Below are 352,781 nucleotides of genomic sequence, written 5' to 3' on the forward strand. Positions count from 1 at the left end.
ACCACCACGGAGATGTGCTGCCCCGACTCGGTGGTGTAGTCGTACTGGACGCCGACTCCTGGCAGCGACGTGCGGTGGGTTCCCATGGCTTCCTCCCGAGGAGCGCGCGGCGGCGGAGCGGCGCTTTTGATCATCTTTTTAGCTGCTCATTACCCTAACCGGAGGCCGCGTCCGGCCGTCGGACAGCGCGGAGACGACCGGGTGGTCAAGCGCCGCCGACGGCGTCAGGGGTGCCGTCGGACGGGCATGATGCTGGGTGACCACAGTCGTGGACACGGACGGGAGCGGAGCCTCATGACGAGCGCGCCTGACTACAGCCAGGGTGTCGATGCCGAGCGCGCCCTCAAGTTCGCCGTACAGCATGTGCGGGGCGACCGCGTCCAGATCATCGAGGGGATCATCGAACCGGTGTCACCGACCTGGGACCACGAGCGTGCCGCCAGGCTTGTCCGCCGCCAGATCGAGGGCCGGGTGGACGAGCTGGGTTGTGTCGAGGGCTCGGGGAACCTCGACCTGCCGGGCTCGTCCAACTGGTACGTCCCCGACATCGCCGTCGTACCAGAGGAACTGGCGAAGGGCGGAGGTGCGCTGCTGCCGGACCAGACGCTTCTGGTCGTGGAGGTCACGTCCGAGTCGAACGCGGAGACCGACCGGGTGGTCAAGCGCCGCCGGTACGCGGAGTACGGGGCGCCCCTGTATCTCCTCGTCGACCGGATGGAGGGCAGCGTGACGCTGTTCTCCGAGCCGGGCCGGCTGGGTTACACCCGCGTCGACGGGCCGCACCCCTTCGGGGCGGTGCTGCGCCTGCCGGCCCCCTTCGACGTGGACGTCGACACGAGCGGCCTGCCCTCCGCCTGACCTGCCCTCCTCCGGCGGTGCCCGGGCCGCCGGTGCGGCCGTGACCTGAGGCACGGGCCGGTCAGAAGGCGGCGACCGTCGCCGCGGCGTGACCGACCGGGACGGTGTGGGTGACCCAGGCGGTGCCGACGGCGAGGTGCAACTGGAAGGCGGCCGGTTCGGGAAGGTAGCCGGGTACGACGTCCCTCAGGGCCAGCCCGCTCTGGAGGTGGGTGCTCGGTGCTGTGACCAGGGTGCTGCCGGCGAAGGCCGCGGTGACGGGGCGGTGCACATGGCCGGCCAGGACCCGTGCGACATTGCCGTGCCGGTCGAGCACCGCGGCCAGCTCCTCGCCGTCGTCCAGTCGCATCCCGTCCAGGAAGGGGATGCCGACCGCGATCGGCGGGTGGTGCAGACAGACGACCGCGGGGACGTCCGGCCTGCGGCCGAGGGCCTTGTCCAGCCACTCCAACTGCGCGGCGCCGAGGTGGCCGCCCGGCGAGCCCGGCACGGCCGAGTCGAGGACCACGAGGCTGAACGCCGGGTGGTCCACCGCGTAGTGCGTGTCCGTCCCCTCACCCATGAAGGGCGTACCGCCGAACTCGGCCAGCAGCGAACCGTGGTCGTCGTGGTTGCCGGCCACCAGGTGCAGCGGCAGCGGGAAGCGCCCGATCACCTCGCGCAGTGCCCGGTACTCCTCGGGCCTGCCCCGGTCGACCAGGTCGCCGGTGATCACCACGCAGTCGGGCCGGGGGTCGAGCGTGAGCACCCGGCCGAGCGCCCGGTGCAGCCCCTCCGCGGGAGCCCCGCCGAGCGGGCCGGTCGTGAGGTGCGGGTCACTGAGGTGCGCGATGGAGGCGGTCATCCCCGAACGATCCAGGGCCTGTTCGGCCACGACAACCGATCCAGCTCTGGGCGAAACCAGAGGCGGGGGCGGGGCGGCGCCCGGCCGAGGGCTCCCGCCCCCCTTGCGCCCCACCCCGGCGCGGCGGTGCTGAGTGCCTCCAGCAGGGGCCTCGCCCAGCACCTTGACGTCGAAGCCCGCCCCCGATGCGGGACCTGCGCCCGGCATGGCTGCCACGGTTCGTACGTCAGCGGAGACCTGGGCCGGGACTGCCCTCGCCTGGGGCGGTGCGGTTCACGGGCTCGGACGGAGGCTGCACGGCGAGTGTGCCGCTTCCCCCCGACGGGGCAGACGGTGCGCAGGCGTGGGGCCCAGTTCTATGTGCCGAAGGCGGAGGTCACTCCGCTGATCCGGGTTCCGCGCGCCGGCCGGCATTGAAGCGCGCCTTCTTCTGGCGGTTCCCGCAGGTGTTCATCTCGCACCATCGGCGGGTGCGGCTCCGGCTGGTGTCGAAGAAGGCGGCCCGGCAGGTCGGTGATGCGCACAGGGCCAGTCTTCCGTCGCGTTCGCCCGCGATGACGCTGATCGCGTCGGCGGCGATCACACCGAGGGCGTCCTCCACGCAGGAGGCCGAGCTCAGCCGCCATCGCCGCTCACCCTCGGGTGTCAGTATCGCCGCGGCCCGGCCCTGAGCGCTGCGGTCGTTGATGACGTTGACCGCGGACGCGGGGAGGGCTTCCTGGACCGCGGCAGCCGTCGCGGCCGCGTGGATCGACTCCCTCAGCTCCCGGGCCAGTTCGAGCTGGGCAGGGGTGCAGGAGTCCACGGCGAGGCCGCTCGCTGCCAGCCAGTCGACGAGCCGACGCGGTGTGGGAATGCGCTCCACGGCGGTGCCACGACGCTCCGACAAGGTCCCCGTGAAGCTGGTCGCCAGCACGCTGCCGAGGCGGAAATCAGGGAATCCAGCAGGCATGGAACCACCATAGCCGGTTGCCGGGGGGCTATGGCGACTGCTAGAACCGTCTTTGCCGGTTCATCGATGCCCAGGAGGTCTCATGTCCAGCCCGAGCAGTGACGTACACGTATGCGAGACCCGCGCGACCGACGCAGAACTCGGCGATCTGTGGGCGCGGCTGGCCGCCGCGCGGCTGCCGGAGGCCGAGACGGTCCATCCGGCCGCGCCCGGCCCTCGCCGATGGGAGCAGGGCGTTCCTCTCGCCGACCTCGTCGACCTCGTGGACTACTGGCGCGACGGGTACGACTGGCGGTCGTTCGAAGCGCGTCTTGACCGGATCGGCCAGTTCCGCACGACCGTCGACGGCCTGGGGATCCACTTCCTGCACCGCAGGTCTCCACGTGCGGACGCCACCCCGCTGATCGTGACGCATGGCTGGCCGGGCAGCATCGCCGAGTTCGTCGACGTGGTGGACGAGTTGGCGGACCCGAGGGACGCGGACGCGCCGGCGTTCCACGTCGTGGTCCCCTCGCTGCCGGGCTTCGGCTACAGCGACAAGCCGGCCACCACCGGGTGGGGAACCGAGAAGATCGCGGCCGCATGGGTGGAGCTGATGGGGAGGCTCGGATACGGCACGTTCGTGGCCCACGGCGGAGACTGGGGCGGCAATATCACCACGGTCCTCGGCGGCAGGTTCCCGGAGCACGTTCTTGGCATCCACACGACGTTCGCGGAAGCGCCGCCCGGGTTGACGGCGGACGGTCTGACAGCGGTCGAGCGGGAGTGGACCGAGGAGACCCGCGATTTCTGGCGCCACCGCGCGGCGTACGCGAAGCAGCAGGCGACCCGGCCGCAGACCATCGGCTACGCGCTCGTCGACTCACCGGTCGGGCTGCTGGCCTGGATCCTCGACAAGTTCGCCGAGTGGTCGGACACCGAGGACAGCCCGTTCGAGACGATCTCCAGGGACCGGGTCCTCGACGACGTCACCCTGTACTGGCTGACGCGGACCGGCGCGTCGGCCGCCCGCATCTACTACGAGAGCCACAACTCGCTCGATCCCGGACTCCGGGTCGACGTTCCGTCGGCAGTCACCATGTATCCCCGCGACGTCGAGAAGTGTCCGCGCCCCTGGGCGCAGGAGCGGTACCGGCGGATCGTCCGATGGGCGTCGCCCGAAGCCGGGGGACATTTCCCGTCGTTGGAGGTTCCGGATTACTTCGTCAAGGATCTGCGGGAAGGCCTCGCGGCCGTGCTGGCCGCCCACCGGTGACCGCAGCCGGGTGTGCCGGCGACGGTGGGCCGCGTCTGCCGGGCACGCCCGGGGGCTACGGCTTCCGAGGGTGCGTTGCCGAGGTCACCACGCCTGCGAAGCGGTGGGCGACGGTGCGCCAGGTGTCGACGGTGGCCGGCTCGTCCCGCAGGGCCTGGGCGTGCAGCGCCTCCGGGGCGGCAGCGCCGTGCCGGTGCAGCCGGTCGCGGTTCCAGCCGAGGATGCGCTCGGCCGTCGTCTCCGGGTGGAACTGCACGCCCCAGGCGGCGGAGCCGATACGGAAGCCCTGGTAGGGGCAGTCCTCGCTGCTGACCAGCCAGTGGGCGCCGGAGGGAAGCGCGGTGACGGCGTCGACGTGGTTCTCGATGGCCCGGGGGCGCACGGGCAGCCCCCCGAACAGCGGGTCCGCCGCCGCCTCGGGGCGCAGGCTGAGGAGGGTGCTGCCGAATTCGGGCCTCCCGTGGTTCCCGCGCACTTCGCCTCCGGCGACCTGGGCGAGCATCTGGCCGCCGAGGCAGATGCCGAACATCGGTGTCTCCTCGGCGAGGGCCTGGCGTACGAGCTCCCGAGTCGCGGGCAGCCAGGGGGCGTTGGCGTCGTCGTCGGGCAGGTGGGCGCCGCCGAGGACGACGAGGGCGGGGTGTTCCAGGCGGTCCGGGACCCGTTCGCCCTCGTACGCGTGGACCACCTGCGGCGTCACGCCCCGCTCGGTCAGCCAGTCCGCCCAGCGGCCGAGCCCGCCTCCGGGCTGGTGCTGGATCACCAGTGCCGCCGCACCGCTGACGCTCATGGGCTGCTCCTGCCGTCGTCCGCCGTCGTCCATGATCGGAATATGCCCCGGTCACCCCCAGGTGTGAACGTCACGCCTGAGGTCGAGCGCGGGGTTTCGGCTGCGGTAGCGTGATCGCGTCATCACGCTGTGTGCGCACGCGCGCACGTGGCGCGGTCCCCGGACGTGTGTAGCAGCACAGCCCGAGGACCTTCACCACCAGTGGATAGAAGGTCCACCAGGATGCTTTGGCATGCTATCGCGCCGTCTCGCGGCTACACGAAGGCCGCGAACGAACTTGTGCGCACCCCGCGTCTGAGCAGTGACGCGAAGATCCTCCTCCTCTATGTGCAGGGGCTTCCCGCCGACCGGCGAAGTGTTGCCCTCAGCGAGCACGCGCGGGCTCTCGGGATCACCGGACGGGCCTACCAGAAGGCGAAGAAGCTGCTGGTCACCGCGGGATACCTGTACGAGTGGCGGCAGCAGGGCGGGCGGGGCTTCTGGACCACCGAACAGCTCCTCGCCAATGTCGTCCTGACCCCGGACGAGGCGAAGGGGGCCCGGGCCGGGACCCCGCTGCCGCCGGTCGTGTCTCCGGGTGAGCGGAATCTGGCGGTCGGGCATCCGAGGGCTCGCGTGGTCGGTGGTCAAGAACCGGTAGAAGAAGAACGTGAGAAGACCACTTCCCACCCACCCACCGAACCAGCGGCCGACGATGCGGTCCGGGATGCCCCGGACCCCGAAGAGGCGCAGGCCGAACGGCTGTTGCTCTCGCTGAGGCGGGCACACCGCTCGCTGCATCTGGGGGTGGCGGAGGCCCGGAAGCTGGTGGGGTTCGCCGTGGAATGGCTGCGGCGCGGTGTCAGCGCCGGGGACCTGCGCCGGGTGCTGGTCAGCGATCTGCCGCCGGACGGAGTGCGGTCGGCGGTCGGGTTCCTGCGGCACAGGCTCGTGCAGAAGCTGCCCGAGTACCCGGCCCCCGCGCCCCTGCCCGAACGGGCGCCCGCAGCGGTGCCGTTGGTGCGGTGCGCCGCGCCGGGGGACGAGCACGTCTTCCGGCCCGGCCCCGGCGAGGAGGACGAGACACGGTGCGGGCCGTGCCGTCGGGCTGCGGCGCGGGCCGCGTGGGACGAGGCGAGGGCGGCTCAGCTCGCGGCGGAGGCCGCCGGTCTCCCGGATCCGGGCCCGGGGACCGACGCGTACGCCCACACGCCCTGGCGGGAGAGGGTCGCGGCCGGGCACGGGGCGGACATGAGCGTGCCCGGCCGGTGAGGGCTCACCGGCCGGGCACGGGGGGACGGGGGAGTCAGTCCTTGATCTCGATCTTCTCGCCGTCGGCCGCCGGGGCCGGAGCGGGCACCGTCGCGGGCACGGCGCTGCCGCCCGCCTTGCCCTGGAGGTTCCGGAGCAGGGCGGCCAGGTCGACGCCGGTCGTGGAGTTGAGGAGCTCCAGGCCCTGGGCCACGTTGTCGGTGACCGTGCGGGACAGCTGGCTCGCGCCGTCCGTCGAGATGACCGTCAGCTTGTCGATGGCGCTCAGCGGCTCGGACGCCTTGGCGACGACCTGCGGGAGCACCTCGACGAGCATCTGGAGGACGGCCGCGTCGCCGTACTGAGCGAAGGCGTCCGCCTTCTTCTGCATGGCCTCGGCCTCGGCGGCGCCCTTCGCGGCGATGGCGGCGGCCTCGGACTCGCCCTCGATGCGTACGGCGTCGGCGAGGGCCGAGCGGTGGAGCTTCTCACCCTGACCGGTCAGGCGGGAGCGCTCCGCGTCCGCCTCGGCCTCCTTGACCTGCGCGATGCGGCGGGCCTCGGCCTCCTGCTCGGCCTGGTAGCGGGCGGCGTCGGCGGGCTTGCGGACCTTGGTGTCGAGCTGGCGGTCCGTCAGTGCCGCCTGGCGCTCGGCGACCTTCTCCTGCTCGGTGAGGACCTCCTGCTGGCGGGCGGCTTCGGCGAGCGGACCGGCGGCGTTGGCCTTGGCCGCCGCGGCTTCGGTCTCGACCTTGATCTCGGCCTGCTTGAGGTAGAACGTCCGCTCGGCGATGGCGATCTCCTCGGCCGCCTTCAGCCGGGCCTGCTCGGAGGCACGCCGGGCGATGGCCTCGGCGATGTCGGCCTCCTGCTTGGCACGGGCGGCCTCGGGGCGTCCGAGGTCCTCGAGGTAGGAGCCCTCGGTGGTGATGTCCTGGATCTGGAAGGCGTCCAGGATGAGGCCCTGGCCGGAGAGGCTGGCCTCGGCCTCCTCGGCGACCTGGCCGGCGAAGGCGGCGCGGTCGCGGATGATGTCCTCGACGGACATGCGGCCGACGATGGCGCGGAGCGCCCCGGAGAGCACCTCCTGGGTGAAGCCGACGATGCCGTTCTGCTGCTGCAGGAAGCGCTGGGCCGCGGCGCGGATGGCGTCCTCGCTGCCGCCGACCTTGACGATCGCGACACCTTCGAGGTTGGACTTCACACCGCGCAGGGTGACGGCACCGCGCACGGCGACCGGGATGTGCCGGCTGGAGAGGTCGAGGGTGAACTTCTGCTGGACGAACGGCACCACGAAGACGCCGCCGCCGACCACGACCTTCTGGCCGCTGTTGTCGATGCTGGTGCGGCCCGTCACGGGGTCGACGGACTTCTTCCCCCGGCGGCCCGTGATGATGAAGGCATGGCTGGGCCCCGCGACCTTGTACCGGGTGATCACGGCGAGGGCCAGGAGCACGATCAGGACGACGGTGCCGATGATGGCGATCAGTACTGGACTCATGAGAGTTGTCCCCCTTGCCCTCCCGACGGGACGGCAGTCTGTTCGGCTGTACGGGTTCTGGACAGGCGTGTGGAGCGGGCTGGTCAGCGCTCGACGGGGCGGACCGTGACCGAGGTGGTGGAGAGAGTGGCCTCCACCCAGACCTCGGCACCGCGTTCGACCGGCACGGCGCTCTTCGCGGAGAACTTCACGGTCTGGCCCGCGAGTCGGAGCAGGACCTCGCCGTAGCCGTCGGCCGGAATCGGCGTGACGACCGACCCCGAGGTGCCGACGAGGTCCTCGCCCCGGGGTGTGGCCGTCGTCTGATCGCGCATCAGGGCCCGGCTGAGCTTCCAGGTCAGCCAGGCCGCGGCGAGGCCCGCCACGGCGCCGGCCGCGACGGCCACCGGTGTGCCGACGTCGGTGGTGCCCAGGACGATCGCCCCGCCGAAGCCGAGCATCGAGAGGAAGCCGGCGACGACGGGGAGGGAGAGCAGACCGTCGAAGAAACCGTTCAGCAGTCCGTCCAGCGCGTCACCGAAGAGCCCTTCGAGGACTCCGTCGAAGATCAGGGACAGCGTCAGCAGAGCGATTCCAGCAATGCCGAGACCGAGAAAGACGGTCACGCGATCACTCCCCCGTGTGCGCGGTTCCCCCGAAAAGTTTCCGTCGAACTGCCTGAATGGTCCCATGCCGGACCCCGCGGGGGTACTGCCGGAGTCCGGCAGTTTTCACGGGGTTTTGATGCCGGAGAGCTGCTCGGCGAGTGTGTCCAGCGACTGGAAGGTGGCGCCGAGCAGGGCGACGTGCTTCCACCGCAGCACACCGTCCGGCCCGATCAGGAAGACGGAGCGGCGTACGCCGATGCCGGGCGCGGCGACCCCGTAGGCCCGGGTGGTCTCCCGGTCCGCGTCGGCGAGGAGCGGCATGCGCAGGCCGTGGCCGCGGGCGAAGTCCTCGTGGCTGTCCACACCCTGTGGACTGATTCCCCAGACCTCGGCGTCGAGGCCCTCGAAGGTCTCGAAGCCGGAGGAGTACGAGCAGAGCTGCTTGGTGCAGACGGCGGTGTTGTCGCCGGGGTAGAAGGCCAGGACCACGGCCCTGCCGCGTGCGGCGGAGAGCGTGTAGTCGCGCCGCTCGAAGGCGTCGTCCAGGAGCACGCCTCCCGGGAGGGTGAAGTCCGGTGCCGGCTGGCCGATTCGGGGTCCTGACGCCATGTCGAGGCTCCTTGGGTCGCGTTCGGGAACGGTTCGTGCCTCGTACAGTGAACGGCACCTTCCACGCATCGACACGTTCGACCCATCCGTACGCCGTCCGGCACCGAATATGGGGGGAGTGCGCGGGCGTCGGCCCCGCACCTCGACCGGGAGGTACGTGTGGCCGAACGACCGCCGTCGGCAGCGGTGCTCATCCTCCACGGCGGCTACGAGACGGGGCTGGCGGCACCCGCGCCGGGCGCCATGAACCTGCCCGGTCTGCGGATGCTGCCGGTCGCCCGGGTGGTGGCCCGCGCGGTGCGCGGTGACTCCGGGGTGCGTGTCCAGCGGGTCCGGTACACCCACCGGGGCTGGAACGGGCACCGGGAGGACCCGCTGCACGACGCCTTACGCGCGCTGGACGCGCTGCGCCGCGAGGCGGGGGACATCCCCGTGGTCCTCCTCGGCCACTCCATGGGCGCCCGCGCCGCCCTCCACGCCGCCGGGCACCCCCTGGTCCGCTCCGTGGTCGGCCTCGCCCCGTGGTGTCCGCCCGGCGACCCGGTGACACAGCTGGCGGGACGCGACGTCGTCCTGCTGCACAGCACCCGGGACCGGGTGACGAGCCCTCTGGCGTCCCAGTCGCTCACGGCCAGGGCCCGCCGGGCGGGTGCCCGTACGTGCCTGGTCACGATCCCGGGCAGCGATCACGCGATGATCCGCCGGGCCCCGGCCTGGCACCACCTGACGGGGCTGCTGGTGAGCGGGATGCTGGGGCTGACCCCGGTTCCGAAGCGGGTGGAGGCCGCGCTCGGGCTGCCGTCGGGCGCGGCCGCCTCCGAGGGGACCCTCCCGCTGGACGGACTGGACACCGGCAGTCCCGCCCCGCGGAGATGCGGGGCGGCGCGGGGCGGCAGACGATGAGGGACCGGGTGCTCGTCGGGCCATGAGCGGGCGACCGCCCAGCCCCCGGCGGGACGTATCCCCCTGGAGGCTCCGTTGCAGGCCGAAGAGCACGCCGACCCGCCGCGCCTCGACACGGCCGGGCTGGCCGTGCTGCTCGGCGGCAGCCCGGGCGGCGTCGCCGTCCTCGACACGGATCTGCGCTACGTCTATGTGAACCGGGCATTCGAACGGCTCAACGGCATGCCGGCGGCCGCCCACCTCGGCAGGACGGTCGACGAGGTCCTTTCGGAGATCGACGTCCGGACCGACGTGGTGCACCGGGTGCTGGCCGACGGCAGGGCACGCGCGGTGACCGTCGGCGCTCGGACCGGTGCGGCTCCCGGGAGGGGCGGGTCCTGGCGCATCTCCTACCACCGCGTCGAGGAGGAGGGCCGGGTCCTGGGCCTGGCCTGCGTCGCCCAGGAGATCACCGCCACCCAGGACGACCGGTCGGAGCTCGAGCGGGCGAGGAGCTATCTGGCCCTCCTGGACAAGGCGGCGGCCAGTGTCGGCACCGGTCTCGACGCGGATTCCACCTGCCAGGAACTGGCGGAGTTCGTGGTGCCCGTGATGGCCGACATCGCCGTCGTCGAGGTGATTCCCGAAGGCGGGGACCAGGACAGCCGCGAGCCGGCCCCCGGGACGCTGCGTGTGCGGCGCGCGGGGCTGGCGGTCATCCCCCAACTCGCGGAGGGCATCGCGCGGTTCGGCGGGGCGGGGACGGACATCGACTACCCGCCGGAGTCCGCGGTGGCCCGGTGCGTGACCACCGGCGAATCCGTGATCGAGAACCTCGCCGACGACGCCTGGTTCGCCCGCTCGACCCCTGACCCCGAGCGCGTCTCCGCCTACCGTGCCATCGGCCTGCACTCGGTGGTCTCGGTGCCGCTCACCGCGGCCGGCCGGCCGCTGGGTGCGCTGAGCCTGGTCCGGGCCGGTTCCTCGCCCCCCTTCACCGAGGGACTCGACGTCGTCGTCGCCCGTACGCTCGCGGGCCGCGCGGCGGTCGACGTGGACCACGCCTACCGCTACACGCAGGAGCACCGTGTCGCCGGCGAGCTCCAGCGGTCCCTGCTCTCGGAGCCGCGGGCCCCCGGCTCGGGCATCGAGATCGCGTCCCTCTACCTGCCGGCGGGGGCGGGGGCCCTGGTGGGCGGCGACTGGTTCGACGCCATCCCGCTCAAGGGCGGGCGCCATATGAAGGTCATGGGCGATGTGATGGGCCACGGTGTGGAGGCGGCCGTCGCCATGAGCAACTACCGGTCGATGCTGCGCATCATCGCCGAGGACGACTTCCCGCCGCACCGCGTCCTGGAGCGCCTCGACAAGGCGGTCGAACAGTCCGGCCTCGACCGGGCGGCGACCTGCCTGGTCGCGGTCGTCGACCGGAGGGAGGGCGTCTGCGAGGTGGCCAGCGCCGGCCATCCGCCACCCGTCCTCATCGATCCGGGCGACCGGGGGGCGAGGGTGGCGCGGATCCCCGTGGGGCCACCGCTGGGGACGGGGATGGGCGGCTACCGCACGACAGTGCTGCCGTGCGGCCCCGGGACGGTGCTGTTCATGTACACCGACGGCCTGGTGGAGCGCCGGGGGGAGGACATCGACGTCTCGATCGAGCGGCTCACGAGTCTCCGGGCCCCGCGGAGCGGACGCCTGGAGGATCTGCTGGACGAGGTCGTGGACCGGTTCGCGGCCACGGCCGAGGACGACATCGCGGTGCTCGTCTCGCGGAGCCGGGGCTACTGAACGCCTCCGGGCGCGGCCTGGGCGGCGGGCCCGGAGGCGTCACCCGGCAGGCTGCCGGGAGTGACCGCGCAGCCTGCGCAGCACGAGCAGGGCGGACGTGATCAGGGGCAGGAGCCCGGCCACGGCGTTCGCCGTCTCCAGGTTGTCCTGGGCGCCCCGGTTCTTGCGCAGGCGGTTGACGGAGCGGGCCACGGCGATCGTGCTGCTGCCCAGACTCAGGACCAGACCGACCTTGGAGTTCGACTTCCTGGCCATCTGCGTGCCTCCCGGTGACATCGCGGCGCGGCCCCCGGTCCACGTAACCGGCTCCCGGGCGGGTTCGCAATCGGGGCAGGGCCGCGATGCCGCCGGCGGCCGGGTCAGGTGAGGAGGAAGGCGGCCGCGTCAGGCGAAGAGGAAGGCGGCCGCGGTCGAGGCGCCCACAGCCGCCCCCGCGGCCGTCTGGGCCACCGAGTGGTAGCGCAGCGCCACCCGTGACCAGCACACGGCGAGGGCCGGCACACCCGCGCACAGCCACCACGGGGAGTGCGTGACGCTGAGGAGGGCGACCACGGCCGACGCGACGGCCGAGTCCACCGAGATCTTCCAGAGCGTGTTCACCGCCAGGAGCACCGTGGTCATGGCCCACAGGGAGATCATCGCGATCAGGATGCCGGGCGGGGCACCGCCCAGGACCATGATCAGTGCACCGGCGCCGAGCGAGCCCAGGATCACCAGGAAGATCGGCGCCCGCTGGGTCCGGTCCACGACGTGGCGGTCACCCCACGTCCCGCGCCCGCGCTCCCACTCGATGTAGCCGGCGGGGACCAGGCCGGCGCAGAGGGCGCCGAGGAACCCCCAGGGAAGGCCGGTCCAGTCACCGGCGGACGCCAGCCCGATGGCGAGCATTCCGACGAGCAGTACGTTGCGGGGCTGCAGGACGTCCGTGACCGTCCGGGCCACCGTCGTGGACCTGTCCGTGCCGTTCATGCCGTGTTTCTCTCCGGGGCGCGCGGGCCGTGCGACCAGGGGGGAACCGCTGTCCGCGCGTCAATGTGGCCCTTCACGACGGGGGATGCGTGAAGGGCCACGTGAGCAGTATGACCGTTCGCCGGTCTGCCGACAACTGACCGGCCGGTCAGCCCTGTTGGGGTGGCCACGTGGCTACGGAGGGCTCCGGCCGGGCCTCCCGCCCGCCGGTCCGGCGGGCGGCCGACGCCGGGACCGGGGGAAACCTGTTCCGGCGGCAATAGACATGACCTACCCCTACGCCTAGGGTTTCTTGTGCAGCCAGGCCATATCGGTGGCCGGTGCGCAGCAGAAGAGGTGCAGATGCCCCCGGAGTCCCCGTCGCAAGCCACGGACCGTCTCGACGACGACGACTACCCCGCTTACACGATGGGGCGGGCCGCCGAGATGATCGGTGCGACGCCAGGCTTCCTCAGGGCCATCGGTGAGGCCCGCCTGATCACGCCCCTGCGCTCCGAGGGGGGCCACCGCCGCTACTCGCGCTACCAGCTGCGCATCGCCGCCCGGGCCCGCGAGCTGGTGGACGGCGGCACGCCCGTCGACGCCGCCTGCCGCATCGTCATCCTGGAGGACCAGCTCGAGGAGGCCCTGCGCCTCAACGAGGAGCTGCGCAGGCCCGCACCCGGCCGGAGCGGCGCCGATTCCTGACCGGCGTACGGGTGTATATCTGTTTCCGTCGGCACAGAAATACGCGCAATGAGCGGTCAGAGTTTATGCCCTGCTCGGTGGAGTGGATCTGTAGTGATATGGCGTACAGCTCGCTTGTGCCCGAATCGTGCTACTGTTGATCTCAGTTGCAGTTGTGGTTCCCAAAACTTCAAGTGCTCTCGCCGTTTTCACTCCGGTGGGTGCACTTTTGTATTTCCGGTTTCTTCCGGACGGGGCAATCATTTGCGGCGACGTAGGGCTCGCACAGTGTGGGCCCACGGGCAACGCCCCGAAGGAGATATGACATGGCTACTGGCACCGTGAAGTGGTTCAACGCGGAAAAGGGTTTCGGCTTCATCGAGCAGGAGGGTGGCGGCGCTGACGTCTTCGCCCACTACTCGAACATCGCCGCCCAGGGCTTCCGCGAGCTGCAGGAAGGCCAGAAGGTGAACTTCGACGTCACGCAGGGCCAGAAGGGCCCGCAGGCGGAGAACATCACCCCCGCCTGATCGCTCAGGCGTACGGCGCAGCTGGGGCCCGCACCTTGGGGTGCGGGCCCCAGCTCGTTGTGTTTTCCCGGCTGTTGCCGCGGCTGTCGTACCGATGGAGTAATTCCCGGTGCGGCCGGACTGCGGCTCGGTGGTTATCTGCAGTCATATGGAGTGCCGAATCCGGCTGGTTCATCCGCCGGACGGGCTTCGTTTTTCGTTATTTCACCGGCTCGTTCTTGCGATTCTTGGCGCCGTACATGGCTGCAGCCGCCCGGAAAGAATCCCTCGATACGTGCCATTCGAGGGAAGGGTTCTCCATTGAACCGCGATCGCACAGCTCGCACGAACGACCGATTTTCCCGGACGCGTTCCGGCGGATCCGCAGGCGGCAGCCGTACCGCCAACGGATTCCGCTCGGCGGGGTCCGGCCGGCAGGGCGCCCCCGGTTCGCAGGGCCGCTCGGGCGGACCGAAGCGCTCCGGCGGCTACGGCCGCCGCTCCTCCGCCGTCACGGGTGAATTCGCCCTGCCGGTGACCATCACCCCCGCACTTCCGGCCGCCGAGGCCTTCGCGGACCTGGACATGCCCGAGCCCCTGCTCGCGGCGCTGGGCTCCGAGGGCGTGACCGTGCCGTTCCCCATCCAGGCGGCCACCCTGCCGAACTCGCTGGCCGGACGTGACGTCCTGGGCCGTGGCCGCACCGGGTCGGGCAAGACGCTCGCCTTCGGACTGGCCCTGCTCGCCCGCACCGCGGGCAACCGCGCGGACGCGCGCCGTCCGCTGGCCCTGGTCCTCGTCCCCACCCGGGAACTGGCGCAGCAGGTCACCGACGCGCTCACCCCGTACGCCCGGTCCCTCAGGCTCCGGCTGGCCACGGTCGTCGGCGGCATGTCGATCGGCCGCCAGGCCAGCGCGCTGCGTGGCGGTGCCGAAGTCGTGGTCGCCACGCCGGGCCGGCTCAAGGACCTCATCGAGCGCGGTGACTGCAAGCTGGACCGCGTCGCCATCACCGTCCTCGACGAGGCCGACCAGATGGCCGACATGGGCTTCATGCCCCAGGTCACCGAGCTCCTGGACCAGGTCAACCCCGACGGCCAGCGGATGCTGTTCTCGGCCACCCTGGACCGCAACGTGGACCTGCTGGTCCGCCGCTACCTGCACGACCCGGTCGTCCACTCGGTGGACCCCGCGGCCGGTGCGGTGACGACGATGGAGCACCACGTGCTCTACGTCCAGGGCGCCGACAAGTACGCGACGACCACCGAGATCGCCGCCCGTGAAGGCCGGGTGATCATGTTCCTGGACACCAAGCACGCGGTGGACAAGCTCACCGACCACCTGCTGAACAGCGGTGTACGGGCGGCCGCGCTGCACGGCGGCAAGTCGCAGCCGCAGCGCACCCGCACCCTGGACCGGTTCAAGACCGGTCATGTCACGGTGCTCGTCGCCACGAACGTCGCGGCCCGCGGCATCCACGTGGACAACCTCGACCTCGTCGTCAACGTCGACCCGCCCAGCGACCACAAGGACTACCTGCACCGTGGCGGCCGTACCGCGCGCGCCGGGGAGTCCGGCAGTGTCGTCACGCTCGTGCTGCCCAACCAGCGCCGCGAGATGACCCGGCTGATGTCCGACGCCGGGATCATTCCGCAGATCGCGCAGGTCCGCTCCGGCGAGGCCGAGCTCAGCCGCATCACGGGTGCCCAGGCTCCGTCGGGTGTGCCCGTCACGATCACCTCGCCGGTGTCGGAGCGCAAGGGCGGCGGTTCCGGTCCTCGTGGCCGCCGCGGCGCGCGTCCCGGCCAGGGGCGCCGCTCCAACTCCAACACGGCGACGCCGCAGGCGCGTGCCGCGGCGGCGCAGCGCCGGTCCAACAAGGCCGCGTAGCCATCCGGCCGGCGGTCCGGCCGATCCTGTCCCGCATTCTCTTCGACCTTGTTGAGGCACCATGCGCTGTGTCATCGCCCGATTCCCCTTCGATCTGTTCAAGAACGAGGTGGAGGACTCGATGAAGGGCATCAAGCCCGAACCCGTCACGGGTGACGCGGTGGTCATCAGCCGCCGTGTCTACCCCGTCAAGCAGGTGGGCGAGATCATCACCCGGCAGGACCGCCGGGACTTCACCGCCGGCGAGGTGACGAGGGCGCTGACGCGTCTCGGCTTCACCTGCCGCCCCGCGGAGGTGCCCGCCCCCGCGGCGCCCCTCACCCCGCTGGAGAACGCCTCCGCGCTGCTCGGAACGCCTGGCGAGGCCTGAGCCGCAGGCCCCGCGCCGTACGCACCGCACCCCCGAAGCCCTCGCGGCCCGGGGGTGCGGTGCGTACGGGCCCGCGGGCGTGGCCCGGCGCCCCGCTGGAGCGGGGACGTCCGGACGACCTCCGTCGCCGGCCGGGCCGGCCGCCCGGGGGCGTCAGGGTCCCGGATCCGCTCAGGGGGTCAGGACGATCTTCCCGGTGGTCCGGCGTGCGAGCAGGTCCTCATGAGCCCGCCGGGCCTCGGCGAGCGGGTAGCTGCCGCCGGCCACCGGCCGCAGACGGCCCGCGGCGAGCAGGCCGAAGAGCTCCTCGAGCGGGCCGCTGACCGCTCCTGGGGCGGCGAGGGCGGGGCGGAGCCAGAATCCGGTGACGGAGGCGTTGAGGCGGCCCAGACGGGCCGGATCGACCGGGGTGAAGCCGGTGCGGGCGGCGCTTCCGTAGGTCACCAGCCGGCCGAAGGACGCCAGGGAGTCCAGGGCCCGGTCGAAGAGGTCCCCGCCGACGGCGTCCAGGACGATGTCCGCCTTCTCGTCGAGGGGGTAGGTGACCACCGCGTCCGCCCCGAGCTCCAGGACGAGGCGTTCCTTGGCCGGGGTGGAGACCTGGGCGAGGACCCGGCCCGCGCCGAACTCCCGGGCCAGCTGGACGGCCAGACTGCCGACCCCGCCGGCCGCCGAGTGCACGACGACGGTCTCGCCGGACCGCAGCCGGGCGGCGGAGCGCAGCAGGTGCCAGGCGGTCAGCCCCTGCATCATCAGGGCGAGCGCCTGGGCGGCACCGAGATCCTCGGGGATCTCCAGGAGGCCGGACTCCTTGGCTGTCACCTGCTCCGCGTAACCGTGCGAGACCCGGGCCAGGACCCGCCTGCCGTCCGGGGTGCGGCCCACGACCTCGCTGCCAGGGACGTACGGCAGGGCGTCGGCGCCGAGGTAGGAGCCGTCCGTCTGGTGGGTGTCCGCGAAGTTCACCCCGGCGGCCTCGACGGTGAGGAGCACCTCGCCGGGACCGGGCACGGGGGCCGGCAGTTCGACGGGACGGAGCACTTCTGGACCACCGAAGCGGTCGAACCGGATCGCGAGCATGCCGCACGGTACCGCGGGGCCGCCGAGCGGGACCCTGGTCCGCGGTTCTCCGTCGGTCTCTCCCGGGGAGAGACATAGAAACGGTACGTTCAGTCTGTTTTAGTGGTCACTCTGTGTCGTCATCCGACGGTGCGGAACGGGCAGCCGCCACCGTAACGCCCGGCGTTCCCCACGCACCGGAGCGGCCACGGGTCCGCGCAGGACCGCGTGGTACGGGAACGGCCGTGGCCCGGCACCCGCCGGCCTGCCAGACTGCGGCCATGAGCGATCTTCTCCACGACAGAGTCGTCCTGATCACCGGGGCGAGCAGCGGAATCGGCGCGGCGGCGGCACGGGTGTTCGCCGAGGAAGGCGCGACGGTCGTCCTGGCCGCCCGCCGGGAGGACCGACTGGCCTCACTGGTGGCCGAGTTGAAGGACAAGGGCGCGCAGGCCTCGTACGTGGTCTGCGACGTCACGGTGGCGGCGGATGCCGCGCGCGCCGTCGACTTCACGGTCGGGACCTACGGGCGCCTGGACTCGGCCTTCAACAACGCGGGGCTCGGAGGTGACCGAACTCCCCTGCACCTGATGGGGGATGACGTCTACGACGCGGTGATGGACACCAACGTGCGGGGCGTCTGGAACTGCCTCCGGCACGAGATAGCGGCCATGCTGACGAACACGGGCAGTTGCTCCATCGTGAACAACAGCAGCGTGGGCGGGCTCGTGGCCATACCCGCGGCCGCGCCCTACATAGCCGCCAAGCACGCGGTGGTCGGCCTCACCAGGGCCGCCGCCGACGAGTACGCCCAACAGGGCATCAGGATCAACGCCGTCGCGCCCGGCACCACGCGCAGCGAGATCACCGCCGACTGGTTCGGCCGCAACCCCGGCCTGGAGGAGATGGTCAACAGCCGTACCCCGCAAGGGCGTACGGCTGAACCGGAGGAGATCGCCAACGCCGCGGCCTGGCTGCTCAGCGATCGCTGCCCGTTCCTCACGGGCACGGTCGTGCCGGTGGACGGCGGCTTCATCAACCAGTGAGCCGTGCGCCCGGGCGGACGCCGTCAGCCGCAGAGGCCGGTCAGCCGGCCCCGGAAGACGGTCTCCCCGTCCTGTACCGCCGTGACCAGGACCGTGGTCTCCCCGGTCACGGCGGGCAGGACCTCCGCCTCGAACCAGCAGGGGCGGTCGAACTCGGCGTACCGCTCGAACGCGCTGGTGACGGTGGTCGCTTCGAAGGGGGCTGGGTGCAGGGCGGCGTTCGCGGCCTGATGGGCCGCTTCCATCAGGACGAGTCCCGGGACGTGATCCACCGGGTGGTCGTACAGCAGGGTGTTGCCGACGTCGTTGCGCAACTGCCAGTGGAGAGGGCGGTCTCCGGGAGCCAGCGCCACGTCGGCAGGGGCCGGCCGTCCCACGGTGCCCGGGTCCACCGGGGCGGGAAGCGGCCATGCGTTCCATTCGGTGGCGAGGTGTTCACCGCGGAGCCGCCGGTAGGCGCGCGGAGAGATCCAGCCGAACTCGGAATCCGCCCGGGCCACGATGATGTCACCCTGGAGGACACGGACGTCCATGCCGAGCGAACTGACCGACCGGCCACGCATCTTGGGCTCCGTGACGGAGACCTCGACGGAGAGTCCGCAGGGCCCGCCAGGTGCGACGCTGAACCCCGGGAGCACGGTGAAGTCGAAGTAATGCAGCAGGGTCTGATGGTCGAGGGGGACGCCGTACTCCCCGTGCGCGATGACCAGACCGCTCTGGCGGATGGTCTGTGTCAGCACCCGGGGGTCGTAGGGCAGCCCTGTCGCGGGCGCCGGCCACCTCGCGGTGAGCGAGAACTCGCCATCCTCCTCGCACCGCCAGCCGGTGAGGAAGACCATGTCGGGACGTCCGAGATGGACGTACTCCTGCGGTATGCCACCCCTGTCGTCCGCCGCTCTGTGCGACGGCCATGGGGCAACAGGTATGTCGGGCACGGCCCTCCCGGACATCACTCAAAGTGGTCACCACGGCGCTGATATGATACCGGCTAATCGGTACTTTTTGAAGAAGCGTCAGGCCACGTTCAACGGGAGCGCGAGTTGGCACAACAGCAACGGGCGATCCGCACGCGCAGAATCTTCCTGGAAGCGGCCGCCGAGGTCTTCGACGAGCACGGCTACGACGCCGCCACGATCGCGGCGATCCTCGAGCGGTCCGGTCTCACGAGGGGCTCGCTCTACTTCCACTTCACGTCGAAGGAAGAGCTGGCCCGTGGGGTCCTCCAGGAGGCGGTGACCTCGGACGGGGTCACCCCGCAGACCTTCAAGCTGCAGGAATGGGTGGACATAGCGCTCCTGCTCGCCTACCGGCTGCCCCGCGAGCCCCTGCTCAGCGCCTCGATCCGGCTCTCCGTCGACCCACGGGCGCGCGGCCTCTTCGGTACCCGCTGGCCGGACTGGATCGCCCTCGGCACGGAGATACTCACCGAGGCCAAGGACCGGGGCGAGCTCCTTCCGCACGTCGATCCGGGTGCCACCTCCCGGCTCTTCGTCGGGGCGTGGACCGGTGTCCAGCTGGTCACCGAGTCCATGGCCGAGCCGCCGGACCTGGTGGCCGAGATCTCGGCCCTCTTCGAGCTGATCCTCCCCAACAACGCGGTCCCCGGTGTCCTGGCCCGGCTCGACACCTCCCCGCACCGCGCGGCACGCATCGTCGAGCAGCAGCCGGCGGTCCCGGTTCCCTGACCGGCCGGAGCTGCCGGAGGCCGTGCTGGGCGCTGTCACCCGATCGGGTGCGGGCATCTGCGAAGTGGCTGGTCAGCGCGCATGGTGGCCCTATGTGGCTTCGACGAACAGCCGTGTGCGCCATGGTCGTGCCGCTGGCTTTCCTGGTCTTCCGGGACGCGCCGGTGCGCCTCGTCGTGCCCGAGTCGGCCGCCGGGAAGCCGCCGGTGCCGGCCGGGGCCCCGAGGCCCGCGATCGTCACCAGGGCGCAGTGGCACGCGGACGAGAGCCTGGTGAAGGAGCACGCCGTGTACACGGGGACGGTGAACGCCGTCTTCGTCCATCACACCGGGCACCCCAACGGATACGACTGCGCCGACGCGCCCGGCCTGCTCCGGGCGATGGAGGAGGCGCACGTCAGGGGCGAGGGCTGGGACGACATCGGCTACAACTTCGTCGTCGACCGCTGCGGGACCATATACGAGGGCAGGGCGGGCGGTGTCGGGCGTTCCGTGCGCGGGGCCCACGCCACCGGGTTCAACGCGCACAGCGTGGGGATCGCGGCCCTCGGCACCTTCGACCCCGGCGTGCCGGTGCCGAAGGCGCTCATCGAGGGCATCGCGAAGGTGGGCGCGTGGAAGCTGGACGGGGCCGTCGATCCGCGGGGCATCGTGCGGATGGTCTCGACGAACGACGAGAGCCTGTACCGGCGCGGTGAGGTCGTCTACCTCCATGCGGTGGCCGGGCACCGCGACACCTTCTCGACGTACTGCCCCGGCGAAGCCCTCTATGCCCAACTTCCCGCCATCCGGGCGGAGATGGCTCGCCTGCGGGCCCAGAAGCGGTAGTGCCTACCCGGCGACGTACTGGGTGAGGACGGCCTGCACCTCGTAGATGTCGACGCCCTTGGTGAACGTCTTCTGGATCGGGGTGGCGGAGCCGGAGACCCAGATCTTCAGCTCGGCGTCCAGGTCGAAGGTGCCGGCCGTCTCCACCGAGAAGTGCGTGATGCTCCGGTAGGGGACCGAGTGGTACTCCACTTTCTTGCCGGTGATGCCCTGCTTGTCGACGAGGACGAGCCTGCGGTCGGTGAACAGGATCGTGTCGCGTATCAGCAGGTAGGCGGCGTGCACCTGCTCGCCGGGCCCGAGGAGCCGGGCGTAGTCGCGCTGCGCGGCGGCCGGATCGACGGTGTGAGCGTTACCGAACAGTGCCATGGGAGACCCTCCACCCGAGTGAATGTGCGGGCGTTGAACGCGTCAAAGCCCGAGAAAAAGAATATCGGCGGCTTATCTGTTCGTGCCCTTGCACACCTTCCGGAGCACAGCGGAGGAAATACCGTCATGCCGGCATCACCCCTCGCCAAGCGGCCCGTCGAATCGGTGCTCGCCCTTCTGCTCGTCCTCCTCAGCGTGCTGGGCCTCGCCGGCCGCAGCGCCGCGGACGCCCCCGCCCAGGCCCCCGCCCAGGCCGTACCGGCCCAGGCCGCCCCGGCCGCCCGGGCCGTCGTCGCCCCGACGGTCACGGCCGGTACGGACTGGGACCGCATCGCCGAGTGCGAGAGCAGCGGACGCTGGAACATCAACACCGGCAACGGCTACCACGGCGGCCTGCAGTTCTCCCCCTCCACCTGGCGTGCCTACGGCGGCGGGAAGTACGCGCCCCGCGCGGACCTCGCCACCCGGTCCGAGCAGATCGCCGTCGGTGAGCGTGTCGCCCGTTCCCAGGGAATGGGCGCCTGGCCCACCTGCGGACGCCTCGGTGCGAACGGCACGTCGAGCTCGTCCTCGTCGAGCGGCTCCGACCGGAGCGACACGGCTCAGCCGGCACCCCAGCGCCAGTCGACCGGGAGTTCGGACAACGGGTCGTCCTCGAACGCGTCGAACGGTTCCTCGTCGTCCGGCGGTTCCTCCTCCGGCAGCTCTTCCTCCGGCAGCTCTTCCTCCGGTGGTTCCTCCTCCGGCAGTTCAGCGGGAAGCACGCACGAGGACGGGAACAGCGGCGCGGCCGGCAGTGGCGGGAAGCACTACTCCGAAGACCTGGCGGACGAGGAGACGTACGTCGTCGAGTCGGGCGACGTCCTGTCGGTGATCGCCGAGCGCGCGGACGTGTCCGGTGGCTGGCCCGCCCTGTACGAACTGAACCGCGAGGTCCTCGACCGCGGTCCGCACCTCATCTTCCCCGGTCAGCGACTCCGCCTGAACGCCTGAATGCCTGAACGTCTGAACCCCCCGAGCGAGGGTGCGGACCGCGTCGGCGGAGCGTGCTGCTGAGCCTGGAGGCGCGGCGGCCGGCCATCTGCTCGAAGACAGGGTGTGCGGCCCCGGCCGTTACCGAAGGAGGCGTCACGGTCATGGATGTGTGGTGCGCGGCGAGGGCGACGAGCGTACGCGGATCCGGTCCCCAGCGGTCGGTCTCACCCACGGACCCGGTGGCCACCCCCGGTTCCGCGGCCGAGGAGTGGACGAACCCGACGGTGCGCGTGGAAGCGGTCCCGGTCCGGATCAGGTCCGAGGTCCGGTCGGCCGGGCTCCTCAGTGGCCGACGGAATCCCTGCCCCGGGCGGCGTCCGAGGCTTCAGCGGTCTCCACGGCCCTGTGGCACGCGGTGTTGTGACACGGCCCCGGACCCCAGTGCGGGACGAAGATGCCGAGGGTCTTGTGCCGTGCCATCACGGTCGCGACGGGCTGCTTGCAGGCCGGACACACGTACTCCGCCTGCCGGTCGGTCTGACGCTCGGTTCTGGCCATGCCTTCACGGTAATCCCAAAGCGGGCAGACGGAAACTTTTCCGACTTTTTACCCGGAGTGGTCTCCGGGCCGGCCTCCGGGATGATCGCCGGCATGACTCCCGGGCACGGCTCCGCGAGAGGGCTCCAGGGCCACAGGGAGCGGCACCGGCCGGAACCTGGTGCCATGGAACGGGGGACGCCTCGACGAAGGGACAACCCGGTCATGGCACGCGCACCGTCACCGGCCGCGGTCCTGCTCTCCGTACACGCCGTCGTGTTCGACACGGACGGCGTGATCACCGACTCGGCCCCGGCGCACGCCGCGGCCTGGAAGCAGGCCTTCGACGCCTGCCTGGCCACCCACGAGGGGCAGCGGCCCTTCGACGAGGCGGAGGACTACCGGCGTCATGTCGACGGCAAGGCGCGCAAGGACGGTGCCGCCGCGTTCCTCGCGTCCAGGGGCCTCGGCCTCCCCGAAGGCAGCCCCGACGATCCGCCCGGAACCGGGACGGTGTGGGCCGTCGCCGCCCGCAAGGACGAGGTGTTCACCCGGAGCCTGCGCACCGATCCGATCGCGGTCTGGCCGGGGACGGTCCGTCTCCTGCACGTGCTGCACGACGCGCGAGTGCCCTTCGCCGCCGCGTCCGCTTCCCGGCACGCGACCGAACTCCTGGCCGGGGCGGGTCTCCTGGAGCTGTTCACGGCGGTGGTCGACGGCAACGAGGCGCGGCGCCTGGGGCTGCCCGGGAAACCCGATCCCGCGCTGTTCACCGAGGCGGCACGGCGCCTCGGGGTCCCGCCCGGGGAGACCGCGGTGCTGGAGGACGCTCTGGCCGGAGTGGAGGCGGGCCGCCGGGGCGGATTCGGGCTGGTCATCGGCGTGGACCGGTCGGACAGCCCGGAAGGCGCCGGCGACCTGCGCCGCCACGGCGCGGACCTGGTGGTGGCCGATCCGGGAGACCTGCTGATCACGGGGGAGGACTGATGGCGCGGGGCTGGACCTGGTCGTACGAGGGCTACGACCCGGAGAAGGAGCGCCTGCGCGAAGCGCTGTGCACCCTCGGCAACGGCTACTTCGCGACGCGGGGGGCCGCGCCCGAGACGCCCGCGGGCGACGCGCACTACCCGGGCACCTACGTCGCGGGCTGCTACAACCGGCTGACCTCATCGGTCCAGGGGCGGCAGGTCGAGAACGAGGACGTGGTCAACCTCCCCGACTGGCTGCCGCTGCGCTATCGCATCCGCCCCGACGGGGTCGGCCCCGGCCCGTGGCTGACCCCCGACCACGCCCACCTGGTGGACCACCGGCAGTCGCTCGACCTGCGCGGAGGAATCCTGACGCGCCGCTCGGTGTACGAGGACGGGGCCGGCCGCAGGCTGACGGTGGAGCAGGAACGGCTGGTGCACATGGGAGACCCCCATCTCGCCGCGCTCCACACGGCGTTCACCGCCGAGGGATGGTCGGGCGAACTGGAGGTGGAGGCAGGGATCGACGGCGACATCCGCAACACCGGCGTCGCACGCTACCGAGCCCTGGCCGACCGGCACCTCACCGGCTGGGAGACCGGCACGGAACCAGGCTCCATGGTCTGGCTGCGGTGCCGCACGGTGGAGTCGGACATCAGCATCGCCCTCGCCGCCCGCACCGTGGCCTCCTGCGGACCGGAACGCAACGGCGACCACCGGGCCGAACCCGAGCAGCAGCCCCGCGCGGTCCACCAGCGGCTGCTGCTGCCGCTCACCCCGGAGTCCGGTGCCGTCGTCGACAAGACCATCGGCCTCTACACCTCCCGCGACCCGGCGATCGGCAGTCCGCTGAGGGCCGCGGTGTCCGTGGTCGGTGACGCACCCGTGTACTCCCGGCTGCGGGCCTCGCACCGCCGGGCCTGGAAGGAGCTGTGGCAACAGGTGAAGCTGGAGGTGCCGGGCGAGCCCGGGCGCATCCTGCGGCTGCACCTCTTCCACGTCCTGCAGACCCTCTCGCCGCACACCGCGGAACTCGACGTGGGCGTACCGGCGAGGGGACTCCACGGCGAGGCGTACCGGGGGCACGTCTTCTGGGACGAGCTCTTCGTCCTGCCGTTCCTGAACATGCATCTCCCGGAGGTCTCACGGGGGCTGCTCGACTACCGCCACCGACGGCTGCCCGCGGCATGCGCGGCGGCGGAGGCGGTCGGCAGGCGCGGCGCGATGTATCCGTGGCAGAGCGCCGACGAAGGGCGGGAGGAGACCCAGGAGCTCCACCTCAACCCGCACTCGGGGCGGTGGCTCCCCGACCGTTCACGGCTGCAGCACCACGTCGGCTCGGCCGTCGCCTACAACGTGTGGCAGTACTGCCAGGCCACCGGCGACACGGAGTACCTCTACTCCAAGGGCGCCGAGATGATCCTGCAGATCGCCCGTTTCTGGGCGGACAGCGCCGAATGGGACGACTCCCTCGGGCGGTACCGCATCCGGGGGGTGGTGGGGCCCGACGAGTACCACGACGCCTATCCGGACTCCGACGCGGCGGGGCTCGACGACAACACGTACACCAACGTCACGGCGGCCTGGGTGCTCCAGCGCGCCGGCGAGCTCTGCCGCGCCCTGCCCGTGAGCCGGTGCCGGCAGCTCCTCGAGATGATCCGGCTCGACCCCGCCGAGCTGGACCGCTGGGACGACGTCTCCCGGAAGCTGCGGATCCCGTACCACCGGGGTGTCATCAGCCAGTTCGACGGTTACGGGGACCTGGCCGAGCTGGACTGGGCCGCCTACCGGAAGCGCTACGGGGACATCAGGCGACTCGACCGGATCCTGGAGGCGGAGGGCGACACCGTCAACCGCTACCAGGCGTCCAAGCAGGCCGACGTGCTGATGCTCGGCTACCTGTTCTCCCCCAAGGAGCTCGCCGCGCTCTTCCGCAGGCTCGGCCACGAACTCGACGACGAGACCTGGCGGGCCACCGTCGACCACTACACGGGGCGCACGAGTCACGGCTCCACCCTCAGCTCCCTCGTCCACGCCTGGGTGCTCGCCCGGGTCAACCGCGACGACGCCTGGGCGTACTGCGAGGAGGCGCTGATCGGCGATGTCGCCGACATCCAGGGCGGTACGACCGAGGAGGGCATCCACCTGGGGGCGATGGCCGGCACCCTCGACTTCGTCCAGCGCGGCATGACCGGCCTGGAGACCCGCGACGACGCCCTGTGGCTCGCGCCCGCCACCCTGCCCCAGCTCTCCAAGTTCCGTATGCGGATCCGCTTCCGCCGGCACTGGGACGTGGACCTGCGCCTGCGTGCCGAACGCCTCCGGATCGCCGTACCGGACTCGGAGCGGCCGGGGGTGCGAGTCCGGCTGGACGGCAGCTCCTACGTCATCGAACCGGGTACGGCCCGGTGGCTGGAGCTCCCGACCGACATGCCCGGAGGCTCATGAGGGGTCCCGGGCCGGGCGCGGTCACGCGGGCCGGGTCACTCGGACCGTCAAGCGGGCCGGTCACCCGGACCGTCACCCGGGCCGGTCACCCGGGCCGGTCACTCGGACCGTCCCCCGGGCCGGTCACCCGGGCCGGTCACGCGGGCCGGGAGGAGACCAGTACGCCGATCCTGTCGATGCGGTGCTCCGGATTGTGGTGGGCGTCGCGCCAGAAGTTCCCGGCCGCGTCGTCCTCCGGGGTCGCGCAGGTGGAGAGAGTGATCATCGCCCGGGTCGGCTTCTCGCCGGGTTCGCCCGGTACCTCCGCCCGCTGCTCGGCGAGCGAGCGTTCCGAGCGGAAGGACGTCTGCCGGGACTCGGTGATCCGGTACTCGTACACCGTGCCGCGCTCCTCGACGAGGACGGTGTCGCCCTTCCCCAGCGCCGGCAGGTCGCGGAGCGGGCCCCCGGCGGAGAGCCGGTGGGCGGTCACCAGGTAGTTGCCGACCTCGCCCGGTCCGACGCCGCCGTTCTCGCCGTAGGGGCTGGCGGCCACACCACGGTCCTGGACGCGGGTCCCCGGGGTGTCGTCCGTCGTGCCCTCGTACGGGACGACGCGCAGGCCGTCCACGCCGATCGACGGGATGGTGATCTCCGCCGTCGCGGTACGCGGGTCGGTCCGGTCGGACGGGGACGCGGTGGACGGGCCGGCGGCGGCCGGTGCGGTGGCGGCGGCGACCGGGGGAGGCGTGGCGGCGGCCGCCGTCGTGCCTCCGGCCGCCAGCAGGACGACGCCCGCGCCCGCGAGGGCCCGGGGGAGGCATCGGAATCCATGAGGGTGCATGAGCAGATCCGGATCGGTAGCCGGTGGTGCCGGGGGCGGGCCCGGGTGACGCGGCCCGCACCCCTCCAGTACACCACCGGTCACCCGGTCGCGTCGGATGCGCCGAGCAGCGCGCGCACCTCCTCGGCGTCCAGCTCCGTGAGCTCCTCCTCCACGAGCAGCCAGCGGTTGATGCCGACCGAGTCCAGGAACGCCAGATCGTGGCCGGCGACGATCAGAGCGCCCTCGTAGGACTCCAGCGCGCTCGTCAGCTGCCGGACGCTCGCCAGGTCCAGGTTGTTGGTCGGCTCGTCCAGCATCAGCAGCTGAGGGGCCGGGGTGGCGAGCATCGTCGCCGCCAGGGCCGCGCGGAAGCGTTCGCCGCCCGAGAGGGTGCCGGCCGGCTGCTCGGCGCGTGCCCCCTTGAAGAGGAAGCGGGCGAGCTGGGAGCGGATCTCGTTGTCGGTGGTCCCGGGTGCCATGCGGACCACGTTCGCCGCGACGCCCAGAGCGTCGTCCAGCACATCCAGGCGCTGCGGCAGGAAGCGCAGCGGGACGAAGGTCCTGGCCTCGCCGCCGACGGGTGCGAGCTCTCCGGTGAGAGTCCGCAGCAGGGTCGTCTTGCCCGCCCCGTTGCGCCCGATCAGCGCGATGCGTTCGGGCCCCTGCACGTGGAGTTCACCGTCGCGCAGGGTGCCGAAGCGGGGCCGCAGCCCGCGCACGCTCAGGACCGTGCGGCCCGCGGGCACGGCGGTGTGGGGGAGCCGCACCCGGATCTCGGCGTCCTCACGGACCGCTTCCGACGCCGTGTCGAGCCGCTCCCTCGCCTCCTGGAGCCGGTCCTCGTGCAGGCCGCGGAGCTTTCCCGCCGCCTCCTGCGAGGACCGCTTGTGCGCGCCCGCGACGATCCTCGGCGCACGCCTCTCGGCGTCCATCCTCTTGTTGTGCCGCTGGCGGCGGGCGACCTTGACCCGTGACTCCTCCAGCTCGCGCTTCTGACGGCGTACGTCGGACTCGGCGGCCCGCACCATGCGGCCGGCCGCTTCCTGCTGGGTGGCCACGGCCTCCTCGTAGGCCGACCAGCCGCCGCCGTACCAGCTGACCTCGCCGGCGCGCAGGTCGGCGATGCGGTCGACCCGTTCCAGCAGGTCACGGTCGTGACTGACCACGACGAGCACGCCCGAACGCCAGGTCTCGACGGCCTCGTACAGCCGACGCCGCGCGAACACGTCGAGGTTGTTGGTCGGCTCGTCGAGCAGCAGGACGTCGGGGCGCTCCAGCAGCAGCGCGGCCAGCCGCAGCAGCACCGTCTCGCCGCCGGACAACTGCCCCACGGTGCGGTCGAGTCCGACGTCGCCGAGGCCGAGCGAACCCAGGGTCGCCAGGGCCCGCTCCTCGACGTCCCAGTCGTCGCCGACCGTCTCGAAGTGCTGCTCGGCGACGTCACCGGCCTCGATCGCGCGCAGCGCCGTACGCCGCTCGGTGATGCCGAGGGCGTCCTCGACACGGAGACCGGTGTCGAGGGTCAGGTTCTGCGGCAGGTAGGCGAGGTGCCCGCCGACGGTGACCGAGCCCGCGGAGGGCTTCAGCCGGCCGGCGAGCAGCCGCAGCAGGGTGGACTTGCCGGAACCGTTGGTCCCGACGAGCCCGGTCCGGCCCCGGCCGATGCTGAGGGAGAGCCCGTCGAAGACCCGTGTGCCGTCCGGCCACCCGAAGGACAGGGCGGAGCAGCTGAGTGATGCGGCGGGAGTGGTGGGAAGGGCCATGTGGTCCTCGCAGTCGCAAGCATGTGAACAGGGGCTTCGTGTGCGAGCACCACGCGGCGACCGGCCGGGAGAGGAAAGGGTGCGGTCCTCCGGGAACGGGGGACGGCTCATGCACCGAGGTCGCATCCACGCGGTGGGTCACGGGGCGGCGTAAAGGCCGACAGGGCGTGACGGGCTACGGCAGGGGCCGTACCGCGCGATGATCGCGGACCTCAGATGCGCAACGTCCACCTCTATCGGAGACGACAGGACCCCAAAAACTGTACACCCCCCGGCCGGGTCCGGGCGGCTCGGAGACAGGGCCACCGCTCGGGCGCGTCTCCTCCCACCACCCGGAGCGCAGGACGCCGCCGGTGAACGGCACACCGGGAGCCGGCATGATCCCGGGGACCACAGAGGGCGGCGGGGGACGACGGATCATGGTGGAGCAGGCGGTACGAGCGGTCGTCGAGGCGATCGTGGCGAAGGCACCCGGCGGCCGGTCGCAGGCGGTGCTGCACTGCCGAGCCGACGCGGGCGGCACGTCGCTGAGCGGCGGCTACTCCGCGGGAGGCCACCTGCCGTCGCTCTGGACGGTGATCAGGCCCCTGACCGAGGCGGTGCGCCAGGAGTGCGGCCGGGAATCCGTCAGCATCGAGCTGCGGACCGGGCCGTCCGGGGAGTACCGGCTCGTGGTGTGCGACGACGCCGTCCGCCGGGTGACCGGGACGGGCCGGGGCTTCCGCGTGATCCTGGACCCCGGCCACCGGGTGTCCCGGCCGGGCATGCACCAGGAGGCGGGTACCGCCGGGCCGGCCGGTGACCCGGAGCTGGCCGTGGACCGATTCCACACCTACCTCGAACGACGGGCCGCGATCCTGGGGCGCCGCGAGGAACTGCCCCCGCCCGCCACCCCCGCGGCGATCGACGCCGCCGAACGCGAGCTCGGCCGCCGTCTGCCCGCCGACCTGCGGGCGCTGTACCTGATCGCGGACGGTGACTGCGTGGGCCTCGAGCCCCGCTACCTGTTCCAGGGCAGCACCTGGCTCTCACTGGGACACCTCGTCACCGCACGTGACGGATACGGGGCCACCGAACCGCCCTGGTCCGGATGGGGACTCGAGTGGGACGCCGTGATCTTCGACGCCGACCCCGCCGAGACCGTGCGCAGGTGCGCAGGACACCCCGGCTGGCTGCGCTTCGCCTCCGGCGAGGACGGCAACTACCTGGCCGTCGACACCGCCCCTGCTCGCAACGGCCGCCCGGGGCAGGTCATCCGCACCGGCCGCGACCACCACAGGGGCCCTTCCCACGTCGCCGACTCGGTCACCTCGCTCCTGGGTCACTACCTGGAGCTGCTGGACCGTGGCGCCTACGCGTACGAGGAGGAGGACGACTACCTCGAGCTGCTCGAACCCGACCGCGCCCCCACCCGCCGTGAGTCCCTCGACGGCATTCCGGACGAGATCCCGCCCACCCTGCAGGCCGTCCGCGTCAACGACGCCACCGGGCCCGTCGAGCTCTCCCGCCTGGCCACGGCCCACCGCCTCCGCAGTGTCCGCCTCGCCGGCTCCGCCACCGCCGACCTGTCGCCCGTACGGGAACTGCCGGTCGAAGCGCTGAACACCACGGCCGAGGGCGCCGGTCTGGCACCGCTGGCCGGCCACCCCCACCTCGCCTCCCTCGGTCTGAGGTCCACCACTCCGGTCGATCTCACCCCGCTGCGCAGTGTGCCCCGCCTGCACGGCCTCGACCTGGCGGAGGCCGAAGTCGCCGACCTGGACGTCCTGTCCGGGCTCGAAGGCCTCCGCTACCTGGCTCTCACCCGGGCCCAGTGGGGCACACTGCTGAACGAGGGCGGAGCGCCGCCCGCCCTCGCCGCCGGCTGTCTGACCGACTCCGACTCCACGCTCGACGAAGCCCTCGCCCTGGCAGCCCGCCTCGGCCTCGAAACCGGGGCCGCCTTCCGTCTCACGGGCTCCCTGGAGACGGACGGCGGGTGACCCGGACCTCGGGCACTGCCCGGCTCGTGGGGCGTCCGCGTCGTCCTCGCCCATGGCCCGCGCAGACGCCCCGGGTCTCCCGCTTCGCGGAGGCTCACCGCCGCCGGGGCGCGGCGGACACCGGTCCGCCGGGCCTTCGCCGTACGCCGCCGGGGCGCGGCGGACACCGCTCCGCCGGGCCCGGGACCCGGCCGGCTCAGTGCAGGGTGCTGAGCATCTCCGCGCCGAACGGCGTGATGTCCTCGGTGCGCCCGAGCAGCGTCTTCGCGGCCCACTCGGGGTCGGCGATCAGCGCCCGGCCGACGGCGACCATGTCGAACTCGTCGCGCTCGATCCGCTCCAGCAGCTGATCGACGCCGGTGACCGAGGAGCTGTTGCCCTGGAAGGCGCCGAAGAAGTCTCCGTCGAGGCCGACCGAGCCCACGGTGACCGTGGGCCTGCCGCTGATCTTCTTCACCCAGCCGGCGAGGTTCAGGTCGGAGTCGTCGAACTCGGGCAGCCAGTAGCGGCGGGTGGACGCGTGGAAGACATCGACGCCGGCGTCGGCCAGCGGCGTGAGGATGGTCTCCAGCTCCTCGGGCGTCTGCGCGAGCTTCGCCGCGTAGGCGTCCATCTTCCACTGGGACATGCGGAAGAAGAGGGGGAAGGCGTCGGACACGGCCGCACGGCACGCGGCCACGATCTCAGCGGCGAAACGCGTGCGCGCGGCGATGCCGCCGCCGTACGCGTCGGTGCGGCGGTTGCTGCCCTCCCACAGGAACTGGTCGATCAAGTAGCCGTGCGCACCGTGCAGTTCGACCCCGTCGAAGCCGAGGCGTTCGGCGGCCGCCGCCGCGTCGGCGAACGCGCCGATGACGTCGTCGAGGTCCTTCTGCGTCATGGCACGCCCCTTGGGCTCGCCCGACAGGGACAAGCCCGACGGGCCGACCGGCTCCGCGTCCGCGACGGGCGGGGCCCCCTCGGAGCGGGTGACGCCCACGTGCCACAGCTGCGGGATGACCGCGCCGCCCTCCCGGTGCACGGCGTCCGCGACACCCGCCCAGCCCGCGAACGCGTCCTCGCCGTGGAACACCGGTATCCGGTCGCTGGTCCCCGCGGAGGCGTGGTCGACGTAGGTGCCCTCGGTGATGATCAGGCCCACGCCTCCGGCGGCGCGGCGGGCGTAGTAGTCCGCCACGTCCTGGCCGGGAACACCGTTCGGGGAGAACTGCCGGGTCATCGGCGCCATGGCGATCCGGTTGCGCGAGGTCAGTCCGCGGACCGAGAAGGGGCGCGAGAGGGTGTCTGCTGCACGGCGGGCGTTCTCGTCAGTCACTGCATGTCCTGTTCATCTTCTTCGGGTGGGGCCACCCGTCGGCAACAGCCGGGAGGCGCGACGGCATCCCCGCAGTGGGCGGGTGTGGTCAACGTCTCCTGTGCGGGCACCGCGCCCCGGCCTGTTGATCTCCGGCCGGGGATCCAGCAACCTTCGGTGGACGCCGAGGTGTTCGACGTCCACCGAAGGGATGGGACGGACATGGCCAGCGCGTACCCCGGGCTGTACGAGAGCTTCGACGACCGCTTCCGCTCGGGGCGGTGCATGAACGGTGACGACGGACTCGAGCTCCTGCACACGGGCTGCCGCTGGGCCGAGGGCCCCGTCTACGTGCCCGCCTGGCGACAGCTCGTCTGGAGCGACATCCCGAACGACCGGCTGCTGCGCTGGGACGAGGAGACCGGTGCGGTGAGCGTCTTCCGGTGCACCGCGGGGCACACGAACGGCAACACCCTCGACCGCGAGGGGCGGCTCATATCCTGCGAACAGGGCAACCGCCGGGTGACGCGGACCGAGCACGACGGCACGGTGACCGTGCTGGCCGACCGCTGGCAGGGCAAGCGCCTGAACAGCCCGAACGACGCGACGGTGAAGTCCGACGGCTCGGTCTGGTTCTCCGACCCGGACTTCGGCATCACCAGCGACTACGAGGGCTACCGCGCGGAGAGCGAGATCGGCGCCAACAACGTCTACCGCGTCGATCCGTCCACCGGCGAGGTGCGGCTGGTCGCCGACTGCTTCGGCGCGCCGAACGGGCTGGTCTTCTCCGCGGACGAGCAGCAGCTGTACGTCTCCGACACCCGGGCCGGCGTCGTCCGCGTCTTCGACGTACGGGAGGACGGCACGCTGTCGGACGGCACGGTCTTCGCCGAGGCGGCGGCCCGCGACGCGGCCCGCTTCGACAATCTCCGCTTCGACGACGGCGGGCGGCTCTGGGTCGCGGCGATGGACGACGGCGTGCACTGCTACGACCCGGACGGCACGCTGATCGGACGGCTCGTCGTGCCGGAGGCGGTGGCCAACATCTCCTGGGGCGGTGCCAAGCGCAACCGCCTCTTCATCACCGCGGAGACCAGCCTCTACTCGGTGGTCATGGCCGTCACGGGGACGCACCCGACGGGCCCGGGCCGCAGGCCCTGGCTGGACGCGGCCCGGTGAACCACCTGGACGCGGCCTGACGAGCCGCCCCGGGGCCGCCCCGGGTCACGTCATCGCGCACCGGCGTCCCGTGCACCCTCCGCCGACCTCCGTACGAGGATCCGGACCAGGAGCGCGAGGTCCGCGGCCCCGGCGGCGTCGTCCGCGTAGCGCGTGGTCTGCAGGGGCTCCACCTCCGCCAGGAACACACGCTCCCTGGCGAGCACGAAGGTGAGCGCGAGCAGGGCGGCACGGGCGTTGCCGTCGGCGAAGGGGTGGAAGAACGCCACGTCCAGAAAGGCCCGCGCGGCACGCGCCTCCAACGGCACCGTCCGGTCCCCGCTCTCCTTGAGACAGCGGGCGAAATCCCCGGGAGTGCCGGCCGTCAGGCCGTACCGCTCGCGCCCTCGCTTCGCGTACGCGTCCCCCGTGCGGAACGGGGCGTCACGCACGGCGAGCACGACCCGCTGCCATCCGGACAACAGGCCGAAATCGAGCGGCCTGTCGCGGGCGGTGTCGCGGGCGGCATCGGCGCGCACGGCCTCGTACGCGGCCAGCAACCGGCGCGCCCGTACGGGATCGCGACGGCTGACCGGCCCCCCGCACCAGGCGGTGACCCCGTCGGCCGCCGGAATCACCGGGCCGGTGACGCCTTCCGTGCCGAGCTCCGCCCAGCCGACCTCCGCCCTGACCCTGCACCAGTCGGCCAGGGAGTCCGGGGGGCCCTCAGCGGCGGTCACGCCGCCCCCGGTCGTGACGGTCCTCGAGGTGTCCGTACTCCCGGTGGTCGCGGTAGGGCCGCTTCCCGGTCACTCCGACGGCCAGGTCCTCGCCGACCGAATCGATGAGTGTCCGGTCCGGCGCGACCCAGCTCTCGAAGCGTCCGCCGATGGCGTCGGCGACGACAGCCATGGCCTCGGCGCGGTCCATGCCGCAGGAGGTGAGGAACCACTGCAGCACCAGGTAGCACGCTCCGTACCAGCCGCTGTCCGCACCACCACGGTCCAGCACACGCGTCACCAGCCGCACCGCAGCGCGCTCCAGGTGCCAACTGCGCTGCTCGGGGCTCGCGTCCGGATCCGGCGCCAACTCGGCGAACACCGCGGCGAGGCCCTCCAGCCAGGCGCGCCATTCCACCAGGGAGGCCACGGCCTTGGCGGCGGTCTCCTCCGGCGAACCCACCGAGTGCGACGAACAGCACCAGGCCCCGACCACACCGCCGTCCTTGTCGCCCTCCCCGATGCTCCAGTTCCAGTCGGCCGCCCAGGCCCCGTACCGCCCGACGAAGAGCTCCGTCACCTGGTTCACGCACCGGTGCTTCGCCTGCCAGCCGACGTCCTCTCCGGTCGGCACGAGGGGCACGACCAGAGCGGTGACCCGGATCTCCTCGTCCTCGCTCCAGACGAAGGGATGGCTCTCCGGGTCCAGACCGGCCCAGGTGAGGACGTCCCGGCGGCGGCCGGCTACCGGCTGATCAGCTGACGTGGTGACCTCCGAGATCGGACGGCGGGGGAACAACCGCATCATTATGCGGAGTTGGCCGCCGCGATGCACCCGGTTGGCCGGGGCGAGCGGTTCGCACGGCGCCGTTCACGCACTACCGCCGGTCGGCTCGTGGGGCCCGGGCCGCCCCTCGGTACCGGCGCTGTGCAGTGTGACAAGTTCGCTCAGGTCGTTCGACACCATCACCTCCGCGAGACAGCCCGCGGCCGCCACCACCTCGGGCCACGCCGCGGACCGGAGGTATGCGTCGTCGGTGTCGTCCAGGGCGCCGGCTTCTGCGGCGGTCAGCGCTCTGCCCAGCCGGCGCATGAGGTCCACCTCTTCGGGCGTGCGCAGACTGATACCGAGGTACCCCTCCGGACGGTCGGCGTCGCAGAAGTCGTCGAAGAGCACGTGAAAGATGTGGTCCACGTTCTCGAACCTCGACGGATCGAGCCACACCGCTTGCTGCCACGGCGGATTGGCCAGAGCAAGCACCGCCGGTACGAGGTTGACGCGGAAGTTCGCCAGGCGCTGACCGTCCTCGTCGACAGGTCGGCCGGCGGGGCCCGGGACGGCGGGGGCCCCGCCGTTCGGGTCCAGGCCGGCGCCGACCTGGACCGTGCGCGCACAGAGGACCTCGGGGCTCGTGCCGCCCGGAGGGCCCGCGCTCTTCGCTGACCGCGCTCCGTCCTGGCGGCTCCGCGTCGCCGACTCACGCCCGTAGCGGGCAGCCGCGAGTACGAGCGCCAGAACCGCCAGGACCTGCGTGATCGCGTTGTCCGCGACGATCACCAAGGCGCCCAGCGGCACGACGCTCACCAGATTCCAATGCGGACCCGCCCACCGGCCGGACCTGTTCGTCATCTCGCCCCCTGAGTGGCGCCCCTGAGTGAAGGCGGGGCCCGGCGTCAGCCTCTCAACCTGCTCCCCGTCGGTCCACCTCCGGCGGGTGGGAAGCCCCGACCGGATCACCCTCGCGGCCACAGGTCCTTGGCACGATGACGACCATGTGGGGAGGTGGTCCTCCGAGCGTCGCCCAGGCTCCGTCCGGCCGGGGCCGTGGCGGTCCGACCGTCGGCGGATGACACCCGGAGCCATGCGGTGCGCTGGTCGGAGAAGACCGTACGGCGGGTGGCGGGTGCCGCCGTCATCCGCCTTCCGCAGCAGTTGGGGAACAGCGATTATCAATTCTTCGTCCGAAATGCCTTCCGATCTCCTGAATTCCGGGTCGATGGGACGGTCCTGCAGAGGGTGTGGCGGGGAATCGTCAGTGCCGTCGGCGTGTGTGCGGTCGATCGGGAGTGAATTCGGCACTTACGTGCCAGCTCGCTGTCGAATCGCGTACGAATTCCATCCGCTGCTCTGCGGCGGTGCCCGCAGAGGTGTTCCGCGAGCGCTGCCGCGTGAGGTGACCAGAGGTAAATGACCGGGCCGCCGAATACGCTCAGGGCAATTCCCCTGCCGTCTCCGGAGCGTTTCGCGTGAACTGGCCCGGCTCGATCCGCGTGTCGGTCCGAGCTGCCCAGTACGGCTCCTGCGGGAAATGCGGTCGTACCGGCGAACAGGGGCGTGGCTGAGGGAGGAGATCGGTTCCGGGAGCGACGGGGGTGCGGCGGTGACGCCCACCGCTCGGCACCCGCCGGAGTGGTGGCGGACGGTCGGGCCTGCCGGTCGCGGCGGCGTTCCCCTGCCCCCGGCGCAGTCCGCCCTTCGCCGCAGCGCGGCTTTCCGTCGAGGACCCCGAGGGTGCCGGCGGTTCCACCCCGCGTACAGGCCGGCGGGGAGCTCGTCTGCGATGACGGTCCGGGGCTGTTCGTCGCCCGGTCGACCCCCTGGCCGGAGTCACCCGCCATCCGCATTCAGGGAAACTCTCGCCCGGTCCGGATGGATGAATCCGGGCACCCTCTCCGGATCGCTGCGGTGCCGCGGCGGATATCGTCGCGTAATCGGTCGAGGATGTGTCTGCCTGACCTCCTGGAATATATTAAGCCTTGGCTCCACGATATCGCCCGGTTCACCCGGTAAGTCTCCGGCGCCGGTGAGTATTCCAGTCGCCGGTTCCGGCCGGAGGGGGTCGCCTTTCGCCTCCCGCTCGGCTGTTTGTTTTCGTGATATAGTCCTAATGAATTCACAGGACGCCACGAAAAAAGGGGAATGGCGTGAACACCGAGAAGGTCACGGCTCGACGTCTTGCGGCCGGAGATGTTTCGGAATTGGGCCTCCAGGACGCCATCTTCGTCTCGGCAGAGATGGATGGCCTTCCTCTCGACTGCTACGCCCCGGCCTTCCTCACGGAGCCGGGTAAGAATTTCGAGGGAGGGTCCTTCGTCGCCAGGACGGTCTTCGGCAAGGAGATCCATGTTCTCCCGGACAATGCCGAAGAGCCCGGGATCTGGATCGCCGACAAGGCGGGAGAGGAGATCGAGGTCCTCCAGAGCGCCGGAGTCCTCCTGAACCTCGCCCTCTTCGTGCCCGGCGGCAACAAGGAATCCCTGGATTCGCTCTACGCCGCCGCCCGGGATGCCTTCGGTGCGGGGATCGTCCAGCGCTGGAGCGAGGAAACCGTCGCGGTGCCGGACGTCAAGGTCGACCTGTACGAGGAGCCGGCCCGGGGGCGGAAGAACACGAACAACCAGAACCGCGACCGCCGCGCACTGGACATCTACCCGACCCGCGTGCGGTTCCTGGAGCCCAGCGACGGCTGGAAGTTCATCATCGAACCGCACAAGGAGATCGTCGACGACACACCGACGATCTGACCTGACGACAGGTCGGTCCTCGGTCGTCCGTAACGAAGAGCCCGTCAGCCTGCTGACGGGCTCTTCGTCGTGTCCGCCCCGCGTCTGTCGCGGAACTCCCGCGTTTGTCGTCGGCCTCCTGCGGGTTCGTCCGCGATCAGTAACAGAGGGTGCTTGCGGGGACGTTCGTGTGACTTCATGGGGGCACGGCATCGGCGCAGGCGGCAAAGGGGCGGGCAACCATGGCAAGGCACAAGGGAAGGGGATGGCACGGCCGGCTCCTCGCGGCGGGGCTCGGGGTGACGGTGCTGGCCGCCGCGACCTCTGTGTGGACCGCGCAGGCAGGCCCCTCCGAAGGGAGGCCGCCGGCACGCGTCGCGGCGCCTGCCGTGGCCAAGGTGTCGGCGGACATCGCGCACGCCTCGGACCGGGGCCCCCGGGGCGTCAACATCACCATCGACGACGGCCCGGACCCCGTCTGGACGCCCCAGGTGCTCGAACTGCTCCAGGACAGCGGCGTGAAGGCCACGTTCTGCATGGTGGGCACCCAGGCCAAGGCGTACCCCGACCTGGTCAGGAAGGTCGTGGCGGCCGGGCACCGGCTGTGCGACCACACGGTCTCGCACGACACCGCGATGGACAAGAAGTCCGAGGCGTACCAGTCCCAGCAGATCCTGGATGCCGAACGCATGATCACCGAAGCGTCCGGAGGCGTCCGGCCGCAGTACTACCGGGCCCCCGGTGGTGCGTTCACCCCGTACAGCCGCCAGCTCGCCGCGTCCCGGGGAATGCGCCCGCTGGGATGGAACGTCGACACCAAGGACTTCGAGCACCCCGGCGCGGACACCATGGTCGCCACCGTCAAGCGTGAGATCTCCAACGGGCCGACCGTCCTCTTCCACGACGCGGGAGGAGAACGCTCCCAGACGCTGGCCGCGCTGCGCGAGGTGCTGCCCTGGCTGAAGGAGCAGGGGTACTCCTTCGGCTTCCCCGTGCGGTGAGCGAGGCCCGCCCCCGACATGCTCTCGGCGGCTCCGCGGCGGAGCCGCCGGCCCCCGGGCTCGGCACGGCACCGGCCGGACGCGCGGACATCCCTTCCGGACGGTGAGGCATGGCAGTGTGCCGCCCGCGCCGCCAGGCTTTACGGCATGACACCGACAGGCACGACACGTAAGGACACCCCGAGGACCTCCGGCACCGTGCTGGTGATCGGGGGAACCGGGAAGACCGGCCGCAGGACGGTGGCCCGGCTCCGCGAGCTGGGCGTGGAGACCCGGTCGGCCTCACGTTCCGGGGACGTCCGGTTCGACTGGGAGGACCGGGCCACGTGGCAGGCGGCCCTCGACGGGGTGGAGGCCGTCTACATCGTCCCGCTGGACACTTCGCCCTCCCCGACACCGGCCTTCGTCGAGCAGGCCGTCGCGGCCGGGGTGCGACGGCTGGTGCTGCTCTCGGCGCGTGGCGTGGACGTGCCCGGTTACTTCGGCTCCTCCTACGACGACGGCGGCCCGCACCTGGAGGGCGAGACGGCCGTCCGGTCCTCCGGCGCGGCCTGGACGATCCTGCGGCCCGGCTGGTTCGCCCAGAACTTCAGCGAGGGCGTCTTCCTGGACGGTGTCCGTGCCGGTGAACTCGCACTGCCCACCGGTGACGGGAGAGCCGCGTTCGTCGACGCCGACGACATCGCGGCGGTGGCCGCCGCGGCTCTGACCGAGGACGGCCACGAGGGCGAGGTGTACGAACTGTCGGGCCCCCGGGCGCTCGGCATCGACGACGTACTCGACGAGATCGCGAAGGTGACCGGTGCACGCGCCGCCTACGTCCAACTGGAGGAGTCCGCTTTCCGGGCCGGGCTGGTGGCACAGGGGATGCCCGAGGAGGAGGCCGCGCTGTGGACCGCCGCGATGAAACCGATCCGCACGAGTCAGGAGGCCCTGGTCACGGATGGTGTGCCGAGGGCGCTCGGCCGCCCGCCCCGCGACATCGCCGACTTCGCCCGTGACGCGGCGGCGGAGGGTGTGTGGGACTGAGGGGAGCCGCGGCGGCGGAGGGTGTCTGGGACTGAGGGGAGCCGGGGCGGGGGAGCGGCAGGGCCGCGGAGATCCCCCGGCACCTCGATCCCCACTCCATCCCCACGCCCGCACCCCTCAACCACGGGGGCGGCTCGTCCCTCCGCTCCGGCCGGTCAGCCCCCCCCCGGCACGGGGCGGTCCCGTAGACGGGTGGTGGCGGCCTCCTGCCGGTACGCGGACGGGCTCTCGCCCCGCAGCCGTTTGAAGGCCGAGCTGAAGCCGAACGCGTCCGCGTAGCCGACCCGCCGGGCCACCGCGGCCACCGTCAGTTCCGGGCGGGTCAGCAGATCGGCGGCGAGCGTCATCCGCCACTCGGTCAGATACGCCACCGGGCCGTCCCCGACCAGTTCCGTGAACCGCTTCGCCAGCGTCGTCCTCGACACTCCCGCCCGGCTCGCCAGCTCCGCCGTCGTCCACGGGTGCGCCGGATCCTCGTGGATCGCGCGCAGGGTGGGGCCTGCCACCTCGTCGGCGAGCGCGCCGTACCACCCGGGTGGCTCGGCCTCCGGACGGTCGAACCAGTCCCTCAGCGTGCACACGAGCAGCCAGTCGAGCAGCCGGTCGAGCACGATCTGGTGCCCCGGACGGTCGCCGCCGATCTGCGCCTCCAGGTAGTCCCGTATCGGCGTGCAGTCCTGCTCGTCCGGCACCACCAGGACCGGTGGCAGAGCGCGGAGGAGCCGTTGAGGAACCTGGGTGCGGATGTCGTAGGCGGCAGCCAACAGGACGGTGGGGCCGCTGAGTTCGAGGTCCATGTCCGCGTGGGAGGGCGCGTCCTCGCCCCAGTGCACCTCCCGTGCGCCGGCCGCCTGCTCCGTCCCCGTGCCGTGCACCGGTTCGTCGCTGAAGGAGAACGGTGCGGGCCCCCGGACGATCGCGGCCTCGCCGAGCGCCACGTGCCGTGCCTTCCCGGCCTCCGGGACGATCCACCCGGCACCGCGCAGCGGCAGGCACAGGGTCAGGTGGGCGCCGTCGGGGAACCGGAGCGACCAGGGTGGCCACAGCACCGACCGGCCGAACACCGCGCCCTTCCCCCGCACGCCCCGCAACAGCTCATCGAAGACGTCCATGGCTCCAACGATAGTCAGCGCTACAGGAGTTGCGGGCGGCCACCTGTGCCCGGCGGGCTTTCGGCCAGGGGGCGGGGCGGTGTGTCCCGCCCCAAGGGCGCGGGGTGTCAGCTCTGCGAGGTGTCGTCGCCCGTCTGTCCGGCGTCTCCGGCTGCGGCCTCGCCTGCGCCCGCGCCTGACTTCTCGCGCATCTTGCGCACCAGCTCCGCCTTCTGGTCGGCGGCACTCTTGCGGTCCAGGTTGCGGTGCGGACCGTTGTTCTGCCGCTCGGCGCGGGACTGCCTCTTGCGCTGGCCGCCGCCCATGCCTACGGGGTTGTTGATGTTCTTGCTGTCGGTCATGGGTTCTCCGGGAATGATGTGAAGTGATCTACGGATTCATCGACCGGGGGACGGGCGCGATGACGTCGAGGGGCGTCCGCAGGGGCCCATCACGCTCTCACTCGTAAATCGGCACCTGGAAGAACATGGCAAAGACGTTACCCGGTTCCGTCAGCCGCGCACGCCGGCCCTGCGGCGTCCGGACGCCACCAGGCTTCGACCGGCACAGGGGCCCGGCCCAGCTCTGACGGGAATCCCGGCACCTTCGGTGCCCGCGAGGTACCTGCCGGGTCCTTCGGTGCCCGCCGGTCCTTCGGCGCCCGCGAGGTACCTGCCGGGTCGTCGGCGCTTGCCGGCTCTCGCCACCCGCGCCGGTCGTCGCCACCCGCGCCGCTGTCTCACCACCCGCGCCGGTCGTCAGCACCGCCCTGGAGGCGTCCAGCTGGACGCAGCGGCGGCGGTCCACTCGCAGGTGGTGCTGTCGACGGTGTCGGTGTCCCCTGGCCGAGGAGTGATCGGCCGGACGTACCGGCGCTTCGGGCCGTCGTCGGCGAGGCCCCGCTTCGGCGGTCAATGCCTGGTCGAGCTGGACGGCTCCGTCGCGGTGCTCCGGGAATCGTCGACCGGGACCGTGCCGTGGGCCGGGACCGAGCCGTCGGCCGGGAAGTGCCGGCTCCGGTCCGTGTGCGGCGTGAGACTCTTCGCCGTCTCGTTGACCTGCGGGTCTACGAAGCACTGCCATCGCGAACTCGTCGCGATGTCCCGCAACTCGGCAAGGCTCAGCGGCGGTTTGAGAGCGACCACGGGCCCGCCCTCGACGTCAGCGCCGTTGGACGTGCCCACGAGGATCCGCGTCCCGTCCGTACGGAGCAGATCCGCGTGGCGACTCAGCAGCAGCCCGGACCGGGCCTCGTACACCATCAGAACCGAGCCGTCGCTCAGGTTGGAGACCCCGCAGGCGGACATCCTCCCGACCTCCGGCGCGCGGTGCTCGCAGGAGTAGAACCCCTTCAAGGTGCTCGCCCGATCCGCACCGTCCTGCTGGACGAACATGTCGCGCCCGAAGCCCGGCTGCAGATTGACCTGCACCTCCGCCCCGGCCGGCCAGCCGCCGGAGTTGAGCCGGCCGTAGACCTCGTACGCCGACAGGGGACCCTGCCGGCTCTCGTACCCCGAGGTCCGTCCCTCGGGCATCAGCTCCTTCAGGGTCTGCACGGCCGCCCGCCCCGTGATCCGCTCCGTCCCGGCCGGCGGCTGCGGATTCTCAGGCAGATTCGAGAAGTCGGGGATCCTCACCTCGCCCGGCTCGGCACCCGGGCCCGCCGAAAGTGTCTCCACACGGTCCGTGTACGTCGGGAAGTGCGCGCCGAGCAACGACGTTCCCGTCACCGCCCCGACGACCGCGAGTACGCCCGCCGCGACCGCGATCCGGCGTCGGCCGCGCATCCGCCTGCCTTGCCGCGTCGCTCCGTCGACCAGGGCGCGCGTCGGCGGCCGCACGTCGCCGACGGCCTCTCCCATGATCTTGCTCAGCCCGTGCTCGTCCAGCGCCATGTCCGTCCCTGTCCCTCTCTCAGATCGCGGTGAGCGATTCGCGCTCGCTGCCGAGCAGTTCCCGGAGCCTGGCCAGGGCGGCCATGCTGCGATTGCGCACCGTGCCGGGCCGCAGACCGAGTTCCGAGGAGGTCTGCTCGACGCTGCGGTCCTCCCAGTAGCGCAGCACCAGCACGGCCCGGTCCTTGGGCGACAGCTGCGCCAGGGCCGCGAGCAGCGCCACGCGCAGGGCCGGGTCACCAGGAACGCCGTACGCCCTGTCGGGTACCGCCTCGACGGGCCGCTCCGTGCTGCGCCGCAGCCGCCGCTGAGAGAGATGGACACGGACCAGGGCGGTGCGGACATAGGCGTCCCGGTTGTCCGCGCGCCGCACACGCCCCCAGGAGGCGAAGGCCTTGGCCAGCGCCGTCTGCACCAGATCCTCCGCTTGGTGCCAGTCCCCGCCGGTCAGCAGCAGCGCAGTACGGAAGAGCCTGGGGCCGGCCGTGGTCGCGAACTCCTGGAACTCCGCCAGCCGGTCCTCGTGTCTGCCGCCGAAGGCGCCCATGCGATCCGTGTCCTCCCCTGCCGGCCGCGCTCTCGCGAACCGCTCACTCCTCAGACGCCACGGGCGGCTCACCTTGTCACTGGTGACCGGGCCGGAGGAGCCACAACGTGCCCGAGGGCGGGTGGGCTCGCGGATTGTCCGGGGGTGACGTGCCGGGTCCTCAGGCAGCAAACAGGTCTCACCTGCGCTGCCGAAAGGGCGGACCCTTCTCGGATTCGAGCGTGGCAACGGCACCTTCGCTGACCGCTCCTCACCGGCGCTACCGGCGAGTTGTCTCACTCTTCGACGGTCACCACGAACTGGGCGTCACGTGACTCCACCGAGGTTCCGGTGCTCCGATAGGCTGATCATCGTGAACGCTGCCCCGTAAAGGGCAGAGCATGACATAGAGGGAGCAGTCTGGTGCCGAGCCGCAGGATATCCCCCGGTATCTGGATCATCGGATTGCTGTCCGGCGCCCTCGCCGCAATTTCCTTCTTGTCGGTGCAGGCTTCCGGGAACATCCCTTCAGAGAACGCCGCAAGCGCTCCTTCCAAGCCGAGTCCGAAGCCTCGGCCTTCCGCCACCAAGCCCAAGACGTACAAGGTCCCCGATGACTCCGGAGCCGGGCGGCGGATCGTCTATTCACTCTCCCAGAAAAGGGTCTGGCTCCTCTCCGAGAGTGAGTCCGTCACCCGCACCTTCACCGTGTGGCCGGGAAATGTGCCTCCGGCGGAGGGGGAGTATCCGGTGACCTTCCGCCGTGCGGAAGGTACGGGAGGCGACGGTGTGCGAATTGAGCACGCGGTCTACTTCGGAGAACGATCGGCCTTTTCGAACGCCCTTGACGGGGCCTCTCCCGCACCGGACAGCTCGGTGAAGACCGGCGCGATTCGCGAGAGCGTCGCGGACGGCACAGCGCTGTGGGATTTTGCCACAAAGGGGACTCTCGTTTACGTCGTCGGCTGAGTTCGGACTCACTGTTTTCGTGATCAGGACTTGGGGATTCGGTGGGCGGTTCCTGCGGCCCCGCAGGCGCTGCTTCCCAAGGGCTGTCCCGTAAATAATCTTCACTGTGGTCGGGGTGGGGCCGGCCGTCGCGGGGTCCTGCCGCTTATCCGGCGAGGTTGAGGTTGTGCAGGCGGGCGATGCCGAGCGTGGCGTGATGGACGCCGTCGCCCTTGAGACGGCAGTCACGCAGGATCTTCCAGCACTTCATTCGGGCGAAGGCGTGCTCGACGCGAGCCCGGACCTGCTTGTGGGAGGTGTTATGCGCCTGTTGCCAGTCGGTCAGTTCTTTACCTGCTCGGCGGCGGTGGGGCATCACCAGGCCGGTTCCCGGGTAGCCGCCGTCGGCGATGGTCATCGTCTTGCCGATGGCGTCCTTCGCTCCGGACTCCTCCCATGCCTTGCAGTCGTGCGGTTGCCGGGCAGCGGCCGGCCGACGACCACGACAAGCCGGGTGTCGGCATCGATGACGACCTGGTGGTTCGTGGAGTAGCGGTAGTTCTTCGACTGCGCGGCCACCACGTGGTCACGGGTGGGCACGAGAGTGCCGTCCACGATGAGCACGGTGTCCTTCGCGAACCGCTTGCGCGGCCGGAGCGCGATCTTGGGCCCGAGATGGTCGATGATCCGGTCGGCCGGCGACTTGGAGACACCGAAGAGCGGAGCCAGCTGGCGCAGGGTCAAGTTTGTGCGCCAGCACGCCGCGACCAGCAACACCCGGTCTTCCAACGGCAGACTCCACGGCCGTCCACGTCGCGGCTCGTCAGCGACTTCACGGCGCACCACGGTCATCAACTTGCCGAAGCAGCGCGGGCTCAGCCCGGTGAACGGGGCTGTCCAGGACGGCTCCGACGCCGTGATCACTCGAGACACACCAAGATCATAAAATTTGCCCGCGAGCTCTGGCAGACCAGCGCAACCAACGGCTCCTATGCTCGCCGACTATGACTACTCCTTCCTCGTACGTCTTCATCGAAGAGGACACAACCGAGCTCGAGAGCGTTGAGGGGAAAGTCCTCAGCCTGCATCGTTGGCATCTGGCAGCTACCCAACATGTCGACGGAGACAGGGCAGCAGCCGAGGTCAGAGCTGAGGAACTTGCCAGCAGCCACATTCCGCAATACATAGCGAAGCGCCTCAAGGCCGGCAGCAGACCATACCGGAGCGTGTTCCGCATGCCTGACGGGACATGGCTGGTGAAGATGAAAAGCGGCTACCAAGAGACGCACTTCCGCGTGAGCACCGGCGAGCTCGTCCTCATGGAAGAGGAGATCAAGGGGCAGGATCCGCCCGCACCCCCCAGGAAGGGGCTCAACCGGTTGCTCGGCCGCTGAGCTTCCCTGTCCGAGCCAGGCGACCGACGTCTGTCGACAAGCACCGAAACGCGCGGACACCCTTGCACAGCCCCGTCGTTCGAGATGCTGCGGCGCAAGGGGCGGCCGGAGATGCTTTACGGGACAGCCCCTAGCAGGGCCGACTGCTGTCCCGGGACTTCGCAGCCGAGAGCACCTTGATCGCGAAGGGCCGGTAGTCGTCATCGCTCGCCGCCGCGGCGTATCCAAGTGCCCCCAGCATCTCGAGAAGCGCCGATGCCATCTGCTCGTGGATACGGCCCGCAGCTGCGATCACCGGGTCGTCAAGCCGTTGCCCCTGCAGAGCCTCGATCGTTGCTTTCCGGAGGGAGGGGTGTACCTCCCAGTGGAGCCAGATGCCGCCTGCGGCGTCGTCGAATCCATCCACTTCGACTCTCAGGCCGCCGCCCGACACCTCCTGCTGCTGATTCTCCTGGCCGAGTATGACGAGCCCGGATCGGGCCAGGTCCGCCGCAGCTGCTGCGGCGAGCTCCCGGAGGCGGTTGACCTTGCTTGGCGCGAGCGGCCGCAGCCCCCACTCGTTCTCCTCTGTCACGGCGGACACGGTATAGCCGAGGTCGGTGGAGCGGCTCTTCCGGCTCAGCGGAGCCGGACCCTCAGGCTCGTGCATAGCCGGAGACGTCGTTCGTGATCTTGCGGAGCTCCGCCACCTGGTCGCACGGGCACTCATGACCAGGTCGCTGGCTTCGGCGGGCATGTCCTGGAAGTCGTGCTGCGCTTGCTTCGTCCAGTCCATTTGCCAAGGCGGCCGGAGTGGTTCGTCGATCACTCTCCGGGCTTCCTCGCGGTGGCTTCGTGCCGGAGGCGGCTGTACTCCTCCAGAGGCCGGATGGACTCCTCGGGGTCCTCGGACTCGGCTGCGCGGGCTTCGAGGTCGCGAGGCGCGAGTCGAGGACGGGGTTCCGGGCGATGGCGTACTGCGTCCACCACAGGCGCATGAAGGCGGGCACGGGGGTGATGCTGAAGGCGTCGCCGATGCGCGCTTCCTCCAGTGGGCCTCGAAGTCCGGGAGGAGGTGCGGCGTGTGGTCCTGAATCACCAACCTGAGTGCTTGAGGCGTGTGTTCGGGCATGGGCGGCAACCGCAGGGGTTCCCCCTCCTGACCACCGCCGGTGCGGCTCGCGGGCTCGCCGGCCTGGCGGGGAGCTTCGGACCTGAGGCTGAGACGGCGGAGGGGCGGGCAGCGTGCGACGGCCTTCGTCTGGTCGTACATCGATCGGAGTAGTCGTGTACTCCGCTGGCGCAGGCTCGAATGACGCGTCGGGGGCGATGTCCCAGGAGGGAGGCCGGACCTACCGTCTGGCCCTATGACCAAGACATTCTCTCTGGCAGGCTTTGCCGTCGCCGTCCTCGCCTTCGCGGCGTCCGATGCGGTCAACAGGGGATACGACCCGTTGGCTGAGACGATCAGCAGATACGTCAATTTGCCGCACGGCTGGCTGGTGACCGTCGGCCTGCTGGCGGTCGCGGTCGGGTCGGCGGCCGTGGCCGTCCGGGTCACCGGCAGTGGATGGGGTGGGTGGCTGCTGCGATGCTGGGCGGGATGCGTACTGGTCACCGCTGTCTTTCCGGCGGACCCGCCGGGCAACTGGAGCCGCCCTTCGGTCTCCGACGGGGTGCACGGAGTCGCGGCCTGGGTGGGATTCCTCGCGTTGGCGATCGCTATCGTCCGGCTGACCGTCGAATGGCGGCGCGAACCGGCGTGGGCGTCGAAGGCACGTGGGCTGACCGTGCTCGCGTGGGCGTCATCGGTGGCGTTCGTGTTGTTCGCCGTGGCGCTGGTGGACAAGGCTGCCCTTACTCATACGGCCCCTCTGGGGCTGGTCGAACGTATCGTCCTCGCCCTGAATCTGGCCTGGCTGGCTGTGGCCGCCACCGCGGCGAAGTCCCGGCCTTCGGCGTCGGGCACGATGAGGCGCATGACGTCAGGCATCGCCAAGTGAGCCCCCGCCCGCAGACCAGGTGGCACCCGCGGCTGGTGGACCTGGCCCTGGCGCTGTTGACCGCCGTGGGTATCGGTGCAGGTCCCTCCGCGATGGGCGCACCGCCGTCGTGGCACGGCACGTTCGGCCTGGGTATGATCCTGGGCGGTCTGCTGCTGGTCCGCCGACGCCGTCCCGTGCTCGTGCTCGGCCTGTCCGCAGCCGCGCTCGTCGGCTACCAGATAGCCGGCCTGTTCGAGGGCGGTTCGGTCTGGCCTCTATCCGTCGCCCTGTTCACCGCCGCGCTCAGCCGCCCGGGCTGGGCCGCCGCTGCCGGTGCCCTCACCCTGGCGTGCGGCCTGGCCTTGCAGGGGCTGGATTCCTCCGAAGCCTTTGCCCGGGGTGGCGTCGAGCTGCTCTGGTTGGCCTTGGTGTCGGCCGCGGCGAGTTCCTGGCGCCAGTACGGCCGTTGGCGAGCCGAGCATCAGGCTCGCCTCCTGCAACTGGAACAGACCCGGCTGGTCGAGCAGCGGCTGATCATCTCCCGGGAGGTCCACGATGTGGTCGCCCACACCCTGGCCGTCGTCGGTGTCCACCTGAACGTCGCCGTCGAGGCTCTGGACGATTCGCCCGCGGAGGCGCGCGCCGCTCTGCGCACCGCGATCGTCGTGCGCAACCAGGCCATGACCGACTTGAAGGCGTTCGTGGGTGAGCTCCGCGACGTGCCGCAACACGGCTTGGAGTCCCTGGCCGGCCTGGTCTCGCAGGCCGAGGCTGCCGGGTTGGAGGTGCGCTACGACTCGGAGGGTGACCCCGATGCCGTTCCGGCGGCCCAGGCGCTCACGGCCTACCGAGTCGTCCAGGAAGCCGTGGTCAACACCCTGCGTCACTCCGACGCCGGGCGCCTCACCATCCGGGTGCAGGCCCGGACGCGAGCCTTGGAGGTGACGGTCACCGACGACGGGCGCTCAGCGGCGGGCTTCACGGAAGGGCACGGACTGACCGGGATGCGCGAGCGCGTCACGGCCCTCGGGGGAACGCTGCGCATCGACGCCGGCAAGGGCTTCGGCGTACGGGCCCTCCTGCCTCTGACGGACCACGTGACAGGCTTGGCACCATGACCATCAGTGTGCTGCTCGCCGACGACCAGGCGCTCGTGCGGGCGGGGTTCCGCAGCCTGCTTGGCCGCGCCAAGTCCCTGGCCGTTGTCGGTGAGGCCGCCTCGGGGGCGGAAGCGGTACGGCAGGCCGCCCTGGTGCGGCCGGACGTCGTGCTGATGGACATCAGAATGCCGGGCATGGACGGCATCGAGGCCACCCGCCGCATCCTGGCCGAGTTGCCGACGGCCAAGGTGATCATCCTGACCACGTTCGACACCGACGAGCACGTCTTCGAGGCGCTGCAAGCAGGCGCGAGCGGGTTCCTCACCAAGGAGGTCGAACCGGCTGAACTACGTCGGGCTGTCGAGGTCGTGGCGTCGGGTGACTCCTTGCTGTCGCCGGGCGTCACCCGCCGCGTCATCGAGCGCTTCGCGCACCGCCCCCGGCCCGCCGCAACGCTGCGTGCGCTGACGGCACGCGAGAACGAGGTGGTCAGACTGGTGGCGGAAGGGCTGTCCAATGACGAGATTGCCGCCGCACTGGTGATCAGCCCCTTGACCGTGAAGACCCACATCTCCCGAGCCATCACCAAGTTGGGCCTGCGCGACCGTGTGCAACTGGTCATCACCGCCTACGAGCACGGTCTCGTCAGCGCCTCGCGCGCCGATGGTTGATGGCGGGCAAAGGCAAAGCCCCAGGTCTCTGACCTGGGGCTTCGTGGAAGAGCGGGTGACGGGAATCGAACTCGCGCTCTGAGCCCGGGAATCTCCCGGCATCTGATCGCCGGTTATGCCGCCGACCAGCTGGAACCCCGTCCCGGCACCTCGTTTGCCGATGGCAGCGCAACACTCGAAGTGACCGTTCTTCACCCCTGTGCCTGGCACGTAGTGGCACGGGGCCCGGCGGGGAATCCGTGGCCTGTCCTCCGCTGTCCCCACCTCTGTCCTCACTCGGAACCGGACAGGTCCGCTTCCGGATCAGGGACTTGCACGTGGCCCCGCGGCCGGCCGCTTCGAGGCGCAGGGGCGGGGCACGGGTGCAGGGGACGGGTGGTTGCGAAAGGGCTGATCACCCACGGCAGGCGGCTGCCGCCGGGAGCGACGACACACACCCCCAGCTGCTCCTCCGCCGCAGAGTGCCATGGAAGGATCGCGGCAAACCGAACATCGATCAGGCCGGTTCGAGAACTCTGTGCGGGGGAGAAGAGATGTCCCTACCGGAACCGGAACGCGAGGCCGAAGCGGCGGCGGCCATCGGCTTCGACCTCAGCGAATGCGTCCAGGAGCCCATTCACCGGCTGGGCATGATCCAGTCCCACGGCACCCTGCTCGCGGCGGAGGCCGATACCGGCACCGTGGACACGGCAGCACTGAACACGCTCTTCCTGCTGGGGATTGCTGCCGAGGAGTTGGTCGGAGGGCCCATCACGCGGGTCCTGTCCCCCGAGCACTGGGCCGAGGCGCTCCAGGTCTGCGCTCAGCACGATGCGGCAAGCCTGGTTCTCCCCGTCTCCGTCGATGTGGCGGGCTCGCCTCGCATGTTCGACGTGACCGCGCACCGGCACGGGCCACTGGTCGTTCTGGAGTACGAGTCGCGCGCCGTCGCGGCGCCACACTTCCCGCACTTCTACCGGGGGGTCCGGCGAGCTCTGACGCGTCTGCGGTCCTCGACGGCTGTAGTCGAATGCTGCCAGGCGGCCGCCCGTGAGATCCGGGCTCTTACAGGCTTCGACCGTGTGGTCGCCTACCGCTTCGACGGGGAGAACGGGCCGGGAGAGGTGGTCGCCGAGGACGTCGCCGAGGGCCGCGAGCCCTGGCTCGGACTCTGGTTCCCCGCCAGCGACATCCCGCCCCAGGCGAGGAGGCTCTACCGCGACAACTGGATCCGGGTCATCGCCGACGTGGACGACACCAGCGTGGGTCTGCACCCTCCGCTCCGAGCCGATTCGGGCCTGCCACTGGACCTGTCGAACTCCGTGCTGCGCACGGTGTCCGGCTTCCACCTGGAGTACCTGCGGAACATCGGTGTGAAGTCGTCGATGTCGGTGAGCGTCCTCCGGGAAGGCGAGCTCTGGGGGCTGATCGCCTGCCACGGCCACGCTGCTGTCACCATCCCCCCGGAGATGCGGGCGGCGTGCGAGTTCTTCGGCGTGGCCTTCTCCCTCCAACTCGGCGTCATCGAGGAACGGGAGCAGGCCGAGGCCCTCACCGCATCCCGCGAGCGCCTCGACCGGATCATCTTCCGGGTCACGTCGGACCTGGAGGACTCACTCCTGGCAGGTGACGGCGCCCTCAGAGAGCTGCTGCACGCCGACGGCGTGGTTCTCTGCCGCGGTGGCCGGAGCACCACCAGCGGGATGAGCGTTCCCCCCGCACTGCTGGAGGCCCTTCAGGCACGCGCGGCAGGGCCGGCACCCGGCACGGTCTGGAGTACGGACCGCCTGTCGGAGGAGTCGGGTGATCTGGTCGACTTGGTGGGTGACGGCCCGGCAGGGGCCCTGATGGTGACGCTGAGCCGCTCGGGCGACTACCTCGCCTGGTTCCGCAAGGCCCGCGCGACCACCCGCCAGTGGGCCGCCGACCCCTCCAGGCCCGTCCAGGTCGGGCCACGGGGCGAACGGCTCACCCCTCGCGGCTCAGGTGCCGTATTCCGCGCGGTGGTACATGGACAGTGCCTGCCCTGGACGCCCACCGACCGTGCCACCGCACAGGAGCTCTGGCGCACGCTGACAGGACTCGTACTGCGGCACGAGGCGGAGCTGGCAGCGTTGAACGAACAGCTGCGCATCATCAACTCCGACCTCGACTCATTCGCTCACGTGGCAGCTCACGACCTGAAGGAGCCACTACGAGGGATCTCCAACGCCGCGACCTTCGTCATCGAGGACGCCGCCGCGGAGCTCGATGCGACTACCGTCCGCCGGATGCACACCGTGCGACGACTGGCCGGCCGGATGGACGACCTGCTCGACTCACTGCTGCATTTCGCCCGACTGGGCCGAGGCGGGCTTCACCGCACCGAAGTCCCACTGGACCGCGTACTGGATTCCGCGCTCGACGTGGCCGGCGAACGCCTGGCCGAAGCCCACGTGCGGGTCGTCCGACATGACCTGCCCGAGGTGTACGCCGATGAGAGCCGGCTCTACGAAGTGCTGGTCAACCTCCTGGTGAATGCGGCCAAGTACGCCGCTGACCAGGGTGACCGCACGGTCGAGGTGCTGGTCGACACGCTTCACCCACCGTCCGGCGGGCCTCCACAGCAGACCGTCGTGGTCCGGGACAACGGCATCGGCATCCCGCCCGGCCAGCAGCACGAGGTCTTCGACCTCTTCCGCAGACTGCACGGGCAGGGGGAGCGCGGGGGCGGCACCGGCGTGGGGCTCGCGATCGTCAGGCGGATCGTCGAGCGCCACGGCGGCGAGCTGTGGCTCGACAGCGAACCAGCCCGTGGGACGACGTTCTTCTTCACCCTGGGTCAGGAGGGAGGCTGAGCGGAAGGGCCCTCCTCCCCACCTCTCGCCTTCCTCTGCCAGTAGTCGACAGCCCTCTTGAGCACCGCGCTGAAGAGTTCGAAGTTGACCGGCTTGTAGATGTAGCTGTCGGCGCCTGCCGCATAGGTCGTGTCCACCGCGTCCGGCCCGGTGGACGAGGTGAAGGCGACGACGGCCACGCCGTCCAGTTCCGGCCGGGACCGGATCGATCGCAGCACTTCGGCTCCGCTGGGACCGGGCAGCTTCAGGTCCAGAAGCACGAGCCCCGGCCGACGGGGAGCTTCCAGCAACCGCTCGACGAATCCCGTCCCCCGGTCGGTGAAGTCCAGTGCCAGATCCGGATGGGTGCGACGGAGCGCCCGTGCGATGGCCTCGGCGTCCTCCGCCGAATCCTCGACCACCCAGACGAGATCGTGATCGATCCTGTGCTCCCCGGCAGGCCCGCTCATCCGATGGACTCCGCCCGTGCGACGAGCACGGCGATGTCGTCGGCACCCGTCTCCCGGAAGTCCACAACAGCCTCTGCCAGCCGCTCGGCGAACCGCTGAGCCCCACCGGCTCCCTGCCGCACGACCTCGTCCCGCAGACGCGATTCGAAGAACATCCCGTCGGCCGCTCGTGCCTCGGTCACTCCGTCGGTGAACATCACCAGCGCGTCCCCCGGCGCCAGGCTCACCGACCCGGATCCGTACTCGATGTCCTCCAGCACGCCCAGCAGATCCCCGTGGGCGAGGAGTTCCTCCACGGTGCCATCCGCACGTCGCATCAGAGGGGACGGATGCCCGGCACTCCAGTAGCGCGCACGGAACCCCCGCCCGTCCGGTACCAGCACCGCCACGAGCGCCGTCACGAAGCGGGACGTGCCCTCCCTGACCAGGGCCTGATTCAGTCGTTCCAGCGCGTGCTCGGGCGTACTGCCGTCCTCGAGGAGGGTGCGCAGGGTGTGGCGGGCCAGACCTGTCAGCGCCGCCGCCTCCGCCCCGCGGCCGCAGACGTCGCCGAGGAGGAGGGTCACACCACCCTGCGGCCTCGGGACGGCGTCGTAGAAGTCACCGCCCACGTCGAGCGAGACGTCACCCACTTCGTACGCGGCACTCAGCGTGATTCCCGGAATCAGCGGCAGCTCTCTCGGGAGCAGATGCCGCTGGAGAGAGACCACGTGGCGGCGCCGCTGTTCGTACAGAGTGCTGCTGTCGATGGCCAACGCCGCCCGGTCGGCCAGACCCGCAAGGAACTGTGAGGCCCCCTCGGCCACGACCGCCCGATGGTAGAGAAACGTGAGGGTGCCCAGGACCCGGCCTCGGGCCTTGAGCGGGTTCACACTGATCGCCCGCACGGCGCGGCCCGCCCCGGACGAGGCGGGCCCGAAGGGGCCCCCGCGCAACCCCTCACCCTTCAGCGCCAGTGCCTGCCCGCTGCCGAGTACCTGCCGTAGCGCCTCTGTCAGCCAGGCGTCTTCGGCCGCGACCTTGCCGAGCCACTGCTGGTCACCGGCGTCCATGTGCGCGAAGGACACGGATTTCAGTCCTTCGGGAAGAGAAAGATGCAGAACGCACCCCTCGGCGATGGCGGGGACGGCCGTGCGCGCCACCCGCTCCAAGGTGCTTTTCACATCAAGGCTCGAATCCATCTGCAACGACGCCTCCGCCAGGAAGGCGTCACTCACCTGACGCACCTCGTCGGCGCGCCGCGCCGTGATGCGTCTGTCCGAGACCATGGCGACCTCGGCCACCTGCTTCAACCGGGTCCGCAGCGTCACATCGATGGTGTCCCTGTCCGCGGTCCCGACCATGAACGAGGCCCAGCCGTCCTGCCCCAGCGGTACGGCACACTCGGCCAGGCTCCGCGTGCCGACTGCCGCCAGCACCTGGACGTGCGGCATGGCGCCGTCGAGCTCCGACACCTCGTGAACCGTGACAGTCGGATCACCGTCCGGAGCCCCGGCTGCGCCGGTTTCGCCGTAATTCCGTTCGATTTCCACGAGCGATGACGTCGGCTCCGCCACGGTGACACTACGCAGATAGTGGAGCAGTCCGCCGCTCCAGCGGGTACCCACGACTGCCAGTACGCCGGGCATGCGGAGCAGCATGTCGTAGAGGGAATCGGCCAGCCCCGTCACGTCCTGCGCATTTTCGGCGACGCGCCAGAGCTCATGCAGACGGCCTGACCACCATCCGTCATCCGCCTGGCGTGAAGCCATGCCCTCGTGCTGCTCCACCGCTGATCCGCCGTCCCGTATCACCACTGTCGGCCCCGGCCCGTCATGGGAAACGCTATGCCACCCCGAGACCGAGCGCCTCCAGGCGCGGTCCTGGTGGCGCTCGGAGGAAGACGCGAGAGGCCGACCGCCACAGCCCTCACCCCTGCCGCCCTCGCCGGTCACGCTGCCCGTTCCGTCCGCCCGGACCGCGCATCCGCGGCGGCGACCGACCCGCCCATGCGCCCTGAGCCGTGTCTACCGCCGCCGGGCGCCTCCGAGCCGTGATCGTTCGGTTCGTCGGCGAGGTCTCCGGGTGCTGTACCTGACCGCTGCTGGCCGCTCCGAAGGGCACGGATGGGGCACGTCGACGGATGGTCGTCAACCTGAGGTTGTGTGCGGGAGCGGGTGACAGGAAATGGAAGCCGCCCGTGGTGCCTACGCCGCGATGGCCCACACGTCAGGCCCAGAAGGCTTCGGTGACGACGATCTGTGGGTCGGCGTGCCGGCGCATGAAGGTGTAGATGAGCCAGCCGCGTCCGCCGGCCAGGTCCACGATGTGGGGGCCGCCGGGGCTTGTGGAGGCCAGAGGTCGGACGGTCATCCAGTGCGGGAGCGAGGAATCTGCGTCGATCCCCCGGAAGTACGGGTCTTCGGCCGTGATCAGTTCCGCACGGGCACTCATGACCAGGTCACTGCCTTCGGCGGGCATGTCCTGGAAGTCGTGCTGCGCCTGCTTCGTCCAGTCCATTTGCCAAGGCGGCCGGAGTGGTTCGTCGATCACTCCCCGGGCTTCCTTTCAGCGGCTTCGTGCCGGAGGCGGCTGTACTCCTCCAGAAGCCGGATGGACTCCTCGGGGTCCTCGGACTTGGCGGCGCGGGCTTCGAGGTCGCGAAGGTGCGCGTCGAGGACGGGATTCCGGGCGATGGCGTACTGCGTCCACCACAGGCGCATGAAGGCGGGCACGGGCGTGATGTTGAACGCGTCGCCGATGACGCGCTTCCAGTGCGCCTCAAAGTCCGGGAGGAGGTGCGGAGCGTGTTCCTGAATTGCCAATCGAAGTGCTTGAGGCGTGTGTTCGGGCATGGGTGGCAACCGCAGGGGTTCCCCCTCGTACCCATCGAAGTGCAGTGCGTGGGCGGGCATGGTTCGTGCTCCTCGGTGTGGAGGGTGGGTCAGGCCGCCTCGCGTCGGTCCTCGTTCGACTCGTGCCCGCGGGCAATCTGCTCGAACCACTCGGCCGGCACCAGGTAGGCGACCGTCTTTCCCTTGCGGGTAATGGCGGCGGCCTCGCCGGCGATCCGGGTCCGGTCCAGGATCTCGCCCATCCCCTTGCGCAGATCGATGGTTGTGTACGTCTTCGTCTCCATACGCTGAAGCATATAGCAACTGTCATAGTTGACATACATGCCTGGGGTGCGACGGCTGGAGGAAGCCAACGGGCACGTCGGGTGCAGGGCGGGTGCGGAGTGCCTGATCGGGCTTGTGGCAACAAAGAAGCCCCGGCCGCTGGCCTGGGGCCTTCTCATGGAGCGGGTGACGAGAATCGAACTCGCGCTCCGAGCTTGGGAATCACTCGGCGCTTGAGCGCTACTTTAGAGTCTGACTTGCAGGAACGCCCTCTGAGCGTCTCGTTCCGACGGCTCTCTGCCTCCCTTTGTTGACCGCTGTTCACCGCCGCTACCGGCACGTTGTGGCACGGCCTGCGGTGTGGCGGCGAGGAGCATGGCGGCCGGAGGGGATCGGGACCCGAGGATCGGTGCTCAGTCGTCGGAGCCGTGGGTGGGATGGGGTTCGCACAGGGCTGAGCCGAGCGCGCTGTGCCGGTAGCGGACGTGGCGCCCGTGGCGGGTTCGCTCCAGGAGGTGGGCTGCTCGGAGGACGGACAGGTGTTGGCTGATGGCGGCGGGGGTGACGCCGAGACGGTGGGCGAGCTCCGTGGTGGAGGCAGGCTCGGCCAGGAGGGTCAGCAGGCGCGCACGGGGAGAGCCCAGGAGCCGTTCCAGGGCCTGGGGGGCGGGCGGCTCGGGGTGTTCGGTGAGGGTGGCCAGGCCGCGTGTGCCGTAGGCGATGTGCGGCAGCGCCTGGGAGTTGAGCATGGTGGAGACGCCGTCCGCGAAGCAACTGGGGGTCAGCAGCAGGCGGCGTCCGTCGATCGGGATCTCGGTCGGTGGAGAGGGCCACGGACCACTGCGTTCGATGGTGAGCATGTCCTTCGCCCAGGACAGTCGTGAGCTGATTCCGGCGAACAGGGCGTCCGCGCCGCCTTCGGCCAGGACGCGCGAGCGATACGCGATGTCGGCCTCCAGCACGGCCTTGGCCCTGGGCCACCAGACGGGCCGCAGACACTCCACCCAGTACTCCTCCAGGGCGTCGGCGATGTCGGTGAGCAGGCGGGCCGGGTCCCCCCAGGCGTCGGCCAGTCTGGCCGGGACCGGCTCGCCCAGCGGCAGGAACGTCTGCTCCAGGCCCGCCCGCACCACGGCCGGGTCGGTGGCGCGCAGCGCGTCGAACTCACGGCGGATGTCGGGTGCCGAGGTGTGCGGCCGGGGGGTGAGGAAATCGGGGACCCAGTACCGGCGGCGGGCCACCAGCGAGGTCAGCAGGACGTGGTCGAGGCGTTCGAAGGCCGGGCGAAGGCCGTTGAAGGTCTCGCGCAGCGCCGGGAAGCGCCGCGCGTGGCCATTCCACATGCGCAGGCTGAGAACGGTCTCCTGCAACGGCGAGTACGCGAACGAGGTCGCCGCGAGGTCGGCCACGCCGAGACGGAAACGAATCATTAAGTATCAGGGTAAATCCATTCCGCGTGCACCAGGCCGAAGATGTGCTGGCGGCCATGACCACCAAGACCACCTCGGCGCCGATCCCGGCCACTCCCGCCCCGACTCCCCGGCTGAGCGGCGACCCGACCGTGCGCGGGCTCGCCGCGTTGCTGTCGGTCAACGCCGTCGGCAACGGGCTTTTCCTGACCATCAGCACCCTGTGGTTCACCCGGGGACTGGGGTATTCCGTCGAGCGGGTCGGGCTGGCGCTGACGGTGGCGGGACTGTGCGGGATCGTCGCCGCCCTCCCCGCCGGCCGCGCGTGCGATCTCTGGAACGCGAAAAGCGTCCTGACCTGCCTGCACCTCCTGCAGGCAGCCGCGATCGCGCTGCACGCCGTCGCCGATTCCTTCCCGGTCTTCCTTGCCCTGGCCTGCCTGGCCACGGCCGGCAGCCGCGCCAACGCCGCTGCGCGCGGCGCCATGTACGCGCACGTCCTCCCTCCTGACCTGCGCACCCGTGCCCTGGCGCTGCTGCGGGCGGTCAACAACGTGGGCATCGGAGCGGGCGCCGCCCTCGGATCGGTCGTCCTCGTCTTCGACACCGATGCGGCCTACCGGGGGGCGGTCTGCCTGAGTGCCGCCGCGTTCCTCCTCGCGCTGATCCCGCTGCGCGCGATTCCCGCGCCGACCCGTCCGGCACCCGCGCAGCCGCCCCGGACAGCCCGGGCAGCAACAACCCGGCGAGGCACCCCCGTACTTGAGTCCGGTCGCCACGTGTCTCACCCGCTTCGCGACGTGCCCTATCTCGCCGTCACCGCGCTCAACGCGATCGTGAACACCCTCTACGTTGTTCTCGAAGTGGGGCTGCCGCTGTGGCTCCTCACCCGTACCGGTGCGCCGCAGGCCATGGTGGGCTGGCTCCTCGTCATCAACACCGCCCTTGTCGTCGCCCTTCAGGTCCGGGCTGCCCGCGGTGTCACCGGCCCGGTCCAGGCCGCGCGCGCATTCCGGCGTGGCGGCCTCCTGGTCGCGGCTGCCTGTCTCGCCGTCGCGTGCTCCGCCGACCGCTCACCGTTCACGGCCACGGTGGTTCTCGTGGCCGCCGTCGTCCTGCTCACCCTCGGCGAGGTCGTCTCGCAGGCGGGCAGCTGGACCCTCTCCTACGACCTGGCACCCGATCACGCGCAGGGCATGTACCAGGGCATCTACCAGACCGGGATCTCCGTGAGCCAGGCACTGGGCCCTGGCCTGCTGACCGCGTTCGTCCTCCCGCACGGCATCGTGGGCTGGGCGGCTCTGGCCACCCTCTTCGCCGGCGCGGCACTCGCTCTACCTGCAACCGTTCGCTCGGCGGTACGAGAACTCCGGGAGGCCCGGTGAGCCGGTCCCCGCGGGCGGGGCACGCGCGGCATGGCCGCCGGCCAGCCCCGGCACCGGCGCTCAGGTCGTCAGGCGGCCGATGGCGGCGCCGGCGTACTTCAGGCCGAGGAGGGTGGTCGTGATCGCGGGGTTGTGGCGGGCCCTCCATGTCTCCCAGCCACCGAGGATCGCCGTGAACCTCTCGCGCCCGCCGAGGGGTCCAGACAGAAAGCCCCTGGCCGCTGGCCTGGGGCTTTTGCATGGAGCGGGTGACGAGAATCGAACTCGCGCTCTGAGCTTGGGAACAACGGTTCTTGATCGGCTGTAGTGGCTCTGGCCTGCATGTTTGGCTGGAGCGGTCGAGGGTGGTGTGGTCTCTGAGTGCCGTGCTTGACCGCTGTTGTCCGCTTTGAAGGGCACGGATGGGGCACGAGGGCGATCGATGCCGCCGTGCCGTGGGTGGGGAAGTTTCACCGCGCGGGATCCGGCGCTCGCCATCGGGCGATTTCAACCCTGGCGATCTGCCCCAAGGCGATCCGGTCGGCGGTCATCGATCCGGCTCCGTAGTACCGGCGGTCGACGGGCTGCGTCTCATTGCGGTCATCAGCAAGGAACCTCATCGTGAGGTACTAAGGTACCGTGGATGCGGAGGTGGGATGTATGACCACGGCTTCGAAGCCCCCCCGGCAGTCGCCGCTCAAGGTGGATCCGGCGACGGATAAGTTGATCAGCCAGGGCGCGCATTTCCTGGGCCTGACGAAGAAGGATCTGGTCGCGGAGGCGGTACGGGTTTACCTGGACCAGCGGCGTGAGGATCTGCGTGAGGGCATGGTGGAGGCGCTCAGCGTCCTGGACGGCTCCCTGAAGTCGGACGTCATGCTCCTGACCGGTCTGACATCGGAGGAGATCGACGCGGTCGGCGGGATCGACGAATGACCGGTCCCGCTGCGATGCGGCCCGCCAGGCCCACCTTGCGATGCCTGCGCGATGACCTCGGACTCCCCCTGCCGGCGGTGACCGACCCCTTGGACGAGATCGAGCACCCGATCCTGGCGAAGACCGCTGAGCAGTTCGCGGCGGACGATGCCAAGCATGAGCGCATCCGCGCTGTCGATGACCAGGTGTTGTTCAAGGTGAAGGTCCAGCGTTGGCGCGGGGCGGTCTGGGTGGACGCCGACCTTCCGTGGCTGGTGGCAGCCGGCCGCCGCGAGGACGGCTCCACCGACGACTTCTATGCCGCTCTCGAAGCCGACGGCAAGACTGCCCGAACCCGCTACAACGCCGGCAACGCCGACGCGCTCAAGTCCGCCACGTGCACCGCTCACTTGCTCCCCGCTCGCGAGGACCACGTCCGCTTTCGCGCCGAAGCTGGAGTCCGTTTCGTCCGGCGGCTCCGTACCACGGTTCTGACTCTGAGCCGTGCCACCCTCCGGGACGGTCAGGAGCACACGGTGGACTTCGACACCTTCACCGTCGGCCTTCAGGTCCGCGCCGACGACGGCCGCGAGACCTACCTCGCGGTGCGGATCACGGGTTCGGTCCCGCCGAACCTCACGACATTGATTCTGCGCAACGTTCCCGGCTGTGAGATCGATGGCTGGTACCCCGAATACGCCCTGCCGGAGCGGGACCTGCTCCCCGCGGAACAGGCATGGTCCAACCTGATGGACCCTCGTGAGGCCGCCCGAGTCCTCGACATGGAGCCGTAGCAGCCGGAACAAGAGAAAGGCCCGGTCATTGACCAGGGCCTCCATCGAAGAGCGGGTGACGAGAATCGAACTCGCGCTCTGAGCTTGGGAATCAACGGTTCTTGAACGGCTGTGGTGGCTCTGACCTGCATGTTTGCCTGGAGTGGTCGAGGCTGACGTGGTCTCTGGGTGCTGTGCTTGACCGCTGTTGTCCGCTCCGAAGGGCACGGATGGGGCACAGTCGTTGTGGGCTGAGCAGCATGAGGTGCGTCCTGCCGAGCACGTCCGGTCTGTGTGCGGCCCTCAGTCTTCGTGCGGAGCCTCCTGCTCCTGGAGTCGTTCGCCGATGTCGCCGGCCCATGTCTGTGCCCACTGCCGCAAGCTCGCTCAGGTCGAAGGAGTCGCGTGGGAGCGAGGCGTCGGCGTCGATCCCCCGGAAGTACGGTCTTCGGCCGTGGTCAGTTCCGCACGGGCGCTCATGACCAGGTCACGGACCGTCACCGCCCCAGTGATGCACCCCCGTTCACATGCACGATCTGCGCCGTCATGTACGCCGCTTCAGGTGACGCCACATAGTGCACCGCGGCGGCGATGTCCGAGGGGCGGCCCGCCTGGCCCGTCAGCGATTGCTTGGCCCGGGCGGCGACGAACTCGGGCGTGGCCCGGTCGCCGAAGAACTCGGTGTCGGCGACAAAGCCTGGAGCGACCGCATTCACGGTGATGCCCTGCGGGCCGAGCTTCTGTGCCAGGTCGACGGTGTAGGCGTTGACGGTGGCCTTGGAGCCGCCGTACGAACCGGGGCCGCGCAGCGCGGCGATAGACGACATCTGGATGATCCGCCCGCCGGGCCGGGTGAGGTGGGGCAGCAATCCTTCGGTGAGCAGCACGGCGGTGAGCACGTTGGCCTCGAAGTTGCGGCGGAAGCTGTCCGCGACGCCTTCGAGGGTGCCGTCGTGGGCCGGAGCGACGTTGCCGCCGGCGTTGGCGACGATCACGTCGACCTGCGCGCCGCCCGCGGTGCAGAACTCCACGGCTCTGCGGGCCTGGCCGGGATCGCTCAGATCGGCGGCGACCCAGGAGGCCGTTCCCGCACCATGCGCGGCGTCGAGCTCTCCGGCGGCCTTCTCCAGGAGCTCCTCGCGCCGCCCGATGAGGACGACGTGGTCGCCGTCCGCCGCAAAGACCTCGGCCACCGCCCGCCCGATCCCCGTACCGCCACCCGACACCACGACCTTGCGCTGCCCCATGACCCCACCTCATATTCTCGTTTATGAACGATGGTCACATCTCTGTCCGGCGACGGTACGACCGTCGGTCTTCGGCGTCAACGGGCAGGTCCCGCAGGCTCCTTACCCGGATGGCGGAGCCCAGATCCGCTCCGCGCTGAGCGGCGATGCCTTCCCGCTTCTTCAACAGCCCGATCACTGACGGCATCCCGAACCTCCGCGACCGCACCGACACGACGCGGACTGCCTGCCACGGATACCTCGGCCCTCTGCCTGACCAGCAAGAACTCAGTCATCGAGCTCGAAAGGAAATGGCCCCTGTGGGGGAGATGAGCGAGAGTCTGGCATGCATATGACACGAGGTGCCTGAAGTGGTCCAGACAACAAAGAAGCCCCCGGCCGCTGGCCTGGGGCTTTTTCGTGGAGCGGGTGACGAGAATCGAACTCGCGCTCTGAGCTTGGGAATCAACGGTTCTTACGCTGTTGGAGGGCCTCTGACCTGCGATGTCGGATTGGGCAGGTGGATGGCTCCCGGTCTCTGGGAGCCGTATCTGACCGCTGTTGTCCGCTCTGCTGGGCACGGATGGGGCACGAGAGCTGGCAGTGCGACGCGTGCTCCGGGGCGGGCCGACTGGTCAGAGGGGGATGATGCGGACTTGGTTGCCGCAAAGCTTGGCCATGTCATCGCTGTCGGACGTCAGCAGGGCGACGGGTTTCGGCTGGCGCAGCGCGACCTCGGCGACCGTGGCGTCGATGGCGTACTTGTGCCCGTGCAGTCCGGCGTCTTTGAGTAGCTCCGCTGCCGCTTTCGCCGCGTGCTCGGTGACCGGCTCCACCTTGATGCGGGACAGGGCCCAGTTCAGGCGGGGCATGTTGGTGCGGGAGTGGGCTACTTCCACGATGGTGTTCGCCCCGATCACCAGGTCGGCTCCCATGTCGTGGAAGACCTGAAGCATCGCGAGAAGCTTGCGGTCCTGCGCGATCCAGGCGGAGAGCCCCTCCGAGTCCAGGACGACGGTTTCGACGCGCTCGCTCACGCGGCGTCCGCATCCTTGGAAGAGCCGGCGGAGCCGAAGATCCTCGCGCGGGCCTCGGCGAGTTCCTCGTCGCTGAAGCCTCCATGCTCTTCCTCGTGGCGGCGGAGGTCGTCGCCCAGAAGCTGGTGCCGGATCTGGCGGGCCACGGCTTCCGCGACGTAGCCGGAGACGTTGTCCGTGAGCTTGCGGAGCTCCGCCACCTGGTCGCTGGGGAGCGTGACGGTGATGCGAGTCGTTGAGGACATATGGCAAGCATACTGGAGTATGCATGCGAGGGCTTGTGGCTTCCCCCGACGCTCCACAGTCAAGGTCGCATGATGCAATCGGTGCGGCTTCTGTCGCTCCAGCCATGCGCAGCGGAGTGAGAGCCCGCAGCAATGCTCCGGCACCTGCGGCCCGGTGCTCGACCGGGCATGGGAGTTCTGGGTGGGTCTGGCGGGGCGCCGACCCACCCAGGCAGGTGTGAAGTGCGGTTCGCACGCATCGTGATTCGGTAATCAGGACTCTTCGAAGCGCCCAGGCTCCCAGGGCATCGATCCGTATTGATGGAGATCTCTCTATCTTTTATGCGAGACAGAGTTTAGCTGCTTCTTTGATCTGATGCGTAGTGGCTGAATTGAGAGATCGCAAAGGTGCTGCGGTCGTATTCTCGGTTTCTGCGTACTGGTCTCGTGGGGTCGGTGCGCTTGAGGATATTTTGGCAAGAACTTTGTTGAGCTGCTTGTCTGCGTCGATCTCATTCGATAGAGATTCCCGAAGATCGGCAATTCCTGCCCGCATGAACTCGTCCATGGTGAATGTGTACTCGGAAGCGCTTGATGGCATCTTAATGTATCCCCTTTTGCTGGAGTACCTTAGCCAGGTTGGCGCGAGCCCGGTGTAGGTTCTGGCGCACGTTGACGGCTGGCATGCCCATCGCGTCGGCGGTTTCGCTCGGGGTGCACCCGTCGTATTCGAATGCCATGACTGCTTGCTGAAGAGGAGGAAGCTGCTTCAGAACCTGGACGACCTGAGACTGGCCGATTATCTCATCTACTTGTTCATGGCTGACGCCTTCGGGGAACTCGGACACCAGATCGTCGAACTTGTTTTTGGTCAGAACTTTTGTCCACATGCGAAAGGATACTTTGCGTAGCCACGATCGTGGGTGTTCGACTGAGCGCCAGACTCTAGCTAGCTCAATAAATGCCATTTGCACGGCATCCTCGGCGTCGGCGAGGCGTGCACCGGCGGTGACCAGGAAGGAGATCAGGCGGTGTAGCAATTCCCTGAAAAGCTGCTCGAATTCATCCTCGAAGCTCTGTGTCGTGATCTCGTACTCGGTTCTTGCAGTTTGCAAGAGCCGGCGCCATGAAGAGACGGTGGGGCGTCGGAGCAAGAGAGCTCTGCGCTCTTGCTCGGTCATGCCACCCCACACCCCGAACTCCACCCGGTTGTCCAGGGCGTCAGCTAGGCACTCCGTGCGAACCTGGCATCCGGTGCATACCTCTTTTGCGCGCAACTGCGCCGTGCCCTGGACGAACAGCTCATCGGGGTCGGTGGTTCGGCAGGCCGCCAAGGAGGACCAGTCCACTACCCACACTGTGCGTCCCTTCGGTCTGCCTTCTCCATGGGGAAGCCAACTTCGATCGTGATGCTCTCAGTGCCGTCATTGATGCGACTGCCAGGCGGCAGGGAACGAGCGATGTCTCGCCTCACGGTGTTGCGATGCTGCTCGATCTCGACGCGCCCGCGCTCTCGCAGCCAGACCCGGACGAGCGCTAGGAAGTTTCCGACGATGATGACGATGGCGGTGATCTCGATCTCTGACAAGGCCCACTCTCCGGTTCGCGTGCTCAGTTGAGGGTTAGTGGCTCGCAGCAACCTCGGGCGTGACCTCTTCGCAGAAACTTTCTTCTCGGCGTGGGAGGTCCATCCTCCAGGCCCTGCTCGCCAAGTGGGTGTGGCAGATGGAGAGGAGAGCCCAAGAGGTGTCCCTTGGCGATCGATCGCAGACTGGCACGGGTGTGGCATGCGACACCTGAACTGGCCCAGACAACAAACAAGGCCCTGGTCTCTGACCAGGGCCTTCAGCATGGAGCGGGTGACGAGAATCGAACTCGCGCTCTGAGCTTGGGAATCAACGGTTCTTGGGTCGTTGAAGGGTCTCTGACCTGCATTTTCCCGTCAGGCGGGGTGTATGGCTACGGTCTCTGGGAACCGCACCTGACCGCTGTTGTCCGCTCTGCTGGGCACGGATGGGGCACGAGGGCCAGTAATGCAGTGGGCCCTGCCAAGGTGCGTGCCCAGGATGGGCCGGCGGGTCTGGCAGGGATGATGCGGACGCAGGGCTTGGTCATGTCGTCGCTGTCAGACTCAGGAGGGCGACCGATTCCGGCTAGCGCAGGGCGACTTCGGTGACCGTGGCGTACTCATGCCCGTGTAGCCCGGCGCCCTTAAGCAGCTCGGCTGCCCATTCGTCGCCTGTTCGGTGATCGGCTCCACTTCGACATGGGACAGAGCCCAGTTCGAACGAGGCATGCGTGAGTCTCGTCCGGCCCGCGAGCCAATTCGGCGCGGTTGAGAAAGTGACCTGCGGGCAGGTCAGTTCCCGTGATTCAGGCGGGCGGGGTTGTTCTTATAAATCTGCCCCCGGCCTACCGGCGCCCGAATGTGGTGCTCCGTATGCATGCGATGTTGTTCGCTATTCCCTAGTCGCGGTAACGACTGTATGCTCTCGACATTCGATCCACATCAGATTTTTCAGGGGGAGCAGTGTCCCGTTTTGACGATAGCCCCAAGGTGTCGACCAATACTTTCATGGAGAGGAGGGGGGTCAGAAAGGTAGATGAAATTGTCGGCGAAGCGGGGTGCCTCTGGAGAGAGACGCCCATGCATGATGTAGGGATTGACGGTCAGATCGAATATGTAGATAACGAAGGTCGTGCCACTGGCAGGCTTGTGGCAGTCCAGATCAAGGCGGGCCCCTCGTACTTCGCTTCACGCGCTGACGGCTTCGTTAGATTCAAACCGCATGCCAAGCATCGAAACTACTGGGCGTCATTTCCAATCCCCGTAGTTGTTGTTCTCTATCATCCTGACGAGGATCTTGCTATTTGGGTTGACGCCCGACACCAGCTCCGGGCAAACCTCGACGCAGACCTTAAGGTTTCAGAGGGTAATCGTCTCAGTGCCGACACAGTGCTCGATATCCTCAGCCTTGATGGCGACCTACCTGTGATCGGCTTTGATCCGACAGCTCTACTAGAAGAGATGCTGGACCAAACGAATGGGCCGCATGGGACTAGTCAATCATTTTTCGATCTTTTCTTTCACGGTCTAACTGATCTTGGCAACTGCCTATACTTCGGAATGGATCTATTTGATGAGATCATGAGAGAGAAGGATGTCCACCTGGAGCACCAGGACGAAGTTCTGTCCTGGGGGCAGGTGGACTATGATTTTCTGGATCGGTATGTTTCTTTCCTCCTTGCTCATGACCTAGTCCGACTGGATTTCGATAATCTAAGGAGAAGTGCCGAGGATGGCATGGTTGGGATATTCCTTGCCCCACTAACGCATAAGGGTCGAGCGCTGGTCAAGTCGGCAGATTCGCTCGATAGTGATTTCTTTCCCTCGGTGAGAGGCGGTTATCGTGTGCTCGCTCAAGAGCGATGGGTCCGCATACTTTTTCGGGACTCTGGTGTGCGTCTTTTGCACATCGAGCAGTTTAAAGAGGCCTTTCGTCGGCACTTGAAGTTGTAGCGTACGCCATAAATTTTCGGTCGACAGCGGGCATCCCTTGATCGGGTCCGTATAAATCTCAGCTTACGAAAGTCAGCGAGACGGTAGGCTTGGCGACCGGCCATGCACGTGTATTCCCCGCTGCGCCCCCATCGGTCTCAGCCACGCTGCCAATAGTGTCGCCCAGGACCAAGTATGGAGGTGGGGCCATGAGCGATGCACATTTCGTCCCGAAGTAACTAGCCTGAACCGCTGGCACCGGCTCACCTGCGCTGATGGTTCGCAGGAGTCCGCGGCTAGTCCGTTGCTTTCCGTCCGGAGTTGTGACGCAGTTATGCACCCAGTGTTGGCGACTATCCGAGGGATCGGGCCACCCTTTAGGTCGTCACCTCGTCGATCGCGGCGAGAATCAGCTCAGGCACTGCGGCGAGAGCGCTGTCCAAGAGGTACTCGATCGCTACAGCATCCTTACTGCGGTTTACGTCAATCTGTGCAGTCCACTGACCTGGCTGATAGCGAGCAAGCATCGAGAGCGCGTACAGCACCCCCCACCAGGCCAACAGCGGGTGCATGACGCGATCGTCACCGCCGAAACGCGCGTGGATCACTCGGGTGGAGTCTGAGAGGCTGCGCCCCTTCCACGGAGCGATGTCTTCGAACTTAAGCTGAGCGGCTTCCTCTCCGCCCACCACATCCCACACCAGACGACAGCCGATTGTGCCTTGCATCGGATCCCAGCTTGTCGGCCCGCTATCAGGGATGGCGCCAGTCGACTGGAAGCGGTACCCGATCAATGACGGATAGTCGGCGAGCCACGCACGCACGCCTTCCTCACGATCCTGTTTGGTCGCGAGGTCTTGAAGATTCTTAGGCAACCCGGACACCGTCGCCTGCAAGGTGTTCGTATTAACTTGATAAGCCTCTCTACTGACTGATAGATGCGGTCGGGTTTCCGCCTGCAAGGGCCAGAGACTCACCTCCAAAATCGATGCCCACAAGTCCGCGAGACGAGTTTCCTCGGGCAGTGATCGTGATCCGAGTATCGTCGCGATTTGAGTGAACGACTGAGTTCCGGATGCGCCTTTATCTTTGAGGGTTGCCGATCCCAAGTCTGGCTGGTCCATCTGGGCTGCGGTGATTCCATGGCCGTTTAGGCGGTGCTTGTCAGTAGGGACGGGCGCGCACGCTGCGATGGCCCTGCCTGCCTGGCTCAGTCCGTAGAAGAGGACCAGGGGCCTGGAAGCCGGTCCAACCGAGGCTGCTGCGGTGAAGAGTTGCTCCGACTGCTCCAGTGCTGAGCTGAACAGCTTCTGACGCGGTCCTGTGCCTGCGTAACCTGGCGGCTTCGAACGGAGCTCCCGTAGGGCCCTCCATACTGCCGCTGTCGCGGGGTACGTCTGATCGCGGTAAGTGGGATACGGCCTGCGAACCATGTCCATCCCCAGTGGATAGGAGTACGGTCTAGCGCCCCAGCCCTGTGCGTATGACCGGAGCGCGTCGTTGATCTATTACTAATCTTTTTGCGGATATCGTCGTGCGCTGTGGAAACGGCGTGCGAAAACGCGACAGTCTCTACCGCGCCCTCTTGGATAGGTGCTTCGCGATCTCGCCAAGTTTGGCGATCACGGTTTCACGCTCTAGAGCCGTTTCCTGCATGAGATCTAGATCGATCAGGTAGGACATTTCCTCAACGGGCCCAGAGGGGCCAGTGGCCCTCACCTTGACGGTGTACTGGCGCGGCAAGTCGGTGATCTGGTAGAAGCGGGGACCATAGGCGAAGTACCACTCCAGTCGGCGTCCGGGAGGCAGGTGTGACAGCTTCCTGCTCAAGGCAACCCTCAGTTTCTCGTCCCAATCATCCCTCTCGCCACCTTGAAGTGGCGGGTCAACGTTGATCTCCACTTTGCGGGCCACGGTGGAGCCAACGTTCTCCAGGGTAAAGACCAGAATTCCTGAGCCTCCGGCACGTGGTTGTATGTCTGGCACGACGTAGGGCTGGCTTGCCTCTCGCTGGATGCGCCTGTTCAACATGAACTGCGCGTAGCTGAAGTAGAGCGCCACGAGGCTGACAAATGCCGCACATCCTGCGATCCAATTGCTCATAGCCGAGAGGGTACGGACCGGGACTGACAATGGTGAGGAGGTTTTGCGTTTTCGTGCCACTGGCACCCTCGCCTCCACTGTACGAACGACCTTGACGCCCTGCGGCGCGCCCGCTCGGCTGTGACTGAGTCGAAGGTGGCTGGGTTGGGAACCCCACGACGCTCGCCACGCTCCGGCCGACACTTGCCCGCGCTCTCCTGGAGTGTGAGCGCCTCCGCCGGAGGCACCATGTGGAACTGCGGGCTTGGTTTTCGTCTCATGCCCTCGGGCCTATCCAGTGGTGACCACACGACCCCTGCCAGTCCGCCGGTTGAGGATCTCGTCGAAGGTGGCGCGGGCGCCTGCGGGGTCGATGTAATGCATGGCCAGGAGGGCCGCGATGACGGCGCCGACCAGGTCATTCTGGACCTCGGACCAGGCGTGGTCGTCGCCGCAGGTGGTGAGGCCCTTCAGGCCGTGGAGGGCGTGCATGGCCTCGCCGACATCTTCGGCGACCTTGCCGACCTGGAGAGCCTTGAGCTCCTCGTCGGGGAGGTGAGCGCCTGCCGCTCGGCAGACGGCGGAGAGCTTCTCGATGTTGTCCCACAGGGTGTCCACGTCGGACCTCCGATCGATGGGTTCGGCTATTCCTGTGCGGGGCGACCGAGCTGGCGTACGGTCCATCCGGCCATGCGCCAGGCGTCGGCGTCGACGAGGTTGCGGAGGTCGACGAGGACCTGGTCCGCGACCAGTGGGGCGAGGGCCTTAGGGTCGGCCTCTCGGAAGTGGGGCCACTCGGTGGCCAGGACGATCAGTTGGGCGCCCTGGACGGAGTCGTCGAGGGCTTCGGCGTAGTCAAGCTCCGGGTGCCGACGCAGTGCCGTGGGCACGGCGTGCGGGTCGTGGACGGTGACGGTCGCTCCGCGCTGGTGCATGAGGGCGGCGATCGCCAGGGCCGGGGATTCGCGGACATCGTCGGTGCCAGCTTTGAAGGAAGCTCCCCAGACGGTGATGCGTACGCCGTCGACGGGGTGGCCGAGAGTCTGCTCGATGAGCCTCAGCGCGGCGGTGGGCCGCGATTCGTTGACCTCCTCGGCGGCTCGTAGAAGGGTTGCTGCTTCGGTGGCGCCGAGGGTGCGGGCGGAGGCGGTGAATGCGCGGACGTCCTTCGGGAGGCAGCCGCCGCCATAACCGGGGCCGGCGTTGAGGCCGCCGCGTCCGATACGGGGGTCGAGGCCGATGGCCTCGGTGAGCTGTTGGACGTCGGCTCCGGCGGCGTTACACATGTCGGCGACGCCGTTGATGAAGGAGATCTTCATGCCGAGGTAGGCGTTGGCGGCGCCCTTGATGAGTTCGGCGGTGACGGGGTCGGTGACGAACAGCGGGATCCCGTTCGCCAGGAGAGGTGCGTAAACCTGGCGAACGGCGTCCTCCGCGCGGGCCGAGGGGACGCCGACGACGATCCGGTCGGGTCGCAGGGTGTCGTCGATGGCGTGGCCCTCGCGGAGGAACTCCGGGTTCCAGACGACCTCCACGTCCTCACCCGCCGGGGAGAGACGCGCGAGGAGTGCGCCGAGGTCGCGTGAGGTGCCGACGGTGACCGTGGACTTGCCGATGACCACTGCCGGGCGGGTCAGGTGCGGGGCGAGGGCGCGGGCGGCGCCGAAGACGGGGAACGAAGGGAGCTGCCGTGCCTAACTCGGCTCCCTGGGAAGGGAGGTGGGGAGAACGTCGTGGCGTCATGCCCTGAAGTTAGGGTCAGGGCAACCCTCGAATATGAGCCGGAGGAATACGACCCCTATCCGTCCAGGTGGAAGCGGTCGGACATGCGCCGCAGCTTCTCCCGCGTGGCTGCTCGTTCCGCGTAGACGATGCTGCGGAGCGTCGAACGGGCGATGGGGTGGTTCCGTACGAGCTGGGGCGCGATCCGCTCAGCCGTCTCCAGCTCGGCCAGGGCCTTTCCCCGGTTCCCGTCCCACAGCCAGGCGCGCGCGACGTCCATGTGGTGATGTCCCTGACGGGAGTTGGGCAGCGATCCCACCAGTCCCGGGCTGGTACGGCGGTTTATCTCCAGCGCCTTGCCCTGCTTGCCCATCTCCAGAGCCACGCTGATCGCGTGGATCTGCACGTTCCCGGCGGAGAACGTCAACGAATGCCGGTCGTACACCGGTGCCCCGACATAGGCGTCCATGCGCTCGGCAGCAGCCTTCGCGTGTCCGATCCGGTCCTCGGCCTCCGAGGCGCGGCCGGCTCGGGCGGCAGAGACCGCAGCCCGTAGCTGCAGCGTGCCCCACGCCCGCACGGCCAGCGGCTCGCCACGGTCGTACTCCTGCTCCACCGAGGTGATCGCCTTGTCCGAGAGCGTCAGAGCGTCGGCCCAGTCAGCCGTCGCCCACATGTCCCAGACCCTCATCCAGTCGGCGACGGCGGGCAGCACCGGATCTCCCGACAACCTGGCTGACCATGCGGCCCGCTCGCAGGCCATGGCGACCAGTTCGGGGTGCCCGAGGGAGTGGGCGGCGGTGTGTGCGAACTTGCAGCACACGGCGTAGATGGCATACGCCTCCTCCCGCTCGTGCCCCTCCGACTCCTCAGCCAGGGCGCGCGCCTCGCGGAACAGGTCCGGGAGGACCCGGAGAATCGCCACGTTGGAAGCGGTGTCCCGCAAGCGGTGCAGCCGGGTTACCTCACGCCACAGCTGTGACGCGGGCCGCGGAGCCCCGTCGAAGACGGGGACGAGGTCGTAGCGGCGCAGCTCGCGCAGGATCGACGAGGCGGCAACCTGCCACTGGTTGTCATCTGGGGAGCTGCTGTACGGGCGCCCGATCAGGTCGTTCGGATGGACGTGCAACTCTGCGGCCACCTGGTTGAGCAGCCCGACCCGGTCCAGCTCGATCAGGCCACGTTCCATCTTCGACACCCAGCCCTGCGACTTCCCCAGGGCTGTCGCCAGGTCAGCCTGCGGCATACCCAACCGCAGCCTCGCCCTGCGGACGCGCTTGCCGATCTCCTCGGCTTCCTCCAGCATCAGGACACCTCCCGGCCGCCGGACGATCCGGCGCGATCGCCGATCTGTCCGTACAGAGTTCGTCTCCAGCACGGTACCCATGACGCGGCTTGCGCGTGAGACGAGCTGCGGGGACAGGGGTGCCACAGCTGTGTTACCTGCTTCGCCATGAAGGGCCGACAGGAGGGAAGAGGAACTTTTGCCCTATCGGCGACTGGCTCGGCCGAGCCAGGTGCTGAGTCCTCCGCCGTTGCTGCTCTACGGCAGCGGATCATGTTGATGAGGAACACACCACGTCGCATTTCACCGGAGGCAGCCAGTGACCGTCGTGACCGTCTTGCACCCGGGATCCATGGGCGCGGCGGTCACCGCCGAGCTTGTCGTCGGCGGCCATGAGGTGCTGTGGGTGCCCAAGGAACGCAGTGAGAACACGTGGCGCCGCGCGAGGGAGGCCCGCGCCACAGCTTGCGACTCGCTCGCGGAAGCGCTGTCCCGTAGCGCGGCCGTTATCTCGGTCTGTCCACCACAGGCGGCGGAGGACGTGGCAGCGGCCGTGGCTGAGCATGCCTTCGCTGGGGTGTACGTCGATGTCAATGCCATCAGTCCCCAGCGCGTGCAGCGCATCGCAGAGAAGATCCGTCCCGGCTCCGAGGTCGTCGACGGCGCAGTCTTCGGTCCGCCGCCAGGTGAAGGGCGTACGGCACGGCTCTATCTCGCTGGGGCCGACCCCGCCGTCGACCTGGTGGAGCCGCTGTTCGCGAAGTCCTTGCTGGATGTGCGCCGGGCAGGCGAGGCTATCGGTTCCGCTTCCGCCCTGAAGATGGCCTTTGCCAGTTACCAGAAGGCCGCTCGTACTCTCGCAGCGGTCTCCCACGCGCTCGCACACGCTCATGGAGTCGGCGACCAGCTCACAGCTGAAGCCGAGGTCATGGTCTCTGCGATCCTCTCCGATCCGGGATTCCTGCCAAGCGTGGCTGCCCGAGCCTGGCGCTGGGCGCCCGAGATGGAAGAGGTCGCCGATACTCTCCGGGCGGCCGACCTGCCCGCGGACATGGCCGAGGCCACGGCTCGGACCCTTTCGTTCTGGGAGCAGGACAAGGACCAGTACGAATTGCCGGTCGCGCAGGTCCTCTCTCAGCTCCGGTCAGGAAGAACGACTTGACCCCGCTGCTGCTGAGGGTGCCCACCCAGGGTTGATCACCTCCGCCGAGGCCGAGAGGTAGCGGTGGGTGTGGCCGGTGCCGCAGGCTGCGGGTGGGTTACGGGGCGTAGGACGCTGCTGCGTGCCTGTGCCGCCTGAGCTTGCCGGCTTGGAGCGGGCCTCTGCGAGAGCCGTTGCACGCGCCAGGCCAGTGTGCGTGCTGGGGAGCGGGCGTCGTCGAGGGCGCGTTCGTCTGCCGCCTGCTGCAACAGGCGTCCGGGATCGTGGCCTGCGGTCTCCGCGGCGGCCAAGGCGGTAGTCAGCGCATCGGTGGCGGGGTCGGCGAGGATTTGGTCAGCGTGTGCGGGGGTGGTCTGGCGGATGAGCTGGGCGTACCGGACTGCGACCTTCTGAGGCGGTCGGTGCTGGCCGGCGGCGAGCAGGTGCCCGGATGAGGTTCGTTCGTAGGCGGCCTGGAGGTGGAGCAGAGTCTGGTGGGCGGCTGCGGCCTGCTGGTTGTGCTGTTGTTGGTCGTGCCAGCGGGCGGCGGCGATGACGGCCAGGAGCGCGGCATCGAGGAACATCGCCAGGAGAGCTCCGTCCTTGGGTGATGGCTCGCGGAGCATAGATTTCACTGCCCCGCGCAGGGCACGGGCGTGGTGGTGTTCGGCATGAATGCGTGAACGGGTTGCCCGTTCGAAGGCAGAGGCTGCCGCCCGAAGTTCACTACGGATGTCCGGTGGTGCGGTGAGGGCCACGGCGTCGAGTGCTTCGCCGAGGGCGGCCAAGTGGGCCTGGGCGGCTTCGGCGTCCGGCCGGCCGAGGTGGTGAGGGATGCGTTCCGTGGCTGCGGTGGCTTGGTGCCACGGGTGCGGCCGTAGATGCCTGTTGGGATTGCCGGCAGGGATGTCTGCTGCGGTGAGACGGCGCTGGATCTTGGGGAGGGAGAGGTCCGGTGACAGCGTCGAGCCGGAGAACCACACCGGTTTTCCTTCGGTGTTCGTGTCGTGTTCCAGGGCGACTTTGTAGCCGCGGGGTTCTCCGGAGGGGAAGTACAGGACCTCGACGAGGACGCCGTTGGTGCGGGTGAGTAGAGCGAGGAACTCCTCGGTGTTGGTGGCGGCAGCCGCTGCTGTGCGGACAAGGGTGCGCAGGCGTATGCGGGCGGGCTTGTCGTGGCCGGTGCGGCGGGCCTTCTCCTGCTCGGCGCGGGTGGGCCGTTTCGCGGCGGTGCGGTCTCCGCGTACGACTTGGAAGAGGCCGTATTCCTTCTCGATGGCTGCGAGTTCGCGGTCGGCGGTGAGGTAGTCGTTCCAGTGGCGTGCGGTGCGCAGGTCGCCTCGGATCTTGGTGGCGGCGATGTGGATGTGGTCGTCGGCATGCCGGACGGCGACCCATCGGCAGCCGTCCGGATCGTCTGTCGGTGCGATGCCGGTCGCTGTGACGACACGGCGGGCGATGTCCGCCCATTCGGCGTCGTCGAGGATGCGGTCGCCGGGTGCGGCGCGGACGGAGCAGTGCCACACGTGCTGTTTCGGGGCCCGGCCGAGTCGCCTGGCCTGCTGGACGCGTAGGTCGAGGTCGGCCACGAGGAGCTTCTTCGTGGCGGCGGTGTCGTCGGTGCGGCCGGGGTCGGGTGCGAAGCCGTCCCAGGAGGCGACGAGGTACGGGTCGGTGTGCTCGTTGGCCCGGCCGGGGCCGTAGAGGTAGCGGATGAGGCCGGCTGTGCTCTTGCCGCTGCTGATCTTCGCGATCACCGTGGCCCCTTTGTGGCGGCAACCTGATTGGTGGCTGCTGCGATGTGGCGGACGGCGGTGCCGGCCGTGTCGAGGACGCGTTCCGCATGGTCGAGGAGTGCGGTGTCCCCAGGGTGTGGACGGTCGCCGGAGTTGAGCTTCTTGGCGATCTGGTTGACGTTGTGGCCGATCTTGGCGACTTCACCTCGGAGGGCTGTGAGTTCGTCGATGTAGTCGTCGAGCTGAGTGCGCTGACCAGGCAGCGTGAGGTCTCCCTGGATGTGGGCCATGACGACGGCGCCGACGTAGTGGGCGGCGGCGATGTTCAGCGAGCGGGCCACGGTGAGGATCGCTGTTTTCTCGTCGGTGCTGTAGCGGACGTCCACGCGTTCCTTGCGCTGGGTCTCTTTGCGCTGACGGCGGCGGGCGACTCGGTGCAGTGCGGCGGCTTCGGCGGCACGCTGCGGCAGCACGGTGCGGGTGGTGGTGTCGACGGGCTTGTTCCGGTCGGGCGCCCCCTGGCGCCCGAGCTCCTCCGCCACCCCCGGGGCGGAGGCATCTGCGTTGGACCGGCCCGTGGACGGTCCAATGCCATACCTTGCTCCGCCTGATGCCGGGGTGGAGGTGGTCTGCTGCTGCGCCGACGAGGGCTCGCGGACGGGCCTGTGCATGAGGGCTCCTGCAAGCGGTGGTGGAGGGAGAGGGCCCGTTCCTCCGGTGCTGATTCATGGGAGGAACGGGCTGGGGTGACGCGCGGTGCGAGGTTCAGTCGGTGCGTGTGGTGACGGCGTCGAGTTCGGCCTGCAGCAGGTCCTTGACCTTGTCCAGGCGGGCGCGTGACATGCCGAATCCGTTGTCCCGGATCGCCTTCTCGACGTTGCGGCGGGAAACGCTGTTGCCTCGTCCGAGGGGAGCCGTGCGGCCGATGGCCACGGCCCGCTCCAGGGAAACGCTCGACTGCTTGCCTCCCGGCTTACCGGGTTGCTGCGGCACATCGGTGTCCATGTCCGTGTCCGTGGCGTGTGGTGGCGCGAGCTCACCGATGGTGTGTTCCGCGCCGGTTCCGTGGCGGTCGCCGCTGTTGTGGCGGTCGGTGGCTGTGGGGCGTCGGGCGACGAGGAGGTAGAAGTGGACGGCTCCGGCCAGGGCGAGCGGGGCGATGGCGGAGATGACTCCGACGGTGATGTCGTCGAGGGCGAGGCTGGTGTGGCGGGTCTGCTGGTTGAGGCGGACGGCATGCAGGACGTTGGCCCAGATGCTAGTGGCGGTGGCGACGCCGACCAGGGCGGAGACGTAGAGGCGGGCGGACAGGGGTGCGGTCCGCAGGATGAGCAAGGCGCCGATCCCGATGGCGATGAACCCGTCAATGACGAGCGGGAAGGCATAGGTGAGCGCCCGGTGGATGTGGCTGGCGGCGGCCATCTGACGCAGCGCGTCGTAGGACAGTGCGAAGGCGGCCACGGCCAGCAGTGACACGCCCGTGCGGATCGCGGTGGCCAGTGGCAGCGGGGCAGACGGTGCCGTGGTGATGGCGGGGGAGGGCAAGGGAAATGCTCCAGAGTGCGGGTGCGGCTGAGGTGGCCCTGAGGGCGGGGGACCCGTCACGACTCGTCGCGTGCCTGGTCAGGGCCGGTACGAGTGCGGCGGTAGTGACGAGTCGACTCGTCACCGGACCGCGACTCGTCACCGCGCTGACCTGCGCGGGGACGGGTCGTGACGGGTCGTGCCGGGTCAGGCCCCGGTCGCCGTTTCGGGGGTGGGCTCGGGGCAGTAGCGGGCCCAGGAGTCGGCGAACTGCAGGCGGGTGAAGCCACGGGCCTGGACGTTGCCGTGGAAGCGGCGGGTGACCGAGCTGATGTCGTACTCCTTGAGCAGGAGTTGCAGGCCCCGAGGGGTCAGTCCGTGGGTGGTGTACTCCGCCCAGGGCATCTCGTCGTCCTGGTTGAGGATGTCGAGGAGTCGGCTGGTGCGAAGTGCCGGCGGGTTGCCTTCGGTGGTGAAGGCGCGGCGGATGTCGGCCAGGAGGCGGATGCCCAGGCTGCTGCGGTCCTGGTCGTGCTCGGCTTCGTGCTTGGCCATGATCTGGCAGGCGGTGCGAGCGAGGTCCGGCCATGCTCCGCCGGCGAGATCGGCGACGCTCACCAGCGGCTGCCAGGTGTCGGCCGCCCGGTCTTCGACCGGCATGGCCGGTGTCAGCTCCATCGCCTCGGCGTGCAGGGGAGTCAGCCAGGCGACGAGCCGGTCACGTAGCGCGTGGAGGGGCGGGGTGTCACGGAAGGTGCGGAACTCCGCCACCCTCTCGCCCGGCCTGCGGCGCCGCATCCGGATGACGATCGACCGGTCCATGATCGTGTCCGGCAGGTCGCCGATGCCGGCGAGGGCCGCCATGGCGAACGTGGGGAACTTCGAGACCTCGTGGTTGGGTCCGGAAACCCGGAGGGTGGGGCGGTTGCGCTGGTGCCCTGCGTTGAGCAGGCCGCGCATCTCCTCGTTCTTCTCCGCGACCTTCGCGGAGCCGAAGAGCGTGTCGGCCTCGTCGACCAGCAGGGTGGGCGGCGTGGCGGTGATCGACCGGAACACTGCGGCGGCCGACGCGTTGACCGTGATCAGCGGATCGTGGACGCTCTCGGTGATCACGTCCAGCAGCCGAGACTTGCCGCACCGCTTCGCCGGCCCCACCACGGCCAGTCGCGGAGCGTGCTGCCACGCCGTCTGCAAGTGCGTAGCCGCAACCCACAGGGTCACGGCCGTGAACGCCTCCCCGCTCGGCAGTACGACGTAGCGGCGAATCTGCTCCCGCAGCTCCGCGAGCACCGCCTCGCCCTCGGACGGCGGAGCGGGTTCGGGCTCCTCTGCCGGCGGCGGTAGGGGCTCGGCGGGGCGGCCGGGTATGGCCACCGGCGGCCATAGGGTGGCGGTGTTCGGAAGGGATGGCGTGCTCTGGGCGGGATCGTCCATACTGGACATGTAGCTCCTCCGCTTGCGGGCCAATGGGACGGCAATCCCGGCCTCGCAGGTCAGTCGTTCAGGGATGGGCGGCATGAGGTTTGCGCTCTGAGCCCCTCGGTGTTGGGTCACCGGGGGGCTTTTTGTATGTCGAGGGCTGGTTGAAGGCATGCCTCAGCGGATCGGTGCGGTCTGCTGGGGTGCTTTACAGTACCACGAACTATGCGGATCGCATAGTGCTATGCGATCCGCAGAACAGATGCTAATCTTGTTCCATGCCGCATAACCGGCGGTAGACGCAGCGAACGGGAGGAGGGGGCGATGCCGGATGACGAGGGAAACCCTGAGGGCGTGCTCCTCAGCGGCGAGGAGAACGCCGCTGTGCGGGTCAAACTGGAGCGCGAGAAACGCGGCTGGAGCACCACCACGCTGTCCGACCGCATGAACGACGTCGGCTTCGACATGAACCCGTCTGCGGTCTGGCGCATCGAGAACCGCAAGCGCCGGATCAACCTCGATGAGGCCATCGGCTTCGCCGAGATCTTCGGCGTCCCGCTCAGCAACTTCGTCGGGCCGCCCAGCCTGGCGACCATGGGCCGGGCCATGGAGCTGATCGACAACGTCGTTGCCGCCTACAGAGCCTCCAACCGTGCCAACCACGAGGCACGCAAGGCCCGCGACCAGCTCGACGCCTATCTCGCCGACCACCCGGACATCCGCGAAGAGGCTGACGTGATGGTCTCCAACGCCATCGCCACCGAACTGATGAAGAGCAACGAAGAGTACGGGCCCGCCTCGGACTCATAGCGGCCCACACCACCTGGCACAGCGGGAACGCAAACCCCCGCTGTGGCCGTCCTGCCCATCCCATCCCTGAACGACATGAGGCCAGGCCCGGGGTTGCCGCCCCATCCGCCGGCCGGAACCGGAGCACTCACTTGCGCCCTTCGGCGATACCGCACGCCCCCGTTAAGCACCCGCGACCGCAGGGGGAGGTGACCACTACCGACACCCTCCTCACCGTGGAACAGGCTGCCGAACGCCTCGGCACCGGCGTGCGCTTCATCCGGCGACTCATCCAGGAGCGCCGCATCCGCTACGTCAAGCTCGGCAAGCCCGTACGAATCCCTGAGAGCGCCATCGCCGCGTACATCGAGGAGCGCACCGTTCCGACTCTCGGCGACGCGCGTTCCCGCTTCGGGAAGGCCGCCTGATGGCCGCCCGCAAGCCGCAGCGGCGGCGTGAATTCGGCACCGTTCGTCAGCTCCCGTCAGGCCGGTGGCAGACGCGCTACTGGGCTCCGGACGGCAGCCGTCGCACCGCCCCGGAGACCTTCGAGACGCGTACCGAGGCCCAGACCTGGCTCACGCTCACCCAGGCCGACATCGAGCGCAAGCACTGGGTTGATCCCGATGCTGGTTCCATCAACTTCGAGACGTATGCCATGAAGTGGGTCGAGGAGCGCGGGCTCTCCGCCACCACGGAGGAGCTGTACCGAAGGCTCCTGCGCCTGCACCTGCTGCCCGCATTCGCCTCGGTGAACCTGGATGACATCACGCCGCCTGGCGTGCGGACCTGGCGCGTCGAGCGGCTGGAGGCTACCGGTGCGACGACCGTCGCCAAGTCCTACCGCCTTCTCAAGGCCGTCATGGAGACGGCGGCCGACGACGAGCTGATCCGCCGCAACCCCTGCCGGATCAGGGGCGCCGGCAGCGAGAAGGCCAAGGAACGCCCGACTGCCACCGTCGAACAGGTCGACGCGCTCGCCGACGCCATGGGACCGAGGTGGCGGCTGATGGTCTACTTCGGCGCCTACGGGCCCATGCGCCCGGAAGAACAGGCCGCCCTCCGGCGCCCCGACGTCACTCTCGAACCTCTCGCGGTCAAGGTCCGTGACGCCGCGCCCGAGCTGACCAGCGGCCGTCGCGTCGAGGGCGACACCAAGTCGGCCGCCGGAAGGCGAACCGTCTTCCTCCCGGCCTTTATACACATCGAGGTGAAGCGTCACCTCGACTGGTACGCCGAGAAGGAACCCGACGGGCTCCTGTTCGTCGGGGAGAGGGGCGCCCCCTTCCGCCGGTCTACCTTCGGCCGCAAGTGGCGCAGGGCTCGGACCAAGGTCGGCCTGCCGGAGGGTTTCCGCTTCTACGACCTCCGGCACACCGGCCACACCCTGTCCACCCAGTCGGGCGCCACGCTCAAGGACACGATGGTCCGCGCCGGCCAGTCTTCGGAGAAGGCCGCCCTGATCTATCAGCACTCCGATGGTGAGCGGCAACGGGAGGTCGCCAGGGGTATCGATGCTCGCGTCCAGGCCGCCCGCCAGTGTCCGGCGCGCGAAGCCTGAATTGGCCGCAGGGGCGTGTGGCACCACACCGCGCGCCCTTGCGGCCCGGGCGATAGATCTTGGCGGCGTGGAAGATTCGTCGAAAGTGCAAGATTCGCGTGATCGACTAAAGTTCCTGCGGTAGCATCCTCGGAGTAACGCAAGCTGTCGTGGATCGGAGTGATGCGTGGACGCGAACGTCGACGGGCCTATGCCGTCTTGGGCCAGTGGTCGATTTGGGGAAGATGTCGCCGGCCTTCGACTCGCGATTCAGATGGGGCTCCTCGACACGGAGTCGGCGATGCTCGAGTCGCATCTGGCTGGTCGGTCCAAGCACAAGTTCGCTGCTGGGGCGGCGCGCATGACCAATCAGTACGACCGGATTGCTGAGCACGTGCTTGACCTTGGCATCCCCGGGACCGAACTCATCAAGCCTGGCACGTTCTACGAGCTTGTGTTGGTGCACAACACCATCCTCTGCCCCTACCGCGTGGACTCGGTCGACGGCTTTGAGCCGGGCGACAAGTGGCCGAAGAAGCTGTCTCTCGTGATGCGGGAGCTGTTCGCCCTTACCGATGCGCCAGCACCCCGATGGATCGCGGATCCTCTGGTTGAAGTGGAAGGCCCGGAGCTGCTTCTTCGGCGCTCACTGGCTGATCTTGCGCAGAGGGACCCCCGCCCCGGCCTGGTCCTCATCCCGTACGAGATGAACATGAGTGGTCTGCAGCGCGCCTGGTGGGGCCAGGCGAATCTCTTGGACGATGCTGGGAACCTGCAGTGGGTGACCGAGAAGTCTCTGCTCACGACCGGTGCCGAGAGCCGTATCTACGCTGTACCGAACCAGCGCGCAGGGGATAACTTTGCCTCTGGTGATCTTCCTGAGGTTGCGCTTTCCACACGCAGCGAGGCGGCCCGTGCCACGGGAACTCCGCCGCAGAGTGAGACCGAGTACGAAGCGTTTGTGAACGCTGCTGAGGACAATGAACATTGAGCAACCACTACTGCCGGGGACGAGCCTGGGCGGTACTTCGCCGAGGGCAGTCTGGGACGGTTTCCACGCACCTAGGCTGACTCAGGCACGTCGCCTTGCCGGCCTCACCAAGCGCGAGGTCGCGGACGGTATAGGTGTGTCGGCAGCTGCTGTTGGCCAGTACGAGGCGGGTACCAACCGTCCTCGCCCTGAGCTCATTCCTCGGTTGGCCGACGTGCTGGACGTGCCCATTCAGTTCTTCGTCGCAGGCCGCCCGATGGGTAAAGTCGATAGCTCCATGGCTCACTTTCGGGCCCTGCGTTCCACATCCGGGGCGCAGCGAGAGCGGGCCCTCGGCTTCGTCGAACAGGTTTGGGAACTCACTCACGCGCTGGAGAAGCGCGTGCAGCTTCCTCTCGTGAACCTTCCCGGCTTCACAGGAGGCGAGGTATGCCCCGGCGCCGAGCTACCTGACGACCCCGTGGGCGCTGCCCGAGCGCTCCGGCATCACTGGGGGCTGGGTGACGGCCCTGTGCGCCACCTAGCTCGCCGGATGGAAGCGAATGGCCTCATCGTCGTCGCGCCGGCGGAAGCCGAGGAGGCTGCGGCTAAAGTCGATGCTTTCTCCAGCTCCGGGCTGTTGAGACCCGTTGTAGTTCTCACGCCAAATCGCGCTGACGATGTCTACCGATACCGCTTCAGCGCGGCCCACGAACTCGGGCACCTGGTTCTCCACGCGGGTGCTACTGGCGACAGCCGTTTGGAGCGCGAAGCAGATGCGTTCGCTGCCGAGTTCCTCACCCCTCGGGAATCGATCCATCCGCTGCTACCGCAGAGGGTGGACCTTGCGCGGTTGGCCGGCCTGTCGCAGACCTGGGGCGTCTCGGTGAACTCGCTCGTCTACCGGTACCGCGAACTTGGGCTCGTCTCTGATGCGACGATCAGTCGTGCGTACCAGCGGTTGCGAGGGCTCAGCGCGCAGCCCGGTTTCGCCCCGCAATCGGTACGTGGGTACCCCGGCGAACAGCCGGTAATGCTCAGTAAGGCATTCGAGCTGGCAGAGCAAGACACGGGACTGACGATACGTGCGCTTGCTGCGGAACTCGCGTGGAAGCCGGCGAGGGTACGTGAGCTGCTGGGGATGCCCGACAGCCGCCCTGTACTGAGACTTGTCTGACGAGTGGCTGGGGGAAGGGACTTGCATCGCTTCCCCCAGCGACTGCCAGTCCATTGCCGAGGGGCGAGGGTCACAAATCCATCAAGAGCCCGCATTCTCGACGTACGTGATGACGTAAGGGGTCCCATCGCTTGAGTGACGTAGAGACTGCCCTGGCCATCGCCACGCGCGTGCTGGTGCTGGGCGTCATTGGCGCGGTGCCGACCATCGCCTTCGCCGCCGCCGAGTCCAAGGTGGGCCGGTGGCGGCGGAGACAGGCCGACAGAGTCCGCACCCTCCGCAGACGGCTGACCGTCCGCTTGGCACGGCACACGCTCACCCGGGCCGACGAGGCGATTTCCCCGGTGCTCCCCGACCATGGACTGCACACCCGGCCGTTGATCGAGCAATCCATCACGCGCTGGTGGCACGAGGCCGTGATCGGCCTGCCCGCCGGCCTCATCTTCATGGCCTTCTTCGGCTACCTCGCCTCGTACGTGGTGGAGGTCTCCGAGGTCATCCGCCGACCGCTGCCCCCACCGAACGCGTACCCGCAGGAAGGGGAAGGGGCGTACAGCGGCCTCGATCCTCTCGCCAGCCTCTACGCCGGGACCAGGGACGCGGTCCTGTTCCTCGTAGACCAGGCGGAGGATCTGGTACACCGCCTACAGAAGCTGTGGGGCCAGCCGTGGGAGAAGCCCTGGGACACGGCCACCACGCTCGTGTTCCTGATGCTCGTATTCGTCGTGATCGACATGGCTCGCCGGATACTTCCCGCGATCCTCGCCGCCTTCGGGGTAGCCCACAGGAAGAATGAGTCGACCGGTGGCCTGCCGCCGTCGCTGCGCTCTGGCCTCGGTGTCGTGTTCGCCCCAGCCGTCGACAACCATAACGAGCAGCAGCACCGGCCGGTCGCAGTGATCCTCAGCTACGCCACTGGCGTCGCCCGAGCCCATCAGGAGATGGGTGAACGGTCCCCTCTGGACGCCCGGCGAGTCTCGGTGCGCGGCGTCGAACGTGTCATACGGCGGGCCTGGAAGGTCCGCCACGGCAAGCCCAAGCCGCCCCACCGTCGTGAACTCAAGACCCACGCCGCGAAGGTCGCGGGCGCGCTGCGCCGGGCCGAGGAACGCCAGTACACCGACGAAGACCCGGGCATGGCGTTGAAGGACCTCACCGAGATGCTGCTCACCATCGCTGAGCGATACGCGGAAGGCCGCACCGGACAGCTCCTGGACGACGTCGACGAGATCGAGCCGGTGACAGACCGGACCGCGCTCCGCGTGGCTGGCGCTGTCGCCGTGTTTCTCCTCATCCTGTTCGGCGCCCCCAAGCTCGGCCTGCCGGACTCCGTCACAGGATCACTCCAAGGGATCGCCGCTATCGCGGCCGTTGCCCTGTTCTTCAACCACCGGTACAACGCTACAGACCTGGTCGACATCTTCCGAGGCGCCGACCGTAAGTGAGAGGGGCGGCCCGCATGGCAGTTCCTCCGCAATTCGCCAGCTTGGCTGCTGGACCTGTCCCCCACCTGGTCCATCAACAACACGGCCGCGGCCTGGCTCAAATTGGCGCTGAGAGCCGTGCCCGAACCACCGAGGCTCGAGCGACTCCGCATCTGGACGGTCTGACAGCAGTAGCTCCGGGCGTCACGGCATCGATTCCCTGTGATCAGCGGAGACCACGGGCTAGCTAACGCAGGCCATACGCGTGGTTGTAAGGCGCTTCTGCGTCGGTGGCCCGGAGGAAGTGAGGCTGCTTCTTGGGCCTGCCGCCGCCCGTACGGCAAGCGACTCCAACCGGGGCACCGCAGTGGCGGCACTCCCAGCCAAGGGCCTCCTTCACCCCCTGCGCCTTGATCTCGTCGAGCACCGCCGTGCGCTGCTTCCACCAGGCTTCCCTCTCGGGCCCTGTTGCAGGCAGCTCCGAGTCTTGAAGCTGACGGAACGCTTGCTGGCGTTCGGAATCGGCGAGGGGGCCAGACAGCGGTTTGGTGACGACGGCGACCTGGGCGGCCTTCTCATCCGTCTCAAGTTCCGCCTCCAGGACGTCGACCCGCAGACGCAAGTGGTGCTCGAAGTCAGCCAGCGTCGCCTCAGGATGCATTGCGGAGAAGTTCAAGGTCTCCAGGTGGAAAGCGCGCAGGATGCCGACCGTGTGCTGCGCCTTATGGTTGGTGAACTCGCGCATCGCGGTACCGGTGGTCCTCTCGTTTGGTGGCCGGGTGGGTGAGGGCTCAGAGGTACCGGCCGAAGGCCGTCTCCAAGCGCTCGATGGCATCGTCGTGGGCGCTCAAATGCGGCTGCATAACCCACAGGTCCTCGCGAAAGGGCTCGAACCCCAAGGACTGCCAGGTGCGTTGGATTACCGCCTTCTCCCGCGCCTCCCGTGTCCTGTCGTCCCGTTCGTCGACAGGGATGTCGATCGGATACGGATGCGTCGCCACGAGCGCCGCCTGGCTGGTCACCCAGCGGAGCATGCGTCCGATCAACAGCCGGCCGACGCCGCCCAGGCCACGCCAGGCCGGCGCGATCCGTGCCCGATCGATGATGACGACGTGGGTGCCGTTAACCAGGCAGTCCTCCAGGTCGCCATGAAGGCCGAGATCGCCGGACTTGTCGAAGAGGGGGGCGAAGTGCTCGTAGTCGGCGTCGCGCGAGTCCAGCGACGCGTAGATGTGGCCGATGCGCCACAGGTCCAGCGTGAGCCCGGACATGGAGAGGATCGTCAACTCCTGGCGCTGGCCCTGAAACGCCTGGGCCAGCGACATGCCCTGGCCGAGAAGGCGGGCGTTGTCTGCCCGGGCCTCCTCGTCGTCCGGCTCCCACAGAGGCAGAACGGCACGGCAGCCCCATTCCAGTGTCGCGGGATCGTCGTGGGCGTCCGATGCGACAAGAGATGCGGCGGAATCGAAACGTAACTCCAGACGATTCAGGCACGTCAGAAGCTCCACCCCTGCGGGTGCGGCACCAGTCATGTGGTCAAACGCTAGCCACTGGTCCCGCTGCCTGTGGGGCGTTTCCTGATACCAGCGACGTCCCTCTGCCCAATGGGGAGAGCCTTGGCCTTTCCCGCAGCGATGAGCGCGCCGGGAGGCGGGCAAGTGGCCCGGATCACGGACCATGCGTCCCGCCGTCGGACCAGGGTGCCGCCCGAGGTGGTGCAGGGTGGTACGCCGCGTGCGCTCCGGGCTGGGTATTTCCGGGAGATAGGGCACGTGGAGGGCACGGCAGGTCGTGAGAGGTCTAGACAACGACGAACCCCCAGGGCGATGACCTGGGGGTTCGTGGAAGAGCGGGTGACGAGAATCGAACTCGCGCTCTGAGCTTGGGAATCCCCTGGCGCTCGGGCCACTACTTGGGCCCTGACCTGCGGAAACGAGTCCAACCAGCAAAGTGGGTGGCGTCTTTCCCTGCCTGCTGTTGACCGCTGTTTACTGCCCCTACTGGCACGTTGTGGCACGCCCTTCCTTCCTGCTCGGCTATGGCGCCCTGCGGTCGGCACCAGTGACGTACCGCCGCTGTCGGTGCCAGGTGGCATGCTCGCGGCCATGAGTCTGAACATCTCGTTACGGGCGCGGTGGGGACGGCGTGTACGGGGCTGGGGCGACGAGTCGGTAGCTGAACTTCGCGTTGACCTTGATCGGCTGGGATATGGATGGTGGCCCATCCCACCGCGAATGAAGGTTGCTCTCAGACATGCGTCCGCAGCGGATCTCCCGTGGTTCCTTTTCATGCTTGCTGCGGTCATGCTCGCGTACGTCGTGGTCGTGTACTTCGTGATTGTGCTGGGTCTCTACCGCGGGCGGGAGCCACATTGGCACTGGCTGGCAGCTTGGGCCATCTTGGTCACGCTGCTCATGAAGCTGTGTGTGAAGACGAGAGGCGCCGGTCTTCCGTTCGTCCGCAACCAGCTCACCTCGGCGTGCAGGGCAACGATTCGAGCCTGCGCGGAAGCGCATGGCGCCAGCCACGCTCAGCGGCCGGAGAAGCTCTTCGCTGTGGGGACCGCGCTGCGCCGTCTCGAAGGGAACGTGATGCGAGCGCATCGCCGTTCGGGAACAGTCGCCTTCCTGTCTCCCCGGCGGCGAGAGCTGAAGGCCCATGCTGGCCAGGTGGTGGCCAAGCTGCGCGAGGCGGAAGCTGCTCTGGATCACAGCCCCCAGGCCGAAGCGCTTAGCGAGATCGCCGGCTTGGTCGCGACGATCGCCGAACAGTATGTGGACGGATGCATTGGAGCGCTCCTCCCCAAGCCTTTGCTGGAGGGCAAGAAGCCGGTCCGCGACCGAGAGCTGCTACGGGTAGCCGCCGCAGTTGTGCTGATCGCTGGAGGCGTTGTCGGGTTGGCCTTCCTCGGCCTGCCGGACATGGCCATGGCTGCCGTAGGAACCGCCTGGTCCGTGTTGATACTCATGGCTTTGTTTGGCAGCAATTGGGCGAGCCACCTGCCCGTCCTCGAGCTCTTCAAGCCGGGCCCCTGATGGCCCAGGCGGGATGAACAGGGTTCCTGGTGTTGACCATCTCGATGACGCTGACTTCGCGATGGGCGCAGCGACGAATGTGTGGAAGCCGAAGACTGCGGTGGCGGGTCTCGCGTCGCGCGATGTCGACCGCAGACAAGGCCCTGGTCTCCGGCCAGGGCCTTCGTCGTGGAGCGGGTGAAAAGAACCGAACTCGCGCTCTGAACTTGGGAGTCTTGGTAATGCGGACCCGAACAGGACGGTGGGCCGGAGAGAGAGCAGGACGGACGCATTTGGGCATCCTGGCCAAGCCGCTGTCTTTGACCGCCGTTCACCGCGCACTGTGGCACAGTTCAGACACGGCTGCCTTCCGCTCACAGATCAGTGACGGCTAAAGCGCCTCGATTCTGCTGCACTGCAACTTCGTTGCTACTGACCATCCAGTCTGACCAGATCTCCGGTAGCTCGAATTTTGATTCGAGTAGGTAGGTGCGCAGAGAGGGGGATTTGGCTTTTAGTTGCGAGAGGAAATGCGCTCAGGAGGTTCTAGAGGGTATATCACTCATCATCTCGGCTATACGAGGTAACCCCAGCGTCGATTCTCTTCGAGGCGCGATCGAAAAAGCGATTAGGGACGGGTTCATCGCTTGAGACGATGGCTTCACGGCGTTCGAAGAGGTCGCGTGCAACCTTCTCCAGCTCTGGTTCGGTTTTGGACTGCGACACGGCGATTTCCAGACGCGCAGCGTGCCTCAAATTTGTGTATTTCCGGGCCGACTCCCTGTAGGAGCTGGCTTGCTTTCCCGATCCGATGAATGCGGCGGTAGCCGCAACAGCTCCAGAAACGGCAGATATGGGGCCGCCAATCTTTATTGAGTAAAGGGCGGTTATCATTCCGGCCAGTGCGGCAACGAGTGCTGGCAAGAAAACTATGATACGGCTCCAGAAGTCGGCAGATTTTGCTGCCTCAAAATAGGATTGAGCGCTATAGTTCGCATCAGTGCTCAACGTGGTGAGAAGGTCCAAGGAAGGCGATGGAGTTGGTGTCGTCATGACTGCCTTTCATATCACTGGAACTTTGGGAGACGTGTCGAGATAGGAAGCAGTTAGGCCGAGTGCATCTTTATGCTGGGCGATGGAAGTAAAGAGTCTTTTGGGATAGTAGCCCGATTCGTACATTCCGACCATCAAGGCACGTCTCATGGAGTCTTCTTGCTCGTTCTCGAAGCGGTGCTTCATTAGCATTCCGCTGGATAGGCTTCCCGATCGAGCAATGTAGCGCACCGCAAATTCACGGGGCAAGCTTCCTCTGTTTTTGTCCTCCAGAATTTGCCATGCGGCGTCAATTATTCGCGCATCCTTGATATCGTATTTCAAGGCCATTCGAAGAACCTGGAACTGCAAGTACGGGTACGGTGAGATCTCGCCGCTGCTCATCATGGAAGCTAGTTTGGTGGCAACCTCGCCATCTCTTCCGTCAATGAACTTTGCCATGTAAGCGAAAATTTCTTTGGACATGTGAGGGTGTCTAGTGGCATTATCTAGAACCCAAGGCAGTGCGTAGTCATCGTTAAGTCGCTTAAGCCTGTTAATGGCAAATCGAAGATCTCTGACGGAGATTCGGTCCCGTTCTAGTACGGAATCAAAATATTTTCGAACCAGATCAGATCTGCCGGGGTTGCCAACGACTATCCCATACTGGATAGCATCTTTCTCGGCATCGCTGAAGTAGTTGACCGCGCTTGATGTGTTCATTATTTCTGTCTTCTGAGTTGCCATGCTCAGACGTCGTGATCGCAGTACGTCATTTATCTGCAGGAGCGAATCTCTGAGCTCCCAAAAATCTGACCCGAATAGGTACATGTCATCTGAGTATCTTAGGGAGCGCACACCCCTTCGGCGCAACAATTCATCGACGGGGAGCAAGTACAGGTTGGCCAAAATGCCGGACGCGTCGGACCCCTGTGGAATTCCCCATGCGCTATGGAAAGATTGAAAGGAATCCAAATAGATTCGGAGCTTATTCACCCACTCGACCTGCCCGGTTGCTGCCTCTAGGTCCTCTGTGAGGGTCTCAAGGTGGATGCTTTCATAAAAGGATGTGACGTCTGTCTTTGCCGCATAGTGCGTTGGATTTTTGACCAGATGTCGAGAGGCTGCCTTCTGCATCCGCAACCACATTTTGATTGGATCACGGAATGAAAAGCTGAGTCGATTCCATCTGTAACTGTATACAGAAGAGAAGATTTCTTTGTCTACGGAGTGAGCCAACCCGAAAACGAGGGATTCGTAGAGAATTCTGTCACGAATTGAAAAACGCACTAGTGGGCGAACTGAGACCGGATCCTTAGGGAGGTTGATGATCTCGATGCTCTGAATGCGAGTTTTATCTTGTGCGAGGTCGTCCCTGATTGCGTTGTGCAGAGACGGCCAGAAGCGTGAGATATCGTCCAGGCCGATGACGTCCGGAAGTTCTTCCAGATAGCGGCCCTTGTAGTGGTTTCGCCATGTAGCGTCAAGTATGCGAGCTACGTTGAGCATTGTCCCCCCAAGCTCCACATATCGACTGATGTCGTGGAGGAATACTAACTGGGTGTCAGGTAGGGGCTGAGGCGGTGCTGTGGTGTGACGCGACGGCTTAGACAGCCCGTCGGTCAAACCGAGCTCCCATCCCATCCGCCTCCGGCCCACACGCCGTGGAGCGGGCGTGGTTCAGGGCGTCAAGGCGGAGCGCGTCCTGGAAGATCCTCTGCGACTGCCCGCCTCAAGGGAGAAGGTGTCGACCCCGCGATGCTCGGCATCGCCCGCGTGTACAACCCCCTGCCCTCGTCGATAGGCAAGGGCCGCACGGCACCCTGCTGCGGCTCGGCGGGCAGTCAAGGGACAACCTCTTAGCCCGTGATGCGGGCCGCCCCCTCGCGGAGCTCCTGTGCCTCCGGGACGCCGCCGTACCGCCGAAGGCGGACGCGCATGTCCTGAAGGGCGGCCTGGACCTTCACCGAGCGGATGCCGTCCGCACAGTCGAGGAAGTCGCTCCAAGTGGCCATGGCGCCGTCGATGTCGCCTTGGCGGAGGCGGACGCCGCCGAGGTCGGCGAGGACGATGGCGCGGGTGCGTCGGCGGTCGAGACCGTGGATGTCCAGGGCGAGGTGGAGGTGTTCTTCGGCGGCGTCGAGGTCACCGAGGCGGGAGAGGATCATGCCGGATTCGTGGGCCCAGCGGCCGGGAGAGTAGTGGGCGGCCCAGGAGTCGCCAGCTGCGGCGGTCGGCTTGCCGATGGCGGTTTCGGACAGGGCGAGGTGCTTGGTCGCCATGCGGCGGTCGTCGTCCTGGGCGGCGGCGTTGGCGAGGGTGGCCTCGTAGTAGGCGACGGCCCGCGGGTTGTCGAGGCGGTGACCGTACTCCACGCAGGCTTCGCCGAGCTGGACGGCTTCGGCGCGGTAGCCGAGGTCGACGCACTGCACGGCTAGGCCGCGGAGAGCCGTCGCTGACAGCTCCGGATCGCCGGCCTCGGCCGCCAGGCGGAAGGAGTGGGCGTAGTAGCGCTGGGCGAGGCCGCGTAGTTCGGGGGTGTCGCCTTCGTCCTGGGCCATCCAACCGGCGAGGTGGACGAGCTGGGAGGTGGCGGCGAACAGCTCGCGGCCGGTGGCTTCGGTGAAGTGGCCCTCCAGCCAGGGGGCGACGTCTTGGGTGAGGTAGCGGACGGCCAGGTGGCGGGCGTGCCCGCCACCGAGTTCGGAGGCGGAGTCGCCGAGGGCTTTGACCATATGCCGCACGGCGGCCACCTCGCCCTGGCCGACGCGGATGGCTCCGGGAAGAGCGGTCTTGGTTCGGCGGGTGATGCTGTCCATGTCGGGCAGGCCGAGTGCGGACAGCGCGTATCCGCTGGAGGCGAGGATGAACTCCCGGCGTTCCACGTCGCTCCTTCCCAGGTGCAGGACTGATGCAACGGTATCTGTGTGGGGTGCCGCAGGCGTGGGCTCCGGGAGGTTGATCGCCTCGGGATCCAGTGTCAGCACCTGTGCGATGTAGGGCCACCAGTGGCCGGGAGTTCGTTCGCCTTCTATCCACCGCCTGGCGTGCTGACGCTGCAGGCGGCGCGGGTCACCGCATTCCGCGAGGCCGAGGGCACGCGCCAACTCCGAGGGTCCCCAGCCGCGTTCTTGGCAGGCCCGCTTGATCAGTTCCGCGACGGCCGGGTTCTTCGGCACCCCGTCACCCCTCCCCACCTGGATTACGCGGGATTACGCAGGACTACATCCTGGGCCCTGTCCCGGTAGTGCGGCCCGTCGTTCACTGAACATCACTCCGCAGATCTCCGAATGGCTCGAATAGGCCCTGTTCAGGGCCTGTTGGCGCCTGCTCGGACACGTTGAGAGGAACCGACGGTGGCGATGCCCCCTGACAATGCACGGACCCGCACGATTCCGCTCTCGCCCCGGCCCAGTGCGGCACAAGGCTCCGCCCTCCGAGAGGCGGTCCGATGAGCCGTTCCCGCGTACCCGACCCGCTGGAGACTGCACTGAGCTGGGTGTGGGCGCTAGGCACGGCTGCAGGGCTCGCCATGGTCGGACTTCTGGCCCACACCGAGCATTCTTCCGCGCAGATCCCGTTGGCGCAGCCGCCGCTCAGCGGCGAGGACGTTCCGTTGGCCGGCGGCCCCGTGTAGGCGCTCCGGCCCGTCCTTGCCTTTCGACCGGGGCGCGAGGTCCGAGCCCCATTGAGTTCTGGCCGCAGGGTGCTCACGGCGCCCTGCAGGCGTACCCGCTCCGCATCATCAGTAAAGGGAAGCCGATGTCCAGTCCGCACAACAGCGACACGTATCCCCTCCCCGTGTCGGTCGCGTTCAGCGGCCCCGACAACACGGGGAAGACCAAACAGATCGGTATTCTTGCCCGGCGCATGGGCCCGGCCGCGACCTCAGCAGGCCCGCTCGACCACTACGACCCCCGCTGGACCGCCATCAAGGCCGACGGCATGGCCCGCTGGTGGTTCGAGACCGGCTCGGTCGAGGAGGTCGCCGACGTCCTCGCCACCTCCTACCTGGAACGCTCCCGGCACCCCTTCTCCGCGCCGGTGCGCCTGCTGGACCGGGGCATCCCGATGCTGGAGGCTTCCGTCGCCGCGACGGTCGCTGTACGAGACGACCTGGACGCCGCGCAGGCCGCAGACCGAGCCCGACTCCTGCTTGCGCCGTACGAGACCGACCTGCGAGCCGCTGAGGAGAGCGAGCACGCCCTCGTCCTCCTGCACTGCGACGACCCGGAGGAAGGTACCCGCCGGAGCCTGGCTCACGAGGTGACCGTCACCGACATTTACGCGGCGTACCAACGTCACCTCCATGAGCAGATCCACCGCCTCGTCGTCGAGGGACGCTTCCCGATGGCGATCCGCATCAGCAATCGGCCGACCGTCGCCATCCAGGACGAGGTGCGCCGGCGCCTGGCGCCCCTGCACCCGGACGTGCCCGGCAGGGCTCTGGCAGGAGTGCACGTCACCGCGCTGGGCGGCATGTCGGAGAGCGGCAAGAGCACGGCCGGCGAGTACCTGCGCACACAGCACGGCCACGCCCGCCTCAAGATCGGGTACCTCATTGAGGACGCGGCCGGGCGGGCGGGGATTCACGACCCGTACCGGCTGGGATCGGTCGTGCAGGCCGAGCTGATCGTGGACGCGCTGGACCGCTTCTGCCAGGCCCACCATTTCCTCGACTCCGTCAGCATCGAGTCGCTGCACGACTTCGACTCGACCACCGAACTCGCCCGGATGCTCGGACCTCACCTCACCATCGCCTACCTGGACGCCTCCGAGGCCACGCGCACCCGGCGGGGCACCGCCGGGGCCCAGGACGTAGCCGACCGAGACCTCGTCAAGAGCGCACGAGGCGCGGACAAGATCGTCTCCATCGCCCACGAGGTCATCGGCAACGACGGGCCGCGCCTGGAGCTGGAGCGGCGGCTGGACCGCATCGCGCTCAACCGCCGCTGGCCAGAGCACCAGCCCTCCACCATGCCGGTCAACGCACTTGGACTCCCCGTGCACCTGGAGTCCTATCTGGCGGAATTCCTTGACCGGACCACCGGCCTGCGCCCGCTGATCGACCTGCTCGCCGTCACCGGAAGCGGAGCCCGTGGCAAGTACCAGCACGGCTGGAGCGACCTCGACGTCCTGGTCGTGGCCGACACCTCCTCCCTCGACGAGATGCGCCAGATCCTCGCGGATCTGGAGACCGAGCTCGGCGGGGTCAAGCTGGGCATGACCGTACTGACCCGTGCCGAGTGCGAGGCCGGCGCAATCACCTCCCGACTGCTTCACGTCCTCGCTCTCATCGGCAGCGGGTCGCTGGTCCCCTTGTGGTCCACCCCTGGCCTGGCTCTGCCCGCTCCGGATGCGGCCACCGACGTGGCTGTAAGCCTGCGAGACGGCATCCAGGCCGCCATCGAGATCCGCCGCCAGTTCCTCAAGGGAAGCCCCGACCTCCGCGCCCTCTACAAGGTCACTGCGCTGCTCGCGAAGATTCAGCTCCGTTTCGGTGGGATCGAGTGCCCCTCCGACAGCGACGCCCTCACCGTCCTCCTTAACGCCACGCGGCAGGACACGAGCCTGATCACCACCGCTCGCACCGAGCCGCTCGCTGCCGAAGCGCTCGCACTCCTCGTTCTCCAGGCTTGGCTGGACACCCTCCCCGGGGAGACGCGGTGAGCGCGAACGTCCGACGGCCCATGGCAGCAACGGGTGTCTTCCATAAGCCAGTGGCGAACCGGGAGCGGGCCGAAGTCGAGGCGAAGGGATGGGCACAGCTCTCCTCCCGCATCGCGGTTCCGGCCCTTCACGGGCAGATCGTGTTACCGGACAGACAACTCCTTGCCTACGAGGACGTTTTCGCCAACGGCCGGTGCGAACTGTTGATGGGCGATGTGATCGCCCTCGCCGACCGGGATTCGGCCGTCCAGCCACGTCTGGCCCGCCTCGTGGACGGGGTCTGCGCCGACCTGCGAGCGGCGGCTGAGGAAACCGGGAGGAGCGTGCCGCTGGTCGAGTGCGTCCCGGACCTCTACCTCGAACGCATTCGCCCCGGTAGCCGACTCGACCGCTGGTATCTGCGTCGTGACCTGTCACTTGCCCTGCCCCACACCACTACGACCCTCAGCCTCCGGGAACTGGCTGGCTTCACCCTCACTGCCAACGGCATACCGCTGACGTTGAACGTCGCCGACACCATCGACAACGTCCGCCTTGTCCTGGCTCCCGATCGCCGCAGGCTCGCCGTCCTCACGCAGGGCGATCCCACGGAGCCCAACATCGCCGACCCGCTGTGCTGGCTCGACTTTGAGTTCGCCGGGCGCAACACCATCGCGGGCGAGGCCGCCAACCTGCTCTGGTACCTGATGGCCCTGGGCGGCTGGCTCGTTCCCTGCTACCAGCCCGATGTGTACGCCCGCACCCTCCGCCTCGCCCTGCCGCCCCTGACCCGCCCGCGTATCGAGCACCTGGAACTGCACCGGCCCAGTCGGCACATCGATGTCCGATACTCCTGGAACACCGGCCCCGGCCGCGCTGCGGCCATCACCCGTGTCCTGGACGACCTTCGCATGGAGAACGGCAGCGGCCTGGAGGAGATCCGTGCCTTTCTCGCCCTGCGCGTTCTCGGAGTCATCCCGCCCTCCCGGCTGACCGGGCACGACCTTCTTCTCGTCCTGATCAAACTCGCCGAGAGCCAGGACCCGCACACGACGCTCGACACCTTCTTCACCACCGCACCGGCCCCGCACCTCCACCCCGGCGAACGGAGCAGCAATGTCCCTGCCCCTGCTTGAGACTCCTCTCCAGACCCGGCCGCTCCAGGGCCGCATCGCCCTGGTCACCGGCGGGGCCACCGGCATCGGGGCCCAGATCGGACGGGCGCTCGCCACCGCCGGAGCAACCGTGGCGGTCAACCACCTCGGCCAGGACCCCGACGCCCACGCCCTCCTCTCCGACTTCGAGCGCGCGGGCAGCCCTGGGATCGCGGTGAGCGCCGACCTGACTGATCCAGGCAGCGTCCAGACCATGGCCGGCCTCGTCCGCGCCGAGATCGGACCCGTCGACATCCTGGTGAACAAAGCTGGTTCCTACCCCCGCGTCGCCTGGCATGACACCGACGAGACCGCTTGGAACTACTCCCTCGACGTGAACCTCACCGCTCACTACCGCACCTGCCACGTGCTCACCCCCGGCATGATCGAGCGCCGCTGGGGCCGGATCGTGAACATCGGCAGTGTCAACGCCCGCGCCGGCCGGACGAACCTCGTCGCGTACAGCACCGCGAAGGCCGGGCTGCTGGGACTTACCCGCTCTCTCGCCCGCGAACTGGGCCCGTACGGAATCTGCGTCAACACCGTCATGCCCGGGGCCATCCAGGTCGAGGCCGAGAACACCCTCCCCGCCCAGCACCGCGCGCGGCCGGAAGACCAAATCAAGCGCCAGTGTGTCCCGCGCCGTGGCCGGCCTGAGGATGTCGCGGCCCTGGTGGCGTTTCTCGTGGGCCCCTCCGCCTCGTTCATCACGGGGCAGTCCGTCCACGTCGACGGCGGCTGGCTGCTGCACTGAGACCACCAACAAGCAAGGAGACAAACCGAAATGATGGAACGAGTCCGCGCCGTCCTCGTCACCGCAGACGACACGATGCTGGTCCTCCGCCGTACCCGGCCCGGCATCCCCGAATACTGGGTCCTGCCCGGCGGCGGCGTCGAACCCAGCGACGAGTCCCGGGAGGCGGCCCTCCATCGGGAGATCCACGAGGAGATCGCGGGGAAGGCCGACATCATCCGCCTCCTCCACACGATGGAGTCCGACGATGAGCGGCAGCTCTTCTACCTCGCGCGCATCGCGACCTGGTCCTTCGACGACCGCACCGGTCCCGAGTTCAGCGCCGAAGGCCGCGGCGAGTACGCGCTAGAGGAGATTCCGTTGACCACGGAGGGGCTCGACGGTATCGACCTCAAGCCCGAGGAGATCACCCACGTCCTACGGGGAGCCATCAATGCGGGAAGCCTCGGAGTCGAGGCATCGCTCTGAACCTCTGAGTACGTCAGCACGCCATCAGGGCCGACTCTGAGATGAGTCGGCCCTGATGGCGTCCGTACGCGCTCCGGGCTTAACGTCGCGCCTCGATGCCGCACGTCTTGGGCGTAGTAACGGGAGCCGAGCCCCGCCCGCGTCTCCTCAAGCCGAGCGGCGCTGCTACTGGACCAGCCGGAGCACCGGCTTCTGTTCCTGAACGTCCAGCAGGTTCTGCACCCTCTCGCTTGTCCACGCCAGCTCATGAGCCAGTCGGGAGATCGATAGGCCAGCTTCGCTGGCAGCCAGCTCGAAGGCCCGGCCAAGCAGCGAAGGCCGTTCACCAGGGAAGTTCGAGACGGATTCGGCGGTGAAGCCCGGCTGGCCGTCGAGAGCGCGTAGACGCTGGTACGTCCGGCTGGCAGTCGCGTCGGAGATCAGCCCCAGCTCTCGGCATCGGTAGACGAGCGAATGGAGGGAGACTCCCCAGACCCCCCTGAGCTCGGCCAGGCGTGCAAGATCCATTCGCCGCGGCAGGAATGGCAGGATGCTGTCCTGGGGGGTCAGGAACTCGGCGGCGAAGGCATCAGCCTGCTTCTCCTGACGGCTGTCACCGGTGGCATCGGCGTGAAGCACGAGGTTAGCTGCCCATGAGCTCGGCCAGCTGTGAACCGGTGCCGATAGATGTCGTCGGCCCGGGCGGCGGTCAGAACGACGAGTGGCCGTGCTGCGCGGGTGGAGAAGGCGTCCACGCTCGCGGCAGAGGGATCGCTGGCAGGCGGCATAACCACCACGATCCCGTGGGACTCCATCCGCCTCACCAGATGCGTGACAGGGCCGTCGCCGAGGCCCCAGCGCCTGCGGAGCTCACGGGCAGCGGAAGCGGGGTCGGTGGACAGCTCTTCGCCGGGATGGACCTCCCCACCGGCGAAGCCGGGCAGATCGACGAGAGGCAACTGAACCCGCTGTTCCAGCGCGTACGTGAGCTCCCAGACCTGCTCGGCGAACGCGAGCGCACGTTCCCGCTGGGACTTCGGTGTGCTGCGCAGGCTTCGGAAATGCGCCATGGAAGCGTCAAGCCGATTAGCCGGCCTCCTCCCCAGCAGGAAGAACGTCACGGGAACCCCGAGGACCTCTGCGAGCCGGGGGATCAAGTCAGGTCGTGGCTTCGACACCCCTGTCTCGTACTGCCCCACGGCTGCAGGCGTCACCCCGAGCCCGGCCGCCACGTCCTTCTTCGTCATCTCCGCCAGACGGCGAGCTTGCGTCACCCGGGTGGGGTCGAAGAGGTCGTAGACGGCGCGGGGCGTGACGCCTCGTTCTTCCGTACCGGGAATGAGGTCTTGCTTAGTGGGTCGCATCGTCTTCGTTGCTCTGGTCCTCAATGGGTTCTGCCTCGGTCTGCACGGGTACGTGCAGGGCCTGGTCCGAGGCGGTACGAGAGGACAGCGTAAGGGTGGGTTCGAGTCCTTCGGCGAAGCCGGTGTGTGCCGTGACCTGGCCCGGAATGCTGATCGGGCGCAGCGTGTACGAGGTGACCTCCTGAGGCAGGTGGAGCGGCTCCGGATCGGTTGCCCACTCCAGCTGCCGGTTCATCCCGAGCGCCGCGATGCCCCAGTACGCCTCAAGGAGCTCGGAGGCGTTGCAGGCGAAGGGAACCAGAACCAGCTGGGTGCCCTCCGGGACTGTCGCCAGAGCGCCGCGCGGCTCGGCGATCGGGACGGTCGGCCCGAAGTCGAGGTCGAACGGAACCTGAGTGTGCTTCGGCGCCGGTGCGAACGTGAAGAGTTCCCGTACCAGCCGGGACTGGCTGGGGATTCGTGCGCTACGTACGTCCGACTTGGTGTTGGAGTACCGGAACGGGTAGATCAGCCCCTTGCCGATGAGCATCAGCTCGTACGAGAAGCCAAATGGCTTGACCGCGCGGGCGCCGGGGACCTAACCTGCTTCAGTTCGTCCTGAAGCCGCTCGTACTGGTTCTCGTACCGGCTGGTGCCGTAGACGCGGGTGGTGCGGGAGGCGGCTTGTTCCTGCGCGGCCTGTGCGTTGGCCTGCATGTTGCGAAGGCCCTGCCCGACGCGGCAGCGTGCATCTGCTGCTTGCTCGCCGAACACGTCGGTCGTCCACAGTGACGAAGGCATACTCATGCGGACGACTCCTCGGGTCGGACTACGCATCGAAGCATTCCAGTGCGGCTTTGACTTTAGTTGATGTCGGAGATTTTGCACAACTGCTTTGGTGCTCGGCGTTTCTTTTGCCTATTCGTCACTGGCGTGCCCCCGAGGAGGTCGTGGCGCGTGGAGGAGATGCTGGGCCATTGAGCAGGCGTGGCGGAACCTGCCTCTGCCGACTGATGGCTGCGTTCCTCGGGCCCAGACCTCTCACAGGCGGCGAGCCGGAGTGGGCTCCTCGGGGGTGAGGTTCAGCGCGTGCGGCGCTGCTGGCGGGTATTGGTCTGGCGGTAGGCGGCCGACGGGGATGCCGGGGTGCGGCTCGTGGTGCCGGCGGTCAGGTCGGTGAGGCGGTGGAGACGCCAGGTGAGGACTTCGCTGAGGCTGGTGGCGGTGTCGGTTTCCCGTCGGCCGGTGGCTTGGGTGAGGAGAGCTGTGGGCTTGTGGCCGACGGCTTCAGCCCGCGCGAGGGTGGCGGCGAGAGACGGCCAGCCGGGCTCCGCGAGAATCTGTTCGGCCAGCTCGGGAAGAACCCGGCGAAGTGTGCTTTCCTGTCGGCGACGCAGAGTCTCAGTCAGCCGTTCCCCGCGCTGCCGAAGCGTGGTCAGGGGCTCGGTGGCGGCGGCCCAGTAGGCGGTGCGGAGGTGCGTGACGGTCTGGCGGGCGGCTTCAGCCTGCTGGTGGTGTTCCCGGGTGCGATGCCAATGCTGGGCGGCGATGACCGCGAGCAGGAGGGCGTCGAGGACGATCGTGAGGAGGGCTCCGTCCTGTGGGGCGGGCTCGCGCAGGACCGCCTTCACCGCGCAGCGGGTGGCCTGGGCCTGCTGGTGTTGGGCGCGGATACGGGATCGGGCGGCGCGCTCGAAGACGGTGGCGGCTTGTACGAGCTGTGGCCGGAGGCCGACAGGGGCTACCAGAGGGAGTGCGTCGAGGGCCTCGGCGAGGACGGTGATGTGGGCCTGTCCTGCCTCGTCCTCGTCGTGGGCGAGGTGGTCAGGTGTCTGGTCGATGGCGACAGCGAACCGCCGCCAGGCCGTGGTGCCAGTCCGCTCCGTCAGTTTCGTCTCGGTGGCTGTCAGGCGTTCGGCGATCTTGGGATAGGAGAGGTCGGAGGCGAGGGTGGAGCCGGAGAACCACACCGGCTCGCCTTGGGCGTTGGTGTCGCCGTTGAGGGCGACCTTGTAGCCGCGGACATCGCCGGACGGCAGGTGCTGGACGTCGACGAGGGCACCGGTCCCCTCGATGATCTGGAAGAGCTCCGCTGCGGTCGTGGCCGCCGAGACTGCTGTGCGGACGATGGTGCGCAGGTGCTCGCGGGAGGTGCGGGCATTGCCCGTGCGGCGGGCCTTCTCCTGCTCAGCGCGGGTGGGGCGTTTGGCGGCGGTGCGGTCTCCGCGCGGAACCTGGCGGAGCCCGTATTCCTTCTCGATGGAGACGAGTTCCTTGTCGGCGCGCAGGAAGTCGTTCCAGTTTCGTGCTGGGCGGAGGTCGCCTCGGACCTTGGTGGCGACGATGTGGATGTGGTCTTCGGCGTGGCGTACGGCGACCCACCGGCAGGCGTCGGGGTCGCCGTCCGGAGCGATGCCGGCGGCGTTGAGCACGCGGCGGGCGACGGTGGCCCACTCCTCGTCCGACAGTGCCCGGTCCTCGGGTGCAGCCCGGACCGAGCAGTGCCACACATGTTCCTTCGGCGCCTTGTCCCTGGCCTGCTTTACGCGTAGGTCGAGGGCTGTGGTGAGTTGGGCGAGGGTGGCCTCCGAGTCACGGCCGGGGTCGGGGGCGAGGCCGTCCCACGAGGCGATGAGGTGAGGGTCGGTGTGCTCGTTTGCACGGCCGGGTCCGTAGAGGTAGTTAAGGACGCCGCGGGTCTTGTGGCCGGGCTTGACGATGTTCGCGATCAATCAGACTGCCCGGTGCTGTGTGGCGGCCCCGTCGGCGGCGGTGTCGATCATTGTGGCTGCCTGGCGGGCCAGGACGAGAACCCGCGCGGCCTCCTCCAGCACCGTCTTGTCCCCAGGGTGTGGATCGCCACCAGCGTTGAGGCGGTGGGCGATCTGGTTGACGTTCGTACCGATCCGCGCGACCTGCGTACGCAGTGCGGCCAGCTCGTCGATCAAGTCGTCCGTCGCAGTGCGCCGGTCGGGCAACGCGTAGTCGCCGTGGAGGTGGGCCATGACCAGGGCCCCGACGAAGTGAGCGCCGGCCAGCCCGAGCCGATGTGCCTCGGCCTTGATCTCGCTCTTCTCCTCCGCGCTGTAGCGGACATCGACCCGCTCGGTGCGCTGGACGCCCTGGCGCGCACGACGGCTGGCGACCCGGTGGAGCGCGGCCTCTTCAGTGGCCCGCACCACGCCGTCGTTCGTCCTGGGAGCGCCCTCGCTCCCAGGTGTCCCCGTCACCCCTGGGGCGGGCACTGCGTTGGACCGGCCCTTGGACGGTCCAACGTCATACCTTGCTCCGCCTGGTGCCTGGGGGCGATTCATCTGCCGTCTCGGTCTGCTGGGGGGGTCGTGCTGCGCGCCGTGCATGGGTCTCTTTCCGAGGTGGGAGTGGGGCGTCGTACGGTGGCCGGTCTTCGGCCCTGGACGGTTGCGCTGGCCGGGACTCGGTCAGGGCCTTCGTGGGTGAGGGGTGACCGGGGAAGAGTGCTGCAGGGACCACGTCATTGATCTCGATTTGGTCGCTGCCGAGATCTCCGCGCGTCTTGGCCGTCATCGGCATGAAGCGCGATGCCGTCCGAGGGACCTGGGCACGGCTTGTTGCACACGCGGCGGGGACCGACTGCGTCGGCTGCTGGTCCCCGCCGGCTTTGTCCCGCCCTCGGAGCTCTGAGGCGTGAGCTGGGGGGCCGACCGTATGGCGCAGGGGGCCCGCACTGACCTGCGGTTTCCCTGCCTCTTCGGGGACCGGTCCCCGAAGAGGCAGAGGACAAGACGGACTTGGTGGGGACCGGTCCCCGACTGCCCGTCAGGGGGACCGTCCCCAGGGGACCGAGCTGTGCGGGGACCGGTCCCCACTGTCCCCACATCTCGCGGACCGGCCGGGTAGGCGAGGGCGCTACACCGCCGGGACCGGTTCATCGAGGGCCGCCAGCAGAGCTGCCAGGTGCGCCTCCGGCCGGGTCATTTTGGCGCTCGCTGACCCGCCACTGGGGCTGGCGGCTGAGTGCGGCGCTACTGGGGCGGGGCTCCGCTCGCGAGTGATCCACGCTCGCCAGTCGGCACCCCACGCGGCACCCGAGCGTGGAGACCCGCCGGCCCGGAAGGCCCGCCACTTGTCGTCCGCCACTCGTACGCCCTCCTCGCCGAGGCGGGTGAGGTGCCCCTCGCTCCGCAGCCAGGATTCGCTGCCTGCGTCGATCTGCCATTGAGAGGCGGGGATGGGTGCACTGCTGCTGCACCTACTGGTTCCTATTGGTTCACTTCTGTTCTGGGGGTCAGATTCCGTTCCCCCGAGGTACCGGATTCCGGCACCTCCCGGGGTTGGATTCTGTACCCCGGGGTCGGATTCCGGCCCGTCCGTATTGCTGCTGGAGGTATCGGATTCCGGTACCTCGGGGGTTGGAATCTGGCCCTCTTGATGGGTCGGATTTCGAACGTACTCGGTCATGAAACGGGCGGCTTCGGGGAGGCGGTAATACGTTTCCCCGCGAGGCCCTTTGCGTCCGTCGAGGCGGACTATCTCGCCGCTGGCGACCAGTTTGTCCAGTGCGTCCCGAACGGCGCTGCGCGACGCGTTCGCACGTCGCATCAGGGCGGGGACGGAGGCGTAGGCCGTGCAAGTGTGGTCGATACAGCGATCGGCGATCAAGGTGAGGACCATACGGGCAGTGCCTTTGCTGAGGCTGTGGTCCCATACCCAGACGCGGGCATCGTGGCTCATGGCTCGGCGGCTCCTCGAAGCAGGGGGTGGTGGCAGTGGCTGAATCGCGCGACGGCGGTGCTGCCGTCGGACGGAGCTGGCGCACCGAAAGCTGATCCGGGTGGCCTTCATGTCAGCGACTGGACCAAGAAGGAAGCCACATCGCCTCGCGCAAGTCCAGGGTTACTTCGCACAAAGCGAGCAGCCGACGGCGAACGCCGGTGGAACGCGGTCCGAAAACGATAGACCCGAATCGGCCGTTCACCAAGAAGTTCATGCCGGCGGTGCCTGTGACCGATTCGCCTTTGGCTTCAGGTCAGCAAAATGTGGGCCGGATCCCCGACTCCGGTACTCCCGAAACCTGCTGGGAGCCGAGGCAACATAGACGCACATCGCCGGTTAACCAAACCGGCGATGCAGAGGTATCACTACGGGACGCCGAAATAGTCCCAGCGGGGGCAGCGCGATAGCTCGAAGCGGTCGCGACGCCCGTACGTCTGCCTCAGTGGGCGCGCCCCCGCATGGGCGCATCGGTTGTTGACCCGCCGCCTCGTAGAAGGAACACCCTTGCCCCGACCCGCAGTGATCACCGCCCCATGGCCCGCCGACACGTGGAAGGAGGCGGTCTCGAATGGCTGACCGCCTTCTCGGCGTGGCCGAGGCAGCCGAACGTCTCGGTGTCGGTGAGCGATTCATCCGCCGCCTCGTATCCGAGCGCCGTATCCGATACGTCAAGGTCGGCAAGCACGTCCGCATCTCCGACACCGCGCTGGACGCTTTCGTAGAGGCGCGTACGGTCGAGCCGGTCCGTACTAGCCGCTCCGGGTTCAGGGCTGCGGCCTGATGGCCCGTCCGCGCCAGAAGGCTCCGCGCCGCACGTTCGGCGCGATACGACAACTGCCCTCGGGGCGATATCAGGCCCGCTACCCCAGCACGGCCGATGACACCCTGCGGCCCGCGCCGGAAACCTTCGAGACCAGGCGCGATGCAGAGGCGTTCCTCGTCCAGGTCCAAGCGGACCAGATGCGGGGTGACTGGCTCGACCCGACCGCCGGCGAGGTCTCGTTCGCCGACTACACCACGCGCTGGATCGCTGAACGCGGCCTCGCCCCGACCACTGCTGAGTTGTACCGCCGGCTGTTCCGGCTCCACCTGGAGCCGACGTTCGGCGAGATGAACGTCAACATGATCAGCTCCGCTCGGGTCAGAGCCTGGCGTGCGGAGCGGTTGTCCGCCACCGGTGCCACCACGGTTGCCAAGACGTACCGGCTCCTCAAAGCCGTGATGGAGACCGCAGTCGAGGACGACATGTTGCGCAAGAACCCCTGCCGTATCCGCGGGGCAGGCCGCGAGGACGCCGACGAGCGACCCGTGGCGGCGGTCGAGCAGGTCTTCGCCGCGGCAGAGGTGATCGGCTTGCGCTGGCGCCTCATGGTTCTGCTCGGTGCCTTCGCCTCGATGCGGCCCGAGGAACTCGCCGAGCTCCGTCGGCGGGACGTGGACCTCGACGCCGGCACGCTCTGGGTTCGCCGTGCCGCACCGGAGCTCAACACAGGTCACCGCGTGGTCGGCGCTCCCAAGTCCCGGGCGGGCCGACGAGAGATCGTGCTGCCGTCCTTCCTCCACGAGGACGTCCGTCGGCACCTGGAGTGGTTCGCCCAGCCGGGGCCGGACGGGCTCGTCTTCATCGGCGAGAGGGGGGCGGTACTGCGCGGCACCACGTTCGGCCGTAAGTGGCGCAGGGCCCGGGACAAGGTGGGGCTGCCCGAAGGCTTCCGCTTCTACGACCTGCGGCATACGGGCAACACGCTCGCTGCCGACACCGGTGCCAAGCTCAAGGACCTCATGGTGCGGGCCGGTCAGTCCTCTGAGCGCGCACAGCTGATCTATCAGCACTCCACCAAGGAGCATCAGCGCAGGCTTGCCGCCAACATCGATCTCGACGTACGCCGCCAGCAGTCGGCTGCGGCCTCGGGGCATGGCGGCGCGACCGTTCACCCGCTGGTGCCGCGTCCTCCCGGGCCATCCGCCCCGCGGGCTGCGCGGCGTTGATCGCGCAGGAGCAGACAGTGCGCACTGTGCGTGTGACGCAGGGCACTTGGAGGGGATCTCACGATGAGGGACCCGGTAGTGGAGCGCTCGCCCTCAGGGATGACAGATCCACGATTGATGCAGATGGGAAGGGTCGTTATGGCACGCGAATGGCACGAGCCCTAAATATGGTCTAGACAACAAACAAGGCCCTGGTCTCCGACCAGGGCCTTCATCATGGAGCGGGTGACGAGAATCGAACTCGCGCTCTGAGCTTGGGAAGCTCATGTTCTACCATTAAACTACACCCGCGAGGCACGCCGATGATCGGCGGTGCATCGTCGCACACTCTACCCCATCGCAGACCCCCGGCGTGTCCGCCGTGGGGTCCGCGTGTCGTTCCGGACTGTGGATGCGGGTGCGGGCGGGGGGAGTTGAGGGCGTAGCGTGGGTGGTCGGAGTGCCGCCTGGAGCGGCGTCCCGTTCATCCCCTAATGTGGCGGTCTCGTCCAAGGCTGGTTGGGGAAGGGACTTGATGGAGTCGATGGAGCGCACCGTCGTCCGCTGTGCCGAAGGGCACGTTTTTGCTACCTCGTCGTTCCCGATGCAGCAGCTCGGGTCCCAGCGGATCGGGCCCGGGCGGCTCATCCGCTGTCCGCGCTGCGCGAGGTTGCGGCAGGCGGTTCCTGTGGTGTTCGAGGAGCGCTAGAGGTGTGAGGCAGGCGCGCGGGGCGGTCCGGTTGGGGCCGGCTCGCGCGCTCTGCGTATCCTCGGTGCGTGCTTCTCTCAGATAAGGACCTCCGGGCCGAGATCGACGCCGGGCGGGTTCGCATTGACCCGTTCGACGCTTCGATGGTGCAGCCCTCGAGCATCGACGTGCGGCTGGACCGCTACTTCCGGGTGTTCGAGAACCACCGCTATCCGCATATCGATCCCGCCGTCGAGCAGGTGGACCTGACGCGCCAGGTCGAGCCGGACGGTGACGAGGCGTTCATCCTCCACCCCGGAGAGTTCGTCCTGGCCTCGACCTACGAGGTCATCTCGCTCCCCGACGACCTGGCGTCGCGGCTGGAGGGCAAGAGCTCGCTGGGGCGGCTCGGCCTGGTGACGCATTCGACGGCCGGGTTCATCGACCCCGGATTCTCGGGTCATGTGACCCTTGAGCTGTCGAACCTCGCGACCCTTCCGATAAAGCTCTGGCCGGGAATGAAGATCGGGCAGCTGTGCATGTTCCGGCTGACGTCCTCCTCTGAATTCCCCTACGGATCCGAGCGTTACGGATCGCGCTATCAGGGGCAGCGTGGGCCTACCGCCTCGCGCTCCTTCATGAATTTCCATCGGACTCAGGTGTGATGCGGCATGGCTGGTGAAGCTCGGGAGAACCTGACGTACGAGGCCTTCGGGCATGCCGTACGGGAGCTGGCGCAGGCGGTCGCCGACGACGGCTATGAGCCGGATGTCGTGCTGAGCATCGCGCGGGGCGGCGTCTTCGTCGCCGGTGGTCTGGCTTATGCCCTGGACTGCAAGAACATTCATCTGGTGAACGTCGAGTTCTACACCGGGGTCGGGACCACGCTGGAAATGCCGGTCATGCTGGCGCCCGTTCCGAACGCCATCGACTTCTCGCAGAAGAAGGTCCTCATCGCCGATGACGTCGCCGATACCGGGAAGACGCTGAAGCTGGTCCGCGATTTCTGCATCGACCATGTGGCCGAGGTGCGCAGTGCGGTCATCTACGAGAAGTCGCACTCGCTCGTGAAATGCGAGTACGTGTGGAAGAAGACCGATCAGTGGATCAACTTCCCGTGGAGCGTGGAGAAGCCCGTCGTGCGGCGTGAGGGTCAGGTCCTCGACTCGTAGGACGTCGGTGCCCCGCATCATGGCAGGCGGGCAGGCGGGCAGGCGGGCAGGCGGGCAGGCGGGCAGGCGGGCAGGCGGGCAGGCAGGTCGCGCCGTGCGCCGTGCGCTGCGGTGCCGCAGGCCTGAACCGCGGGGCAGGTGTCCGGCGTACGGGACGGCATACGACAGGAGGGGCCCCGCCACCGGCGGGGCCCCTCCTGCGCGTCGGATCAGATCGTGCCGAGCTTGATGATCGAGAGCAGGGCGACCAGCTGGATCGCCGAGGCGCCCAGGGCCTTGGGCCACGGCAGGTCGTGGGACTTGCTCACCATCGACGTGAACAGCGCTCCGGCGGCCAGCCAGGTGATCCAGCCGAGGATCTGCACCAGGGAGTTCTCGCCGCCGAGGAACAGGGCGAAGACGAGCCGGGGCGCGTCCGTGATCGACATGATGAGCATCGACAGGCCGACGGTCGGCTGCCAGGATCCCGTGCCGCCGAGCTGGCGGGCCAGGGTGTGGGTGACCGCGCCGAGTACCAGGCCACCGACGACGAAGCCGAGGCCCGTGAAGATCACGTACGGGGCGGCCGTGGAGACCTCCGCGTGGATGGCCTCGTCGCGGGCCTGGTCGAAGCCGAAGAGCGCGAGCAGGCCGTAGACGAACGTGACGACGATCGCGGGGCCCCAGACGGGGTAGTCGCGCATCTGCCAGAACGTCGGCCCCGGGCGCATCACGATGCCGCTCAGCAGCTGCTTCCACCGCAGCCGCGGCCCCGAGGGCTGCGCCGGGGCGCTGCCGGCCTGGTAGGTGCTCCCGTCGCCGTACGGGTCCTCGTTGATGCTGAACGCCTGGGTGTGCCCCGGGGCGTTGGCGTACGGGTCGTGCTGCGACGGCTGGTGGTGCGGTTCGCCGAAGTACTCCGGTTCGCCGTGCCCGCCTGTCTGCCCGTTACCACCCCCGTGTCGGTTGCCGCCGTGCCCTCCGCCGTACGGGGCGCCCTGGGGGCCTCCGTACGCTGCGCCGTTGCCTCCTGCCGGGGGCCACGACTGCCCGCCGTACGGCGGCGGTGACGCCTGCGTGCCGTACGGCTGTTGCTGCTGCGGGTGTTGTTGCGGTGTGCGGTTGTCCCGGCCGCGTCCGATCCTGAATCCAGCCACACATCGAACGTACCTGGTCCGTGCGGGGGAGATGTGTGGGCCGGGGGAACACGGCGCCCATTGCGGCCTAGCTGTGACATCCCCTAGGGGGACCCTGGGGGGTCTGCCGTACCCCCTGCGGGCCGCCGGGACGCACGGAAGCGGCCGGTCCTGCCCCCGAGGCAGGTCCGGCCGCTTCCGTGGGTGGAGACAGCTACTTGACGGGTTCCGGTTCCGGCTGGTCGGCCGTCTCCGCGTCGTCCGCGGGGTCGGCGGGTGTCTTCACCGACTCCAGGAGCAGCTGCGAGACGTCGACCACCTGCACCGACTCCTTCGCCTGACCGTCGTTCTTCTTGCCGTTGACCGAGTCGGTCAGCATGACGAGGCAGAACGGGCAGGCGGTGGAGACGATGTCCGGGTTGAGCGAGAGGGCCTCGTCGACACGCTCGTTGTTGATGCGCTTGCCGATCCGCTCCTCCATCCACATCCGGGCACCACCGGCGCCGCAGCAGAAGCCGCGCTCCTTGTGGCGGTGCATCTCCTCGTTCCGCAGACCAGGCACCTTCGCGATGATCTCGCGCGGGGGCGTGTAGATCTTGTTGTGGCGGCCCAGGTAGCAGGGGTCGTGGTACGTGATCAGACCCTCGACCGGCGTGACGGGGATCAGCTTGCCCTCGTCCACCAGGTGCTGGAGCAGCTGGGTGTGGTGGATGACCTCGTACTCGCCGCCGAGCTGCGGGTACTCGTTGGCGATGGTGTTGAAGCAGTGCGGGCAGGTCGCGACGATCTTCTTCGACGCCTTCGACTTCTTGGTCGAGTCGTCCTCGTCGTCCTCGCCGAAGGCCATGTTCAGCATCGCGACGTTCTCCTGGCCGAGCTGCTGGAACAGCGGCTCGTTGCCGAGGCGGCGGGCGGAGTCACCGGTGCACTTCTCGTCGCCGCCCATGATCGCGAACTTGACGCCCGCGATGTGGAGGAGCTCCGCGAAGGCCTTCGTCGTCTTCTTGGCGCGGTCCTCGAGGGCGCCCGCGCAGCCGACCCAGTACAGGTAGTCGATCTCGCTGAGGTCCTCGACGTCCTTGCCGACGATCGGGACCTCGAAGTCGACCTCCTTGGTCCACTCGACGCGCTGCTTCTTGGCGAGCCCCCAGGGGTTGCCCTTCTTCTCCAGGTTCTTGAGCATCGTGCCCGCCTCGGACGGGAACGCGGACTCGATCATCACCTGGTAGCGGCGCATGTCGACGATGTGGTCGATGTGCTCGATGTCGACCGGGCACTGCTCGACGCAGGCGCCGCAGGTGGTGCACGACCACAGCACGTCCGGGTCGATGACGCCGTTCTCCTCGGCGGTGCCGATGAGGGGGCGCTCCGCCTCCGCGAGGGCCGCCGCGGGGACGTCCTTGAGCTGTTCCTCGGTGGCCTTCTCGTTGCCTTCCATGTCCTTGCCGCCGCCGGCCAGCAGGTACGGGGCCTTGGCGTGCGCGTGGTCGCGCAGGGACATGATCAGGAGCTTGGGCGAGAGCGGCTTGCCGGTGTTCCAGGCGGGGCACTGCGACTGGCAGCGACCGCACTCGGTGCAGGTCGAGAAGTCGAGGATGCCCTTCCAGGAGAACTGCTCGACCTGGGAGACACCGAAGGTGTCGTCCTCGCCCGGGTCCTCCCAGTCGATCTCCTTGCCGCCCGAGGTCATCGGCAGCAGCGCGCCGAGCGAGACCGCGCCGTCGGCGTTGCGCTTGAACCAGATGTTCGGGAAGGCGAGGAAGCGGTGCCAGGCGACGCCCATGTCGGTCTTCAGGGCGACCGTGATCATCCAGATGAAGGAGGTCGCGATCTTCAGGCCGGCGAAGAAGTAGGTGAGGTTCTGGAGCGTGGAGAGGTCCATGCCCTCGAACCAGGAGACCACCGGGTACGAGATGAAGAACGACGCCTCGTATCCGTCCACGTGGTGCTGGGCGCCTTCGAGGGCGTGCAGCATGAAGATGCAGACGCCGACGATGAGGATGACGGCCTCGACGAAGTACGCCTGGCCGAAGTTGGAGCCGGCGAAGCGGGACTTGCGGCCCGGCTTGTCCGGCCTGCTGAGCTGGCGGATCACGATCAGGACCGCGATGCCGAGCACCGTCATGGTGCCGATGAACTCGACGAAGACGTTGTACGGCGCCCACTCACCGACGATCGGCAGCAGCCAGTCGGCCTGGAACAGCTGGCCGACGGCGTTGACGATGGTCAGCAGCAGCGAGAAGAAGCCCACCGCCACGAACCAGTGCGCGACACCGACGATGCCCCAGCGGTTCATCCGGGTATGGCCGAGGAACTCCTTGGCCACGGTGACGGTGCGCTGCACGGGTTCATCGGTGCGGGTGCCCGCGGGCACGTTCTGGCCGAGCCGCATGAAGGTGTAGATCTGCAGGAGGGCGCGGGCGAAAAGTGCCACGCCGACCACGATCAGAACCAGCGACACGATGATCGCGGCGAGTTGCATTTGGGGGCTCCTCGGGCCTGCGAGGGTGGGATCCAGCGCGTACAAGTGATTACTAAGCAGTAACTTAATCAGTCTGTGCTGACACTATCCACTTATTCCGCCACGCTGTAGCCGGGCAGGCGGTGATCTGTGTCGCTCAGGTGAGCCTTCCCCGGAAGGCGTAGCCGGCGGAGCGCCGCATACAGAGGGATGCGTACGGATTCCGCCAGGATCGCCAGGTCGAGCCCCGTCCCATGATGCTCTGCGTAGTGCGCGTCGAGGAGGGCGGGTTCGTCCCAGGGCATCCCTGACCGCGCGCGGACCTGGGCCAGGCCGGTCAGGCCGGGGCGCAGCGCCTGCCGCCGGTGGCCGGCCGCCGGCCCGAGCAGGGCCGCCTCGTCGGGGGTGAGGGGCGGGGGGCCCACCAGGGAGAGGTCTCCCCGTACGACGTGGGGCAGCCGGGACAGCAGGTCGAGCCGGAACCGCCGGGTGCGCAGCGAGCGCAGTTCGAACGGGCGGCCGCCGAGCCCGATCCGGGTCTCGCGCCGCAGTGTGCCTCCCCGGGGGCGGGGCAGGCGGAGGGTGAGGGCCAGTGCCGCGAGGGCCAGTGCGGGGGCCGTCAGAAGCAGGAGTGCCGAGCCGAGCACCAGGTCCAGGGTCCGCTTCGCGGTCACGGCAGCCAGTGCCCGGGCGACGTGCTCGGAAGCCGCCGCCGCCCTGGCCGCCATCTGCGCGGCGGGGCGCCGTGCCCTTCGCGCCGCAGTCTGCCTCGCGTACCGCATTGCACCTGCCCGGGTTCGATGAGTGACGTTATGACCGTCTACGCGCCTTTTATGACAGAACGATCCCACGGTGCGATGGTGGGTGGGGTGTGTGTGACCTGGAGCGCATGCCGGGTGTCGCGGACGGGGGCTGCTCCGGGAGCGCCCCGATGGGGATCTCTCGGCCTTCGTCTGCGATGAAATCGCAGGTCAAACCTGTTGCGAGCACATAAGTTGAGCGTAAGTGGCTCAGGTCCTTTGACTCCGGGGTTGGTGTCATGCATCCTTGAGTCAGATCCACTCAAGTAGTCAGTTGGAGGAATTGAAATGGCACGTGCGGTCGGCATCGACCTGGGCACGACTAACTCCGTCGTCAGCGTTCTCGAAGGCGGCGAGCCCACCGTCATCACCAACGCCGAAGGCGCCAGGACCACGCCGTCCGTCGTCGCCTTCGCGAAGAACGGTGAGGTTCTTGTCGGCGAGGTCGCCAAGCGCCAGGCGGTCACCAACGTCGACAGGACGATCCGTTCGGTCAAGCGCCACATGGGCACGGACTGGAAGATCGAGCTCGACGGCAAGAACTTCAACCCGCAGCAGATGAGTGCCTTCATCCTGCAGAAGCTGAAGCGCGACGCCGAGTCCTACCTGGGCGAGAAGGTCACCGACGCGGTGATCACCGTCCCGGCGTACTTCAACGACTCGGAGCGCCAGGCGACGAAGGAGGCCGGCGAGATCGCGGGCCTGAACGTCCTGCGTATCGTCAACGAGCCGACCGCCGCCGCGCTGGCGTACGGCCTCGACAAGGACGACCAGACGATCCTCGTCTTCGACCTCGGTGGCGGCACCTTCGACGTGTCCCTCCTGGAGATCGGCGACGGCGTCGTCGAGGTGAAGGCCACCAACGGTGACAACCACCTCGGTGGTGACGACTGGGACCAGCGGGTCGTCGACTACCTGGTGAAGCAGTTCGCCAACGGGCACGGCGTGGACCTGTCCAAGGACAAGATGGCTCTCCAGCGTCTCCGCGAGGCCGCGGAGAAGGCCAAGATCGAGCTCTCGTCCTCGACCGAGACCACGATCAACCTGCCCTACATCACGGCGTCCGCCGAGGGCCCGCTGCACCTGGACGAGAAGCTCACGCGCTCGCAGTTCCAGCAGCTGACCGCGGACCTCCTGGACCGCTGCAAGAACCCGTTCCACAACGTCATCAAGGACGCGGGCATCCAGCTCTCGGAGATCGACCACGTCGTTCTCGTCGGTGGCTCGACCCGTATGCCGGCCGTCGCCGAGCTCGTCAAGGAGCTCACCGGTGGTCAGGACGCCAACAAGGGTGTGAACCCGGACGAGGTCGTCGCGATCGGCGCCTCGCTCCAGGCCGGTGTCCTCAAGGGCGAGGTCAAGGACGTCCTGCTCCTCGACGTGACCCCGCTGTCCCTCGGCATCGAGACCAAGGGAGGGATCATGACCAAGCTCATCGAGCGCAACACCACGATCCCGACCAAGCGGTCCGAGATCTTCACCACGGCCGAGGACAACCAGCCGTCCGTGCAGATCCAGGTCTACCAGGGCGAGCGCGAGATCGCGGCGTACAACAAGAAGCTCGGGATGTTCGAGCTGACCGGTCTGCCGCCGGCCCCGCGCGGCGTGCCGCAGATCGAGGTCGCCTTCGACATCGACGCCAACGGCATCATGCACGTCGCTGCCAAGGACCTCGGCACCGGCAAGGAGCAGAAGATGACCGTCACCGGTGGCTCCTCGCTGCCGAAGGACGAGGTCAACCGGATGCGCGAAGAGGCCGAGCAGTACGCCGACGAGGACCACCGTCGTCGCGAGGCCGCCGAGTCCCGCAACCAGGGTGAGCAGCTCGTCTACCAGACGGAGAAGTTCCTCACGGACAACGCGGACAAGGTCCCCGGCGACGTGAAGACGGAGGTGGAGACCGCGCTCACCGAGCTCAAGGAGAAGCTCAAGGGCGAGGACACCGCCGAGATCCGCACCGCCACGGAGAGGGTCGCGGCCGTCTCCCAGAAGCTGGGCCAGGCGATGTACGCCAACGCCTCCGAGGGTGCGGCCCCGGGTGCCGAGGCGCCGGGCGACGGTCAGGCCAAGGCCGACGACGACGTCGTCGACGCCGAGATCGTGGACGACGAGAAGGACCAGAAGGGCGGTGCGGCGTGACCGAGGAGACTCCGGGCTTCGACGAGAAGCCTGACGTCCCCTCCGGCGCCAATTCCGACGACGTCGAGCCGAAGGCCGCCACCCCCTCCGAGGAGGAGGCGGCGGCCCCGGCCGGGGACGTACAGCAGACAGCGGCCCTGACGGCCCAGCTGGACCAGGTCCGTACCGCGCTCAACGAGCGGACGGCCGACCTCCAGCGGCTCCAGGCCGAGTACCAGAACTACCGTCGCCGCGTCGAGCGCGACCGGGTGCAGGTCAAGGAGGTGGCCGTGGCCGGCCTCCTCACCGAGCTGCTGCCCGTGCTCGACGACGTCGGCCGGGCCCGTGAGCACGGTGAGCTCGTGGGCGGCTTCAAGTCGGTGGCCGAATCCCTGGAGACGGTCGTCGCGAAGCTGGGACTCCACCAGTTCGGCAAGGAGGGCGAGCCCTTCGACCCGACGATCCACGAGGCCCTGATGCACTCGTACGCGCCGGACGTCACCGAGACGACCTGCGTGGCGATCCTGCAGCCCGGGTACCGCATCGGGGAGCGCACCATCCGCCCCGCGCGGGTGGCCGTGGCAGAACCGCAGCCGGGTGCCACGCCCGCTGCGGCGAAGGAAGAGAAGGCAGACGACGAGGAGAGCGGTGGCACCGAAGAGGTCTGACATTCCGTCCGACCACTGCGGTGAACACCGACGGGGCGTGCGGCCGGCCACAGGGCCGGCCGCACGGCCGATCGTCCGGAAGGAGGGACGTCGATGAGCACGAAGGACTTCGTCGAGAAGGACTACTACAAGGTTCTCGGCGTCCCCAAGGACGCCACCGACGCCGAGGTCAAGAAGGCGTACCGGAAGCTCGCCCGCGAGTACCACCCGGACGCCAACAAGGGTGACGCCAAGGCCGAGGACCGCTTCAAGGAGATCTCCGAGGCGAACGACGTCCTCGGTGACCCCAAGAAGCGCAAGGAGTACGACGAGGCGCGCGCCCTCTTCGGCAACGGAGGCTTCCGGGCAGGTCCCGGCGGCGCGGGCGGCAACTTCAACTTCGACCTGGGCGACCTCTTCGGGGGTGCCCCGGGCGGCGGCCAGACCGCCGGCGCCGGCGGGTTCGGCGGTGGCGGCATCGGTGACGTCTTCGGTGGGCTGTTCAACCGGGGCGGTGGTGGCACCCGTGTCCAGCCGCGCCGCGGCCAGGACATCGAGTCCGAGGTGACGCTCAGCTTCACCGAGGCGGTCGACGGGGCCACGGTCCCGCTGCGGATGTCCAGCCAGGCTCCCTGCAAGGCGTGTTCGGGCACCGGCGACAAGAACGGCACCCCGAGGGTCTGCCCGACCTGCGTGGGCACCGGGCAGGTGTCGCGCGGCACCGGCGGCGGATTCTCGCTGACCGACCCCTGTGTGGACTGCAAGGGCCGGGGCCTCATCGCCCAGGACCCCTGCGACGTCTGCAAGGGAAGCGGCCGGGCGAAGTCGGCCCGCACGATGCAGGTCAGGATCCCCGCGGGGGTGTCGGACGGCCAGCGGATCCGGCTGCGCGGCAAGGGCAGTCCGGGCGAGCGCGGCGGTCCGGCCGGCGACCTGTACGTCGTCGTCCACGTCGACGCCCACCCGGTCTTCGGCCGCAAGGGCGACAACCTCACCGTCACCGTGCCCGTCACCTTCCCGGAGGCGGCGCTCGGCGGCGAGGTGAAGGTCCCGACGCTCGGAGGACCTCCGGTCACCCTGAAGCTCCCTGCCGGTACGCCCAACGGACGTACGATGCGGGCCCGGGGCAAGGGTGCCGTGCGCAAGGACGGCACCCGGGGCGACCTCCTCGTCACCGTCGAGGTGTCCGTACCCACGGACCTCGGCGCGGACGCTCAGGACGCGCTGGAGGCCTACCGGAAGGCGACCGCGGGGGAGGACCCGCGGGCGGAGCTGTTCCAGGCTGCGAAGGGAGCTTGAGATGGACGGCCGTCGACGCAATCCGTACCAGCTGACCGACGAATCACCGGTCTACGTGATCTCGATCGCGGCCCAGCTCTCGGGCCTGCACCCGCAGACACTGCGCCAGTACGACCGGCTCGGCCTGGTCTCGCCCGACCGCACGGCCGGGCGCGGCCGGCGCTACTCGGCCCGTGACATCGAGTTGCTGCGCACCGTGCAGCAGTTGTCGCAGGACGAGGGCATCAACCTCGCCGGCATCAAGCGCATCATCGAGCTGGAGAACCAGGTCGCGGCGCTCCAGCAGCGCGTCGCCGAGCTCTCGGCGGCGGTGGACGGCGCGGCCGTGGCGATGCAGCAGCGCGAGGCGCAGGTGCACGCCTCCTACCGGCGTGATCTGGTGCCGTACCAGGACGTGCAGCAGACGAGCGCGCTGGTGGTCTGGCGGCCGAAGAGGACGAAGGACTGATCCCGCGGTGGAGGGCCCGCCCCGAGTCTCACGGCTCGGAGGCGGGCCCTTTTCGTGCGCCACGGGCGACGTCGGTCTCGTCGACCATGCCGGACCGCACGATGAGAGCCCCGAGATGGGTGCGGCTGTCGGCGCCGAGGGCCTGCATCAGCTTGGCGATGTGAGCGCGGCAGGTCCGGACGCTGATGCCCAGCTTGCGTGCCACCGCGTCGTCGACATGGCCCTGGCTGAGGAGCCGGGCGATGCTCTGCTGGACGGCCGTCACCTGGACCCCCGGTGCGGCCGTGGGAAGCTGCCGGGTGAGCGGGGTCGCCTGCGTCCAGAGGACCTCGTAGACCTGTACGAGGTAGCGGACGAGAGCGGGGTGCCGGATCTCCAGCGCCGCGCTGCGGTCGGCGGTGGCCGGGATGAAGGCCACCCTGCGGTCGAAGATGAGCAGCCGTTCGACGGTCAGTTCCGTGGTCCGGACGTCGAGGGACTCCGCGGGCACCTGCTCCAGGTACTCCCTGACCTGGGTGCTGTAGCGCGCCGGATGCTGGTAGATGTGACGGAGACCGGCGCCCCGGGCGATCGCGGTCGTGGCGTTGTCCAGGGCCGTCCGCAGGGTGGTGCGGGGCCGGGTGCTCCCCGGCTGTGCCGTGAGGACCTCGTCCGTGGCCTGGGCGGTGGCCTCGTGGATGGCCGCCCTTATCGCCTCGGGACCTTCCAGCATGGTGATGGCCAGATGGGGGTCGCCGTTGGCTATGGCGGCCAGGGGGGCCAGGGACCGGGTCAGGTCGAGGGTCCGCTCCACCCGCTCGTCTATCTCGCGTGTGAGCGGCTGCAGCAGGCGGGCCAGGGCCGCCGAGGGCGGGACGGGGCAGAACCACTCGTCGTCCCAGGGATCTGCCTGCACCAGCGCCCCGTCGGCCAGACACGGAGCCGCGTCGAGGTCCGAGCGGGCGATACGGCCCTGGCGCAGGGCCCGTTCGTACAACTCGAGTCCGGGGGCACAGAGTTCTCTCGGGCCGTGGGTGTGCGGCGGTTGCACCGGTTCTGTTCCCATCTGGGAGCCCCCCGCTTTGTGCGCTGCAACAAGTTGCCGGTGGCGTAAGCCTAGTGTCCGGGTGGAGTGTGGACGTGTCGCGGTCGTGGGCGCCCGCCCGGTGCCCGGCATGCCGCTCGTCACGGGGCGGCGGCGCCCCGCCCCGGCGAGGCTCCGGTCCGTCAGTCCTTCTGGTCCAGGATTCCCGACTGCGAGATGAGGTAACCGAGCTGAGCCCGACTGCCGCTGCCGAGTGCCGCGTTGAGCTTGGCTATGTGCGCCCGGCAGGTGCGGACGTTCATGCCGAGCCGGCGGGCTATCGAATCGTCGACGTGCCCCTCGACCAGCAGTTGGGCGATGGAGCGCTGTACGCCGCTGATCCCGGCGGGGGTGGGTGTGTACGAGACGTCCTCCAGCAGCGGGGTCGCACGTTGCCAGAGTTGCTCGAAGACGTTGATCAGGTAGGAGACGAGACCCGGGTGCCGGAGTTCCAGAGCGACCGTCAGGTCGTCCTGGGCGGGGATGAAGGCGACGGCGCGGTCGAAGATGAGCATGCGCTGCACCAGCTCCTCCAGCGTACGGATCTCGACGCCCTCGGCGAGCCGCTCCGCGTACGCGAACGTCCCGTGGTGGTGCCTGACCGTGTGCTGGTAGAGGGTGCGGATGCTGACCCCGCGGTCGACCACGGCCGTGCCGCGCTCCAGCCCCTTGCTGAGGATGTCCTCGCTGCGCACCCCTCCGGGCTGCACGGTGAGCACCTCGCTGCGGCATTCGGCCGTGGCCACGTCGATGGCCGCGTTGATGCGGGTGCCGCCTTCGAGCACGGTGATTGCGTGCGTCGTGGGTGGATCCTGCGCGCTGATGTCCATGAAAGGTTCGAAGGACTCGGTGAGCGCCAGGGAGTGGCGTCTGCGCTCCTGTATCTCCCGCTCGATGGGGTGCAGACGCTGGGCCAGGGCCGCCGAAGGCGGGACGGGGCGCAGCCAGTCGGCGTCGTCGGGGTCGGGGTGGAGCAGGGCGAAGTCCATCAGGCACGGAGCGGGCTCCACCTCCGAGCGCGGTATGCGGCCGGAGCGCAGCGCGCTCGCGTAGAGGCGCTGTCCCGCATCGCATAGTTGGGTGATCCCGTGCCGATGCGCCCCATTTGAGTCGCATGTATCCATATCTCCACCCCCCATGTTCCTGAACGTGCAAGAACATGATGCATCGATCCAGTGGTGCTTGCGTGTCCGCGTGAGACATCGTCTTGAGAGCGGGGGAGATGAATCCATCAAGTGAGGACGAAGCCGAAATGTCTAAGCGAATGCTTCGCTCGGTGCTTGCCACAGCTTTCGTGGGGGCCCTGGCCTACGGTGCGTTGGGTGTCCAGGACATCACCTGGGGGGCTGCACAGGCAGAGCAGGCGACGGCAGTGCCCGGTGACATCACGTGGGGTGCGGGACCGGGCGACATCACGTGGGGTGCGGCTCCGACCGACATCACGTGGGGTGCGGGACCGGGCGACATCACGTGGGGTGCGGCTCCGACCGACATCACCTGGGGTGCGGCTCCGACCGACATCACGTGGGGTGCGGCTCCGACCGACATCACGTGGGGTGCGACCTCGGGCGACATCACCTGGGGTCTGGCTCCGACCGGCACCGTGGCATGACCACCCCACCGGACGACCGAACCTTCCGGCGGGAGATGGCCACGGCGTACCGCTCAGGGTGGCATTTCATCGATCTGCTCACGGCACTTACCCGCCAGGGCGATTCGTTGATGGTCACCCTGTTCGGAGAGCCGATCGTCGTCGTGATGGAAACGGATGACGACATCCGCGCCTATCGCTGTCTGCGCCGGCCGCGCGGAGCCCCGCAGCCGGTTCGATGTGCCGTGAGATACGGCATGATTTTCGTTAATCTCGACCAGCGTGACCATGAGCTGTTCGAACAAGAAGCCATTTCCGCCACCCCCCGCAGTGCCTGAACGATTCCCCCGTTGTTCCATATCGTTCCGGCACTTCCCCCACACAGCGGCGCCACCGTGACCTGAACACGGTGGCGCCGTTGTGCTGTCCGGAGCGATTGAATTCCGGATCCGCGTGAATTCCTCAGGCGTTTCCGAGAGCCCTGTCGACGGCGATCTCGATGACGATCCGCTCCGGATTGTGCCGCGGGGTGCGCTCGTACCGCTCCGCATAGCGGCGTACCGCTGCCTCGACCTCCTCGGGCTCCGCCCGCACCACGGCCCGGCCTTCCAGGGTTGCCCAGCGGCGCCCCTCCATCTGGCACACCGCGACCCGTGCGCCCTCCGGGCCGGCCGCCATGACGTGGACGGCCTTCCTCGTGTTCCGGCCCGTGATGACGCGGGCGAGCCGTGTCCGGGGGTCGTACGTCACTCCGACGGGCACCACGTGCGGTGTGCCGTCCGGACGGAGCGTGGTCAGGGTGCACACGTGGCGCTCCCGCCAGAAGGCGAGGTAACCGGGGCCTGGGTTGCGTACGTCGGGCATGGGGTCAGCCTAGACAGGGAGGGGATCAGGGTGCCCCCGGAGCCGTCTCCCGGCCCTGAGGGGATCCCCGGCCTTGAGTGGGCCGGGCTCCGAGAGGATCCCTGGCCCTGAAACGGGCCCGGCCCTGAGGTGGATCCCCGCCTTGAGTGGAATAGACTCAACTTTGTACCCGTTGTTCGAGTCATAGTTCCGTGAAGCACCGAGCACGAGGAGGAGACAGCGCCCGTGGACGCCGAGCTGACCAACAGGAGCCGGGACGCCCTCAATGCGGCGACCAGCAGGGCCGTCAAGGACGGCCACCCCGATCTGACCCCCGGGCATCTGCTGCTCGCACTGCTCTCGGGCGAGGACAACGCGAACATCACCGATCTGCTCGCCGCCGTGGACGCCGACCAGGTGGCAGTCCGCGCCGGGACGGAGAAGCTGCTCGGGTCGCTGCCCAGCGTCACCGGGTCGACCGTGGCTCCGCCGCAGCCGAACCGCGAGCTGCTCGCCGTGATCTCCGACGCCGCGCAGCGGGCGAAGGAACTCGGCGACGACTACCTCTCCACCGAACACCTGCTGATCGGCATCGCGGCGAAGGGCGGCCGCGCCGGTGAGATCCTCGACGGACAGGGAGCCGGCGCGAAGAAGCTGCTGGACGCATTCGAGAAGAGCAGGGGAGGGCGCCGGGTGACCACTCCCGACCCCGAGGGGCAGTACAAGGCGCTGGAGAAGTTCGGCACCGACTTCACGGCGGCCGCCCGCGAGGGCAAGCTCGACCCGGTCATCGGCCGCGACCAGGAGATCCGCCGCGTCGTGCAGGTGCTGTCGCGCCGTACGAAGAACAACCCCGTGCTCATCGGCGAGCCCGGCGTCGGCAAGACGGCCGTCGTCGAGGGGCTCGCGCAGCGCATCGTCAAGGGCGACGTCCCGGAGTCCCTGCGGAACAAGCGGCTCGTCTCGCTCGACCTCAGCGCCATGGTCGCCGGAGCGAAGTACCGCGGTGAGTTCGAGGAGCGTCTGAAGACCGTCCTCTCCGAGATCAAGGAGAGCGACGGGCAGATCATCACGTTCATCGACGAGCTGCACACCGTCGTCGGCGCGGGCGCGGGCGGCGACTCCGCGATGGACGCGGGCAACATGCTCAAGCCGATGCTCGCCCGCGGCGAGCTCCGCATGGTCGGTGCCACCACGCTGGACGAGTACCGCGAGCGCATCGAGAAGGACCCCGCCCTGGAGCGGCGCTTCCAGCAGGTCCTGGTCGCCGAGCCGTCCGTCGAGGACACCATCGCGATCCTGCGTGGCCTCAAGGGCCGCTACGAGGCCCACCACAAGGTCCAGATCGCCGACTCCTCGCTGGTGGCCGCGGCGACGCTCTCCGACCGCTACATCACCTCCCGCTTCCTTCCCGACAAGGCCATCGACCTCGTCGACGAGGCGGCGTCGCGGCTCCGTATGGAGATCGACTCCTCGCCCCTGGAGATCGACGAGCTCCAGCGGTCGGTGGACCGGTTGCACATGGAGGAGCTGGCGCTCAAGAACGAGACCGACCAGGGATCCAAGCAGCGCCTGGAGAAGATCCGCCGCGACCTCGCCGACAAGGAGGAGGAGCTGCGCGGTCTCACGGCGCGCTGGGAGAAGGAGAAGCAGGGCCTGAACCGCGTCGGTGAACTCAAGGAGCGCCTCGACGAGCTGCGCGGCCAGGCCGAGCGGGCCCAGCGCGACGGCGACTTCGACACCGCCTCCAAGCTGCTGTACGGGGAGATCCCCGGCCTGGAGCGCGAGCTCGCGGAGGCGGACGAGGCCGAGCAGGAGGCCGCCGTCGACACGATGGTCAAGGAGGAGGTCGGCCCTGACGACATCGCCGACGTCGTCGGCGCCTGGACCGGCATCCCGGCCGGACGGCTCCTGGAGGGCGAGACCCAGAAGCTGCTCCGCATGGAGTCCGAGCTCGGCAGGCGGCTGATCGGCCAGACCGAGGCCGTGCGGGCCGTGTCGGACGCCGTACGCCGCACGCGGGCCGGTATCGCCGACCCCGACCGGCCCACCGGCTCGTTCCTCTTCCTCGGCCCGACCGGAGTCGGCAAGACGGAGCTGGCGAAGGCGCTCGCGGACTTCCTGTTCGACGACGAGCGGGCCATGATCCGCATCGACATGAGCGAGTACAGCGAGAAGCACAGTGTCGCCCGGCTCGTCGGTGCCCCGCCCGGCTACGTCGGCTACGAGGAGGGCGGACAGCTCACCGAGGCCGTCCGCCGCCGCCCGTACAGCGTCGTGCTGCTGGACGAGGTCGAGAAGGCCCATCCCGAGGTCTTCGACATCCTGCTCCAGGTGCTCGACGACGGCCGCCTCACGGACGGACAGGGCAGGACGGTGGACTTCCGCAACACCATCCTGATCCTGACGTCGAACCTGGGGAGCCAGTACCTGGTCGACCCGGCGACGGACCCCGAGACCAAGAAGGCGCGGGTCCTGGAGACCGTACGTGCCTCGTTCAAGCCGGAGTTCCTCAACCGGCTCGACGATCTGGTCGTCTTCTCCGCCCTGTCCGGCGACGAGCTCGGCCACATCGCGGGACTCCAGGTGGCCCGGCTCGCCGGACGGCTGGCCGACCGCCGGATCCACCTCGACGTCACTCCGGAGGCCCTGGCCTGGCTGGCCGAGGAGGGCAACGACCCGGCTTACGGCGCCCGGCCGCTGCGCAGGCTCATCCAGACGGCGATCGGGGACCGGCTCGCCAAGGAGATCCTCGCGGGCGAGGTCAGGGACGGCGACACGGTCCGCGTGGACCGATCCGGCGACGGCCTGACCGTGGGGGCCGCGACGGCGGCGAAGACCCTGTAGCAGCCCGTCCCCGTGTCCCCGGCCGAGGCCTTGCCGCCCGGCCGGGGACACGTGTGTGCGGTGCCGCGCGCATCGAGCGGAGCACCGGGACGCATCGCGATGAGTGTATGCGCCATGCACCGCGTGTGTGAGGTGCCCGCCAGATTGAGCCGAAAATTTCCATTCCGTGGCTGATTGGCAGATGCGGTACAGCCCGGACCGGCCTTTTTTGTATCGGGGCGATACATATCTGCACCCTCGGGACGAGCCGGATCGACGTATGAGCGAGTGATCGTGTTCCGCGCAATAACGGGACACTTTGGGCCCTTATTCATTGGCCGCGAGGGCGGTGAAGCCGAATTCCCCAGCCGGTAAGGTACGCGCATGACAGAGCGGATACCCGGCGAGGCGAGTGCGGAGCCGAAGGATTGCACGAGTGACACCCTTATTCGGCGGAGCGAATTCCGTACGCTCTGGGCGGCCTACGCGCAGTCCGTCCTGGGTGACCAGCTGGCGCGGGTCGCGCTGTCGATCCTTGTCTTCGAACGTACCGAGTCGGCCGGCTGGACGGCGGCGACCTACGCCCTGACGAGCCTGCCCGCCCTGCTGTCCGGGGTGCTGCTCACCGGACTCGCCGACCGGTTCCCACGCCGCACGGTCATGATCGGATGCGACCTGGTGCGCGCGGTCCTCGTCGGACTGATGGCCCTGCCCGGCACACCCCTGCCGCTGCTGGCCGGACTGCTGGTGCTCGCCCAGCTCGCGGAGGCGCCGTTCGGGGTGTCGCAGGGCGCTCTGATGCCGGCGGTCCTCGGCGACCGCCTGTACGAGCGGGGGCAGCGGGTCATGATGATCACGCACCAGGCGGGACAGCTGGTCGGCTTCGGCGCCGGCGGGGTGCTCGTCGTATGGCTGGGGAGCCACGTCTCGCTCGGGCTGAACGCGGCGACTTTCCTGGTCTCCGCCGTCCTGATCAGGCTGGGCGTGAAGGCGCGGCCGGTGGACCAGAGCGCCGACGCCCGGCCGAAGCGGGTGCACACCCAGGTCGGGAAGGCTGCGGCGCTGATCTGGTCGGACCCGCGGCTGCGGTCGCTGGTCGCCCTCGGCTGGCTGGCGGGGTTCATCGTGCTTCCGGAGGGCCTGGCCGCCCCCTTCGCGGAGGAGGCAGGCGGGGGCGCCGCAGCCGTGGGTCTCCTGCTCGCCGCGCATCCGGCGGGAATGGTCCTGGGCGCGTTGCTCCTGGGGCGGGCCGGCTTCGACGCCGAGCGGCGCCGCCGGCTGCTCGGGCCGCTGGCGGTGGGGGCGAACCTTCCGCTGCTGGTCTACTGGGCCGGACCCGGCGTGGGGGTGGCCGTGCTGGTGCTGATGGTGTCGGGAGTCTGTTCCGCCTACCAGATCACCGCGGGGGCGACGTTCGTCCTGCTCACCCCTGCCGATCAGCGTGGTCAGGCACTGGGTCTGGCCAGGTCGGGACTGACCGCCATGCAGGGGATCGGTGTCGCGGCGGGCGGTCTGGCGGCCGAGCTCTCCGGGTCCTCGGCCCAGGCGATCGGGGGAGCGGGACTCGTCGGCACGCTCTGCGCCGTCCTGGTCGCGGTTTCCTGGTCGAGGGCCAGGGGAACGAGCGGGGGAACGATTCCCCTGAGCGCGTAGGACTACCGGCCGCGATCGCGGCTAGGGTCGAAGCCAGGAAACCACGTGCGATCCACAGGAGTACCCAGCGATGTCTATCGACCCGTCCTCGATCCCCAACTTCGGGGGCCAGCCCGAACCGCAGGCGTCAGGACCCGAGGGCCCCGTGGTCCCCGACCAGGACCTCGTCAAGCAGCTTCTCGAGCAGATGGAGCTGAAGTTCGTCGTCGACGACGAGGGCGACCTCGCCGCGCCGTGGGAAGACTTCCGGACGTACTTCATGTTCCGCGGCGAGGAGGAGCAGCAGGTCTTCTCGGTCCGGACCTTCTACGACCGTGCCCACGCCCTGGACCAGCGCGCCGTCCTGCTCGACGCGATCGACGACTGGAACCGTCGCACTCTGTGGCCCAAGGTCTACACGCACGCCCACGAGGGCGAGGAGGGCGCCGCGGCCTCCGTGCGGCTGGTCGGTGAGGCGCAGATGCTCATCGGCACCGGCGTGAGCCTGGAGCACTTCGTCTCGTCGACGGTCAGCTGGGTGCGGGCCTCGATCGAGTTCGACAAGTGGCTCGTGGAGCGCCTCGGCCTGGCGCCCGAGGAGAAGACGGCCGAGGGCGACGCGGGCACGGAGCAGGCCCCGGAGGCCTGATCCGGCGAAGGACCCGACGAAGGGCCCGGTCCGGGGCCCGGCCGATGCGGCCGGCGCCCCGACCGGGCCCTTCGCCGTGGCCCTCCCGCCCGTCCGTCGGTCCGGGGGACGTGCCCGCCCGCCCGTGCGTCGGTCCGGGGGACGTGCCCGCCCGCCCGCGGGACCGGTCCGGCTCCGCGCGACGGGCGGCGGGTTCACAGGCGGCCGAGCCGCTCCACCGCGTCACGCAGGACGCCTTCCCGCTTGCAGAACGCGAAGCGGACCTGGCTGCGGCCGGCCACCGGGTCGTCGTAGAAGACCGAGTTGGGTACGGCGACGACGCCGCACCGTTCGGGGAGCGCGCGGCAGAAGGCGAGGGCGTCCTTCTCGCCGAGTGCGGCGACGTCCGTGGTGACGAAGTACGTCCCCTGAGGGCTGTACACCTCGAAGCCCGCGGCCGCGAGTCCACGGGTGAGCAGGTCGCGCTTGGCGCGCAGGTCCTCGCGGAACCCGGCGAAGTAGGCGTCCGGAAGGGACAGGGCTTCGGCCACCGCGTACTGGAACGGGCCCGCCGAGACGAAGGTCAGATACTGCTTGGCGCTCCGGACGGCCGTCACCAGGGGGGCCGCGGCCGTGACCCAGCCGACCTTCCAGCCCGTGAAGGAGAAGGTCTTGCCGGCCGAGGAGATCGAGACCGTGCGCTCGCGCATGCCGGGCAGGGAGGCGAGCGGGATGTGCTCGCCGTCGAAGACGAGGTGCTCGTACACCTCGTCGGTCACCACGATCAGGTCGCGCTCGACCGCCAGCTCGGCGATCGCGGTGAGTTCCTCGCGGGTGAGGACCATGCCGGTCGGGTTGTGCGGTGAGTTGAGGAGCAGCAGGCGGGTGCGGTCGGTGACCGCGTCCCGCAGGGCCGTGAGGTCGGGGCGGAACTCGGGGGCGCGCAGGAGCAGCGGGACGCGCGTGCCGCCGGCCATCGAGATGGCCGCGGCGTACGAGTCGTAGTAGGGCTCGAAGGCGATGACCTCGTCGCCGGGTTCCAGGAGGGCGAGCATCGTGGCCGCGATGGCCTCCGTGGCACCGGCGGTGACGAGGACCTCGGTGTCCGGGTCGAAGGCCAGGCCGTGGAAGCGCTGCTGGTGGCCGGCGACGGCCGTACGCAGCTCGGGCACTCCGGGCCCCGGCGGGTACTGGTTGCCGCGGCCGTCACGGAGCGCACGCACCGCCGCCTCGCGCACGGACTCGGGCCCGTCCGTGTCGGGGAAACCCTGGCCGAGATTGATCGATCCGGTCCGCGCGGCCAGTGCCGACATCTCCGCGAAGATCGTCGTGCCGAACTCGGCGAGGCGGCGGTTGAGCAGCGGTCGTCCCTGTGTCATGGGAGCCATCCTGGGCCGAAGCTCTGGAGTTGCTCAAGTCTGCTTTGGCTCCGGCGTGGTGTGGGAATCCACCGGTCAGTCGAGAAGCGGACCTCGCTTCGGGGGACAGAAGGATGTGAGGTCGATGGAGTTGTTCGTCTTCATCGTGTTCCTGGTGATCGTGGTGGTGGGGATCGTCGCCCTCGCCTCGGGATCGGGTGGCCGGAAGAAGCCGGTGGCGGGGCGCGCCGGGCGTAGGGGGCGCAGTGGATCCGACAGCGGCGGCGGGGGTGCCGCCGACACGGGCAGCTGGTGGGGCGGCGGGGACAGCGGCGGTGGCCACTCCTGCGGGGGCGGCGGCGGCTGCGGTGGCGGCGGTGGTGGCGACTGAGACGGGTCGGCCCGCCCCGCACGGGGGGCGGGGCGGCCGGGCCTGAGATGTCCGGCGGGAGGTGAACTCCCGCCGGACATCTTTTCGTTGGAGCGCCGGGAACAGGTGAACCGTGCTGCCCCCTGAGGGATGGAAACCACGGCAAGTTGGGTAAAAGCGCTGTGAGCCCGACGTACTTCGTGATTGCATCGATGTAGAGAACATTCAGCCCCCGGGCCCCAGTTGGGCCGGATCGGGCTCCCCCTCCCCCACGGTGCGCCGCACGGGGGTACCTCCTGTCCATGTGTCCCTGTGCGCTTTGCGGAGCCGATCCATGCTCACGACCCTCCAGACCGCCTATTCCGATACCCGAGCCGCTGATCTGGCATGGACGCTCGGGCGGGAGCCGCTGCCCGCCCTGGCCGTGCTGGACCTCGAACTGGCAGGCGCCAAGGTGCAGTTGAGGCTGCTCGGCGCCTCTCACCAGGTGCTGCTGGAGGAGGACCGCCGCACGTGCTCCGAGACCGTCGCCTGTCTGCCGGGCAGCAGCACGCCGCTGCCGCTGGGGGTCGCCGAGAGCGTGGGCGACTGGGACTACGAGTTCGCGGCGCGCGTCGAGACGCTCTCCGAGGGTTCGTTCGCGGGGCGCGCGCAGGAACTGCTCGCGCTGGTGGCCGACCATCCGCACGGGCTGGCGGGGACGTTTCCCGGGAGTCCCTACGCCTTCACGGCGATGCTCGCGCAGCGGACGGAGGGTCAGGTGCGCTGGCGGACCTGGCACGCCTATCCGCAGGAGGGTCAGCTGGTGGTGACCCGGACGCGGGTGGGCGCGCGGGTGCCGGCGCCGGTCGCGTGACGGGCGTGCGCCCGTCGCGGCGGGGAGGTGCGCGCCCGGCGGGGCGCTCGTCCGGCGCGCGTCACTTACACCCGTGTGGGTGACAAGACGCGACCTTCCGGTCACGTAGCGTTCATTTCATGATCGACCAGCAGATGCCGCTGCGAAGGGGCGCGGCTCAGCTTCCCGTACGGCCGAGGACGGGCCGTTTCCTCGTGCTGGCCGCGGTGTTCATCTGCGCCGCGTGCGGTCTGGTGTACGAGCTGGAGCTGGTCGCGCTGGCCTCGTATCTGATCGGTGATTCGGTCACCCAGGCCTCCGTGGTGCTGTCCGTGATGGTGTTCGCCATGGGTATCGGGTCGCTGTTCGCGAAACGTTTACGCAACCGGCCGGCTGTGGGCTTCGGGCTGATCGAGGCCTCCCTGGCACTGGTCGGGGGCACCTCGGCGCTCGTCCTGTACGCCTCCTTCGCCTGGCTGGGCGAGTCGCGCTACGCGCTGGTCGGCTTCTCGCTCGCGATCGGGATCCTGATCGGCGCGGAGATCCCGCTGCTGATGACCCTGATCCAGAGGGTCGACCGGCAGGACGCGGGCGGGACGGTGGCGGACCTCTTCGCCGCCGACTACGTGGGCGCGCTGGTCGGCGGGCTCGCCTTTCCGTTCCTGCTGCTGCCGATGATGGGCCAGCTGACCGGGGCGCTGTTCACCGGCACGGTCAACGCGGTGGCGGGCGGGGCGCTGGTGCTGTGGGTGTTCCGGCGCGATCTGGGCCCCCGGTCACGGGGGCTTCTGATCCTCGTCAACGGTGTCGTGATCCTCCTGCTGGCCACGGCCTCGGTCCTGGTGGACGACTTCGAGAGGGCGGCGCGTCGCGCGGTGTACGGGGACGAGGTGCGGGTCGCGGTGCAGACCGAGGTGCAGGAGATCGTCCTCACGGGCCCGGGGCACGGTTCGCTGGACCTCTATCTGGACGGCCGGCTGAGGGTCAGCTCCCGCGACGAGCACCGGTACCACGAGGCACTCGTGCACCCGGCGATGACGGGGCCCCACCGACGGGTGCTGATCCTGGGCGGGGGCGACGGGCTCGCCGCCCGTGAGGTGCTGCGCTATCCGGACGTCGAGTCCGTCGTGCTGGTCGAGCTCGACCCGGCCGTCACCCGGTTGGCCCGCACGGACCCGGCTCTCTCCGCGCTGAACGGGCGCGCGTACGCGGATCCCCGGCTGACAGCGGTCTCCGGGGACGCCTTCACCTGGCTGCGGGACACCCGCGACCACTACGACGTGGTGATCTCGGACCTTCCCGATCCGGGGATCACAGCCAGCACGAAGCTCTACGCGGCGGAGTTCTACGGACTGGTCGCCGGGGCACTGGAGCCGGGCGGCCGCCTCGTGGTGCACGCCGGGCCGCCGAGCAGCAGACCCGCGACGTTCTGGACGGTGGAGGCGTCGGTGCGGGCCGGTGGCCTGGCAGCGCGGCCGTACCGCGTCGACGGGCGCCTGACCGGGTTCGCCGCGGGCCCGGACCGGGCCACGGGCGGGACGGAGGCACCCCGGGACTGGGGATTCGTGCTGGCCGCCCGGCACGCGGTGGGCCTGCCCCGCATCGGCCCGGGGGCGCCCGCGCTGCGGGCCCTGGGGGAGCGGGAGGTGCCGGCGGGCACGCGTTCGGCGGAGCGGGTCCGGCGGCACGGGGTTCCGCCGTCGACGCTGGTCCACCCTCGGTACCGGGAGGAGCCGTGAGCATGGCGGGGCGGTGCCGTCCACGGGGTGTGTGGGGTGTGGAAGCGCTGACGGGACGGGCGGGGCTGAGTAGGCTCGGTCGGTATGGAGCATGAGGTGTTCGTTCCGGTTCCGGTCCCGACCTTGCGGCGGACGCTGGCTGATCCCGCTCGTGTCGCGCGCTGCGTGCCAGGACTTCAGCAGGATGCCGACGCGTCGGCGGGCCCGCTGGCCGGACGGCTGAGATTCCGGGCCGGCGGCCACACGATCACGTACCGCGGGGCGCTGGCACTGCTGCCCTCCGCCGAGGGCGACTCCTTCTCCGTGGCGGGGGAGGGCGTCGAGGCGCGGGGCACGGGTTCGGCGAAGGTGGCCCTGACCATCGCCCTCCGGGAGGCGGACGGGGGTACGACGATCGGGTTCACCGGATCGGTGAGCGGCGACGGCCGCATCGTGGAACTGGACGAGCCGGCGGCGCTCGCCGCGGCGCAGCGGCTGCTGGACCGCTTCACCCAGCAGCTGGTGACGGAGTCCCTGGCGGCGCGGGACGACGCGCCGGGAGCCGACGGGCCGGCGTCCGACGTGCCCGACGGGTCGGGAGCCGATGTGTCCGGCGGGTCGGGAGCCGGTGTGCCCGCCGCGGACGCGTCGCCTGCTCCGGATACGGATGCTCCCCCGGCCGACCAGCCCCCCGCCGATCAGCCCCCCGCCGATCAGCCCCCCGCGGCGGAGTCCCCCGCCGAGCCGTCCGCAGGGGGCACGGGCACCTCCTCGGAGAGTGAGGAGTCGGTGTTCGACGCGCCCGTCCCGCCGTCGCCGCTCGACCCGTCCGCGGAGCTGGAATTCACCGTGCCGGACGTACCGCCCGCCGAGGCGGCCCACGCGCGCCGCACCATGATCGGCCGCAGCACGGAGGAGGTCGACCACGCCCCGCCGCGCGGCCGCTACGCCCCCGTGCCGTCGCCCGAGGCCGGTGGGGCCGGCATCGCGCTGCGCTGGGCCGCTCCGGCGGCCGCCCTGGCGATCGCCTCGGCCGTGGTGGTGAGCAGGGCCCTGCGGCGCCGAAGGCCCTGAGCCGGGCGCCCCGCGCCAGTAGTGTCGGGGGGTGAGCAGAGTTGCGAAGAACGTCCGGCTGACCGCCGGCGACGTCGAATTGACCGTTGACCCCGAGAACGGCTGCCGGATCGGCAGCCTGGTGATCGGAGGCACCGAACTGCTGCGCCAGGGCGAGCGGTACGGCTGCTTCCCGATGGTGCCGTGGTGCGGCCGCACCGAGAACGGCCTGTTCCGCAATGGCGGCGAGCCGCATCAGATGCCGCTGAACTCCCCGCCGCACGCCATCCACGGCACCGGCCGCGACACCTCCTGGCAGCTCGCCCGCCAGGGTGACGCGGAAGCGGCCTTCTTCTACGACCTGGCCGCCCCCTGGCCGTACGAGGGCCGGGTGACGCAGTCCTTCGAGCTGACCGAGGAGTCGCTGACGCTGAGCCTCGGCATCGAGACGTACGGGGACTCCTTCCCGGCGCAGGCCGGGTGGCATCCCTGGTTCCTCCGGAACCTCGGCGGCCAGGACGTGCGGATCGACTTCGACCCGGCCTGGCAGGAGGAGCGGGGCGGCAACCACCTGCCGACCGGACGCCGGATCGACCCCCTCCCCGGCCCGTGGGACGACTGCTTCGGGATGCCCGAGGGCGTCGATGTGAAGCTGACCTGGCCCGAGCAGCTGGAGCTGACGGTCAGGAGCCGGGACGAGTGGGTGGTGGTCTACGACGAGCAGGACGAGGCGGTCTGCGTGGAGCCGCAGTCCGGTCCGCCCAACGGGCTGAACACGGCGCCCCGGCTGGTGACCCCGATCGAGCCCCTGGAGATCACGACGACCTGGAGCTGGGCACGTCTGTGACCCTCCGCGGCAGCGCTTACCCTCGTTGACATGACTGACGTACGCGCTGAGCTGCTCCAGCAGATCAAGGACAAGGCCGTGGTACACGGCAAGGTGACCCTCTCCTCGGGTCTGGAAGCCGACTGGTACATCGACCTGCGCCGGATCACGCTGGACGGCAAGGCCGCGCCGCTGGTCGGCCAGGTCATGCTCGATGCCACCGCCGAGCTGGACTACGACTGCGTCGGCGGTCTGACGCTGGGCGCCGACCCGGTCGCCACCTCGATGCTGCACGCCTCGGCGGCGCGTGGGACGAGCCTGGACGCGTTCGTGGTCCGCAAGGCGCAGAAGGCCCACGGGATGCAGCGCCGCATCGAGGGCACGGACGTCAAGGGCCGTCGCTGCCTCGTCGTCGAGGACACCTCGACGACGGGCGGCTCGCCGCTGACCGCGGTCGAGGCGGTGCGCGAGGCCGGCGGAGAGGTCGTGGCCGTCGCCGTGATCGTGGAGCGCGGTGCCGCTCCGGCGATCGCCGAGGCCGGTCTCCCGTATGTCCACGTCTACTCCGTGGGCGACCTCGACCTGGCCTGACCTGGGACTTCATGGGGAGGCTCCCTGTTTCACGTGAAACAGGGAGCCCTATCCCGACGGGCAGCGTGGAGCCGGGCCGAGAGTCTGGGAAGATGAGGGCGACGATGACGTCGCCCCCAGGTCAGGGACCAAGCACTGCACACCCGCACATCCCAAGGAGCGGACAGATGCCCATCGCAACCCCCGAGGTCTACGCCGAGATGCTCGACCGGGCGAAGGCAGGCAAGTTCGCCTACCCGGCCATCAATGTGACGTCGACCCAGACCCTGCACGCTGCACTGCGCGGCTTCGCGGAGGCGGAGAGCGACGGCATCGTCCAGATCTCCACCGGTGGTGCCGAATTCCTGGGCGGCCAGTACAACAAGGACATGGTGACGGGCGCCGTAGCCCTCGCCGAGTTCGCGCACATCGTCGCCGCCAAGTACGACATCACGGTCGCGCTGCACACGGACCACTGCCCCAAGGACAAGCTGGACAGCTACGTCCGTCCGCTGCTCGACGTATCCGCGGAGCGCGTCGCCAAGGGTCTGAACCCGCTGTTCCAGTCGCACATGTGGGACGGCTCGGCCGAGACCCTCGCCGACAACCTGTCCATCGGCCAGGAGCTGCTGGCCAAGGCCGCCGCCGCCAAGATCATCCTTGAGGTCGAGATCACCCCGACCGGTGGCGAGGAGGACGGCGTCACGCACGAGATCAACGACGAGCTGTACACGACCGTCGACGACGCGCTGCGTACGGCCGAGGCGCTCGGTCTGGGCGAGAAGGGCCGCTACCTGCTGGCCGCGTCCTTCGGCAACGTCCACGGTGTCTACAAGCCGGGCAACGTCGTCCTGCGTCCCGAGCTCCTCAAGGACCTCCAGCAGGGCGTCTCCGCGAAGTACGGCAAGCCGGCCGGAAGCCAGCCGTTCGACTTCGTCTTCCACGGTGGTTCGGGCTCCACGGCGGAGGAGATCGCCACCGCGCTGGAGAACGGCGTCGTGAAGATGAACCTCGACACCGACACCCAGTACGCCTTCACCCGCCCGGTCGCGGACCACATGTTCCGCAACTACGACGGTGTCCTGAAGGTCGACGGCGAGGTCGGCAACAAGAAGACCTACGACCCGCGCACCTGGGGCAAGGCCGCCGAGGCGGGCATGGCCGTGCGCGTCACGGAGGCCTGCGGCAACCTGCGTTCCGCCGGTACCAAGCTGAAGTAAGTACGTCACGGACGCAGGCGCGGGCCCGGTCTCCCTTCGGGGGGCCGGGCCCGCTCCATGTCCGAGGAGTGAGGATCCGCTGTGAGCACGCCCGCGCGCTACGACTTCGACACCGTCATCGACCGCCGGGGCACCTGGTGCGTCCAGTGGGACGGCGTGGCCGACCGCTTCGGGGTGGACGGGTTGCTGCCCTTCACCATCTCCGACATGGACTTCGAGACGGCCCCCGAGGTGCTGGCCGCGCTCCGCTCCCGTCTGGACCACGGGGTCCTCGGCTACACCACCTGGCAGCAGGACGACTTCCTGTCGGCGGTCGCGCACTGGTACGAGACCCGGTACGCCACCCGTATCGACACCGGCCGGCTGGTCTACGGCCCGTCCGTGCTCAGCCAGTTCTCGCAGCTGCTCCAGATGTGGACCGCCGAGGGCGAGGGCGTGGTCGTCCACACCCCGACGTACGACGGCTTCCGCAAGGCCGTCCTCGGGCTCGGACGGGAGCTGCGGGGTGTACCGGTGGGGGACACCGCCGCCCTCGAGGAGGCGTTGGCACGGCCCGACGCGAAGGTCCTGGTGCTCTGCTCGCCGCACAACCCCACCGGCCGGGTCTGGACGGAGGCCGAGCTGCGCGGGGCGGCGGAACTCGCCCGTCGGCACGGGGTGGCGGTGATCAGCGACGAGATCCACGCGGACCTCGTGCACGACGGTCACCCGCACGTCCCGTACACCCGGGTGGCCGGGGACGAGCGCTGGGCCGTCATCACCTCCGCGTCGAAGTCCTTCAACTTCCCGGCACTGACCGGCTCCTACGGGCTCATCGGGAACCCCGAGGACCGGGCGGAGTACCTGCGCCGCATGGAGACGGCGGAGGGGCTCGCCTCGCCCGCGGTGCTGTCGCTGACCGCTCACATCGCGGCCTACCGCGAGGGCGGGGCGTGGCTGGACGAGCTCCGCGCGTACACCGCGGGGAATCTGGCGCTGGTCGGTGAGCGGCTGGACACGGCGTTCCCCGAGCTGGCCTGGGAGCCGCCGCAGGCCGGTTACCTGGCCTGGATCGACCTGCGCCCCCTGGGGGTGGACGACGAGGCGCTCCAGCGGGTGCTGATCGAGCGGGAGAAGGTCGCGATCATGCCGGGGTCGGTCTACGGGGCACCCGGCTTCCTGCGGCTGAACGTGGGGTGCCCGCGGGGGAAGGCCGAGGCGGGGGTGTCGGCGCTGGTGCGGGCGCTGCGGACCCTGGCCTGATCACGGCGGGAACAGCGGGCCGGAATGGCCACCCGGCCGGTCAGCGGTGATGCTGCTCCTATGACTCACGCGGACGGTGCGGACGCAGACGGGATCCGGGTCGCCTCGCCCGTGGGGCGCTGGGTCGTCCTGACCACCGTGCTCGGTTCGAGCATGGCGCTGCTCGACTCCACGGTCATCAACGTGGCCCTCCCGCGCATCGGACAGGACTTCGGCACCGATCTGGCCGCTCTGCAGTGGACCGTCAACGCCTACATGCTCACCCTGGCCGGCCTGATCCTGCTCGGCGGTGCGCTCGGGGACCGGTTCGGGCGGCGGCGGGTGTTCGTCGTCGGGGTGGTCTGGTTCGCCGTGGCCTCGCTGCTGTGCGGGATCGCGCCGAACGCGGAGGTGCTGATCGCCGCGCGGGCGCTGCAGGGGGCCGGGGGCGCGCTGCTCACCCCCGGTTCGCTGGCGATCATCCAGGCGAGTTTCCACCCCGACGACCGGGCCCGGGCGGTGGGTCTCTGGTCCGGGCTCGGCGGGGTCGGGGCCGCGGTCGGGCCGTTCCTCGGGGGGTGGCTGGTGGACGGGCCGGGCTGGCGGTGGGTCTTCCTGCTCAACCTGCCGCTCGCAGCCGTCTGCGTGCCCGTGGCCCTGCGCCACGTACCGGAGTCGCGGGACCCGGACGCCCACGGCCGGTTCGACGTCCTGGGCGCCGTGCTCGCCGCGCTGGCGCTCGCCCTCGTCACCTACGCGCTGATCGAGGTGCCGGAGCAGGGCGCGTCCGTCCTGGTGATCGGCGCGGCCCTCGGCGGTGTGGTCCTCGGGTCGGCGTTCGTGCGGGTGGAGCGGAGCCGGGCCGCCCCCATGGTGCCGCCGTCGATCTTCGCTTCGCGGCAGTTCACGGCCGTCAACATCGTGACGTTCTGCGTGTACGCGGCCCTCGGCGGGTTCTTCTTCCTGTCCGCGATCCAGCTCCAGGTGGTCGCCGGCTACTCGGCGCTCGGAGCGGGAACCGCGCTCCTGCCCACGACGGTGCTCATGCTGCTCTTCTCCGCGTCCGCCGGCGACCTCGGGCGGCGCATCGGGCCCCGCATCCCGCTGACCGCCGGCCCGCTGCTGGCGGCGGCCGGGATGCTCCTGATGCTGCGGGTCGGCCCCGGCGCCTCCTACCTGACGGACGTCCTGCCCGCCGTGCTGGTGCTCGGCCTCGGCATGGTCACCCTGGTGGCCCCCCTCACCGCGACCGTCCTGGCCGCGGTGGACACCGGCCGGGCCGGGCTCGCCAGCGGCATCAACAACGCGGCGGCGCGGGCAGCCGGGCTGCTCGCGGTGGCGGCGCTCCCGCTGCTGGCGGGGATGGGCCCGGAGGCGTACCGCGACGCGGGCGAGTTCGCCTCGACCTTCCGGCGGGCCATGCCGATGTGCGCGGGGCTGCTCGTGGCGGGTTCGGTGATCGCCTTCTGGGCCGTGCGCAAGCCCGCGGAAGCCGGTCGCGGACCGCGCCCGGAGTGTGCGACGCACTGCGGTGTCACGGCCCCGCCCTTGGAGCCGGAGCCGGAATCCAGGCACACTTGAGCCATGTCCATCCACGAGAACCTGCTCGGGGGCCCCGCCCCGACCCACCTGCCCGACGACCCGGAGCCGCGCGAGCTGCTCGCAGCCGGCACGGCGCCCGCCGATGTCGCGGCGAAGTACCCCACGTCCTCGCTGGCCTGGGCGCAGCTCGCCGACGAGGCGTACGAGGGCGGCCGCGTGATCGAGTCGTACGCCTACGCGCGCACCGGTTACCACCGCGGCCTCGACGCCCTGCGCCGCGCGGGCTGGAAGGGCCACGGCCCCGTGCCGTTCGAGCACGAGCCGAACCGCGGCTTCCTGAGGGCCCTGCACGCCCTGGCGCGTGCCGCACAGTCGATCGGTGAGCAGGAGGAGTACGAGCGCTGCTCGTCGTTCCTGCGTGACTCCTCGCAGACGGCCGCCGACACCCTGGGCTGAGACGGCCCCCGGCTTCCGGGCCCCGCGGGCCTCAGCCCGCGGGGCCCGACGCGTCCGGAGGAAGGCCGTTAGGATGCCGAGCAGGGGACCGGAGCTCCACCACCTCAGAGGAAGGGGCGGACCGCTACCCGGAAGCTCGTGTCGAGGAGACAGAAATGTCGACGAACCACCCCGACCCCGAAGCCACCGGTGCGGACACCCCGCACCTGGACTTCGCGGGAACGACTCCGTACGAGGACTACGTCCAGGCGGATGTCCTGACCCACCTCCAGCACCTGCGCTCGGACGACCCCGGCGAGATGGTCTTCCTGGTCACCACCCAGGTCATGGAGCTGTGGTTCACCGTCATCGTCCATGAGTGGGAGACCGCGGCGCACGCCCTGCGCGAGGACCGCATACCGGTCGCGCGGGACGCCCTGAAGCGCTCGCTTCGGGAGCTGGAGGCCCTGAACGCCTCCTGGAAGCCGCTGGCGGGCCTCACCCCCGCCCAGTTCAACTCCTACCGGGGATCGCTCGGCGAGGGCTCCGGCTTCCAGTCGGCGATGTACCGCCGGATGGAGTTCCTGCTGGGCGACAAGTCCGCGTCCATGCTCGTGCCGCACCGGGGCGCGCCCCGGGTCCACGCCGAGCTGGAGAAGGCGCTCCACGAGCCCGGTCTGTACGACGAGACGCTCGCACTGCTGGCCAGGCGCGGTTACCCCGTCCCGCAGTCGGTGCTCGGGCGCGACCTGTCGCAGAAGTACGAGCCGTCCCCCGCGGTCGAGGCCGTCTGGGCGGAGATCTACGCCGCCCCGGACCAGAACGACGAGCTCGTGCGGCTCGGCGAGGTGCTGACCGACGTCGGCGAGCTGGTGTGGCGCTGGCGCAACGACCACCTGACCGCCACCCGGCGGGCCATGGGGTCGAAGACCGGAACCGGCGGATCGGCCGGGGTCGCCTGGCTGGAGAAGCGGGCCACCAAGAGCGTGTTCCCCGAGCTGTGGACGGCGCGTAGCCATGTCTGACTTCAAGGAGCGCGCCGAGGCGCTCGACGCCGCCGACGAACTGGCCGCACTGCGCGAGCTGTTCACCCTCGACGACACCGTCTACCTCGACGGCAACTCACTGGGCGCGCTGCCCCGTCATGTGCCGGCGCGCATGCAGGAGGTCCTGACCCGCGAGTGGGGCGCGCTGCGCATCCGCTCCTGGGGCGAGAGCGGCTGGTGGACCGCGCCCGAGCGGATCGGCGACCGGATCGCCCCGCTGGTCGGGGCGGCCGCCGGGCAGATCGTGGTGGGCGACTCCACCAGTGTGAACGTCTTCAAGGCCGTCGTCGCCGCCACCCGGCTCGCGGGCGACGGGCGCGACGAGATCCTCGTCGACGCGACGACCTTCCCCACGGACGGTTACATCGCGGGGTCGGCGGCCCGCATGACGGGGCACCGTGTCGTCCCGGTCGCCCCGTCCGACGTACCGGCGGCCCTCGGGCCGCGCACGGCGGCGGTCCTCCTGAACCACGTCGACTACCGCACGGGCAGGCTCCACGACCTGCCCGGTCTGACCGCCGCCGCCCACGACGCGGGCGCTCTCGCCGTCTGGGACCTGTGCCACAGCGCGGGCGCCCTGCCGGTCGGCCTCGACGCGCACGGCGTCGACCTGGCCGTCGGCTGCACGTACAAGTACCTCAACGGGGGCCCCGGTTCACCGGCCTACCTGTACGTCGCCGAGCGCCACCAGGAGGCCTTCGACTCACCGCTGCCAGGGTGGACCTCGCACGCCGACCCCTTCGCGATGACCCCCGGCTACGCCCCCGCCGAGGGGTCCGTACGGGGCCGGGTCGGCACCCCGGACATCCTGTCCATGCTGGCCCTGGAGTCGGCGCTGGACGTGTGGGACGGCGTTTCGGTGGAGGCCGTGCGGGCCAAGTCCCTCGCGCTGACGGACTTCTTCCTGGAGTGCGTCGCCGCCTACGCCCCCGAGGGGCGGGTCGCGCCCGTGACCCCGGTGCCCCACGCGGAACGTGGGAGCCAGGTCTCGCTGCGGTGCGAGGACGCCGAGGACGTGATGCGGGTGCTCATCGAGCGCGGCGTGGTCGGCGACCTGCGCCGCCCCGACGTCCTGCGCTTCGGTTTCACCCCGCTGTACGTCGGTTTCGCCGACGCGGAGAGGGCGGCGCGGATCCTCGCCGAGGTGCTGGCGGTCTGAGCGTCCCCCGCCGTGCGGGTCCGCACTCCGGGCCCGTGCGGCGGCGGTCCGCCGTACTGGTACCGTCCCCGCAGGTCAGTCCAGTTGGGCACAGGCGTAGGACGGTTGGAGCAGCATGTCGGATTCTGCCGCGCGTGATCGCGAAGCCGCCGAGACCGAGTCGGCGTTCGCCCATCCGGCGGTCGCCCCCGACGGGTCCGCGGCCTACGGAAGCCACCCCGACCAGGTGATCGACTTCTTCGCGCCGCGGGACGGCCGGTCCGGCGCTCCGCTCGTCGTGCTCCTGCACGGCGGTGCCTGGCGGGCGCCGTACGACCGGCAGCACGTCTCGCCGTTCGCGGACTTCCTCGCGCGGCGAGGATTCGCCGTGGCCAGCGTCGAGTACCGGCGCGGGAACGAGGGTGCGGCCGGGCAGGTCGCGGGCCGCTGGCCCGAGACGTTCGACGACGTGGCGGCGGCCCTGGACGCCCTGCCCGAGCTGGCGGCCCGGGAACTGCCGGGCGCCGACCTGCGCAAGACCGTGGTCACCGGGCACTCGGCCGGCGGGCAGCTTGCTCTGTGGGCCGCCGCGCGGCATGTGCTCCCGGAGGGCTCGCCCTGGCGGCTGCCCGCCGCACCGCCGCTGCGCGGGGTCGTCGCACTGGCGCCCATCGGTGACTTCGCGAGCGCGGTGGAGCTGGACGTCTGCTCGGGTGCGGTGCACCAGTTGCTCGGCGGCGCCGAGGTGTGCGAGGCGCGGAGCGCTCACGTCGATCCGGCCCTGCTGCTGCCGACCGGGATCGCGACGGCCGTCGTCCAGGGAGTGGAGGACCTGACCGTTCCGCAGGCCGTCACCGAGGCGTTCGTGGACGCCGCGGCGAAGGCCGGCGAGATGGTGGGGCTGACGCTGCTGGACGGAGTGGGGCACTTTCCGCTGATCGACCCCTCCGCGGACGCCTGCGCGGTGGTGGCCGAGGAGATCGCCCAGCTGGCCTGGTAGTACTTGCGACGGACGGCCAGGGATCCGCATCACTGGTGACGACCGGGGCACAGGTCGCCGCCTACCGTGGAAACGTGACCGAGACCAAGACCAGAAGCCCGGAGTTCCGGCTGGCCGCAGGCGCGATAGGCGGCCTGCGGCAGGACCTCTTCCACGACGTGTTCGCCTACCGCCCGCTCGGCCCGCTCGGCACGGACGGGCCGGTGATCCGCCGGCTGCCGAAGCCGGTCCGGATGCGGGCCGTCTGGTTTCCGCACGCGGTGGTGGGCGCGGTCGCGCTGCTGGCGCTGCTGGGAGGCGTCTTCGCGTCGAACACGTACTCCCCGTTCGGGATCGCGACGATCATCACCGCGTTCCTGCCGGCCGCCACGTTGCTCATGACCCTGCTCCGCCCCGTCCTCGCCTTCTGGGTGTCGATCGCCTCGGCCCCGGTGATGGCCGTCGTGGGCAGCGGGGAGTGGCCGTGGGCGCCGAACGCCTTCGTGTGCCACCTGGGCGTCCTGGTCGTCGCGGCGGCGCGGACCCGTCCGCGTACCGCGGCCTGGATGTGGGTGATCACCGTGGCCGCCGGCACCTTCATGGAGACCATCGGCCCCTGGAATCCCTCCTCGACCAACGGCGGCATGATCTTCACGTCCGCCATGGCGCTGCTCGTCGTGACGGTCGTGCAGACCCGCCGCGAGGCCGACCGCGAGGTGACCGTGCAGCGCACCGTCACCGCCGTCGAGCGGGACCGGCGCACGCTCCTGGAGGAGCGCACCACCATCGCCCGCGAACTGCACGACGTCGTCGCCCACCACATGTCCGTCGTCGCCATCCAGGCCGAGGCGGCCCCCTACCGGGTGGAGAATCCGCCGCCCGAGCTGGAGCAGGCCTTCGTCACCATCCGGGAGAACGCGGTCGCCGCCCTCACCGAGCTGCGCCGCGTCCTTGGCGTCGTCAGGGCGGAGGACTACGAGGCGCCGGACGCCCCGCAGCCCACGCTCGCGGCGCTCGACCGGCTGCTGGACAACGTCCGGGAGACGGGCCTGGAGACGGACAAGACCGTCACCGGCGCCGTCCGGGAGCTTCCGCAGGGCGTCGAGCTGTCGGCGTACCGGATCGTCCAGGAGGCACTGAGCAACACGCTCCGGCACGCGCCGGGCGCCACCGCCAAGGTGGAGATCGGCTATGTGCTCGGCGGGCTCGGGGTGCGTGTCGTCAACGGCCCCGCGCGGGGTCTGGTCAAGCCGTCCCCGGGTGCCGGGCACGGAATCACGGGGATGCGGGAGCGGGTCGCGATGCTGAACGGGGAGATGACGGCGGGGGCGTCCGGGGACGGCGGCTACGAGGTCGCCGTGTTCCTGCCCGTACCGGCTCAGCGCGACGGGAGTGAGGGCGCGTGAACGAGTCCCCGATCCGGGTACTGATCGTCGACGACCAGATGATGGTCCGCGAGGGCTTCTCCGTGCTGCTCAACGCGATGCCCGGCATCGAGGTCGCCGGCGAGGCCGTCGACGGTCGGCAGGCCGTCTCCCAGGTCGCCGCGCTACGGCCCGACGTGGTGCTGATGGACATCCGGATGCCGGAGCTCAACGGCATTGAGGCCACCCGGGAGATCGTCGCCGCCGACGCGGACGCCAAGGTGCTCGTCCTGACCACGTTCGACCTCGACGAGTACGTGTACCAGGCGTTGCGGGCCGGTGCCTCGGGCTTCCTCCTCAAGGACGCCTCGGCGCGGCAGCTCGCCGAGGGCGTGCGGGTGGTGGCGTCCGGCGAGGCGCTGCTCGCCCCGACGGTGACCCGGCGGCTGATCACCGAGTTCTCGAAGATCGCCGAGGCGCCGCGGCCGCCCGCCATGGCCAGGATCGGCGACCTCACCGAGCGGGAGACGGAGGTGCTCGTGCTGATCGCCCAGGGCCTGTCGAACCTGGAGATCGCCTCGCACCTGGTGGTGGCCGAATCGACGATCAAGACGCACGTCAGCCGCGTCCTGGTGAAGCTGGGGCTGCGGGACCGGACCCAGGCGGCCGTGTTCGCGTACGAGGCGAGGCTGGTCACGCCCGGATAGCGTCGGGCCCATGCACGTGTCCTTCGACCCCTGGTCCCCGGCGTTCGTCGCCGACCCGTACCCCGCCTACGCCGCGCTGCGCGCCACCGGCCGGGCGCACTACTTCGAGCCGACGCGGCAGTGGCTCGTCCCGCACTACTCCGACGTGTCCGGGCTGCTGCGCGACCGGCGGCTGGGGCGGACCTACCTGCACCGCTTCAGCCACGACGAGTTCGGCACCACCGCGCCGCCCGAGGCCCACGAGCCGTTCCACACGCTCAACGGGAACGGGATCCTCGACCTGGAGGCACCCGACCACACCCGGATCCGGCGGCTCGTCGCCAAGGCGTTCACGCCCCGCAGGGTCGAGGCGCTCGCCCCGACCGTGGAGCGGCTGGCCGCCGGGCTCGTCGACGACTTCGTCGGGGCGGGAGGCGGCGACCTGCTGAGCGCGGTCGCGGAGCCGCTCCCGGTGGCCGTCATCGCCGAGATGCTGGGCGTCCCGGCGGCCGACCGGGGGCTTCTGCGGCCGTGGTCGGCCGCGATCTGCGGGATGTTCGAGCTGAACCCGCCGGAGGAGACCGCCGAGGCCGCCGTGCGGGCGTCCGTCGAGTTCTCCGCGTATCTGCGGGAGCTGATCGCCGCGCGGCGCGCGGACCCGGGGACGGACCTGATCTCCGGGCTCATCGCCGCCCACGACGACGAGGACCGGCTGACCGAGCAGGAGATCGTCTCCACCTGCGTGCTGCTGCTCAACGCCGGCCACGAGGCGACCGTCAACGCCACGGCCAACGGCTGGTGGACGCTCTTCCGGCACCCGGAGCAACTGGCCGCCCTGCGCGCGGACCACGGCATGCTGCCGCCCGCGGTGGAGGAGCTGCTGCGCTACGACACCCCGGTGCCCATGTTCGCGCGGTGGGTCCTGGACGACATCGAGATCGGCGGCACCGTCATCCCGCGCGGCTCACAGGTCGCCCTGCTCTTCGCGTCGGCCAACCGGGACGCGGAACGCTTCGCCGACGCGGAGACGCTGGACCTGTCCCGTCAGGACAACCCGCACATCTCCTTCGGCGCGGGCATCCACTACTGCCTGGGCGCGCCGCTGGCACGGGTGGAGATGGCCGCCTCGTTCGGGGAACTGCTCCGCAGGGCACCGGAGATGCGGCTGGTGGCGGAGCCCGAGTGGAATCCGGGCTATGTGATCCGGGGGCTGCGGGGGCTACAGGTCGAGATCTGAGGGACCCGCGCCGGGGGACCCGGACAGCCCTGCCCGGTCCGGGTCCTGCGGGTTCGCCCAGCCGTGCAGGGCCCATACGGACAGGGCGAGGACGCCCGCCGCGCACACCGCCGCGGTGAGGACCCGGAAGCGCGGTGCCCCGCGCCCGCGCAGCAGACGCAGGGCCAGCAGCCAGGCGGCCGGAGGGACCAGGGCTCCGGCGAGCAGGACGAGGGGCAGCTCCGTCCACAGGACGGAGAGGTCCTGGCCCTCCCCTTCGAAGCCCCTGCCCATGTGCACGCCGGTGCGCCGGGACGAACCCCAGACGTACAGGGCGGTGACCGCCCCGAGCGCCGCCGTCGCACACCCGCCGTACCCCGCCGCGTCCCTTTGCTCCATGCGTGGCAGGACGCCCGCGCGCATCGGCCGGTTCCCTACGTCATCCGCAGGTCACGGCGCCGGAATCCCTCCAGGCCGCACAGGAGGAGGGCGGCGGCGATCAGGGTGAGGGCGGCCAGGGGGGTCCAGTCCATGGAGGCCGCGGGCAGCTGTGGGACGTGTCCGAAGGGGGAAAGGTCGTGCGTCCAGCCGGGGAACCGCAGCAGTTGGCCCAGATGGCCGGTCACGAACGCGTACACAGGGACCGCCCACGCCGCCCTCGCCGCCCGGGGCAGCCAGCCGAACAGGACCGCGGCCGCCCCGGCGGTGACCCACAGCGCCGGCGCGTAGGCGAGTGCCGCACCCGTGAGGGAGAGCACCAGCCCGGGGTCTCCGGCGGAGGCCGCCCCCAGGACGCCGATGCCGAGTCCGCCGGCGAGCAGGAGTGCGGTGCCGCCCCCGAGCGCGACGGCCAGGTGGCTCCCCGCCCAGCGGGCGCGGGACAGACCGGTCGCCAGGAGCGGTTCGGCGCGGCCCGCGCTCTCCTCGGCCAGGGGGCGCAGGGCCGCCATGACGACGTACACGGAGGCCACGACGGCGAGGATCACCATGATCATCGAGGCGAACGACTCGACCGTGCTCGTGCCGCCGATCCTCCGGAGCGCGTCCTGGACCTGGTCGATGTTCCTCAGCATGTCGTCGGCCTCGCCGAGGATCGATCCGTACATCGCGCCCATCACGAAGAGGCCGGCACCGAATCCGGCGAGCACCGGGAGGTGCAGCCGCAGCGCGAATCCCAGCGGGCGGAGCAGGGCGGCGGACGCCGTCGGACTGCCGGGCCGGCCGGCGCGGAGCCCCGCGCCCACGTCGCGCCGTGTCGACAGGGCGAATCCGGTCCCGGCGCAGAGCGCCGCGATCGCCGCGCAGAGCAGCAGCGGCCACCAGCGGTCGCCCGCATAGGGGTAGGTGCGCTGGGCCCATCCGATCGGGGAGAGCCAGGAGAGCGCCTCGCCGTCGCCCGCGTCGCCGACGGCGCGCAGGATGTAGGCGAGCCCGATGACGGCGAGCGCCATGCCGGACGCGCCCCGGGTGTGGGCGGTGATCTGCGTGGTGATCGCGGCGACACCCGCGAAGACGAGGCCGACCGCCGCGTGCGCGAGGCCGTAGAGCAGCGCGCTCCCGGCGCCGCCCGGGGCCAGGTCCATGGCCCCGAGTCCGGCTGCCAGCAGGACGGCGAGTGCGAGATCGGCGATCACCGCGACCCAGAGCGCGGCGGCCAGGTGCGCGTGGCGTCCGACGACGGTGGAGCGGACCAGCTCGGCGCGGTGGGTCTCCTCCTCGTCGCGGGTGTGACGGGTGATGACCAGGACGCTCATGAGCCCGACCAGTACGGCGACGAAGCCGAGAAGCTGGTGGCCCAGCATCGAGCCGTAGGTGTAGTCGTCCAGATAGTGCCGGGGCCCGGTCATGGCGAGCCCGGCGGGGCTGTCCATGGTGGTGACGACGGAGGCGCGGGCCTCCGGGCCGGAGTAGAGCGACCTGAACTTGTCGGCGGTGGACAGCGTGCCGACGAGCAGCGCGAGGATCCACGCGGGAAGGCGGACACGGTCCCTGCGCAGGTTGAACCGGACCAGGGCGCCGGTGCCCGTCAGCGCCACCGGCACGGCGAAGCCCCGGGCCGCGGGCGTGCGGGTGGCGGACGCGGCGCTCATCGCGCGCCCTCGCGGGAGGGGCCGTGGCCGTCGGCGGCGAGTTCGCCGCCGTAGTGGCGGAGCATGAGCTCCTCCAGGGTCGGCGGGTGGCTGATCAGACCGCGTACGCCGAACTCGGCGAGCCTGCGGACCGCGGCGTCGAGGTGGCCGCCGTCCACGGCGAACCGGACTCTGTCCCCGCTCCCGGTGCCGTCGTCGACGACCTCCACGGAGTGCACGCCCGGCAGCATGTCGAGCCCGGTGGCCGGCCGGTCGGTCTCGGCCTCGATCGTCGTACGCGTCAGATGCCGCATCTCGCTCAGCGACCCGGTCTGCACCGTCCTGCCGAGCCGGATGATGCTGATCCGGTCGGCCAGCTTCTCCACCTGGGCCAGGACGTGGCTGGAGAGCAGGACAGTCCTGCCCGCGGCCTTCGCCTCCAGGACGACGTCCTGGAAGACCACCTCCATGAGGGGGTCGAGCCCGGCGGTCGGCTCGTCCAGGAGGAGCAGCTCGGCGTCGGAGGCCAGGGCGGCGACGATGGCCACCTTCTGCCGGTTGCCCTTGGAGTAGGCCCGGCCCTTCTTCGTCGGGTCGAGGCCGAAGCGCTCCAACAGCTCGTCGCGGCGCCGCTTGTCGGCCCCGCCGCGCAGGCGGGAGAGCAGGTCGATGGCCTCACCGCCGGTGAGGCCCGGCCACAGCTCCACGTCACCGGGCACGTAGGCCAGGCGCCGGTGCAGCTCGACGGAGTCGTGCCACGGGTCCTTCCCGAGCAGGTGTGCCGAGCCCGCATCAGGGCGCAGCAGCCCCAGCAGGATCCGGATGGTGGTGGACTTCCCGGCTCCGTTGGGCCCGAGGAAGCCGTGCACCTCGCCCGCTTCGACGGCGAGGTCGAGGCCGTCCAGCGCCTGCGTCCGCCCGAACGCCTTGTGCAGTCCGGCGACGGTGATTGCCTTCGTCATAATTCTGAAAGTACGTGGATTTCACAAAATTGTGAAGTTAAGGAAGCGTATAAAGTTGGGCAGATGAGTGCAGCAGGGGAAGCGGTGGAGGTCATGGCCGGCGGGACCGAGCGACCCGGGACGACGGGGGAGGGCGGCGCGGAGCGTGACGAGGACGCGGTGTCGCGTTTCGTCGAGCGCTTCGCGGCCGAGATGACGGAAGCGGGGATGCAGCGGATGGCCTCGCGCGTCTTCGCCGCGCTCCTCGCCGACGACGACGGCTCCATGACCTCGGCGGAGCTCGGCCGCCGGCTGCAGATCAGCCCGGCCGCGGTCTCGGGCGCGGTCAACTACCTCACCCAGGTCAGCATGGTCGGCCGTGAACGCGACCCCGGCTCACGCCGCGACCGCTACCGCCTGCACAACGACATCTGGTACGCCTCCTTCGCGAGCCGCGACCAGGTGCTGACCCGCTGGGAGCGCACCCTGCGGGAGGGGGCCGGCCTGCTGGGCGAGGACACCCCGGCCGGTGCCCGGCTCGTGGAGACGGCGGAGTTCTTCGCCTTCCTGCAGACGGAACTGCTCGGCATCCTCGACCGGTGGCGCGAGAGCCGCAGGGCGGTGGACCGAGACGGAGGGGCGCCGGACGGACACCGCGGGAGCGGCGGCCGGCGCCCGTGAGGCCCGTGGCGGCGGGGGACCGGTGGGGTCCGCGGCGGCGGGACCCGTGGGGCCGGGCCGGCGGGACCCGCCGGGCCGCCGCGGACCGGTCCGGCCCGCCCCGGGTCAACGCCCCGGTCCCGTAGGGAGCACCAGTCCCCACGCACCCGCCCGCACGGTCCAGGTCCGGGTCCTGACGGGGCCCCCGACCTGTATGTCCGCGCGGTAGCGGAAGTCCGGCCCGGCCACCGTGACCGCCTTGGCCTCTGCCGTGTGCGTCTCGCCGGAGGCCGTGTGGATGACCACGTCGGCCAGGCCGCCGTCGCCCTGGGCGGCCACCGAGACGTCCTCCACAGGCCGGTCCAGGTCGTTGAGCAGGACTCCGTCCGCCTCGACCCGAAGCCGGTGGGTGCGGGAGAGGCCCGCGGGGGTGGGCGGAGCGGGACGGACCAGGGAGGCCACGAGGCTGCGACAGGTGTCCCAGACCGTGTGGGGCGGGCCCGGCGAGGGTCTGGCCGCGGGTATGCGCAGCTCTCCCAGGACCACTCCGTCGCTGTCGTCGACGAGCAGGTCCAGCCGGCGCGCGGTCCCGTCGAGCGCCGTACGCGCGGCGGCGACCGCGCCCCGGGGCACGCCGAGGGCATGGGCGAGTTCCAGTGTGTGCGCGGCACCCACCGGGATCAGGGAGAGCGCGCTGTCCGAGAGCTCCCGCTCCCGGTGGAGCTGGGACACCGCGCGCAGCAGCGCGTGGTCGTCACCCACGACGACCGGACGCCTGGAGCCCCGCCGAGACAGGGCCCTGGCGAACTCGTCGGGGCCGTCCGGAAGGCAGATCTTGGCGTGCGCTCCGGCGCTCAGCACGTCCTTCGCGATGCGCACGGACTCGCCGTCGTAGCGGCGGGCAAGGGGGTCGATGAGCACGAGTAGCTGGTGGTCGCCGTCGCCGGGGGGCTCTGCAGCCGACACCTCGGTCCTTCCTCGGGTAGCATCTTGGTGCAAGAGCCCCTTGCGCTATTGCGCCAGGGGCTTCGTCTATTCCGGGGCACCCGGTTCGACGGCTCAGGCTTTGCCGTACATCGTCGTGCGGCAGGTACGACCTTTACGTACGCCCCCTGACCTTGGACATGCCCCGCCCGGAAGGGGTGTACGCCTGTGCCCGCACTTGTGCTGCTCGGTGCTCAGTGGGGTGACGAGGGCAAGGGGAAGGCCACCGACCTCCTCGGTGGATCCGTTGACTATGTGGTGCGATACCAGGGCGGCAACAATGCCGGCCACACGGTCGTCGTAGGCGACCAGAAGTACGCACTGCATCTCCTCCCCTCCGGAATCCTGTCGCCGGGTTGTACCCCGGTCATCGGGAACGGTGTCGTCGTCGACCCGGCGGTCCTGCTCTCCGAGCTGAGCGGTCTGAACGAGCGAGGCGTCGACACGTCCAAGCTCCTGATCAGCGGCAACGCTCATTTGATCACTCCGTACAACGTCACCGTCGACAAGGTGACGGAACGCTTCCTCGGGAAGCGCAAGATCGGCACGACCGGGCGCGGCATCGGCCCGACGTACGCCGACAAGATCAACCGGGTGGGCATCCGCGTCCAGGACCTCTACGACGAGTCGATCCTGGAGCAGAAGGTCGAGGCGGCGCTGGAGCAGAAGAACCAGCTCCTGGCCAAGGTCTTCAACCGGCGTGCGATCGAGTCGGAGAAGATCGTCGAGGAGATGCTCCAGTACGCGGAGCAGATCAAGCCGTACGTCGCCGACACGACGCTGATCCTGAACAACGCCATCGACGAGGGCAAGGTCGTCCTCTTCGAGGGCGGCCAGGGCACACTGCTGGACGTCGACCACGGCACGTACCCCTTCGTCACCTCGTCGAACCCGACCGCGGGCGGCGCCTGCACCGGCGCCGGCGTGGGCCCGACGAAGATCAGTCGGGTCATCGGCATCCTCAAGGCCTACACCACCCGCGTCGGTGCCGGCCCCTTCCCGACGGAACTTCTCGACGAGGACGGCGAGGCGCTGCGCCGGATCGGCGGCGAGCGCGGTGTCACCACCGGCCGTGACCGCCGCTGCGGCTGGTTCGACGCCCCGATCGCGCGGTACGCGACCCGGGTCAACGGCCTCACCGACTTCTTCCTCACCAAGCTGGACGTGCTGACCGGCTGGGAGCAGATCCCGGTGTGCGTGGCGTACGAGATCGACGGCAAGCGCGTCGAGGAGCTCCCGTACAACCAGACCGACTTCCACCACGCGAAGCCGATCTACGAGAACCTGCCGGGCTGGTCCGAGGACATCACCAAGGCCAAGACCTTCGGCGACCTGCCGAAGAACGCGCAGGCCTACGTGAAGGCGCTGGAGGAGATGTCCTGCGCCCCGATCTCCGCGATCGGTGTCGGCCCCGGCCGTACCGAGACCATCGAGATCAACTCCTTCCTGTAGGAGACCGCGCGACGGCGGCCGTACCTTCCACGGAGGAAGGTCCGGCCGCCGTCGCGTCTCCGGGCGGAGGTGGCGCCGTCAGGGGAGCTGCCGGAGGAAGGCGAACACGAACAGGGATCCGGCGGCGCAGCACACCAGCACTGCCGGCGGGACCCAGCGGGCCCTGAGCTCTCCGCGCAGGGGCGCCGTCAGCCGGTGCTGGAGCCCGGCGACGCCCCACAGCGCGGCGATCGCGGCGAGGGAGCTGGGGACGGAGACCGCGAAGTGGGCCAGCCACGCGCCCGCCTTGCCCGGGCCGCCCCAGGAGTGGTCGTAGGGGCCCTGGTCCACGAGTCCGTAGAACGGCCCCCGGGCCACCGCCATCAGCAGCAGGCCGGCGAGGACCAGGGAGAGCGTGCCCAGCAGCACGGTCGCCGTGGCGTGGGCGGCCACCCGCACCGCTCCGGGACGCGGGGCCGGCGGGCCCGCCCCCAGGAGAACGCCCGCGGGACCACCGCGGCCCGCGACGGTCAGGGCGAGGGCGGCGACGCCGCGCGGCAGCAGGGTGACCGCGTCCCGCACGCGCCGCACGCAGCGGAGAGCGGCCTGGGTGCGTGGGGCGGCGGACCGGGGGCGGGAGGGGCTCGTCCGTGGGATGTCCATGGGTGCGGAGGCTAGGAGCAGGTGCGGGCCCCGGACGAGATACCAGGGTGCTGTTCCCACCCCCTACCCCGGTAGGGCCCAGCGCTCCCCGCAGAGCCGCATGCCCCTCGGCGTCGCGCAGGGCAGATGGCCGTTGGTGCGCATGATCTCCTCGCCGTAGTTGTCCAGGTAGTTGAGGAAGCCGGCCACCAGGGAGTTCGCGGGCGGCGATCCGTAGGTGTAGGCGTACTCGATCTCGCGGTACGGGTAGCTGCTGGTGCCGATCGTGTCCACGGACGGGGTGACGCCGTCGATGGCGGTCCGGTGCGCCCCCTCGGGCACCGACCCGCCCCGCAGTTCGGTGTAGCCGATGGCCCCGTCCAGCCTGGCGACCTCGGCCAGGACCTGGTCCGTGCCGTCGAGTTCGCAGCGGAGGACCGGGGCGTCGTCGTAGTCCCTGGTGGTGCAGTCGCGCGAGGACGTGGCGGGCTCGTTGGCGTCCAGGACGCGCCGCTGGAACACCTCGCGGGTGCCGGAGTTGGCGTTCCGGCTGACGAGGCGGATCTCCAGGTCGGGGCCGTCCTCGGCGATCTCGTTCCAGTTGCTGATGTCGCCGCGGTAGATCCGCCTGATCTGGTCGAGGGAGAGGTCCTCCACCGGTACCGAGTCGTTGACGACGAGGGAGAACAGCGAGATCGCGACCTGCTTCCCGTGCAGCTCGGTCAGAGCGGCCGGCCTCGGGCCGTCGGAGAGGGCCACCACGGAGGGGGACCCGTCGGATCCGGCCTTGCCGCCCTCGGCGTCGAGCTTCCGGACACCGGCGTTGCTGCCGTGGAGGTCCAGGCGGATCTCGGCTCCCTCGCACTCGTCCTCGTACTTCTCCTTCAGCTCCTGCACGACCGGTCTGAACGCGGTGGAGCCGGTGACCGTGAGGGTGCCCCGGGCGCAGTCCATCGGGGGCGGGGAGTCGTCCCGTACGACGATGATGCCGGCGAGCGTGACGACGCAGGTGGTGAGGGCCACGGTGATGATCCGGGACGCCCGGCCGAACAGCGGGGGCTTCTCGTCGGGGCGGGCGGCCGTGTTCCGCGCCACGACACCGTCCCGGATGCCCCCCGTGACCCTGATCGGGCCGCCGACGTGCGATCCGGTGAGCAGGACCAGGAGCTTGAAGTGCTCGTTGCGGTTGAGCGGGACGCGCGGCAGGCGGATGACCGATCCGTCGTGCCGCAGGCCGGCCGCCGGGGTGAAGTGGTCCATCAGGTGGTCGGCGTCCGGTGAATGGGTCACGGCTATCCCGCGGACCGTCCTCCCGGTGAACTCCGCCGTGAGCCCGTTGAGTTCGCCCCGACCGGTGTAGTCCTCGTCGACGATCGACTGCGAGCCGTCGTTCTCGATGCGGAGCAGGACGAGAGTGGCGTCCGCCATGTCGGGTGTCTCGTTGAAGAGTCCGAGCCGCACGTTGGCCCGGCCCTGGCTGACCTCGCTGCCTATGGGGGTGTCCATCTGCACGCGGTAGCCGATGCGCTTGCGGCGCGGCACGCGGCGTTCGTACCAGAGCACGCCCGCCGAGGTCGCGACGCCCAGGAGGGCGGTGAGGACGGCGATGACGTTCTCGGGGGTGAACAACTCCATGGTGCGCGCGCTCCCTCGTGGGTGCGGTGGGCCGGACGGCGTCACCGTACGACCGCGAACCGCATGGTGGGAGAGCCTCCGGTTTCCTTCCCGGGAAGTTCGTCTCGCGTTCAACCCGGCGGAGTGAGGCGGGAGTTGAGGCGCCCGTGGCGACGTCGAGTTCTGGTCTAGACCTTGACAGGTCCAGACCATCGACGCTTGAGTGGCGGTACCCCCCATGGCGGCGCACGCTCGGCGCGAGCGCCGCGCCGAAGGAGTGATCGCGTGTTCAAACGTGTCATGAGCCTGATAGCCGCGCTGGGCGCGGTCGTCGCGACGCTCGTCATTCTTCCCGCCACCACCGCCGCGGCCGCCGCCTGCGCCCCGGCCTGGAGCGCCTCCGCCGTCTACTGGGGCGGCGGCTCGGCCTCGTACAACGGGCACAACTGGTCCGCGAAGTGGTGGACCCAGAACGAGCGGCCCGGTTCGGCCGACGTCTGGGCCGACCAGGGCACCTGCGGGTCCGGCGGCACGGAGGAGCCGAACCCCTCGGGCTTCGTCGTCAGCGAGGCGCAGTTCAACCAGATGTTCCCGAACCGGAACTCCTTCTACACCTACAGCGGCCTGACCGCGGCCCTGAGCGCCTACCCCGGCTTCGCCAACACCGGCAGCGACACGGTGAAGAAGCAGGAGGCGGCGGCGTTCCTCGCCAACGTGAACCACGAGACCGGCGGTCTGGTGCACATCGTGGAGCAGAACACCGCGAACTACCCGCACTACTGCGACACCAGTCAGTCGTACGGCTGTCCGGCCGGCCAGGCCGCCTACTACGGCCGCGGCCCGATCCAGCTCAGCTGGAACTTCAACTACAAGGCCGCCGGTGACGCCCTCGGCATCGACCTGCTCGGCAACCCCTGGCAGGTGGAGCAGAACGCGTCCGTGGCCTGGAAGACCGGTCTCTGGTACTGGAACACGCAGTCCGGCCCCGGCACCATGACGCCGCACAACGCCATGGTCAACGGCGCCGGCTTCGGCGAGACCATCCGCTCGATCAACGGCAGCATCGAGTGCAACGGCGGCAACCCCGCCCAGGTGCAGAGCCGCGTCGACAAGTACAAGGCGTTCGTCCAGATCCTCGGTACGACGCCCGGCTCGAACCTGAGCTGCTGAGCCCGGCCCCACCCCGGGGAGCGGGGGCGCGTCCGGCACACGGCCGGGCGCGCCCCCGATTCGTGTTCCCGGGGGACCGGTTGGCAGGATCGCGCACCATGAGCACGGACAGCGACAGCACACCGCCCCCGACCACCGAGGCCTGCCTCGCCCTGATCGACGACATCCTCGCCCTGCCCTATCCCGCGGGCGAGGAGAGCGAGGACAACGGCGGGCGGAGCAGCGGGCCCGGGCACCACCTGCTGATCCTGCGGGCCAGTCAGGACTTCTGGGACGACAGGTCTCCGGAGACCGTGGAACCCGCCGAGCAGGAGATCGAGGCCGAATTCAGCGTCCTGGCGACCGCCCTGAGCGAGCGGTGGGGCGAGCCTGAGACCGTGGACCTCTGGCCTTACCTGGAGCGGGAGGACGCGGACGCCGCTCCGGAGCCGATGGGGCAGCTCTGCAACCTGGCGGGCAGCATGCAGGTCTGGCGCGTGCCCGGCAGCACGCGGTGGCTCGGTCTGGCCGTGGGGCAGGCCGACCCGGAATTCCCCATCTGGCTGCTCGCCGCCGTCGGCGAGACGGCGACGCTGCCGGGCTGAGTGCCCGCGCCGGACCGGGACGGTCGGAGCAGGCCGACATCATCATGCCGGAACGGCGCCGGCATCCTCGGCCGGAGCGGCGTCCCCGTCATCGGTCGGAGAGGCGCACTCGACATCGGTCGGAGAGGCGCCGGCATCCTCGGCCGGAGCGGCGTCCCCGTCATCGGTCAGAGCAGCGCCGGCTTCACGGACATCAGCAGGTGCTGGTGGGAGGGTGTCCCGGCATCCTCCCCGCCAGTGATCATGGCGCGCTGGCCCGGGCCCATCAGCTCCATCCGGACAGCCGCGCCCTCGAAGGAGGCCAGGGCCTCCAGCAGGTACGTGGGGCTGAACGCCACCGTCATCTCCTCGATGCCCTCCGAGGCCGCAGGAAGCCGCTGTGAGGCCACGTCGTCCTCGAATCCCGCCAGGAGCAGCACCGAGCCGTCCGGCCCGGGGGTGAAGGTCAGCTGGAGCGGACTGCCGCCGTCCGCCACGACGGAGACCCGCTTCACGGCTTCCACCATGCGGGCGCGGTCCAGCACCACGACCGCGGGGTCCGTCAGGGCGAACAGCTTGTCGTGCCGGGGCAGCCGGCCGTCCAGCAGGCGCACGGTCGTACGCGTCCCGGCGTGCTCGAATCCCGCCGACCCTCCGTCCACCGCGACATCGACCTGACCCGCCCTGCCGAGCGACCGGGCGATCTCGGCCAGCCGACGGGCCGGCACCAGGACATCGGCCGCCACGTCGGAAGCGGTCCCCTTGAACGCCAGGGTGCGCACCGCGAAGCGGTACCGGTCGGTCGCCGCCAGCGTCATCGTGGAGCCGTCGAGCCCGAGGCGGATGCCGGTGAGCACGGGCAGGCTGTCGTCCCGCCCCGCGGCCACCGCCACCTGCGCGACCGCCGCGGCGAACTCGCCCGCGTCCACCGCTCCGCGGACCTCCGGCAGCGGGGGCTGGGTGGGGTAGTCGTCGAGAGGCAGGAGGGAGAGACCGAAGCTCGATCCGTCTCCCGTGACCGTGAGCCGAGAGCCCTCCACCGCGCACTCCACGGGCCCCTCGGGCAGCACCTTGCAGATGTCGAGCAGCCGGCGCCCCATGACGAGGGCCCTCCCGGTCCGGACGGTGTGTGCCTCCGCGTCGACCCGGGCGGAAGCCTCGAAGTCCAGCCCGGACACACGGAGACGGCCGGTGTCGGCCTCGAGGAGGAGACCGCCGAGGACCGGGACGGGCGAACGGGCGGGCAGCACCCGGGCCGCCCGGGAGACGGCATCGGTCAGTGCGCCACGCTCCATGCGGAATTCCACTGCGGGGGCCTCTCGTCCGGCGTACGACACGGTCGAGGACCAAGCTAGGCGGTGCCACTGACATCAGTCCCCGTGGCGGGCTCCGGTGGTCGCGCTCCGCCACCGTCCGACACGGGCTGCGGGGCGACGACAGCGACCACCCCCGTGAGCCGCTGCCGTCATGCCCTCGGACGTCCCCCGACGTCTTCGGGCCCCCGGGTCCGTGACGTCCTGACGTCCCCCGACGCCTCCGGAACGCCCCGGAACACCTTGGGGACTCTAGGTGCACCAGGCCGCCGGCCGGGAGGTTCAATTCGCACTGCGTGGACCGCGACGGGTATCAAACCGCACAGCCGGACCGGTACTCTGCACCCCGGTTCGGCGGAGAACGGAGGACACGTGCGCGCTCGGGAACGGGCCGACGACGTCCTGCTGATGTACCGGCTCGCCCGGACCGGCGGATCTCCCGAACTGCTCCGGCGGCTGGCGCGGCGGGCCGAGGGCTGGGCCGGGATCGTGGGCGGGGACGGAACGGTTCTCCAGGCCGTGGCCGGCAGCGTGCGGTGGCCCGCCCACGAGGCGGCGGACCTCGCCTCCGTGGCGGCACGAGAACTGACGGCGCGTGGAGCCGGCTCCTACACCCTCGACACCGACGAGCGCGCCGCCCTGCTGCTCCCCCTCGACCGGGCCGGCCCCGATCGGGCCCACCCCGGCCGCACCGCCCTCGGCCGGGCCACCTCCGACCGGGCGTCCGAGAGCCGCGGACCTGTCCTCGCCGTCGTCGCGCCCAAGCCGCTGCCCGCCGGGCTTGCCACGCTGATGGCCGACGCGGTGATGCCCTTGGCGCTGTCCTGGGCGTCGGAGAGCGTCGAGCGCAAGCGGCGCCGGGTGGACCTCGCGGAGTCCCGGGGACGCGAGGCGGTACTGCACCTCCTGATGACAGGTCAGCTCTCCATCGCCCACCAGGTGGCGGGCGCCCTGCGGCCGAGACTCCCCGACCCCGTACGCGTCTGCGTCGTCGAGTGCTCCGGCGGGCAGCGCGACCAGGTGGCCCGGATCTGCGCGGACGCCTCCGGCGGCCGGACGTGGATCGTGCGCTGTCCCGTCTACGCCCGCCATCTCATCCTGATCGTGCCGGCGGGCGAGGAGGCGGAGGAGCGGAGTCCGGAGGACGGCGGCACCCTGGGCCTGGCCGTCGCCGGGCTCGTGGACGACTGCGTCGTGGGGGTCAGCGAGGAGGTGCGGCTGCCTGACACGGCGACTGCCTACCAGCAGGCCTTCCACGCCCTCGCCGTCGCCCGCGGACTCCCGGGGCGCCACGCCCGGTTCGGAGCCGCCCCGGAGCCGGCGCTGGTCGTCGGGGCAGCCGGTGAGCGGTGGGCCGATGCCCTGCTCGCGCCCCTTCTCTCCCATCTGCCGCGCCGCTCGCGGGACCCGGGCAGCCAGGAGCTCTCGGCGACCCTCGCGTCCTGGCTGGCGTTCTCCTCCCACGCCACCCAGCACCTGAAGATCCACCGCAACACCCTGGCCGCGCGGCTGAAGCTCGTGGGCGAACTCCTCGGCCTGGACCTGAATCTGCTCGCGGACCAGGCGGCCGCCGACCTGGCCCTCAGGATCAGGGCCACTCCGGCGTTGCACCGCTCCCGCCCCGGGGGCGGCGAGGTGACCGAGGACCTCGACACGGTCCTGCGCACCCCCGGCGTCCAGGACTGGGCCGCCCAGCAGTTGCGGGTCCTCGCCCAGGCGGGGCCCACGGGAGCGGCGACCCTGCGGACGTGGCTGGGCTGCGAGGCCCAACTGAGCGCGACAGCGGCCGCGCTGGGCATCTCCGTACCCGGTGCGCGCAAGCGGCTCACCCGGCTCGAGGCACTGCTGTGCCGGTCGCTGCTGCGGACCCCGAGCGCGCGGTACGACCTGTGGCTCGCCTTCCGGGCGGTGGACCTCCAGGCGTGAGGCGTTGAGCCGGACCTCGTGGCGCGGGCCGCTCAGCGGGTCCTCGTGGCGCGGGCCGATCAGCCGGTCCTCGTGGCGCGGGCCGCTCAGCCGGTCCTCGTGTACGTCAGGCTCTGGCCGGTCCCCGTGATCTCGCGGCGCAGGGTCCCGTCCGGCCCCAGCGTCAGGACGGTGGCTTCCCCGGGGGTGCACGAGGACATCGGTTCGCCTTCCGTGACACGGGAAGGGCCGATGCGGACGGGCCCGCCGGGGGACGGCGCGCTCCGCAGTTCGGCCCGGAACACGCAGCGGTAGGAACCGCCCGTGTCGAGGGGGCCCTCGGCTGTCAGGGACAGCACGGTGTCGCCCACCTCGCCCTGCTGGACGACGAGCCGGCGTGTCGACGCCCCCGCACCGTCTCCGATGGTCCCGGACCAGCTGCCCAGGAAACCGGAAGGCACGGTGCCGTCGTCGGGGTTCGAACCGTCGGAGGCCGTGCCGTCCCGGGTGGCGCCGCCGGACGGGGAGACGGTGCCGGTCGATGACGCCGTGGAACCGTCCGACCCGCTCCGGACGAGGGTGTGGACGCCCCAGCCGGCCCCCACCGCGACGACCAGGGCGACGGCGGCCAGCAGCAGGGTGGAGCCGGCACCGCGGCGGCGTCCGGGCGCGGGCGCGAGGACGTGGCCCGCGGGAGGGCCGTACGGGGAGGTGGGCGCGTAGCCGTATCCGTGGGCCGGGGCGGGCTGCCGGGGGTAGCCGTACGCGGGCGGCGCCGGAGCGGGCGGGCCCGCCGGCGTGGGGTGGGCGCGCACGGTGCCGGGGGGAGGCCCCGGCACCGGAGGCTCCGGCCGGGCGGGCGCCGGCGGCAGGGGCGCGGACCGCGCCTGCCGTGTGCCCGTCCCCGGGGCTCCCCCTTCCGGGTGCTCGGGGGCGCGCTCCTCCGGGTCCTCGGAGTCCAGGAGTCCCACGGCGTGCCGCCCCAGCTCGGCGATCAGCGCTCCCGGCAGCCACGGCTCCGCCGTGTCCGTATCGCCCAGCCGCTCCAGGACGGTGTCCGTGGAGGGGCGTGCGTCCGGGGCCTTCGCCAGGCAGTCCTGGATCAGTTCGACCAGGTCGACGGGTACGCCGGTGAGGTCGGGGTCCTCCTGCGCGATCCGGAACATCAGGACGTGTGCCCCGCCGTCCGCCGCGCCGAACGGCAGCCGGCCCGTGGCCGCGTAGGCCAGTACGGAGCCGAGACAGAAGACGTCGCACGCGGTCGTCACCCGCTCGCCCCGGACCTGTTCGGGTGCCATGAATCCGGGTGAGCCGATCATCGCGCCGGTGCGGGTGAGGCCGCCGTCGGTGACGGTGTCCAGGGCCCGGGCGATCCCGAAGTCGATGACCCTGGGCCCGTCGATCGTCAGGAGGACGTTGGACGGCTTCAGGTCGCGGTGGATCAGCCCGGCGCCGTGGATGTCCTGGAGCGCCCCCGCGAGGCCCGCGCCCAGGATGCGGACGGAGCGCTCGGGGAGGGGGCCGTACGCCCCGGAGCCGGTCACCGGTGCGCCCGGACTCCCGGAGACGACACGGTGGAGCGAGGGGCCGGCGACGTAACCGGTGGCCACCCACGGCACCGCGGCGTCCACCCCGGCGTCCAGCACGGGTGCGGTCCAGGAACCGCCCACGCGCCGGGCGGCCTGCACCTCCGCGCGGAACCGGTCGCGGAAATGCTGCTGTTCGGCGAGGTCCGGACGTACCAGCTTGATCGCGACGGTGCGGCCGCGGTCCGAGCGGGCCAGGAACACCTGCCCCATCCCGCCGGCGCCGAGCCGTCCCAGCAGCCGGTAGCTGCCGATGCGTCGCGGATCGCCGGAGCCCAGCTTCTCCATGGTGCGCTTCCTCCCCCGTACGGCCGTCGCGGACCGTGGGTCGAGAATAGCGGCGGGCGGAATCCGCCGGCCGCCCTCAGCCCCCTGTGGATTCCGGTGGCCGGCCGGCCGGTGACAGCAGGGTGTCCATCGCGGCCGAGAGCCGCTCCAGCGCCTCGACGGTCCGCGCGAACTGCTCATCACCCAGCTCCCCGGCCAGCCGTGCCGCGAACTCCGCGTGGGCGGGACCGATCCGGCTCACCGCCTCCCGCCCGTCCTCGGTCGGCCGGAGCAGTTTGGCCCGCCGGTGGGCCGGGTTCACGGCGTACTCGGCGAGGCCCTGGTCCACCAGCAGGTCGGCGATCCGCTGCACGCTCTGCCGGGTGATCCCCATCGCGCGGGCCACTCCCGACACGGGAAGCGGCTCGGTCAGGACCGCTCCGAGGACCTGCCACCGGGCGGCCGTGAGCCCGGCCGGCCCGGCCAGTTCCTCGGCGACGGAGAGGAAGCGGCCGTTGAGCCGGAACACCCCGATCGCGGTGCGGCTGAGCCGGTCCGTGTTCTTGTCGTGCCTGTCGTGCCCGTGCCTGTCGTGCCCGTGCCCGGCATGCCCGTCGTGCCCGGTGCTCCCGGAGGTGTCCCCGCTCATCCTTCGAGCACCTCGTAGGCGCTCGCGTCCGAGTCGTGGAAGAGCCGGTACCAGGCGTCCAGTTTCTTCGGTCCGAACACACCGAGCAGTCCGAAGATCTCGCGGGCGAAGGCGACCGGCTCGGTCGGCCCCGCCGTGACGAGGGCGCCCGAGGACTCCCCGCCGGAGGACGTCACCGCGTCGGCTTCGACGTAGTGCTCGCCGCCCGCGTATCCCGTGGCGGCGAGATAGAAGGACACGGCACTCGTGTGGGGGCGGTCGTCGAGCAGTCCCTCCCGGGCCAGCCCCGCGGTCGCCCCGCAGATGGCGGCCACGGGCACACCCGCTTCCAGGAAGGCCCGCGCCGCACGGGCGAAGGGGGCGAGGGCGTCGCCGGTGTCCCAGAGGGAGGCGCCGGTGAGGAGGAGCAGCGCGCTGTCGCCGGGATCCAGCGCGTCGAGCGCGAGGTCGGGCTGTACGCGCACCCCGCCCATGGTGGTGACGGGCGCGGTGGTCGGGCCGACGGTGCGCACGCTGTGACCGTGCCGGGTGAGCTGGGCCGTGGCGAAGCCCGGCTCCCAGTCGGCGAAGGTGTCGTAGACGGCCAGGTGGACAGTGGTGCCGGTCATGATGACCTCCGGTGGCGAAGCACGGGACCCTATGACAGAAGACTGTCATGACGACAGTGTGCTGTCAATCGATGCCCGTTTCCGGGCGAGAACCCGACAGCATGCCGAGCCGGGCGGCCCATGCCGTACACAGTGGCCATGGAGACCGCCGGTCCGCGCCGCATACGCTCGCCGCATGAACTCAGATGCCCCCCGCGCCCCGTACGTCGACTCCGCAGCGGGCGCGGCCGTGAAGGCCGCCGACCGCGCGCACGTGTTCCACTCCTGGTCCGCCCAGGGCCTGATCGACCCGCTCGCCGTCGCGGGCGCCGAGGGGGCGCACTTCTGGGACTACGACGGCAACCGCTACCTGGACTTCACCAGCGGCCTCGTCTTCACGAACATCGGCTACCAGCACCCCGCCGTCGTCGCGGCGATCCAGGAACAGGCGGGCAGGCTGACCACTTTCGCCCCCGCCTTCGCCGTCGAGGCGCGCTCGGAGGCGGCGCGCCTCATCGCCGAGCGGACCCCCGGAGACCTGGACAAGATCTTCTTCACCAACGGCGGCGCCGAGGCCGTCGAGAACGCCGTACGCATGGCCCGGCTGCACACCGGCCGCCCCAAGGTGCTCTCCGCCTACCGCTCGTACCACGGCGCCACCGCCACCGCGATCAACCTCACGGGCGACCCGCGCCGCTGGGCCTCCGACACCGGCTCGGCGGGGGTCGTCCGCTTCTGGGCACCGTTCCTGTACCGCTCCCCGTTCTACGCGCGCTCCGAGGCCGAGGAGTGTGCCCGCGCGCTCCAGCACCTCGAGGACACGCTCGCCTTCGAGGGCCCGGCGACCGTCGCCGCGATCGTCCTGGAGACGATCCCCGGCACGGCGGGCGTCATGACGCCGCCGCCGGGCTACCTCGCGGGTGTCCGCGAGATCTGCGACAGGTACGGCGTCGTCTTCGTGCTGGACGAGGTGATGGCCGGGTTCGGACGCACCGGGAAGTGGTTCGCCGCCGACCACGACGGCATCGTGCCGGACCTGATGACCTTCGCGAAGGGCGTCAACTCCGGTTACGTGCCGCTCGGCGGTGTCGCCATCAGCGCCGAGATCGCCGCCACCTTCGAGACCCGCCCCTACCCGGGCGGACTCACCTACTCCGGCCACCCGCTCGCCTGCGCCGCCGCCGTCGCCACGATCAAGGCCATGGAGGAGGAGCGGATCGTCGAGGCCGCCGCGCACCTCGGCGAGCACGTGCTCGGCCCCGGGCTGCGCGAGCTCGCCGAGCGGCACCCGTCCGTCGGCGAGGTGCGGGGGCTCGGCGCGTTCTGGGCGCTGGAACTGGTCCGCGACAGGGAGACCCGCGAGCCCCTGGTCCCGTACAACGCGACCGGGGAGGCCAACGCGCCGATGGCGGCCTTCGGCGCGGCCTGCAAGCGGAACGGCCTCTGGCCCTTCATCAACATGAACCGCACCCACGTCGTCCCCGCCTGCAACATCACCGAGGCGGAGGCGAAGGAAGGGCTCGCCGCCCTCGACGCGGCCCTCTCCGTCGCCGACGAACACACCGTGTAGAGGGCACCGGACATGACACCTCCCCCGTGCCCGGAACCGGGCACACCCCTGGCTTAAGGTGACCCAAGCCGAGAACGGGAGGGGGCGTCATGGGCGCGAGCGGAGGTGTGACCCGCAGTACTCTGCGGCAGCAGATCGCCGACGCACTGCGTGACGAGGTGCTCGCGGGGCGTCTGCAGCCGCGGGTGGAGTTCACGGTCAAGCAGATCGCCGAGCAGTACGGCGTGTCCGCGACACCCGTCCGCGAAGCCCTCTTCGACCTCTCCGCACAGGGGCTGCTCGAATCCGACCAGCACCGCGGCTTCCGGGTCCGCGAGTTCAGCGTCGCGGACTACCGGTCGATGGTGGAGGCGCGCGCCCTGGTCATAGACGGGGTGTTCCGGGTCATCTTCGACGGGACCGGTTCCGCGCCCGCCGTGATCGGCGCCCACCGGGCCGCCCTCGTCTCCGTACGCCGCCGGGCCGAGGAGGCGGCGCGCGCGGCGCGCTGCGGCGACCTCGACATCCTCATCGGGTACGACCTGAGGTTCTGGCGGGAGCTCGGAACGGTCATCGGCAACACCTACATCAACGAATTCCTGCAACGGCTCCGGATGCAGGCATGGGCCTTCGCCGTCCCGTATCTGCGCGGGGACGGCGACGAGGTGCGTGACTGGCTCTGGAACGGCCACCAGGAGCTGGTCGAGGCGATCGAGGCCGTCGACGGGCCGGCCGTGCGCGCGGTGCTGGACGCCTACTACGCGCACGGGCTGAAGTGGGCGGACCGGCTGGCCGCCGGCGACCCCCCGCACCCGGGCCTCGGCTGACGGTCCCCCGGTCCACGGCCGGCCGTGCACCCGGGCCGTCGCTGACGGTGCCCGGCCCGCGGCCGGCTGCCTGGCCGTCCGTACCCTGTGCGCGGGGTCCCGGCCGCATTACGCTGTCCCGACCATCGCACGAACCCGTTGGAGAGCGAGACTTCGTGGCCTGTGACCTGTGGCTGGTCCCCCTCGTCGATGTGCTGTGCCACAGCCCCGACAACCCGTTCGCCGAAGAGATCGCCGTCTACGACAAGGCGTTGAGCGAGGCGGGGCTGCCGCCCGTGCCCGTCTACGCCTACATGCCAGGGCTCACCGGGGACGTCGCCCCGGTCGCCGGATTCGACTACGACGCCCTGCACTTCCTGCGCCGCGCCTACCTGCTCCAGCTGAGCGGTCTCGCCGTCACCCCGGTCGACGAACTGGGCGGGGACTACGAGCAGTTGCTGGAGATGTTCGAGCAGAGCGCGCAGGAATCGCACCTGGTCTGGCACTACGACCACGCCGGGGCGTACGTCCCGCTGGACTTCCCCCGCCCGCTCTCCGACGACCAGCTCCTGGAGGGCGGCGGCCCGCTGGGCTCCTCCCACGGACTGCTGAGGGAGCTGGAGTTCGTCGCCCCGTCCATCGGCATCGACCCGGCCAACCCGCCGGCCGCGCCGCTTCCACCCGCCGGCCCGACCTCCCTCGAGGAGCCGGCTGCTCCGGTCCCGTACGACGACAACCCCTTCGCCCGGGAGCGGCACGTCTGGCTGGGCCTGCACGCGGCGGCCACGCGCAGCCTCGCGCAGGGCTCGATGATCATTTTCAGCTGACGGCCGGCCGCGTCCGCCCCGGTCTCACCGGGGCGGCTCCGGCGGCCGCTGGCGCGGCATGTTCGGCCGGGCGACCGAGGGCATGGTGAGCCGGCCGGGCGGGGCCTGCTCGGGGCGCCCGCCGATCCCGCCCGAGACCAGCGACTGCATCCCCATGGGTGCGGGACCGGCCCGGAACTCCACCATCCAGTCGGCCGTCTCCATACGGACGAGCTCGGTGATGTCCTCCGAGAACCGGCGCAGCACCCCCAGGCACCGCTCCGCGGCCTCGCTGGCGGTGCCCTCGGTCGGACCGAGCACCTCCCGTACGCACTCGGAGGACCAGTCGAACTGCAGCACGTGCAAGCGCCTCTGCACGGCCTGCGCCGTCGCGAGGTTCCTTATCCAGCCGGAGGTGAGTCCGAAGTACCGGTCGCAGGCCATGCAGGCGGCGCCCAGCAGCAGGGACAGATAGCCCCAGCCGGCCGATCCGTGCAGTTCCCCGGTCAGGTCGAGCAGCGGAAGGGCCGCGCCCGCGACCACCCCCGCCGCCGTCCCGAGCCGGAGCAGTCTGGCCGTGCGCCGCTTGCGGACCCGGTCGCGCAGGTACCAGTCGGCGGTCTCCAGGGCGCCTGCCTCGACCCAGCGGTAGAGCTCGTCGAGCCGCTCGGCGGGTTCGCCCCAGTCGCCGAGGGGGAAGGCGCGGCCGGTCAGGTCCCGGGGGCCCGAACCGTAGCGCGAACCGGACCGTTCCGTTCCGGTGCCGGCACCGGTTCCCGCGCCGGACTCCTTGCGGGGCGGCCCTTCGGGCTGCATCTCCGGCTGACTCACCGGGGGACTCCTCTGCACTCTGCGTCCGGCGCGCACTGACGCGGATCGGCACGGTTCTCGGTCACGGCGGGGCGGTACCGGCATATGACCGGGGCCCTCATCCGTGTAACTCTGCGTTACCCGTGATGCGCGTACAGGTAGGGATACGCCTGCTCTTCCTACCGCCGAATGGTGGGCCGCGGGGTCGAAATCGCGGTATTCCCGGGTGTGCACGGCCTCTGGTCAGGTATAGGAGCACGGCAGGTGGTTTTCAGAACTCACTCGAAAGAGTTGGTCCCCTGCGGGTGGGGCACGGTGTCCGGTGAACACGTAGGCTCGGCGTACCGAAGCAATCCGTCGTCGAAATGCCAGGAGTGACCGTGATTCCCGGTGGTGGCCAGCCCAACATGCAGCAGCTGCTCCAGCAGGCCCAGAAGATGCAGCAGGATCTTGCCGTGGCCCAGGAGGAGCTGGCCAGGACCGAGGTCGAGGGACAGGCGGGCGGCGGTCTCGTGAAGGCCACCGTGACCGGGTCCGGCGACCTCCGCGGTCTGGTCATCGACCCGGGTGCCGTGGACCCCGAGGACACCGAGACGCTGGCCGACCTCGTGGTCGCCGCCGTCCAGGCGGCGAACGAGAACGCGCAGCAGCTCCAGCAGGAGAAGCTGGGCCCGCTGGCCCAGGGCCTGGGCGGCATGCCGGGTCTCCCGTTCTGACCCCTGTGGCCACCAGCCCGTACCGGCTACGGTACGAGCAGGAAGAAGGAAAGGCGTTCCGTTGTACGAAGGCGTGGTTCAGGAACTGATCGACGAACTGGGCAGGCTGCCCGGCGTCGGTCCCAAGAGCGCGCAGAGGATCGCCTTCCACATCCTGCAGGCCGAGCCCACCGACGTACGCCGTCTGGCCCATGCCCTCCTCGAGGTCAAGGACAAGGTCCGCTTCTGCGAGATCTGCGGGAACGTCGCCCAGCAGGAGCAGTGCGGCATCTGCCGGGACGCCCGCCGCGACCGCACGGTCATCTGCGTGGTCGAGGAGCCCAAGGACGTCGTCGCGATCGAGCGGACCCGTGAATTCCGGGGCCGCTACCACGTGCTCGGCGGGGCGATCAGCCCGATCGAGGGCGTCGGGCCCGACGATCTGCGCATCAGGGAGTTGCTGGCCCGGCTTGCGGACGGCTCCATCACCGAGCTGATCCTCGCGACGGACCCCAACCTGGAGGGCGAGGCCACGGCGACGTACCTCGCCCGGATGGTCAAGCCGATGGGCCTGCGGGTCACCCGGCTGGCCAGCGGGCTGCCGGTGGGCGGCGACCTGGAGTACGCGGACGAGGTCACCCTCGGCCGCGCCTTCGAAGGGAGGCGGCTGCTCGATGTGTGATCCGGCATCTGACGGCGGCCTTACGTTCGGCGGCGCTATGTTCTACCCACCGTTCGTGACCGTGCCCACGGGAGGTCTCCTCGATGTCTGACGCCACGCTGAACTCCGTCACGCAGGACCCGGACGACTTCGCCGTCCAGATCGCGGACCAGATCAAGACGTTCATCGTCGCGGTCGGCGAGGTGTCCAAGGCCGAGGAGCCGGAGGAGGCCGTCCCGGTCCTGCTCCTGCAGGTCTCCCAGCTCCTCCTGGCCGGCGGCCGGCTCGGAGCCTACGAGGACATCATCCCGGACGAGCGCTACGAGCCGGACCTGGGCCCCGAACCGGACGCCGACGGGCTGCGCGAGCGCTTCGCGGAGCTCCTGGAGCCCATCGACGTCTACTCCGAGGTCTTCGACCCGTACGAGCCGCGCAAGCCCCCCGTGCCGCACCGCATCTCCGACGACCTGGCCGACCTGGTCACGGACCTCGGGCACGGCCTCGCGCACTACGAGGCGGACCGCACGGCCGAGGCCATGTGGTGGTGGCAGTTCTCGTACTTCTCCAACTGGGGCTCCACCGCGTCGGCCGCCCTGCGCGCCCTCCAGTCGCTGATCGCCCACATCAGGCTGAACCAGCCGCTCCAGGAGCTCGACGGCCTGGACACCGACCAGGACCCGGGTGAAGGGGACCTGGCGGAGGAGGCGGGGCGTGTGATGGCCGAGGAGATCGCCGGACCGCTGGGCCTGCGACCGGTCCTCTAGGCACCGGTTCAGGGCGTTGCACGGCCGGTCCTCCAGGCACCGGTTCAGGGCTTTCCACGGTCTCGGCGGGTGACGCCCGGGGCCGCTGCGCCCTGCGTGACCTGCTGCGACCCGCTGTGGCCTGGGACACAAAGAGGCGTGCGGTGAGGGGGAGCGGGCAGCAGCCCGGTACGAGCGGTCCGGGGCGACACGCCGTACCAGGTGGTGGGCGGGACATCTCACCATCCGGTACCGACGGGTCGATTCCGGACTGCTCGTTAAACTGAGCCGACCGCACCATTATTGAGCGAGGAGCGCACGTGGGCCTTGTCGTGCAGAAGTACGGAGGCTCCTCCGTAGCCGATGCCGAAGGCATCAAGCGTGTTGCCAAGCGAGTCGTGGACGCCAAGAAGAACGGCAACCAGGTGGTTGTCGTGGTGTCCGCGATGGGCGACACGACGGACGAGTTGATCGATCTCGCCGAGCAGGTATCCCCGATGCCTGCCGGTCGGGAGTTCGACATGCTGCTGACCGCCGGAGAGCGGATCTCCATGGCCCTGCTGGCGATGGCGATCAAAAACCTGGGCCACGAGGCCCAGTCGTTCACGGGCAGCCAGGCCGGTGTCATCACCGACTCGGTCCACAACAAAGCGCGCATCATCGATGTCACGCCCGGCCGCATCCGGACCTCGATCGACGAGGGCAACATCGCCATCGTCGCCGGGTTCCAGGGTGTGAGCCAGGAGGGCAAGAACATCACGACGCTCGGTCGCGGTGGGTCGGACACGACCGCTGTCGCGCTGGCCGCCGCGCTGGACGCGGAGGTCTGTGAGATCTACACCGACGTGGACGGTGTCTTCACCGCCGACCCCCGGGTCGTGAAGAAGGCCCAGAAGATCGACTGGATCTCCTTCGAGGACATGCTGGAGCTGGCGGCGTCCGGCTCCAAGGTGCTGCTGCACCGCTGCGTCGAGTACGCACGCCGTTACAACATCCCGATCCACGTCCGCTCGTCCTTCTCCGGACTGCGCGGCACCTGGGTCAGCAACGAGCCGCAAGGGGACCAGCAGGTGGAGCACGCCATCATCTCCGGAGTCGCCCACGACGTCTCCGAGGCCAAGGTCACGGTCGTCGGTGTCCCCGACAAGCCGGGCGAGGCCGCCGCGATCTTCCGCGCCATCGCGGACGCCGAGATCAACATGGACATGGTGGTGCAGAACGTCTCCGCCGCGTCGACCGGCCTGACGGACATCACGTTCACCCTCCCCAAGACGGAGGGCCGCAAGGCCATCGACGCCCTGGAGCGCGCCCGCGCCGGCATAGGGTTCGACTCCCTGCGCTACGACGACCAGATCGCCAAGATCTCTCTCGTCGGCGCGGGCATGAAGACCAACCCCGGCGTCACGGCGGGCTTCTTCGAGGCGCTGTCCGAGGTCGGCGTGAACATCGAGCTGATCTCCACTTCGGAGATCCGGATCTCGGTCGTCACCCGCGCCGACGACGTCAACGAGGCCGTGCGCGCCGTGCACAGCGCCTTCGGTCTCGACAGCGACGCCGACGACGCCGTCGTCTACGGAGGCACCGGCCGATGACCGGACGCCGCCCCTCACTCGCGGTCGTAGGCGCGACCGGGGTGATCGGCGGCGTCATGCTCCAGATCCTCTCGCAGCACGAGGATGTCTGGGGCGAGGTCAGACTGGTCTCCTCGCCGCGTACGGCCGGCACCAAGCTGGCCGTACGCGGCGAGGAGACCGAGGTCCTCGCGATCGCCGAGGACGTGTTCGACGGGGTGGACGTCGCCCTGTTCCTGGTGCCGGACGAGGTGTCCGCGCAGTGGGGGCCGGTGGCCGCCGCCTGGGGGGCCGTGGTCGTGGACGGCTCGGCCGCCTTCCGTCTGGACGACGACGTGCCCCTGGTCGTCCCTGAGATCAATCCCCATGCCGCGAGGTCGAGGCCCCGCGGCATCGTCGCGTCGCCGAACTGCTCGACGCTCTCGCTGATCGTCGCGGTCGGGGCGCTGCATGCCGAATTCGGGCTTCGGGAGCTGATCGTCTCCTCCTACCAGGCCGTGAGCGGCGCGGGCCGCGACGGTGTCGCCGCGCTCCGGGAGCAGCTCGCCCTGGTGGCGGGAACGGAGCTCGGCACCCGCCCCGGGGATGTCAGACGTGCTCTGGGCGACGGGGACAAGAGCCCCTTCGCCGCCCCGGTGGCGCTGAACGTGGTGCCTTGGGCCGGGACCGATGCGGGGGACGGCTGGTCCTCCGAGGAGCTGGCGATCCGCGAGGAGTGCCGGAAGATCCTGGGCCTGCCGGGCCTGAAGGTGACGGCGACCTGTGTGTACGTGCCCGTCGTGGCGACGCACTCGATGTCCGTGCACGCGCGCTTCGAGAACGAGGTCGCCGTGGACCGGGCGCACGAGGTCCTCGCGACCGCGCCCGGGGTGGTGCTCTTCGACAGTCCGGCGGCCGGTGACTTCCCCACCCCGTCCGATGTGGTCGGCACCGACCCGACCTGGGTGGGCCGGGTGAGGCAGTCGATGGACGATCCGCATGCCGTCGACATGTTCGTCTGCGGCGACAACCTCCGAAAGGGCGCGGCTCTCAACGTGGCCCAGATCGCGGAGTCGGTGGCCGGGGAATTTCCTCGCACCTGATCGAATCTGTTTTGTAGGATCTGTGTGCGCCCTGTGGGTAATTCGCTGGTCTGAACCTCTTGAGCTGGGGCGTTGTCATGTCCGACGATGATCTCCTGGCCCTCCGCAACCGCTGAGCGGGTGCGATGCGTCTACGTCGTCACTTCTTGCGTGGCTGGATGTGTTTTCAGGGCATTTGGGGAAGAGCAGGTACGAATGAGGGCATGTCGCACAGCATCGAACGCGGTGCCGTACGCGTACAACCCTGACGGGGGGAAGCGTGTCCAACTGGCGTGGCAGAGGTTCTCGACATCACAGTGGTGGGCCCGTTGCGAGGCGCTTCGGTGCGTCCGCTCCGGAGGCCCCGCGCAGCCGGCGGTATGCCGGTGATTGCGCCCATGCCCGCTGCACGATCCACCCGGCTGCCGTCGCAGCGCGAGGGCGCTGAGGGGACGGTGGCGGCGGGGACGACGGTCGACCATCTCACCGAGACGTATCGCGCCCATTACCGGTCGCTGCTGGGTCTTGCCGCGCTCCTTCTGGATGACACCGCGTCCTGCGAGGACGTGGTGCAGGAGGCGTTCATCCGGGTGCACTCGGCGCGTAACCGGGTGCGCGACCCGGAGAAGACGCTCGCGTACCTCCGTCAGACCGTGGTCAACCTGTCCCGCTCCGCGTTGCGACGCCGCATCCTCGGGCTGAAGCTCCTCTCGAAGCCGATGCCCGACATGGCGAGCGCGGAGGAGGGCGCGTACGACCAGCTGGAGCGGGACGCGCTGATCAAAGCGATGAAGGGGCTGCAGCGCCGCCAGCGCGAAGTGCTGGTGCTGCGCTACTTCTCGGACATGACGGAGGCCCAGGTCGCGGAGACGCTGGGGATATCGCTCGGTTCGGTGAAGGCGTACGGCTCCCGGGGCATTGCGGCACTGCGCGTGGTGATGGAGGCGCAGGCATGAGCAGGCCCGAGCACAGGCACGACGATGACCGGACTGGAAACGGAATTGTGAACCACGGGCCGGAGAACACCCCGAACACCGATCCTGAGCGGGACGGTGAACGAAGGCAGGACGCCGACACCGCCTGGCCCGACGGCGCGGAGACCGCCGCAGGTGCCGCCGCCACGGGCGCGGACTCCGAGGGCCGTGACCCGGGCGGTTCCGACGGGCACGACTCCCCGGGGCGCCACCCGGGCGGTTCCGACGGGCAGGACTCCCCGGGGCGCCACCCGGGCGGCTCGTCCGGCGGGAGCGGCGGAGGCACGCTGACCGAGCTCTTCGGTGGCAGGGGCGTTCCCGGCGGCTCCGGTGGCAGGGGCGGTTCCGGCGGCGGGGGCGTTCCCGGCGGCTCCGGGGTGGGCGCCGGCGGCGACGGCATGGACGAGATCGCGCTGCGCCGGATGCTGCAGGGCGCTGTCCAGGGCCTGGAGCCCTCCGACGGGACCCTCGACCATCTGCACCGCGCGGTGCCCGCCCGGCGCGCCAGGCGGCGTCAGGGCGTGGTGGGCGCCGCGGCAGCGGCGCTGCTGATCGGTACGGCGGTACCCGCCTTCGTCCACGTGGCCAATTCGGAGGGCTCGGCCACCGCCAACCCGGCCATCGCGGGCCACGGCGAGCAGACGCAGGGCGGCAGTGGCGAGGACGCGGGCGCCGCGGCGGACGGCGGGAAGGCGGCGGGCCCCGCTGACCGCCGGAGTGCGGGCGCCGAGGGGGACAACGGCACGTCCGCGTCCCCGTCGCAGGGCTCGGAACCGGGCGCCGAGGGCAGCGGGACCGACGGTCTGGGCGACCCCGAGGACTCAGCGGCCGCCGCCACCGCCTCCTGCGACCCCGGCCAGCTCAAGGTCGCCTCCGCCGAGTCGGGCGCGGCCGGTGCGGACGGCAAGGTGTACGGAACCTTCAGGATCGCCAACGCGTCCGAGGACGCCTGCTCGGTGACCAGCAACGGCACGGTCGGATTCTCGGCGGCGGGAGCCGCCGACCCGCTGAAGATCACGGTGGTGCAGCACACCGCGGGTGATCCCGCGGCCGGGCTGCCCGACCCCTCGGTGGAGCCGGGGACCGTACTCCTGAAGCCGGCGATGGCGTACGAGGTGCGCTTCGCGTGGGTTCCGTCGGACACCTGCCCGACCGACGGCGGTTCGCCCAGCCCGACGCCCACGGACGGCGACGGAGGCGGAGGCGGCGGCGGAGGCGAAGGCACGGGGGCCGCCGCGGACACGACCGACACCGTGGCGCAGTTCGGCAGCGCGGACGACGGTACGGCGGACGGCAGCATCGCGGTCACACACACCCCGGAGGCGGGGGCGCCGACCGCGGAGACCACCATCGGCAACGCCTGCGCGGGCACGATCTACCGCACGGGCGTACTCGACGCCTCGTAGGTCCGAAGACCTCGCGGCCGGTCCGGGCCTGGGCGGAGCCGGCCGCCTGCGGAGGACTCCGGCGTGGTCCGGCCCGGGGGCGCGGCGGGCACGGGGCCGTCACGGGGCGCGTAGGGCGTAGGGCCGGCCCGGGACGCGGCGGGCGTCGGGCCGTCACAGGGCGCGGAGGGCGTGGCGTCGGCCCGGTTCGGGGGCGCGGCGGGCGTCGGCCCGGCACGGGCGTCCCGGGCAGGGAACGCGTGCGCCACCCCGGGGGCGGACAGGGACGCGCTACGGATACGGGCAGGGGCCCGCCGGGAACTCATGGTTCCGGCGGGCCCCTGCCCGTATCCGCGCGTGCCGTCCGTGGCTCCCTCCGCGCGTGGCTCCCTCCGCGCGTGTCTCCCTCCGCGCGTGTCTCCCTCCGCGCGGGGCGGGTGCGTCAGTCGGCGTCGGCAGCGAGGCCCAGCCGCACGTCGCGCGCGGCCTCCGCCTCGCGGCGCACGAGCCGGAACCACATGAAGAGCACGAAGCCGCCGAAGACGAACCACTCGCCGGTGTAGCCGAGGTTCTGGAAGGCCTTCAGATCGAGCCCGCTGCCCTGCGCCGCCGCCGCCGGCACCGGCTTCATCCCGTCCGCGCCGGTGGCCCCGCCCGTACCGGGCGCGGGCAGGGTCACCCAGGCGTCGTACACGTCGTACGGGACGAGGTTCACCAGGGAAGCCGCGCTGATCATGCCGAGCTGCCCCTCGGGGAGACCGCCGCTGACGTCCACACCGGTCGTCCCGCTGTTCTCGGATGCCTGCAGATCGCCGGTCACGGTGACCTCGCCCGTCGGCGCCGCGGGTACCTCGGCGCCTCCCGGTGTGCCCGCCAGCCAGCCGCGTACGACGGGCAGCGCCTTGCCACCGTCGGTGCGCAGCAGATTCAGCACGTAGAAGCCGTTACGGTCGTCCAGCCTGCGGCCGGGTACCAGGAACTGGTCGGCGTACGTCCCCGTCGCCACCGCGGGACGGCCCGAGGTCTCCGTGTTCACGGGCAGCAGCTCGTCGAGCGGCTCGGGGGAGCGGGTGCCCGGATCGGGGCGCTCCTCGGCCTTCTCGTGCGTCTGCACGCGGTCCTCGAAACGGCCGAGCTGCCACGTACCCATGAACACGCAGAAGGGGATGGCCAGCACGACGAAGAGGTTGATCCCCCACCACCGCGGGGTCAGCAGGAACCGGTACACCCCTCCACGGTACGGTTCCCCGCTCCGGCCCCCCGGAGCGGGGTGCACCATTTATCCGGACCTTATGCCGTCGGCCTCCGCTCCTCCCGGCCGTCCACCGGGCCGCCCGCCCGGTCCCGGCCCAGGTGGCGCAGCGCGAACTCCAGCTCCAGCCGCACCTGTTTGATCCGCTCCTCCACCACGAGCGAACCGTGCCCCGCGTCGTAGCGGTACACCTCGTGGACCGCGCCACGGGCCGCCAGGCGGTCCACGTAGTTCTCCACCTGGCGGATCGGGCAGCGCGGGTCGTTGACGCCGGCGGAGATGTAGACCGGGGCGCGCACCGCGTCCACGTAGGTCAGCGGGGACGAGGCCTCGAAGCGCTCGGGAACCTCCTCCGGGGTCCCGCCGAGCAGCGTGCGGTCCATCGCCTTCAGCGCTTCCATCTCGTCGTGGTACGCCGTGACGTAGTCGGCGACCGGGACCGCTGCAAGCCCGAGGGCCCAGGCGTCAGGCTGCGTACCGAGCCCGAGCAGGGTCAGATAGCCGCCCCACGAGCCGCCGGCCAGCACCAGCCGCTCCGGATCCGCCAGCCCCGACGCCACCGCCCAGTCCCGGACAGCCGCGATGTCCTCGAGCTCGATCAGCCCGACCCTGTGCTTGAGCGCGTCCGTCCAGGCGCGGCCGTACCCCGTCGACCCGCGGTAGTTGACGCGCACGACGGCGAAGCCGTGGTCCACCCATGCGGCGGGACCCGAGGCGAAGGCGTCACTGTCGTGCCAGGTGGGTCCTCCGTGTATCTCGAAGACCGTGGGGAACGGGCCGTCGCCGGTGGCCGGCGCCTGCACCAGGGCGTGGATACGACCGCCGGGGCCATCCACCCAGGCGTCACTCACCGGCACCGAGGCCGGTGCCTTCGCACCCGGCGGGTCGAGGACGACGGCACCCGTCGTGGACCGCACGACGGGCGGCTGTGCGGCCGACGACCAGAGGTACTCCACGGTCCCGTCCGGGCGGGCCGTGGCACCCGACACCGTCCCGGCCGGGGTCTCCACCCGCACCGGCTCCGCGGCGCCCGGCTCGTACCGCCACAGCTCGCTGCGTGCCTCGAAGCCGTGCTCGATCAGCAGCGCGGAGCCGTCGGGATACCACTCGGCGCCGGCGTCCCCCGGCAGGTCGACATGCAGGTCCGTCTGCGTCCCCGCCACGGGGTCCCAGATCATCGGCTCCCACCGTCCGCGCCGCTGATGTCCGATCAGCAGCCGTGTGTCACCGGCCACCGGGGCGAACCCCAGCACCGACAGGCCCAGCTCCTTCGTGCCGCCCTCGGTGTCGTCGAGTTCGGCGACCGTCGAACCGTCCGGGCGCACCACCCGCAGCGCGGAGTGCATCGCGTCGCCGTGCTCCGTGTGCTCCAGGGCGATCAGCGAACCGTCGTGAGAGAGGTCGCCCACACCCGCCGACTCCCGGTGCCGGTAGATCTCGACCGGCTCCGCCCCGGCCCGGACCAGGTGAACGGTCGTGCCTTCCTCGTCCGTCGAGCGGCCGACCACCGCCGTGCCGTCACGCCCGATCGCGAGCCCGGCCGGATAGGAGGCCTCCAGACCGGGTGCGGCCGGCTCGTCCGCCCCGCCGTCGAAGGGCTGCCGCATCCACACACCGAACTCGTCGCCGTCGGTGTCGGCGAACCACCAGACGGACCGGCCGTCCGGGGTCAGCACCCCGTCGGTCGTCCCGTTGGGCCGGTCGGTGACCTGGCGCTGCCCGCCGGTCGCGCGGTCCCAGGCGTACAGCTCGTACGTACCGGTGGCGTTCGAGACGAAGAGCGCGCGGTCGGGGGCGTCCTCGGCCCAGTCGGGTAGGGACACCCGCGCGGCGCGGAAGCGCTGCTCCCACTGCGGCGGCTCCGGCTCCCGCTCCGGCACGGACGGGGTGTTCTCTGTGTCGCTCATGACCCCATCCAACCCGATGCGGCCACACTGACGGGCGGCCTGTGGATAACTGTTCGCGCGCATCCTCAGCCTGTGGACGACCTCTCCGGCTTCCATCGCCTCCGACGCCTCCGACGCCTCCGACGCCTCCGACGCGTACGACGCCGCCCGGGCGGTGCCGGACTCGTGTTCGGCACCGCCCACGCCGTGCCCGCTCCGGTGCGGAACGCGGGCGGGTACCGCCGCACCCCGGCGGACTGTCAGTGGCGGGCGCCACACTCGGGAGCATGACCGAGACGACCGGCGGAGCCGGCACCACGTGGGGGGCCGCCGAGGTGCGTGCCGCCGTGGAGGCGTACTGGGCGGCCGCCGACGCCCGCGACTGGGGCGCGTTCGCCGCCACCCTCGCCGACGACATGGTGTACGACCTGCCGCAGAGCCGCGAGCGCGTCCTCGGCAGAGAGCGCTGTGTGCGGTTCAACCAGGAGTACCCCGGGGACCGGCACGTGCGGATCGAGCGGATCGAGCGGATCGTGGCCGACGGGGAGGGCCGGCAGGCCGCCGCCCGGACGGTGGTCACCGTGGGGGAGGAGGAGATGCACGCCGTCCATTTCTTCACCTTCGACGCGGACGGCAGGATCGCCGGGGTGACGGACTTCTGGCCGGAGCCGTACGAGCCCCCGGCAGGCCGGGAGCACCTGGTCGAACGGTACTGATCCGGGAGCACGCGGGAGGTGTCCGCCGGGAGGCCCCCAAGGGCCCACCGGGCGGGGCGGCGACGCCTCGGGCGAGGCGGGAGGCGTCGCCGCGTGAGCCGGGCGCTCAGGTCTACGCGCGTCAGGCGGCAGACCTGAAGGCGGGCAGATAGCCGTTCGACTGCCCGATCGCCTTGGGGTGGTAGGAATTGGTGATCGGGATGGACACGCTGTGGATCCACGCGTCACCCGAGCAGAGCTCGTGCCCGGTGAATTCGTCCGCCACGCCGGAGAAGGTGAACCCCGCGTCGGCCGCCCGCTTCGCGAGCACCCCGTTCAGCACGTCCGAGGCGTTGTTGATCGCCCCGCGTTCGGTCTCCGTGAGCCCGGCGATGCAGGTTCCCGAGAGCTTGTAGAAGCGCGGGTACCCCAGGACCACCACGTGGGCCTGCGGGGCACGCGAACTGATGCCGTCGTAGAGCGAGTCGAGCCGGCCCGGCAGGGTGTTCTGCATCTGGGAGACCGCCGTGTTCACCCGGCTCACACAGTTGGCCTCGCTCTGCAGGACACAGGTCTGCATGACGTCCGCGAACCCGACGTCGTTGCCGCCGGCCGTGACGCTCACGAGCGTGGTCGACGAGCTGAGCGCACTCAGCTGGCCGCTGGAGACGGACGACGTCGTGGCACCCGAGCAGGCGACGAAGGTGAAGGACGACGGGTTGTTCGCGTTCTTCCAGAGGTACGGGTAGGCCTTGGTGCTGCGCAGGCAGTCGCCGCTCTCGGAGGTGTAGCTCCCGGCGCCGACTCCTGAGGAGTAGGAGTCACCGAGAGCGACGTAGTTGCCGCCCGCGGCGGATGCTGGTTGTGCGACACCGAGTGCGGCCACCGCGGCGATCGCGAGAGTGAAGACGGACGCCCGGAAGGTTCGTACTGACATGGCTGCCAGCCCTTCGAAATGTGGGGGACGAGTGGGGAGTTCGTGGGGCGTGCACGTTTGTAGCAGCTCCCGGTACTCGGCGGTAATGGGCTCGGGGAAAGTCGTCTGATATGCCCGAAGGATCGTTCGGTCGTCGATGCTCCGCGCGTAGATAAACCATCTACAAGCCCTCGATCCAGTGAAGTTGAGAAGGCTGTCGGCGCGCATCCTGACTCCGCTGAGTCATCTCGGGGGGAGCGCCATGTGTTCGAACGGCCGCCGCTTCCCGTTGCCGCCGCCCTTCACGACCGACCGGGCCGACATGGCAGGCGTCCACGCACACGAACGCGGCCGCCAGGGGATCCTGGCGGCCGCGTTCGTGTGCGTGGGGGCGGAAGGGCTACAGCGTGCGCTCCAGGCGGTCCGCCATCAGCCTGCTGAATCGCGAGGGGTCACTCAGCTCGCCACCGTCCGACAGGAGAGCCAGGCCGTGGACGAGTTCGGCCGTCTCGGCCAGTTCGGTCGAGGCGCCCTCCTCGCCGCTCCGCTCCGCGTGGGCCTTCTTCAGCCCCCCGATCAGCGCGTGCGAGGGGTTGAGCTCCAGGATGCGCTTGATCTGCGGCACCTCCTGGCCCATGGCGCGGTACATGTTCTCCAGGGCCGGAGTGACATCGTGCGTGTCCGAGACGATGCAGGCCGGCGAGACGGTGAGACGTGAGGAGAGGCGCACCTCCTTCACGGAGTCACCGAGCTGCTCCGTCATCCACGTCAGCAGACCGGCGTACTCCTGCTGCTGCTGCTCACGCTCGGCCTCGACCTCCTTCTTCTCCTCGTCGGTGTCGAGATCGACCTCGCCCTTGGAGATGGACTGGAGCGGCTTGCCGTCGAACTCGGGAACGGACTGGACCCAGACCTCGTCGACCGGGTCGGTGAGCAGGAGGACCTCGAACCCCTTGGCGCGGAAGGCCTCCATGTGGGGCGAGCTCTCCATGGCCGCACGCGACTCGCCGGTCATGTAGTAGATCTGCTCCTGGCCCTCCTTCATCCGCTCCACGTACGAGCGCAGGGTGGTCAGCTCCGCCTCGTCCCGGGTCGAGGCGAACGAGCAGATCTCCAGGATCGCGTCCCGGTTCTCGAAGTCCTGGAACAGCCCTTCCTTGAGGACCCGGCCGAATTCCTTCCAGAACGTCCCGTACTTCTCGGGGGCCTTGGACCTCATGTCCTTCACCGTCGAGAGCACCTTCTTGACCAGGCGGCGCCGCATCATCTCGATCTGGCGGTCCTGCTGAAGGATCTCGCGCGACACGTTCAGTGAGAGATCCTGGGCGTCGACCACGCCCTTGACGAAGCGGAGATACGTCGGCATAAGCGCTTCGCAGTCATCCATGATGAATACGCGCTTCACATAGAGCTGAACTCCGCGCTTGTGGTCCTGCATGAACAGGTCCTGCGGTGCGTGGGAAGGCAGGAAGAGCAGGGCCTGGTATTCGAAGGTGCCCTCCGCCTGCATGCGGAGGGTCTCGAGCGGGTCGGTCCAGTCATGACTGATGTGCTTGTACAGCTCGCTGTACTCCTCATCGGTCACGGAGTCCTTCGAGCGGGCCCACAGGGCCTTCATCGAGTTGACGGTCTCGGTCTCGGGCTCGGCGCCCTCCGCCACCGTCGCGGCCATGCGGATGGGCCAGGTGATGAAGTCCGAGTAGCGTTTGACGATTTCCCTGATCTTCCAGGGCGAGGCGTAGTCGAAGAGCTTGTCCTCGGCGTCCTCGGGCTTGAGGCGCAGCGTGACCGAGGTGCCCTGGGGTGCGTCGTCCACGGACTCGACGGTGTACGTGCCCTCACCGCTGGACCGCCAGCGCGTGCCCGTCTCCTCACCCGCGCGCCGGGTGAGGAGGGTGACCTCGTCGGCGACCATGAAACTGGAATAGAACCCGACGCCGAACTGTCCGATGAGTTCCTCGGACGAGGCGGCGTCCTTGGCCTCCTTCAGTTCCTGGAGGAATTTCGCGGTACCGGAATTGGCGATCGTCCCGATCAGCTGCACGACCTCGTCGTGCGACATTCCGATGCCGTTGTCGCGCACCGTCAGGGTGCGCTTCTCCTGGTCGGCCTCGATGGCGATATGCAGATCGGACGTGTCCGCCTGGACCTGATCGCCGCGCAGAGATTCCAGTCGCAGCTTGTCCAGCGCGTCCGAAGAATTGGAAATGAGCTCACGCAGGAAAACGTCCTTGTTCGAGTAAATCGAATGGATCATCATCTGCAGGAGCTGGCGAGCTTCTACCTGAAACTCGAACGTCTCGGCCGGCATGGGTGCGGGTTCCTTTTCCTGGGGTAGGTCGTCTGAGCCGCTGCATATCGTAACCAGGCCCCGGGCCGCCCATGTGCCCGTTCGCTCCGGGCTGTTGGCCTTCCGCGGTCGTGCGGGCGACGGACACGCGCACCCGGGACGGGGCCGGGCCGTCCCGCCGGGCAGACTGGGCGCATGGGCGATACGCGAATGACCTCCGGGGCCGGGCGGGGCCCTGGCCTCCCGCCGGTGATCACATGCGGGGAACCCGGGAGCTTCGCCCGGGGCGTCATGGCCGAGCGCCATCCGGCGCTGATCGAGCAGGTGCGTGACGCCTTCCCGTACGGCCCCCGGCAGCACAGGGCCCTGGACGCCCTTCTGCGCGAGATCGCCCACGGTGTCGTCGAGCCGCTCGGCCCCGGCGGCCCGGACCGCGATCTGTGGCTGGAGTGGGGGAAGGAGCACGTCGGCCGCCCCTGGTTCGACGCCCCCTTCCTGTGGGGCGAAAGCTACTTCTACCGACGCCTCCTGGGCGCCGTCGGCTACTTCGACGAGGGGCCGTGGCAGGGCGTCGACCCCTTCGCGCCGTTCAAGCGCGCCGAACTCCGCGGCGCCACGGTCGAGGAGGAGCTCCGCTCCCTGGACGACCTCGCCGACGCCCACTCCGACGAGCGGGCCTCTGCCCTCCTCAAGGCCTCGCTCTGGGGAAACCGTGCCGATCTCGGCTTCCGGGGCCCGTCGGGCGAATCAGCTCCGGGTGAGGCCGACCCGGGTCTGGTCGCCGACGACAGCGCGGCGCTGTGGTCGCTCCTGCCACGCGGGTCCGCGGCCACCGTTGCCGTCATCGCGGACAACACCGGACGCGAACTGATCCCTGACCTCGTCCTTGTCGACCACCTGCTCGAACACGGCCGCGCCGGCCGGGTGGTGCTGTACGTCAAGCCCACGCCGTACTACGTCTCCGATGCGATGACCTCCGACGTCGTCGACTGCCTGCGCCGCCTGTGCCGGGCCCCCGGCGAGGCGGGGGTGATCGGAGGCAGGGTCTGGGCGGCCATGGGCGCGGGCAGGCTCGACGTGCGGACCCATGCGTTCTTCTGCGCACCGTTTCCGTATGAACGGATGCCCGGGGACCTCCGGGCGGAGCTCGCCGGTGCCACCGTGACGGTCCTTAAGGGCGACCTCAACTACCGTCGTCTGGTGGGGGACCGGCGGTGGCCGGCGACCACACCGTTCGCCGGAGTCACGGCGTACTTCCCCAGCGCCGTCGCGGCGCTGCGCACCCTGAAGTCCGATGTCGTGGTGGGTCTGGACCGGCAGACCCTGGAGCGGCTGGAGGCGTCCGGCCGGGCGTGGCGGACCAGTGGTACGCACGCCCTGGTCCAGGTGCGCGATCCGCTCAGGGCGCCACTCCGTACCGGGTGAGGAGGTCGTGCCAGCCCTGCTCCAAGCGGTCCATGGACAGGCCCCGTTCACACGTCAGATGGTGGACGAGGGGGGTGTCGATCGACCCGAGCAGGGTGTGGGCGAGGAGCTCGGGCTCACCCTCCGCGTCTGCCTGGCGCAGCAGCAGGGCGACATGACTGAGCCTCAGCCGCTGCGCGGGCACGGTGAAGGTGCGCAGCGGATCGGTACGGGAGGCCAGGATCAGCTCATGGTGGTCGCGTTCATGGCGCATCACGGCGGGGCCGAAGGCGTGCAGGCGCCCGGCCGCGGGGGCGTCCGGGCCAAGGGGCGGCGGCCCGGAGAGGAAGGCGGCCTGAAGCAGGGCCTCACGGTGGTCCAGTAGCGCGATGAGCAGGCCGGTGCGGTCCTTGAAGCGCCGGAAGACGGTGCCCTTGCCGACTCCGGCGGCGGCGGCCACCGACTCCATGGTGAGGTTCGCCGCTCCGCAGCGCGCCAGGAGGCGGGAGGCCGCGTCCAGCAGGAGTGCGCGATTGCGTGCCGCGTCCGCCCGCAGCGGCTCCGGTTCGCCGGCGGTGGCGAGCGTGAGGCTCGTCCGCGCCTCGCCGGGGTCGGGCGGCCCGGGCAGCGGAGGGAGGGGAGCGGTCATGGGTTCAGGGTAGCCCCGGAAGGCCGTAAGTGGACCGCGGTCCGTTTGGGTGGTACAACTTTAAACGGACTGTGGTCCGCTTACTTCTCCGGTCACATACTTCTGCACTCTCCGTCTCCTGGGAGCTTCCCTCATGTCTGTACGCATCCTCGCTCTCGTCGGCAGCCTCCGCGCCGGCTCCCACAACCGCCAGCTCGCCGAGGCCGCCGTCAAGCACGCGCCCGAGGGTGTCGAGGTCGATCTGTACGAGGGCCTCGTCGAGGTCCCCTTCTACAACGAGGACATCGACGTCGAGGGCGGCGTCCCGGAGGCCGCGGCCCGGCTGCGTGAGGCGGCCGGCAGGGCCGACGCGTTCCTGCTGTTCTCGCCCGAGTACAACGGCACCATGCCGGCCGTCCTGAAGAACGCCATCGACTGGCTGTCCCGCCCCTACGGCGCCGGCGCCCTGACCGCGAAGCCGGTCGCCGTGGTCGGCACCGCCTTCGGCCAGTTCGGCGGCGTGTGGGCCCAGGACGAGGCCCGCAAGGCGGCCGGTCTCGCGGGCGGAGCGGTCCTGGAGGACGCCAAGCTCTCCATCCCCGGCTCCGTGACCCGCTTCGCCGAGATCCACCCGGCGGACGACGCCGAGGTCGTCACCTCGCTGACCGAGGTGCTCCGCCAGGTCGCCCAGGGCACCGCGGCGGCCGCCTGATCCACCCGCGGCGGCGCGCCCAGGACTCAGCGCTGCCGTTCCCGTGCGCCGGTACGTCCGTGGGCCCGGCCCCTCTCCCGGAGAGAGGCCGGGCCCACGTGTCGTCGGGCGGGCGCTCGGGCCCCCCGGGTCCGACCGCCGCGCGAGCACCTTGCACCGGCGCGCGGGCGCGGGCCGGGCACCCTGCCTAGTTGGAGACGAAGGGGCTCGGCAGGGCGGCGCCGAAGTAGCCCTTCGCATTGCGAACGGTGATTCCGGCACTCTGGCCGCACAGGTTGACCGAACCGCTCAGGACCGGCCCGGAGGCAGAGCCGCGGGCGGTCCACAGACAACCGTCGCTGTTCTCCGTGGGCATGCCGACCACCATCTCGGCCTTGCCGTCCTTGGTGAGGTCGGCGAGGTGGACGGTCGCGCCGAACCAGTCGCCCGCCTCCGCGGCGCCGGGTACGTCAGCCGTGTTCTGGGTGTACCCGACCGCCTTGGCCGTGGTCAGGCCGGAGGCGGAGCCGCGCAGCAGAACGGCTGTACCCGCCGATGCGAGGGTGCCGACCGCCTCGTCGGGGGAGCCGACGAGGACGTCGGCGTACCCGTCGGCGTCGACGTCCCCGACGCTGAGCGACTGTCCGAACCGGTCGCCGTCCTCAGCGGTCCCCGGCACTCCGGCCGTGTCCTGGTGGAAGACCTGCGGCTGCTGGTCGACACGGATGCCCTGCGCGCCGCCGTAGAGGACCTGGATCTCGCCACCTCGGTGCGCCGCCCCGGTCGCGTTCATGAGGGAGTCGTCGTTCCCGATGCCGGTGACGAGGTCGCCGTAGCCGTCACCGTCGATGTCACCGATCTGGCCGGCGTGGCCGTCGGCGTGGGGGAGCTCGGTGGGCCAGTTGGCGAGATAGTCGTCGGTCGGAGGGCCGTTGTCGACGTACACACTTCCGCGGACGTCGTCGTCGGCGGGGCCGGGCAGCCAGAAGCGCTCCGCCTCGCCGTCGCCGTTCACGTCGCCCATGACCACGCCACGGGACTCGCCGAAGCGCTCGTCCCGGTAGGCGGAGGCGGCCTTGCCGGTACGGGTGAACGGACCGCTGTAGGAGACGCCCTCGCAGCGCGATCCGATGGTCACCTCCGGGGCGCCGTCCCCGTTCATGTCGCCTGTGGCCAGGGAGTTCCCGAAACCGCAGTACGTGCGTCCGTCCCCGTACCCGGCTGGAGGCGAGAGGGTCGCACCTGCCGTCAGCCCGCTGGGCCCACCCCATATGACGGTGACGGAACCCCGCGCCTCCTTGTCGCCGACCTGCTCCTTCGGGGTCCCGACGACCAGGTCCGCGTACCCGTCCCGGTCCAGATCGGAGCTGGTCACCGTCGTGCCGAAGGCGTCCCACTCCTCGGGGTCGCCGGGTACGCCGGAGGTCGCCTGTGTGATCACCGTCCGGCGCGCGGTGCTCACCGATGAGGCCGACCCGTACAGAACGACGACGGCGCCCGCTTCCTCCACGCTGGCGTTGGCGGCGTAGGGCGCGCCGACAGCCAGGTCACGGTAGCCGTCACCGTTGAAGTCGTCTTGGACGGCCGCGGTGTTGGCCCCCTTGTAAGGGGCGGCGGCGAGAGCCGTCGCCGGGGTGAGGGCGAGGGCGAGGAGGGGGGCGAGCACGGCGGCGGCCGTGGCTGCTCTGTGCAACGGAACTCCTTGACGGAGGGACGGGAACTGCGAGGACCGCGGAACGGCGGGAGCGACAGACGCCTGAAGCCCGGCCGTCCCACTAGACACACGGGAAGTCCCCAAGGTTGTGCGCGAGCGTCCGGCATCCTCGCTGATCCGTCCCCTTGAGCCGGCCGGCAGGCCGGTGGGGGAGCAGGAGACTCCGCCCGCGTCCCGGACCAGTCACTCGGCGGTGTCGTCGGACCACGTAGCGGTCCCGGCCGCCCAGGAGCGGGTGTCTTTGCGTACGGCGCTCGTCACGCCGTGGCGCCGCGAGATCCGCGTCCTGGTTCCGCCGGGCGGCGGGCTCGCGCCGGCACGTACGCGGACGGCGTTGCGCGAGCGTGTACTTTCCGGGTTCCGCGTAGGTGGACGAGGGCCGCTTCCGGGCTGTCCCGCCGAATTAGCGGAACGGCCCACCGTCTTCAGCAGCCGGCGGCGAGCCGCCTCCCGTACGTGGCCCCCCGAACGGCTCCCAGACGCCCCAGGAACGAGTCAGGGGCCCGACCCGCTAAGCGGATCAGGCCCCTGACCTGGTGTTTCAGCTGTCGGGGTGGCGGGATTTGAACCCACGACCTCTTCGTCCCGAACGAAGCGCGCTGCCAAGCTGCGCTACACCCCGATGTCCACCGGTTGTCCCGGCGACATCGATAACCTTAGCCCACCCGCGCCCGGAGGCGAAATCCGGTTTCTGCGCCGGGCCGGGGGGTCAGTCCCTCGGCGTCAGTGTCAGCAGGGTCGCCTCGGGCGGGCAGGCGAAGCGGACCGGGGTGTAGCGGTTCGTGCCGCAGCCCGCCGAGACGTGGAGGTAGGAGCGCTGCTCGCCGACGGTGTGGCCGGAGAGGCCCTTCACCCGGTCCGTGTCCAGGTCGCAGTTGGTGACAAGGGCGCCGTAGAAGGGGATGCAGAGCTGCCCGCCGTGGGTGTGGCCCGCCAGGATCAAGGGGTAGCCGTCCGCCGTGAAGGCGTCCAGGGACCGCAGGTACGGGGCGTGCACGACGCCGATGGAGAGATCCGCGCCCGTTTCGGGGCCGCCGGCGACCTCGGCGTAACGGTCCCGCTTGATGTGGGGGTCGTCCAGCCCGGTGAAGGCGATCTCGAGCCCGTCGGCCTTGATCCGGCCCCTGGTGTTCGAGAGGTTCTGCCAGCCGGCCGCGTCGAAGGCGTCCCGCATCGGCTCCCACGGGTTGTGGACGACGTCGACCGCGGGCGCGTTCCCGTTGAGCCCGTGCTTGCCCTGCGTCTTCTCCAGGAGGTAACGCACCGGGTTGCGGAGCTTCGGGCCGTAGTAGTCGTTGGAGCCGAAGACGTAGACCCCGGGGAACTCCATCAGCGGGCCGAGGGCGTCGAGCACCTCCGGCACGGCCTCCGGGTCGGAGAGGTTGTCGCCGGTGTTCACCACGAAGTCCGGGCGCAGCCCCGCCAGCGACTGCAGCCAGGCGCGCTTCTTGCGCTGGCCGCTCACCATGTGGATGTCGGAGACCTGGAGTACGCGCAACGGGCGTGCCCCGTGCGGGAGTACAGGAACGGTGATCCGGCGGAGGCGGAACGAGCGGGCCTCGAACCCGGCCGCGTACACGAGGCCGGCGGCACCGACCGCTGCGCCGACTGCCGTGACTTTCAGGGGTACTCCGTAGCGTGCGCGCATGGGGCCATCGTCGCAGAAACGGTGCGGTGCGACGAAAACAGGAGGGCGGGGTGTGCCCCGTACCTGTCACAATCGCCGCATGACCACGCTCAAGTCCAAGCTCAAGGAAGACCTCACCACGGCCATGAAGGCGCGTGACGAGCTCACCTCGTCCACCCTCCGGCTCACCCTCACCGCGATCACCAAGGAAGAGGTCAGCGGCAAGACGTCGCGCGAGCTCTCCGACGACGAGGTGCAGAAGGTGATCGCCAAGGAGGCGAAGAAGCGCCGCGAGGCGGCCGAGGCCTTCGCGCAGGGCGGCCGGACGGAGCAGGCGGAGCGGGAGAAGGCCGAGGGCGAGCTGCTCGACGCCTACCTGCCCAAGCAGCTCTCCGACGACGAGCTGCGGGCGATCGTGGCGCAGGCCGTCGAGGAGGCGAAGGCGGGTGGCGCCGAGGGGCCGCGGGCGATGGGCGCCGTCATGAAGATCGTCAACCCGAAGGTGGCGGGACTGGCCGAGGGCGGCCGGGTCGCCGCCACGGTGAAGGAGCTGCTCGCGGGCTGACCGGCCGGACCCGGTGCGGGCCGAGAGGCTCGGGGCTCCAGGACACCGAGAACAAGAGGAGGGGCACCCCTGGCCGGGGTGCCCCTCCTCCTTCATACCGTCGTCACGTGAACCGGACGGTCAGGGACCGTTTCCGCCGCGCCCGCCGTCGTTCCCGCCGATGATGCCGGGCGGCAGGGTGATCCCGCCGATGGGGTCGGCCGTGCCGGGCTTGCCGTCGTTGCCGCCGTTCCCGCCCTCGCCACGGCCCCGGTCCCTCCCGGTGTCCTTCTCCTTCTCCTTGGCGCGCGGCACCGAGATCGGGTTGAAGGACGGGGTCTCGGACGCGTTCAGGGCGCCGGTCATCGCCGTCTTCCAGATGGGTCCGGGCAGACAGCCGCCACAGACCTTGTCGTAGTACTGGCCACCGATGTTGATGTCGTACATCGGCACCTTCTGGCCACCGTCGGACCCGACCCACACCGCGGTGGAGAGGTTCGGCGTGTACCCGACGAACCAGGCGTCGACGCGCCGCTCGGTCGTACCGGTCTTGCCCGCGTTGTCGCGGTCGGTGAGTCCGGCCTGGGTGCCGGTGCCGTCCTCGACCACGCCCTTGAGCATCTGGTTGATGGTGTCCGCCGTCGTCTCGCTCATCGCGCGCGAGCAGGAGGACTTCGGCGTCGGCAGCTTCTTGCCGTTGGCGTCCTTGATCGACTCGATGGCGACCGGCGTGCAGTACGTACCGCGGTTGGCGAACGCCGCGTACGCGGTGGCCATGGCGAGCGGAGTGCTCTCCGTCGTGCCGAGTGTGATCGAGGGGTTCTCCGTCAGCGGCTTGCCGTTCCCCCGCTCGTACCCGACCTTCCCGGCCATGGTGAGCGTCTCGCAGAGGCCGGCCTTCTGTTCCAGCTTCGCGAAGTAGGTGTTGATGGACTTGCCGAGCGCGCCCGTCATGTCGAAGGAGCCCTTCTCGGACTCCAGTTCGTTCTGCACGGACCAGTCGCCACCACCGGCGGGACCGCCGTCGCAGGTCCTGTAGGTGTCCAGGGGCAGGGACGTCTTCCACGGGGTGTCGAAGGTCTGAGCCGGGCTGATGCCCTTCTCCAGCGCCGCGGCCGCCGTGATCGGCTTGAACGTCGAGCCGACCTGGAAGCCGTAGGTGCTCCCGCCCATCTTGTTGTTGACGGCGAGGTTGAGGACGGTCTCGTTCCTCTTCTGGTCCAGGCCGTACGGCCTGGACTGGCCCATCGAGAGGATCTTGCCGGTGCCGGGCTGGACCTGCACCACCGAGGCGGCGACCTTGTCGTCCTTGTTGACCTTCGAGGTGGCCGCGTCGTCGGCCGCCTGCTGCGCGCGCGGTGAGAGCGTGGTCCTGATGGTCAGACCGCCGAGGTTCCAGAGCTTGGTGCGCTCCTCGGCGGTCTTTCCGAAGATCGGGTCGGTCAGCACCGTCTTGCGCACGTAGTCGCAGAAGAAGCCGGCACCGCTGACGGCTGTGATGCAGCCACTCTTCGGTTTGCTGACCTTCAGCGTGATCGGGGCGGCGGCCGCCTTCGCGGCCTCGTCCTTCGAGATGTCGCCGACGGCGGCCATGCGCTGCAGCACGGTGTTGCGACGCTTGGTCGCCTCCTCCGCGTCGTTGACCGGGTCGTAGCGGGTCGGCGACTGGACGAGACCGGCCAGCATCGCCGCCTCCTCCAGCTTCAGGTCCTTGGCGTGCTTGGAGAAGTAGCGCTGGGAGGCCGCCTCGATGCCGTAGGCCTGCTGCCCGAAGAACGTGATGTTGAGGTAGTTCTCCAGGATCTTCTTCTTGCCGAGCTCTTCCTCGACCTGGATCGCGTACTTCAGCTCCCGGACCTTACGGCCCAGGGTCTGCTGGGTGGCCTCGGCGACCTTGTCCGGGTCGTCGCCCGCCTCCTCGACGAACACGTTCTTCACGTACTGCTGGGTGAGGGTCGAGGCCCCCTGTGCGGCGCCGCCCTCCTGCACGTTGCGGTTCATCGCACGCAGGATGCCCTTGAGGTCCACCGCGCCGTGCTCGTAGAAGCGGGAGTCCTCGATCGCGATGATCGCGTCCTGCATGTACGGAGAGATGTCCTTGAGCGGGACGACGGTGCGGTCGCGCGAGTAGTCCGTCGCGATGAGCCCGCCCTCGTTGTCCAGGATCGTGATCCGCTGGCTCAGCGGCGGCGTCTTGAGGTTGGAAGGGATCTCGTCGAATCCCTCGACCGTCCCCTTGGCGGCGAGCCCGAGTGCGCCGGCGGCCGGCAGTGCGATGCCGGCCAGCACAGCTCCGGAGAGCGCGGCGACACCGAGGAACTTGGCGGCCTGCTGGGTCGTCGTCAGACCCCCGCCTGAGCGCTTCTTTGGCATGGGGGCAGCCTACGTTCTCATTCGCCGGACACGCGTATAGGCCTTGGCCTAAGCTGCTCTCAACTGTCACAGCAGTCCGATTTCGTATCAACCCCCCTGCACGGCCTTCTGCGGAATTCAGCCACCTGTCGAGGCGTTCCCGAAATCGCCTCGTGTGTCAATGAATGTCCGTTGCCAATTGGGGGTTACTGTCCCGATTCCGTCGGGATAGTCGCGCATGTCCTCGCATCACTCCTCTGGGTGATCTGCCGCGTACGCATAGTCCGTTCGGGTCATTCAAGATTGGGCCCGAAGGGGGTGTTGTGCTGTCGCCACCTTCCGTAACGTCCTCAACTGGCAGCGGTGAATATGCCGCTGCCGCCGTGGGGGAGCCTCGATTCGGGAGAGGACGGCGCCGGCATGGGCTGGGTAACCGACTGGAGTGCGCAGGCAGCCTGCCGCACTACCGATCCGGATGAATTGTTCGTACAAGGGGCAGCGCAGAACAGGGCCAAGGCGGTGTGCACCGGATGCCCGGTGCGGACCGAATGCCTGGCCGACGCGCTGGACAACCGCGTCGAGTTCGGCGTGTGGGGCGGGATGACGGAGCGGGAGCGCCGCGCACTGCTGCGGCGGCGGCCCACAGTGACGTCCTGGCGGCGTCTGCTGGAGACCGCGCGCAGTGAGTACGAGCGGTCCACGGGCATGCTGCCCGCAGCGGTGGGCCTGGAGGACGACCTGCACGACGACGAGCTGCACGAGACGTTCGCCGCCGTGGGGTAGTGCCACCGGGGGCGTCCGGATGCGGAGAGCCCGGCGGTGGCGGTCCTACACAGCTCCGGCCGGGGCGGATGCGGAACCGGTCGCGAGCCGCTCCCCGATGGCCCTGAGGCCTGAGAGGTCGTGCACGTCACCAGGGAGCGCGGCCACCTCGGTCACCAGGACCTCGGGGTGGAGCGTGGTGAAGCGCTCGCGTGTGTCCTGTTCGCGCGCCACGACCTGCATGCGCTCCGCGTGCAGTCGCAACAGGCCCGTGGTCAGCTCATCGACGGACACTTCGACGGATACGGCGTCGGTGACGGGTGCGCCGTGCCCGTCTGCTTCCGTCTCCGTGGGGGGCCCGGACGGGTCAGGTGACTTTCGGCCACGGCTGTGCGGCTCGGGGGTACGTGACGTCCGGTCGGGCTGGGGCAGCTCCTGCTGTGGCGGCTCGTGCGGGGCGGGCTCGTCGTCGTGCGCGGGGGAGAGCGGCGATTCCGGGGCGTCGGGAGAGGTGGCGGTCACCGGGTCCGCCGGGTCACCAAAGCCAGCCTTCCCGGCCGTCTGATCCACAATGCCGGCGTCCTCAAGATTTTCTGCGGCTGCCAGCGCCCGTTCCGCGGAGAGCCGGGAGGCCCCGCTGCCGTGCACCCGGTTGAGGACGAGACCCGCCAGCGGCATCTCCTCCGCGGCCAGCCTCTCCACGAAGTAGGCGGCCTCGCGCAGTGCGTCCCGCTCCGGCGTCGCCACCACGAGGAAGGCCGTGCCGGGCGCCTGGAGCAGCTTGTACGTCGCGTCGGCCCGGGTACGGAATCCGCCGAACATGGAGTCCATCGCCGCGACGAACGTCTGTACGTCGCGCAGGAACTGTCCGCCGAGCAGTTTGCCGAGTGTCCCCGTCATCATCGACATCCCGACGTTGAGGAACTTCATCCCCGCACGCCCGCCGATCTTCGCCGGGGCGATCAGCAGTCGGATGAACTTCCCGTCCAGGAACGAGCCGAGACGTTTCGGCGCGTCCAGGAAGTCCAGGGCGGAACGGGACGGCGGGGTGTCGACGATGATCAGGTCCCACTCGTCGCGCGCCCTCAGCTGGCCCAGCTTCTCCATCGCCATGTACTCCTGCGTGCCCGCGAACCCGGCCGACAGCGACTGGTAGAAGGGGTTCTCCAGGATCGCGCGGGCCCGCTCGGCGTCCGTGTGCGCCTCGACCGTCTCGTCGAAGGTGCGCTTCATGTCGAGCATCATGGCGTGCAGCTCGCCCTCGCCCTCGATGTCCTCGACCCGGCGCGGGATGTTGTCCAGCTGGTCGATGCCCATCGACTGGGCGAGCCGACGGGCAGGGTCGATGGTGAGGACGACGACCTTGCGGCCGCGCTCGGCAGCCCGTACGCCGAGCGCCGCCGCGGTCGTGGTCTTGCCCACGCCACCGGAGCCGCAGCACACGACGATGCGGATCTCCGGGTCGTCCAGGAGCGCGTCGGTGTCCAGTCCCGGTGCGATGTCCGTGTCCGGCGTCATGATCCCACCCCTCGTCCGGAGCCGAGCGGCTTGCCGCCCCGGGGCGACTGCCCCGCCGCGTCCGCGGTCTCGTCGCCGACCCCCTGTTTACGGAACTCCTCGGCCAGCTCGTTCAGCGCGGACAGGCCCACTCCGCCGCCCATGAGCGGGAGCTCCGCCATGGGCAGCCCGAGTCCGGCCAGCACCGCGCGCTGCTCACGCTCCAGGCCCACCCGCTGGGCATGCTCGGTGGCCTGCTCGACCAGCGGCTTGACCAGCCCGGCGGAGCCTGTCACTCCGGCCCGGGTGAGCGTCTTCGCGATCTCCTTGCGGCGAGCCCCCGACGCCGACCGCAGCGCCTCCTCGTCCAGCAGATGGGGTCGCACCATGTTCACCACGACCCGGCCCACGGGCAGTTCGGCGGCCCGCAGTTCGGCGATGCCGTCCGCCGTCTCCTGGACCGGCATCTCCTCCAGGAGCGTCACCAGGTGGACCGCCGTCTCGGGAGACTTCAGCACCCGCATCACGGCCTGCGCCTGGTTGTGTATCGGGCCGATCCGTGCCAGCCCCGCAACCTCGTCGTTCACGTTGAGGAAGCGGGTGATGCGGCCCGTCGGCGGCGCGTCCATGATCACGTGGTCGTAGACGAAACGGCCCTGCTTGTCCTTGCGGCGCACGGCCTCACAGGCCTTGCCGGTCAGCAGGACGTCCCGGACCCCCGGGGCGATGGTGGTGGCGAAGTCGATCGCGCCGAGCTTCTTGAGTGCCCGGCCGGCGCTGCCCAGCTTGTAGAACATCTGGAGGTAGTCGAGGAGCGCGCGCTCGGCGTCGATCGCCAGCGCGTGGACCTCGCCGCCGCCCGGCGCCACGGCGATCCTGCGTTCTTCGTAGGGGAGGGCCTCGGACTCGAAGAGCTGGGCGATGCCCTGCCTGCCCTCGACCTCGACGAGGAGAGTGCGCCTGCCCTCGGTCGCGAGGGCGAGCGCGAGTGCGGCGGCGACCGTGGTCTTACCGGTCCCGCCCTTGCCGCTGACGACCTGGAACCTGCTCACGTCTTCGAGCCTAACCAGTCGGCAGGCAGGCTACGCACGGGACCGCGTGTGCCAGGCATTACAGTCGGCTCATGACCAAGTGGGAATACGCGACCGTGCCCCTTCTCGTGCACGCGACCAAGCAGATTCTGGACACCTGGGGCGAGGACGGCTGGGAGCTTGTCCAGGTCGTTCCCGGCCCGAACAACCCCGAGCAGCTCGTGGCCTACCTGAAGCGGGAGAAGCCGTAGTGGCGGGCGCCGTAGAGGCGAAGCTCGCCGAACTCGGCCTGACGCTCCCGGACGTCGTACCGCCGCTGGCCGCCTACCAGCCGGCCGTGCGGTCAGGGGTGTACGTCTACACCTCCGGCCAGCTCCCGATGGTGGACGGCAAGCTCGCCGTCACCGGCAAGGTCGGCGCCGAGGTGACGGCGGACGAGGCCAAGGAGCTCGCGAAGACCTGCGCGCTGAACGCCCTGGCGGCCGTGAAGTCGGTCGCCGGTGACCTGGACCGGATCGCACGGGTCGTGAAGGTCGTGGGCTTCGTCGCGTCGGCCTCGGACTTCACCGGGCAGCCGGGTGTGATCAACGGCGCGAGCGAGCTGCTGGGCGCCGTACTGGGCGACAAGGGCGTGCACGCCCGCAGCGCCGTGGGCGTCGCGGTGCTGCCGCTGGACGCGCCGGTCGAGGTCGAGGTCCAGGTCGAGCTCGTCGACGGCTGATCCCGCACCACTCCGATCCCGTCCGGCCGTCCGCGGCCGGGCGGGATCACGCGCGTCCCTGCCCGGTGAGGCCACGGGGACCGTGCCCGTGCGGGGTGCCGCGACCTGCCTGGATCGTGCGTGTGCAAGGGGCGGACGTCGCCCTCCCGGGCCCTCGAACATCGGCGCGGTTCCGGATAGCCTCCGGCCATGTCCAACGGTCAGTGGTACCCACCGGAATGGCCCGCCCGGATCAGGGCCCTCGCCAGCGGCGAGCTGACGGCCGTGTCCCCGAGGCGTGCGGCCACGGTGATGCTGCTCCGGGACGACACCACGGGACCGGGTGCCACCGGTCCCCAGGTCCACATGCTGCGCCGGCGCACCAGCATGGCCTTCGCCGGGGGCGCGTACGCCTATCCGGGTGGCGGGGTCGACCCGCGCGACGACGACCACCTCGTCGGCTGGGCGGGACCCTCCCTCGAGACGTGGGCCGGCCGGCTGGGCGTCGCCACGGCGGCCGAGGCCCAGGCCGTGGTCTGCGCCGCGGTCAGGGAGACGTACGAGGAGGCGGGTGTGCTGCTGGCCGGGCCGACCGCCGACACCGTCGTGAGCGACACCACGGGCGCCGACTGGGAGACCGACCGCAAGGCCCTCGTCGACCGGGAGCTGTCCTTCGCGGGCTTCCTGGACCGCCGGGGCCTGGTGCTGCGCTCCGATCTGCTGGCCGCGTGGGCGCGCTGGATCACCCCGGCCTTCGAACCGCGCCGCTACGACACCTGGTTCTTCGTGGCCGCGCTCCCGGAGGGCCAGCGCACCCGGAACGCCTCCACCGAGGCCGACCGGACGGTGTGGATCCGCCCCGGGGACGCCACGGACGGCTACGACAGGGGCGAACTGCTGATGATGCCGCCCACCGTGGCCACGCTGCGGGCGCTGAGGCCGTACGGGACGGCCGCGGAGGCGCTGAAGGCAGCGGATTCCCAGAACCTCGCTCCGGTGCTGGCAGAGGCCCGCATGGAGGGTGAGGAGCTGGTGCTCAGCTGGCCGGGGCACGAGGAGTTCACCAAACACGTCCCGACGGCGGACGGACCCGCTTCCCCTTCCGCGGGCGACGGAACGGACGGAACCCCCTCATGAGCGATGCGGCCGCGCTGCCCGGACAGCCCCGCGGCGGCGTCCTCTCGGGGCCCGCCACCACCCGGACGGTCAACGTCCTGGCGCCCAACGCCTCGGCGATGACCCTGGACGGGACGAACACCTGGATCGTCGCGGAGCCGGATTCCGGCCTCGCGGTCGTGATCGACCCCGGCCCGCTCGACGACGTACACCTGCGGGCCGTCGTCGACACCGTGGAGAAGGCGGGCAGGCGCGTCGGTCTCACCCTGCTCACGCACGGCCATCCCGATCACGCGGAGGGCGCCGCCCGGTTCGCCGAGCTCACGGGCACGAAGGTGCGAGCCCTGGACGTGGCGCTGCGACTGGGGGACGAAGGGCTCGCGGCAGGCGACGTGATCACCACGGGAGGGCTCGAACTCCGGGTCGTCCCCACCCCGGGGCACACCGCGGACTCGCTCTCGTTCCATCTGCCCGCCGACCGGGCGGTACTGACGGGCGACACGATCCTCGGGCGTGGAACCACGGTCGTCGCCCACCCGGACGGCCGGCTCGGCGACTACCTGGACACCCTGCGGCGGCTGCGCTCGCTGACGGTCGACGACGGGGTGCACACCGTGCTGCCGGGGCACGGGCCGGTGCTGGAGGACGCGCAGGGTGCGGTGGAGTTCTACCTCGCCCACCGGGCGAACCGCCTGGCCCAGGTCGAGACGGCCGTCGAGGCGGGACGCCTGACGCCCGCCGAGGTGGTGGCGGCGGTCTACGCGGATGTGGACCGGTCCCTCTGGCCGGCGGCGGAGCTGTCGGTACGGGCGCAGCTGGAGTACCTGACGGAGCACGGCCTGATCTGACGGGCCCGGCCGTACGCGAAAGGCCCCACCGCGGGTGGGGCCTTCCTCGGTGACGGTGTCCTGCCGCGGCCGCCGTCCGGCCACCGCGCACAGGCCGAGGCGTCAGCGGGAGCGCTTCGCCAGCCGCTCCACGTCCAGCAGGATCACGGCGCGCGCCTCGAGCCGGAGCCAGCCGCGGCCCGCGAAGTCCGCGAGCGCCTTGTTGACCGTCTCGCGGGAGGCGCCGACCAGCTGGGCGAGCTCTTCCTGCGTCAGGTCGTGCACGACGTGGATGCCCTCTTCCGACTGCACGCCGAAGCGGCGCGACAGGTCGAGGAGCGCACGGGCGACGCGGCCCGGCACATCGGAGAAGACCAGGTCGGACATCTGGTCGTTGGTCTTGCGCAGCCGGCGTGCGACAGCGCGCAGCAGCGCGGTGGCCACCTCGGGACGTGCGTTCAGCCAGGGCTGGAGGTCTCCGTGACCGAGGCCGAGGAGCTTGACCTCGGTGAGCGCCGACGCTGTGGCGGTGCGCGGGCCCGGGTCGAAGAGCGACAGCTCCCCGATCAGCTCGCCGGGGCCGAGGACGGCCAGCATGTTCTCCCGCCCGTCGGGCGAGGTGCGGTGGAGCTTCACCTTGCCCTCGGTGACCACGTACAGGCGGTCACCCGGGTCGCCCTCGTGGAACAGCGCGTCGCCGCGCGCGAGGGTCACCTCACTCATCGAGGCGCGGAGCTCCGCGGCCTGCTCGTCATCGAGCGCCGCGAAAAGCGGGGCGCGCCGCAGAACGTCGTCCACGAGTTCTCTCCTTGTCGGCCTGTTCAGGGAAGCGTGGTTTCCATGATGCCGGACGGTAAAACAGTGCGATCGATCACAAACCAGTTTGACGCACGGGCGTGCCGGACCCTACGGCAGGGGGCCGATTGGGCGTGGATACGCGGTGACCGGGGCGGATGTCAGTCCCTGGCTCTAGGCTGGCCGGGTGTCCGGATCGCCGGTGAGAGCGCAGGCCAAGGGGGCTGATGGGGTGTCGGGAGACGAGAATTCCGCTGTGGGCGAACAGGGTGTACGAAGAGGGAAGAAAGCCGCGAACCGCTCGACGAAGGCGGCGCCGGAGAAGTCCGCGAAGCCGTCGGACGCACCCCTGGAACCGCGGGGCGGACGCGCGAAGCCGGAGTCGCGTCTCGCGATGGTCCGCCGCGCCCGCCGGATCAACCGCGAACTCGCCGAGGTCTATCCGTACGCCCACCCCGAGCTGGACTTCCGTAACCCCTTCGAGCTCCTGGTGGCCACGGTCCTCTCCGCCCAGACCACCGACCTGAGGGTCAACCAGACCACCCCCGCCCTCTTCGCCGCCTATCCCACACCGGAGGACATGGCCGCCGCCGTTCCCGAGGAGTTGGAGGAGATCATCCGTCCGACCGGCTTCTTCCGGGCGAAGGCGCGGTCTCTCATGGGGCTGTCCGCCGCCCTGAGGGACGATTTCGCGGGCGAGCTCCCCGGCCGGCTGGTGGATCTCGTGAAGCTGCCCGGTGTCGGGCGCAAGACGGCCAACGTGGTCCTCGGCAACGCCTTCGGGGTGCCCGGCATCACGGTGGACACGCACTTCGGCCGGCTGGTCCGCCGCTGGAAGTGGACCGAGCAGGAGGACCCGGAGAAGGTCGAGGCGGACATCGCGGCGATCTTCCCGAAGAGCGAGTGGACGATGCTCTCGCACCGCGTGGTCTTCCACGGCCGCCGCATCTGCCACTCCCGCAAGCCGGCCTGCGGCGCCTGCCCCATCGCCGCTCTCTGCCCCGCCTACGGAGAGGGCGAGACGGATCCCGAGAAGGCGAAGAAGCTCCTGAAGTACGAGATGGGCGGTTATCCGGGCCAGCGGCTCAGTCCGCCGCCGGACTACCCGGGCATCCCCGCCCCGCCGCTGGGAGCCGGATGAGCGGCCGCCCTTCCCGGTCCGCGGGAAGGAGAGGTGAGCAGCGCGCCGAGGCGAGGGGCGAGCGGCTCGTCGGGGAGGGGAGTGAGCGGTGCCCTTCCCCGCCCCGGGGGCGAGGTCGCGCGGAACGAAAACACCGACGACAGGCGTTGGAAGGACGGGGGTGCCCATGACGCACGCACAGAGGACACGGGCCGCGGCCGACGCGGCCACCACGGGGAAGGGCACGCGCGGCGACAGCCCGCTCACCGTCTCCACCGACGGCCTGCCCGCCTGGCTCGAGCCCGTGGCCCACGCGGCGCAGACGGTGCAGGCCCGGCAGCTGAGCCGCTTCCTCCCGCCGGAGAGCGGCGCCGGGCGCCAGTCCGCCGTCCTGATCCTCTTCGGCGAAGGGGAGCGCGGTCCGGAGCTGCTCCTCATGGAGCGTTCCGGGACCCTGCGCTCCCACGCCGGCCAGCCGTCGTTCCCCGGAGGCTCCCTCGACCCCGAGGACGGCGACCACATGACCACCGGGCCGCTCAGGGCGGCGCTGCGGGAGGCCGAGGAGGAGACCGGACTCGATCCGAGCGGGGTCCAGCTCTTCGGTGTCCTCCCCCGGCTCTACATCCCCGTGAGCAGCTTCGTCGTGACGCCCGTCCTCGGCTGGTGGCGGACGCCCAGCCCGGTGGGCGCCGTCGATCCGGCCGAGACCGCGCGGGTCTTCACCGCCCCCGTGGCGGATCTCACGGATCCGGCCAACCGCGCGACAGCCGTCCATCCGAGCGGCCACCAGGGCCCGGCATTTCTGGTCGAATCCGCACTGGTCTGGGGATTCACAGCCGGTGTGATCGACAGGATCGTGCACTACGCGGGATGGGAACGCCCCTGGGACCGGACCAGGCAGGTGCCGCTCGACTGGCGCGCATGACAGGCTGACCCCCGTGCTGCGCTGTTCCGGGGCCGGCCCGGACCCCGTCGAACCGGACGGGCCAGGCGACGAATCTGCGAGGCTATAGACGGTGAACGTGCTGGACATCCTGCTGCTCGTCGGCGCCGTGTGGTTCGCGGTCATCGGTTATCGCCAGGGTTTCGTCGTCGGCATCCTGTCCGTGATCGGCTTTCTGGGCGGCGGTCTCGTGGCCGTCTACCTGCTGCCGGTCATCTGGGACCAGGCGACCGACGGGTCGGAGGTCTCCTCCACCGCAGCCATCGTGGCGGTCGTGATCGTGATCGTGTGTGCCTCGGTGGGCCAGGCGTTCACCACGCACCTCGGCAACAGGCTCCGCAGGTACATCACCTGGTCGCCGGCGCGCGCCCTGGACGCCACGGGCGGCTCCCTGGTCAACGTGGTGGCCATGCTCCTGGTCGCCTGGCTCATCGGCTCCGCGCTCGCCGGTACGTCACTGCCCACCCTGGGCAAGGAGGTCCGCAGCTCCTCGGTCCTGCTCGGGGTGTCCCGGGTGATGCCCGATCAGGCCTCCACCTGGTTCACGGACTTCTCCTCCGTCCTGGCGCAGAACGGTTTCCCGCAGGTCTTCAGCCCCTTCGCCAACGAGCCCATCACCGAGGTGGAGCCCCCCGACCCCGCGCTGGTCGGCAGCCCTGTCGCCGCCCGGGCCAAGAAGTCCATCGTGAAGGTCGTCGGCATGGCACCCGGCTGCGGCAAGGTGCTCGAAGGGACCGGCTTCGTCTTCTCCGACCGCCGGGTGATGACCAACGCCCACGTGGTCGGCGGCGTCGACGAACCGACCGTCCAGATCGGCGGCGAGGGCCGGTTGTACGACGCCAAGGTCGTCCTCTACGACTGGCAGCGCGACATCGCCGTACTGGACGTCCCTGACCTGGACGCCGCACCGCTGCGCTTCACCGACCCCGACGACGACGCGCGGAGCGGTGACAGCGCCATCGTCGCCGGATTCCCGGAGAACGGCGCCTACGACGTGCGGTCCGCCCGCATCCGGGGCCGTATCGACGCCAACGGCCCGGACATCTACCACCGGGGCACCGTGCGGCGGGATGTGTACTCACTCTTCGCGACGGTGCGCCAGGGCAACTCCGGCGGTCCACTGCTCACTCCGGACGGAGAGGTGTACGGAGTGGTGTTCGCCAAGTCGCTCGACGACCCGGACACGGGCTACGCGCTGACGGGCGACGAGATCCGCCAGGACATCGAGGCCGGCAAGTCCGCGGTCCAGCAGGTCGACAGCCAGGGCTGCGCGCTCTGAGGCCCCGCGACCGACCGGTGCCGGTCGGCTCTGCGGGCCCCGGGACCGTACGCAGTCGTATGCATCCCGGGCGCCCGCACTGCCGGTGCCTTCACGACGGGCTGGAGAGGTGCCGGCCGGCCGTACGCATGGGAACCGGCCCCGTACGGAGGGGGACAGGTCCCGGACGGACGGGAACCGGCCCCGGACGGACGGCGGTCCGCTGCCGCGTGGATATCACGCACGGGCCCCGGACCTGAACGGTCCGGGGCCTTCGCGTGGTGTGTTCCTACCGCGGTTGACTACGTCATCCGCGGGGATGGCGCAGCCGCGCCGAGACCCAGCGGGCCCGGCGGTGGAGGATGCGCGGGATACCCAGCCGCAGATCATGGAAATCGCTCACATCGTGCACCCGGCTCCGCGAGCCGTCCCCCTCGTGAATGCTCGGACCAGCAAGAGCGGTCGAGCGGCGGTTGCGTGCTGCGTCATTGAAGTCGCGCGTCCAGCCCATACCCGACGTCTGCCCGGCACCCAAGGTCGGTAATCGCGCGCGAGTCAGCCAATTGGCTTATGCGGCAGGCAATTGGCTGTTCGTCGGACACCTGTGTCCCTCGGCTACCGGTCGGGCTCGGGGTCCTTGAGCCAGTTGATGAGTTCGGTCGAGAACCCGGCCGGATCCTCCTCGTGGGGGAAGTGCCCCAGACCGTCGAAAAGTCGCCATCGGTAGGGCGCCTCGACGTACTCGCCCGACCCCGCTGAACTACGGGTCCGGACCGCCGGATCGAGTGAGCCGTGGAGGTGCAGCGTCGGTACGCGCACCGGCCGCTTCATCCGTCGGTTGAACTGGACGCCGTCCGGGCGTGCCAGGGAACGCACCATCCAGCGGTACGGCTCGATCGAGCAGTGCGCCGTCGAGGGGATGCACATGGCGCGGCGGTAGACGTCCACGGTCTTGTCGTCGGGGAAGTCCGGAGTGTGTGGCCCCGCCCAGTCGCGGATCAGCCGTGCCACCAACGCGGCGTCGTCCGCCACCAGCTGACGTTCCGGAACCCATGGCCGCTGAAAGCCCCAGATGTGTGAGCCGGCCCGTGACTGCGCGAGGTCCGAGAGCATCGAGGAACGCCAGCGGCGCGGATGCGGCATGGACGAGACGACGAGCCGCCGCACCAGCTTGGGGCGCATCACCGCGGCGGTCCACGCGAGGTAGCCCCCCATGTCGTGTCCCACGAGCGCCGCGTCCGGCTCACCGAGCGAACGGATCACGCCGGTGACGTCGAGCGCCAGATTCGCCGGGTCGTAGCCGCGGGGCGTGCGGTCGCTGCCGCCGACCCCGCGCAGGTCCATCGCGACCGCACGGTACCCGGCGTCGGCCAAGGCGGTCAGCTGATGACGCCAGGTCCACCAGAACTGCGGGAATCCGTGCAGCAGCAGAACCAGCGGCCCGTCACCGAGCTCGGCGATGTGGAAGCGGGCGCCGTTGGCGGCCACGTCGCGGTGGGTCCAGGGCCCGTCGAGCCGGACGGGGCTGCCGGAACCGGCAGCCGGCCCCAGCGGCCCCACCGGGCCGGATGCGCTGTAATCGGGGTCGGTCATGTGGAGGAGCGTGTCACAGGGAGAGCCTTGTCCTGGACAGGCCGGCTCTCGATGGCCTTGCCCGACAGGGTGCTGCCCTGCGCCTGCTCGATCGCGTGTGCGGTGACCACGGGGCGGGGGTGCGGCTTGACGCCCTGCAGGACCGCCGCGGTCTGCTTGGCCGAAGCGATCGACTTCTCCGGCGGCTTGACCTTCTTGAACTTGGCGAGCCCGAAGAGGGCGAGCAGGATCCCCAGCAGGATGAAGGCACCGCCGACGATCAGGAACGACCAGGCGAGACCGAGCCCGAGATTGTGGATCCCGTAGGCAGCGGCGAAGCTGAGCACGGGGATCGCGAACAGGATCAGCACACCCGTGACGATGAACGCCACGCTGCCGATCACACCGCGCTTGACGTCCTCACGCACCTCGGCCTTCGCCAGGGCGATCTCGTCGTGCACCAGCGCGGACATCTCGGCGGTGGCCGAGGCGAACAGCTGTCCGAGACTACGGTCGGTGCTGCCCGCGTAGTTGCCGGGGTCGCTCATCCCTGACTCCCTCTTCTCTTCCGTACATCCGATGTCAGATCATGCCGGACTGTCCGGCTTGCTGCTCGCTGCCCCCGTCTGTTCGGCACGGCGGCGGTGCTCGGCAGCCTTCTTCTCGTAGATCGCTGCCATGCGCAGGTGGTACTCCGGGTCGTCCTGTTCGTAGACGTCGGGTATTCCCGACTCGTCCGCGTCGAGTTCCTCGGCGTCGTACAGCGCCTTGTATCTGCGTACCCGCAGTTTGAGCAGTACACCGGAGAGTACGGCGGCAATCAGGGAACCGATGAGCACCGCCGCCTTGACCTCGTTGATCATTTCCTCGTCGCCGGCGAAGGCGAGTTCCCCGATGAGCAGCGAAACGGTGAAGCCGATACCGGCCAGCGTGGCGACCGCGAAGACATCGGCCCAGGCCAGGTCCTTGTTCAGCTCGGCCTTGGTGAAGCGGGTGACGAGCCAGGTGCCGCCGAAGATGCCGACGGTCTTGCCGACGATCAGACCGAGGACCACTCCGAGCGTTTCGGGCCGGGTGAAGACTCCGGCCAGGGCATCGCCCTTGAGGGTGACGCCGGCCGAGAAGAGGGCGAAGAGCGGCACCGCGACACCGGCCGACAGAGGGCGCACCAGGTGCTCGATGTGCTCGCCCGGGGAATGCGCCTCGCCTTCCCGCCGGGTGCAGCGGAGCATGAGGCCCATGGCGACGCCCGCGATCGTGGCGTGGACGCCGCTGTTGTACATCAGTCCCCAGATGACCAGAGCGAGCGGCACGTAGACGTACCAGCCCCGCACTCCCGTGCGCAGCAGCACGTAGAACACGACCAGACCGACCGCTGCGCCCCCGAGGGCGAGGAAGTCGATGCTCTCGGTGAAGAAGACCGCGATGATGAGGATGGCGAAGAGGTCGTCGACGACGGCGAGCGTCAGCAGGAAGGCGCGGAGCGCCGCCGGCAGCGAGGTGCCGATGACCGCGAGTACGGCGAGCGCGAACGCGATGTCGGTGGCGGTGGGGACGGCCCAGCCCCCGAGACTCCCTCCACCGAGCCCGGCGGTCAGCGTGTAGACGAGTGCCGGGACGGCCATGCCGCAGAGTGCGGCGGCGACGGGCAGGGCTGCGGCACGGGGGTCACGGAGTTCGCCGGCCACCAGCTCGCGCTTGAGTTCGACGCCGGCGACGAAGAAGAACACGGCGAGCAGTCCGTCGGCCGCCCAGTGGGCCACCGAGAGATCGAGCCCCAGCGTCTCCGGACCGAAGTGGAAGGAACTGACGGATGCGTAACTGGAGCCGAATGTGTTCGCCCAGACCAGCGCGGCTACGGCCGCGGCCAGCAGGATGATGCCGCCCACCGTCTCGGCGCGCAGGGCCTCCGCGACGTAGTTGCGCTCGGGGAGGGTGAGCCGGCCGAACAACGTGCGGCGGCCGGACGGGGGGAGGGGCGGAACCACGAGAAGACCTCCGGGGTCGGATTACGGCAGTGGTGGCATGACGGACTCACATGCCGACCAGACTTCCCGGCGCCCCTGTGGAGATCTTTTGTGAAGTTGTCGCGGTGTGCTCGTGCTGACCTCCTCCAGCATGGACGTACTCGTCCGAGACGCTCGGCCGAGGTGTCGCGCTGAGGAGAGCACCACTCTACCTGGGGCATCGAAAACGTATCCGGCTCCGGTGCCCGCCGCCCGGCGGCATGGAACCGGAGCGGCCCGGCGTGGGCAACGGCATGCTGCCCTCCTGAGCGCCGGTAGGGGCACCCGGGCTGATCCCGGATGCCCCTACGGTGTGCGAACGACCTGTCCGGGGGCTGGAGTGTGCCTGCCCACCCTCGCCCGTCTGCCCGCGAACCCTCGCCCGTCTGCCCGCGACCGTTCGGGCCGCTGGTCCTCCCGGCTCTCCGCCTTCTCCTAGTCCTCGGAGGAGGCGGAGGGCAGCTGCGTCTGGATGAGGGACATGACCGAGGAGTCCGTCAGCGTGGTGACGTCTCCCAGTTCACGGTTCTCGGCGACGTCGCGCAGGAGGCGGCGCATGATCTTGCCGGATCGGGTCTTGGGCAGCTCTGCCACCGGCAGGACGCGCTTGGGCTTGGCGATGGGCCCGAGCGTGGTGCCGACGTGGTTGCGGAGTTCGGCGACGAGCTCCTCGGAGGCGGTGGCGGTGCCGCGCAGGATGACGAAGGCGACGATGGCCTGACCGGTCGTCTCGTCGTTCGCGCCCACTACGGCGGCCTCGGCGACCGACGGGTGCGAGACGAGGGCCGACTCGACCTCGGTGGTCGAGATGTTGTGGCCGGACACGAGCATGACGTCGTCGACCCGGCCGAGGAGCCAGATGTCGCCGTCCTCGTCCTTCTTGGCACCGTCGCCCGCGAAGTACTTGCCCTCGAAGCGTGACCAGTAGGTGTCGATGAAGCGCTGGTCGTCGCCCCAGATGGTGCGGAGCATCGACGGCCACGGCTCGGTGAGGACGAGGTAGCCGCCCCCGCCGTCGGGTACCTCGTGGGCCTCGTCGTCGACGACGGTGGCCGAGATGCCGGGCAGGGCGCGCTGGGCGGATCCGGGCTTGGTCTCGGTGACCCCGGGGAGCGGCGAGATCATCATGGCGCCGGTCTCGGTCTGCCACCAGGTGTCCACGATCGGACAGGTGTCGGCGCCGATGTGCTTGCGGTACCAGATCCACGCCTCGGGGTTGATCGGCTCACCGACCGAACCCAGGACCCGCAGCGAGGAGAGGTCGAACTTCGCGGGGATGTCGTCCCCCCACTTCATGAATGTCCGGATCGCGGTCGGCGCGGTGTAGAGGATCGTGACCCCGTACTTCTGGACGATCTCCCAGAAGCGGCCCTGGTGAGGTGTGTCGGGCGTGCCCTCGTACATGACCTGGGTGGCCCCGTTGGCCAGCGGACCGTAGACGATGTAGGAGTGTCCGGTCACCCAGCCGATGTCGGCGGTGCACCAGTACACATCGGTCTCGGGCTTGAGGTCGAAGACCGCGTGATGGGTGTAGGCCGTCTGGGTCAGGTAGCCACCGGAGGTGTGCAGGATGCCCTTGGGCTTACCTGTGGTGCCTGAGGTGTAGAGCACGAAGAGCGGCTGCTCCGCGTCGAAGGCCTCCGGCGTGTGCTCGGCCGACTGCCTGGCGGTGATCTCGTGCCACCAGACGTCCCGGCCTTCGTTCCAGGCGGTGTCCTGACCGGTGCGCCGGACCACGAGGACGTGCTCCACGCTGTCCAGGCGGGAGACGGCGTCGTCGACGGCGGGCTTGAGTGCCGAAGGCTTCCCGCGGCGGTAGCCGCCGTCGGAGGTGATGACGACCTTGGCGTCGGCGTCCTGGATGCGGGCGGCGATGGCGTCGGCGGAGAAGCCGCCGAAGACCACGGAGTGCGCTGCGCCGATGCGCGCGCAGGCCAGCATCGCGACGGCGGCCTCGGGGATCATCGGCAGGTAGACGGCGACCCGGTCGCCCTTGCCGACGCCGAGTTCGGTGAGGGCGTTGGCGGCGCGGGAGACCTCGTCCTTCAGCTCCGCGTAGGTGATCGCTCGGCTGTCGCCGGGCTCACCCTCGAAGTGGATGGCGACCCGGTCGCCGTTGCCCGCCTCGACGTGACGGTCCACGCAGTTGTACGCGACGTTGAGCTTGCCGTCCGCGAACCACTTCGCGAAGGGCGGGTTGCTCCAGTCGAGCGTCTCGGTCGGTTCCGTGGCCCAGGTCAGGCGGCGGGCCTGCTCGGCCCAGAAGCCCAGCCTGTCCGCCTCGGCCTGCTCGTACGCCTCCGCTGTCACGTTGGCGTTCGCGGCCAGATCGGCAGGCGGTGCGAACCGCCGCTCCTCCTTGAGCAGATTGGAGAGAGAGGAAGGCTCGCTCATGCTGCGGTCTCCTCCTTGAGCAGATTGGCCAGGCTTTCGTTGCTCACGACATCTCCCATTCCCAGGGTGTCCGTTGTGTCCGGGGGACAGCTCATCAGGCCGCGGGCCAGGTGACAAGTGTCTGCCGGAAATTGGTTTAGACCTATGCCTCGTGTTAGGGGCCGCAGGTCCCGCCTTCGCAAGCAGCGATGCGCGTCGCGAAGGCGGGCCCACAAGGTCTCACGGACCGGGCAGGTGAGCGGTTCAGGCCCCGACGGTGGTGCCGGGGGCGGTGAGCAGGGCTTCGGAGTCGGGCTCCGCACTCCATTCGGCGCCAGGGGCGACCCGGGCGAAGACCTCGTCGGGCCCCGTTCCGGAACTGGCGCCCTCGGTCAGCAGATAGGCCTGTGCCTCACCGACATGGAAGTACATGCCGTGCAGTTGCAGGGTGCCTGCCGCGACCCGGCGAGCCACCGACTCGTGTGCGCGCAGGTGCTCCAGCTGCTGGACCACGTTGGTCAGGCAGAGCTGCTCCACCGCGTCGGCCGGCAAACGTCCGGCGATGCGTGCCCAGGAGTGGTGGCGGGAGCGCATGCGCTCCAGACTGGGCAGGCCGTGCCGCAGCCAGCGCCACAGAGGTGTCCGGGGAGTCTCCGGCGCCGCTCCCAACAGGGCCTGCATCGCCCCGCATCCGGAGTGGCCACAGACGGTGATGGACTCGACCTCAAGCACGTCCACGGCGTATTCGATGGCCGCTGCCACCGAGTCGTCGTTGCTCGTCTCGCTGCCGGTGTCCGGCGGTGGCACCAGATTTCCCACGTTCCGCACGGTGAAGAGATCGCCGGGTCCGCTCGCAGTGATCATGCTGGTGACCAGGCGGGAGTCGGCGCAGGTGAGGAAGAGCTGCGAAGGTCGCTGTCCTTCGGCAGCCAGCCGGGCCAGTTCCTCGCGAACCAGCGGGGCGGTGGTGCGTTGAAACGAACTCAGCCCGTTGAGCAGCCGATGGGCCCCGGTCCTGTGAGGGGAGGAGGGAGTCGGATCCGTGGGCCAGGACTTCGAGACGGTGTGCGGGGCCGGCGGCGCGGTGGTCGGTGCGGAGCTCCGGTCGTGGCAATGATGGTTGCGCCAGGGTGTCCATGGGCGGCAACAGGAGTGGGCGGCCGACGCGGGCTCGGCGATCCGGCCTCCCGATCGCCCGGTGAACTCGATCCGGCCGCCCATCGCGGTCTGTGCCGCGTACCAGTCCTGGATCGTTTCGTACGCGGCGTGGTCCATGAAGAAGCCGTCCAGCTCGACCACGGCGTCGACCCCGTGCGGGAGCCGTCCGAGCAGGCGGCTGAGGCGAGGGACGGCCAGGAAGGTCAACTGCCCGCGAGCGACGACGTGGTAGCGGCCGTCCTGCTCCGTCACGGTGATCCGTGTCCGGGCCAGCCGGTGAAGCGCGACTGCCACCGCCACGATGATTCCGATCGCCACGCCTTCGAGCACACCGGCGAGGATCACACCGCTGATCGTCGCGCCGTAGACCAGGAACTCCCGGTGCCTGTGGACTTTTCGGATGTGGGCGAAGCTGACCATCTGGATGCCGACCACCATCACGAGGGCGGCGAGCGCCGCCAGGGGAATCCACTCGAGGGCGGTGACCAGCAGCATGGCCGCCAGCAGGACCCAGACACCGTGCAGCACCGTCGAGGCACGGCTTTCCGCACCGGCCCGTACGTTCGCGGAACTCCGCACGGCGCCGCCGGACACGGCGAGCCCCCCGGCCAGCCCCGAGAGCGTATTGGCGACTCCTTGGGCCCGGAGCTCCCGGTCGAGGTCGGATCGCTTGACCGGCGCCGGTGGAGGGGACCCGTTCTTCGGTGCGGCGTTCGACCGGTCCGCAGCCAGTTTGTCCACGGAGACCGCGGCGAGCAGTGATTCGAGACTGGCCACGAGCATGACCGTGAACACCGCCGCGGCCAGCGCGGCGACCGGCCCCTGGGGCATCTCGGGCAGCGCGTGCGAGCGCCATGACGGAAGATCCACCCGGGCGATCCCGGGAGTTGCCGCGGCGGCGACGGCAGTCGCGACGACCACGGCGGCCAGCGCGGCAGGAATTCTGCTCAGCGACGCTCCGATGCGCCCGGGCAGGCGTGGCCACACGATCAGCAGGACGATCGTCAGGGCTCCGACCAGGGGAGCCGCCGGTTCGGACTCAGCCAGGTGGGCCGGTAGCGAGAGGGCGTTGTCGAGTGCGGAACTCTGCGGTGCTCCCCCGAGCACGATGTGCATCTGGGCGAGAGCGATGGCCACACCGATACCCGCGAGCGTGCCGTGCACGATGGCGGGACTGACGGCAAGGGCGCTGCGGGCTGCCTTCAGCGAGCCCAGCAGGATCTGCAGGAGCCCTGCCCCGATGGTGATCGCGCACGTGGTGCGCCAGCCGTAGACCTGGATCAACTCGGCGGTGACCACGGTCAGTCCGGCGGAAGGCCCACTGACCTGGAGTGGGGTGCCGCCCAGCAGGCCGGCGACGATGCCGCCGATCGCGGCCGAGACAAGGCCGGCGGCGAGGGGGGCGTCCATGGCGACGGCGAGGCCGAGGGACATGGGAACGGCGATCAGAAAGACCGTGATCGATGCGGACAGATCCGCGCCCGAGACGCGATTGCGTCCACGACGAGGCGGTGGCGGACTGTGCGGGCGCTTGAGCCCCGAGGCGCTGGAAGTGCGTCGACTTCGGGGTGATTGGTCGTTGCGGGCAGGGACGCAGGCAGACATGTTCCCGTCTCCTCCGGGGCAGCGCGGTCGCGGTATGTGAGTGACGGCGGCCGTGGGTCACGGCGTGCGGCGGTGGGGTATAGCGGCGGGATTTCTCAACTCTCCGTAAATGAATAGTAATGGAGAGTAAAGAAGGGTGTCCATGCTTTCGATCAAATAGCCCATAGAGTCACTCATTCAAGTGAATAAGCAGCTTTTCATCCGGCTTGTCGTACTGATTCCCTCCGGGCTGCGTGTGAGGTTGGCCGCGCCGTGTCAGCACTTGACCGCACGAATCCTGCAAGGAAGAGGGTGGGCGGATGATGGCCGCCACGAAACGGATCGCTCTGGGTGCCGTGGTCACGGCCCTGGTCGCCGGCCTCGCCGGCTGTTCGGGTCCTGGGACCGGGGCCGCGGGCCCAGGCCTCGGGAAGAGGTCGGCCCCGGCGAACTCTCCGGCCGCGGCGCCGAAGGGGGCGTTCGACCTCATCGGTGACGGTTCCACCGCCTTCACGGGGGCCCAGCCGAAACTCCCCGCGGTGAAGCGCCTCAAGCCCGGTCAGAAGCCTCCGCAGTTCGTGGTGTTCTCCTGGGACGGCGCGGGTGAGGACAGCCAGAAGCTGTTCTCGCACTTCCGCGAGGTCGCGAAGAAGTACGACGCCAGGATGACGTACTTCCTGAGCGGCGTGTACCTCTTGCCGGAGGAGAAAAGGGCGCTCTACGACCCGCCCCAGCACTCGGCGGGCCGCTCCGACATCGGGTTCAACGACACCGAGGGAATTCGCCACACGCTGAAGGAGCTGCGCGCCGCCTGGCTGGACGGCAACGAGATCGGCACCCATTTCAACGGGCACTTCTGCGGGCCGGACGGAGGCGTGGGCACCTGGTCGGTCGAGGAGTGGAAGAGCGAGATCGACCAGGCGAAGTCGTTCGTGAAGAGCTGGAAGTCCAACGCCCCGGCCCTCAAGGCCGAAGCGCCGCTGCCCTTCGACTACGACAAGGAGCTGATCGGCGCCCGCACCCCGTGCCTGGAGGGCCAGAAGAACATGGTCGCAGCCGCACGGACCATGGGATTCCGCTACGACTCCAGTGGTGTCGGAAACCAGGTCTGGCCTGCGAAGAAGGACGGGCTCTGGGATCTCCCCCTGCAACTCGTCCCCGTACCCGGCCGCGCGTTCGAGACTCTCTCGATGGACTACAACTTCATGTTCAACCAGTCCGGTACGACGACGCAGGGCGACCCCGACAAGCACGAGTACTGGGGCAGCCAGATGCGGGACGGTCTGCTCCAGGCATTCGACCGTGCCTACAACGGGAACCGCGCTCCGATGATCATCGGCAATCACTTCGAATCCTGGAACGGCGGCACCTACATGCGTGCGGTCGAGGAGACGATCAAGACGGTGTGCACCCAGCGGGATGTGCAATGTGTGTCCTTCCGGCAGCTCACCGACTGGCTGGACGCGCAGGATCCCGCGACGCTCGCGAAGCTCGGGACGCTGAAGGTGGGGCAGGAGCCCGAGTCGGGCTGGGCCGCGTTCCTCACGGGAACGGCTCCGGTCAACCCTGCGGGCAGCCCCGTGCCCGCCGGGCCGACGGATCAGCCGGCAGGCAAGGGGGCTGACAGGAGCGCGGAGTAGGGGGCGCCCCCGGCGCTGCTCCGTCCGGTCAGGCCGGCTGGGCGGCGCCACTCTCCGCGCGGTGCTCATGCAGGACGAAGGCGGGGTCGACCTGGGCTGCCAGGTCGGCGCCCGTCTTCTCATTGCCCCAGCTCTCGGCGTTCTTCAGGTGGAAGTGCACCATCTGCCGCGTGTACCGCTCCCAGTCGCGGAACTCGTACGAGTCCTCTGCGGCGTCCTGCAGGGCCTGAAGGGCCATGCGATTGTCCGCCTCCAGCAGCTCGAACGGGGCGGGGCGGCCCTTCTCCATCGTCCGTACCCAGTCGGACTGGCCGACGGTGACCAGCAGGTCGTCGCCGGTCTCGTCCCGCAGGAAGTCGAGATCGTCCGCGCTCTGCACCTTGTTGCCCACCACCTTCAGGGCGATGCCGAAGTCCCGCGCGTACTCCTTGTACTGCCGGTAGACGGAGACGCCCTTCCGTGTCGGTTCGGCGATGAGGAACGTCATGTCGAAGCGGGTGAACATCCCTGACGCGAACGAGTCCGATCCCGCCGTCATGTCGACCACGACGTACTCGTCCGGACCGTCGACCAGGTGGTTGAGGCAGAGTTCGACCGCCCCGACCTTGGAGTGGTAGCAGGCGACGCCGAGATCGGTCTCGGTGAACGGGCCGGTGGCCATCAGCCGGATGTCGCCGTCGTCGAGCCGGACCGTACGGGCGCAGGCGTCGTAGACGGGGTTGTCCTCGCGGACACGCAGAAGCCGGGAGCCCTCTCCCGGAGGAGTTGTCTTGATCATCGTCGCGGAAGAGGCGATGCGGGGGTTGCTTCCGCGGAGGTAGTCCTTGATGAGGGGTAGCTGGGAGCCCATGGCCGGCAGTGCGGCGGACTCCCTCTCGTCCAGGCCGAGAGCGGCCCCGAGGTGCTGGTTGATGTCGGCGTCCACGGCGATGACATGGGCTTCGTTGGCAGCGAGGTGGCGGATGAAGAGCGAGGACAGCGTTGTCTTGCCGCTGCCGCCCTTCCCCACGAAAGCGATCTTCATGTTCACCTAGGGTAGCGGTCCAATCGCTCAGTGCTGTCGACCTTCGTGAAGAAGGCCACTCCCGGACAGCATCCGCGCGCGGGGCGCGTAGCCTCCCTACTTATGAGTACGACTTCCTCGGACCCGCTTGCCGCCCTGGGTGACCTGCCGGGCGTCGCCGACGCGGTGGACTCCGTGCGCAAGGCTGTGGACAGGGTGTACGGGCACCGGGTCATGCGGCGCCGCAGTAACGAGGTGACGGCGGAGGCGGCCCTTCGAGGTGCTCGCGGTTCCGCGGCGCTCTCGGGTGCTGACTGGAATCTCGAGGAGGTGCGTCGGCGTACGGACTTCAGTGGTGAGGACGAGGCCCGCGTCGTCGGTGCAGCCCTCAGGCTCACGGCGGAGGCTGGGCAGTTGCTCTCCATCTGGCGGCAGTCGCCACTGCGGGTGCTGGCCCGGCTGCATCTGGTGGCGGCCGGTGGCGTGACCCCCGACGACACGGTCGGCAGGCCCCGGCTCGCGGGTGAGCGGGTCGACGAGCCGTTGATCGAGGTGCCCGCCCCGGACGCCGCCGAGGTGTCCGGCCGGCTCGAGGGGCTGTCCGAGCTGGTCATCGCCGGCAGCTCGGCGCCCGCCCTCGTGACGTCGGCGGTCGTGCACGGTGAACTGCTGGCGCTGCGCCCGTTCGGCTCGCACAACGGCTTGGTCGCCCGTACCGCCGAGCGGATCGTGCTGATCGGCAGTGGGCTGGACCCCAAGTCGATCTGCCCTGCGGAGGTCGGTCATGCGGAGCAGGGGCGCGCGGCCTATGTGGCGGCGTTCGAGGGGTACCTCTCGGGGAGGCCGGAGGGGATGGCTGCCTGGATCGCCCACTGCGGGCGCTCGGTCGGGCTGGGGGTCAGGGAGTCCACGGCGGTGTGTGAGGCGCTGCAGCGCGGCGCGGCCTGAGCGCATCGCCCGAGAGGTCCGGACCGGCTTTCCGTGGCGCGGCCGCGAGTGGCGGTCTTCGGGAAGGCGGTCTCCGGAAAAGGGTTGCGGCGGTACCGGTTCCGGTACCGCCGCTGGCACGTCCGCCCAGTTACCAAGCGTCCTCGGTGTATGCCCATCAGGTCGGGATCGCTGCCCGTCACCTGGTGCGGCTGGCCCGTAATCGACGGGTCGACGTCGCGTGGGTGCTCGGCTTTCGTGCTCGGTCCGTGGGGCCATGTGTGCGTGAAAAGGTGATCCTCTCGGATGTCCCTGGTCTCGCGGGCCGTTGAATCCTTTGTACTCCACGACCAGGGTGAGTGGAAGCCCTGGCCCCACTTCTTTACTTTTGCGTTCAAATAGGGACGGGTTGGGCGTTGAAGGCGGTTGGCCGTGGCCGCGAGGGCCTGACGAGGCTGCGGCCGACGGGCCGCAGCCTCGTCAGGTGGTGAGTGCCGCGGCGCGGCGGCGATTGGCGTACCAGACCAGTCCGGCTGTGACGGCGGCGGCTCCCACCGCGGCGGCTGCCACAAGTGCCGGCCGCGGCGGCATCGAGAACGCGGGAAGACGCTGTTTGAGCCGTACCGGCCGGTCGAAGGTGAGAATCGGCCATCCTCGCAACGTGGCCTCGCGGCGCAGTGCCCGGTCAGGGTTCACGGCGTGCGGATAGCCCACTGATTCCAGCATGGGCACGTCGGTGGCGGAGTCGCTGTACGCGTAGCAACGCGACAGGTCGTAGCCCTCCGATGCGGCGAGCGCCCTGACCGCCTCGGCCTTGGTGGGCCCATAGGCGTAGTACTCGATCTCGCCCGTGAAGCAGCCGTCCTCTCCCACGACCATCCGGGTCGCCACGACCCGGTCGGCGCCGAGCAGTTCCCCGATCGGCTCGACGACTTCGGCGCCGGAGGTCGAAACGATGACCACATCGCGCCCGGCGGTGTGGTGTTCTTCGATGAGTGTCGCCGCCTCGTCGTAGATGATCGGGTCGATCAGCTCGTGCAGGGTCTCGGCGACGAGATCCTTGACCTGTTGGACGTTCCATCCCTTGCAGAGCGCCGACAGGTAGTCACGCATCCGCTCCATCTGGTCGTGATCGGCGCCCCCGGCAAGGAACACAAACTGTGTGTACGCGGTGCGCAGTACGGCGCGGCGGTTGATCAGCCCGCCTTGATAGAAGGACTTGCTGAAGGTCAGTGTCGATGACTTCGCAATGACCGTCTTGTCCAGGTCAAAGAAGGCTGCTGTGCGCGGCGAGAAGCAGTTTTCCACAAAGGTGAGCATAGGGGCCCGCCATTCGGCGTAAAGTCCGGCGGGTGGGTTTGCCTGAGAAGGTGCTCGGGTACACCATGGAAGTCACGGATCGTTCGCGACCGTGCTAACCCGGTCCGACTCCTCCCCCCCCCGAGTCGGCCGTGGGGACGACCCCCGCTCTCCCCCCCGGCGGGGGTCGTCGCATGTCCGGATGCGTTTTCCGGCTCAGGGTGGACGTCCGGCCTCTCTTGTCGCTCTCGGCTGCCCGTCTCTCGCGGGTCTCGTACCGATCATGCCTCGTCACCTGGCGTAGCGAAAGGGCTGCGCTCCGGTGTCCCCTGTACGAGCTACGGAGATATTCACAACGCTGTGGTTGTCCACAGTTTTTGAGCAAGATCCACATGTTTTTCCGAGGGGCTGCATGTTGATTCCACCCACGAAGTCCGTGGGTTCCGGAATCGCGCATCTCGGTAGCGTTCGAGATCCCCGCGAAACCGCACTGAAGGGACAGTGAGAAGGGGGCGGAGATCGTGGCTGGATCTTTCGCGAGCGAAGGGCTGCCGACGGCCGAGGGGCGTCGGTGCGGTCCGTTGATCGTGACCGAGGAAGCGGGGCTGCTCGATGATCTGCTCAGGCTGTGCGCCGCGGCCGGGGCGGTACCCGAGGTGCGTCATGGGCCTCCGGCTGAGAAGGGCGGGTGGGAGCGGGCGCCGATGGTCCTGGTGGGTGACGACGCGGCGTCGCGGTGCCGGGGGACGACCCGCAGGCCTGGCGTCATGCTCGTCGGGCGGGACCAGGATGACCCCGACGTATGGCGCCGCGCGGTGGAGATCGGGGCCGAATACGTGCTGAGACTGCCCGATTCGGAGAGCTGGCTCGTCGATCAGATCGCCAACGCGGTGGAGGGCGTGGGCCGGTCCGCGCTGACGGTGGGAGTGATGGGGGGACGTGGCGGCTCCGGCGCGTCCACGCTGGCCTGCGCGCTGGCTGTGACGGCGGCGCGATCGGGCCGACGGACCATGCTGATCGACGGTGATCCGTTGGGCGGTGGCATCGACGTGCTGCTCGGCGGTGAGGAATCGCAGGGCCTGCGGTGGCCGGATTTCGCACGCTCGAAGGGAAGGGTGGGCGGAGGGGCCCTGGAGGAGGCCCTGCCGGCGTTGCACGGGCTGCGCGTGCTGAGTTGGGGCCGGGACGACGAGGTGATCGTGCCGCCGCAGGCCATGCGGTCGGTGCTCGCCGCGGCACGTCGGCTCGGCGGGGTGGTCGTCGTGGACCTGCCACGGCGGGTCGACGAAGGCGTCGCGGAAGCGCTCGCGCAGTTGGACGTCGGGCTGATGGTCGTGCCCGGTGAACTGAGAGCGGTCGCGGCGGCGCAACGCGTGGCGGCGGCGGTCGGGATGGTCCTGGAGGACCTACGGATCGTCGCCCGGGGCCCCTATACGGCCGGTCTGGACGAGCAGTGGGTAGCCCAGGCGCTCGGACTGCCTCTCGTCGGTGAACTGCCCGTGGAGGCGGGGTTGCCCGCCGCCCAGGACAAAGGCATGCCCCCCGGCGGGGATTCTCGTGGCGCGTTGGCCCGCTTCTGTACGGCCTTCTGGGAACTGGCGGATTCTCCCGGCCGTTTCGACGGCGTCCCGGCCCGGTCCTCCTGGGGTGAGACCTCATGACCGATGCGCTGCTCGACGCCGTGCGCCAACGACTGGCCCGCAGTGGTACGGCGCCCACTCCCGCGGGGGTGGCTGCCGCGCTGAGGGAACAGGGCCGCCTGCTCGGTGACGCGGAAGTTCTCGGTGCGGCCGAGGAACTGCGTGGCGAACTCGTCGGCACGGGTGTGCTGGAACGGCTGCTGGCAGATCCGGAGGTGAGCGATGTGCTGGTGTCCGCTCCGGACCGGGTATGGGTGGACCGCGGTGGCGGACTCGAGCTGACCCGGGTCACCTTTCAGGACGCGGCGGCTGTCCGGCGGCTGGCCCAGAGGCTTGCAGCGGTAGCGGGCCGCCGACTGGACGACGCCCGGCCATGGGTGGACGCACGGCTGCCGGACGGGACGCGCATGCACGCGGTCCTGCCGCCTGTGTCCGTGGGCTCGACATGCCTCTCGCTGCGAGTGGTGCGGCCCAGGGCCTTCACCCTGGCTGAGCTCGTGGCGGCGGGGACGATCCCGTCCGGTGGCGACCGGCTGTTGGGAGCGCTGGTCGGGGCCAGGGTCTCGTACCTGATCAGTGGAGGAACCGGCGCGGGCAAGACCACTCTGCTGTCAAGTCTGCTGGGAGCGGTGGGTGAACGGGAGCGCATCGTGCTGGCCGAGGACTCGTCGGAGCTGCGCCCCGATCACCCGCACGTCGTGCGCCTGGAGTCGCGTCCAGCCAATCAGGAAGGAGCTGGGCGCGTGACGCTGCGGGACCTCGTGCGCCAGGCGTTGCGTATGCGGCCCGACCGGCTGGTGGTCGGAGAGGTCCGGGGTGCCGAGGTGACGGAGCTTCTGGCGGCGCTCAACACGGGACACGAAGGCGGGTGCGGCACAGTCCACGCCAATGCCGCCGAGCACGTTCCCGCGCGCCTGGAGGCGCTCGGGACGGCCGCCGGTCTTGACCGGGCGGCCCTGCACAGCCAGTTGGCAGCGGCCCTGTCCGTGGTCCTTCACCTCGTGCGTGACAGGGGCGGACAACGAAGGCTTGCCGAGGTGCACGTGCTCGAGCGGGACTCCACAGGCATGGTCATCACGGTGCCCGCGCTCCGCTGGAGCAGGGACGGATTCGTGCCTGGGCCGGGCAGGGAGCGGCTCGGCGCGCTGATCGGGGAGGAGGTGTGACGGCGGGATCCGAAGCCCTGACGCAGGGGCCGGCTTGGGTGATGGCGGGCTGTGCCGGCCTGGCAGGCAGCCTGGCCGTGGCGAGGGACCCCGGGGCCGGACGAGCCCGGACCCTGATGCGACGGGGGCGGGAGGCCCGTTGGAGCTCGACGGCGGGGGAGAAGCTCCGCACGCTCTTCGACGGGCGGAGGGAATGGCTGTGTGCCCCTGTGGCGGCTCTTCTCGCCGCTCTGGGTGACTCGGTGCTTCCCCTGCTCGCGGGAGCCGTGGCGGTCCCCCTGGTGCGCCGGTGGCTGCTGCGGAGGGCACGGGGGCGTGAGAGGGAGAGGGCCGTGGACGCGGTGACGTCGCTCTGCGGGGCGGTGGTGGGCGAACTGCGCGCAGGGCGTGAGCCCGGAGAGGCCTTGCTCGCCGCTGTGCATGACGCCGACGCGCTGGGAGCGGCCGAGTCCGCGGTTCTTGCCGCCGCGCGATTCGGCGGCGATGTTCCGGGTGCGCTGCGCAAGGCAGCCGACGGCCCAGGCCTCGAAGGGCTGGCGGGGATGGCCGCCTGCTGGCGGGTAGCAGTGGACGGCGGAGCTGGTCTCGCGGCAGGTCTGGCGCGCCTGGAGAGCGCGCTGAGGGGCGAAAGGCGCCGGCGGGAGGAGCTGCGAGCACAACTGGCGGGTGCGTGGTCGACCGTCGCGGTCCTGGCTTTGCTGCCGGTGGTCGGGCTGGGCCTGGGGGCAGCACTCGGGGCGGACCCGCTGCAGGTTCTGCTCCACAGCCCGGGCGGGCTGGTCTGCCTGGCCACGGGGGCTCTGCTGGAGGCCGCGGGGCTGCTCTGGGCAACACGGATCGTGCGGACGGGGGAGGCATGAGCGGGTTGACCGGGTCGGGGGAACACCTGGGGCCCGCCGGGGTGGTGCTGGGCGCGGTCGTGTATCTCACCCACTCGGTCGGTGTCCGACGGCGTGAGCGAGCGATACGGAGACGTGGGGAGCTACTGACCAGATCCTGCGGGAAGCGGCCGAAGCGCGGATGGCGTGACCTGTGGGCGTCGGGCGGGACGCGTGCTCAGGGGTGGACGGTGTTCCTGGCTGCCTGGGCCACCGGCTGGATCCTCGTCGGCGGGGCAGTCGGCTGCGGTGCCGGCCTCGTGGCGGCGTGGGGAGTGCGACGGTGGCAGCGGTCCCGAAGGGGGCGCCGAGCCGCCGGGAGGGAAGTCGAGGACGCCGCTGTCGCAAGGCAACTGCCGCTTGCCGCGGATCTGCTGGCGTCCTGCATTTCGGCGGGCGCCGGGCCGAGAGAGGCGGCGGAGGCAGTCGGGGAGTCCATGTCGGGTCCTGTGGGCGAGCGGTTGGCCCGCACGGCGGCCGAGATCCTGCTCGGCGGTGAACCGGCCGAAGCGTGGGGCCGGTTCGGTGAGATACCGGGTGCCGCACCTCTGGCCCGCTGCCTGGAGCGGGCAGCGTCGACGGGGGCGCCTGCGGCCGAGCCCGTTTCCAGGATCGCCGACGAGATGCGGGCCGAGCGGGCGAGTGCGGCTGTGGCACGTGCCCAGAGGGCGGCAGTGCTGATCACCGCACCGGTGGGTCTCTGCTTTCTGCCCGCCTTTCTGGCGGTGGGTGTCGCACCGGTGGTGATCGGACTGGCGACGGGCCTCCTGCACCGCACATGAGCGCGGGCAGCGCTTGGGGCCGGACTCCGGTCCCGGTCCGGTGTGACCTGGCCCTGCCGACGGACACCGGCGAGGCCCGTCCCTGACCCGTCGGGCGCCGGCGAGGCCCGTCCCTGTCCCTTCGGGTGTGGGCGATGCCCACCCTCGTCCCTTCGGGGGTGGGCGTGGTCGAGCGCGGCCCGGGCCGGGTCCGGCCCGCGCTCGAAGGGCGGAGCTGAGATCCGAAGTACCGAGATGCGAGTGTCCGAGGTTCCGGACAAGACAACGTGAATTGTGATCATGGGGGCTGAAATGTGCGGGAAGTCGATGAGGCAGCCGCTGCGTGTATTGCGTCGGGTCTGGGAGGCGCGGTTCGGTGAACATGCCCGGTGCGGAGGAGGTCTCGACCGAGGGATGACGACCTCCGAATACGCGGTCGGGACCATCGCCGCCTGCGCGTTCGCGGCGGTCCTCTACAAGGTGGTGACCAGCGGGGCTGTGCTGTCCGCGCTCCAGTCGCTGATCAAGGAAGCCCTGGATGCGAAGTTCTGAGGTGCCGAGGAAGGCTCGGCGCGGCGATGGCGGAGCGGTGACGGCGGAGGCCGCGATGGCCCTTCCCGTGCTGGTGGCGTTCGTGGTCGCCCTGGTCTGGGCGTTGGTGGCAGCGGCGGATCAGATTCGCTGTGTGGACGCCGCGCGGGCCGGGGCGCGGGCCGCGGCGCGATCGGAGACGGAGGAGGCGGTCCGGTCCGCGTCTCGGGAGGCGGCGCCGGGCGGGGCCCGGATCGCCGTGGAGCGGGCTGGTGGCCTGTGGCGGGTCCGGGTGGAGGCACCGACGCCGGGACCCGCCCCGTTGGGCCTGACGTTGCGTGCCGAGGCAGTCGCGCTGGCCGAGGACACCGTGGGGGCCGACCCGTGAGCAGGACGCTGAGGAACAGCCCTGCGGATCAGGGGATGGCGACTGTCTGGGTGGCCGTCACGACGGCGACGCTGTGCGCGGTGTTCGCGATGGTGCTCGCTCTCGGACAGGCCGTGGCAGCCCGGCACAGGGCCGGCGGGGCGGCGGACCTGGCGGCCCTCGCCGCAGCCGATCGGGCGCTACGAGGCGAGGAGACGGCGTGCCGGGCAGCCGATGAGGTCGCAGCGGCCCAGGGAGCGCAGATCGTGCGGTGCTGGGTCCGGGGTGAGATCGCCGACGTGACGGCCCGGGCGCGCTTCGGCCCGTACGCACCGGAGGTCCGGTCGAGAGCGGGACCTCCGGTGACCCCGCTGCCCACGGCGCCTTCGGCGGTGGGTCCGTCCGCTGGGGAGAGGGGCCCGCCGGACGGCGTCACTGCTCAGTCTCCTCAGCCCGTTCCGGGGTGGTTGCGGGCGAGCCCTCCGGCTGGGGAGCTTCCCCCGGGTCCGGCGGAGCGGTCCTGAGCAGCTCGGTGAGGAGGCGTACGGCGCCCCGCTTGTGCAAGGGGTCGTTGCCGTTGCCGCACTTGGGCGACTGGATGCAGGACGGACAGCCCGCCTCGCACTCGCAGGACGCGATGGCCTGACGCGTCGCCGTGAGCCAGGTTCGGGCGGTGTGGAACGCGCGTTCGGCGAAGCCGGCGCCGCCCGGGTGGCCGTCGTAGACGAACACCGTGGGGAGGAGTGTGTCCGGGTGCAGGGGGACGGAGACGCCGCCGATGTCCCAGCGGTCACATGTCGCGAAGAGCGGCAGCATCCCGATGGAGGCGTGCTCGGCGGCGTGCAGAGCGCCTCCGAGGATCTCGGGACCGATCCGGGCGGTATCGAGCTGGTCCTCGGTGACCGTCCACCACACGGCGCGGGTGCGCAGGGTGCGGGGCGGCAGGTCGAGTCTGGTCTCGCCCAGTACCTCCCCGGTGATCAGCCTGCGACGCAGGAAGGAGACGACCTGGTTGGTGACCTCGACGGACCCGAAGCAGAGCCGCCCGTCGCCCCAAGGGATCTCGGTGTCGGTCTCCAGCACGGCGATCGCGGTCGTGTCGCGGGCGTTGGTCGAATACGGAGGGACGGCTTCCTCCACCAGCGCCACGGAATCCTCCAGATCCAGCTGCCGGACCAGGTAGGTCCGGCCCTGATGGAGGTGGACGGCACCCTCGTGCACGGTCGTGTGCGCGGCGGATTCGTCCACGGTTCCCAGCAGCCTGCCGGTGCCCTCCTCGACGATCTGGACAGGGCGCCCACCACCGCCACGGATGTCGGTGAGGTCGGCTGCACGTTCGCGACGCGTCCAGTGCCAGCCCGTGGTCCGTCTGCGCAGCAGCTTCGCGGCTTCGAGCTGCGGCAGGAGGTCCGGTACAGCGGGGCCGAAGAGCGCGATGTCGGCTTCCGTGAGGGGGAGTTCCGCCGCCGCCGCGCACAGGTGGGGGGCGAGGACGTAGGGGTTGTCCGGGTCCAGCACGGTGGACTCCACGGGCTGCTGGAACAGGGCTTCGGGATGGTGGACGAGGAAGGTGTCCAGCGGATCGTCCCGGGCCACGAGGACGGCGAGGGCGCCCTGGCCCGCGCGTCCGGCGCGGCCCGCCTGCTGCCAGAGGGACGCACGGGTGCCCGGATAGCCGGCGATCACGACGGCGTCGAGCCCCGAGACGTCGATGCCGAGCTCCAGGGCGGTCGTTGCGGCGAGTCCGAGCAGATCTCCGGAGTGCAGTGCCCGCTCCAGGGCCCTGCGTTCCTCGGGCAGGTAACCGCCGCGGTAGGCGGCGACACGCCCAGGCAGGGAGCGGTCCACCTCGGCCAGCCGTTCCTTGGCGATGACGGAGATGAGCTCGGCGCCGCGCCGGGAGCGCACGAAGGCGACCGAACGCACTCCCTGGAGGGTCAGGTCGGTGAGCAGGTCGGCGGTCTCGGCCGTGGCGGTGCGGCGTACGGGAGCCCCCTTCTCGCCGTGCAGATCGGTCAGGGGCGGCTCCCACAGGGCGAAGACCATCTCGCCCCGGGGTGAGGCGTCGTCGGCGACCTCCTTGACGGGCAGGCCCGTCAGACGGCCGGCGGCGACCGACGGCTGCGCCGCGGTGGCGGACGCGAGCAGGAAGACGGGGTCGGAACCGTAGCGGGCGCAGAGGCGCCGGAGGCGCCGCAGCACCTGAGCGACGTGGGAGCCGAAGACTCCGCGGTAGGTGTGGCACTCGTCGATGACGACGAAGCGGAGCGCGCGGAGGAAGGAGGCCCAGCGGGGGTGGGACGGGAGGATGGCGCGATGAAGCATGTCGGGGTTGGTCAGGACGTAGTTGGCGTACTGGCGCACCCATTCGCGCTCTTCGACCGGCGTGTCCCCGTCGTAGACCGCCGGCCGGACAGCGGAGCCGAGGGGCGCCGCGAGCGCCTTCACCGAGCGGCGCTGGTCTGCGGCCAGGGCCTTGGTGGGCGAAAGGTACAGGGCGGTCGTGCCTCGGCCGTTCGGGGCATGCGAGCCGTCGAGGAGGGTACTCAGTACCGGAGCGAGGTAGGCGAGCGACTTGCCGGACGCCGTTCCGGTGGCGATGACGACGGACTCGCCGTCAAGGGCGTGCTCGGCGGCGGCGGCCTGGTGCGTCCACGGATGGTCGATTCCGGCCCGGCCGATTGCCGCGACGACTTCTGGCCGGATGCGATCCGGCCAGATGGCATGGGTTCCCGCGCGCGGGGGCAGGTGCTCCGTATGAGTGATGCGCGCTGCCCGGCCCGCCGCTGCGGCGAGCCGGTCGAGAACCACCGCGGGAGAGGGGCGCGAGCCCGCGTTCTCGGGTGGTCGACTGGGGTGGTGATTCTTGGCCATCGGCACCGAGTGTGTCACTGGCGTGACGGACAATGGGCCCAAGGCGTCGTGCATGGCTGCTGGTAAGTGATTGAATGCCATCGCGGCTGGCGATCCGTCCCCTGGCCTCCGTCGGGGAGACCGAGGGGCGACCGCTCGATAGCAAGGTGCTGGAGGATCCGTGGACCTGTCCCTGTCGACTCGCAATGTGTCCGGCCCTGGTGGCGACCGTACGGTCGTCGAGGTCGGTGGCGAGATTGATGTGTATACCGCGCCCAAGCTGCGCGAGCAGTTGGTCGAGTTGGTGAATGACGGCAGCTACCACCTGGTTGTCGACATGGAAGGCGTCGACTTCCTCGACTCCACCGGCCTCGGCGTGCTCGTGGGTGGCTTGAAGCGTGTCCGGGCCCATGAGGGCTCGCTGCGCCTGGTGTGCAACCAGGAGCGCATTCTCAAGATTTTCCGGATCACAGGTCTGACCAAGGTGTTTCCCATTCACACCTCGGTCGACGAGGCTGTCGCGGCCACCGACTGAACCGTCGGGTGCAGGTCGGCAGCTTCCAGGCCGGCAGGCATGCAGTGACAGACCGGCAGGCGGCAGCAGACGGGCCGCCAGGGGCAGGCGGTCGACCATGTGGTCGGCTGCCGGCTTTGTCGGTTTCCGGAGGAGAATGAGAGCAGGGGTACCGGGCGCCAAGCCCGGGCCCCTGAGATGCACGTCCATACGTTCGAGGGGGATGGCATGCCAACCGTTGAACTCCGCTTCAGCGCCCAGCCTGAACACGTCAGGACGGCCCGCCTCGTGGCAGCCGCCGTGGCGCGCAGGGCCGGCGTCGACGAGGCGGTGCTCGACGAGGTCAGACTCGCGGTCGGCGAGGCATGCAGTCGCGCCGTCGGGCTGCACCGGAGCCATGACATCGCCACCCCGGTCACCGTCGTTCTGACCGAGGACGAGAAGGCCTTCTCCATCGAGGTCGGCGACGGGCTTCTCGCCCCGGGAAACGGCTCCCCGGTTCCGGGAGTCGCCGGCGGGGGAGGCCCGGACGACCCGGAGACGGACGCCGACACCGAGGACGAGATGGGCCTCGCTGTCATCAGTGGACTGGTCGACGACGTGGAGGTCCGTACAGGTGCGGATGGCGGAGTGATCCGCATGACCTGGCCGACGAATCCGGCCGTGGTGCTCCCCTGACCCGTCCGCCTCGCGCGGTGCGCATCGCCGGCCGCTTCCCAGCCCCGGGCAGCCCACTCGGCTGAGGCCGAGCCGGTGCTGCGGCCTGTTCACCCCCGTGGTCGTCGGCCCTGCGGCTCGTTCAACCCTGCGGCTTGTTCAACCCTGCGGCGGAGTCGGCCCTGCGACGGCCACATCCAGCCCGCGGCCCATCCAACCCGCGGCCCTGCGGCGGACCGTCCAACCCTGCGGTCCTGCGGCGGCCCATCGAGCCCCGCGGCCCTGCGGCGGCCCGTCCGACCCGCGACCTGTCCAGCCCTGCGGCCCGTCCAGCCCTGCCGTCGAGTCGGCCCCGTCGGCCCCTCGGTCCGCTCACCCCTGTGGCCCCGTCGGCGTCGGCCCCTTCACTCCTGCGGCCTACTCAGCTCCCGCGGGGTGCCCGGCCCTGCGGACCCAGTTGGCTTCTGCGGCGTACTCAGGTTCTGTGGCGCGTCCAGACGGGTGCCCCGCCCCTCTGTCGGAGAGTGTTCCCCGCGGCGCCTGTTTGGGCCGCTCCAGGCCCCGCAGCCCCGCCGGTGTGCCGCTCCGGCAGCTGCGCTGCCGTGCGGTTCCTTGGGTGGTCATGCCGGGCCACGAGCACGCCCTCGCTCCTCTCTCCACCCAGCCCCCGCTCACGGCAGGCCCGCTCCCGCTTACGGCAGGCCCGCTCCCGCTTACGGCAGGCCCGCTCCCGCTCACGGCCGGCCCGCTCCCGGGACGGCGGTCGCGTGGTGTCACCCGGCTGAGCGGGCCCCTTTCCTGCGTTTGATCAATGTTCTACGGAAATTCGGTACGTGCCACACCCCGGTCCCATTACTGCATTCGGGTCCATTCGCCAGTGAGATCATTTGTCGTTGGGCGACCAAAAGGCGATTTCATTGACCACCCACTGTTTTGATCGTGTTCTGCTCCCTACAATCCGTCCACGTCTTGAGCGCTCAGCGTCAAGGAGGACGTATGGCGGAGTTCTTCAACACCCCACTGGCAGAACTGACGCACGTTTCCGTACCTTCCGGCCGCTCCACCTCACTCGCAGCCGCAGCACTCACCGACGGCAACCGGTTGATCGTCGTGGTCATCGCGGTCGTCGCCCTCGCCGCGCTGGTCCTCGCTCACCTGCTCGCACGACAGGTGCTGGCGGCCGGCGAGGGAACCGACCGCATGAAAGAGATCGCGGCGGCGGTCCAGGAAGGCGCCAACGCCTATCTGGCCCGGCAACTGCGTACCGTCGGCGTCTTCGCCGTCGTCGTGTTCTTCCTGCTCCTTCTGCTCCCGGCGGACAACTGGTCGCAGCGCGCCGGACGCTCGCTCTTCTTCCTCGTGGGTGCGCTTTTTTCGGCGGCCACCGGATACATCGGTATGCGGCTCGCCGTCCGTAGTAATGTGCGCGTGGCCGCCGCCGCCCGTGAAGCGACTCCTGCCGAGGGAGAACCGGATAAAGATCTCACCACCGTTTCGCACAAAGCGATGAAGATCGCTTTCCGGACCGGTGGCGTGGTCGGGATGATCACGGTGGGCCTCGGCCTGCTCGGAGCCTCCTGCGTGGTGCTCGTCTACGCCGCTGACGCGCCCAAGGTGCTTGAGGGGTTCGGCCTCGGCGCCGCGCTGATCGCCATGTTCATGAGGGTCGGAGGCGGCATCTTCACCAAGGCGGCCGATGTGGGTGCCGACCTGGTGGGCAAGGTGGAGCAGGGGATTCCCGAGGACGACCCGCGCAACGCCGCCACCATCGCCGACAACGTGGGCGACAACGTAGGTGACTGCGCCGGCATGGCCGCCGACCTCTTCGAGTCGTACGCCGTGACGCTGGTGGCCGCACTGATCCTGGGCAAGGTCGCCTTCGGGGACGCCGGGCTGGCCTTTCCGCTGATCGTCCCCGCGATCGGCGTGATCACCGCGATGATCGGGATCTTCGCGGTCGCACCACGGCGCGCCGACCGCAGCGGGATGAGCGCCATCAACCGCGGATTCTTCGTATCCGCAGCGATCTCGCTGGTCCTCGTGGCGGTGGCGGTCTTCGTCTACCTGCCCTCCTCGTACGCAGGACTGGAGGGCGTCACCGACGAGGCCATCACCTCGCACGGTGGAGACCCCCGCGTCTTCGCCCTGGTCGCCGTCGCCCTCGGCATCGTGCTCGCCGCCCTGATCCAGCAGCTCACCGGCTACTTCACCGAGACAACCCGCCGACCCGTCCGGGACATCGGGAAGTCCTCCCTGACCGGCCCGGCGACGGTCGTGCTCGCGGGTGTCTCCATCGGCCTGGAGTCGGCCGTCTACACCGCGCTCCTGATCGGCCTCGGCGTCTACGGGGCGTTCCTGCTCGGCGGTACGTCGATCATGCTGGCGCTCTTCGCGGTGGCCCTGGCAGGGACCGGGCTCCTGACCACCGTGGGCGTCATCGTGGCGATGGACACCTTCGGCCCGGTGTCCGACAACGCCCAGGGCATCGCCGAGATGTCCGGGGACGTCACGGGCGCGGGAGCCCAGGTGCTCACCGACCTGGACGCCGTGGGCAACACCACCAAGGCCATCACCAAGGGCATCGCGATCGCCACGGCCGTCCTGGCGGCCGCCGCGCTCTTCGGCTCGTACCGGGACGCCATCGCCACGGCGGTCGACGACGTCGGGGCCCGTACGGGGGAGCTCGGGCTGAGTCTGGACATCTCGCAGCCGAACAATCTCGTCGGACTGATCCTCGGAGCCGCGGTCGTCTTCCTCTTCTCCGGGCTGGCCATCAACGCGGTCTCCCGGTCGGCCGGGGCCGTCGTCCACGAGGTGCGCCGGCAGTTCCGGGAGCACCCCGGGATCATGGACCGCACGGAGAAACCGGAGTACGGCCGTGTCGTCGACATCTGCACCAAGGACGCCCTGCGCGAGCTGGCCACACCGGGTCTGCTCGCGGTCCTGGCGCCGATCGCGGTGGGATTCACCCTCGGTGTCGGGGCCCTGGGGTCGTACCTCGCGGGTGCCATCGCCACCGGCACGCTGATGGCCGTTTTCCTCGCCAACTCCGGTGGTGCGTGGGACAACGCCAAGAAGCTCGTCGAGGACGGCCACCACGGCGGCAAGGGCAGCGATGCCCATGCCGCGACGATCATCGGGGACACGGTCGGCGACCCGTTCAAGGACACGGCGGGCCCGGCGATCAATCCGCTCCTCAAGGTGATGAATCTCGTGGCGCTGCTCATCGCGCCCGCGGTGGTGCAGTTCAGTTACGGCGATGACGCGAGCGCGGGGGTCAGGGCTGTGGTGGCAGTGGTCGCCATCGTCGTCATCTTCGGCGCGGTCTTCGTGTCCAAGCGCCGGGGAATCGCCGTCGGCGACGGTGACGGCCCGGGTGACACAGGCGGCGGGGGTGACGGAGGGCCCGCCAAGTCCACGGGCCCTGCGGCTGCTTCGTGAGGCAGTCGGCCTGCAGTCCACGTGACACCTGATCAGTGGCCCGGCGGACGGTGCCTTCTGACGTGCCGTCCGCCTCCTCCGCATCGATACCCGCGTCTCCGGAGAAGGGTTGCCTCGTACGTGTGTCCGGGTGGGCAGGTGAGTTGTATCTCCCTCACTTTCCTTGGTGCAAATGGCTGCAAAAGAATATATATCGGATGCCCGTCGCCTGTTTGTCGCCCACTTGGCGTGTAAGTTCCGGGGCCGAGAGCCTTGGAAGGGACCCAATCCGGTGAACAAGAAGCTTGCAGCCGCACTGTCCGGCGGTGCGGTACTCGTACTGACGCTGTCGGGCTGCAGCGACGACAGCGACAACAAGGTGAACGACTGGGCGAAGAAGGTCTGCGACCAGGTCCAGCCGCAGTTGCAGAAGATCGCGAACGCCAATGCCGCGATCCAGCAGCAGACGGCCGACAACAGCAAGCCCGCCGACGTCCAGAAGACCGACTCGGCCGCCTTCCAGCAGATCTCACAGGCCTACAAGGCGCTGGGCACGGCCGTGCAGTCGGCGGGCGCGCCGCCCGTGGACGGCGGAGAGGCCACGCAGAAGGAGGCCGTGAAGGAGCTCAACGCCTCCTCGGTGGCCTACGCGGACCTGAAGACGAAGGTCGACGACCTCGACACGAAGGACCAGGCGAAGTTCGCCGACGGGCTGAAGGGCATCGCCGACGAGCTGAACAAGATCAGCACCAACGGTGACCAGGCGCTGAAGAAGCTGCAGTCCGGCGAGGTCGGTTCCGCGATGGCGAAGCAGAAGGGCTGCCAGAAGCCGACGGCGTCTGCTCCGCCCGCCTCCGGTCCGTCCGCCCCGGCGTCGAAGTCCGCTTCCCCCTCGGCCTCGGCGAGCGAGAAGGCGTAACAGCGGAAGGCACTACCCCTCGCGTCCGCCGAGTCGGCGGTCCTGGCGGCGGGGAGGTCCTCGCGTCTGAGGTGTGGACGGCGTGGCTGCGGGACGTTCCTCGCCGGCCGAAGCCGTGAACAGCGCGCAGCCGTAGCGGAGAAGACCCGCTCGCAGTGGCCCGGCCGCCCTTCGTGGGCGCCGGGCCGCTGCCGTTGTCGGCGGGAGCGGAGACAATGGTCGGGTGAGTACGAGCAGCCTCCCCGCATCCGACCGCGCCCCCCGGCTCCGCGAAGCCCTGATCAGTGCGGCATTCACCGCCGACGGCCTCCTCGATCGGCTCGGCGCGCCCGCGTACGCCGCGCTCGCCCGCAGCGAGACCGTCCCGGCGCTCCGGGCCACCCGGGGGGATTCGCCGCTCGACACGCTGGTGCGGCTGTTCCTTCTGCAACGCCCCGTTCCGGAGGCCGCGGCCGCCGCCGCGCTCCCGCTGGAGGAGTGCGTGCGGGACGGCTGGGCCGTCCGCGAGGGCGACCTGGTCAGAGCGACCGTAGACGTCCGGCCCTACGGAGGGCCCGAGGGCCAGGACTGGTTCATCGTCTCCGACCTGGGGTGCGCCGTCGGCGGCGCCGGTGGCATCGGCTCGCACGAGGAAGGCGTCGTCCTGGGAGTCGGCGGGGCCTCCACCACGCTGGCCGGCATCACCGTGCGAAGGCCCGTGACCTCCGCGCTCGATCTCGGCACGGGCTCCGGCATCCAGGCCCTGCACGCCGCCCAGCACGCCACCCGGGTCACGGCCACGGACGTCAACCCGCGCGCTCTGGAGTTCACCCGACTCACCCTTGCCCTGTCCGGAGCGGCCCCCGCCGATCTGCGGGAGGGCTCGCTCTTCGAGCCGGTCGACGGCGAGACGTACGACCTGATCGTGTCCAACCCGCCTTTCGTGATCTCGCCCGGTGCCCGGCTGACGTACCGCGACGGCGGGATGGGCGGTGACGATCTCTGCCGGACCCTCGTGCAGCAGGCCGGGGACCGCCTCCAGGAAGGCGGCTACGCGCAGTTCCTCGCCAACTGGCAGCACGTGGAGGGCGAGGAATGGCAGGACAGGGTGCGCTCCTGGGTGCCCGCCGGCTGTGACGCCTGGATCGTGCAGCGCGAGGTGCAGGACATCACGCAGTACGCCGAGCTGTGGCTGCGCGACAGCGGTGACCACCGCACCGATCCCGCGCTCTACACGGAGCGGTACGAGGCGTGGCTGGACGAGTTCGAGGCCCGCAGCACCAAGGCCGTCGGCTTCGGCTGGATCACGCTGCGCAAATCCGCCGCGGCCGCCGCGGGGAGCCCGTCGCTCGTGACCGAGGAGTGGCCGCACGCGGTGGAACAGCCCCTGGGGTCCGCCGTCGAGGCTCATTTCGCGCGGCAGGACTATCTGCGGGAGCACGACGACGCGGCCCTGCTCGCCGCCCACTTCACCCTGGCCGCGGAGGTCGTCCAGGAGCAGGTGGGCCTGCCGGGCGCCGAGGACCCCGAGCATGTGGTGCTGCGTCAGCACCGCGGGATGCGGCGGGCCACCAAGGTCGACGCGGTCGGGGCCGGGTTCGCGGGCGTCTGCGACGGTTCGCTGCCCGCGGGCAGGATCCTGGACGCCATCGCCCAGTTGATGGCCGAGGACCCGGTGCTGCTGCGCGACCGTACCCCGCAGGCCATCCGGCTGCTGGTGGAGGAAGGCTTCATCGAGCCCGTGCGCTGACCCGGCGGCGCGGTGCCGGCAGCGCCGTCGTCGCCGGTGCGGCGAACCCGTGGCGCGGTGTGGGCAGTGCGCCGCCGCCGGTGCGGCCTCGCGCTCCGTTCCTGGCTGCCGGGCTCGCACCGCGCGGTGCTCGCGCCCCTTCTGACCAGCGGCTGCGCCCCGGTTCGGCTCCTGGTCCGGCCATGGGCCACGGATTCCGCTCACGGTCGTTCTCCAGGTGGCTGCGTGGTGTTCACCCGGGGTTCGGGCCGAGGACGTCCGAGAGTGGCAGCCTCCCCTCTGCCGAGTCGTCCGCCCAGCGCGGGGCTCGCGGACACGGGGCGCAGGTCGGCGCGAGAGCGCCGCGGCGGCGGCCGAGGGACGAGCTGAGGGGTTCGGTCATGGAGAGCGTCACCGCGGTCTTCGCCGGAGCGGCGTTCGCGCTGTTCGGCGCCGCCCTCCTCGTCTGGACGGGGGCGCGCACCATCCAGCGCGCGCCGGTGGCGCTCGGCGTGAGCCCCGTCGCCTCCACCGCTCTCGCCACGCTCTTCGGCGTACTCTTCCTCGCCCTCGGCGTGTGGTGCTTCACCCGCATCTGATCCACTTCTCCGGCGCGTGACGGCGGCCGCCGGGCGGCTGCCGCGCAGGTCCCCCGACAGGGCCGCGAAACCCGCAGGCGACAGCACCGCAGAGGGCGGACCGGTCGGTCCGGGCGGCAGGAATGGCGGAAGTCGGGTTACCGTTCGAGTGGCCGTTGCGGGCTTTTGCCGTTTGACACGGGGGCGGGTTGTACCGTCACACTCCGCAGCGACAGCACCGCGAGCAGCGTCCTACCGCTGCCCGGATGCCCACGAGTGCCGACCGGAGAGAAGAGCAGAAGTTGTCCCCGACCAGCGAGACCGCAGGCCGCCGACTCGTCATTGTCGAGTCGCCTGCCAAGGCGAAGACGATCAAGGGCTACCTCGGCCCCGGATACGTCGTCGAGGCGAGCGTCGGGCACATCCGCGACCTGCCGAACGGCGCCGCCGAGGTGCCGGACGAGTACACCGGTGAGGTACGCCGCCTCGGTGTGGACGTCGAGAACGACTTCCAGCCGATCTACGTCGTCAACGCAGACAAGAAAGCCCAGGTCAGGAAGCTCAAGCAGCTCCTTGCCGAATCCGACGAACTCTTCCTCGCCACCGATGAGGACCGCGAGGGCGAAGCCATCGCGTGGCACCTTCAGGAAGTTCTCAAGCCCAAGGTCCCGGTCCACCGGATGGTCTTCCACGAGATCACCAAGGACGCGATCCGGGCCGCGGTCGCCAGCCCGCGCGAGCTGAACCAGCGCATGGTCGACGCCCAGGAGACCCGCCGCATCCTCGACCGCCTCTACGGCTACGAGGTCTCGCCGGTCCTGTGGAAGAAGGTCATGCCGAAGCTCTCGGCAGGCCGCGTCCAGTCCGTCGCGACCCGTCTGGTCGTCGAGCGGGAGCGCGAGCGCATCGCCTTCCGCTCCGCCGAGTACTGGGACCTGACGGGCACCTTCGCCACCGGACGCACCGGATGGGGGTCCCCCCGGACGGAGTCTGGGGGAGCCTCCGACCCCTCGACGCTCACCGCCCGCCTCAGCGCGGTCGACGGGCGCCGCATCGCCCAGGGCCGTGACTTCGGCCCGGACGGACAGCTCAAGCAGGGCTCCGCCCAGACGCTGCACCTCGACGAGACGAACGCCCGCGCCCTGGCGGCGGCGCTCGCCGACTCGACGTTCGCGGTCCGCTCGGTCGAGTCGAAGCCGTACCGCCGCTCGCCGTACGCGCCCTTCCGTACGACGACCCTCCAGCAGGAGGCGAGCCGGAAGCTGGGCTTCGGGGCCAAGGCCACGATGCAGGTGGCGCAGAAGCTGTACGAGAACGGCTTCATCACCTACATGCGTACGGACTCCACGACCCTCTCGGACACCGCGGTCTCCGCGGCCCGGGCGCAGGTCACACAGCTGTACGGGGCGAACTACCTCCCCGACAAGCCGCGCACCTACGCCGGCAAGGTCAAGAACGCGCAGGAGGCGCACGAGGCGATCCGCCCCTCCGGCGACCGCTTCCGCACTCCGGCGGAGACCGGTCTCACCGGTGACCAGTTCCGGCTCTACGAGCTGATCTGGAAGCGGACCGTCGCCTCCCAGATGAAGGACGCCACGGGTAACTCCGTCACCGTGAAGATCGGCGGCCGGGCGAGCGACGGCCGGGACGCCGAGTTCTCCGCGTCCGGCAAGACGATCACCTTCCACGGCTTCATGAAGGCGTACGTCGAAGGCGCGGACGACCCGAACGCCGAGCTGGACGACCGTGAGCGCCGTCTGCCGCAGGTCGCCGAGGGCGACGCGCTGACCGCCGACGAGGTCACGGTCGACGGCCACGCCACCAAGCCGCCGGCCCGCTACACCGAGGCCTCGCTGGTCAAGGAACTCGAAGAGCGCGAGATCGGCCGTCCGTCGACCTACGCCTCGATCATCGGGACGATCCTGGACCGCGGCTACGTGTTCAAGAAGGGGACGGCGCTCGTCCCGTCGTTCCTCTCCTTCGCCGTGGTCAACCTGCTGGAGAAGCACTTCGGCCGGCTCGTCGACTACGACTTCACCGCCCGCATGGAAGACGACCTCGACCGCATCGCGCGGGGCGAGGCCCAGTCCGTGCCGTGGCTGCGGCGCTTCTACTTCGGCGCGGGCGACGACACGACCGGGGCAGGTGCGGCCTCCGACGCCGGCAACGGTGACGGGGACCACCTCGGGGGGCTCAAGGAGCTCGTCACGGACCTCGGCGCCATCGACGCCCGGGAGATCTCCTCGTTCCCCGTCGGCAACGGCATCAAGCTGAGGGTCGGCCGGTACGGCCCGTACATCGAGCGCGGCGAGAAGGACTCCGAGGGCCACCAGCGCGCCGACGTGCCCGAGGACCTGGCACCCGACGAGCTGGACGTGACGCTGGCGGAGGAGCTGCTGGCCAAGCCGAGCGGTGACTTCGAGCTCGGTGCGGACCCGGTCAGCGGCAACCAGATCATCGCCAAGGACGGGCGTTACGGCCCCTACGTCACCGAGGTGCTGCCCGAGGGCACGCCGAAGACGGGCAAGAACGCGGTGAAGCCGCGGACGGCCTCGCTCTTCAAGTCGATGTCGCTCGACACGGTGACCCTGGCGGACGCGCTCAAGCTGATGTCGCTGCCGCGCGTGGTCGGCGAGGACGCCGAGGGTGTCGAGATCACCGCGCAGAACGGCCGCTACGGCCCGTACCTGAAGAAGGGCACGGACTCGCGGTCGCTCACCTCGGAGGACCAGCTCTTCGACATCACCCTCGAAGAGGCACTGGCGATCTACGCGCAGCCGAAGCAGCGCGGGCGTGCCGCGGCCAAGCCGCCGCTGAAGGAGCTGGGCACGGACCCGGTGAGCGGCGCCCCGGTCGTCGTGAAGGACGGCCGCTTCGGCGCGTACGTCACCGACGGCGAGACGAACGCGACACTGCGGACCGACGACAGCGTCGAGGACATCACGCCGGAGCGCGGCTACGAGCTGCTCGCCGAGAAGCGTGCCAAGGGGCCGGCGAAGAAGAAGACCGCGAAGAAGGCTCCGGCCAAGAAGGCGACGGCGAAGAAGGCCACCACGGCCAAGAAGGCGACGGCGAAGAAGACGACCGCCGCCAAGACGACCGCAGCCAAGACGACGGCCGCCAAGAAGACGACCGCCGCCAAGAAGGCGCCTGCGAAGAAGACGGCCACGACGTCGTCCGAGGAGAGCTGAAGCCGGGTCCGGCACCGGCGGCCGCCCCCGACAGCTGATCGCCGGCTGCAGGGCGGCGGCGGAGCGGATCATCTGCCGTCGCCGATGAAGTGGTGAGCGACGGCCGTCGGCCGTGCGTGAACGCCGGGAGGGCTGGGACATCCCAGCCCTCCCGGCGTTCACTCGTCGTGCGGCCCGCGTGCCCGTTGGGCATATGTTCGGACGCGCCCCCCGGCCACCGCACCGCTCCCGATAGGCTGGGCGGATGACGCGAGCCGAGCAGCCACCGGTCGTGAGCCCCACCTCCGACACACTTGCCGCAGACTCACGCGAGCGCGCCGTACGAGCCCTGTTGCGTGTTCCCCCGCTCCGGCGGTTGTGGAGCGCCCAGCTCGTCGGCAGTATCGGCGATTCACTCGCCCTTCTCGTGCTTGTGCTGTTGTCGCTGCAGGCGGCGGTCATCGAGGGCTCATTCGGGGCCGGATACCGCGGGGCGGCCTTCGCCGTCGCCGCCGTGTTCGGTGCCCGGATCCTTTCCACCGTGCTCTTCGGAGCCGTACTCCTGGGGCCTCTGACGGCGCTCACGGCGCCCGGCGGTCCGGTCGACCGCCGATGGCTGATGATCGGGGCGGACGGGCTGCGGCTCGCGCTGCTGGTCGTCGCGCCCCTGTGGATCGACTGGATGCCCGACAAGGCACTCATGATGATCCTGATCACCGTCTTCGTGGCCGGTGTCGGCGAGCGGCTGTGGGCGGTGGCCAAGGAGAGCGCGGCCCCCGCGCTGCTCCCCGCCCCGCCGCCGGAGGGCGCCGCCGTGCGCCCTCTGCCGGACCACCTCGACGCCCTGCGCAGGCTGTCCCTGCGGACGAACTTCCTCGCGGTCCCCGCGGCCGCGGCCGTGCTCGTGGTCGCCGCGCTGGCCGGTGAACTCCTCGGCACAGGCTTCGAGTGGTTCTCGTTCCACCAGGCGGCCCTCGGGTCGTACGTCGCGGCGGGTCTCTTCTCCGCGTCCGTCTCGACCCTGTACTTCCTCGAACTCCCGGCCACCCGGACCCCCCGCCCGCGCTCGCCCCTGGAGGGGCTGCGCCGGCCGGCCACAGGCACGGGTGCCGACAAGGGCCGTACCGGCAGCGTCCCGCTGGTCGTCGCCGCGAGCGCCGCGGTCGCGGGTGCGATCGCGGCCGCCGCCTCCGTCTCGGTGCTGCACGCCTCCGACCTCGGTGGCGGGCCCGCCACGTTCGCCCTGCTGATCCTGGTCCTGACCGGGGGCACCGCCCTCGGTATCCGTACGGCGCGGAAGGTGCTGCCCGCCCTGTCGCGGCGCCGCCTGCTGGCTCTGGCGGTCGCCGTCACGGGCGTGGCGCTCCTCGCGCTCGGTCTGGTGCCCGACACCGCGACCGGGCTGCTGATCGCCCTGCTCGCCGGTTACGCGGCGGGGGTCGCGGCCCACATCGGCCACACGGTCATCGACCAGGAGACGGAGGCCGCCCATCAGGCGAGGGCCACCGAGCACCTCCAGGCCGTCGTCCGGGTGCTCGTCGCGCTCGGCGCGGTGGGTGGCCCGCTGCTCGCCGCGGCCATCGGCCGGCACCGTCTGGGGTCCGGGGACTTCGTCTTCGCACACGGCGGTGCGGCCTTCGCGCTGATGCTCATCGGTGCGCTGCTGCTGCCCGTCGCGGTCGTCGTCCTCGCCAGGACGGACGACCGAGCCGGCGTGCCGCTGCGCCGTGACCTGCGAGAGGCCCTGCGCGGGGGCGACCCCGCCGTCGCGCCCGCGGCGAACGGCTTCTTCCTGGCCCTGGAGGGCGGCGACGGAGCCGGCAAGTCCACCCAGGTCGAGGCGCTCGCCGAGTGGATCCGGGCCAAGGGCCACGAAGTCGTCGTGACCCGCGAGCCGGGGGCCACCCCGGTCGGGAAGCGACTGCGTTCGATCCTGCTGGACGTCTCGTCGGCCGGCCTGTCGAACCGGGCCGAGGCACTGCTGTACGCCGCCGACCGCGCCGAGCACGTGGACTCCGTGGTCCGTCCCGCGCTGGAGCGCGGCGCGATCGTCATCTCCGACCGCTACATCGACTCGTCCGTCGCCTACCAGGGCGCGGGCAGGGACCTGGCCCCGACGGAGATCGCCCGGATCTCGCGCTGGGCGACGAGCGGGCTCGTACCGCATCTGACGGTGCTCCTGGACGTCGACCCGGAGACCGCGCGGGAGCGCTTCACCGAGGCACCCGACCGGCTGGAGTCCGAGCCGGCGGAATTCCACACCCGGGTGCGGTCGGGCTTCCTCACCCTCGCGGCGGCCGACCCCGCCCGCTACCTGGTGGTGGACGCCGGGCAGGAACCGGAGGCGATCACCACCGCCGTGCGCCACCGGCTCGACCGGGTCCTCCCGCTCTCCGAGGCCGAGGTCAAGGCCCGGGAGGAGGCGCGCAGGGCAGCCGAGGAGGAGGCCAGGCGCAAGGCCGAGGAAGAGGCCGCCCGCAAGGCCGAGGAGGAGCGTCTGGAGGCCGAGCGGCAGGCTCAGCTCGCCAAGCTCCGCGCCGAGGAGGAGGAGCGCAGGCGCCGCGAGGAGGAAGAGGCGCGTCAGCGCGAGGCCGAACGGCAGGCGGAGGAGGCCCGGCAGCGTGCCGAGGAGGCCCGCCGCCGCGCGGAGGAGGAGCGGGCCCGTCTCGAGGCCGAGGAGCGGGTGCGCGAGGCCGAGCAGGAGCGGCTGCGTCTGCAGGCGCAGGAGGAGGCGCGGCTGCGCCAGGAGGCGGAGGAACTGCGCCTGGAGAAGCAGCGCAAGGCGGAGGAGGCGCTGATCCGTTCGGAGGAGGCGCGCCGCCGTGCCGAGTCCGAGGCCGCTGCCCGGGCCGAGGAGGCCGCTGCTGCCGCTGCCGCGGAGCGTTCCCGGGAGTCCGGGGCCGGCGGTTCGTCCCTGCCGGAGAACGAGCTCACCGTGCCGACCCCGGTCGTGAACCCGAACGAGATCACGCAGCCCGTGCCCGTCGCCCGGCCGGAGCGGCCGGAGCGCGACGCGGACGAGACGACCGTGCTGCCGTCCGTGCGCGACGCGGACGAGACGGCGGTCCTGCGGCCCGTGCGGGACGAGGCACCCTCGGACCGGGTGCCGCCGGGCGTCTTCCGCGACGAACGCCGCGCGTCGAGTGCCGAGAGCGAGAACGAGCGCACCCGCGAACTGCCCCAGGTCAGCGACGACCCGCGGGCCGGACGCGCGGCCCGGGAGACTCCGGCCCGTCAGAAGCGGCCGCGCCCCGACTGGGCCGAGGAGACACCGCTCGACGATCTGCCGTCCCTGGCCGACGAACTGCTCGGCGGACAGGACGACGACGAGGGCGGGTCCGGCAGGGGCGGACGCAAGCCGCGCCGCTGACGGGCGGGCGGAGAGCCCGCGTACGGAACGCCGGGATTGTCAGACCCTTCCCGCACAATAGGGAAGCGCTGGGAGCCCGGCGTTCCGCACCACACCACCGGAAGGGCGGCGACCATGTCCGTATGGGACGACCTGGTCGGACAGGACCGCGTGCAGGAGCAGCTCGGTGCCGCCGCCCGGGACGCCGACGTGCTGGTCACCGCCCAGTCCCAGGGTGAGCCGGTTCCTCCCGGCTCGAAGATGACCCACGCCTGGCTGTTCACGGGTCCGCCCGGCTCGGGCCGGTCCACCGCGGCCCGTGCCTTCGCCGCGGCCCTCCAGTGCACCAGCCCCGACCGCGCCCTGGGCGGTGCGCCGGGCTGTGGTTTCTGCGACGGCTGCCACACGGCTCTCATCGGTACCCACGCGGACGTCGAGGTCATCCGCACGGATCTGCTCTCGATCGGTGTGAAGGAGACGCGTGAGCTCGTCCGCCGTGCCCAGCTCTCCCCCGCCGTGGGGCGCTGGCAGGTCATCGTCATGGAGGACGCGGACCGCCTCACCGAGGGTGCGGGCAACGTCCTGCTGAAGGCGGTGGAGGAGCCCGCCCCCCGCACGGTGTGGCTGCTCTGCGCCCCGTCCCTCGAGGACGTGCTGCCGACGATCCGCTCCCGCTGCCGCCATCTCACGCTGCGCACACCCCCCGTGGACGCCGTGGCGGACGTGCTGATCCGGCGTGACGGCATCGACCCCGAGCGTGCAGCGGCCGCCGCCCGTGCCACCCAGGGGCACATCGGCAGGGCGCGCCGCCTGGCCACGGACGAGCGGGCTCGCGCCCGCCGCGCCGCGGTGCTCAAGCTGCCGCTGCGCGTCCACGACGTGGGCGGATGCCTCAAGGCGGCCCAGGAATTGATCGATACGGCCGCGGACGACGCCAGACAGGTCGCCGAGGAGGTCGACGTCAAGGAGACGGACGACCTGAAGGCGGCGCTCGGAGGTGTGGCCGGGGGGCGCATGCCGCGCGGCACGGCCGGTGCGATGAAGGAGCTGGAGGACCGGCAGAAGCGCCGCAGGACGCGTACGCAGCGCGACAGCCTCGATCTCGCGCTCAGCGAGCTCACCGGTTTCTACCGGGACGTGCTGGCACTCCAGCTCGGATCCCGGATCGCCCTCGCCAACACCGACGTACGGGACGCCCTGGACCGGATCGCCGGGGAGTCCACCCCCGAGCGCACCCTGCGCCGCATCGAGGCCGTGATCGCCTGCCGCCGTGCCCTCGACCGGAATGTCGCGCCCCTGCTCGCCGTGGAGGCGATGGCGGTGGCGCTCCGGGCGGGCTGACGCCCCGTCCGGAGCTGCCGGGTCGTGGTCCCCGCCATGGGCCGCGGTTGAGTGAATTCACCCGTACGAGCAGGGAATCGGTCGAGTTGTCCGGCGGCGGCTACGCTCCGGGGATGGACACCAGGCGCCCGCTCCGCATCCTCGCCACCGCGCTCGGCACTGCCGGCCTTCTCGTCTCCGGCTGCAGCAGCGGCGGCTCGGCGCCCAGTGCATCGGCGACGGGGTCGGCCGTCGCCGAGGAGCTGAAGCCGTACTACGGGCAGAAGCTCCGCTGGCGGGACTGCGGTGTGGAGGGCTTCCAGTGCACCACGATGAAGGCCCCGCTGGACTACGGGAAGCCCGACGGCGGGGACGTCGAGCTGGCGGTGTCCCGCAGCAAGGCCACCGGCCCCGGCAAGCGCATCGGTTCGCTCCTGGTGAATCCCGGCGGCCCCGGCGGCTCGGCCGTCGACTACCTCCAGGGGTACGCGGCCATCGGCTACCCCGCCCCCGTCCGGGCCAGATACGACATGGTGGCCGTCGACCCGCGCGGGGTGGCCCGCAGCGAACCTGTCGAGTGCCTCACCGGCAAGGAGATGGACGCCTATACGCAGGTGGACCAGACCCCCGACGACGACGGGGAGACGGCAGCGCTGAACGAGTCCTTCGAGGCGTTCGCGAACGGCTGCGAGAAGCGCTCCGGAGAGATCCTCCCGCATGTGTCCACGGTAGAGACGGCCCGCGACATGGACATCCTGCGCTCCCTGCTCGGCGACGGGAAGCTGCACTACGTCGGAGCCTCGTACGGCACGTTCCTCGGTGCGACCTACGCCGAACTCTTCCCCGCACGGGTGGGGAGGCTGGTCCTGGACGGGGCGATGGACCCCTCGCTCCCCGCCGTCGACATCAACCGCGATCAGACCGCGGGCTTCGAGGCGGCGTTCCAGTCGTTCGCCGCGGACTGCGTGAAGCAGACGGACTGTCCGCTCGGCACCACGTCCACCGCCGACGCGGCGACCGCGCTGAAGAAGCTCTTCCGCGATCTGGACTCCGAGCCGGTGCCCACCGGCGAGACCCGTGAGCTGACCGAATCGCTGGCGACCACGGGGGTGATCGCCGCGATGTACGACGAGGGTGCCTGGCCCCAGCTCCGCGAAGCCGTCGCCGGCGCCCAGCGGGGCGACGGTTCCGGCCTGCTGTCCCTGGCCGACAGCTACTACGAGCGGGAACCGAGCGGTGAGTACGCCAATCTGATGTTCGCCAACGCCGCCGTCAACTGCCTCGACCTGGCCCCCGCCTTCTCCGGCCCCGCGGCGGTGGAGAAGGCTCTGCCGGAATTCGAGGAGGCGTCCCCGGTCTTCGGCAGGGGATTCGCCTGGGCCGCGCTGAACTGCGACTCGTGGCCCGTCGAGCCCACCGGCACCCCGCACCGCACGGAGGCCGAGGGGGCCGCCCCGATCGTCGTGGTCGGCACCACGCGCGACCCGGCCACCCCGTACAAGTGGGCCGAGTCCCTTGCGGATCAGCTCTCGTCCGGCTCTCTGCTGACCTACGAGGGCGACGGGCACACGGCGTACGGCCGGGGCAGCGACTGCATCGACACGGCGATCAACACTTATCTGCTGGACGGCACGCCGCCCAAGGACGGCAAGAAGTGCAGCTGACCTGCGGTGACGGCAGCGCCGGTGGGCGGTGCGGAGCACCCTCGAAAACTGTGTAGACTTGGCGTCGCTGCTGACCGCACCATGGTGCGACAGAGCGTGCCGCCTTAGCTCAGTTGGCCAGAGCAACGCACTCGTAATGCGTAGGTCTCGGGTTCGAATCCCGAAGGCGGCTCTGTGGAAGCCTCAGGACTCACTCGCCGTGACCTGGGGCTTTTGCTTTTTCCGGATGCGGGCGCGGGGTGTGGGCGCGGGGTGTGCGGGGTCGGGTTCTCCGGGCTTCCCGGGCGTCACGCGCCCCGGCCGGGGCGCGTGACGCTCAGGACGTGTACCGGTCACCTGCCACGGACGGCCAGTGTGGTCACCTCCGCGTCGAAGAGGGGGCGGCCGTTCTGCTCGACCGTGACCATGGAGACCCGCGTGCCCGTCGGTGATCCCCGGTCCGGCGTGGCCGCCGTGGCGCTGACGAGGCACGGAGTGTCGAACTCCGCGTACCGGGTGAAGACCGTTTTCATCCCGAGGACGGTGGCCGGCTGCGACGACCCCGCGAGGGCCGCCTGTCGTGCGGCCTCCAGCAGGAGCATGCCCGGCGCGTGGTCGACCGGGTGGTCGAAGAGGACGGGGTGTGCCAGGTCCGGGCGCAGGTACCAGCCGCCGGATCCGGAGGTCGCGGACAGGACCACGTCGGCGGGCTCTTCGCGGCCGACGAGAGAGGCCGGGACCGGGGGCCCCGGCGGCAGGGCGCGTGCGTGGGCGTAGGCGAGATCGGCGTACGGCCCGCGCAGCCGCCGGTAGACCGCCGGTGGCTGGATCGAGAAGCGGGTGCGCACGAGAGCGGCGGGAACACCGTCCAGTGAGGCCCGCACCGTCATGGTCATCCCCGCGACCCTCGGGCCACGCCTGACGACGTCGGAGCAGACGACGTCGAACTCGGCCTCGCCGGACGCGCCGGCCATGGCGAGCGCCGACGGTTCGAACGAGAACCTCAGGTCTTCCCATGCCTGCCGGAAACCGAACGGTACGCCGTACGCGGAGTGGCAGAGCAGGGGTATCGCCTGCCTGACGCCCTCGATCAGCAGGAGCGGGTCGCGGTGCCCGTGGGTGCCGCCGTAGAAGCGGTGGCCGGTTCCCCACCGCGCTGAGACGGTGAAGCGGTCGGCGTCCGTGGGGCGCCACCCGGTGAGGAGCTGTTCGCTCGCGTCCGCCTTGTGCACTTCGGCCGGCGTCACCGGCCGGATTCCGAAGTTCCGTACGTCTGTTCTCGGCAGTGCGCTGGTGAGCATGCTCGGTCCCCCCCAGGACGTCAGATACGAATCCGATGCGGACGGGCTGGTGCTCCGCTCGCCCTCATAAACATAAAGAGTGATCGGTTTTCATACGGTCAAGAATTGGTAAACAAAGAAGCGTCAGCTTGGGTTGATTGAGTGGATTGATGTCGTTCGTGGGTGATAAATCCCGTGCGGGAACGGCTCCTAAGGGGGCTGTTGGTGAAGCGTTCCGCAGCAGTAACATAAGGAGTGTTCCGTATTTTTTGGAGAGGTGAGGCGTAGTGGCTGGTCCCAAACAGGAGCGAGCGGTACAGACTCGTTCGGAGCTTCTCCGAGCGGCGGCCGAGACCTTCGACGAGTTCGGCTATGCCGGGGCGAGCGTCAACCAGATCCTGAAGCGGGCCGGCCTCACCACGGGGGCGATGTACTTCCACTTCGACTCCAAGGAGAGCCTGGCGCGCGCGGTGATGAACGCGCAGCCCGAGACCATCGTCCCCGGGCTCGAGTCCACCGGGCTCCAGCGGCTCGTGGACATCACCCTGTCCTGGTCGCACCGCCTCCTGGTGGACCCGCTGCTGAGGGCGGGTGTCCGGCTCACCGGGGAGCAGGCCACCTTCGGGGCGTCCGACGCGACGCCCTACCAGTCCTGGGCCGGGATCATGGCCGACTGCCTGCGTGAGGCGCAGCTCAACGGCGAGCTGCAGGCGGGCGTCTCCCCCGAGGAACTGGGCGAGTTCGTCACCGAGGCGTGTACGGGCATGCAGATGTTCTCCGCCGTGGTCAGCGGCCGGAAGGACCTCAGCGAGCGCACCATCCGGATGTGGCGCCTGCTGCTCCCCGGTGTCGCGGTCCCGGCGATCGTCGCCCGTACGGAGGTCAGCCGCGAGCGGCTGCAGAGCCTCATCGGCTGACCGGACCGTCCGTCAACGGAGTCCGACGCGCTGTTCCCGGACGGGCGGTGGCTCTCCGCCCGGAGCACGCGGTGACTGCCCCGGCTTCGCCGTGTCCGTCTCACCCCTGCTGTTCCCGCGTACTTCGCGGTGTACCGAACCCGGCGGGCGGCACCCCGTCGCATCCACTCATGGGAGGACCAATGGCTCACAGCTTCAGCCGGCTCCGGCTGGCCGCTCTCAACATCGACGGTGTGCTGCTCAACGACACCTTCAGTCCGGTGATCCACGGCTTCGTCGTGGGCCGGGGCGGTGTCTACACGGCGGAGACCGAGAGGACGGTGTTCTCGCAGCCCCAGCACATAGCCGGACGGAACATGGCCGCCGCCGTGCCCCAGGAGCTGAGCGGTGAGGAGGCCCTGGCGGCCTACTTCCGGGAGCGTGACGCCTATCTCGCCGAACATCCGGTCACCCTCATGCCCGGAGCCATCGAGCTCGTACGGCGGCTGCGGGCCCTCGGGCTGCGGACGGTCTGCTACGGAGGGCTGCGGGCCCCGCACTTCGACCAGTTCCTCGGCAGGTGGGCGGAGCTGTTCGACGGTCCGCGCTACGTGTGCACCAACGACTTCCGCCCCGGCATCCGCGAGATCGCCGAGATCTTCGGGGTGGAGCCGGGCGAGGCGCTCTTCGTCGACGACGTGGCCCGTGTGGCCGAGGCCGCGCGGGAGCTCGATGTGCCCTTCATCGGCCGTCCCAGCGGATTCGTCCACAGCTTCCAGCGCCGGCTGATGCGTGAGGCCGGAGTCCGCCACGTCGTGGACGCCCTGGATTCCATCGACGTCCCGCTGCTGCGCACCGTGGACGCCGAGGCGGCCCGCGGCACCGTGTGGGGCGGCCCCTCGGCGAGCCTGCGGCCGGCCCTCGCGGTCGATGCCTGACCGGCCGGACCCCGTACCGGCCCTGAAGTCCCGAGCGTCATCCCCCTACGAGTCTGGGAACGAGTCATGAGCAACCAGAAGACGCTGTCCGGTCGCGTCGCCATGATCACCGGAGCGTCCAGCGGTATCGGCGAGGCCGCCGCGTACGCCTTCGCCGACGAGGGCGCCGCCGTCGTCCTGGTGGCGCGCCGCGGTGAGCGACTGCGTGCGCTGGCGGGGAAGATCAACGACTCCGGCGGGCGTGCCCTCGCCGTCGAGGGCGACGTGACGGACTCCGGCCGGATGCGGGAGGCGGTCGAGGCCGCTGTCGAGACGTACGGGGTGCTCGACTGCGCTTTCAACAACGCCGGTTACGCCACCGCGGGTGTTCCGCTGCACGAGATCGACGACGACGTCTTCCGGCGGACCATGGACGTCAACGTGGGGGGCGTGTGGAACTGCATGCGTCACCAGATCGCCGTGATGCTGCGTCAGCCGTCGGGAGGCGCGATCGTCAACACCGCCAGTGTCGCCGCCACCAGGGCCACCGGGGCCAGCGCCGCGTACGTGGCGGCCAAGCACGCGGTCCTGGGCCTGACCAGGGCCGCGGCGGCCGACTACGGCACCGCGGGAATCCGTGTCAACGCGCTCGTCGTGGGGGCCACCCGCACCGAGATGATGGAGGAGGTGCTGAGCCAGCACGCCGAACTGGAGGAGCGGTTCGCCGCAGACGCGGTGCAGAAGCGGATGGCGTCGCCCTCCGAGGTGGCCGAGGCCGCGCTGTGGCTGTGCAGTGACCGCGCCTCCTTCGTGACCGGCTCCGCCGTGCCGGTGGACGGCGGGGCCACCGCTGTCTAGGAGGCGGTCCCCGGACGCCGGCCCCGCGCGCGCCGCCCGGCCGTCGCCCGTTGCGGGCTCCCTTGCGACTTGGGGCAGTTGACGGCGACACGCGACGGCCGCGCTGGTGTGCTGGCCCGCACGGACGCCGGCACGGCCGGCGCGGTACGCGGAGGAGTCGCCATGCGGGGAACCGGAGATGTGGAACTGACGGGAGGGGCGCGGGCTTTCGCCCCACCGCCGGCCGGGGCGCGGAGCTCCCGCGCCCTGGCCGTCCTGGGCCTGAGCGCCTTCGTGGTCGGCACCGCCGAGTTCGTGGTGATCGGCGTGCTCGACCGGATGGCCGGGAGCCTGCACGTGAGCGCCGGCACGGCGGGCCTCCTGGTCACGGCCTACGCCCTCGGTGTGTGCCTGGGCGGACCGCTCCTGACCACCGCGACGCTTCGGGTGCCGCGTCGGCTGCTGCTCTGCGCGGCGCTCGCCGTCTACGCCGCGGCCAACGTCGTCGCGTCCCTCGCGGACGGCTTCGCCGTCGTGTTCGGGGTGCGGGCGGTCGCGGGCGCGGCCCACGGCCTGTTCGTGGGTGTCGCCTCCGCCACGGCCGCGGGCCTGGTCCCGGCGGAGCGCAAGGGCCGGGCCGTCGCCGTCGTGTTCGGCGGGATAGCCGTCGCCAACCTGCTCGGGGTGCCCCTGGCCACCTTCGCCGGGCACGCCCTGCCGTGGCAGTACGTGTTCGCCGCGATCGCCGTCCTGGCAGGTGTGGCGCTGCTCCTGGTCCGGGCCGTGCTGCCGCTGGAGGGCCCCGGTGGGCGGGTGATCCTGGGCGCGCAGGTCCGCCATGTCGTCAGGGCCCCGGTGCTCGTCCTGCTGGCGACCGCCGTGCTGCTCTTCTGCGGCCAGTTCACCGTGTTCACCCAGTTGAGCGGGTACGTACAGGAGTCGGCCGGGGTCCAGGGCGGTGCGGTGAGCGTCTACCTGCTGGTGTTCGGGGCGGCCGGGGCCGTCGGGACGGCTGTCGGCGGGTACCTCGCCGACCGGGCGGCGGCCGCGACCGTGACCGTGGCGGCCGTCGTGCTCGTACTGGTCCTCACCGCGCTCTTCCTGGCCGGTGAGCGGCCCGTGGCCGTCGGTGCCTGCGTCGCTGTCTGGGGCTTCGCCGGGTTCGGCTTCGCGCCCGCCCTCCAGCTGCGCACGATCCGCCGGGCCGGCCCCGGAGGGGACCTCGCGGCCACCCTGGGTGCCTCGGCGGGGAACGCCGGTATCGCCGCCGGCGCGGCCGTGGCCGGGGGATTGACCGCGGCGTACGGGTTCTCGGTACTGCCGGTCGCCGGAGCGGCGGTGTGTCTGCTGGCGCTGCCTCTGACCTGGCTCTCCCGGACGGGGCCGAAGGCCGCCCCGGCTCCGCGGGAGCACAGCGGGCGGGGCGGGACGGAGCGGCCGGGCTCTCTCACGGCGAGCCCGTAGGGCGCCCCGGCTCAGGGCATGGATACGGCGGGCGCCGGACGGCGCCCGCCGTATCCATGCCCTGAGCCGGGTCTGTCAGAGGCAGTCCTCCTCGCGGTATCCGCCGGCCCCGGCCCGCTCCGCCGCCGTCCGCAGTTCCACGCGCCTGATCTTCCCGGAGATCGTCTTGGGCAGTTCGGCGAACTCGATGCGGCGGATCCTCTTGTACGGGGGGAGCGCCGCCCGGGAATGGGCGAACAGGTGCTTCGCCGTGTCCGCGTCCGCTTCCCAGCCGTCGGCCAGGACGACGTACGCCTTCGGCACCGACAGCCGCAGTACGTCGGGTGCCGGGACGACGGCGGCCTCCACCACGGCCTCGTGCGTCAGCAGGACGCTCTCCAGCTCGAATGGGGAGATCTTGTAGTCGGAGGACTTGAACACGTCGTCCCTGCGCCCGATGTAGGTGAGCCGCCCGTCGGCGTCCCGCGAGGCGAGGTCGCCGGTGCGGTAGTAACCGCCCGACATCGCCTCCGCGGTGCGGTCCGGTTCTCCCGCGTACCCCGCCATGAGCCCGACGGGAGCGGTGGACAGCTCCACGCAGATCTCGCCCTCCTCGGCGGGGCGGCCCGTGGCGGGGTCGAGCAGCGCGATGGAGAAGCCGGGGCTCGGCCGTCCCATCGTCCCCGGGACGAGGGCCGCCCCGGGGGTGTTCGCGACCTGCACGGTGCTCTCCGTCTGCCCGAAGCCGTCCCGCACGGTCACCCCCCATGCGTGCCGGACCGACGCGATCACCTCGGGGTTGAGCGGTTCCCCGGCCGCCACCGCTTCCCTGGGCGGTGTCCGCAGCTGCCCGAGATCCGCCTGTACGAGCATCCGCCACACGGTGGGCGGTGCGCAGAAGGTGGTGACGCCCGCGCGGTCCATCTCCGTCATCAGCCGGCCCGCGTCGAAGCGCGTGTAGTTGTACACGAAGACGGTGGCCTCGGCGTTCCACGGGGCGAAGAGGCTCGACCAGGCGTGCTTGGCCCAGCCCGGCGAGGAGATGTTGAGGTGCACGTCGCCCGGCCGGAGGCCGATCCAGTACATGGTGGACAGGTGTCCCACCGGATACGAGGCGTGTGTGTGCTCGACGAGCTTGGGCCGGGACGTCGTGCCGGACGTGAAGTAGAGCAGCAGCGGGTCGTCCGCGCGGGTCGGGCCCTCGGGCTCGTAGGGGCCGGGGGCGGTGAGCGAGTCCTGGTAGTCCGCCCAGCCCGGGGGGCTCGTCTGTCCTGGACCGGTGACCGCGAACCGGCTGAAGCCGCCCGGGACGCCGTCGAACTTCGTGTGGTCCCCGGCCCGGGCGATGACGTGGCGGACCGCGCCGCGGGTGACGCGGTCCGCCAGTTCGGCGGTGTTGAGCAGCGGGGTGGCCGGGACCAGCACGGCGCGCAGCTTCGTCGCGGCCAGCGCCGTCTCCCACAGCTCCTTCTGGTTGCCCAGCATGACCAGCACCCGGTCGCCGGCCCGGACACCTTGGGAGCGCAGCCAGTTGGCGACCTGGTCCGAGCGGTGGGCGAGTTCGGCGAAGGAGTACCGGCAGCGGCTGCCGTCCTCCTCGACGATGCACAGCGCGGTGCGGTCGTTGTCCCGCGCGATGACGTCGAACCAGTCCAGTGCCCAGTTGAAGTGCTCCGGCCGGGGCCATCGGAAGTCCGCGCAGGCCCTCTCGTAGTCCTCGCGGTGGGCCAGCAGGAGGTCCCGGGCGGCCCGGAACTCCTCGGTCGGGTGGGGCGTGGTCATGCGTCGCTCCTTCGGGGCGAGAGCCGGCGTGTGCCGGGGGAGGGGTCAGCCGGTACCTGTCACGGGGACCAGGGCGAGGACCGGGATGGTCCGGTCCGTCCGGGACCGGAAGGTGGCGAAGTTGGGGTCCTGCGCGGTCTGGAGCCGCCACAGCTCCTCGTGCTCCTGCTCGGGGACCGGTTCGGGCGTCACGGTGAAGCGCCGCGATCCGACCTCCACCACGCCCTCCCCGGCCTCCATGAGGTTCAGGTACCAGCCCGGGGAGACGGCGGCTCCGCCGTTCGCCGCGAAGACGACGTACCTGCCGTCGAGGGCCAGGTGGACGAGAGGCGTGGTGCGGGTCAGGCCGCTGCGCCGCCCGCGGGTGGTGAGGAGCAGGAGCGGGGTGTCGCCGAAATCCTTCACCCGGCCGCGGTTGGCCCGGAATTCCTGGAGCACGCTCCGGTTGAAGGCATTGCTGTTGACCGACTCGTCGACGGTCCAGTTGTCGCTCGTCATTTCGTCCATTCGCTTTCGGGGAGGAAGAGCCGGGTTTCCGTGGTCTGCTCGAAAGGCATTCCGGCCGGCATGTTGATGAGTTCCATGTGAAGGCCCCAGGGCGTCGTGAAATACACCCAGCGGTCGCCGGCGATCGGGCCGTCCTCGATGGTCTCCGGCTCGCCGAGGACGGTCACCCCGGGCTGCTCGCGCAGGTACGCGGCGGCCTTGTCGACGTCGTCCACGTAGATCGCGAAGTGGTGCCCGCCCCAGTCGCTGTTGCGCGGGCGGGTGCGGTCCTGGTCGGGAGAGGTGTAGGCGAAGAGTTCGAGGTTGGTCGCCGGCCCCAGGCGCAACATGGCGATCTGCGCCGACGCGCGGGGGTGCACACCGAGTTTCTCGGTCATCCAGTCGCCGTCGGGGTCCTCCACCGGGCCCAGCCGGTAGGCCAGTTCGGCTCCGATGACCTGGGTGAAGAAGTCAACGGCCTGGTCGAGATCGGGCACCGTGTAGGCGATGTGGTGCACCGCGCGTGCTCCGGGTATTCCGCTCAAGGGTCACTCCGTCCGCCGGGGCCGCGCCGTGGGCGGGCCCTGTGTCCTGGCCCGTGCGGGAGCCCGGGCAGGCCCGACGATGCGGTACGACGCCCCTGCGGACAACGCCGAGTTCCCAAAGTGTGCCGACTTGCCGAAGTTGATTTCAAAGGTTGGCGAGTCGGCCGGTTCCCCTGTTGAGATGACGTCATCGAGGCGAACCCGGTCAGAGGGAACCGCCTTCCGAATGCCTTTCGCTTTCGTATGGACAGGCCGGTCTTCTTTCCATTGAACTCGGATACCAGGAAACGACGAAGATGACGAATGAAATCAAGCGCCGGCGGTTCTTGGGCGCAGGTTCGGGAGCAGCCCTCGCCACCGCTGTCGGCGGGCTGGCACAGGCTCCCGCCGCGCTGGCCGCCGACGGGGGCACGGAGAAGGCCGGTGTACGGGCCGCCGCGGTCACCGTGGGCCCGGCGGACCCTCGCTACCCCGACCTCACCGCGGGAATGAACCAGCGCTGGCAGGCCCGCCCGGACAAGATCGTGCTGCCGAGGACCACGCAGGACGTGGTCGCGGCGGTGCGCGAGGCCGTGGCCGGCGGGAAGCGCCTGTCGGTCGCCAGCGGCGGGCACTGCTTCGAGGACTTCGTCTTCAACGCCGAGGTCGAGATCAACATCAAGCTGTCGCTGATGAACGCGGTGAGCTTCGACGCCTCGATGAACGCCTTCGCCGTCGAGGGCGGCGCGACCCTGCTCGACGTGTACGAGGCCCTCTACGAGGGCTGGGGCGTCACCATACCCGGGGGCATCTGCCACAGCGTCGGCGTCGGCGGCCACATATCCGGAGGGGGGTTCGGCAACCTCTCCCGCCAGTACGGGCTGACCGTCGACCACCTGCACGCGGTGGAGGTCGTCGTCGTGGCCGCCGACGGCACCGTCCGTGCCGTCGTCGCCGCGCGGGACTCCGCCGACGCCTCCCTGCGGGACCTGTTCTGGGCGCACACCGGAGGCGGTGGCGGCTCCTTCGGCATCGTGACCAGATTCTGGTTCCGCACCCCCGGTGCCACCGGCGCGCCAGGGGAACTGCTGCCCAAGGCGCCTTCCCAGGTCTACATGACCCTGGCCGGCTGGCCCTGGGAGAAGGTCACCCAGGAGGGCTTCGGCCGGCTGGTGTCCTACTGGGGCACGTGGCTGGAGAAGAACAACACGGCGGGTACCACGGCCGGTTCGCTCTACTCCTGGCTCATGCTCAACCACCGTGACAGCGGGTCGATGGGCGCGGTGGTCCAGCTGGACGCCTCACTCCCCGACGCCGCGTCCGTGCTCTCGGACTTCCTCGCCGGAATGGACCAGGCGCTCGGCCTGAGTTCGGCCGTCAAGCGCTCCTCGGGTGTCCTGGACTCCGCGTACACCACGACCCGGCTGCTCCCGTGGCTGCGGGGCACGCGGTACATCGGTTCCATCTCAGCCACCCAGCTGGACCCGACGACCCGCGGTGTCCACAAGTCGTCCCATCTGCGCAGGGCCACGCCCCAGCGACAGATCGACGCCATGTACCGGCACCTCACCAGCACCGACGGACCGAGCACCCTCAGCGGGGTCGTGCTGTCCGCGTCGGGCGGCAGGATCGCGTCCGTCCCGCCGGCCGCCACCGCCGTCGCCCAGCGCGACGCGATCATGAAGGCCAACTTCGAGAGCCTCTGGTACGACGCCAAGGACGACGCGAAGAACGTCGCCTGGGTGCGTGATGCCTTCCGCGATGTCTACGCCGACACGGGCGGCGTCCCGGTGCCCAACGACGTCACCGACGGCTGCTACATCAACTACCCCGACGGCGACCTGTCCGACCCCGAGCTCAACACCTCGGCGGTTCCCTGGCACGACCTGTACTGGAAGGGCAACTACGCCCGGCTCCAGGGCGTCAAGCGCGCCTGGGATCCGAAGGACGTCTTCCACCACCGGCAGTCGATCCGGCTCTGACCGCACCCTGCCGCATCCCCCACCGGCCGGGCGGCCCGTCCGGGCTCCCGGCGAACCGTCTCAAGGAGAGAATCCGCATGCGAACCACCACCCTCGGGAACAACGGCCCCGCAGTAGGCCGTGTCGGCCTCGGCACGATGGGCATGTCCTTCGGCTACGACCCGCACGGCTGGGACGACGACGCCTCCGTCGCGGTCATCCACCGCGCCCTCGACCTCGGCGTCAACCTGATCGACACGGCCGACGTCTACGGCCCCTTCAGCAACGAGGAGCTCGTCGGACGTGCCATCAAGGGCCGCCGCGACGAGGTGGTGCTCTCCACCAAGGGCGGCCTCGTGGTCGGCGACAGCGGCCTGGGCCTCGACGGGCGCCCGGAGCACCTGGTCCGTGCCGTCGAAGCGAGCCTCGGCCGGCTCGGAACCGACCACGTCGACCTCTACTTCCTGCACCGTGTCGACCCGCGGGTGCCGCTGGAGGAGAGCTGGGGCGCGCTCGCCGAGCTCGTGCGCCAGGGCAAGATCCGCGCCCTCGGCCTCTCCGCGGTGACCCTCGACCAGGTACGCGCCGCACAGGAGGTGCACGAGGTGGCGGCCGTCGAGTCCGAGGCCTCGCTGTTCACCCGGGACGCCTTCGCCGACGTCCTGCCGTACACCGTGGAGAAGGGCATCGCCTTCCTCCCCTTCTCCCCGCTCGGCCGCGGTCTGCTCACCGGCGCCTTCACCGACCCCGCCGACCTGCCCGAGGACGACTGGCGCGCCACCCAGCCGCGCTTCACCGCTGAGGCGTTCGCGCACAACAGGTCGATCGTCGACGCGGTGCGTGCCGTCGCCGACCGCCACGAGGCGACCACCGCGCAGGTGGCCCTGGCCTGGCTGCTCACCAAGGGCGAGCACGTCGTGCCGATCCCCGGGACCAAGACCGAGCGCTACCTCGTCCAGAACGCCGGCGCCGCGGCGCTGGACCTCACGCCCCAGGACGTCGCCGAACTCGACGCCCTGCCCGCCCCCATGGGCGACCCGGAGGCCTGATCCCGCCTCCTCGTCCGGCCGGGTGATCCCCGCCGGAATCCGCTCCGCCCGCGCCGGCCGGGTGATCCCCCGGCCGGCGCGGGCGGAGCAGCTTTCCCGCCCCTCGCCCCGACCCTCAGACGGAGAAATTCCTGCGATGTCCGAGATCACCACAGCCCGTTCGCGCAGCCTCACGTCCACCTTCGACATCCCGCGCCCGCCCGGCCTGACCTGGTACGTCCAGTCCCAGCAGCCGGTGGGTTACGAGGTCTCCCTGACCCGCGGGCTCCTCAACCCGGTGAACCCCGTCCTCGCGCGCTCGGTGGGGGCCGACGGCCGGAAGGCCGTACGCGCCCTGATCGTCGTGGACCGGACCGTGGACGAGCTGTACGGCCCCGGTCTGCGCGACTACTTCGAGGCATGGCACGTGGATGCCGTCTGGAAGGTCATGCCGGGGGACGAGGAGACCAAGACCCTCGACCAGGTCGTCGACGTGACGTGTGCCATGACCGACATGGGCATCCTGCGCCGCACCGAACGCGTCGTCGTCGTCGGGGGCGGTGTCCTCATGGACGTCGTCGGCATGGCGGCGAGCCTCTACCGCCGGGGTGCGCCCTACGTGCGGGTCCCGACCACGCTCGTCGGGCAGGTCGACGCAGGTGTCGGCGTGAAGACCGGTGTCAACCACGGCACCCACAAGAACCGGCTGGGCACCTACTTCGCCCCCGAGGCCACGCTCATCGACCCCGAGTTCCTGCGCACGGTGGAACCGCGGCACATCGCCAACGGCCTCGCCGAGATCATCAAGATGGCGCTGATCAAGGACGCCGCCCTCTTCCGGCTGCTGGAGGAGAACGTCGAGTTCGTCACCAGCCACTCGCTCGCCGACTGCGGCGCGTCCATGAGCGAGGTGGTCTCCCGCGCCATCGCCGGCATGCTGGACGAGCTCGAGCCCAACCTCTGGGAAGGCGTGCTGGAGCGCTCGGTCGACTACGGGCACACCTTCAGCCCGACCCTGGAGCTGCGCGCCGACCCGCCGCTGCTCCACGGTGAGGCCGTGGCCGTCGACATGGCCGTCTGCGTCGCCCTGGCCGTCGGCCGCGGCCATCTGACCGAGGCCGACGCCCGCCGTGCGCTCGCCCTGATCGCCGACTGCGGTCTCCCCCTGACGCACCCCGTGTTCACGCCGGAGCTGCTGGAGCTCGGCCTGGCCGACGCGGTGAAGCACCGGGACGGCAGCCAGCGCCTGCCGCTGACCGACGGCATAGGCTCCTGCGTCTTCGTCAACGACGTCACCGGCGTCGAGCTGGCACGTGCCCTGGACTTCGTACGGGCGTACACGGACGGGACGGACCGGTGAGCGGCTCCGGACCGATCACCGTCCTCGACGTGGGCGGCACTCATGTGCGCAGTGCCACCTGGTCACCCGAGGACGGCCTCCGGGACACCCTCCAGCAGCCCTCGCCCAGCCGGCTGAGGCATCCCGACGCGACGGTGGACGAGCTGAAGGAACGTCTGCTGACCACCATCTGCGCGGCGGTGCCCCGCACCCCCGAAGCCGTCGCGGGGATCTCCTTCGGCGCGGCTCTCGACCACCGCAGCGGCACGGTCTACGGTTCCGCGCCTCTGTTCGGCGACGAGACCACGCCGCTCGATCTGCGGGGAGCGCTGAGCGAGCGGCGGCCCGACGTGCGGTGGCACATCGTCAACGACGTCACGGCGGCCCTGCTGCACCTCGTCTCGGCACCGCACCGGCGTACGCACCGCAAGGTGCTGCTGATGACGGTCAGTTCGGGTATCGCCTGCCGCATCGTCGACCTGCGCAGCGGCACCATCGCCACGGACGGGTGCGGACTCCAGGGTGAGGTGGGGCACCTCCCCGCTTCCACCTCGCTCGCCGGACGGCCGGTCGAGCTGCTGTGCGACTGCGGTCGCCCCGGCCACGTCTCCTCGTACGCGTCCGGACCGGGACTGCGACGGATGGCGGACGTCCTCCGCGAACGGGAACCCGACCGCTGGGAACGCTCCTGGCTGGGAAGGGAGATGGCCGGCGGCCGGGCATTCGAGCAGGCGCTCGCACAGGCCCTCGACCGGGCCGACGGCCTCGCCGGGGAACTGCTCGACGCGGCCACCGCACCCGTCGCCGACGTGCTGCGCAGCGCGCTGTGCCTCGATCCCGAGCTGGACGAACTCGCCCTCAGCGGAGGCGTGGCCACCGGGCTCGCGGCGCACTACAGGGCAGCCGTCCTCGGCCACCTCCGGAGGGAGGGCCTCTATCTGACCGGGGAGCGCGATCCCGGCTGGACGAGCGACCGGATCACCGTGTGCGGACCGGGCGAGGCCAACGGCCTGATCGGGGCCGGAATCGCGGCGCTCGACGCGGGGCACCCCGGCGGACCGGGCCCCGGGGGAGGGGCGTCGGGGGAGGGCGCCCGTCCGGAGGCCGTTCCCGGCGGCGCCCCCCGGGCGGCCACCCATCCGGCGGTCGTGCGGGAAGGCGGCTCCACCCGGCTGCTCCCGCGCCCCACCCGCCCGCCGGGACCGGGCGAGATCAGTGTGGCGCCGGTCGTCGCCGGCGTCTGCGGTACGGACCTGCAGATCCTGCGAGGACTGCGCGACGACGGCGCGCCGGTACTGGGACACGAGGGCGTGGCCCGCGTCGTCCAGGTGGGACCGGGCGTGGAGGACCCGCGCCTGGTGCCGGGTGTCCACGTGGTCGTCAACCCCACCCACCCCACCGACCCGTCCTTCCTGCTGGGCCACAACGTCGACGGCATGCTCCAGGCCCGCATGCTGGTGCCCGCGAGCGCCGTCAGGGGCGGCCTGGTCCTCCCCCTGGAAGAGGTTCCGCCAGGGAACCTCCCCGTGCTGATCGAGCCGCTGGCGGTCGTCAGATACGCCTCGCTCGCGCTGCGCGCCCACACCCCGGACACCCTGCTCGTCATCGGGGACGGCACGGTCGGCCACCTCGCCGTACGTGTCGCGCGGCGCTGGCTCGGCCGGTCCGTGCGGACCGTCCACGCCCACCACACGGGGGAGGGCCTTCGGTGGAGCGAGCGGTCTCCCCACCGGGCGGACCGGCCCGTCGGCCTGGAGGACCTCGCGGCCGGGGCGCTCGCCGGGACGCTGGACCGCGGACGGGTGGCGGTCCTGATCGCCACCCCGGCGCCGGCGACCCTCCCGGGTCTCGAACTGGCCCTGCGCGCGACGGAGGGCGCCGAGGTCGCCGTCGACCTCGTCGGCGGACTGCCCAGGCCCGCCCACAGCCCTCTCTTCCCGGGCGTCGACCTGGCCCGGACGCGCGCCGCGAACTGCGGAGGACTCCCGCAGCCACCCGTCGTGGAACGGCTCACGACGGAGGAAGGCCGCCCGGTCTCGGTCCTCGGCCACCGGGGCGTGGCCAACGAGCACCTGGCGTACGCGGCCGCCGAACTGTGCCGGGATCCGGGGACCTTCCAGGACCTCGTGACCCACGAGACTGATCTCGCCGGCGCCGCCGAGACGCTGACCGCGCTCGCCAGGAGCGGCGCGCGGACCGTACGGGGGCGCCGCCTGGTCAAGCTCGCCGTGCGGACGGCGGAGCCGTCGTGAGCACGCCCCCGCTGATCGGGCTCGTCGACTGGCGGCTTCCGGTACGCGGCGAGGGCGCCGTCGACCTGGCCTTCCGGTACCGCGTCGACGGGCTCCAGTTCGACCTCGGAGGTCCGGGCCGGGGTCCCCGGCTCGACAGCGCGCCGGGAGCGGTCCGGCGGCTGCGCCGCACCGCGGACGCCGCGGGCGTCTCCCCGCTCGCCGTGGCCGCCAACGTCCTCAACGACATCGGTCTCACCGCCGCGGCGGGGACCCCGGACGCCGCAAGGGTGCGGGACGTACTGAGCCGGCTGCTGGACACCGGTGAGGAACTCGGCGCCCCCCTCGTGTTCGTGCCCAGCTTCCGGCGGAGCGCCATCGACAGCGAGCGCGCTCTGCTGCGCACCGCCGAGGTGCTGCGAACGGCCGCGGACCGGGCTGCCTCGCGCGGCCTCCTCCTGGCCAGCGAGAACGTGCTCCCCGCGCGGTCCGCCGTGCGCCTGGCCGAGGAGGTCGGCTCACCCGCCTTCCGGCTGCTGCTGGACAGCTACAACCCGGTCGCCGCCGGCCTCGACGTACCCGGGCTGGTGGCGGACGCCGGACCGTGGCTGGCCGACCAGATCCACCTGAAGGACGGACGGGCCGGTACGGCCGCCACCCCCCTGCTGGGCGACGGGGACGGCCGCGTCACGGAGACCGTGGACGCCGTGGCGCGCCATCTGCCGGGGGTGGCCGCCGCCGTCCTGGAGAACGACCACCGCGACGGGGACGGCCCACGGCTTCGCGCGGACCTCGACCGGACCCGGGCCCTGGCCCGCCGGATGGACCGATCACGGACGGAGACGGCGCAGCCATGCCACTCGTACTGACCGCTCAGACCCTGCTGTTCGACATGGACGGCACCCTGGTGGACTCCACCGCCGCGGTGGAACGCACCTGGTCCCGGTTCGCCGGGAGGCACGGCCTCGACCTCGCCGTGATCCTGGCGTCCGCGCACGGGCAGCGCACCGCGGAGACGGTCGCCGCACACGCGCCGCCGGGCACCGACGTGGCGGCGGAGACCGCCTGGCTCGTCGCACAGGACGTGGCCGACACCGGCGGCACCGTCGCCGTGCCGGGGGCGGCCCGGCTGCTGGCGGAACTGCCGCCGGACCGGTGGGCGGTCGTGACCTCCGCGGGGCGGGAACTGGCCGAACGCCGGATGGCAGCCGCGGGCCTTCCCCTGCCGGAGGTGCTGATCAGCGCCGACGACGTCCTGGAGGGCAAGCCCTCGCCCGAGGGCTTCCTCGCCGCCGCGGAGCGGCTCGGTGCCGACCCCGCACGTGCCGTCGTCTTCGAGGACGCCGAGCTCGGTCTGCTGGCCGCCCGCGCCGCGGGCTGCTTCCCGGTGGTCGTGGGCGCCCACGACGGACCAGCGGCTCAGGGGCGTCCGCGGGTCGCCGACTACACCGGCGTCACGTGCGTCTCCTCGCCCCAGGACGGTCTTCGGCTGGTGCTCCCGGCCCCCGCTCCCGTGCCCGCACTGGGCTGACCTCTCACCCCTACCCTCCGATCGGAGTGACTCCGCCATGCCCATCGACGCCATACCCGCTGACGCCATGCCCACCGACGCTGTGCCCACCGACGCCATGCCCACCGACGCTGTGCCCACCGACCAGGAAACGCGGATCCACGGCCACGTGGCCCCCGGATTCGATCGCGTCCGCGAGGAGTTCGTCCGGAACTTCGCCGAGCGCGACGAACAGGGCGCGGCCGTGGCCGTGACCCTCGACGGCGAACTCGTCGTCGACCTGTGGGGCGGTCCCGCCGACCCCACGCGGGGCACCCCCTGGGACGGCGACACCCGACAGCTGATCTTCTCCGGCAGCAAGGGCATCCTCGCCACGGCGCTGCTGCTCCTCGTCGACCGCGGTGTGGTCGGCCTGGACGTGCCGGTCGCCCACTACTGGCCGGAGTTCGCCGCCCGGGGCAAGGGAGGCGTGACGCTGCGCGAGGTGGTGACCTTCACCGCCAGGCTGCCCGCCGTCGCGGCGCCGCTGTCCCAGGGGGACCTGGGCGACCCCCAGTTGATGGCCAAGCTGCTGGCCGACCAGGAGCAGGAGGCCGATCCGCGCGCCGAGGGCATCCTGTACGGCCCGTACGCGACCGGCTGGATCGTCGCCGAGGTGATCCGCCGGGTCGACGGCCGGCCGCTGGACCGGTTCTTCGCCGAGGAGATCGCCGGCCCGCTCGGCCTCGGCATCTCCTTCGGGATCGCGCCGGAGCTGGAACACCTCGTGGCCCGCACCGAGTACGGCACGGGCTTCCGCGACCAGTTCTCCGGTTACTTCACGAGCGAGGACCCGCTGACCCGGCGGATCTGGCAGAACCCGATCCCGTTCCCGGAGGACGAGGAGACCTGGAACCGGCCGGACCGCCGTTTCACCCTCATCCCCGCCGCCAACGCCTACGGCTCGGCACGCGCGTTCGCGCGCTTCTACGGGATCCTGGCCGCCGACGCGGCCCGGCCGGCCGAGGAGGAGCCCGTGCTCCTCTCCCGCCGGCTCCTCGACGAGGCGCGTGCCCCGCGGGTGAAGAAGGTTGACCAGCTCATCGGCGTCCCCATGGTGTACGGGGGCGGCGGTTACCGGCTGCGGACCAACCCGCGCCCGGGCGTCGACGGCGACTCCTTCGGCCACGACGGTGCCGGGGGCTCCGCCAACCAGGCGTGGCCGCGTGCCCGGGCCGGTGTCTCGTACGTGATGAACCGCCTGATCGCCCTCGGCCCCGACGACAAGCGGGCGTCCTCGCTCGTGAAGGCCGTCGCCGCGTCGGTGGACGGTCTCGGTACGGAGGGCGAGGCGTGAGCGGCGACGGCGTACGGCTCGTCGCGCCGGACGGCTCCCGGGTGGACCATCCGGAGTTCACGGCGGAGTCCGGTCCGGAGGAACTGCGGTCCCTGTACCGGGACATGGCGCTGGCCCGGCGGTTCGACGCCGCGGGGGTCACCCTCCAGCGCCAGGGCGAGCTGGGGCTGTGGCCCTCCCTGCTGGGCCAGGAGGCCGCGCAGGTGGGTTCCGTGCGGGCGCTGAGGGCCACCGACCACGCCTTCCCCAGCTACCGCGAACACGCCGTCGCGCTCGGCAGGGGTCTGGACCCGCTCGCCCTCCTGCGGCTCTTCCGCGGGGTGGACAACGGCGACTGGGACCCGCGGGAGCACCGCTTCCACCTGTACACCCTGGTGATCGGCTCCCAGACGCTGCACGCGACCGGATACGCCTGCGGTCTGCTCAAGGACGGGTCCGAATCCGCCGTCATCGCGTACTTCGGGGACGGCGCGACCGCTCAGGGCGACGTGTCGGAGGCGTTCAACTTCGCCGCCGTGTACGGAGCGCCGGTCGTGTTCTTCTGCCAGAACAACCAGTGGGCGATCTCCGAGTCCAACGAGCGGCAGACCCGGGTGCCGCTGTACCAGCGCGCCCAGGGCTTCGGCTTTCCAGGTGTCCGCGTCGACGGCAACGACGTACTGGCGTGCCTGGCGGTGACGCGGTGGGCGCTGGAACGCGCCCGCCGCGGCGAGGGGCCCACGCTGATCGAGGCGTTCACCTACCGGATGGGCGCCCACACGACCTCCGACGACCCGAGCCGCTACCGGGACCAGGCCGAGGTGGAGAGCTGGCGGGCGAAGGACCCGCTGCTGCGGCTGGAACGGCTGATGCGGGCGGAGGGCGTCGCGGACGACGCGTTCTTCGCCTCGACGGAGGCGGAGGGCGAGTCGCTGGCGGCGACGGTCCGCGAGGGCGTCCGGTCCATGGCGACGCCCGGGACCGGCCGGCTGTTCGACCACGTGTACGCCGAGCCGCACGCACTGGTCGACGAGGAACGCGCCGCGTTCGACGTCTACCAGGCGTCTTTCGCCGAGGAGGGCTGAGATGACCACCGCGACAGCGGGCACCGGACGCATGACCCTGGTGGCCGCGCTCAACGCGTCGCTGCGCACCGCGCTCGCCGACGATTCCCGGACCCTGCTCATGGGGGAGGACATAGGCCGGCTCGGCGGGGTGTTCCGGGTGACCGACGGGCTCCAGAAGGACTTCGGCGAGTCCCGGGTGATGGACACGCCGCTGGCCGAGTCGGGGATCGTGGGCATGGCGATCGGCCTGGCCCTGAGCGGCTACCGGCCGGTCGTGGAGATCCAGTTCGACGGGTTCGTCTTCCCCGCGTACGACCAGATCGTCACCCAGCTGGCCAAGATGCACGCCCGCTCGCGCGGCAGGGTGCGCCTCCCGGTCGTGATCCGCATTCCGTACGGCGGCGGGATCGGCGCCGTGGAGCACCACTCGGAATCGCCCGAGGCGCTGTTCGCCCATGTGGCCGGCTTGCGCGTGATGTCCCCGTCCACCCCTGCGGACGCCTACTGGATGCTCCAGGAGGCGGTGCGCTGCGAGGACCCCGTCGTCTTCCTAGAACCCAAGCGGCGCTACTACGAGAAGGGCGAGGTCGACACCCGGCCCGGCGCCCGGCCGGGGCCGCCGGTCGCGCGGGTGGTCCGCGCGGGGACGGATCTGACGCTCGCCGCTTACGGGCCGATGGTCGCGACCTGTCTCGACGCCGCGAGGGCCGCCGCCGAGGAGGGCCACGAACTGGAGGTCCTGGACCTCCGGTCGATCTCACCGATCGACTTCGACACCGTCGCCGAGTCGGTCCGCCGCACGGGCCGCCTGGTCGTGGCGCACGAGGCGCCGGTCTTCTTCGGCGCCGGAGCCGAGATCGCCGCTCGCATTACGGAGCGCTGCTTCTACCACCTGTCGGCGCCGGTCCTGCGCGTCGGCGGCTTCCACAGTCCCTATCCGCCCTCCCGGCTGGAGGACGAGTACCTCCCCGGCCTCGACCGCGTGCTGGACGCGGTCGACCGAGCACTCGCCCTGTGAAGGAGTTCCGATGACGATGACGGACCGCGCGGTGCGGTACAAGGAGTTCCGCCTGCCCGACGTCGGTGAGGGACTGCAGGACGCCGAGATCGTCCGCTGGCTCGTGGCGCCGGGGGACGAGGTCACGGACGGGCAGGTCGTCTGCGAGATCGAGACGGCCAAGGCGATGGTCGAACTGCCGGTCCCCTTCAGCGGCGTGGTCCAGGAGGTGCGGTTCCCCGAGGGCGCGACGGTGGACGTGGGCGAGGTCATCGTGACCGTCGCGGACGCCGCCCCGGCCCCCGCTCCCGCCTCGGCTCGCGGCCCGTCCGCCCCGGCTCGCGGCCCGGGCGCCGGACCTGAGGCCGTCGCCGTACCGGAGGCGGAGCCCGGCCGCCGGGCGGTGCTCGTCGGCTACGGCGCTGCCGCTTCGCCGACCGCCCGCCGCCCCCGGCGCCCCGCACCGGCGGCGGCCGGGATCGTTCCGGCCGCTCCCACGCCGCCCGCGCCGCCCGCGCCGCCCGCGCCGCCCACGCCGGCGGCCGAGTTCGGCTCGCCCCGGCCGCTGGCCAAGCCACCGGTGCGCAAGCTCGCGCGGGAACTGGGGGTGGACCTCGCCCGGGTGCGTCCTACCGGACCGCGCGGGGACATCACCCGTGACGACGTGCGCGCCGCCGTCGAACCGGCCGCGCACGGGACCGCGGACCGCGGACCGGAGCCCGGCGCACCGCTGCGGAGCGAGCCCGGCACTCCGTCGCGCGGCCGAGCGCCCTCGCGCCCCGGCGGCGGGCGCGGCCGAGCGCCCTCGCGCCCCGGCGGCGACGAGGCGCACGAGACCCGCGTCCCGGCCTCCGCCGTCCGCAGGGCGACCGCGCGGGCCATGACGGCCAGCGCGTTCAGCGCCCCGCACGTGACGGAGTTCGTCACGGTCGACGTCACCCGCACGGTGAGACTCGTCGAACGGCTCAGGAAGGACCCGGAGTTCGAGGGGTTGCGCGTGAGCCCTCTGCTGATCGCCGTACGGGCCCTGTTGTTCGCGGTACGGCGGAATCCGTCCGTCAACGCCTCGTGGGACGAGGAACGGCAGGAGATCGTCCTCAAGCACCGGGTCAACCTCGGGATCGCCGCCGCCACGCCGCGCGGACTCCTCGTGCCGAACATCAAGGACGCGGCCTCGCTCACGCTGCCAGGTCTGGCGGCCGCCCTGGGCGGGCTCGTGACCGCCGCGCGTGAGGGCCGTACGACCCCGGCCGACCTGCGGGGCGGCACCCTCACCGTGACGAACATCGGTGTCTTCGGGATCGACACCGGGACTCCGATCCTCAATCCCGGCGAGGCGGCCGTCCTCGCCCTCGGCGCGATCGGCCCCCGCCCCTGGGTGCACCGGGGCACGGTCGTGCCGCGACAGGTCACCACGCTGGCGCTCTCCTTCGACCACCGGCTGGTGGACGGGGAGCTGGGCTCGCGGGTGCTCGCCGACGTCGCCGCCGTACTGCGCGATCCGCGGTTGCTCGCCACGCACGGCTGAGGGCACCGCGCACCATCCACCACACCGCCGTCGGGGACGGCGCCCGAGCACAGGGGGAAGCACGAACATGACCAGCGTGAGACAACGCGCCACCGCCGCGGCCGTACCGGTCTGGCTCGACCTCGGGGACGGCACCGCGGAGCCGGGCCGGCAGGCGGCCCTGGCAGCCGGTCACCGGATCGCCGGGGCCGCTGTGGGGCCGGATGCCACGGTGACCGCCGCGCGGAAGGCGTGCGACGACTTCCGCGGCCTGCACGAGGAGACCCTCGGCCGAAGGGGGATCGTGGTGCTCGGCGCCGAGGTGTTCCCGGAGCGCGGCACTTCGGAGCTCGTCCACCGTGCGGGCTCGCTCGCCGACGGGACGGACCGCCCGAACACGGCCGTCGCCCTGCCGTCCAACGACGCGGGTCTCGCCGCCATGGGGGTCCTGCTCGACCGCGGACTGCCGGTGCAGCTGGCGACCTGCTTCTCCGCCCGGCGGTACGAGCAGGCGGCGGCCGTCTATCTGGCGGCACTGGAGCGCGCCGTGGCCGAGGGGCGGGATCCCGGCAGGCTCGCCTCGACCGTCGCCTTCGGGCTCCGGCCGCTCGACATCCGGGTGGACGCGCTGCTGGACCGGGCCGGGAGCGCGGAGGCGAAGGCCCTGCGGGGGACCGCGGCCCTGACCGCCGCCCGGCTGGCCCACGCGACCTTCGCCCGCCTCTTCGACCCCGCCCGCTCACCGGCCTGGCGGACGCTCGCCGCCGGGGGCGCCCGCCCCCTCCGCCTGGTCTGGAGCGAACTCGGCGACTCCGCGGCCGGGGCCGCGGAGCACCGGACGCGCTACACCGCCGGACTCGCCACCGCGGACACCGCTGTGGCCGTACCGCTGGGAGCACTCGGCACCGTGGCCGGCCTGCGCCCCCGGCTGCGCCCGCCGCACGGGGCGCGTGCGGCGGCCGAGCATCTCGATGCCTGCCTCTCGTGGTTCGGCATCGGTGCGCGTGAGGTGGCGCGTGAACTCGAGGGTGAACCCGCCCAGCTCCGCGCCCAGGCCCGGACCCTGGTCCGGGGAGGTGTGGCATGACTCTCCAGGACTCCCCGAGACCGCCTGCCCCCTCCCACACGCTCCCGCCGCCGTCCGGGGAGGAGCGGCCGAAGCGCCTGGCGCTGGCCACCGGGGTCGTAGCCCTCGGCGGGCTGCTGTTCGGCTTCGACACCGGGGTGATCTCGGGTGCGCTGCTCTTCCTGAAGGAGGACTTCGCCCTCACCTCCTTCCAGGAGGGAACCGTCATCTCGGCGCTGCTGCTCGGCGCCGCCGCCGGAGCTCTCGGGAGTGGGCGCCCCGCCGACCGGTTCGGGCGCAAGCGTGTCCTGATCGCGGTGGCCCTCACCTTCACGCTCGGGCTCGTCGCGGCCGTCCTGGCACACGACTTCGCGAGCATGGTCGGCGCCCGGATGGTGCTCGGCCTCGCCGTGGGCGGCGCGTCCACCGTCGTACCGCTGTACCTCGCGGAGATCGCACCGCCCCGCCTGCGCGGCCGGCTGGTGACGGCCAACCAGGTGCTCCTCACCGTGGGCATCCTGGTGTCCTACCTGGTCAACCTCGGGTTCGCGGGCAGCGCGGACTGGCGCGCGATGTTCGCGGTGGGCCTGATCCCCTCGGTGGTCATGCTGATCGGCACGCTGTGCATACCCGAGAGCCCGGAATGGCTGCGCGGGCGGTCGGACGACCGGCCGTCCGGACGGACGGCGAAGGCGTCCCGCGCCCTGCCCCTCGACCGGCCCGCGGTGCGCAGGGCGCTGCTCATCGGCGTGACGCTCGCGGCCGTACAGCAGTTCGGCGGGATCAACAGCATCATCTACTACGCGCCGAGCATCATGTCCCGTGCCGGTCTTCCGGCCACCAACTCGATCGAGTACTCGGTCTTCATCGGGGTGGTCAACGTCCTCATGACCGTGGCGGCCATCCCTCTGATCGACCGGCTCGGCCGCCGCCCGCTGCTGCTGTTCTCGCTGTCGGGCATGGGGGTCTCGCTCGTCACGCTGGGCGTGGCCATGAGCTTCCCGACCGGATCCCCGGCCAACGCGATCGCACTGGTCTCCATGATCGTGTACGTCGGCAGCTTCGCCGTCGGCCTCGGACCGGTGTTCTGGATCATGGCGGCGGAACTCTTCCCGCCGGGCGCGCGGGCGCGGGGCGGGGCGCTCTGCGCCCTGGTCAACTGGGCTGCCAACTTCGTCGTGGGGCAGCTCTTCCTGCCGGTCGCCGACGCGGTGGGCGTGTCCTTGGTCTTCTGGTTCTTCGCCGCGGTCACCTCGGGGGCACTCTTCTTCGTCGTACGGAAGGTGCCGGAGACGCGGAACCGCTCGCTCGCCGAGATCCAGCAGGACCTGGAGGCCTGAGCGCGGGGCGGGCCCGGGGCCGGTACGACGGCTCCGGGCCCCGGCGTCACCCGCGGGTCCGTCTTGCGATGGCGTGTCGCAGCAGCTCCCAGACCTGTTCGGCCGACGGCCCGCCCGGGTCCCCCTCCGCGTACCGGGTGCGTCCCCGGACGGCGATCCCGGTGCCTTCGACGAGCCGGAGGACGAGGGCTTCCGCGGCCCTCGGCGCCACGCCCGCCCGGAGGTCCCCGGCCGACTGCGCCCGTGCGAGCAGGACGCCGAGCACGACGGGCCATTCGGGCCCCGCGAGGTGGTGGGCCGGCCCGGTCCCCGGGCGCTCGCCGCGCAGCCGGGCGGCGGCTCCGGCGACCGAGCTCGTCTCCAGCAGGCGCAGCAGCGACGTCACCATCCCCCCGAGAGCGACCAGCGGGGCTTCCGTACTGGCCAGCGCCTCGCCGATGTGCCGGGCCATGCTCTGCTGGTACGCCGAGCACACGGCCTCGGCCAGGGCCGCCTTGGTGCGGAAGTGGAAGGTCAGCGCCCCCATCGAGGTGTGGGCGGCCTCGCTGATCCGGGCGAGCGAGGCTCCTTCGTACCCCCTGCGTTCGAACTCCAGGGCGGCGGCCTGGATCAATGCGCTGCGTGTACGAGCGGCGCGCTCCTGCATCATCTGGTCTTTCTCTCCCGGATTGTGGGGGATGGCCCCGGCATCGTCGCGGTGCCGGGGCGCCGGTGGGTGCCCGACTACGGGAAGTAGGAGCGGATCCCCAAAACAAAGAGAACGTTCGCTATGGTTCTCTCGGAGGCGCCGGAAGCACGGAGGGGGAACGAGATGGCTGCGACAGGGATGGCCGACTGGGAACAGGCGGACGGACGCGCGTCGCTCTCGGCGTTCAGCCAGACGCTGTTCGCGCAGTTGCCGCGCATGGACCAGATGAAGTGGGCCCGGATCTACCTGCAGGGACTGCTGGCGACCCAGGGGCGGAAGTCCGTGCGTCGTATGGCGGAGGAGGTGACGAGCTCGGACACGGCCTCGCAGTCGCTCCAACAGTTCGTCAACACCAGCCCGTGGGACTGGAACGTCACGCGCCAGGAGCTCGCGCGCTGGGTCGCCGGGCGCTTCACCCCGCAGGCGTGGACCGTCGTACCCGCGGTGCTGCCCAAGCGGGGCGCCCACTCGGTCGGTGTGCACCAGCGCTTCGTCCCCGAACTCGACCGCACCGTCAACTGCCAGCTCAGCGTGGGCCTGTTCCTGTCAGGCGGCACCGAGCACCTGCCCGTGGGCTGGCGTCTCCATCTGCCCGAAGGGTGGGCGAGGGACCCGGAGGCGCGGCGCAGGGCGCGGCTGCCCGACACGGTGCCGTTCCGGCCGCGCTGGGCCCACATAGTGGGGCTGGTGGACGCGTTGTCGGCGCACTCCCCGGTGGTGGCCGCCCCGGTGGTCGTCGACGTCGGCTCCGCCCCCGACGCCCGGCCGGTGATCGAGCGGCTGAACGGCGGCGGGTACCAGTTCGTGCTCGGGGTCGCCGACGACCTCCGGCTGCTCTCCGGCCCGGCCGCCGCGGGCTCCGCCGGAGCCGTCCAGGACGGGGCCGTGGAAACCGCCCGTCAGCGGCTGCTCCGCGCCGGTGTCCGCCACCCGCACGTCACGACCGTGACCGGAGCCGACGGCCGTCCCCGCCGCGTCCAGGTGGTGTCGGCCCCCGCCAGGACCGCGGTCCTGCGGCCGGACGGCGCCCGGACCGTCGCACCGGGCAGGCTCTTCGCGGAGTGGGACCACACCCGTCGCCGTCCCGGACGCATCTGGCTCACCAATCTCACCCAGCGCCGCATGGAGGAGCTGCTGGCTCTCACCCAGCTGCTCCAGGGAGCGACCGACACGGTCGCGGCGCTGGGTGCTCACCACGGCATGCAGGACTTCGAGGGCCGTTCGTTCCCCGGGTGGCACCGGCACATGACCCTCGTGTCCGCGGCCTACGCCTACCAGCGACTCCACGGTGCGGGGGCGGACTCCGTCCGGGCCGCCTGATCCGCCGGGCCTGCCCGGCGCGGGCCGGGGGTCCGGCCCGTCCGCGAACTCCCGCGAGGATCCTGGTGGCGCGGGGCCCGGTGGGCGGCGTACAACGGGGGCTCCGGTGGACGGACTCGACGGGGTCTCCGGTGGACGGACTCAACGGGGTCTCCGGTGGACGGACTCGACGTGGGGGGAGGCCTTTCATGGCCACAGGGCACGAGGAAACGGCAGGCGGCGGACCGGGGGACGGCCCGCTCGTCGGCGTGGACCGGCTGGCCGAGTGGCTCGCCCGACCGGGGACCGTGGTCCTCGACGCCTCGGTGGGCGCGCACCGCGCGACCGGCCGGCGCATCCCGGGAGCCCGGCGCTTCGACATCGACGGGGTGTTCTCCGACCACCGCGCACCGCTGCCGCACACCATGCCGGAGGCGGCGGGGTTCGCCGAGGAGATGCGGTTCCTGGGGGTGGACGGCACGGACACCGTCGTCGTCTACGACACCGCCGGCATCTACTCCAGCGCACGTGCGTGGTGGATGCTCCGCGCCATGGGCTTCGACCGCGTCGCGGTCCTCGACGGGGGGCTTCCCGCCTGGGAGGCGGCCGGGCTCCCGGTGGAGGACCGTGAGCCCGGGGGCGCCGAGCGCCCCGGGGACTTCACCGCCCGCCCCCGCCCCGGAGCGCTGGTCGGCAGCGGGGCCGTCGTGGAGGCCCTGGCCGACCCCGGGGCGGCCGTCCTCGACGCGCGCTCCCGGGAGCGCTTCGCCGGTACGGCGGCCGAGCCCCGGCCCGGGCTGCGCCGCGGCCACATGCCCGGGGCGGTGAACCTGCCCTTCGGGGCGCTCCAGCGCGACGGCCGGATGCTCCCGGCGGAGCAACTGCGAGCCGTGTTCGAAGCGTCGGCGGGGGACCGGGAGCGGCTGGTGGTCAGCTGCGGGTCGGGGGTCACGGCGTGTGTCCTGGCGCTGGGGGCCGAGCTCGCCGGATACCGCGAGGTCTCCGTGTACGACGGGTCGTGGAGCGAGTGGGGCCTGCCGTCGGCGCTGCCGGTCGAGACCGGCCCGTGAGCGGGTTCACGAGCGGGGCCCGTGAACCCGCCGCCTCACTCGCGGGCGCCCGCCACCTCGACCGGCCTCGTGCGCAGCGCCGCGAGTGCGGGAAGCGCGGCGCAGATCGCGGCCGCCGCGGCGCAAGCGGCCAGTACGGCGCCGAGGCCCGCCCAGGGGACGGCCACCGGGGAGCTCACCGAGAGGAGTTCCAGGGCGGCCTTCACTCCCAGCAGGTTCAGCCCGGCCACCGCCCCTCCCAGGACCGCGCCCACCGCCACCACGATCAGGGCCTCGACCGCCAGCAGCCGGAGCACCTGCGGCTTCGTGGCACCGGTGAGCCGTAGCGCCGCGAGTTCGCGCACCCGGTCCGAGGTGGCCATGACCAGGGTGTTCGCCAGCGCGATCCCCGTGTACAGCAGGGCGATGCCGAGGATGAGCAGCAGGCCCACCCGGGTGTTGCCGCCGGTGCGCGGCTGGTGCGCGGCCACCCAGGCCTCCCTCGTCATGACCGGGGTGCCCGTGTCCCGTCCGGCCCTCTCCAGGAGGGCGCGGACGGCCGAACGGTCCGCGTCCTCGCGGAGCCTGACGTCGACCCGGTCGACCGCGGCGCCCGCCGCGTTCGCGGGGGTCACGTAGACCCCGTTGCTTCCGGTACCGGTCCGCATCACGGCGGCGACGCGGAGCGACACCTCGCGGCCGTCGCCCAGCCAGAGGTTCACGCGCTGTCCCACCGTCCGGGTCTCCCACTCCTCGTTGACGATGACGGAGTCGTCGTCCAGGTCGCCGATCCGGCCGGCGACGAGAGGCAGGCGGGCGGTCGCGGCAAGGGCGCCCGGATCGGCCGCCCGCGCCTCCGAGGAGACGAGCGCGGTGCCCTCCTCGAGGACGGTGACCCCGGTGGAGCGGGAGGCACTGACCACGGTTCCGGGAACGCTCCGTACGCGCTGCACGAAGCGTGGGTCCAGCGGGCCGTCCCCGCCGGCCACGTAGTCCACGCCTGAGACCGTCGCCGCCGCCTCGGCGGCCCTGCCCCCGTCGATCGTGGCCACGGTGCCCAGCAGTGAGCCCGTGAGGGCGACGGTGATCAGGACGGGCGCGGCGACCGAGGCGGTGCGCCGGGTGCTCGTCGAGGCGTTCTGCCGGGCCAGCAGCCCGGCGGCGCCGGGCAGCCGCGCGGGCAGCCAGGTGAGCAGCCTTGTCAGCGGGCGCACCAGGAGAGGCGCGAGCAGCGCGACGCCGACGATGATCCACATGGGCTGCAGGATGTACGTCTTCCGCTTCAGCACGTCCCCGGGGTCGGTGACCAGGGACCAGCCCAGCAGCCCCAGCCCGGTCAGCAGGACGGCCGCCCCCGTCAGCAGACGGCTCAGCGGAATCCCACCGGCATCGGTCGCCGCGTCGCGCAGTGCCTCCACCGGCCTGATCCGGCCCGCCCGGTAGGAGGAGACGGCGACTCCGGCGAGTGCCACGCCCAGCCCCGTCCAGAAGGCGGTGTGCAGCGGCCAGGTCGCGTCGCCGACGGCGAACCACGCCGGGGCCAGCCCTTCGCCGGCCAGCCGGCGGGCGAGCAGGGGCGCCGCGGCGTCGCCCAGCAGACAGCCGGCGGCCGAGGCCAGGGCGCCGATCACCAGCGCCTCCACGACGACCGTCCGCCGCACCTGGCCCGGGGTGGCACCCGCGGTGCGGAGCAGCCCGAACTCCCTCCGGCGCTGGGTCACGGCGAAGGAGAACGTCGAGGCGACGACGAAGACCGAGACGAAACCGGTGATGCCCGCCGCCGTGCCGAGCAGTGCGTTGACGGCGGTCAGGGCCTCACGGTCGCGGTCGGGATCGTCGTCGGCGCGGTGCCGGTCGTCTCCGGTGAGCACACTCATGCCGGGGTACGTCTCCACGAGCCGCCGCACGGCTTCCGGTTCGGCGTGCACGGCGACCGCGTCGACGGCCGGGTGGATGCGGGCGGCCTCGGCGTCCCCGAAGAACACCGCCGTCCCTGACCCGGCGTCCGCCACCGTGCCGACCACCGTCCGCGTGCCCGCTCCCGCGGCCGCGCCGGGGGCGGTGATCCTGATCCGGTCGCCGGCCCGGAGTCCCCGACCCGCGCCCTCCGTCACGACGACCTCGCCGGTCGCGGCCGGAGCACGGCCCGAGGTGAGGTGGTACGGCGCTTCGCCGGCGACGGACCACGGATGTCCCACGGCCTCCGTGCCGGCCAGACGGACGGCGAAGGTGCGGTCCTCGGCCGTACGTCCCAGCGCGGAGAGGCCGTCGGCCAGGGCTTCCGGGACCGGGCGGGGGTCGGTGAGGCGGGCCGTGCGCTCCCCGACGGGCGTCGCGACCCGGAGGGTGTCCGAAGGCGCCACCACGACCGGCGCGCCCGCGAAGCGCTCCGGGGCGCGCTCCGGAGCGTCGAAGGTGGCGGCCAGGGCCAGGCCGGTCATGGCGATGAGCCCGACGCCCAGGGCGAGGGCGGTGAAGGAGCCGACGAAGGTGACCCAGCGGGTCCGCATCGAGCGCAGGGCGGCGGTCAGCACGGGACCACCGCCAGGGCGGTCATGCGGGCGGCGACCTGTTCGGCGGCCGGGTCGCACAGCTCGTCCCGAACCGATCCGTCGGCCAGGAACACCACCCGGTCCGCGTACGAGGCGGCCACCGGATCGTGCGTCACCATGATCACCGTCTGGCCCGCGTCGGCCATCGACCGCAGCAGGCCGAGGACCTCGTGCCCCGTACGGGAATCGAGCGCCCCCGTCGGCTCGTCACCGAACAGCACCTCGGGGCGGGTGACCAACGCCCGTGCCAGCGCGACGCGTTGCTGCTGACCGCCGGAGAGCTCGGTGGGCCGGTGCCGGGCCCTGGAGCCCAGGCCGACCCGGTCCAGCACCTCGCGCACCTCCGCGCGCCGGGGACCGCGGCCCGCCAGCCGGAGCGGGAGCGCCACGTTCTGCTCGGCGGTGAGGGCGGGCAGCAGGTTGAAGGCCTGGAAGACGAACCCGATCCGCTCGCGGCGCAGCAGGGTCAGCTTCCGCTCGCTCAGCCCGGTCATCTCGGTGTCCCCGAGGAACACCCGGCCCGACGTGGGCCGGTCGAGGCCGGCCGCGCACTGGAGGAGCGTCGACTTGCCGGAGCCGGACGGTCCCATGATCGCGGTGAAGGAGCCGCGGGGGACGGAGAGGCTGACTCGGTCCAGGGCCGTGACCGCGTCGGCGGTCGTGCCGAAGGACCGGGTGACGGTGTCGAGCCGGATGGCTGCGGGGTGCTGATTCATGGGTACCAGCCAACCGGCCTCGTACGGCGCCCACATCGCAGCGAGGGGGAGTCCTGGGGGTGGAGCCAGGTCCACCTCAGGCCCCCCGCCCACCGGGTGGTGGTGGACGGTCCGCGCTGTCTACGGTGCGGTCCATGAGCCCACTCACTCTCCGGCAGGCCCTCGTGCGCCGCCGCTACCTCCTCGGCGGCTGGCCGTGGCGCGCGGGCCTGTACCTGCTGAGCGGCGTCCCGGCCGGGATGGCCGTCCTCGTCCTCGTCCTGCTGCTGGCCGTGGTGGGCGGCGCCCTCACCCCCGTACTCATCGGCCTCCCGCTCCTGTTGGTGCTCGCCCTCCTCGGCATACCGGTGGCCGCCGTCGAGCGGCGCAGGCTGCGGCTGGTCGACCCCGCGCCGCTCGGTGATCCGCACCGGGCCCCGGCGCGCGCCGGTCTGGGCGCGTGGCTGCGCACCCGGCTCCGGGAGCGGGCCACCTGGCGGGAGTTGGGGTACGCGCTGCTCTTCGCCGGGGTGCTCTGGCCCCTGGAGGGACTTCTCGCCGGGGGCGTACTGGCCTTCTGCGGCGGGCTGCTGGCGACGCCGGCGGTGATGGCGGCCGTCACCGGCGGCGAGGAGGTCCGGGTGCTGAAGCTGTACCTCGCCGACTCGTATCCGCAGGCCTTCGCCCTGGCCCTGCTCGGCCTGGTGCTGCTGCCTGCGCTCGCCTATCCGCTCGGGTGGGCGGCGGTGGCGCGCGGGGCGCTGGCACGGGTGATGCTGTCGGCGGGTGGCGACGGACTCGACGCCCGTATCGAGGAGCTGGGGCGCTCCCGGATGCGGCTGGTGGACGCCTTCGAGGCGGAGCGCCGCCGGATCGAGCGCGATCTGCACGACGGGGCGCAGCAGCGGCTCGTCGCCCTGTCGATGACGCTCGGGCTGGCCAGGCTGGAGTCCCCGGCCGAGCCGCTGGGCGGACTGCTGGCCAAGGCGCACGAGGAGGCCGGGGAAGCACTGGTGGAGATCAGGGAACTCATCCGGGGCATCCACCCCCGGGTCCTCACCGACCGCGGTCTGGCCGCGGCGGTCGAGGACGTCGCCGACCGCTCGGCGGTCCCCGTGGACGTGGACCTGGACCTCCCGGTGCGGCTGCCGCAACCGGTCGAGACCGCGGTGTACTTCGCCCTCTGCGAGGCGCTGGCCAATGTGGCCAGGCACAGCGGGGCGACCCGTGCCCGGGTGACGGGACGGGACGACGGGGAGCGGCTGACCGTCGAGGTGCGGGACGACGGGGCGGGGGGCGCGACGACGGCCGGGGGGACCGGGCTGCAGGGGGTAGCCGACCGGCTCTCCGTGCTGGACGGGCGGCTGCTACTGTCCAGCCCGGCCGGGGGGCCGACCGTGCTCCGGCTGGATGTTCCCCGGAACCCCGCACACCTGGTCGAATGAGGGTTGGATGCTGCGCATCGTGCTGGCCGAGGACAGCGTGCTCCTGAGGGAGGGCCTGGTCGGCCTGCTGGAGAGGTTCGGCCACCAGGTGGTGGCCGGCGCCGGCACCGCCGGTGAACTCACCGCCGCCGTCGCCGAACACGGCCCGGACATCGTCGTGACGGACGTGCGGATGCCGCCCGGCTTCTCCGACGAGGGCCTCCGGGCCGCGGTGTCCCTGCGGGAGGCCCGGCCGCGACTGCCCGTGCTGGTCCTCAGCCAGTACGTCCAGCGCGCGTACGCGGAGGAGTTGCTCGACTCCGGCGACGGCATCGGCGTGGGCTACCTCCTCAAGGAGCGCGTGGGGAAGGTCGAGGAGTTCGTCGACGCGCTCCAGCGGGTCGCCGAGGGCGGCACCGTCGTCGATCCGGAGGTGGTGCGCCAGCTCCTGCGGCACCGCCGCGACCCGCTGTCGCGGCTGACGGCGCGGGAGCGCGAGGTGCTGGCGCTGATGGCGGAGGGGCGCTCGAACGCCTCGGTCGCCGACGCGCTGACGGTCAGTGAGGGCACGGTCAGCAAGCATTTCGGCTCGATTCTCACCAAGCTCGACCTCTCCGTGACCGACGCGACGAACCGCAGGGTCCTGGCCGTGCTGGCCTACCTGCGGAAGTGAGCGGCCGGTCCTGCGCGGCGCGGGCGGCACGGCGTACGGACGGCCGCCTCCGGCACGGGCGGCACGGCGTACGGACGGCCGCCTCCGGCGCGGAGGCCGGCCGGTGGCTGTCAGCGCACCAGGGCGGAGGCAGCCCCGGTGCCCGTCAGCCCGCCAGTGACGCGACCAGTTCCGCCGCCTCGCCCAGCACCGCCGTCTCGTGCGCGGTGAGCCGCGGGTCCGCGGCGCGCAGGCCGGCCGCCCGGGCGAGCGCGTCGGCCGGCACACCGCCGTCGTCCGAGAACCGTGAGAGCAGCGTCGCCAGCAGGTCCCGCAGCCGGTCTCCGGCGGTGAACGCCGGGTCCAGGGCCACCTGCGCCAGAATCAGCGCGGTCATGGCCCGGTCCAGTGCCGGCGGCCCCTCGGCGGCGGTCAGCCAGTCGATCACCATGGCGCCCTCGGGGGTGAGGATCACGTTCTCCGGGTGCAGGTCCAGGTGGAGGATCCGGTCCCCGGGGTCCTGGGACAGCCGCGGGGGGATGGTGTGCAGCTCCCGCAGGAGCCGGGCCAGCAGCTCCGCGCCGTCGTCCTCGGTCACCGTCCCGGACAACAGTGCCTCCGCCAGTGTCGGCCCGGTCAGCCGCTGCATCACGAGGTCCGTGGGAAGCGCGGCCCCGGCCGGCGGCCCGATGCGCGGGACGGGGAAGCCCGAGGCCGAGAGGTACGACATCACGGCCAGCTCACCGGCGGTGTCGATGCTCCGGCGGTAGCGGCGCAGGACCCAGGAGCCGTCGAGTGCGTACACGTCGGCGGTGCGTCCCGAGCCCAGGAGTCGGCCTGTATGCATGGACGGAAACCTACCCGCGCCGTGCGGCCCCGGGGAGTCACCAGCGCATGTGGACGTCCTCGGCCCAGCCCAGGAGCTGTTCCACGGCGATCTCGCTGCCGTCGTCCGTCCGGATCCGGCCGTTGTAGTGGCCGAAGCGCTGGTCGGTGCGGTTGGCGATCAGACCGGCGTCGGTGTGCACCGACCGGTTGTGGAACGGCGTGAACGTCAGGTCCACCTGGCCGGACGAGGGCGCCCGGAGGGTCCACGGAGCCAGCGGGTCGGATGCGGACCACTGCCAGTCCAGCTCCTCGCCGATCTTGGTGAGCCGGCCGTCCACGCAGAGGCCGTTCTCGGTGGAGCCGGTGCCCCGCGTCCAGCGCCCGCCGAACTGGAGGCCGACGGTGTGCCCGTCCGTACGGCCCGAGGCGGCGCCCCAGTTCCAGTCGACCGTGCGCGGCCAGCGGCCCCGGCCGTGGTCCAGGACGGCCCACGTCTCGTTGCCCTCCCCGCCGAACGTGAGGATCTCCGATCCGACGCGCACCCGTCCGGCGGCGGGGAGGGCGGTGTGCTTCGAGGTGTACTGGAAGCGCTGCTCGCTCCACGGCACGACCACGGACAGCGACTCGTGCCCCTCCGGCCGCGACACCAGGAGTCCGACCTCCAGCGGCAGCCGCTCCGGGGTCAGGCAGCGGGCCCGCAGCCGAGTTCCCGCGTTCTCGTCACGGATCTCCACGCGCACCTTTCCGCCGGTCGGCCGCGCCGGGCCCACGACCACGTCCTCGGAGCCCGGCGCTCCGGCGACGGTGTCCGGGAGCCGGACGCCCCGGGCCGCGGGAACGATCGAGGAGCACTCGAACTCGCGTCCGCCGGGACCGAATTCCAGCACGTAGACGGAGTTCAGGGCCAGGAAGTCGAGGTCGCTCACGGTCAGGGCCACCAGATGGGTGGGCGTGGTCACGCACCAGTGTTCCCACCGCTTCGTCCGGCCCCATCCCCGCAGATTGGCCCGGTGCAGCGGATTCCTGGACCAGCCGACCGCCGCCGGATTCAGGCTGCCGTCGGGCAGGCAGAGGTCGACCGGCCCGGTGATCTCGTGCTCGTGCGTCGCCATGGCCGGAGCCTATAGCGGCACGGCGCGCCGTCCGGGCACGGCTCCGGGGCGCGCCGGGGGCGTCTCCCCCCGCGGTTGCGGCGGCCTGGGACCCGCCACCCGGGGCGCCCCATAACGCGGCGGTAGGGGGCGGACGGGATCTCCTGCGCCCGGGGTACGCGCGGCTACGTTCGCGGCAGTTCTCCCACCCCCGGGCTCCGCTCCCCCGGAGCCCGGCATCCCTCGAACGCCCCCGAACACAAGGAGAGTGACGTGGAGACGACTGTGCTCCGCAGACGCGCCTGCGCCGCGGCGACCGCCGCCGTGGCGGTGGGCGCGCTCGCCCTCGCCCAACTGGCCGGTGTCGCCTCGGCCCGTCCCGCGGGCGCCACCGTGCCCGCCGTGGACCGGCTCTCGCCGGGACAGGCCGAAGCCATGCGACGCGACCTCGGCCTCGACGCCGACGAGGCCAGGGCCCGAACGGCCGACGAGTACCGGGCGGCGGTCACGGCGGCGGCGCTGGAGAGGTCGCTCGGCGCCGACTTCGCCGGCGCCCGGCTGAGCGACGGCGCCGCCGTCCTCACCGTCGCCACCACCGACCGCGCCGACGTCGCCCGGATCACCGCCGCGGGAGCCCGCGCCGAGGTCGTCGGCCACAGCCTGGACCGTCTCGAAGCGGCCAAGGCGGCGCTGGACGAGGTCGCACGGAAGGGGGCGCCGAAGGACGTGCCTTCCTGGTACGTGGACGTCCGTGCCAACCGGCTGGTCGTCAACGCCGCCCGTACGGGGGCCGCGGACGGGTTCCTCGCCGCCGCGGGCATATCCCGCGGCCTCGTCCGGGTCGACCGCTCGACCGAACAGCCGCGCGCCTACGCGGATCTGCGCGGCGGCGACGCGTACTACATGAACGGTTCGGGGCGCTGCTCCATCGGCTTCCCCGTCAGGCGCGGCACCCAGGCCGGCTTCGTCACCGCCGGGCACTGCGGAACGCCCGGCGTCATCACCAGCGGGGCCAACCAGCAGGCACAGGGGTCCTTCCAGGGTTCCACCTTCCCCGGCCGCGACTACGCCTGGGTCGCGGTCAACGCCAACTGGAACCCCCGCGCCCTGGTGAACGGATACGGCAACGGCGATGTGACCGTCACCGGATCCGTCCAGGCCGTGGTGGGCTCCTCGGTCTGCCGGTCCGGCTCCACGACGGGCTGGCACTGCGGCACGATCCAGCAGCACGGCAGCAGCGTCACCTACCCGGAAGGCACCATCACCGGCGTGACCCGCACCAGCGTGTGTGCCGAACCCGGTGACTCGGGCGGCTCGTTCATCTCCGGCAGCCAGGCACAGGGCGTCACCTCCGGCGGCTCCGGGAACTGCTCCCAGGGCGGTACGACGTACTACCAGCCGGTCAACCCGGCGCTGGCCGCGTACGGACTGACCCTCGTCACCAGCGGTACGCCGACCGACCCGCCCACCGACCCGCCCACCGACCCGCCCACCGAGCCCGGCGGGACGTGGGCGGCGGGCACGACGTACGCCGCCGGGGCGGTGGTGACGTACGGCGGCGCGAGCTACCGCTGCCTCCAGGGGCACCGGGCGCAGGCGGGCTGGCAGCCGCCGAACGTGCCCGCGCTCTGGCAGCGGATCTGACGATCCGCCGCACCGGGGCGCTCCCGCACCGGGGCGCTCCCGAGCCGGACGCCCTCGCGGCCGCTGTCCGGTCCGCGAGGGCGGCAGCGGCCCGGTCCGGGGCACCCCTCCCGGTCCGGGCCGCTGCCGCCCGGGCGACCCGGGCGCCGGGAGGCCGTCGTCCGGCGGGTCACTTCGCGTCCGAGTAGCGCTCCACGACCGCCGTGGTGAACGGGAAGCGCACCGGCGTCTCCCCGAAGGCGACCCGCCCGGCGAGCTCCCCGGCCTCGCGGATCGCCTCCACCACCGCGGGAGCCTCCTCGGCAGGGCAGTGCACGATCACCTCGTCGTGCTGGAAGAACACCAGCTCGGCACGCATCCCGGCGGAGGCGAGCGTCCGCCGCAGCGCCGCCAGGAGCAGCAGGGCCCAGTCCGCGGCGCTCCCCTGGACCACGAAGTTACGGGTGAAGCGGCCCCGCGCGCGGGCGTCCGACGAGGCATAGCCGGGGGTGAACCCGTAGGTGTCGGCACCCTCACCGGCCGGCGGCTCCTGGCTCTCCTGCGGGATGCCCGCCTCGCCGTCCTCGCCCGCCCCGGCGGCGGGCGGGCTCGTGCGGCCCAGCCAGGTGCGGACGAGGCGCCCCTCCTCGCCGGCCTTCGCCGCGTCGTCGACGTACCCGACGGCCCGGGGGAAGCGCCGTCGCAGCGCCGCCAGATTCTTCAGGCCGTCACCCGAGGTCTGGCCGTAGACCGCGCCCAGCAGAGCGAGCTTGGCGTGGTCGCGGTCGCCGTGGAAGGCACGGTCGGACAGCGCCTTGTAGAGGTCGCCCTCGTGTCCGGCCACCTCCATCAGCCCCCGGTCGCGGGAGATCGCGGCCAGCACACGCGGCTCCATCTGGTCGGCGTCGGCCACGACCAGCCGCCAGCCTTCGTCGGCGACGACCGCCTGGCGTATCACCTTGGGGATCTGCAGGGCCCCGCCCCCGTTGGTCGTCCAGCGCCCGCTGACCGTGCCCCCCGGCTGGTACTCGGGGCGGAAGCGGCCCTCGCGCACCCAGTCCTGGAGCCAGCTCCAGCCGTGCGCGGTCCAGACGCGGTACAGCTTCTTGTAGCGGATCAGCGGCTCCACCGCCGGATGGTCGAGCTCCTCCAGCTCCCAGCGCCGGGTCGACCTCACCTTGATCCCGGCCTGCGCGAACGCCTTCAGGACGTCGGCCGGCAGGTCGGGGCGCACCCGTCTGCCGAACGCCGCGGACACCTCGTCGGCGGCCTCGGCCAGTCGGCGGGGCTCGCCGCCGCCCGCGTAGCGCTCGCCCAGCAGGCCGTTCAGCACCTCGCGGTGCACATCGGCCCGCCAGGGCAGTCCGGACCGGTTCATCTCGGCGGCGACCAGCGTGCCGGCGGACTCCGCAGCCGTGAGCAGCCGCATCCTGCCGGGGTGCTCCGTCCCGTCGTGGCGGCGCAGCTGATCCGCGTAGACCTCCAGGAGCGCGTCGAACGGCAGGTCGGTGCCGGAACGCGGCTCGAAGAGGGAGGACTGCGATCCCGGCTCGGCCGAGCGGGGCGGCGGATCGGCGGGCACCGGGGCGTTGCGCAGCCGGGCCCAGGCCGCCGCGGCGGAGCGGGGCTCGCCGAAGCGCCCCTCGTGGCCGAGGAGCAGCAGCTCGGCGCACTCGATGTCGTAGCACCGCTCCACCCGCACGCCCGCCGCGAGCAGCCGGGGATAGATCCCGGCGGTCGAACGCCAGACCCAGCGGACCACCTCGGGCCGGGAGCGGACGGATTCGGCGAGGTCGGGCTCGGCCAGGACGGGGCCGGCGGGCAGGCCGTCGCGCGTCAGCGGCACGAGGAGTGCGCCGCCCCCCTCCGCGCCGGCGAGAGCCCAGCGTTCGGTCATGTGCCGATTTTCGCACCCGGCACTGACAGCGGGCCCGGCTCGCCGGGCGGGCGGGCCCGCCCGGCGCGAGGATCGAGGTGCGGTGCGCGGGCGCGCTCCGCGAAGGCGGCAGGCGGCGGAGGAGACGGTGATGGAAGCGATCGTGTACGAGGAGTTCGGCGGCCCCGAGGTCCTGCGTCTGGCCCGGGTCGAGGACGTCCACGCCGGGCCCGGGCAGATCCGGGTGGCGGTCAGGGCCGCCGGGGTCAACCCGGTCGATCACAAGATCCGCAACGGCTGGATGCAGGCGGCGTTCCCCACCCCGTTGCCCGCCACGCCCGGGGTCGAGTTCGCCGGGGTGGTCGACGAGACGGGAGAGGGCGTCACGGAGTTCGTGGTCGGTGACGAGGTCCTCGGACGGAGCACCACCGGGGCGTACGCGGAGTACGTGCTGGCCGACGTGGGCGTGGTCGCCCGCAAGCCGGAGGTCCTGGGGTGGGCGGAGGCCGCCGCGCTGCCCCTCGCGACGGCGACCGCCGTCCGGGTGCTGGACGAACTGGCGGTGTCCGAGGGCGAGACCCTGCTGCTGCACGGTGCGTCCGGCTCGGTCGGCTCCGCCGCGGTCCAGCTGGCCGTCGCCTGGGGCGCCACCGTCATCGGGACCGCCTCACCGGCCAACCACGACTACCTGCGGGTGCTGGGCGCGGTCCCGGTGGCCTACGGGGAGGGGCTCGTGAAGCGGGTGCGGGAGGCCGCGCCCCAGGGAGTGGACGCGGTGTTCGACGTCGTCGGCAAGGGGGCGCTCGCCGACTCGGTGGAGCTGCGCGGGGGCACGGCGGACAGGATCGCCACCATCGCCGACCCGGACGCGGCGCACTTCGGCGTGGCCTTCTCGGCAGGCGGCGGGACCAGCCCCGACGAGGGCAGGCGGCTCGGCGGGTACGCGCAGGCGGCGGCCGTCGGCGGCCTGCGGATCCCGGTCGAAAAAACCTTTCCGCTCGGCCGGGCGGCGCGAGCACAGGAGCTGAGCGAGGCCGGGCATGTGCGCGGCAAGCTGGTGCTGCTCCCCGGGGAGCACTGACCGGCGCGCCGCCGCCTACCCTGGCCCCATGGAATCGGTGACCGACCGGGCGTGTGCCGCGGCCCTGTACGCGGACGGCGACGCGGGCCTGGACACCGGCGCCTCCCTGCTCGCCGCGGACCCGTCCGCCGACGAGGAGCTCCACCGCCGGGGCGAGGAGTTCGTCAGCCGGGCCTGGGCGCGCGGCTGGCAGCCCTCCGACGTCGTACGGACCGTCCGGCGTGAGCTGGACGAGCCCGGTGGCGCGCTGGTCTCGGCCCTGATCGCGGCGGAGACAGCGGGGTACGGGCAGCTTCCCCCGCGCTGGTCCGACCAGCTGGCGATGATGCCGGCCCCGGCACCCCGCAACCGGCCCGACCGCTTCACCTACGCCTCCGCGCTCCTGGAGCTGTACCGGCTGCTGCTGAGGCTGCCGGTCATCGAACCGGTCGGACCGCGGCCCGGCGCGTCCGCCGCGGGCGCACCGTACGGCCCGCCCGCGCACGGCGAGCCCCGCATGCTCACCAGGATCCGGGCGCTGCTCGCCAAAGCGGAGGCGACCGGTTTCCCCGAGGAGGCCGAGGCGCTCACCACCAAGGCGCAGGAGCTGATGGCCCGGCACAGCATCGACGAGGCGCTCCTCGCCGCCCGCACACCCGGTGCCGGGACGCCGGGCGCCGTACGGATCGGGGTCGACGCGCCCTACGAGAGCGCGAAGGCGGTCCTCCTCGACTCGGTCGCGTCGGCGAACCGCTGCAGGGCGGTGTGGAACAGCGATCTCGGCTTCACCACCGTCGTGGGCTTCGAACCGGACCTGGAGGCAGTGGAACTGCTCTTCACCTCGTTGCTGGTCCAGGGCAACGCCGCGATGACGAAGGCGGAGGCCGAGCAGCGGGCGGGCGGACGCAAGCGGACCAAGGCCTTCCGGCAGTCCTTCCTGCTGGCGTACGCCCAGCGCCTGGGGAGCCGTCTCGCCGCGGACACCGCGCGGGTCACGGCGGCGGCGGGGTCCGAGGACTCCGGAGCCGGCGGCGGATCCGGGGCGCTGCTGCCGGTCCTGGCCGCCCGGGACGTCGCCGTCACCGACACCGCCGAGCGGATGTTCCCGCGGACCACCACGACGCGGTTGCGCGGGGCGACGGACGCCGAGGGATGGAACCACGGCACGGCCGCGGCCGACCGGGCCAGGATGGGCGGAAGCGGGCCGGAAATCCGCCGTTAGGTCAAGTGGTGCGGCATAAGTCGGGGTTGCCCGTGGATCCCGCTAGGCTCGGTCCATGAGCTGGCTCCGGGCGCTGAGGGAGACCGCCCGCTCGGGTCTGACGATCGAGCGGCGGCGTCTCGAACCGCTCATCGCGGTGCGCGGCGCCGCGGGCCTCGCCCTCGTGGTCGGGGTGAGTCTCGCGCTCTTCGGACCGGTGATCGCCGCCGGATCCGCCTTCGGCGCGTTCCAGGCGGCCATCGCGACGTTCCAGCGCAGCTGGCGCCCGCGGCCCGTGCTCGCCCTGGTCTCCGGCGCCAGCCTGGCCGTGTCGACGTTCGTCGGCTACGTCACCGTGACCCACACCCTGCTCTTCCTGGTCCTTCTGGTCCTCTGGACGTTCGCCGCCGGGATGACCTGGGCGGCGGGCCCGACGGGCGGGATCATCGCGGGCTCCAACGTCGCGATCATGCTGGTCACGATCACCCTGCCCACCTCCGTGGCCGACGCCGCCGCGCACGCCGCGATGATGGCGGTCGGCGGACTGGTCCAGGCGGCGCTGATCGTGCTGTTCCCGGTCCGCAGATGGGGCGCCCAGCGCGACGCGCTCGCCGACGCCCTCGAGGGCGAGGCCGACTACGCCCGCAGACTGCGGCACGACCCGATCGCGCCCTTCGACCCCGTACCGCTGATGACCGCGCGCAACGCCGCCGCCGTCACCCCCCGCCAGGCCCGGCGGCGCCCCGCCGACCTGCACGGCGCGCGCGGGGTCGCGGAACGGCTGCGGCCGGTCCTCGCCTCGCTGGCCGACCCCGCCCTGGGGGTCCCGGCCGAGGGCCCGGAGCGCTACTGGGCGCAGGAGATCCTCGGCGCCGCCGGATCCCTGCTCGACTCCGCGGCGCGGGCGGTGCGTCACGGCGACCCCGTCCGTCTGGACGAGACGGCGCTGTCGGTGCTGAAGTCCCCCGACACCGAGGTCATCCTCACGGGCCCGCCCAAGCGGGCCGCCGACCGGCTCGCCTCGCTTCTCGCGGACGTCATCGAGATCGCCGAGGGCACCGGTACGGACGACAGGACGCCGGGGAAGCCGCTCGTCCCGCACCGCCGCCGGCCCACCCTGCTGCGGCTGGTCCCCGTCGTCTACCGCTCCATGCGCCGCGAACTGCGGCGCGGGTCGATGATCCTGCGCCACGCGATCCGTGTGTCGGCCGTGTCCGCCGCGGGCTACCTCATGGGGGCGGTCCTGCCGTTCGGCCACGGCTACTGGGCGCCGATGACCGCGGTGATGGTGATGCGCCCCGAGTTCACCCAGACCTACTCGCGTTCCGTGGCCCGCTTCATGGGCACCGTGATCGGTGTGGCCGTGGCCACCGGGATGGTGCAGGTCCTGCAGCCGAGGGCATGGGTCTCCGCCCTGCTCGCGGTCGTCAGCGCCGGGCTGATGTACCTCCTGATGCGCACCGGATACGCGGTCGGCCAGGTCTGTGTCGCCGCGTACGTCGTCTTCCTGCTCGGCATGGCCGGCAACGACTGGTCGCAGACCGTGCTCGAACGGGTGGTGCTGACCCTCATCGGAGGCCTCCTCGCGATGATCGCGTACGCCGTCTACCCGGCCTGGGAGACCCCGCGGCTGCGCGACCGGCTCGCCACCTGGCTGGTCACGGACGGGTCCTACGCGGCCACCGTGCTCGACCGGTACGCCGATCCCGCCTCCAGGAGCCTGGAGGACGTGCGCACCGCCCTGCTCACCACCCGGGAGGCGCGCGTCGCCTGGCAGGAGGCGCTGGAGAGGGCCCGGTACGAGCCCGTCCGCCACCGGGGCATCTCCCGGACCTCCGCCGCGGACGCCCAGGACGCGCTCGCCCAGTTCGGCCGGGTCGCGATGCTGATGGAGGCCCACCTGCCCGCCGCGTCGGCCACTCCCGTTCCCGAGGCCGCCGACCTGGCCGACGTGGTGCGCCGGGTCACCGAGGAGGGCGCGAAGGCGGTGCGGGAGCGCCGCGTCCCGGAGTGGGAGGCGGTCAGGGAGACGCTGGCCCGCCGGGACGGCGCTCCGGGGCCGCCGCCCGACGACTTCGTACGCAACGGGGCCACCCTGCTGCTCCGTGCCCTGGAGGACTTCTCCAGGGCGCTGGAGATCAGCAGCGGGAGGGCTTAGGGGAGCGGAGTCAGGCCGGGGGTGCCTGTGGCGGGCCCGTCGGCAGTTCGTCGGGATCGGTCCTGGTCAGAGTGTCCTGGGCCCCGGTGCCCCAGGAGACGACGAGCTTGTCGCCGTCGAGCGACTCGACGGCCCCCACGGTCCGGTCGGTGTTCCCGTCGAGGCATTTCAGCGCGAGCGTCACCTCGCCCGTGTCCTTCACCTCGCCCTGGCACACGTGCTGGTCGGCGACCAGCGCCACCTTGCCCGAGGTGACCGACAGGACGACGGGCGAGCCGTCGGACGTGCTCGTCCAGGTGCCGTCGAGCGCAGCGACGCCCGGACCCACGGTGCCCGTGCCACCCTCGCCGCCGGCGGGCGGTGAGTTCTGCCCGGACCCGGACCCGGACCCGGACCCGGAGGCCGGATCCTTGTCCGCGGCAGGGTCCTCACCGCTGCAGGCGGTCAGCACGAACAGGGCGGCGAGACCGGCTGTGGCGAGAGCGCCGGAGCGCCGGAGCCTGTCCATATGGAGTTCCCCTTGTCGATTCACGGCCGGAAGTCCGCGCCAAGCTACCAGGGCCGGTCAGAACAACTCCGGGAGAAGGGAGCCAAATCGGCGTCCCGTTCGTCTCTCCCTCATAGAGGTGGGGGAAGGGTGAACGGACGGCCGGGCGGATCAAGGGGGAAACTGTAGTCGCGTGCGCACCCCGCGTGCACGTGCATCTGCTCATGCATTGGCATATGAACACAGCTATGATCCGAGCTAGTTGACATTTGCACCTTGCAACTCGGGGAGCGTCCTGTGCACCACGTGTACAACGGCATGGCGGCCACAGAGCTTCGCGGGGTCGTCTGGCAGAAGAGCAGACACAGCAACTCCCAGGGCTCGTGCGTGGAGTTCGCGAAACTGCCCGGAGGGAATGTGGCGATGCGGAACTCGCGCCATCCCGACGGGCCCGCACTCGTCTATACGCCGGCCGAGATCGAGGCGCTGCTGCTGGGCGTCAAGGACGGCGAGTTCGACCACCTGGCCGCAGGCGCCTGACCGCGCATCCGCCCGCCGGTTCGCGGCGCACGTCCGCCCGCCGGCCCGGTCGCACGCCCGGAGGCGTGTGCCGCACGCCCCGCGCCGGGCGAGGCGTCTACAGGCTGTCGGGAAACGCGTCGAGCGGAACGGGCTCGGGCGCCGGGTGGTCGGTCAGCCGGAACAGGGCCCAGACCACCTTGCCGAACCCTCCGTCGGGTGCCGTGTCCCCGACCGGTACGGGGGACGGGTGCCAGCCCCAGCAGTCGCTGAACGACTCGACGAGGAACAGGCCCCGGCCGGACTCGGCCGAATCGGGCGCCTCGCCCGCGACCGGTCCCTTCTCGCTGGGATCGCGCACCGCGCACACCAGGCGCGAGGCCCAGCGCATCAGGTGCAGCCGCACGGCGGTGTCCGGCCGCTCCCCGGTGGCGTCGGCCGGCAGGGCGTGCCGCAACGCGTTGGTGACCAGCTCGGACACGACCAGGGCGACGTCGTCGAAGTGGTCGCCCAGGTCCCAGGAGGTCAATGTCGTGCGGGTGAACCTCCGTGCCCCGCCCACCGCTTCGAACCTGGTCGGCAGCGTGCAGGTGGCCGAGCCCGCGACCGACGAGGGGTCGATGGGTGGAAGCCCTTGCCGTAACGGCTCGAGCATCGTCGATCCATTCGTCCCCATGCGAGGCACTCCCGGGATTCGCGGCTGTAGCGGCACTGCTTGTAGCGGGCACTGCGGGTACAGCGGCACAACACGAACGAGCACGCAGGTGCGCGGGGACCATGGTTCCCAATGCGCACGGCAGATGCAAGGGCAGATGCACGTGCACGCGCGCGATCTGACCGGTACCGTGCCGGTTCGGTCTCATTTCTTCTGCTTCACAGTTTTGGAGCTTTCGGAAAGTCTTGCCATCTCTGTAATCGAATGAGTACGGGCTGAAGCGTTTTGGTGGCAGAATCCGCCTCCGGGGTTCGGGGGAGCCCCGGAGTACGGGAAGCGATGGGGAGGGTCGGTAAGCCGGTGTCGGCAGGCGAGTCGAGTGGTTCCGTGGTGCGGCGCATCCTGCTGGGCTCACAGCTCAGGCGCCTGCGCGAGTCGCGAGGCATCACCCGTGAGGCGGCCGGCTACTCCATCCGCGCCTCCGAATCGAAGATCAGCCGCATGGAGTTGGGACGGGTGAGCTTCAAGGCCAGGGACGTCGAGGACCTGCTCACGCTCTACGGAGTCACGGACGAGGCGGAGCGCGACTCGCTCCTCGGCCTGGCCCGTGAGGCCAATGTGGCGGGCTGGTGGCACAGTTACGGCGATGTGCTGCCCGGCTGGTTCCAGACGTATATCGGTCTGGAGGGGGCGGCGTCGCTCATCCGGATCTACGAAGTCCAGTTCGTCCACGGCCTGTTGCAGACCGAGGCGTACGCCCACGCGGTCGTCGCCCGCGGCATGCCGGGCGCGCCGTCGGCCGAGATCGACCGCAGGGTCGCGCTACGGCTGGCGAGGCAGAAGGCGCTCGTCTCCGAGCGCGCCCCCCGCTTCCACGCCGTTCTGGACGAGGCGGCGCTGCGCCGTCCGTACGGCGGCCGTGAAGTGATGCGCGCGCAACTGCGGCATCTGATCGACATGTCGGAGCAGCCGAACGTCACCCTCCAGGTGATGCCCTTCAGTTTCGGTGGTCACGCCGGTGAGAGCGGGGCGTTCACCATGCTGCGTTTCCCGGAATCCGATCTGTCGGACATCGTCTATCTGGAACAGCTGACAAGTGCGCTCTACCTGGACAAGGCCGAGGAAGTCGCCCAGTACGAAAAGGCCATGGCCCGTCTCCACGAGGACAGCCCGGGTCCGGAGGAGAGCCGGGATCTTCTCCGGGGACTCCTTCAACTGACCTGAATCGCCAGTACGATGACAGACCGACAGGAGTCTGCGCCTGCAGTAAGGGATTGCATGTCCTTCCTCAATGAACTCGCCCACCAGTACATCGACGGCGAGTGGCTGACCGGCAACGGTGAGTGGGACATCATTGATTTCAATCCCTACAACGGCGAAAAACTCTGCTCGATCACCGTGGCCACCGCGGCGGAAGTCGATCTGGCCTATCGGGCGGCCGAACGCGCGCAGCGGGAATGGGCGGCCGTCCGTCCTCATGAGCGGCGGACGGTTCTGGAGAACGCCGTACGGCTCGTCGGGGAGCGCGAGGACGACATAGCCGAGCTGATCGTCGAGGAACTCGGCGGCACCCGGCCGAGGGCCGCCTACGAGGTGCGTGCCGCGCGGGAGTTCCTGCGCGAGGCCGCCGGGCAGGCGATGCGCCCTGTGGCCGGACTGCTGCCCTCGGTCGCCGACGGCAAGGAGAACCGCGTCTACCGGCTGCCCGTCGGGGTCGTCGGCGTGATCAGCGCCTTCAACTTCCCTTTCCTGGTGACGATGAAGACCGTCGCACCCGCCCTCGCGCTGGGGAACGCGGCCGTGGTGAAGCCTCATCAGAACGCCCCGATCGCCGGCGGCGGTCTGGTCGCCCGGATCTTCGAGGACGCGGGGCTGCCGGCCGGCCTCCTCAACGTCGTGGTGACCGACAGCGCCGAGATCGGTGACGGGTTCATCGAGCACCCCGTGCCCAAGGTGATCTCCTTCACCGGCTCGGACCGCGTCGGCCGTCACGTGGCGGCCGTCGCCGCCGGGCTGTTCAAGCGGACCATCCTGGAACTGAGCGGAAACAGCGCCCTGGTGGTGCTGGAGGACGCCGACCTCGACCATGCCGTCCGGGCCGCCGTCTACAGCCGCTTCGTGTTCCAGGGGCAGGTCAGTATGGCCGCCAACCGCATCCTGGTGGACCGCTCCGTGGAGAAGGAGTTCACCGAGCGGTTCACGGCGGCGGTGTCCGCCCTTCCGGCGGGGGATCCGAGGGACCCCGACACCCGCATCGGGCCGGTCATCAGCGCCTTCCAGGCCGAGGCGCTCGCCGCGCTGGTCGACGGGGCGATCGAGGCCGGCGCCACCGCGCTCGTCCGGGGCCGCACCCGAGGGAATCTTGTCGAGCCCACGGTGCTGTCGGGACTGCCGGAAGGGTCGCCACTGCTCGAGCAGGAGATCTTCGGCCCGGTGGCGCTGCTGGTGCCCTTCGACGGTGAGGACGAGGCCGTCCGCATGGTCAACGACAGCTCCTACGGGCTGAGCGGCGCCGTCCACACGGAGGACGCCGAGCGTGGTGTGCGGTTCGCCCGGCGTATCACCGGAGGGATGTTCCACGTCAACGGCGCGACCGTGCAGGACGATCCCATGGCCGCGTTCGGGGGCGAGAAGAACTCCGGCATGGGGCGGCTGAACGGTGAGGCCGCTGTGGAGGCGTTCACCACCCGGAAGTGGATCTCTGTGCAGCACGGGCGCACGGTCTTCCCCTTCTGACGGCCCTCGATCCGGTCGCCGAAGAGGCGGGCTACCCTGGTCAGGGTTGATCACAAAGGGTGGGTGCTATGTCGGCGATCCGTCTCCTGGTCCTCGGGGCCGTGCGTCAGCACGGCCGCGCGCACGGCTACCAGGTGCGCAACGACCTGGAGTACTGGGGCGCCCACGAGTGGTCCAGCGCGAAGCCCGGATCCATCTACCACGCGCTCAAGCAGATGGCGAAGCAGGGACTGCTGCTCGCCCATGAGGTCGCGCCGTCCACGGCGGGCGGCCCGCCCCGCACCGAGTACGAGATCACCGATCAGGGCGTCCAGGAGTACTTCACCCTGCTGCGCGCCTCGCTGACCGCGTACGACCAGGGTGTGGACGTGCTGTCGGCCGGCATCGGCTTCATCGTCGACCTCGAGCGCGCCGAGGCGGTGGCGCTCCTGCGGGAGCGCATCGCCGCCATCGAGAGGTGGAGGGCCGCGGTCACGGAGCACTACACCCCGTCCGGCGGGCCGGAGGCGCTCGGTCACATCGGCGAGATCATGAACATGTGGGTCCACTCCGCGGACGCGGGGTCGGAGTGGACCCGGGGTCTGATCGCACGGATCGAGGCAGGGGCGTACACCTTCTCGGGCGAGGGGGAACCCTTCGTCGGAGTGCTTTCCGAAGGGCAGGAGAGCCCTTACGCGACGGGAGCGTCCGACCCCGGGGATTCCAGGTAATCAAGTTTGACGAACGGCGTCGGCGGGTTTACTTTTGACTTGCTAGTCAAGTTTGACTACATCGCTTGACTGCGAAGCGAGGAGAGCGGGTGGGCGCGGTGAGCGACGCGATCGTCGTCGAAGGAGTGCACAAGCGGTACGGAGGGAAGCGGGCCCTGAACGGGCTGGACCTCGCCGTCCGCGGAGGGACGGTCCACGGGGTGCTCGGCCCGAACGGGGCGGGTAAGACCACCGCGGTACGGGTGCTCTCGACCCTGTTGCGGCACGACCAGGGCCGGGTGGAGGTGGCGGGCTTCGACGTGAGGTCCCAGGCCACCGAGGTCAGGAGGCGGATCGGGCTGCTGGGCCAGCACGCGGCGGTGGACGAGGAGCTCGGCGGCCGGCAGAACCTGGAGATGTTCGGCCGCCTGTACCACCTGGGCGCGCGCAGGGCGGGCCTGCGGGCCGACGAACTGCTGGAACGGTTCGGTCTGGCGGACGTCGGCCGCAAGGCGGTCAAGCAGTACAGCGGGGGCATGCGGAGGCGTCTCGACCTGGCCGCGTCCCTGATCACCGACCCGGAGGTGCTCTTCCTGGACGAGCCCACGACCGGGCTCGACCCCCGGGGGCGGGCCGAGGTGTGGAGCGCGGTGCGCTCCCTGGCCGTCGGCGGCACCACCGTCCTGCTGACCACGCAGTATCTGGAGGAGGCGGACCAGCTGGCCGACAGGATCTCGGTGATCGACGACGGCCGGGTCATCGCGGAGGGCACGGCCGACCGGCTCAAGGCGCTGGTCGGCGGTGACCGCGTCGACGTGGTCGTCCGCGACGCGGACCGGCTCGGTGAGGCGGCCGGGCTGCTCGGCGAGGGCGTGACCGTGGACACGGACCGGCGGCTGCTCCGCGCACCCGCCCCGGACCGTATGGCGGCGCTGACCCGGACCGTGCGGGCGCTGGAGGAAGCGGGCATCGAGGCGGAGGACATCGCGGTGCGCCGGCCGACGCTGGACGAGGTGTTCCTCTCCCTGACCGGGGGCGGCGCCGACGCCGTCCCACCCATGGACGCGGAGGCGACGGCATGAGCACGACGACGGCGGGACCGGGACGCGTCGGCTGGGCGCTGATCGACTCCTGGACGATGACCCGGCGCGAACTGGCGCACTGGGCGCGGCAGCCCGTGCAGGTGGTCGTCGGCCTGGTCTTCCCGGTGATGCTGCTCCTGATGTTCAACTACCTGGTGGGCGGCGGCTCCGGGATCGACGGGGACAACACCGACTTCCTGGTGCCCGGAATGCTCGCGCTGACCATGGCCTTCGGCCTGGAGGGCACGATGCTGGCCGTCACCCAGGACCTCAACAAGGGCGTCATCGACCGTTTCCGCTCCATGCCGATGGCCTCGGGCGCGGTCCTGGCCGGGCGGAGCGCCGCCGACATGCTCCAGTCGGTGGCCTCGCTGGCGGTGATGACCGGAGTGGGGTACGCCCTCGGATGGCGCTGGCACGGGGGGACGGCGGCCGTCCTGGCCGCGCTGGGGCTGCTGCTCCTGCTGCGGTTCGCCATGCTGTGGATCGGCATCCACCTCGCGATGGTGGCGGGCAGGCCCGAGATGGTGCAGGCCGTGCAGATCCTGGTCTGGCCGGTGGGCTTCCTCTCCAATGTCTTCGCCTCACCGGAGTCGATGCCGGGGTGGCTGGGCGCGGTGGTCGAGTGGAACCCGATGTCCGCCACGGCGACAGCCGTACGGGGCCTGTTCGGCAACCCGGGAGGAGCCTCGGGCTCCTGGGCCGCCGAACACGCCGAACTGCTCGCGGTGCTCTGGCCGGTGGCGCTGCTCGCGGTGTTCCTCCCGCTGGCGGTGGGGAGGTTCGCGCGGCTCAGCCGCTGAGCCGCGCCCGTCACGGCCTCAGTGGTGGAAGGCCGTCTGGACACCCCGGTCCCGGTGCAACGGGTGAGCCTGGGAGCGCAGTTCGGGCAGCAGCCTGCGCAGGTCCTCCAGCAGCAGCTCCGCGAGGTCCGAGGAGAATCCGTTGCGGCACACGACACGCAGGACCGAGAGGTCCTGGCGGTTGGCGGGGAAGGCGTACGCCGGCACCAGCCAGCCGTGCTCCCGGAGCCGCCTCGACACGTCGAAGACGTCGTATGCCTTCACCTCCGGTTTCGTCGTCACGGCGAACACCGGAAGCTCGTCGCCCCGGGTCAGCAGTCTGAAGTCGTCCAGGGCCTCGAACTCTCCGGCGAGCCGGCGAGCGATGTCCCGGGACGTCTGCTGGACGGCCCGGTAGCCCTCCCGGCCCAGCCGCAGGAACGTGTAGTACTGCGCCACCACCTGCGCGCCGGGCCGGGAGAAGTTCAGGGCGAAGGTCGGCATGTCGCCGCCCAGGTAGTTCACCCGGAAGACCAGCTCCTCCGGCAGCTCGGCCGGTGAACGCCACAGCGCCCACCCCACCCCCGGGTAGACCAGGCCGTACTTGTGCCCGGAGGTGTTGATCGAGGACACCCGGGGGAGCCGGAAGTCCCACACCACGTCCGGGTCGAGGAACGGCGCGACCATCGCCCCGGAGGCCCCGTCCACGTGGACCGGGATGTCGAGCCCGGTGCGCTCCTGGAGGTCGTCCAGCGCCGCGCACAGCTCCGCGACCGGCTCGTAGGAACCGTCGAAGGTGGAGCCGAGGATCCCGACCACGCCGATGGTGTTCTCGTCGCACAGCTCGGCGGCCGCCTGCGGGTCCAGGTGGAAGCGCTCCCCCTCCATGGGGACCTGGCGTGCCTCGACCTCCCAGAAGTTGCAGAACTTGTCCCAGCAGACCTGCACGTTGACGCCCATCACCAGATTGGGCCGGGCCGTCCCCGGATACCGGTCGGCGTTCCTGGCCGCCCAGCGCCGCTTGAGCGCCATCCCCGCCAGCATGCAGGCCTCGCTGGAGCCCGTGGTGGAGCAGCCCACCGCGGTCGACGGGTCGGGGGCGTTCCAGAGGTCGGCGAGCATCGCCACACAGCGCCGTTCCAGCTCGGCGGTGCGCGGGTACTCGTCCTTGTCGATCATGTTCTTGTCCCGGCACTCGGCCATCAGCACACCGGCCTGGGGTTCCATCCAGGTGGTGACGAAGGTCGCGAGGTTGAGCCGGGAGTTCCCGTCGAGCATCAGCTCGTCGTGGACGAGCCGGTACGCGGTCGACGGGGGCAGCGGGCCGTCCGGGAGGACGTGCGTCGGCGGCGCCGCGACCATGGGGGCGGTCGGGTCGGCCTCCCCGAAGAACGGGTTGAGGGCCAGCCTGCGGTGCTCCTCGGACGGAGCGGGCCTTCCGTGCGAACCCTGGTGGAGTGGCATGGACGGTCCCCTCAGCCCTCGGCCGCGAGTCCGGCCTTGATGACCCGGGCGAACTTCACGACGCGCTCGGCCTGGACGCGCGCGGCGGTCAGGGTCTGCTCGGCCACGGGGATGTCGCCCTGCCCTGAGACGTGGGAGGTGCCGTACGGATTGCCGTCGACGAACTTCGAGGGGTCCGTGTAGCCGGGCGGGACCAGGATGCCGCCGAAGTGGTGGATCGTGTTGTACAGCGCCAGCAGGGTGGACTCCTGGCCGCCGTGGGCGGTGCTGCTGGCGGTGAAGCCGCTGTAGACCTTGTCGGCGAGCTGTCCCGCCTGCCAGAGGCCTCCCAGGGTGTCGAGGAACTGTTTGAGCTGGGCGGTGACGTTGCCGTACCGGGTGGGCGTACCGAAGATCACCGCGTCCGCCCAGACCATGTCGTCCGGGGAGACCTCGGGGATGTCCGCGGTCGCCTTCGCGTGCTCGGCCCAGGCCGGGTTGGATTCGATGGCCGCCCGCGGGGCGAGCTCGGCGACCTTGCGGAGCCGCACCTGCGCACCGGCGCTCTCGGCATCCCGGGCGATGGCCTTCGCGATCGTCGAGACGGTGCCGGTGGAGGAGTAGTAGATGACGGAGACGTTGACGGACGTGGACATGCGGGTACCTCCGGGACGTAAGGGGGAAAGGGCCGGTCAGGCCTTGCTGATCACTGCCGCCGTGCCGTAGGCGCACACCTCGGTGCCCACCTCGGCCGCCTCGCTCACGTCGAAGCGCATCATCAGCACCGCGTTCGCGCCGCGTGCCCTGGCCTGGTCGACGAGCCGTTCCATCGCCTGGTTGCGGGTCTCGACGAGCGTCTTGGTCAGCCCTTTCAGCTCGCCGCCGATCATCGACTTCAGACCGGCGCCGATCTGGCTGCCGAGATGGCGGGAGCGGACCGTGAGCCCGAAGACCTCGCCGATGACCTGCGTCACGTGGCAACCCGGTACGTCGTTCGTGGTGACGACCAGGACGTCCGCCTGGGGTGTCTGTCCGCCGCCGAAGTCCTCAATGCCCATGGTGTGGCACCTCCTGCGGAAAGCTTTGTCCCGGTCCGGCCCGTGCGCATCCGCGCTTACGCCAGTGGAACCCAGCCGTCCTCCCCGGCGTTGATAGCTTGGGACGGCCACGCAGCCGCCGCACATCGACCCACCCCTGGAGCCCGGACCCTTGAATACGCTTGCGCTCGGCCCGAGCTGGCTGGACCCGGATTACCTGCTCAACACCTTCGGTCTGCCCGGCCTCCTGCTCATCGTGTTCGCCGAGTCGGGGCTGCTCATCGGCTTCTTCCTGCCCGGTGACTCCCTGCTGTTCACCACGGGTCTCCTGGTGACCACCGGCGACCTGAAGTACCCCCTGTGGCTCGTCTGTGTCCTCGTCGCCCTGGCGGCGATCGTCGGTGACCAGGTCGGATACCTCTTCGGCCGCAAGGTGGGACCGGCCCTCTTCAAGCGCCCGGACTCCCGCCTCTTCAAGCAGGAGAACGTCGAGAAGGCGCACGAGTTCTTCGAGAAGTACGGGCCGAAGTCGCTGGTCCTGGCGCGCTTCGTGCCCATCGTCCGGACCTTCACGCCGATCATCGCCGGTGTGAGCCGGATGGACTACCGCTCCTTCATCACGTTCAACATCATCGGCGGCGTGCTCTGGGGCGTCGGGGTGACGCTGCTCGGTGCGGCCCTCGGCAAGATCGACTTCGTGCACGAGAACATCGAGATGATCCTCATCCTGATCGTGCTCATCTCGGTGGTGCCGATCCTGATCGAGTTCCTTCGGGCGCGCGGCAAGTCGAAGAAGGAAGCCGCCGCGCAGCAGGGCGACGACCACGGTCCGTCCGACGGCGGCCCGGGGGAGGGCCCCCACGGCGGAACGGGCGGCGGCCCTGCCGCCCACCGGTACGCCGACGACCAGGCGGCAGCCCCGTACGACGCCGGCGGCCAGTACGGCAACGGCCAGGCGAGCCGGTACGACCAAGGCGCGCAGTACGGCGGCGGCCAGTACGGCGCCCCGCAGGCCGGCGGCCAGTACGGCGCTCCCCAGGGCGGCGGCCAGTACGGCGCTCCTCAGGGCGGCGGTCAGTACGGCGGCCAGGGCCAGTACGGCGCTCCCCAGGCCGGCGGTCAGTACGGCGCTCCCCAGGCCGGCGGTCAGTACGGCGCTCCCCAGTACGGCGACGGGCAGGGCGGCCAGGGGCAGTACGGCGCTCCCCAGGGCGGCGGCCCGTACAGCGGTCAGTACGACCAGGCGGGTCAGTACGGCGCACCGCAGGGCGGCGGCCGGTACGACCAGGGCGCCTCGTACGGCCACGGCACGGCGGGCCAGGCGGGTCAGGCGGGTCAGTACGACCAGGCCGGCCAGTACGACCAGGGTGCGCGGTACGCAGGCAACCAGTCCGGCCAGGCGGGTCAGTACGGCCAGGCGGGCCAGTACGACCAGGGGGGCCAGTACGGCCAGGCCGACCAGTACGGCAACGGCCAGGCGGCCCCGTACAACGGCGGACACGACGGCCGGTACGGCGACGCTCAGGCCGCTCCTTACGCCGACGGTGGCGCCGGTCCCCACGGTGACCGGCCGACGGCCGGCCGGGGCGACGACCAGGAGGACGACCCGGGTCAGTACGGGTGGCAGAACAGGCGCTGACCCCCCGAGCGCGCGACGGCGCCCCGGCCCCCCGAGAATCCGCGGAGGGGCCGGGGCGCCGTCGTACGTCAGAAGCCTCGGGTCCGCTTGGCCGCCCGGCGGGCGCCGCCCTCGACCGCGCCCGGTACCCGCATGAAGAGCCGGGAGATCTCGCTCCCCAGATTGACCCCGATGGCGATCGCCAGTGCCGTGGCCACAGCGGTGGAGAGCGAGGTGAGCCCGGCCTCCACCTCGTTCTGCGCGACGCCGAGCAGACCGAAGTAGGTCGCCGAACCGGGCAGCAGCGGGCCGATCGCGGCCGTGATGTAGGGCAACGACGAGCTGTAGTGGTAGCGCGAGAAGAGCTGGCCGAACAGCCCCACCAGACCGGCCGCGACCGCCGTGGCGGCCACCGGTGAGATTCCGCCCTCGCGGGCCATCGCCCCGTAGATGACCCAGGCCACGCCTCCGTTGAGGGTCACGGCGAGCACCGTGGACCGCTCCTGCTGGAGCAGGATGGCGAACGCCAGCGTCAGGCTCATCGAGACCAGGATCTGGAGAACGGGCCGGTCGTTGGCGATGAACCGCGCCTCCGGGTTCAGCTCGGCACCGAGCTGAACCCCCAGGTAGAGCATCAGCAGCACGCCCGCGACGATGCCGATGAAGAAGTACATGACCTCCAGGAGCCGGGCTCCCGCGGTGATGTAGTAGCCGGTCAGACCGTCCTGCACCCCGGCGACGAGGGCCCGTCCGGGCAGCAGCGCGAACAGTCCACCGGTGATCACCGCGGAGGGCCGCACATCCGTCGAATGGGTGAGGGTCAGGGCGATGCCCATCGCGGCGGGGGGCATCGCCGCCACCGTGAACTGGTAGAACTCGGGCAGTCCGCGTCCGGCGCAGAGCCACGCCAGCCGGTCGCCGAGCATCGCGCCCGCCGCCGCCACGAGGAAGACCAGCACACCACCGCCGACCAGCACCGATGCCGAACCGGCCAGCAGGCCGGCGGCGGCCGTCAGCACCCAGCCCGGGTACGGGTGACGGTTACGGCGGATCTCGGCGAGGCGCCGGTAGGCCTCCTCCAGCGAGACCTCGACGTGCTCCGCCGTGGTGATGTCGTCGATCAGCCGGAAGACGGCGGCCAGCCGCGTGTAGTCGGTGCCCCGGCGGCGTACGGTCCGGCTCGCCGTCACGGGGTCGTCGACGAGGGACGGCTGGTAGGAGATGGAGATCAGGGTGAAGGTGACCGTCGGCTCGCTGCGGTCGAGCCCGTACGAACGCGACACCGCGAACATGGCGGCCTCGACGTCCTCGGCGCCCTCACCGCCCGCCAGCAGCAGCTCCCCGATACGCAGCGTCAGGTCGAGCACGCGTGGGACCGCGGGCCCCGAGTCGTCGGTCTTCTGCACGCTCTCGGGTGCCGGCCGCTCGAACACGGGCATCCGCAGCATCGTCCGCATCCGGTCCTGCCAAGGCGCCTCCTTGGTGAGCCGGACCATCGGAATGCCGTGCGCGGGAGTGAAGGCAGGCGGCTGATGCTGCGCGTTGTACCCACTCGGCGGAACGAACGCGGACGACAGCGTGTCGGAGCCCGAACCGCCCGCCGCCCCGGAAGCGGAACCCTGGCCGGAACCGGACGACGCCGAGGGTTCGGGGTGCAGCCCCGGCGGAAGGGCGAATTCCGATGTCGGATGGTCGTCCTCGGACGGAGCCGTCGGCTGCTCCATACCGGCCGGTGGGACGAAGGCACTGCGCACTTCGTCGGACTGGGGCTTCTGGTCCTCGGGACCGCCCTGTTCCGCCACCACTCGACCTCGTTCCTCCTCGACCGCTCGTTCCGGGAGCGCTTCTGCCCAGTATGAGCACGGTCATGGGCCCGCACACGCAACGGGCGGCGCACCGGTGAAGGTGCGCCGCCCGTTGTTCTCACGCCGTGCTGGGCCGCTCGGCCCCGCGCGCTGCGATCCGCGGCTCCCGCCCGTAAGCGGAATCCGGAAGGATTACGTCAGTGCTTGTCGCCCTGCGCCTCGAGGCGCTTGCGGGACGCCTCGATCTCGGCCTCTGCCTCGGTGCGGCCGACCCAGTCGGCACCCTCGACGGACTTGCCGGGCTCCAGGTCCTTGTAGACCTCGAAGAAGTGCTGGATCTCCAGGCGGTCGAACTCCGACACGTGGTGGATGTCGCGCAGGTGCTCCACCCGGGGGTCGGACGCCGGGACGCACAGCAGCTTGTCGTCGCCGCCGGCCTCGTCGGTCATCCGGAACATGCCGATCGCACGGCACTTGATGAGGCAGCCGGGGAAGGTCGGCTCCTCCAGGATGACCAGCGCGTCCAGCGGGTCGCCGTCCTCGCCGAGGGTGTTCTCGACGAAACCGTAGTCCGCCGGGTAGCTGGTCGAGGTGAAGAGTCGACGGTCCAGGCGGATCCGGCCGGTCTCGTGATCCACCTCGTACTTGTTCCGCGAACCCTTCGGGATCTCGATAACGACGTCGAACTCCACGGGTGGCTCCTCCATGATCAACACATACGACTGGTGGTTAAGTGTCCCTCACGCAGACGAGTGCTCGCGAAAGGGGCTGGTCAACGGTGGCCGAGCCGGTGCAGAGACCGACGGACGAACCGTTGAACAGGTGGGGCGGGTGGAAAACCCCGAAGTACCTGAAGCGCGGGAGCGGACCGGGCGACCTCCGGCTCGCAGCAGGCTCCGCGGTGCTCGGCCTGGTGGTCGCCGCCGGTGCCGTCCTCGCCGCCGGTCCCTGGGACTCCGGTCAGCGTAAGGCCGAGCGGGACCGGGTGGCCGTCCAGCAGCGCGCAGGTGGTGCACATCACGAAGGGACCTCGCCCGACGGCCCGGCGCCCGCCCCCAGCGCTCCCGCCGTCCTCAAGGCCCTGGGCACCACGGCCGGCCTCACCGCCCCGGCGGGCGCGAGCGGCCTCGAAGCCGCCCTCGCCCCCCTGTTGGACGCACCCGCCCTCGGCCCCGTACGCACCGCCGTGGTCGTCGACGCGGCCACCGGCAAGCAGCTGTACGCGCGGGGCGCCTCGACCCCCATGACCCCCGCGTCCACCGTGAAGATCGCCACCGCCGCCGCCGCGCTCTCGGCGCTCGGCCCCGCCCACCGCATCGCCACGACGGTCACGCTCTCCCCCGACTCCCGGACGCTCACCCTCGTCGGCGGCGGCGACCCCACTCTGGACGAGGGCGCACTGCGCGCCCTGGCGGCCGGCACGGCACGCTCCCTGCGCGACGGCGGCATCGGGACCGTGCGGCTGACGTACGACACCTCGCGGTACTCGGGACCGGCCCTCCACCCCATCGGCCCCAACGAGAACATCGCGCCCGTCAGCGCGCTCATGGCCGGCGAGGGCCGTCTCGACGACAGTGACAAGGGACCGGCCCCCCGTACGGACGACCCCGCGGGCGACGCCGCGCGCACCTTCGCCGGCCTGCTCGGCGACGCCGGCGTCGACACCCGGTCCGACCCGTCGTCCGGGCGGTCGGTGGAAGGCTCCCGAACGGTGGCGACGCACCTGTCGAAGCCGCTCTCCGCCCTGGTCGAACGGGCCCTCACCAACAGCGACAACGACATCGCCGAGGCCCTGGCCAGGCAGACCGCGCTGAAGGCGGGTGAGCCCGCCTCCTTCGACGGGAGCCGCCGTGCCGTCACCGCCCGGCTGAAGGCGCTCGGCCTGCCGCTGACCGGCGCCCGGCTCTCCGACGGCAGCGGCCTCGACCGCGCGGACAAGGTGACGGCGGGGCTGCTGGCCCGGCTGCTCGCCCTCGCCGCGGGCCCTGACCACCCCGAACTCCGTCCCGTCCTCACCGGCCTGCCGGTCGCCGGATTCAGCGGCACGCTCGGCGACCGCTACTCGGCGACGTCGCCGGCGACCGGCCTGATCAGGGCCAAGACGGGCACCCTCACCGGAGTGAACAGCCTCGCCGGAACCGCGGTCGACGCCCGGGGCCGGCTCCTCGCCTTCGCCTTCCTGGCCTCGGGCACCACCTCCCCGGGCGACGCGGAAGCCTCACTGGACGCCCTGGCCGCCACCCTCACCAAAGGCACCCGGTGAGCGGCTGACACCCCACCACGGAGCGACCACCTCACGTACGGTTGACGCATGACGAGCATCGGTGGTGCCGAGATGGTCGACTGGAATCTCGCGGTCGCGACTGCGACCCGGTTCGTGCGGCCGGGTCCCGAGATCAGCCGCGAGGAGGCCCGTGCCGTCGTCGCGGAGCTCCGCCGGCATGCCAAGGCCTCGGAGGAACACGTCCGTTCGTTCACCCGGATGATCCCGGCCGGGCACGAGCCCGAGGACACCCCCGTCCTGGTCGTCGACCGGGCGGGCTGGATCAGGGCCAATGTGGCGGGCTTCCGCGAGCTGCTGGGCCCGCTCCTCGGAAAGATGCAGGACCGCCGCGGCAGCGGCCCGGGCAACGCCGTCCTCGGAGCGGTCGGCGGCAAGGTGACCGGCGTCGAACTGGGGATGCTGCTGTCGTTCCTGGCCTCCCGTGTCCTCGGCCAGTACGAGACCTTCGCCCCCGCCACCCGCGAGTTCCCCGCGTCCTCCAAGGGCGGCGGCAGGCTGCTGCTGGTCGCCCCCAACATCGTCCACGTCGAACGCGAACTCGAGGTCGACCCTCACGACTTCCGGCTCTGGGTGGCCCTCCACGAGGAGACGCACCGCACCCAGTTCACCGGGGTGCCCTGGCTCCGTGACCATCTGCGGGGCGAGATCCAGTCGTTCCTCGACGAGACCGACGTCGACCCCATGACCGTGCTCGAACGCCTCCGCGAGGCCGCCCAGGCCTTCTCCGGGGGAAGCCGCCCCGAGGGCGAGCGGGGCGAGGCGGGGGACGACGAGGGGCGCAGCCTCGTCGAGATCGTCCAGACGCCCTCCCAGCGCGAGATCCTGGGCCGTCTCACCGCCGTGATGTCCCTGCTCGAAGGGCACGCGGACTTCGTGATGGACGGGGTGGGCCCCGAGGTGGTGGGCTCCGTCGCCGAGATCCGGGAGAAGTTCCAGCGGCGAAGGGCGCGCGGCGCGAGCCGGCTGGACCTGGCGCTGCGGAAACTGCTGGGGCTCGACGCGAAACTGCGCCAGTACCGCGACGGCGAGAAGTTCGTCCGGGCCGTGGTCGACGAGGTCGGGATGGACGGATTCAACCGGGTCTGGACCTCGCCCAACACCCTCCCCACCAAAGCCGAGATCGCCGCCCCGGCGGACTGGGTGGCGCGGGTGCACCGTAAGGCAGATTCGTGATCTTGGCCGGTCCGGTGGCAGAAGATTGCCTCTCCAATCACCCATCCGAGGGACCGTAGGGGCATGGGAAGGCGTGCAATGCTCGATGAACAGCTTGGCTCTGTCACCATCGACGCACTCTGAGTGACGGGACTCCGTCCCGTCCGCTCCGAGGCACCCCCAAAACCTCACCCCGAAGGGCACCGGACATGGGTCCCCATCCTGCGGTCGCGGCGATACGCCTGGCGGTCCGCCGCGTACTCCACGACGTCGTCACCGAACACAACCGTCATACCGAACAGGCCGGACGCGCCGAGTTCGCCGAAGCAGGGGCGGGCGGGCGGTGTCCGGCGCTCCCGGAACGGCCGGACACCCCGCTGGTGCTCGTCGCGTGCTCCGGGGGCGCCGACTCCATGGCCCTCGCCTCGGCCCTCGCCTTCGAGTCGCGCAAGCTCCCCGTCCGCGCCGGCGGCATCACGGTCGACCACAATCTCCAGCCCGGCTCCGGACTCCGCGCCGACGAGGTGGCCGCCCGCCTCGCCGAGATGCGCCTCGACCCCGTCGAGGCCGTCGCCGTGCACGTCGGCCGGGACGGCGGGCCCGAAGCCGCCGCCCGCGACGCCCGCTACGCCGCCCTGGACGCCGCGGCGGAGCGCCACGGCGCCGCCGCCGTCCTCCTCGGCCACACGCGCGACGACCAGGCCGAGACGGTCCTGCTGGGCCTCGCCCGTGGTTCCGGCATCCGCTCCCTCTCCGGGATGGCCGCGGCCTCGGGTCCCGCCGGCCGCTACCGCCGCCCCTTTCTCCAGCTCGACCGGCAGACCGCCCGCAAGGCATGCCTGGTCCAGTCGATCCCCGTCTGGGACGACCCCCACAACATCGACCCCGCCTACACCCGCTCCCGGCTGCGCCACGAGGGTCTGCCCGCGCTGGAGAAGGCGCTGGGCAAGGGCGTGGTGGAGGCCCTCGCGCGTACGGCGCAGCTCTCCCGGGACGATGCCGACGCCCTCGACACCTGGGCCGCCGAGGCCGCCGGTTCGGTCCGCGACGACGACGGGCGGCTGGAGTGCGCCAAGCTCTCCGTCCTGCCGCCCGCGGTGCGCCGACGGGTGCTGCGCCGGGCCGTGATCGACGCCGGATCTCCCGCGGGTTCGCTCTTCGCCCGCCACATCGAGGAAGTCGACCGCCTCATCACCGGATGGCGGGGCCAGGGCGCCATCAACCTGCCCGGCCGCGTCGAGGTGCAGCGGCAGGGTGGCAGACTGGTGATTCGGCAGAGCTGAAGCGCAAGCGGCTGAAGAGCAGGCGAAACGCCGGTCCGGCCCGGGTAGCGGCCCGGTCCGGCAGGGCAGAGAAAGAGACGCTGGTGAACGAGAAGGACATGGGCACCGACCTTCAGTCGGTGCTCCTCACCAAGGAAGAGATCGACGCGAAGCTCGTCGAGCTGGCCGCGAAGATCGACGCGGAGTACGCGGGCAAGGACCTGCTCATCATCGGTGTGCTCAAGGGCGCGGTGATGGTGATGGCGGACCTGGCCCGCGCGCTGTCCACCCCCGTCACCATGGACTGGATGGCCGTCTCGTCGTACGGCGCCGGCACCCAGTCCTCGGGCGTCGTCCGGATCCTCAAGGACCTCGACACCGACATCAAGGGCAAGCACGTCCTGATCGTCGAGGACATCATCGACTCCGGCCTGACGCTGTCCTGGCTGCTGACCAACCTCGGCTCGCGCGAACCCGCGAGCCTGGAGGTCTGCACGCTGCTCCGCAAGCCGGATGCCGCCAAGGTCGCGATCGACGTGAAGTGGGTCGGCTTCGACATCCCCAACGAGTTCGTCGTCGGCTACGGGCTGGACTACGCGGAGAAGTACCGCAACCTCCCCTTCGTCGGCACGCTCGCCCCCCACGTCTACGGCGGCTGAGGAGGCGACCCGCCCCGGCCGAACCCGGCCGGACTCACGGGAACCCTTGTGGCTTTCGGGCCGTTGGAGCCTTCGAAGACGGGTTTGCCGGACCTCCCCTGCGGTCACGGGTGACAATGCTGGGGTACCGTCCGAAGAACAGTCTTTTCTCACAGCAGCATTTACCTACGGGCAGGAGGGACGGGGCGACTTCGCTCCGTATGGATGGACGTGAAGCGATACTTCCGTGGGCCGGTCATGTGGATCGTGCTGGCCGTCCTCGCCGTGGTCGTGCTGATGCAGGTCGTCGGCTCGTCCGGCGGCTACAAGACGGTGGACACCGGCAAGGTGATCCAGGCGATCAGTAAGAACCAGGTGGAGCAGGCCAAGCTGACCACCGGTGACGAACAGATCCTGAAGATCGAGCTGAAGGACAAGGAAAAGCTCAAGGGCGAGTCCGGCAGCAAGTTCCAGGCGAGCTACATCGGCAACCAGGGTGTCGAGCTCGCCGACACGCTGCAGAAGAAGTTCGAGAGCGGTGACATCGAGAAGGGTTACACCGTCTCGCCGTCGAAGCAGTCCCCGTTCGTCTCGATCCTTCTCTCGCTGCTGCCCTTCGTCCTGATCGTGGTCGTGTTCCTGTTTCTGATGAATCAGATGCAGGGCGGCGGCTCCAAGGTCATGCAGTTCGGCAAGTCCAAGGCCAAGCTCATCACCAAGGACACGCCGAAGACGACGTTCGCCGATGTGGCGGGGTCGGACGAGGCCGTCGAGGAACTGTACGAGATCAAGGAATTCCTCCAGGAGCCGGCGAAGTTCCAGGCCGTCGGCGCCAAGATCCCCAAGGGCGTCCTGCTGTACGGACCGCCCGGGACGGGCAAGACGCTGCTCGCACGCGCCGTCGCGGGCGAGGCGGGCGTCCCGTTCTACTCGATCTCCGGTTCCGACTTCGTCGAGATGTTCGTCGGTGTCGGTGCCTCCCGTGTCCGTGACCTCTTCGAGCAGGCCAAGGCGAACGCTCCGGCGATCGTCTTCGTCGACGAGATCGACGCCGTGGGCCGGCACCGCGGTGCCGGTATGGGCGGCGGTCACGACGAGCGCGAGCAGACGCTCAACCAGCTGCTCGTCGAGATGGACGGCTTCGACGTGAAGGGCGGCGTCATCCTGATCGCCGCCACGAACCGGCCGGACATCCTGGACCCGGCGCTGCTGCGTCCCGGACGTTTCGACCGGCAGATCGCCGTCGACCGGCCGGACATGCAGGGCCGCCTCGAGATCCTCAAGGTGCACCAGAAGGGCAAGCCGGTCGCGGAGGACGTCGACCTCAACGCGGTCGCCCGTCGTACGCCCGGCTTCACCGGTGCCGACCTGTCGAACGTGCTGAACGAAGCCGCGCTCCTCACGGCGCGCAGCAACAAGAAGCTGATCGACAACCACATGCTCGACGAGGCCATCGACCGCGTCGTGGCGGGTCCGCAGAAGCGGACCCGGATCATGTCCGAGAAGGAGAAGAAGATCACCGCGTACCACGAGGGCGGACACGCCCTGGTCGCGGCGGCCTCACCCCAGTCGGACCCGGTCCACAAGATCACGATCCTCTCCCGCGGCCGTGCCCTCGGTTACACGATGGTGCTCCCGGAAGAGGACAAGTACTCCACGACGCGCAACGAGATGCTCGACCAGCTGGCGTACATGCTGGGCGGGCGCGCGGCCGAGGAGCTGGTCTTCCACGACCCGACGACCGGCGCTGCGAACGACATCGAGAAGGCCACCGCCACGGCCCGCGCGATGGTCACGCAGTACGGCATGACCGAGCGACTCGGTGCGATCAAGTTCGGTGGAGACAACACCGAGCCGTTCGTGGGCCGGGAGATGGGCCATCAGCGCGACTACTCGGAAGAGGTCGCGGCGCTCGTCGACGAAGAGGTCAAGAAGCTCATCGAGACCGCGCACAACGACGCGTGGGAAATTCTCGTGGAGAACCGCGACATCCTCGACGCCCTGGTCCTCGAACTCCTCGAGAAGGAGACACTCGGCAAGGAGCAGATCGCCGAGATCTTCGCCCCGATCGTGAAGCGCCCGGCTCGTCCGGCGTGGACCGGTTCCGCCCGGCGTACCCCGTCGACGCGTCCGCCCGTGCTCTCTCCCAAGGAGCTGGCCCTCACCAACGGCACCGCCAATGGTTCGGGCACTCCGGAGATCGCTCCGACGGACATCACGTCGAAGAACACCGGCACCTCCACGGAGGCGCTCCCCGAGGATCGCCCCGAGAGCTAGCCCCCTGCCCGACCGGTGTGGCCCCTGTCACGGGGGCTCCACCAGGCCCGGAATGGATGCCGCGCCCCCCAGGTTCTAGCCTGTGGGGGCGCGGCTATTTCTTACGCCTGCGCTGTGCCTGCCGTATTTCGTGAGGTCCTGGCGGGCCCGCGCGCATGTGACTGCACAGAGGAACGAGGCACAGATGACCGACCCGGTGACGCTGGACGGGCAGGGCGCGATCGGCGTCTTCGACGAGAAGCGGGCCGAGTCCGCCGTTCGGGAGCTTCTCCTCGCGGTCGGGGAGGACCCCGACCGCGAGGGGCTGCGTGAGACCCCGGGGCGGGTGGCGCGGGCGTACAAGGAGATATTCGCGGGCCTCCACCAGGAGCCGGAGGACGTCCTGACGACGACGTTCGATCTCGGTCACGACGAGATGGTGCTGGTCAAGGACATCGAGGTGTTCAGCACCTGTGAGCACCATCTGGTGCCGTTCCGCGGTGTCGCGCACGTGGGGTACATCCCGGCGACCTCGGGCAAGATCACGGGGCTCTCGAAGCTGGCACGGCTGGTCGACGTCTATGCCCGCCGCCCCCAGGTCCAGGAGCGGCTCACCACACAGGTCGCCGAGTCCCTGATGTCCATCCTCGAGCCGCGCGGTGTCATCGTGGTCGTCGAGTGCGAGCACATGTGCATGTCGATGCGAGGGATCCGCAAGCCCGGGGCCAAGACGCTCACGTCCGCGGTCCGTGGACAGCTGCGCGATCCGGCCACGCGGGCCGAGGCGATGAGCCTCATCATGGCGCGCTGAGCACGGACGGGCCCGGCCGGCCGCGGTAGCGACGAGTCCGTGAAGCGGGGAGAGTCGACATCGGTGGGAGAGGCCGGACAGCCGGACCCACGTGGAGAAGGAGCCCCCTGATGTCATTCACCCATGTGCTCGCCGTAGCGCCCGTGATGGCCATCGAACCGGCGGTGGAGTGGTACGAGCGGCTTCTCGGCCGCCCCGCCGACGTGCGGCCCATGGACGGGCTGGCCGACTGGCACATCGCTCCGTACGCCTGGCTCCAGGTGTTCCAGTCGCCCGAGCAGGCCGGGGGGTCACTGGTGAATCTGGTGGTCGACGACCTGGACCGGACCCTCTCGGACCTCGCCGGGAGGGGGATCACGGCCGGGGAGACCCAGCCGGGCTCGCGCGGGGTGCGGTTCGCCGCCGTCCACGACCCCGACGGCAACCGGGTCACTCTGATCGAGAACCCGATCGCCGGCTGAGGGTTCGGGGCGTCTCAGGCGGCCTGGGCCGTGGTCCCGTCGTCCTCTCCGTCCTCCGGGAGGCGGCACACGCGCTCCAGGAAGAAGGCGGCCGCGATGACGCCGATGCCCGCCACGACCGCCGCGCCCGCGTAGATGGCCTGGTCGCGGCGGGGCGGGATGTCGAGGAAGCCGAGCAGGAAGACGCCCGTGCCGCCGTACATGCCGGCGACCAGGGCCGCGACCAGCGCGCTCGCCTGCCCGAAGACCACGGCGCGCGCCGCCATCATCGGCTCCACGCCCTTCGCCCCGGGACGCCGCTCCCGCTGGGCGCGCAGCCGTGCCCGGATCGACAGCGCCGTGGCCAGCAGGATGACGGCGATCACCGCGAGCACGACGGAGGCGGCGAGCGGCACGCTCGGCAGTGTTCCCAGGGAGTCCCAGAGGCGGGCCGCGCCCCAGGACAGCACGCCGGCGCCGGCGAAGAGTCCGGCGAGGATGCCGAGCCGTAGTTGCTTCACCGAGAGTGCCGCCCTTCGTCGCCGTGTCGGTGCCGTTGGCCCGTAGTGGTCCTAGAGCCTAACGACTACTCGGGGAGACGGAGTTCCAGGTCGGGGCGGGGAAGCACTCCGTCGCGGCCCAGACCGGCCAGGAGGCCGGCGACCGGGCCGGCGCCGGGGAGCTGGGCCTCCGGGTCCACGTCCTGCCAGGGGGCGAGCACGAAGGCGCGCTCGCGGGCGCGCGGGTGGGGAAGGGTCAGCAGCGGGTCGTCGGAGACCACGTCGGCGTACGACACGATGTCGACGTCGATGGTGCGCGGACCCCAGCGCTCCTCGCGGACCCGGTCGAACGCCTCCTCGATGGCCTGACCGCGCTCCAGCAGGGAGGAGGGGGGCAGGGTCGTCTTCACGACGATCACCGCGTTGAAGTACGACGGCTGGCTGCCCGGGTCGACGCCCCAGGGCTCCGTCTCGTAGACGGGGGAGACCGCTTTGACCCGGAGGCCGGGGGTGTCCTCCAGGGCGTCGATGGCGCCTTGGAGCGTCTCCAGCCGGTTGCCGAGGTTCGAGCCGAGGGAGATCACGGCCAGCTTGGGGTTGGACAGGGTGACGTCGGCCGCGTCGACCTGCTCGACCACGGCTGCGGGAACCGGCTGTACGGTCGGGTCGCTCTGACCCTCGGTGGAAAAGGCAGTCATGCTCGGCTCCGGGTGATGGTGATGGTCACGTCGTCGAAGGGGACGGTGATCGGGGCGTCCGGCTTGTGGACGACGACCTCGACCTCCTGGACTCCCGCGTGCTTGAGGCACTGCTGCGCGATCCGTTCCGCGAGGGTCTCGATCAGGTCCACCGGCTCACCCTTGACGACATCGACGACCTCTTCCGCGACCACGCCGTAGTGAACGGTCTTCGACAGGTCGTCGGCGGCTGCCGCGGGGCGGGTGTCGAGGCCGAGCACCAGGTCCACGATGAAGGTCTGGCCCTCTTCCCGTTCCTTGGGGAAGACACCGTGGTGCCCACGGGCCTTGAGGCCGCGCAGCGCGACACGATCCACGCGAATCACTCCTGCTGTTCGTCGTCTCTGGAGGCACCCGACCGCGTGCGGGCGGTGGAGTGCCGTCTATCGAATCTACCCGCGAGCACCGACAGCACCCGCCCGCGGGGGCGCGGCCCGGCCCGGCGGGGGGTTGGGTAGCCGCGTATACCCGGAGTCCGGAGCCCCAATCCCCCTGATCCGCTCGGTCCACTCAAGCGGTCGGCTCTTCGTCCTCTTCCTCGCCGGTTTCGGCCAGTACGGGGGAGCCGTGGTGGGACCAGAGCTTCCAGCCGTCCGGTGTGCGCCGGAACACGTTGGTCGCGACGACGAGCTGGCCGACGAGCGGCCCGAGCGCGTTGCCGTCCTCCGCCGGTCCGCCGCTGAGGATGTTCTCGGTGCAGGTCACCAGGGCGGTGTCACCGGTCATCGCGACCCCGACATCCGTGAGGAAGAACTGGATGTACTCGGTGTTCGCCATGATCAGCGCGTAGCTCCGCAGCACCTCGCCGCGGCCGGTGAGCACCGGCCAGCCGGGGTGGACGCAGGAGACGGTGAGGTCCTCGCCGGGCAGCCACAGACCGGAGAGCTCGTCGAGATCGCCGCGCTCCATCGCCTCGTAGAAGGCGGTGTTGGCCTGTTCGACCGAGGCGATGTCGGCGGCCGCCTCCTCGTGTTCGTCGCGCGGGGCGCTCACGCGGCTCCCTCGACGGCGCGGGCGACCCGCACCGCGTCCGCCGTGGGCCGCACCGCGTGTACCCGGACGGCCCAGGCGCCCGCGGCGGCCGAGAGGGCGGAGACCGCGGCCGTCGCGGCGTCGCGTTCGCGGGCGGGCGGTGGGGCGGCGTCCTCGCCGGCCAGGACATGGCCGAGGAACCGCTTGCGGGAGGCGGCGACGAGCACCGGCTTGCCAAGGTCGCGCAGCCGGTCGAGGTGTGCGACGAGCGCGAGGTCCTGGGCGGCGTTCTTGGCGAAGCCCAGCCCTGGGTCGATCACCAGTTTCCCGGGATCCACCCCGCCCTCGATCACGGCCTCCATACGCTCCCGGAGTTCCGTGACGACCTCGCCGACGACGTCCTCGTACACCGCGCGGCTGTTCATCGACTCGCTGAAGCCGCGCCAGTGCATGACGACGAACGGCACTCCCGCGTCGGCGACGACCGGGATCATGGCCGGGTCGGCGAGGCCACCGCTCACGTCGTTGACCAGGGCCGCACCGGCTGCGACGGACTGTTCGGCGACGCCGGCCCGCATGGTGTCCACGGAGACGGTGACGCCTTCCGCGGCCAGTCCCCGCACGACGGGGATCACGCGCCGCAGCTCCTCCGCCTCGTCCACCCTGCTCGCACCCGGGCGGGTCGACTCACCGCCGACGTCGATCAGATCAGCCCCCTCGGCCGCCAGTTCGAGGCCGTGCTTGATCGCCGCCGTGGTGTCGAACCAGTGGCCGCCGTCGGAGAAGGAGTCGGGCGTCACATTGACGACTCCCATGACCGCGCAGCGGTCCCACTCCGGCAGACCCCGCACCGTGCCCCGTCCTCGCAACGTACTCATGCGACCAGCCTAGGCCCGAGAAGGGCGAGGCCGGGCCGCTCCCACGTGGTCGTCGCCGCCGGACCCTCTGCCGACGGGCCGGCACGTCCCCGGGAAGGCCCGCTGAGAGGGGTCCGCCGCCCCGGGATCCGTTCGCGCCCCGTTCGGCCGGATGGACGGGAGAGGCACCCACCTACTCTCCTGGTGGCCCCGGCAGCCCCGTCGCCGGGGTCGCGCGGCCGGCCCGGCCTCACGGGGCGACCGTGCCCGGCGTCCCGAGACCGCCGCCCCGCCCGTGCCCGAGGCCCGGAAGGGGGGAGGCCCTCACGGGGAGCCGACGCCCGCCACCGTCTCCACCGCGACCTCGGCGCGCGGCACGGCCTGGGCGTCCGCGTCGATGGAGCGGCGCAGTGCCTCGTGGAGCCGGGCGGGGGTGAGTACGCCGAGGAAGCGGCCGGAGCCCTCCTTGTCGATGACGGCGATCCAGCCCGCGTCGTGCTGGAGCATGGTGGCGAAGGCCTGCTTGAGCGGTGCCCCGAGCGGTAGCCACGCCTCCATGCGCCGGGCGTGCTCACGGACCGTGCCCTCGGCCGGCACCCCGTCGCCCGCGGGGATCCAGCCGTGCAGATTGTCCTGGCCGTCCAGGACGACCGCCCAGCGCGCGCCGTCGGCGCGGAGCCGCTCGGTCGCCCCCGCCAGCGGATCGTCGAGGTGGACGACCGGCGGCTGGTCCAGGTCGCTCTCCTCGATGGGCGTGACCGAGAGCCGCTTCAGGCCGCGGTCCGCGCCGACGAAGCCGGCGACGTACGGCGTGGCCGGAGCCCCGAGCACCGTGGCCGGGGTGTCGAACTGCTCGATGCGGCCCTGGCCGTAGACGGCGATCCGGTCGCCGAGCCGGACGGCTTCCTCGATGTCGTGGGTGACGAACAGCACGGTCTTGCGGACCTGTGCCTGCAGTTTCAGGAATTCGTTCTGCAGCCTTTCCCGTACGACCGGGTCCACCGCGCCGAAAGGTTCGTCCATCAGCAGGACCGGAGGGTCAGCGGCCAGGGCGCGGGCCACGCCGACCCGTTGGCGCTGGCCCCCGGAAAGCTGCTCCGGATAGCGGCCGCCATAAACGGAAGGATCCAGTCCGACGAGGTCGAGCAGTTCGGCCGCGCGCTTCCTGCCCTTTTCCCTTCCCCAGCCCAGGAGATGGGGAACGGTCGCCGTGTTCTCCAGGACCGTTTTGTGGGGGAAGAGCCCGACCTGCTGGATGACGTAGCCGATGCGGCGGCGGAGCCGTACGGGGTCGATGGCGGATATGTCGTCCCCATCGAGGAATATCCGGCCGTCGGTCGGTTCGATCAGGCGGTTCACCATTTTCATGGTGGTCGTCTTGCCGCATCCGGAAGGCCCGACGAGCGTGACCAGTTCACCCTCGGCGACCTCGAAGGAAAGGTCGTCGACGGCGGTGGTGCCGTCCGCGTACCGCTTGGTGACGTGCTCGAAACGGATCATGATTCCCCATTGTGACGCGGGTTCTGTGAAGGCCATGTTGCCGGAATACGACAGCCTCGGCGATTGTCGGTGGTCGACGATAGGGTCACCCAGGACCGGACCCGGGGCGGCATCGCGAGGGCAAACAGGAGGTGGGGGCGGATGGCCGAGCAGAACTGCCTGGTGGCGAACGACTGGATCTGCGGAGAGTATCTGCGCTCCCGCAGCCAGGAGTTGGCCGACGCGACCGTCCAGCACATCTGGATCACGGTGGTCTCCGTGCTGATAGGGCTCGCCGTGGCATTCCCGCTCGCACTGCTCGCGCGCCGCGGGCGGCATTTCGCGGGCCCGGTGCTGGGCCTGACGACCGTGCTCTACACCGTGCCGTCACTGGCGATGTTCTCGCTGCTGCTGCCGCTCTTCGGGCTGTCGGCGGCGCTCGTCGTCACCGGGCTGGTGCTCTACTCGCTGACCATTCTCGTACGCAACATCCTGGCGGGTCTCGAAGCGGTCCCTCAGGAGGCGAAGGAGGCCGCGAGGGGTATGGGTTACGGCCCCGTCCGCCTCCTCTGGGAGGTCGAACTCCCCCTCGCGCTGCCCGCGCTGATGGCCGGCCTGCGCATCGCCACGGTGTCGACGGTCGCGCTGACCACGGTCGGTTCCCTCGTCGGCAAGGGCGGCCTCGGCAATCTCATCGAGGACGCCCTGCCCAGCTTCTTCAAGGCGCAGGTGCTCACCGCGTCCGTGCTCTGTGTGCTGCTCGCGGTGGCCGCGGACCTGCTGCTGCTCGGCGTGCAACGCCTGCTCACGCCCTGGACCCGGATACGGACGCCCGCCGGGGCGTCCGCCGGGGCGGGCATCGCGAAGACGGAGGCCGGCTGATCCATGGGAGTCGTCGAAGAGGCATGGGTCTGGCTCACCACCGGCGCCAACTGGTCGGGGGACGGCGGGGCGGCACACCGGCTGGCCGAGCACCTGTACGTCAGCGGGATCGCCCTCGCGGCGGCCTGTCTCATCGCCCTGCCGGTCGCGCTGTATCTCGGGCACGTGGGCAAGGGAGGCGGGCTCGCGGTCAACATCTCCAACGTGGGTCGGGCCGTCCCGGTCTTCGCGGTGCTGGCGCTCTTCATGATGACGCCCCTGAGGAACTCCGGCTATCTGCCCACGGTCATCGCGCTGGTGCTGTTCGCCGTGCCCCCGCTGCTGACCAACGCCTACGTCGGGATGGCGGAGGTGGACCGGTCGGTGCTGGAGGCCGCGCGGGGCATGGGGATGTCCGGCGCACAGCTCTTCGTCCGGGTCGAGCTGCCGCTCGCCTACCCGATGATCATGACCGGCCTGCGGTCCGCCGCCGTCCAGGTGATCGCCACCGCATCGATCGCGGCGATGGTCGGACTCGGCGGCCTGGGCCGGATCATCACCGCCGGATTCAACACCTACGACACCGCGCAGGTCTTCGCGGGCGCCGTGCTGGTCGCCCTGCTGGCCCTGGTGGTGGAGGGCGTACTCATGGCGCTGGACCGGCTGCTGTCACCCCTGCGCCGCCGCCGGACCGCGTAGCGGGCTGACTTTCTCGGACTGTGCACACCATTTTTCGCGGACGGAGAACAACATGAGCAGGACCTCGCGCATAGCGGGTGCGGTCATCGGAGCGGTCGCGCTGGCAGGGTCGCTCGCCGCCTGCGGCGGCGACAGCCTGGAGAAGGAGGGCGGCACGGACCAGGGTGCCGGTGCCGACTCGAAGAAGGGCTCGCTCGTCGTGGGCGCGGCCGGGTTCACCGAGTCCAAGGTGCTCGCCGAGCTGTACGCCCAGATCCTGGGCGACGCCGGATACGACGCCTCGGTCACCACGGTGAAGAACCGCGAACTGTACGAGCCCTCCCTGGAGAAGGGTGAGATCGACGTCGTCCCGGAATACGCGGCGACCCTCGCGGAATTCCTCAACGCCAAGGTCAACGGGGCGGCGGAAGCGGAGAAGAAGCCCGTCGCCTCGGGTGACGTGGCGGAGACCGTCACGGCTCTCGAGAAGCTTGCGGGCCCGCTCGGGCTGAAGGTCCTTCCGGCAGGCGACGCGGTCGACCAGAACGCCTTCGCGGTGTCCAGGGAATTCGCGGAGAAGAACAGCCTCCGGACGCTTTCCGATCTCGGCGAGTCGAAGATCAAGGTCAAGATCGCGGCGGGCGACGAGTGCGAGGTGCGCCCCTTCTGCGCGCCCGGACTGAAGAAGACGTACGGCATCGACGTCACCGGTGTCGACCCCAAGGGGGTCGGTACACCGCAGTCCAAGCAGGCCGTCAAGGACGGCAAGGACCAACTGGTCCTGACGACCACCACGGACGCGGTGCTCGACTCCTACGGGCTCGTGTTCCTGGAGGACGACAAGAAGCTGCAGAACGCGGACAACGTCCTTCCGGTACTCAATGCCAAGGACGCGGGTTCGCCGGAGATCGCCGAGGCGCTCGGGAAGCTCACCGACACACTTACCACCGAGGACCTCGCGGAACTGAACCGCAAGGTCGACGCGGAGCGTGCCAAGCCCGCGGATGCGGCCGGGGACTATCTCCGGTCGAAGGGGCTGATCAAGAAGTAAAAAGGCGTATGACAGGGGCACTTGAGAGGCCGCCGGGGTCCGGTCAGGTAACCGGCGGGGAACAGATTGCCGGGTGGCCTCCCAAGTGACTCGTACGCACGGTAAATTTCGGGCCATGCCACGAGGACGCCACCGCCATTCGCCGCCCCTCCACAGAATCCTGCCTCCCGCCGTGGTGGCCGGAGTGCCGGTCGTCTGTGCCGCCGGAGCCTGGCTCCTCGCGGAGCCTCTGGCCCTGCGCGCCCTGGTGGCGGTGACGGCGGCCGCCGCCGTCACCGGCGCCTGCATGATGCGGAGCTGGGACCGGGCGGCGGGGCTGCGGGTGGCGGAGCTGACCCGCGCCCGGGCCAGTGACGAGTGGAAGACCGAGGAGCGCATAGCCGAACTCGAGGCGGACCTCGAGGAATCACGGGAACTGCGCACCCGGCTGGAGACCAAGCTGCGCCGCAAGCGTGTGGAGCTCGCCGGCCTGCGGGGCGAGCACGCCGCGCTGCTGCGCCGGTACGCCAACGCCGAGACGGAGCGGGCCAGTGCGCTGGAGGGCCGCAGGCAGCTCGCCATCGAGGCGTCCGCACCGCGCGAGCTTCTGCCCGCGCGGTCCACACCGACCCCGGCGGCCTATCTGCGCGCCGCCCAGGCCCTCCAGGACCTGACGCGCAACGCCGCACTCCAGGAGGCCCGTCGCACGGCCGAGCTGGCCAGGCGGCGCGACATCGCCGAGCGGTCGGCGGAGCGGGACACGGAGGGCGACGGTCCCCAGGGGAAGCACGCGGCGGTCGGCGGAGCGGGTGACCCCCAGCACCGCCACTCCCGGACGGCCCTCCCCGCACCACAGCTCTCCCCCGCCGCCGTGCGTCCGCCCCGCGCGGTGCCGGCCGCCTCCGCGGTCGTCCCGTACGCCGCGGCCCGCCGCCACCTCGTGCCGCAGGGGAGCTTCGACTTCTTCGGCACGCAGAAGGCGAGCGCCGCCATCGAGTCCGTGCAGAACGAGGACCTCGCGGACGTGGTGGGCGAGGAGGCACTGGCGGCGCACCGGACGGGCGCGATCGAGAACCGCGCCGTCGGCAAGGTCATCGACCTGACCGCGCACGACGAGACCGAGCAGCTGGACGTCGTCGAGCTGCGGAGCGCGATCTCCTCGTAGGCGCGTCCTCGTGGGCGCGTCCTCGTGGGCGCGGGCCTTCGGCGGGCGGGTGCCGCCCGCCTGGGCAGGGCTACTTGTCGATGTCGCCGACGACGAAGAACAGTGAGCCCAGGATCGCCACCATGTCGGCCACGAGCGTGCCGGGCAGCAGTTCGGTGAGCGCCTGGATGTTGTTGAACGAGGCGGACCGCAGCTTCAGCCGGTACGGGGTCTTCTCGCCCGTGGACACCAGGTAGTAGCCGTTGATGCCCAGCGGGTTCTCGGTCCACGCGTAGGTGTGGCCCTCCGGTGCCTTCAGGACCTTGGGCAGCCGCTGGTTGATGGGCCCGGGCGGCAGTTCGGCCATCCGGTCCAGGCACGCGTCGGCGAGGTCCAGGGCGTTGTGGGTCTGCTCCAGGAGGCATTCGAAGCGGGCCAGGCAGTCGCCCTCGGTCCGCGTGACGACCTTCAGGGTGTCCCGCAGCTCCCCGTACGCCAGATACGGTTCGTCGCGCCGCAGGTCGAAGTCGACCCCGGAGGCCCTGGCGATCGGCCCGGAGACCCCGTAGGCGTGCACGGCCCCGGCGGACAGCACCCCCACCCCGCGGGTGCGGCCGCGGAAGATCTCGTTGCCGAGCACCAGCCGGTCGTACACGTCCATCCGCGAACGCACGGACGCCACCGCGTCCCTGGCCCGGCCGAGCCAGCCCGCGGGAAGGTCCTCCTTGAGGCCGCCGACCCGGTTGAACATGTAGTGCATCCGGCCGCCGGAGACCTCCTCCATCACGGCCTGGAGCTCCTCGCGCTCGCGGAAGGCGTGGAACATCGGGGTGATCCCGCCCAGTTCGAGGGGGTAGGAGCCGAGGAACATCAAGTGGTTCAGGACCCGGTTCAGCTCCGCGAGCAGCGTCCTCGTCCAGACGGCGCGCTCGGGGACCTCCATGCCGAGCATCCGCTCGACGGCCATGACGACCCCGAGCTCGTTGGAGAACGCCGACAGCCAGTCGTGGCGGTTGGCGAGCATGATGATCTGCCGGTAGTCCCGGGCCTCGAAGAGCTTCTCCGCGCCCCGGTGCATGTAGCCGATGACGGGATCGGCCTGCTGGATCCGCTCGCCGTCCAGGACGAGCCGGAGCCGGAGCACACCGTGGGTGGAGGGGTGCTGCGGACCGATGTTCAGCACCATGTCGGTGCTCTCCGCCGCGCCGCCGATACCGATCGTCGTCTCCGTCATGCGGGACAGTATCCCCCTTCGCGATCCGGGATCCGATGCCGCAGCCAGCCGAAGTCGCCCAGCCCGCCGCGAGCCGTGAGCTCCGCCGCCTCACCGGCCGACGCGAGAGCCCGCACATAGCCCGCCGGGTCGGCCGACGCCTGTGCCAGCGGCGGGCGTTCGCCGCCGATCCCCAGCTCCCGCAGGGCGGTCCGCTGGTCCAGCAGCTCGGCCTCGCCGTCCGCCGCGGAAGCGCACGCGTCCAGGGCCACGTGCGAGGTCAGGTCGCAGCTGCCGTCCGGCACCGGCGGCACCTCACGGCCTGCCCTGAAACCGGTCAGCGTCCCGAACGGTGGCCTCGCCTCCCTCATGTGCGCGTAGTCCACCGCCACCGCGGTCCCGGCGGCCAGCGAGGCGACGGCTCCGGCCCAGGCCTCGTCGCGCGGCCGGCCGATCTCCGCCCGGTCCCCGGGCCGGGAGAGCGGCCACCAGCGGCTCAGCCACCGGGCGTCCTCGCCGGTCACCGGCTCGCCCAGCCGCTCGGTGCCGTCGGTCCTCCGCACGAGGACGTAGCGCGGCACCCCGTCCTCGTCGGCCTCGGCGATGTCCGTCGGGACGTTGTCCAGCCACTCGTTGGCGAACAGCAGTCCGCGCACGCCCCGCGGCGGTTCGGCGCACCACTCGACGGCCGGGTCGAGGCCCGGCGGGCGCGGGGCGATCTCGACCGCGTACGCCCGCACGGTGAGGCCGGGCGCCACCGTCCCGTCCCGCAGTGCCGCCAGCACCCCGGTCACCAACTCGCCGCGGCCCGCTCCCACGTCAACCAGGCCGACCGAGTCCGTCCCCAGCTCCCGTGCCGTCCGGGCGAGCAGCCGGGCGACGGCGGCGGCGAACAGCGGAGAGGCGTGCACCGAGGTGCGGAAATGGCCCGCGGGGCCCTCCGGGCGGCGGTAGAACCCCTCTTCCCCGTACAAAGCGGTCTCTGCGGCTTCCCGCCAGCGGCACCAGTCATACGTCACGTAGGCAAGTCTCCACCTTGGGGAGTACGGTCCCAGGACCCGGATCGGCCCTTCGGCTGACCCGGGCACCGATCAGCTGTCCCTACGCTGGGTAACGTGCAGCGCTTCTACGATTTCATCCGCAGACACCCGACGGGCGTCGACATCCTCTGGGCTGTCCTCCTCCTCGGGTTCTCCGGCATGTCCATCGTGGCCGAGCAGGTCGGTGACGGCCCGGAGCGCGTCGCCGCCGTGCCGATCGCCGTCGGTCTGTGCGCCGTGGTCGCGCTGCGCCGCCGTGCCCCGGAGAAGATGCTGCTGCTCGCGATCCTGATGGGTCTCGCCCAGCTGGCGCTCGGTGTGCGGCCCGGTGTGGCCGACTTCGCCATGCTGGTGATCACGTACACCGTCGCCACGGTGGGAGAGCGCTGGGCGTCCCGGCTCGCGCTCGGGTGCAGCCTGGTCGCGGCCGGGCTGTCGCGGCTGCGGTGGCCCGACGAGGCCCCCGGCGGCGGCTGGGCGCAGACGGCCGGCTACGTCGTCATCATGACCGTGCCCTTCGTCCTGGCGTGGGTGCTCGGCGACTCGATACGCACCCGGCGGGCCTACTTCAGCCAGCTGGAGGAGCGGGCGGCCCGGCTGGAGCGGGAGCGCGAGGCGCAGTCGAAGGTCGCCGTGGCGGCCGAACGGGCCCGTATCGCCCGCGAACTGCACGACGTCGTCGCGCACAACGTCTCGGTGATGGTGGTCCAGGCCGACGGCGCCGCGTACGTCATGGACGCGTCCCCGGACCAGGCCCGGCAGGCGCTGGAGACCATCTCCGGCACCGGCCGCCAGGCGCTCGCCGAGATGCGGCGGCTGCTCGGCGTGCTCAGGACCGGCGATGCCGAGGAGAGCGGGGAGTACGTCCCCCAGCCCGACGTCGAGCAGATCGAGGAGCTCGTCGGCAAGGTCAGGGAGACGGGTCTCGCCGTGGACTTCAAGATCGAGGGCACTCCGCGACCGCTGCCGAGCGGGGTCGAACTGACCGCGTACCGCATCGTCCAGGAGGCGCTCACCAACACCCGCAAGCACGGCGGTCCGGACGCCGGTGCGAGCGTGCGGCTGGTCTACTTCGACGACGGACTGGGCCTGCTGGTCGAGGACGACGGCCGCGGCTCCCCGCACGAGCTGTACGAGGACGGCGGGGCGGACGGCGCGGGGCAGGGAATGATCGGCATGCGCGAACGGGTCGGCATGGTCGGAGGCACGCTGGACGCGGGCCCTCGCCAGGGCGGCGGCTTCCGGATCAGCGCCCTGCTCCCGCTCAAGCCGGCCAACCAGTGACAGAAGGACAGGACCACCTCATGGCGATCCGCGTGATGCTCGTCGACGACCAGGCGCTGCTGCGCACCGGTTTCCGGATGGTGCTCGCAGCCCAGCCGGACATGGAGGTCGTCGCTGAGGCGGGCGACGGGGCCGAGGCGATCGAGATCCTGCGGTCGACCGCCGTCGACGTGGTGCTGATGGACGTACGCATGCCCCGGCTGGACGGCGTCGAGGCGACCCGGCGCATCTGCGCGCGGACCGATCCGCCCAAGGTGCTGATCCTGACCACGTTCGACCTGGACGAGTACGCCTTCTCCGGTCTGAAGGCGGGCGCCAGCGGGTTCATGCTCAAGGACGTGCCGCCCGGTGAGCTCCTCTCGGCCATCCGGTCGGTGCACAGCGGCGACGCCGTCGTGGCCCCGTCCACGACCCGCAGGCTACTCGACCGGTTCTCCCCGATGCTGCCGAGCGGCACGAAGGAACCGCAGCACAAGGACGTCGAGAAGCTGACCGGCCGCGAGCGTGAAGTGATGCTGCTGGTCGCCCAGGGGCTGTCGAACGGCGAGATCGCGGGCCGGCTGGTGCTGTCCGAAGCGACCGTGAAGACCCATGTCGGCCGCATCCTCACCAAACTGGGACTGCGCGACCGGGTCCAGGTCGTCGTCCTCGCCTACGAGACGGGGCTGGTCAGGGCCGGCGGCGGGGCGGGCTGACCGGAGGGCCTTCCGGTACGGCGCACGGGCCTTCCGGTACGGCGCACGGGCCGTCCGGTACGGCGCCGGTCACCGCAGTACGCCCTCCAGGAAGTCGCTGCCCAGGCGGGCCACGACCGTCAGGTCCAGGGAGTGCAGGACGTACCGGCCACGCCGGCGCGTGGTGACCAGGCCGGCCTTCTTGAGCAGGGCCAGGTGGCGCGAGACCTCGGGAGGCGTGATGCCGTGCGAGTCGGCCAGCTCGCCCGTGGTGTACGGCGAGCGGGCGAGGTTGCGGCATATCCGCATCCGCATGGGATGGGCCAGTGCCTCCATCCGGAGCTGGAGCAGCTCGACGGAGGCCGGGGAGGGCAGTTCGGGGCGGTGCACCGGGTAGTGGATCACCGGACGCCAGCCCGGGGCGTGCAGCACCATCAGGTGCGGCCAGCCGAAGCTGGTCGGGATGAGGGTGAGGCCGGTGCCCGCGGAGGAGCCCGTGGCCTCGGTCCGGCCCGTGGTCAGCTTGTCGACGCTGATCCTGCCGGTCTCCTCGTCCAGCGACAGGGCCGCGGAGACCGCGCTCAGCGCCGCGCCGACGCCCTTGCGGCGCAGTACCTCGGTCTTGTGCCGGGCGTCAGCGGCCAGCTGGACCTGGGCCCGCCGCCAGGTGTCGGCGAAGAACGCCTGGTCGCAGTCCTCGAAGAGGCGCCGGATCCAGCCGCGCACCGAGCTGGGGTCGGCCAGCAGCTGCCGGGTGAAGTCCAGCTGTTTCGGGCCCCTGGCCGAGGCCATGTCGAGCGCGCGGGTCCGCATCCCGGCGTCGGCGAGGGGCGAGGGCGCCCCCGTCGCGTAGAGGTTCGCGCAGGTGAACTCCAGGGCTGCCGACACGAACCTCTCGTCGTCGAGCCTGTCCAGGATGTCCAGGTCCTCGGCGAGGGTCGCACCGGTCCTGCCGTCCCCTCCGCGCACTCCGGCGAACGGCATGAAGACGTCGGAGAAGGTGTTCCGCCACAGGAAGTCCGCCTCGTGGAGCCGGTCCGCGAGGTCCGGCTCCAGAGCCGCGGACGTCGCGGTCGCCCAGCCGTGCAGCCCGGGGTGGTGCCCGGGCTCGGAGAGCGCGTGCAGGGCAAGCCCCAGCTCGGCGAGGGGGGAGGTCTCGAAGACCACGCGTTCGGGAGGCAGGCCCGCGATGTCGATGTGCACGCTCACCCCTCCATGGTGCGGGGTGCGGAGGCGGGCCCGGTGCCACTTGACGGCAGCCGTCAATCCACGGGCGGGCCTGCCGGGACGGGGCCAGGCTGGACTCATGGACATCGTTCAGCAGCACATGCTCGACAGCTATCGGGCCGCCCGGCACGGTGAGGTTCCGCCGCCGCTGCCCGGCCGCCACGACGGAGAGGTCCTCCGCGGGATCCGCAGGCGCATCCGCGCCTGGACGGCCGCCCACCGGCCGCCTCTCTCCTGAGGCAGGGACCGAGGCGCCTTGTGGCGGGCGGCGAACTGCCTGGGCCCGGCCGCCCGGGGCATCCCTCCCGTCCCGAGGCCACCCTGCCCGCCGCCGGGGCGTCCGCGCCCGCGCCGGGGCGCCCGTGCCCGCCGCCGGGGCGCCTACGCGAGCCGTGCCACGAAGTCCGCCACCGCCTCCCTCACGTCGTCGGCCGTCCACCCGAGCCCCGGCGCCGCCACCGTGACCTCGGTGAACGAGAGACCGGGCGGGCCCGCCGGAGCCGCGGACCAGCGGCGGAAGAGGGTCACGCCCGTCTCCTCGGCCTGCCGCACCGACGCCTCGTCCAGCGCCTCCGCGGCGTAGGGCAGCCAGACCTGGAACTGATGGGTGTGGGGCGGCTCGGGGTGCACCCGGGACCAGGGCACCGGGGAGTGGGCGAACCCCTCGGCCAGGGCCGCGGCGACCACCTTCGCCTGGGCGACGTAGGACGGGAGCCTCGGCAGCTCGCGCTCCAGGCCCAGCAGGGCGGACAGCGCCGCCGGATACTGCTGGAAGACCTGCCCGCCGTACCGGTGGCGCCAGGTCCGCGCCTCCTCGACCAGCGACTCGGGGCCTGCCAGCACCGCCCCGGACAGCCCGTCCAGGGACTTGTAGAACGACACGTACACGCTGTCGGCGAGCGCCGCGATCTCAGGCAGCCCGCGCCCGAAGTGCGAGGCGCACTCCCACAACCGCGCTCCGTCCATGTGCACCACCGCGTCCCGCTCCCGGGCCGCGGCCACGACGGCCTCCAGCTCCTCCCAGGTGGGCAGGACGAATCCGGCGTCACGCAGCGGCAGCTCCACCATCAGCGTGCCGAACTGCTCGGGGAAGTCCCGGATCTCGTCCGCCGTCGGCTGCCGGGGCGCGCGGGTCGGATGCACCGTGCGCAGGCCGCTCACCGAGGTCAGCGCGCCGCGTTCGTGCACCTCGGGGTGGGAGAGGGGGTGCAGTGCCACGGTCCGGTCGCCCGTGCGCCCGGCCCAGCACCGCAACGCGATCTGCTGGGCCATCGTCCCGGTCGGGAAGAAAGCCGCGGCCTCCATGCCGAGCAGGTCGGCGGTGCGCCGCTCGACCTCGGCCACGACCCCGTCGCCGTACACGTCGGTCCACCCGCCCAGGTCGTGGACGGTGCCGGCGTCGGCCGCCAGCGCGGTCAGCCGCTCGGCCAGGGTGTGGTCCGCGGACGCCCGCGCCAGCACCTTTCCCGACCGCTGCCACGCGGTCAGTCTGCGGTGCCGCTGCTTCTGCTCATCGGTGACTCCCATGGGACGATCATCACCCGGACCGCTGACACCGCCCACCCCGGGGCCCTCGCCGCCCCGGAGGTTATCCACAGGGTGTGGACAGTCTGGGGGTGTGGCGAAACGCTGGCGTAGCATGCAGAGAAGTCGTCCGGTACCCCCCGCGGACTGGAACGGAAGGCCGTCGCCGCGTGAACGCATCATTTTCCAAGGAAGCCCTCGACGCGAGGGACCGTCCTGCCCGCCTCACCGTGGGTGTCGTCGGTGCGGGAAGAGTGGGCCCCGCCCTCGCCGCCTCGCTGCAGCTCGCGGGTCACCGCCCGGTCGCGGTGTCGGGCGTCTCCGACGCGTCCGTGCGCCGGGCCGCCGCACTGCTCCCCGACGTCCCCCTGGTGACCCCCGCCGAGGTCCTCGCACGCGCCGAGCTCGTGCTGCTGACCGTCCCCGACGACGCGCTTCCCGGCCTGGTCGAAGGCCTCGCCGAGACCGGCGCCGTGCGGCCGGGCCAGTTGCTCGTCCACACCTCCGGGCGGTACGGGACGAAGGTGCTCGACCCCGCTCTGCGGGCCGGAGCCCTCCCGCTCGCCCTGCACCCGGCGATGACCTTCACCGGCAGCTCGGTCGACGTCCAGCGGCTGGCGGGCTGCTCGTTCGGGGTGACCGCCCCGGAGGAGCTCAGGCTCGCCGCCGAGGCGCTCGTCATCGAGATGGGCGGCGAGCCCGAATGGATCGCCGAGGAGTCCCGTCCGCTCTACCACGCGGCACTCGCCCTCGGCGCGAACCATCTGGTCACACTCGTCGCGCAGTCCATGGAACTGCTCCGCACGGCGGGCGTCGGCGCACCCGACCGGATGCTCGGCCCCCTGCTCGGAGCCGCGCTCGACAACGCCCTGCGCTCCGGGGACGCGGCCCTCACCGGGCCCGTGGCCCGCGGCGACGCGGGGACGGTGTCCGCGCACATCCGGGAGCTGCGCGCGCACGCCCCGCAGACGGTGGCCGGATATCTCGCCATGGCTCGCGCCACGGCCGACCGGGCGCTGGACCAGGGCCTGCTCAAGCCGGAGTTCGCGGAGGATCTCCTCGGTGTCCTGTCGGACACCGACGTCATGAACAGACCGAACGGAACACACGGCCCGGACGATTCCGGACCGGGGGAGAAGCGATGACCACCGCACCCGCCACCCTGCTGCGCTCCGCGGCGGACCTGGACGCCCTCGGCCGGGGGACCGGGGCGCGCCGCGCCGTCGTGATGACCATGGGCGCGCTCCACGACGGCCACGCCACCCTGATCCGCGCGGCACGGACCGCCGCGGGGCCCGGCGGCCAGGTCGTGGTCACCGTCTTCGTCAACCCGCTCCAGTTCGGCGAGGCCGCCGACCTCGACCGCTACCCCCGCACTCTGGAGGCCGACCTCGCGGTCGCCTCGGAGGCCGGCGCGGACGCGGTCTTCGCCCCGGCCGTCGAGGAGGTCTACCCCGGCGGCGAGCCGCAGGTCAGGATCACCGCGGGCCCCATGGGCGAGCGGCTCGAAGGCTCCTCGCGCCCCGGGCACTTCGACGGCATGCTCACCGTCGTCGCCAAGCTCCTGCACCTCACCCGGCCGGACGCCGCGTTCTTCGGGCAGAAGGACGCCCAGCAGCTGGCCCTGGTCCGCCGCATGGTGCGCGATCTCAACTTCGGCATCGACATCGTCGCCGTGCCGACCGTGCGCGACCCGGACGGTCTCGCACTCTCCAGCCGCAACCGCTTCCTCTCCGCAGAGGAGCGCCGCACCGCGCTGGCCCTGCCCAGAGCCCTGTTCGCGGCGCGCGACCGGCTGGTCGCCCAGCAGACGCTCCACGCCCGTGCCCGCGCGCTCCCCGGGCGCGAGGGCCGGGCCGCCGAGCTCACCCGGCTCGGCGAGGCGCGCGCGGCCGCCGACAGCCAGGCGGTCGCGCTGGCCCGGCCGGTCGTCGTCCCCTCCGCTGTGCTGGCCGCCGCCCGGGCCGTCCTGGACGACGCGGCCGGCGAAGAGGTGCCGCTCACCCTGGACTACGTGGCCCTCGTGGACCCGGCGGACTTCACCGAGGTTCCCGACGACCGGGTCACCGCCGAGGCGGTCCTGGCCGTCGCGGCGCGGGTGGGGGCCACCCGGCTGATCGACAACATCCCGCTGACCCTCGGAGCGCTCACATGACCGGAATACGGCTGACCGCCCCCGCCCCCGGCTGGGCCATCGACGCGGACGTCGTCGTGGTCGGCTCCGGCGTGGCCGGTCTCACCACCGCCCTTCGCTGCGCGGCGGCGGGCCTCGCGACCGTGGTCGTCACCAAGGCCCGGCTCGACGACGGCTCCACCCGCTGGGCACAGGGCGGAATCGCCGCGGCGCTCGGCGAGGGCGACACCCCCGAACAGCACCTCGACGACACCCTGGTCGCCGGGGCCGGCCTGTGCGACGAGACGGCGGTGCGCGCCCTGGTCACCGAGGGCCCCGGCGCCGTACGCCGACTGATCGACACCGGTGCTCACTTCGACACCACGGACACCGGTGCGATCGCCCTGGCCCGTGAGGGCGGCCACCACCGCCGCCGCATCGCCCACGCGGGAGGCGACGCGACGGGGGCCGAGATCTCCCGCGCCCTCGTGGAGGCGGTCCGCTCGGCCGCCCTGCGCACCATCGAGAACGCACTGGTCCTGGACCTGCTCACGGACGCCGACGGCCGGACCGAGGGCGTCACCCTGCACGTCATGGGCGAGGGCCAGCACGATGGTGTCGGCGCCGTACACGCCCCCGCGGTCGTGCTCGCCACCGGTGGCATGGGCCAGGTCTTCTCCGCCACCACCAACCCGCCCGTCTCCACCGGCGACGGGGTGGCGCTCGCACTGCGGGCCGGCGCGGAGGTGTCGGACCTCGAGTTCGTCCAGTTCCACCCGACCGTCCTCTTCCTGGGCGCCGACTCCGAGGGCCAGCAGCCGCTGGTCTCCGAGGCGGTACGGGGCGAGGGCGCGCACCTCGTCGACGCGTCCGGCACCCGCTTCATGCTCGGGCAGCACGAGCTGGCCGAGCTGGCGCCCCGTGACATCGTCGCCAAGGCGATCACCCGGCAGATGCACCTCCAGGGCACCGAGCACATGTATCTCGACGCCCGGCACTTCGGCGCCGCGATGTGGGAGCAGCGCTTCCCGACGATCCTCGCCGCCTGCCGCACCCACGGCATCGACCCCGTCACGGAGCCGATCCCGGTGGCCCCCGCCGCGCACTACGCCTCGGGCGGCGTGCGCACGGACCTCCGTGGCCGTACGACGGTGCCCGGCCTGTACGCCTGCGGAGAGGTGGCCTGCACGGGTGTGCACGGCGCGAACCGGCTGGCGTCCAACTCCCTCCTGGAGGGACTGGTCTTCGCCGAGCGCATCGCGGCCGACATCACCGGCGCCACGGCCGGGCCCCGCACCGACCCGGGGGCGCCCCGCCGGGCACCCGCGGTGGACCCCGCCGGGGTCCGCACCGTCCCGCTGCTCACCGCGGAGTCCCGGACCTCGATCCAGCGGATCATGACCAGGGGCGCCGGAGTCATCCGGTCCGCGGGCAGCCTCACCACCGCGGCCGGGGAGCTGGAGGCACTCCAGCGGGCCGCGGCCGAGGAGGAGGGCCCCAAGGACGCCGTACCCGGGGTGGAGGCGTGGGAGGCCACCAACCTGCTGCTCGTCTCGAGGGTCCTGGTCGCCGCCGCCCGGGAGCGCGAGGAGACCCGCGGCTGCCACTGGCGCGAGGACCGGCCCGACCGCGACGACGCCGCCTGGCGCCGCCACCTCGTCGTACGCATCACGCCGGATCGGCAGCCCGTCGTCCGCACGACGGACAGCGCCGCGTTCCCGCCCGTACGCCCCGGGGGCTCCGCGGACCCCACGGACACAGCACCGCCCACCCGCCTTCGCACCGACCCCGCCGACGCCCCCGAGGAGCCGTAACCGTGAGCACGCCCGAAGAGAATCCGCGCCCCACACCCGTGGACGTCCCGCTGATCCACATCGGCGCACCCGCCGAGTCCGGCGGCTGCGGCGACGGCTGCGGCTGCGGTGACGGCTACGACCCCGACGGCCTGGAGTGCGGCCTCGACCCCGCCCTCGCCCAGCTCCTGGCGGACGCCGGGCTGGACCCGGTCCAGGTCGAGGACATCGCCCACGTCGCGATCGAGGAGGACCTCGACGGGGGCGAGGACGTCACCACCGTGGCGACCGTCCCGGAGGACGCCGTCGCCACCGGCGACTTCACCGCGCGTGAGGCGGGCGTCGTCGCCGGTCTGCGCGTCGCCGAGGCGGTCCTGTCCATCGTCTGCACCGACGAGTTCGAGGTCGAGCGCCACGTCGAGGACGGTGACCGTGTCGCTCCGGGGCAGAAACTGCTCACGGTCACCACCCGCACGCGTGACCTGCTCACCGGTGAGCGCAGCGCGCTCAACCTGCTCTGCAGGCTCTCCGGGATCGCGACCGCCACCCGCGCCTGGGCCGATGTGCTCGAAGGCACGAAGGCCGCGGTCCGCGACACCCGTAAGACCACTCCGGGCCTGCGTGCGCTGGAGAAGTACGCGGTGCGCTGCGGCGGCGGGGTCAACCACCGCATGTCGCTCGTGGACGCGGCGCTGGTCAAGGACAACCACGTGATCGCCGCGGGCGGCGTGGCCGAGGCGTTCCGGCGGGTCAGGAAGGCCTACCCGGAGCTCGCGATCGAGGTCGAGGTCGACACCCTGGAGCAGGTCCGCGAGGTCCTCGACGCAGGCGCCGACCTGATCCTGCTGGACAACTTCACCCCTTCCGACACCGCCGAGGCGGTCGCTCTCGTCGGCGGCCGCGCGGTGCTGGAGTCCTCGGGCCGGCTCTCCCTCGACTCCGCCCGCGCCCACGCGGAGGCGGGCGTCGACTACCTGGCCGTCGGTGCGCTCACGCACTCCTCGCCGATCCTCGACATCGGCCTGGACTTCCGTGCGGCGGCGCAGACCGACGGGGCCGAGGCCTGATGCTGCTCACCATCGACGTCGGCAACTCCCACACCGTCCTCGGCCTCTTCGACGGCGAGGAGATCGTCGAGCACTGGCGGATCTCCACCGACGCCCGCCGCACCGCCGACGAGCTGGCCGTCCTGCTCCAGGGCCTGATGGGCATGCACCCGCTGCTCGGCGTCGAACTCGGTGACGGCATCGAGGGCATCGCGATCTGCTCGACCGTCCCCGCGGTCCTGCACGAGCTCCGGGAGGTCACCCGCCGGTACTACGGCGACGTCCCGGCGGTCCTCGTGGAGCCGGGTGTGAAGACCGGAGTGCCGGTCCTGACCGACAACCCGAAGGAGGTCGGTGCGGACCGCATCATCAACGCGGTCGCGGCCGTCGAGCTCTACGGCGGCCCGGCCATCGTCGTCGACCTGGGTACGGCCACCACCTTCGACGCGGTCTCGGCGCGCGGCGAGTACACGGGCGGGGTCATCGCGCCCGGCATCGAGATCTCGGTGGAGGCCCTCGGGGTGAAGGGAGCCCAGCTCCGCAAGATCGAGCTGGCCAGGCCCCGCAGCGTCATCGGCAAGAACACCGTCGAGGCCATGCAGTCCGGCATCGTCTACGGCTTCGCGGGCCAGATCGACGGCGTGGTCGAGCGCATGAAGAAGGAGCTGGCGGCCGACCCGGACGAGGTCACCGTCATCGCGACCGGGGGCCTTGCTCCGATGGTGTTGGGGGAGTCCTCCGTGATCGACGAGCACGAGCCCTGGCTGACGCTCATCGGCCTGCGCCTCGTGTACGAGCGCAACATCGCCCGGATGTAGGGCGCGCCCGCGGTCACCTGCGGGAACAGCCCGGCGGCACGGCGTCCGGCGCCGCGCCGCCGGGCGGTTAGTTAAGCCGATTTTGTCCATTTAGCACGTATTGTCGCGTCATGCCCACGCCCTACGGATCACGCGGCGGCATGGCGTTCAGCGCGGACGAGCTCCGGGTGCTCCGACGTGCTCTCGCCAACGCCCTCCACCCCACGCCCCTGCCGGAAGAGGATGTCCAGGACTGCCTGCGGCTCGCGGGCGCGGTGGACGAGGTGGTGAGCGAGGCGGGCCGGCTGCGCGCCTTCCTCCTCGCCGATCTCGCCCGCTACCGCGACGCCCTCCCCGGCTCGCTCAGCGGCTATCTGGAACTCCTCCAGGACGCCCTCGCGGCCGGTTACGACCCCCGCCCCGACGACCTCGCGGCTCTGCGCGCCCTGCGCGCCGGGCCGGTGGCGGCGGCCCTCCTGGAGCGCTGCCAGGTGCTGGCCGAGCGTTCGGTGCGGGCGCGCCTCGCCGGTCGCGCGGTGTCCGTCTCCGCGCCCGCGCCGCGCAGCCGGCTGCTGGCCCTCCCCGGTGGCCTCGCGGCGGCCGAGGGGGCCGAGCGGCCCTCGAAGCCCTCGCGGACCCCGTCCGCGCCGGCCCGTCCGGCGGCCCCGGGTGAGCGTCCGATGCCCAAGCCGTCGGAGGTCTTCCCGCCCCGCCGCAGGCCGGCGCCGGCGCCGCCGCCGGAGGAGCGCGCGGTGTCCTGAGGGGCAGGGGGTGCCCGGGAGTGGCCGGAATGCCGGGCTCGCTACCCTGGACGGCATGGACTACGTATCCGCGCTCGTTCCCCCCGTGGTGATGGCCGTCTTCTTCATCGGCCTCGTCAGGACGATCATCAAGAGCCAGGGTGGCCCGAACAAGGCCAAGGAGGACGCCGCCGTGGACGCGGCGCTCGCCCGCGCCGAAGCGGCCAAGCAGGCTCCGCATCCCGGGAGCGTCTGACCCGGACCAGAGCACGAAGGGCGCACGGCTCCACAGGAGCCGTGCGCCCTTTTGTCGTCCTGGAATTACCTCATTCCGGACATCTAGCACTAAGGTGGTGTCGTGCCTCGCCAATTGGGAGAGCTGGAAGACACCGTGATGACGCGGGTCTGGCAATGGAACCGCCCGGTCACCGTGCGGGAAGTTCTCGAGGACCTTCAACAGGAACGGTCCATCGCGTACACGACCGTCATGACGGTAATGGACAATCTCCATCAGAAGGGCTGGGTCCGCCGGGAAGTGGACGGCCGGGCATATCGATATACGGCGGTCTCCACCCGCGCCGCATACTCGGCCGCACTGATGAACGAAGCCTGGTCGCAGAGCGACAACCCGGCGGCCGCACTGGTCGCCTTCTTCGGCATGATGTCCGCCGAGCAGCGTGAAGCACTCCGGGACGCGATCCGCGTTGTGGCGCCCACGTTCCCCGAACCGTCCGAGAGCCGGTCCGATGCCGGGACCGCAACCGATGAGGCTTCACCGGAGAGCGGGCGATAGCGTCGGGGGATGTCCTCAGAGCAGCCGCAAACCGAGCACCCCGCCGCGTCGCAAACCGGAGATCGTACCGGTCCGGAAACCGGATCTCGCGCAGATCTTCATACCGACCCGTCGGTAAATAGGCCGGCCATCACGGTCCGCCGTGCCAGGACGAGCGATGTGCAGTCCGTCCGAGGGCTCCTGGACGGCTACGTCTCCCAGGGCATCCTGCTCGACAAAGCGACGGTGACGCTTTACGAGGACATCCAGGAGTTCTGGGTCGCGGAACGCGACGAGGACGCCCGGGTGGTCGGCTGCGGCGCACTCCACGTGATGTGGGAAGACCTCGCCGAAGTGCGCACTCTCGCCGTCGACCACGGCATCAAGGGCGCCGGAGTCGGCCACCAGGTCCTGGACAAGCTCTTGCAGACGGCGCGCTGGCTCGGTGTGCGCCGCGTTTTCTGCCTCACCTTCGAAGTCGACTTCTTCGCGGCGCACGGCTTCACCGAGATCGGAGAGACGCCGGTCGACGGAGATGTCTACAGCGAGCTGCTGCGTTCCTATGACGAGGGTGTCGCCGAGTTCCTGGGTCTCGAACGAGTGAAGCCGAACACCTTGGGCAACAGCCGGATGCTTCTGCACCTGTGAACGGCGGAACGTACCGGAACCCTATGTCCGAATCGCGCATGTTTCCCGTGTTCTTGTGCTCCTGAACCTCTCCCAGGGGTTTGTGTTTTCCGGGGAAAAGCGGTTTCCTTTCCGCGTACTGCATTTTTCGATGAAAGGAAATCCGGTGGCACAGAAGGTTCAGGTCCTTCTTGTTGATGACCTCGACGGTGGCGAGGCGGACGAGACCGTTACGTTCGCTCTGGATGGCAAGACGTACGAGATCGACCTCACCACGACCAACGCGGACAAGCTCCGTGGTCTTCTTGAGCCCTACACCAAGAGCGGACGCCGCACCGGTGGCCGCGCCGCGACGGGCCGTGGCAAGGGCCGCGCCGTTACCGGTGGCAACAAGGACACCGCCGAGATCCGTAGGTGGGCGCGCGAGAACGGCCACAACGTGAATGACCGCGGCCGCGTTCCCGCCGACATCCGTGAGGCTTACGAGAAGGCCAACGGCTGACCTGTCGGCCGATGGGTCCACAGGCGTTCACGGGCATGCGCGAGCCTGGCCCGGTGGCATTCCGTCGCCGCCGCGTCCACGAGTCGTACGAGATCGGGAGCATCCCCACCCCTGCTCCCGAGGCCGCCGAGGGCCGGGAGCGAGAGTTCCACCTCCTGGCGCGATCCGGGGGGCCGCAGCCAGGACGCGGCCCCCGGCGGGCCCGCCGCCCCGCCCGGCGGGACCGGGGCCGTGATGTGCCCGCCGACGCCGAAGGCCGAGAGATCGAGGGCGATCCCGCCCCACTCCAGCCAGTCGAGCAGGCCGGGGAGCTCCTCCGCGCTGCCGGCGGCGACCAGGAGCCGCATCCGCCGTCCCGCCACCGCCACCGGACCGGTACGTCCGACTCGCCGCAGCGCCGCGTGACCTGCCGCGCCCGGCAGGTCCAGCACGTCGAAGCGCAGTCCCGTCAGCAACCGCACCGGGGACGTGCCCGCCGTTTCCCAGTCCAGCTCGCGGGCGTACCACTGGGCGCGGTCGTCGGACTCCGACGACGAGCGGGGAGGCGGGACGAGGGAAGCCATGGTTGATGAACCGCCGAACGGGTCCCGGAGTTACGCCCCGTGCGTACTCGATCGCCCAGCGTGTCCGCGCCGGGGGCGTACGGAGGCATCCGGCAGCGCGAAGTTGTTCGCCCGTAGCGGAGGAAACGGGGGTGCGCCGCATGGACTGTCGGTGAGTGCGGGTAAGACATCCCTAGTGGGAAGGGGCGACACGCGGGCAAAAGCGTCTCACGTTCGCCATCGGCGTACTGGCGAAAGGGCTATCTGCCTGGCCTGCGGGAACATCGTCTCGCACCATCGGGTTGGAGCAGTTGTCGGCGTTCGGGGCGGAGATCCGCCAGGCAGCAGCGCCGGGTGTCGGCAGTTGAAATGAGCGGTCCCCGCTTGCGGGACTAAGCTGCGGAAGGACAGGGAGGGGACCGACCCCTTACTGCCTGACCGCTCTGAGGAGCGATTAACGATGTTCGAGAGGTTCACCGACCGCGCGCGGCGGGTTGTCGTCCTGGCTCAGGAAGAAGCCCGGATGCTCAACCACAACTACATCGGCACCGAGCACATCCTCCTGGGCCTGATCCACGAGGGTGAGGGTGTCGCCGCTAAGGCCCTGGAGAGCCTCGGGATTTCGCTCGAGGCGGTCCGCCAGCAGGTGGAGGAGATCATCGGTCAGGGCCAGCAGGCCCCGTCCGGGCACATCCCCTTCACCCCCCGGGCCAAGAAGGTCCTGGAGCTGTCGCTCCGTGAGGCACTTCAGCTCGGCCACAACTACATCGGCACCGAGCACATCCTGCTCGGCCTGATCCGCGAGGGCGAGGGCGTCGCAGCCCAGGTCCTCGTGAAGCTGGGCGCCGACCTGAACCGGGTGCGGCAGCAGGTCATCCAGCTGCTCTCCGGGTACTCGGGAGGCAAGGAGGCCGCCACCGCCGGCGGCCCCGCGGAGGGCACCCCCTCCACGTCCCTGGTGCTCGACCAGTTCGGCCGGAATCTCACCCAGGCCGCTCGTGAGTCCAAGCTCGACCCGGTCATCGGGCGCGAGAAGGAGATCGAGCGGGTCATGCAGGTGCTGTCCCGCCGTACCAAGAACAACCCGGTTCTCATCGGCGAGCCCGGCGTCGGCAAGACGGCGGTCGTCGAGGGCCTGGCGCAGGCCATCGTCAAGGGCGAGGTGCCCGAGACCCTCAAGGACAAGCACCTCTACACTCTTGACCTCGGTGCCCTGGTGGCGGGTTCCCGCTACCGAGGTGACTTCGAGGAGCGCCTGAAGAAGGTCCTCAAGGAGATCCGCACCCGCGGCGACATCATCCTGTTCATCGACGAGCTCCACACCCTGGTGGGTGCGGGCGCCGCCGAGGGCGCGATCGACGCCGCGAGCATCCTCAAGCCCATGCTGGCGCGAGGCGAGCTCCAGACCATCGGTGCCACGACGCTCGACGAGTACCGCAAGCACCTGGAGAAGGACGCCGCGCTCGAGCGCCGCTTCCAGCCCATCCAGGTCGCGGAGCCGTCGCTGCCGCACACCATCGAGATCCTCAAGGGCCTGCGCGACCGTTACGAGGCCCACCACCGGGTCTCCATCACGGACGAGGCACTGGTCCAGGCCGCCACCCTGGCCGACCGGTACATCTCGGACCGCTTCCTGCCGGACAAGGCGATCGACCTGATCGACGAGGCCGGTTCCCGGATGCGCATCCGCCGGATGACCGCGCCGCCGGACCTCCGCGAGTTCGACGAGAAGATCGCGGGTGTCCGCCGCGACAAGGAGTCGGCCATCGACTCCCAGGACTTCGAGAAGGCAGCTTCGCTCCGCGACAAGGAGAAGCAGCTGCTTTCGGCGAAGGCCAAGCGGGAGAAGGAGTGGAAGGCCGGCGACATGGACGTCGTCGCCGAGGTCGACGGCGAGCTCATCGCCGAAGTCCTCGCGACCGCCACCGGCATCCCGGTCTTCAAGCTGACCGAGGAGGAGTCCTCGCGTCTGCTGCGCATGGAGGACGAGCTCCACAAGCGCGTCATCGGCCAGAAGGACGCCATCAAGGCCCTCTCGCAGGCGATCCGCCGTACGCGGGCCGGTCTGAAGGACCCGAAGCGCCCCGGTGGCTCGTTCATCTTCGCCGGCCCGTCCGGTGTCGGTAAGACGGAGCTTTCCAAGACGCTCGCCGAGTTCCTCTTCGGCGACGAGGACGCGCTGATCTCCCTCGACATGTCGGAGTTCAGCGAGAAGCACACGGTTTCCCGGCTCTTCGGTTCGCCCCCCGGTTACGTGGGTTACGAGGAGGGCGGCCAGCTCACCGAGAAGGTCCGCCGCAAGCCGTTCTCCGTCGTCCTCTTCGACGAGGTCGAGAAGGCCCACCCCGATATCTTCAATTCCCTGCTCCAGATTCTGGAAGACGGTCGTCTGACCGACTCCCAGGGCCGGGTCGTGGACTTCAAGAACACGGTCATCATCATGACGACCAACCTCGGGACCCGGGACATCTCGAAGGGCTTCAACCTGGGCTTCGCCGCCCAGGGCGACGTCAAGACGAACTACGAGCGGATGAAGGTCAAGGTCAACGAAGAGCTCAAGCAGCACTTCCGGCCCGAGTTCCTCAACCGTGTCGACGACACGGTCGTCTTCCACCAGCTGACCGAGGAAGACATCATCCAGATCGTCGACCTCATGGTCCACAAGGTGGACGAGCGCCTCAAGGACCGCGACATGGGCATCGAGCTCAGTGCCGAGGCCAAGTCGCTCCTGGCGAAGAAGGGCTACGACCCCGTGATGGGCGCCCGGCCGCTGCGCCGGACGATCCAGCGCGAGATCGAGGACATCCTCTCCGAGAAGATCCTCTTCGGTGAGCTGCGTCCCGGTCACATCGTGGTCGTGGGCACCGAGGGCGAAGGGGACGAGAAGAAGTTCTCGTTCCGCGGCGAGGAGAAGTCGGCACTGCCCGACGTCCCGCCGATCGAGCAGGCAGCGGGCGGCGGCCCGAACCTGACGAAGGACGCGTAGGGCGCACAGCGCCTGAGCACCGAGGGGCTGCCCCGGACCGGTAACCGGTCCGGGGCAGCCCCTTTTCTCGTGGACACTCGCCGTGCGACGGCTGACACCGGAATCCGGCGCGCCGGCCGTCCGCCCGGCCGTCTGTCCGTCCACGCGCTCCCGGCGAGCGCGTCCAGGCGCGTCGGGGTGGGGCGACGCGGTCAGGCGGAGGGGGTGGCCTGGTGGAAGTACAGCCGCCAGCCGGTATCCGCTCGACGCCACAGGGAGCTCCGCCAGGCGCGACGCCCTCCGTTGTCCGCGAAGTACGTCAGATGCACGATGCCGGGAGCCAGCTCTGTCCCCGCCATCTCGCTGACCACCACCGGGGACTCCGGGAGGACGGAACCGGAGCTGGTCACCGTGAGGACCGATGTCGCGTCCCAGCGTCGCCCTGAAGCCCCGAACTCGGTGAACTCGGGATCCAGCAGCTCGGAGACCAGGGCCGGCGACGCACGCACGTCGGGGTTGAGGAGCCGGATCTCCGACGCGATCGCCGCTTGGACGGCCCGCTCACTCTCGCTCTTCATGCCTGAACCGTACGGATGTCCTCCGCCCCGTCACAGCGAATACCTCTGCGGGCCGGGCGGCGGGTGGAAGCGGCGGGCTGGGGGAGGCGCGGCGGGTGGAAGCGGCGGGCTGGGGGAGGCGCGGCGGGCGGAAGCGGCGGGCTGGTGAAGGCGCGGCGGGCCAGGGGAGGCGCGGCGGCGGGCGTGGCGGCAGCCCGCCGGACCACGCGCCCGTGAGCGCTCAGGGGCTTGAGGGATGTACGCAGGCGGCGCCCGGCTGGTCCGCGTGCGGGGCGGTGACGCCCTCGCGGCACCGGCGTCCCCCACCCCCTCGTCGGCCCGGTGCCGAAGGTCCCGAAACGGACAGGCCTCCGGCCCACCGGCGGTGACAAGGCGCACAGGCCCTCGGAGGCCTACTAGACGCGTTAGGAGCGGCCGCGATGACGGGTTGGAGGACTTTCGGCCCGCTTCGGGAGAGGCTTTTGAGGTTTAGGGGGATATAGCCGTAATGCAAGCCTCTGTCCAGGAACGATGCGTTTGGAGCTGGGTCTGAACCCGCTTCCCGAAGGCGGTCCGGACCGGCGTCCGGGGCTGCCGAGGTGGTCGTCCGAAGCGAATTCCCCACCCCCCGGCTACGGCTTTTGATCGTAGATGGGGGGTTTGAGTGTTGCCCGGGGTGCGGGTTACCAAGGTGGAGCAAGCCCGGTCGAGCACCGGGTCCAGTCACCCCGGAGGTACTCACCGCATGTCGAAGCGCGTTACGTTCCAGCACTCCCGCCGCCCGTCCATGTCCCGTGTCAGTGGCGCCGTCGTGGCAGCCGGCCTGGGTGCGTCGATGGTGTTCGGCGCGGGCGCGGCGTTCGCGTCCGGCACGACGGGCACCGCGGACAACGCGGCCCTCGCCGGCGCGGCCACCGCCAACTCCGTCGCCAAGCAGGCGACGGCGCAGAGCAAGGCCGCCGCCCAGGCGAAGGCCGACAAGGCCGAGAAGGCCGACGCCAAGAAGAAGGCCGCTGCCAAGAAGAAGGCCGCCGCCAAGAAGAAGGCCGCCTCGTGGGAGGCCCCGGTCAACCACTACGAGCTGAGCGCCACCTACGGCACCGGCGGTAACCGCTGGGCCCACAAGCACTCCGGCCAGGACTTCGCGGTGCCGATCGGCACCAAGGTCGAGGCCGCGCACACCGGCCGTGTCGTCAAGGCGGGCCCGAACGGCGGCGGCGACGGCCCCGCGTACGGCAACGCCATCGTGATCAAGCACGCCAACGGCAAGTACTCGCAGTACGCGCACCTGTCGCAGATCGACGTCAAGATCGGCGACCGCGTGAAGACGGGCGACAGGATCGCCCTGTCCGGCAACACGGGCAACTCCAGCGGTCCTCACCTGCACTTCGAGATCCGGACCACGCCGAACTACGGTTCCGCCCTGGACCCGGTCTCGTACCTGAAGACCGTGCACGTCAAGGTCTGACGCGCGACCACCCGTAGCCGCTAAGCGGCGGGCCCCGGGTCATGGGCCTTGGTCACCAGCTCGACGGCGACCTCGAGAGCAGCCTTGCGCTTCTCCTCGGGGTCGCCTTCGGCGTCTCTGAGGGCCATCATCCCGGCGTGCATCGCGAGGAGGGCGCTGAAGCAGCGCACCTGGTCGGTGAGCGGGGCGTCGGGATCCTTGATCAGGTCGACCAGGGCGATGACCCGGTGCTTGATGGTGTGGCCGATGCTCAGATCCCGCACCGTCGCCTGGTTCTCCTGCATGAAGACGAAGAGCGGCTCGGCGGCCCTGAGCGCCTCGCTGTAGCGCACGAGGATCTCCACCTTCGTCTCCAGGGTGCGCGGCTGCTCCTTGCCCCACTCCAGAAGGGCCTCCACGGGCCGGTTCAGGTCCTCGAAGATGCTGACGAGGATGTCTTCCTTCGTCTTGAAGTGGTAGTACAGCGCCGCCTTGGTGACCTGCAGGTTCTCGGCGATCTCGCGGAGCGAGGTCTTCTCGTACCCCTGTTCGGCGAAGAGCTCCAGGGCGACGTCCTGAATGCGCTGGCGGGTGTTGCCCCGGCGCGGCTGCGGCGTGCTGCCCATGCGACTCTCCCAGAACTTACTTGACGACCGGCTAGTTACGGGTCTACTTTCCTCAGTGTAGCCAACTAGCCGGGCGGCAAGTAAGTGCCGGGTCGGCGGCGGACCAGGCATTCAGGGGATCAGGGGAGCACGGCATGACGGACGTGAAGAAGGCGGTGGCCCAGCCGGCCGGACCGCAGGCGCGAAGCGTCAGGGTGGTGGTACTCGCCCTGATGATCACGATGCTGCTGGCCATGCTCGACAACCTGATCGTCGGCACCGCGATGCCGACGATCGTCGGCGATCTGGGCGGCATGGAACATCTGTCCTGGGTGGTCACGGCCTACACCCTGGCCACCGCGGCCTCCACCCCCATCTGGGGCAAGCTCGGCGACCTGTACGGACGCAAGGGAATCTTCCTCACGTCCATCGTGATCTTCCTGATCGGCTCGGTGCTGAGCGGCATGGCCCAGGACATGAGTCAGCTGATCGGATTCCGCGCGGTCCAGGGCCTCGGCGCGGGCGGCCTGATGGTCGGAGTCATGGCCATCCTCGGCGACCTGGTGCCTCCGCGGGAGCGCGGCAAGTACCAGGGCATGATGGCCGGCGTCATGGCGATCGCCATGATCGGCGGGCCCCTGGTGGGCGGCGTGATCACCGACCACCTCGGCTGGCGCTGGAGCTTCTACATCAACCTCCCGCTCGGCGCCGTCGCACTGGCCATGGTCACAGCGGTGCTGCACCTGCCCCGCAAGGAGCGCTCGACGGCGAAGGTCGACTACCTGGGAGCCGCGCTCCTCACCGTGGGCATCACCGCGATCGTCCTGGTCACCACCTGGGGCGGTACGGAGTACGCCTGGGGCTCGGCCGTGATCATGGAGCTCATCGCGCTCGGCGTGGCCTCGCTCGTCGGATTCCTCCTCGTCGAGACGAAGGCCGCCGAACCGATCATGCCGCTGCACATCTTCCGCAGCCGCAACTTCAGCCTCATGTCCGTGATCGGCTTCATGGCGGGCTTCGTGATGTTCGGAGCGGTGCTCTTCCTCCCGCTGTACCAGCAGACGGTCCAGGGAGCGAACGCGACCAACTCCGGACTGCTGCTCCTGCCGATGCTGCTCGCGATGATGATCGTCTCGCTGGTCGCCGGCCGGATCACCACGAGCACCGGCAGGTACAAGGTCTTCCCGATCGTGGGCAGCGTCCTGATGGTCACGGGCCTGTTCCTCCTCTCCACCATGGACACCGGCACGACGCGCTTCACCTCCGGCGTCTACATGGCGGTGCTCGGGGCGGGCATGGGATTCCTGATGCAGATCACGATGCTCGTCGCGCAGAACAGCGTCGAGCTCAAGGACATGGGCGTCGCCTCCTCCGCCACCACCCTCTTCCGCACCCTGGGCAGCTCCTTCGGAGTCGCGATCATGGGCGCCCTGTTCACCGGACGGGTGCAGGACGAGATGGCGGCCCGCGGAGGCGGCGGGGCGACCGCGCGGTCGGCGCAGCTGGACGACGCGAGCCTGCGGCAGCTGCCCGACGCGGTGCGTGACGCCTACGAGTACGCCGTGGCCTCGGGGACGCACATCGCCTTCCTGGTGGGCGGTTCGGTCGCGGTGGTGGCCCTGCTGGCGGCGCTGTTCGTGAAGGAGGTCCCGCTGCGCGGCGCCGCGAAGCCGGAGGCCGGCTCCGACGACCCCGCCGGAAGCGGGTCCGCCGTCACCCCCGGGGCGGCCAAGGAGTCGCAGACCGTCTGAGCGAGCGAGCCCCTGACGCGAGTGGGCCCCGGAGACAGGACGTCTCCGGGGCCCAACCCTTTCCCCGGGGACAGGACGTCTCCGGGGCCCAACCCTTTCCCCGGGGACAGGACGTCTCCGGGGCCCACCCCTTTCCCCGGGCCGTTCACGCCTGCCGCAGCACGGGGAAACTCCCGGTGCTCGTCGGCGCGTGCTCGGGCAGCCACAGCACGGCGACCGCCCCGCCGGTGCCACCGGGACCCCCCGCGGGCCCCGCGTTGCGGAACGTCAGCCTTGCCCCCAGGACCCGCGCCTGGCCCGCGGCGATGGTCAGCCCCAGGCCGTGGCCGCGCCCGGACCGGTCGCTGCTGCCGGTACGGAAGCGGCTCGGCCCCTCCCGCAACAGCGCCTCGGGGAAACCCGGCCCGTGATCGCGGACCCGCACGACCCTGCCCTCGACCGTGACCTCGACCGGACCCGCCCCGTGCTTGGCGGCGTTCCCCAGCAGATTGCCCAGGATGCGCTCCAGCCGCCGCGGATCCGTGGACACCCAGGACTCGTGCACCACCCGTACCGTGATCTCCGGATCCAGCAGCCGCACCCGCCGCCCGACGAATTCGCCCAGGGGCAGCTCCTGGAGCTCCGCCCGCTCCGAGGCGCTGTCCAGCCGTGCCACCTCCAGGACGTCCTCGACCAGCGTCCGCATCGCCTGCGCCCGGTCCCGGACGAGCTCGGTGGGCCGGCCGGGGGGCAGCAGCTCGGCCGCGGTGAGCAGCCCGGTCACCGGGGTACGCAGCTCGTGCGCGATGTCCGCGGTGACCCGGCGCTCCGCCTCGATCCGCTCGTTCAGCGCGTCCGTGAGGGCGTCCACGGCCCTGGCCAGCTCGTCGGTCTCGTCCCGTACGACACCGCCGACGGCCTCCCGTACGCGTACCTCCGTGTTGCCCTGGGCGACCTTGCCGGCCGCGGCCGCCGCCTTGCGCAGTCTCCGGGACAGCTGGCCGCCGATCAGCACCCCCAGCGCGCAGCCCCCGAAGACGACCGAGACCGAACCGATGACCAGGGCGCGGTCGAGGTCGCCCATGACCGTGGCGTTGCGGTCGGCGAACCGGGTGTGCAGCGACAGGACGTCACCGTTGGCCAGGGGCACGGCCGCCCACACGTCGGGCACCCCGTCCTCGTACTCGTCGACGTGGGTGGCCCGCCGGTCGTCCTGGATCCGGCTGCGGAGGCTCGCCGGGAGCGAGGGGTCGTTGATCTTGGAGCCGAACTTCGGCGACGGCTTCTGGGTGTTCGTCGCCTCGTACAGCCGCTGGGCGAAGAGCAGCCGCTCCAGCTGTACCTCGCGCGCGTTCTCCAGCATCGAGACGCGGGCGGCGTTGTGGACGACGAGGCTCAGCGCCAGCGCGATGAGCGCGCCGACGGCGGCGATCGCGATGCTGATCTTCCAGCGGACCCCGGTCCGCAGTGCCAGCCGCCTCATGCGCGGAGCTTGTAGCCGAAGCCGCGGACCGTCTCGATCCGGTCCTGCCCGATCTTGGTCCGCAGCCGCTGTACGTGGACGTCGACGACGCGGGTGTCCCCGCCCCAGCCGTAGTCCCAGACCCGCTCCAGGAGCCTGTCGCGGGAGAGCACCGTGCCGGGCGCCGCGGAGAATTCCAGCAGCAGACGCATCTCGGTCGGTGTCAGGCCCACGTGCGAGCCCTTCCGGCGCACCTCCATGCCCTCGGTGTCGATCTCCACGTCGCCGAAGACCAGCACCCCGCCCGCCTCGGCCGGGGCCCCGGCGGCTCCGCCGGGATCCCCGCCCGCACCGGCGGCGTGGCCGAAGCGGCGCAGCACGGCACGGATGCGGGCGACGAGGACCGCCCCGTCGAACGGCTTGGTGACGTAGTCGTCGGCCCCGGCCTCCAGTCCGAGCACCACGTCGATCGAGTCGGCCCGCGCCGACAGCATGATCACGGGCACGGTCGACTCGTCGCGGATGCGCCGGCACAGACTGACCCCGTCCAGGCCGGGCACCATCACGTCCAGCAGGGCGATGTCGGGACGGTCGGCCCGGAAGGCCTCCAGGCCCAGCAGGCCGTCCGGTACCGCGGTGACCGTGAAGCCCACCCGCTCCAGTGCGAGCTGGGTGGCCTCGCGGATGACGTCGTCGTCCTCGACGAAGAGGACATGGGTGTCGGCCATGCGAGCGGCTCTCAGTTCTGCGTCGGCTGCGGTGCGGGGAGGTCGCCCTCCCCGCTGCCGACGGCCCGGTTGAAGTCGTTGTGCACCCGGTCGGTCTCGCGGAACCGGCCGGAGGCCCACCGGTAGGTCACGACGTCCTCCCCGGAGGGGTACGCGACGGAGTCCTTCGACCCGTAGACCTGTGTCGTCACCACCAGGTCGCCCCGGTCGATGGTGCCGTAGACCGCGGGCACCTCGGCGGCGAAGACGTTCTCGTACCTGCCGTCGGCCCCCTGCCGGTAGGCGTAGGTCCCGACCCCCACCGAATCGCCGCAGGTCATCACGTTGACCACGACATCGGCCGCCGGGCCGTCGGTGAGGGTGCCGTACGAGGTGTCGACCGGGTACTCGTCACCGGTGCAGGGCTTCAGATCGTCCTTGAGCCGGCCGCTGACCTTCGGGTCGCCCTTGACGAGTCTCACCGCGTCGACCCGCGGGGCGGGTTCGGCGGTTCCGGTGGGGGCGGCGCTCGACGGCACGGCGCGGGCGACCTGCTGGGTGGCGGCAGGGCCCTCGTCGCGCGTGCCCGTGCCTCCGGAGGAACAGCCGGCGCACAACAGCCCGAAGGCGGCGAGCCCGGCAACCGCCGCGCCTCCCGCCGCCAGACCGGCCCCGAGTCCCCCGCGGCCGGTGTCCGTGCCCGTTCTGCTGCCCGTCAGGCCGCGCACCGCTCCCGCCCCCGCTCGTCACGACGCCTGTCCCGCTGTGCCGGGACCCGCGCCAGTACCCCCTCGGCCTCATGGCTCCGGGCCGCACGGTCCTCCAGCTCCTGGCGCAGGCGTGCCAGGGCGCGGTGCAGCGTGCTCTTCACCGTACCGGCGGACATGCCGAGCGCCGCGGCCGTCTCCTCCGTGCTCATCTGCTCCCAGTGTCGCAGCACGACGACGCTGCGCTGCTTCGGAGCCAGCACGCCGAGGACGTCCATGAGCAGGGCGCGGTCGGCGCGCTGCTCGGCACCGTCGTCGACGCTCGCCTCGGGGAGCTGCTCGGTGGGGACCTCGTCGAGCCTGCGGGCCCGCCACCACTCCGTACGCGTGTTGATCATGACGCGGCGCAGATACGCGTCGGCGAGGGACTTGTCGGCGATGCCGTCCCAGCGGCCGAGGGTCCGGACCAGGGCGGTCTGCAGCAGGTCCTGCGCGTCCACCGGGTCGGGCACGAGCCGGCGGGCGCTGCGCAGCAGCGCGTCCTGCCGGGTCCGCACGTACTCCTCGAAACCGAGCACCTCGCCCTGCGCCATGACAACCGCCTCCGAACCCCGTGAATCCCCGTGTACCGCCGTCGGCCGGATGGTCCCGTTCGCCGACGCCGGTGACGTTACGGAGGCGTTGTCACGAGGATGTGCGGAGGAGCCGTACGCGGACGCACGGCTGTCCATCGGTTGTGTAACAGCCGCTGGACAGCCGCCCGTCGGTGCGCCGTCAGGTCAGAGGCAGCCGGTACCGGCCGTTCGCCAGGGGCTCGACCAGGCCGTCCGCGACGAGTCCGTCGAGGGCCCGCGCCCGCTGCACGGGCTCGTCCCACACCGCGTCCAGCGCGGACTGCGGCACCGGTGTGATCGCGTCGCGCAGTACGGCGAGCAGCCGCCCCCGCACCTGCCGATCGGTGCCGGCGTAGGTCTGGCCGCGGCGCGGCGGTCCCTGGTGGGCGGGCTTTCCGGCCAGCCGCCAGGCGCACTGTCCGGCGATCGGGCAGCGCGTGCAGTCCTCGTTCTTCGCGGTGCACACGAGTGCGCCGAGTTCCATCGTGGCCGCCGCCCAGCGGGCGGCGCGCTCGTCCTCCTCGGGGAGCAGCGCGCGGGCGAGTTTGCGCTCGGCCGCGGTGGTGGCGTTCGGCGGGTACTGGATGCCGGTGGAGGCCCGGGCGAACACCCTGCGGACGTTCGTGTCGAGCACGGCATGGCGCTGCCCGTACGCGAACGAGGCCACGGCCGCGGCCGTGTACTCCCCGATCCCGGGCAGTGCGAGCAACTGGCCGTGCTCGCTCGGCACGTCGCCCCCGTGGCGTTCCGTTATCGCCTGCGCCGCCCCGTGCAGCCGGAGCGCGCGCCGCGGATAGCCGAGCCGGCCCCAGGCGCGGACCGCTTCGCCCGGTGCGTCGGCGGCCAGGTCCGCGGGGCGCGGCCAGCGGGCCACCCACTGTTCGTAGACCGGGAGGACCCGGTTCACGGGGGTCTGCTGCAGCATGAACTCGCTCACCATCACACCCCAGGCACCCGCTTCGGGGCGGCGCCAGGGCAGGTCGCGGGCATGCTGCTCGAACCACCCGATGACGGGGGTGTGGAGGGAGTCGGGGGGCGTCTGTGTCGAAGTCGTGGCAGTCATCGCACCTACGATCCTGGCACGGAAGAGGAGTCATCGCGCACGGCTGCGGGGGTGTCGGCCCCGCCGGAGGCCCAGGGGGTGATAACGCCACCCGTTCTGTCCCTTCGTACGGGGCGGACGATGTCCGAGCCGGCGCAAAAGGGCTGGAAGCGACCGTGAACGGCCTCTCCATGATGATGATCCGGAAAACTTGTCGATCAGAGCGGCGGTTGGGGGCCGGAGTTGGCCTGGATCTCTCGTAGAGTTCGGGCCGTGGGATCTATGCGCAATCCGGTCGGGCCGCTTCCCTCCAGCATCTACTGGCGTCGGAGATCAGTGGCGGTGCTGGTGATCGCGCTGCTCGCGGCCGTGATCGCGTGGGCCGTCACCTCCGGGGGCGGCAGCGGCGGCGGGAAGGACGACGGGAAGCCCGGGGAATCCGCTCCCCCTCCGTCCATCACCCCCGGGCCCTCGAGCTCCGGCCCGGTCGTCGGCCAACCACCCGGCGGGCGTGATGAGTCGGACGGACCCGGCGGTGGTTCGGACGCGGGCTCCGGGGGAGCCGGCGGGGACGCCGGGACGGACGGCACGGGTGGATCGGGCACCACGGGAGCAGGCGGCTCCGCCTCGTCCGGCGCGGGCACGAGCGTGGGCCCGGGCGGCGGTGGATCGGGCGGCCAGCAGGTCCCGGCCGGCTCATCCCTCCCCAACTGCGCTCCCCCCGCGCTCCAGTTGAGCTTGAAGACGGACCTCAGCTTCGGACCCGACGACAAGCCCGAGTTCCGGCTGAGCGCCAGGAACACCTCGGCTGCCGACTGCAAGGCCGACTTCGGCCCGAAGAGCGCCGTGCTCACCATCACCGAAGCCGGTGAGGAGGACGAGCAGGTGTGGTCCTCCAAGGACTGCCCGAAGGGCGGCGCCTTCTTCCTGAGGATCCCGGCGGGAGCCACGGTCGTCCACACCGTGGAGTGGAACCGCAAGGAGAGCGCACCCCGGTGCGCGACGCCGTCGGCCGGCACCGCCGCCCCGGGGACGTACCTGCTGGAGGCGAAGGTCCCGGGCGAGACCGTCCAGCGGGCCTCGTTCGTCCTGGCCAAGGACTGACCGCGACGGCCGGGAGGCCCCGCCGGACATCCGTGTCCGGCGGGGCCTCCCGGCCGTCGCGTGCGGAGAGTCAGGGCCTCCGGGGAGTGCCCCGACGGGTCGCGCCGAGGTGATACCTCACACGTACCGCTCGAGAATCGACGACTCCGCCAGCCGCGAGAGCCCCTCGCGCACGCTCCGGGCCCGGGCCTCGCCGACGCCGTCCACGGCCTGGAGGTCGTCCACGCTCGCGGCGAGCAGCTTCTGCAGGCCGCCGAAGTGCTCCACCAGCCGCTCGATGATCGCCCCGGGCAGCCGTGGCACCTTCGCCAGCAGCCGGAAGCCCCGGGGAGAGACCGCCGAGTCGAGTGTCTCGGGTGAGCCGCTGTAGCCCAGCGCCCTCGCGACCACGGGCAGTTCGAGCAGCTCGGTGTGGGTGAGCGTGTCCAGCTCGGCCAGCGCCTCCGTCACGGTGCGGGACCGCTTCGCGGTCGGCTCGGGGACGTAGTCGCGTACGACCAGCTCCCGCTCCGGCTCCACGCCGGCGATCAACTCGTCGAGCTGGAGCGACAGGAGGCGGCCGTCGGTGCCCAGCTCCACCACGTACTCGGCGATCTCGGTGGCGATCCGGCGCACCATCTCCAGCCGCTGGGAGACCGCCGTCACGTCCCGGACCGTCACCAGGTCCTCGATCTCCAGCGCGGAGAGGGTCCCGGCGACCTCGTCGAGCCGGAGCTTGTACCGCTCCAGGGTGGCGAGTGCCTGGTTGGCGCGGGACAGGATCGCGGAGGACTCCTCCAGGACCCGCCGCTCCCCGTCCACGTACAGCGCGATCAGGCGCATGGACTGGGAGACCGAGACCACCGGGAAGCCGCACGCCTTGGAGACCCGGTCCGCCGTGCGGTGACGGGTGCCCGTCTCCTCGGTGGGGATGGAGGCGTCCGGGACCAGCTGCACACCCGCCCGGAGGATCTTGGTCATGTCCTTGTCGAGGATCATCGCGCCGTCCAGCTTGCACAGTTCGCGCAGGCGCGTCGCGGCGAAATCCACGTCGAGCACGAAACCGCCGGTGCACATGGATTCGACGGTTCTGTCCATGCCGAGGACGATCAGCCCGCCGGTGTTGCCGCGGAGGATGCGCTCCAGGCCGTCGCGGAGGGCCGTTCCAGGCGCGACCGCGCTCAACGAGGCGCGCATCAGCGCCTCGTTCCCCGTGCCTTGGCCGGACTTTCCGGGCGATGCTGCCCGGTCGTTGGCTGCCACTGCACTCCTCCGGTCACAGGTCGGCGGTGCCCTTGCGTCCCTCGTACCGTTCGTACGGGCGGGCGAGACCAGGGCAAAGTCTACCGGCGTGCGCCGTCCTCCTGTGGTCCGTCCGGCCGAGTGCGGCGGGGAAGGACTCTCAGGGCGTCGCCCATGTCAGCCACTTCTGTGACCTTCATACCGGCCGGGACCTGTCCCGGGTCCCTGGGGACCAGGGCGTGCTTGAACCCGAGACGGTACGCCTCCGCCAGCCTGCGCTGGACCCCCGTCACCCTTCTGACCTCCCCGGCGAGACCCACCTCACCGATCGCGACCAGGTTCTTCGGGAGCGGTGTGTCGCTGGCCGCACTGGCCAGGGCCAGGGCGATCGCGAGGTCAGCGGCCGGTTCCGTGAGCTTCACGCCGCCCACGGTCGCACTGTAGATGTCCCGCTTGCCGAGCGCGCTGATCCGGCCGCGCTGTTCCAGGACGGCCAGCATCATCGACACCCGGGAGGTCTCCAGGCCCGAGGTGGTGCGCCGGGGGGAGGGGATCTGCGAGTCGACCGTCAGCGCCTGGACCTCGGCGACCAGCGGACGCTTGCCCTCCAGGGTGACCGTGAGGCAGGTGCCGGGAACCGGCTCGTCACGGCGGGTCAGGAAGAGTCCCGAGGGGTCGGCGAGCCCGGTGATGCCCTCGTCGTGCAGCTCGAAGCAGCCGACCTCGTCCGTGGCTCCGTAGCGGTTCTTGACGCCGCGCACGAGACGGAGGCGTGCGTGCCGGTCGCCCTCGAAGGACAGCACCACGTCGACCAGGTGCTCCAGGAGCCGCGGCCCGGCGATTGCGCCGTCCTTGGTCACATGGCCGACCAGGAGCGTCGACATACCGCGCTCCTTCGAGGCCCGGATGAGCGCTCCCGCGACCTCGCGCACCTGCGCCATGCCGCCGGGCGCGCCGTCGATCTCCGGCGAGGCGACGGTCTGCACGGAGTCGAGGACGAGGAGGGAGGGCTTGACCGCGTCCAGATGCCCCAGGACGGCGGAGAGGTCGGTCTCGGCGGCCAGGTACAGGTGATCGTTGATCGCGTTGATCCGGTCGGCCCGCATCCGCACCTGGCTGGCGGACTCCTCGGCCGTGACGTAGAGGGTGCGGTGGTCGTCGCTCGCGGCCTTGGCCGCCACGTCCAGCAGGAGCGTCGACTTGCCGACGCCGGGCTCGCCCGCGAGCAGCACCACGGCTCCGGGCACCAGCCCTCCGCCGAGCACCCGGTCCAGCTCGCCGACCCCGGTCGAGCGCGCGGTGGCCTGCCGGCTGTCGACCTGGCCGATGGGCAGGGCGGCGGTGGAGACACGGCCCGCCGCCGTCGTACGGACCGCGGGGGCGCCGCCGAACTCCTCGACCGTCCCCCACGCCTGGCACTCCGGGCAGCGGCCGAGCCATTTGGCGGTCGTCCAGCCGCACTCGGTGCAACGGTAGGACGGCCGGTCCTTCGCGGATTTCGTACGGGCAGCCATGGCGTCACCGTATAGGTGAGCTCTGACAGCACCGGTCGCGGGCACGGGGATCGAACGCGCGGGCGATGCGGCATTTCCGTCGGAATGCGGGATTCCTGTCTCCTTTCGAGGGGGAGTGTCACCCATAAGGATTAAATGTAGGAAAGTGCTGCAAGGGCTCCACCCGCGTCTGCCTACGGTCGCCCCGTGATGAGCAGCAGGCTGGAGACTCCCACGCACACCACCGGCGCACACCGGGCGCACCGCCGCGAGGCCCGGTCTGCGGCGCGGCGCTCGCCCGCACTCGACGAGCCCTACCTCGACGGCCTGTTCACCTACTGTCTCTCCGTGCTCTGCGACCACGAGGCGGCCACCGAGGCGCTCGGATCGGTCCTGGCGATCGCCGAACGCCAGGACGCCCGGTGCCCCCGGGCCGAGGAGGAACGTAAATCCTGGCTGTACGCCCTGGCCCGGTGGACGTGCCTGCGGGCGCTCACCGCGCAGGGGCGGGGCCGTCAGGCGCACCGGCGCACGCCCGCCCGGGGCGCCGCGCCGCACGAGGCGGACCGGGCGGTGGGCACCAGGGGGACGCCGGAGGAGGCATCCTCCGGCCCAGGCGGTTCCCCGGAGTCCCCGGCGGCCGAAGCGCATCGGCGGGAACTCGCCCGGCTGGCCTGGCCCGAGGCCGCCGGCACCACCCCGGAGCAGCGTGAGGCGCTGGAGCTCGCCGTGCGCCACGGGCTCACCCCGCGGGCCGTCGCCGCGGTCCTCGGCCTCGATCCCGGAAGCGCCCGGGAACTGCTGGCCGGCGCGGCCTGCGAAGTGGAACGGACCCGGGCGGCCCTCGCCGTCGTCGAGACGGGGAACTGCCCCGCCGTCGCCCGGCTCACCGGCTCCCCCCGGATGCTGCTCTCGGCCGCCCTGCGCCGGGAGCTCGTCCGGCACGTCGACGACTGCCCCCGCTGCCGCCGCGCCGCCGAGCGGTCCGGCGCCTCCGGGCCGTGGCCGGGTGCGGCCGTCACCCCGGCCGCGGCCCTGCCGGTCGTCGAGGCGCCGCGTCCCTCCGTGCGCGTCGCCCTGACGCATGCCAGGCGGTCCCGGTCCGGTGCCCCGCGCTTCGGCCGGACGGGCTTCCCGCTGGACCCCAAGGACCATGCCGCGCGCCGGGACAGACTCCGTGCCCGGGTCGTGACGACGACGGTCGTGGCGACGGTCGTCGCCGCCCCGGTGATCGCCCTGTGGGCCGCCTACCGGGGCGCACCGCTGACCGGGGAGGGCCGGGACACCTCGGTCACCGCCACGGAGCTGGACGGCGAGCCGGGCCGCGACGGCGATCCGTACGACCACTACGAGAACGCCGGCAACGCCGGCCCCGACGGCGACGACACCTTCACGGACGGCGTCCGGAGCCCGGACGTGTCGGCCGAGGTCGTCAGCGTGGGCCCGGGCCCCGGCGGGGACGCGCTCGCGGTGTCGGCCCGTCCGGACACCTCGGGCGGCCGTACGGCGATCACCCTGACGGCGACCGGCGACGAAGCCGTCGCCTGGTCGGCCCGGGCCGACGCCCCGTGGCTGCGCCTCAGCCGTTCGTCAGGCACTCTCGCCCCCGGCCGGAGCGTCGTACTCCACGTCTTCGTGGACCACAGGGCCGAGCCGCGGGGCCCGTGGAGCGCCCGCGTCGTGCTCACCCCGTCGGGATCCGCGGTCGCGATCACCGGCTCCGGCGTCACGGCCCCACGCCCCGGAGGCCCGGCCCCGTCACCGGATCCGTCGTCCGGACCCCCGAGCCCCACGCCGTCCTCCCCGGCCCCGTCCCCGTCCCCGTCGACGGAGGAGCCGACGCCGGACCCCACGGAGCCCACCGGATCACCGGACCCGACGCCCACGCCGACGGACTCCCCGGACCCCACGCCGTCTCCGACGGAGGGGACCACCGGCCCCGGCCCGTCGCCGGGCCCGACGACGGCCTCCGGCGAGGCGTCCGTCCCGGCAGGCTGACGCGGAACGGCGGCCCGGTGTGCGGCGGAACGTTTGTCCGCCGCGCACCGGGCCGCCGTCAGGAGCCGGGCCGCTCCGAGGTCCCGCATCCGAGGCCTCCTCCGAGGCCCCGGTCAGAGGACCCGCCTCAGGCAGGGTCGGCCGGGTGAGGGGCCATCGGCAGCAGCGCCGCCAGCCGCTGCTCGCACAGCTCGGCCAGCCGGCCGTACGCCTCCTCGCCCATCATCTCGGTGAGCTCGGGGCGGTAGGACACGTAGACCGGTTCGCCGGCCCCGTGCGCCGAGGTCGCCGACGTGCACCACCAGTGCAGGTCGTGACCGCCCGGGCCCCAGCCGCGGCGGTCGTACTCACCGATGGAGATCTGGAGCACGCGTGTGTCGTCGGGCCGCTCGATCCAGTCGTACGTCCTGCGGACAGGCAGCTGCCAGCACACGTCGGGCTTGGTCTCCAGCGGCTCCTTGCCCTCCCGGAGCGCCAGGATGTGCAGCGAGCAGCCCGCGCCGCCCGCGAAACCGGGGCGGTTCTGGAAGATGCAGGAGCCCTCCCAGCGGCGCGTCTGGCGCTCGCCGTCCTCGTCGACACCGACCCAGCCCGTCTTGGTGCCGACGTCGTGGAACTGCCAGAGGTCCGGTGTGAGCCGTGCGACGTGCCCGGCGACCCGCTTCTCGTCGTCCTTGTCCGAGAAGTGCGCGCCCAGCGTGCAGCAGCCGTCGTCCGCGCGGCCCGCCTGGATGCCCTGGCAGCCGCTGCCGAAGATGCAGGACCACCTGGAGGTGAGCCAGGTCAGATCGCAGCGGAAGATCTGCTCGTCGTCGGCGGGGTCGGCGAATTCGACCCAGGCCCGCGCGAAGTCGAGCCCCTTCTCGTCGGGCCCGTCCGGCCCTGCTGCTGCTCCCGGCCGATGCGTCTCCTGGTTCGTCTTCTGCTGCTTCTTCGTGGCTTTGTCCGGCTTCGCCTTTTTCGTCTTTGGCACGTGCCCAGAGTAAGCCGCAGTAGCGTTCCCGTATGAGACTCGGAGTCCTCGACGTGGGGTCGAACACGGTGCATCTGCTGGTGGTCGACGCGCACCCCGGTGCGCGTCCGCAGCCCGCGCACTCGCACAAGGCGGAACTGCGGCTCGCCGAACTCCTCGATCCGGACGGGGCGATCGGCCCCGAAGGTGTGGACCGGCTGGTGACGACGGTCGCCGACGCCCTCCAGGCGGCCGAGGACAAGGGCTGCGAGGACGTGCTCGCCTTCGCCACCTCCGCCGTGCGCGAGGCCGGCAACGCGGACCAGGTACTGGCGCGCGTGCGGGACGAGACCGGTGTCGCCCTCGCCGTCCTCAGCGGGGAGGAGGAGGCCCGGCTGACCTTCCTCGCCGCGCGCCGCTGGTTCGGCTGGTCGGCCGGGAAGCTGCTGGTCCTGGACATCGGCGGCGGTTCGCTGGAGGTCGGGTACGGGATGGACGAGGAGCCCGACGCCGCGGTGTCGCTGCCGTTCGGTGCCGGACGCCTCACCGCCGGCTGGCTGCCGGGCGACCCGCCCGACGCGGCGGACGTGCGGGCGCTCCGCCGTCATGTCCGCGCCGGTATCGCCCGGACCGTCGGCGAGTTCACCCGCCTCGGGCCGCCCGACCACGTCGTGGGGACCTCCAAGACGTTCCGGCAGCTCGCCAGGATCTCGGGCGCCGCCCGTTCCGCCGAGGGGCTGTACGTGCAGCGGGTCCTCACCCGCAAGGCCCTGGAGGAGTGGGTGCCGAAGCTGTCGGCGATGACCGTCGAGCAGCGCGGGAATCTGCCGGGGGTCACGGAGGGGCGCGCCGGGCAGCTCCTCGCGGGGGCGCTCGTGGCCGAGGGGGCGATGGACCTCCTGGGGGTCGAGGAGCTGGAGATCTGCCCCTGGGCACTGCGGGAGGGTGTCATCCTGCGCCGCCTCGACCACCTGCCGGCACAGCAGGCGGCCCTGGCCTGACCACGCGGCGGGCCGGCATGGGCCTTCTCACTTTCAGCCGGGGTCCCTCGGTGACGCGTGGCGCTGCCCGTACCCTGTCCACGTGGCAGAACCAGTGGTGCGCATCCCGGATGCGAAGGTCGCCCTGTCGACGGCCTCCGTCTATCCGGAGTCGACGGCGACGGCCTTCGAGATCGCCGCACGCCTGGGCTACGACGGTGTCGAGGTCATGGTCTGGACCGATCCGGTCAGCCAGGACGTCGAGGCGCTGAAGCGTCTCTCGGACTACCACCAGGTCCCGATCCTGGCCGTGCACGCGCCCTGTCTGCTGATCACCCAGCGGGTCTGGTCCACCGACCCGTGGGTGAAGCTCCAGCGGGCCAGGGCGGCGGCGGAGAAGCTCGGCGCCTCGACGGTGGTCGTCCATCCGCCGTTCCGGTGGCAGCGCAACTACGCCCGCGACTTCGTCTCCGGCATCTGGCGCATGGCGGACGAGACCGACGTGCGCTTCGCGGTGGAGAACATGTACCCGTGGCGCTACCGGGACCGCGAGATGCTCGCGTACGCCCCCGCCTGGGACGTCAGCAACGACGACTACCGCCACTTCACCGTGGACCTCTCGCACACCTCGACCGCGCGCACCGACAGCCTCGCGATGGTGGACCGGATGGGCGACCGGCTCGCCCACGTCCACCTCGCCGACGGCAAGGGCTCCGGCAAGGACGAGCACCTGGTGCCCGGCCGGGGCGACCAGCCCTGCGCGGAACTGCTGGAGCGACTGGCCCGTACCGGCTTCGACGGCCATGTGGTCATCGAGGTCAACACCCGCCGCGCCATGTCGTCGGCCGAACGCGAGGCCGACCTCGCGGAAGCGCTCGCCTACACCCGGCTCCATCTGGCGTCCTCGGCGCGGGCGCCCCGCCCGTGACCCCCGGCGCGGACGGCCCCGCCCCCCGGCGGAGGGGCCGGCCCTCCCGCACGGCGGGCGCCACCGGCCCGGACGCCAGGACCCGCATCCTGGAGGCGGCCCGCACGGAGTTCGCCCGCCGTGGCTACGACAAGACGTCGGTCCGGGGCATCGCCAAGGAGGCGGACGTCGACGCCGCCCTGGTCCACCACTACTTCGGCACGAAGGACGAGGTCTTCGCCGCGGCGGTCGAGGTCTCCTTCGAGCCGACCCTCGTGATCCCGGAGATCCTCGAAGGACCCCCGGAGGACATGGGGGAGCGGCTGGCCCGGTACTTCATCGGCGTGTGGGAGAACCCGGTGACGCGGGCGCCGCTGCTGGCGATCGTCCGCTCGGCGCTCACGCACGAGGCGGCGGCGAAGGCGCTGCGCGGCTTCGTGCTGCGCAGGCTGCTGGAGCGGATCGCGGCGGGGGTGGACGTGCCGGACCCGACGCTCCGCGCGGAACTGGCCGCCTCGCACATGATCGGAATCGCGATCCTGCGGTACGTGATCCAGGCGGAGCCGCTCGCCTCGGAGGATTCGGAGAAGATCGTCGCCATGGTGGCGCCGACCCTCCAGAGGTACCTCGCCGACCGGTGAGCGGACAGAGGGTTTTGCTTCCGCGACGGGCGTCGCGGTTGCTTCACAGCGATGTCGCGGAACGGTCCCAGGCACGGCCAGGAGGGATTCCTGGTGGTTGTCTGTGCGCAACGAGTGAGCCGTCGATACGGATCGCGAACGACAACAGCGGGGGAGCCGGACCGTGACGACCCGGAGTGGACAGAGAACGGACGGCGGCGCTGCGGCGCCTTCGCGCAGACGGCTGCTGCGGATGGCCGGTGCGGGGCTCGGCCTCGCGCTGACCGGAGCGCTGACGGCCGCCTGCGGACCGGAGGCGGCGGACCCCTCCTCCCGTGGCACGGGGACGCCGAAGCAGGGGAAGGGCGGCGGCACCGCCACGCCCGCGGACGGAGCGCCGCGTCCCCTGTGGCGGGAGAAGGCCTCGGTGGGCACTTTCGGCAACCACGAGGTGCTAGCCGTCGTCGGGAACGTGGTGCTGGTCGCCGGCGACCCGCTGGTGGGCCGGGACCTCGCCACCGGCAGGCAGGTGTGGTCCCGGACGGGCGTCGCCACGCCGGGCGCACGCCTGATCATGGGCGGTGACACCCTCTACCTGGCCAGTGGCGAGTACGACGGCGACGTCGTGGGTCTCGATCCGGCCACCGGGAAGGAGACGTGGCGCAGCCACCTGGGCGGGCGGTACGCCCAGCCCAGGCCCGTCGGTGCCGACGCGGAACGCGTCTACGTGATCGCCGGGATCCTGGAGAAGGACCTCAGCTCCCGCACCAACGTCCTCGCCGCCATCGACGTACGCACCGGCAAGGCCGTCTGGAGCGAGCGGCGCGACACCGGGACGGAGGAGTCCGGCATCACCTCGGTGGTGTCGGGCAGCCGTCTCGTCTACACGGACCACAGGAAGAACCTGACCGCCCGTGACACCGCGACGGGCCGTCAGCTGTGGACGAAGAAGATCAGCAGGTCCAACTTCGACAGGCTCGCCGTGCAGGGCGGCACGGTGTACGTCGCCGACGGTGCGCACATGCGCGCGCTCTCCCTGGAGGACGGCGGTGAACGCTGGGCGCTGGAGGCCGGGAAGTTCGCCTCCTTCAACGGCCCGACCGTCCTGGACGGAGTGCTCTACGTCTCGGACAGCACCCATGCGCTGTGGGCCGTCGACGCCAGGACGGGCGAACAGAGGTGGCGCAACACCGACCTGCTCGGCCTCTCGTCGCCGGTCCAGTTCGCCAAGGTCGGCGACACGCTGTACGGCGCGACGGAGTTCGACGAGGACGGCGGCGTCCAGGCCTACGACGCGGCTGACGGCAGACTCCGCTGGACCTACAACGACGGTGCGGGCACGACGGAGCAGTGGTACGTCGCGGCCTCCGGTGAGCGGCTGGCGGCGCTGCACGGCAAGTGGATCCAGGCGCTCCCGGCCGTGTGACCATGGGGTGGGCGGGCCCTCCATCTGCCCGCCCACTGAGCACCTCGTCCCGCATAACGGACAGGGTGTCCAGATCTTGGCACGGGGGGCGTACGCTCGAAGACAGTCTTTTCTGTCGAAGGAGCGAGAGACGATGCCCCAGCTGAGGTCCCGCACTGTCACCCACGGCCGCAACATGGCGGGCGCCCGCGCCCTTATGCGGGCGTCCGGCGTAGCCAGTGAGGACATTGGCAAGCCGATCATCGCGGTGGCCAACTCCTTCACCGAGTTCGTGCCGGGCCACACCCACCTCGCACCCGTCGGCCGTATCGTCTCCGAGGCGATCAAGGCCGCGGGCGCGGTGCCCCGCGAGTTCAACACCATCGCGGTGGACGACGGCATCGCCATGGGACACGGCGGCATGCTCTACAGCCTGCCCTCCCGTGACCTGATCGCGGACAGCGTCGAGTACATGGTGGAGGCCCACTGCGCCGACGCCCTGATCTGCATCTCCAACTGCGACAAGATCACCCCCGGCATGCTGATGGCCGCGATGCGCCTCAACATCCCCACGGTGTTCGTCTCCGGCGGTCCGATGGAGGCGGGCAAGACCACCCTGGTCGACGGTACGGTCCGCACCCTCGACCTCGTCGACGCGATCTCGGACGCCGTCAACGACAAGATCTCCGACGCGGACATCCTCCGTATCGAGGAGAACGCCTGCCCGACCTGCGGCAGCTGTTCGGGCATGTTCACCGCCAACTCGATGAACTGCCTCGCCGAGGCGATCGGCCTGGCCCTTCCGGGCAACGGCTCCGTCCTCGCCACCCACACCGCCCGCAAGGCGCTGTACGAGAACGCCGGCCGCACGATCGTCGACATCACCAAGCGCCACTACGAGGAGGACGACCACTCCGTCCTGCCCCGCAGCATCGCCACCCGCGAGGCGTTCGAGAACGCCATGGCCCTCGACATCGCGATGGGCGGCTCCACCAACACGATCCTCCACCTGCTGGCCGCGGCCCAGGAGGCCGAGCTCGCCTTCGGCCTCCCGGAGATGGACGAGATCTCCCGGCGGGTCCCCTGCCTCGCGAAGGTCGCCCCCAACGTGGCGCCCGGCGGGACGTACTACATGGAGGACGTGCACAGGGCCGGCGGCATCCCCGCCCTCCTCGGCGAGCTGCACCGCGGCGGGCTGCTCAACGAAGGCGTGCACGCGGTCCACTCCGGCAGCCTCGACGAGTGGCTGAAGAACTGGGACGTCCGCGGCGGCTCCCCGTCCCCCGAGGCCGTGGAGCTCTGGTACGCCGCCCCCGGCTGCGTCCGCAGCGCGACCGCCTTCTCGCAGTCCGAGCGCTGGGACAGCCTCGACACGGACGCGGCCGGAGGCTGCATCCGGGACATGGAGCACGCCTACTCCGAGGACGGCGGCCTGGCGGTCCTCAAGGGGAACCTCGCCGTGGACGGCTGCGTCGTGAAGACGGCGGGCGTCGACGAGTCGATCTGGACCTTCGAGGGACCGGCCGTCGTCTGCGAGTCGCAGGAGGACGCCGTCGACAAGATCCTTCGCAAGGAGATCACGCACGGCGACGTCATCGTCATCCGCTACGAGGGCCCCAAGGGCGGCCCCGGCATGCAGGAGATGCTCTACCCGACGTCCTTCCTCAAGGGACGGGGCCTCGGCAAGACCTGCGCGCTCGTCACGGACGGCCGGTTCTCCGGCGGTACGTCCGGCCTCTCCATCGGGCACGCCTCGCCCGAGGCGGCGTCCGGCGGCACGATCGCGCTGGTCGAGGACGGCGACCGGATCCGGATCGACATCCCGAACCGCTCGATCGAGCTGCTCGTCGCCGAGGACGACCTCGCCGCCCGCCGTGAGGCGCTGAACGGCGTGTACGCGCCGAAGAACCGCGACCGCAAGGTCTCCCAGGCGCTGCGCGCGTACGCGGCGATGGCGACCAGCGCGGACAAGGGTGCCGTCCGCGACGTCTCCAAGCTCGGCTGATCCCAGGCTGTCCCGTCCGGCCCCGTCCCTGGTCTCACCAGTGGGCGGGGCCGTTCGCGTCCACGGCGAAGACTGACCCGTCCGGCGCGGTGCCGATGACACTCCTGCCCAGGACCACGGGGGCCGGCAGCGACGCGGCGTGGCCCAGCTTCCCCTCCCTCAGCCGCGGGCGTGTCTGGCCCAGCAGTGTTCCGCGCTCCGTGTCCACGGCGAGCAGCCGCCCGTCGGCGGCCGAGAAGTACAGCCGCCGGCCCGCCCCGAGGACCGGTGCCGAGGTCATCCCGACAGCCGTCTCCAGCCGCCAGCGTTCGACCCGCCCGGCGCCCGGACGGACGTCCACGGCCAGCAGCGTCCCGCCGCGCTCCAGCAGGAAGGCGGTGTCCCCGTCGACCACGGTCTCCGGTCCGTTCATGCGGAAGGGCAGGGAGACGCGGGTCGTGCTCCGCCGCTCCGGGGCGTAGCGGACGAGCCCGGTCGTCTGGGCCTTCTCGTTCATGGAGGTCAGCAGGAGTGCGCCGTCCGACGTCCCGGCCGGGGTGAGCATCCCGTCCAGCCGCCGCTGCCAGGCCGTGTCGCCGGTCTTCGCCTCGACGGCAGTGATCAGCGTGCTGGACCCCTGCGCCGAACTCTCGAAGGCGTACGCGAGCCCGGTGCCGGCGTCGTACAGGCCGTAGCCCGGCCGTTCGTGGCCCGGGAGGGTGCGACGCCAGCGGGACGTCCCGGTCTCCGCGTCGAGCGCCTGGAGCGAACCGTCCTGGCGGACCGTCAGCAGCGTGTCGCCCGCGGGCAGCGGGTCGTCGAGGTACGCGGAGAGGTCCGTACGCCAGAGCCGGGCGCCCGTGCCGGGGGCGTACGCCCGGAGATCCTCGCCCGCCATGACCGCGTAGGCGGCCCTCCCGGACAGGGTGCTCCCAGGCGGAGCGGCCTGTGCCGACGTGTCCCGGTGCGACCAGAGGACCCGGCCGTCCGAAGGGTCCAGCCGGGCGGCGCCGAACCCGGCGGAGACGCAGAGGAGCGCCGGGTCCGTACCGGCTCCCGCGGTGCACGACGGCGTCGAACCGCCCTGCGACCGCAGGGGTGTCTCCCACGGTACGAAGGCCGCCGCGGACCCCTTCGCGGCGCCGGCCCCGGTCTCCGGCACCCCGGACCCGCCCCAGACCCCGGCCGCCGTGAGACCTCCGGCCAGCAGCAGCGCTGCCACGGCCACGGCCACGACCGCGAGCCGCCGCGCCCGGCGGTTCCTCACCGGACCCGGCCCCGGGAGAAGCCCGGCCGCCGCCCGCACGTGCGTGGTCCCCTCGTCCGCCTCCACCGACTCGGCGGCGACCGGCCTCCGCTGCACGGGGATGAAGGCGGCCGCCTCGTACGACGGAGGGTGCAGCGCGGCCATGATCTCGTCAGGGGTGGGACGCTCCGCCGGGTCCTTGGCCAGGCACCGCCCGACCAGGGGCGCGAGATCCGCGGGCACCCCGGCCAGATCGGCCTCGTCGTGCACCACCTGATAGGCCACGAGGTACGGGCTGTCCGAGTCGAAGGGCCCCCGGCCCGTCGCCGCGTGGACCAGCACCGCGCCGAGCGCGAACACGTCGGCGGCCGGGCCGACCTCGCGGGGGCGCTGGAACTGCTCGGGCGCCATGTACGGGGGTGAGCCGATCAGCTTGCCCGTCTCCGTGCGCAGATCGCTGTCGTAGGGCCGGGAGATGCCGAAGTCGATGACCTTCGGCCCCGAGTCGGGGAGCAGCACGTTGCTCGGCTTGAGATCGCGGTGGATGACACCGGCCCGGTGGATGTCGCGCAGCGCCTCCGCGAGCCCGGCGGTGAGCCTGCGCAGCGCGGCGGGGCTCATCGGCCCGTTCCGCTTCACCTGCGCGGAGAGTGTGGGGCCGGGGACGTACAGCGTGGCCATCCAGGGCAGGGCGGCAGCCGGATCGGCGTCCACCACCGGCGCGGTGAACGCCCCGCTGACCCGCCGGGCGGCCGCGACCTCCTGCCGGAAACGCGCCCTGAACTCGGGGTCCGCCGCGTACTGGCGGTGCACCACCTTCACCGCGAGCTGCAGCCCGGAGGCGGAGCGCGCCAGGTGTACGACACCCATGCCGCCCGCGCCGAGACATGCCTCGAGCCTGTACTGCCCGGCGTACTCAGGATGCTCCGCTTCCGGATGTGATCCGGTCCCCTGCAGCGGCGGCATCGCCCACCCCCGTGTGTTCGTGCGCAAGCGCGACGCACGGAGCCTAGTCGATGGTGCGTGCGAGCAGCGTGGGGCTTGTTAGCCTGCGCGTCACACGCATCGCTTTCAACGGGGGAGGCCCTCATGGGTGTTGAAGAGAACGCCGCCGGCACAGTGACCGCGGACGCGGACGCGGACGCGGAGGCCGCGGAGGAGGTCACGACGCTCGCCGCGGGCACGGTCGTCTACCCGATCGCTCCGGGCTACCGCGTCAACGTACGCCGGGGACCCGGCACGCAGTACGGGATCGTGCGCACGCTGCCGTACGGGATGAGCGTCCCGGTGTACTGCCAGAAGCCGGGGGAGCGGGTGACCGGCCCGTACGGCACGTCCAACCTCTGGGACAACATCGCCAACGGGCAGTTCGTGGCCGACGCCTACGTCAAGACGGGCAGTGACGGATACATCGCACCGCGCTGCGACTGACCGGACCGTCGCGCACCCGGGGATAATCGATTCCGTGAGCGAGAACAGCGAAGCCCCCGGAACGTCCTCGGCCGCGCCTTCGGGCGGCACCACGCCAGGGCCGCAGCCCGAACCCCTCCGTTTCTTCGGTACGACCTGGGTCGACCACGACGGCGGGTACGGGCTGCGGCGCGCGGCCGTCACCGCGGGCTCGCTGGCCGCCGCCGTCGCCTCCTGCCTCGTCCTGCGCTTCGCCTACCAGGGCCTGGAGATCGCGGAGGTCGACAGCCTCGTCGGCGTGCTCGTGGTGCTGATGTTCGCGGTCTGCAGCGCCATCGCCTTCCGCAAGACCTGGGAGGGCTTCACGCGGCGCCCCGCGGACCCGTCGGCCGACGACAGGCTCCGCGGCCTCAAGTCGATCGGCTTCATCGGATCGCTCCTCGCCTACTTCATCCGCTCCTTCCGCGAGGCGCCGGGCGAGAAGCTGCGGCGCACGGAGTACGAGACGGCGCTCGCCCGGTACACGAAGCGCCGGTCGTCCCGCACCGGCAACCCGGCGGCCCGCAAGGGCGCCAAGGGCAAGCGAGCCGGGCGCCGGTAAAGAAGCGGCGATTCCCGCCCGCGCGGGCCGGTCCGGACGCAGCATGGACCCATGTCCGCAACCGTGCCCCGCGCCCTCTCCTTCGACAGCTCCGCCGCCCTGTACGCGGCGTTCCGCCCCGGATACCCGCCCGCGCTCCTGGACACCGTCGAGGAGCTGGCCGCACGCCCCCTGAGGGGTGCCCGTGTCGTCGATGTCGGTGCCGGGACGGGCATCGCCACCCGGCTGCTGCGCGACCGGGGTGCCCGGGTGACGGCCGTGGAGCCGGGTCCCGGGATGGCGGGTGAGCTGCGCCGCGCGCTGCCGTCGCTGCCCGTCGTCAGGGGGGACGGCAACCGGCTCCCTCTGGCCACGGCGTCGGCCGATCTGATCACCTACGCCCAGGCGTGGCACTGGACCGACCCGGCCCTGGCGCTCCCCGAGGCGCTCCGTGTCCTGCGTCCGGGCGGCGCTCTGGCGCTCTGGTGGAACGTCGCGGACCAGTCCGTGCCGTGGATCGCCGAGCAGGACACCCGGCTGCGAAGTCACTTCGGAGTGGAGGACAGTGCGCACGGCACTCCGGGCGGCACCGACTCGCGCAACCTCCCGCAGCTGTCCGGCGGCGGCTTCGCCGAGCGGCTGCTGCCGTGGTCCCGGACCGTGCCGGTCGACGCCCACCTCGCCAACCTCTCCAGCCACTCCGCCTTCCTGGTGCGCGGAGGGGCGGACGCCGAGCCCAACCGCCGTTTCCTGGACGAGGAGCGCGGACACCTGGCCTCCGTGTTCCCCGACGACATGGTCGAGGAGCACTACGTGGTCGAACTCGCCGTGCTGACGCGCTGACGGACGGGCCCGGCCCGCCGCGTCCCTTGACGAGGCCCGCGGACGGCACGCATATTCATCACATGATGAATTCCCCGCGCGCCACGGGCGCGAGCGCCGTCGAGGCCCGCTCCCTCACCGTCGTACGGGGGCGCCGCCCGGTCCTGCGCGGACTCGACTTCACCGTCGAGCCGGGCAGGATCACCGGTCTCCTCGGCCCGTCCGGCTGCGGGAAGTCGACGTTGATGCGGGCCGTGGCCGGCACCCAGGCCAAGGTCACGGGCACCCTCGACGTCCTCGGGCGCCCCGCGGGCCACCCGTCCCTGCGGTCGCGCGTCGGCTACGTGACCCAGGCCCCGTCCGTCTACACGGACCTCACCGTCCGGCAGAACCTGGACTACTTCGCGGCGGTGCTCCGGCCGGGCCGCACACACCGTGCCGCACGCGAGGAGTCCGTAGGCCGAGCCATCGGCGACGTCGACCTGACCCGCCACGCCGACGTCCTCGCCGGAAGCCTCTCCGGCGGCCAGCTCAGCCGCGTCTCCCTCGCCGTCGCCCTGCTGGGCACCCCCGGACTCCTGGTCCTCGACGAGCCGACGGTCGGCCTCGACCCCGTGTTGCGCCGCGACCTGTGGAACCTCTTCCACACCCTCGCCGCCGAACGGGGCACCACGATCCTCGTCTCCTCCCACGTCATGGACGAGGCCGAACGCTGCCACCGGCTGCTCCTCATGCGCGAGGGCGAGATCCTCGCCGACGACACCCCCGGCGCCCTCCTTGCCCGTACCGGCTCCGCCACCGTCGAAGAGGCGTTCCTCCGCCTCGTGGACGAGGCCGCCACCTCTTCCGTCGCCTCTTCCACCGCCTCTTCCGGCGCCGACGACGAAGCCGCCTGCCCCCGCCAGGAGACGACCCGATGAGCAACGAAGCCCCCGCGCTCTCCGCGGCCCGGACCCTCGCCACCTCCGGACGTGTCCTTCGCCAGCTCCGCCACGACCCCCGCACCATCGCGCTGCTGCTGGCCGTCCCGGTCCTGATGATCACGCTGCTGCGCTACGTCTTCGACGGCGACCCGCGGACCTTCGACTCCATCGGAGCCTCACTGCTCGGCATCTTCCCGCTGATCACGATGTTCCTGGTGACCTCCATCGCCACCCTCCGCGAGCGCACCTCCGGCACCCTCGAACGCCTCCTCGCCATGCCACTGGGCAAGGGCGACCTGATCGCCGGGTACGCGCTGGCCTTCGGAGCCGTCGCCGTCGCGCAGTCCCTCCTGGCCACCGCGATGTCCGTCTGGGTGCTCGGCCTCGACGTCGTCGGATCGCCCTGGCTGCTGCTCCTGGTCGCCCTGCTCGACGCGCTCCTCGGCACCGCGCTCGGACTGTTCGTCTCGGCGTTCGCCGCCTCGGAGTTCCAGGCGGTCCAGTTCATGCCCGCCGTGATCTTCCCGCAGCTGCTGCTGTGCGGACTGTTCGTCCCGCGCGACCGGATGCACCCGGTCCTGGAGGCCGTCTCCGACGTCCTGCCCATGTCGTACGCCGTCGACGGGATGAACCAGGTCCTGGCCCACACCGACATCACCGCCGGCTTCCGCCGGGACGTCGTGATCGTCGCGGGCTGCGCCCTGCTCGTCCTGTGCCTGGGCGCTGCCACCCTCCGCCGCCGCACCACCTGACGGCGCGGTGCGAGGATGGCGCCGACGAACCAGTCCCGCGCACCGCCACCCGGAGGATGAACCGCATGTCCCAGACCGTCGCAGTCCTCGGCACAGGGAAGATCGGCGAGGCCCTGCTCAGCGGCATGATCCGGGCCGGCTGGCGCCCGGCCGACCTGCTGGTGACGACCCGCCGCACCGAGCGCGCCGAGAAGCTCCGCACCCGCTACGGCGTCGAGGCGGTCACCAACGCCGAGGCCGCCAAGAGCGCGGACATCCTCATCCTCGCGGTCAAGCCCCAGGACATGGGCACCCTGCTCGCCGAGCTCGCCCCCCACGTCACCGCCGACCGCCTCGTCATCAGCGCCGCCGCGGGCATCACGACCGGGTTCATCGAGGACGCTCTCGCCGACGGCACCCCCGTCGTCCGCGTCATGCCGAACACCCCTGTGCTGGTGGACGAGGGCATGTCCGTCATCTCCGCGGGCAGCCACGCCAAGGGGGAGCACCTCGACCACGCCGAATCGATCTTCGGCGGCGTCGGCAAGACCCTCCGGGTCCCCGAGTCCCAGCAGGACGCGGCCACCGCCCTCTCCGGCTCGGGACCGGCGTACTTCTACTTCCTCGTCGAGGCGATGACCGACGCCGGCATCCTGCTCGGCCTGCCCCGCGCCCAGGCCCACGACCTGATCGTCCAGGCGGCGATCGGGGCCGCGGTCATGCTCCGGGACAGCGGCGAGCACCCGGTCAAGCTCCGCGAGGCCGTCACCAGCCCGGCGGGCACGACGATCAGCGCCATCCGGGAGCTGGAGAACCACGGCGTACGGGCCGCGCTCATCGCCGCCCTCGAAGCCGCCCGCGACCGCAGCCGCGAGCTGGCCGCCGGCAAGGGCTGACCGGTCTACTTCACCGCGGCCACCAGCTCCTCGCTGCGCACCACCTTCGCGAACCCACCGCCGTGCAGTGTCACGGCGGTGGCCCGCGACAGCTCCTCCGCGCTCAGCTTCCAGCCCCACGGGCCCACCGTGTCGAAGGTGTACGTCGCGTCGAGGGCGAAGAACACCTCGTAGCCGAGATTGCCGCCCATGCGCGCCGTCGTCTCGGCGCACATGTTGGTCTGGATCCCCGCCACCACGATCTGCCGCACCTCGGCCGCCCGCAGCCAGGCATCCAGATCGGGGGTCCCGTAGAAGGCCGAGTTGACCGACTTCGTCAGGAACAGCTCCGGCCCGGTGCCCCTTCCACGCCGCTCCTCGACGTACTCCTTGAAGGCGTTCCCCGCCCAGCCCTCCCGGAGGGGCGAGTCCGGCTTCGGCGAGTCGTGCCGTACGAAGACGACGGGCCGGCCGCCCGCCTGCCAGGCGTCGATCAGGGCCGCGATGTTCCGATCGGCCTCCGGGTTGTTGCGCGGACCCCAGTGGGCCTCCTCCTCGAATCCCTGCTGCACGTCGACAACCACCAGCGCTGCGTTCTCCGCGATCTCCATGCGCATCACTCTCCTCTCCGCGGCCACCCCCGCCCAGAGCGTGGAAAGTCATCGACCGATGGTTTACTGCCACGATGACCGTGCCGTCCGACCGCCCCTTCCGTATCGCCCTGGTCGCGTTCCCCGGCGTCCGCGCCTTCGACGTCTCGGTCATCACCGAGGTGTGGGGAGTGGACCGCACCGACCGCGGCGTACCGGCCTTCGAACTGCGCCGCGTGGCGAGCGAACCGGCCTCCGTCCCCCTCCGCGGTGGCCTGTCCCTCACACCCGACCGGACGCTGTCCTGGCTCAGCCGCGCTGACCTGATCGTCGTCCCCGGCCTCGACGACCATGTGACGCCGGCGCCCGATCCGGTGCTCGAGGCCCTGTGCCGCGCCCACGACCGGGGCACGGCGATCGCCGCGCTCTGCGGCGGGGCCTTCACCCTTGCCCAGGCCGGCCTTCTGGACGGCAGACGGGCCGTCACGCACTGGAACCTCACCGAACTGCTCAAAGCGCGCCATCCAGGGGTGACCGTGGTGCGCGACGCCCTCTTCCTGCACGACGGCAACATCTGGACCTCGGCCGGCACCGCCGCGGGCATCGACCTCTGCCTCCACCTGGTGCGGGCGACCCAGGGAGCCGAGGCGGCGGCGACGATCGCGCGCTCGATGGTCACGGCACCCTTCCGTACGGGGACCCAGGCGCAGTTCATCGAGCACCCCACGCCCCACGCCGACCGCGATGCGGACGCGCTCGCACAGGCGCGCGCCTACGCGTTGACCAGGCTGGCGGAACCGCACACGGTGACGGGGCTGGCCGCCCGGGCCGGCATGTCCGCCCGTACCTTCGCCCGCCGGTTCCAGGCCACCACGGGGACGACACCGATGCGCTGGCTGATCACCCAGCGCATCGCCGCAGCCCAGAAGCTCCTGGAGAGAACCGACCTGGCCCTCCCCGAGGTGGCGCGACGCGCCGGGTTCGGCAGCGAGGTGACGATGCGCCAGCACTTCGCCGCGCACCTGGCCACCAGTCCGCGTGACTACCGGCTGGCCTTCCACGGCCGGGGGAGCAGGAGGGAGGTTGACACGCCCGCCCCGGGTCCGTAGTGTGCTCCGAGTTGTCCGACGTGAGCGCCGACTCCGGTCGGTCCCCGGACAGCCATTCCGCAGTAACCACTCGAATCGACCGACATCTGTCGCGTCCTTTTACGTGCGCACGTGCGAAATGAGGAATCAGTGTTCGAAGGTGACCCGATTAGCGTCGGGGCCGGGGATTCCGCTAAAGTCTCACTCGTCGGAACGGCCCAAGGGCCGGGAAGACAAGCCCCACTGACTGGGAATCAGGCCCGAAAGGATCTGATAGAGTCGGACTTGCCGGAAAGGGAAGCGCGAAAGCGAAGAACTGGAAAGCGAAACCCGCTTCGACCGGGAATCGGACACGAAAGAGTCTGATAGAGTCGGAAACGCAAGAACAGAAGGGAAGCGCCCGGAGGGCCCCGGTGAAACGGGACCGAAGGAAGCGTCCGTTCCTTGAGAACTCAACAGCGTGCCAAAAGTCAACGCCAGATATGTTGATACCCCGGCCTGCTTCGGCAGGTTGGTGGTTCCTTTGAAAAGTCCTGCCGGCCCTTAACGGTCCGGTAGGCAACAACAGCGAGGACGCTGTGAACGACCGGTCATATTCCGACCTGGTCGTTCCGCTCTCGTGTTGTGATCCCGATTACGGGAAAACATTCACGGAGAGTTTGATCCTGGCTCAGGACGAACGCTGGCGGCGTGCTTAACACATGCAAGTCGAACGATGAAGCCCTTCGGGGTGGATTAGTGGCGAACGGGTGAGTAACACGTGGGCAATCTGCCCTTCACTCTGGGACAAGCCCTGGAAACGGGGTCTAATACCGGATA

At 70.7% G+C, this 352,781-nt stretch carries 321 protein-coding genes, 3 tRNA genes, 1 rRNA gene and 5 pseudogenes (1 of these 330 running past the window's edge); 192 read left to right on the top strand and 138 right to left on the bottom strand.

Translation table 11 applies throughout. The features are described from left to right. Positions 1-86, bottom strand: partial view of a cation:proton antiporter regulatory subunit gene (locus ACIRJR_RS03110; protein ID WP_104787243.1) — the 5' portion only. It extends 385 nt beyond the left edge of the window; the window shows 86 of its 471 coding nt (coding positions 1-86); it begins with the start codon at positions 84-86; the stop codon falls past the left edge of the window. A 208-nt stretch (positions 87-294) separates the two neighbouring features. Here ACIRJR_RS03110 and ACIRJR_RS03115 point away from each other — a divergent pair, with 208 nt between their 5' ends. After that, complete coding sequence (locus ACIRJR_RS03115; protein WP_403772908.1) at positions 295-858, top strand: Uma2 family endonuclease; 564 nt, start codon at positions 295-297, stop codon at positions 856-858. A gap of 61 nt (positions 859-919) precedes the next feature. On the opposite strand, the gene ACIRJR_RS03120 is transcribed toward ACIRJR_RS03115, so the two are convergent. Both ACIRJR_RS03120 and ACIRJR_RS03125 read right to left on the bottom strand, forming a co-directional pair. Then, positions 920-1,702, bottom strand: a complete 783-nt coding sequence (locus ACIRJR_RS03120) for a phosphodiesterase (protein ID WP_403772911.1) — start codon at positions 1,700-1,702, stop codon at positions 920-922. 376 nt (positions 1,703-2,078) lie between these two features. Continuing rightward, positions 2,079-2,654, bottom strand: coding sequence for a CGNR zinc finger domain-containing protein (locus ACIRJR_RS03125; protein ID WP_403772914.1), 576 nt, complete (start codon positions 2,652-2,654; stop codon positions 2,079-2,081). A gap of 82 nt (positions 2,655-2,736) precedes the next feature. Here ACIRJR_RS03125 and ACIRJR_RS03130 point away from each other — a divergent pair, with 82 nt between their 5' ends. Next, on the top strand, positions 2,737-3,909 hold the full coding sequence (locus ACIRJR_RS03130) for an epoxide hydrolase family protein (protein ID WP_403772917.1): 1,173 nt from the start codon (positions 2,737-2,739) through the stop codon (positions 3,907-3,909). Between the two features lie 55 nt (positions 3,910-3,964). Here ACIRJR_RS03130 and ACIRJR_RS03135 read toward each other — a convergent pair whose 3' ends face one another. After that, entirely contained in the window at positions 3,965-4,699 is a 735-nt protein-coding gene (locus tag ACIRJR_RS03135; RefSeq protein ID WP_403772920.1) for a type 1 glutamine amidotransferase, read from the bottom strand. 222 nt (positions 4,700-4,921) lie between these two features. Here ACIRJR_RS03135 and ACIRJR_RS03140 point away from each other — a divergent pair, with 222 nt between their 5' ends. Beyond that, positions 4,922-5,950: a hypothetical protein gene (locus tag ACIRJR_RS03140; RefSeq protein WP_403772923.1), complete on the top strand. Its 1,029-nt coding sequence runs from the start codon at positions 4,922-4,924 to the stop codon at positions 5,948-5,950. Between the two features lie 34 nt (positions 5,951-5,984). On the opposite strand, the gene ACIRJR_RS03145 is transcribed toward ACIRJR_RS03140, so the two are convergent. The 3 genes from ACIRJR_RS03145 to ACIRJR_RS03155 form a co-directional block, all read right to left on the bottom strand. Then, complete coding sequence (locus tag ACIRJR_RS03145) at positions 5,985-7,430, bottom strand: flotillin family protein (RefSeq protein ID WP_403772926.1); 1,446 nt, start codon at positions 7,428-7,430, stop codon at positions 5,985-5,987. A gap of 83 nt (positions 7,431-7,513) precedes the next feature. Then, positions 7,514-8,035 carry a hypothetical protein gene (locus ACIRJR_RS03150; protein WP_403772929.1) on the bottom strand — a complete coding sequence of 174 codons (522 nt, stop codon included), beginning with the start codon at positions 8,033-8,035 and terminating at the stop codon, positions 7,514-7,516. Positions 8,036-8,140: 105 nt separating this feature from the next. After that, positions 8,141-8,626, bottom strand: a complete 486-nt coding sequence (locus ACIRJR_RS03155) for a peroxiredoxin (protein ID WP_403772932.1) — start codon at positions 8,624-8,626, stop codon at positions 8,141-8,143. Positions 8,627-8,785: 159 nt separating this feature from the next. Between ACIRJR_RS03155 and ACIRJR_RS03160 the strand changes: the two genes are divergently transcribed. After that, on the top strand, positions 8,786-9,529 hold the full coding sequence (locus ACIRJR_RS03160; RefSeq protein ID WP_403772935.1) for an alpha/beta hydrolase: 744 nt from the start codon (positions 8,786-8,788) through the stop codon (positions 9,527-9,529). Positions 9,530-9,604: 75 nt separating this feature from the next. Beyond that, positions 9,605-11,296, top strand: coding sequence for a SpoIIE family protein phosphatase (locus ACIRJR_RS03165; RefSeq protein WP_403772938.1), 1,692 nt, complete (start codon positions 9,605-9,607; stop codon positions 11,294-11,296). A gap of 39 nt (positions 11,297-11,335) precedes the next feature. On the opposite strand, the gene ACIRJR_RS03170 is transcribed toward ACIRJR_RS03165, so the two are convergent. Beyond that, positions 11,336-11,551 carry a hypothetical protein gene (locus ACIRJR_RS03170; protein ID WP_403772941.1) on the bottom strand — a complete coding sequence of 72 codons (216 nt, stop codon included), beginning with the start codon at positions 11,549-11,551 and terminating at the stop codon, positions 11,336-11,338. A gap of 129 nt (positions 11,552-11,680) precedes the next feature. Continuing rightward, on the bottom strand, positions 11,681-12,265 hold the full coding sequence (locus ACIRJR_RS03175; RefSeq protein ID WP_403772944.1) for a hypothetical protein: 585 nt from the start codon (positions 12,263-12,265) through the stop codon (positions 11,681-11,683). A gap of 342 nt (positions 12,266-12,607) precedes the next feature. Between ACIRJR_RS03175 and ACIRJR_RS03180 the strand changes: the two genes are divergently transcribed. The 4 genes from ACIRJR_RS03180 to ACIRJR_RS03195 all read left to right on the top strand — a co-directional run bounded on the left by ACIRJR_RS03180 (position 12,608) and on the right by ACIRJR_RS03195 (position 15,700). Then, a complete protein-coding gene (locus ACIRJR_RS03180; protein WP_403772947.1) occupies positions 12,608-12,952 on the top strand; it encodes a MerR family transcriptional regulator in 345 nt (114 codons plus the stop codon). A 305-nt stretch (positions 12,953-13,257) separates the two neighbouring features. Then, positions 13,258-13,461 carry a cold-shock protein gene (locus ACIRJR_RS03185; RefSeq protein WP_031090619.1) on the top strand — a complete coding sequence of 68 codons (204 nt, stop codon included), beginning with the start codon at positions 13,258-13,260 and terminating at the stop codon, positions 13,459-13,461. 300 nt (positions 13,462-13,761) lie between these two features. After that, a complete protein-coding gene (locus tag ACIRJR_RS03190; protein WP_403772950.1) occupies positions 13,762-15,330 on the top strand; it encodes a DEAD/DEAH box helicase in 1,569 nt (522 codons plus the stop codon). Between the two features lie 61 nt (positions 15,331-15,391). Then, positions 15,392-15,700, top strand: a complete 309-nt coding sequence (locus tag ACIRJR_RS03195; RefSeq protein WP_403772953.1) for an SCO5918 family protein — start codon at positions 15,392-15,394, stop codon at positions 15,698-15,700. A 171-nt stretch (positions 15,701-15,871) separates the two neighbouring features. On the opposite strand, the gene ACIRJR_RS03200 is transcribed toward ACIRJR_RS03195, so the two are convergent. Next, positions 15,872-16,780 carry a zinc-binding alcohol dehydrogenase family protein gene (locus ACIRJR_RS03200; protein WP_403772956.1) on the bottom strand — a complete coding sequence of 303 codons (909 nt, stop codon included), beginning with the start codon at positions 16,778-16,780 and terminating at the stop codon, positions 15,872-15,874. 260 nt (positions 16,781-17,040) lie between these two features. On the opposite strand from ACIRJR_RS03200, the gene ACIRJR_RS03205 reads away from it, so the two are divergent. Further along, on the top strand, positions 17,041-17,805 hold the full coding sequence (locus ACIRJR_RS03205) for an SDR family oxidoreductase (RefSeq protein WP_403772959.1): 765 nt from the start codon (positions 17,041-17,043) through the stop codon (positions 17,803-17,805). A gap of 23 nt (positions 17,806-17,828) precedes the next feature. Here the strand turns inward: ACIRJR_RS03205 and ACIRJR_RS03210 are convergent, their stop codons facing one another. Continuing rightward, positions 17,829-18,740, bottom strand: a complete 912-nt coding sequence (locus ACIRJR_RS03210; RefSeq protein ID WP_403772962.1) for a ScbA/BarX family gamma-butyrolactone biosynthesis protein — start codon at positions 18,738-18,740, stop codon at positions 17,829-17,831. A gap of 105 nt (positions 18,741-18,845) precedes the next feature. On the opposite strand from ACIRJR_RS03210, the gene ACIRJR_RS03215 reads away from it, so the two are divergent. Both ACIRJR_RS03215 and ACIRJR_RS03220 read left to right on the top strand, forming a co-directional pair. Further along, complete coding sequence (locus tag ACIRJR_RS03215; RefSeq protein WP_403772965.1) at positions 18,846-19,490, top strand: ScbR family autoregulator-binding transcription factor; 645 nt, start codon at positions 18,846-18,848, stop codon at positions 19,488-19,490. Between the two features lie 92 nt (positions 19,491-19,582). Next, positions 19,583-20,317, top strand: a complete 735-nt coding sequence (locus ACIRJR_RS03220) for a peptidoglycan recognition protein (protein ID WP_403772968.1) — start codon at positions 19,583-19,585, stop codon at positions 20,315-20,317. Between the two features lie 3 nt (positions 20,318-20,320). On the opposite strand, the gene ACIRJR_RS03225 is transcribed toward ACIRJR_RS03220, so the two are convergent. Next, positions 20,321-20,686: a PH domain-containing protein gene (locus tag ACIRJR_RS03225; RefSeq protein ID WP_403772971.1), complete on the bottom strand. Its 366-nt coding sequence runs from the start codon at positions 20,684-20,686 to the stop codon at positions 20,321-20,323. A gap of 126 nt (positions 20,687-20,812) precedes the next feature. On the opposite strand from ACIRJR_RS03225, the gene ACIRJR_RS03230 reads away from it, so the two are divergent. Next, entirely contained in the window at positions 20,813-21,679 is an 867-nt protein-coding gene (locus tag ACIRJR_RS03230; RefSeq protein WP_403772974.1) for a transglycosylase family protein, read from the top strand. Positions 21,680-22,003: 324 nt separating this feature from the next. On the opposite strand, the gene ACIRJR_RS03235 is transcribed toward ACIRJR_RS03230, so the two are convergent. Continuing rightward, positions 22,004-22,219, bottom strand: a complete 216-nt coding sequence (locus ACIRJR_RS03235) for a hypothetical protein (RefSeq protein WP_403772977.1) — start codon at positions 22,217-22,219, stop codon at positions 22,004-22,006. A gap of 204 nt (positions 22,220-22,423) precedes the next feature. On the opposite strand from ACIRJR_RS03235, the gene ACIRJR_RS03240 reads away from it, so the two are divergent. Together ACIRJR_RS03240 and ACIRJR_RS03245 are read left to right on the top strand one after the other, a co-directional pair. Beyond that, complete coding sequence (locus tag ACIRJR_RS03240; protein ID WP_403772980.1) at positions 22,424-23,185, top strand: HAD family hydrolase; 762 nt, start codon at positions 22,424-22,426, stop codon at positions 23,183-23,185. Next, on the top strand, positions 23,185-25,614 hold the full coding sequence (locus ACIRJR_RS03245; RefSeq protein ID WP_403772983.1) for a glycoside hydrolase family 65 protein: 2,430 nt from the start codon (positions 23,185-23,187) through the stop codon (positions 25,612-25,614). Before ACIRJR_RS03240 ends, ACIRJR_RS03245 begins: the two co-directional genes overlap by 1 nt. A gap of 136 nt (positions 25,615-25,750) precedes the next feature. Here the strand turns inward: ACIRJR_RS03245 and ACIRJR_RS03250 are convergent, their stop codons facing one another. After that, positions 25,751-26,437 (bottom strand): class E sortase, encoded by a 687-nt coding sequence (locus ACIRJR_RS03250; RefSeq protein WP_403772986.1) that lies wholly within the window; start codon positions 26,435-26,437, stop codon positions 25,751-25,753. Positions 26,438-26,517: 80 nt separating this feature from the next. After that, positions 26,518-28,182: an ABC-F family ATP-binding cassette domain-containing protein gene (locus ACIRJR_RS03255; RefSeq protein WP_403772989.1), complete on the bottom strand. Its 1,665-nt coding sequence runs from the start codon at positions 28,180-28,182 to the stop codon at positions 26,518-26,520. 353 nt (positions 28,183-28,535) lie between these two features. On the opposite strand from ACIRJR_RS03255, the gene ACIRJR_RS03260 reads away from it, so the two are divergent. Further along, the gene (locus tag ACIRJR_RS03260) at positions 28,536-30,164 is read left to right on the top strand and encodes an SMI1/KNR4 family protein (protein WP_403772992.1); all 1,629 of its coding nucleotides are present in this window, start codon (positions 28,536-28,538) and stop codon (positions 30,162-30,164) included. A 196-nt stretch (positions 30,165-30,360) separates the two neighbouring features. Here the strand turns inward: ACIRJR_RS03260 and ACIRJR_RS03265 are convergent, their stop codons facing one another. Further along, positions 30,361-31,479: an NADH:flavin oxidoreductase gene (locus ACIRJR_RS03265; RefSeq protein WP_403772996.1), complete on the bottom strand. Its 1,119-nt coding sequence runs from the start codon at positions 31,477-31,479 to the stop codon at positions 30,361-30,363. Between the two features lie 201 nt (positions 31,480-31,680). Between ACIRJR_RS03265 and ACIRJR_RS03270 the strand changes: the two genes are divergently transcribed. Continuing rightward, positions 31,681-32,637 (top strand): SMP-30/gluconolactonase/LRE family protein, encoded by a 957-nt coding sequence (locus tag ACIRJR_RS03270; RefSeq protein ID WP_403772999.1) that lies wholly within the window; start codon positions 31,681-31,683, stop codon positions 32,635-32,637. 50 nt (positions 32,638-32,687) lie between these two features. Here ACIRJR_RS03270 and ACIRJR_RS03275 read toward each other — a convergent pair whose 3' ends face one another. The 3 genes from ACIRJR_RS03275 to ACIRJR_RS03285 form a co-directional block, all read right to left on the bottom strand. Continuing rightward, a complete protein-coding gene (locus tag ACIRJR_RS03275; protein WP_403773002.1) occupies positions 32,688-33,356 on the bottom strand; it encodes a Fic family protein in 669 nt (222 codons plus the stop codon). Then, positions 33,343-34,134 (bottom strand): hypothetical protein, encoded by a 792-nt coding sequence (locus tag ACIRJR_RS03280; protein WP_403773005.1) that lies wholly within the window; start codon positions 34,132-34,134, stop codon positions 33,343-33,345. The genes ACIRJR_RS03275 and ACIRJR_RS03280 overlap by 14 nt, the downstream gene beginning before the upstream one ends. 72 nt (positions 34,135-34,206) lie before the next feature. Next, on the bottom strand, positions 34,207-34,965 hold the full coding sequence (locus tag ACIRJR_RS03285) for a hypothetical protein (protein ID WP_403773008.1): 759 nt from the start codon (positions 34,963-34,965) through the stop codon (positions 34,207-34,209). Between the two features lie 1,295 nt (positions 34,966-36,260). On the opposite strand from ACIRJR_RS03285, the gene ACIRJR_RS03290 reads away from it, so the two are divergent. The 3 genes from ACIRJR_RS03290 to ACIRJR_RS03300 all read left to right on the top strand — a co-directional run bounded on the left by ACIRJR_RS03290 (position 36,261) and on the right by ACIRJR_RS03300 (position 38,869). Further along, positions 36,261-36,860 (top strand): hypothetical protein, encoded by a 600-nt coding sequence (locus tag ACIRJR_RS03290; RefSeq protein WP_403773011.1) that lies wholly within the window; start codon positions 36,261-36,263, stop codon positions 36,858-36,860. 221 nt (positions 36,861-37,081) lie between these two features. After that, positions 37,082-37,840, top strand: coding sequence for a polysaccharide deacetylase family protein (locus tag ACIRJR_RS03295; protein WP_403773014.1), 759 nt, complete (start codon positions 37,082-37,084; stop codon positions 37,838-37,840). A 147-nt stretch (positions 37,841-37,987) separates the two neighbouring features. Continuing rightward, positions 37,988-38,869, top strand: coding sequence for an NAD(P)H-binding protein (locus ACIRJR_RS03300; protein ID WP_403773017.1), 882 nt, complete (start codon positions 37,988-37,990; stop codon positions 38,867-38,869). A gap of 155 nt (positions 38,870-39,024) precedes the next feature. Here the strand turns inward: ACIRJR_RS03300 and ACIRJR_RS03305 are convergent, their stop codons facing one another. The 4 genes from ACIRJR_RS03305 to ACIRJR_RS03320 form a co-directional block, all read right to left on the bottom strand. Beyond that, entirely contained in the window at positions 39,025-39,981 is a 957-nt protein-coding gene (locus ACIRJR_RS03305; RefSeq protein WP_403773020.1) for an AraC family transcriptional regulator, read from the bottom strand. A gap of 107 nt (positions 39,982-40,088) precedes the next feature. Then, positions 40,089-40,322: a DUF6243 family protein gene (locus ACIRJR_RS03310; RefSeq protein ID WP_403773023.1), complete on the bottom strand. Its 234-nt coding sequence runs from the start codon at positions 40,320-40,322 to the stop codon at positions 40,089-40,091. A gap of 549 nt (positions 40,323-40,871) precedes the next feature. Next, on the bottom strand, positions 40,872-41,855 hold the full coding sequence (locus tag ACIRJR_RS03315) for a hypothetical protein (RefSeq protein ID WP_403773026.1): 984 nt from the start codon (positions 41,853-41,855) through the stop codon (positions 40,872-40,874). A gap of 19 nt (positions 41,856-41,874) precedes the next feature. Continuing rightward, positions 41,875-42,402: a SigE family RNA polymerase sigma factor gene (locus tag ACIRJR_RS03320; RefSeq protein ID WP_403773029.1), complete on the bottom strand. Its 528-nt coding sequence runs from the start codon at positions 42,400-42,402 to the stop codon at positions 41,875-41,877. A 402-nt stretch (positions 42,403-42,804) separates the two neighbouring features. Between ACIRJR_RS03320 and ACIRJR_RS03325 the strand changes: the two genes are divergently transcribed. After that, positions 42,805-43,350, top strand: coding sequence for a hypothetical protein (locus ACIRJR_RS03325; RefSeq protein WP_403773032.1), 546 nt, complete (start codon positions 42,805-42,807; stop codon positions 43,348-43,350). A gap of 145 nt (positions 43,351-43,495) precedes the next feature. Here the strand turns inward: ACIRJR_RS03325 and ACIRJR_RS03330 are convergent. After that, positions 43,496-44,262: pseudogene (locus ACIRJR_RS03330) on the bottom strand (transposase). 71 nt (positions 44,263-44,333) lie between these two features. On the opposite strand from ACIRJR_RS03330, the gene ACIRJR_RS03335 reads away from it, so the two are divergent. Continuing rightward, positions 44,334-44,723: a hypothetical protein gene (locus ACIRJR_RS03335; protein WP_403773036.1), complete on the top strand. Its 390-nt coding sequence runs from the start codon at positions 44,334-44,336 to the stop codon at positions 44,721-44,723. A 130-nt stretch (positions 44,724-44,853) separates the two neighbouring features. Here the strand turns inward: ACIRJR_RS03335 and ACIRJR_RS03340 are convergent, their stop codons facing one another. After that, positions 44,854-45,297, bottom strand: coding sequence for a hypothetical protein (locus ACIRJR_RS03340; RefSeq protein WP_403773039.1), 444 nt, complete (start codon positions 45,295-45,297; stop codon positions 44,854-44,856). Positions 45,298-46,069: 772 nt separating this feature from the next. Between ACIRJR_RS03340 and ACIRJR_RS03345 the strand changes: the two genes are divergently transcribed. The 4 genes from ACIRJR_RS03345 to ACIRJR_RS03360 all read left to right on the top strand — a co-directional run bounded on the left by ACIRJR_RS03345 (position 46,070) and on the right by ACIRJR_RS03360 (position 51,274). Further along, positions 46,070-46,705, top strand: a complete 636-nt coding sequence (locus tag ACIRJR_RS03345) for a DUF998 domain-containing protein (RefSeq protein ID WP_403773042.1) — start codon at positions 46,070-46,072, stop codon at positions 46,703-46,705. Continuing rightward, on the top strand, positions 46,702-47,805 hold the full coding sequence (locus tag ACIRJR_RS03350; protein ID WP_403773046.1) for a sensor histidine kinase: 1,104 nt from the start codon (positions 46,702-46,704) through the stop codon (positions 47,803-47,805). The genes ACIRJR_RS03345 and ACIRJR_RS03350 overlap by 4 nt, the downstream gene beginning before the upstream one ends. Further along, on the top strand, positions 47,802-48,458 hold the full coding sequence (locus ACIRJR_RS03355) for a response regulator (protein WP_403773049.1): 657 nt from the start codon (positions 47,802-47,804) through the stop codon (positions 48,456-48,458). The genes ACIRJR_RS03350 and ACIRJR_RS03355 overlap by 4 nt, the downstream gene beginning before the upstream one ends. Before the next feature lie 533 nt (positions 48,459-48,991). Further along, entirely contained in the window at positions 48,992-51,274 is a 2,283-nt protein-coding gene (locus tag ACIRJR_RS03360) for an ATP-binding protein (RefSeq protein WP_403773052.1), read from the top strand. Here ACIRJR_RS03360 and ACIRJR_RS03365 read toward each other — a convergent pair. The 6 genes from ACIRJR_RS03365 to ACIRJR_RS03390 all read right to left on the bottom strand — a co-directional run bounded on the left by ACIRJR_RS03365 (position 51,259) and on the right by ACIRJR_RS03390 (position 56,251). Beyond that, the gene (locus ACIRJR_RS03365) at positions 51,259-51,723 is read right to left on the bottom strand and encodes a response regulator (protein ID WP_403773055.1); all 465 of its coding nucleotides are present in this window, start codon (positions 51,721-51,723) and stop codon (positions 51,259-51,261) included. The two genes, ACIRJR_RS03360 and ACIRJR_RS03365, sit on opposite strands and share 16 nt — an antisense overlap. After that, complete coding sequence (locus ACIRJR_RS03370) at positions 51,720-53,474, bottom strand: PP2C family protein-serine/threonine phosphatase (protein WP_403773058.1); 1,755 nt, start codon at positions 53,472-53,474, stop codon at positions 51,720-51,722. The genes ACIRJR_RS03365 and ACIRJR_RS03370 overlap by 4 nt, the downstream gene beginning before the upstream one ends. 457 nt (positions 53,475-53,931) lie before the next feature. Next, the gene (locus ACIRJR_RS03375) at positions 53,932-54,222 is read right to left on the bottom strand and encodes a hypothetical protein (RefSeq protein ID WP_403773061.1); all 291 of its coding nucleotides are present in this window, start codon (positions 54,220-54,222) and stop codon (positions 53,932-53,934) included. Between the two features lie 29 nt (positions 54,223-54,251). Beyond that, complete coding sequence (locus tag ACIRJR_RS03380) at positions 54,252-54,617, bottom strand: hypothetical protein (protein ID WP_365092074.1); 366 nt, start codon at positions 54,615-54,617, stop codon at positions 54,252-54,254. A 29-nt stretch (positions 54,618-54,646) separates the two neighbouring features. After that, entirely contained in the window at positions 54,647-54,841 is a 195-nt protein-coding gene (locus ACIRJR_RS03385) for a type II toxin-antitoxin system Phd/YefM family antitoxin (protein WP_403773065.1), read from the bottom strand. Positions 54,842-55,234: 393 nt separating this feature from the next. Next, the gene (locus ACIRJR_RS03390) at positions 55,235-56,251 is read right to left on the bottom strand and encodes an ArsR/SmtB family transcription factor (RefSeq protein ID WP_403773068.1); all 1,017 of its coding nucleotides are present in this window, start codon (positions 56,249-56,251) and stop codon (positions 55,235-55,237) included. 56 nt (positions 56,252-56,307) lie between these two features. Between ACIRJR_RS03390 and ACIRJR_RS03395 the strand changes: the two genes are divergently transcribed. The 3 genes from ACIRJR_RS03395 (at position 56,308) to ACIRJR_RS03405 (ending at position 59,303) form a co-directional block, all read left to right on the top strand. After that, entirely contained in the window at positions 56,308-57,615 is a 1,308-nt protein-coding gene (locus ACIRJR_RS03395) for an MFS transporter (protein ID WP_403773071.1), read from the top strand. Positions 57,616-58,254: 639 nt separating this feature from the next. Next, positions 58,255-58,530, top strand: coding sequence for a hypothetical protein (locus ACIRJR_RS03400; protein ID WP_030595208.1), 276 nt, complete (start codon positions 58,255-58,257; stop codon positions 58,528-58,530). Positions 58,531-58,607: 77 nt separating this feature from the next. Next, entirely contained in the window at positions 58,608-59,303 is a 696-nt protein-coding gene (locus ACIRJR_RS03405; protein ID WP_403773074.1) for a hypothetical protein, read from the top strand. Positions 59,304-59,779: 476 nt separating this feature from the next. On the opposite strand, the gene ACIRJR_RS03410 is transcribed toward ACIRJR_RS03405, so the two are convergent. The 7 genes and pseudogenes from ACIRJR_RS03410 to ACIRJR_RS03440 form a co-directional block, all read right to left on the bottom strand. Further along, on the bottom strand, positions 59,780-60,529 hold the full coding sequence (locus ACIRJR_RS03410; RefSeq protein ID WP_403773077.1) for an SDR family NAD(P)-dependent oxidoreductase: 750 nt from the start codon (positions 60,527-60,529) through the stop codon (positions 59,780-59,782). 614 nt (positions 60,530-61,143) lie between these two features. Beyond that, a complete protein-coding gene (locus ACIRJR_RS03415) occupies positions 61,144-61,545 on the bottom strand; it encodes a DNA-binding protein (RefSeq protein ID WP_403773080.1) in 402 nt (133 codons plus the stop codon). Continuing rightward, positions 61,542-61,790 carry a type II toxin-antitoxin system CcdA family antitoxin gene (locus ACIRJR_RS03420; protein ID WP_073787485.1) on the bottom strand — a complete coding sequence of 83 codons (249 nt, stop codon included), beginning with the start codon at positions 61,788-61,790 and terminating at the stop codon, positions 61,542-61,544. Before ACIRJR_RS03420 ends, ACIRJR_RS03415 begins: the two co-directional genes overlap by 4 nt. A 319-nt stretch (positions 61,791-62,109) precedes the next feature. Continuing rightward, complete coding sequence (locus ACIRJR_RS03425) at positions 62,110-62,337, bottom strand: hypothetical protein (RefSeq protein ID WP_403773083.1); 228 nt, start codon at positions 62,335-62,337, stop codon at positions 62,110-62,112. 34 nt (positions 62,338-62,371) lie between these two features. Continuing rightward, positions 62,372-63,127, bottom strand: coding sequence for a sigma-70 family RNA polymerase sigma factor (locus ACIRJR_RS03430; RefSeq protein WP_079122323.1), 756 nt, complete (start codon positions 63,125-63,127; stop codon positions 62,372-62,374). Further along, positions 63,118-63,357, bottom strand: a complete 240-nt coding sequence (locus ACIRJR_RS03435; RefSeq protein ID WP_065847516.1) for a hypothetical protein — start codon at positions 63,355-63,357, stop codon at positions 63,118-63,120. Before ACIRJR_RS03435 ends, ACIRJR_RS03430 begins: the two co-directional genes overlap by 10 nt. A 497-nt stretch (positions 63,358-63,854) precedes the next feature. Beyond that, positions 63,855-64,071, bottom strand: a pseudogene (locus ACIRJR_RS03440) (DNA-binding protein); the annotation flags it as partial. Between the two features lie 228 nt (positions 64,072-64,299). Here ACIRJR_RS03440 and ACIRJR_RS03445 point away from each other — a divergent pair. Further along, positions 64,300-65,289, top strand: a complete 990-nt coding sequence (locus tag ACIRJR_RS03445; RefSeq protein WP_403773088.1) for a DUF4365 domain-containing protein — start codon at positions 64,300-64,302, stop codon at positions 65,287-65,289. A gap of 356 nt (positions 65,290-65,645) precedes the next feature. On the opposite strand, the gene ACIRJR_RS03450 is transcribed toward ACIRJR_RS03445, so the two are convergent. The 5 genes and pseudogenes from ACIRJR_RS03450 to ACIRJR_RS03470 form a co-directional block, all read right to left on the bottom strand. Continuing rightward, positions 65,646-66,707, bottom strand: a complete 1,062-nt coding sequence (locus ACIRJR_RS03450) for a YaaC family protein (RefSeq protein ID WP_403773091.1) — start codon at positions 66,705-66,707, stop codon at positions 65,646-65,648. Between the two features lie 133 nt (positions 66,708-66,840). Further along, positions 66,841-67,371 (bottom strand): hypothetical protein, encoded by a 531-nt coding sequence (locus tag ACIRJR_RS03455; protein ID WP_403773094.1) that lies wholly within the window; start codon positions 67,369-67,371, stop codon positions 66,841-66,843. A gap of 270 nt (positions 67,372-67,641) precedes the next feature. Then, on the bottom strand, positions 67,642-67,968 hold the full coding sequence (locus ACIRJR_RS03460) for a MazG-like family protein (protein ID WP_403773097.1): 327 nt from the start codon (positions 67,966-67,968) through the stop codon (positions 67,642-67,644). Between the two features lie 26 nt (positions 67,969-67,994). Then, positions 67,995-69,020, bottom strand: a pseudogene (locus ACIRJR_RS03465) (UDP-glucose dehydrogenase family protein); the annotation flags it as partial. Between the two features lie 128 nt (positions 69,021-69,148). Continuing rightward, positions 69,149-70,378: a helix-turn-helix domain-containing protein gene (locus ACIRJR_RS03470; RefSeq protein ID WP_145764345.1), complete on the bottom strand. Its 1,230-nt coding sequence runs from the start codon at positions 70,376-70,378 to the stop codon at positions 69,149-69,151. A gap of 298 nt (positions 70,379-70,676) precedes the next feature. Between ACIRJR_RS03470 and ACIRJR_RS03475 the strand changes: the two genes are divergently transcribed. Then, positions 70,677-71,519, top strand: coding sequence for a DUF1932 domain-containing protein (locus ACIRJR_RS03475; RefSeq protein WP_403773100.1), 843 nt, complete (start codon positions 70,677-70,679; stop codon positions 71,517-71,519). Between the two features lie 35 nt (positions 71,520-71,554). On the opposite strand, the gene ACIRJR_RS03480 is transcribed toward ACIRJR_RS03475, so the two are convergent. The 4 genes from ACIRJR_RS03480 to ACIRJR_RS03495 form a co-directional block, all read right to left on the bottom strand. Continuing rightward, complete coding sequence (locus ACIRJR_RS03480; protein WP_403773103.1) at positions 71,555-73,255, bottom strand: relaxase/mobilization nuclease domain-containing protein; 1,701 nt, start codon at positions 73,253-73,255, stop codon at positions 71,555-71,557. Further along, positions 73,252-73,905, bottom strand: a complete 654-nt coding sequence (gene mobC / locus ACIRJR_RS03485) for a plasmid mobilization relaxosome protein MobC (protein ID WP_236063438.1) — start codon at positions 73,903-73,905, stop codon at positions 73,252-73,254. The genes ACIRJR_RS03480 and mobC (ACIRJR_RS03485) overlap by 4 nt, the downstream gene beginning before the upstream one ends. 94 nt (positions 73,906-73,999) lie before the next feature. Next, the gene (locus ACIRJR_RS03490; RefSeq protein WP_403773107.1) at positions 74,000-74,779 is read right to left on the bottom strand and encodes a DUF2637 domain-containing protein; all 780 of its coding nucleotides are present in this window, start codon (positions 74,777-74,779) and stop codon (positions 74,000-74,002) included. 186 nt (positions 74,780-74,965) lie between these two features. Beyond that, positions 74,966-76,192 (bottom strand): DUF3631 domain-containing protein, encoded by a 1,227-nt coding sequence (locus ACIRJR_RS03495; protein WP_403773797.1) that lies wholly within the window; start codon positions 76,190-76,192, stop codon positions 74,966-74,968. A gap of 309 nt (positions 76,193-76,501) precedes the next feature. Between ACIRJR_RS03495 and ACIRJR_RS03500 the strand changes: the two genes are divergently transcribed. The 6 genes from ACIRJR_RS03500 to ACIRJR_RS03525 all read left to right on the top strand — a co-directional run bounded on the left by ACIRJR_RS03500 (position 76,502) and on the right by ACIRJR_RS03525 (position 82,098). After that, on the top strand, positions 76,502-76,987 hold the full coding sequence (locus ACIRJR_RS03500; RefSeq protein WP_093547741.1) for a helix-turn-helix transcriptional regulator: 486 nt from the start codon (positions 76,502-76,504) through the stop codon (positions 76,985-76,987). A gap of 188 nt (positions 76,988-77,175) precedes the next feature. Further along, complete coding sequence (locus ACIRJR_RS03505) at positions 77,176-77,394, top strand: helix-turn-helix domain-containing protein (RefSeq protein WP_014046958.1); 219 nt, start codon at positions 77,176-77,178, stop codon at positions 77,392-77,394. Beyond that, entirely contained in the window at positions 77,394-78,527 is a 1,134-nt protein-coding gene (locus ACIRJR_RS03510) for a tyrosine-type recombinase/integrase (RefSeq protein WP_403773111.1), read from the top strand. Before ACIRJR_RS03505 ends, ACIRJR_RS03510 begins: the two co-directional genes overlap by 1 nt. Positions 78,528-78,693: 166 nt before the next feature. Beyond that, positions 78,694-79,497, top strand: a complete 804-nt coding sequence (locus ACIRJR_RS03515) for a hypothetical protein (RefSeq protein WP_362549997.1) — start codon at positions 78,694-78,696, stop codon at positions 79,495-79,497. After that, positions 79,487-80,653, top strand: a complete 1,167-nt coding sequence (locus ACIRJR_RS03520) for an XRE family transcriptional regulator (protein WP_352122714.1) — start codon at positions 79,487-79,489, stop codon at positions 80,651-80,653. Before ACIRJR_RS03515 ends, ACIRJR_RS03520 begins: the two co-directional genes overlap by 11 nt. A gap of 131 nt (positions 80,654-80,784) precedes the next feature. Then, positions 80,785-82,098: a hypothetical protein gene (locus ACIRJR_RS03525; protein WP_403773115.1), complete on the top strand. Its 1,314-nt coding sequence runs from the start codon at positions 80,785-80,787 to the stop codon at positions 82,096-82,098. Between the two features lie 226 nt (positions 82,099-82,324). Here the strand turns inward: ACIRJR_RS03525 and ACIRJR_RS03530 are convergent, their stop codons facing one another. Together ACIRJR_RS03530 and ACIRJR_RS03535 are read right to left on the bottom strand one after the other, a co-directional pair. After that, positions 82,325-82,822 (bottom strand): hypothetical protein, encoded by a 498-nt coding sequence (locus tag ACIRJR_RS03530; RefSeq protein WP_362550006.1) that lies wholly within the window; start codon positions 82,820-82,822, stop codon positions 82,325-82,327. A 46-nt stretch (positions 82,823-82,868) separates the two neighbouring features. Next, a complete protein-coding gene (locus ACIRJR_RS03535; RefSeq protein ID WP_352122711.1) occupies positions 82,869-83,609 on the bottom strand; it encodes a hypothetical protein in 741 nt (246 codons plus the stop codon). 756 nt (positions 83,610-84,365) lie between these two features. Between ACIRJR_RS03535 and ACIRJR_RS03540 the strand changes: the two genes are divergently transcribed. Further along, entirely contained in the window at positions 84,366-85,112 is a 747-nt protein-coding gene (locus ACIRJR_RS03540; protein WP_403773118.1) for a hypothetical protein, read from the top strand. A 537-nt stretch (positions 85,113-85,649) separates the two neighbouring features. On the opposite strand, the gene ACIRJR_RS03545 is transcribed toward ACIRJR_RS03540, so the two are convergent. From ACIRJR_RS03545 to ACIRJR_RS03555, 3 genes are all read right to left on the bottom strand, one after another. Next, positions 85,650-86,144: a hypothetical protein gene (locus ACIRJR_RS03545; RefSeq protein WP_403773121.1), complete on the bottom strand. Its 495-nt coding sequence runs from the start codon at positions 86,142-86,144 to the stop codon at positions 85,650-85,652. Between the two features lie 9 nt (positions 86,145-86,153). Further along, positions 86,154-87,749, bottom strand: a complete 1,596-nt coding sequence (locus ACIRJR_RS03550) for a reverse transcriptase domain-containing protein (protein WP_403773124.1) — start codon at positions 87,747-87,749, stop codon at positions 86,154-86,156. Between the two features lie 233 nt (positions 87,750-87,982). Continuing rightward, positions 87,983-89,008 carry a tetratricopeptide repeat protein gene (locus ACIRJR_RS03555; protein WP_403773127.1) on the bottom strand — a complete coding sequence of 342 codons (1,026 nt, stop codon included), beginning with the start codon at positions 89,006-89,008 and terminating at the stop codon, positions 87,983-87,985. A 566-nt stretch (positions 89,009-89,574) separates the two neighbouring features. Here ACIRJR_RS03555 and ACIRJR_RS03560 point away from each other — a divergent pair. From ACIRJR_RS03560 to ACIRJR_RS03580, 5 genes are all read left to right on the top strand, one after another. Continuing rightward, a complete protein-coding gene (locus ACIRJR_RS03560) occupies positions 89,575-89,760 on the top strand; it encodes a hypothetical protein (protein ID WP_403773130.1) in 186 nt (61 codons plus the stop codon). A 125-nt stretch (positions 89,761-89,885) separates the two neighbouring features. Continuing rightward, entirely contained in the window at positions 89,886-91,793 is a 1,908-nt protein-coding gene (locus ACIRJR_RS03565; protein WP_403773133.1) for a nucleotidyltransferase domain-containing protein, read from the top strand. 50 nt (positions 91,794-91,843) lie between these two features. Beyond that, a complete protein-coding gene (locus ACIRJR_RS03570) occupies positions 91,844-92,908 on the top strand; it encodes a hypothetical protein (RefSeq protein ID WP_403773136.1) in 1,065 nt (354 codons plus the stop codon). Next, entirely contained in the window at positions 92,889-93,680 is a 792-nt protein-coding gene (locus tag ACIRJR_RS03575) for an SDR family NAD(P)-dependent oxidoreductase (RefSeq protein ID WP_403773139.1), read from the top strand. Before ACIRJR_RS03570 ends, ACIRJR_RS03575 begins: the two co-directional genes overlap by 20 nt. A 30-nt stretch (positions 93,681-93,710) precedes the next feature. Further along, positions 93,711-94,148, top strand: a complete 438-nt coding sequence (locus ACIRJR_RS03580) for an NUDIX domain-containing protein (protein ID WP_403773142.1) — start codon at positions 93,711-93,713, stop codon at positions 94,146-94,148. Positions 94,149-94,313: 165 nt separating this feature from the next. On the opposite strand, the gene ACIRJR_RS03585 is transcribed toward ACIRJR_RS03580, so the two are convergent. The 6 genes from ACIRJR_RS03585 to mobC (ACIRJR_RS03610) all read right to left on the bottom strand — a co-directional run bounded on the left by ACIRJR_RS03585 (position 94,314) and on the right by mobC (ACIRJR_RS03610) (position 98,652). Next, positions 94,314-94,766 (bottom strand): ImmA/IrrE family metallo-endopeptidase, encoded by a 453-nt coding sequence (locus tag ACIRJR_RS03585; RefSeq protein WP_403773145.1) that lies wholly within the window; start codon positions 94,764-94,766, stop codon positions 94,314-94,316. Further along, positions 94,694-95,374 (bottom strand): helix-turn-helix domain-containing protein, encoded by a 681-nt coding sequence (locus ACIRJR_RS03590; RefSeq protein WP_403773148.1) that lies wholly within the window; start codon positions 95,372-95,374, stop codon positions 94,694-94,696. The genes ACIRJR_RS03585 and ACIRJR_RS03590 overlap by 73 nt, the downstream gene beginning before the upstream one ends. Positions 95,375-95,477: 103 nt before the next feature. Next, the gene (locus ACIRJR_RS03595) at positions 95,478-96,020 is read right to left on the bottom strand and encodes a hypothetical protein (protein ID WP_403773151.1); all 543 of its coding nucleotides are present in this window, start codon (positions 96,018-96,020) and stop codon (positions 95,478-95,480) included. Beyond that, a complete protein-coding gene (locus ACIRJR_RS03600; protein WP_403773153.1) occupies positions 96,020-96,277 on the bottom strand; it encodes a hypothetical protein in 258 nt (85 codons plus the stop codon). The genes ACIRJR_RS03595 and ACIRJR_RS03600 overlap by 1 nt, the downstream gene beginning before the upstream one ends. 275 nt (positions 96,278-96,552) lie before the next feature. Then, the gene (locus ACIRJR_RS03605; protein ID WP_403773156.1) at positions 96,553-98,202 is read right to left on the bottom strand and encodes a relaxase/mobilization nuclease domain-containing protein; all 1,650 of its coding nucleotides are present in this window, start codon (positions 98,200-98,202) and stop codon (positions 96,553-96,555) included. Continuing rightward, positions 98,203-98,652 (bottom strand): plasmid mobilization relaxosome protein MobC, encoded by a 450-nt coding sequence (gene mobC, locus ACIRJR_RS03610; protein ID WP_403773160.1) that lies wholly within the window; start codon positions 98,650-98,652, stop codon positions 98,203-98,205. A 2,141-nt stretch (positions 98,653-100,793) separates the two neighbouring features. On the opposite strand from mobC (ACIRJR_RS03610), the gene ACIRJR_RS03615 reads away from it, so the two are divergent. Further along, a complete protein-coding gene (locus ACIRJR_RS03615; protein ID WP_403773163.1) occupies positions 100,794-101,006 on the top strand; it encodes an excisionase family DNA-binding protein in 213 nt (70 codons plus the stop codon). Then, the gene (locus tag ACIRJR_RS03620; RefSeq protein WP_403773166.1) at positions 101,006-102,214 is read left to right on the top strand and encodes a tyrosine-type recombinase/integrase; all 1,209 of its coding nucleotides are present in this window, start codon (positions 101,006-101,008) and stop codon (positions 102,212-102,214) included. The genes ACIRJR_RS03615 and ACIRJR_RS03620 overlap by 1 nt, the downstream gene beginning before the upstream one ends. A gap of 217 nt (positions 102,215-102,431) precedes the next feature. Here the strand turns inward: ACIRJR_RS03620 and ACIRJR_RS03625 are convergent. Then, positions 102,432-102,505 (bottom strand) — tRNA-Gly (locus ACIRJR_RS03625). 465 nt (positions 102,506-102,970) lie between these two features. On the opposite strand from ACIRJR_RS03625, the gene dcd reads away from it, so the two are divergent. Further along, positions 102,971-103,546 carry a dCTP deaminase gene (gene dcd, locus ACIRJR_RS03630; RefSeq protein ID WP_099173424.1) on the top strand — a complete coding sequence of 192 codons (576 nt, stop codon included), beginning with the start codon at positions 102,971-102,973 and terminating at the stop codon, positions 103,544-103,546. 6 nt (positions 103,547-103,552) lie between these two features. Beyond that, positions 103,553-104,053, top strand: coding sequence for a phosphoribosyltransferase (locus tag ACIRJR_RS03635; RefSeq protein WP_403773170.1), 501 nt, complete (start codon positions 103,553-103,555; stop codon positions 104,051-104,053). 209 nt (positions 104,054-104,262) lie between these two features. Here ACIRJR_RS03635 and ACIRJR_RS03640 read toward each other — a convergent pair whose 3' ends face one another. From ACIRJR_RS03640 to ACIRJR_RS03650, 3 genes are all read right to left on the bottom strand, one after another. Continuing rightward, positions 104,263-105,189: a Yip1 family protein gene (locus ACIRJR_RS03640; RefSeq protein ID WP_403773173.1), complete on the bottom strand. Its 927-nt coding sequence runs from the start codon at positions 105,187-105,189 to the stop codon at positions 104,263-104,265. A 193-nt stretch (positions 105,190-105,382) separates the two neighbouring features. Beyond that, positions 105,383-107,650, bottom strand: coding sequence for a (Fe-S)-binding protein (locus tag ACIRJR_RS03645; RefSeq protein WP_403773177.1), 2,268 nt, complete (start codon positions 107,648-107,650; stop codon positions 105,383-105,385). A gap of 92 nt (positions 107,651-107,742) precedes the next feature. Continuing rightward, positions 107,743-108,411: a sugar transferase gene (locus ACIRJR_RS03650; RefSeq protein WP_403773180.1), complete on the bottom strand. Its 669-nt coding sequence runs from the start codon at positions 108,409-108,411 to the stop codon at positions 107,743-107,745. Between the two features lie 306 nt (positions 108,412-108,717). On the opposite strand from ACIRJR_RS03650, the gene dnaK reads away from it, so the two are divergent. The 4 genes from dnaK to ACIRJR_RS03670 all read left to right on the top strand — a co-directional run bounded on the left by dnaK (position 108,718) and on the right by ACIRJR_RS03670 (position 112,941). Continuing rightward, on the top strand, positions 108,718-110,568 hold the full coding sequence (gene dnaK, locus ACIRJR_RS03655; protein WP_403773183.1) for a molecular chaperone DnaK: 1,851 nt from the start codon (positions 108,718-108,720) through the stop codon (positions 110,566-110,568). After that, positions 110,565-111,215 (top strand): nucleotide exchange factor GrpE, encoded by a 651-nt coding sequence (gene grpE, locus ACIRJR_RS03660; protein ID WP_403773186.1) that lies wholly within the window; start codon positions 110,565-110,567, stop codon positions 111,213-111,215. The genes dnaK and grpE overlap by 4 nt, the downstream gene beginning before the upstream one ends. 93 nt (positions 111,216-111,308) lie before the next feature. After that, positions 111,309-112,493 carry a molecular chaperone DnaJ gene (dnaJ, locus tag ACIRJR_RS03665; RefSeq protein ID WP_403773189.1) on the top strand — a complete coding sequence of 395 codons (1,185 nt, stop codon included), beginning with the start codon at positions 111,309-111,311 and terminating at the stop codon, positions 112,491-112,493. Between the two features lies 1 nt (position 112,494). Continuing rightward, positions 112,495-112,941, top strand: a complete 447-nt coding sequence (locus ACIRJR_RS03670) for a heat shock protein transcriptional repressor HspR (protein ID WP_403773192.1) — start codon at positions 112,495-112,497, stop codon at positions 112,939-112,941. A 28-nt stretch (positions 112,942-112,969) separates the two neighbouring features. Here the strand turns inward: ACIRJR_RS03670 and ACIRJR_RS03675 are convergent, their stop codons facing one another. Together ACIRJR_RS03675 and ACIRJR_RS03680 are read right to left on the bottom strand one after the other, a co-directional pair. Beyond that, positions 112,970-113,986 (bottom strand): LuxR C-terminal-related transcriptional regulator, encoded by a 1,017-nt coding sequence (locus tag ACIRJR_RS03675; RefSeq protein WP_403773195.1) that lies wholly within the window; start codon positions 113,984-113,986, stop codon positions 112,970-112,972. A gap of 161 nt (positions 113,987-114,147) precedes the next feature. Further along, the gene (locus tag ACIRJR_RS03680) at positions 114,148-114,993 is read right to left on the bottom strand and encodes a helix-turn-helix transcriptional regulator (RefSeq protein WP_403773800.1); all 846 of its coding nucleotides are present in this window, start codon (positions 114,991-114,993) and stop codon (positions 114,148-114,150) included. Positions 114,994-115,280: 287 nt separating this feature from the next. Between ACIRJR_RS03680 and ACIRJR_RS03685 the strand changes: the two genes are divergently transcribed. Together ACIRJR_RS03685 and ACIRJR_RS03690 are read left to right on the top strand one after the other, a co-directional pair. Continuing rightward, positions 115,281-115,616, top strand: a complete 336-nt coding sequence (locus tag ACIRJR_RS03685; protein ID WP_403773197.1) for a 5'-nucleotidase — start codon at positions 115,281-115,283, stop codon at positions 115,614-115,616. Next, positions 115,613-115,933: a (2Fe-2S)-binding protein gene (locus tag ACIRJR_RS03690; protein WP_033296620.1), complete on the top strand. Its 321-nt coding sequence runs from the start codon at positions 115,613-115,615 to the stop codon at positions 115,931-115,933. Before ACIRJR_RS03685 ends, ACIRJR_RS03690 begins: the two co-directional genes overlap by 4 nt. 124 nt (positions 115,934-116,057) lie before the next feature. Here ACIRJR_RS03690 and ACIRJR_RS03695 read toward each other — a convergent pair whose 3' ends face one another. Continuing rightward, entirely contained in the window at positions 116,058-116,459 is a 402-nt protein-coding gene (locus ACIRJR_RS03695; RefSeq protein WP_403773200.1) for a pyridoxamine 5'-phosphate oxidase family protein, read from the bottom strand. Positions 116,460-116,684: 225 nt separating this feature from the next. On the opposite strand from ACIRJR_RS03695, the gene clpB reads away from it, so the two are divergent. The 3 genes from clpB (at position 116,685) to ACIRJR_RS03710 (ending at position 121,545) form a co-directional block, all read left to right on the top strand. Further along, positions 116,685-119,285 carry an ATP-dependent chaperone ClpB gene (gene clpB, locus ACIRJR_RS03700; protein ID WP_403773203.1) on the top strand — a complete coding sequence of 867 codons (2,601 nt, stop codon included), beginning with the start codon at positions 116,685-116,687 and terminating at the stop codon, positions 119,283-119,285. Between the two features lie 363 nt (positions 119,286-119,648). Beyond that, on the top strand, positions 119,649-120,917 hold the full coding sequence (locus ACIRJR_RS03705; protein ID WP_403773206.1) for an MFS transporter: 1,269 nt from the start codon (positions 119,649-119,651) through the stop codon (positions 120,915-120,917). A gap of 70 nt (positions 120,918-120,987) precedes the next feature. Further along, the gene (locus ACIRJR_RS03710; RefSeq protein WP_403773209.1) at positions 120,988-121,545 is read left to right on the top strand and encodes a YbjN domain-containing protein; all 558 of its coding nucleotides are present in this window, start codon (positions 120,988-120,990) and stop codon (positions 121,543-121,545) included. A gap of 194 nt (positions 121,546-121,739) precedes the next feature. Here ACIRJR_RS03710 and ACIRJR_RS03715 read toward each other — a convergent pair whose 3' ends face one another. Then, a complete protein-coding gene (locus ACIRJR_RS03715) occupies positions 121,740-122,912 on the bottom strand; it encodes a pyridoxal phosphate-dependent aminotransferase (protein ID WP_403773212.1) in 1,173 nt (390 codons plus the stop codon). A 115-nt stretch (positions 122,913-123,027) separates the two neighbouring features. Between ACIRJR_RS03715 and ACIRJR_RS03720 the strand changes: the two genes are divergently transcribed. From ACIRJR_RS03720 to ACIRJR_RS03795, 16 genes are all read left to right on the top strand, one after another. Further along, positions 123,028-123,273, top strand: coding sequence for a hypothetical protein (locus ACIRJR_RS03720; protein ID WP_403773214.1), 246 nt, complete (start codon positions 123,028-123,030; stop codon positions 123,271-123,273). 313 nt (positions 123,274-123,586) lie between these two features. Then, positions 123,587-124,108: a DUF2617 family protein gene (locus tag ACIRJR_RS03725; protein WP_403773216.1), complete on the top strand. Its 522-nt coding sequence runs from the start codon at positions 123,587-123,589 to the stop codon at positions 124,106-124,108. Positions 124,109-124,227: 119 nt separating this feature from the next. Beyond that, entirely contained in the window at positions 124,228-125,826 is a 1,599-nt protein-coding gene (locus ACIRJR_RS03730) for a polyamine aminopropyltransferase (RefSeq protein WP_403773218.1), read from the top strand. A gap of 84 nt (positions 125,827-125,910) precedes the next feature. Continuing rightward, on the top strand, positions 125,911-126,879 hold the full coding sequence (locus ACIRJR_RS03735) for an SRPBCC domain-containing protein (RefSeq protein ID WP_403773221.1): 969 nt from the start codon (positions 125,911-125,913) through the stop codon (positions 126,877-126,879). A 31-nt stretch (positions 126,880-126,910) separates the two neighbouring features. Then, complete coding sequence (locus tag ACIRJR_RS03740; protein WP_403773224.1) at positions 126,911-127,705, top strand: aldose 1-epimerase; 795 nt, start codon at positions 126,911-126,913, stop codon at positions 127,703-127,705. Between the two features lie 30 nt (positions 127,706-127,735). Further along, entirely contained in the window at positions 127,736-128,275 is a 540-nt protein-coding gene (gene pyrE, locus ACIRJR_RS03745) for an orotate phosphoribosyltransferase (RefSeq protein WP_103515818.1), read from the top strand. Between the two features lie 167 nt (positions 128,276-128,442). Continuing rightward, entirely contained in the window at positions 128,443-129,474 is a 1,032-nt protein-coding gene (fbaA, locus tag ACIRJR_RS03750; protein WP_103515819.1) for a class II fructose-bisphosphate aldolase, read from the top strand. Positions 129,475-129,555: 81 nt separating this feature from the next. Beyond that, positions 129,556-130,716 carry a MalY/PatB family protein gene (locus ACIRJR_RS03755; protein ID WP_403773228.1) on the top strand — a complete coding sequence of 387 codons (1,161 nt, stop codon included), beginning with the start codon at positions 129,556-129,558 and terminating at the stop codon, positions 130,714-130,716. 60 nt (positions 130,717-130,776) lie between these two features. Beyond that, positions 130,777-132,276, top strand: coding sequence for an MFS transporter (locus ACIRJR_RS03760; protein WP_403773231.1), 1,500 nt, complete (start codon positions 130,777-130,779; stop codon positions 132,274-132,276). A 3-nt stretch (positions 132,277-132,279) separates the two neighbouring features. Further along, a complete protein-coding gene (locus ACIRJR_RS03765) occupies positions 132,280-132,693 on the top strand; it encodes a DUF3151 domain-containing protein (RefSeq protein WP_103515822.1) in 414 nt (137 codons plus the stop codon). A gap of 155 nt (positions 132,694-132,848) precedes the next feature. After that, positions 132,849-133,697 carry a tryptophan 2,3-dioxygenase family protein gene (locus ACIRJR_RS03770; RefSeq protein ID WP_403773234.1) on the top strand — a complete coding sequence of 283 codons (849 nt, stop codon included), beginning with the start codon at positions 132,849-132,851 and terminating at the stop codon, positions 133,695-133,697. Beyond that, on the top strand, positions 133,690-134,877 hold the full coding sequence (gene kynU / locus ACIRJR_RS03775) for a kynureninase (RefSeq protein ID WP_403773237.1): 1,188 nt from the start codon (positions 133,690-133,692) through the stop codon (positions 134,875-134,877). Before ACIRJR_RS03770 ends, kynU begins: the two co-directional genes overlap by 8 nt. A gap of 115 nt (positions 134,878-134,992) precedes the next feature. Beyond that, on the top strand, positions 134,993-135,856 hold the full coding sequence (locus ACIRJR_RS03780; protein ID WP_403773240.1) for an alpha/beta hydrolase: 864 nt from the start codon (positions 134,993-134,995) through the stop codon (positions 135,854-135,856). A gap of 74 nt (positions 135,857-135,930) precedes the next feature. Further along, positions 135,931-137,241: a sensor histidine kinase gene (locus tag ACIRJR_RS03785; RefSeq protein WP_403773243.1), complete on the top strand. Its 1,311-nt coding sequence runs from the start codon at positions 135,931-135,933 to the stop codon at positions 137,239-137,241. Then, positions 137,238-137,906, top strand: a complete 669-nt coding sequence (locus tag ACIRJR_RS03790; RefSeq protein WP_403773246.1) for a response regulator — start codon at positions 137,238-137,240, stop codon at positions 137,904-137,906. Before ACIRJR_RS03785 ends, ACIRJR_RS03790 begins: the two co-directional genes overlap by 4 nt. A 10-nt stretch (positions 137,907-137,916) precedes the next feature. Then, positions 137,917-139,122: a cytochrome P450 gene (locus ACIRJR_RS03795; protein WP_403773249.1), complete on the top strand. Its 1,206-nt coding sequence runs from the start codon at positions 137,917-137,919 to the stop codon at positions 139,120-139,122. Here ACIRJR_RS03795 and ACIRJR_RS03800 read toward each other — a convergent pair. From ACIRJR_RS03800 to ACIRJR_RS03810, 3 genes are read right to left on the bottom strand one after another with little or no spacing between them, the layout of a single operon-like run. Further along, positions 139,105-139,500, bottom strand: a complete 396-nt coding sequence (locus tag ACIRJR_RS03800; protein ID WP_403773252.1) for a hypothetical protein — start codon at positions 139,498-139,500, stop codon at positions 139,105-139,107. The two genes, ACIRJR_RS03795 and ACIRJR_RS03800, sit on opposite strands and share 18 nt — an antisense overlap. Before the next feature lie 35 nt (positions 139,501-139,535). Continuing rightward, on the bottom strand, positions 139,536-141,191 hold the full coding sequence (locus ACIRJR_RS03805; protein ID WP_403773255.1) for an ABC transporter permease: 1,656 nt from the start codon (positions 141,189-141,191) through the stop codon (positions 139,536-139,538). Next, a complete protein-coding gene (locus ACIRJR_RS03810; RefSeq protein ID WP_403773258.1) occupies positions 141,188-142,132 on the bottom strand; it encodes an ABC transporter ATP-binding protein in 945 nt (314 codons plus the stop codon). Before ACIRJR_RS03810 ends, ACIRJR_RS03805 begins: the two co-directional genes overlap by 4 nt. 93 nt (positions 142,133-142,225) lie before the next feature. Here ACIRJR_RS03810 and ACIRJR_RS03815 point away from each other — a divergent pair, with 93 nt between their 5' ends. Then, on the top strand, positions 142,226-142,792 hold the full coding sequence (locus ACIRJR_RS03815; RefSeq protein ID WP_403773803.1) for a GbsR/MarR family transcriptional regulator: 567 nt from the start codon (positions 142,226-142,228) through the stop codon (positions 142,790-142,792). Positions 142,793-142,897: 105 nt separating this feature from the next. Here ACIRJR_RS03815 and ACIRJR_RS03820 read toward each other — a convergent pair whose 3' ends face one another. Further along, complete coding sequence (locus tag ACIRJR_RS03820; RefSeq protein WP_403773261.1) at positions 142,898-143,737, bottom strand: diacylglycerol kinase; 840 nt, start codon at positions 143,735-143,737, stop codon at positions 142,898-142,900. Positions 143,738-143,923: 186 nt separating this feature from the next. Here ACIRJR_RS03820 and ACIRJR_RS03825 point away from each other — a divergent pair, with 186 nt between their 5' ends. After that, positions 143,924-145,207 carry an adenylosuccinate synthase gene (locus tag ACIRJR_RS03825; protein ID WP_403773264.1) on the top strand — a complete coding sequence of 428 codons (1,284 nt, stop codon included), beginning with the start codon at positions 143,924-143,926 and terminating at the stop codon, positions 145,205-145,207. A 78-nt stretch (positions 145,208-145,285) separates the two neighbouring features. Here the strand turns inward: ACIRJR_RS03825 and ACIRJR_RS03830 are convergent, their stop codons facing one another. Both ACIRJR_RS03830 and ACIRJR_RS03835 read right to left on the bottom strand, forming a co-directional pair. Continuing rightward, positions 145,286-145,849: a hypothetical protein gene (locus tag ACIRJR_RS03830; protein WP_403773267.1), complete on the bottom strand. Its 564-nt coding sequence runs from the start codon at positions 145,847-145,849 to the stop codon at positions 145,286-145,288. Positions 145,850-145,912: 63 nt separating this feature from the next. Then, positions 145,913-147,463, bottom strand: a complete 1,551-nt coding sequence (locus ACIRJR_RS03835; RefSeq protein WP_403773270.1) for a PstS family phosphate ABC transporter substrate-binding protein — start codon at positions 147,461-147,463, stop codon at positions 145,913-145,915. Positions 147,464-147,727: 264 nt separating this feature from the next. On the opposite strand from ACIRJR_RS03835, the gene ACIRJR_RS03840 reads away from it, so the two are divergent. Together ACIRJR_RS03840 and ACIRJR_RS03845 are read left to right on the top strand one after the other, a co-directional pair. After that, positions 147,728-148,612 carry a glycoside hydrolase family 19 protein gene (locus ACIRJR_RS03840; protein WP_403773273.1) on the top strand — a complete coding sequence of 295 codons (885 nt, stop codon included), beginning with the start codon at positions 147,728-147,730 and terminating at the stop codon, positions 148,610-148,612. 98 nt (positions 148,613-148,710) lie between these two features. Beyond that, positions 148,711-149,196 (top strand): hypothetical protein, encoded by a 486-nt coding sequence (locus ACIRJR_RS03845; protein ID WP_403773276.1) that lies wholly within the window; start codon positions 148,711-148,713, stop codon positions 149,194-149,196. A gap of 167 nt (positions 149,197-149,363) precedes the next feature. On the opposite strand, the gene dnaN is transcribed toward ACIRJR_RS03845, so the two are convergent. Beyond that, on the bottom strand, positions 149,364-150,482 hold the full coding sequence (gene dnaN / locus ACIRJR_RS03850; protein ID WP_403773279.1) for a DNA polymerase III subunit beta: 1,119 nt from the start codon (positions 150,480-150,482) through the stop codon (positions 149,364-149,366). A 414-nt stretch (positions 150,483-150,896) separates the two neighbouring features. Here dnaN and ACIRJR_RS03855 point away from each other — a divergent pair, with 414 nt between their 5' ends. Beyond that, positions 150,897-152,414: a helix-turn-helix domain-containing protein gene (locus ACIRJR_RS03855; RefSeq protein WP_403773806.1), complete on the top strand. Its 1,518-nt coding sequence runs from the start codon at positions 150,897-150,899 to the stop codon at positions 152,412-152,414. A gap of 86 nt (positions 152,415-152,500) precedes the next feature. Here the strand turns inward: ACIRJR_RS03855 and ACIRJR_RS03860 are convergent, their stop codons facing one another. The 3 genes from ACIRJR_RS03860 to ACIRJR_RS03870 form a co-directional block, all read right to left on the bottom strand. Further along, positions 152,501-154,267: a serine/threonine-protein kinase gene (locus ACIRJR_RS03860; protein ID WP_403773282.1), complete on the bottom strand. Its 1,767-nt coding sequence runs from the start codon at positions 154,265-154,267 to the stop codon at positions 152,501-152,503. A 76-nt stretch (positions 154,268-154,343) separates the two neighbouring features. After that, positions 154,344-154,895: a MarR family winged helix-turn-helix transcriptional regulator gene (locus tag ACIRJR_RS03865; protein ID WP_403773285.1), complete on the bottom strand. Its 552-nt coding sequence runs from the start codon at positions 154,893-154,895 to the stop codon at positions 154,344-154,346. After that, the gene (locus ACIRJR_RS03870) at positions 154,892-155,503 is read right to left on the bottom strand and encodes a DJ-1/PfpI family protein (RefSeq protein ID WP_403773288.1); all 612 of its coding nucleotides are present in this window, start codon (positions 155,501-155,503) and stop codon (positions 154,892-154,894) included. The genes ACIRJR_RS03865 and ACIRJR_RS03870 overlap by 4 nt, the downstream gene beginning before the upstream one ends. A 175-nt stretch (positions 155,504-155,678) precedes the next feature. On the opposite strand from ACIRJR_RS03870, the gene ACIRJR_RS03875 reads away from it, so the two are divergent. The 3 genes from ACIRJR_RS03875 to ACIRJR_RS03885 all read left to right on the top strand — a co-directional run bounded on the left by ACIRJR_RS03875 (position 155,679) and on the right by ACIRJR_RS03885 (position 158,664). Further along, entirely contained in the window at positions 155,679-157,052 is a 1,374-nt protein-coding gene (locus ACIRJR_RS03875; protein ID WP_403773291.1) for an aspartate aminotransferase family protein, read from the top strand. A gap of 89 nt (positions 157,053-157,141) precedes the next feature. After that, positions 157,142-157,858, top strand: a complete 717-nt coding sequence (locus ACIRJR_RS03880; RefSeq protein WP_403773294.1) for a GntR family transcriptional regulator — start codon at positions 157,142-157,144, stop codon at positions 157,856-157,858. Positions 157,859-158,013: 155 nt separating this feature from the next. Continuing rightward, entirely contained in the window at positions 158,014-158,664 is a 651-nt protein-coding gene (locus tag ACIRJR_RS03885; RefSeq protein WP_403773297.1) for a hypothetical protein, read from the top strand. A gap of 24 nt (positions 158,665-158,688) precedes the next feature. On the opposite strand, the gene ACIRJR_RS03890 is transcribed toward ACIRJR_RS03885, so the two are convergent. Continuing rightward, positions 158,689-159,474 (bottom strand): SLATT domain-containing protein, encoded by a 786-nt coding sequence (locus ACIRJR_RS03890; RefSeq protein WP_403773300.1) that lies wholly within the window; start codon positions 159,472-159,474, stop codon positions 158,689-158,691. A gap of 359 nt (positions 159,475-159,833) precedes the next feature. Between ACIRJR_RS03890 and ACIRJR_RS03895 the strand changes: the two genes are divergently transcribed. From ACIRJR_RS03895 to ACIRJR_RS03925, 7 genes are all read left to right on the top strand, one after another. Then, the gene (locus tag ACIRJR_RS03895; RefSeq protein WP_403773809.1) at positions 159,834-160,169 is read left to right on the top strand and encodes a YbaB/EbfC family nucleoid-associated protein; all 336 of its coding nucleotides are present in this window, start codon (positions 159,834-159,836) and stop codon (positions 160,167-160,169) included. Between the two features lie 61 nt (positions 160,170-160,230). Further along, positions 160,231-160,830 (top strand): recombination mediator RecR, encoded by a 600-nt coding sequence (gene recR / locus ACIRJR_RS03900; RefSeq protein WP_031090791.1) that lies wholly within the window; start codon positions 160,231-160,233, stop codon positions 160,828-160,830. Positions 160,831-160,913: 83 nt separating this feature from the next. Further along, a complete protein-coding gene (locus tag ACIRJR_RS03905) occupies positions 160,914-161,573 on the top strand; it encodes a DUF5063 domain-containing protein (protein ID WP_403773305.1) in 660 nt (219 codons plus the stop codon). A 299-nt stretch (positions 161,574-161,872) separates the two neighbouring features. After that, on the top strand, positions 161,873-163,144 hold the full coding sequence (locus ACIRJR_RS03910; RefSeq protein WP_403773308.1) for an aspartate kinase: 1,272 nt from the start codon (positions 161,873-161,875) through the stop codon (positions 163,142-163,144). Next, entirely contained in the window at positions 163,141-164,205 is a 1,065-nt protein-coding gene (locus ACIRJR_RS03915; RefSeq protein ID WP_403773310.1) for an aspartate-semialdehyde dehydrogenase, read from the top strand. The genes ACIRJR_RS03910 and ACIRJR_RS03915 overlap by 4 nt, the downstream gene beginning before the upstream one ends. 359 nt (positions 164,206-164,564) lie before the next feature. Then, the gene (locus ACIRJR_RS03920; RefSeq protein WP_014155427.1) at positions 164,565-165,140 is read left to right on the top strand and encodes a SigE family RNA polymerase sigma factor; all 576 of its coding nucleotides are present in this window, start codon (positions 164,565-164,567) and stop codon (positions 165,138-165,140) included. Beyond that, positions 165,137-166,564 carry a hypothetical protein gene (locus ACIRJR_RS03925; protein ID WP_403773313.1) on the top strand — a complete coding sequence of 476 codons (1,428 nt, stop codon included), beginning with the start codon at positions 165,137-165,139 and terminating at the stop codon, positions 166,562-166,564. Before ACIRJR_RS03920 ends, ACIRJR_RS03925 begins: the two co-directional genes overlap by 4 nt. A gap of 421 nt (positions 166,565-166,985) precedes the next feature. On the opposite strand, the gene ACIRJR_RS03930 is transcribed toward ACIRJR_RS03925, so the two are convergent. Together ACIRJR_RS03930 and ACIRJR_RS03935 are read right to left on the bottom strand one after the other, a co-directional pair. Then, a complete protein-coding gene (locus tag ACIRJR_RS03930; RefSeq protein ID WP_403773316.1) occupies positions 166,986-167,771 on the bottom strand; it encodes an SURF1 family protein in 786 nt (261 codons plus the stop codon). A 62-nt stretch (positions 167,772-167,833) separates the two neighbouring features. Continuing rightward, entirely contained in the window at positions 167,834-169,702 is a 1,869-nt protein-coding gene (locus ACIRJR_RS03935) for a S9 family peptidase (protein ID WP_403773319.1), read from the bottom strand. Between the two features lie 266 nt (positions 169,703-169,968). Between ACIRJR_RS03935 and ACIRJR_RS03940 the strand changes: the two genes are divergently transcribed. Next, positions 169,969-170,397, top strand: a complete 429-nt coding sequence (locus tag ACIRJR_RS03940; RefSeq protein WP_403773322.1) for a nuclear transport factor 2 family protein — start codon at positions 169,969-169,971, stop codon at positions 170,395-170,397. Positions 170,398-170,518: 121 nt separating this feature from the next. On the opposite strand, the gene ACIRJR_RS03945 is transcribed toward ACIRJR_RS03940, so the two are convergent. Both ACIRJR_RS03945 and htpG read right to left on the bottom strand, forming a co-directional pair. After that, positions 170,519-171,313 carry an SGNH/GDSL hydrolase family protein gene (locus tag ACIRJR_RS03945; protein WP_403773325.1) on the bottom strand — a complete coding sequence of 265 codons (795 nt, stop codon included), beginning with the start codon at positions 171,311-171,313 and terminating at the stop codon, positions 170,519-170,521. 379 nt (positions 171,314-171,692) lie between these two features. Beyond that, positions 171,693-173,603, bottom strand: a complete 1,911-nt coding sequence (gene htpG / locus ACIRJR_RS03950; RefSeq protein ID WP_403773327.1) for a molecular chaperone HtpG — start codon at positions 173,601-173,603, stop codon at positions 171,693-171,695. A gap of 174 nt (positions 173,604-173,777) precedes the next feature. Here htpG and ACIRJR_RS03955 point away from each other — a divergent pair, with 174 nt between their 5' ends. Then, complete coding sequence (locus ACIRJR_RS03955; protein ID WP_403773330.1) at positions 173,778-175,007, top strand: damage-control phosphatase ARMT1 family protein; 1,230 nt, start codon at positions 173,778-173,780, stop codon at positions 175,005-175,007. On the opposite strand, the gene ACIRJR_RS03960 is transcribed toward ACIRJR_RS03955, so the two are convergent. Beyond that, complete coding sequence (locus tag ACIRJR_RS03960) at positions 174,982-175,635, bottom strand: TetR/AcrR family transcriptional regulator (protein WP_403773333.1); 654 nt, start codon at positions 175,633-175,635, stop codon at positions 174,982-174,984. The two genes, ACIRJR_RS03955 and ACIRJR_RS03960, sit on opposite strands and share 26 nt — an antisense overlap. 133 nt (positions 175,636-175,768) lie before the next feature. On the opposite strand from ACIRJR_RS03960, the gene ACIRJR_RS03965 reads away from it, so the two are divergent. Then, complete coding sequence (locus ACIRJR_RS03965) at positions 175,769-176,326, top strand: NAD(P)H-dependent oxidoreductase (protein ID WP_403773336.1); 558 nt, start codon at positions 175,769-175,771, stop codon at positions 176,324-176,326. A 187-nt stretch (positions 176,327-176,513) separates the two neighbouring features. Here the strand turns inward: ACIRJR_RS03965 and ACIRJR_RS03970 are convergent, their stop codons facing one another. The 3 genes from ACIRJR_RS03970 to ACIRJR_RS03980 all read right to left on the bottom strand — a co-directional run bounded on the left by ACIRJR_RS03970 (position 176,514) and on the right by ACIRJR_RS03980 (position 179,667). Next, a complete protein-coding gene (locus ACIRJR_RS03970; protein WP_403773339.1) occupies positions 176,514-177,998 on the bottom strand; it encodes a hypothetical protein in 1,485 nt (494 codons plus the stop codon). 569 nt (positions 177,999-178,567) lie between these two features. Then, positions 178,568-178,641, bottom strand: a tRNA-Pro gene (locus tag ACIRJR_RS03975). 87 nt (positions 178,642-178,728) lie between these two features. After that, positions 178,729-179,667, bottom strand: a complete 939-nt coding sequence (locus ACIRJR_RS03980; protein ID WP_403773342.1) for a metallophosphoesterase — start codon at positions 179,665-179,667, stop codon at positions 178,729-178,731. Positions 179,668-179,746: 79 nt separating this feature from the next. On the opposite strand from ACIRJR_RS03980, the gene ACIRJR_RS03985 reads away from it, so the two are divergent. After that, a complete protein-coding gene (locus ACIRJR_RS03985; protein WP_403773344.1) occupies positions 179,747-180,211 on the top strand; it encodes a GatB/YqeY domain-containing protein in 465 nt (154 codons plus the stop codon). 120 nt (positions 180,212-180,331) lie between these two features. Here ACIRJR_RS03985 and ACIRJR_RS03990 read toward each other — a convergent pair whose 3' ends face one another. Beyond that, the gene (locus tag ACIRJR_RS03990) at positions 180,332-182,563 is read right to left on the bottom strand and encodes a transglycosylase domain-containing protein (RefSeq protein ID WP_403773347.1); all 2,232 of its coding nucleotides are present in this window, start codon (positions 182,561-182,563) and stop codon (positions 180,332-180,334) included. 399 nt (positions 182,564-182,962) lie between these two features. On the opposite strand from ACIRJR_RS03990, the gene ACIRJR_RS03995 reads away from it, so the two are divergent. Beyond that, positions 182,963-183,325 (top strand): WhiB family transcriptional regulator, encoded by a 363-nt coding sequence (locus tag ACIRJR_RS03995; protein ID WP_403773350.1) that lies wholly within the window; start codon positions 182,963-182,965, stop codon positions 183,323-183,325. A 45-nt stretch (positions 183,326-183,370) separates the two neighbouring features. On the opposite strand, the gene ACIRJR_RS04000 is transcribed toward ACIRJR_RS03995, so the two are convergent. After that, entirely contained in the window at positions 183,371-184,822 is a 1,452-nt protein-coding gene (locus ACIRJR_RS04000; protein WP_403773353.1) for an ArsA-related P-loop ATPase, read from the bottom strand. Further along, entirely contained in the window at positions 184,819-185,853 is a 1,035-nt protein-coding gene (locus ACIRJR_RS04005) for an ArsA family ATPase (protein WP_403773356.1), read from the bottom strand. Before ACIRJR_RS04005 ends, ACIRJR_RS04000 begins: the two co-directional genes overlap by 4 nt. 71 nt (positions 185,854-185,924) lie before the next feature. Between ACIRJR_RS04005 and ACIRJR_RS04010 the strand changes: the two genes are divergently transcribed. The 4 genes from ACIRJR_RS04010 to ACIRJR_RS04025 all read left to right on the top strand — a co-directional run bounded on the left by ACIRJR_RS04010 (position 185,925) and on the right by ACIRJR_RS04025 (position 188,496). Then, complete coding sequence (locus ACIRJR_RS04010) at positions 185,925-186,083, top strand: DUF4177 domain-containing protein (protein ID WP_019992579.1); 159 nt, start codon at positions 185,925-185,927, stop codon at positions 186,081-186,083. After that, a complete protein-coding gene (locus ACIRJR_RS04015) occupies positions 186,083-186,553 on the top strand; it encodes a RidA family protein (RefSeq protein WP_403773359.1) in 471 nt (156 codons plus the stop codon). The genes ACIRJR_RS04010 and ACIRJR_RS04015 overlap by 1 nt, the downstream gene beginning before the upstream one ends. Before the next feature lie 189 nt (positions 186,554-186,742). Continuing rightward, a complete protein-coding gene (locus tag ACIRJR_RS04020) occupies positions 186,743-187,669 on the top strand; it encodes an NUDIX hydrolase (protein WP_403773362.1) in 927 nt (308 codons plus the stop codon). Next, positions 187,666-188,496, top strand: a complete 831-nt coding sequence (locus ACIRJR_RS04025) for an MBL fold metallo-hydrolase (protein WP_403773364.1) — start codon at positions 187,666-187,668, stop codon at positions 188,494-188,496. The genes ACIRJR_RS04020 and ACIRJR_RS04025 overlap by 4 nt, the downstream gene beginning before the upstream one ends. A 102-nt stretch (positions 188,497-188,598) precedes the next feature. Here ACIRJR_RS04025 and ACIRJR_RS04030 read toward each other — a convergent pair whose 3' ends face one another. Further along, positions 188,599-189,273 carry a Crp/Fnr family transcriptional regulator gene (locus ACIRJR_RS04030; protein ID WP_031090867.1) on the bottom strand — a complete coding sequence of 225 codons (675 nt, stop codon included), beginning with the start codon at positions 189,271-189,273 and terminating at the stop codon, positions 188,599-188,601. Positions 189,274-189,619: 346 nt separating this feature from the next. Here ACIRJR_RS04030 and nth point away from each other — a divergent pair, with 346 nt between their 5' ends. The 3 genes from nth to ACIRJR_RS04045 all read left to right on the top strand — a co-directional run bounded on the left by nth (position 189,620) and on the right by ACIRJR_RS04045 (position 192,612). Continuing rightward, positions 189,620-190,411, top strand: coding sequence for an endonuclease III (gene nth / locus ACIRJR_RS04035; RefSeq protein WP_403773812.1), 792 nt, complete (start codon positions 189,620-189,622; stop codon positions 190,409-190,411). Between the two features lie 166 nt (positions 190,412-190,577). After that, positions 190,578-191,315: an NUDIX hydrolase gene (locus ACIRJR_RS04040; RefSeq protein WP_403773367.1), complete on the top strand. Its 738-nt coding sequence runs from the start codon at positions 190,578-190,580 to the stop codon at positions 191,313-191,315. A 91-nt stretch (positions 191,316-191,406) separates the two neighbouring features. Further along, entirely contained in the window at positions 191,407-192,612 is a 1,206-nt protein-coding gene (locus tag ACIRJR_RS04045; protein ID WP_403773370.1) for a MarP family serine protease, read from the top strand. A gap of 286 nt (positions 192,613-192,898) precedes the next feature. Here the strand turns inward: ACIRJR_RS04045 and ACIRJR_RS04050 are convergent, their stop codons facing one another. The 6 genes and pseudogenes from ACIRJR_RS04050 to ACIRJR_RS04075 form a co-directional block, all read right to left on the bottom strand. Then, positions 192,899-193,102, bottom strand: a complete 204-nt coding sequence (locus ACIRJR_RS04050) for a hypothetical protein (protein ID WP_403773373.1) — start codon at positions 193,100-193,102, stop codon at positions 192,899-192,901. Positions 193,103-193,206: 104 nt separating this feature from the next. Then, a complete protein-coding gene (locus tag ACIRJR_RS04055; RefSeq protein WP_403773376.1) occupies positions 193,207-194,184 on the bottom strand; it encodes an alpha/beta fold hydrolase in 978 nt (325 codons plus the stop codon). After that, complete coding sequence (locus ACIRJR_RS04060) at positions 194,181-194,711, bottom strand: phage holin family protein (protein WP_403773380.1); 531 nt, start codon at positions 194,709-194,711, stop codon at positions 194,181-194,183. Before ACIRJR_RS04060 ends, ACIRJR_RS04055 begins: the two co-directional genes overlap by 4 nt. Before the next feature lie 39 nt (positions 194,712-194,750). Then, positions 194,751-196,151 (bottom strand): Na+/H+ antiporter NhaA, encoded by a 1,401-nt coding sequence (nhaA, locus tag ACIRJR_RS04065; protein WP_403773383.1) that lies wholly within the window; start codon positions 196,149-196,151, stop codon positions 194,751-194,753. Positions 196,152-196,604: 453 nt separating this feature from the next. Next, positions 196,605-198,658, bottom strand: a pseudogene (gene acs / locus ACIRJR_RS04070) (acetate--CoA ligase). Positions 198,659-198,806: 148 nt separating this feature from the next. Next, positions 198,807-201,305: a SulP family inorganic anion transporter gene (locus ACIRJR_RS04075; protein ID WP_403773386.1), complete on the bottom strand. Its 2,499-nt coding sequence runs from the start codon at positions 201,303-201,305 to the stop codon at positions 198,807-198,809. 299 nt (positions 201,306-201,604) lie between these two features. Between ACIRJR_RS04075 and ACIRJR_RS04080 the strand changes: the two genes are divergently transcribed. Beyond that, the gene (locus tag ACIRJR_RS04080; protein ID WP_403773390.1) at positions 201,605-202,924 is read left to right on the top strand and encodes a hypothetical protein; all 1,320 of its coding nucleotides are present in this window, start codon (positions 201,605-201,607) and stop codon (positions 202,922-202,924) included. Between the two features lie 28 nt (positions 202,925-202,952). Here ACIRJR_RS04080 and ACIRJR_RS04085 read toward each other — a convergent pair whose 3' ends face one another. Further along, positions 202,953-203,948, bottom strand: a complete 996-nt coding sequence (locus ACIRJR_RS04085) for an ATP-binding protein (RefSeq protein ID WP_403773393.1) — start codon at positions 203,946-203,948, stop codon at positions 202,953-202,955. Positions 203,949-204,050: 102 nt separating this feature from the next. Here ACIRJR_RS04085 and ACIRJR_RS04090 point away from each other — a divergent pair, with 102 nt between their 5' ends. Continuing rightward, positions 204,051-204,875, top strand: a complete 825-nt coding sequence (locus ACIRJR_RS04090) for an oxidoreductase (protein WP_403773396.1) — start codon at positions 204,051-204,053, stop codon at positions 204,873-204,875. Positions 204,876-205,334: 459 nt separating this feature from the next. On the opposite strand, the gene ACIRJR_RS04095 is transcribed toward ACIRJR_RS04090, so the two are convergent. Further along, positions 205,335-206,174 carry an HAD family hydrolase gene (locus ACIRJR_RS04095; RefSeq protein ID WP_403773399.1) on the bottom strand — a complete coding sequence of 280 codons (840 nt, stop codon included), beginning with the start codon at positions 206,172-206,174 and terminating at the stop codon, positions 205,335-205,337. A 500-nt stretch (positions 206,175-206,674) separates the two neighbouring features. On the opposite strand from ACIRJR_RS04095, the gene ssd reads away from it, so the two are divergent. The 7 genes from ssd (at position 206,675) to ACIRJR_RS04130 (ending at position 212,020) form a co-directional block, all read left to right on the top strand. After that, complete coding sequence (ssd, locus tag ACIRJR_RS04100) at positions 206,675-207,814, top strand: septum site-determining protein Ssd (protein WP_403773402.1); 1,140 nt, start codon at positions 206,675-206,677, stop codon at positions 207,812-207,814. Further along, positions 207,811-208,959, top strand: coding sequence for a TadA family conjugal transfer-associated ATPase (locus ACIRJR_RS04105; RefSeq protein ID WP_403773405.1), 1,149 nt, complete (start codon positions 207,811-207,813; stop codon positions 208,957-208,959). The genes ssd and ACIRJR_RS04105 overlap by 4 nt, the downstream gene beginning before the upstream one ends. 41 nt (positions 208,960-209,000) lie before the next feature. After that, the gene (locus tag ACIRJR_RS04110; RefSeq protein ID WP_403773815.1) at positions 209,001-209,819 is read left to right on the top strand and encodes a type II secretion system F family protein; all 819 of its coding nucleotides are present in this window, start codon (positions 209,001-209,003) and stop codon (positions 209,817-209,819) included. Then, positions 209,816-210,619 (top strand): type II secretion system F family protein, encoded by an 804-nt coding sequence (locus ACIRJR_RS04115; protein WP_403773407.1) that lies wholly within the window; start codon positions 209,816-209,818, stop codon positions 210,617-210,619. The genes ACIRJR_RS04110 and ACIRJR_RS04115 overlap by 4 nt, the downstream gene beginning before the upstream one ends. 279 nt (positions 210,620-210,898) lie before the next feature. Next, positions 210,899-211,150, top strand: coding sequence for a DUF4244 domain-containing protein (locus tag ACIRJR_RS04120; protein WP_403773409.1), 252 nt, complete (start codon positions 210,899-210,901; stop codon positions 211,148-211,150). Then, positions 211,137-211,517 carry a TadE family type IV pilus minor pilin gene (locus ACIRJR_RS04125; RefSeq protein WP_403773411.1) on the top strand — a complete coding sequence of 127 codons (381 nt, stop codon included), beginning with the start codon at positions 211,137-211,139 and terminating at the stop codon, positions 211,515-211,517. Before ACIRJR_RS04120 ends, ACIRJR_RS04125 begins: the two co-directional genes overlap by 14 nt. A 35-nt stretch (positions 211,518-211,552) precedes the next feature. Continuing rightward, entirely contained in the window at positions 211,553-212,020 is a 468-nt protein-coding gene (locus ACIRJR_RS04130) for an Rv3654c family TadE-like protein (RefSeq protein ID WP_403773415.1), read from the top strand. Here the strand turns inward: ACIRJR_RS04130 and ACIRJR_RS04135 are convergent. Further along, positions 211,929-214,451, bottom strand: coding sequence for a DEAD/DEAH box helicase (locus ACIRJR_RS04135; RefSeq protein ID WP_403773418.1), 2,523 nt, complete (start codon positions 214,449-214,451; stop codon positions 211,929-211,931). The genes ACIRJR_RS04130 and ACIRJR_RS04135 overlap by 92 nt on opposite strands. Before the next feature lie 79 nt (positions 214,452-214,530). Between ACIRJR_RS04135 and bldG the strand changes: the two genes are divergently transcribed. From bldG to ACIRJR_RS04190, 11 genes are all read left to right on the top strand, one after another. Then, positions 214,531-214,884, top strand: coding sequence for an anti-sigma factor antagonist BldG (bldG, locus tag ACIRJR_RS04140; protein ID WP_093799810.1), 354 nt, complete (start codon positions 214,531-214,533; stop codon positions 214,882-214,884). A 207-nt stretch (positions 214,885-215,091) separates the two neighbouring features. Beyond that, entirely contained in the window at positions 215,092-215,541 is a 450-nt protein-coding gene (locus ACIRJR_RS04145) for an ATP-binding protein (protein ID WP_403773421.1), read from the top strand. Between the two features lie 975 nt (positions 215,542-216,516). Continuing rightward, entirely contained in the window at positions 216,517-218,961 is a 2,445-nt protein-coding gene (locus ACIRJR_RS04150; RefSeq protein ID WP_403773424.1) for a sodium-translocating pyrophosphatase, read from the top strand. A 271-nt stretch (positions 218,962-219,232) separates the two neighbouring features. Then, complete coding sequence (locus ACIRJR_RS04155) at positions 219,233-219,859, top strand: small secreted protein (protein ID WP_403773428.1); 627 nt, start codon at positions 219,233-219,235, stop codon at positions 219,857-219,859. Positions 219,860-220,082: 223 nt separating this feature from the next. After that, positions 220,083-221,588 (top strand): methyltransferase, encoded by a 1,506-nt coding sequence (locus ACIRJR_RS04160; protein ID WP_403773431.1) that lies wholly within the window; start codon positions 220,083-220,085, stop codon positions 221,586-221,588. Between the two features lie 380 nt (positions 221,589-221,968). Next, complete coding sequence (locus ACIRJR_RS04165; RefSeq protein WP_124277640.1) at positions 221,969-222,166, top strand: hypothetical protein; 198 nt, start codon at positions 221,969-221,971, stop codon at positions 222,164-222,166. Positions 222,167-222,447: 281 nt separating this feature from the next. Further along, positions 222,448-225,336, top strand: coding sequence for a type I DNA topoisomerase (gene topA, locus ACIRJR_RS04170; RefSeq protein WP_403773434.1), 2,889 nt, complete (start codon positions 222,448-222,450; stop codon positions 225,334-225,336). Between the two features lie 244 nt (positions 225,337-225,580). Continuing rightward, on the top strand, positions 225,581-228,685 hold the full coding sequence (gene tmk, locus ACIRJR_RS04175) for a dTMP kinase (protein ID WP_403773437.1): 3,105 nt from the start codon (positions 225,581-225,583) through the stop codon (positions 228,683-228,685). A gap of 114 nt (positions 228,686-228,799) precedes the next feature. After that, a complete protein-coding gene (locus ACIRJR_RS04180) occupies positions 228,800-230,005 on the top strand; it encodes a DNA polymerase III subunit delta' (RefSeq protein ID WP_403773440.1) in 1,206 nt (401 codons plus the stop codon). 113 nt (positions 230,006-230,118) lie between these two features. Further along, the gene (locus ACIRJR_RS04185) at positions 230,119-231,648 is read left to right on the top strand and encodes an alpha/beta hydrolase (protein ID WP_403773443.1); all 1,530 of its coding nucleotides are present in this window, start codon (positions 230,119-230,121) and stop codon (positions 231,646-231,648) included. A 98-nt stretch (positions 231,649-231,746) separates the two neighbouring features. Beyond that, positions 231,747-231,820: transfer RNA gene (locus tag ACIRJR_RS04190), tRNA-Thr, on the top strand. Between the two features lie 160 nt (positions 231,821-231,980). On the opposite strand, the gene ACIRJR_RS04195 is transcribed toward ACIRJR_RS04190, so the two are convergent. Next, positions 231,981-232,928, bottom strand: a complete 948-nt coding sequence (locus ACIRJR_RS04195) for a ScbA/BarX family gamma-butyrolactone biosynthesis protein (protein ID WP_403773446.1) — start codon at positions 232,926-232,928, stop codon at positions 231,981-231,983. A 266-nt stretch (positions 232,929-233,194) separates the two neighbouring features. Here ACIRJR_RS04195 and ACIRJR_RS04200 point away from each other — a divergent pair, with 266 nt between their 5' ends. The 4 genes from ACIRJR_RS04200 to ACIRJR_RS04215 all read left to right on the top strand — a co-directional run bounded on the left by ACIRJR_RS04200 (position 233,195) and on the right by ACIRJR_RS04215 (position 237,021). Beyond that, on the top strand, positions 233,195-233,824 hold the full coding sequence (locus tag ACIRJR_RS04200; protein WP_403773449.1) for a ScbR family autoregulator-binding transcription factor: 630 nt from the start codon (positions 233,195-233,197) through the stop codon (positions 233,822-233,824). A gap of 182 nt (positions 233,825-234,006) precedes the next feature. Further along, positions 234,007-234,741: an HAD family hydrolase gene (locus ACIRJR_RS04205; protein WP_403773452.1), complete on the top strand. Its 735-nt coding sequence runs from the start codon at positions 234,007-234,009 to the stop codon at positions 234,739-234,741. 66 nt (positions 234,742-234,807) lie between these two features. Then, positions 234,808-235,578: an SDR family NAD(P)-dependent oxidoreductase gene (locus ACIRJR_RS04210; RefSeq protein ID WP_403773455.1), complete on the top strand. Its 771-nt coding sequence runs from the start codon at positions 234,808-234,810 to the stop codon at positions 235,576-235,578. A gap of 162 nt (positions 235,579-235,740) precedes the next feature. Beyond that, positions 235,741-237,021: an MFS transporter gene (locus ACIRJR_RS04215; RefSeq protein WP_403773458.1), complete on the top strand. Its 1,281-nt coding sequence runs from the start codon at positions 235,741-235,743 to the stop codon at positions 237,019-237,021. 75 nt (positions 237,022-237,096) lie between these two features. Here the strand turns inward: ACIRJR_RS04215 and ACIRJR_RS04220 are convergent, their stop codons facing one another. Genes ACIRJR_RS04220 through ACIRJR_RS04230 form a run of 3 tightly spaced genes read right to left on the bottom strand, consistent with a single transcriptional unit; the run spans position 237,097 to position 239,813 of the window. After that, the gene (locus tag ACIRJR_RS04220; protein WP_403773461.1) at positions 237,097-238,782 is read right to left on the bottom strand and encodes an AMP-binding protein; all 1,686 of its coding nucleotides are present in this window, start codon (positions 238,780-238,782) and stop codon (positions 237,097-237,099) included. A gap of 45 nt (positions 238,783-238,827) precedes the next feature. Next, positions 238,828-239,280, bottom strand: a complete 453-nt coding sequence (locus ACIRJR_RS04225; protein ID WP_403773464.1) for a nitroreductase/quinone reductase family protein — start codon at positions 239,278-239,280, stop codon at positions 238,828-238,830. Next, positions 239,277-239,813 carry a VOC family protein gene (locus ACIRJR_RS04230; RefSeq protein WP_403773467.1) on the bottom strand — a complete coding sequence of 179 codons (537 nt, stop codon included), beginning with the start codon at positions 239,811-239,813 and terminating at the stop codon, positions 239,277-239,279. The genes ACIRJR_RS04225 and ACIRJR_RS04230 overlap by 4 nt, the downstream gene beginning before the upstream one ends. 296 nt (positions 239,814-240,109) lie before the next feature. Between ACIRJR_RS04230 and ACIRJR_RS04235 the strand changes: the two genes are divergently transcribed. The 12 genes and pseudogenes from ACIRJR_RS04235 (at position 240,110) to ACIRJR_RS04290 (ending at position 255,153) form a co-directional block, all read left to right on the top strand. After that, entirely contained in the window at positions 240,110-241,774 is a 1,665-nt protein-coding gene (locus ACIRJR_RS04235; protein WP_403773469.1) for an FAD-binding protein, read from the top strand. Between the two features lie 77 nt (positions 241,775-241,851). After that, on the top strand, positions 241,852-242,802 hold the full coding sequence (locus tag ACIRJR_RS04240; RefSeq protein WP_403773472.1) for an aldo/keto reductase: 951 nt from the start codon (positions 241,852-241,854) through the stop codon (positions 242,800-242,802). Positions 242,803-242,938: 136 nt separating this feature from the next. After that, on the top strand, positions 242,939-244,141 hold the full coding sequence (locus ACIRJR_RS04245) for a sedoheptulose 7-phosphate cyclase (protein ID WP_403773475.1): 1,203 nt from the start codon (positions 242,939-242,941) through the stop codon (positions 244,139-244,141). After that, positions 244,138-246,372, top strand: coding sequence for an ROK family protein (locus ACIRJR_RS04250; RefSeq protein WP_403773478.1), 2,235 nt, complete (start codon positions 244,138-244,140; stop codon positions 246,370-246,372). Before ACIRJR_RS04245 ends, ACIRJR_RS04250 begins: the two co-directional genes overlap by 4 nt. Continuing rightward, positions 246,369-247,220 (top strand): sugar phosphate isomerase/epimerase family protein, encoded by an 852-nt coding sequence (locus tag ACIRJR_RS04255; RefSeq protein WP_403773481.1) that lies wholly within the window; start codon positions 246,369-246,371, stop codon positions 247,218-247,220. Before ACIRJR_RS04250 ends, ACIRJR_RS04255 begins: the two co-directional genes overlap by 4 nt. Then, complete coding sequence (locus ACIRJR_RS04260; RefSeq protein ID WP_403773484.1) at positions 247,205-247,882, top strand: HAD-IA family hydrolase; 678 nt, start codon at positions 247,205-247,207, stop codon at positions 247,880-247,882. The genes ACIRJR_RS04255 and ACIRJR_RS04260 overlap by 16 nt, the downstream gene beginning before the upstream one ends. 97 nt (positions 247,883-247,979) lie before the next feature. Next, positions 247,980-249,074 (top strand): annotated as a pseudogene (locus ACIRJR_RS04265) (serine hydrolase domain-containing protein); the annotation flags it as partial. Continuing rightward, complete coding sequence (pdhA, locus tag ACIRJR_RS04270; protein WP_403773486.1) at positions 249,059-250,261, top strand: pyruvate dehydrogenase (acetyl-transferring) E1 component subunit alpha; 1,203 nt, start codon at positions 249,059-249,061, stop codon at positions 250,259-250,261. The pseudogene ACIRJR_RS04265 and the gene pdhA, both read left to right, overlap by 16 nt. Position 250,262: 1 nt before the next feature. Further along, the gene (locus tag ACIRJR_RS04275) at positions 250,263-251,261 is read left to right on the top strand and encodes an alpha-ketoacid dehydrogenase subunit beta (protein WP_403773488.1); all 999 of its coding nucleotides are present in this window, start codon (positions 250,263-250,265) and stop codon (positions 251,259-251,261) included. A gap of 16 nt (positions 251,262-251,277) precedes the next feature. Then, a complete protein-coding gene (locus ACIRJR_RS04280) occupies positions 251,278-252,768 on the top strand; it encodes a dihydrolipoamide acetyltransferase family protein (protein WP_403773818.1) in 1,491 nt (496 codons plus the stop codon). A gap of 67 nt (positions 252,769-252,835) precedes the next feature. Next, the gene (locus ACIRJR_RS04285) at positions 252,836-253,834 is read left to right on the top strand and encodes a transaldolase family protein (RefSeq protein ID WP_403773491.1); all 999 of its coding nucleotides are present in this window, start codon (positions 252,836-252,838) and stop codon (positions 253,832-253,834) included. Continuing rightward, the gene (locus ACIRJR_RS04290; protein ID WP_403773494.1) at positions 253,831-255,153 is read left to right on the top strand and encodes an MFS transporter; all 1,323 of its coding nucleotides are present in this window, start codon (positions 253,831-253,833) and stop codon (positions 255,151-255,153) included. The genes ACIRJR_RS04285 and ACIRJR_RS04290 overlap by 4 nt, the downstream gene beginning before the upstream one ends. Before the next feature lie 46 nt (positions 255,154-255,199). Here ACIRJR_RS04290 and ACIRJR_RS04295 read toward each other — a convergent pair whose 3' ends face one another. Further along, positions 255,200-255,802 (bottom strand): TetR family transcriptional regulator, encoded by a 603-nt coding sequence (locus ACIRJR_RS04295; RefSeq protein ID WP_403773497.1) that lies wholly within the window; start codon positions 255,800-255,802, stop codon positions 255,200-255,202. A 162-nt stretch (positions 255,803-255,964) separates the two neighbouring features. Here ACIRJR_RS04295 and ACIRJR_RS04300 point away from each other — a divergent pair, with 162 nt between their 5' ends. Together ACIRJR_RS04300 and ACIRJR_RS04305 are read left to right on the top strand one after the other, a co-directional pair. Then, positions 255,965-257,161, top strand: a complete 1,197-nt coding sequence (locus ACIRJR_RS04300; RefSeq protein WP_403773500.1) for an IS701 family transposase — start codon at positions 255,965-255,967, stop codon at positions 257,159-257,161. A 188-nt stretch (positions 257,162-257,349) separates the two neighbouring features. After that, positions 257,350-258,210: a sulfurtransferase gene (locus ACIRJR_RS04305; protein WP_403773503.1), complete on the top strand. Its 861-nt coding sequence runs from the start codon at positions 257,350-257,352 to the stop codon at positions 258,208-258,210. A 35-nt stretch (positions 258,211-258,245) separates the two neighbouring features. Here ACIRJR_RS04305 and ACIRJR_RS04310 read toward each other — a convergent pair whose 3' ends face one another. Both ACIRJR_RS04310 and ACIRJR_RS04315 read right to left on the bottom strand, forming a co-directional pair. Beyond that, positions 258,246-260,723, bottom strand: a complete 2,478-nt coding sequence (locus ACIRJR_RS04310; RefSeq protein ID WP_403773506.1) for an FtsX-like permease family protein — start codon at positions 260,721-260,723, stop codon at positions 258,246-258,248. Then, positions 260,717-261,457 (bottom strand): ABC transporter ATP-binding protein, encoded by a 741-nt coding sequence (locus ACIRJR_RS04315; RefSeq protein ID WP_403773509.1) that lies wholly within the window; start codon positions 261,455-261,457, stop codon positions 260,717-260,719. Before ACIRJR_RS04315 ends, ACIRJR_RS04310 begins: the two co-directional genes overlap by 7 nt. A 134-nt stretch (positions 261,458-261,591) precedes the next feature. Between ACIRJR_RS04315 and ACIRJR_RS04320 the strand changes: the two genes are divergently transcribed. Beyond that, entirely contained in the window at positions 261,592-262,881 is a 1,290-nt protein-coding gene (locus ACIRJR_RS04320) for a sensor histidine kinase (RefSeq protein ID WP_403773512.1), read from the top strand. A gap of 7 nt (positions 262,882-262,888) precedes the next feature. Beyond that, on the top strand, positions 262,889-263,533 hold the full coding sequence (locus ACIRJR_RS04325; protein ID WP_403773514.1) for a LuxR C-terminal-related transcriptional regulator: 645 nt from the start codon (positions 262,889-262,891) through the stop codon (positions 263,531-263,533). Between the two features lie 145 nt (positions 263,534-263,678). Here the strand turns inward: ACIRJR_RS04325 and ACIRJR_RS04330 are convergent, their stop codons facing one another. Then, positions 263,679-264,359 carry a phosphotransferase gene (locus tag ACIRJR_RS04330; protein ID WP_403773517.1) on the bottom strand — a complete coding sequence of 227 codons (681 nt, stop codon included), beginning with the start codon at positions 264,357-264,359 and terminating at the stop codon, positions 263,679-263,681. 37 nt (positions 264,360-264,396) lie between these two features. Next, positions 264,397-265,452 (bottom strand): DUF2804 domain-containing protein, encoded by a 1,056-nt coding sequence (locus tag ACIRJR_RS04335; RefSeq protein WP_403773520.1) that lies wholly within the window; start codon positions 265,450-265,452, stop codon positions 264,397-264,399. A gap of 252 nt (positions 265,453-265,704) precedes the next feature. Between ACIRJR_RS04335 and ACIRJR_RS04340 the strand changes: the two genes are divergently transcribed. Then, on the top strand, positions 265,705-267,075 hold the full coding sequence (locus ACIRJR_RS04340) for an alpha-lytic protease prodomain-containing protein (RefSeq protein ID WP_403773523.1): 1,371 nt from the start codon (positions 265,705-265,707) through the stop codon (positions 267,073-267,075). Between the two features lie 169 nt (positions 267,076-267,244). Here ACIRJR_RS04340 and ACIRJR_RS04345 read toward each other — a convergent pair whose 3' ends face one another. After that, positions 267,245-268,951, bottom strand: coding sequence for a bifunctional 3'-5' exonuclease/DNA polymerase (locus ACIRJR_RS04345; protein WP_403773526.1), 1,707 nt, complete (start codon positions 268,949-268,951; stop codon positions 267,245-267,247). 130 nt (positions 268,952-269,081) lie between these two features. Between ACIRJR_RS04345 and ACIRJR_RS04350 the strand changes: the two genes are divergently transcribed. Genes ACIRJR_RS04350 through ACIRJR_RS04360 form a run of 3 tightly spaced genes read left to right on the top strand, consistent with a single transcriptional unit; the run spans position 269,082 to position 273,349 of the window. Continuing rightward, the gene (locus tag ACIRJR_RS04350; protein WP_403773529.1) at positions 269,082-270,011 is read left to right on the top strand and encodes an NADP-dependent oxidoreductase; all 930 of its coding nucleotides are present in this window, start codon (positions 269,082-269,084) and stop codon (positions 270,009-270,011) included. 28 nt (positions 270,012-270,039) lie between these two features. Next, positions 270,040-271,212 carry a DUF2786 domain-containing protein gene (locus ACIRJR_RS04355; RefSeq protein ID WP_403773532.1) on the top strand — a complete coding sequence of 391 codons (1,173 nt, stop codon included), beginning with the start codon at positions 270,040-270,042 and terminating at the stop codon, positions 271,210-271,212. Positions 271,213-271,267: 55 nt separating this feature from the next. Then, positions 271,268-273,349 (top strand): FUSC family protein, encoded by a 2,082-nt coding sequence (locus tag ACIRJR_RS04360; protein ID WP_403773535.1) that lies wholly within the window; start codon positions 271,268-271,270, stop codon positions 273,347-273,349. Positions 273,350-273,359: 10 nt separating this feature from the next. Here the strand turns inward: ACIRJR_RS04360 and ACIRJR_RS04365 are convergent, their stop codons facing one another. Then, on the bottom strand, positions 273,360-273,857 hold the full coding sequence (locus ACIRJR_RS04365; RefSeq protein WP_403773538.1) for a hypothetical protein: 498 nt from the start codon (positions 273,855-273,857) through the stop codon (positions 273,360-273,362). A gap of 276 nt (positions 273,858-274,133) precedes the next feature. Between ACIRJR_RS04365 and ACIRJR_RS04370 the strand changes: the two genes are divergently transcribed. Continuing rightward, positions 274,134-274,376, top strand: a complete 243-nt coding sequence (locus tag ACIRJR_RS04370; protein WP_099173559.1) for a DUF397 domain-containing protein — start codon at positions 274,134-274,136, stop codon at positions 274,374-274,376. Between the two features lie 97 nt (positions 274,377-274,473). Here the strand turns inward: ACIRJR_RS04370 and ACIRJR_RS04375 are convergent, their stop codons facing one another. After that, positions 274,474-275,031, bottom strand: coding sequence for an ATP-binding protein (locus ACIRJR_RS04375; protein ID WP_403773541.1), 558 nt, complete (start codon positions 275,029-275,031; stop codon positions 274,474-274,476). Between the two features lie 318 nt (positions 275,032-275,349). On the opposite strand from ACIRJR_RS04375, the gene ACIRJR_RS04380 reads away from it, so the two are divergent. From ACIRJR_RS04380 to ACIRJR_RS04400, 5 genes are all read left to right on the top strand, one after another. Next, the gene (locus ACIRJR_RS04380) at positions 275,350-276,234 is read left to right on the top strand and encodes a helix-turn-helix domain-containing protein (RefSeq protein ID WP_403773544.1); all 885 of its coding nucleotides are present in this window, start codon (positions 275,350-275,352) and stop codon (positions 276,232-276,234) included. Positions 276,235-276,288: 54 nt separating this feature from the next. Further along, positions 276,289-277,746 (top strand): aldehyde dehydrogenase family protein, encoded by a 1,458-nt coding sequence (locus ACIRJR_RS04385; RefSeq protein WP_403773547.1) that lies wholly within the window; start codon positions 276,289-276,291, stop codon positions 277,744-277,746. A gap of 68 nt (positions 277,747-277,814) precedes the next feature. Further along, positions 277,815-278,456: a PadR family transcriptional regulator gene (locus ACIRJR_RS04390; protein ID WP_403773550.1), complete on the top strand. Its 642-nt coding sequence runs from the start codon at positions 277,815-277,817 to the stop codon at positions 278,454-278,456. 98 nt (positions 278,457-278,554) lie between these two features. Then, a complete protein-coding gene (locus ACIRJR_RS04395; protein ID WP_403773821.1) occupies positions 278,555-279,517 on the top strand; it encodes an ATP-binding cassette domain-containing protein in 963 nt (320 codons plus the stop codon). Beyond that, positions 279,514-280,320, top strand: a complete 807-nt coding sequence (locus ACIRJR_RS04400) for an ABC transporter permease (protein ID WP_403773553.1) — start codon at positions 279,514-279,516, stop codon at positions 280,318-280,320. The genes ACIRJR_RS04395 and ACIRJR_RS04400 overlap by 4 nt, the downstream gene beginning before the upstream one ends. A gap of 18 nt (positions 280,321-280,338) precedes the next feature. Here ACIRJR_RS04400 and ACIRJR_RS04405 read toward each other — a convergent pair whose 3' ends face one another. From ACIRJR_RS04405 to ACIRJR_RS04415, 3 genes are read right to left on the bottom strand one after another with little or no spacing between them, the layout of a single operon-like run. Then, on the bottom strand, positions 280,339-281,763 hold the full coding sequence (locus ACIRJR_RS04405; protein WP_403773555.1) for a glutamate decarboxylase: 1,425 nt from the start codon (positions 281,761-281,763) through the stop codon (positions 280,339-280,341). Positions 281,764-281,774: 11 nt separating this feature from the next. Beyond that, positions 281,775-282,398 carry an NAD(P)H:quinone oxidoreductase type IV gene (gene wrbA, locus ACIRJR_RS04410; protein WP_403773558.1) on the bottom strand — a complete coding sequence of 208 codons (624 nt, stop codon included), beginning with the start codon at positions 282,396-282,398 and terminating at the stop codon, positions 281,775-281,777. 36 nt (positions 282,399-282,434) lie between these two features. Further along, positions 282,435-282,800 carry a YbjQ family protein gene (locus ACIRJR_RS04415; RefSeq protein WP_403773561.1) on the bottom strand — a complete coding sequence of 122 codons (366 nt, stop codon included), beginning with the start codon at positions 282,798-282,800 and terminating at the stop codon, positions 282,435-282,437. Between the two features lie 151 nt (positions 282,801-282,951). Between ACIRJR_RS04415 and ACIRJR_RS04420 the strand changes: the two genes are divergently transcribed. After that, entirely contained in the window at positions 282,952-284,418 is a 1,467-nt protein-coding gene (locus ACIRJR_RS04420) for a VTT domain-containing protein (RefSeq protein ID WP_403773564.1), read from the top strand. Between the two features lie 68 nt (positions 284,419-284,486). On the opposite strand, the gene ACIRJR_RS04425 is transcribed toward ACIRJR_RS04420, so the two are convergent. Further along, positions 284,487-286,202 carry a threonine/serine exporter ThrE family protein gene (locus ACIRJR_RS04425; protein WP_403773567.1) on the bottom strand — a complete coding sequence of 572 codons (1,716 nt, stop codon included), beginning with the start codon at positions 286,200-286,202 and terminating at the stop codon, positions 284,487-284,489. A gap of 197 nt (positions 286,203-286,399) precedes the next feature. After that, the gene (locus ACIRJR_RS04430) at positions 286,400-286,894 is read right to left on the bottom strand and encodes an inorganic diphosphatase (protein WP_403773570.1); all 495 of its coding nucleotides are present in this window, start codon (positions 286,892-286,894) and stop codon (positions 286,400-286,402) included. Between the two features lie 86 nt (positions 286,895-286,980). Between ACIRJR_RS04430 and dacB the strand changes: the two genes are divergently transcribed. From dacB to ACIRJR_RS04465, 7 genes are all read left to right on the top strand, one after another. Continuing rightward, a complete protein-coding gene (gene dacB, locus ACIRJR_RS04435) occupies positions 286,981-288,465 on the top strand; it encodes a D-alanyl-D-alanine carboxypeptidase/D-alanyl-D-alanine-endopeptidase (protein ID WP_403773573.1) in 1,485 nt (494 codons plus the stop codon). A 48-nt stretch (positions 288,466-288,513) separates the two neighbouring features. Beyond that, the gene (locus ACIRJR_RS04440) at positions 288,514-289,659 is read left to right on the top strand and encodes a zinc-dependent metalloprotease (RefSeq protein ID WP_403773575.1); all 1,146 of its coding nucleotides are present in this window, start codon (positions 288,514-288,516) and stop codon (positions 289,657-289,659) included. 188 nt (positions 289,660-289,847) lie between these two features. Next, positions 289,848-290,921, top strand: a complete 1,074-nt coding sequence (gene tilS / locus ACIRJR_RS04445; protein ID WP_403773578.1) for a tRNA lysidine(34) synthetase TilS — start codon at positions 289,848-289,850, stop codon at positions 290,919-290,921. A 98-nt stretch (positions 290,922-291,019) separates the two neighbouring features. Next, positions 291,020-291,559, top strand: coding sequence for a hypoxanthine phosphoribosyltransferase (gene hpt, locus ACIRJR_RS04450; protein WP_356881204.1), 540 nt, complete (start codon positions 291,020-291,022; stop codon positions 291,557-291,559). A gap of 204 nt (positions 291,560-291,763) precedes the next feature. After that, entirely contained in the window at positions 291,764-293,815 is a 2,052-nt protein-coding gene (gene ftsH, locus ACIRJR_RS04455) for an ATP-dependent zinc metalloprotease FtsH (protein ID WP_403773581.1), read from the top strand. A gap of 184 nt (positions 293,816-293,999) precedes the next feature. Next, positions 294,000-294,605 (top strand): GTP cyclohydrolase I FolE, encoded by a 606-nt coding sequence (gene folE, locus ACIRJR_RS04460; RefSeq protein WP_403773584.1) that lies wholly within the window; start codon positions 294,000-294,002, stop codon positions 294,603-294,605. A 110-nt stretch (positions 294,606-294,715) separates the two neighbouring features. Continuing rightward, positions 294,716-295,066, top strand: coding sequence for a VOC family protein (locus ACIRJR_RS04465; RefSeq protein ID WP_403773586.1), 351 nt, complete (start codon positions 294,716-294,718; stop codon positions 295,064-295,066). Positions 295,067-295,080: 14 nt separating this feature from the next. Here ACIRJR_RS04465 and ACIRJR_RS04470 read toward each other — a convergent pair whose 3' ends face one another. The 6 genes from ACIRJR_RS04470 to ACIRJR_RS04495 all read right to left on the bottom strand — a co-directional run bounded on the left by ACIRJR_RS04470 (position 295,081) and on the right by ACIRJR_RS04495 (position 299,611). Then, the gene (locus ACIRJR_RS04470; RefSeq protein ID WP_403773589.1) at positions 295,081-295,566 is read right to left on the bottom strand and encodes a DUF3180 domain-containing protein; all 486 of its coding nucleotides are present in this window, start codon (positions 295,564-295,566) and stop codon (positions 295,081-295,083) included. A gap of 65 nt (positions 295,567-295,631) precedes the next feature. Continuing rightward, entirely contained in the window at positions 295,632-296,243 is a 612-nt protein-coding gene (gene folK, locus ACIRJR_RS04475; protein WP_403773592.1) for a 2-amino-4-hydroxy-6-hydroxymethyldihydropteridine diphosphokinase, read from the bottom strand. After that, positions 296,240-296,599, bottom strand: a complete 360-nt coding sequence (gene folB / locus ACIRJR_RS04480) for a dihydroneopterin aldolase (RefSeq protein ID WP_403773595.1) — start codon at positions 296,597-296,599, stop codon at positions 296,240-296,242. The genes folK and folB overlap by 4 nt, the downstream gene beginning before the upstream one ends. Before the next feature lie 193 nt (positions 296,600-296,792). Further along, the gene (locus tag ACIRJR_RS04485) at positions 296,793-297,275 is read right to left on the bottom strand and encodes a nuclear transport factor 2 family protein (RefSeq protein WP_403773598.1); all 483 of its coding nucleotides are present in this window, start codon (positions 297,273-297,275) and stop codon (positions 296,793-296,795) included. Then, on the bottom strand, positions 297,272-298,132 hold the full coding sequence (gene folP, locus ACIRJR_RS04490) for a dihydropteroate synthase (protein ID WP_403773601.1): 861 nt from the start codon (positions 298,130-298,132) through the stop codon (positions 297,272-297,274). Before folP ends, ACIRJR_RS04485 begins: the two co-directional genes overlap by 4 nt. A 303-nt stretch (positions 298,133-298,435) precedes the next feature. Further along, on the bottom strand, positions 298,436-299,611 hold the full coding sequence (locus tag ACIRJR_RS04495; protein ID WP_403773604.1) for an ABC transporter ATP-binding protein: 1,176 nt from the start codon (positions 299,609-299,611) through the stop codon (positions 298,436-298,438). A gap of 141 nt (positions 299,612-299,752) precedes the next feature. On the opposite strand from ACIRJR_RS04495, the gene ACIRJR_RS04500 reads away from it, so the two are divergent. The 4 genes from ACIRJR_RS04500 to ACIRJR_RS04515 all read left to right on the top strand — a co-directional run bounded on the left by ACIRJR_RS04500 (position 299,753) and on the right by ACIRJR_RS04515 (position 303,324). After that, positions 299,753-300,472, top strand: coding sequence for an ABC transporter permease (locus ACIRJR_RS04500; RefSeq protein ID WP_403773607.1), 720 nt, complete (start codon positions 299,753-299,755; stop codon positions 300,470-300,472). Between the two features lie 3 nt (positions 300,473-300,475). Continuing rightward, a complete protein-coding gene (locus tag ACIRJR_RS04505) occupies positions 300,476-301,150 on the top strand; it encodes an ABC transporter permease (RefSeq protein ID WP_403773610.1) in 675 nt (224 codons plus the stop codon). Between the two features lie 52 nt (positions 301,151-301,202). Further along, on the top strand, positions 301,203-302,180 hold the full coding sequence (locus tag ACIRJR_RS04510) for a glycine betaine ABC transporter substrate-binding protein (protein WP_403773613.1): 978 nt from the start codon (positions 301,203-301,205) through the stop codon (positions 302,178-302,180). 115 nt (positions 302,181-302,295) lie between these two features. Continuing rightward, positions 302,296-303,324, top strand: coding sequence for a hypothetical protein (locus ACIRJR_RS04515; protein WP_403773616.1), 1,029 nt, complete (start codon positions 302,296-302,298; stop codon positions 303,322-303,324). Positions 303,325-303,394: 70 nt separating this feature from the next. On the opposite strand, the gene ACIRJR_RS04520 is transcribed toward ACIRJR_RS04515, so the two are convergent. Next, positions 303,395-304,537, bottom strand: coding sequence for an NADH-quinone oxidoreductase subunit D (locus ACIRJR_RS04520; RefSeq protein WP_403773619.1), 1,143 nt, complete (start codon positions 304,535-304,537; stop codon positions 303,395-303,397). After that, positions 304,534-305,535: an SAM-dependent methyltransferase gene (locus tag ACIRJR_RS04525; protein ID WP_403773622.1), complete on the bottom strand. Its 1,002-nt coding sequence runs from the start codon at positions 305,533-305,535 to the stop codon at positions 304,534-304,536. The genes ACIRJR_RS04520 and ACIRJR_RS04525 overlap by 4 nt, the downstream gene beginning before the upstream one ends. Before the next feature lie 96 nt (positions 305,536-305,631). Between ACIRJR_RS04525 and ACIRJR_RS04530 the strand changes: the two genes are divergently transcribed. Then, on the top strand, positions 305,632-306,840 hold the full coding sequence (locus ACIRJR_RS04530) for a sensor histidine kinase (RefSeq protein WP_403773625.1): 1,209 nt from the start codon (positions 305,632-305,634) through the stop codon (positions 306,838-306,840). Between the two features lie 20 nt (positions 306,841-306,860). Beyond that, positions 306,861-307,535, top strand: a complete 675-nt coding sequence (locus ACIRJR_RS04535) for a response regulator (RefSeq protein WP_403773628.1) — start codon at positions 306,861-306,863, stop codon at positions 307,533-307,535. Positions 307,536-307,604: 69 nt separating this feature from the next. Here the strand turns inward: ACIRJR_RS04535 and ACIRJR_RS04540 are convergent, their stop codons facing one another. Further along, the gene (locus ACIRJR_RS04540; RefSeq protein ID WP_403773825.1) at positions 307,605-308,717 is read right to left on the bottom strand and encodes a DUF5937 family protein; all 1,113 of its coding nucleotides are present in this window, start codon (positions 308,715-308,717) and stop codon (positions 307,605-307,607) included. 103 nt (positions 308,718-308,820) lie between these two features. Between ACIRJR_RS04540 and ACIRJR_RS04545 the strand changes: the two genes are divergently transcribed. Then, positions 308,821-308,979: a hypothetical protein gene (locus ACIRJR_RS04545; protein WP_403773631.1), complete on the top strand. Its 159-nt coding sequence runs from the start codon at positions 308,821-308,823 to the stop codon at positions 308,977-308,979. 143 nt (positions 308,980-309,122) lie between these two features. Here ACIRJR_RS04545 and ACIRJR_RS04550 read toward each other — a convergent pair whose 3' ends face one another. Next, positions 309,123-310,268, bottom strand: coding sequence for a threonine aldolase family protein (locus tag ACIRJR_RS04550; RefSeq protein ID WP_403773634.1), 1,146 nt, complete (start codon positions 310,266-310,268; stop codon positions 309,123-309,125). 167 nt (positions 310,269-310,435) lie between these two features. Between ACIRJR_RS04550 and ACIRJR_RS04555 the strand changes: the two genes are divergently transcribed. The 10 genes from ACIRJR_RS04555 (at position 310,436) to ACIRJR_RS04600 (ending at position 318,655) form a co-directional block, all read left to right on the top strand. Next, on the top strand, positions 310,436-311,410 hold the full coding sequence (locus ACIRJR_RS04555; protein WP_403773637.1) for a Rossmann-like and DUF2520 domain-containing protein: 975 nt from the start codon (positions 310,436-310,438) through the stop codon (positions 311,408-311,410). After that, positions 311,407-312,420 (top strand): pantoate--beta-alanine ligase, encoded by a 1,014-nt coding sequence (gene panC / locus ACIRJR_RS04560; RefSeq protein WP_403773640.1) that lies wholly within the window; start codon positions 311,407-311,409, stop codon positions 312,418-312,420. Before ACIRJR_RS04555 ends, panC begins: the two co-directional genes overlap by 4 nt. Further along, the gene (locus ACIRJR_RS04565) at positions 312,417-314,192 is read left to right on the top strand and encodes an L-aspartate oxidase (RefSeq protein WP_403773643.1); all 1,776 of its coding nucleotides are present in this window, start codon (positions 312,417-312,419) and stop codon (positions 314,190-314,192) included. Before panC ends, ACIRJR_RS04565 begins: the two co-directional genes overlap by 4 nt. Positions 314,193-314,194: 2 nt before the next feature. Then, a complete protein-coding gene (nadC, locus tag ACIRJR_RS04570) occupies positions 314,195-315,238 on the top strand; it encodes a carboxylating nicotinate-nucleotide diphosphorylase (protein ID WP_403773645.1) in 1,044 nt (347 codons plus the stop codon). Continuing rightward, complete coding sequence (locus tag ACIRJR_RS04575; RefSeq protein WP_031091045.1) at positions 315,238-316,035, top strand: type III pantothenate kinase; 798 nt, start codon at positions 315,238-315,240, stop codon at positions 316,033-316,035. The genes nadC and ACIRJR_RS04575 overlap by 1 nt, the downstream gene beginning before the upstream one ends. Positions 316,036-316,175: 140 nt before the next feature. Further along, on the top strand, positions 316,176-316,775 hold the full coding sequence (locus ACIRJR_RS04580) for a hypothetical protein (RefSeq protein WP_403773828.1): 600 nt from the start codon (positions 316,176-316,178) through the stop codon (positions 316,773-316,775). Positions 316,776-316,830: 55 nt separating this feature from the next. Next, positions 316,831-317,010 carry a hypothetical protein gene (locus ACIRJR_RS04585; protein WP_403773648.1) on the top strand — a complete coding sequence of 60 codons (180 nt, stop codon included), beginning with the start codon at positions 316,831-316,833 and terminating at the stop codon, positions 317,008-317,010. Positions 317,011-317,112: 102 nt separating this feature from the next. Next, positions 317,113-317,547 carry a BlaI/MecI/CopY family transcriptional regulator gene (locus ACIRJR_RS04590; RefSeq protein ID WP_403773651.1) on the top strand — a complete coding sequence of 145 codons (435 nt, stop codon included), beginning with the start codon at positions 317,113-317,115 and terminating at the stop codon, positions 317,545-317,547. A gap of 9 nt (positions 317,548-317,556) precedes the next feature. Further along, positions 317,557-318,174, top strand: a complete 618-nt coding sequence (locus ACIRJR_RS04595; protein ID WP_403773654.1) for an amino-acid N-acetyltransferase — start codon at positions 317,557-317,559, stop codon at positions 318,172-318,174. A 145-nt stretch (positions 318,175-318,319) separates the two neighbouring features. Continuing rightward, positions 318,320-318,655 (top strand): Lsr2 family protein, encoded by a 336-nt coding sequence (locus ACIRJR_RS04600; protein WP_403773830.1) that lies wholly within the window; start codon positions 318,320-318,322, stop codon positions 318,653-318,655. On the opposite strand, the gene ACIRJR_RS04605 is transcribed toward ACIRJR_RS04600, so the two are convergent. Continuing rightward, positions 318,634-319,218: an SCO3374 family protein gene (locus tag ACIRJR_RS04605; RefSeq protein ID WP_403773657.1), complete on the bottom strand. Its 585-nt coding sequence runs from the start codon at positions 319,216-319,218 to the stop codon at positions 318,634-318,636. The two genes, ACIRJR_RS04600 and ACIRJR_RS04605, sit on opposite strands and share 22 nt — an antisense overlap. Positions 319,219-319,657: 439 nt before the next feature. Here ACIRJR_RS04605 and ACIRJR_RS04610 point away from each other — a divergent pair, with 439 nt between their 5' ends. Continuing rightward, positions 319,658-322,183 (top strand): ATP-dependent Clp protease ATP-binding subunit, encoded by a 2,526-nt coding sequence (locus tag ACIRJR_RS04610; RefSeq protein ID WP_403773659.1) that lies wholly within the window; start codon positions 319,658-319,660, stop codon positions 322,181-322,183. A 191-nt stretch (positions 322,184-322,374) separates the two neighbouring features. On the opposite strand, the gene ACIRJR_RS04615 is transcribed toward ACIRJR_RS04610, so the two are convergent. Continuing rightward, on the bottom strand, positions 322,375-322,740 hold the full coding sequence (locus tag ACIRJR_RS04615) for a DUF4440 domain-containing protein (RefSeq protein ID WP_403773662.1): 366 nt from the start codon (positions 322,738-322,740) through the stop codon (positions 322,375-322,377). A gap of 724 nt (positions 322,741-323,464) precedes the next feature. Between ACIRJR_RS04615 and ACIRJR_RS04620 the strand changes: the two genes are divergently transcribed. After that, the gene (locus ACIRJR_RS04620) at positions 323,465-324,187 is read left to right on the top strand and encodes a M23 family metallopeptidase (RefSeq protein WP_403773665.1); all 723 of its coding nucleotides are present in this window, start codon (positions 323,465-323,467) and stop codon (positions 324,185-324,187) included. Positions 324,188-324,207: 20 nt separating this feature from the next. Here the strand turns inward: ACIRJR_RS04620 and ACIRJR_RS04625 are convergent, their stop codons facing one another. Further along, complete coding sequence (locus tag ACIRJR_RS04625; RefSeq protein ID WP_403773668.1) at positions 324,208-324,792, bottom strand: TetR/AcrR family transcriptional regulator; 585 nt, start codon at positions 324,790-324,792, stop codon at positions 324,208-324,210. Positions 324,793-324,926: 134 nt separating this feature from the next. Here ACIRJR_RS04625 and ACIRJR_RS04630 point away from each other — a divergent pair, with 134 nt between their 5' ends. Further along, positions 324,927-326,522, top strand: a complete 1,596-nt coding sequence (locus ACIRJR_RS04630; RefSeq protein WP_403773671.1) for an MDR family MFS transporter — start codon at positions 324,927-324,929, stop codon at positions 326,520-326,522. A gap of 145 nt (positions 326,523-326,667) precedes the next feature. Here ACIRJR_RS04630 and cseC read toward each other — a convergent pair whose 3' ends face one another. The 5 genes from cseC to ACIRJR_RS04655 form a co-directional block, all read right to left on the bottom strand. After that, a complete protein-coding gene (gene cseC, locus ACIRJR_RS04635; protein ID WP_403773674.1) occupies positions 326,668-327,984 on the bottom strand; it encodes a two-component system sensor histidine kinase CseC in 1,317 nt (438 codons plus the stop codon). Then, on the bottom strand, positions 327,981-328,691 hold the full coding sequence (cseB, locus tag ACIRJR_RS04640) for a two-component system response regulator CseB (RefSeq protein ID WP_403773677.1): 711 nt from the start codon (positions 328,689-328,691) through the stop codon (positions 327,981-327,983). Before cseB ends, cseC begins: the two co-directional genes overlap by 4 nt. A gap of 11 nt (positions 328,692-328,702) precedes the next feature. Continuing rightward, complete coding sequence (locus ACIRJR_RS04645) at positions 328,703-329,398, bottom strand: hypothetical protein (protein ID WP_403773680.1); 696 nt, start codon at positions 329,396-329,398, stop codon at positions 328,703-328,705. After that, the gene (locus ACIRJR_RS04650) at positions 329,386-329,970 is read right to left on the bottom strand and encodes a SigE family RNA polymerase sigma factor (protein WP_403773683.1); all 585 of its coding nucleotides are present in this window, start codon (positions 329,968-329,970) and stop codon (positions 329,386-329,388) included. Before ACIRJR_RS04650 ends, ACIRJR_RS04645 begins: the two co-directional genes overlap by 13 nt. Positions 329,971-330,151: 181 nt before the next feature. Then, positions 330,152-331,054 (bottom strand): A/G-specific adenine glycosylase, encoded by a 903-nt coding sequence (locus tag ACIRJR_RS04655; RefSeq protein ID WP_403773686.1) that lies wholly within the window; start codon positions 331,052-331,054, stop codon positions 330,152-330,154. Between the two features lie 261 nt (positions 331,055-331,315). On the opposite strand from ACIRJR_RS04655, the gene ACIRJR_RS04660 reads away from it, so the two are divergent. Continuing rightward, positions 331,316-332,137: a hypothetical protein gene (locus tag ACIRJR_RS04660; protein WP_403773833.1), complete on the top strand. Its 822-nt coding sequence runs from the start codon at positions 331,316-331,318 to the stop codon at positions 332,135-332,137. A 117-nt stretch (positions 332,138-332,254) separates the two neighbouring features. On the opposite strand, the gene disA is transcribed toward ACIRJR_RS04660, so the two are convergent. Further along, entirely contained in the window at positions 332,255-333,379 is a 1,125-nt protein-coding gene (gene disA, locus ACIRJR_RS04665; protein WP_403773689.1) for a DNA integrity scanning diadenylate cyclase DisA, read from the bottom strand. 80 nt (positions 333,380-333,459) lie between these two features. Then, positions 333,460-334,872, bottom strand: a complete 1,413-nt coding sequence (gene radA, locus ACIRJR_RS04670) for a DNA repair protein RadA (protein ID WP_403773692.1) — start codon at positions 334,870-334,872, stop codon at positions 333,460-333,462. A gap of 189 nt (positions 334,873-335,061) precedes the next feature. On the opposite strand from radA, the gene ACIRJR_RS04675 reads away from it, so the two are divergent. After that, positions 335,062-336,849 (top strand): hypothetical protein, encoded by a 1,788-nt coding sequence (locus tag ACIRJR_RS04675; RefSeq protein WP_403773836.1) that lies wholly within the window; start codon positions 335,062-335,064, stop codon positions 336,847-336,849. A gap of 127 nt (positions 336,850-336,976) precedes the next feature. Here the strand turns inward: ACIRJR_RS04675 and ACIRJR_RS04680 are convergent, their stop codons facing one another. Further along, positions 336,977-337,822, bottom strand: a complete 846-nt coding sequence (locus tag ACIRJR_RS04680; protein WP_403773694.1) for a hypothetical protein — start codon at positions 337,820-337,822, stop codon at positions 336,977-336,979. Positions 337,823-337,854: 32 nt separating this feature from the next. On the opposite strand from ACIRJR_RS04680, the gene ACIRJR_RS04685 reads away from it, so the two are divergent. The 5 genes from ACIRJR_RS04685 to ilvD all read left to right on the top strand — a co-directional run bounded on the left by ACIRJR_RS04685 (position 337,855) and on the right by ilvD (position 343,718). Beyond that, complete coding sequence (locus ACIRJR_RS04685) at positions 337,855-338,802, top strand: Ppx/GppA family phosphatase (protein ID WP_403773696.1); 948 nt, start codon at positions 337,855-337,857, stop codon at positions 338,800-338,802. A 94-nt stretch (positions 338,803-338,896) separates the two neighbouring features. Continuing rightward, positions 338,897-339,709 carry a sugar phosphate isomerase/epimerase family protein gene (locus tag ACIRJR_RS04690; RefSeq protein ID WP_403773839.1) on the top strand — a complete coding sequence of 271 codons (813 nt, stop codon included), beginning with the start codon at positions 338,897-338,899 and terminating at the stop codon, positions 339,707-339,709. Next, positions 339,706-340,329 carry a TetR family transcriptional regulator gene (locus ACIRJR_RS04695; RefSeq protein WP_403773698.1) on the top strand — a complete coding sequence of 208 codons (624 nt, stop codon included), beginning with the start codon at positions 339,706-339,708 and terminating at the stop codon, positions 340,327-340,329. Before ACIRJR_RS04690 ends, ACIRJR_RS04695 begins: the two co-directional genes overlap by 4 nt. Positions 340,330-340,561: 232 nt before the next feature. Then, positions 340,562-341,734 carry a PQQ-binding-like beta-propeller repeat protein gene (locus tag ACIRJR_RS04700; RefSeq protein WP_403773842.1) on the top strand — a complete coding sequence of 391 codons (1,173 nt, stop codon included), beginning with the start codon at positions 340,562-340,564 and terminating at the stop codon, positions 341,732-341,734. 133 nt (positions 341,735-341,867) lie between these two features. Beyond that, positions 341,868-343,718 (top strand): dihydroxy-acid dehydratase, encoded by a 1,851-nt coding sequence (gene ilvD, locus ACIRJR_RS04705; RefSeq protein ID WP_403773700.1) that lies wholly within the window; start codon positions 341,868-341,870, stop codon positions 343,716-343,718. A gap of 34 nt (positions 343,719-343,752) precedes the next feature. On the opposite strand, the gene ACIRJR_RS04710 is transcribed toward ilvD, so the two are convergent. Next, positions 343,753-345,909 carry a PQQ-binding-like beta-propeller repeat protein gene (locus ACIRJR_RS04710; RefSeq protein WP_403773845.1) on the bottom strand — a complete coding sequence of 719 codons (2,157 nt, stop codon included), beginning with the start codon at positions 345,907-345,909 and terminating at the stop codon, positions 343,753-343,755. 123 nt (positions 345,910-346,032) lie between these two features. Here ACIRJR_RS04710 and ACIRJR_RS04715 point away from each other — a divergent pair, with 123 nt between their 5' ends. From ACIRJR_RS04715 to proC, 6 genes are all read left to right on the top strand, one after another. Continuing rightward, positions 346,033-346,374, top strand: a complete 342-nt coding sequence (locus ACIRJR_RS04715) for an SH3 domain-containing protein (RefSeq protein WP_403773703.1) — start codon at positions 346,033-346,035, stop codon at positions 346,372-346,374. Between the two features lie 34 nt (positions 346,375-346,408). Next, on the top strand, positions 346,409-346,954 hold the full coding sequence (locus ACIRJR_RS04720; RefSeq protein ID WP_403773706.1) for a hypothetical protein: 546 nt from the start codon (positions 346,409-346,411) through the stop codon (positions 346,952-346,954). Between the two features lie 51 nt (positions 346,955-347,005). Next, positions 347,006-347,776: a class I SAM-dependent methyltransferase gene (locus ACIRJR_RS04725; protein WP_403773709.1), complete on the top strand. Its 771-nt coding sequence runs from the start codon at positions 347,006-347,008 to the stop codon at positions 347,774-347,776. A 62-nt stretch (positions 347,777-347,838) separates the two neighbouring features. Beyond that, positions 347,839-348,675: an ABC transporter ATP-binding protein gene (locus tag ACIRJR_RS04730; RefSeq protein ID WP_403773712.1), complete on the top strand. Its 837-nt coding sequence runs from the start codon at positions 347,839-347,841 to the stop codon at positions 348,673-348,675. After that, positions 348,672-349,430, top strand: coding sequence for an ABC transporter permease (locus ACIRJR_RS04735; RefSeq protein WP_403773715.1), 759 nt, complete (start codon positions 348,672-348,674; stop codon positions 349,428-349,430). Before ACIRJR_RS04730 ends, ACIRJR_RS04735 begins: the two co-directional genes overlap by 4 nt. 65 nt (positions 349,431-349,495) lie before the next feature. Then, entirely contained in the window at positions 349,496-350,305 is an 810-nt protein-coding gene (gene proC / locus ACIRJR_RS04740; RefSeq protein ID WP_403773718.1) for a pyrroline-5-carboxylate reductase, read from the top strand. Between the two features lie 5 nt (positions 350,306-350,310). On the opposite strand, the gene ACIRJR_RS04745 is transcribed toward proC, so the two are convergent. Then, positions 350,311-350,895, bottom strand: coding sequence for a cysteine hydrolase family protein (locus ACIRJR_RS04745; RefSeq protein WP_403773721.1), 585 nt, complete (start codon positions 350,893-350,895; stop codon positions 350,311-350,313). Between the two features lie 74 nt (positions 350,896-350,969). Here ACIRJR_RS04745 and ACIRJR_RS04750 point away from each other — a divergent pair, with 74 nt between their 5' ends. Together ACIRJR_RS04750 and ACIRJR_RS04755 are read left to right on the top strand one after the other, a co-directional pair. Continuing rightward, entirely contained in the window at positions 350,970-351,983 is a 1,014-nt protein-coding gene (locus ACIRJR_RS04750) for a GlxA family transcriptional regulator (RefSeq protein ID WP_403773724.1), read from the top strand. Positions 351,984-352,609: 626 nt separating this feature from the next. Beyond that, a 16S ribosomal RNA gene (locus ACIRJR_RS04755) occupies positions 352,610-352,781 on the top strand; the annotation flags it as partial.

The organism is Streptomyces sp. NPDC102402 (genome assembly GCF_044765765.1).
Lineage (GTDB): Bacteria > Actinomycetota > Actinomycetes > Streptomycetales > Streptomycetaceae > Streptomyces.

Bases quoted from the DNA above. Each gene is read 5' to 3' on its own strand.
- ACIRJR_RS03425 (WP_403773083.1), bottom strand. From the start codon at position 62,337: ATGGACGAGTTCATGCGGGCAGGAATTGCCGATCTTCGGGAATCTCTA.
- ACIRJR_RS04145 (WP_403773421.1), top strand. From the start codon at position 215,092: ATGCCAACCGTTGAACTCCGCTTCAGCGCCCAGCCTGAACACGTCAGG.
- ACIRJR_RS03945 (WP_403773325.1), bottom strand. From the start codon at position 171,313: ATGTCAGTACGAACCTTCCGGGCGTCCGTCTTCACTCTCGCGATCGCC.
- ACIRJR_RS03535 (WP_352122711.1), bottom strand. From the start codon at position 83,609: ATGACTGGTGCCGCACCCGCAGGGGTGGAGCTTCTGACGTGCCTGAAT.
- ACIRJR_RS03565 (WP_403773133.1), top strand. From the start codon at position 89,886: ATGTCCAGTCCGCACAACAGCGACACGTATCCCCTCCCCGTGTCGGTC.
- ACIRJR_RS03500 (WP_093547741.1), top strand. From the start codon at position 76,502: ATGCCGGATGACGAGGGAAACCCTGAGGGCGTGCTCCTCAGCGGCGAG.
- cseB (WP_403773677.1), bottom strand. From the start codon at position 328,691: ATGGCCGACACCCATGTCCTCTTCGTCGAGGACGACGACGTCATCCGC.
- cseC (WP_403773674.1), bottom strand. From the start codon at position 327,984: ATGAGGCGGCTGGCACTGCGGACCGGGGTCCGCTGGAAGATCAGCATC.
- ACIRJR_RS03915 (WP_403773310.1), top strand. From the start codon at position 163,141: ATGACCGGACGCCGCCCCTCACTCGCGGTCGTAGGCGCGACCGGGGTG.
- ACIRJR_RS03140 (WP_403772923.1), top strand. From the start codon at position 4,922: ATGCTTTGGCATGCTATCGCGCCGTCTCGCGGCTACACGAAGGCCGCG.
- ACIRJR_RS03990 (WP_403773347.1), bottom strand. From the start codon at position 182,563: ATGCCAAAGAAGCGCTCAGGCGGGGGTCTGACGACGACCCAGCAGGCC.
- ACIRJR_RS03715 (WP_403773212.1), bottom strand. From the start codon at position 122,912: ATGGCTCCCATGACACAGGGACGACCGCTGCTCAACCGCCGCCTCGCC.
- ACIRJR_RS03600 (WP_403773153.1), bottom strand. From the start codon at position 96,277: ATGAGTATGCCTTCGTCACTGTGGACGACCGACGTGTTCGGCGAGCAA.
- ACIRJR_RS03285 (WP_403773008.1), bottom strand. From the start codon at position 34,965: ATGACGAACAGGTCCGGCCGGTGGGCGGGTCCGCATTGGAATCTGGTG.
- ACIRJR_RS04195 (WP_403773446.1), bottom strand. From the start codon at position 232,928: ATGCTCACCAGCGCACTGCCGAGAACAGACGTACGGAACTTCGGAATC.
- ACIRJR_RS03880 (WP_403773294.1), top strand. From the start codon at position 157,142: ATGGGCGCGAGCGGAGGTGTGACCCGCAGTACTCTGCGGCAGCAGATC.
- ACIRJR_RS04135 (WP_403773418.1), bottom strand. From the start codon at position 214,451: ATGGCATTCAATCACTTACCAGCAGCCATGCACGACGCCTTGGGCCCA.
- ACIRJR_RS04185 (WP_403773443.1), top strand. From the start codon at position 230,119: ATGGACACCAGGCGCCCGCTCCGCATCCTCGCCACCGCGCTCGGCACT.
- ACIRJR_RS03815 (WP_403773803.1), top strand. From the start codon at position 142,226: ATGGCCGGCGGGACCGAGCGACCCGGGACGACGGGGGAGGGCGGCGCG.
- ACIRJR_RS04615 (WP_403773662.1), bottom strand. From the start codon at position 322,740: ATGAAGAGCGAGAGTGAGCGGGCCGTCCAAGCGGCGATCGCGTCGGAG.
- htpG (WP_403773327.1), bottom strand. From the start codon at position 173,603: ATGCCGGCCGAGACGTTCGAGTTTCAGGTAGAAGCTCGCCAGCTCCTG.
- ACIRJR_RS04040 (WP_403773367.1), top strand. From the start codon at position 190,578: ATGACGCACGCACAGAGGACACGGGCCGCGGCCGACGCGGCCACCACG.
- ACIRJR_RS03940 (WP_403773322.1), top strand. From the start codon at position 169,969: ATGACCGAGACGACCGGCGGAGCCGGCACCACGTGGGGGGCCGCCGAG.
- ACIRJR_RS04630 (WP_403773671.1), top strand. From the start codon at position 324,927: ATGACGGACGTGAAGAAGGCGGTGGCCCAGCCGGCCGGACCGCAGGCG.
- ACIRJR_RS04500 (WP_403773607.1), top strand. From the start codon at position 299,753: ATGGCCGAGCAGAACTGCCTGGTGGCGAACGACTGGATCTGCGGAGAG.
- ACIRJR_RS04275 (WP_403773488.1), top strand. From the start codon at position 250,263: ATGACCACCGCGACAGCGGGCACCGGACGCATGACCCTGGTGGCCGCG.
- ACIRJR_RS03780 (WP_403773240.1), top strand. From the start codon at position 134,993: ATGTCGGATTCTGCCGCGCGTGATCGCGAAGCCGCCGAGACCGAGTCG.
- ACIRJR_RS04105 (WP_403773405.1), top strand. From the start codon at position 207,811: ATGACCGATGCGCTGCTCGACGCCGTGCGCCAACGACTGGCCCGCAGT.
- ACIRJR_RS04210 (WP_403773455.1), top strand. From the start codon at position 234,808: ATGAGCAACCAGAAGACGCTGTCCGGTCGCGTCGCCATGATCACCGGA.
- ACIRJR_RS03590 (WP_403773148.1), bottom strand. From the start codon at position 95,374: ATGACGAAGAAGGACGTGGCGGCCGGGCTCGGGGTGACGCCTGCAGCC.
- ACIRJR_RS03960 (WP_403773333.1), bottom strand. From the start codon at position 175,635: ATGACCGCTCCCCTCCCTCCGCTGCCCGGGCCGCCCGACCCCGGCGAG.
- ACIRJR_RS03530 (WP_362550006.1), bottom strand. From the start codon at position 82,822: ATGCGCGAGTTCACCAACCATAAGGCGCAGCACACGGTCGGCATCCTG.
- ftsH (WP_403773581.1), top strand. From the start codon at position 291,764: ATGGACGTGAAGCGATACTTCCGTGGGCCGGTCATGTGGATCGTGCTG.
- ACIRJR_RS04055 (WP_403773376.1), bottom strand. From the start codon at position 194,184: ATGACCGACCCCGATTACAGCGCATCCGGCCCGGTGGGGCCGCTGGGG.
- ACIRJR_RS03615 (WP_403773163.1), top strand. From the start codon at position 100,794: ATGGCTGACCGCCTTCTCGGCGTGGCCGAGGCAGCCGAACGTCTCGGT.
- ACIRJR_RS03235 (WP_403772977.1), bottom strand. From the start codon at position 22,219: ATGGCCAGAACCGAGCGTCAGACCGACCGGCAGGCGGAGTACGTGTGT.
- ACIRJR_RS04675 (WP_403773836.1), top strand. From the start codon at position 335,062: ATGAGCAGCAGGCTGGAGACTCCCACGCACACCACCGGCGCACACCGG.
- ACIRJR_RS04025 (WP_403773364.1), top strand. From the start codon at position 187,666: ATGAGCGATGCGGCCGCGCTGCCCGGACAGCCCCGCGGCGGCGTCCTC.
- ACIRJR_RS03620 (WP_403773166.1), top strand. From the start codon at position 101,006: ATGGCCCGTCCGCGCCAGAAGGCTCCGCGCCGCACGTTCGGCGCGATA.
- ACIRJR_RS03710 (WP_403773209.1), top strand. From the start codon at position 120,988: ATGTCTATCGACCCGTCCTCGATCCCCAACTTCGGGGGCCAGCCCGAA.
- ACIRJR_RS04130 (WP_403773415.1), top strand. From the start codon at position 211,553: ATGGCGACTGTCTGGGTGGCCGTCACGACGGCGACGCTGTGCGCGGTG.
- ACIRJR_RS04595 (WP_403773654.1), top strand. From the start codon at position 317,557: ATGTCCTCAGAGCAGCCGCAAACCGAGCACCCCGCCGCGTCGCAAACC.
- ACIRJR_RS03250 (WP_403772986.1), bottom strand. From the start codon at position 26,437: ATGCACCCTCATGGATTCCGATGCCTCCCCCGGGCCCTCGCGGGCGCG.
- ACIRJR_RS03130 (WP_403772917.1), top strand. From the start codon at position 2,737: ATGTCCAGCCCGAGCAGTGACGTACACGTATGCGAGACCCGCGCGACC.
- ACIRJR_RS04110 (WP_403773815.1), top strand. From the start codon at position 209,001: ATGGCGGGCTGTGCCGGCCTGGCAGGCAGCCTGGCCGTGGCGAGGGAC.
- ACIRJR_RS04495 (WP_403773604.1), bottom strand. From the start codon at position 299,611: ATGATCCGTTTCGAGCACGTCACCAAGCGGTACGCGGACGGCACCACC.
- ACIRJR_RS04240 (WP_403773472.1), top strand. From the start codon at position 241,852: ATGCGAACCACCACCCTCGGGAACAACGGCCCCGCAGTAGGCCGTGTC.
- ACIRJR_RS04730 (WP_403773712.1), top strand. From the start codon at position 347,839: ATGATGAATTCCCCGCGCGCCACGGGCGCGAGCGCCGTCGAGGCCCGC.
- ACIRJR_RS04655 (WP_403773686.1), bottom strand. From the start codon at position 331,054: ATGACTGCCACGACTTCGACACAGACGCCCCCCGACTCCCTCCACACC.
- ACIRJR_RS03270 (WP_403772999.1), top strand. From the start codon at position 31,681: ATGGCCAGCGCGTACCCCGGGCTGTACGAGAGCTTCGACGACCGCTTC.
- ACIRJR_RS04150 (WP_403773424.1), top strand. From the start codon at position 216,517: ATGGCGGAGTTCTTCAACACCCCACTGGCAGAACTGACGCACGTTTCC.
- ACIRJR_RS04390 (WP_403773550.1), top strand. From the start codon at position 277,815: ATGTCGGCGATCCGTCTCCTGGTCCTCGGGGCCGTGCGTCAGCACGGC.
- ACIRJR_RS03810 (WP_403773258.1), bottom strand. From the start codon at position 142,132: ATGACGAAGGCAATCACCGTCGCCGGACTGCACAAGGCGTTCGGGCGG.
- ACIRJR_RS03680 (WP_403773800.1), bottom strand. From the start codon at position 114,993: ATGGACTTCGCCCTGCTCCACCCCGACCCCGACGACGCCGACTGGCTG.
- ACIRJR_RS03255 (WP_403772989.1), bottom strand. From the start codon at position 28,182: ATGGCCCTTCCCACCACTCCCGCCGCATCACTCAGCTGCTCCGCCCTG.
- ACIRJR_RS03830 (WP_403773267.1), bottom strand. From the start codon at position 145,849: ATGGACATCCCACGGACGAGCCCCTCCCGCCCCCGGTCCGCCGCCCCA.
- ACIRJR_RS04405 (WP_403773555.1), bottom strand. From the start codon at position 281,763: ATGCCACTCCACCAGGGTTCGCACGGAAGGCCCGCTCCGTCCGAGGAG.
- ACIRJR_RS04010 (WP_019992579.1), top strand. From the start codon at position 185,925: ATGACCAAGTGGGAATACGCGACCGTGCCCCTTCTCGTGCACGCGACC.
- ACIRJR_RS04020 (WP_403773362.1), top strand. From the start codon at position 186,743: ATGTCCAACGGTCAGTGGTACCCACCGGAATGGCCCGCCCGGATCAGG.
- dnaK (WP_403773183.1), top strand. From the start codon at position 108,718: ATGGCACGTGCGGTCGGCATCGACCTGGGCACGACTAACTCCGTCGTC.
- ACIRJR_RS04355 (WP_403773532.1), top strand. From the start codon at position 270,040: ATGGAATCGGTGACCGACCGGGCGTGTGCCGCGGCCCTGTACGCGGAC.
- ACIRJR_RS04535 (WP_403773628.1), top strand. From the start codon at position 306,861: ATGGCGATCCGCGTGATGCTCGTCGACGACCAGGCGCTGCTGCGCACC.
- ACIRJR_RS03175 (WP_403772944.1), bottom strand. From the start codon at position 12,265: ATGAACGGCACGGACAGGTCCACGACGGTGGCCCGGACGGTCACGGAC.
- ACIRJR_RS04715 (WP_403773703.1), top strand. From the start codon at position 346,033: ATGGGTGTTGAAGAGAACGCCGCCGGCACAGTGACCGCGGACGCGGAC.
- ACIRJR_RS04330 (WP_403773517.1), bottom strand. From the start codon at position 264,359: ATGCATACAGGCCGACTCCTGGGCTCGGGACGCACCGCCGACGTGTAC.
- ACIRJR_RS04745 (WP_403773721.1), bottom strand. From the start codon at position 350,895: ATGGAGATCGCGGAGAACGCAGCGCTGGTGGTTGTCGACGTGCAGCAG.
- ACIRJR_RS04505 (WP_403773610.1), top strand. From the start codon at position 300,476: ATGGGAGTCGTCGAAGAGGCATGGGTCTGGCTCACCACCGGCGCCAAC.
- ACIRJR_RS03245 (WP_403772983.1), top strand. From the start codon at position 23,185: ATGGCGCGGGGCTGGACCTGGTCGTACGAGGGCTACGACCCGGAGAAG.
- ACIRJR_RS03135 (WP_403772920.1), bottom strand. From the start codon at position 4,699: ATGAGCGTCAGCGGTGCGGCGGCACTGGTGATCCAGCACCAGCCCGGA.
- ACIRJR_RS03730 (WP_403773218.1), top strand. From the start codon at position 124,228: ATGATCGACCAGCAGATGCCGCTGCGAAGGGGCGCGGCTCAGCTTCCC.
- ACIRJR_RS03355 (WP_403773049.1), top strand. From the start codon at position 47,802: ATGACCATCAGTGTGCTGCTCGCCGACGACCAGGCGCTCGTGCGGGCG.
- ACIRJR_RS03125 (WP_403772914.1), bottom strand. From the start codon at position 2,654: ATGCCTGCTGGATTCCCTGATTTCCGCCTCGGCAGCGTGCTGGCGACC.
- ACIRJR_RS03520 (WP_352122714.1), top strand. From the start codon at position 79,487: ATGAACATTGAGCAACCACTACTGCCGGGGACGAGCCTGGGCGGTACT.
- ACIRJR_RS04565 (WP_403773643.1), top strand. From the start codon at position 312,417: ATGACCGGAATACGGCTGACCGCCCCCGCCCCCGGCTGGGCCATCGAC.
- ACIRJR_RS03770 (WP_403773234.1), top strand. From the start codon at position 132,849: ATGTCGACGAACCACCCCGACCCCGAAGCCACCGGTGCGGACACCCCG.
- ACIRJR_RS03540 (WP_403773118.1), top strand. From the start codon at position 84,366: ATGCTTGCTGCGGTCATGCTCGCGTACGTCGTGGTCGTGTACTTCGTG.
- ACIRJR_RS04575 (WP_031091045.1), top strand. From the start codon at position 315,238: ATGCTGCTCACCATCGACGTCGGCAACTCCCACACCGTCCTCGGCCTC.
- ACIRJR_RS03360 (WP_403773052.1), top strand. From the start codon at position 48,992: ATGTCCCTACCGGAACCGGAACGCGAGGCCGAAGCGGCGGCGGCCATC.
- ACIRJR_RS03835 (WP_403773270.1), bottom strand. From the start codon at position 147,463: ATGGAGTTGTTCACCCCCGAGAACGTCATCGCCGTCCTCACCGCCCTC.
- ACIRJR_RS04735 (WP_403773715.1), top strand. From the start codon at position 348,672: ATGAGCAACGAAGCCCCCGCGCTCTCCGCGGCCCGGACCCTCGCCACC.
- ACIRJR_RS04520 (WP_403773619.1), bottom strand. From the start codon at position 304,537: ATGACGGAGACGACGATCGGTATCGGCGGCGCGGCGGAGAGCACCGAC.
- ACIRJR_RS03845 (WP_403773276.1), top strand. From the start codon at position 148,711: ATGAGCACGGACAGCGACAGCACACCGCCCCCGACCACCGAGGCCTGC.
- ilvD (WP_403773700.1), top strand. From the start codon at position 341,868: ATGCCCCAGCTGAGGTCCCGCACTGTCACCCACGGCCGCAACATGGCG.
- ACIRJR_RS03575 (WP_403773139.1), top strand. From the start codon at position 92,889: ATGTCCCTGCCCCTGCTTGAGACTCCTCTCCAGACCCGGCCGCTCCAG.
- tilS (WP_403773578.1), top strand. From the start codon at position 289,848: ATGGGTCCCCATCCTGCGGTCGCGGCGATACGCCTGGCGGTCCGCCGC.
- ACIRJR_RS04165 (WP_124277640.1), top strand. From the start codon at position 221,969: ATGGAGAGCGTCACCGCGGTCTTCGCCGGAGCGGCGTTCGCGCTGTTC.
- ACIRJR_RS03335 (WP_403773036.1), top strand. From the start codon at position 44,334: ATGACTACTCCTTCCTCGTACGTCTTCATCGAAGAGGACACAACCGAG.
- ACIRJR_RS03925 (WP_403773313.1), top strand. From the start codon at position 165,137: ATGAGCAGGCCCGAGCACAGGCACGACGATGACCGGACTGGAAACGGA.
- ACIRJR_RS03240 (WP_403772980.1), top strand. From the start codon at position 22,424: ATGGCACGCGCACCGTCACCGGCCGCGGTCCTGCTCTCCGTACACGCC.
- ACIRJR_RS04620 (WP_403773665.1), top strand. From the start codon at position 323,465: ATGTCGAAGCGCGTTACGTTCCAGCACTCCCGCCGCCCGTCCATGTCC.
- ACIRJR_RS04350 (WP_403773529.1), top strand. From the start codon at position 269,082: ATGGAAGCGATCGTGTACGAGGAGTTCGGCGGCCCCGAGGTCCTGCGT.
- ACIRJR_RS03470 (WP_145764345.1), bottom strand. From the start codon at position 70,378: ATGCTGGAGGAAGCCGAGGAGATCGGCAAGCGCGTCCGCAGGGCGAGG.
- ACIRJR_RS04375 (WP_403773541.1), bottom strand. From the start codon at position 275,031: ATGGGGACGAATGGATCGACGATGCTCGAGCCGTTACGGCAAGGGCTT.
- ACIRJR_RS03800 (WP_403773252.1), bottom strand. From the start codon at position 139,500: ATGGAGCAAAGGGACGCGGCGGGGTACGGCGGGTGTGCGACGGCGGCG.
- ACIRJR_RS03905 (WP_403773305.1), top strand. From the start codon at position 160,914: ATGTCTGACGCCACGCTGAACTCCGTCACGCAGGACCCGGACGACTTC.
- ACIRJR_RS03955 (WP_403773330.1), top strand. From the start codon at position 173,778: ATGGGCGATACGCGAATGACCTCCGGGGCCGGGCGGGGCCCTGGCCTC.
- ACIRJR_RS04515 (WP_403773616.1), top strand. From the start codon at position 302,296: ATGCCACGAGGACGCCACCGCCATTCGCCGCCCCTCCACAGAATCCTG.
- ACIRJR_RS04080 (WP_403773390.1), top strand. From the start codon at position 201,605: ATGATGGCCGCCACGAAACGGATCGCTCTGGGTGCCGTGGTCACGGCC.
- ACIRJR_RS04440 (WP_403773575.1), top strand. From the start codon at position 288,514: ATGACGAGCATCGGTGGTGCCGAGATGGTCGACTGGAATCTCGCGGTC.
- ACIRJR_RS03115 (WP_403772908.1), top strand. From the start codon at position 295: ATGACGAGCGCGCCTGACTACAGCCAGGGTGTCGATGCCGAGCGCGCC.
- proC (WP_403773718.1), top strand. From the start codon at position 349,496: ATGTCCCAGACCGTCGCAGTCCTCGGCACAGGGAAGATCGGCGAGGCC.
- ACIRJR_RS03295 (WP_403773014.1), top strand. From the start codon at position 37,082: ATGGCAAGGCACAAGGGAAGGGGATGGCACGGCCGGCTCCTCGCGGCG.
- ACIRJR_RS04220 (WP_403773461.1), bottom strand. From the start codon at position 238,782: ATGACCACGCCCCACCCGACCGAGGAGTTCCGGGCCGCCCGGGACCTC.
- panC (WP_403773640.1), top strand. From the start codon at position 311,407: ATGACCACCGCACCCGCCACCCTGCTGCGCTCCGCGGCGGACCTGGAC.
- ACIRJR_RS03185 (WP_031090619.1), top strand. From the start codon at position 13,258: ATGGCTACTGGCACCGTGAAGTGGTTCAACGCGGAAAAGGGTTTCGGC.
- ACIRJR_RS03200 (WP_403772956.1), bottom strand. From the start codon at position 16,780: ATGCTCGCGATCCGGTTCGACCGCTTCGGTGGTCCAGAAGTGCTCCGT.
- ACIRJR_RS04285 (WP_403773491.1), top strand. From the start codon at position 252,836: ATGACCAGCGTGAGACAACGCGCCACCGCCGCGGCCGTACCGGTCTGG.
- ACIRJR_RS04660 (WP_403773833.1), top strand. From the start codon at position 331,316: ATGCGCAATCCGGTCGGGCCGCTTCCCTCCAGCATCTACTGGCGTCGG.
- fbaA (WP_103515819.1), top strand. From the start codon at position 128,443: ATGCCCATCGCAACCCCCGAGGTCTACGCCGAGATGCTCGACCGGGCG.
- ACIRJR_RS03875 (WP_403773291.1), top strand. From the start codon at position 155,679: ATGAACTCAGATGCCCCCCGCGCCCCGTACGTCGACTCCGCAGCGGGC.
- ACIRJR_RS04465 (WP_403773586.1), top strand. From the start codon at position 294,716: ATGTCATTCACCCATGTGCTCGCCGTAGCGCCCGTGATGGCCATCGAA.
- ACIRJR_RS03450 (WP_403773091.1), bottom strand. From the start codon at position 66,707: ATGGACATGGTTCGCAGGCCGTATCCCACTTACCGCGATCAGACGTAC.
- ACIRJR_RS03380 (WP_365092074.1), bottom strand. From the start codon at position 54,617: ATGCCCGCCCACGCACTGCACTTCGATGGGTACGAGGGGGAACCCCTG.
- ACIRJR_RS04750 (WP_403773724.1), top strand. From the start codon at position 350,970: ATGACCGTGCCGTCCGACCGCCCCTTCCGTATCGCCCTGGTCGCGTTC.
- ACIRJR_RS04090 (WP_403773396.1), top strand. From the start codon at position 204,051: ATGAGTACGACTTCCTCGGACCCGCTTGCCGCCCTGGGTGACCTGCCG.
- ACIRJR_RS03920 (WP_014155427.1), top strand. From the start codon at position 164,565: ATGCCGGTGATTGCGCCCATGCCCGCTGCACGATCCACCCGGCTGCCG.
- ACIRJR_RS03230 (WP_403772974.1), top strand. From the start codon at position 20,813: ATGCCGGCATCACCCCTCGCCAAGCGGCCCGTCGAATCGGTGCTCGCC.
- ACIRJR_RS04085 (WP_403773393.1), bottom strand. From the start codon at position 203,948: ATGAAGATCGCTTTCGTGGGGAAGGGCGGCAGCGGCAAGACAACGCTG.
- ACIRJR_RS03595 (WP_403773151.1), bottom strand. From the start codon at position 96,020: ATGCTCATCGGCAAGGGGCTGATCTACCCGTTCCGGTACTCCAACACC.
- ACIRJR_RS04315 (WP_403773509.1), bottom strand. From the start codon at position 261,457: ATGAATCAGCACCCCGCAGCCATCCGGCTCGACACCGTCACCCGGTCC.
- ACIRJR_RS03145 (WP_403772926.1), bottom strand. From the start codon at position 7,430: ATGAGTCCAGTACTGATCGCCATCATCGGCACCGTCGTCCTGATCGTG.
- ACIRJR_RS03220 (WP_403772968.1), top strand. From the start codon at position 19,583: ATGTGGCTTCGACGAACAGCCGTGTGCGCCATGGTCGTGCCGCTGGCT.
- hpt (WP_356881204.1), top strand. From the start codon at position 291,020: ATGGGCACCGACCTTCAGTCGGTGCTCCTCACCAAGGAAGAGATCGAC.
- ACIRJR_RS03320 (WP_403773029.1), bottom strand. From the start codon at position 42,402: ATGGGCGCCTTCGGCGGCAGACACGAGGACCGGCTGGCGGAGTTCCAG.
- ACIRJR_RS04650 (WP_403773683.1), bottom strand. From the start codon at position 329,970: ATGGCGCAGGGCGAGGTGCTCGGTTTCGAGGAGTACGTGCGGACCCGG.
- ACIRJR_RS03310 (WP_403773023.1), bottom strand. From the start codon at position 40,322: ATGACCGACAGCAAGAACATCAACAACCCCGTAGGCATGGGCGGCGGC.
- ACIRJR_RS04610 (WP_403773659.1), top strand. From the start codon at position 319,658: ATGTTCGAGAGGTTCACCGACCGCGCGCGGCGGGTTGTCGTCCTGGCT.
- folP (WP_403773601.1), bottom strand. From the start codon at position 298,132: ATGAGTACGTTGCGAGGACGGGGCACGGTGCGGGGTCTGCCGGAGTGG.
- ACIRJR_RS03410 (WP_403773077.1), bottom strand. From the start codon at position 60,529: ATGGGGCAGCGCAAGGTCGTGGTGTCGGGTGGCGGTACGGGGATCGGG.
- ACIRJR_RS03180 (WP_403772947.1), top strand. From the start codon at position 12,608: ATGCCCCCGGAGTCCCCGTCGCAAGCCACGGACCGTCTCGACGACGAC.
- ACIRJR_RS04380 (WP_403773544.1), top strand. From the start codon at position 275,350: ATGGGGAGGGTCGGTAAGCCGGTGTCGGCAGGCGAGTCGAGTGGTTCC.
- ACIRJR_RS04050 (WP_403773373.1), bottom strand. From the start codon at position 193,102: ATGGGCTGGACGCGCGACTTCAATGACGCAGCACGCAACCGCCGCTCG.
- ACIRJR_RS03935 (WP_403773319.1), bottom strand. From the start codon at position 169,702: ATGAGCGACACAGAGAACACCCCGTCCGTGCCGGAGCGGGAGCCGGAG.
- ACIRJR_RS03455 (WP_403773094.1), bottom strand. From the start codon at position 67,371: ATGAGCAATTGGATCGCAGGATGTGCGGCATTTGTCAGCCTCGTGGCG.
- ACIRJR_RS03980 (WP_403773342.1), bottom strand. From the start codon at position 179,667: ATGCGCGCACGCTACGGAGTACCCCTGAAAGTCACGGCAGTCGGCGCA.
- ACIRJR_RS03870 (WP_403773288.1), bottom strand. From the start codon at position 155,503: ATGACCGGCACCACTGTCCACCTGGCCGTCTACGACACCTTCGCCGAC.
- ACIRJR_RS04415 (WP_403773561.1), bottom strand. From the start codon at position 282,800: ATGGGCATTGAGGACTTCGGCGGCGGACAGACACCCCAGGCGGACGTC.
- ACIRJR_RS04625 (WP_403773668.1), bottom strand. From the start codon at position 324,792: ATGGGCAGCACGCCGCAGCCGCGCCGGGGCAACACCCGCCAGCGCATT.
- ACIRJR_RS04710 (WP_403773845.1), bottom strand. From the start codon at position 345,909: ATGCCGCCGCTGCAGGGGACCGGATCACATCCGGAAGCGGAGCATCCT.
- ACIRJR_RS03650 (WP_403773180.1), bottom strand. From the start codon at position 108,411: ATGCGGTACGCGAGGCAGACTGCGGCGCGAAGGGCACGGCGCCCCGCC.
- ACIRJR_RS03985 (WP_403773344.1), top strand. From the start codon at position 179,747: ATGACCACGCTCAAGTCCAAGCTCAAGGAAGACCTCACCACGGCCATG.
- ACIRJR_RS03735 (WP_403773221.1), top strand. From the start codon at position 125,911: ATGGAGCATGAGGTGTTCGTTCCGGTTCCGGTCCCGACCTTGCGGCGG.
- ACIRJR_RS03195 (WP_403772953.1), top strand. From the start codon at position 15,392: ATGCGCTGTGTCATCGCCCGATTCCCCTTCGATCTGTTCAAGAACGAG.
- ACIRJR_RS03725 (WP_403773216.1), top strand. From the start codon at position 123,587: ATGCTCACGACCCTCCAGACCGCCTATTCCGATACCCGAGCCGCTGAT.
- ACIRJR_RS04545 (WP_403773631.1), top strand. From the start codon at position 308,821: ATGGACATCGTTCAGCAGCACATGCTCGACAGCTATCGGGCCGCCCGG.
- ACIRJR_RS03865 (WP_403773285.1), bottom strand. From the start codon at position 154,895: ATGAGCGGGGACACCTCCGGGAGCACCGGGCACGACGGGCATGCCGGG.
- ACIRJR_RS03635 (WP_403773170.1), top strand. From the start codon at position 103,553: ATGGCTGGTGAAGCTCGGGAGAACCTGACGTACGAGGCCTTCGGGCAT.
- ACIRJR_RS03495 (WP_403773797.1), bottom strand. From the start codon at position 76,192: ATGGACGATCCCGCCCAGAGCACGCCATCCCTTCCGAACACCGCCACC.
- ACIRJR_RS03545 (WP_403773121.1), bottom strand. From the start codon at position 86,144: ATGACGACACCAACTCCATCGCCTTCCTTGGACCTTCTCACCACGTTG.
- wrbA (WP_403773558.1), bottom strand. From the start codon at position 282,398: ATGTCCACGTCCGTCAACGTCTCCGTCATCTACTACTCCTCCACCGGC.
- ACIRJR_RS04095 (WP_403773399.1), bottom strand. From the start codon at position 206,174: ATGCTCACCTTTGTGGAAAACTGCTTCTCGCCGCGCACAGCAGCCTTC.
- ACIRJR_RS04120 (WP_403773409.1), top strand. From the start codon at position 210,899: ATGGGGGCTGAAATGTGCGGGAAGTCGATGAGGCAGCCGCTGCGTGTA.
- ACIRJR_RS04725 (WP_403773709.1), top strand. From the start codon at position 347,006: ATGTCCGCAACCGTGCCCCGCGCCCTCTCCTTCGACAGCTCCGCCGCC.
- ACIRJR_RS04510 (WP_403773613.1), top strand. From the start codon at position 301,203: ATGAGCAGGACCTCGCGCATAGCGGGTGCGGTCATCGGAGCGGTCGCG.
- ACIRJR_RS03170 (WP_403772941.1), bottom strand. From the start codon at position 11,551: ATGGCCAGGAAGTCGAACTCCAAGGTCGGTCTGGTCCTGAGTCTGGGC.
- ACIRJR_RS03805 (WP_403773255.1), bottom strand. From the start codon at position 141,191: ATGAGCGCCGCGTCCGCCACCCGCACGCCCGCGGCCCGGGGCTTCGCC.
- ACIRJR_RS04345 (WP_403773526.1), bottom strand. From the start codon at position 268,951: ATGACCGAACGCTGGGCTCTCGCCGGCGCGGAGGGGGGCGGCGCACTC.
- ACIRJR_RS04280 (WP_403773818.1), top strand. From the start codon at position 251,278: ATGACGGACCGCGCGGTGCGGTACAAGGAGTTCCGCCTGCCCGACGTC.
- ACIRJR_RS03120 (WP_403772911.1), bottom strand. From the start codon at position 1,702: ATGACCGCCTCCATCGCGCACCTCAGTGACCCGCACCTCACGACCGGC.
- ACIRJR_RS03365 (WP_403773055.1), bottom strand. From the start codon at position 51,723: ATGAGCGGGCCTGCCGGGGAGCACAGGATCGATCACGATCTCGTCTGG.
- radA (WP_403773692.1), bottom strand. From the start codon at position 334,872: ATGGCTGCCCGTACGAAATCCGCGAAGGACCGGCCGTCCTACCGTTGC.
- ACIRJR_RS04245 (WP_403773475.1), top strand. From the start codon at position 242,939: ATGTCCGAGATCACCACAGCCCGTTCGCGCAGCCTCACGTCCACCTTC.
- ACIRJR_RS03315 (WP_403773026.1), bottom strand. From the start codon at position 41,855: ATGGCGCTGGACGAGCACGGGCTGAGCAAGATCATGGGAGAGGCCGTC.
- ACIRJR_RS03580 (WP_403773142.1), top strand. From the start codon at position 93,711: ATGATGGAACGAGTCCGCGCCGTCCTCGTCACCGCAGACGACACGATG.
- ACIRJR_RS04215 (WP_403773458.1), top strand. From the start codon at position 235,741: ATGCGGGGAACCGGAGATGTGGAACTGACGGGAGGGGCGCGGGCTTTC.
- ACIRJR_RS03690 (WP_033296620.1), top strand. From the start codon at position 115,613: ATGACCACCCCACCGGACGACCGAACCTTCCGGCGGGAGATGGCCACG.
- ACIRJR_RS04685 (WP_403773696.1), top strand. From the start codon at position 337,855: ATGAGACTCGGAGTCCTCGACGTGGGGTCGAACACGGTGCATCTGCTG.
- ACIRJR_RS03370 (WP_403773058.1), bottom strand. From the start codon at position 53,474: ATGGCTTCACGCCAGGCGGATGACGGATGGTGGTCAGGCCGTCTGCAT.
- ACIRJR_RS04295 (WP_403773497.1), bottom strand. From the start codon at position 255,802: ATGATGCAGGAGCGCGCCGCTCGTACACGCAGCGCATTGATCCAGGCC.
- ACIRJR_RS04325 (WP_403773514.1), top strand. From the start codon at position 262,889: ATGCTGCGCATCGTGCTGGCCGAGGACAGCGTGCTCCTGAGGGAGGGC.
- ACIRJR_RS04180 (WP_403773440.1), top strand. From the start codon at position 228,800: ATGTCCGTATGGGACGACCTGGTCGGACAGGACCGCGTGCAGGAGCAG.
- ACIRJR_RS04300 (WP_403773500.1), top strand. From the start codon at position 255,965: ATGGCTGCGACAGGGATGGCCGACTGGGAACAGGCGGACGGACGCGCG.
- ACIRJR_RS03705 (WP_403773206.1), top strand. From the start codon at position 119,649: ATGACAGAGCGGATACCCGGCGAGGCGAGTGCGGAGCCGAAGGATTGC.
- ACIRJR_RS03995 (WP_403773350.1), top strand. From the start codon at position 182,963: ATGGGCTGGGTAACCGACTGGAGTGCGCAGGCAGCCTGCCGCACTACC.
- ACIRJR_RS03205 (WP_403772959.1), top strand. From the start codon at position 17,041: ATGAGCGATCTTCTCCACGACAGAGTCGTCCTGATCACCGGGGCGAGC.
- ACIRJR_RS04550 (WP_403773634.1), bottom strand. From the start codon at position 310,268: ATGGGAGTCACCGATGAGCAGAAGCAGCGGCACCGCAGACTGACCGCG.
- ACIRJR_RS04225 (WP_403773464.1), bottom strand. From the start codon at position 239,280: ATGACGAGCGACAACTGGACCGTCGACGAGTCGGTCAACAGCAATGCC.
- ACIRJR_RS04365 (WP_403773538.1), bottom strand. From the start codon at position 273,857: ATGGACAGGCTCCGGCGCTCCGGCGCTCTCGCCACAGCCGGTCTCGCC.
- ACIRJR_RS04335 (WP_403773520.1), bottom strand. From the start codon at position 265,452: ATGGCGACGCACGAGCACGAGATCACCGGGCCGGTCGACCTCTGCCTG.
- ACIRJR_RS03720 (WP_403773214.1), top strand. From the start codon at position 123,028: ATGGAGTTGTTCGTCTTCATCGTGTTCCTGGTGATCGTGGTGGTGGGG.
- ACIRJR_RS03420 (WP_073787485.1), bottom strand. From the start codon at position 61,790: ATGTCCTCAACGACTCGCATCACCGTCACGCTCCCCAGCGACCAGGTG.
- ACIRJR_RS03760 (WP_403773231.1), top strand. From the start codon at position 130,777: ATGACTCACGCGGACGGTGCGGACGCAGACGGGATCCGGGTCGCCTCG.
- ACIRJR_RS04075 (WP_403773386.1), bottom strand. From the start codon at position 201,305: ATGTCTGCCTGCGTCCCTGCCCGCAACGACCAATCACCCCGAAGTCGA.
- ACIRJR_RS04360 (WP_403773535.1), top strand. From the start codon at position 271,268: ATGAGCTGGCTCCGGGCGCTGAGGGAGACCGCCCGCTCGGGTCTGACG.
- ACIRJR_RS04000 (WP_403773353.1), bottom strand. From the start codon at position 184,822: ATGACGCCGGACACGGACATCGCACCGGGACTGGACACCGACGCGCTC.
- ACIRJR_RS04320 (WP_403773512.1), top strand. From the start codon at position 261,592: ATGAGCCCACTCACTCTCCGGCAGGCCCTCGTGCGCCGCCGCTACCTC.
- ACIRJR_RS04400 (WP_403773553.1), top strand. From the start codon at position 279,514: ATGAGCACGACGACGGCGGGACCGGGACGCGTCGGCTGGGCGCTGATC.
- ACIRJR_RS04125 (WP_403773411.1), top strand. From the start codon at position 211,137: ATGCGAAGTTCTGAGGTGCCGAGGAAGGCTCGGCGCGGCGATGGCGGA.
- ACIRJR_RS03400 (WP_030595208.1), top strand. From the start codon at position 58,255: ATGACCACGGCTTCGAAGCCCCCCCGGCAGTCGCCGCTCAAGGTGGAT.
- ACIRJR_RS03695 (WP_403773200.1), bottom strand. From the start codon at position 116,459: ATGCCCGACGTACGCAACCCAGGCCCCGGTTACCTCGCCTTCTGGCGG.
- ACIRJR_RS03155 (WP_403772932.1), bottom strand. From the start codon at position 8,626: ATGGCGTCAGGACCCCGAATCGGCCAGCCGGCACCGGACTTCACCCTC.
- kynU (WP_403773237.1), top strand. From the start codon at position 133,690: ATGTCTGACTTCAAGGAGCGCGCCGAGGCGCTCGACGCCGCCGACGAA.
- ACIRJR_RS03510 (WP_403773111.1), top strand. From the start codon at position 77,394: ATGGCCGCCCGCAAGCCGCAGCGGCGGCGTGAATTCGGCACCGTTCGT.
- ACIRJR_RS04700 (WP_403773842.1), top strand. From the start codon at position 340,562: ATGGCCGGTGCGGGGCTCGGCCTCGCGCTGACCGGAGCGCTGACGGCC.
- ACIRJR_RS04290 (WP_403773494.1), top strand. From the start codon at position 253,831: ATGACTCTCCAGGACTCCCCGAGACCGCCTGCCCCCTCCCACACGCTC.
- ACIRJR_RS03965 (WP_403773336.1), top strand. From the start codon at position 175,769: ATGTCTGTACGCATCCTCGCTCTCGTCGGCAGCCTCCGCGCCGGCTCC.
- ACIRJR_RS03860 (WP_403773282.1), bottom strand. From the start codon at position 154,267: ATGGAGAAGCTGGGCTCCGGCGATCCGCGACGCATCGGCAGCTACCGG.
- ACIRJR_RS04205 (WP_403773452.1), top strand. From the start codon at position 234,007: ATGGCTCACAGCTTCAGCCGGCTCCGGCTGGCCGCTCTCAACATCGAC.
- ACIRJR_RS04585 (WP_403773648.1), top strand. From the start codon at position 316,831: ATGGACTACGTATCCGCGCTCGTTCCCCCCGTGGTGATGGCCGTCTTC.
- ACIRJR_RS03560 (WP_403773130.1), top strand. From the start codon at position 89,575: ATGAGCCGTTCCCGCGTACCCGACCCGCTGGAGACTGCACTGAGCTGG.
- pyrE (WP_103515818.1), top strand. From the start codon at position 127,736: ATGACTGACGTACGCGCTGAGCTGCTCCAGCAGATCAAGGACAAGGCC.
- ACIRJR_RS03395 (WP_403773071.1), top strand. From the start codon at position 56,308: ATGACCACCAAGACCACCTCGGCGCCGATCCCGGCCACTCCCGCCCCG.
- mobC (WP_236063438.1), bottom strand. From the start codon at position 73,905: ATGCACAGGCCCGTCCGCGAGCCCTCGTCGGCGCAGCAGCAGACCACC.
- ACIRJR_RS04605 (WP_403773657.1), bottom strand. From the start codon at position 319,218: ATGGCTTCCCTCGTCCCGCCTCCCCGCTCGTCGTCGGAGTCCGACGAC.
- ACIRJR_RS03375 (WP_403773061.1), bottom strand. From the start codon at position 54,222: ATGGACTGGACGAAGCAGGCGCAGCACGACTTCCAGGACATGCCCGCC.
- folK (WP_403773592.1), bottom strand. From the start codon at position 296,243: ATGACTGCCTTTTCCACCGAGGGTCAGAGCGACCCGACCGTACAGCCG.
- ACIRJR_RS04115 (WP_403773407.1), top strand. From the start codon at position 209,816: ATGAGCGGGTTGACCGGGTCGGGGGAACACCTGGGGCCCGCCGGGGTG.
- folE (WP_403773584.1), top strand. From the start codon at position 294,000: ATGACCGACCCGGTGACGCTGGACGGGCAGGGCGCGATCGGCGTCTTC.
- ACIRJR_RS03390 (WP_403773068.1), bottom strand. From the start codon at position 56,251: ATGATTCGTTTCCGTCTCGGCGTGGCCGACCTCGCGGCGACCTCGTTC.
- ACIRJR_RS03795 (WP_403773249.1), top strand. From the start codon at position 137,917: ATGCACGTGTCCTTCGACCCCTGGTCCCCGGCGTTCGTCGCCGACCCG.
- ACIRJR_RS03675 (WP_403773195.1), bottom strand. From the start codon at position 113,986: ATGGGAACAGAACCGGTGCAACCGCCGCACACCCACGGCCCGAGAGAA.
- ACIRJR_RS04260 (WP_403773484.1), top strand. From the start codon at position 247,205: ATGCCACTCGTACTGACCGCTCAGACCCTGCTGTTCGACATGGACGGC.
- ACIRJR_RS03765 (WP_103515822.1), top strand. From the start codon at position 132,280: ATGTCCATCCACGAGAACCTGCTCGGGGGCCCCGCCCCGACCCACCTG.
- ACIRJR_RS04235 (WP_403773469.1), top strand. From the start codon at position 240,110: ATGACGAATGAAATCAAGCGCCGGCGGTTCTTGGGCGCAGGTTCGGGA.
- ACIRJR_RS03645 (WP_403773177.1), bottom strand. From the start codon at position 107,650: ATGCAACTCGCCGCGATCATCGTGTCGCTGGTTCTGATCGTGGTCGGC.
- ACIRJR_RS03225 (WP_403772971.1), bottom strand. From the start codon at position 20,686: ATGGCACTGTTCGGTAACGCTCACACCGTCGATCCGGCCGCCGCGCAG.
- ACIRJR_RS03670 (WP_403773192.1), top strand. From the start codon at position 112,495: ATGGACGGCCGTCGACGCAATCCGTACCAGCTGACCGACGAATCACCG.
- ACIRJR_RS03855 (WP_403773806.1), top strand. From the start codon at position 150,897: ATGTACCGGCTCGCCCGGACCGGCGGATCTCCCGAACTGCTCCGGCGG.
- ACIRJR_RS04580 (WP_403773828.1), top strand. From the start codon at position 316,176: ATGGCGTTCAGCGCGGACGAGCTCCGGGTGCTCCGACGTGCTCTCGCC.
- ACIRJR_RS03305 (WP_403773020.1), bottom strand. From the start codon at position 39,981: ATGGACGTCTTCGATGAGCTGTTGCGGGGCGTGCGGGGGAAGGGCGCG.
- dnaJ (WP_403773189.1), top strand. From the start codon at position 111,309: ATGAGCACGAAGGACTTCGTCGAGAAGGACTACTACAAGGTTCTCGGC.
- ACIRJR_RS04060 (WP_403773380.1), bottom strand. From the start codon at position 194,711: ATGAGCGACCCCGGCAACTACGCGGGCAGCACCGACCGTAGTCTCGGA.
- ACIRJR_RS03385 (WP_403773065.1), bottom strand. From the start codon at position 54,841: ATGGAGACGAAGACGTACACAACCATCGATCTGCGCAAGGGGATGGGC.
- ACIRJR_RS04385 (WP_403773547.1), top strand. From the start codon at position 276,289: ATGTCCTTCCTCAATGAACTCGCCCACCAGTACATCGACGGCGAGTGG.
- tmk (WP_403773437.1), top strand. From the start codon at position 225,581: ATGACGCGAGCCGAGCAGCCACCGGTCGTGAGCCCCACCTCCGACACA.
- ACIRJR_RS03300 (WP_403773017.1), top strand. From the start codon at position 37,988: ATGACACCGACAGGCACGACACGTAAGGACACCCCGAGGACCTCCGGC.
- ACIRJR_RS04305 (WP_403773503.1), top strand. From the start codon at position 257,350: ATGGCCACAGGGCACGAGGAAACGGCAGGCGGCGGACCGGGGGACGGC.
- ACIRJR_RS03345 (WP_403773042.1), top strand. From the start codon at position 46,070: ATGACCAAGACATTCTCTCTGGCAGGCTTTGCCGTCGCCGTCCTCGCC.